The organism is Planomonospora sp. ID67723 (assembly GCF_015711605.1).
Lineage (GTDB): Bacteria > Actinomycetota > Actinomycetes > Streptosporangiales > Streptosporangiaceae > Planomonospora_A.
The window spans coordinates 458704-914703 of record NZ_JABTEZ010000002.1 but is presented as its reverse complement, the minus strand read 5'-3'; the positions used below and the strand labels follow the sequence as shown (position 1 = coordinate 914703).

Here is a 456000-nt window from a genome sequence, read left to right as displayed (position 1 = left end):
GTGCCGGGCCAGGCCCGGGGCGATGGCGTTGTTGGGTGAGGAGTAGAACTCGTTGGAGCAGGCGGTGACGAGCCCGCCGTTCTCCAGAGCGGCCAGGTCGAGGCCGAGGCCGTCGTAGAGCGACAGGTCGGGCCTGACCTCTCCGTGCACGCGCAGGCGGGCGATGCCGCCGTCGGGGAACATGTTCAGCCGGACGTGCGTGTAGCGGCGCTCGTCGGACACCTCGAAGCAGTGCTCGGCGTCGCCCTTGATGTCGCTCTTCGGGACGATCTCCACCCAGTCGGCGGCCTGCAGCTCGGCGACCGAGGGGTAGCCCTCGACCGCGGCCGCCTCGACGGAGGCGTGCGGCGGGTAGTTGCCCTTGAACCAGGCGGTGTCGATCACGACGCCGCGGATCACGCCGGGCAGGCCCAGGCGGACCAGTGCCCAGTCGTGGCCGGGCTCGCGGCGGCGCCGGGTCTCCCAGCCGTCGTAGACCTGGCCCTTGGCGCCGAAGGTCTCCGCCTGGAAGCCGGGCCGGCCGGGGCGGATCAGGCACTCCCTCTCGGCGAAGGACTCGTCGTTGGCCGCGACGACGGACCCGCCGAGGGTGCGCAGGGCCAGGTCGGGGAGGCGGGTGAACTCGCTCACGGAAGAGCCTTTCTGGTAGGCGGGAGACGGGCTGGTTCGCGGGAACGGCCTCCGCAGGCGGAGAGGCCGCTTTCGCCGGTACGGCTCCGCGCGGAGCGGTGCGGCGGGGTCTTCCCCTTCCGGGGCGGGCTCCGGTCCCGGCGAGGTGATCGCCGGGACCGGCGTCACAGGAGGTTCCCCTCGGGGACGTCCCGTACGGCCCGGCCGCGCAGCCACGTGGTGCGGACGATCCCGGACAGGGTCCTGCCGTGGTACGGCGTGACCGGGTTGCGGTGGTGCAGGGCGGACACGTCCACGGTGTGGCGGGCATCGGGATCGAAGGCGACCAGGTCGGCGTCGTTGCCCTCGGCGATGGCGCCCTTGCCGGCCAGCCCGGCCAGGGCCGCCGGGGCCCCCGCCATCCAGCGCACCACGTCACGCAGGCCGTGCCCGCGCCGGGAGGCCTCGGTCCAGACGGCGGTCAGGCCCAGCTGAAGGGAGGAGATCCCGCCCCAGGCGGCGGCGAAGTCGGGCACCTTCAGGTCCGGGGTGGACGGGGAGTGGTCGGAGACGACGCAGTCGAGCACTCCGCCGGCCAGGCCCCTCCAGAGCTCGTCGCGGTTGGCCTCGCCGCGGATCGGCGGGCAGCACTTGAACTGGGTCGCGCCCTCGGGCACCTCCTCCGCGGCCAGCGTGAGGTAGTGCGGGCAGGTCTCGGCGGTGATCCGCACGCCCTCGCGCCGGGCCTCGGCCAGCGGCTCCAGGCAGAGCGCGGACGACACGTGCAGGATGTGCGCCCGCACGCCGGTCTCCCGCGCCAGCGCGATGACCCGCTCGACGGCGCGCCGCTCGGACTCCCCCGGCCGCGAGCCGAGGAACTCGGCGTAGCCGGGCCCGGCCGGGTCGGCGAGCAGCGCCGGGTCCTCCGCGTGGACGACCAGCAGACCGTCGAAGGAGGCGATCTCGATCATGGCGGCTCGCAGCTCGTCCGCGCCGAGCGGCGGGAACTCGTCCACGCCCGACGGGGACAGGAAGCACTTGAACCCGTAGACGCCGGCCTCGTGCAGGGGGCGCAGGTCCGCCAGGTTGCCCGGGACCGCACCGCCCCAGAAGCCGGTGTCGACCACGCACTGCCCCGCCGCCGCGGCCCGTTTGACCGCCAGCGCGGCCACGTCCACGGTCGGCGGGAGCGAGTTGAGCGGCATGTCGACGATCGTGGTCACCCCGCCCGCGGCGGCGGCCCGGGTGGCGGAGGCGAAACCCTCCCAGTGGGTACGGCCCGGCTCGTTGACGTGCACGTGGGTGTCGACGAGGCCGGGGAGCAGCGCGACGTCGCCGAGGTCGACCCGCTCAGCCGAGTCCGGCGCGGCGTCGTGGGCGTGGATCCCGGCGATCCTGCCGTCCCGTACGGCGACCGCCGCGGGCCGCTCCCCGTCGGGCAGCACGGCCCTGCGGGAGGTGATGACCAGATCGTGCATGTGATGCTCCTTCGGTTTCCCTACGGCCCCGGCACGAGCCGGTCGGCCGCGAGTCCGGCGGCGAGGCGTTCGAGCAGCGGGCCGGCCTCGGCGATGCAGCGGGCGGTGTCGGGCTCGATGTCGGTGAGCGCGTAGGCGGCCTCGATGCCCGCCGCGCGCAGTTCGTCGTCGCCGAGGGTACGGCGGCCGCATACCGCGACGACGGGGACCCCGGCCTTGGCCGCGGCGGCGGCGACCCCGGCGGGGGCCTTGCCGCGGAGGGTCTGCTCGTCCAGGGAACCCTCGCCGGTGACGACCAGCCGGGCCCCGCCGAGCAGGTCGTGGAAGCCGAGCAGGTCGAGCAGGTACTCGATGCCGGGGCGGATCTCGGCGCGCAGGAAGGCGAGGGCGGCGAAACCCACTCCCCCGGCGGCCCCGGCCCCGGGCTGCCCGGCCACGCCCATGGGCCGGACGACGTCGTCGTGCTCGATCGCGCCGACCAGGCCGTGGGTGTGAGCGGCGACGGCGGCCAGGCGGGCGAGCGCGCCGTCGAGCAGCTTCACGTCCTCGGGCGAGGCGCCCTTCTGCGGGCCGTAGACGGCGGCGGCGCCGTACGGGCCGAGCAGGGGGTTGTCCACATCACTGGCGACGACGAACTCGACGCCGGCGGTCTCCAGGAGCCCGGAGGTGTCGATCTCGTCGAGCGCGCGCAGGGCGGCCCCGCCGGGCGGGAGCTCGCGGCCCTCGGCGTCGAGGAAGCGCACGCCCAGGGCCTGCATCATCCCGGCGCCGCCGTCGGTGCAGGCGCTGCCGCCCAGGCCGAGGACGACGCGGCGGGCGCCGCGCCGTACGGCGTGGGCGATCAGCTCGCCGGTGCCGCGGCTGGTCGCGGCGAGGGGGGCCAGCGCGACCCCGCCGTGCGCGGCCGGGCCCGCCTGGACGGGAGACCCCCCGGCCTCCGGGCCCTCCTGGCCTGAGCCGCCCGGGACGGCCGGAAGCCTGCGCAGGCCGGATGCTTCGGCGAGCTCGATGACAGCGGTCGGCACGTCCACCGCTCCGGCTCCGGAGGCTCCCGGTCCGGCGTCGCGCCAGGCGTAGACGGCGCGGACCGGCTCACCGACGGGGCCGGTGACCTCGATCTCGACGGGCTCGAACCCGCAGGCGACGACGGCCGCCACGGTGCCGTCGCCGCCGTCGGCGACCGGCAGCGCGACCGTGGCGACGCCGGGGCCGAGGCCGGCCGCGACACGGGCGGCGACCTCGGCCGCGGTCAGCGACCCCTTGAACTTGTCGGGGGCGATGACGACGTGGCCCGAGGACACAGCGGTCTCGGAAACCGGCATGAGACCGCCCGAGGACACAGCGGTCTCGGAAACCGGCCGGGGGTCACGCGACAGATCAGACAACCCTGCTCCCTGATGGAGAATGGGCGGACACGCGCCCCTGCCCGGTGCGAGCGGGCAGGGGCGCGTGCCGGAACCCGGTGTGATGGTGATCCATCATCACACCTGTTCGGGAACGGGTTCGAATTCCCTGACGGCGTCGATCGCCGGGCCGTGCGGGGTGTTCGCCTCGCGCTCGATCATGATCTCGACGAGCACCGGGCGGCTTGTCGCCCGGGCCTCCTTGCGCGCCCACTCGAGCGCGTCGCGGATGTCGGCCGGATCCAGGACGCGCCGGCCGGAGCAGCCGTACGCCTCCATGATCTTGACGTTGTCCGTGCCGTACTCGTCGTAGTGGATGTCGACCTGGTAGTTCATGTCGTACGGGATCGAGGCCTGGCGGATGAGGCCCAGATACTCGTTGTTGATCATGATGAGGACGAACGGCACGTTGTACTGCGCGCCGACCGCGAGCTCCTCCACCATGTACTGGAAGCCGTAGTCGCCGACGATCCCCACGACCTCGGCGTCCGGGTCGGTGTGCTTCAGCGCCTTCTTGACGCCGATCGCGGCCGGGATCTCCCAGCCCAGCGGGCCGGCCTGGCCGCAGATCTGGTAGTGCCTGGGCTTGTAGGCCTTCTGGTGCTGGCCGCCCCAGATCTGGTAGAGGCCGATGGCGGTGACGAAGTAGGTGTCCTCGCCGAAGACCTCGTTGATCTCCTTGTAGACCCGGGGAGCCTTGATCGGGATCGTGTCGAAGTCCTCGCGGCGGCCCAGGGTGGCCTTGAGCTGCCGGACCCGGGCGACCCAGTCCCCGGCCCCGCGACCCGCCCTCCGCTCCTTCGCCACCTTGACCAGTGCCTGGAGGAACAGCTTGGCGTCGGAGACGACGCCGAGGTCCGGCTCGAAGACCCGGCCGATCTGGGTCGGCTCGATGTCGACGTGGATGAACTTCCGGTCGCCGCGGTAGACGTCGAGCCTGCCCGTGTGCCGGTCCCCGAAGCGGGCGCCGACGGCCAGCACGAGGTCGGACTCCAGGAAGGAGGCGTTGCCGTACCGCTGGGAGGTCTGCACGCCGGTGATGCCGGAGAACAGCTCGTGGTCCTCGTCGAGCGCGCCCTTGCCCATCAGGGTGACCTGGACCGGGATGTTCAGGTACTCGGCGAGCTCGCGCAGCTCTCCGGCGGCCTCGGCGATGATCACGCCGCCGCCGGCCAGGATCAGCGGCCGCTCGGCGGCGAGCAGCAGGTCCAGGGCCTTCTCCACGCGCGGCAGATGCGGCTCGACGGCCGCGACCGGGAGCGGGGCGTCCAGCGCGGGGTCGTACTCGATGAGCTCCCTGGCCACGTCCACCGGGATGTCGATCAGGACCGGACCGGGCCGGCCGGACCGCGCGATCCGGAACGCCTCCCGGAAGATCCAGGGGGCGGTGGCGGCTTCCTTGATCTGCACGGCCCACTTGGTGACGGGCTTGGCGATCTCCACGATGTCGACCGCCTGGAAGCCCTCCTTGTCGAGCAGGGCGGTGGCCGCCTGGCCGGTGATGCACAGGATCGGGATCGAGTCGGCGAGCGCGGTGTACAGGCCGGTGATCATGTTGGTGCCGGCCGGACCGGAGGTGCCGATGGCGACGCCGACCCCGCCGTTGGTGCGGGCCCACCCGTCGGCCATGTGGGTGGCGCCCTCCTCGTGGCGGACGGTCAGGTGCTCGATGCCGCCGACCTCCTCCATCGCCTTGTACAGGGGGAGGATGGCCGCGCCGGGGCAGCCGAACGCCGTGTCGACGCCCTCGGACTTGAGGACTTCGACGACCGCGTTCATCGCGGGGATCTTCGCCATCAGTTGTCCCTTCCCGAGAGGCTCTCGGTGACCTTGAGGAGCGCGGAGTGGTCGAGGCCGCCGTGGCCCTGGGCGCGGGCGGCGGCGATGAGCTGGGCGACGAGCGCGCCCATGGGGATGGCCACCTCGGCGCCGCGGGCGGCGTCGAGGATGATGCCCATGTCCTTGTGGTGCAGGTCGATGCGGAAGCCCGGCTGGAAGTCGCGGGCGAGCATCGACTCGCGCTTGATGTCGAGGATGCGGCTGGCGGCCAGGCCGCCGGCGAGCACGTCGAGCCCGGCGGCGGCGTCCACGCCGGCCGCCTCCATCAGCACGATGGCCTCGGCGACGAGGGCGTAGGTGCCGCCGACGACGAGCTGGTTGGCGGCCTTGACGTACTGCCCGGCGCCCGCGGGGCCGACGAGCCTGAAGGTCCTGCCGACCGTCTCGAAGATCGGCGTCGCGGCGTCGAAGTCCTCCTGCGAGCCGCCGACCATGATGGACAGGACCGCGTCGACCGCGCCTTTCTCGCCGCCGGAGACCGGGGCGTCCAGCACGCGCAGCCCCCTGGCCGCGCCCTCGCGGGCGACCTTCTGCGAGGTCTGCGGGGTGATGGTGGAGAAGTCGATGTAGAGCGCGCCGGGCTCGGCGTTGTCGAGGATCTCAGGGAAGACGGCCTCGACCTGGGGGTCGGCCGGGAGCATGGTGATGATGACCTCGGCGCCCTTGACGGCCTCCGCGACGCTGCCCGCGCTCGCGCCTCCGGCGGCCCGGAGCCGGGCGAGGGCGTCCTGGCCGAGGTCGAAGCCGGTGACCTCGTGCCCGGCCCTGACCAGGTGCCCGGCCATGGGCGAGCCCATGATGCCGAGTCCGATGAATGCGATCCTGCTCAATGTGTTCTCCTCGCCCGGCGTCCGCCGGGTGCGTTCGGGGTTCCGGGTGCGTTCGGGGATGTCGTCATGCGAGCCGGTCCAGCGTCCGCAGCCAGCCGAAGTCCGGCTCGGCGTCCTTGTACTCCAGGCCGATCCAGCCGTCGTAGCCGTGCTCGGCGAGCACCGAGAACAGGCGGGTGAAGTCCAGTTCGCCGGTTCCGGGACGACCCCGGCCGGGGGTGTCGGCGATCTGCACGTGGCCGATCCGGCCCGCGTACCCGGCGATCACCGCCTCCAGGTCCTCGCCCATCCGGGCCAGGTGGTACAGGTCGCACAGGAACGCCACGTTCGGCTCTCCCACCCGGTCGATCACCTCGACCGCGGCCTTGGCGGAGACCAGTGGGTAGGACGGCGACTCGTAGGCGTTGAGCGCCTCCACCAGCACCGTCGCGCCGATTCCGGCGGCGGCCCTGGCGGCGGTCGCGAGGTTCTCTGCGGCCAGCTCGTCCTGCTGCGCCGGGTCCAGGCCGTCCACGCGGTTGCCGTACAGCGCGTTGAGCGACGTGCAGCCGAGCCGGCCGGCGATGCCGACGGCGACGTCGACGTTGTCGCGGAAGCGCGCGCTGTCGGCGGGCCGGGAAACCAGGCCGCGCCCGCCGGCGGCGATGTCGTCGGCGAAGTTGAGGCCGACGAGGTGCACGCCCGCGTCCCGGATCGCGCCGACGAAGGCGTCGACGTCCTTGTCGGACGGTACGGCCTCGGCGAACGGCCACCAGAACTCGACCCCGCCGAACCCGGCGGCCTTCACCGCCTCCGGCCGCCGCAGCAGCGGCAGGTCGGTGAAGAGGATCGAGGCGTTGACGTCGAACCGCGTCATGACGTCTTCTCCCTGTCTGTGTGAGCGTCCATGTCCATGTAGGCCTTCCAGCTACCGGACTCGGTGATGTCGTACAGCTCGGCGTGCGAGGTGCAGGGGCGGCGCAGGAGCATCGCGAACGAGGACGTGCCGTCCGCCAGCTCGATCACGCCGAGCTCCAGCTCGGGCGGCTCGGCGGGCATCAGCCGGTCACGCATGACGTCCATCGGGACGTCGTAGAGCTCCCCCTTGATCGCTGCCCCGCCGTGCGCCACCGGCGCCAGGCCGGGGCAGCGGTCGCCGACCGAGTAGAAGCGGTACTTGGGCGCCGTGGTGGTCTCCGCCACGAGGGGGGCGCCGTCGAGCAGGTGGTGCAGCGGACCGCCACGCATGGCGCCGCCGTTGAGGAACATCAAGGCCATCGCAGGCTCCTCCCGGGGTCGGATCGATCCGGTGGGGTGGGGCCCGTAGGTCTGCCGGAGGCGGCAGCGCGGTACCTCCCCGCTCCGGCTCAGGCGGAGCGTTCGGGTGTGTGATTCAGTACACAAGTCGCCCGGCTGTCCGGTCTAGCGGCAAGAAGTCCGAAGCTGTTCGGGGGTGGGCGCGGCAGGTTTGTGCGTTGGCACAATCGCGTCGCGGCCACCGGGTCCGCGGCTCAGCGGCTCAGCGGGACCTCCGGATGACGACGAAGCCGTCCCGGCCCTTGGAGCCCACCGTCTGGAGCGCGGTGGCCTCCAGCCGGGCGTCGTGCGCGATGTCCGCGAGGGCCCGGCGCACGCCCCGGACGCGCTCGTCGGGACTGTCCGGGTCGGTGACGGCGCCGTTTCGGATGACGTCGTCGATGACGATTCAGGTGAGTGATCGCACCGCTTGGCGAAGGGCCGGACCGGTTCCGCCGAGAGGTCATCTCTCTTCCGCCGCGGCGGGCTCGCGCAGGGTCCGCGCCAGCAGCCAGCTCAGGGCGGGCATCGCGATCAGCGGGGTGAGGGCCGTCTGCAGGGAGGTGGCATCGGCGACGGCGCCGATGAGCGGGCCTGCCAGACCGCCGACACTGACGGTCAGGCCCAGGGTGACGCCGCCGGCGGTGCCGACGCGGGTGGGGAGGTAGTCCTGGGCGAGGGTGACCTGGAGGGAGAACGGGATGTAGAGGCCGATGGAGGTCAGCGCCGCGAACAGATAGATCGCCGGGCCCGGGACGAGCACGATCCCCGCGACGGCGGCGACGCTGACCAGATACGACGTGCGTACCACCCTGACCCTGCCCCACCGGTCGGCCAGGCTGCCGCCCAGCACGGTGCCCACCGCGCCGCCCAGATACAGCACGGACAGCGCCGCGGTGCCCGCCGCCGTACCGCCGCCCGTGCGCGCGGACGCGTACAACGCGATGAACGTGCTCAGGCCGACGAACACGATGGACCGGCACGCCACCACCAGCGAGAGCCGTACGAACGAGGCCACATCGTCGCGCCCCGCCGGTGACGCGCCGCGGGCGGACGGACGCACCGACGTGCTCAGCGCGCGCAGGACGGGCAGGCACAGCAGGCTGCCGACCAGCGCCGGTACGGCCAGCAGCGGTGTGAGCCGCAACCCGCCGGTGGCGACGACGGCGACCAGGAGCGGCGCGGCGGCGAAGCCGAGGTTGCCGCCGAGGGAGAACCACCCCATCGCGGTGTGGCTCCCGTCGGCGGCGATCCGCGCCACACGGGCGGACTCGGGGTGGTAGGCGGCGATCCCGATCCCGGACACGGCCACCAACGCCAACGTCAGCGGGTAGGAGCCGCCGAGGCCGCTCAGCGCGATCCCCAGCCCGCTGAGGAGCGTGCCGGCGGGCAGCAGCCAGGGCAGCGCCCACCGGTCCGTCACCGCGCCGAACAGCGGTTGCGCCACCGACGACAGCAGCGATGCGGCGAGCACGATCCCCGAGGCCGCGGCGTAGGCGTAGGCACGTTCGGCCACCAGGAAGGGGACGAGCGCCGTCACGGCCCCCTGGTAGACGTCCACGCAGGCATGGCCGGCCGACAGCATGATGATCGGTTTGTTCTTCGGCACAGCGGCATGCTCGCCGTTTCGGCCCGTGTCGTGCTTCCAATAAGCTGCCGATCGATGACGGAAATCCGCCACCAGCCGCTCGCGCCGACCCGCGCCCAGCAGCTGGCGTCCGGAGTCGTCATCGACGCCCACCGCCACGACGACCACCAGATCGTCTACGCCGCCCGGGGCGTGCTGGCCGTCACGACCGGCGCGGGGACGTGGATCGCCCCGGCCACCCGCGCCATCTGGGTGCCCGCCGGGACCGTCCACGCCCACCAGGCCCACGGTGAGCTCGAACTTCACCTGGTCGGCCTGCCCGCGGCCGACAACCCGCTCGGCCTGAACGAGCCGGCCGTACTGAGCGTCGCCCCGCTGCTCCGCGAGCTGATCCTGGCCTATACCCGCGCCCCGCACGGCGACAGCCCGGAGCGCGGGCGGCTCCGGGCCGTCCTGCTCGACCAGCTTCGGTCCTCACCCCAGCAGCCCCTGCACCTGCCCACCCCCACCGATCCGCGGCTGCGGGCGCTGTGCGCGATCGTGCGCGCCGATCCCGCCGGCAACCGCACCCTGGCCGCCCTCGGCGGGCAGGTCGGTGCCAGCGAGCGGACGCTGTCGCGGCTCTTCAGGACCGACCTCGGCATGACCTTCCCGCAGTGGCGCACCCAACTGCGGCTCCACCACGCCCTGATCCTGCTGGCCGGCGACGTCCCGGTGACCGCCGTGGCGCACCTGTGCGGCTGGTCGTCCGCCAGCGCGTTCATCGACGTCTTCCGCCGTGCCTTCGGGCATACCCCGGGATCCTTCGGGCGCACCCCGGGAGCCCCGGGAGCCCGTCAGACGTGAACCTCCGGACGGCCCTCCCCCGGGGCGTTCAGGCGGCCTCACCGGGGACGCCCAGGCGGGTGAGTCCGGCCGGCGGGGTCTGGCCCGCGGGGTGGATGGGACCGGCGGTCCGTGTGAGGGGCAGGCCGGTTCCGCCGCGGCGCAGGGCGACGAACTCCGCGGCGATGGACAGGGCGGTCTCCTCGGGGGTACGGGCGCCCAGGTCGAGGCCGATGGGTGAGCGCAGTCGCGCCAGTTCCCCCTCGCTCAGACCGGTCGCGCGCAGGCGGGCCATGCGGTCGGCGTGGGTACGGCGTGAGCCCATCGCCCCCACGTAGGCGACCGGGAGCCGGAGCGCGACCTCCAGCAGCGGTACGTCGAACTTGGCGTCGTGGGTGAGGACGCAGACCACGGTCCGGGAATCGACCCGTGTGCGGGCGAGGTAGCGGTGCGGCCAGTCGACGACGACCTCGTGGGCGTCGGGGAAACGGCGCGGGGTCGCGAAGACGGGCCGGGCGTCGCAGACGGTGACGTGGTAGCCCAGGAAGCGGCCGGCGCGGGTGAGCGCGGCGGCGAAGTCGATGGCGCCGAAGACGAGCAGCCGGGGCGGGGGCGCATAGGTCTCGGCGAATACGGTGATCTCCCGGTCGCCGCAGCCGAGGGTGCGCACGCCGGTGAGCCCGGCGTCGAGCATGGCCAGCGCCTCGGGCGCGACGACATCGGTCACGGATTCACCCGTGAGACCGGGGACGTCGCCGAGAACCCGGTCCTCGAAGACCGCGAGCACACCCGTTCCGGGATACGTGCTGTCACCGGCGCTCCCGGCCGGACCGGCGCCGTCGAGAGTGCGGACGATCGCAACGGGGTCGCCCCGCCGTACCGCCTTCAGGGCCGCGGCGAGCACCGGGGCCGCGGGCGAGGCGGGCGGGACCGGCCAGACGAGCACCTCGATGATCCCGCCGCAGGTCAGGCCCACGGTGAAGGCGTCGGCGTCGGAGTAGCCGAAGGTGTGCCGGACCGGTTCCCCGGTCCGGATCGCCTCCCGGCAGAGCTCGTAGACCGCACCTTCCACGCAGCCGCCGGAGACGCTGCCGACGGCCTCCCCCTCGTCGTTCACCGCGAGTGCGGCCCCCGGCTGCCGGGGAGCGCTCCCCCCTGTTCCGATCACGGAGGCGACCGCGAACGCGCGTCCCTCCTCAAGCCAGCCGAGCAGGTCGTCGGCGAGTTCACGCATGGGAGGAACCTCCGGTCGTCACAGGGGACGGGCCGCCCGCCGCACGGCGGGCGGCCCGGGAGACTTACGCCGCGGTCAGCCGAGGAGCTGCTCGATCGCGCCGATGCCGAAGTATCCGACGAAGATCGCACTGATCACCCAGAGGAGCCAGTGGATCTGGTCGAACCGGCCGCGGGCGGCCTTGATCACCGTGTAGGCGATGACGCCGGCGCCGACTCCGTTGGTGATGGAGTAGGTGAAGGGCATCAGCGCGATGGTGAGGAAGGCCGGGATGGCCAGGTCGATGTCGTCCCATTCGATCTTGCGGGCGGCGGTCATCATCAGGGCGCCGACCAGGACCAGGGCGGGGGCCGCGGCCTGGGCGGGCACGACGGCCGCCAGCGGGGTCAGGAACATCGCTCCGGCGAAGAGCGCGCCGGTCACCAGGCTGGCGAGGCCGGTGCGAGCGCCCTCCCCGACTCCGGCGGCCGACTCGACCACGATGGTGTTGGCGGAACCGCCGGTGGCGCCGCCGATGATGGCGCCGAAGCCGTCGATCGTCAGGATCTTGCCGACGCCCCGGATCCGGCCCTGGTCGTCGGTCAGCCTGGCCTCCTCGCCGACGCCGAGGATGGTCCCCATCGCGTCGAAGAAGCCGGACAGCACGAGGGTGAACAGCACCACCGTGGCGGTGAGCACGCCGGCGGCGCCGAAGCCGCCGAACAGGTCCACGTCGAACAGCAGGCTGAAGTCCGGCGTGGAGACGATCTTCTCGGGGAGCTCCGGCGTGACCACGCCGGGCCACTTCACCCCGTCCACCAGCGCGTTGATCACGATGGCCAGCGCGGTGGCGGCCACGATGCCGATCAGGATCGCGCCGGGGATGCGCCGGACGAACAGGGCGAACATCAGCAGCAGACCGACACAGAAGACCACGATCGGCCAGCCTGCGAGCCGCCCGCCGGCGCCGAGGGTCACCACGGTGCCCTCGCCGCGGCCGACGAACCCGGCGTCCACCAGGCCGATGAGCGCGATGAACATGCCGATGCCGACGCCGATGGCGTGCTTGAGCGGGGTGGGGATGGCGTCCATGATCAGCTGGCGGATGCCGGTGAGCGCGAAGAGCACGATCACCACGCCCTCCAGCACGACCAGGCCCATGGCCTGGTTCCACGTCATGTGCGGGGCGGCCTGGAAGGCCACGACGGGGGCGATGCCGAGCCCGGAGGCGAGGGCGAAGGGGGCGTTGCCCACCACGCCCATCAGGATCGTGGTGATCGCGGCGGAGAGGGCGACCGCCGTGGTGAGCTGGGGGACGGTCATCGCGGCGCCGGTCACGTCCTTGGCGCCGCTGAGGATGATGGGGATGAGCAGGATGATGTAGGCAACGGCCACGAACGTGGTGATGCCGCCACGAACCTCCCTGGCGACCGTGGTCCCCCGACCGGTGAGGTCGAAGAAGCGGTCGATCCAGGTCCGGGAGGCCCCGGAGGCGTCGATCGCCTCGGGGTCCTCGCCGGAGGGCCGGGTTTGCAGCTGGGTCATGGTCGGGCCCTCCCAAGGGCGTAGTCGACCCACGGAGGGACCCCGGTGGCCGGACCGGGGTCGTCCGCATGGTTCGAGGGGGTGCGGTTGTGGGGTCTCTCCCGTTCACCCACGGGGGGTGGGAGCGTCCTGTGGATCTCCTTGCCCGCCGCGGTCGCCCGGACGGCGGGGATTCACAGGGCGCCCCTAAAACGCTCGCTAGTCAGCATAAATCCTGACAAAGAGTGCGTTTTCGGATACGAGTGAGGGCTGCCCCTGTTGGTCAACTGCTTCCGGTGATGTGCTCCGGACGAACCGGCACTCGGGTGAGTGCGAGACCCGTGGCGTCGCGGATGGCCGCGACGATCGCGGGCGTGGAGGAGAGCGTGGGTGGCTCCCCTGCGCCGCGCAGCCCGTATGGGGCCCGCGGATCGGCGTTCTCCAGGATTTCCAGGCGCATGGGCGGCATGTCGAGGATGGTGGGGATCAGGTAGTCGGTGAACGACGGGTTGCGTACCTTCCCGTCGGCGACCACGATCTCCTCCATCACCGCCAGGCCGAGGCCCTGCGCGGTGCCGCCGTGGATCTGCCCCTCCAGCGAGAGGCGGTTGAGGACCTTGCCGACGTCCTGGACGGCGGCGAGCTCCACGACCTTCACCAGGCCGAGCTCGACGTCGACGTCCACCACGGCCCGGTGGACGCACAGGGCGAGCTGCGTGTGCGAGTCCCCCCGGCCGGTCACGGGGTCCATGCCCGTGGTCGGCTCGTGGTGGTACTCGCGGGTCTCCTCGACGACGGAGTCGCCGAGGACGTCTTCGATGGAGGCGAGCACGCCGGCGCTCTCCGAGACGACCTTGCCGCCGGTCAGCGACAGCTCGCCGAGAGTGTCGAGGGGGCGGCCCAGCCTGGCGGCCGCCAGGGCGAACACGCGCTCCCGCACGGCCCGGCAGGCCGTCATCACCGCGCCGCCGGTCATGTACGACTGGCGCGAGGCGGAGCTGGAGCCGGCGTCGCCGACCTGGTTGTCGGCCGGATGGATGACGACCCGCTCGACTCCCAGCTCGGTGCGGGCGATCTGCGCCTCCAGCGTGACCAGCCCCTGGCCGACCTCGGCCGCGGCGGTGTGCACCAGCGCGACGGCCTCGCCGCCGACGACCTCCAGGCGGACCCGGGCGGTGGAGTAGTCGTCGAAGCCCTCGGAGAAGCAGATGTTCTTCAGGCCCACGCCGTACCCGACGCCGCGCCGTACGCCCTCGCCGTGCGTGGTCTGCGAGGCGCCGCCGGGCAGGTTGCGGATGTCGGCGGGGTCCAGCGGCGGCGGCATGGGCAGCTCGCGCGCCTGCTGGAGCATCTCGGCCATCGGCAGCGGAGCCCAGATCACCTGGCCGGTGGCCAGCTCGCTGCCCTGGGAGGCGGCGTTGACCTGCCGGACGGTGACCGGGTCGAGCCCGCAGGCCTCGGCGAGCTTGTCCATCATCGACTCGTAGGCGAAGCACGCCTGGACCGCGCCGAAGCCGCGCATCGCGCCGCACGGCGGGTTGTTGGTGTACACGCCGTAGGCGTCGATCCTGACGTTCGGGATGACGTACGGCCCCACGCCCAGCGAGGCGGCGTTGCCGACCACGTTCATCGTCGCGGAGGTGTAGGCGCCGCCGTCCAGGAGGATCTCCACGTCGGCGTAGAGGATCTTCCCGTCCCGGGTGGCGCCGTACTCGTAGCGCATCTCGGCCGGGTGGCGGTGCACGTGTCCGAAGAACGACTCGTACCGGTTGTAGACGATCTTGACGGGCCGGCCGGTGCGCAGGGCGAGCATGGCCGCGTGGATCTGCATCGACAGGTCCTCGCGCCCGCCGAAGGCCCCGCCGACGCCCGAGAGCGTCATGCGGATCTTCTCCTCGGGCAGGCCCAGGCAGGGCGCGATCTGCTTGAGGTCGTTGTGCATCCACTGGGTGGCCACGTACAGGTCCACCCCGCCGTCCTCGGCCGGTACGGCCAGGCCGGACTCCGGCCCGAGGAACGCCTGGTCCTGGATGCCGACCCGGTACTCGCCGGAGACGACCACCTCGGCGCGGGCCTTGGCCGCCTCCACGTCGCCGACCCGGACCGGCTGGTGGCGGGCGAGGTTGCCGCGCGGCTGGACCTGCGGATAGGCGGGGTCGAAGGCGGCCCTGCGGGCGTCGGTGAGCGGCTCCAGGACCTCGTACTCGATCCGGATCTTCTCCATCGCCCGGCGCGCGGTCTCCGGGTGGTCGGCCGCCACCAGCGCGATCGGCTCGCCCTGGTGGCGCACCTCGTCGAAGGCGAGGACCGGCTGGTCCCAGGTGTGGTCCAGGCCGAAGTGCTTGCGGCCGGGGACGTCCTCGTGGGTGAGCACGGCCGCCACGCCGGGGTGGGCCAGGGCCTCGGCGACGTCGATCGAGACGATCCTCGCGCGCGGGTGCGGGCTGCGCAGCGTCGCGCCCCAGAGCATGCCGTCGATCCACAGGTCGGAGGAGTAGGCGAACTCTCCCTTGACCTTCAGCGTGCCGTCGGGGCGCAGCGGGCTGTCGCCCACTCCCCCGGTCCCGGGGGCCGCGATGTCACGCGGCGCGCGCACCGGCGTGGCGCTCATGTTCTCTCCTGCGTCAGACGTGGGGGGATCACTCGTGAACCTCCTTGGCGGCGGTGAAGCCCTGCTCCTCGGCCAGGCGCAGCAGGCGGCGGTGGGCCTCGGCGCCTGCCCGGCCGAGCGCGTCCTGGGCGACCGTGCGCAGCTCGTCGTCCTCGACGATCGTCTCGCCGCCCACCAGCAGGCGGGCCAGCGGTGGCTGGCGGGTGGCGAAGACCAGGCCGGCGACCGGGTCGGTGATCGCCGAGGCGAAGGCGCCGTCGGTCCGCCACAGAGCGATGTCGGCGAGCTTGCCGGGCTCCAGGGTGCCCAGCTCGTCGGCCCTGCCGAGGTTCTTCGCGCCGCCGAGGGTGGCCATCTCCAGGGCCTGGCGGGCGGTCAGCGCGGTGGGACCGTACCTCGCCCGCTGGAAGAGCATGGCCTGGCGCATCTCGCCGGAGAGCGTGGTCAGCTCCGAGGAGGCGTTGCCGTCCACGCCGAGGCCGACGATCGCGCCCCGCTTGAGCATCTCCGAGACCCTGGCGATGCCCGCGCCGAGGCGGCCGTTGGAGCTGGGGCAGTGCGCCGATCCGGTGCCCGTCTGGGCGAAGGCGTCGATGTCGGCGTCGCTCAGGTGGATGGCGTGGGCGAACCACACGTCCGGGCCGAGCCAGCCCAGCTTCTCCATGTAGTCGACCGGGCGCATGCCGACCTGCTCCAGCAGGTGCTCCTCTTCGTCGAGCGTCTCGGCGAGGTGGGTGTGCAGGCGCACGCCCTTGGCCCGGGCCAGCTCGGCGGCCTCGACCATCAGCTCCGCGCTGACCGAGAACGGCGAGCACGGGCCGATCGCCACGCGCAGCTTCGAGGAGAAGGAGGCGTCGTGGTAGGTGTCGACCGCCTTCTCGCTCTCGGCGAGGATCTCCTCGTGCTTCTCGACCACCACGTCCGGCGGCAGGCCTCCCCGAGACTTGCCCCGGTCCATCGAACCGCGCACCGGGTGGAAGCGGATGCCCAGCTCGCCGGCGGCCTCGATCTCCGCGGCGAACAGGTCGCCGCGTCCCTTGGGGAAGACGTAGTGGTGGTCGGAGGAGGTGGTGCAGCCGGACAGGGCCAGGAAGCCCAGCCCCGCCCCGGCCGCACCCTTGACGACCTCGGCGTCCATGGCCGCCCACACCTGGTAGAGCGCCACCAGCCACTCGAACAGCGTGGCGTCCTGGGCGAGCCCCTGGGAGGCCCACTGGTACAGGTGGTGGTGGGTGTTGACCAGGCCGGGGGTGGCCAGGCAGCCGGTGCCGTCGATCCGGGTGGCGCCCGGGATCGCCGGGGCAGGACCGGCCCCGAGCGCCACGATCCTGTCGCCCTCGACGTGGATGAAGCCGGAGGGGATCTCCGCTCCCGCCACCGGGGCGATGTACGCGTTCTCGATCAGAATGGTCTTCACGACGCGGCCGCCTTGCGCGCGGCGGCGAGCCGTACCGCGTCGAGGATCTTCTCGTAGCCGGTGCAGCGGCACAGGTTGCCCGCCAGGGCCTCGCGGATCTCGGCGTCCGAGGGCTGTTCGACCCGCTCGATCAGGTCGTGGGCCTGGACGACGAGGCCGGGAGTGCAGAAGCCGCACTGGACGGCGCCGCACTCCACGAACGCCTCCTGGACCGGGTCGAGCCGGTCGCCGTCGGCCAGCCCTTCGACCGTGCGGACCTCGCGGCCCTCCGCCTGGCCGGCCGCGACCAGGCAGGCGCAGACCGGGGTCCCGTCGAGGTAGACGGTGCAGGAACCGCACTCGCCCTGCTCGCAGGCGTTCTTGGAGCCGGGCAGGCCCACGCGCTCGCGCAGCACGTACAGGAGGCTCTCGCCCTCCCACACGTCGTCGGCCGTCTCCCGGCGCCCGTTCACGGTGAAGGTGACGCGCATCAGCCGGCCCTCCTTTCGAAGTGTCCGGACCGGAACTCGTTCCAGGCCCAGGTCAGGGTGCGGCGTGCCATCACGCCGATGGCGTGGCGGCGGTAGTCGGCGGTGCCGCGCACGTCGTCGATCGGGGAGGCGGCCTGCGCGGCCAGCTCCCCGAAGCGGGCGAGCACCGCGGGGTCGAGACGGGCGTCCCAGTCGAGCTCGGCGGCGAGGAACTCCTCGGCGGCCAGGGCCCGGCGGGGCGTCGGGGCGGCCGAGCCGATGCCGGTGCCGACCCTGCACTCGGCGGGGTGCAGCGCGATCGCGAAGGAGCAGACCGCGATCACCATGGCGTTGCGGGTGCCGACCTTGGAGAAGTACTGCGGGCCGGTGGCCGGGCTCATCCAGAAGGCCCGGATCAGCTCGTCCGGCTCCAGCGCGCTGCGCTTGACGCCGAGGTAGAACTCGGCGGCGGGGATCATCCGCACACCGCGGGCGGCGGACTCGACCTCGATGACCGCGTCACCGGCCAGCAGCGGGGGGTGGCTGTCCCCGGCGGGCGAGGCCGCGCCGAGGTTGCCGCCCACGGTGCCCCGGTTGCGGATCTGGGGCGAGCCGACCGTACGCGCGGCCTGCGCCAGACCGGGCAGCCGGTTCCCGAGCTCGGCGATCAGCCGCACGTACGGCACGCCCGCGCCGACCCTGAGCCGGCCGCCGGGTTCGGAGGTCCACCCGGCCAGCTCGGTGACCCGGTTCAGGTCCAGCAGCGCGGCCGGGCGGTGGATGTCGAAGTTGAGCTCGACCATCACGTCGGTGCCGCCCTGGATGGGCACCGCCTCCGGCCGGTCCGCCTTGGCGGCCAGCGCCTCCGCCCACGTGGTGGGCCGCAGGAAATCCATCGTGGTCACTCCCAGGCGAAGCAGGCGTCGGGGGCGTCGTCGGTGAGCACGGAGCCCTCGATCAGCCCGTAGGGTCGGTCGGCCGCGTAGAAGACCTCGTTCGGGTTGTCCATCCCGAAGGGTTCGAGGTCGACCAGGAAGTGGTGCTTGTTCGGCATCGCCATGCGCACCTCGCAGACCTCCCTGCGGGTGTTCAGCACCCGCTTGCCCATGGCGTAGAGGGTCTGCTGCAGGGAGAGGCTGTGGGTCTCGGCGAAGGCCTCCAGCAGGCAGCGCCGTACCTCGGCGTAGGACTTGCCGAAGGACGAGCCGTCCGAGACGTGCCGCCAGCGGGCGGAGACGGCGGTCGCGAGGATGCGGTCGGCGGTCGGCTTCAGGGTGGTGTACTCGTCCTCGATGTAGCCGTGGAACTCCGAGCCGGTCGAGTTGAGCACCACCAGGTCCTTCAGACCGGAGACCACGGTGGTGCGGCCGTCGCGGTCGTGGTGGACGACGCAGGTGCGGATCTCCCGGCCGGAGCGGACGAAGGAGTGCTGCTTGTCGCGCAGGCCGAGGTGGGGTCCGTCGGAGACCGGGATCCGGTCCCAGAAGTACTCCTCGATCTCCACGCGGGCGTGGTGGATGGAGGGCTGGGAGTCCACGTAGTGGCGGGCCAGCAGGAGGGCGAAGTCCTCGATCTGGTCGACGCCGTACTTCCTCGCGAAGGCGTAGGCGGTGTTCTTCTGCGTGTCGGTCGGCAGCACCGAGGCGTTGTCGCCCGTCAGGTGCACGTCCTCCATGTCACCGGAGAGCGCGGAGCTGACGTTGATGTCCTTGATGTGGTGGACCCCGCCGTCCCTGACGACGCGGACCACGCGGGTCTCCGCCTTGCCATAGCGGTTGGGCCCGAGAACGACGGTCATGTGCTAGCTCCCTCGATACGTCGAATAGGCGAACGGGCTGAGCAGCAACGGCACGTGGTAATGCTCATCCGGATCACCGATCGTGAACGTGATGGACACCTCCGGGTAGAAGGCCTCCACCCCCCGCGCGGCGAAGTAGGCGCCGGTGCCGAACACCAGCCGGTGGACGCCCGCCCCCGGCGACCAGCCCGAGAGCCGGCCGTCGGCGTCGGTGTGCCCTTCCGCGACCACCGCCCACTCATTCCCCGCACCGTTTGCCGCACCGTTTCCCGGCCCGCTCTCCAGCCGTACGGCCACGCCCGCCGCGGGCCTGCCGAGCGCCGCGTCCAGCACGTGGGTGGACAGGCTCACGACTGGCCTCCCAGCAGCTTCGCCATGCGCAGGCGGGTGATCTTGGCGAGCTCCGCGCGGACCACCTCGCGTTCGGTGTCCTCGTCGTTCTGCAACCGCTCCCGCAGGCGGGTCAGCATCTCCTCGGCCGACAGGCCGGTGGCGCAGACCAGGTAGACGTGGCCGAAGCGCTCCTCGTAGGCGAGGTTGCCCTCGGCGAGCCCGTCGAGCACGGCCTGCGCGGCCGCGTCCACCCCGGACTGCTCCTGGCGGGACCAGGCGGACTCCCTGCCGGCCCCGCCGGCGCGCTCCCCGATGCGGGGGTGCGCCTCCAGCGCCTCCTGCACGTCGGACCAGCCCAGGTCGTTGACGGCGGCATCGGCCACCGCGGTCAGCTGGGCGAGGTCGCGGTAGGGGCGCAGCGCCGCCACGGTGCGGGCGAAGGCCCGGGACGCGCAGCACGTCAGCAGTTCGGCCTCGGCGTCGGCGAGGCCGAGCGCGTTGAAGCCGGCCAGCCTCGCAGCCGGTGCTGCGGATTTCACGTTCGGCATGGCAGCAGTACACACACCCGTGCCCGGCCCGGTCCAGCAGCAAGAACTCCGAAGTGGGTCAGAGCTTCACCCCGGGTTTTCGTGTCATGCTCCAAGGCTCCACCGGCCGCGTGTCGTCTCCTCGTCGTCTCCTCGTCGTCTCCGTGTCGTCTCCGCCTCGTCCGCGTGTCATGCCCGCGCCGTCTCCCGGCCGCCTCCCCGATCTCTGCCGGACCGCTCCGGTTCTCCGCCCCTTCGCCGTGGGCTACCCTCACCGCCGAGGGACGGAGGCCCGCATGCGACTGAGCGCGCTCTTGGAGATGGCCGAGCTGGGACTGTCACCGGTCACGGGCCACGACGAGCTGGAACGGACGATCCGCTGGGTCGTCACCACCGACCTGCTCGACCCGGGCCGCTACCTGAGCGGCGGCGAGCTGGTGCTGACCGGGCTGGTCTGGCGGCAGAGCCCTGCCGACAGCGAGCGGTTCGTGCGGAGCCTGGTCGCCGCGGGGGTCTCCGCGCTGGGCGCCGGCGACACGCGGTGGGGCGAGATCCCCGAGGACCTCGCCGAGGCCTGCCGGCGGCACCGGATGCCGCTGTTCCACGTGCCGAAGGAACTGTCGTTCGCCGAGGTCACCGAGCACATCGTGCGGCGGCTCTCCACCGCCAGGGCCTACGACATGACCGCCGTGCTGGACCGGCACCGCCGGCTCGTCGCGGGCGCCACCGCGGGCGCGGGCCTGGACCCGGTGCTCCACCTGCTCGGCCATGACCTGGGCATGCCCTGCTGGGTGCTCACCCCGGCCGGCCGGGTGGTGGCGGGCTCGCACCCGCTGCCCGAGGGGATCGCCCCGCTGCTGGCCCGCGGCTTCCTGACCGCCAAGCGCATGCCGTGCACGCTGCGCGGCGTCGAACGCAGCGAGGCCGGGAGATACTCGATCTTCCCGGTGGACGAGCAGACCACCCCTCGGGTCGCCGACTGGTTCCTGGCCTTCCAGGGCTCCTACGAGGACTGGCCGGAGGAGCGGCGGGCGCTGGCCGGGGAGCTGGCGGCGGTGGTCGCGCTGGAGCGCGCCCGGCTGGACGACCGGCTCAGCCCCAAGGGCCGCATCGCGCAGGAGCTGGTCCAGCTCGTCGTCTCCGACGGCAGGCCCAGCGACATCCTGCCCCGGCTCCAGGTCACCGGCCTGGTCACCGATCTGGGCGGCGAACGCGGCTTCGTGGCCGTGGCCGCGACCTCGCACGACGGGCTGCGCCCCGGCGAGCTGCGGGTCGTGGTCAAGGAGATCCTCAACCGCTCGTGCGCCTCCCCGGTGGTGGGCGTGGCCGGGGAGGAGGTCATCGCGCTCATCCCCGCGCCGGAGTCCGACATCACCGCCGAGGTGCGCGAGGCGGTGCGATCACTGGCGCCGGGGCTCGGCTCCGGCAGGCTCACCGTGGGGGTCAGCGGGATCGCCCCGGTGGACGGGCTGCGCGGCGCGGTCGAGGAGGCCCGCTACGCCCGCCGGATGGCCGAGGGCCGCGCCGAACCCGACGCGGTCGTGGGCCACGACGAGCTGGCCACCCACGTGCTGCTGCTGGCCTCGGTCCCCGACGACGTGCGGCACATGTTCCGGGTCCGGCTGCTGGACCCGCTGCGCGGCTACGACCAGGTGCACCGGGCCGACCTGGTCCGCACGCTGGAGGCTTTCCTGCAGGTGTCGGGGTCGTGGACGAAGTGCGCGGAGATCCTGCACGTCCACGTCAACACGCTGCGCTACCGGATCCAGCGGATCCAGGACCTGACCGGCCGGGATCTGTCACGTTTGGAGGATCGTGTGGACTTCTTCCTGGCGCTGCGGCTGGGTTAGGACGATCGCACGAACTTACTTTTACGGCCTTGACCAGGGATAAGTCTGGAAACCTACCCTCACTTCCATGACTACCCGCCCCATCCTCACCACCGAGTCCGGCGCGCCGGTCGCCGACAACCAGAACAGCCAGAGCGCCGGCCCCGGCGGTCCCCTGCTGATCCAGGACCAGCAGTTGCTGGAGAAGCTCGCCCGGTTCAACCGGGAGCGCATCCCGGAGCGCGTGGTCCACGCCCGCGGCTCGGGCGCCTTCGGGCACTTCGAGGTGACCGAGGAGGTGTCGCGGTTCACCCGTGCCGCGTTCCTGGCCGAGCCGGGCAGGCGCACCGAGGTGTTCGTGCGCTTCTCCACCGTGGCCGGCGGCCTGGGCTCGGGCGACGCGGTCCGCGACCCGCGCGGCTTCGCGGTCAAGTTCTACACCGAGGAGGGCAACTACGACCTCGTCGGCAACAACACCCCGGTCTTCTTCCTGCGCGACCCGCTGAAGTTCCCGGACTTCATCCACTCGCAGAAGCGCGACCCGTTCACGGGCGTCCAGGAGCCCGAGAACGTCTGGGACTTCTTCTCGCACTCCCCCGAGGCCACCCACCAGTTCACCTGGCTCTTCGGCGACCGGGGCATCCCGGCCTCCTACCGGCACATGCACGGCTTCGGCTCGCACACCTACCAGTGGGTCAACGCCGAGGGCGAGGCGTTCTGGGTGAAGTACCACTTCAAGAGCGACCAGGGCATCCGCACCCTGACCGCGGAGCAGGCCGCCGAACTGCACGGCCGGGACCCCGACTCCCACCAGCGCGACCTGCACAGCGCCATCGAACGGGGCCTGTTCCCCTCCTGGACCCTGTACGTGCAGATCATGCCGGTCGCCGAGGCCGCGACCTACCGGTTCAACCCGTTCGATCTGACCAAGGTCTGGCCGCACGCCGACCATCCGCTGGTCAAGGTCGGCCGGCTGACCCTCGACCGCAACCCGGACAACGTCTTCGCCGAGGTGGAGCAGGCCGCCTTCTCGCCGAACAACTTCGTGCCCGGCATCGGCCCCTCCCCGGACAAGATGCTCCAGGGCCGCCTGTTCGCCTACGGCGACGCCCACCGCTACCGGCTCGGCGTCAACCACACCCAGCTCCCGGTGAACGCCCCGCGCGCGACTCAGGCCGCCAACTACGGCCGTGACGGCGCGATGCGCGCCGACGGCAACGGACGGCGGGCCAGGAACTACGAGCCCAACAGCTTCGGCGGGCCGGTCGAGACGGGCGTCCCCCTCGCCGCCGGGGTCGAGCTGTCGGGCGTCACCGGCTCCTACCGGAATCCGGTCCACGCCGAGGACGACGACTTCGTCCAGGCAGGTGCGCTGTACCGGGTGATGTCGGAGGCCGAGCGCGAGCGCCTGACCGCCAACATCGCCGCCAGCCTCGCCCAGGTGCCCGACGACGCCATCGTCGCCCGCGCGGTCGCCCACTTCACCGCGGCCGACCACGACTACGGCTTCCGCGTCGAGACCGCCGTCAAGGCCCTGCGCGGCTGACCGCCCCGGGATCCGCCTTCCCGGAGGGGCGCCGCCGCCCGGCCGCCTCGGGGCGGGGTCGTCACTCACATCGCTCCCCGCCCCGCCCGCGGCGCTCCCCCGAGCTGTCGGCCGCGGCGCCTAAACTTGAGGCATCATGACTGCTCTCTCCCCCATCGGCGGACACGTCTCCGTCACCGGCGGCCTGGCCAAGGGCGGGCTGCGCTGCGCCGAGGACATCGGCGCCGAGATGATCCAGGTGTTCGTCACCAACCCCCGGGGCTGGGCTCTGGCCGCGGGCGACCCGGTCCAGGACGAGCGGCTGCGCGAGTCGGGCACGCTGACCTTCGTGCACGCGCCGTACCTGGTCAACCTCGGCACCCCCACCGCCGACACGCTGGAGAAGTCGGTGGCCACCGTACGGCACAGCCTGCTGCGGGCCGCGGCCATCGGCGCGAAGGGGCTGGTGGTGCACACCGGCTCGGCGGTCAGCCAGTCCCGCGACGAGGCCCTGCGGCAACTGCACGAGCGCCTGCTCCCGCTGCTGGAGGAGATCCCCGACGACGGTCCCGACCTGCTGCTGGAGCCGATGGCGGGACAGGGCGGGATGCTCTGCGCGACCGTCCAGGACCTGGAGCCCTATCTCGCCGCCCTCGACTGGCACCCGAAGGCCGGCGTCTGCCTGGACACCTGTCACGCCTTCGCCGCCGGTCACGACCTGTCGACTCCCGAGGGGGTGCGGGAGACCTTCGACGCCCTGCACGCGGTCGCCCCGGGCCGGCTCCGGCTGGTCCACGCCAACGACTCCAAGGATGTCTGCGACTCCAAGAAGGACCGCCACGAGAACATCGGCGCGGGCCACATCGGCGCCCAGGCGTTCGGGGAGCTGATGCGCCATCCGGCGGTCGCGGGGATCCCGCTCTGCATCGAGACGCCCGGCGGTGCCGACAAGCACCGTGAGGACATCGAGCTGCTGAAGAAGCTCCGCGGGGCCTCCTGAGGCCGCGCGGGCGCCTCGTGACGTCACCCGCGGGTGCGACGGGACGCCCGTCCTCGTGATCCGGCCGCCCCCGTGTGGCCGGATCACGGTCCGGCCCACTGGCCGGACCGGGCGTCCCGTCGCACCGGAGATCGCCGGACCTCACCCCCCGGTTCGATGGTCCGGAAGACCGCCGGACCCCACCCCCCCGGGTTTGAGGTCCGGCAGCCAGGTGACCGCTCACGGCGTTCACCCCGAGCCCCGCACGCACCAAGTCCACGAGCCTCCCGGCTCCGTCCCCCCCTGGTGCGGCGGGATCCGCTCTCCGATGCAGGAACACTATGGGGGCCGCCTGCCGGGTGACTCCCCGTTTTCGACGGGCGCGACTAACGGTGGGTAGTTGTCGTCGTACGGAGAGTGTTCGCGCGACGAGCGGTCGAAGACGGACGACGAACGGTCGGTTCCGGGGTGAGGGGACGGGTGTTCACCCCACACCGGCTCATGTCTGCGCGTCCGAAGGGATCGGGCGGTCCCGGAACTGGCGGACGAGCTGCTCGCGCACCTGACGGGTGTGGCGGCGGCTCACCGGCAGCGTCTCGGTGCCGACCTGCAGCACCGCCCGGCCGCCGTCGAAGCGGAGCTCGCTGACGTGCCGCGCGGAGACCAGGGTGCTGCGGTGCACCCGGATGAACCCCGCCTCGGCCCAGCGCCGCTCCAGCGCCGCCAGGGACATGCGGATCAGGTAGGTGCCGTCGCCGGTGTGCAGGCGCACGTAGTCGCCCTTGGCCTCGGCGAACCACACCGCCTGCTGGGAGACGAACCTGGTCCGCCCGCCGAGCTCCACCGGGATGACGTCCTCCGGCTCCGGCCCGGGGACGGGGACGGCGGGTATGGCGGCCTCAAGACGCCGTACGGCCTCCGCCAGCCGGTCCGCCCGCACCGGCTTGAGGAGGTAGTCCACCGCCTCCAGCTCGAACGCCTGAACCGCGCAGTCCTCGTGTGCGGTGACGAAGACCAGGCGGGGCGGATTGGGGAAGCCTCCGACGAGGCGGGCCAGGTCCAGGCCGTCGAGACCCGGCATCCTGATGTCCAGGAAGACGCCGTCGAGTCGCTCGCCCGCACCGATCATCCCGACCATGTCGTGGAGTGCGGTCACGCCGTCGGAGGCGGTGAGGACGTGCTCGATACGGGGATCTCCTCGGAGCAGGTAGGCCAGTTCTTCCAGTGCGGGGACCTCATCGTCGACAGCAAGGACGCGCAGCATGCGGTCCACGCTGCGCCCGGGTCACGGTGCACGCAAGCGGTATGCCAACTGATGGTAAAGATTTGACTACAAAGAGCTACCGGCCGGGCTATGCTTCGGAACCCGCAGGCGCACGCGGGTCCCGTTGCCCAGAGCGCTCTCCACGACCAGACCGTAGTCCTCACCGTAGATCTGGCGCAGCCGCAGGTCCACGTTCGCCAGGCCGATCCCGCTCTCGCCGCGGCCCTCGCGCGGGCCGTCGTCGAGCAGCAGCCGGGCGTGGGCCGGGTCCATGCCGAGCCCGTCGTCCTCGACGCTGATGTGCGCCTCGGGACCGGCGTCCTCGATCACCACCCGGACCTCGCCCGAGCCGCCGTTGCGGACCAGCCCGTGTTTGATGGCGTTCTCCACCAGCGGCTGCAGGCACAGGAAGGGCACCGGGACGGCCAGCACCTCGGGTGCGACCCGGACCGTGAAGCTCAGCCGGTCGCCGAACCTGGCGCGCTCCAGCAGCAGGTAGCGGTCCACGCAGTGCAGTTCGTCGGCGAGCGTGGTGAGGTCACGGGCGCGGCGCAGCGCGTAGCGGGTGAAGTCCGCGAAGTCCACCAGCAGCTCGCGGGCCCGCTCGGGGTCGGTGCGGACGAAGGAGGCGATGGTGGTCAGCGAGTTGTAGACGAAGTGCGGCGAGATCTGCGCCCGCAGCGCCCGCATCTCGGCCTCCACGGCACGCCGCCGGGAGGAGTCGAGCTCGGCGAGCTCCAACTGGCCTGAGACCCAGCGGGCGACCTCGGTGACGGTCCGCACCAGCACCGCGCTGACCTCGGCGTCGTAGGCGGCCAGCGCGCCGACCACCCGGCCGTCCACCTCCAGCGGAACCACCACCGCGCCGCCGGCCGGGCAGCCGGGCCGCCCGCAGGCGAGGGACTCCCCGGTCACCACCTGCGGGCGGCCCGAGGCGAGGGCGGACCTTGCGTGCTCGGCCGCGTGGTCACGGTGGCACTCCATCGCGCCGTCCCAGGCGAGTACGCCGCCGGGGCCGGTCAGGGCGACGGCCCCGGTGCCCAGCAGCGTCCGCAGGTGCCGTACGGCCCGGCACGCGGACTCCCGCGTCAGGCCGGCCCGCAGCGACGGGGCCGCCATGGCCGCGACGTGCAGGGTGGAGAAGGTGGCCTCGTCCTGCCGGCCCGCGGGATCGCGGGGAAGCTCCGCGCTCCGGCGGGACAGGGCGAATCCGAGAAGGGCGCAGAGCACGCAGAGCAACGCCCAGCCGCTGGTCGACATGCGGAGAACCGTAGCCAACCCGCCCCTCCGATCAGGGGCGAACGCCGATTACGGTGGACCTTCGCCCGGTTCCTCCTGATAGGAGTAGCGCTGCTCCCGCCAGGGGTCGGCGATGTTGTGGTAGCCGCGCTCCTCCCAGAAGCCGCGCTTGTCCTCCACCAGGTACTCCACGGCGCGCACCCACTTGACGCTCTTCCACGCGTACAGGTGCGGGACGATCGCCCGGACCGGGAAGCCGCGCTCGGGCGCGATGGGCTTGCCGTCCAGCTCCAGCGCGAACAGGGTGTCGTCGCGGGCGAAGTCGCTCATCCTGATGTTGGCGCTGTAGCCGTACTCGGCCCAGAGCATGACGTGCCCGGCCTCGGGCGCGGGCGGGGCCAGTTCCATCAAGGTGGCCGCGGAGACCCCGCGCCACTCGTTGCCCATGATCGAGAACTTGGTGACGCAGTGGAAGTCCGCCACGACCGTCGTACGCGGCAGCTCGGAGAAGCGCGGCCAGGAGAACCGGTACTGCTCACCGGTGGCCGTCGCCCCCATCACGTGGAACTCCCACGTCGCCGGGCGGAAGGACGGCACCCTGCCGTAGTGGATCACCGGCTGCCCCCGGGGGACGTACTGCCCGGGGGGCAGGCGGGTCCCCTCCAGCGGAGTTTCGGACTGATCCACCATCACTCCTTTCGCGGCCTTCCCCGATAGCACGGGGCAATCCTGCCACCGCGGTTTTCCCACCGGACGGGCGGCCCTGCCTATTGCGATGCTCCGCATCGCGGCTCGGGGGCCGACAACCGGCGCCTTCCCTCGTCACTCATCCGCTCCGCTCCTTCGCTCCTCAGTCCAGTGCACCGGAGCCCCCTCACAGGCCTATCGCGATGCCCCGCATCGCGGCTCGGGGGCCGACAACCGGCGCCTTCCCTCGTCACTCATCCGCCGTGCCGACGGCGACGCTGCGCGTCGAGGCTCGGGGGCCTGTACGGCTTCGCAGATGAGTGCGCTACCATTTCCGCGATGCGTACTGCGTTCTGGTTTTGGTATGGCGACGGACCCGTGAGGTGGACCGTTCGCCCCCAGATGCTGCGCTGACAGCCTGGCGAACGAAAAGGCCCCGGGTCCGGATTACGGACCCGGGGCCTTTTCGTTTTCCCGAGAGCAACCACCTGAGGAGAGAAATGGTCATCATCATGGGCCCCGAGGCCACCCAGGGCGACGTCGAGGCGATCGTGGAGATCATCACCACGGCGGGCGGCAGCGCGTTCGTCAGCCGGGGTGTGAACCGTACGATCATCGGCCTGGTCGGTGACGTCGCCCAGTTCGGCGCGCTCAACCTGCGGAGCCTGCGAGGTGTGGCCGACGTGATCAAGGTGAGTGCCCCCTACAAGCTGGTGAGCCGGGACAACCACCCCGAGCGTTCGACGGTCCGGGTCGGCGGGGTGCCGATCGGCCCGGACACGGTGACCCTGATCGCCGGTCCGTGCGCGGTGGAGACGCCCGAGCAGACCCTCCAGGCGGCCGAGATGGCCAAGGCCGCCGGAGCCACCCTGCTGCGCGGCGGGGCCTACAAGCCCCGCACCTCCCCCTACGCCTTCCAGGGCCTGGGTGAGGCGGGCCTGCGCATCCTCGCCGACGTGCGCGCCGAGACCGGACTGCCCGTGGTGACCGAGGTCGTGGACGCCCACGACGTCGAGCTGGTGGCCTCGTACGCGGACATGCTGCAGATCGGCACCCGCAACGCGCAGAACTTCGCGCTGCTGCAGGCGGTCGGCGGGGTGGGCAAGCCGGTCATGCTCAAGCGCGGCATGAACGCCACCATCGAGGAGTGGCTGATGGCCGCCGAGTACATCGCCCAGCGCGGCAACCTCGACATCGTGCTGTGTGAACGCGGCATCCGCACCTTCGAGACCGCCACCCGCAACACCCTGGACGTCTCGGCCGTCCCGGTCGCCCAGCGACTGTCGCACCTGCCGGTCATCATCGACCCGTCCCACTCCGGCGGTCACCGCGACCTGGTCCTGCCGCTCACCCGCGCCGCCATCGCGGTCGGCGCCGACGGTGTGATCATCGACGTCCACCCGCACCCCGAGCTGGCCCTGTGCGACGGCCCCCAGGCCCTGGTCGACGGCGACCTGGGCGAGCTGGCCCGCGTGATGCGGGAGTTCCCCCCGCTGCTCGGCAAGACCCCGGCCGGTGACACCCTGACCCCCGTCTGACCCCCGTCCGGCGCCGCGTCCGCCGGCGCTTCCCGCATCCGGCCCCGCGTCGACCGCCATGAGCGTCCTGACCCGAGTACGGCCGCGGCCACAAGCCGCCGGCCGTACTCATGAGTAACCCGACGCGCGGTTGAGTACACGTGCTCACGCGCGGAGGCGGACGGGCCGTGAATCGTGGTGCCATGACCAAAGCGATCCAGCCCAGGAACAGCGGCCCCTTCTACATCCAGTCGATCCTGTCCTTCGGCGTCTCCGTCGGCGCCGTCGGCATCGGCCTGGCCTATCTGCCGGTCGGAGCATGGGTGCGCGCCTTCCTGGCCATCGGCGTCCTCTACGTCGTGACGTCGGCGTTCACCCTGGCCAAGTGCGTCCGCGACCGCCAGGAGCTCGCCGAGGTCACCACCCGGGTCGACCAGGCACGGCTGGACAAGCTCCTCGCCGAACATGACCCCTTCAAGGTGGACTGACCCGCGTGCGTCCAAAGGATGTCTCGACTTCCAGCAAAAAGCCTTGGAACCGCATGAACGACGCCGACTAGGGAATTGCCTGAAAAGGAAGCACTTACGGGGGTGGGTGATGGCCAGCGTTCTGGTCGTGGAGGACGACACCGACATCCAATTTATGATCAGCTTCTTGTTGAAGAAAGCCGGCCACGAGGTGCGCACGGCCGACGACGGACAGGCGGCCCTGGCGAAGTGGGCCGAGCAGCGTTGCGACCTGGTGATCTTGGATTGGATGATGCCGGGGCTCACCGGCCCCGAGGTGTGCAGCCGGATCCGCGCGATGCCCGGCGGGCAGGACGTGGCGGTGCTCATGTTGACCGCGAAGTCGGAGAAGGATGATGTGACCGAGGCGTTCGCGGCCGGCGTGGACGACTACATGACCAAACCGTTCAGTCCCCGAGAGCTCCCGGAGCGGGTCGAGGCCCTGCTGACCCGCGTGGCGCAGACCCGCCTCTGAGACGGGACGGGTCCCATCGAGCCCGCTCTCCGGCCGGGCGCGCCGGCCGGGGAGCGGATCCACGTCGGCCGGGGAGCGGACCCGTGCCGGCGATGCGGTCGTTTCCGTGCCCGGCCGGCGGTCCGGCCCGAAGGCCGTGGCGGCCCGCTCAGCCCTCCAGCGACGGCCCGCTCAGCCCTCCAGCTTGTATTCCTGGAGGGAGCCGGCGAGCTGGACGGCGAGCTCCTCGGCGTCGAGGCGCTTCTCGATCTGCTTCAGGTCGGCGATCTTGGCGGCGGTCTCCGCGCGGCGCGGGGCCAGCAGGGTGCAGCAGTCCTCGTCGGGGAGCTCGGAGATCGCCAGCGTGCCGATCCTCCGCGCGGTGGCCATGATCTCGGTCTTGTCGAGGCCGATGAGCGGGCGCAGGATCGGCAGGCCGACCGCGTCGTCCTGGGCGGTGATGTTCTGCAGGGTCTGGGAGGAGACCTGGCCCAGGGAGTCACCGGTGACCAGCGCCCCCGCGCGCAGGCGGCGGGCGACCTCCTCGGCGGTCTTCAGCATCAGCCGGCGCTGCGCGATGACCGCCAGGCGGTCCTGGCCGGAGGCCTTGATGGACTGCTGGGCCTTGCCGAAGGGCACCACCCACAGGCGGGACCCGCCCTGGAACTTGTCCAGCGCCCGCACCAGCGCGTAGGCCTTGTAGATGGACTCCGAGGTGGTGAACGGGATGCCGGAGAAGTGCAGGAAGTCCACCCGCAGGCCGCGGCGCATCATCCGGTAGGCGGCCACCGGCGAGTCGATGCCGCCGGACATCAGGACCAGGCCCCGGCCGCTGGTGCCGACCGGCAGGCCGCCCTGGCCGGGCAGGCCGCCGGTGTAGACGAAGACCTCGTCGCGATCCACCTCGATGGAGACGACCAGCTCGGGGTTCTTCAGGTTCACCGGCAGGCCGTAGATCTCGTTGAGCTCGCCGCCGACCGAGCGGTCGAGCTGCATCGAGGTCAGCGGGAAGCGCTTGTCCCGGCGGCGCGAGCGCACGGCGAAGGAGACGCCGCGCCTGACGTCCTCACGGTCGGCGAGCAGCTCGATCGCGGCCTTGGTGACCGCCTCGGGGGTCTTGGCGACCCGCCAGGCCCGGTGGATCCAGACCAGGCCGGGCACGTAGGTGATCCGCTCGGCGACCGCGTCGGCCACCTCGACGCCCGTGCCCTCCGGCAGGAAGACCGCGATGACGCCGTGGCGCTGCCGCAGGTCCACCGGGAAGCCGAACCCCTTCAGCGCCGCGCGGATGTTGGCCTGCAGCCGTCGCTCGAAGACCTCGCGGTTCCGTCCTTTGAGGACGACCTCGCCCAGCTTGAGCAGAACGCAGGGCTCGCCCAGTGCGGACACGGCCATGACGGGAACCTCCGGGGGAACTGCGGGTGCGGGAAGTGCGGCGCGGGCCGCTGACAGGCAACGCCGCGCCCCGGCCACTTTAGTCCCGCCTAGGAGTCGTCGAGGCCTTGCTCGATCGCATAGCGGACGAGTTCCACGCGATTGTGGAGCTGGAGCTTGTTCAGTGTGTTCTGGACGTGGTTCTGCACGGTCCGGTGGGAGAGCACGAGCCGCTCGGCGATCTGCTTGTAGGACAGGCCCTTGGCCACCAGCCGGAGCACCTCGGTCTCCCGTTCGGTGAGGCGCGGCCCGTCGGCCGGAGCGGGCTGGGAGGCCAGCCGGCGGTACTCCCCCAGGACGAGGCCGGCCAGCCCGGGGGTGAAGACCGCGTCCCCTCCGGCGGTGCGGCGGACAGCCTCCAGGAAGTCTTCTTTGCTCGCTGATTTCAGCAGATATCCCGATGCGCCGGCCTTGACCGCCTCCAGCACGTCGTCCTGCTCCCCGCTCGCCGACAGCACCAGCACCCGGGGCGGCGGGTCCGACGCGGCCAGCCTCCTGGCCACCTCCACACCGGACAGGTCGGGCAACTGCAGATCCAGCACGACCAGCTCGGGCCGGGCGGCCGCGGCCACGCGAATCGCCTGACGTCCCTCGCCGACCGTGGCCACCACCTCGTAACCGGCCTCGGCCAGGTCCCGCGCCACCCCGTCGCGCCACATCGGGTGGTCGTCCACCACCATCACACGCATCCTCCCAGCCTAAGCCGGGACGGACATCTCGATCTCGGTGCCGCGGCCGGGGGCCGAGATCACGGCGACCGTCCCGCCCAGGTCCTCCACCCGTCCCCGGATCGACTGGGCGACACCGAGCCGCCCGGCGGCCGCGGCCTCCTCCAGGCGGCCTTCGGGGATGCCCGGCCCCTCGTCGCGGACGGTCACCGTGACCATCCCGCCGTCGCTCTCGGCGAACACCCAGGCGGGGGCCTGGGCCCCGCAGTGCCGCGCCACGTTGTCCAGGGCGGCGCCGACGGCTGCGGCCAGCTCTCCGGCGGTCCCGGCGGGCAGGGTCAGCGGAGTGGCCGGCACCGAGACGGTCACCGTGCCGGACCCGTAGCCCTGCAGCAGGACGCGCAGGTCCACGGCGCCCGCAGGGGGCGCTTCGGGGCGGAGCCTGACCAGCTCGCGCAGGGCGGCCTCCTGCTCTCCGGCGAGCCTGCCCAGCTCGGCCGCCTCACCGCCCGCCTCCTGCCCGCGCCGCTGGACCAGGGCGAGCACCTGGAGCACCGAGTCGTGGATGCCCCGCGCGAGCCGTTCCCGCTCCCGGCCCGCCGCCTCCAGCTCGACCGCCTCCTGCATGCGCGCCTCGGCCTTCCCGGCCAGCCGGGCGACGTGCCCGACCAGCACGCCCGCGAGGAACAGCAGCACGGTTCCGTTGATCGGCAGCTTCTCGAACTCCATGCCGCCCGCTCCGCGCGTCCACAGGTCGGCCAGGGAGACGATCGCGGCGGCGAGGGCTCCCAGCCGGCGCCCGCCGTACACCCCCCAGGCCAGCACCGCGCCGCCCATCCAGGTGGCGGTGATCGGCAGGCTGCTCTCCTGGTGGACGCCCTGCACGGCGGGGGTGGCCAGCAGGCACCCGAGGGTGACGAGCATGTCGGCGGCGAGCAGCGGCCGGCCGCGGAACTCCTCGACGGAGTAGGCGAAGATCGTCGCGGCGGTCCACAGGGCCATGACCCCGATCACCAGCCAGCCGACCGCCGGGTTGGCGTACCCCCCGGCGCGGACGAGCAGGATCGCCGCGTACGCGAGGGAGGCGGCGCGGAACACCGCGACGGTCCGCCAGAACGAGCCCTCTATCCCCGTCACGGCTCGACCTTACCGTTCGCGACAAAACACCCAAAGCTGCAATAATCTCCCGATTCCCTCTCACAAAGAACTGGAACATGTCCCACGTAGACCACTTCTCCTCCGGCCTGCTCACCCCCTTGCTGGCCTATCTCATGTCGGGCGTCGGATGCATGCTCGGCCTCATGCTCACCGCCAAGGCGCGGGCGGCCGAGGGCGCCGCCCGCGCCCGCTGGCTGATCGGCGGCGCGCTGTCCATCGGCGGCACCGGCATCTGGGTGATGCACTTCGTCGCCATGACGGGCTTCTCCGTCGCCGGCGCCCAGATCCGCTACGACGTGCTCCTCACCGTCTGCTCGGCGGTCCTGGCGATCGTCGTGGTCGGCCTGGGGCTCTTCGTGGTCTCCTTCGGCCGGGCGAAGGCCCTCCCGCTCCTCGGCGGCGGCCTTCTCACCGGTCTGGGCGTGGCCGGCATGCACTATCTCGGCATGGCCGCGATGAACATGTCGGCGAGCGTCTCCTACGACCCGGCGATCGTCGGCGCCTCGGTGGCGATCGCGGTCGTCGCCTCCACCGTGGCGCTCTGGTTCACGGCGCGGGTGAGCGGCGTGCCCGCCACCGCCGGCGCCGGCCTGATCATGGCCGTCGCGGTCTGCGGCATGCACTACACCGGCATGTTCGCGATGGAGGTCCGGCCTAAGGTCTCGCTGGTCCCGATCGAGGGTGCGCGCGGCGTCGACTTCCTGCTTCCGCTGCTGGCCGTGGTCAGCCTGGTCACCCTGGGCCTGCTGCTCGCGGCCATCCTGTCCCCCTCGGAGCGGGAGATGAAGGTGGACGCCGAGCTGATGGCGCGGCTGGAGGAGCACCAGACCGGGAGCTTCGCCGCCATCACGCAGGCCGCGCCGCCGGTGCCCGCCGCCCCGCCGGTCACGGAGCCGAGGCGTCCCTCGCTGTTCGACACCCCCGAGAGATGACGTACGGCTTGCGCCGCCGTGGGCCGCTCGGTCGAGGCGCAAGCCGTACTCGGAGGGGATGCCCGGCGGTCGCCCGCCCTGCGCACGCAAGGCTAGGGCGGGTCCCCTGCAAACCGCTTGCAGGGGTGGCGGGCCGCCCGGACGACGAGCCGTCCGGGCGGGCCGGCGTCAGCCGAAGAAGACCTCGGCCTCCTCGTAGCGGCCGACGGGCACGGTCTTGAGCTCCTTGGTCGCCTCGTCCAGGCCGACGCCGACGATCTCGGTGCCCTGGAGGGCGACCATCGTGCCGAACTCGCCCTCGTGCACCGCGTCGATGGCCCGCAGGCCGAACCGGGTGGCGAGCACCCGGTCGAAGGCCGTGGGGGTGCCGCCGCGCTGGATGTGGCCGAGCACGGTGGTGCGGGCCTCCTTGCCCGTGCGCTTCTCGATCTCCTTCGCGAGCGTCTCGCCGATGCCGCCCAGCTTGACGTGACCGAAGGCGTCGAGCTCGCCGTCCTGCAGGGCCATCTGGCCCTCGATCGGGTGGGCGCCCTCGGCGACCACGATGATCGGCGCGTAGCGGGTCTTGAAGCGGGACTCGACGTAGGCGCAGACCCGGTCGATGTCGAACGGCTTCTCCGGGATGAGGATGACGTTGGCGCCCGCCGCCATGCCCGCGTGCAGCGCGATCCAGCCCGCGTGGCGGCCCATGACCTCGCAGATCAGCGCCCGGTGGTGCGACTCGGCGGTGGTGTGCAGCCGGTCGATCGCCTCCATCGCGATGTTGACGGCCGTGTCGAAGCCGAAGGTGTAGTCGGTGGCGTTCAGGTCGTTGTCGATCGTCTTGGGCACGCCCACGACCTTCACGCCCCGGTCGAAGAGCTGCTTGGCGACGCCGAGGGTGTCCTCTCCGCCGATCGCGATGAGGGCGTCCACCCCGGTCTCCACGAGATTCTCCTTGATCTTCTCGACGCCGCCCTCGATCTTGATCGGGTTGGTCCGCGACGAGCCGAGGATCGTGCCACCGCGAGGCAGGATGCCCCGGACGGCCTGGATGTCCAGCGGCATGGTCTCGCCTTCGAGCGGCCCCCTCCAGCCATCCCTGAACCCGACGAACTCGTGTCCGTAGACACCCACACCCTTGCGCACGACGGCGCGGATAACGGCGTTCAGGCCGGGGCAGTCGCCGCCCCCGGTCAACACTCCAATACGCATGGCATCCTCCGGTGGTGGTTCCGAGGCAAGACGGCCAGACTAAGTGGGGTGGTGCCGCCGGCGGTGGATTTCGCCGCCGACGCAACGCATTCTGCCCCCCGGGCAGGCGAATGGTCTAGACCAAGTGAAGAGGAGTGCGCGCATGTCGGTTCTCGCGATCGACGCCGGGACGACCGGGGTCACCGCGCTCGTCGTGACCGAGGACGGCCGGGTCGACGCACGGGGATACCGGGAGTTCTCCCAGCACTTCCCCGAGCCCGGCTGGGTGGAGCACGTCCCCGAGGAGATCTGGCAGGCCACCCTGGCCGCCTGTCGCGCAGCCCTGGACCGGGCGGACACCACCCCGTCGTGCGTCGGCATCACCAACCAGCGCGAGACCGCCGTGATCTGGGACGCCGCCACGCTCGCCGCGCCCCGCCCGGCGATCGTCTGGCAGGACCGCCGTACCGCGGAGATCTGCGCCTCGCTGCGCGAGGCGGGCCACGAACCCCGCGTCGCCGAGCTGACCGGACTGCGGCTGGACCCCTACTTCACCGGCAGCAAGTTCGCCTGGCTGGCCGAGCACGACCCCCGCGCCTGGGCGCACGTGACCGGGGGGCGGGCGGTCGTCGGCACCGTGGACTCCTATCTGGTGGCCAGGCTGACCGGCGGCGCCCGGCACGTCACCGACCCCTCCAACGCCTCCCGCACGCTCCTGTACGACCTGGAGGCGGGCGGCTGGTCGGCGGAGCTGTGCGAGCTGTTCGGCGTCCCGGCGAGCGCGCTGCCGGAGATCGTGCCGAACTACGGGGAGATCGGCCGGACCGACCCGGACGCCTTCCTCGGCCTGGACCTGCCGGTCAGCGGCATGGCCGGGGACCAGCAGGCCGCCCTGTTCGGCCAGACCTGCTTCTCCCCCGGTGACGTCAAGTGCACCTACGGGACGGGCTCGTTCATCCTGATCAACACCGGGAGCGAGATCGTCAGGTCGGACGCCGGGCTGCTGACCACGGTGGCCTGGCAGACGCCCTCGGGCGAGATCACCTACGCGCTCGAGGGGGCGATCTTCGTCACCGGGGCCGCCGTGCAGTGGCTGCGCGACGGGCTCGGGCTCATCGACACCGCCCCCGAGTCCGAGGCGCTGGCGCGCACGGTCCCCGACAGCGGGGGCGTGGTGTTCGTGCCCGCGCTGACCGGTCTGGGCGCGCCGCACTGGGACCCCGGCGCCCGCGGCGCCATCCTCGGCATCACCCGGGGCACCACCCGCGCCCACCTCGCCCGCGCCACCCTGGAGGCGATCGCGTTCGAGGTGCGCGATGTCGTGGAGGTCATGACGGGCGCGGCGGGCCTGAAGATGCCCGCGCTGAAGGCCGACGGCGGCGCGAGCGGCAACGACCTGCTCATGCAGGTCCAGGCCGACCAGCTCGGCACCCCCGTCGAGCGCCCTGCGATCCAGGAGACCACCGCGCTGGGGGCGGCCTTCCTCGCCGGGCTCGGCACGGGCCTGTGGTCCTCGGCCGAGGAGCTGCGCACGACTTGGAACCTCGACCGGCGCTTCGAGCCCGGCACGCGGGACGGCGCCACCTACGCCCGCTGGCTCAAGGCCGTCGACCGGGCCCGCGCCTGGGTGTGACCGCCGCCGGGCCGCGGCGGGAGGCCGCGCCGGCCGGGACGGCACGCCAGGGCAGCACGGTCACAGCGGCACAGTCACAGCGGCACGGTCACGGCAGCGGGAGCACGCAGGAGGGCGTGCCGGTGGCGAGGACCCGCCCGACCGGCTGCGGGATCCCGTCCTCGATCGGGAGGACGGCGATGTCGCCGGAGTTCTGGTTGGCGACGTGCATCCGGCCGCCGGCGATCGCGAAGTGGCGCGGCCACCGGCCGCCGCAGGGGACCTCGGCCGCCCTCGCCAGGGCCGGCCCCTCGAACACCGAGATCGTGTCGGGACCCCGGTTGGCGACGTAGACGCGACCGTCGTGCACCTCCAGGTGGGAGGGGTGGTTCCTGCCACCGGCGCCGCTGGCGGGCACGGCGGCGACCTCCCGCCAGGCGGCGTCGTAGGCGCGGACCGTGCCGTCCAGTTCCCCGGCCACGTACCAGTGTCCGCCGGCCCATGCCATGTGCCGGGGTCCCATGCCGGACGCCAGCCGTACCGGGCCGTCGGGATGTTCGGACACCTCGCCTCCGCGGACCGCGAAGCGGCGGACCTCGTCGGTGCCCAGGTCGGTCACGTACAGCACGCCGTCGGGGCCGAAGGTCGCCTGATGGGCGTGGGCGCCCTCGCGGTGCGGGAAGGCCCGCACTCCGGTCAGCAGTCCCGCCTCGTCGATCCCGTGCACGCTCACCGTGCCGTCGCCGTAGTTGGCCACGGCCAGCAGCGTCCCGGCGGGGTTCACCGCGAGGTGGCATGGCGACGAGCCCTCACTGGAGCGCCGGGCGAGCGGTTGCAGGGCGCCGCTCTCACCGCGGGAGAGGACCTCCACCGTGCCGTGCTCGCTCTCCCCCACCGCGTAGAGCACCGCACGCCTGGGATGGAGGGCGAGGAAGGAGGGTCCCGGGGCCGGTGTCTCCCCCAGCCGGTCCAGGCTCTCCAGGTCCACTAGGACGATGCCCGTCCCGGACCCGCCGGTGTCCGGGGTGTATCCACCGATATACGCAAGGCCCACCATCATGCTCCCGTCGTCATGGCCTATCGGCCAGTTTGCGAAGGTAGCGCAGTCCTTCCCGGCAGGGCACCGCCTACCGGCGGGTAACGGACGATCCCCCGACGCGCTGAAATTGTTGACTGGGTCAACCTAATCGTTGATGGTGTCAAGTATGGATGAGAGCATCACCGGTCACATCGCGGAGGTCCGCGCGTTCAACCGCTTCTACACCGGGGTCATCGGCCTGCTCGACCAGGGCATGCTCGGCACGCCCTACTCCCTGACCGAGGGCAGGATCTTGTTCGAGCTGGACCGGCACGGACGGCTGGAGGCCGGAGAGCTGCGCCGGCTGCTGGGGCTCGACGCCGGATACCTCAGCCGCATCCTCGGCCGCTTCGAGGCCGACGGACTGGTGACCCGTGAGCGGTCGGCCGCCGACGCCCGGCGGCAGGTGATCGCGCTGACCGGAGCGGGCCGGGCCACATTCAAGATCCTCGACGAGCGCTCGGCCGAGGAGGTGCGCGGGCTGCTCGGCGAGGTGAGCGAGGAGGACCGGCGGCGGCTGGTTGCGGGCATGGCGACGATCCAGGAGGTCCTCGGCCGGGCTCCCCGGCGCGATCCGTACGTCATCAGGCCGCCCAGGGCGGGCGACCTCGGCTGGGTGGTGCACCGGCACGGCGTGCTCTACAACTCCGAGTACGGCTGGGGCCAGGACTTCGAGGCCCTGGTGGCCAGGATCATGGCCGACTACGTCGACCACCACGACCCCCGGCGCGAGGCCGGATGGATCGCGGAGGCGGACGGCGAGCGGGCCGGGTGCGTGTTCTGCGTGCGCAAGGACGACGAGACGGCCCAGCTCCGGCTGCTGCTGGTCGAGCCGTCCGCCCGGGGCATGGGGATCGGCGGGCGGCTCGTGGACGAGTGCCTGCGCTTCGCCAAGGACGCCGGCTACCGCCGGATCATGCTGTGGACCCGGGACGTGCTGACCACCGCCCGGCGGATCTACCAGGCGGCGGGCTTCGAGCTGGTCGAGGAGGAGCCGGGCGAGGACTTCGCCGAGCAGATCTGGGCCCGGGACCTGTGACGGGCCGCCGGCGGGGACCGGCGGCCCGTCAGGGAATCCGGAAGGCGGACTCGCCCGTCACCGCAGCCCGGTCAGGAGCGCGGCGGTCCTGGCGTAGGCGACCGGGCCGGCGCTCCAGTCGGCGTCGACCGGGGTGACGCTGATCTTGCCCACGGCGAGGGCGGCGAGGTCGCTGCCCGGCTCACCGGCCGTGTCCGCCCGGTAGGAGACCTTCATGGTGAAGGCGTCCGGGGCGGTCTGCCGGTAACCGTGGGCGAACAGCTCCTTGCGGGTCTGCCGGGTGAGCGCGACGCCGGCCGGCGGGGCCAGGCCGGGGCGCGTCGGGTAGTTGACGTTGAGCCCCGTGTGCTCGGGCAGCAGGCGTCCGCCGCGGGCCCGGTCCTGGAGCCGTTCCACGAGCCTGACGGTGAAGTCGGCGGTGGCGGGCATGTTGGCGATCGTGTTCTGCGTGTTCGTGAAGTCGAACTCGGTGCTCACCGCGACGGCGGGCACGCCCAGGTCGATCGCGGTGACCGCCGCGCCGACCGTGCCCGAGTTGTTGACGATGACGCCGATGTTCTGGCCGAAGTTGGTGCCGGAGACCACCAGATCGACCTTGCGGCCGGCGAAGACGTGGCCCAGGCCGAACAGCACCGAGTCGCCGGGGGTGCCGGTGACGGCCCAGACCTTCTCGGAGACCTTCCGGGCGGTGACCTGGTGGCCCTCCTCGACGGTGCGCTTGACGCTCGCCCCGCTCTGGTTCGTGGCGGGGGCGACGATGGTGACGTCGTGCCCGGCGGCGGTGAGCTTGTCGAAGACGGCCTTGATGCCGGGAGCGCTGTAGCCGTCGTCGTTGCTCAGCAGGATGGTCAGCGGCTGCCGCGCCCCGGTTCCGGCCGCCGGGGTTCCGGCCGTGACCGCGGCTCCGGTCGCGGCCGGGGGGAGGGCGGGCACGAGGAGGGACGAGGCCGCGAGGACGGCGGCCAGCCGTCGGGTCAGTTTCATGGGGGGCTCCTGAGGTGTCTGCGGCGAGAGCTCGCCACGGAGGGAGCATGAACCATGGAACCGAGTAAGTGGTAGGTGTCTTTATGCAGTCGTTATATTCCCTTCGGTGGACGCCCGGACGTCATGAGTGCGCCTTCAGCAGCCGGGCGAAGGCCCCCACCAGCGAGGGGAGGCCGACCGCCTCGGGGTCCAGCAGCCACTGCAGCTGGACCCCGTCCTGGACGGCGAGCAGGAGGGCCGCGCCCTCGGCGGGAGTCAGTCCGCCGGGGAGGGCGTCTCCCAGCTCCGCGCGCAGCGCCCTCTCACCCAGCTCGCGCATCCTGGCGTAGCGCTCCGCGAAGTAGTCGCGCGCCGGATGGTCGTCGGTGACGCTCTCGGCCGCCAGCACGGTGAACGCCTGCAGCACACCGGGGCGGGTGGCGTTGTACTCGGCCAGCTGGACGATGTGCTCCAGTCGCGGCGACGTCTCCGTTTCGGCGAGCATGCGCAGCGAGTCGATGCGTTCGCGCAGGTCGAGCATGTCGACGAGCAGGCGCTCCTTGTTCGGGAAGTAGTGCAGCAGCCCCTGCTGGGACAGGCCCGCCCGCTCGGCCACGGCCGCCAGCGACGCGCCGCGGAACCCCCGCTCGGCGAAGACCTCCAGCGCCGCCAGCAGGATGGCGGCCCGGCGGCTTCCCGACCGCTCCTGCGCGGCGCGCGGGCCGGGCGCCGGCGGATCCGGCGGGACCGCGGCGGGCGCGGGACCGGCGGACGGCTCGCCGAGGCCGCGGCCGTCCGGCGTGACCGACCGGACCAGCCGGTCGGCGTAGTCGCGGAACTGCCCGACCATGTCCACGGAGTCGGGCCGCAGGCACCACTGGATCTGCAGGCCGTCCATGACGGCGGCGATCTCCCTGGCGATCGCGCCGTGGTCGATGCCGGCACGCAGCTCTCCGCTCTCGGACCCCTTGCGCAGGGACTCTTCGACCCGGCCGAGCACCATGGCGTAGCGGCCGGTGAAGTAGGCGTGGGCCGGGTGGGCGGGATCGGCCGCCTCCCCCGCGAGCGTGGTGAACATCCGCAGCAGGCCGGGCTGGGAGGTGTTGAACTCCGCCAGGCGCACCAGCGCGCGCAGCGCCTCGGCCGCCGATCCCGGCTCCTCGGCGAACTCGCGCTCGGCGGCGAGCGCGTCGCGGTGCTCCAGGACCGCGAGCATCAGCTGTTCCTTTGTCCGGAAGTGGTGCAGCACCCCCGGCTGGGTGATGCCGACCTCCTCGGCGATGCGGGTCAGCGAGGCGGCGTGGTAGCCGCGGTCGGCGAAGTGCTTGATCGCGACCTCGATGATGCGCCGCCTGCGCACGTCACCGACGGTGTAGCCCCCGCGGGCGCCGCGGCCGGAACGGGCGGGGGCGGACGGAGACGAAGGCGTGCGAGGGCTCACCCGGACAGCCTAGGACCCGGCCGGGACGGGGGCCGTACCGGAGAAGGGATCGGCGCGAGCCGCGCCGGGCGCTCACCGAGGACACCGGTGTGATGTGAATCACCCTGCCAGAAACTTACTGAGCAATAAGTTTTTACGTACCGTTGACCCACTCGTCGCGCTGACGAGCTTCCACCCCTGCTTTTCGAGGAGGCGCCCGTGGCGAAGGCTCGCCGGCTACCAGGCGCACTACATGATCGACCGGCTCGGTTGCCCCCCGAGAGGGCCTGTACATGGCCGTCGACCTCGCCCTCGCCGCCGCGGTGCCACCGGACGCCAAGGAGTCGGCCAAGGACATGGGCGTGCTGAACATCGCCAACGCGCTGCCCCAGTCACTGGTGCCGATCATCGCCCCGGCGCCGCCCGGCCTCTGCTGATCACTTCTGTCTCGAGAAAAGGGGAACCCCGGAGAATGCCGCCCTACCAGGACCCGGCGCTGCCGGTCGAGGAGCGGGTCACCGATCTGCTGGAGCGGATGACGCTCCAGGAGAAGGCCGGCCTGATGTTCCACACCATGCTGGCCATGAACACCGACGGCAGCCCGGTCGAGGACCCGGCCGCCCAGCCCGGCGGCGTGCCCACCACCGAGATGGTGCAGGGCCGGCTGATGAGCCACTTCAACCTGCTGGGCGGCGCGGGCCCCCGGCAGATGGCGCAGTGGCACAACCGCCTGCAGGAGATGGCGGCAGAGACCCGGCTCGGCATCCCGGTCACCGTCTCCACCGACCCCCGGCACGCCTTCACCGACAACCCCGGTACGGCGATGCTCGCCGGGGCGTTCTCCCGGTGGCCGGAGACCACGGGCCTGGCCGCGATCGGCGACGCCGGCCTGGTGCGCCGCTACGCCGACGTGGTGCGCCGGGAGTACCTGGCCGTGGGCATCCGGGTCGCGCTGCATCCGCAGATCGACCTGGCCACCGAGCCCCGGTGGTCGCGTATCAGCGGCACCTTCGGTGCCGACGCCGGGCTGACCTCGCGTCTGGTGACGGCCTACCTGGAGGGCATGCGGGGGCCGGGGTCCGGCGCGGAGAGCGTGGCCTGCATGGTCAAGCACTTTCCCGGCGGCGGCCCGCAGAAAGACGGTGAGGACCCGCACTTCGCCTACGGCAAGGAGCAGGTCTACCCGGGCGGCAACTTCGACTACCACCTGGCGCCGTTCAGGGCCGCCATCGCCGCCGGGGCCACGCAGATCATGCCGTACTACGGCGTGCCGGTCGGCACCGCCTACGAGGAGGTGGGCTTCGGCTTCAACAAGCAGGTCGTCACCGGCCTGCTCCGCGAGGAGCTCGGCTTCGACGGCATCGTCTGCACCGACTGGCAGTTGCTCAACGACACCCGCATCGGCCCCCACCACCTGGAGGCCAAGGCCTGGGGGGTGGAGCACCTCACCCCGGCCGGGCGCGCGCTCAAGGCGATCGAGGCGGGGGCGGACCAGTTCGGCGGCGAGGCCTGCCCGGAGCTGATCGTCGAGCTGGTGCGCGGCGGGCTGGTGGGCGAGGACAGGATCGACGCCTCGGTCCGCCGGCTGCTGCGCGAGAAGTTCCGGCTCGGCCTGTTCGAGCACCGCTTCGCCGACCCGGACCGGGCCGAGGAGATCGTGGGGAGCGCGGAGTTCCGGACTCTGGGCGAGAGCGCGCAGCGCCGTTGCCTGACCGTGCTGACCGGGGACGGCGTGCTGCCGCTGCCGGGCCGCCCGCGCCTGTACGCCGAGGGCGTCGACGCGGCGGTCGCCGCCGAGTACGCCGAGCCGGTGGCAGACCCGGCCGCCGCCGACGTGGCGCTGCTGCGCCTGCCCACCCCCCACGAGCCTCGCACCGGCGGCTTCTTCGAGACGTTCTTCCGCGCCGGATCGCTCGCCTTCGACGACGAGCGGCTCGAGGAGGTCCTCGCCGTGCTGGAGGCGGTGCCCACCGTGGTGGTGATCCGCCTGGAGCGGCCCGCGGTCATCCCGGAGATCGCCGCACGCGCCGCCGCGCTCATCGGCGAGTACGGCGCGGACGACCGGGCCGTACTCGACGTCGTCTTCGGCCGGGCCGCACCCCGGGGGCGGCTGCCGTTCGAGCTGCCCCGGTCGATGGAAGAGGTCCGGCGCAGCCGTCCCGACGTGCCCGGCGACACCCGGGACCCGCTGTTCCCGCTCGGCCACGGGCTGGACATCGCGATCTGAGGAGCCCTCCGCCCGGGGCGGGCACCCGCCCGGTCAGCGGCGGAACGGGCCGGTGACCTCGTAGGTGACGCCGTCGGTCCCGGCGGCGTCACCGCGGGCGCCGCGCTGGGAGGAGAAGTACAGGCGGGTGCCGTCCGGGGAGAAGGCGGGACCGGTGATCTCCGACTTGGGATGGCCGTCGACCCGCAGGAACGGGGTGACCACGCGGTCCGGGGTGATCAGGTTGATCTCCATGTTGCCGCCGTCCTCGGCGACGTAGAGGTCGCCGCCGGAGGTGCCGGTGATGTTGTCCACCCCGGTCAGGGGGGAGTCCGCATCGTAGACGATCTCCAGGCGCTCGTTCTCGGCGTCGTAGGCCCACACCCGGTTGTCGCCCTTGGTGGTGAAGAAGCAGACGCCGCCGTCGTAGTGGCAGCCCTCGCCGCCGGAGAAGTGCTTGGCCTGCCGCACCTGATGCCGGGTCGGGATCAGCGGCGCCGCCGGGTTGGGCACCCGCTCCCAGGTCACCGGCCCGGTGCCTGAGTCCGTGCAGAGCACCTCCAGCCGCCCGGCCGTGAGGTCGCCCCACACCGTGGGCAGGAAGCGGTAGAAGCAGCCGTCGGCCTCGTCCTCGGTCAGGTAGACGGCCTTCCTGTCGGGGTCGCAGGCGGCGGCCTCGTGCTTGAAGCGGCCCATGGCCAGGCGCGGCATCGCGGCGCGCTCGCCGTACGGGTCGCACTCGAAGACCCGGCCGCGCAGGATCTCCTCGCACGACAGCCAGGTGTCCCAGGGAGTGCGCCCGCCGGCGCAGTTGAGGTTGGTGCCCGACAGGATGCGGTAGGCGCCGCGGATCTCACCGCCGGGACCGAACCTGATCGCCGAGGCCCCGCCGAGCAGCGGGATCTCGGAGTTCGACACGTAGATCCAGCCGTCGCCGTCGGCGAAGCACGCTCCCCCGTCGGGCGCCGGGTGCCAGAGCGTCCCGCCGACCCTGCGGCCGGTGCGGGCCACGATCCTGCCGGTGAACCCCGGCGGCAGTGCGAGACCGTTGGCGTCGGGCGGGCCGGGCGGGCCGTAGGGGCTCCCGGACGAGCGGTACGGACTCGCCGCGCCGGAAGGGGTGACGCAGGCGGCCTCCTGCCAGAGCGAACCGGTGAACACCGCCCCGGCGGTCAGCCCTCCGGTGCGCAACAACGTACGGCGAAGCATGGCGCCTCCTCGTTGCCTTCACGGTAGGCGGAAAGTAGATCGAATACATATGAACGGCTGTATTCTCCTCACTCAAACTTTCCGCAAACCCGAGAGCAAACGTTTCCTCCGGACGGCGCGGAGGTTAGGGCGCAGACCCGCACGGCGGTTCCCGCGGCTCGGCCGGCCCTCCTCACCCCCTCGGCACCGCTCCCCTCAGCGTCTCGGCCAGGCGTGAGAAGCCGTCGTCCCCGTGGCCCTCCTCGACGGCCCGCCGGGCGACGGCCGCGGCGGCGCTCAGCACGCCGGTGTCGATGCCGTGGGAGCCCGCGGTGTGCACGATGTGCTCCATCCCCGCCAGGGCCGACCGGATGGTGGAGTCGTCCCCGGGATGGCGCCCGGCGTCGATCCCGTCGGCGAACCCGTCGATGATGGGGGGCAGCAGGTCGGCGATCCCCCGGGCGAAGGGGGCGAGTTCGCGGGCGGTGACACCCTCGGCGGCGGCCAGGGCGAAGGCGTGGACCAGGCCGCTCATGGAGGTCCAGAACAGGTCGAGCAGCGCCACGTCGTGCGCCGCCGCCCGCCCGGGGTCGGTGCCGAGGTGCACGGCGGTGCCGCCCAGGCTCGCCAGCGCCGGCCGGTGGGTCCGGTAGACCTCCTCCGGCCCGCTGTAGAGGACGACGGCCGACGGCCCCCCGATGGTCGCGGTGGGAGACATGATCGCGCCGTCGAGGTAGTCGATGCCGTGCTCGCCGGCCCACGCGGCCATCGTGCGGGCGCGGCGGGGCGAGTCGGCCGTGAGGTTCACCAGGGTCCGGCCCTTCAGCGCGCCGGCCGCGGGAGCGACGATCTCCTGCACGGCGTCGTAGTCGATCACGCAGGCGATCACCAGCGGGCTCGCCCCGGCCGCTTCGGCGACCGTGTCCGCACGCACGGCGCCCCGGGCGACGAGGGCGTCCGCCCTGGCCGCCGTTCGGTTCCACACCGTCGTGGGGTGGCCGTTGTCGAGGAACGCCCCGGCCAACGCCCGGCCCATCGGGCCCAGGCCCAGGACCGCCACCGGTGCGCGGTCGCCGTGATCCATCGTCTGCTCCGTTTCGATCCTGGTCGTGCCTGTGCCGGTCGTGCCTGTGCCGGTCGTGAACGCTTCAGCCATGGAGCTTCACCGGCTCCGCGCGCAGCAGCCCGACCAGGCTGGCGAGGCCGTCACCGCCGTGACCCGCGGCGACGCCCCTGTCGAGCAGGGCCCTCATGGGCTCCACCAGTTCGGTGCCGACGCCCTGGTCCCGGCTGGCCTCCAGCAGGTTGACGTAGGCCGCCGCCTGCATCCCCAGGTTCGACCCGGTGGCCGGGTGGTCGCCCGAGTCGACCGCCTTCGCCATCTCGGGCAGGCTCCCGGTCATGGCGTGCAGCCACGAGACCAGCAACGGCGTAAACGAGGAGACCGGGATCCCCTCCGAGCCGAGCAGCGCGGCGGCGTGGAGGAACCCGCCGAACATCCCGTACATCGCGCTGAGCAGCGCAACGTCGTACAGCGACGCGAGGCCGGTGTCCTCTCCCAGGTTCATGGCCGAGCCCAGGACGCCGAGGGTCCGCTCGTGCGCGCCGAAGGCCTCAGCCGATCCGCTGTAGAGGATGAACGCCCCGGTTCCCCCGATCATCGGGGGAACCGCCATGATGCCGCCGTCCAGGTAGTGCGCACCGTGCCCGGCCGCCCATCCGGCCGTCCTGCGCGCCTGTCCGGGCGTGCCGTTGGTGAGGTTCACCAGGGTCCGGCCGGCCAGAAAGCCGGCCACCGGGTCGAGCACCTCGTGCACGGCGTCGTAGTCCAGCACGCAGACCACCACGACCGGGCTCGCGGTGATCGCCTCGCCGGGGGTGGCGGCCACCGCCGCCCCCCGGGCGGCGAGCTCTCCGGCTCTGCCCGCCGTACGGTTCCACACCGTCGTGGGGTGGCCGTTGTCGAGGAACGCCCCGGCCAGCGCCCTCCCCATCGCGCCCAGTCCGATGACCGTCACCGGTGTGCGGTTGTCGTCGGTCATGCATGCTCCGTTCAGAATCGGTCCGTCCCGCGTCGTGAGCACCCCGCTCCGGATCAGGCCGCGGTCGCCGGGTGCGTTCCGATGCTGGTGCCGTGCTGAACTTTCCTCAAGTACCTACTATTTTTTCAGGTACTCACCTTTTTGTAAGCATGGAGGGCGCGATGAAGAAGCGGACCTACAGCTGCGGCCTCGACGCCGCGGTCGACGTCGTGGGCGGCAAGTGGAAGGCCCTGATCCTGTGGGCGCTCCACCACGAGCCCCTCCGGTTCGGCGAGCTGCGGCGGGCGGTCTCGGGTGTCAGCGAGAAGATGCTGATCCAGCAGCTCCGCGAGATGGAGTCCTACGGCCTCGTGCACCGGGAGGTCTACCACCAGGTCCCGCCGAAGGTGGAGTACTCGCTGACCGAGTTCGGCCACTCGCTCAACACCGCGCTCGTCCCCCTCGGCGAGTGGGGCGAGAAGCACATGGAGACCATCGAGGCGCTTCCCCGCGGCTGAGCCCCCGCCCGCCGGCCCGGCTACCCGGCCTGCCCGTCGGGCTCCGCCGGGAAGTGCCGCTCCCACCAGGCGTTCCAGCGCGCCTCCAGCGCGGCGAACTCCTCGTTTCCGAGGCCGTAGGCGGTGAGCACCATCATCGCGGCGCCGCCCGGCGCGGCGGGCGAGACGGGGTTCTGCGCCGCGACCAGCAGGCCGTCGCCCCAGCCGTCGACGGTGAGGCCGAGCTGGCGGGCCGAGCGGAACCAGACCTCGCCGGTGAGCGTCTCCCCGGTGGGGGCCGCCAGCTCGTACGGGCTCCCCGCGGGCAGCCCGGCCACGGCCGCGAGACCGGCGGCCTGCAGCACCGGTGTGCTCGCCCGGCCGGAGAGGAAGACGGTCCGCCGGTCGGCGCCCGGGTGCCGCTCCAGGGCGAACCTGAGCTGGTGGGCGAAGGTGACCCAGCCCTCGCTGATGTCGTCGTAGTAGGCGTCCCAGTCCGGGTTGCCGCCGCGCGGGGCGCGGGTGATCCGCAACCGGGTCCGGCCTCCGAGATCGGCCAGCTCGAACCGGTCACCCCCCTGGACCTCCAGCCGGTGCTCGGCGGCCGACTCGACGACGTCCTGGCGGTAGATGGCCTCGATCTCCTTGTCCAGGCCGTCGAAGTGCCACCCGTGCCAGCGGCGGATCTGCTCGGGGTCGCGCAGGGCGTTCCACACCTCCCCGACGGGAGCGGAGATGGTCACCTCGACGGAGAACGGCTCATCTGTCATCTTCGGCTCCTTGAACGCCGGGAGTGGGGTGTCCTCCGGCGACGAGGCGGTACGGCCGCCCGCCGGGGGTGTCGAACCGGGCCGCGACCCGCGCGACCGCCTCGGCGAGCTCGTCAGTGAAGCGGTGCACGTCGTCCGGGGCGCCGAAGCGCACCTCGGCCTCGAGAGTGAACGTCAGCAGCCGGACGCCCCGCCGGTCGGCGGCGTCGGCCATGCGGGTGACCTCGCGCACCGTTCCGGCGGCCGCCTCGACGAGGTGTTCGGCGGCGTACCGGTCGGCGATGCGGTGGAACCCGCCGTCGATCCCGCTCCCGTCCCCGCCGTCCCCCCCGTCCTGGCCGGTCCCGCCGGGTGGGGCGAGCACGCCGGGGTCGACGAAGAAGGCGTTGGCGGTGGCGCGCATGACGCGTTCGGTGAAACCGCGCCGTGGGCGCTCCTCCACCAGCTCGATCAGCCCGGCCTGCTCCAGCGCCTTGAAGTGGTAGTTCACCCGCTGGCGGGGCAGGTCGAGCTCGGCGGCGAGCTGGACGGCGGAACCGGGCTCGCGCAGCCGGGCCAGCAGCCGCCTGCGGATCGGGGTGAGCGCCAGGCGCAGGCGGTCGGGCTCGTCCATGAGCGTCATCTCGGTTGCGGCCACACCGCCATGGAACATTGGAAAAATTAATCTGTCAATTAACCGGCGGGTACGGCTGCCGGGCGGAGACCCCGCGCCCCGCCCCCGCCGCGGCCTCCCTCCGGGGCCGGAGGGAGCCTCGCGATCAACTTCGGCAACCCTCCGCCACGAGAGCGTCCTCGGCCTCGCCGGTGCGGCGGCGGCTCAGTGCGAGCCCGTCCTCACGCCGTCGTGGCGGTACCGGAGGAGGACGGAGACGCACGCCAGTCCGATGACCGCCTCCAGAACGGTCGCCAGCACGAGCCCGCCCGCCGGCATTCCGTCCACCGCGATGCCGAGGACGCGGGACGACGCGTAGGAAAGAAAGCTCAGAGCGCCGACGACCGCGGCGGTGAACGCCAGCCGCGAGACGAACGCTCCGAGCACGACCAGTGCGCCGATCGCCAGCAGCATGCCGCCCGGCGCCCGCATCTCACTGAGCAGATTGCTGTCGCCGCCGAGCTCGATGCCGTTGACCCCGTGGAAGGCGGCGGGCGCGAACAGGATCGCCCCGCCGATCCCGACCGCGACGAGACCGGCGACGAGCAGCACGGATTTCAGCACTTTCGAGTCCTGCATTTCTCTCCATTCCTCACATTGACTGGGAAATCCACCCTGGAATGGCAGGCATGGACAAACAATGATCAGGAGTCCAGCCCTTTTTGCCGTTCGTCCGATTCCATGGACGCCCGGCCGGGCGCGGTGACACGATGACGCCTATGCCGAGTGCCGCCCGCGCCTTCCCTCCCCCGGCCGACCTCCTCGGCGAGGCCCTGCACCTGCTCCGGCTCACCGGCACCCTCTACTGCCGGGCCGAGCTCACCGCACCGTGGGGGATCGACGTGCCGGCGCTCGACGGGCTCATGACGTTCCAGGTCGTCACCGCGGGTCACTGCTGGCTCGAGGTCGACGGGGCCGGGCCGCGCCTGCTCCGGCAGGGCAGCCTCACGCTGATCCCGCACGGCACCCCGCACCGCCTGCGGAGCAGCCCGCAGGCGGGCACCGAACCGCTCTTCGGGATACCGGTGGAGCAGATCAGCGAGCGATACGAGATCATGCGCCACGGCGGCGGCGGGGACCCCGCGCACGTCACCTACGGCGTGGTCCGCTTCGACCACGTGGTGGCCCAGCGGCTCGTCGCGCAGCTTCCCCAGGTCCTGCAGATCGACGCCTGGGACGACGACGCCGGCTGGCTGCACAGCACGCTGCGCTTCATCTCACGCGAGGCCCTGGCGCTGCGGCCGGGCGGGGAGACCGTCATCACCCGGCTCGCCGACATCCTCGTCATCCAGGCGATCCGCTCCTGGCTCGACTCGGCGCCCGAGGCGAACCGGGGCTGGCTGGCCGCCCTCCGCGACGAGCAGGTGGGACGGGCGCTCACGTCGATCCACCGCGCGCCCGAACGGGAGTGGACCGTCGCCGCGCTCGCGCGCGAGGCCGGTATGTCGCGCTCCGCCTTCTCGGCGCGGTTCACCGGCCTGGTCGGCGAACCCGCCATGCGCTACCTCGCCCGGTGGCGCATGCACCTGGCGCACGCGCATCTCCGGCAGACGCCGGAGCCGCTCTCGGCCGTCGCCCGCCGGTTCGGCTACCAGTCCGAGGCGGCGTTCTGCAGGGCGTTCAAACGGGCTTTCGGCATGCCACCGGGGGACGTCCGCCAAGCCGCCGGACCGGCCGCTCCGGCGGGGTCGGCGGGCCGTCTCCAGAACTGCGGTCGCCGGTCCTAACGGAAGGCGGCGGCGTTGCTCCGGGCCCAGTCGGCGAAGGCGCGGGGTGCGCGGCCGAGGACCTGCTCGACGTGGGGGCTGACGCGCTGCTCGGCGGGGGTGGGCTCGCCGATGATGGCCAGGGTGGTCTCGACCACGGGCGCGGGCATGAACTGCAGCATCTGCCCGCGCGCCTCGTCACGGGTCTGCTCGACGAACCGGACCGGCTCACCGAGCGCCTCACCGATCGCCTCCGCCCGCTGCCGGGGCGTGGTGAGGGCGGGCCCGGTCAGCTCGTACACCTGGCCGGTGTGGCCCTGCTCGCGCAGGACCACCGCGGCGACCTCGGCGATGTCGGCCGGGTCGATGAACGGCAGCCCGACGTCGCCGAACGGCGCGGCGACGGTCCGCCCGGAGCGGACGGATTCGGCCCAGGCATAGGTGTTGGAGTTGAAGCCGCCGGGCCGCAGGATCGTCCAGTCCATGCCCGACCGCCGGACGGCGTCCTCGATGCCCCGTCCCGTGTCGCCGTGGGAGGACGAGTGCGGCCGGGTCACGACTCCCTGGGAGGAGAGCAGCACGACCCGTCCGGCTCCGGCGGCCTTCGCGTCGTCGAGGACGCCGGCGACGGCGCCGCCCGGATCGTCGGCGGCGGCCACGAAGTCGCCCGAGATCAGCAGGAACAACGCGTCGGCGCCGTCGAAGGCGGACCGCAGGCTCGCCGGGTCGCCCAGGTCGGCGGCCGTCACCCGCACCCCCTGCGGCACGTCGGCCTCGGTGATCTTCCGGGATACGGCGGTCACCGGCTCACCTGCCTCCACGAGCAGCCGCACCAGCGTCCGCCCGACGTTTCCGGTCGCACCCGTTACCACGATCATGTCGATCCCCTTGTTTTAGTTAGTTGGCTGACTTAGAAGGACCCTAGCACGGCCTGCGGGCCGCATGTCTATAGTCAGTGAGATGGCTAACTTGAAAAAGTCACGGGCGGGAACCGACAAGCGGCGGCGGCTGATGGCCGCCGCCGCCCAGGTCCTGCACCGGCAGGGAGTGGAGCGCACCACCATCGCCGACATCGCCCACGCCGCCGACGTTCCCGTCGGAAACGTGTACTACTACTTCAAGACCAAGGACGAACTGGTCCAGGCCGCCCTGGCCGAGCACTCCAGGCACCTGGCGGAACTCACCGGCGAGCTCGACGAGCTCCCCGATCCGCTCGAACGCCTCAAGGGCCTGGTCGGCGCGTGGGTCGGCCAGCGCGACGTCGCCGCCCGTTACGGCTGCCCCACCGGCACCCTGGCCGTCGAACTCGACAAACGCGCCGAGGGGGGCATCGACGTGGAAGCGGGCAAGACCATCCGGCTGCTGCTGGACTGGGTGGAATGCCAGTTCCGCGAGCTGGGACTGCCCGGCCCCGGCGACCTCGCGATCACACTGGTGGGCGCCTACCAGGGCATGTCGCTGCTGGCCAACGCCCTGCGCGACCCGGAGATCATGACTCGCGAGGGGGCCCGCCTCACCCGCTGGCTCGACACGCTGCCCGGCGACGGCGCCGCCCATCGTTGACACTGTCACGATTACAGTGTAATTCTGGACTCATGGAATGGACGATCGGCGAACTGGTGGAGCGGGCCTCCGCCGTCCTCGCCCCGGCCGGGCAGTTCAACGGCCGGGTCAGGGACGTGCCCAACGAGCGCCTCGTCCGGTGGTACGCCACGATCGGCCTGCTGGACCCGCCCCTGGCCCGTCGCGGGCGGATCGCCCTGTACGGCAGGCGGCACCTGCTCCAGCTCGTCGCCGTCAAGCGCCGCCAGGCGGACGGCAGGAGCATCGCCGAGATCCAGGCCGAGCTGGCCGGAGCCACCGACCGGACCCTGGAGGCGATCGCCCGGCTCCCCGTCGGTGGCGACCGGACCGGGCCGGGAGACGCCGGGCGGGAGGGCGGGGGGCCGGAGGGCGGGGGGCCCGGTGCGGCCGCGCCCGCGCGCCCGCGTTTCTGGGCCGCCGCCTCCGCCGCCCCCACCGCCTCCGCCGCGCCGACCGGCCCCGCACCCCCCGGCGCGCCACCCGTCCCGGCGGCGCCGGCCGGACCCGCGCGGCCCGCCCTTCCCGCCGAGCCGGCCCCGCCGGAGACGACCGCCTCCCCCGCCGTTCCCTCCTCGCTCTCCCCGTCCGCCGTCTGCCTGCCCGCCGTACGGCTCGCGCCCGGTGTGACGCTCCTGCTCGGCGACGCGGGCCGCGTCCCGTCCTCCGACGACCTCGCCGCGATCGCCGCCGCCTCCCGCGCGCTGGTCGCGGTCCTCCGCGAGCGCGAGCTCGCCCTCCCGGAAGGAAACCACCAATGATCACCTCGATCACCCCGCTCCGGCCGGACGAGTGCGAGCCGGTCCCCGACGCCGGGCTGGGCGCGCTCGTCACCGAACGCGGCAACCTGCCCCTGGAGAGCGTGGACGTCGACGCCGACATCTCCGGCGTGATCGCCCGTGTCCAGGTCGCGCAGGGCTTCCGCAACCCCTTCGACGTCTCGCTGGAGGCGACCTACATCTTCCCGCTGCCCGACCGGGCCGCCGTGACGGCCTTCCGGATGGAGGCCGACGGCCGGGTCGTCGAGGGCGTGCTGAAGGAGCGCGGCCAGGCCAGGGCGGACTACGATCAGGCCGTCTCCGAGGGAAAGCGCGCCGCGATCGCCGAGGAGGACCGGCCCGACGTCTTCACCATCAGGGTCGGCAACATCGTGCCGGGCGAGCGGGTCACCGTACACCTCACCCTCGACCAGCCCCTCCCCTACGAGGACGGCGCGGCGACCTTCCGCTTCCCCCTGGTCGTCGCCCCCCGCTACATCCCCGGCACCCCGCTCGACGGCGAGCAGGCCGGCGGCGGGTGGGCCCCCGACACCGACGCGGTCCCCGACGCCTCCCGCATCACCCCTCCCGTGCTGCTGCCGGGATTCCCCAACCCGGTACGGCTGTCGCTTTCGGCCACGATCGACGCCGCCGGCCTGGAGCTGCGCGAGATCCGCTCCAGCCTGCACACGGTCGTGCAGGAGGGCGGCACCGTACGGCTCCAGCCGGGTGAGCGGCTGGACCGCGACTTCATCCTGCGCCTGTCGTTCGACGCCTCCGGCTCCCTCGCGCTGGTCCCCGACGCCGAGGACCCCGCAGCCGAGGGGGAAGAGGGCACGTTCGCGCTGACCGTCGTCCCGCCGCAGGCGCCGCCCGCCGCCGCCCCCAAGGACGTCGTGCTGGTGCTCGACCGATCGGGCAGCATGACCGGCTGGAAGATGGTCGCCGCCCGGCGTGCCGCCGCCCGCATCGTCGACACGCTGACCGGCGGCGACCGGTTCGCCGTGCTCTCCTTCGACACCGTGGTGGAGGGTCCCGACCGGCTCGGCGAGGGCGGCACGGCCCTCGTGGAGGCCTCCGACCGCAACCGCTACCGGGCGGTGGAGTACCTCGCCCGGCTGGAGGCGCGCGGCGGCACCGAGATGCTCCAGCCGCTGCGGCAGGCCGTCGCGCTGCTGCGCGACCGGTCCAGGGACCGGGTCCTGGTCCTGGTCACCGACGGGCAGGTCGGCAACGAGGACCAGATCCTCGAAGGGATCGGCACCGACCTGGTCGGGGTGCGGGTGCACACGGTCGGCATCGACCGGGCGGTCAACGCCGGCTTCCTGAGCCGGCTGACCGGGTTCGGCAAGGGCCGGTGCGAGCTGGTGGAGTCGGAGGACCGGCTGGACGAGGCGATGGAGCACATCCACCGCAGGATCGGTTCCCCCCTGGTCACCGACCTGTCGCTCAAGGGCGACGGGCTCGACCTGCTCCCCGGCGCCGCCGGGCATCTCGGCGCGATCTACCCGGGCGTCCCGCTGGCCGTCCACGGCCGCTACCGGGCGGACGCCCCGGCGACCGCGGGAACCCCCGGAGCCGTGGTGCTGCACGGGCTGGACGCCGCCGGGCAACCGTGGGAGCGCAGGACCGCCGGGACCCGCGTCGGCAACCCCGCCGTGCGGTCGATCTGGGCGCGGGCCCGGCTGCGGGATCTGGAGGACCGCTACGCCGCCGGGGACCACTCCCTGGAGGAGGAGATCGTCGCGACCTCCCTGCGGTACGGCGTGCTCTGCCGGTTCACCGCGTTCGTCGCGGTCGACACCCGGGTGGTCGCCGAGGGCGGCCCGGAGCACAAGGTGGTCCAGCCGGTGGAGTTCCCGAGCGGATGGGTGGCCCCGCCCGTCGCGGCCGCCCCGATGGTGATGAACATGATGGCCGCCGCGCCGGCCGCCATGCCCCCGGCCGCACCTGCGGGCATGCCCCGGATGGCCGCGCCCGGAGCCGCCTTCGGCGGCGCGCCGCAGCCCGGCGGGACCGAGGCCTTCGACTGGATGGAGCAGGAGAGGCCGGCCACGAAGGAGCGCAGGGAGAAGGACTACGCGCCGGAGGAGGAGCCGCTGGACGCGTTCCGCTCGCGGCTGGCCGAGGAGCTCCTGAACCTGCGCGCCGCGGCCTCCCTGCGGACCGCCGACCGGCTCCGCTACCTGGCCGACCTCGGCGATCGCCTGGCCGCGCTGGCCGCGCTCCACGGCGGGCACGCCGAGCTGGAGTCCCTGGCCAAGGACCTGCGCGAGCCCGCGGCGGACGTGGACACGCTGTGGCGGCTGGCCGTGCACACCCTGGAGACCCTCAGCGCGCAGGGGCGGCGGAAGCGAGGCCCCTTCTGGAAGCGGTGACCCCGGGCCCGGCGGCCGGGCGCGGATGGCCGCCGGCGCCGTGACGGGCCCTGCGATCCGGCAGGTCGACACGGGCTGACCTGCCGGATCGCAGGGGTAGCGGGTGGGTTATGGTGCCGGGATGACGAGCCCGATCTTCAACCTCTGCGACGAGTACGTCACCCGCTCCGCCGCTCTCGACCCGGTCAGCGCCGCGGCGGACGGGGTCGACGTCGAGTTCGCCGCGACCTCCGACTACAGCCCGGACGGGCACGCCGCCCGGGCCGCCCTGATCTGCGAGACCCTGGGCAGGCTTGCCGCCCTGGAACCGGAGGGCGAGGCGGACGTGCGGGCCGCGGCGCACCTGAGGGAGCGGCTGGAGGCCGGGCGCGCCTGGCACGAGATCGGCGAGCCGCTGCGCGCGGTGCAGGCGCCGTTCGGGCTCCTCACCGGCCTGCGGGACAGCGTGGATCTGCTGCCGCGCGAGAGCGAGGACGACTGGCGGAACGTGGCGGCGCGGCTGGCGGGCATGCCGGAGATGCTGGACGGCTGGCGGGCGAGCCTGGAGGAGGGCCTCGCGCGCGGCCTGTCCGCGGCCCGCCGCCAAGCGCTGGAGCTGGCGGTCCAGATGGAGCTCTTCTCCTCGGGCACCACCCACGAGAGCCTGCTCGACTCCTACGGGGACGGCCCGGCACGGGCGGCGCTGGAGGAGGGCGCCGCCGCGGCCCATGCGGCCTATGCCGCAGCCGCCCGCTACCTGCGTGAGGAGTACGCTCCCCGGGCCGGTGAGATCGACGCGGCCGGGGCGGAGCGCTACGCGGTCAACTCCCGGCTGAACCTGGGAGCCGACATCGACCTGGCGGACGCCTACCGGTGGGGCTGGGAGGAACTGGCCAGGATCGAGGCGGAGCTGGCCGCCGAGGCGGACCGGGTACGGCCCGGCGCATCCGTGGCGGAGGCGACCGCGATCCTCGACGAGACCCGGTACGTCGAGGGCCTGGACGCCTACCGGGGCTGGCTGCAGGACCGCCACGACGAGGCGATCGAGCGGCTGAACGGCGCCCACTTCGACATCGCCGAGCCGCTGCGCCGGGTGGACGTGACCCTGGCCCTGGACTCGACCTCGGGCGCCGCCTACTACACCTCGCCGAGCGAGGACCTGTCCCGGCCGGGCCGCACCTGGTGGCCGGTGGGCGAGGAGCGGCGGTTCACCACCTGGAACGAGCTGACCACGGTCTTCCACGAGGGCGTTCCCGGCCACCACCTGCAGCTCGGCCAGACCCGGGTGGCCGGGGAGGGCCTGTCCCGGTTCGGCAGGAACTCCTGGGTGAGCGGGCACGGCGAGGGCTGGGCGCTGTACGCCGAGCGGCTCGCCGACGAGCTGGGCTGGTTCGCCGAGCCGGGCACCCGCCTGGGCATGCTCGGCGGATCGGCGCTGCGGGCCGCCCGGGTGGTCATCGACATCGGCGTGCACCTGGACCTGCCGCTGCCCGACGGCTCGAGGTGGACCTTCGACAAGGCGTGCGAGGTGCTGCGCGAGCGCGGCCGGTGCGAGCCGCACCGGGTCCGTGCCGAGGTGGTCCGCTACTTCGGCTGGCCCGGCCAGGCTCCGTCCTACAAGCTGGGTGAGCGCGCCTGGCTGGCCGCCCGAGAGGAAGCCCGGCAGCGCCTGGGCTCGGGCTTCGACCTGCGCCGCTGGCACACCGCCGCCCTGGACCTGGGCCCGATCGGCCTGGCGGGCCTGGCCGACGCCCTGCGCCGCATCGGCTGACGCCCGGCGCGGTCGGCAAGCAGGTCACACGACGTTCTCCCCCGCATGACCCCGCTCAGTCGAGGGAGCCGGATCCGGGAGACGCGTGGACGGCCCCGCCGGGAGCCGCCGAGCTCAGCAGGCACGCACCACCGGCACGGCGGTCACGCGTCTCATGCGCCGGTCATCACCAATGATGATCTCGATCTCGTCACGGCGAGTATCTATAATCCGCCGCATGATCGAGTACGAGGGGTTCCCGGGGCGGGTGGGCCGGACGTTCGCCGGGTCGGAGCCGTGGTGGCCGCCGCGGGCGTCGGCGGCGGGGAAGCCCAACATCGTCATCGTGCTCGCCGACGACGTGGGCTTCTCCGATCTGGGCTGCTACGGCTCGGAGATCCCCACCCCCCACCTGGACGCGCTCGCCGGCCAGGGCGTGCAGTGGACGAACTTCCACGTCACGCCCATGTGCTCGCCGACCAGGGCGGCGCTGCTGACCGGGGTGAACCCGCATCTGACCGGGGTCGGCCACGTCTCCAACTCCGACCCCGGTTTCCCCGGCTACACCGGGGAGATCTCCCGCGACGCGCTCACCGCAGCGGAGATCTTCCGGGACGCGGGGTGGGCCACGTTCGCGGTCGGCAAGTGGCACCTCACCAAGGACTCCGACATGTCGGACGCCGGGCCCCGGCACGCCTGGCCGCTGCAGCGCGGCTTCGACCGCTTCTACGGCTTCCTGGAGGCCTTCACCAACTTCCACCACCCGCACCGGCTGGTGGAGGACAACCACACGGTCGAGGTGGACCGCTACCCCGACGGCTACTACCTGACCGACGACCTCACCGACCGGGCCACCGCCATGATCCGGCAGCTCCGGGCGTCGGCCCCGGACCGGCCGTTCTTCCTGTACTTCGCGCACGGCGCCGCGCACGCGCCGCTGCAGGCGAAGGCCGCGGACATCGCCGCACACCGGGGAGCCTACGACGCGGGCTGGGACGTGATCCGCGAGCGCAGGCACCGCCGTCAGATCGAGCTGGGCCTGCTCCCGGAGGGCACCCCCCTGCCGCCGCGCGACGCCGAACCCGGCGACGACGTGCCGGCCTGGGACTCCCTCGGCGGTGACGAGCGGCGGCTCTTCGCCCGCTACATGGAGGTCTACGCGGCGATGATCACCGGCATCGACGCGAGCGTGGGACGGCTCCGCGCCGTCCTCGCCGAACTCGGCGAGCTGGAGGACACGGTCTTCGTCTTCACCTCCGACAACGGCGGATCCCGGGAGGGCGAGGAGCGCGGCACCACGCAGTACTTCCGCACGCTGCTGTCGAAGAACAGCGGGCACGACCGTGAGGACCTCGCCGCCGATCTGGCCAGGATCGACCTGGTCGGCGGGCCCCGGACGCTGCCGCACTACCCGCGCGGCTGGGCGGCCGTCTCCAACACGCCGTTCCGGCTCTACAAGATCAATACTCATGCGGGCGGGCACTCGGTGCCGCTGCTGCTGTCCTGGCCCGCCGGGCCGTACCCTCCTGGCCTGCGCGACCAGTGGGCCTTCGTCACCGACCTGCTGCCCACCCTGCTCGACCTCACGCGCGTCGAGGCCGCCGAGGGTCTGCCCCGGACCGGGGTCTCCCTGGAGGTCCCGCTGCGCGAGGCGGCGGCCGCGCACGGCCACACCGAGCAGTACTTCGAACTCGGCGGGAACCGCGGTTTCTACCGCGACGGCTGGGAGGTGGTCACCCGGCACCGGCCGCTGACCCCGTTCGGTGACCACGAGTGGGAGCTGTACGACCAGCGCGCCGACCGCGTCCAGCTCGACGACCTGGCGGCCGGCCGTCCCGAGCTGGTCGCCGAGCTCGCCGCCGCCTGGGAGAAGGCGGCCAGGGAGAACCGGGTCTATCCGCTGGACGAGGGCTCGCGCCTGCGCTACCTGCTCCGCCCGCCGTGGCACGCCGACTCCGGTCCGGTACGGCTCACGCCGGACCTGCACACCCTGGAGCGGTGGCGCTCGCTCCAGCTCGTCCAGTGGCGCTCCTTCACGATCGAGGCGGAGATCGCCGAACCCGGCGAGGGCGTGCTGGTGGCCCACGGCGACCAGGGCGGCGGCTACGTCCTGTACGTGGCGGACGGGGAGCTGGTCTTCGCGCTCAACGCCTACGGAGTGATGCACGAGCTGCGGGCGGGAGCCGTACCGGAGCGGACCGCGCGGGTGGAGGTGGGTGCGCCCGGCGGCTGGCTCTGGGACGTCACGGTGCTGGCCGACGGGCGGGAGCGGGCGTCCGCGACGGGACTGCCCATGCTCGCCGCGATGTCCCCGTTCGAGGGGATCGACATCGGGATCGACCGCCGCTCCCCCGTCTCCTGGGACCTCTACGAGGTCTACGGGCCCTTCCCCTTCACCGGTGCGCTGGCCGCCGTCACCTACACACCCGGCCCCTTCGCGCCCGACGCCGGGCAGAACTTCCTGGAGATCGTCCGTGAGATCGGCCTGCGCTACGAGTGACGTACAGTGGCGAGATGGTGATTCTCGACGGTGGGCTGGCGACCCACCTGGAGGCGCTCGGCGCGGACCTTCGTGACGAGCTGTGGTCGGCGAAAGTCCTGGTGGAGAACGCCTCGATGATCCGCCAGGCGCATCTGGACTACTTCGCGGCCGGGGCCCAGGTGGCGACCACGGCGAGTTACCAGGCGAGCATCCCGGCGTTCCTTCGCAGAGGGCTGTCCCCGGCGGAGGCCGAGGAGCTGATCCGGCTCTCGGTGCGGCTGGCCACCGAGGCCAGAGACGTCCACGGGCAGGGCGCGGTCGCCGCCAGCGTCGGGCCCTACGGGGCGTATCTCGCCAACGGCGCCGAGTACACCGGCGACTACGACCTCGACGAGGACGGCCTGGTCGCCTGGCACCGGGACCGCTGGAACATCCTGGCCTCCGCCGGCGCCGACTTCCTGGCGTGCGAGACCGTCCCGTCCTACGCCGAGGCCCGCGCGCTGAAGCGCCTGCTCGCCGAGACGCCGGGTGTGCGGGCCTGGATCAGCTTCTCCTGCCGCGACGGCGAGCACATCAGCGACGGCACCCCGCTGCGGCAGGCCGCCGAGCTGTTCTCCGGCCATCCGCGAGTGCTCGCGGTCGGCGTCAACTGCACCGCGCCTCGCCACATCCCCAGCCTGATCGGCCAGATCAAGGACAAGCCGGTGATGGTCTATCCCAACTCCGGGGAGACCTGGGACCCGGAGAAGCGCCGCTGGACCGGCCTGGCCGACCCGGTCGAGTTCGGCGCGGCGGCGGCCGGATGGCACGCGGCGGGCTCGGCCTTCATCGGCGGCTGCTGCCGCACCACCCCCGAGCACATCCGCCAGATCTGCGGGCACGTCTACGGAGGGTGAGCGCTGCGCGCAGCCGGGGGCCGGCTAGACGGAGGTCGTGACGCTCCGGCTGCCCGGGCGGCGCTGCCAGAGGCCGTCGACCGCCAGGGTTCCGCCGCCGCTGAAAGCGATCATCAGGCTCGCCGCGGCCAGGGCGAGGACGAACTCGTAGCCGCCCTTGTCCGCCATGAACCCGTTGGCGGCGTGCACGAACACGATCGCGCCGAGCATGTCGAGGGCGAGCAGGACGCCGAAGACCGGCAGCGCGGCACCCAGGACGAGGGCGATCCCTCCGACGACCTCCAGGACCGCCACCGCGGGTGCGGCCACCCCGGCCAGCGGGACGCCGATCTGCTCGAAGAACGCCGTCGTCCCGGCCAGCCCGCCGGTGAACTTCGCCCAGCCGTGCACGAAGAAGATCACTCCGATGGCGACCCTGCCGAGCAGCACCGCCACGGACCTCGCCTGGTCGAGTCGTACCTGGTTGAACATGACGCCTCCCGATATGTTCGAATTTGAACAACTCCACCATGCCAGATAGTTCAAATTCAAACAACCGGTAGACTGGCCGCGTGACGGGAACGCGCTGGCTCGACGACCTTGAGATGGCCGCATGGACGGCCTACCTGACCGCGTCCCACCTGCTGGAGCGACGTGTCGAGGAGCAGCTGAAGGCCGACGCGGGCCTGACCCATGCCCAGTACGAGATCCTGGCCAGGCTCTCCGCCGCTCCCGACCGCCGGCTGCGGATGACCGAGCTGGCCCATGGCGTCGTGGTCTCCAAGAGCGGGCTCACCTACCAGATCGGCCAGTTGGAGAAGATGGGGCTGGTGGAGCGGGCCACCTGCCCCTCCGACGACCGCGGCGTCCTGGCCGTGCTCACCGACCGGGGGACGGAGTGCCTGGAACGCACCGCGCCCGGTCACGTCACCGTCGTCCGCGAGTTGCTGATCGACCTGCTGACCCCCGACGAGCTCGAGACCGTGATCCGCGTCATGAACCGCGTGGAGACGGCGGCCCGCGCGGGGACGCGCACCCCCTGACGAGGCGGCCGGAGGAGGGTCAGCCGACCGTGACGGAGGTGCGGGCGACGGAGCCTCCGGCGCAGTGGACGTAGACGTGGTGCTCGCCGGGACGCGCCATGGCGGAGACGGCGATCACCGGGTGCCAGGCGACGGTCGGGACCGGCGGGAGGTTCCGGCGGGTGGCGAACGCGGTCGAGACGACACTGGTGACCCCGCTGCCGGAGCAGACCGCGGTCACGGTGACGCTCTGCCCGCGGGCCGCGGTGCTCGGCCGGACACCGACGCCCGCGCTGATCGCCGACAGGCCGTCGCCGCCGCCGGGAGGGGTGGGGACCGTAGTGGGAGCGGTCGCGGTCGGCTTCGCAGTCGGCTTCGCGGTCGCGGTCGGCTTCGCGGTCGGGGCCGGGGTGCTGCCGGGCAGCAGGAGCGAGACCTGCGCGCCCGCCGCGGACTGCGACAGCACGGTCAGCGTGATGCCCCGGTCCTTGATGGTCCTGCCCACGGCCAGCGGCGTGCTGCCCTTGGCGGTGGTGGCGGGAGTGGTGTCGATCTGGATCGCCTTCTTGTGGTCCCCCTTGGGGACGAGGTAGACGATGACGCCCTCGGCGACGTCGGCCTCCGGGCCGAGGCCCCTCCTGCGGTACTCCACCACCAGCCGGTCGCCGTTCTGGGTGTCGGTCAGCGGGATGTCCAGGAAGCGTCGGCCGGGGCCGTACAGCGGGGGCAGGGTGTAGGTGCCGGAGGCGGTGGGGACGACCCGCTCGGCTGCGGTGTGCCACCTCAGCTTGACGAGAGCCGGTGCGGACAGACCGACGCCCGGCCCGCCTCCGCCCATCACCGAGGTCTTGCCCCGGTAGCCGGCCGGCGCGCAGCCGGAGAGCGTGCCCTCGGCGCACACCGAGGTGCCCTCGTGGCTGAGCCCGAGGTTGTGGCCGATCTCGTGGATGGTGCCGGCGGCGCTGTAGCCGTCGGGCATCCAGCTCGTCCCGCCGCCCACCGTGGCGAGCCCGGCCCAGCCGCAGCCGCCGGAGGGCATGATGATCGAGACGTGCTCGAACCGGGTCCGGTCGATGCCGCGCGCCTTCATCTGCTCGTCGACCTTGAGCCGCATCCGGTTCGTGTCGCAGCCCGCGGGCATGTCGAGCTTCCACGGACCGAGCACCTGCCCGGAGAAGGCGACCCGGTCCTGCGAGGCCTTCTTGAAATAGGCGGCCACGGAGGTCCCGGAGCCGAAGAAGACCTCTTTCGCCTTGGCGGTCGCCGCGGCGGCGTCGGGATGGCGCTTGTCCTGGAAGTCGACCAGGACCACGGCGGTGTCGCGGACCTCCGGCGCGGCCTGGGCGGGTGAGGACAGTACGGCCAGCGGCAGCACCGCCAGGGCCGCGACCGCGGGGGGGATCCAGCCGGCGGACACGCGACGCTTCATACGGGGTTTCTCCTCGGAGAACGGGCTCGGGGCGGACACCGGCACCATAACGAGGAAAAACCCCACAAAACCCTACTTATGTCGTCCTTAAGGGTGCCTTAGCCGGCCGCAAAACTCCGGACCGCCGCCCTCAGCCGTGGCGGGCCTACTTGCCCGCCCTGCCGCTCCCCTTGGCCGCGCGAGCGGCCTCGGTCTTGGCGCTCGCGGCGTACTTGTCGACGTACTCCTGACCGGACAGCTCCATCAGCGCGTACATGATCTCGTCGGTGACGGCGCGCAGGACCAGGCGGTCCTCCTCCATCCCGTAGTAGCGGGAGAAGTCCAGCGGCTTGCCGAACTTCACGCCGGGACGGATGCCCAGTTTGGGCAGGAGGCGGCCGGGGGGCATCATCTCGAAGGTATTGATCATCGCCCACGGGATCACCGGGACCCGGGACTCCAGCGCCAGCCGGGCCACACCGGTCTTGCCCTTGTAGAGGCGGCCGTCATGGGAGCGGGTGCCCTCCGGATAGATGCCGAGCACGTCGCCCTCGCCCAGCACCCGCAGGCCGGTACGGAGCGCCGCCTCGCTCGCCTTGCCGCCGGAGCGGTCGATCGGCACGGTGCCGACGCCGCTGAAGAAGGCCCGGCTGAACATCCCCTTGAGACCCTTGCCCGTGAAGTACTCGGCCTTGCCGAGGGAGATCACCTTCCGCGGCAGGAACAGCGCCCCGAAGAAGTGGTCGGCGAACGACAGGTGGTTGCCGGCCAGGATCACCGGCCCCTCCTTCGGCACGTTCTCCACGCCCTCCGCCCACGGACGGAAGATCAAATGGAGGAAGGGCCAGAGGATGGCCTTCACCACCCAGTAGAACACTCGATGCTCCTTCGGTTGTCAGGCAGCGACCTGGAGTTATCTTCCCATCTTCGGCCTCCGTCACCTACACCGCCAAACAACCCAAATCACCCTCTCGCAAAACATGCCTCGGCCATGCGACGATCGGGCGAACCTGATGAGGAGCCCACCATGCCTGTCATGCCCGGAGCGGAGCCGTACCATCACGCGGGCGGCCGGATCGGCGTCCTGCTCTGCCACGGGTTCACCGGCTCCCCGCAGTCGTTGCGCCCCTGGGGGGAGTATCTGGCCGGAGCCGGCCTGACCGTGGCGCTGCCCCGGCTGCCCGGCCACGGGACCACCTGGCAGGAGATGAGCCACACCCGCTGGGAGGACTGGTACGCCGAGCTGGACAAGGAGCTGGCGGACCTGCGGGGCCGGTGCGCCGAGGTGTTCGTGATGGGCCTGTCCCTGGGCGGGTGCATGGCGCTGCGCCTGGCCGAGGTGCACGGAGAGGGCGTCAGGGGCGTGGTGGTCGTCAACCCCTCGATCGCCAACGACGTTCCCCTGCTCAGGCTCGCGCCGCTGCTGAAGTTCTTCGTCCCCTCGGTGCCCGGGGTGGCCGGGGACATCAAGAAGGAGGGGGCGTCCGAACTGGGTTACACCCGCACGCCGGTCAGGGCCGCGGCGAGCCTCCCCCGGCTGTGGGCGCTGACCCAGGCCGGCCTGAACGGGCTGAGCCGGCCGGTGCTGGTCTTCCACAGCCCGCAAGACCATGTGGTGAAACCCACCAGTGTCCGCATTCTTCGTGAGAAGCTGACCGGAGGAAATCTGGATGTGGTGGAGCTTTCCGACAGCTACCATGTCGCGACGCTCGACAACGACGCCGATCAGATCTTCGCGGGGAGCCTGGAGTTCGTCCGCGCGCACAGCTCTGTACCCTTGCAGAGAGACTGATCGCGAGCGGGGGATGCGCGGTCTCCGGGAGGAAGTGGACGGCCTATGAGTGACAGGCCAGCTAGGTGACGCCTCAAAGCGACGAGGACGAGGTCTGGCGGCAGATCGTCGCGTCCTTCAACGACACCGCCGAACGCGACCCGGCCGACCAGCCGTGGCCCGACAGCGAGAACCTCCCGGCCGGACCGTCCCGTCGCGTGGTGCGCCAGCCGGACGCCGGCGGGCACCCGCCGGCGGAGGACGAGCCCGCCGACACCGGGCATGCGGACGGCGGGCGCCCGGAGGGCCGGCACCCGCACGGCGACGACGAGGGGCACTACGTCCCCCCGCCGCCCCCTCCCCTGCCCAAGACCGACACCACCGCCAAGATCGCATGGCTGGCCCTGTTCGGCGGCCCCGCCTACCTGCTGGTGACCGCGATGGCCGGATGGACGCAACAGGGCTGGGCGCTGTTCACCGCGATCGCCGCGTTCATCGGCGGCTTCGTGGCGCTGGTGGTGCGGATGGGCGACGGCCCGCCGAACGACTCCGGCTGGGACGACGGCGCGGTCATCTGACGGACCCCGCGCTACGATCTGGACCGCTCGGAGGTTCCCGCCCCGAACCGCTCGATCACGTCGGTGTAGCGGCCCTCGTCGTCCACCACGTGGCCGACGCTCCACACCGCGCCCGTGCCGGGCAGGTAGGTCACCGACTGGAGCCGGATCGTCCGGGGGGTCAGCGGGGAGGCGCCGCGCAGCGCCTTGACCGTGCGGCCGTCGTAGCGGAGCAGGAACGCCTCACCCGGCCGGGCCAGGTCGATCCCGGAGACCCAGAAGCGGTTCTTGCGGTCGCCGGTCACGCCGTACAGGCGCATGTCTCCGTCGGGAAGGTCCACCCGGGACCATTTCTTGCCGTTCCAGGAGAGCAGGAGGGGGACGACCTCGCCCGAGCCGCGGTAGACGCCGCCGACGGCCAGCGCGCGCTTGGCCCCGTTGACGTGCACGTCGCGCAGGTAGCCTCCGGAGATGACGGGTGCCGGGACGGGCTTCCAGTGCCCCCCGGAGAGCCTCATGATCAGCGGCTTGCCCTCGGCGTCGCCCACCGCCCAGCCCTCGCCCTTGGCCGAGAGCGCCACGCCGTACAGCGTGCCGGCGCCGTCGAGCCGGCTGAGCTTCCACTTCCCCTCGGAGCCGGTGACGATCAGGGGCCGCCCGTCGCGGCGGCCCACGGTGACCATCCTGCCCGGCACGGCCGCCACCCCGCCCAGCCAGTCGCCCATGTGCAGTTCGTCGACGATGACCCGGTCGAAGGCCGAGCCGTCCCCTCTCGCGAGGTACGGCATGCCGTCGTGGCCCTCCCCCACCGCCCACAGCTCGCTCGCCGACGCCGCCGCGACCGTGCGCAGGAGCGCGGCGCCGGTGGGGTCGTTGCGAACCGCGACCTCGGCCCATGCGGCGCCGTTCCAGTGGGTGATGGCTCCACGGCCCTGCCAGGCGTCCCAGATGCTCTGCTGACCCACCGCCCAGACGTCGGTGGCCGAGACCCCGGCCACGTCGGAGAGCGACCCGTCGCTGCTCAGCCGCGCGGTGGTCGGCGCCTGCCATGCCTCCGCCGTCGGCGGGCGGACGGGATCTGCGTGCGCGGCGGGCGGATGAGCGGAGAGCAGGAGCAGGCCTCCCGCGCACAGCGCCAGCGCACGCCGCGGAAGGCGACGAGTCATGCTCCACATCGTAGGGGCCGGGCCCACTCCTCGGGTGGGCTTCCCCCGCCACCCGGCGGCCCGCTCCGGTCCGTTACCGCTGCGGCGCCCGCCCGGCCCTCACCGGGACGGCGCGTCCGGCTCCTCTCCCGTCACCGGCGCGGGCGGGGCCGGGCCGAGCTCGGCGACGACCGGCAGGTGGTCGGTGGCCGCGGCCAGATCGGCGGGGTCGGCCTCCGCCCCTCCGCAGGAGAGCACCGTCAGGCCCGCCGCCGCGAAGACCGCGTCGATGCGCTTGTGAGGGTTCCGCGCGGGGAAGGTGAAGCCGTCGCCCCGCGGCGCGACCGGGTAGCAGTCGGTCAGCCTCTCGCCGATGTGCCGCCAGGACGGCCGGTCGGACTGCTCGTTGATGTCCCCGGCGAGCACCGGCAGGGCGCCGAACCGGTCGGCGGTCTCCTGCAGCAGACGCACCGCCTCGCCCGCGTGGTGCAGCCGCGCGGCCTCGTCGAGGTCGAGGTGGATGGAGCCGATGGCCAACCGGACCCCCTCCGCCTCCACCACGGCGATCGCGATCGCCCGTATCTCCAGCCAGAAGAAGAACTTCAGCAGGTGTCCCTCGCCGTGCAGGAGCCGGACGCCCGGACCGACCAGCACGGCCACGCCGCCCAGGCGGCGCCCGGCGGCCACCCGCAGCCCGCCTGAGGCGGCCAGTTGCCTGCGCTTGCGACGCCAGCACAGGAAGCGGGGCGCCTCCTGCACGCAGAGCACGTCGGCGCGCAGGGCGGTCATGACCCGGCCCAGCGCGGCCACGTCGTCGCGCATGGAGCGCACGTTGTAACTGGCGACCCTGAGCTGCACGTGGACCTCACAAGGACGGCGCGTGAGGTGAGCGTAACCGGAGGAGCGCCCGCCGGGCGAGAGCGACCGGCCGACTCGCGGGCCCCGTGTCGGCGGTCAGCGCCTGCGGGCGAGGTCGGCGGCGCCGACCACGCCCGCGGAGGCGCCCAGCTCGGCCAGGCGGATCTCCGCCAGCGGGCGGTGCCCCCGTCCGGTCAGCCTGGCCGCGAAGGACTCGCGGGCCCGGTCGATCCAGAGGTCCGCCGCGCGTGAGACCCCGCCGCCGAGGATGAAGCAGCCGGGGTCGAGGATGGAGGCGAGGTCGCTCAGTCCCTGGCCGAGCCAGTCGGCCATCGACGCGAAGGCGGCCAGCGCGGCCGGGTCACCCTCCCTGGCGGCCTCGGTCACCTCCGGCCCCTCGATGTCGCCGGGCGCGCCGCCGGCGATCTCCAGCAGCCTGGCCGCCCGCGCCGGCTCGGCCTGCGCGATCAGCCTGGCCTCGGTGACCAGGGCGTTGCCGCTGGCGTACTGCTCCCAGCAGCCGAGGTTGCCGCACCCGCACAGGCGCCCCCCGGGGACCGCCTGCATGTGCCCGAGCTCGGCGCCCATGCCCCAGCGGCCCCGGTACAGGGAGCCGTCCAGCACGATGCCGCCGCCGATGCCGGTGCCGACGGTCACGCACACGACGTGGCTCTCACCGCGCCCGGCGCCGAACCGCGCCTCGCCCCACGCCATCGCGTTGGCGTCGTTCTCCACCACGACGGGCAGGCCGACGAGGTCGGAGACCTTCTTCTGCAGCGGCTCCTCGCGCCAGGCGAGGTTGGGCGCGAACCGCACGATCGAGCGCGTCTCGTCGACGAAACCCGCGGCGCCCAGGCCGACGGCCTCGATCTGCCTGCCCACGGCCAGTTCCCTGACCACCTCGCCGATCGTGTCGGCGACCCGCTCGGGGCTCTCCGCCGGGGTCCGGCGCAGGCGGTGCTCGACGATCCGCCCGTCCTCGTCCACGACGCCCGCCGCGACCTTGGTGCCGCCGATGTCAACGCCGATGGTCAGCGCCATCTTCCACCCTCTCCCCCTGGGCTCATCCCAGGTCGATGTGCTCCACGGGGGTATCCTCTCGCGATTCCTCGCGCTCGCGCGCCCGCTGCCCGGGAGAGGGCCGGTTGAGCGCGTCGACCGCCGACTTGAGCGCGGCGAACAGCTCGGTGCCGGCCTGCATCAGGTGGTCGGCGACCTGTCCGCCCGACTCGCGCTGGGCCGCCATGGCACGGCAGACGGGGCAGGCCCGGCAGATGTATTCGTCGTGCTCGGAGACCGCCTCCTCCCACACGTCCCGGCCGCCGCGTCCGCCGCCCGAGAACGCGCTGCCGAACCCCGTCATGGTGCCTTTGATCAGGTTCTTGCGCAGCTCTCTGGTCGCCTTGCGCTGGATCGTCTCGAAGAGTTTGAACGCCTCCTCGGCCGCGCCCCCGAGCGGGTCCCTGCCCTCGCGGGGACCGCTCCGGGTGTCGTCGCGGGAGTCACGGCGGCTGTCGTCGCGGGGCGGCGGCCCGCCGGCGCTGTCGCCGGTGCCGCCGCGGGTGTTGTCACTGTTGTCAGTCATCTGGCCCTCCAGAATCGAACCGTACCCGGAGACGGCCGTCCGAGAGCGCGGCCTCGCGCACGCTCCTGCGGGCCAGCGCCGCGGGCAGCGCCAGGATCCGGCGGTAGGGGCCCAGTGTGACGATCAGCTCGTCGCCCTTCCTGGCCAGGTCCACCTCGCCCTTCTCGGCGAGCGGCAGCGCCAGGACCAGCTCGCCCTCGGGGGTGATCTGCAGCGGCGGGTCCGCGGCGGGCGGGGCGAAGGGGTCGGACTCGCCGTACATGGCCTCGGCGACCGCGGCCAGGGCCTCGAGGCCGACCGGCTCGGCGTCCAGGTAGGGGACGGTGTGCACGGGCAGCGGGGAGAAGGACTCCGCGACCTCGGCCAGGTGCCCGGCCTGGGCCGCCACCCATCTCTCCCGCCACGGGTCGGCGCCTCCGGCGGGGAAGACCCGGTTGGCGATCACCGCGTCGACGCGGTAGCCGTACAGGCTCAGGGAGGTGAGCGTACGGCGGGCCTCGGCGAGCACGACGGCCTCGGGGGTGAGCACCAGCCGGACGCTCGCACCGGGACCGGTGAGCAGCCCGCGGACCTCCATCAGGCCGCGGTGCAGGCGCTCGCCCGCGCCGACCACATGATCGTCGGGGACGCTGACCATGGCCACCCTGCGGACCAGCGGAGCGAGGGTGCGCAGCAGCCGCCTGCCCACCGGCAGCAGCCGGTTGACGTGCCAGTCGAGCGTCTCGGGCAGGGCGAGCAGCCGGAGCGTCTCGGCGGTGGGCGCGCAGTCGACGACGATCACGTCCCAGCGGTCGGCGCGGGCCTGCTCGCGCAGTTCCAGCAGGGCGATGACCTCCTCCGCTCCGGGCAGAACGGTGACCTCCTCGGCGGTGACCTCGTCGAGGCCGAGCTCGGCGAAGACCCCCCGGGCGTAGTCGCGCAGCTCGCCCCAGTGGCGCTCCAGCGAGCGCTGGGTGTCGACCTGGTGGAGGTGGAGGCCGGGGGCGATCTCGACCGGCTCGCCGCCGGCGCTCACCCCCAGGGCGTCGGCCAGCGAGTGCGCCGTGTCGGTGGAGACCACCAGCGTCTTGAGCCCGGACCGGGCGGCGCGGACGGCGGTGGCCGCCGCCGCGGTCGTCTTGCCGACCCCGCCCTTGCCGGTGAACAGCAGGATCCGGGTCACCGGGCCTCCCCCGCCCCGCCCGCCCGCGCGCCGTGCCCGGTCACGCGGCCTCGACGCGCTTCTTCAGTCCCTTCAGGGCGGTGTCGATGATGACCTTCTCCGCCTTCCGCTTGATCATGCCGATCATCGGGACCTTGAGGTCGACGGCGAGCTCGTAGGTGACCTCGGTGCCGTCGCCCGCCTCGGCCAGGCGGTAGCTGCCGGTGAGGCCGGAGACCATCTTCCCCGACTCGGCGACGGCCCAGGCGACGGACTCGTCGCCGTTCCAGGTGTAGGCGAGGGTGTACTCGTCGCTGATCACGCCCGCGTCCAGGACGAACCTGACCTGCTCCGGGCGGCCGTCCGGTCCGGTGGACAGGACCTGCGCGGACTTCACCTGGCCCGCCCACTCGGGGTACGAGGCGAAGTCGGCGATCACCGTCATGATGGTCGACCGGCCCGCGCCGATCGTGATGCTGGAGGTGGTGCGATCAGCCATGGGGTTACCGTACTCGCTCGTGGTTTCCGGGCGAACTCCCGGCTCGCCACTCGATCGCCGACGCCCGGGCGGGCGGTTCACCACTCCAGCGCGAAGGGCACTCCCCGGCCCCGGAAGTGGCCCACGTTGAGACACTCCGTCCTGCCGATCCGCATGCGGCTCGCCAGCGGCTGGTGCACGTGGCCGAAGAGGGCGTAGCGCGGCTGGGTCCGCCTGATCGCCTCCAGCGTGGCCTCGCTGCCCCGCTCGAAGCGGCGGGCGACCACGTCGTAGAGGAGCTCGGGGACCGCCGGGGGGATGTGGCAGCAGAGCACGTCCACCTCGCCGACCGCCTCCACCTTGCGCGCGAACTCCTCGTCGTCGATCTCGTTCGGCGTCCGGTACGGCGTGCGCAGCCCTCCTCCGACGAAGCCGAACCGCAGTCCTCCGATCTCGGCGGTCTCCCCGTCCAGCACGTGGTGGCCGGGGCGGGCGTACTCCGGCCAGTAGCGCGGCAGGTCCACGTTGCCGGGGGTGAGGTAGGCCGGCGTCGGCATCGCGGCGAAGATCTCACCGTACTGGCGGCGGACGGAGCGCTCGATGTGGTCGCGCGGGTCGCCGTCCAGGGAGGCCCAGAGCGCGGCCGACATGGCGCGTGCCTCGTCGAACCGCTTGGCGGTGCGCAGGGCGATGAACTCCGCGGCCTGCTCCGTCCCGAACAGCTCGGCGAAGATGCCCTGGGAGTGGTCGTCGTAGTCGACGAACAGGATCAGGTCGCCGAGGCAGACCAGCACGTCGGCGCCCTCCCCGGCGCGGGCCAGGGCGTCGGCCCTTCCGTGCACATCGCTGACGACATGAACCCGCATGCCGGACATCCTAACCAGCAGCCGAACCGGGGCCGGATAACGTGTGAGATGCGACATAGCGGCGGGGGGCGCACGTCAGATGTCCCACATCGCGAGACTGATAACGTGAAAACGCCCTTCATAACGCCTGGGTGACGAATCTACCCACGCGTAACTTATCGCGGTAGCTTCCAGGCATCTCATCGATCCGTGCGTCCTCAGGAGTGATCCAGTGCGCGAGTACAGCGTCCCCGTGCTGGTGGATGTCCCCGCCTCCGCCAACCTGACCGACACGGTGTTCCAGCGCGCCGAGCGGGAGCCGGGTGCGATCGCCCTGCGCCGTAAGGTCGGCGACGACTGGATCGCCGTCACCGCGCGGGAGTTCCGCGACCAGGTGGCCACCGCGGCCAAGGGCCTGATCGCGGCGGGGATCGAGGCGGGCGACCGGGTCGCCCTGATGTCGCGCACCTGTTACGAGTGGACGATCGCCGACTACGCGATCCTGGCGGCGGGCGCGGTCACCGTGCCGATCTACGAGACGTCCTCCGCCGACCAGGTCAAGTGGATCATCGCCGACAGCGGCGCCAAGGCGATCTTCGTGGAGCTGGGGGCCCACGAGGAGACCGTCCGGGAGTCCCTGCCCGAGCTCGACGAGCTGAAGAACGTCTGGTGCTTCGAGAGCGGCGCCCTGGAGGAGCTGGCCGCGAGCGGCGCGGAGGTCTCCGACGAGACGCTGACCGGGCGCAGGACCGGGCGCGGCACCGCCGACCTGGCCACCATCGTCTACACCTCCGGCACCACCGGCCTGCCCAAGGGCTGCCGCCTGACCCACGACAACCTGCTGTTCACCGCCAGGAACGTGGCCCAGGGCCCGCTGGAGCGGCTGTTCACCACGAGCGGCGGCTCCGTGCTGCTGTTCCTGCCGCTGGCCCATGTCTTCGCCCGCATCATCCAGATCGTGGTGGTCGAGACGGGCACCGTCCTCGGCCACACCCCGAACATGAAGAACGTCGCCCCGGACCTGCAGGCGTTCAAGCCGACGTTCCTGCTGGGCGTGCCGCGCGTGTTCGAGAAGGTCTACAACGGCGCCGAGCAGAAGGCCGCGGCCGGCGGCAAGGCCAAGATCTTCCACGCCGCCGCGGACGCGGCCATCGCCTGGAGCCGCGCGGAGTCCTCCGGCGGGGCCGGCCTCGGTCTCAAGCTCAAGCACGCCGTGTTCAACAAGCTGGTGTACGGCAAGCTGCGCGAGGCCACCGGCGGCAACCTGTCGTACGCGATCTCCGGCGGCTCCGCCCTGGGCGAGCGGCTCGGCCACTTCTTCAAGGGCGTGGGCATCGAGATCGTCGAGGGCTGGGGGCTGTCGGAGACCTCCGCCCCCTCCACGGTCAACCTGCCCGGCGCCAACAAGGTCGGCACCGTCGGCAAGCCGTTCCCCGGCGTGACGGTCGGCATCGGCGAGGACGGCGAGATCCTGGTCAAGGGCCGTCACATCTTCGACGGCTACTGGAACAACGAGAAGGCCACCGCCGAGGCGATCGACGCCGACGGCTGGTTCCACTCCGGCGACATCGGCGAGCTCGACGCCGACGGCTACCTGAAGATCACCGGCCGGAAGAAGGAGATCCTCGTCACCGCCGCGGGCAAGAACGTCGCGCCGGCCCCGATGGAGGACCGCATCCGCGCCCACCCCCTGGTCAGCCAGGCGATGGTGGTCGGCGACGACAGGCCGTTCGTGGCCGTGATCGTCACCCTCGACCCCGAGGCGCTGGAGCAGTGGAAGGCCGCCAACGACCGGGCCTCGGCCACCCTCGCCGAGCTCAGCGCCGACCCGGCGATCCTCGCCGAGGTGCAGAAGGCCGTGGACGACGCCAACCGGACGGTCTCCAAGGCCGAGCAGATCAAGAAGTTCGCGATCCTCGACATCGACATCACCGAGGAGAGCGGCCACCTCACCCCGACCCTGAAGGTCAAGCGCAACGTCGTGATGCGCGACTTCGCCAAGCACATCGACGACCTGTACGCCTGACGGCCCGTCTCCGCGGGGCGCAGGCGCCCGAGGACGTCCTCGGGCGCCTGCGCCCCGGCCCGGTGCCGACCGGCTCCCGGGGCGTGTCGGGCCGGGTCGGCGCGCGGGGAGGTCAGTAGCCGTCCGGGATCCAGGACTGCCACACGTCGCGGTGGGACTGGACCCATCTCCTGGCCGCGTTCTCCGGGGACATGCGCTTGCCGGCCATCCAGCCGGCCACCATGTCCTGGTCGGCGTTGGTCCAGCGGAAGTCGCGCAGCAGCCGGTAGGCGGGGCTGTCCTCCTCGGCGAACTTCCGGCTGAAGAGCTTGTTGAGCCGGTAGGACGGGTAGCCGCAGGTGATGGTGACCGGGTCGGCGTCGCACCCCTCGCGGTAGGCCGGCAGCTCGATCCTCCGGAACTGCAGGCGCCAGGTCAGCCACTGCGGCTCGTAGAAGTAGAACAGCACCGGTTTGCGCTGCGCGTACAACCGCCTGACCTCGTCGATCTCCGCTCCCTCCGAGCCGGCGAACACGACGGTGTAGTTCAGCCCGAGGTTCTTGATCAGGGCGTTCTCGTACGTGACGTAGGAGGGCGAGGCGGCCAGGAGCCGCCCGCGCCGGCCGCTGTCGGCGGTGGCGAACAGGTGGGCGTAGCGGTTGAGATTGCGCCAGTCGGTGATGTCGGGATACTGCTCGGCCAGGTAGTCGGGCACGTACCAGCCGATCGTCCCGGTGTTCCCGGTGGGGCCGCCGTCGACCACCGTCCCCCGGCCGTGGATGTAGGCGGCGGCGAGCTCCTCGTGCCCCCAGTTCTCCACGACGGCGTCGAGGGCCCCTCCGTCCAGGGCCTGCCAGCCGTGTTCCTCGTCCACCGGCACGAGTTCCACGTCGTAGCCGAGCCGGCGTTCGAGCAGGTACTTCACGACCTCGGCGTTGGCGTGGTAGCCGACCCACGAGTGCAGGCCGATCCGCACGGTGCCGTGAACCCGCTGCTGGGCCTGGGTCTCGGTCGAGATCGCCAGGGTGACGAACATCAGGATGCTCATCAGCAGAGCCGAACTCCGTACGTGCCTCATCGGGTCACCACCTGGTCCATCTCGGCCGGTGTCCCGGCCGGCCTCTCGATCTGCCCGGTCTGCCTGGTCTGCCCGGCCTGACTGGTCTGATTGGTCTGCCCGGTCTGCGACAGGGCCGTCTGGGCCTCGTCCTCGGGGTCGTACATCACGATTCCGCCTCGCTTGGCCCGGTACATCGCCGCATCGGCGCAGCGCAGCAGAACCTCCACGCTCTCGCCGTGCCGGGGGTAGAGCGCTATGCCGAAGCTGGCGTGCACCGGCAGCGTGTGGGCGCCGACCTGCACCGGCTTCGTCAGCCGGGCGCGGATCCGCTCCGCCAGCCGCATCACCGCCTCCTCGTCGGCGATGTCGGGCAGCACGAGCCCGAACTCGTCTCCGCCCAGCCGGGCCACCGTGTCGCTCCCGCGCAACGTGGCGGACAGGCGCTCGGCCACCACCCGCAGCAGCGCGTCGCCGGTGTGGTGACCGAAGCTGTCGTTGACCTGCTTGAAGTAGTCCAGATCCACCAGGACGATCGCTCCGGGCACGCCCAGCGCCGCCTGGCCGCGGGCCTGCTCGGCGCGCTGCATGAACAGCTTGCGGTTGGCCAGCCCGGTCAGCGGGTCGTGCAGCGAGTCGTGCTCGTGCTGCTGGGCGTGGCGGCGCAACCTTCGCGTGGTCGACCAGGCGATGGCGACCAGCACCAGGTAGAGGCCGACCAGCCCCGGGCCCAGGCGCCAGTACGCCTGCTGAAGCCGGGCCTTCGCCTGCGCGACGACGGCGTCGTAGGGCAGGTACAGCTCCAGTACCCCGATCACCTTGTCGCCGGCGATCGAGCGCACCGGCTGCACCACCCAGATCATGCCCGGCGCGCCGTCGCCGTCGACGGGGTCCTCGACGATGGAGATGCGCGTGTCTCCCCCCATCGCCGCGGCCAGCCCGGCCGTGTCGGCCGGTGCCACCGTGCGGGCCGAGTCGTCGTCCGAGACGACCACCCGGCCGGCGGGGTCGCGCAGCAGCAGCCGGGCCACCGATCCGTGGAAGACGGCCGCCCGGATCGCCGTGCGCACCCGCTGCCGCTCATCGGCGCCGAAGACCAGGTCATCGGTCCTGACGGCGGGAGAGATCACCATGTCCTGGATGAGAGCCGCCTGGACGCGTCCCCGTTGCAGACCCTCGGCCACCGCGTCATCGGCGTAACCCCGTGCCAGCATCACGCCCAGCAGCACCACCGGCACCAGACTGGCCGTGGTGAACGAGACGAATAGGCGAGAACTTCTCCGCATGGCATTGTCATCGACAGGTCGGGCCCGGAGTTGAGACCCACGTCTCAATACGTTGCGCAACCGGTCGCGCGGCGGCGGGCGGCCCGGGGCCGGGCTCCCGCTACGGGGTCTGGGCCGGCTCGAGCAGCTCGGCGAAGCGGGCGGCGACCCGGTCCCAGCCCCACTCCCTGCTGACCCACTCCCGCCCCCGCTCTCCCATCGCGCGGGCGCGATCCGGATCGGCGAGCAGCTCGACGAGGCCTGCGGCCACCGCGTCCGGCGAGGCGCCGTCCACGACCAGACCGGTCTCACCGGGCAGCACCGCGTCCGGGGCCCCGCCGGAGGCGCCCGCCAGCACGGGCAGCCCGCTGGCCGCCGCCTCCAGGTAGACGATGCCGAGCCCTTCGACGTCGATCCCGCCGAGCCGGGTACGGCAGGGCATGGCGAACACGTCCCCCAGGGCGAAGAACCGGGGCAGGTCGGCGGCGTCCACCGATCCGGTCATCAGGACCGAGGAGCGCAGGCCGAGCGAGCCGGCCAGGCGCTCCAGCCTCCGCCGGTACGGCCCGCCGCCGACCAGCAGCAGGCGGGCGTCCGGTACGGCGCGCAGCACCTGCGGCCAGGCGCGGATCAGGACGTCCTGGCCCTTGCGCGGCACCAGCCGGGAGACGCAGACGACGACCGGCCCGGAGCCGGGGCCTCCGGCGGGGTCCGGGCCGGTCACTCCTGATGACCGGGGCCCCGCGTCCGCGCGGCTCTCCCACCAGCCGTCCTGGAGGCCGTTCGCCGGGGAGCCCGCACGGGGCTCCGCCGCCGGGGAGAACACCTCGGTGTCCACCCCGGGCGTGAGCCGTACCAGCTTCTCCTCGGGGATCACCGTGGCGAGCAGCCGCCGGGTGTACTCCCCGAGATAGGTGACCGTGTCCGCGTGCCCGCCGATCCTTGCCAGCAGCCGCCGGGCGACCGGGACCCTCGCCCAGGAGGCCTCATGGCCGTGGGTGAGCATGACGACGCGACGCGCCCCGGCCGCGCGCAGCTCCGGCGCGAGCAGGCCGAGCGGGGCCGCCGCGCCGAAGACCACCGTCTCGCAGCCGAGTTCCGTGACCAGGGCGGCGGCCCGGCGGGCGACCGCGCGGACGGGGAGCATCAGGGAGGTGGGATGGCGCACGACGGGGTACGGCTGGCGGGCGTCGAAGCCCTCGCAGCCGGGCCAGGCGGGGGCGTAGACAGCCACGGAGTCCGGGGGCAGGCAGCCGGCGAGACCGTGGACGAAGGACTGGATGCCTCCCGGGCGGGGCGGGAAGTCGTTGGTGACGATCAGCGTGCGCTTCACGGCTCCGGCAGGCCGTTCACCGCGGCCCAGGAGCGTGCCAGGGCGATGCGCTCCGGTATCGAGGGATGAGAGGCATAAAGAACATATTCAACAAGATCTGGCGATAAATCAGAAATATTGGAAATTGCCAGCCGCTGTTGCATGGCGACGAACACGGCCGGATCCCGGGTCAGGTCCAGCGCGTGCACGTCGGCGCGAGCCTCGACCTGCCTGCTGACCAGGTTCTGCACCGGGCCGGAGAGCACCGTGGCCAGGCTCACCAGCCCCATGATCAGACCGGCCGCCCGGGGGTCGGCGAGCGAGGGCACGCCGCTGCGGCGCCGTACGGCCCCGGACGAGGCCGCGAGGTACAGCAGGCAGGCCCCGCAGGCCGCGCCCAGGCCGCCGACCAGCGTGCCGTACAGCACGTCGCCGCTCTCGGCGTGGCCCAGCTCGTGCGCCACGACCAGCTCGACCTCGTCGGCCGGGGCGCGCAGCAGCGTGTCGTAGACCACGATCCTGCGGGTCGCCCCGAACCCGGAGACGTAGGCGTTGAGCGCGGTCGTGCGCCGCGAGGCGTCGGCGACGAGCACGTCGTCGACCGGCACGCCGTCGCGGGCGGCCGTGGCCAGCAGGTCGTCGCGGAGCTGCCCGGCCGCCATCGGCCGGAAGTCGTTGAAGACCGGTTCGACCAGGACCGGGTAGGCGAAGGAGGCCGTCACGGTCAGCGCGAAGGCGCCGAGGGCGGCCGGGAGCCACCAGCGCCGGACGCGCCGGGCGAGCGCGACCACGGCGAGCACCATGACCGCCGTCAGCCCGGTCCTGATCCCGATGCCCATGATCCGGTCGACCGCCCAGGCGGGCCAGTCCTGGGTGGACAGGCCGAAGGAGCGCAGGTGGGTCTCCTGCCACATCCCCAGCGGCCAGCGCAGCAGTTCCACGGCCACCGTGACGCCGAGCACGCCGAGCAGGACCCGCGACCACCAGGGCCCCCGCAGTCCGCCCAGCAGCCGCGCGCCCAGGGGGGTGGCCACCAGCACCCCGGCCGCCGCGAGGGTCAGGCCGAGCGAGAGGTAGGCGGGCGGGCCGACCACGGCGTCGAACGCCGCCGACCGGGCGAGCTGCCCGGCCGTGAAGTCGCGGGCCGGGTCGGGCGCGACCGGCGGGGCCTGCTCCGGCAGCGCCCGCCAGGGCGTGGTGAACGCCACGATCGCCAGCGTGGCCGCGCCCAGGGCGGCCAGCGCCCATCCCGCCGCCCGCAGGCCCGGGGCGGCCCCGGCCGCGCCGTTTCCCGCGGGCGCCGCCGGCTCCGCGTCGCCGTGATCCCGCGGACGGGAGGCGTCCGGGCCGTGAGGGGAGGTCAACCGATCTCCTTCCGGAGGTAGTCGCGCCAGCCGGCGGTGAACTCCGCCGGGGTCAGGCCGAGGACGGTCCCGACATCGCCACCGTAGAGCCTCACGAGGGTCCGCTCGCCGAAACGCTCGGCGACGTAGCGGCAGGCGAGCCATGCCTCCTCGTAGGCCTGCGCCAGCCGTGCCGCCCCGGGGGCGAAGTCGGCGGGGCCCGGGAGCCGGTCGGGCAGGACGCCCGCCGCCACCTCCGCGGCCAGCTCGGCGGCGACCGTGCGGACCGCGAGCCCGGAGCCCGAGTAGCCGACGTAGTCGGCGAACCCCTCCGACAGCCACATGGGCACCCGCCCGCCCCGCGTCGCGCCGGTGGCCACGTGGGTGAGCTCGTGGGCGATCACCACGTCCCTGCCCGTCTCGCTGAGCTTCGCGTAGCCGCTCGGCAGCACGATCACCCGGTCGGCGGTGGCCAGCGCCGCCAGCCCGCCGGTGGCTCCGGTTCCCGCGAGCGCCCCGGCCTCGGCGTCGGTCTCCGGGAACAGGACCACCGGCCGGACCGGCCCCCAGATCGCGGCGACCACCCGGCGGGCGCGGTCGGTCCTGACCGCGAGATCGGCCAGGCTGGCGAGGGGGACGCGATGGCCGATGACGACGTAGTGCCCGCCCCGGATCACGGTGCCGTCGGGCCAGGGGCCCTCCGGGAGCGGCGCGGCCCCGGCGGTCAGCGCGGCGCCTGTCAGCGCCAGCATCCCCGCGAGTACGGCACGGCGCCCCTGCGGGACGGACATAGGGCCTGATCGTACGTGATCGATCCCGTTGTGCGTTCCGTGGCCGCCCCGGCCGGGCGGGCCCGGGATGCGGTACGGCCCCGCCCGCCCTCTTGTCGAGAGGCGTGCGGGGCCGTGTTACCTGCGGTGTCAGGCGCCGGGACGGACCGCTCCGGCGAAGGAGGACCGGTAGTACCCCTTCAGCTTCACGATCCGGACCCTCTTGCCACTGCTGGGCGAGTGGACCATTCTCCCCTTGCCGACGTATATGCCGACATGACCCTTTCCATAGAAGAAGAGCAGGTCACCGGGGCGCAGGCTGCGCCACGAGACCTTCTTCCTCACGGCTCGATACTGGCTGTGCGTGATCCGGGGGAGCTTCACGCCCGCCGACCGCCATGAGTACTGGACGAGGCCCGAGCAGTCGAACGCCCTCGGACCGGTGGCTCCCCACCGGTACGGATCGCCGATCTGCTTCCTGGCCGTGGAGACGGCCTTGGCGGCCCTCGCCTTCTGCCGCGCGGCCCTGACCATCTTGGCGTTCGCCTTGACACTCACCTTGGTGTGCGCCATGGCGCCCGCGATGGCCGTGACCGGTGCGGCGGTCGCGCCGTTCGTCGTCGCCCGCGCCTCGGCGGAACCCATCGCGACCGCCCCGGCTGAGGCGGTCAGAGTGAGGGCGAGCCCGCTTACGGAAAGGCGGAGAAAGCGCGACGAACAAGGGTTGTGCAGGGTGGTAGACAGGATTTCTCCTTGGGACTTCCACTGATGCCTACCGGGTTAGCTGACGGATTCGGGCTGGGAAGGCGCCCTACGGCATGACGGCATGCCGATTCACCCCTGGCCACGCGTGCGAGGCCGGTTGGGTCCCCGGTTCCATGCCTCCTGGCTGCATGGATTCGGCTGGCCGCCGCGCCTGAAGCGCGCGTGAAGCGGCCGGATGGATTTCTATGCGGGACATCGGCTCTGGGAAGGCCGATATTCAGTGCGACGGCATGGATTGCTCGCCGCGACGCCAGAAGGTACTCGGATCGATAAATTTCAGCAAAGGGTCCCCCATCGGGAGTGGGTCACCCTGGCTTGATCACGAATCCATAACCCCTGCGTAATCGGCAGTTTCACTGTCCCGTTATGACTCTCGTCACATTCCCCGGAGCGTCACCTTAAAAACGTCACTCCAGTCACTTCAGTCACACCAGTATTGATCTTCAGGACTCCGGGCCGGAGGAGGTCGCGCGAATCGGGAGAGGACGCCCCGGCGGCGGAGGCGGCCGGGATCCGGGAGCCTCCGCGGGTTCCGGCCCTCGCCGGGGCGCCGGAGAGCCGTCCGGAACTACGCCGGCCGCCCGTGGGCAGAGGGCGGCGCCGAAGAGGTGCGGGCCGGATCACGCGGCCGCGGGGTCTCCCGGCCGCAGAGGGCGCAGGCGGACCGGCCGCCTCGGAGCACAGGAGAGCACAGGAGAAGGCGGGGAGGGGCCGGCCGCGGGGTCTCCCGGCCGCAGAGGGCGCAGGCGGACCGGCCGCCTCGGAGCACAGGAGAGCACAGGAGAAGGCGGGGAGGGGCCGGCCGCGGGGCGGCGGACCCCCGGAGGCGGCCGAGGGCTCAGGCTCCGCCTCAGGCCGCCGGAGCGGGACGGGGGTCAGGGACGGACGGCGCCGACGAGGCGGCGGCCGTAGGCGGCCAGCGGGACGACCTTGACGACGTCCCCGGTCTGCGGGGCGTGGACGATCTTTCCGTCACCGGCGTACATGCTCAGGTGCCCGAGCCCCTCGCTGAAGATCAGGTCTCCGGGCTCGAGTTCGTCCAGGGAGACCCTACGGCTCGCCCCCCAGCTCCACTGCTCCCAGGTCGTACGGGGAAGGGTGACGCCCCCCGCACGCCAGGCGGCCTGGGTGAGACCGGAGCAGTCCCAGCTGTCCGGCCCGGTGCCGCCGTACCGGTACGGCTTGCCGACCTGAGCGAAGGCGAACTCCAGGGCGGCGCGGGCGTTGCCGGAGGCCGGACCGGTGTAGGCGATGCCCGCGCTGTTGGGGTCGCCGGTCTTGAAGGCGCCGAGCTGGCGCAGGAGCTTGGTCTGGGCCTTGACCATCTTGTCGGCCTTGGCCTTCTCCGCGGCCAGTTCGTCGCGCGTCCGGTCGGCTTCGGCCAGGGCGGCCTTGGCCCTGTCCCGGTCGGCCTTCAGCGTCTTGTTGGCCTCGTCGAAGGCGCTGACGGACTGGGCGCGCGAGGCCGAGAGCTGGTCGGCGGCGGCCAGGCCGCTCAGCAGGTCGTCGGGGTGGGCCTGGCCGACCAGGCTCTCCCAGCCGGTCAGACCGCCGAGCTGGTAGGAGCTGACGGCCATCGTGACCAGTTCCTCGCGCAACCCCGCGACCTTCGCGTTCTGCCGGGTGAGCTCGTCGTTGAGCGCCTTGTACTTCTTCCTGGCCTTCTTCCACTTCTCGCCGGCCTGGTTGTACTTCTCAACGATCTTGTCGGCCTGCTCGTTGAGCTTCGCCAGCTTCTTCCTGGCCTGCGGGATCGTGGGCTTCGGCTCGGCGAGCGCGTCGCCGAGAGGCAGGATCGGCAGCAGGAGCGCCGCGAGCACCAGCCCGACCGCCACGGGCTTGCGCCCGGAACTCTTCGGCATACCCGCCACGGCCACTACGACGCCCTCCCTGCGTAAAGACACTGGGGCGAAATAGTACAGAACAGGTAAGAGCCATCTCACCTTTTCGGCCGTTTTGTTGTCTGTTCGCAAGGAGCGGCCGCACCGGGCCCCACCCCGCGCGCCGGTCAGGCGCGCCCGAGGCGCTTCAGCAACAGCCCGGCCGGGACCGGCCGGGCGCCCATCCGCCGGACGGACTCGGCCACCTCCCGGTCCGAGGAGACCACCGCCAGCGCGCGCCCGGCCGGCTCGGCCCGGACCAGCTGGCGGATCAGGTCGTCGGCGGTCTGGCCGGGCGTGCTGAACAGCACCCGTACGCCCCTGGGGGCCGAGACCGGCACCGGGCCGTTCAACTCGGCGCCGTCGAAGACGCAGGTCAGCTCGGTGCGGGTCTGCGCGTACAGTGCGCCGAGGCCGGTGAGCAGCCGGTTGCGCTGGTCGGCGAGGGTGAGGGTGCCGTAACCGGTCTTGGTCACGTTGTAGCCGTCCACGATCAGGTGGACCTGCGGCAGCGTGAGCAACTGGTCGAGCAGGGCCGGGTCGTCGTCGGCGAGCGCCCGGGCGGGCACCGCCTGGACCCCCGGTCTGCCGGGGGCGACCGAGGCGACGGAGTCGGCGGGCCGGCTGATGCTGGAGGGCAGGGCCAGTTCCCTGCGGAGCCCGGCCGCGGCGTCGGCGAGCGCGTCGAGCAGGAGGCGGACCTTGGTGTCCTCCACGCTGCGCCCCTCGCGGGCGGCCCTGCGGGCGGCCTCCAGCTGCCGCTCGGAGTCGGCCAGGCGCTCCCGGAGCCGGCGAAGCTCGCTCTCCCCCGTGCTGCCCGCCGAGGCCGCGGCGGCCCTGGCCTCCTGGGCGGCCTCCTCCATCTCGGCAGCCCGTGCGTCGGCCGCCTTCGCCCGCTCGCGGGCCTCGTGCAGTTTGCGCCGGAGGTCGGAGATCTCCGTGCGGGCGCCCTTGAGCTGCTCGCGCAGCCGGTCGGACTCCTCTTTGGCCGCGGTCTTCTGCGCGGCCAGCTGCTCGCGCAGCCGGGTGAGCGTCTGCTCCAGCGCGGAACCCTCCGCGGCGACGGCCGACCGCTCGATGTCGGCGCGGGCGTTCTCCACCATCTCCGCCCAGCCGGGCGGCCGGGTCAGGTAGGCGGCGGCGGCGACCATGACGGGCTCGGCGGCCGGCGGCACGGACCCCTCCGCCAGACTGGCGACCAGCTCGGGCCAGCCGGAGGTCAATGCCTCGGCGACGAGCTCGCGGAACTCCTTGTCGGTCTCCAGCTGCGCGGCGATCGGCGTGCCGCCCAGCTTGGCCCGCTTGCGCGGGTCGAACCTGGCGATGGTGCGCAGCGGCGGCGGCACCGCCGCGGCGGGCATCGAGCCGAGGATCTGGGAGGCCAGCTCCACGACGTGTGAACGGACCTGCTCCGGCAGCGGACGAGACAGGCCCTCTCCGGCTGAACTCATCAACGGCCCCTACTCGGATTGGTCTATCCGTCAAGGGTACGGCTATCGCGCCGGGCCACCGAACGGATAAAAGATCGAAGCCCGCCCGACCTGCCCGTGAACAGAAGGTGGACAAGCGCTTGGTAGGCGGTGTACGACTGTCTCGGCGATGTGTGGCGCGTCGCGGAGCGGTCCCCGGGAGAGCGCGATGAGCGAGCGGTCTGAGCAGAACGAGTCGATGCGGACCTCCACCCGGGACCTCGGCGAGCTGCGCGACCGGATGCGCTCGTGGCTCACCGGGCGGCTGGGCCACCCGGTCGCGGTCTCCGCGCTCTCCCACCCCTCGGGCAACGGCATGTCCAGCGAGACCCTCCTGTTCGACGCCTCCTGGCTCTCCGGCGAGGGCAGGAGGGAGATCTCGTGCGTCACCCGGATGGCTCCGGCGAGTGAGGCCGTGCCGGTCTTCCCGGGCTACGACCTCGGCAGGCAGTTCGAGGCCATGCGGATGGCCCGGGAGCGGGCGGGCACGCCCGCTCCGCGCACCCTGTGGTTCGAGCCCGATCCCGCCCCGCTGGGCACACCGTTCTTCGTGATGGAACGCCTGGCCGGGGATGTGCCGCCGGACGTGCTCCCCTACACCTTCGAGGGCTGGCTGCTGGAGGCCTCGCCCGCCGACCGGGCGCGGCTGCAGCGGGAGAGCGTGGGCATCCTGGCCGGTCTGCACGACGCCCCGTTCACCCCCGCGGAGCTGCGCCCCTTCCAGCTCGACCGGCCGGGCGGCTCCGCACTGCGCAGGCATGTCAACGACCAGCGGGCCTACTACGAGTGGGCGCACTCCTCGATGCGGGTCCCGGTGCTGGAGCGGGCCTTCGACTGGCTGGAGGAGCACTGGCCGGCCGATCCCGGGCCCGACGTGCTGAGCTGGGGCGACGCGCGCATCGGGAATGTGATGTACCGCGACTTCACCCCGGTGGCGGTGCTCGACTGGGAGATGGCGGCCGTCGGCCCGCGCGAGCTGGACATCGCCTGGATGGTCTTCCTGCACCGGTTCTTCCAGGAGATCACCGAGGTCATGGGCCTCCCCGGGCTGCCGGACTTCATGCGGCGCGAGGACGTGTGCCGTACATATCAGGAAATGACGGGTTACCAGCCACGCGACATGGAGTTCTACGAGATGTACGCCGCGCTGCGGCACGGCGTCATCATGGCCCGCGTCTGGCACCGGCGGATCCACTTCGGCGAGCAGCCCATGCCCGAGGACCCCGACGACCTGGTCATGCACCGCGCCGCCCTGGAGCGGATGCTCGACGGGAGTTACTGGGCGTAGGCCCGGCGCCCTCTCGCGGGATCCGCGGGAGGGCCGGCCCGGCCCGGAGGGAGCCCGTACGGCGACGCCCCCCTGCCGCCGCGCCTCCGGTCAGCCGCCGTCGCCGAGCTGCCCGGCGTCGTGGACGAGCAACGCGATCTGGACGCGGTTGTTCAGGCCGAGCTTGGTCAGGATCCGCGACACGTGGGCCTTGACCGTGGCCACGCTCATGTACAGCTCGGCGGCGATCTCCGCGTTCGACCTCCCCCTGCCGACGGCGAGCGCGACCTCGCGCTCGCGCTCGCTGAGCCCGGCCAGCAGCCCCAGCGCCCGCTCCCGGCGGGACCCGGCGCCGCCGTCGGCGACGTGCGCGATGAGCTGGCGGGTCACGGCGGGCGACAGGATGGGCTCGCCCGCTCCCACCCGGCGGATCGCGGTGACCAGATCACCCGGCGGGGTGTCCTTGAGCAGGAAGCCGGCCGCCCCCGCGCGCAGAGCGCGCAGGACCTGCGAGTCGGCGTGGAAGGTCGTCAGGATGACCACCTCGGGAGCCGGGGCGGCGGCGCGCAGGCGCTCGGTCGCGGTCAGGCCGTCCACGCGGGGCATGCGGATGTCCATCAGCACCACGTCCGGGCGGTGCCCGGCCACCAGCGGCGGCACCTCGTCCCCGTCCGCGGCCTCGCCGACGACGATGATGTCCCCGGAGCCGCCGAGGATCAGTGAGAGTCCCGCCCGGACGAGGGCGTCGTCGTCGACGATCAGCACGCGGATCGGCTCGCGAGGGGGCGATGAGCTCATGCCGGTCACGTTAGCCGCGTCCTCCTGCCCACCCGGCCGCGCCCTCCCCCGAGCGCCCGTCGTCCCCGCCGCACTTTCAGACCGCCCACGGCAGCCACGCGCTGAGCCGGAACCGGCCGTCGGGCGCGTGGCCGTACTCCAGGCGCCCGCCCACGAGCTCGGCCCGCTCGGTGAGCCCGATCAGGCCCGTGCCGCTGCCGGGGATGGCCTGGCCCCCGGTCACGGGATTGCGGATCTCGACGGTGAGCCCGTCCCCGGGCCCGCCCGCGACCACCATGTCCACGGGCGCGGCGGCGGCGTGCTTGCGCGCGTTGGTCAAGCCCTCCTGCACGATCCGGTAGGCGTTGCGACCGAGCTGCGCCGGAGCCTCGGACCCCTCGCTCACGCGCATGTCGAGCCTCACCTCCATGCCCGCCGTCCTGGACTCCTCCACCAGCCCGGCCAGGTCCGCCAGGGTCGGCTGCGGGCGGTCGGGGTGGGTGCCCTCGGCGCCGAGCCTGAGCACGCCGATGACCTCCCGGAGATCCTGGAGCGCCTGGTGGGCGCCGGAGCGGATCACCCCGGCCGCCCGGACCACGTCCTGCGAGGGCATGTCCGGCCGGTACTCCAGCGCGCCCGCATGCACGCTGAGCAGCGAGAGCCGGTGGGCGAGCACGTCGTGCATCTCCCTGGCGATGCGCTCGCGCTCCAGATGTCTGGCCCGCTCCACCCGCAGCTCGGCCTCCGCCTCGGCCCGCTCGGCGCGCTCGCGGAGGGAGACCACGAGCTGCCGCCGGGCCCGCACGAGCATGCCCCAGATCACCACGACCAGGAAGACCAGCGTCAGCAGCAGCACCGAGTCTCCGAAGGACAGCTCGGGATCCGGCCGCAGCTTCATGTAGAGGGGGACCGACAGCAGGTTCAGCCCGCCCGCCAGCGCCACGTGCTTGAACGGCCGGTGCACGGCCACCGTGAACAGCGCCGCCAGGGCGGCGCCGCCCGAGACGGCCGAGACGAGCGAGACCGGCACGAGCACCAGGGCGAGCCCCATGGGCCAGCGCCGGCGCAGCCATATCGCCACGCACGCGACGACGCCGACGAGCTGGTCGGCGATCCGCAGCGGCTCCGGCAGCCCGGGTTCGACCTGCACCTGCTCGGCCGCCACCAGCCCGATCCCGACCGACAGCAGGAAGATGACGATGTCCACGATCCAGTCGCGGGTCGACCTCCGGACCCTGATGTGCTCCTTGCGCGGCGTGTCACGCAGACTGCCGGGCAGCAGCCACCGGTACTCCATCGCGGATTGGGTCACATTTCACGACATTACGGGTAATGCGGGCAGACCTGGAACCGACCAAAGTCGATGCCGCGCCTGACCTTGTGCCGTAGCGGGCCCTCATCGTGCCGGAGGAGGATCGACGGCATGAAGGAATTCCTCAAACTGCCGGGCGTGCTCCTGATGCTGCAGGGCTGGGGAACCGTGGTGAACACCGTCCTGGGCTGGTGGCGGTGGGCGCACGACCTGCTCCTGGTCAACCACATCGGCTTCCTGGACGGATACGAGGTCTTCGCGGGCGTCGTGCTCGGCTTGACCGGCCTGTTCCTGTACACAGCGGCGGGGAAGCGGGCGCAGGAACCGCTCGCCTGAGCGTCTCCCGATGGGCTCGGCGCTAAATGTCGGTCGGGGCTCCTATGGTCGTGACCGTGGAGAACGCCGTGCAGGGGACGCTGGACGAGCTGGGCACGCCGCTCAGCGAGATCACGTTCGTGGTGTTCGACCTGGAGACCACGGGAGTCTCCGCGGGAGAACACGCGATCACCGAGATCGGCGCGGTCAAGGTCCGGGGCGGGCGGGTGCTGGGCGAGTTCGGCACCCTGGTCGACCCGGGGACGCCGATCCCCCCGTTCATCTCGGTGCTGACCGGCATCACCGACGTCATGGTCGCGGCGGCGCCGAAGATCGGGTCCGTGCTCCCGGCCTTCCTCGAGTTCGCCCGCGGCGCCACGCTGGTGGCCCACAACGCCGGCTTCGACGTGGGGTTCGTCAAGGCGGCCTGCGCCGCGCACGGCTATCCCCCTCCCGAGCACCCGGTCGTCGACACCGTCACCCTGGCCCGCAAGCTGCTCACCCGCGACGAGGCGCCCAACTGCAAGCTCGCCACGCTGGCGCGGCTGTTCAGCTCGACCGAGCCGTGCCACCGCGCCCTGTCCGACGCCCGGGCCACCGTGGACGTGCTGCACGCGCTGCTGGAGCGGGCGGGCTCCTTCGGCGTGCACACCCTGGAGGAGCTGAAGGGCTTCACCCGCACGCCCACGCCCGAGCAGCGCCGCAAGCGGCACCTGGCCGAGGCGGTCCCCGCCGCCCCCGGCGTCTACGTCTTCGAGGACGAGCGCGGCGACCCGCTCTACGTCGGCAAGAGCGTCAACCTCCGCACCCGGGTGCGCAGCTACTTCACCGCGAGCGAGACCCGGCCCCGGATCCGGGAGATGGTCGGCATCGCCGTGCGGGTCCGGCCGATCGTCTGCGCGACTCCGCTGGAGGCCGAGGTGCGGGAGCTGCGGCTGATCGGCTCGGCCAAGCCCCGCTACAACCGCAGGTCGCGCTTCCCGGAGAAGGTCGTCTGGCTGAAGCTCACCGACGAGCCCTTCCCTCGCCTGTCGGTCGTGCGCGAGCTCAAGGACGACGGAGCCGGCTACCTGGGCCCGTTCGGCAGCGTGCGCGCCGCCGAGGAGGCCCGCACCGCGTTGTACGAGGCGGTGCCGCTCCGCCAGTGCACGGACAAGATCCCGCTGCGGGTCACCGACCGCACCAGGCGGTCGGCGTGCGCGCTGGCCGGGCTCGGCAGGTGCGGCGCCCCGTGCGAGGGCCGCCAGAGCGCCGAGGAGTACGGCGTGCACGTCGTCGCCGCCCGCCGGGTCATGGAACTGGACGCCGGCCCGGTCTTCTCCGCGATCGAGGCCCGGATGGAGCGGCTCTCGCAGGACCAGCGCTACGAGGAGGCCGCCGCCGACCGCGACCGGCTCGCCGCCTACGTGCGTGTCTCGGCCCGGATGCAGCGGCTCCGGTCGCTGACCTCGATCCCGCAGATGGTGGCCGCCGCCCCGATGGCGGACGGCCGGTGGGAGGTCCACGTCATCCGGTACGGCCGCCTGGCCTCCGCCGGGGTCATGCCCAGGGGCGCCCATCCCACTCCGTTCGTGGACGCGCTGACGGCCACCGCCGAGACCGTCGCGCCGGGTCCCGGCCCCATCCCGGCGGCCGGGGCCGAGGAGACCGAGTGCATCCTGCGCTGGCTGGAGTCCCCGGGCGTGCGGCTGGTCCAGGTCGAGGGCGGCTGGAGCCTGCCGGTGGCGGGCGCGGGCCGGCTCAAGGAGCGGATCGACCGCGCCTACCAGGGGCTGGGCACGGAGCCGCACCGGCGGCGTGAGGGCCGTCCGGAGCGCTGATAACTTCGGAGACTGCAAGCCGTACTCAACGAGGAGGAAAGCCCGTGGTCACCGCGATCGTGCACATCAACGCCGAGGTGGACCGGATCCCCGAGGTCGCCCAGACGATCGCCGAGATCGACGGGGTGAGCGAGGTCTACTCGATCACCGGCGAATACGACCTGATGGCCATGGTCCGCGTCGCCGCCTACGAGGAGATCGCCGAGGTCATCCCGGGCCGCATCAACAAGGTGGCCGGGGTCCTGCACACCGAGACGCACATCGCCTTCCGCGCCTACTCCCGGCACGACCTCGACGCCGCCTTCTCCATCGGGCTCAACGAGGCCGACTGAGGCGGGCGGCACGGGCCGCTCCCGGGCACGGAGCGGCCTCCCCTGCGGGCCGGGGGCGCCGTGCGCGAACCGCACGGCTCCCCCGCGGCATCGTCACGACCGCAGCGCCGCGCTGACCTCGATCCAGCGGTCGAGGGTCGCCGCGGCGGCGCCGGAGTCGACGGCCCGCGTGGCCCGCGCGTAGGCCTCGGTCATCCCGGCCTCCAAGTCGTCCCCGGGGCCGTCGAGCGCGACCAGGGCGGCGGCCGCGTTGAGCAGCACCGCGTCGCGGACCGGCCCGGTCTTCCCGCCGAGGAGGTCGTGCACGGCCTGGGCGTTGAAAACCACGTCCCCCCCGCGCAGCGCCTCCGCCTCCGCCCGGGGGATGCCGAGCACGGCCGGGTCGAAGACGGTCTGCGTGGCGGCGCCGTCCCGGACCACCCAGACCGTGGACGTGGTGGCGATGGTCAGCTCGTCGAGGCCGTCGTCGCCCCGGAAGACCAGGGCGGAGACGCCCCGCTCGGCGAAGACGCCGGCCACGACCGGGAGCATGCGCGCGTCGTAGACGCCGATCGCCTGGGCGGCCGGGCGGGCCGGGTTGGTCAGCGGGCCGAGGAAGTTGAAGACCGTCGGCACGCCGATCTCCTTGCGCGGCGGGCCGGCGAAACGCAGCGCGGGGTGGTAGACCGGCGCGAAGCAGAAGGCGATGCCCGCCTCGACGGCGACCCTGGCGGTGTCCGCCGGAGCCAGGTCGAGCACGACCCCGAGGTGCTCCAGCACGTCGGCGGCCCCGCAGGAGGAGGAGGCGGCCCGGTTGCCGTGCTTGACCACCCGCGCGCCCGCGGCCGCGGCCACGATCGCGGCCATGGTGGAGACGTTGACCGTGTGGGCCCGGTCGCCGCCGGTGCCGACGATGTCGACGACGGGACCCTCGACCGAGAGCGGGGTGGCTCGCTCCAGCATGGTGCGCGCCAGGCCGGTCACCTCGGCGACGGTCTCCCCCTTCGCGCGCAGCGCCACGGCGAAGCCGGCGATCTGAGCGGGCGTCGCCGAGCCGGACATGATCTCGTTCATCGCCCAGGCGGTCTCGTCGGCCGTCAGGTGCTCACCGGCGAGCAGGGCCGACAGCAGCGCGGGCCAGGTCGTGCGCGCGTCCATGGGGGTCTCCGTAAGGGGGTTTGTCCGGTCTTTTCGGAAATGGATCGTGCCGGTGCTTCTATCGGGCGGTCAGACGGGTGGAGAGACGCCTGCGCATCAGGTCGGCCACGGTGTCGGCCAGCGTCACGGGGTCGATCGGCTGCGCCACGACCGCCTCGGCGCGGGACCACTCGGCCAGCCAGCGGTCGTCCCGGCGGGCGATCAGCAGGCAGATCGGCGGGCAGTCGTGGACCTCGTCCTTGGCCTGGCGCGCCACGCCCATGCCGCCGGCCGGCTTCGCCTCCGCGTCGAGCACGGCGACGTCGATCTCACCCGAGTCGAAGTGCTGGACGACCTTCGCGTGGGTGGCGCACTCCACGATCTCCACGAGGGGCACGTCGGCGGCGGGACGCCGGCCGATCGCCTGGCGCACCTTCTCGCGGGTGCCCGCGTCGTCGCTGTAGACGAGAACCCTCATTTTGTCGTCGGTGCTCACGGTCGCGCTCGCTATCCCTTGTCGATGTATGGTCACCTGGGATGCTACCGGTCACCTCGTCTGGGGGCCCAGACCGGAGGTCCCGGCACACAAAATGCCCCACACGTCCAGATTAGAGGGACGTTTGAACCCCCTACCGGGGGGTCGTGCGGCGACCCGACCAGGGGAGCCGCAATAATGCTGCCCGTGGCGACAGCATCCGCAATTTCAACGACGACGACAGCACACTCGTCCGGCAGACCCGATCTGGTCAGCGTCGGGACGATCGTCTGGCTGTCCTCTGAGCTCATGTTCTTCGCGGCGCTGTTCGCGATGTACTTCACCATCCGGTCGGTGAGCATCGGCCAGGGCGTCACGAACTGGCCCGAACCTCACCTGAACGTCCCGTTCGCGTTGGCCAACACGATCATCCTGGTCCTGTCGAGTGTGACCTGCCAGCTGGGCGTCTGGGCCGCCGAGAAGGGCCAGGTCGCCAAGCTGCGCTTCTGGTACATCGTCAGCTTCATCATGGGCGCCGTCTTCGTCGCCGGTCAGCTGTACGAGTACGGCCAGCTTGTCAGCGAGGGGCACACCCTGTCGCACACCGCGTACGACTCGGTGTTCTACCTGGCCACTGGCTTCCACGGACTCCACGTGACCGGTGGACTGATCGCGTTCCTGTTCATGCTGGGACGTACGTACGCCGCGAAGCGCTTCACCCGTGAGCAGGCGACCAGCGCGATCGTCGTGTCCTACTACTGGCACTTCGTCGACGTGGTCTGGATCGGGCTTTTCGTAACCATCTACGGCATCCATTAAGGAATCGGGGATCTCTGTGAATAGGATCACCGCTGGGCGGCGGCATCCCCTCGCGAGATACGCCGTCCTGCTTCTGGCCTTGGGGCTGCTCGGGGTCGCCTACACCCTGGCAGTCCCCACGGACGATCGGGCCGCCGCGTCCATCGCCTCCGGCAAGGTCGACAACGTGGCGGAGGGCAAGCGCCTGTTCGAGCAGAGCTGTTCGAGCTGCCACGGACTCAACGCCGAGGGCATCCCCGACCGCGGTCCGAGCCTGGTGGGCGTCGGCTGGGCGGCGGTGGACTTCCAGGTCAGCAGCGGCCGCATGCCGATGACCCAGCCCGGCGCCCAGGCCCCGCGCAAGAAGCCCGCCGAGTGGGTCAACGACGAGACCATCAAGCAGCTCGGCGCCTACATCCAGTCCCTCGGCGGCGGCCCGGTGCCCCCGACCGAGGAGCAGGTCGACGCTTCCAAGGGCAGCCGGGCGAAGGGCGGTGAGCTGTTCCGCGCGAACTGCATCCAGTGCCACAACTTCGTCGGCGCCGGCGGTGCCCTGACCCAGGGCAAGTACGCCCCCGAGCTGACCGAGGCCACCCCGAAGCAGATCTACGAGGCCATGGCCACCGGTCCGCAGGCGATGCCGGTGTTCAACGACAGCATCATCACGCCCGATCAGAAGCGAGACATGATCGCCTACATCGTGGGCCTGCAGAACGAGCCCAACCCGGGCGGCGCCGGCCTCGGCCGCATCGGCCCGGTCACCGAGGGCCTGCTGCTCTGGGTCGTGGGCATCAGCCTGCTCGTCCTGGCCGCCATCTGGATCACCGCGAAGAAGCGACAGGCCAAATGACAGACAACAATCACGACATCGAGCAGCCCGACGAGCGCGTTCCCAAGCGTGTCGTCGGCACCCCCTCTCCCGCCGCGAGCGCGACCCTGCTCGGCGCGAAGGAGACCGCCGGCGGAGTCGACGTCCCGGGCGTGAACCTGCAGGACGAGAAGACCGCGAAGAAGGGCGAGAAGATCGCCGCCCTGTGCTTCACGATCACGCTCCTGTCCGGGATCGCGTTCATCGTCTCCTACGTGGCCTTCCAGGTCCACGGCGTGGAGAGCGCCGGGATCTCCAACGTGGCCCTGGGCGGTTCGCTCACGCTGGCTCTGCTCTCGCTGGCCTCGGGCCTCGTGGTCTGGGTCCGCATGATCATGCCCAAGTACACGCTGGTCCAGGAGCGCCACCTGATGGCCTCCGACGGCGGGACCCGGTCCTACGTCGGCGAGACCTTCCTGCAGGGCGCGGCCGAGAGCGGCATCACCAAGCGGCCGCTGCTGCGCCGTACGCTCCTGGCCGCCGCGGCCCCGCTGGGCCTGGCCCCGCTGGTGCTGCTGCGCGACCTGGGCCCGTCCTACGCCGACTTCCCGGAGAAGCTGCGGCACACCGTCTGGGGCGAGAAGACCAAGGAGGGCAAGAACCGCAGGCTCGTCGTCGAGGGCACCGGGGCGCCGATCCGCGCGGCGGACTTCAACTCCCCCGGCGGCATCCTGTCGGTCGTGCCCGAGGGCTACGAGCACGACCTCAACGCCCTGGCCAAGGCCGTCCTGATCCTGATCAAGTTCCGCCCGGAGGAGCTCAAGTCCGGCACGAACCTGAACTGGACGCACGACGGCATCGTGGCCTACTCCAAGATCTGCACGCACGTCGGCTGCCCCGCGGCCCTCTACGAGCAGACCACGCACCACATCCTGTGCCCGTGCCACCAGTCGACCTTCGACGCCGCCGACGGCGCCAAGGTCGTCTTCGGCCCGGCCGCCCGGCCGCTGCCGCAGCTGCCGATCGCGGTCGACAACGAGGGCTACCTCGTCGCCACGGGCGACTTCGCCGTCCCCGTCGGTCCCAGCTTCTGGGAGCGCGGCGACGCCGAGGCCGAGGTCCGTGAGAAGGGAGGCCACGCATGAGCAGCGTCGGCCCTGCCAGCAACGTCCCCAAGCCCATCGCGGGCCCGAGCAGCTACCTCGACGACCGCCTGGGCGCGGGGAACTTCCTCAAGCGCAACCTGCGCAAGGTCTTCCCCGACCACTGGTCGTTCCTGCTGGGCGAGATCGCGCTCTACTCGTTCATCGTCCTGCTGCTCACCGGTACGTTCCTGACGTTCTTCTTCAAGCCCAGCATGGAGCACGTCATCTACAACGGCTCCTACGACGGCCTCAAGGGCGTCGGGATGTCCGCGGCGTACGCCTCGACGCTGGAGATCAGCTTCGACGTCCGCGGTGGTCTGCTCATGCGGCAGATGCACCACTGGGCCGCCCTTCTGTTCGTCGCGGGCATGATGGTGCACGCGCTCCGCGTGTTCTTCACCGGTGCGTACCGCAAGCCGCGCGAACTGAACTGGCTCATCGGCGTCCTGATGCTCACCCTGGCCCTGCTGGAGGGCCTGACCGGCTACTCCCTCCCCGACGACCTGCTCTCCGGGGCCGGTCTGCGGATCACCGAGGGCGTGGCGATCTCGCTGCCGCTGATCGGCACGTGGCTCACGTTCTTCCTGTTCGGCGGCGAGTATCCGGGCGAGGACGTCATCTCCCGGTTCTACTCGCTGCACATCCTGCTCATCCCGGGCATCCTGCTGGCGCTGATCTCCGCCCACATGATCCTCATGTGGGTGCAGAAGCACACGCAAATGCCGGGCAAGGGCCGGACGAACACCAACGTGGTGGGCGCCCCCTTCTACCCGGCCTTCATGGCCAAGGCCGGCGCCTACTTCATGTTCACCTTCGGCGTCATCGCGCTGCTGGGCACCTTCGGGCAGATCAACCCGATCTGGCTGTTCGGTCCCTACACGCCGGCGGACATCTCGGCGGGCTCCCAGCCCGACTACTACATGGGCTTCCTGGAGGGCGCGCTCCGCATGATGCCCGCCTGGGAGATCAACATCTGGGGCTTCACGCTTCCGCTGAGCGTGCTGATCCCGGCGCTGGTCCCGATGGGGATCATCATGACCGGCCTGGCGCTGTACCCGTTCGTCGAGCAGTGGGTGACCGGTGACCGCCGCGAGCACCACGTCGCGGACCGTCCCCGCAACAACCCGCACCGGACCGCGATCGGCATCTCTGCGATCACGTTCTACGGCCTGCTGTGGATCCTCGGCGCGAACGACGAGATCTCCTGGACCTTCCAGATCTCGCTGAACTGGACGACCTACATCGGCCGGGTCCTGATCTTCGTGGCTCCGGTGGTCGCCTACATCGTCACCTACCGGGTCTGCCTCGGCCTGCAGCGCAGCGACGCCGCGGTCATCGGGCACGGCGTGGAGTCGGGTGTCATCAAGCGCCTGCCCCACGGCGAGTACATCGAGGTCCACGTGCCCCCGGCCGAGGACATCGAGGCCCACATTCGGGGCAAGGAGCCGATCCCGGTCATCCCCGGGGCCGACACCGAGCCCGGCGGCATCCCGCCGAAGGGCCTGCGCGGCCCGATCGGCAGGCTGAAGGCCAAGCTGAGCAAGGCGTACGGCGGCGAGAAGATCCCGCTGGACGACGGCCACGGCGGTCACGCTCACGGCGACGCCGGCGAGCACACGGCGGTGGGCGCGAGCGAGGACAAGTCCCTCACCCACTAGCCGGAACGGCTGGACGGAGAAAGCGAGAGGCCCGGGCGGATCGACCGCCCGGGCCTCTCGCTTTCTCCTCACCGGGGCCTCCGGCTTTCTCCCCGCCGGGACCCGCGGCTCCGTGCCCGCCGGGACCCGCGCACCCCCTCACGGAGCGGGGGACGGAGTCAGGCGCTCCCGACGGCCTCGGTGGTGAAGCTCTTGGTGCTGCTCCAGCGGATCCACTGCCCCCATGTCTCCTGCCAGTGGCCCCAGCCGTTCAGGGGTTCGAGCCTCCGGGGCGAGCCGGTGATGATGATCGGGTCCCCGATCAGGGTGTTGTCGATGAACCAGCGCGCGTGGGCCGGGCTGACGTTGACGCAGCCGTGGCTGACGTTGGCCGAGCCCTGGGAGCCGACGGACCACGGCGCGCTGTGGACGTACTCGCCGCTGTTGGAGATCCGCACGGTGTTGTAGACGGTCATGCGGTAGTAGCCCGGCTGGCCGGGGCCGATGCCCGGCGAGGTCATGACGGTCACCGGCTCGCGGGACATGGCCAGGTGCACGCCACTGGTCGTGTGGTACTTCCACTGCCCGCCCTGGCCCGCGCTCATCGGGATCCTGCGGATCTCCTCGCCGCCGCGCCGCACCGTCAGCTGGTGGGTGTGGATGCTGCCCTCGGTGATCTGCGAGCGGCCGATCCTGAAGTCGAGGACCCGGTCGGCCTTGCCGTACAGGCCGTTGCCGCCGCGCACCCCGGACAGGCGGGCCTCCAGGCGGACCTTCGTGCCGGCCGGCCAGAAGGTCCTGGGGCGGAAGTGGACCGTCCGGTCGTCGAACCAGTGCCAGGCGCCCAGGACCGGCTTGGAGGTGCGGACCAGCAGGTTCCGCTCGACGGAGACCCGGTCGGAGACGTCGCGGTCGAAGGTGATCATGATGGGCATGCCGACGCCCACGGTCAGACCCGTGTAATCCCTGTCCGGCATGAGGCTCGCGATGGAGAAGGTCCCGGCGGGTCTCACCGTGGAGAAGGAGGTGACGGACTCGGTCGTCTCGCCGTCCGGGTTGACCGCCACCGCGGTGACCTCGTAGGAGGTCCCTGGAGCGGCCTGACCCTGGCTCCGCCACTGGGTGCCGTCGGCGCTCATCACGCCCGGCAGGGAGCCCTTGGGGCCCTTCACGGTGACCTTCTTCAGCGTCCCGTCCTGGACGCCGACCAGGACGGTGGTGTCCGTCGGCACGCCGCCGGTCCCGTCGGCGGGTGTCACGGTCACGCTCGCGGCGGCCCGCACCGCCCCGGGAGCCGCCCCGGCCCGCTGGGAAGGGGGCGCGCTCTCCTGTACGGCCGCGGCGTTCGCCGTCGGTCCCACCCCCATCAGCGCCAGGGCCAGCAGCCCCGGCGCGTACGTCGACCCACGGATCGCCTGCCGCACGTGAAGTCCCCCGTTTCCACTTGATCTTCTCCAGTCCGTTATTACCCGGAGTAAGCGTCACGGCATCTGATACATCACTCTTGAGCTGGCAATAAACGCCAAAAAGCGGGCCACGGAAGGTTTCCGTGACCCGCTTTCCGGTGAACCGCGGCGGGGCTCGCCCGGCCGGAGGCCGGGTCTCGCTCAGTGCGAGAAGTTGCCCCGGTAGTACTCGAAGACGAACCCGATCGTCGCCATGATCGTCGCGAAGACGCCGATCAGGAACAGCCACCAGCCGATGGCGAAACCTGCCGCGGTGAGCGCGACGGCGAGGCAGACGAAGAGCGGCCACCAGCTGTGCGGGCTGAAGAAGCCGAGCTCTCCGGCACCCTCGCTGATCTCGCCTTCCTTGTTGTCCTCCGGCTGGGCGCCGATCCGGCGGGCCGTGTACATCAGGTAGTAACCGATCATGAGGGCGAAGCCGACCGAGATCGCCATCGCCGTCGTGCCGACCGGCTCCTTGGACCAGAACCAGTAGACGACGTCCACCGCGGCGAAGAAGAGGCCGCAGAGGATGAACAGCCAGCCCTGAACCTTCATCGGTCCTCCTCCAGCTCACGCGGGGCCGTGATGTGCGGGTGCTTGAGGTCGAACGCGGGGCGCTCGGACCGGATGCGCGGCAGCGAGGTGAAGTTGTGCCGCGGCGGCGGGCAGGAGGTGGCCCACTCGAGCGAGCCTCCGTAGCCCCACGGGTCGTCGACCGTGACCTTGGGCGCCTTCTTGGCCGTCACCCACACGTTGTAGAGGAACGGCAGCGTGGAGGCGCCCAGGACGAAGGCGCCGATCGAGGAGACCATGTTCAGGTCGGTGAAGCCGTCGATCGGGCTGTAGTCGGCGTAGCGGCGCGGGAAGCCCTGAGCGCCCAGCCAGTGCTGCACCAGGAAGGTGGTGTGGAAGCCGATGAACAGGGTCCAGAAGTGGAACTTGCCCAGGGCGTCGTTGAGCATCTTGCCGGTGAACTTCGGCCACCAGAAGTAGAAGCCGGCGAACATCGCGAAGACCACGGTGCCGAAGACGACGTAGTGGAAGTGGGCCACCACGAAGTAGGAGTCCGACACCTGGAAGTCCAGCGGGGGCGAGGCCAGGATGACGCCGGTCAGGCCGCCGAACAGGAAGGTGACCAGGAAGCCGATCGAGAACAGCATCGGCGACTCGAACGACAGGTGCCCTCGCCACATCGTGCCGATCCAGTTGAAGAACTTCACACCGGTCGGCACCGCGATGAGGAAGGTCATGAACGAGAAGAACGGCAGCAGCACCTGGCCGGTCGGGAACATGTGGTGCGCCCACACCGTGATCGACAGGCCGGCGATGGCGATGGTCGCGCCGACCAGGCCGATGTAGCCGAACAGCGGCTTGCGGCTGAAGACCGGCAGGATCTCGGTCACGATGCCGAAGAACGGCAGCGCGATGATGTAGACCTCCGGGTGGCCGAAGAACCAGAACAGGTGCTGCCAGAGCAGCGGCCCGCCGGTCTGCGGGTCGAAGATGTGGGTGCCGAGCTTGCGGTCGGCCTCCAGGGCCAGCAGCGCGGCGGCGAGCACCGGGAAGGCCATCAGCACCAGGATCGAGGTGAGCAGCACGTTCCAGGTGAACATCGGCATGCGGAACATGGTCATGCCGGGCGCGCGCATGCAGATGATCGTGGTGATGAAGTTGACCGAGCCGAGGATCGTGCCCAGACCGCTGATGGTCAGGCCCATGATCCACAGGTCGCCGCCGATGCCCGGCGAGGCGATCGCGTTCGACAGCGGGGTGTAGGCGAACCAGCCGAAGCTGGCCGCGCCGCCCGGGGTGATGAAGCCCGACAGGGCGATGAGGCTGCCGAAGGTGAACAGCCAGTAGCTGACCATGTTCAGGCGCGGGAAGGCCACGTCGGGCGCGCCGATCTGCAGCGGCATGAGCTCGTTGGCGAAGCCGGCGAACAGCGGGGTGGCGAACATCAGCAGCATGACCGTGCCGTGCATGGTGAACAGCTGGTTGAACTGCTCGTTGCTGGTGACCTGCAGGCCCGGCTGGGCCAGCTCCGCCCGCATGATCAGCGCCATGACGCCGCCGATCAGGAAGAACACGAACGAGGTGATGAGGTAGAGGTGTCCGATCACCTTGTGGTCGGTGGACGACGCCCACTTCGCGATGATCGAGCCCTTGCGGGTCGTCACCGGCGCCAGGGCGACAGGTTCGTTAAGTGCGGTCACTGGGCACCCGCCTGACTAGCGATGTACTGGTCGAACTCGGCCTGAGACACGAGCTTGACGTTGAAGAGCATCCGGCTGTGGTCGACGCCGCACAGCTCGGCGCAGCGGCCGGCGTAGACGCCGGGCTTGTCCAGCGTCACGACCTGGAACCGGTTGTCCACGCCCGGGATCACGTCGAGCTTGAACTTGAACGCCGGGACCCAGAAGGAGTGGATGACGTCCGGCGAGGAGAGGTTGAACTGGATCCTCTTGCCGACCGGGAGCACCAGCTGCGGGCCCTGCTCGTAGTTGTCGGCGGGGATCCCGACGACCTCCGCCTTCTTGCCGGTGGCCTCGGTCGTGAAGCGCCAGCTCCACTGGAAGGCCTCGACCTTGACCGTCACGTCGGGCTTGGCCGACATGTCGGTGAGGTAGTTCTGGTCGCGGGCGGTGAAGAAGAACAGCACGCTGACCATGATCAGCGGCACGATCGTGTAGAGCATCTCGATCGGCAGGTTGTAGCGCACCTGCGGCGGGAGCTCCTTGGAGTTCTTCCTCTTGCGGTGGAAGGCCACCGACCACAGGATCAGGCCCCACACGACCGCACCGGTGGCCAGGGCGGCGATCCAGGATCCGTTCCACAGATCCTGGACGACCTCGGACTGCTCGGTGATGCCCTCAGGCATGCCACCGCGCTTCCACTCTTCAGCGCTACACGCCGTCGCGGACACCATCAGCAGCGCCAGAGCGGCAGTGCGTGGCACCCGGCGGCGGGCCAACGGACGCCGTGCAGAACGGCGGGTCGGACTCACGGATCGCCTACCCCACAGATGAAGCCCAGAAGTCTCTCCTGGGCGGTCGTTTATTCAGGTTCACAGCTTGCAGTTCACAGCTTTACGCTGGGGGACACATTAGCGCGGGCCGTCCCCGCCCTCCCGTCCAGCCCCCGATTGTGTCGCGCGTGGTGGGACGATTGGGGCGTGGCGTACTTCGACGCGGCCTCCACCGAGCCGCTGCATCCCCGGGCGCGCGAGGCCCTGACCGCGGCGCTCGACACCGGCTGGGCCGACCCGGCGAGGCTGTACGGCCCTGCCCGCCGGGCAAGGATGTTACTGGAACAGGCCCGGGCCGAGGTCGCCGAGGTGTTCGGCTGCCGGCCCGACGAGGTCTCCTTCACCGCCTCCGGCACCCAGGCGGTCCATCTGGGCGTGCTCGGCGTGTCGCGGGGACGGCGCCGGGCCGGTCGCCGCCTGGTCGTATCGGCGGTGGAGCACTCCAGCGTGCTGCACGCCGCCCAGGTCCACGAGCGCGACGGCGGCTCGGTGGAGACGGTCGGCGTCGGCCGTACCGGCGTGGTGGACCTGGCCGCCTTCGGCGCGGCGGTGCGCGGCGAGAGCGCAGAGGCCGGGGGCGACGGGGGCGGCGGGGGCGGGGGCACAGCCCTCGCCTGCCTGCAGAGCGCCAACCACGAGGTCGGCACGCTCCAGCCGGTCGCCGAGGCGGCGGCGCTGTGCGCCGAGGCCGGCGTGCCGCTGCTGGTGGACGCCGCGCAGACGGCGGGCCGCGCGCCCCTGCCCGGGGGCTGGTCGGTGCTGGCCGCGAGCGCGCACAAGTGGGGCGGCCCGGCCGGGGTCGGCGTGCTGGCCGTCCGCAAGGGCACCCGGTGGCGCGGGCCGCTGCCGGAGGACGAGCGCGAGCACCGCCGGGTGCCGGGGTTCGAGAACGTGCCCGCGATCGTCGCGGCCGCCGCCGCGCTGCGCGCCGCGGCGGAGGAGTCGGAGCAGGAGGGGGCCCGGCTCTCGGCGCTGGTCGACCGGATCAGGACGGAGGTGCCCCGGCTCGTCCCGGACGTCGAGGTCATCGGCGAGCCCGTCGCCAGGGCGCCGCACATCGTCACCTTCTCCTGCCTCTACGTGGAGGGGGAGGCGCTGCTCGCCGAACTCGACAAGGCCGGATTCTCCGTATCGTCCGGAAGTTCGTGCACGGCGAGTACGCTTCGTCCATCACATGTTCTGGAGGCCATGGGCGTGCTTACGCACGGGAACGTCCGGGTATCGCTGCCCCGTGGCACCTCCACCGCGGATGTCGACCGTTTCCTCGCCGTCCTGCCGGACATCGTCCGCGGGATCCGGGCGGATGCGGGAGTAAAGTCGTGATCATTATTCGGGGAGTGGGAACGCGATGACGTCCAGGCACACCGCCGCCCAGCAGGCCGCCCAGGCCCCGGCGCTGACCATCGACGCGCTGGGCAGGAAGTGCCCGATTCCCATCATCATGCTCGCCGAGCAGATCGGCCACGTCCCGCTGAACGGGGTCGTCGCCGTCCTCGCCGACGACCCGGCGGCCTTCACCGACATCCCCGCGTGGTGCCGCCTGAAGTCGCACCACCACGTGGGCAGCCACGAGCTTCCCCAGGGCGGCTGGTCGATCCATGTGCGCCGCAATTACTGACATGCCGGAAAGTGGGTAAGACCTCCCCCGGAAATCCACCACACGTTTCGGGGGGAAAGGTATGAGCGGAGAAACCGCCAAGGACGTGATGAGCTCCGGCTGCCAGTGCATCGAGTCGAACGAGTCACTCGAACGCGCCGCGCAGCTCATGCAGGAGCTGGGCGTCGGGGCACTGCCGATCTGCGGGCCCGACGACCGGCTGAAGGGCATCATCACCGACCGCGACATCGTCGTGAAGTGCGTCGCGCAGGGCAAGAGCCCGTCGCAGGTCACCGCCGGGGAGATGGCTACCGGCCTGGTCTGGGTGGCGGCCGACGCCAGCGTCGAGGAGGCGCTCTCCAAGATGGAGCAGAACCAGATCAAGCGGCTGCCGGTGATCGAGAACGGCCGCATCGTCGGCATGATCAGCGAGGCCGACCTGGCCAAGAACCTCTCCGACGACCAACTGGCCGACTTCGTCCACCGCGTCTACGCGGGAGCCTGACCTCCGGCGCCGTTCCGCGCGCCGTCCGACGCCCCTGCCCTGCGCGTGCCGTCCAGGCCGCGCGGTACGGCGTCGCGGCGGTCGCGCGGTGCGGCGAGGAGCGTGCAGTGCGGCGGGCCGGGTGGGCGGCGAGTGGCCCCCACCCGGCTTCGCCGTACCGGGAAGCCTGCGGGAAGGTCGCGGGCGGTCAGGCGTGGTGGCAGCGCACGTGCTGGGCCACCTCGGCGGCGGCCTCGGCGCCGTAGGCGGAGGCGAAGCGCTCCAGGAAGACCTTCTGGCCGAGCTCGTACTCCTGTCCGCCGACACGCTCCAGCACGTGGGTGGCGGTGAGGTTGCCGATCTGGCCGCAGCGCTCCAGGGACAGACCCCAGGCGAGGCCGGCCAGGAAGCCCGAGCGGAAGGCGTCGCCGACGCCGGTGGGGTCGGCCTTGCCCAGCTCGGGGGCCGCCGGGACGTGCAGAGACGGCTCGCCCTTGCGGTCGATCACGACGCCCTTGGGGCCGAGCGTGGTGACGCGGACGCCGACCCGGGCGAGGATCTCCTCGTCGGACCAGCCGGTCTTCTGCTCGATCAGGCCCTTCTCGTAGTCGTTGCCGAACAGGTAGGCGGCGCCGTCGACCAGCGTGCGGATCTGCTCTCCGGGCATGCGGGCCAGCTGCTGGGAGGGGTCGGCGGCGAACGGGATGCCGCGCTGGCGGGCCTCGTCGGTGTGGCGGAGCATCGCGTCGGGGTCGTTGGGGCTGATCAGCACCAGGTCCAGCCCGCCCACCCGGTCGGCGATCGGCTGCAGCTCGATCAGCCGGGCATCGGCCATCGCGCCGGTGTAGAACGACGCGATCTGGTTGTGCTCCTCGTCGGTGGTGCACAGGAACCGGGCCGTGTGGTACGTCTCGGAGGTGTGCACCGAGGCGCAGTCGACGCCGTGCCGCTCCAGCCAGGAGCGGTAGTCGGCGAAGTCGGTGCCGACCGCGCCGACGAGGATCGGCGACAGGCCCAGGCAGCCCATCCCGAAGCTGATGTTGGCTGCGCAGCCGCCGCGGCGGACCTGCAGGTCGTCCACGAGGAACGACAGGGAGACCCGGTCGAGCTGGTCGGCGATGAGCTGGTCGCCGAAGCGGCCGGGGAAGGTCATCAGGTGGTCGGTCGCGATGGAGCCGGTGACGGCGATGCGCACGGGATCCTTCTCCTCGTTGTCAGCATCTCGGGAAATGAGCCCCGCAAGAATACGCGAACTCCTGGCGCGGCAAAGCCCTGCGGAGTGAGGAACATCTCACCCGGCAGGGCTTCGTCACCGTCCGATGAGGGACAGATCTCGCTTAGTTAAACGAATCGCCGCAGGCACAGGAGCCCGTGGCGTTCGGGTTGTCGATCGTGAAGCCCTGCTTCTCGATCGTGTCGACGAAGTCGACCGTGGCGCCCACGAGGTAGGGGGCGCTCATCCGGTCGGTGACCACGCTGACGCCGTTGAAGTCCGTGACGACGTCGCCGTCCATCGAACGGTCGTCGAAGAAGAGCTGGTAGCGCAGACCGGAGCAGCCGCCGGGCTGCACGGCCACGCGCAACTGGAGGCCTTCCTCGCCCTGCTGCTCCAGCAGGCTCTTGACCTTGGCGGCAGCCGCGTCACTGAGGATCAGGCCCTGTGCCGTGGTCTCGCTGCTCTCAACCGACATGTGGTGACTCCCGCGTCCGCGTCAACCGCCCGTCCCGGGCGGCTGTCTGTTTCTGACGTCCTTCTTAGACGCTACCAACACCTGTCCACTGCCACACATTCCATGCCCCTCCCCGGAATAAACGCCGGGGGCCGTGTGTCATCATTAGTCGTCAGTTCGACGATAAGGGGGTGTGGTCGTGACGACCACCGAGACCGGGCTTCCACTCTTCGTCCTCGGCCAGGGCGCCGACGCGCACAGCGAGCGCGGGGTGGACTGTCCCGGAGAGCTGCCGCCCGCCTCCGACCCGACGCTCGTGGAGCGTGCGCGGCGGGCCAAGGCGGCGCTCGGCGACCGGGTCTTCGTGCTCGGCCACCACTACCAGCGTGACGAGGTCATCCAGTTCGCCGACGTGACCGGCGACTCGTTCAAGCTCGCCCGCGAAGCCGCGGCCCGCCCCGAGGCCGAGTACATCGTCTTCTGCGGCGTGCACTTCATGGCCGAGTCCGCCGACATCCTGACCGGCGACGCCCAGCGGGTCGTGCTGCCCGACATGGCGGCCGGGTGCTCGATGGCCGACATGGCCACCTTCGACCAGGTCGAGGAGTGCTGGGAGGCGCTGGAGGACGCCGGGATCGCCGGCGTCACCGTCCCGGTGACCTACATGAACTCCAGCGCCGACATCAAGGCCTTCTGCGGGCGCAACGGCGGCGCCGTGTGCACCTCCTCCAACGCCAGGCGGGCCCTGGACTGGGCCTTCTCCCGCGGGGAGAAGGTCCTGTTCCTGCCCGACCAGCACCTGGGCCGCAACACGGCGGTGCTGGAGATGGGCCTGTCGCTGGACGACTGCGTCGTCTACAACCCGCACCGGCCGAACGGCGGCCTGACGGAGCAGCAGCTGCGCGACGCGAAGATGATCCTGTGGCGGGGGCACTGCTCGGTGCACGGCCGCTTCTCCGCGCAGAACGTCGACGACGTGCGCGAGCGCATCCCGGGCGTCAACGTGCTGGTCCACCCCGAGTGCCGGCACGAGGTGGTCGTCAAGGCCGACCACGTCGGCTCGACCGAGTACATCATCAAGAAGCTCGAGGCCGCCCCCGCGGGCTCCTCCTGGGCGATCGGCACCGAGCTGAACCTCGTCAAGCGGCTCGGGACCATGTTCCCCGACAAGAACGTGACGTTCCTGGACCGGACCGTCTGCTACTGCTCGACGATGAACCGGATCGACCTGCCGCACCTGGTGTGGGCGCTGGAGTCCCTCGCCGCCGGCCAGGTGGTCAACCAGATCACCGTGGACGCCGACACCACCCACTGGGCCAAGGTCGCCCTGGACCGCATGCTCGCCCTCCCCTGACTCCGTCCCCCGCGGCGGAGCGCGGGCGAAGGCACCGAAGGCCCCGGCGGCACCCGCCGGGGCCTTCGCGCGTTCTCCGGGTCAGCGCTCCCTGGTGTAGCGCATGAACTGCTGCTCGTACTCCTTGGCGTCGGTGCTCGTGGCGAGCACCCGCTTCACCTGGCCCTTGAGGTCGATGATCACGGCCTCGTGGCTGGAGCCCTTCGCCTGCCACGCCACGATGTGCTGGTCGTCGTACCAGCCGACGAGCCGCTTGGTGTCGAACGGGATCCGGGCCGTCGGCTCCCCGTCGGCGGCGGTGGACCAGACGCAGATCTCCGTCTCGCCGCCCTTGCAGTAGGTCATGAGCAGCGTGCCGGACGGGTTGATGTCGTCGCCCTCGACGGTGAGCGGGGTGCCCACGTCCAGCAGGGTCTGCAGCACGGTCCCCTGCAGGTCGTAGAAGCGGATGCGCTGGGTCTTGCCGGTGAGCGCCCAGGTGCCGACCGCCCGGCCGTCGCCCCGCCAGAAGTAGCTCCAGGTGCCGGCGTCCTTCTCCTTCACCCTGACGATCTCGGCCTTCTTCGTGGCGACGTCGATGATCGCGTAGCCGTACGGGTTGCTCTTGTCGCCGGCCGCCTCGTACAGCGTCACCAGGCCCTTGGTCCCGTCCGGCGACCACTGCGGGTAGATCGGGTAGACCGGCGCCTTGGTGATCTTCACCTTGCTCTCCGCGCCGCTCTCGTGGTCGACGATGGAGACGATGGCGTAGCTGTCGGTGCTGTAGACCCGGTCGGTGCCGAGGGCGTGGGTGCCGGCGAAGTTCAGCGTGTACTGGAAGTACTTGTCGTTCTTGACGAACTCGTCGGTGCCGGCCTTGCGGACGTACAGGTGTTTGTCCCGCTCCAGGCTGTAGGAGCTCAGCTTGATCGGATCCTTGTCGCTCTCGTGGATCGTGATGGAGCTGCCCGGAAGCTTGATCTTCCGGTCCGCCTCGGGCACCGACGCCACGGCCGGGGTGGGCGGTGCGGAGGACTGCCCGCTGGGACCGGCCTGGGGGGTGGCGGTCGGCCCCGGCGTGCCGTTGCCCCGCAGCACCACCGTGACCCCGACCGCGATGAGCGCGACCACGAGCCCGGCGCCGATCGCGACCCAGATCCGGCGGACTCCGCCGGAGGCCTTCGCCCGCCCCGCCGCGGGGTACGCCGGGCCGCCCTGCGATGGGACGGTCGGGCCTCCGTAGGGTTGCTGGGCGAACCCTCCGGGGCCCGGCTGCGCGAAGCCCCCGGGGCCGGTCTGGTGCGGCGGGTAGCCGCCCGGAGCCGGTTGCTGCGCGAAACCCCCCGGGCCCGTCTGGTGGGGTGGGTAGCCGCCCGGACCGGTCTGGTTCGGCCCCGGCCCCTGCGGCCCGGACTGGTACGGGAAACCCCCGGGACCGGTCTGGTGCGGCGGGTAGCCGCCCGGAGCCGACTGCTGCGCGAAACCCCCCGGGCCCGTCTGGTACGGCACGGGCCCCTGCGGCCCGGACGCGTACGGATAGCCCTCGGGACCGGTCTGCTGAGCGGCGGCCAGTCCCTCGGCGAGCATGCCGCGGGGGGAGGTGGGAGGCGGCGTGCCCTGCGCGCCCGGACCGGCGTGGCCGAGCAGGCGCATCAGCGCCTCGCTCGCCGTCGGGCGCCGACCGGCGTCCTTGGCCAGGCAGTGGCCGACCAGCTCGCGCAGCGCCGGATCGGCGATCGCCGACAGGTCCGGCTCCATGTTCATGATGCGGTTGAAGATCGCCGGCAGGCTGTCGGTGCCGAACGGCGGCTGCCCGGTGGCCGCGAAGACCATCGTGCAGCCCCAGGCGAACATGTCGGCGGCCGAGCCGGCGTTCTCCCCCGCGAGCTGCTCGGGGGTCATGTAGGCGGGGGTGCCGATCGCCGTCGCGGTCAGCGTCGAGGTCCGGTCGAGGGCCTTGGCGATGCCGAAGTCGATGACCCGCGGGCCGTCGGAGGCGAGCAGCACGTTGGACGGCTTGAAGTCGCGGTGCACGATCCCGGCCTGGTGGATCGCCACGAGCGCGGTGACCGTGCCGATCGCGAGCCGGTGCAGCGCCGAGCCGGAACGCGGTCCCTCGGCGCCCACGACCGCGTCGAGCGTCGGCCCGTCGATGTACTCGCTGACGATGTACGGCCGGTGCTCGTCCACACCGGTCTCCAGCACCGCGGCGGTGCAGAACGGCGACACCTGCCGGGTCGTGCTGACCTCGCGAACGAAACGTTCCAAAGCCTCCTCGTCCTGGGCGAGGTCGGCACGGAGCAGCTTGACCGCGACGCGCACCCCTGCCGGGGACTCGCCGAGGTAGACCGTTCCCTGACCGCCCTCACCGAGACGGGCGGTGAGCCGGTACTCCCGCACCCTCGCGGGATCCCCGGGCCGCAGGGGCGCAAGATCCGGCATAATGACACCCTCCATTTATGGGATTTTTCCGTCCCATTGTGAGGGTAAAAGGTAACGGCCTGTGCAGCATGGTCGGGCCATGACAGATAAAGATCGGCAGACAGGCCGCGGTCCGGGGGAACCGGGCCTGTGCCGTACGGCCCGCGCTCGGAGAAGACCTGGTCCTCGCGTCTATCCGGGGATCAGGCCCTCGTCGCCGAGCATCTCCCGGACCTCCTCCATGGAGGCGTCTGCCGGAGGCAGGATCAGCTCGGAGGGCTCCAGGCTCTCGTCCGGAAGCGCCTTGCCGACGAGGCGGACCTGGTCCAGCAGAGCGTGCAGCCGGGCGCGGAACGCCTCCTCCTCTCCGGCCTCGATCGCGGCCTCGAGCTGCCCGTCCAGGTCGTTGAGGACGGCGAGGTCGCCCGCGGCGATCTCGACCTGGCCCTCGCCCATGATGCGAACGATCACTGCCCCTCCCCCGGCTGGCGGTACTGCTGCGTCGGCTGCGACTGCGGCTGCTGGTACGGCTCCTGGTGCGGCTCGGCCTGCGGCTGCTGCTGCGGCTGGCCGGGCGTGATCGCGCCCTGCGGCGCCGGCCCCTGTCCCAGCTCGGCCTTCATCCGGGCGATCTCCAGCTCCACGTCGCGGCCGCCGCCCATCCGGTCCAGCTCCGCCTGGATGTCGTCGCCGCGCGAACCGCTGAAGTCGTCGAGCGCGCCGCTCGCGAGCAGTTCGTCGATGGCGCCGGCCCGCGCCTGCATCTGCGCGGTCTTGTCCTCGGCACGCTGGATCGCCAGGCCGACGTCGCCCATCTCCTCGGAGATCCCGGAGAACGCCTCGTTGATGCGCGTCTGCGCCTCGGCGGCGGTGTAGGTCGCCTTGATGGTCTCCTTGCGGGTCCGGAAGGAGTCGACCTTGGCCTGGAGGCGGTGCGAGGCCGTGGTGAGCTTCTCCTCCTCGGCCTGCAGGTTGTCATGCTGCACCCGCAGGTCCGCGATCTGCCCCTGCAGGCTGCTGCGGCGGGTCAGGGCCTCGCGGGCCAGGTCCTCGCGGCCGACCCCGAGCGCCTTGCGGCCCTGCTCCTCAAGCTTGCGCGCCTGCGCCTCGATCTGGTTGATCTGCAGCTCGACGCGCTTGCGCGAGGTCGCCACATCGGCCACGCCCCGGCGCACCTTCTGCAGCAGCTCGAGCTGCCGCTGATAGGAGTAGTCCAGGGTCTCGCGCGGATCCTCCATCTTGTCCAAGGCATTGTTCGCCTTGGACTTAAAGATCATGGAAAGTCTCTTCATCACGCTCATGCGCGTCGGCCGTCCCCTTCTTCAAATGCGCTTCGGGTCTCCCCAGTGATTCCGGCCCCCGGGAAAAGCGGCGGATCCACATGGGTTCACCCTACGCATAACGCACGGGGGCGTCACTAAGTTGCAGTCCCGGTAGGCTGACGTTGTGTTCCGACGTACCCACGCCACCGCGGACGACTCCCCCGCCGTCTCCAACGATCCCAAGCCCGCGGGCAAGGGGCGCCCCACCCCCAAGCGCCGGGACGCCGAGGGCCGCCGCCGCCAGCCGGTGAACGCTCCGCAGAACCGCAAGGAGGCCTACAAGCAGCTCCGCGAGCGCCAGGCCTCCGACCGGGCCAAGGCGCGCGAGGGCATGATGCGCGGCGACGAGCGCTACTTCCCGGCCCGCGACCGCGGACCGGCGCGCAAGTTCGCCCGCGACTGGGTCGACTCCCGCCGCCTGGTCAGCCAGTACTTCCTGCCGTTCTCGCTGGTGATCCTGCTGTTCACCTGGATCCCCTTCCCCCCGCACATCCAGCGCTACGTCTACGAGGCCGTGATCGTCGTCGGCTGGCCGCTCATGATGGTGGGCGTCCTGTTCACCTCGATCTGGGTGTCGTGGAAGGTCAAGAAACTCGCGGCCGAGAAGTTCCCCGGCGAGAGCCTCAAGGGCGTCGGCTTCTACGCGGCCATGCGCGCGCTGCAGATCCGCAAGCTGCGCTTCCCGCCGCCCCAGTTCCTCCCCGGCGGCAAGCCCGTCCCGCCGAAGAAGTAGGTCTTCCTCCGAACCCCGCCCTCCGAGGAGAGGCGGGGTTCTCCCCTGTACGGCCCCGCCCCGCCGTACCGCGGCCGTCCGCCCCTTGGCACCCGCCGGCCGGCCCGTCCGGCGGCCCCGGTCACTCCCGGGTCACCCTCCCGATCCCGGCTGGTCGAGTACGACCTCCCATTCGAGCTCGCCGTCCACGACCACCGGCCTCCAGTAGCCGATGGACCCGCCGCGCTCCAGCGCGTCCGCGGTCAGCTTCAGCAGCGCGTGGTAGGAGCGGATCGGCACGTCCCCCGGCCTGAAGTCCAGGTTCCCCTCGTGGTCGGACTCGCCGACGTCGCGCCGGGCCGAGTCGACCACCAGGTGATTCCCCAGCCCATCGGCGCCGATCGGGATCATCCGGCCGTCCCACCACTCCGAGCGCGGGTCGGTGACGTCCTCGGCGTCGATCTCGCACAGTCCCCGCCAGGTGTCGCGGATCGCGCGCACGCTCATGTTCTCGTTCATGAGAAACCCGAATCCCCAGACCTTCCCGACGGGGACGGACCCGTTGTGCCGCAGCAGCGAGGCCCGCAGGTCGTCGGGGAAGCGCAGGCCCATCTGCGCCTCGGCGATCGCGATCGTCCTGGCGCGGGCGGGCGGGGCGAGCGTGCGGTGGCTGCTGGGCGCGTTGGCCCTGAGCCACCTCTCGATCCGCGCCCACTGCCGGTTCACCGCCCGGGTCACCCCCGGATCCACCTCCCGCACCACCGGGGTTCCCGTCCCCGGTCGGCAGTCCTCGTCAGGCCCCGGGCCGGCGGTCTCCGTGGCCGGGGGGAACGGCGGGGGGACCGACTCCGCGGAGGGGCGCGCGGCGGCCTCTCCGGTGGAAGGCCGGACGGTGCGCGGCATGACGTCGGACATGAACACGCTGCCGTCCCCGGTGGCCGGCGGGAGCGTCTCCGCCGTGCAGAAGGCGTGCAGCATGCCGTTCGCGTCCCGCGAGGGCGGGGTGCAGTCGCGGCCGTCGTAGAAGTCCTGGAGGTGCTCCGGATAGACGTGCTCCTCCGTGTACTCGGGCCCGGCGGCCGTCTCCTTGGAGAAGACCGCCGCCTCCAGGGCCTGGGTGGCGAAGACCAGCAGGCACAGCGCGATCGCGGCCGACCCCCAGCGGGTCAGTCGGCGGCGGGTCGCCTCGTCCAGCGGCGGACGAGGCGGCAGGAGTCTCTTCGGCTCGTACCGCGTGACGTTGTAACGCGCGAGGTCCGCGGCGGTGGGGGTGCCGAGGACCGGGGCGGGCGGCCACGGCGCCACGGCCTGCGCCGCCCTGGTGTCCGAAGCCGCAGGCGCCCCGGGAGGAGCGCCGGGGCCGGCGAGGGCCTGCCGGTCCTCCGGAGCCGAGGCAACCGTCCCCGGCTCGGACGCCGCCGGTCCGCGGGCCGCAGGAGCGCCGCGCCGCAGGCGCAGGACCGCCACCACGACCGCCGCCGTCGCAACCACCGCCAGCGCGAGCCGTACCCGTCGAGAACCGATCAACCGCAACACGCCGGGCAGAGTATCCCGGATCGGCTCATCTCAGGACGCCTACTAGGGTCGGAGCATGGAATTCCGTCACCTTGGCCGCAGCGGTCTCATGGTCAGCGAGATCAGCTACGGCAACTGGATCACGCACGGCTCCCAGGTCGAGGAGGACGCCGCAAAGGAATGCGTGAAGGCGGCGCTCGACGAGGGGATCACCACCTTCGACACGGCCGACGTGTACGCCGGGACCAGGGCCGAGGAGGTGCTCGGCCGCGCGCTCAAGGGCGTCCGCCGCGAGTCCCTGGAGATTTTCACGAAGGTCTACTGGCCCACGGGTTCGGGCCCCAACGACCGCGGCCTGTCCCGCAAGCACATCACCGAGTCGATCAACGGCTCGCTGCGCCGCCTGCAGACCGACTACGTCGATCTCTACCAGGCCCACCGCTTCGACGTCGAGACCCCGCTCGAGGAGACCCTCAAGACCTTCGACGACCTCGTACGGCAGGGCAAGGTGCTCTACGTCGGCGTCAGCGAGTGGAACGCCGAGCAGATCGCCGCCGCCCTGAAGATCGCCGACGAGATGGGCTTCGACCGCCTGGTCTCCAACCAGCCCCAGTACTCCATGCTGTGGCGGGTCATCGAGTCCGAGATCGTGCCGCTGTGCGAGAAGGAGGGCCTCAGCCAGATCGTCTGGTCCCCGATCGCGCAGGGCGTGCTCACCGGCAAGTATCTTCCGGGCCAGCCGCCGCCGGCCGGCTCCCGGGCCACCGACCCGACCGGGGGCAACTTCATCTCCCGGATGCTCACCGACGAGGTGCTCACCCGCGTGCAGGAGCTGAAGCCGATCGCCGCCGACCTCGGCCTCACGATGGCCCAGCTCGCGGTGGCGTGGGTGCTGCAGAACCCGAACGTGGCCTCGGCCATCGTCGGCGCGACCAGGCCGGAGCAGGTCCGCGACAACGTCAGGGCCGCCGGGGTGAAGCTGGACGCCGAGGTGCTGAAGAAGATCGACGCCGTGCTGGACCCGATCGTCGAGCGGGACCCGGCCAGGACCGTCAGCCCCGCCAAGCGCCCGTAACCGGAGCCCGGACCGGAGCCTCCGGGTCCCCTCCCACGTGGAAGGGGACCCGGAGGCTCCGCTTTCTGCCCGTTTTCAGCACGCCCGTCTTCGGCGCCCGTCTCGCGGGCCACGGCACGACCGGCGCCGCCTGAGCCCGCGTCTCCCGGGCCGCTCCGGAGGGGCTCATTCCGGGCGCAGGGACATCCCCTCGTACTCGGGCCGCTCGTCCTCCAGGAGGGTGACCCGCTCGACGCCGGCCTCCAGCAGCTCACGCCAGTTCTCACCGAGCCAGGACTCCGCGTCGGCCTGGTTCGAGAACGTGTCGCCCTGCAGGGCCCCCGCGGTGATCTCGCCACCGTCCGCGTTCTCGTAACGCCAGCGCCACGTCATTCCACACGCCCCTTCTCGCGGGTTCCCGCCACCGCCCCTCGACGGCTCAGCGAACCCTACTATCTCCGCAGGGCCCGGACGGGTCCTGCGGGATCATGCTGCCCGCTTCTCACCACCTGATCACGCGGGCCCCGGGGCGTGCGACCCTTTCATCGTGAAAGTCCTGCTCGAAGGTACGGCGGGGCCGTACGGCTGGCCCGTCCCCGGCTGCGGCTGCTCGTCCTGTTCCCGGCTGCCCGCCGCCGCCCGCCGCCGTCCCGCCCGGATCTCCGTCGACGGCCGTGTGCTCTCGCCGGGCGGCTGCGTGGTCGCCTCCGGCGGCGAACGCCTCCTGCACGCCCCCGCCGGCTCCGTCCCGGACGATGTCCCCGAGGACGTTCCCGGTGACGCCGGGGCCCCCTTCGACGTGGTCCTGATCGACCTGCTGGAGCGGCCCGAGCGCCTGGGCGGGCTGCGCCGCCGGGGGCTGGTCGGGGAGCGCACCCACGTCGTGGCCGTGGGGATCGACCACCGGGTGCCGACCGAGTCCGAGCTGGAACGGCGGCTCTCGCTGTGGGGGGCGCGAGCCGTACCCGACGGGACGGTGCTCGACACCTGTGAGCCCGCGCCCGCCCGGCCCGTGCCGCCGCGCAGGACGATCCTGCTGGGCGGTTCCCGGTCGGGCAAGTCGGCCGAGGCCGAGCTGCGCCTGCTGGCCGAGCCCGAGGTGGTCTACGTGGCGACCGGCCCGTCCGGCGGCGACGACCCGGAGTGGCTGGCGCGGGTCCGCGGCCACCGGGAGCGCCGGCCCGCGCACTGGGAGACGGCCGAGACCACGGAGGTGGCCGGGCTGCTGGAGACTGCGCGGTCGCCGTTGCTGATCGACGGGCTCGGCACCTGGATCACCGCCGTCTTCGACGAGTGCGGCGCGTGGGAGGGCGGCGCGCGGGCCCGCGAGCGGGTGGAGGCGCGGTGCGACGAGCTCGTGGCCGCCTGGCGGGGGACGCGGGCGCGGGTCGTGGCCGTCTCCGACGAGGTGGGCCTGGGGGTGGTCCCGGCCACCTCCAGCGGCCGGGCGTTCCGCGACGCCCTGGGACGGCTGAACCAGCGCCTGGTCGCCGAGTCCGAGGACGCCGCCCTCGTCGTGGCGGGCCGTCTGCTGCCCCTGCCGATCTGACCGTGCGCGCCCCGCCGGGCGCCGCGACCGCCGCCGGAGCATCGGAGCCGCCGCGGGCGGGGCGTTCGGCCGGCCGGACGGCTCCCCACTACGATCACCGCTTGTGCCCGAGACCCCGCACCCGGAGAACCCGCCCGAAGACCCGGGTGTCCCGCAGCAGCCGGGTGCCCGGCGGGGCCCCGGGGAACCGGACGGTCCGGAGCCGCCGTCCCGGAGCCCGCGGAGCTCGCGGGGCCCCGACCGGCCGTCCACGCTCGCCGACGGGTTCCGGCTGGCGGTGGGCACGCTGACCGTCTTCCCGGTGCGGCCGGGCACGGTCGACCGCCGGGCGGGAGGGCGGGCGATGGTACTCGCCCCGCTGGCCGGGGCTCTGCTCGGCGGGGTCGCGGCGGTCGTGCTCGCGGCCGCGCTCCGGCTGGAGGTCTCCCCGCTGCTCGCCTCGGCGCTGGCCGTGGGCGCGCTCGCGCTGCTCACCCGGGGCCTGCACCTGGACGGGCTGGCCGACCTGGCCGACGGGCTGGGCAGCGGCCGGCCCGCGGAGCAGGCCCTGGACATCATGAAGCGCTCCGACATCGGCCCGTTCGGCGTCGTGACGCTGGTCCTCACGTTGCTGGTCCAGACGGCGGCGCTGTCGGAGGCCGCGTCGGCGGGGATCGGCCCGCCCGCGCTGGTCGCCGCCTGCGTCGCGGGGCGGCTCGCGCTCACCTGGGCCTGCCGCGAGCGCGTGCCCTCCGCCCGGCCCGGCGGGCTGGGTTCGATGGTGGCCGGGACGGTACGGCGCGGCCCCGCCCTGGCCGCCACCGCGCTCTCCCTCACGGGCGTGGCCGCCGTGACGTTCGTGTTCTGCCTCGGCACCGCCTCGGACCTTTCCGAGCCGGGCCTCTCCACTTTCCGCTCTCCGCTCGTCAACCCGTTCCCGGTCGTCCTCGTGCTTCTTCCCGCGGCGGTGGCGGCGGGCCTGCTGGCGGCGTCGGCGCTGCGGCGCAGGGCGGTGCGGCGGCTGGGCGGGATCACCGGGGACGTGCTCGGCGCGCTCGTCGAGACCGCCACCGCCGCCGCCCTGGTGACCTGCGCGATCCTCTGGTGACCTGCCGCGCCCCCGGCGTTCCCTCCGGTCCGCTCAGGCCGGTGACCCCCGCGACGGCGACCGCCCCCGGGAGCTGGAGGCGTGCCGCCTCGGAGTGGGGACGGACGGGGTCATGAGATCTCCCTGATGATGTGGATCACTTCTTCCGGGCCGTAGCCGTACCGGTCGGCCTCGGCGAGCAACTCGCGCGCCGCCTCCACCAGCACGGCGTGGGCGTCGGGGCGGCTGAGCACGCTGACGCCCCGGCCGCGGCGGAACTCCAGCAGGCCCTCGTCGCGCAGGTCGCGCAGGGCGCGCAGCACGGTGTTGGCGTTGATGCCGAGCGCGCCGGCCAGATCCCTGGCGGGGGGCAGCCGGTCGCCCGGCGCGTAGGACCCGTCGGCGATGGCGCGGCGGATCGCTCCGGCGACCTGCTCGTGCAGGGGACGGGGGTCGTTGAGATCCAGAGTGAGCAACATGGTGCTATTGACATTAGCGCCAAATGCGAAATGAAGCCAGCAGGATTAGCACCATTCGAGGGCTACCGATTGGTAGGATGAACCCCCGTTTATGTGTACGGCCAAAGCAGGACTAGCATCTGGCTACGTGACCACTGTGCGGCTGAACCCAAGTGACAACGTCGTCTCTTTCGACACCGATGCGCTGGTCGTCGGAGTCCACACCGGCCCGGACGGCCTGCGGGCCGCGCCCGGCGCCGAGGGGCTCGACGAGGCGCTCGGCGGCAAGCTGGCCGCGACCCTCGACGCCCTGGGCGTCAAGGGCAAGCCGGGCGAGATCGCCAAGGTGCCGACCTTCGGCGCGCTGACCGCCCCGCTCCTCGTCGTCGTCGGCCTCGGTGACGCCCCCGAGGGCGACCATGACCCTGAGGCCCTCCGCCGCGCCGCGGGCGTCGCCGCCCGCGCCCTGGCCGGGACCGCCCGCGTCGCGCTCGCCCTGCCCGCCGCCTCCGCGGAGCAGGCCGGCGCCGTGGCCCTGGGCGGTCTGCTGGGCGCCTACTCCTTCACCAAGTACCGGACCGGCGAGCAGCAGACCGCCCCGGTGGGCGAGATCACCGTGCTGAGCGGGGCCGGGGGCGCCGAGGCGGCCGTCGAACGCGCCGCCACCGTCGCGACCTCCGTCTGCCTCGTCCGCGACCTGGTCAACACCCCGCCGTCGGACCTGTGGCCGTCCCGCTTCGCCGAGATCGCCGAGCAGACCGGCGGCGAGGCCGGGCTCTCGGTCGAGATCCTCGACGAGAAGGCCCTCAAGGAGGGCGGCTACGGCGGCATCGTCGCCGTCGGCCAGGGCTCGGCCAACCCGCCGCGCCTGGTCCGCCTCGCCTACAGCCACCCGGAGGCCGCCAAGACGATCGCGTTCGTCGGCAAGGGCATCACCTTCGACTCGGGCGGCCTGTCGCTCAAGCCGACCTCCTCCATGGACTGGATGAAGTCCGACATGGGCGGCGCGGGCGCGGTCTTCGGCGCGCTCGTCGCCATCGCGCGGCTGGGCCTGAAGGTCAACGCGGTCGGCTACCTCTGCCTGGCGGAGAACATGCCGAGCGGCACCGCGCAGCGCCCCTCCGACGTGTTCACCAGCTTCGCGGGCAAGACCGTCGAGGTGCTCGACACCGACGCCGAGGGCCGCCTGGTCCTGATCGACGGCATCGCCCGCGCCGGCCAGGACAACCCGGACCTCATCGTGGACATCGCCACGCTCACCGGCGCGCAGATCGTCGCGCTCGGCTGGCGCACGGCGGGTGTCATGGCCAACGACGACGAGCTCCGCGAGGAGGTCGTCGCGGTGGCCGGCGAGCAGGGCGAGAACGCCTGGGGCATGCCGCTGCCCGAGGAGCTGCGCAAGGGCCTCGACTCCCCCGTGGCCGACATCGCCAACCTGAACCCCGACCGGTTCGGCGGCATGCTGAGCGCGGGCATCTTCCTGCGCGAGTTCGTGCCGGACGGCGTCAAGTGGGCGCACATCGACATGGCCGGCCCCGCCTTCAACAAGGGCGAGGCGCACGGCTACACGCCGAAGGGCGGGACGGGCGCGATCACCCGGACCCTGGTCGGCCTCGCCGAGCGTTATGCGGGCTGAGAAACCGGCATGAGCTCGCGGAACACAGCGGGCTCAGAAGCCGGCATGAGCTCGCGGAACACAGCGGGCTCAGAAGCCGGCATGAGCTCGCGGAACACAGCGGGCTCAGAAGCCGGCATGAGCTCGCGGAACACAGCGGGCTCAGAAGCCGGCATGAGCTCGCGGAACACAGCGGGCCGGCAGGCCCGTCTCCCGGCCCCGCGCACACCGCGCGGGCCGGGTGCGGGCCCGGCGTTCCGCCCCGCGCGAGCGGGGCACATGCGACACGGACAAGTGAAAAGATGCGGTTGCCGGGGCCGGGCCGACAGCGGGTCCCCGGTGGCATACCGATCCGACAAGGAGCATTCCTGTGGCTGATGGCAGTGGCCCCTACGACGTCGTCGTCCTGGGCGGGGGTAGCGGTGGTTACGCCTGCGCCCTGCGGGCGGCCGAGCTGGGCAAGTCCGTCGCGCTGATCGAGCGGGACAAGATCGGCGGCACGTGCCTGCACCGGGGATGCATCCCCACCAAGGCCCTCCTGCACTCGGCCGAGGTGGCCGACGAGACGCGGGAGAGCGCCACCTACGGCGTCAAGGCCCGCTTCGAGGGCATCGACGTCCCCGCCGTGCACGCGTTCAAGGACAAGATCGTCACGCGCGCCTGGAAGGGTGTGCAGGGCCTGCTCAAGAGCAAGGGCATCACGATCGTCGAGGGCGAGGGCCGCCTGGTGGGCCCGACCCGCATCGCCGTGGGCGACGAGATCTACGAGGGCCGCAACATCGTGCTGGCCACGGGCTCGGCGCCCCGGTCCCTGCCCGGCCTGGAGATCGACGGTCAGCGGATCATCACCAGCGAGCACGCGCTCAAGCTGGACCGCGTGCCCTCCTCGGTGGTCGTCCTCGGCGGCGGCGTCATCGGCGTGGAGTTCGCCAGCGTCTGGCGCTCCTTCGGCGCCGAGGTGACGATCGTCGAGGCCCTGCCGCACCTGCTCCCGCTGGAGGAGGAGTCCAGCTCCAAGCTGCTGGAGCGGGCCTTCCGCCGCCGCGGCATCAAGCAGGAGCTCGGCGTCTTCTTCGAGGGCGTCAAGAGCACCGACACCGGCGTGGTCGTCACCCTCGCCAACGGCAAGACCATCGACGCCGAGCTGCTGCTCGTCGCCGTCGGCCGCGGCGCCGTCTCCGCCGGCATGGGCTTCGAGGAGGCGGGCATCGCGATCGAGCGCGGCACCGTCGTGGTCAACGAGCACTGCCAGACCAGCGTCCCGGGCGTCTACGCGGTCGGCGACCTGATCCCGACCCTGCAGCTCGCCCACGCGGGCTTCGCCGAGGGCATCATGGTGGCCGAGCACATCGCCGGCCTCAACCCGCCCGCGATCGACTACGACGGCGTGCCGCGGATCACCTACTCCGACCCCGAGGTCGCCTCGGTCGGCATCACCTCCGCCCAGGCGCGTGAGAAGGGCTACGAGATCGTCGAGATGACCTACGACCTCGCGGGCAACCCCAAGAGCCAGATCCTGGGCACCCAGGGCGCGGTCAAGGTCATCGCCCAGAAGGACGGCCCGGTGCTCGGCGTGCACATGGTGGGCCGCCGCATCGGCGAGCTCGTCACCGAGGGTCAGCTGATCTACAACTGGGAGGCCCTGCCCTCCGAGGTCGCCCAGCTCATCCACGCGCACCCGACCCAGTCCGAAGCCGTCGGCGAGGCGATGCTCGCCCTGGCCGGCAAGCCGCTGCACGTCCACAACTAGCCGAAGCCCTCACTCGAAAGCGCGAGAGAAGACACCATGCCGAAGTCCGTACAGATGCCCCAGCTCGGCGAGAGCGTCACCGAGGGCACCGTCACCCGCTGGCTGAAGAAGGAGGGCGAGCGCGTCGAGGCCGACGAGCCGCTCCTGGAGGTCTCCACCGACAAGGTGGACACCGAGATCCCGTCGCCCGCGGCCGGCATCCTCACGAAGATCATCGTCGCCGAGGACGAGACCGTCGAGGTCGGCACCGAGCTCGCCCTCATCGACGAGAACGCCACCGAGGGCGCCGCCGCCCCGGCCGAGGAGGCCCCCGCTCCCGCCGCGGCTCCCGCCCCGGCTCCCGAGCCCGCCCCGGCGCCGATCTCCTCGATCCCGCAGCCCGCCCCGCAGGCCCCGGCTCCGCAGGCTCCGGCTCCCGAGCCCGCCCCCGCCGTCCAGACGCCTCCGCCCGCTCCGGCGCCGCAGGTTCAGGCTCCGGCTCCGCAGGCCGCCCCGGCCCCCGCGCCGTCCTCCGGGGAGAGCCCGTACGTCACGCCGCTGGTCCGCAAGCTCGCCAGCGAGCACAACGTGGACCTCGACAGCCTGAACGGCACCGGAGTCGGCGGCCGCATCCGCAAGCAGGACGTGCTGGAGGCCGCGCGCGCCCAGCGCGAGCGGGCCGCCGCACCCGCTCCGGCCGCCGCCGCCCCGCAGGCCGCCGCTCCCGCCCAGGCCCAGGCCCAGGCTCCGGCTGCGGCTCCCGAGCCGGTCGCGGTGGACACCACCCTGCGCGGCCGTACCGAGAAGATGTCGCGCCTGCGCCAGACCATCGCCAAGCGCATGGTCGAGTCCCTGCAGGTCTCGGCCCAGCTCACCACCGTGGTCGAGGTCGACGTCACCAGGATCGCGCGCCTGCGCGACCGGGCGAAGGCCGAGTTCCAGCGGCGCGAGGGCGTCAAGCTCTCGTTCATGCCGTTCTTCGCCCTCGCCACCGTCGAGGCGCTCAAGCAGCACCCGAAGCTGAACGCCACGATCAACAACGAGACCAACGAGGTCACCTACTTCGACACCGAGCACCTGGGCTTCGCCACGGACACCGAGCGCGGCCTGCTCGTCCCGGTGATCAAGGACGCGGGCGACCTCAACATCGCCGGCCTCGCCCGTAAGATCGCCGACCTGGCCGAGCGCACCCGCACCAACAAGGTGAGCCCGGACGAGATCACCGGCGGCACCTTCACGCTGACCAACACCGGCAGCCGCGGCGCGCTGTTCGACACGCCGATCCTCAACCAGCCGCAGGTCGGCATGCTGGGCACCGGCGCGGTCGTCAAGCGCCCGGTCGTCGTGGACACCCCCGAGGGCGAGGTCATCGCCGTCCGCTCGATGGTGTACCTCGCGCTCAGCTACGACCACCGCCTGGTCGACGGCGCCGACGCCGCCCGCTTCCTGACGACGGTCAAGCGCCGTCTGGAGGAGGGCCGCTTCGAGAACCAGCTGGGCCTCAACGCCTAGTCCCCCGTTCTCCCCGGCCGGGCCGGTCCGCCTCGCGGACCGGCCCGGCCCCTTTTCCCGCGCACGGCCGCGGCGTGCCCGCCTCTCCGACGCCGAGGGGGCGGGATTACATTGGGCGTCATGACGGTCATCGTGACGGGTTCCTCCGGTCTGCTCGGCACGGCTCTGGTCGGGGCGCTGCGCGCCGAGGGCTCCCGGGTGGTCCGGCTGGTACGGCGGGCGCCGCAGAGCGGTGACGAGTCGTTCTGGAACCCGGCGAAAGGGCTCCTCGACCCCGCCGCGCTGGAGGGGGCCGAGGCCGTGGTCCACCTCGCCGGGGCGGGCATCGGCGACCGGCGCTGGACCGAGGAGCACAAGCGCGAGGTCCTGCGCAGCCGCGTGGAGGGCACGAGGACCCTCGCCAGCGCGCTGGCCGGCCTGACGGCCAAGCCGGCGGTGCTGCTGTCGGGGTCCGCGATCGGCTACTACGGGGACACCGGCGACCGCGAGGTGGACGAGTCGGGCCCCTCGGGCGAGGGGTTCCTGCCCGAGGTGGTGCGCGCGTGGGAGGCCGAGGCGGAGCCCGCCGCGGCGGCGGGCATCCGGACCGTACGGCTGCGCACCGGGCTGGTGCTGAGCCGCGAGGGCGGCATGCTGCCCCGGATCCTGCCGGTCTTCAAGCTCGGCCTGGGGGCGCCGCTGGGCTCCGGACGGCAGTACTGGTCGTGGATCTCCGTCGAGGACTGGGTGCACGCCGTACGGCACATCCTGAAAAATCAGGAGATCACGGGCCCGGTGAACCTCACCGCGCCGGAGCCCGTCACCAACGCCGGGTTCACCGCGGCTCTGGGCCGGGCGCTCCACCGGCCCACGATGCCGCTGGCCGTCCCCGGACCGGTGCTCCGTGCCGCGATCGGCGGCTTCGCGCAGGAGGGCGTGCTGACCGGACAGCGGGTGATCCCTCGGCGCTTACTCGATACGGGGTACACGTTCCGGCATATCCACCTCAACGAGGCACTGCCCGCCGTACTCTAGGGTCCCTGTTCCCACTGGAGTCACGGGGGAGATCACTTATGAGCAGGTCCGGACAGTCCCACATCCTCGCCATCGGCGGCGGCTCGTTCCGTCCCTCCGCCCGCTACGGGTTCATCGAGGCCAGTGCGCTGCTGCGTTACGGTCTCGACCTGACCGGCCAGGACCGGCCCCGGCTCGGGCTGCTCGCGACCGCGACGGGGGACGACTCCGACTGGCTGCTGAAGATGTACGGGGCCTTCCGTGACTGGGATGTCGAGCTCAGCCATCTGACGGTCTTCCCGATGCCCAACGTCGACGACCCGCGCGAGTGGGTGCTGAGCCAGGACATGATCTACGTCAGCGGCGGCAGCGTGGCCAACCTCGCGGCGCTGTGGCGCCTGCACGGTCTGGACGAGGTGTTCGAGGAGGCGTGGCGCGCGGGCGTGGTCCTGTCCGGGCAGAGCGCGGGCGCGCTCTGCTGGCACGTGGGCGGCAACACCGACTCCTTCGGCCCGGAGCTGCGCCCCTGGTCGGAGGGCCTGGCCCTGCTGCCCTACTCATGCGGTGTGCACTACGACTCCGACCCGCAGCGCCGCGAGCTGCTGCACGCCTCGGTGGGCGCCGGCGAGCTGCCCGACGGCTACGCCGCCGACGAGGGCGTCGCCCTGCACTACGTGGGCACCGACTTCATCCAGGCCGTCACCGTGAACCCGGGAGGCTACGCCTACAAGATCGAGCACGACGGGGCTGACAGCGTCAAGGAGTTCCGCATCGAGCCGCGCCTTCTCACCTCGTGAGCCCGGCGAGGCCGTAGATGCCCCCTCCCGGCCGCCCGCCCTTCTCCGGATCTCGTGGCCTCGGCCCCGTCAACTACGCTTTAGGCGTGAGCGAGCTGGCGATCGTCCGACTTGGCGTCGATGTCCCCTACGAGCAGGCCTGGGAGCTCCAGCGGCGGATCCACGCCCGCCGGGCCGCCGGGGAGATGCGCGACACCTGCCTGATGCTCGAGCACGCGCCGGTCTACACCGCGGGCAAGCGTACGGCCCCGCACGAGCGGCCCGGCGACGGAACCCCGGTCATCGACGTCGACCGGGGCGGCCGGATCACCTGGCACGGTCCCGGGCAGCTCGTCGGCTACCCGATCATCCGGCTGGACGGGCGCATGGAGGTGCCCGGCTACGTCGCGCTCCTGGAGGAGGTCCTCATCCAGGTCTGCGCCGACTTCGGGGTGGCGGTGGGCCGGATCGCGGGGCGCGCGGGCGTCTGGGCGGCCGGCGACCCCTCCCACGGCCTGCCCGACCGGCAGGTCGGCGCGATCGGCATCCGGGTCACGCGAGGCGTCGCCATGCACGGCTACGCGCTCAACTGCGCCAACGACCCGAGCTGGTACAACCGCATCGTCCCCTGCGGGATCGCCGGCGCCGGGGTCTCCTCGCTGTCGGCGGAGACCGGGCGCCGGATCGTGGTCGACGACGTCATGCCGTACGCCGAGAAGCGCCTGGCCGAGGCGCTCGGCGCGCAGGCCTTCGACCTGCCGGAAGAGGACCTCTTCCGGCGCTGAGCCCGGGTGCGGCGCGCTCCCGCCGGGGGCACGCCCCGGATCCACGCCGGTTTCCCGGTGGACGTAAGGTGTATCCGTGAGCGAGCGTAGCGAGCGAGCCGATAAGCACAGCACCGTGGTCATGCGACCGACGAAGGAGGGAGCATGACCGTGGCTCCAGAAGGCCGAAAGCTCCTCCGCCTGGAGGTCCGCAACGCCGAGACCCCCATCGAGAAGAAGCCGGAGTGGATCAAGACCCGGTTCCGGACCGGTCCCAACCACACCGAGCTGCGGGCGCTGGTCAAGCGCGAAGGCCTGCACACCGTCTGCCAGGAAGCCGGATGCCCCAACATCTCGGAATGCTGGGAGGACCGCGAGGCGACCTTCCTCATCGGCGGCGACCAGTGCACCCGGCGCTGCGACTTCTGCCAGATCGACACCGGCAAGCCCAAGGAGTACGACACCGACGAGCCGCGCCGCGTGGCCGAGTCGGTCCGCCAGATGGGCCTCAACTACGCGACCGTGACCGGTGTCGCCCGTGACGACCTGCCCGACGGCGGCGCCTGGCTCTACGCCGAGACCGCCCGGCAGATCCACGCGCTGCTCCCCGGCTGCGGCGTCGAGCTGCTGGTCCCCGACTTCAACGGCGAGCAGGACCAGTTGGAGGAGGTCTTCTCCGCCCGGCCCGAGGTGTTCGCGCACAACATCGAGACCGTGCCGCGGATCTTCAAGCGCATCCGCCCGGGATTCCGCTACGAGAGGTCCCTGGAAGTGATCACCAAGGCCCGCCAGGCCGGCCTGGTGACCAAGTCCAACCTGATCCTGGGCATGGGCGAGGAGCCGGAGGAGGTCCTCGAGGCCATGCGCGACCTGCACGAGGCCGGGTGCGACCTGCTGACCGTCACGCAGTACCTGCGGCCCACGCCCCGCCACCACCCGGTGGAGCGCTGGGTCAAGCCCGAGGAGTTCGTGCAGTTCCAGAAGGACGCCGAGGCCATCGGCTTCGCCGGGGTCATGTCCGGCCCGCTGGTCCGCTCCTCCTACCGGGCCGGACGCCTCTACAAGCAGGCCGTCGAGGCCCGCCAGCACGCCTGACCCGCCCCGCCCGGGCCGTCCCCGGGCTTCCGCCTCCGAGGCCCCGCGTTCGCGCGGGGCCTTTTTCGTGGTTCCCGCATCTCGTTTATAACATTACGGGCATAACACCTACCGAGCACTCGGTTTTCTCGGTGAGACTGTCGGCGTGGACATCGAAGAACTGATCAGGAAGCTCGACCTGAGCGCCAAGGTGCGCCTGCTGACCGGCGCGGACATGTGGTCCCTGCCCGCGCTGCCCGAGATCGGGCTCGACCGGCTGGTGATGAGCGACGGCCCCATCGGCGTCCGAGGCGAGCAGTGGACCTCCGCCGACCCATCGATCGCCCTGCCCAGCCCCACCGCGCTCGCGGCGACCTGGGACGTGGAGCTGGTCCGCCGGGCCGGGCGGCTGCTCGCGCAGGAGGCCCGCCGCAAGGGCGTGCACGTGCTCCTGGCCCCCACCATCAACCTGCACCGCAGCCCGCTGGGCGGCCGCCACTTCGAGTGCTTCTCCGAGGACCCCCACCTCACCGGTGAGATCGGCGCCGCCTACGTCGAGGGAGTGCAGGAGGGCGGCGTCGGCACCACGCCCAAGCACTTCGTGGCCAACGACTTCGAGACCGACCGGTTCACGGTGAACGTGAAGGTCAGCGAGAAAGCGCTCCGCGAGGTCTACCTCGCGCCGTTCGAGCGGGTGGTCCGGGCGGGCGCGTGGGGCGTGATGGCGGCCTACAACTCGGTCAACGGGACCACCATGACCGAGCACCGGACCCTGCAGCGGGACGTGCTGAAGGGCGAGTGGGGATTCGACGGCTTCGTCGTCTCCGACTGGACGGCGACCCGTTCCACGGAGGCGTCGGCCGAGGGCGGCCTCGACGTCGCCATGCCCGGCCCGTCCGGTCCCTGGGGCGAGAAGCTGGAGGCCGCCGTCCGCGAGGGACGCGTCTCCGAGGAGATCGTCGACGACCAGGTCCGCCGCGTTCTCCGCCTCGCCCACCGCGTCGGCGCCCTGCGCTCCGCGGATCCCTCCCCCTCCGCCGGCGCGGCGGACGGCCCCGGCCGGGCCCCGATCGACGGGACGGCCCTGGCCAGGGAGGCGGCCGCCCGCTCGTTCACCCTGCTGCGCAACGAGGGCGGCCTGCTGCCGCTCACCGGGGTGCGGAGCGTGGCCCTGATCGGGTCGGCGGCCGCCGAGGCGAGGATCATGGGCGGCGGCAGCGCCCAGGTCTTCCCCGACCGGGTCGTCTCACCGCTGGAGGGCCTGCGCGCCCGGGCCGGCGTCGAGATCCGCCACGCGCTCGGCACCGACCCCCGCGTACGGCTCGCGCCGCTGACCGGCCGGGTCCGCGCCCTGTTCCTGGACGCCGGAGACGAGATCCTCGCCGAGCATCCGCTGGCCACCACCGAGGCCCGCTGGGTCGGCAGCCTTCCGCCGGACGTGGACGGCGACCGCCTGGCCTCGGTGGAGCTGCGCATCCGCTACACCCCCGCCGTGACCGGCGCGCACGAGCTCTCGGTCGCGGGTGCCGGCGCCTTCACCGTGACGGTCGACGGCGAGACGGTCTTCGACGGGACCGTCAGGCTCCCGGAGGGCAGCGACCCCGTCGCCGCGTTCCTCGCTCCGCCGGAGCAGCGCGTCACGGTCGCCCTCACCGAGGGCGTGCCGGTCGAGCTGAGCGCGCGGCACCCCGCCGGGGCGTTCGGCGGCATGGCCTTCGTGGCGTTCACCCTCGGCCACGCCGACCCCTCCCCCGGGGACGACGCGCTCATCGCCGAGGCCGTGCGGGCCGCCGCGGACGCCGACGTGGCGGTCGTGGTCGCCTCCACCACCCTGGAGGTGGAGAGCGAGGGCTTCGACCGGACGAGCCTGGCCCTGCCCGGCCGCCAGGACGAGCTCATCGCGAAGGTCGCCGAGGCCAACCCGCGCACGGTCGTGGTCGTCAACGCGGGCTCTCCGGTGGAGATGCCGTGGCTGGAGCAGGTCTCCGCTGTCCTGCTGACCTGGTTCCCCGGGCAGGAGGCCGGCAACGCCCTGGCCGACGTGCTGTTCGGCGACGCCGAGCCGGGCGGGCGACTGCCCACCACGTGGCCGCTCCGCGAGACCGACGTGCCCGTCCTGGACGTGACCCCGGTGGACGGCGAGGTCGTCTACGACGAGGGCGTCTTCATCGGCTACCGGGCCTGGGAGCGCGCGGGGCGGGCCCCGGCCTTCTGGTTCGGCCACGGCCTGGGCTACACCACCTGGTCCTACGACACGATCGCGGTGACGGGCCGGACGGTGACCGTGGCGGTGACCAACACCGGCGAGCGGCCGGGACGCGAGATCGTGCAGTTCTATCTCTCGCCCCCGCGGTCCCCCGGGGAGCCGGACGCCGGGCGGCCCGCCCGCCTGCTCGCCGGGTTCGACGTCGTCGACGCCGAACCGGGCCAGACGGTGATCACGACGGTGACGGTTCCCGAACGCGCCTTCCAGGTCTGGACGGCCGGGGGCTGGGCGACCGTCCCGGGTGACTACACGGTCGAGGCCGGCCGCAGCGTCGCCGACCGCCGGCTCGCCGCGGTCGTGCCCGTCCGGGCATGACGGCGGCCTCCCTCGGGGAGGAGCCGAGCCCGCCCCGGGGTGAGGCCGTGTCCCGGGGCGAGGCCGTGTCTTCGCGCCGCCTGCCGCGATCCGGTGCGCGGCGCGAAGGTCACGTTTTCATTTCTTGCCCCCCGGATTTGTATCCTTACCCATATGGCGAAGAAGCCGGAAGACCCGGAGCGCATGGGGCGCATCAAGCAGCTCCGCATGATCGCGCAGATCATCAAGAAGGCCAATCCCAAGGGGATGCCGATCGTCTACGCGGCGGCGCTCGGCACCCTCGTGCTGTTCGTCGTGCTGGGCCTGGTCACCGGCTGGTGGCCGCTGTACATCATCGGCGTCATGATGGCCCTCACCGTCGGACTGGTGGTCTTCGGCCAGCTCGCCCAGAAGGCCCAGTACTCCATGCTGGAGGGCCAGCCCGGCGCCGCCGCCGCGATCCTGCAGGGCATGCGCGGCAACTGGGAGGTCACCCCGGCCGTCGCGGTCAACCGCGACCAGGACATCGTCCACCGCGTGGTCGGCTACCCGGGCATCATCCTCGTCTCCGAGGGGCCGGGCAGCCGGGTGCAGAAGATGCTCGTCGCCGAGAAGAAGCGGGTGCAGCGGGTCGCACTCGACGTGCCGGTCTACGACATCCAGTCCGGTGACGGGGAGGGCCAGATCCCGATCGGCAAGCTCCAGCGGCACCTGATGAAGCTGCCCCGCAACCTGAAGAAGCCCGCGGTCTACGAGATCAACAACCGGCTCAAGGCGCTTCCCCAGACCCTGCCGATGCCCAAGGGCCCGCTTCCCCGCGGCGCGAAGATGCCCCGCCCGAAGATGCGCTGATGACCCTGGAAGGGGTCGGCCGCCAGCGGGTGGACGCCCTCACCACCTCCCGGGCCAACCGCGGCTGGTGGGACGGGGCCGCCGACGAGTACCAGTCGGAGCACGGCGCTTTCCTGCGCGACTCCGGTTTCGTCTGGTGCCCCGAGGGCCTCGACGAGGCCGACGCCCGGCTGCTGGGCGAGGTCGCGGGGCGGGACGTCCTGGAGATCGGCTGCGGTGCGGGCCAGTGCGGACGCTGGCTGACCGGGCGGGGAGCCCGGGTCGCCGCCTTCGACCTGTCCTTCCGCCAGCTCCAGCACTCCCGCCGGATCGACCTCGGCGGCCCGGGCGACGGAGCGCTCCCGGTGGTCCAGGCCGACGCCGAGGCCCTGCCCTTCTCCGACGGCTCGTTCGACCTTGCCTGCTCGGCGTACGGCGCGCTGCCGTTCGTCGCCGACCCGGCGGCCGTGTTCGCCGAGACCCGCCGGGTGCTGCGGCCCGGCGGGCGTTTCGTCTTCTCCGTCAGCCACCCGATCCGCTGGGCCTTCCCCGACGACCCCGGCCCCCGCGGGCTGACCTCCGACCGCTCCTACTTCGACCGCTCGCCGTACGTGGAGACCGGCTCGGACGGGCGGCCGAGCTACGTCGAGCACCACCGCACGATGGCCGACTGGGTCGCGCACATCACGGCCTCGGGGCTGGTCCTGACGGCGCTGACCGAACCGGAGTGGCCGCAGGGCCACGACCGGGTGTGGGGCGGCTGGAGCCCGCTGCGCGGCCGCAACCTGCCCGGCACCGCCATCTTCACCTGCGTGAAGCCCGCCTGAGCCCAGCCCGGCCCCGAAGGCCGGTTCCCGTTGCGCGTGCGCGGGATGGGGTGCGCACGCGTGTCACATGCGCACGACCACGGTGTTCGCCGCCCGGTCGTGCAGGCCCCGCTGGTCGCGGTCCCAGATGAGCGCCGGTACGGCCAGGCACAGCAGCAGGCTGCGCACCAGGACGGGCAGGAACCGGGGGTTGCCCCCGTCGAGGGCGGCGACGCGGATGCCGAGCAGGCGCATGCCGAAGGTCATGCCCATGCTCCCCACCAGCAGGAGGTTCACCACCCCGAAGATCACGAGGGGGGCCCACGCCTGCTGGGCGGGGTCGACCCGGAGGATCCCCTGGGCGATGGCCCAGGTGCAGATGATCCAGTCGATCGCCAGGGCCCCGACCCTGCGGCCGAACCCGGCCACCGCGCCGCTGCCCCGCTCGGGCAGGCCGAGCCGCTCCCCCGGGTATCCGAGGTCGACTCCGGCCGACCGGACACCGCCGAGCCAGGTCTGGGTCCAACGGGGCTGCTGCCTGCTGCTCATGCCCTCAACGGTATCCGCCACAGGGCCCGCCCCCGCACCCGCCCGAGCCGGTTATCGGAATGCGACAAAAGCCGTACATCATATGAAATTCCACCACCGTTCATGACATCCGCCCGGAGCATCCCCCACGTGTCCGATGACCTCGACGAGCGCTTCAACGCGCTCACCGCCCAGATCAGCGCCGAAGAGCGGCGGAGGATGAGCAGGGCCGCCAGGCGGGGGTGGGCGAATCTGCCGTGGGTCCGGCGGCGCCGCAGGCGATGGGTCGCGGCGCTGGTGGGCGTGACGGTGGTCGCGGGGGCGGGAACGCTCCTCGCCCACCGGCCGGACCTCCTCGCGGAGGTGGGCGCCGCGTTCTCCACACCGGTCTCCGAGGCGGGTCCGTCCACCGGGGCGGTCCCCGAGGAGACGACGCCGGTGGACGTGAAACCCGTGGAGGCGTCCCCTTTCGAGGGCTCTCCGGCGATGTACTACGCCGACGGTGTCAAGGGCCTGGTGATGCCGTCACCCGAGGCGACGGGAGGCCTGAGCGAGAAGGACGTCGCCACCGCGCTCAGGCGCACCCGTGACCTGCTCGCCGCCTCCCACCTCGACCGGAAGACCCTGCTGGGCGCCGGTCGACCGGAAGCGTTCCTCAAGCTGCTGCACCCCGAGGAGCGCGCCTGGTTCCTCAGGCACCTCGACCGCCGCAGGCCGGGAGAGAGCGACACGCGGCACTGGGTCGTCGCCTTCGCACCGAAGACCGCCGATTTCACCACAAAAACCATCAAAGTCGACGGCAGGGTGGCCTACGCGCCGTTCCGCAAGGACGGCCGGTCCGGCGTGCGGATCAAGGCGAACTACCTGTTCGTCTACGCCGTCCGCCGCCCGGGGCAGCCGGACACGGCCAGGCGGGTCCTGGCCCGGAGGACGGGCGAGATTCTCGCCTACCGCGCGGGCGGCGAACTGGTCGTGTGGATCGACAGATGGAACCGCCGGACCACCGGTGCCCGGTGCGACGTCGACGACGGGTTCGTCCACCCGTACTATCCGGACTCCGCACCGGACGAAGAGGCCTCCAAAGCCACGGCCGCTCCGACCGATCCCTACGACCACGACCGCAAGCCGGGGAAGGCGGGCTGCGGACTGGCGTCCCGGAGCTGAAAACCTCTGGCAAAAGAAGGGTCGCCGTGGAGGGCGTGGGCCGGTTCCGGGGTTAGCGTGGAGGCGGCGTCCCTTAACACGGGTGAAACAATCGAGACACGGGGCGGTAACGGCACAGGCCTACGTTCGGTCCGATAGCCCGTGCCCCTTGGGAGGTTCGCGTGTTCAACTCCGCCGACGACGTCCTGAAGTTCATCAAGGACGAAGGCGTACAGTTCGTCGATGTCAGGTTCACCGACCTGCCCGGGACGACACACCACTTCACCTTCCCGTCGGAGAACTTCGGAGCGAGCGTCTTCACCGACGGCCTGATGTTCGACGGCTCCTCCATCCGCGGTTTCCAGGCCATCCACGAGTCGGACATGCTGCTGCTGCCCGACCCTTCCACCGCCGTCCTGGATCCCTTCCGCGCCCACAAGACGCTCAACCTCAACTTCTTCGTGCACGACCCGCTGACGGGCGAGGCCTACAGCCGCGACCCGCGCAACGTCGCCCGCAAGGCCGAGGAGTACCTCCGGGGCACCGGCATCGCCGACACCGTCTACTTCGGCCCCGAGGCCGAGTTCTACATCTTCGACGACGTGCGGTTCGAGACCAGCGCGCACACGAGCTACTACCACATCGACTCCATCGAGGGCGCCTGGAACACCGGCAAGGCCCAGGAGGGCGGCAACCTCGGCTACAAGCCGCGCTTCAAGGGCGGCTACTTCCCGGTGCCGCCGATGGACCACTTCACCGACCTGCGCTCGGAGATGGTCCGCCGTCTCATCGACGCGGGCATCGACGTGGAGATGCAGCACCACGAGGTGGGCACCGCCGGCCAGGCCGAGATCGACTTCCGGTTCAACACGCTGCTCAAGGCCGCCGACACCCTGATGCTGTACAAGTACATCGTCAAGAGCACGGCCCTGGAGTACGGCCACACGGTCACCTTCATGCCCAAGCCGATCTTCGGCGACAACGGCTCCGGCATGCACTGCCACCAGTCGCTGTGGAAGGACGGCGAGCCGCTCTTCTACGACGAGGTCGGCTACGCGGGCCTGTCCGACACCGCCCGCTACTACATCGGCGGTCTGCTCAAGCACGCCCCGTCGCTGCTGGCCTTCACCAACCCGACGGTCAACTCCTACCACCGCCTGGTCCCCGGCTACGAGGCCCCGGTCAACCTGGTCTACTCCCAGCGCAACCGCTCGGCCTGCATCCGCATCCCGATCACGGGCTCCAACCCGAAGGCCAAGCGCATCGAGTTCCGCGTGCCGGACCCCTCCTGCAACCCGTACTTCGCCTTCGCCGCCCAGCTGATGGCCGGCATCGACGGCATCCGCAACAAGATCGAGCCGGTCGAGCCGGTCGACAAGGACCTCTACGAGCTCCCGCCGGAGGAGGCCCGCAACATCCCGCAGGTCCCCGGCTCGCTGTCGGAGGTGCTGGCCGCCCTGGAGGCCGACCACGAGTACCTGCTGGAGGGCGGCGTCTTCACGCCCGACCTGATCGAGACCTGGATCTCCTACAAGCGGGAGAACGAGGTCGACCCGATCCGCCTGCGCCCGCACCCGCACGAGTTCGAGCTCTACTACGACGTCTGACCGGTTCCGGCGCTCACATGCCGTGGGCGGCCCGGACGGCCTCGGCGCCCGCACCTGAGGCGATCAGGAGCGACGCGGGGATGATGCACGTCGTGGAACCGGAAGCCCGTGACAGGGTCGTGCGCCTTGTCACGGGCTTTCCGCATCATGCGTTCGAGCTTTCACGCACCGGCTTGTGCACCGTTGCCACCGGTCAGTTGCCACCGGTCAGCAGCGTCACCGCGGTGGCCGGCCCGGGAACGACGGCACCAGGCAGCGGCTCGTCGTCCACCGCGTTGTGCGTACCGGACGGCACATCGAGCGCCGTGCCGTCCGCCTCAGCCCTCAGCCCAGATCGACGTGCAGGCCGCCGCGGGCGACTTCGATCTCTCCGGAGAAGCCCCGCCGGGCGGCTTCCTCGATCGTCTCCGGGTCTGTCCCGGGCCACAGGTGGGTGAGCAGCAGCTTCCCGACGCCGGCTTCGGCGGCGTTCTCACCCGCCTGCCGGGCGCTCGACAGGTACCGGGCGGAATGCTCGGGTACGCGCTCGGCGTACGTGGCCTCGGCGAGGAAGACGTCGGCGTCGCGGGCCAGGGCGGTCAGGTCGGGGCTGGGTCCGGTGTCTCCGGTGTAGGACAGCACCCGTCCGTCGGCGGACAGCCGCAGACCGGCGTTCGGCACCCAGTGCGGGAGCAGCCAGGTGTCCACCCGGAAGGGGCCGACCTCGAACCGGCCGCCGGCGGTGAACTCGTGCACCCGGTAGGCGTCGCGAAGGGACCCCGGCCCGTCGAGGGCGAGGATCGCGGTGAGGGCGCCGGGCAGTGAGTACACCGGCAGCGCGGGAGGCGGGTCACCGGCGAGTGCCCGGGCGCGCAGCAGCGGATGCAGGTCGGCGCAGTGATCCGGATGACCGTGGCTGACCAGCACCGCATCGATCTCGTCCGCGGCCGTCAGCTCCAGCAACCGGGGCAGGGTGGCGTAGCCCGGATCCACCAGGACGCGGAACCCGTCCTGCTCCACCAGGTAGCCGCTGCATGCCTGTCCGGCTGCGGGCCATGCGCCGCAGCCGCCCAAGACGGTGATCCGCATGTTGTTCACTCTACGGCCGGACGCCCCGGGCGATGCCGGCAGGCCGACCTGGGAGAAGACTCTGCGACGCGGTCGCCGGTCAGCGGCCCCCGGCCTCCGCCGTCACCGCATCGCCGATGCAAGTGAGACGAAAGCCCTCTACAAGTCACTATTGATATCAATAAGGCATTAACCGAACGCACAACCGGGAGAACGAACACCGTGTTCCGCACCGTCGCCACCACCGCCGGCGTCATCGTCATCGCCCTGTCCTCGCTCGTCGCCTGCAGCGCGGACGATGAGGCGTGCGCCGCCTCGGTCAGTACGGCGGCAGCCCCCTTCACCCGGTCAGCCGCGGACTCCTCGGCGGACCGGAAGCCGTCGAAGCCCAAGAAGAAGAAGGTCGACGTCGACATCGACGACTGCGACTGAGCGACGCCCTCCAGGCGCCCGGGCAGGAGCCGCGAAACGGCTCCGGTACGGCGCTCCCCGCGATCCCGGACCGGCACGCGGAGCCGTACCGCCTCCGACGCGGAACAGCGGAGCGTCCGGCAGAATGAACCCTGATTCAGGGTGACGGGACGGGGTGAACCGGAGTGGCCGAGGTCTCCGCGCGGGCGCTCGGGCGCCGCCCCTGGGCCGCCCTGGCGGGAGTGCTCGCGGCGCTCCTGCCGGCGGCGAGCGCCTCGGTGCCGGTCCTGCCCGCCGCCCTCAACCGGCTGACCGCCGTCGCCCACGCCATCCACGCCGGGCACGGCCAGCCCGGCTGGCGGGGCGGGCCCATCCCCTACTCCTGGGGCGGCGGCCACCGCGAGGACCCGGGCCCGTCCCTGGGCACGTGCCGGGGCTACCGGGGCTCGATCAGGCCGTGCCCGGCCGCCGGGACGCTCGGGCTCGACTGCTCCGGACTGGCCAGATGGGTCTACCACCTGGCCTACGGCCGCGACGTCCTGGGCCCGGGCAACACCGACGACCACGTCCGGCGGCTCACCAGGATCCCGGCGGCCAGGGCGCGTCCGGGCGATCTCGTCTTCTACGGCACGGTGAACCGGCGCAGGATCAAGACCCACCACGTCGGCGTCTACATCGGACAGGGCAAGATGATCAACGCGTTGCGGACCGGCACCGAGATCCGGATCGACCCGCTCACCCGGCTCGACGACTTCGCCGGGTACTTCCGCTATCTCTGAGCCTCCCGCCGGGCCGGGTCGAGGGCGGTCCCGCGGGCTCTGTCCGCGGTGTCCACGCGGGACCTATCGTGAGTATTCCCTGGAGACCGGCCCCTGCTACCTCGAGTTCCCGCAGTCCACCGTGAGGAGAGACATGCGCCTGGGCGTCATGTTCGAACGCGATCTTCCCCCCGAGTCCCTCATCCCCTTCGCCCGCCACCTGGACGCCGCCGAGGCCGACGATCTGTGGGTGGTGGAGGACCTGGGCTGGACGGGGTCGATCTCCTCGGCGGCCACCGCGCTCGCCGTCACCGAGCGGCTCCGCGTCGGCATCGGCATCGCGCCCGCACCGCTGCGCAACCCCGCCCTGCTCGCCATGGAGCTGGGCAACCTGGCCCGGGTGCACCCTCACCGGCTCGCCGCCGGAATCGGTCACGGTGTACAGGACTGGATGCGCCGGGTGGGCGCCCTCGCCCCGTCGCCGCTGACACTGCTGGAGGAGACCATCGTCGCGGTGCGGGCGCTGCTGCGCGGCGAGACGGTCACCACCGAGGGCCGCGCCGTACGGCTCGACGGGGTGAGCCTGGTGCACCCGCCCGCCGTGCCGCCGCCGATCCTGGCCGGGGTGGTGCGGCCCCGCTCGCTGGAGCTGTCCGGGCGGGTGGCGCAGGGCACGATCCTGCCCGAGGGGTTCGACGCCGCGCGGGTCGCGGAGGCCGGGAAGCTGGTCGGCGAGACCGGCGGCGACCACGAGATGGTGGTCTTCGTCCACCTCTACGTCGACGACGACCCCGAGCGGGTCCGGGAGGCCGTGCGGCCCGCCGCGACGGAGCAGGGAGGCTTCCTGGGCATCGCGCCGGAGGAGGTGCCGATGGCGGCGGGCTCCGCGGCTCAGGCCGCCGACGTCGTCCGGTCGCTGTGGGAGGCCGGGGCGGACACCGTGGTGCTCCGGCCGGTCGGCGCAGAGCCCCTGGGTCACGTCGACCGGATCCTCGCCGCGTTGCGGTAGGGGCCGCGGGCTGACCGGCCGCGCCCGGCGACCGGTCAGCCGCGGTTGCGGAAGCCGGTCAGGCGGCGCAGCACGTCCCACCAGAAGGGGGCGCCGAACAGCAGGGCGACGGCGGTGAGCAGGTAGCCGGGCCAGTGGCCGGGAGTGATCAGCCGATCCCACCAGACGGCGCCGTTCCAGTTCAGGGAGGGATCGCCGCCGTCCGGCGGGACGGTGATGCTCACGATGGCGTGGTCGAAGATCTTCACCAGTGCGGGCGAGCTGAAGGACTCGGTCACGCACTCGTACGGCTCGGCGGCCCCGGTGGTGGTGCACTTGTCCTTCAGGGCGGTCAGTCCCTCCTCGCTGCCGCCCGCGATGGCCGCCACCCCGGCCCGGAAGGCGTTGTCCCGCAGCAGGGTCTTGCCGTACTCCAGCGCGTCCATGCTGAACAGCAGCGTCAGCGTCACCCCGAGCGCGAACACCACCCACTTGACGTAGCGCCGGTAGAGTCCGGACAGGCGCTGCATCTCCCCGTCGAACCAGTTCTCGACCCCCCGGCGGAACTTCGCCAGGTCCTCCCCGGCGCCGTTCCACACGCCGCGCAGGTGCCCCGCGAGCGGGCTGCGGATGGCCTCCAGCTTGACCAGCAGGCCCTCCACTCCGCCCTCCTCGGCGGCGACCAGCTCCATCACCGCGCCGGAGAAGCGCTCGGGCGGGATGTCGGAGATGGTGGTCCGCGCGCCGTTGGGGTGGTCGATCTCCTGCAGCCGCCGGTAGAGCCGCTCGGTCATGTCGACATCGGGAACGGGCCCCTCGGCGGCCAGCACGGTCGTCGGGTCCACCGGCATCGGCGTGACCACGGAAGGAGCCGGGTCAGGACTGTGTTCGGGGCGCGGGTCGTCCTTCGAGAAGGGCAGCTTGGCGAAGACATCAGCGATCTTCGACGGGATCCACGACGTGCCCTCCGAGGAGCCGCCGTCCATGGTGTCGCGGAGGTAGGCCCACAGGAACTTGCTGCGGATCCCGAGCATGCGGACGAAGGCCTCGTTGATCCCGCTCACCAGAAGCGAGAGCAGCAGGAAGGCCAGCACCAGCCCGATGGCCAGGTCGGCGTAAACGGATATCAAAGCAGATCACCCGGATCGTTGATACACGCCGGTCCCGGCGTTGCGCAACAGGAACGCCGATCCCGGCGGCGCGGGGACGCCGGTCCACCCGCCGGTCGGCGCTCGCCTCCGGGAACCGGTTAGTCCTCGTAGAAGACGCGCTCCACCACGGCGCGGGCCCGGCGGGTGACCCGGCGGTAGTCGTCCACGAAGTCCTCGCTGCCGTCCGGCGGGTAGCCGAGGGCACGCGAGACGAGCGTGCGCTCGCGGACGTCCCCCGGAATGGAGTCGGACGCGCGGCCCCGGACCAGGACGATCGCGTCACGGATGCGGGAGGCGAACCGCCAGGCGTCGGCGAGCACCGCCTCGTCGTCGGGGGTGAGCAGTTTCTCGGCGACCGCCGCGTGCAGCGCCTCCAGGGTGCGGGTGGTCCGCAAGGAAGGCAGTCGCCCCGCATGGCGGAGCTGCAGGAGCTGGGCCACCCACTCCACGTCCGACAGGCCGCCCCGGCCGAGCTTGGTGTGCAGGGCGGGGTCGGCCCCGCGCGGCAGCCGTTCGGCCTCCATCCGCGCCTTCAGCTTGCGGATCTGCAGCACGGCGGCGTCGCTCACCCCCTCGGCCGGGTAGCGCAGCGGGTCGGCCAGGTGCAGCAGCCCGACGCCGAGCTCGGCGTCCCCGGCGCAGAAACGGGCGCGCAGCAGCGCCTGCGACTCCCACGGTGACGACCAGCGCTCGTAGTAGGCGGCGTAGGAGGCCAGCGTGCGGACCAGCGGCCCCTGGCGGCCCTCCGGGCGCAGGCCGGGGTCGACGAGCAGCGGCGGGTCGGGAGCGGGCAGGGCCAGCAGGCGGCGAAGCTCGTTGGCGACGGCGTGCGCGGCGTCCGTGGCGTCCTTCTCCGGCACGCCCGGCAGCGGCTCGTGGACGAACATCACGTCGGCGTCGCTGCCGTAGGAGCACTCGACCCCGCCCAGGCGGCCCATTGCGATCACCGCGAACCGGGTGCCCAGCGGGATCCTGCGCTCCATCTCCACCTTGGCGATCGCGGCGTCCAGCGCGGCCTGGATCGTCACGTCGTTGAGCGCGGACAGCGCCTGGCCGACCTGCTCGATGCCGATGTGGCCGGTGAGGTCGGCGACCGCCGTGCGGAACAGCTCCCTGCGCCGCAGGGCGCGCACGGCCGCCACCGCGGTCTCGGCCTGCCCGGGGTAGCGGCCGACCGTGGCGCGGGCCTCGGCCAGCAGCGCCTCGGGGCGCCGGGCGTCCAGCTCGGCGTCGGAGCCGAGCAGTGCGACGGCCTCGGGGGCGTGCAGCAGCAACCCGGCGGCGTACCTGCTGCTGCCCAGGATCCGGGCCATGCGCGAGGCCGCCGCGGTCTCGTCGCGCAGCAGCCGCAGGTACCACGAGGTGGCGCCGAGCTTGTCGGAGACCTGGCGGAAGCCGAGCAGCCCGGCGTCGGGGTCCGGGGCGTCGGCGAACCAGCCCAGCATCACCGGCAGCAGGGTACGCTGGATCGCCGCCCGGCGGGAGACGCCGGTGGTCAGCGCGCTGATGTGGCGCAGCGCCCCGGCGGGATCGGCGTAGCCGAGGGCCTCCAGGCGGGCCTGGGCGGCGGTGGTGGACAGGCGGTCCTCCGACTCGGGCAACCGGGCCACGGCCTGCAGCAGCGGCCGGTAGAACAGCTTCTCGTGCAGGCGGCGGGCCTCCATCGCGTGCCGCCGCCACCGGCTGGTGAACTCCCCCACCGGATCGGCGGTCATGCCCAGGCCGCGGCCGAGCCGCCGCAGGTCGCCCTCGCCCTCGGGCACCACGTGCGTACGGCGGAGCCTGTGCAGCTGGATCAGGTGCTCGACCTGGCGCAGGAAGCAGTACGCCTCGGCGAGCGCCCTGGCGTCGTCCCGCCCGACGTAGCCGCCCCGGGACAGGGCGGCGAGAGCGGGCAGCGTGGCGCGGCGGCGCAGCAGCGGGTCCAGGCGGCCGTGCACGAGCTGCAGGAGCTGGACGGCGAACTCGATGTCGCGCAGGCCGCCGGGGCCGAGCTTGATCTGCCGCTCGGCCTCCCCCGCCCGGACGTGGGCCTCCACCCGCCGGCGCATGGCCTGCACGTCCTCGACGAACCTCTCCCGGGTGGCGGCCTGCCAGACCATCTCGTCCGTCGCGTCGACGTAGCGGTTGCCGAGCTCCGCATCCCCCGCGACCGGCCGGGCCTTCAGCAGCGCCTGGAACTCCCAGGTCTTGGCCCAGCGCCGGTAGTAGGCCAGGTGGCTGGCGAGGGTCCGCACCAGTGGCCCGGCCTTGCCCTCGGGGCGCAGCGCCGCGTCCACCTCCCACAGCGATCCCTCGGGCGTCGCGGCCGAGCAGGCGCGCATCATGCTCTGGGCCAGGCGGGTGGCGAGCCGGATCGCCTTCGTCTCGTCAACGTTCTCGCACGGCTCGGCCACGAAGATCACATCGACGTCGCTGATGTAGTTGAGCTCGCGGGCGCCGCACTTGCCCATGCCGATGACGGCCAGCCGTACCGAGCCGGACTCCTCGTGCTCGGCCCGGGCGACGGCGAGCCCCGCCTCCAGCGCGGCTCCGGCCAGGTCGGACAGTTCGGCGGTGACCTCGGCGAGCGTCGCCCTGCCGGTGACGTCCCGCGCGGCCAGGCGGAGCAGGCGGCCCCGGTAGGCGACGCGCAGCGCGGACAGGGTCGCGGTGGAGGCGTCCGGGGCGCGCGGCTCGGGGTCGTCGGGCTCGGCCCCGATCGCCGTCAGCAGCTCGGCGCGGAGCTCGGCCGCGGAGGGCCGCCGGGCGGCCCGCTCCCCCTCCAGCAGCCGCCAGTGCCCGGGATGGCGGACCACGTGCTCCCCGAGGGCGGCGCTGACGCCGAAGACGCCGAGCAGGCCGGCCCGCAGGCCGGGGTCGGCGCGGAGCGCCCCGAGAACGCCAGGGTCCTTCTCGGCGAGCCGGTTGAGGGAGGTGAGCGCCAGGTCGGGATCCGCCGTCCCGACGAGGGAGTCCAGCAAGGCGAGATCGCCGACGGCGTCGGGCCCGAGCTCGTCGAGGAGCCGCTCGGCCCTGGCCCCGTCGGAGAAACCGAGCCGGGCCAACCGCCCGGCGGTCGTCTGCATGCGGGGCACGGTGTCCACCGACCCTTCCTCGTCTCCGATCGCGAGCACTGCTGACCTCCCCTCATCCTGCTTGACTTCCTCCCCGCGACTGAAGCCGGGGGATTCCCGTGGCTGATCTGTGACTAGGCCGCGACCGTGACGGGTGGTTGGCGCTTCGCAGACCGCCCGACGGCGAGGTCTCCACGCCCTGTCACCGCCAGCCCGGCGGCGAGGATGTTCTTCGCGGCGTTCACGTCAGCGTTGCCGGTGTAGGCGCAGGAGGTGCGGGCGAAGACCGCTTGGCTTTCGCGGGACTTCGCGTCCACCGTCCCGCACGCCGAACAGCGCTGCGAGGTGTACGCAGGTGGCACCCGCACGATACGGGAGCCGTTGTATCGGGCCTTGTGCTCCAGGGCGGTCAGCAGAGCGCCCCAGCCCTTTGCGAGGACAGCCCGGTTCAGCCCGGCCTTGGCGGCGACGTTGACGCACGGGTGTTTCTGAGACGGTGCGGCGTCGTCAGCGGTTTCGTCGCGCGATCAGCCGATCAGGAGTTCGCGACCACCGCGGCGAAGCGCTCGGCGAGCGGCTTCCAGGTGGCGGTGAGCCGCGTCTCGGCGGCCTTGACCCGGGTGTTGAGCTCCTCGACGGGGTGGCCCTGAGCGGTCAGGTGGTCGGCGGAGCCGTTCGTCCAGTCGAGGAAGATCTCGGGGGTCGCCTCGGGGTGGAACTGCACCGCCCAGGCCCGCTCGCCGAGCCGGTAGGCCTGATTGGGGTAGATCTCCCCAGTGGCCAGCGGCACCGCGCCCGCGGGCAGGCGGGTCATCGCGTCCCCGTGGTACTGCACCGCCACCGCGGGCTCCGCGCCGTCGAGCAGGCCGTCGAAGAGCGGGTCCCCGTCGGCGGCGGGAAGCGGGGAGATCCGGCACGCGCCGATCTCCAGCCCGAGGTCGCCGCGCTCGACGGTCCCGCCGCAGGCGAGGGTCAGCAACTGGGCGCCCAGGCAGATGCCCAGGGTCGGCACGCCGTCGGCGACCGCGCGGCGGAGCAGCTCGCGGGTGGCGGGCAGCCAGGGGTAGTCCTCGTCCTGCCAGGCCGCCGCCTCGCCTCCGAGCACGATCAGCCCGTCCGCGGCGTGCTCCGGCACCGTCTCCCCCAGGTACGGCCGGACGATCTCACAGGCGGCCCCGGTCCCGGCCAGCCACTCGGCGAAGAATCCCAGGCCCGCTGCGGCCTCGTGCTCGATGACGGTAATCCTCATGCGGTAATTATGGGACTTATCACCAAATAATCCGCTGTCCTCGGTCCACGGCACGGCTCATGCCCCGCCGTACGGCTCACGCTCCCGCCGCCACCCGGCGGGAGGCGATCCGGTCGGCGTCGGGCCAGCGCACGTCCCACACCCAGCCGAACCGCTCGAACAGCCAGATCAGCCGGGCGCTGACGTCGGTCTGGCCGGGGAGCACCCCGTGCCGGGCCGCGGTGGGATCGGCGTGATGCAGGTTGTGCCACGACTCGCCCAGCGAGACCAGGGCCAGCCACCGCACGTTCCGGGAGCGGTCCCGGACCGCGAACTCCTCCTCGCCGAAGGTGTGGCAGATGGAGTTGATCGACCACGTCACGTGGTGCAGGAGGAAGATCCGGATCAGCCCGCCCCAGAAGAAGGCGGTGAGGGCGGCGTCCCAGGAGCCGCCCCACAGCCCGCCGGCGAGGGCGGGCAGGCCGACCGAGAGCAGGATGACCGGCGCGTAGGCCAGGTTGTGCGACAGGAGCCTGATCGGCCGGTCGGCGAGCAGGTCGGGGCAGAACCTCCGCCGGGAGGTGCGCTCCGGGCTGAACAGCCAGCCGACGTGGGCGTGGAACAGCCCCCTGCACAGGCCGGCGAACCCGGGGCCGAACCGCCAGGGCGAGTGCGGGTCGCCCTCCCGGTCGGCGTACTTGTGGTGCCGTCGGTGGTCGGCCACCCAGCGGATGACCGGCCCCTGGAGCGCCATGCCCCCGGCGAGCGCCAGCACGACCCGGAGCCAGGGCCTGGCCTGGAACGACCGGTGGGTGAAGTGCCGGTGGTAGCCGATGGTGATGCCGAACCCCGTGACGAGGTACATCACCCCGCCGATGACCACGTCCCGCCAGCCGAGGCCCCGTCCCCAGGCGAAGGGGACGGCCGCCAGCACCGCGAGGAAGGGCACGACGACGAAGAGCACGACGAGCAGCCGCTCGAACCACGGGTCAGGAGTGGCGGCGAGATCCGACGGCGCGGCGGAAGAGGATGCCATGCCCGCCGAAGGTAGTCGCGGACGGCGACGAACTCTCCGCCCCGGAAGGCGATTTATCCGGCGGAAGTTGTCACTCCGTGAACAGCTCGCCCGGCGGGGCCGGCATCCGGCGGAGACCCGGGAGACGAACCTCTCCGGCCGGGGTCGCCCCCGGCCGGGCGGGTCAGGCGGGAGCGATCCAGGTGGCCTTGGCGGCGGCCACCAGGGTGCCGTCCACCTCGTAGATCGCGCTCTCGCCGAAGAGCTTGCGGCCCTCGCGGCCGGTGGGACGGGCGACCACGGAGTAGGTGCCGCCGGGGTAGATCCGGCGGTGGACCTGGGCGGTCAGGCGGCCGAGCAGCGCGAACTCGCCGGGTGCGAAGTGCGCCCAGCCGGTGGCGCAGTCGAGCGCGGCCCAGACGACCGCGTCGGGGATGACACCGTCCTGGTCGGTGACGGTCATCGGCACCCGCCAGCCGGCGGCCACGATCTCGGCGCCCTCCACCCGGCCGGGGAAGATGCGCAGGCCGTCGCCGGGCTCGCGCAGGCCGCAGACGAAGCAGCCGGGGAAGGCGTGGCCGGTCAGCCCGGCGAAGCCGCGCTCGGCGCGGGCCGCCTCGTTGAAGGGCACGAACGCCGGGGCGTCGAGCCGCTCGGCCACCGTGATGGCCTCGGCGAGGAGGGTCTCGCCGTGGGTGAGAGTGGCGGTGTTGGCCAGCTGGCGCAGTTCCAGCTCGGTCTCCAGCGGGGTGGGCGCATGCAGCGTGACCTCGACGGCCGAGTCGTGCCGGGCGCCGTGCAGCGCCTCGGAGACCGTGCCCGCGATCCATCCGCCGTTCGCGATCCCCTCGGGACCGCGGAAACGTGCCGGAACGGTCACCACGGTCTGCAGACCGGCAGCCGTCGTCATGCCGCACCTCCTGTCGCCTCAAACGGCGATCGATCTTAGATATGTAAACTGCAAAGGGACTGGCCGATATTACCGGAGCAGCCACGCCTTCACCCCACCAGGGGACCGGTACCGCCCCTGTGAAGGGCGGGCAAAGAGAAGGTGACGCATCCGGGGCACCCGTTCACAGCGCCTGCGGGCCCCCGGACATTCCCTGGCCGGGCTTTTTCCTACAGCACCGGCAGGTAGCGGCCGAGCTCGAACTCGGTGACCTGGCGGCGGTACTCGTTCCACTCGGTGCGCTTGTTGCGCAGGAAGTAGTCGAAGACGTGCTCGCCGAGGGTCTCGGCGACCAGCTCGCTGCGCTCCATGACCGCGATGGCCTCGTCCAGCGACTGCGGGAGCGGGGCGATGCCCAGGGCGCGGCGCTCGGCGCTGGTCAGCGCCCAGACGTCGTCCTCGGCGCCGGGAGGCATCTCGTAGCCCTCCTCGATGCCCTTCAGCCCGGCGGCGAGGATCACCGCGAAGGCCAGGTAGGGGTTGCAGGCGGAGTCGAGCGAGCGGAACTCGATGCGGGTGGAACCGCTCTTGTGCGGCTTGTACATCGGGACGCGGACCAGGGCCGAGCGGTTGTTGTGGCCCCAGGAGATGTAGCTCGGCGCCTCGCCGCCCTGGCCGGCGATCGCCTCGGCCCCGCCCCACAGCCGCTTGTAGGAGTTGACCCACTGGTTGCAGACGGCGGTGATCTCGGCGGCGTGGGCGAGCAGGCCGCCGATGAAGGCGCGGCCGGTCTTGGAGAGCTGGTATTCGGCACCGGGCTCGTGGAAGGCGTTGCGGTCGCCCTCGAACAGCGACATGTGGGTGTGCATGCCGGAGCCGGGGTACTCGGTGAAGGGCTTGGGCATGAAGCTCGCCCAGATGCCCTGCTCCAGCGCGACCTCCTTCATGACCAGCCGGAAGGTCATGATGTTGTCGGCGGTGGTGAGCGCGTCGGCGTAGCGCAGGTCGATCTCCTGCTGACCGGGCCCGCCCTCGTGGTGGCTGTATTCGACGGAGATGCCCATCGACTCCAGCATCATGATCGCCTGGCGCCGGAAGTCGTGCCCGGAGCTGTGCGGGGTGTGGTCGAAGTAGCCGCCCTCGTCGATCGGCTCGGGGCGGGAGCCGCGCTCGGGCCGGTGCTTCAGCAGGAAGAACTCGACCTCGGGGTGGGTGTAGAAGCTGAAGCCCATGTCGGAGGCCTTGGCCAGGGTCTTCTTGAGCACCCAGCGCGGGTCGGCGTGCGAGGGGGAGCCGTCCGGCATGAGGATGTCGCAGAACATCCGGGCCGCGCCCGGGTTCTCACTGCGCCAGGGCAGGATCTGGAAGGTCGAGGGGTCGGGCTTGGCCAGCATGTCCGACTCGTAGACGCGGGCGAAGCCCTCGATCGCCGAGCCGTCGAAGCCGATGCCCTCGGCGAAGGCCCCCTCGAGCTCGGCCGGGGCGACGGCCACCGACTTGAGGAACCCGAGCACGTCGGTGAACCAGAGCCGGATGAACCGGATGTCGCGCTCCTCGAGAGTGCGGAGAACGAACTCCTGCTGGCGGTCCAAGGCCTCTCCTCCATTGCCGGCGCGGTGTGACACGCCTGGTTGCTACCAGTCTGCCCGCACCGTGTTTCGCCCACGTTACGAGGAACGGCGGTGCGCTGTCGCATCGGACTCGCCGTACCCTCCCGCGTACCTCATCCCGCAGTGTTCCCGTCACGGCCGCGTGGAACCTGCCCGGTCCGTCCCTTTGCGGGCTCAGGGGGCGCAGACCAGGGAGTCCCCCACCGGGGTCCGGGTGTAGACGACCTCGCGGCCGAGCCGCCGGCGGGCCGCCAGGCCGCCGCCGGTCAGGACGGCCAGGTGCTGGCTGATCGCGCCGGGGGTGAGCTCCATCCGCCGGGCCAGCGCCGAGGTGGTCGACGGGTCGGCGAGCGCCAGGAGGATCTGCGCGCGGGTCCGGCCGATCAGCGCGGCGAGGGCGCCGGGCGCGGGCGGCGGGCCCGCGATCCACAGGGTGCCGACGCCGGTGGCCGGGTAGACGAGCATGGGCTGGTACGGCTCGACCATGACGGCCGTGTCCGGCCACCAGAAGGCGGTCGGCACGAGCACCAGCCCGTCGCCGCCCAGCGGAGCGGAGTACTCCCAGTCGCGTGTGACCGCGAGCCGGTCGCCGCGCCAGGTGACGTCCGGGTGGAGGTCGGCGAAGAGCTCCCGGGCCCCGCCGGCGGCGAGCTGCCGGGAGCGGCGGACCACCTCCCCCTCCAGCAGGCCGTGGACGCGGGGCCAGAACTCTGCGAAGGCCACCTCCCAGTAGCGCTGGAGGGCGCCGGCGACCCGCGCCACCCCTGCCGCGGGGTCGGCCCGGAACCGCTCGACGATCCGCGGGTCGGCTCCGGAGACCCAGCCCACCTCGGCCGCGGCCCGGTCGGGCGGCGTGCGCCGCACCCGCTCCAGCTCGGCGGCGAAGTCGGGCTCGGGGGTGTCGGGGGCCGGGGTCACGAAGTCGACGAGATAACCGCTCGCGGGGACCAGGGCGAACAGCTCGGACAGGTCCAGGCCCGCCAGGCGGGGGCGTACGGCGCGCAGCCAGGGCAGGTGGAGCGAGCGCCTGGCCGGGTCGCGGAGCGTGCGCAGGCTGGCCACCAGCTCCCACATCGGGGAGAAGGCGAAGCGGATCCGGGCCACGTCGTCGGGGGCGAAGACCCACTCGACGTGGCAGGACTTCCGCTGGAACACCGGCGACTCTTTAGGCACGGCTAAAAGATTCGCATCCGTGCGAACACCTGTCCAACCCTGGTCCCATGACGACCACGACCCTCGCCAAGCCCGCGTTCCTGCGATCCAAGGTCGGCGGTCTCCCCCGGCCGTTCTGGGCGCTGTGGGCCGGGACGCTGGTCAACCGGGTGGGCATGATGGTCGAGCCGTTCATCGGCGTCTACCTGACCCAGGCGCGCGGCATGTCGCTGGCGGCCGCGGGCGTGGTGATGGCGGTGTTCGGGGCGGGTTCGCTGATCTCGCAGGTCCTCGCGGGCTGGCTGGCCGACCGGTTCGGGCGGCGGGTCACACTGACCGGCGGCATGGTCGCGACCGCCGTGACCATGGTGGCGCTGGGGGCGAGCACCTCGCTGCCCGCGATCGTGGCGGCGATGTTCGTGCTCGGCCTGACGATCGACGCCTACCGGCCCGCGTCCACCGCGCTGGTGGCCGACCTGGTGCGGCCCGAGGACCGGCCGCGCGCCTACGGCCTGCTGTTCTGGGCGCTGAACCTGGGCTTCGCGGTGGCGATGGTGGTCGGCGGCTGGCTGGCCGAGGCCGGGTACGGCTGGATGTTCTGGTTCAACGCGACCACCGCGGTGGTCTTCGGCCTGCTGGTGTGGCGAGCGGTGCCGGAGACCCGGCCGGAGCCGGGCGAGCGGACGGGCGGCGGTTTCGGGGCGGTGCTCAAGGACCGGCTGATGGTCGCCTACGTCGTGATCTGCGTGCTCGCCAGCCTGGTCTACGCCCAGGCGTTCACGACCCTGCCGCTGGCCATGACCGGCGTGGGGTTCGGGGAGAGCGACTACGGCCTGGTCATGGCGGTCAACGGCATCCTGATCGTGCTGATCCAGCCGCTGACCGGCGACTGGTTCGGCAGGCGGGACCACAGCACCGTGCTGGCGATCGGGTTCGCCGTCATCGGCGGGGGCTTCGCGCTGAACGCCCTCGTCTCCAGCGTCACCGGCTACGCCCTCACCGTGGTGGTCTGGACGCTGGGCGAGATCGTCACCGCGGGCATCCCCGGCGCCATCGTGGCCTCGCTCGCCCCCGCCCACCTGCGCGGGCGCTACTCGGGGATGTTCGGCTTCGCATGGTCGGCCGGCGTCCTGCTGGCCCCGCTGCTCGGCACCAGGCTGCTCGCGATCGGTCCCACCGCCCTCTGGCTGACCATCGGCGCGATCGAGCTCGTGGCCGCCGCGGGGCTGCTCGCGATCGGCCCGGCGCTGCGCCGCCGTACCGCGTCGACGGCACGTTGAACGTCTGTTGATTGAACATTGCTCTATTCCGGCTAGTGTCCCTCTAAGCCTGCACTTGGAGGGACTGGGTGACGCGCGAACCGGACCGGCTCGGACCGGGAGGTCTCCCCCGGAAACCGGGAGGCCCTCCCGCGGTGACGCACGGGCGCCTGCGCCTGGCGGGCGTGCTGATCGCCGCGCTCTCCCTGGCGATGGAGTGCGCGGACATCGTGGTGACCGCCATGCTGCCGCCGTCGAAGTACACGCCGCTGCCCTTCGCGCCCGAGGACATGGCGGGGACCGCCTTCCCGATCTTCGGGGCGCTGCTGATCCTCCGCAGGCCGCGGCTGCTCATCGGCTGGGTGCTGCTGGGCGGCGGCCTGGCCTGCGCGGTCAACATCCTGGCGGCCAACCTCGCCCTGCTGCAGGCCCCCACCCCCTACGCCGTCGGCGCGCCCAAGCTGCTGTGGGTGGCCGTCGGGCAGAGCTGGGCCCTGGCCACGCTCCTGCTGGGCGTGCTGCTGCCCCTGCTCTACCCGACCGGCCGCCTGCCCTCGCCCCGGTGGCGCGCGCTGGTCGTCTTCGCCTGCCTGGTGCAGGGGCTGGAGGGCCTGCGCTCGATGCTCGTCCTCCTGGGAGGGGCGGCACCGCCCCCGGCTCTCAGGGAGAACCTGCACCGGCTGACCGCGGTGGCGATGGGACTGGCGTTCGTCTCCCTGGCGGTGCGCTTCCGCCGCGCCGACCCGGTCGGCAGGCACCAGATCGTCTGGCCCCTGTTCGCGTTCGCGGGCCTGATCGTCCCGTGGGTGATGGGCGGCCACGTCTGGTGGCTGGCCTCGTTCACCATCCCGCTCATCCCGGCCGCGATCGCGTTTGCGATCCTGCGGCACGGGCTCTACGAGATCGACACGCTGATCACCCGGGCGCTGGTCGGCGCCGGCCTCGTCGGCGTCATCGGCGGCGTCTACGTGGGAGTGGGCGCCGCCTTCAGCCTGCTGCTGTCGGACCTCGACCAGATCGGCGGACTGCTCGCCGCGCTCTGCGCCGGCGTCTTCTTCCATCCGCTCCGCAGGGTGCTGCAGCGCGGTGCCGACCGGCTGCTCTACGGCAGCAGGGGCGACCCGGTGGCGCTGGCCGGCGAGCTGCGGCGGCGGCTGCAGCGGACCGACCCCGCCGAGGGCCTGCCCGCGGCCCTGGAGGTGCTGCGTGAGGGGCTCTCCGTCACGGGGGTGGCCGTGCGGTTCACCGAGCCGCCGGGACCGTCCGCCGCCGCGCCCTTCGGGGAGTGGCCCGGCCGGACGCTGTCGGGCGAACTCGGCGAGGTGGCCCGCGAGGTCCCCCTGGTCTGGCACGGCGAGCCGGTCGGCCACCTGCTCATCGGCCCTCCGGGCGCCCGGCGGCTGCCCGCGGCGCACAACGAGCGGGTCATCGCCGCGCTCACGCCGTACATCGCCGACGCCGCCCACGCGGTCCGGCTCGTCGGCGCGCTGCGCCGCTCCCGCGAGCGGATCATCGCCACCCGCGAGGAGGAGCGCCGCCGCCTCCGCCGCGACCTGCACGACGGCCTCGGCCAGTCGCTCAGCGGCATGGCCATGTCCATCAACGCGGCCCGGCGTTCCCTGCACGTCTCCCCGGAGAACGCCGAGCTGCTGCTCGACGGCCTGCGCGCCGGCATGGACAGCGTGACCGGTGACATCAGGCACCTGGTGTACGGCCTGCGCCCCCCGGCCCTGGACGACCTCGGCCTGGCCGGGGCGGTCGGGGAGATGGCCGGGCCCGCCGTCGCGGTCGAGGTGAGCGGCGATCTCACCGGCCTGCCCGCCGCCGCCGAGGTGGCCGCCTACCGGATCGTGCAGGAGGCGCTGACCAACGCGCGCAAGCACTCGGGGGCGGGCTCCGTACGGGTCCGGCTGGAGCGCGGCCGCCGCCCCGACGGCGGGCACCCGGACGGCGGGCACCTGCGCGTCCGGGTGAGCGACGACGGCTCCGGCGTCCCGCCCGGCAGGCGGGCCGGGGTGGGGCTGGCCTCGATGCGCGAGCGCGCCGCCGAACTCGGTGGCACCTGCATGATCACATCGCCTCCCGAGGGCGGCACGGTGGTCGAGGCGGTGCTGCCGCTGACCTTGGACACGGAGCCCTGCCGGTGACCCGTTTCCCCCTGCGAGCGAACGATGGTGAACGTTGCCGTATGACGTCAGTCCAGGTAGCCGTACTCTTACAGCTGCAATGTTGACATTCCGCACCCTAGGACCGTTCCAGGCGCGCCACGGTGACGTGGTGCTCGACCTCGGCGGTCAACGCCAGATGGCGGTGCTGGCCCGGCTCCTGGTGGCCGGGGGACGGGCCGTCCCGGTGAGCGTGCTCATCGACGAGCTCTGGCCGGGCGAGCCCCCGGCCCAGGCCCTGTCCACCATCCAGGGATACGTCTCGCGGTTGCGGCGCGCGCTGGAACCGGGCCGCGCGCCTCGCGAGGAGGCGGAGGTGCTGGTCTCGGCCCCGCCCGGGTACGCGCTGCGCGCCGAGACCGGCCAGGTGGACTCCTGGCGGTTCGAGAACGCGGTCAAGATGGAGGGCGGGCCGGCCGCGGTGTGGGAGCGCATGGAGGAGGCGCTCGCGCTGTGGCGGGGACCCGCGCTGGCGGAGTTCTCCGATCTGTCGTGGGCGGTGACCGAGGCCGGGCGGCTGGAGGAGCTCCGGCTGACCGCGATCGAGCGCCGCGCCGACGCCGGGCTCGCACTCGGCCAGTCCTCGGCGCTGGTCGCGGACCTGGAGGCGCACGTCTCGGCCCACCCGCTCCGCGAGGAGGGCTGGCGGCTGCTGTCGCTCTCCCTCTACCGGGGCGGCAGGCAGGGCGACGCGCTGGGAGCGCTCCGCCGCGCCAGGGCCGTGCTCCGCGACGAGCTGGGCCTGGACCTCGGCGCCACCCTGCAGCGCCTGGAGTCCGACATGCTGTCCCAGGCTCCCCACCTGGACCCGCCCAAGGAGAGACCGGTCACCGTGCTCCCGGCCGGGACGCCCCCGGCGGGAAGTCCCGCAGCCGGGGAACCGGCGCTGCGCGTCGTCGTGGTCGACGACCAGGCCCTGGTCCGCACCGGGCTGCGGGTGGTGCTGGACAGCGAGCCCGGCTTCCAGCTGGCCGGAGAGGCGGAGGACGGCGAGCAGGCGATCGCGCTCGTCCGCGAGACCCGTCCCGACCTGGTGCTGATGGACATCCAGATGCCCCGGCTGGACGGCCTGACCGCCGCGCGGCGGATCCTCGCCGACCGGGACCCGCCCAAGGTGATCATGATGACCACGTTCGGCACCGACGACAACCTCTACTCGGCGCTGCGGGCGGGGGTGAGCGGCTTCGTGCTCAAGACCTCCGCGCCCGAGCAACTGATCAGCGCGATGCGCGCCGCGCAGGCCGGGGACGCGCTGATCGACCCGGCCGTCACCACGCGGCTCATCTCGGCCTTCGCCGGGCGCACCGACCCCACGGCCCCGCCCGCCCTCGCCGGTCTCGGCGACGCCGAGCTGGACCTGCTGAAGCTGGTCGCCCGAGGGCTCACCAACCGGCAGATCGCGGCCACCCTCGCGGTGCCCGAGCAGGACGTGGCCGGGTCGGTGAGCAGGCTCCTGGACCATCTCGGCCTGTTCGACCGCGCGCAGCTCGTCGTCGCGGCGTACGAGTCGGGCCTGGTGAACCCGGGCGACACGGGCAGATAACGATGTACCTGCAGGCGGGGGACCACGGCCACGCCGCTTCCGGCGGGGCGGGCGCGGAGAGCCCGGATGGAGCGGGGCACCCGGAGCGCGGCCCGGACGCGGCGGGTGGAACCCCCGCGGACGATGCGGCCGGGCCGGTGGACGACGGCGACTTCGGCGCCCCGCGCCCGAGCGCGACGGCCGCGTTCCTCGCCTCTCCTCCGGGGATCCTCGCCGCCGTGACGGCCCTGGTCTCCGTGCTGCTCACCGCCGCGAGCCTCGTCCTGGGCCTGCGGCTCCCGCCCGGATGGGTACCGGAGGTCCCCGCCCTGCCCGATCACGCGGCGGGGCTGGCCTTCCCCCTGGCGGGGGTGTTCCTGCTGGTCAACCGGGCGCCCGCGATCACCGGCTGGCTGATGTGCGCGGGCGGGCTGGGCTGCGCGGTCCGCGTCTTCTGCCGTGCCCTGATGCTCTCCTGCGCCTCCGCGGGGGATCTCACCGCCGCGGGGTATCTGACCTGGGTCACGGCCGCGGGCCTGCACGTCGGCGCCCTGCTGCTCGCCGTCCTGCTCCCTCTCTACTCCCCCGACGGCCGCCTGCCGTCGGCACGCTGGCGACCGATCGTGGTGGCGGCCTCGGCCGTGGCGGTCGCGCAGACGGCGCTCGTGGTCATCCGCCCGACGCCGCCGCCGGAGGGGTATCCCTGGCCGCGGGTGATCCCCAACCCGCTCGCGGTGGAGGTGCTCGCGCCGTCCTCCTACTCCGCGGTGCACATGACCCTCTTCACCGTCATCGTCCTCTTCGTGGTCACGGCGATGGCATCGCAGGTCGTGCGCTTCCGCCGGGCCGACGCGGCGGGACGCCGCCAGGTCGCCTGGCCGCTGTCGGCCTTCGCGGGCTACATCGTCTTCCTCGTCGCCGGCGCGGAGCTGTGGCTGCCCGCCGCGATCTGGACCGGTCTCATCCCGGTGACCCTCGTCTTCGCCGCGCTGCGCTACCGGCTGTACGGCATCGACACCGTGATCAGCCGCGCCTTCGTGGCCGCCGGGCTGCTCGCCGCGGTCAGCGTGGTCTACTTCGGCGCGGGCACGCTGGCCGGGCTGGTCCTGTCGGGCTACGACCGGGTCGGCGGCCTGGTCGCCGCCCTGGCCGCCGGGGTCTTCTTCCAGCCGCTCCGCGACCGGCTGCGGCGCCTGGTCGACCGGCTCATGTACGGCACGCACGGCGACCCGGCCCTCCTGGCCGCCCGGCTGGCCCGCGAGGTCGGCGAGGCCGAGCCCGCGGGCGCGCTGGCCGCCGTCGCCGCCGCGATCCGCGACGGGCTCGGCGTCACCGGGGTCGCGGTCGAGGTGGACGATCCCGGCGCCCGGCGGGTGGAGCTCGGCCGGCTGGGACCGGGCCCGCGGGTGGTCCGGCTGGTCTGGCACGGCGAACCGGTCGGCCGCCTGCTGCTCGGCGCTCCCGGGCCGCGCAGGTTCGCCGCGGCCTACAACGACCGGCTGATCGCCGTGGTCGCGCCGTACGTGGCCGACGTGGTGCACGCCATACGGATGACCGCCGACCTGCAGCGCTCCCGCGAGCGCATCCTGACCGCCCGCGAGGAGGAGCGCCGCCGCCTGCGCCGGGATCTGCACGACGGGCTGGGCCACGCGCTGGCCGACATGGCGATGTCGATCAACATGGCCCGGATCAGCCTGCGCACCGCCCCGGCCTCGGCCGACCGGCTCCTGCTCGGCCTGCGTGCCGGGATGGACTCGGTCAGCCAGGAGATCAGGGAGCTGGTGTACGGCCTGCGCCCGCCCACCCTGGACGAGCTCGGCCTGGCGGGGGCCGTACGGGCGCTGGCGGCCGAGGGCGGGCTCCCGGTCGCGGTGGAGGCCTCCGGAGACCTCTCCGACCTGCCCGCGGCGGCCGAGGTGGCCGCCTACCGGATCGCGCAGGAGGCGCTCACCAATGTCCGCAAGCACGCGGGGGCCCGCTCGGCGACGGTCGCCCTGCGGCGCGAGGACTCCTCGCTCACGGTCCGCGTCACCGACGACGGGCGCGGGCTGCCCGCGGGGGCCAGGTCCGGGATCGGCCTGATCTCGATGCGCGAGCGCGCCACCGAGCTGGGCGGGACGTGCGCGGTGGGACCGGTGCCCGGCGGCGGCACGGCGGTGGAGGCCGTCCTCCCCCTCGGCGGATAGCATCCGGGATCTTTGGGGAGGAACCCCAGCGGACAGATCCGGACTCGCCGGGGGAGGAACCGATGTGGTGGCGTGACGCCGTCGTCTACCAGGTGTACCTGCGCTCGTTCGCCGACTCCGACGGCGACGGCGTCGGCGACCTGGACGGGCTGCGCACCCGCCTGGACTACCTGGTCGAGCTGGGCGTCGACGGGATCTGGCTCAACCCGTGCTACCCCTCGCCCGGCGCCGACCACGGCTACGACGTGGCCGACTACATGGACGTCGACACGCGCTACGGCGGCCTGCCCGCCTTCGACCGGCTGCTGGCCGACGCCCACGCGCGCGGGCTGAAGGTGTTCATGGACCTGGTGCCCAACCACTGCTCGGTGGAGCACCCGTGGTTCCAGGCCGCGCTGGCCGGTGACCGCCCGGCGCGGGAGCGCTTCATCTTCCGCCCCGGGCGGGGCGACGAGCCGCCCAACAACTGGCGCTCGGTCTTCGGCGGCTCCGCCTGGACCCGGGTGGGCGACGAGTGGTACCTGCACAGCTTCGACCCCGGCCAGCCCGACTTCAACTGGCGCAACCCCGAGGTCGGCGCCTACTTCGAGGACGTGCTGCGCTTCTGGTTCGACCGGGGTGTGGACGGCTTCCGCATCGACGTGGTGCACATGCTGTTCAAGCACGCCGACCTGCCCGACTGGCCGCACCACCCGGAGTACAACATCCTGGCGCAGAACCAGCCGGAGGTGCACGAGGTGCTGCGCCGGTGGCGCAAGCTCGCCGACGCCCGCGAGCGCACGCTCGTCGGCGAGATCTGGGTGCCGACGGTGGGCGACCTGGCCCTCTACCTGCGTCCCGACGAGCTCCAGCAGGCGTTCTACTTCGACCTGCTGGTCTGCCCCTGGGACGCCTCCCGCTTCCGCGCCTCCATCGACCGGGGCCTGGAGGAGATCGTCTCCACCGGCGCGGTGATCACCTGGACGCTCGCCAACCACGACGTGCACCGGACGGTCAGCCGCTTCGGCCTGGTCTCCCGCACCGGCGGCCCGGACACCCGGCCCCGCGGCGTGGTCGACGTCGAGCTGGGCGTACGGCGGGCGCGCGCCGCGATGATGCTGGTGCTGGCCCTGCCCGGCTCGGTCTACCTCTACCAGGGCGAGGAGGCCGGGCTGCCGGAGGTCATGGACCTGCCGGACGAGGCCCGCCAGGACCCCACCTGGTTCCGCTCGGGGAGGACCGAGCACGGCCGAGACGGCTGCCGGGTGCCGCTGCCGTGGACCCCCACCGGCCCCTCGTTCGGTTTCTCCCCCTCAGCGCGGACCTGGCTGCCGCAGCCGGACTGGTTCGGGGCGTTCGCGATCGAGGACCAGACGGCCCGCCCCGGCTCGACCTGGTCCCTGCACCGCGACGCGCTTGGCATGCGCCCCGGTTTCGACGGCCCGCTGGAGTGGCTGCCCACCGGCAGGCAGGACGTGCTGGCCTTCCGCCGCGGGGAGATGATCTGCGTGACCGTCTTCGGCGACGAGCCGTACCCGGTGGAATGGGGCACCCCGGTGCTCGCCTCCGCCGACGTGCGGGCCGGGGCGGTGGCCCCGGCGAGCAGCGCCTGGTTCCGGGGGTAGACGCCCTGCCGGCGGGCCGCCTGGACCGGTGGCGGGTCCCGGCCGCGGGTCACGGGCTCCGCCGGGGAAGGATCACCCTGTTCCCGCTTTCCCGATCGCCGGGAATAAGGTGAGGTCGTGGCTCAACTGCGAATCGCCCTGGCTCAGACCAACCCCGCGGTCGGCGACCTGCCCGCCAACATCGACAAGCTCGTCGAATGGACCCGGCGCGCCGCCGACCGCGGCGCGCACCTGGTGGTCTTCACCGAGATGTTCCTCACCGGCTACCCGGTCGAGGACCTGGTGCTGCGGACCTCGTTCGTGGAGGCGTCGATCGCGGCGATCGAGACCGCGGCACGGCGGCTGGCCGAGGAGGGGCTCGGCGAGACCCCCGTGGTCGTCGGCTACGTCGACCGGGCCGGGCTCGCCCCCAGGGTCGGGCAGCCCAAGGGCGCCCCGCTCGACGCGGCGGCGCTGCTCCACCGGGGCCGGGTGGTCGTCAAGACCGCCAAGCACCACCTGCCGAACTACGGCGTCTTCGACGAGTACCGCTACTTCGTGCGCGGCGACCGGCTGCCGGTCTTCCGGCTGCACGGGGTGGACGTGGCGATCGCGGTCTGCGAGGACCTCTGGCAGGACGGCGGGCCGGTCGCGGTGGCGGCCGAGGCCGGGGCCGGGCTGCTGGTCGTGCCGAACGCCTCGCCGTACGAGCGGGAGAAGGACGACGTGCGCCTCGCGCTCGTCTCCCGGCGGGCCGGGGAGGCCGGCTGCGCCCTCGCCTACGCCAACCAGGTGGGCGGCCAGGACGAGCTGGTCTTCGACGGCGACTCGATCGTCGTCTCCGCCTCGGGCGAGCTGGTGGCGCGGGCCGCGCAGTTCACCGAGGAGCTGCTGGTGGCCGACCTGGAGCTGCCGGAGGCCTCCTACGGCGGTCTCGGCGCCTTCGAGGTGGGCGCCGGCGACGGCACCGTCATCACGGTGGAACGGGTGGAGTTGTCGGCCCGGCCGCTGGAGCCGTACGAGCCGGAGCCCCCGGCGGTCGCCGCGCACCTCGACGACACCGCCGAGGTCTACTCCGCGCTGGTCCTCGCGGTCCGCGACTACGTCGCCAAGAACGGCTTCCGGTCGGTCATCCTCGGCCTGTCCGGCGGCATCGACTCGGCGCTGACCGCCACCATCGCCTCCGACGCCATCGGCCCCGACCGGGTCCACGCGGTGCTGATGCCCTCGATCTACTCCTCCGAGCACTCTCTGGGCGACGCGCAGGAGCTGGTGGACCGGCAGGGCATCAACGCCCAGATCGTGCCGATCGCCGATATCGTGGCCGCTTTCGAGAAGGACGTCCACCTGACCGGTCTGGCGGCGGAGAACCTCCAGGCCCGGGTGCGCGGCATGATCCTGATGGGCCTGTCCAACCAGCACGGTCACCTGGTGCTGACCACCGGGAACAAGAGCGAGCTGGCCACCGGATACTCGACGCTCTACGGCGACTCGGCGGGCGGTTTCGCGCCCATCAAGGACGTCCTGAAGACCCTGGTCTGGAAGCTGGCCCGCTGGCGCAACACCCAGGCCGGCGTGTCCGGTGAGTTCCTGCACGGCTTCGCGGTCCCGCCGATCCCGGAGAACTCCATCGAGAAGGAGCCCAGCGCCGAGCTCCGCCCCGACCAGCGCGACACCGACTCCCTGCCGGAGTACGAGGTGCTGGACCGCCTCCTGGACGACTACGTCGAAAAGGACATGGGCTCGGCCGAGCTGATCGCGGCCGGCCACGACCCCGCCCTGGTCGCCAGGGTCATCCGCCTGGTCGACCTGGCCGAGTACAAGCGCAGGCAGTATCCCCCGGGCCCCAAGATCACCCCCAAGAACTTCGGCCGGGACCGCCGCCTGCCCATCACCAACCGCTGGCGCGAGACCGCCCCCTGACACCTCTCCGTACTCCGCTTGCGGACAGGGCGTAGCGGAACGCAGACAGCCCGGGGAGGATGCCGGCCGGCGGTGCCGTCAGCTGCTGAGGCCGGTCTCGCGCAGGAAGGTCAGCACGGCCATGACACGCCTGTGCACCAGTGGTTCGGCGGTGAGACCGAGCTTGGAGAAGATTGCGGTGACGTGTTTCTCCACCGACGACTCCGCCAGGACCAGCTGCGCGGCGATGCCCGCGTTGCCGCGCCCCTGCGCCATCTCACGCAGGATGTCCAGCTCGCGGGCCGTGAGCAGGGCGAGGGGCGACTCGCGCAGTTGGGTACGGCGGGCGACGAGCGCCTCGACCACCTTGGAGTCGACGACCGATCCGCCGCGGGCGACCTCGTGCAGCGCGCTCACCAGCCGCTGCACGTCGCCGATGCGGTCCTTGAGCAGGTAGGCCAGGCCGGCGGTGCCGTCGCGGAACAGCTCGAAGGCGTAGGTCTCGTCGACATACTGCGACAGGATGACCACGCCGATCTCCGGGTGGCCCGCCTTGATGGCGTGGGCGGCGTCGATGCCCTCCATCGCCCGGCCGGTCCCGTCGTCCTGCCCGGCCCTGTCGGCCGGACCGGCGGCCTGGTCGTGGACGGGCAGGCCCGCCGGGACCACGCCGGACGGCATGCGGATGTCGGTCAGCACGGCATCGGGGCGCATGCGCCGTACCGCGTCGAGCAGTTCGGGCGCGGAGCCGACCGCGGCCTGGACGACGACCTCGCCCGAGTCTTCGAGCAGCCGCCGCGCACCCTCCCGGACGAGGTAGTTGTCGTCGGCCATCACGATTCTCAGTGGCTCAGGCATCTGCGGCCTCCGGGTGGGTCAGCGGGATCTCCATGCACAGTTCGGTGCCCGCGCCGGAGGCGCTGTGCACCTGCAGGGTGCCGCCGGCGATGTCCAACCGGTCGGCGAGCCCGGTCAGTCCCAGCCCGCGGGCGGCCTCCGGGTCGAATCCCCGGCCGTCGTCGCGGACCGCCAGCACCAGCCGGTGATCGGCCTGCCGGAGTGAGACCTCCACCCGGGTCGCGTCGGCGTGCTTGACCGCGTTGGACAGGGCTTCGGCCACCGCGTACCAGGCGGTGGCCTCGATGTGGGAGGGGAAGCGCGTGCCCCGCAGCACCGGGTCGGCCCTGACCTCCATCAATACGGGAAGGCGGGCGGCCTGGGCCTCGACCGCCTCCAGCAGTCCCCGGTCGCTGAGGACCGGCGGATGGATCGTGTACGCGAACTCGCGCAGGCCGTTCAGGAGCGTGCCCAGGTCCCCGTGGAGCTCGGTCAGGTCCTGCTCGGCTCGCGGGTCACCGCGCCGCAGCCGCTGGCGGACCAGTCCCAGCTTGGCGGTCAGTGCCACCACCTCCTGCTGCACGCCGTCGTGCAGGTCGCGCTGGATGCGGCGGCGCTCGGCGTCCTGGCCCTGGGCGACCCGTTCCCGGGAGGCGGCCAGCTCGGCGGCCTGCCGCCGGATCAGCAGGAGCTGCGCGGACAGCTCGGCGGTGAGATGGATGTTGTGCACGACGGCCGCCGCCTGACCGGCGAGGTAGCCCAGGAGGCGGCGGTCCTCCTTCAGGAGCGGGCCGTCCCGCCGGGGACCGCACTCGATGCTGCCCAGCACCTTCTGGCCGTGGGTGATGGGGACCACCAGCGCCGGGTCCGCCCGCTCCCCGACGCCGATCCCCTGCGCGCCCCCGGCATGGGCGATGTCCGGGTCGAGACGGACCCGGGCCCAGGTCAGGTTCAGCCCCCGGCGCACGGTCTCGGCCAGTTCCTGCAGCAGCGTGGCCGGGCCGGGTGACTTCTCCAGCACCGCGCCGAACCGGCTGAGCAGCCGGTAGCCGTCGAGCCGGGCGCCGAAGACCCATCTGTCGGCCAACTGCTCCAGCCGCCCGCGCACCGGCTGGAGCAGGAGGGTCATGCAGATCGTCAGCAGCACCGCGACGCCGGCCGGCAAATACCAGTTGGCCAGGATGCCCAGACCGGTGGCGACGCCGACGTAGCCCACCGTGATCAGCGACCACAGCAGGCGGTAGACGAGCGAGCGCCGGGCCGGGCGGTCGATGCCGAAGACCCCCTCGTGGAACAGCGCCACGAGCGTCGAGCCGAGCACGATGATCACCGTCATCGGCCAGCTGACGGCGTCGATCACCAGGTATGCCGCCGAGTTCTCCCCGGCCAGCCAGACGACGAGGAACTGCGGGATCCACAAGACGGCCGCGGCGACATTGCCGAAGAGCAGCCATCTGATCTTGCGGCGCTGGTCGGACGGGGCCCGCCGGTAGCGTGCGGCCAGCAGGAGGAAACCGAGCATGATCCACAGCGGGAAGCCCTGGTACAGCAGGACGGTCGCGGGCCCCAGCGGGGCGAGCGCCTCGACGAAGAGGGGGCTGAGGAAGACCGGGTACGCGCTGGGGTACATCCCCCGCGCCAGGGTGTGGTCCGACAGCGCGTTGAGCACCGGAACCAGCACGGCCAGGGCCGCCAGGGCCCGGATGACGAACCGTTCGAACGGGCGTTCTGCACGGCCCACGGGGAAGAGCCCGATGAATCCCATCATGGCCATCACGCTGGCCGTACCCGCCCACTGACGGACCAGCGCCAGGATCCATACGGGCGGCCAGCCGGCGATGAGGGGCAGCACGACATCGCCCAGGCATGTCTCAAGGGCGAACATGGTCCCAGTGGCGAGCAGCCAGCGCACCGCCGGGTTGCCGGGCCGGCACAGGAAGGCCGCCACGCCCACGGCGTACATCGGGAACGGCCCCGACAGGACCCAGCCGGCCAGGGACGGACGGTCGGTGGCCAGCGCGATTGCGACAGCCAGCATGACCGCGCACCCGCCGAGCGCCGCAAGAGCCGTGAGGAGAAGCCGCATGTCTCCATTCTCGGTTCGGCGGTCGTGACCGCCATCGGGCAGACCCGCGATCCGGCTGGAGGCAGACCACCCCTGCGACGGGGGCCTGCCTGGTTATGCCTCGGTCACCGGCTCCCTGACGCCGGGCTCGACCTCACCCTGCCCGTGCACACCTCCGACGTCCAGCCCGGCGAGGCGTGCGGCAGGTCGCGCTGCGCGTTCAGTGGGGCAGGGCGCGCTCCAGGTAGGCGCGGAGGAGTTCCTTGGTCTGGTCGATGTAGAAAGGGTCGCCCGCGGGGGACTCGCGGAAGGCGAGCTTGAGGAGGGCGTCGGCGGCCTCGACGGCGACCAGCATGGGGCGGGTCAGGCCGGCCGCGTCGACCGGGGCGATGCGCTGGGCGAGGTAGGCCGCCAGGGACTCGGCGACCACCCGGTTCTCTCCGAAGTCCAGGACCGCGAAGCCCGGGACGGTGCGCTTCATCTCGACGTACTCGTCCACGACCAGATCCACCATGACCGGCCAATGCGTCACGCCGTCCAGCCGCCGCTCGACCCCGGCCAGGAAGCGCTCCAGGTTGCGCTGGGCCAGGGCGTCGGCCAGGCCGCGCTTGTCGCGGAAGAAGTGGTAGATCGAACCGATCGGCACCCCGGCGCGGACCGCCACCGCGCGGGTGCTCAGCGCGTCGTAGCCGCCCTCGTCGAGCAGGGCGGCGGCCGCGTCGAGCATCTGGTTCACCCGCTCCACGCTGCGCTGCTGGACCGGGCTTCGGCGTACGGAGGATCCCACGGCCTCAATCATGCCGCGAACAGGAGGGTGAGCCCGCCGACGGTGTAGCAGATCATCATGATCAGCAGTGGGAGCTGCCCGGCGACGGCCCTCATCGGGACGAAGATCCGTACGGAGCGGTCGTGGGCGGCGACCACTCCCAGGACGTGGCCGGTCACGATGGCCAGCACCTGGACGGAGGCGGTCGCGCCGGCCCCGACGACCTCGACGTCCACGGTCCGGTCCAGCCCGAGGGAGAGGATCGCCGCCTGCTGGCCCTCGACGACGAGGAGGGAGAAGTAGTGGGCGATGAGGTAGCCGACGGCGATCGGGATCAGCGAGTGGGCGAACCGGGGAGCCGTTCCCGTGACACCGGCCGGACCTGTACGGCCGGTCAGCGGGGCCGCGCCGGTCCCCCGCGCTCCGCCGATCAGTCCGGCCGCGCCGGCGCACGCCTGGTAGAGCAGCGCCACGAGGAGGATCGCGGCGAGCAGGCCGAGGGTTCCCGTGACGGTGCGCCCCAGCGGCCCGGACTGCAGGACGTCCACCCACCACGGGGATCCGGAGAAACCGTCGTAACCGGTCGAGCCGAGCAGTACGCACACGGTCGCGACCAGGCCGGGAGCCGGGCGCAGGGCGTCGAGGCCGTCGAAGGGGTTGCGCAGGACGAGCCTGCCGTCGTCCCGGCGGCCCAGTGGGGACAGGCGTCCGATCAGGGCCGAGTAGACCTCGAAGGCGTCGGCCCGGTCGAACCACCCCGAGCCGTAGACGAAGGCCCCGGCCAGCTGGGCCGCGCCGTACAGGGCGAAGAAGATCATCAGTGTGGCCGTCGAGGCCGGTTCCGGGGAGGCCAGCTCCATCCAGGTGAAGGCGGCCAGGCCGAGCGCGGCCGGCCAGTAGCCGAAGGGGGCCGGGCCCCTGTACCGGCCCCCGAGCAGCAGGTGGATCGTGCGCAGCGGGTTGAGCAGCCTCCAGACCGGGCCGAACAGCAGCGACGCCGGGACCAGGCCGGCCCACAGGACCACGTAGACCAGGTGGGCGGCCGGGTTGCGCGCCGGGTCGTCGGGACCCAGGACCGTCCACGCCCCGGCGAGGGCGGTCCCGGTCAGCCCCAGGATCCGCAGGACCCAGCGGGTCCGCGGGCCCTCGGGCAGCCGCACCGGCCGCCCCGCCGCACCGCCCCGGAACCGCGGGTCGCCCCAGAGCAGGGCGAGCCCCAGGAAGGAGACGAACAGCGCCGCGAACGCCCCGGCGAAGGCGTAGAACAGCGGGATCGGCAGGTCGTGCCTGCTTCCCACGCCATGCGCGAGGACCTCCGCCACCGGCCCCGGGGGAACCCCGGGCGACACCGCCGGAGAGGCCGCCGGCGATCTCATCGGACGGCGATCTGGGTGAGGACCAGTCCGGACTCGTGGGTCTCGACCTCGAACAGCCCGGTGCGGTCGGCGACGAAGTCGACGGTGGCCGGCTCCCCGGCCTCCAGGGGGTGGGTGAGGTCGAAGCCGTGGATGTGGAGCTCGTCGGCGATGTCGGAGGTGACGACCAGGCGGACCGCGTGGCCCTTGACGGCCTCGACGCGGCCGGGAGCGGGGCTGACCCTCCCCCCGGTGATCGTGATCTCGACCGTCGGGCCCTTGGGCGCGCCGTAGGCGTCGTAGGCCGGGGGCGCGGTGGCCACGGCGTGGTCGGCACCGGGGACGTGGTGGCCGGTGGAGACGTTGCAGGCGGCCACCAGCAGGCAAGCCGCCACCAGCAGGCAGGCGCCCGGCGCCCTCGGCGGGAGAAGCCGTACGGAGGTCCGCGTCCCCGTCCTCCGGAGACTCCCGGCGGCCGCCGAAACCGCCCGTCGTGCCGGGCCGGAGAAGGTCCGCCCGATCATGCGACCGCCTTCTCCGCGGCCCCGGCCGGAGCCGTACGGCGGGGCCGCGGAGCGAGCAGGACGATCGCCCAGAGCGTCCACACCCCGGTGAGCAGGCCGCGGATCCAGCCGGGGCCGACCGGCAGCAGCGGGATCATCATGATCGCCTTGTCGAACGCGTCGGCCAGGGCGAGCGCGCCCAGCGCGACGGTGAACCAGCCGAACACCCTGTTGCCGCGCATGCCGCTCCCGGACAGCAGCCGCCCGGCCCCGATCCACCACACGCCCATCAGCGCCAGGGCGGCGGCGGGCAGCACCGTGTACTCGTACGCCGCGCCGAAGACGTCCAGGCCCAGGCCCGCCAGCCCGGTGAGCGTGACCGCCAGCCCGGCCCGCGAGGGGAGGCGGCGTCGCCGGAGCAGGACCGCGACCAGGCCGAGGACGAGGGAGCCGGCCAGGGCCAGCTGGACCTCCACCCTGGCCAGGCCGGTCGAGCCGTACCAGTCGCAGCCGGCCGGGAGCCTCCGATCCTTGATGCTGTAGTCGTTGCACAGGTAGTTCTTGGCGATCTTGACCGGCTCGCTGAGGATCCGGGACGGTCCCGCCGAACCGCAGGCGGGCAGCGCCCAGGGAGTCGAGGGGCCGACGTCGCGCTGCCAGCAGTTGCCGGTGCCCTGGCCGTCCCAGGAGACTCCCGCGCCGTTGGGGCGGCTCTCCCCCGCCGGCGAGACCCCGAGCCGATTGCCCTCGTAGAGGTTGTGGTGGGAGGTGTCGAACTGCTTGCCCCAGGACTCCTCGCCCCGGATGAAGGCGGGTACGGCCAGCAGGTTGAAGGCGGCCTCGTCGTGGCCCCAGATCCAGTTGTCCCTGAAGACGTTCCAGTTGCCGCCCGCGGTGATGACGCCGGTGCCCGGGGGCATGCCGATCTGCGGGCAGACGACGCCCCGCTCGTAGCCTCGCTCGGCCGGGGGCTTGGCGCAGGTGCCGTCGGCGACGTACCGGTAGTAGTCCTGGTTGTTGTCGTAGATCTTGTTGCGCTCGAACCTCGCGTGGTTCTGCGGCAGGCCCGGATGCCCGGCGAAGGCGCTGTCCATCGAGGCGCCGCCCATGTTCTCGTAGAACTCGTTGTCGTGGGCGTAGACCGAGTCGCCCGCCGTACCCGAGTAGCCGACCATGTTGTGGTGGCTCCTGCAGCGCCGGATCTCGATGGCGTAGCGCGGCACGTCGTGGCCCCGGCCGTCGTTGATGTCGGAGGCGCTGCCCGGATAGATGCCGGAGTCGCCGTTGCCGTAGGACTCGCAGTCGGTGTAGAGACCGTGGTCGCTGGCGAAGGTCAGGAAGCCGTACTCGTCGTTCCAGCGGGTGAGCATCGTGTCGATGACGAACCCGTCGGTGGCCAGGATGTAGAGCGAGTTGAACGTCGTCCGCTGGGCGGTGAAGTTGCGGAAGTAGATCCCGTCGGTCATGTCGGCCCGGATCGCGTTCAACTTCTTGTACTGCGCGTCGATGATCACGTCCAGCGGACCCGCGCCGGTGCCCTCGATCTGCAGGTCCTCGACCCCGAGGATGGCGACCAGGTTCTGGTTGTGCGGGCACTGCTTCTGCTGCTCGAAGGAGAGGATCTGGTATCCCCACGACGACCAGCGGGCGTCCAGCCTGGCGCAGTCTCCCGCGGGCTCGGGCTGGCTTGGCTCCTCCAGGTAGACGCCGGGCAGAATCGCGATGTTCATCCCGGCCCGGTCGACCCGGTCGACCGCCTCCTGCAGGTGGCGGTAGCCGCTGTCCTGGCAGCGCTCGAACAGTTCCAGGTTGCGCTGTTTGAGGTCGGCGGGGAAGGCCGCGATCCGCCTGCCGAAGTCCGCGCGGTCGGTCTTGCAGACCAGCAGGTCGGGTTCTCCGGTACGGCGCGCCGGGACGCTGCCCGTGCCGTCGGGGAAGGCGACCGGGCGCTCCTCGTGGGCGAGGGCGGCGGAGGCGGGCAGCAGCAGACCGAAGGTCAGCGCGACGGCGGTCGCGACCCTGCGCAACGAACGCATGCCGGGAGACTAGAACAATGTTCATATTTTGCCTAGGGGCAGGACGGCTCCGGCTTCCCCGGTCCGGCCGGATCAGCGAGGGACGAGACCGGCCAGGATGTGGTCGACGAGGCGCTCGGTGAGGGTCTCGGAGTCGGCGCCGGCCTCGCCGGACCCGGCCGTCTTGACGTACCACATCACGGTGCCGACCACCATCGCCATCGCGATCGGAAGGTCGAGGTCGGCCCGGAGCTCGCCGGTCTCGACACCGCGCTGGAGCAGGGCCCTCATCGCCTCCTGGCGCGGCCTGACCGTCGCCCGGAGGATGCGCTCCACCAGGCGCGGATGCCGCTCGGCCTCGTTCATCGCGATGTTCATCACGCACCGGCTCCGCGTGTCGCTCGCCTCCCGCCGCATGATCTCCAGGCAGGTGATCAGGTCCTCGCGGACCGACCGGCCGGCCAGCGGGGGCAGCGGCGACTTGAGCACGGCGAGGGCGTCGACGACCAGGTCCTCCTTGCTGGACCAGCGCCGGTAGATCGTGGTCTTGCCCACGCCGGCGCGGGCGGCGACGGCCTCGATCGACAGCTCGGAGAGGCTGACGCTCTCGCTGATCAGGTCGAGGGTGGCCTCGATGATCGCCTTCTCTGCCTTGGCGCTGCGCGGCCGGCCCGCGGGGCGGGGCGCGCGCGTCTCGTCCGTGGTCGTCATATCACGCCTACACTACCGCCGGCTTCTTGCCGGGACCCCGCTCCTGAGCGGCGGCGGGGGCGTGCTTGCCGGGCAGCCAGCGCACGACCATCAGGGCTCCGGCGAGGGCGATCCCGGCCGAGACCAGGGCGGTGACGTGCATGCCGTCGATGAAGGCCTGCTTGGCGGGCTCGACCAGCGCCAGGCCGCGCTCGCCGAGCCCCTGGGCGGCGGTGAGCGTGTCGGTCAGCGACTCCCCCGCCTGGTGCCGCGCTCCCTCCGGCACGACGGCCAGCGCGGGCGTGATCCCCTCACGGTAGTTCGCCGAGAGCAGCGAGCCCAGCAGGGCCACCCCGAGCGCGCCGGCCACCTGGCGGACCGTGTTGCTCATGGCCGAACCGACGCCCGCCTTCTCGCGCGGCAGCGCCTCCATGATCGCAGTGGTGGCGGGGGGCATGATGTTGGCCATCGCCGCGCCCTGGACGAAGAAGACGATCTCGATCACCAGGACCGGGGTGCTCTGGTCCATCAGCGCGTAGGCGGCCAGCGCGGCGGCCACGATCACCATGCTCACGGTGGCGGTCAGCCTGCCGCCGAAACGCCTGGCCATCTGCTGGCTGAGCGGCGCGAAGATGAGCTGGGCCGCGGCGAACGGGATCATCAGGGCTCCGGCCTGCAGCGGGCTGAAGCCCAGCACGATCTGCAGGTAGAAGACCAGGAAGAACATCGCGCCCATCATCGCGAAGAAGACGATGCCGATCATGCCGATCGCGGTGGAGAAACGGGCGTCGCGGAAGTAGGTGACATCGAAGGCCGGGTGGTCGATGCGGCGCTCGTACCAGACGAAGGCGGCCAGCACGGCCAGGCCCAGGATCACCGGGGCGAGCACCTCGACGCTGGCGACCGTGGCCAGCTCGCCGCCGCGGATGATGCCGTAGGTGACGGCGACCAGGCCCACGATGGACAGCAGCACGCCGACCGGGTCGAGCTTGGACGGCTTGGGGTCGCGCGACTCGGGCACGACCGTCCCGATGAGCACCATGCTGACCAGCACGATCGGCAGGTTGATCAGGAAGACCGAGCCCCACCAGAAGTGTTCGAGGAGCAGGCCCCCGGTGATGGGGCCGATCGCCACGGCCAGGCCCACGCCACCGGCCCAGAAGCCGATCGCCTTGCCCCGCTCCTGCGGCGGGAAGACGTTGGAGATGATCGCCAGCGTGGCCGGCATGATCGCGGCGCCGCCGATCCCCATGAACGCCCGGGCCACGATCAGCTGCGCCGGGTCCTGGGCGTAGGCGCTGGCCAGGGAGGCGAGGCCGAACAGGACCATGCCGATCATCAGCATGCGCTTGCGCCCGGTCCGGTCGCCGATCACTCCGAAGGTGAACAGCAGCCCGGCGAAGACCAGGGTGTAGGAGTTGATCGCCCACTCGAGCTGGCTCTGGGACGCGCCCAGTCCGACCGGCGGAGGGGAGGCGATCGTCTTCAACGCGACGTTGAGGATGGTGTTGTCGAGCACGACCGCCAGGAGGCTGAAGACCAGCACTCCCAGGATGTGCCACCGCCGGGGGTGGCCGAGCTGCTGTTCCATGGGAACCCCGTTTTCGATACGGCAAAGTTTCGCAACGAGAGCGTATCGCTATTCATTCCGATACGCAACGGTCTCGTTTCGTATTAACCCGAGGGTCACCCGCATGCCCTACCCGGCACCGGGCCCCTGATTCCGGACGGGTTCAGACCGCGACCGGCTGGGGCGCCTCGGCCCGGGAGGCGCTCCTGCGCCAGAACGGCAGGGCGACCAGCACCATCACCACGCTCACCAGCCCCGCCGTCACGAACACCCAGCCGGGGCCGGCGCCGTCGATGACCGCTCCGGCGACCGGCGCCGCGAGCGCGCCGCCGACCAGCAGCGCGGTGCCGTGCAGGCCCATGGCCTCACCCCTGGCCCCGGCGGGGACCCGGCGGCTCACCGCCTCCACCGTGGAGGAGAGCCCCGGAGCGCACAGCACCCCGGCCGGGATCAGGGCCGCGACCAGCCACCCCCAGCCGCCTCCGACCAGGCCGACCAGGCCGACCGGGACGGTGAACAGGCCCATGGCCCCGATGAGGACCAGCGGGGAGAATCCGCGCGACAGTCCGCCGTACACGAAACCGCCGATCAGCGAGTAGAGGCACCACCCCCCGATCGCCACGCCGATCCAGGCCGTGTCCCCGGTGCGCTCCATCGTCGCGACGAGGGAGAGCTCGGTGGCGATCAGCACGAAGGTCGCCGCCGAGGCGGTGCCGAGCAGGGTGACGAGGCCCGGGGTCAGCCACTCGCCCCTCGGGACCCTCTTCTCCGGGCGCTCCTCCTCCTCGTCGGAGCGGACGGGCGGGTCCAGCAGGATCAGCGCCGCGGCGGAACCGGCCAGGCCGACCGCGACCAGGCACATCGTCCATGTGCTCCCGAGCGCCACCGTGCCGGCCGCGGCGAACGCGGGCCCGGTCATGTAGGCCAGCTCGACCAGCATCGAGTCGAGGGAGAAACCGGTCCTGCGCTGCTCCACCGGGACCACGGCGGCCAGGCACTGCCGGATCACGCCGAACACCGGCAGAGCCAGCAGACCCGCCGCCACCGAGGCGACGACCAGCGCGAGGTACGGCAGCGCCCAGGCGGAGGTCCAGAAGACGAGCTGCGCGGCACCGGTCACCAGCAGCACCGGCCGGAGGCCGTACCGATCGACGAACCTTCCGGCCAGCGGCGAGCCGACGGCCATGCCCACCGTGGTCGCGGTGCCGACCGCGCCCGCCTCGAACCACCCCAGGCCGAGACCCCTGATATGCAGGGTCAGTGTGAGGCCCACCGCGGTGGACGGGATCCGCGCGAGCAGGCCCACCAGCAGCAGCGTCCGCACGCCCGGAAGGGCCAGCAGCCGACGGTAAGGTTCGATAGCCATTTTTATTACTTACCTCCTCTCGCATTGTGGCGTATGGCGCCGACAACCCCGCCACCGGATTACCTGCGGATCGGGGGGTGTTTAACCAGGCGAACGCATGCCATCATCAGAACCGTCCGGGGACGCCACAGGGGCGCCTCGAGACTCTGGAGGGTTCCCATGTCCTCTTCCGTCACCAGTCGGCCGACTGCTCTCTACGGCGGCCAGGCAGGGCGAAGGATCACCGTGCGCGACATCGCCGCCGCCAAGGAGCGGGGCGAGAGGTGGCCGATGGTCACCGCGTACGACGCGATGACCGCCAGGATCTTCGACGAGGCCGGGATCCCGGTCCTGCTCGTCGGTGACTCGGCGGCCATGGTGGTCTACGGATACGACTCGACGCTGCCCGTCTCCGTCGACGACCTCATGCCGCTGACCGCGGCCGTGGTGCGGGGCTCCTCCCGCGCCCTGGTCGTGGCCGACCTGCCGTTCGGCTCCTACCAGGCCTCCCCCCAGCAGGCCCTGGAGACGGCCGTGCGGTTCATGAAGGAGGCGGGCGCCCACGCGGTCAAGCTGGAGGGCGGTCGCCGGGTGCTCCCCCAGGTCGAGGCCCTCGTCTCGGCCGGCATCCCGGTCATGGCCCACCTGGGCCTGACCCCGCAGTCGGTCAACGCCTTCGGCGGCTACCGGGTCCAGGGCCGCGGCCAGTCCGGCGACGAGCTGATGGCCGACGCCAAGGACCTGGAGGCGGCGGGCGCCTTCTCCGTCGTCCTGGAGTGCGTCCCGGCCGACCTCGCCGAGCGGGTCACCACCTCCCTGTCGATCCCGACGATCGGAATCGGCGCCGGTCCGTCCACCGACGCCCAGGTCCTCGTCTGGCAGGACCTCATGGGCCTCACCGAGCGCCCGGCCAAGTTCGTCAAGAAGTACTCCAACCTGGCCGAGGAGATGGACCGGGCGGTACGCGCCTTCGCCGACGAGGTCGCCGGCGGGGCCTTCCCGACCCCCGAGCACAGCTACCACTGACGCCTCGGCGCCGGTCCGACGGGCCGCCGGACCCCTGTCCGGCGGCCCGTCACGTCACGGCGGGCCCGTCGTCGGCACCCCCGGACCGTCCGCGCTCAGCGCGGCCCCGGTGCGGCCCCGGTGCGGCCCCGGCGCGGCGCCTCGGCATGCGGTCGCGGTGACGGGAGACACCGATACTGGTGCGCATGAGCGACATGTTCGGCGCGCGGTGGCGTGTGCACTGGATGGCCGGTTCGGGGCCGAGCCGTCCGGCCGCCGATCCGCACCGCGCGGTGTGCGCGCTCGCGACGGCCGTCGTGCGCGGTCGGCCGGTCGCCGTCGCGTGCAGGGCCGACATGACGGTGCAGCTGTGGGACCTCCCGACGGGAAGGCCTGCCGGCCAGGAGCTGATCCCCTCTCCGGCGTGGCGGGAACGCGGACGGATGCCGCTGCGCGGGCGGGATCTGGCCACCGCGGTGGTGAACGGCCGGCCCGTCGCGGTCGTCGTCGGCCGCGTCGACGCCCGCCGCTCCGGAGAGGCGGTGCTGATGTGGGACCTGGACACCGGGCGCCAGATCGGCGGGCCGGTCGCCTCCCCCTCACCCTTGGTCGCGGTCGATGCCACGGTGGTGGACGGCAGGCCGGTCGCCGTCACCGGCGACGCGGACGGCCGGGTGCGGGTGTGGGATCTGACGACCTGCCGCGAGGTGGAGTTCACCCGCCCCATGTGCCACACCGACCAGGTGGGCTCGGTCGCCACCGTCGCGGTGGACGGCCGGGCGGTCGCCGTCACCGGTGACAGCGGCCATTTCGGCGGAGAGGACATACGGGTGTGGGATCTGGCGTCGGGCCTGCAGGTCGGCGATCCTTTCGTCCCCGTGCACCCGCGGGGCTCCTGGACGTCCATGACGGCGGCCGCACCGGGCGGCTGGCCCGTGATCGTGACCGAGGGCGAGGACGGGACGGTGTGCGCGTGGGATCTGGCCGGCGGAGAGCGGGTGGACGGGCCGCTGGCCGGCGGCTGCGCTCGCGCGGAGTCCACCGGCGCCCTGGTCGCGATGACGGTCGACGACCGGCCGGCGGTGGCGACCGGCGCCTGCGACGGGACGTTGCGAGGCTGGCGGCTGTTCGCCGGAGCGCCCGCGCAGAAACTGCTCGACCTCACGTTCCCGCTCCCGGTCCGGGCGCTGGCCCCGGCCCCCTGCGGCGGGCTGCTGGTCGGCTCCGGTGCGGAGGTCGCGCTGGTGACCCGCTCCGGGACCGCGGACGCCCGTCCGGTCCGCTACGCCAGGGTGGCGGGATCGGTGTTGGCCCCGCAGACGACGACGGCCACGCGCTCCCCCGGGGCCGGGACGTAGACGCCGGAGTGCAGGGCGGCGAAGGCCGCGGCCCCTGCGGGCTCGGCGGCCACCCGGCAGGAGCGCCACAGCTCGCGCCGGGCCTCGATGATCGCATCGTCGGTGACCAGGAGGCTCTCGACCCCGGCGGCGCTGGTGACCTCGTAGGCGATCCGGCCGATCCGGCTCGCCCCGAGCGCGTCCGCGCCCACCCCGCTCACCTCGACCCGGACCGGGCCTCCGCTGGCCAGAGCCCGGTTCAGGGTGGGGATCAGCTCCGGCTCCACGGCGACCACCCTGGCGCGGCCCGCGACGGCGGCGGTGATCCCGGCGATCAGCCCGCCGCCGCCGACCGCGACCAGGATCGTGTCCACGCCCCCGGTCTGCTCCAGCACCTCCAGTCCCACCGTGCCCTGCCCGGCGACCACGTCGGCCTGGTCGTAGGCGTGGATCTCCAGCGCGCCCGTCTCCGCGGCCCGCTTGACCGACGCCTCGTACGCCTCGGTGTAGATCGCCCCTGTCTGGGTCACCTCGGCCCCCAGCGTCCGCAGCCCGGCGACCTTCACCGGGTTCGACACCGTGGGCACGAAGATCTCCGCCCGGACGCCGAGCGAGCGCGCGGCGTAGGCCACCGCCAGGCCGTGGTTGCCGCCGCTGGCGGCGATCAGGCCGGCCTCGGGCAGCGCCCCGGCCTCCCGCGCCGCCAGGGCCCGGTTGAACCCGCCCCGGACCTTGAACGACCCGGCGTGCTGCACCGTCTCCAGCTTCAGGAACAGCCGCGGCGAGACTTCCAGCACCGGTGTACGGCGGGCGTGACCGGCGATCCGCTCCGCCGCCCGCTCCACATCCCCGATCCTCATGTGCGGTTCCTCTCGCTCGAACGACCCGAAGATCCCATGGAACCGTATCGGGGGACGCCCTGCGCGGTCAGGCGAGGGCCTGGGCGAAGTCGGCCCAGAGGTCCTCGACGTGCTCGATGCCGACCGCCACCCGGACGGTCCCCTCGGCGATCCCGTGCCGGGCGAGTTCCTCGGCGGTCAGCGACTTGTGGGAGGTGGTCGCCGGCTGCATGATCAGCGTCTCCACGCCGCCGAGCGAGGGGGCCAGCAGCGCCAGCCGTACCGAGCTCATGAACCGCTCCCCGGCCGCGCGCCCGCCGACCAGGTCGAAGGAGAAGACCCCGCCGAAATCCGGCAGCAGCTTGGTCGCCAGCGTGTGGGAGGGGTGCGAGGGCAGGCCCGGCCAGTGCACGGCCGCGACCGCGGGGTGGGCGTCCAGGCGGGTGGCCAGCTCGCGGGTGTTGGCGCAGTGGCGCTCCATGCGCAGCGGCAGCGTCTGGATGCCGCGCAGGGTGAGCCAGGCGGCGAACGGGTCGGCGGTCGCGCCCAGGTGGGTGGCGAACTTCCACACCCTCCGGTAGAGCTCGTCGTCGGCGAAGACCGCGATGCCGCCGATCACGTCGGTGTGGCCGCTCAGGTACTTGGTCGTGGAGTGGACCACGATGTCGGCGCCGTGCTCGATCGGGCGGCACAGGATCGGCGAGGCGAAGGTGTTGTCCACCACCGAGACGAGCCCCGCCTCGCGGGCCGCGGCGCACATCCCCGGCAGGTCGGCCACCTGCGTCACCGGGTTGGCGATCGTCTCCAGGTAGACCAGCTTCGTGGACGGCCGGACCGCCGCGCGCAGCGCCTCCGGGTCGTCCTCGGGAACGTAGGTCACCTCCATGCCGAACCGCGCCACCAGGTCGTTGATCATCGCCGCGGTGCCGCCGTAGATGGCCCGCTGGGCGATGAGGTGGTCGCCGGGCTGGAGCAGGCCCAGGAACACGGCGTTGATCGCCCCCATGCCCGAGGCGGTGGCCACGGCCCCGGTGCCGCCCTCCAGCCCGGCCACGGCCTCCTCCAGGGCGCGGACCGTGGGGTTGGAGAGCCGGCCGTAGACGAACGCCCCGTCGGGGCGGTTCATGCCATCGGCGAAGACGGCCGGGTCCTCGAAGACGAATCCGGAGGTCTGGTAGATCGGCACCGTGATCGGACGACTGCCGTTCATCGGCGGCTGGGGCAGGTGGACGGTACGGGTCTCCGGGCGAAGCTCAGTCATATGTCAACGATGTCCGTTCAGCGGGTTGTCCGTCAGAGCCAATCCGGCAAGATTGGCTCATCATGCGATCCAATTTAGACGAGCTGACCTCCCGGCTCGGGCGGTGGTCCTCCGGCCGGGGGCCGCTCTACCTGCTGCTGGCCGTGCGGATCCGCGCCCTGATCGACGACGGCGAGCTGCCGCCCGGCAGCCCGCTCCCGCCCGAGCGGGTCCTGGCGCGCAGGCTGGCGGTCGGCCGGGGCACCGTCGTGGCGGCCTACGACCAGCTCCAGCAGGAGGGCAAGGTGACGCGCAGGCAGGGCAGCGGCACCCGGGTCTCCCCCGCCGCCCTGCCCGCCACCCGGACCCCGGCGGGGATCACGGTCAACCCCCTGCACCAGCATCTGCTGGGCCTGCCGGACGACGTCGCCCTGCTGTCCTGCGTCGCCCCGGACGAGCCCCCGCCGGCCCTGATCGAGGCCTACGCGGAGGCGGCGGCGGAGCTCGCGGCCGTCCGGCACGACATCGGCTACCACCCGGCCGGGTACCCGGTGCTGCGCGAGGCGCTCGCGGGCTACTACCGGGCGCGCGGGGTCCCCACCTCCGCCGGGGAGATCCTGGTCACCAACGGCGCGCAGCAGGCGCTGACGCTGCTGGCGACCACGCTCCTCTCCCCCGGCGACACGGTGCTGACCGAGCCCGCCACCTATCCCGGCGCGCTGGAGTCCTTCCGCGAGGCCGCCGCGCGGTTCCGCACGGCGGCGAGCGCGACGGGGTCCGGCCCGGCCGCCGGAGCGGCCGAGTTCGGCGCCGCCCTGACCGCCCGCCCCGCCCTCGCCTACCTCGTCCCCACCGGCCAGAACCCGACGGGCTCGGTCATGCCCTCCCTGGTCAGGCGCCGCCTGGCCGGGCTCGCCGCCGAACACGACGTGCCGCTCATCGACGACGAGGTCCCGGCCGAGCTCTGCTTCTCCGGCGAGCCGCCGCCGCCGCTCTGCTCCTTCCACCGGGGCGAGCAGATCATCACGATCGGCTCGCTGAGCAAGCTCGTCTGGGGAGGCCTGCGGATCGGCTGGATCCGCGCGGCCGAACCGATGATCTCCCGGCTCGCCCGGCTCCGGGCCGTCCACGACCTCGGCGGCGACGTGCTCTCCCAGCTCGCCGCCGTCCGGCTGCTCGCCCGGGTCGGCGAGCTGCGCCGCGAGCGTGCCGCGGTGCTGCGCCGGCGTCACGACCACCTGCTGGCCGAGATGGCCCGCGCGCTGCCCGGCTGGAGCGTCGAGCCCGCGCTCGGCGGCCAGACGGTCTGGGTACGGCTGCCGCACGGCGACGCCGAGGCCTTCGCCCAGGTGGCCCTCCGCCACCGGGTCGCGATCCCGCCGGGCCGCGCCTTCGACCCCCTCGGCGGTCACGGCGGCTTCGTGCGGCTGCCGTTCCTGTTCCCCGAGGAGGAGCTGACCTCGGCCGTCGACCGGCTCGCCGCCGCCTGGCACGACTACGACGGCAGCGCCGGCTCCCGGGCGCTGCCGCACCTGGTCCTCTAGCGCCGCGGCGGGTCGTGAGTTCCTCGCTGTCCCCGGGCCACCGCCCGCCTCCGCGATCGAGCCAGGACAGCGGTTCGGGTGGAAGGGCTCAGCAGGAGGTGCGGGCGGTTCGAGGCGGCCCCTCCCGGGGCCCGGGGGTCAGACGTCGGTGACGCGGAAACCGGCGTGGGCCTTGTAGCGGCGGTTGATGGAGATCAGGTTGGCGGTGAGCGCCTCGACCTGGTGGGCGTTGCGCAGGCGGCCGCCGTACACGCCGCGGACTCCGGCGATCCGGTTCGCCAGCGCCTGGACGGTGTCGGTGGCCTCGCGGTCGTCGCCCAGCACGAGCACGTCCAGGTCGACCTCGTCGACCTCGGGGTCCAGCAGCAGCACGGCCGAGACGTGGTGGAAGGCGCCGACCACCCGGCTGCCGGGCAGGACCGCGGCGGCCTGCTGGGCGGCGCTGCCCTCCTCGACGGGCAGCGCGTAGGCGCCCTGCTTGTCGAAGCCCAGCGGGTTGACGCAGTCGATGACGATCTTCCCGGCGAGCTCGGCGCGGAGGGACTCCAGGGTGGCCTTGTGGCCGTCCCACGGCACCGCCACGATCACCACGTCGGCCTCGGCCGCCACGGCCGCGTTGCCGTCGCCGCGCACCGCCCCGGCGAGCCCGGACAGGCTCCCGGCCGCCTCCCGCGCCCTCTCCTCGTTGCGCGACCCGATCAGCACGGTGTGCCCCGCGATGGCGAACCGCCTGGCCAGCCCCTTGCCCTGGTCGCCGGTGCCGCCCAGGATGCCGACGGAGATCCCGCTCACGTCCGGAAGGTCAGTGCTCACTCATCGCTCCTCATCGCTCTCGCCCGCCTCATGCCGGGCCGCCCGTGTGGCCGTGCTCTCCCGGGGCTCTCCCGGGGCTCCCCGGACCCTCGGGGCTCGCCGACCGCACGCTTCATGCCCAGATCATGCCAGAGCTGGGTTCCGCAGACAGTCCCAGGGTCCCTGAGGCACGATTGACCCCATGGACGCTGGGTCGGTGGCATTCCTGCGCGAGGTCCTGGAGTCGACCTCCTGGGTCGAGCGCACCCGCGAGCTGGGCCTCGCGCTGCGCGCGACCCGCTCCCCGGGAGGGTTGCTGGTCGTCGGCACCCCCGCGGAGGAGCCCTGGCATCTGACGGCGCACCTCGGCGACGAGGCACGCCTGGCCGGCCTGCCGCAGCTCGCCCCCACCCTGGTCCGCTGGGCTCCGGCCGCGGACGCCCCCGCCCACCTGCGGGTGGGGCTGGACCGGATCGAGCGGGCGGAGCGGGGCGAGACGCTGTTCGTGGTGGCGCAGGAGCGGGCTCCGGAGACGCTGCTGGAGCGGGTGAGCGACGCCCGCCGCACCGGGGCGACGATCCTCGCCCTGGACGGCGGCGACCCCGAGCTCGAGGACCTGGCCCACGACGCCCTGGCGGTCCCCGCCCGGGCCCCGCTCTCCTTCGACGGCGCCCAGCACCTGGTGAGCATGGCCGCGGGCGAGCCCTCCCGCCCCGCCGGCCTCCGCGACCGCCTCGCGCGCCTGCTGGAGCGCCTCAGCGGTCCCCGGATCCCCGACTGACGCCGTCAGCCGTCTCGGCGGCCGCCGCCGGCCTCCAGTGCGCGCCGAGCCGGGCGGCGAGGCCGTCCGCGGCCTCCCGCAGGGCCTCGATGACCACGGCCTGCACCGGATCGGGCTCCCCCGACCGGGTGCGGCTGACACGGGTCACCGCGTCGATCCTGCGCGCGCCGACCCCCGGGATGCCGGTGACCGCCACCTCACCCGCCGGGACCTCCAGCAGCGCCAGGGACGGCACGATCGCCACGCCGTGACCCGCGGCGACCAGGGCCAGGGCGGGCGGGAACTCCTCGATCACGTGGACCCGCTGCGGCGTGAAGCCGTGCAGGGCGGCCAGCCGGTCCAGCGCGTGACCGCAGGCCTGGTCCGGATGGCCCGCCACCCAGGGGGCCGCCTTCAGCAGCGCCACGTCGCCCGGGACCTCGGCCCAGCCCGGCGGCGCCACGATCCGGTACTCGTCGAGATGGATCGGGTGGGAGGCGAGGGACGGCTGCGCGGGGACGGGATCGTCGGCGTCCTGCTCGGTGACGACCAGGTCCACCCCGCCGAGCCGGAGCTCCCGCAGCGCCGGCGGGCCGTACAGTTCGACGATGCGCGGGGTGACCTGCGGGTGGCGTTCGGCCAGGATGCCCAGGGCGGGCACCAGCAGGTGCCGGATGACGGTGGGGAACGCCGCGACCGAGACCGGCCCGGACAGGCGCTCGGTGAAGCGGGTGAGCTCCCGCCGGGCCTCGGCCAGCTCCTCCTCGATCCGTTCGGCGTATCCGGCGAGCACCCGCCCCGCCGGGGTGAGCGCGGCCCTGCGCTGCGACCGGTCGATGAGCGCCAGCCCGACCTCCCGCTCCAGCAGGGCGAGCTGCTGGGAGACCGCCGAGGCGGTCAGGTGCAGGGCCTCCGCGGCGCGCATGACACCACCGCGGCGGGCCACCTCGTGCAACACCCGCAGACGCCGGGGATCGATCTCCATGTAGCTCAGCTTACGCGGAAGGTTAGCAACCTTAACTTGCCCTTCAGAGAGCTTCCCGGAAATCATGTGTTCCATGACCACCTCTCTCCTCGGGGCGTGACCCCGTGTCCCTCATCGTCAACCTGGTCGGCTGGGCCGGAGCCGCGGCCATGCTGTACGGCTACGCCATGGTCTCGGCCTCCCGGATGACCGGGGACGGCATGCCGTACCAGCTGATCAACCTCTTCGGCTCGATCGCCCTGCTGATCAACACGGCCTACCACGCGGCCTGGCCCTCGACCATCCTCAACGTCGTCTGGGGCGTGATCGGCGTGGCCGCCATCGCCAGGATGACCTCTGCCCGGTCCAGGAAGAAGGCGGTGAACGTCCCGTGAGGCGACTGATCGAGCTGAGCCACCCGATCACCGAGGGCATGGTCACGTATCCGGGGATCCCCGGCCCCCGGCTCGGCCTGCACCTGAGCCGGGAGTCCTCCCGCGAGATCTACGCGCCCGGCACGGAGTTCCACATCGGCAGCATCGAGCTGGTCGCCAACACCGGCACCTACCTCGACACCCCGTTCCACCGCTACCCCGACGGCGCGGACCTGTCCGGGGTGCCCCTGGAGGCGATCGCCGACCTGCCCGGCCTGGTCGTGCGGGCCGCGGGCCTGCGCTCGGTCGGCCCCGGCCTGCTGGAGCACCTCGACGTGCGGGGCAGGGCCGTGCTCATCGAGACCGGCTGGGACCGCCACTTCGGCACCGACGCCTACTTCCACGGCCACCCCTACCTCGAACCCGAGGCCGCGGAGTGGCTCGCGGGCCGAGGGCCTGCGCTGGTCGGGATCGACACCCTGAACATCGACGACACCCCGCCGCGCGGGCCCCGCCCGGCGCACACGCTGCTGCTCGGGGCGGGCATCCCGATCGTGGAGCACATGACCGGCCTGGCGGCGCTTCCCGACACGGGCTTCCGCTTCCACGCCACCCCGCCGATGGTGGCGGGGATGGGCACCTTCCCGGTGCGGGCCTACGCGGTCGTCGGCGGCTAGGTCCGTCCCGGGGCGGGCAGGAGACTCCGGGGGATCTCGGGGACCCCGGGGCTCTCCGTGCCGGCGGCCTGCAGGGGGCCGGCCGTCAGTCGCCGTCCCAGTCCCGGTCGCCCTCCTTCCACTGCTTGTTGCGGTCGGACGCGGTCTTCAGCGCGTCGGCCGCGGCCTGGCGGGTTTCGTAGGGACCCATCCGGTCCTTGTTCGGGCAGCCCTTCTCGGGCTCGACCGCCATGTGTTTCAGGCAGAACCACCACTGATCACCCATGCCGACCATCCTGCCCGGTGGAAACCGCAACTAGACTTGGAAACCATGACGACAGTGCTCCAGCCCGGGCGGATCTCGCCCATGCGCAAGGTTCCCGCCCACATCCAGCGGCCGGAGTACGTCGGGAAGAAAACCCCGAAGACCGGTGAGCCCGACGTCAAGACCCCTGAGATCATCGAGCGGATGCGGATCGCGGGCAGGATCGCCGGCCAGGCGCTGGAGGAGGTCGGCAGGCACGTCGCGCCGGGTGTCACCACCGACGAGCTCGACCGCATCGGCCACGAGTTCCTCCTCGACCACGGCGCCTACCCCAGCACCCTCGGTTACCGCGGTTACCCCAAGTCCCTGTGCACCTCCATCAACGAGGTGATCTGCCACGGCATCCCGGACGACACCGTGCTGCGCGACGGCGACATCGTCAACGTCGACATCACCGCCTTCATCGGCGGCGTGCACGGCGACACCGACGCCACCTTCCTGGTGGGCGAGGTCGACGAGGAGTCGCGCCTGCTGGTCGAGCGCACCCGCGAGGCCACCGACCGGGCCATCAAGGCCGTCGCCCCGGGCCGGCAGCTCAACGTGGTCGGCCGGATCATCGAGGCCTACGCCAAGCGGTTCGGCTACGGCGTCGTGCGCGACTTCACCGGCCACGGCATCGGCACGACCTTCCACTCCGGCCTGATCGTCCCGCACTACGACGACCCGTCGCTGGCGGTCACCCTGGAGCCCGGCATGACGTTCACCATCGAGCCCATGCTGACGCTCGGCACCATCGACTACGACATCTGGCCCGACGGCTGGACCGCGGTGACCAGGGACCGCAAGCGGACCGCCCAGTTCGAGCACACCATCCTGGTCACCGACACCGGGCACGAGATCCTCACGCTCCCCTAGGTGCGGCCCGATGGCCGGGATGGCACGGCAGCCTGATCGTCCGCAGCAGGTGACGTTCTCCGCGAGGGGATGACCAGAATCGAGCCGTTGCGGCGGATCTGCCCGGGTACGGTGCCCGCTCGCCATCCCGGCCACGGCGTGTCGCACCGGCCTCACCCCCGCCGCAGGACCTTGGGACCCCCCTGTTTCGGGTGACGGATGCTGTAGGTGGCACTCGCCGAGTCGAGGCCCCCCTCTGCGGTGCTGGGAGCCGAGAACCTCCTGGTCGTGACCGCGCCGGGGCCAAGAGTGTACGGCTGTGCGTAGGTGCGCCCGTCCAGGTCCGTCGTCGAGCACGACGTTCCCTCGTAGAGTGAGAGTACGGGGCTGACGGCGACCTGGTCGTCGCTCTGAAGTCGCAGATTGATGACCAGCAGGCCCCGTACCTCGCCACCCGCGCAGTGGCTGAAGACGACCTGGCCGCTGGGACTGCCGTGGGTGAGGACGATCGTACGTATTTCGGGTCCGTAGTTGCCGACCTCGGCAGTTTTTCCATCGTCGAACGGACCGTCCCAGTTGCTCTCGTCATCCACCAGATGCATGTTCTCCAGCCTCACGTACAGCCGGTGGCTGTCCCCCGCCTCCTTCGCCGGGGCGGACGCGTTGGCCGTCCCGGTGGCCGGGAGAGCCAGGCCGAGGGCGAGAGCACCCGTGGTCGCGGCCGCAGCCATCGTCCTGTGGATCTTCATGACACGTTCCCTTCGCTGGAAACCTTCGCTCGCCGGTCAGGCGGATCCTGGTGTTGGGACCTCCCCCGGACCGGGGGTCGGCCCCTACGCTTGTGCTGGGGAGAGGTCGCCGACGCCGTCGCCACGGCAGGCTTCCGGTCGTCTTCGGACCTCGGCCCTGCGGCCTCGTTAAGCGGTGTCCCGTTGAGGTGACTCAACGATGCGCCCGGCAGGGCCCCCGCGCGTCAAGGACAACCCTCGACCTCCTGCGGGTTTCCCCTCAGACGCCTGCGGGTTTCCCCATAGATTCCTGCGGGCCTCCCACAGATGCACGGTGATTCCGAACGGATCAAGCCGTCGCTGTTCGGACCTGCGCGGCGACCTGCAGGCCGGCGCGCGGGCCGCGCGCGACCTGCGGTTCGGAGACGACCACTGAGCTCTGTTCTCAGCCTCCGGCCTGAAGCCTCTTCTCAGGCCGCCTGACCAGCGCACCGTCCAGATCGCGGTGATCGGCGAGTGGCTGTGTTCGCCGTCCCGGCCCGGGGCTGCGATCCTGGACGTCCAGTGCGTGGCGGGAGGGGACCGGGTGTCTTCCTAGGCGCGTCTTCCTAGGCGCGCCTGCGGGGTACCACCGCGGTGACGGTGGTGCCCTCGCCCGGCACCCCGTTGACGGTGAGCGTGCCGCCGATCTCCTCCAGATGGGTCCGCATGGCGGTGACGCCCCGGCCGTCGGCCGGGCCGGTGAAGCCCTCACCGTGATCGCTCACCGTCATGCGCAGGCCGCCCGGGCCGAGGGTCACGGCGACCGAGACGAGCGCGGACCGGCTGTGCCGCTCGACGTTGGACAGCGCCTCGCCCAGTGTGGCCAGGACGGCCCGGGCGATCCGGGGAGGGGCGTCATGGGCCGGCAGCGCCCAGATCTCCACGGTGATTCCGGTGCGCCCCGACCAGTCGTCGAGATGTTCCTCGAGAGCCTGCGCGAGGCTCCGTCCCTCGCGCATGCGAAGTTCTTCGGACACTCCTCAACCTTCCTGGTCACACGTGGCGGCCAGCCCCCCGGCCGAACACATGGATGAGCGTGGCGCGTGACGGTCCAGCACTGCACCCGCTGCGGCGATGCCCCAACCCCTGCTTGAAAGGTTACCGGCAGGTCGCCGAAGCGGCGGACGGAAGATAGAGGTCCGTAGCCGTCGCGCTACTCCCTGCTATTCCGCTTGTCGAGTCTAGCGAGGTAGTCGTTGTAGGCGTCGAGCTCGGCGTCGCCGCTGCCACCGGTGCGCGCCGCGGCGGCGTCGGCCCGGCGGTCGGCCCGCCGGGCCCTGCGCTCGTCGTCACGCCACCACTGCAGGGCGAGCGCGATCAGCACGATCAGGGTCGGGATCTCCCCGAAGCCCCAGGCGATGGCTCCGCCGTCCCGCTGGTCGGCGAGGGGGGAGGCGCCCCAGGTGCGGCCGAGCTGGTCGTACCAGTCGGCGGCGAGCACGGTGCCCATGTTCATCAGTGCGATGCCGAAGAACGCGTGGAAGGGCATGGTGACGAACAACAGGATCAGCCGCGCCACGTGCGGGAGCCGGTGGGGCGCCGGGTCCACCCCGATGATCACCCAGAAGAACAGGCACCCGCTGACCAGGAAGTGCGCCGTCATCGCGATGTGCCCCAGGTGCTCCTCCATCGCGGAGGCGAACAGCGAGGTGAAGTACAGGGCGTAGGTGGAGACGATGAAGACGGCGGTGGCGATCGCCGGGTGGCCGACGAAGCGCACGAACCGGCTGTGCAGGATCGCGGTCAGCCACTCGCGGGGACCCCGGTCGCCGCGGCGGGCGGCCGGCTTGAGCGCGCGCAGGGCCAGGGTGACGGGAGCACCGAGCACCAGGAAGATCGGGACCAGCATGGACAGCGTCATGTGCTCGGCCATGTGCACGCTGAACAGCACCTTGGCGTAGCGGGCGACGCCGCTCTGGGTGGCGACGAGCAGGACCAGCACGCCGATGAACCACGCGGCGGTACGGCCCCACGGCCAGGGGTCGCCCCGCCTGGCGAGCCGCAGCACACCGGCGAGGTAGAGACCTGCGAGCAGGGCGACCAGCGTGCCGGAGAACAGGTCGAACCACCACAGGGTGACCAGGTTCGCCAGGGAGATCTCCGGCGGCATGGAGTAGCCGAGCACCTCGAAGGCCCGGTCGACCGGGAGGACCGCAGGGGGCGGGGCGGTGCGTGAGAGCGCGACGGCCAACCCGACGGCCGCGAACATGACCAGGACCTCACCGGAGGCGAAGCGTACGAACACGCCGGGCCGGCCCGAGGCGAGCCCGGGCAGGGTGCGCCTCCTGTGCCACCAACCGGCGGCGCCGAGCAGCGCGAACGCCGCCGTCTTGGCCAGCAGCAGCAGGCCGTACGCGGAGGTGAACAGCTCGGAGAGCGAGGTCAGCCGGGCCACCACGCTGAACAGGCCCGACAGCCCGACACCGGTGAAGCACCACAGCGCCATCGAGGAGAACCGGGCGGCGGCGACCTCCAGCTGCGCCTGCCCGCGTAGCGCGTGGGCGCAGAGCACCGCGAGCCCGCCCACCCAGAGCGCGAGGACCACCAGATGCACGGCGACGCCGGTGGTGGCCAGATCGTGGTTGGGTGAGGAGGCCGAGTGGCCGGTCAGCGCGGGCGGGAGCAGGGTCGCCAGGGCGAGCACGAGCAGGCCGCCCGCCGCCCCGGCGGTGATCGCCCCACGGGCGAACAGCGCGAGGGCCAGTGAGAACAGCACGACCAGAGTGAGCGCGATGCCCTGGGAGACCTGGCTGGCGAAGCTGGTCAGCTCGTCGCCGCCGAGCACGTCGGTGACGGGCAGGCCCAGCGCGTCCGACAGGCTGAAGACCATCGTGGCCACCGCGGCGCCCGCCCAGACGAGCGCGAGCCAGGAGGCGGCCCTGATGTAGGTCAGGGCGGTCTTGCCGAGCAGGCCCTTGTCACTGGGGAAGAAGACCGCGGCGGCTAGCAGCGCGCCCACGGTGAGCACACCCGCCGCGTCCATGGTGAGCTTGGACAGCGGCAGGCCCCACCGGGTGAGCGCGCCCTCGTCGGACAGCCCGGGGATGACGCGGGGGGTCGCGGCGCCGGTCACGACCATCGCGATCACCAGGGCGGCGACGGCGGCGCCGGCGCCGGCCAGCGCCAGCCGCACGGTCCGGCCGGTCCCCTCCCGGGAGGGCCCGGCCGCCGGGCCGTTCCCGCCCTCGGGCCCGACCGCCGGGTTGCCCCTGCCCTTCCCGGACCCGGACGCCGGGTTGCCCCTGCCCTTCCCCGCGGCGCTCACGGCTGCTTCTTGTTGCGCATGCTGAAGAACATCCCGATGCCCACACCGGTCAGGCCGCCGACGGCGAGCCAGGCCCAGCCGGGCACCCCGCCGCCGGTGTCCTCCGCGCTCGCCGCCGGGGCCGGGGTGATCGACGCCGCAGCCGAGGGGGCGGCCGTCCCGGACGCCTCCGGCGCGGCGGTCTGCGCCGGGCTCCCGCTCTCGGCCGGTGCGGCGCTCGGCGGCGCGTCCCCGGCCATGGTGAAGGGGATCTCCCCCTCGATCGGGTGGCCGTCGGAGGAGACCACCCGGTAGGCGATGACGTACTTGCCCGGGGGGAGGTCCGGCGTGACCTTCTGGGTCACCACGTGGCCGTCCGCAGCCGCCTTGCCCTCCTGGTACGGCGTGCCGTCCCCGGCGCGCACGACCACCCTGGGGAAGCGCACCGAGGCGGTGAACGTCAGCTTCACCTCCTCCAGGCTCTCGACCTTCTCGCCCTTGGCGGGGTCGCTGCTCTTGAGCGTGTCGTGAGCGAAGGCCGGCGAGGCGGAGGCCGTACCGAGGACGAGGGCGGCGAGCAGCACGAAAGCGGCCGCGAAAGGGGAAGTCTTCATGGCGTCTCCAAGGCTACCGAGGCCATGGCCCGGTCCCGACCTCCCTCTCCCGGCGCCCCGGGACTACAGGCCGACGCAGGCCAGCGCCCGGTGGTAGGCGTCCACGCTGCGCTCGGGCTCGTCGATCCGCTCCAGAAGCTGCGCGGCGGTCAGCCAGGACTGGGCGATGGGCCTGGTGACCGGCATCGGTTCCAGCACTTCGAGCGTGGCCCTCAGCTCTCGCTCGGCCTCCCCCCGCTCGCCCAGTTCGGCAAAAGCCTGGCCCGCCACCAGATGGGCGTCCGCCTGAAGGTCCTTCGGCATTTCGTCGAGCATGGTGCAAACTGCCCGGATGTGCACCTCGGCCCGCTGGGGTGAGCCGATCAGGAGCTCGGCACGCGCGAGGTTCATCGCACAGCGCATCTTGTCCATCGGGTTGGCGGCGCTCTCCGCCAGCTCTTTCTCGGTTTTCACCAGGAGGTCACGCCAGTCCTCGGCCTTCGCGGGCTGCGCGGCCAGCATGATCTGCGCGTAGTCTCCACGGAGGCGGGCAAGGCGGCGGGGATCGCCGTGCTCGGACTGGATGGCCATGGCTCGCTCGACATAAGTGATCGCCGCTTCGCTGCGACCCGTCTCCATGGCGAGGATCGCGGCTCCCCAGTACACCAGTGAGAGAGATGCCGGGGTGCCGAGAAGCTCGGCCGCCGCGATGAGTTCGGAGGAGAACTGCCGGGCCCGCAGCAGGTCCCCGCGATCGATGTAGGCCGCGCAAAGCTGGGCCCCCAGATTGATCAAGCCGTCGGTCCAGACGGGCCGCACCGCCCCTGCGAGGATCTGTTCGGCCACTTGGACCGCCTGTCCCAGGTCCCTCTTCTCTCTATAGCACCGTGAGAGCGCGACCGCGACATCGACATGACGTTCAGGAGTCATACCGGCAGCGGCATTCTGCCGGAGTTTGTTGAGGAGTTCAATCGCCTCCGCGAGGTCGCCGCAGGCCTCGGCCGCCAGCGCCAGGCCGTATTCGACTTCCTGCTTGAGCTGGGGCAGGCCGGCTAGGTCACCGCCGGCGAGAAGCTCGGCATAGCGCGTGCGGGCCTCGGCCACCTCGCCGTTGTCCAAGGCCAGCCGAGCGTAGCTCATGCCGTTCTCTATCTCCTGCATCTGCTCGGACGTCACCCCGTTGAGCAGATAGGTGAGGGAGCAGTCGAGCTTCCGCGCGAGCAGTTCCAGGACCGCGGGCGTCGGGGTACGCTTTCCACTCTCGATTAGAGAGACGTAACTATCCGACAGTTCGGGATGAGCGAGTTGAGCCTGCGAGAGACCACGTTGACGCCGGACAGCCTTAATGCGCTGCCCCACCAAGTCTTGACCGGTCACGTTACCCCTTGAAAGATGTTAGATAAGCAGCAGAACCCACGACAGGAGTCTCCCGTGCGCCGACGTCTTGCCTTGTCTGCCCTCGCGGTCGTTTTCACGGCCGCAGCGGCCGCCGTAGGCCATGCTACGACCGCCAGTGCCGATTCGTCTGCCCCTGAGCCCGCTACCGTCCAGCACTCGTTCGGCTGGAACCACCCAGGCTAGTCAAACCGGGCACCGCTAACGGGACAGTCCACCCAGACGAGTGGGCCTCTGGCCGACCAGCTCGCCTTGAGAGCCGGCCGGCGCTGGAGACCCTCCCGGCCCAGCACCTATAGGGCGCTCGGCAATAACCTCGATGACCATCCGGGGCGCCGAGCGCCCTGTTTATTTTCGCCGGCCGCCCACCACATCAATCTCGAGCGGATCGATGGCGGTCCAAGAGGGATTGGGATTATAGCTTACAGAATGACAAAGATCGCCGCAGCGAACACGTGATAGAAAATACGGACACGCCGCAACGAGCCATCCGAATTCCTTGTATCTCTCTATAAATTCAATTCTCCGCATTGAGCCTTTCCGGGTGACGGATCACGACGGCCTGTGATCTTCGGTCAGGCGTGGCGGCCGTGTTCGAGACGGAGCAGGACATGGGCGCCCTTGACGATCGCACCGATACGCCAGGGGCCGGGCGTGACGCGTCCCATGGCCTTGAAGGTGGTCTTGAGCGGGGAGTCAGCCCGTTCGCGACGGCGTGGATGCCGCGGACGACCTGGTCGAAGGCACGCTGATCGTCGGTGAGCTCGCCACGCTTGGGCTTCTCGACCGGGCGGCGCGGGGCCGGATCGAGGTTCTCGTAACCCAGGTCGGTGAGAGTGAGCAGGCCCGAATCGGCGTCCGGGGCCTGCGGCGCGGGCAGCGGTTCCGTGGCGGCCTTGGCGCACGCGGTGTCGTGTTCGCGGCCGGGCCACACCTGCGAGATCCGCAGCCGCCAGCCGTCCGGAGCGGACAGGCCCTGGATGTCTTCGCCGTGATGCTTGTGCTTGCCGCTCCACCACGGGTCCGCGCCGTTGGGGCCGGGAGTGCTCACCCGGCCGGTGCGCACCACCGCACCGCCCAGATTCAGATGCGTCACACCGGAGGCCCCGGCCTCCTCCAGCACGGCGGGCAAGGCCGGGGACGGGGCGGCGAGCGCGTCGATCCCTTCGTGCAGATGGGCGTAGGCGGCGCCGGCGGCGATCCGGTTGTCGGTGGCGAGCTGCCGGAGCCGGGTGCCGTCGACGAACCAGCGCAGCACCAGCACCGCCCGCTTGAACGGCCCGAGCGCCCGCATCCCCCTGCCTGCGCCGGTCCCACTCCGGTGAGCTGCGAGTTCGCCTGCCAGGAAAGCGGCGGTGGATTCGGTTGATGTCCAAGATGGCGGCGTATGTGACACTAGACGGCACGTGAAGCCTCTCGCTGCGAAGTTGATCTGTCGCAAGACCACTTCGCAGGGGCTTCATGGCTTCTCGCATCCGGCGTGGGGCATGCCGGGGCAGGCGGCCACCGGCCAGACGATCATCGCCGCGATCTCCGTTTGCGCGGAAGGGCTCAGTGGAGCGGTATTTCGAAGGCAACCGCCCCACAAGCTGCCGGCAGGCCACTAAACGTGAGTGTTCGGGCTCCAGGAAATATTCGCGGCCAGATCGTCTGCTCTATCTTCAGTTCATGATCGCGCCGGGAAATCCCGCCTCGTCGATGCCGCCAGGCGAGAAGATATCTACAGTCGGTGCTATGGGCCGAATCGATGCCCCCTCCCCCCAGACGTTCCATGGATCATCGGCCGCGGTCTGGTCGGCAGAGCGAATTCTACGGATGCAGTCAGTCGGATACCGACAGTCCCGAACGTGACAGTGTGGAGCGTGACCTTCATTTGTCCGGCAACACGGGATGCCTGGAGCTTCAGATGCCGAAGGCGGATCCCGGGATCTTGGGGCAATCCGCGGAGAGCCAGCGCCATCGCCAGGCGGAGAGCCTCAGTACATACCTCTCGGGCCTTGTCCTCAAGGATCCGGGAAAGGGGGTCCTGCCGCGTTGTGAGATTCTCTTGAATCGCTGGCGTAGGCACCGGCATCCAGGGCCGGCGAGAATCCTGCAGATTCCCGTTCGTCCACTCGTCGGGGTTGGCCCACTTAATGCAGAGGTTGTGGTGGGCCACCGCCCCCAGGGAACAGGTGTGGCCGTAGGGGAACCCGGCATGCCCTTGCCGGACAGGGTGGAGCAGTCCAGCACCATTGCCGCCTCCTGAACCACCATCTCGTCGCGGGGCGGTGGGGCGGGCTCCGAGGCGGCGTGCGCTGGGGCAGCAACGGCGATCAGCGCGATGAGCGTCGCCGGATGGACGCTGATCCGTTCGATGAACATGGAGCAGCATTCCCCTTACATCGCCTGATGTGCCACGGGCAGGATTTGCATTCCCGCGCTCCTGTCCGTGGCTATGGTCGTGACACTCCGCACGAGTATGCGAACCCGCCCCCTCTCGCGCTGCCTGCCTGGCCGGAGAGAAATAGGTGGCGATAGGGTTCGCGATCTGATCCTGTCAATACTTGCTGGAGTCTGCGAGCAGTTGGCGGCCTCCCTGCCCGCGGCACCCGTCTTTTACTGAAAGACGATTCCTCGGCACTCCAAGAGTGGTGAAATCAGACTTGAGCGCCCGAGGCAGCTCGGGCAGACGAATCTAGAGATCGCCCAGAGGTGGCAAACTCGGCTCCTGCAATCTCGCTGCGCAATATCCGACCGCATGCGGAGGCTTCGTTGATTGAGCGTACGGATACCGCCGCCGTGAGCGGTGAGCCTCGGCCGCGAGGCCCCCGCATAAATATTCTGGGCCCCGTGGCCGCATGGAACCGCTCGCAAGAACTCGACCTAGGGGAGCCCCGGAAGCAGACGGTTCTCTGCATTCTGGCACTCCATGCCGGACAGGTGGTGACCAAAGAACGGCTCATCGATGGGATCGGGGATGAAGACTCCCCAAAACCGCAGCGCAGAGTGTCTACACGTACGTGTCAAAGCGGAGACGAACGCTTGACCCTGACCGGAATCCCCGCAGCCCTTCGAAGGTCCTGGTCATCGGACCCGGCGCCTGCACGCTGCGGATCCTGCCGGAACATGTGGATGCCATAGCGTTCGAACACCTGCGGGACTACGAAGCGGTGATCCCCTGTAGGGATCCGCTGAGGGATCCGCTCCGGGCGCGCGCCGGTCGCGGCTCCGTAGGCCCGGCGGCGGCACCGTCCCGCCGGGCGAGCGCAACAGTCGCCAACGGCCGGGCCCCCTGTTCCGCGGTGTGTGCCATGGCGGCTCCCCGACCGTCTTGGTGTACTGCTGTGATGAGTGGCATCGAGACACGGCAGAGCAGCCGGGGCGTCGGGGAGAGCGCACCCCGTCCCGACGGGACGCTGAAGGTGACGGGCGAGTTCGCCTACTCCTCCGACCTGTACCTCGCCGACATGATCTGGGGCGTGACCCTGCGCAGCCCGCACCCGTCGGCGTGGATCCGCTCGATCGACATCGGGCCCGCGCTGGCGATGCCGGGCGTGTTCGCCGTGCTCACCCACGAGGACGTGCCGGGCGAGAAGTTCTACGGTCTGGAGCGCCGGGACCAGCCCGTGCTCGCCGTCGACCAGGTCCGCTACCAGGGCGAGCCGGTCGCGCTGGTCGCCGCCGACCATCCCGAGCGGGCGCGCAGGGCGGCGCAGGCGATCGTGGTGGAGTACGAGGTCCGCGAGGCGGTGACCGACCCGCGCCGGGCCGCCTTCGACCCGGACTGCCCGGTGGTCCACGCGGGACAGCCGGGCGGCAACGTGCTGCGCCACCAGCCGGTCCGGGTGGGCCGCGACCTCACGGACTTCACCGCCCCCGTCGTGGTCACCGGGGAGTACGAGGTCGGCATGCAGGACCAGGCCTTCCTCGGGCCGGAGTCGGGCCTGGCCGTACCGGCCGAGGACGGCGGGGTGGACCTGTTCGTCGCCACCCAGTGGCTGCACGTGGACCGCGACCAGATCGCGCCGTGCCTCGGGCTGCCCGCCGAGAAGGTACGGCTGACGCTGGCCGGGGTGGGCGGCGCGTTCGGCGCCCGCGAGGACCTGTCCATGCAGGTCCACGCCTGCATGCTGGCGCTGCGCACCGGCCGGCCCGTGAAGATCGTATACGGCCGGGAGGAGTCGTTCTTCGGGCACGTGCACCGGCACCCGGCCCGGATGCGCTACGAGCACGGCGCGACGCGCGAGGGGAGGCTGCTCTACGTCAAGGCGGAGATCCTGCTGGACGGCGGCGCCTACTGCTCCTCCTCCCCCGCCGTGGTCGGCAACGCCGCCTCGCTCGGGGTGGGGCCGTACGAGGTGGACAACATCCGCATCGACGCCTACGGCGTCTACACCAACAATCCGCCCTGCGGCGCGATGCGCGGCTTCGGCGCGGTACAGGCCTGCTTCGCCTACGAGTCTCAGATGGACAGGCTGGCCGAGGCGTGCGGCCTGGACCCGGTCGAGATCAGGGTCCGCAACGCCGTCTCCCAGGGATCGCGGCTGGCCACCGGACAGGTGATCGACTCTCCCGCCCCGCTGGCGGCCATGCTCCGCGAGCTCGCCGCGATGCCGCTGCCCGCCGAGGCCGGGGACGACCTGCTGGACATGCCCGGCGGCGTCTCCCAGACCACCCACGGCGAAGGGGTGCGGCGCGGCGTCGGATACGGCGTGGGCATCAAGAACATCTGCTTCTCCGAGGGCTTCGACGACTACTCCACCGCCCGGGTCCGGGTGGAGCTGCTCGGCGACGAGCCGCACGTGCTCGTGCACACCGCGGCGGCCGAGGTCGGACAGGGACTGGTGACGATCCAGGAGCAGATCGCCCGGACCGAGCTGGGCGTGGAGCGGGTGACGGTCGCCGCGGCCGACACCGCGGTCGGCTCGGCGGGCTCCTCCTCCGCCTCCCGGCAGTCGTACGTCACCGGCGGCGCGGTCCGGGCCGCGTGCGAGGCCGTACGGGAGCGGCTGGACAAGCTGCGGGCCGACGGGTCCACTCTGGCCGAGGTCCTGGAACGCACCGGTCCGGTCGAGGAGACACGGGTCTACCGTCACCGGCCGACCTTCCCGATGGACCCGGTGACCGGGCAGGGCGACTCGCACACCCAGCTCGCGCTGTGCGTGCACCGGGCGGTGGTGGACGTGGACACCGAGCTCGGCCTGGTCAAGGTGGTGGAGCTGGCGGCGGTGCAGGACGTCGGGAAGATCCTGAACCCGGTCGCGCTGGAGGGGCAGATCCACGGCGGATCCGCCCAGGGGCTGGGGCTGGCGCTGATGGAGGAGGTCCTGGTCTCCGGCGGCAGGGTGCGCAACCCGTCGTTCACCGACTACCTCATCCCGACCGTCCTGGACATGCCTCCGATGAAGGTCTCGATCCTGGAGAACCCCGACCCGCACGCGCCGTACGGCCTGCGCGGCGCGGGCGAGCCGCCCACGCTGTCGTCCACCCCGGCGGTGGCGGCCGCCGTACGGGCCGCGACCGGGCTGGAGCTGCCCCGGGTGCCGATCCGCCCCCATGACATCGCGCTGAGCGGGTAAGAAGCGATCATCCCCCGCACCTGGGAGGGGGATCCATGGACCGGTTCTTCGAGCTGTCGGCACGCGGCACGACCGTCGGCAGGGAGATCAGAGGCGGCCTGACCACGTTCATGGCGATGGCCTACATCATCCTGCTGAACCCGATCATCCTGGGCGGGGCGGCCGACGTCACCGGGGCGAAACTGTCCATCCCGCAGCTCACCACGGCCACCATCCTGGCGGCGGCGGTCAGCACGATCCTCATGGCGGTGGTGGGCAACGCGCCGTTCGGCGTCGCCGCGGGGCTGGGGCTGAACGCGGTGGTCGCCTACCAGGCCGCGCCGCACATGACCTGGGCGCAGGCCATGGGACTGGTCGTGCTGGAGGGCGTGGTGATCGTGCTGCTGGCCGTCTCCGGACTCCGGCAGCTGATCATGAACGCCATCCCGCTCGCGCTCAAGCATGCGATCAGCGTGGGGATCGGCACCTTCATCGCGCTGATCGGCCTGGTGGACGCCGGGTTCGTGGCGCGGGGCACGGGCACGCCCGTGCAGCTCGGCACGACCGGGCACCTGGCGGGCTGGCCGGTCTCGCTGTTCTGTTTCGGACTGCTGCTGATGATCGTCCTGTACGTGCGCAGGATCCCCGCGGCCATCCTGATCGGCATCGCGGTCACGGCCGTGCTGGCGGTCGTGGTCGACTCGGTGGCGACGGTCGACCCGGCGGCCTGGGGCGTGGTGGTGCCCCGGGTGCCCGACGCGGTGGTGGCCGCGCCGGATTTCGGGCTGGTCGGCCAGGTCGATCTGTTCGGCGGGTTCGCCACGGCCGGGGCGGTGACCGCGACGGTGGTGCTGTTCACTCTCGTGCTGTCGGGGTTCTTCGACGCGATGGGCACCATCATCGGCGTCAGCGACGAGGCGGGGCTGGTGGACGAGCGGGGGCGGGTTCCCCGGCTGGGCGCGATCCTGACCGTCGACGGGGTGGCCGGGGCGGTCGGCGGGCTCTCCAGCGCCTCGGCGGGCACGGTCTTCGTGGAGTCGGCGGCCGGCGTCGGGGAGGGGGCCAGGACCGGTCTGGCCGCCCTGGTCACCGGCGCGCTGTTCACGCTGACGCTGCTGTTCACCCCGGTCGCGACGGTCGTCCCGGCCGCCGCGGCGGCGCCCGCGCTGGTGCTGGTGGGCGCGCTGATGATGACGCAGGCCAAGAACGTGCCCTGGGACGACCTGACCCTGGTGATCCCGGCGTTCCTCACGATCGTGCTGATGCCGTTCACCTACTCCATCACCAACGGGGTCGGCGCGGGCGTGATCGCCTACACGGTCATCCAGGCGGCGACCGGGCGGGCCCGCGGGGTCCCGTGGCTGCTCTGGGTGGTCACGCTGATCTTCGCGGTGTACTTCGGCATCGACGCCGTCGAGCGGTTCACGGTCTGATCCGCCCCGCCCACCGCCGTGGCGGGCGTCCCGGAGACGTGCGGCGCGGGCGGGCCCTGCCGGTCCGTCGCCGGAGCGGCAGACCGTCAGCGCAGGTCGTCGAGATCGCAGGCGACCCCGTCCCGGTCCTTGTCGACGTACCAGGCGTACTCCTCGTGGACTTCCCTGTAGTAGGGGCCGTAGCCGTTTTTCACCGCCTCCTTGCAGCTGCGGTAGCGGGTGTCGGCGTCACCGCCGCGCGCGGTGGTCCGGGTGGCCGACGGGCGGCTGCTCGCCGCGGGGTTCGCGGTGGGATCGGCTGTGGGATCCCGCCCGATCGCCGGGTTCGCCGTGCGGTTCGCCCCGGGAACGGTGGCGGCGGGTGTGCCCGTGGCCGGGGCGGTGGCCGCGCCGGGCACCGTGGTGGGTCCGGCGGTGGGCCCTGTGGTGGGCCCGGCGGTGGGCGCGCCGGGCACCGTGGTCGCGGGCCCTGCGGTAGGCGCCGTGGTGGGCCCTGCGGTAGGCGCCGTGGTGGGCAGCGTGGTGGGCACTGCCGTGGGCGCCGTGGTGAGCGTGGCGCCGGTGCCGAGCAGCCGGGCGACCATGGTCTCGGCCTGCTCCTTCGTCAGGGAGCCGGAGATCCGCAGGCTGTCCTCGGTGATCACCTCGTCGACGCGGGGGGCCGCCACGACCTTGCCGCCCACCACGATCGCGAGCTGCTGCCCGTCCGCCTCCTCGGTCACGCTGCCGACCTGGTCGCGGAACGCCGGCGCGAAGACGATCCGCACCGAGTAAGAGCCGCCGCTCTCCCTGATCGCCTCGATCTTCCGCACGGCGGTGATCTCGATCCCGGCGGCGACCGTGTAGCAGGTCTGCCCGGTGTCGTCAGGATAGCCCTGGGGGGACGTGCACGCTCCCGGCTGCGCCGCGGTGACCGGGGCGAAGTGGATGGGGGCGGCCAGCCGCCGGGGTGGCGGGGCGCCGAGCGGGACGTCGGGGTTGCGCGTCATGAGCACCGCGACGGTGCCGAGCACCCCGGCGACCAGGACCACGAGCACCAGCGCGACGATCAGCGTGACGGTGGTGGCCCGGCTGGCCCTCGGCTCACCGGGTGGTCCGCCGGGCGGCGGCGTCCCGGGGCCTCCGGGGCCCCGAGGGCTCGCAGGACCGGAGGGCCCCTGCCCTCCCGGTCCCTGCGCAGGACCGTAGGGCGGGTTCGGTGGAGGTCCTTGAGGCCCGGGCGGCCCACCCGGACCCGCGTGCATCTCCATCGTCATGTCCCATGTCCCAGCGTTCCTCGCGTCTGCTCGCGGTGAGCCTACCGATCTACACAAAGAGCGCGTAATCAAGCGGCCAAATCGAGTCCGGGAGAACACACCCGGGAGGTGAAACTAACAGACTGTAATACAAGGCGATCGACTCTTTGCAGGTTGCGCATGGCGGCCCTTTTCCCGGGAACGCAGAGTGAAGAGGACGACAGGCGCGAATCATGGAGGGGTTTGTGAAGATCGCAGTTCCCCGCGAGGTCAAGAACCACGAGTATCGCGTGGCCCTCACTCCTGCCGGGGCCCACGAGTTCGTCCGGCACGGCCACCGGGTCTTCGTCGAGAAGGGCGCCGGCGCCGGGTCCTCGATCCCCGACTCCGACTTCGAGAGCGTGGGCGCGACCATCCTGGAGAACGCCGACGACGTGTGGGCGGAGGGCGACCTCGTCCTGAAGGTCAAGGAGCCCGTCGCCGAGGAGTACCACCGGATGCGCAAGGGGCAGGTCCTGTTCACCTACCTGCACCTGGCCGCCTCCGAGGCGTGCACCCGGGCCATGCTCGACTCCGGCGTCACCGGCGTCGCCTACGAGACCGTGCAGACCGCGGGCGGCTTCCTGCCGCTGCTGGCCCCGATGTCGGAGGTGGCCGGCCGGCTCGCCCCGCAGGTGGGCGCCTACCACCTGATGCGGCAGGGCGGGGGACGGGGGGTGCTGATGGGCGGCGTCTCGGGCGTGCACGCCGCCAACGTGGTGGTGATCGGCGCCGGGGTCTCCGGGATGAACGCCGCGGTCATCGCGCTCGGCATGCACGCCGAGGTGGTGTTGCTGGACCGGAACATCGACCGGCTCCGCCAGGCCGACGTCGTCTACCGGGGGCACTGCCAGACGGTCGCCTCGAACACCTACGAGGTCGAGCGCGCGGTCCTGAACGCCGACCTGGTCATCGGCGCGGTGCTGGTGCCCGGCGCGAAGGCGCCCAAGCTGGTCGGCAACGACCTGGTCCGCAGGATGCGGCCGGGCTCGGTCCTGGTGGACATCTCCATCGACCAGGGCGGCTGCTTCGAGGACTCCCGCCCGACCACGCACGCCGAGCCCACCTACCGGGTCCACGACTCGATCTTCTACTGCGTGGCCAACATGCCGGGCGCGGTCCCGCACACCTCGACCTACGCGCTGACCAACGTGACCCTGCCCTACGCCCTCGCCATCGCCGATCTGGGCTGGCGCGAGGCGCTGCGCGCCGATCCCGCCCTGGCGCTGGGCCTGAACACGCACGAGGGAGATCTGACCAACCAGCCCGTGGCCGAGGCGCACGGGCTGGAGGCGGTCTCCCTGGAGCGGGTGCTGGCCTGAGGGGGACCCGGCAGAGAACCGGAAAGAGCACGGCCCTCGCCGGTACGGCTCCCGCGCGGGAGCCGTACCCGGGTCAGGAACTGGGCGACGGAGAGGCCTCGGGCTCCGTGGACGGGCTGCCGCTCGGAGCGGGAGTCGGGCTGGCCGTCGGGATCGGGTTCTCCGCGGTGGTGGTGGTGATCTCGCTGTCGCAGGACGCGCCGAGCTCGGGCGTCTCGGCGCCCTGCTTGTACTTCTGGATGAACTTCGGCAGGCGCGGGTCGTCCGCGCCCTCCAGCTTGAGCTGCTTGTTCCAGGAGCTGGCCACGACCTTGGCGGGCAGCCCCGGGTAGGGGCTCAGGAGCATGTAGTCCTTGGACGCCAGCTCCTTCAGGGTCTCCACCTGGTCCTTGGGCAGGTCCGGCTGGTAGGTGATCCACACGGCGCCGTGCTCCATCGAGTGCACGGCGTTCTCGTTGTTGATCGGCGCGTCGTAGATCCCGCAGTTCTGCCAGGCCGGGTGGTGCTCCCCGCCCATCGGCGGGTTCTCCTTGTAGTTCACCTTGATCGGAGTGTGCAGGCCACCGGAGTACTTGGCGCTCACCACCGCGTCCAGCGACGTCACCTTGGCCTGGTTGACCAGGTAGAAGCCGACCAGGCCGACGAGCAGGACGATGACGGCCCCGCCGACGCCCCACATCAGCAGCGCGGCCCTGCGCTCCTTCGCCTTCTGCTGCGCACGCATCCTGGCAAGGTGCTCCCGCCTGGCCTGCGTCTTGTCCTTCGACATCGTTCCTCCACCCGGCTCACAACTCCGAGTCACCCTATGCCCTCCTGGTGTATATGCAGAATAAGGGACGCCTGGTGCGTGATATCGCGATGTTCTCCGGGGTGAGTAGGCTTGACTGGTCATGGAAAGTCCCGTGGAGAAGGCTCCGAAATCCCAGCGGCGCACGGTGCTCGGCGTGCTCCTGGCCTGCCTGGCCGTGGCGGCCGTCCTGGTGCTGGCCGTCGGCCGGAGCGGCGAGCCGACCGACGCGTCCGCCGAGGCCGGGTTCGCCCGCGACATGGCCGTCCACCACGCCCAGGCCGTGAAGATGTCGTTCATCGCCAGGGACGGCAGCACGGACGACCCGTTCAGGCTGCTCGCCTATGACATCATCGTCACCCAGACCGCTCAGCGCGGCATGTTCATGGGCTGGCTGCAGCAGTGGGAGCTCGACCAGTCAGGCGAACGCCCGTCGATGGCCTGGATGGCCGGTCACGGCCACGGCGGCACGGCGGCACCGTCCACCGCGCCGGGTGCGATGCCCGGCATGGCCAGCGAGGAGGAGCTCAAGAGGCTCCGCGAGGCCACCGGGAAGGAGCAGGAGATCCTCTTCCTCCAGCTCATGATCCGCCACCATGAGGGCGGGGTGCAGATGGCGGAGGCCCTGCTGAAGCTGTCCGAACGCGACGAGGTGGCCACCATGGCCCGGCACATCGTCGACGGGCAGAGCGGCGAGATCAAGCTGATGACCGACATGCTCAGGCAGCGGGGTGCCCAGCCGCTGCCTTCCATACGTGAATAGCGCCGGTGCGTCCCCTGCACGGCCGGATCCCGGTCAGGGCAGCATGGAGCCGACCTGGCCGGAGGAGACTTAAGTGGTGAACGACGAGCCGGAGAACCGCCTGGAGGTGAGCATCTCCGCCGAGGTCGAGATGGGGCAGTACGCCAACTTCGCTTCGGTATGGCATACCCAGGATGGCTTCGTCCTGGACTTCGCGGTGATCACCCGGCCGCCCCAGCTCGCCAACGACCCGTCCTCGGGACAACATTTCGTCAGCGTGCCGACCCGCATCGTCAGCCGGATCCGCATCCCGCCGAGCCAGGTGTTCGAGCTGATGAAGGCGCTGGAGCAGCAGCTCACGCAGTACGAGAACGAGACCGGCCGCAAATCCTGACCGGCGGGGCCGCCGCACGGCCCCGGGAGTGACGAACCCGGGGCCGGTCGCCGGTGCCCTCGGGCCAGGCCCAGGGCCCGCCGGGCGGCGGTCACCAGGCCGGAGGTCTCCTCGATCACCCGGGTCGCGGAGGCGGCGAGGAGCCGGTCCAGTTCCGCCGGGTCGGCGGAACTGGACCGCGAAGCGCTCCTGGACCGGTGCCAGCGCCTCGGTCACCGCCTCGGCCGTGTCCTTCTTCAGCGCGCCGTAGGAGCCGTAGGCCAACGACTCGACCGGCTGCCCGGAGCAGGCCGCGAGCAGTGTGAGAAGGTTTGAGACACCCGGTTTGTCCCGTGGGTCGTAACAGACCTCACTCCCGGAGTCGGTGACGGCCCGCATGATCTTGCGCCGGATGTCGGCCGCCATCAGCGCGGGATAGGTCAGCAGTGAGAGCCGTACCTCCTCCTGCGCCGTCGCTTTCTCCTTGAACTGGATCATCCTGCGCATCTCGCCGTAGTGGGCGGTGCACTCCAGCAGGTAGGACAGCTCGGTGTGGGCGGGCACCCGCGACTGGAGGTAGACCTCCGAGCGGTCCAGACGGAAAACGGCCGCCGGTGAACGGCGGCCGTTTTCTGCGCGCAGGCTGGGCTGGCTAGCGGGTCCGCCGGGAGGCGGCCCGCCACAGACCCTGACTGCGGAGCTTCATGCCGAAAATGCTATCTCCTCGGCGACGGCGGCGGCGAAGGCGTCGACGTCGGCCTCGGTGGTGTCGAACGCGGTCATCCAGCGGACCTCGCCGGTGGCCTCGTTCCAGGTGTAGAAGCGGAAGCGCTTCTGCAGCCGCTCGGTGACGTCCCGCGGCAGGACCGCGAAGACCGCGTTGGCCTGCACCGGGCGCGGGATCTCCACGCCGGGGATCCCCCGGACCGCCTCGGCCAGCCGCAGCGCCGTCGCGTTGGCGTTGCGGGCGTTGCGCAGCCACAGGTCGCCGGCGAGCAGCGCCTCGAACTGCACCGAGACGAAGCGCATCTTGGAGGCGAGCTGCATCGCGCTCTTGCGCAGGTAACGCAGGCCGCGCACGGCGTCGGGGTTGAGCACGACGACGGCCTCGCCGAACATCAGCCCGGCCTTGGTGCCGCCGAAGGACATCACGTCCACGCCCGCGTCCGTGGTGAAGGCGCGCAGCGGCACGTTCAGCGCGGCGGCGGCGTTGGCGGCGCGGGCCCCGTCGAGGTGGACGAGCATGCCCAGGCTGTGGGCGTGCTCGCAGATCGCCCTGATCTCCTCCACGGTGTAGAGCGTGCCCAGCTCGGTGGTCTGCGTGATCGAGACGACCTTGGGCTGGGCGCGGTGCTCGTCGCCGAAACCCCACGCCTGCCGGTCGACGAGCTCGGGGGTGAGCTTGCCGTCCGGGGTGGCCACCGGCAGCAGCTTGAGCCCGGCCGTACGTTCCGGAGCGCCGCCCTCGTCGGTGTGGATGTGCGCCGACTCGGCGCAGACCACGGCCTCCCAGTGGGCGGTCATCGCGCGCAGCGCGACCACGTTGGCCCCGGTGCCGTTGAACACCGGCCAGGCCTCGGCGGCCGGGCCGAAGTGCCTGCGGAAGACCTCCTGGAGCGCCTCGGTGTAGACGTCGTCGCCGTAGGCGGTCTGGTGGCCGCCGTTGGCGAGCGCGATGGCGGCGAGGATCTCCGGGTGGACCCCGGCGTAGTTGTCGCTGGCGAAGCCCTTGACCAGCGGGTCGTGCCGGCGGACCGCGTCGGTCCTGACGCCGTCCACCGCGCCGGTCGCGGTGGACGCGACGTCGTTCACTGCCTCTGTCACTGCGTGAGATCCATTCGGGTGCCGTTGGCGTCGGTGTCCCACAGGCCCTCGACCGCCGCAGCGAGGTCGTCGACGTCGGTGAAGCCGGGGAACTTCCTGTCGGGGTCGGCCGCGCGCATGGACTCGTTCACCAGGGCCTTGACGACCAGGATGTTCGCGGTGGAGCCGGTGCCCTCCAGGGCGTCGGCGAAGGCGAGGGTCCACGCCTCTGCGGCGGCCTTGGCGGTGCCGTACGCCGCGTTGCCCTGGGTGGGCCGCTCGGCGGCCTTGGCGGAGACGATCGCGAACCTGCCGCGCTCACCCGCCTTGAGCAGCGGCTCGAAGGCGAGCGTGACGTGCTGGAGGGTGCGGACCAGCAGGTCGTGCAGGAGCGCCCAGTCCTCCAGCTTCGTCTCGGCGAAGGTCTTGGAGCCGCGCCAGCCTCCGACCAGGTGCACGATGCCGTCGACCCGGCCGTGCTCCGCGCGGACGTCGGCGGCCAGCTTCTTCACCGCGTCGAAGTCCAGGAGATCGACGGGAAGCGTCCCGTCGGCCCCCGACTTGTCGACGCCGATGACGGTGTGCCCCTTGTCCGCGAAGCGGCGGACGACCGCCTGACCCGCGGGACCGGCCGCGCCGGCGACAAGAATGATCATGCTCGGATCCCCTTCGTGGAGTCGACGACCTCGCCGAGCTTACGGCGCAGGGCCTCGTAGAACATGCTCAGCGGGAACTCGTCGGGCAGCACCGCGTCCACCACCGCCTTGGGGAAGCCCTCGGTCGGCAGGGCGCCGGCTCCCCTGGCCCACACCGAGGCCGGGTGCGGCTCGACGTAGGCGGCGACGAGCTCGTGGGCGGCCAGCCAGTGGGCCAGCTTGGAGCGGTCGATGCCGTCGCGGTAGAGCTTCTCCACCTCGCCGCGCAGGTCGGCGACGCAGTCGGCGAGCCGGGACCAGTCGACGCTGAGACGGTTGTCGGTCCACCGGACGACGTCGTTGCGGTGCAGGTAGGCGAAGAGCAGCTGGCCGCCGAGGCCGTCGTAGTTGCGGACCCGGTCACCGGTGATCGGGAAGCGGAAGAGCCGGTCGAACAGGATCGCGTACTGGACGTAGCGGGCGTGCGGCACGCCCTCCGCCTCCAGCTTCACGGCCTCGCCGAACGCGGTCAGGTCGCAGCGCAGCTCCTCCAGGGAGTAGAGCCAGTACGGCATGCGCTGCTTGATCATGAACGGGTCGAACGGCAGGTCGCCGTGGCTGTGCGTGCGGTCGTGGACCAGGTCCCAGAGCACGAAGGTGTCCTGGGCCAGCTCCTGCGACTCCAGCAGGCGGGCGGCGTCCGGCGGCAGCGCCAGCTTGAGGATGTCGGCGGCGGCGCGGCCGACCTTGCGGAAGCGGGCGGCCTCGCGGTCGCAGAAGATGCCGCCCCAGGTGAAGCGGGCCGGGGTCTGGCGGACCGCGACGGTCTCGGGGAAGAGCACCGCGGAGTTGGTGTCGTAGCCGGAGGTGAAGTCCTCGAAGGCGATCGGCACGAACATCGGGTTGTCGTAGCGGGTGCGCTCCAGCTCGGCCAGCCACTCGGGCCAGACGGTCCGGATCCACACGGCCTCGATGTGGCGGGAGGTGGAGCCGTTCTGGGTGTACATCGGGAAGACGACGAGGTGCTCCAGGCCGTCGACCCGCTGGGTGTCGGGGTGGAAGGCGTCGAGGGAGTCGAGGAAGTCGGGGACGCCGAGGCCCTGCTCGACCCACTTGCGGAAGTCGGCGACGACCGCGGCGAGGTAGGCCTCGTCGTGCGGGAAGCGGGGCGCGAGGGCCGCGACGTGCTGGACGATCTCGGAGATCAGCGCGACGGCCTGGTCCCGGTCGCCCTCGATCGAGCCGTCCTTCGCCTGCAGCGGCTTGAGCCGCTCGACCGCGTCCTTGAGCCCGCCGAACGCGGCCAGGGCCTCGCTCTCGGTCCTGGCGGCCGGAGCGGGGACGCGTGCGGCCCAGGTGAGGAGGTTGCCCCAGAGCGCGGCGTGGTCGTAGTCGGCGATCGAGTCGTCGCCGAACAGGTCGGAGTCGGCGACCACGACGACGCGGCCCGCGCCGTGCCGTACGGCCACCGCCAGCGGCCTGCCGGCGGGGTCGGCGGTGGGCGAGGTCGAGAACAGGACCGTCGCGTCCTCGGGGGCGGTGAGCACCCCGGCGCGGTAGAAGCAGGCGCGGCCGGCACCGGCCAGGAGGTCTTCCTGAGCGGTCTCGCCGGGGACGCCCAGAATCCAGGAGGCCACGCCGTTGTGCGCGTGCTTGGGGTCCTGGACCGTGGCGTGCTCGACGCCGACGCCGAAGCGGGCGAGCAGTTCGGCGAGGTTGTTGCCGTACTTGTCCTGCTCGCACTCGGCCAGGACCACAAGGCCGCCGCCGCCGCGGACGTAGTCCTCGATCGCGTCGAGCTCGTCGGGCGCGAAGACCGGGCTGCCCAGGCCGGTGGTGCGCTCCCAGCGTCCGGCCGACGGGTGGGCGATCACGAAGGCGTCGGCGGCGGCGAGGACCCCGGCGGTGACCGCGCCCTCGGTGTGCGCGGAGACGGTGTGGCCGAGGCGGCACAGGAGCCCGGCGGCGCGGGCGTAGCTGTTGTCGTCCGGATGGCCGGGGTTCATCGTCTCGGCGACTTCGCGCCGGATGGTCCACGACTCGCTGTGTGCCTCGTCGAACAGCACCCGGGGGAACGCCCTCACCACAAATCCTCCTTCAGACAGGACTCACTGAAGGAAAATATACACATCTTGTCCCAGTTTGAGCACACGCCTTACGGCGGCTCAGGAACCTCCGGGGTAACCGGCGAGACGCCGCCCCGCGGGGCGGGACGAGCGGGAGCGCACACCGCGGGACCCGCCGGGAGCAGGCGGGGGCGAGTGCGAGGCTCAGCGGGCGGCTCGGGACCCGGCGGGCAGGGGCGCGATCGCCCGGGGCTCGGCCTTCGGCTCGGCGGCCGGGGCTTCGGCGGCCCGGACCTCGGCGGCCTCGACCCGGGCCCGCGCGGGTCCGGCCGGAGCACGGCCGGCGTCCTCGGCAGCGCTGACGCGGCAGGCGCAGAATCCGACCTCGGCGATCAGCAGCAGCCGCTCGCGGGTGTACTCGGCGGTGTTCTGGGCCGGCCGAACGCCGCCACATTCTCCGCACCGGCTGTGGTGATCGCTCATATCGGATCTCTCCTCGGAAGGAAACGGCGCTGAACGGCGGGCAGGCGTCTGCTTGGGACCTCTTCCCGAGGGTCGGTCGGCCGCCGAGGGGCGCCACGACCTATCTTCCCGGGATCGGGTTTCGCCTGTCCCCAGATTAGGTGTCTCTCCCCGGTTCTCGGCCGAAAAAACAGAACCTTGCCCCACATGAGCACCAACCAGACCGAAATTTGGCACTTAATGCAAAGAAATCAGACCAGAAGCGGTCCCCACCCATCGGTTACGGCCACGGGCCAAAACGAAGTAAAGACCGTCAAGTACTGACCGTAAGGCGAGATAAGGTCAGGCTCGTATCCACTGCCGCCGGCGCGGGAGGTCTGCGCTCGCCCGTCCCGCTCCGGAGGACGCCGAATTCTTACGGCCCGCGAACATCGCCGCGCCGGGCCTTCTGCCGTCCCCGGCTCCCGGCTAGCGTCGGCCCTGTGAGAGTGCTGATCACCGGTGCCGCCGGGTTCATCGGCGGCCACGTGGCCGAGGCCTTCCGGCGGGCCGGGCACGAGGTCGCCGGCCTCGACCTGCGAGCCGCGGCGGGCGTGGCCGTCGGGGACGTCCGCGACGAGCGGGCTCTCGACGGGCCGTTGCGGGGCGTCGACCTGGTCCTCCACCAGGCGGCCAAGGTGGGGCTGGGCGTGGACGTGACCGACCTTCCCGGCTACGCGTCGGTCAACGTGTACGGCACGGCCGTACTGCTGGCGGCGATGGCCCGGCACGGCGTCGGCCGCCTCGTGCTGGCCTCCTCGATGGTGGTCTACGGCGAGGGCTCCTACGCCTGCGCCGAGCACGGCCGGGTCCGGCCGGGCCCGCGCGCCGTACGGGACCTGGAGCGGGGGCGGTTCGAGCCGTGCTGCCCGCGGTGCGGGGCGGCGCTGGATCCCGCGACCATCGGCGAGGACGCCCCGACCGATCCGCGCAACGCCTACGCCACCACCAAGCTCGCCCAGGAGCACCTGGCCGCGGGCTGGGCGCGCGAGACCGGCGGCACGGCCGTCGCCCTGCGCTACCACAACGTGTACGGGCCCCGGATGCCCCGCGACACCCCCTACTCCGGGGTGGCGGCGATCTTCCGGTCGGCCCTGGAGCGGGGTTCGGCACCCCGGGTGTTCGAGGACGGCCGGCAGCGGCGCGACTTCGTCCACGTCCGCGACGTCGCCGAGGCGAACCTGGCGGCGGCGGGCGTGCGGGAGCCGGGGCGGCTGGTCGCCTACAACGTGGCCAGCGGAGTCCCGCACACCGTCGGGGAGCTGGCCGCCGCCCTGGCGTCCGAGCGCGGCGGCCCCGAGCCGGTGGTAACGGGCGAGTACCGCCTCGGCGACGTGCGGCACATCGTGGCCTCGCCGGACCGGGCCCGCGAGGAGCTCGGCTTCCGCGCGGCCGTCGGGTTCGCCGCCGGGATGAGGGAGTTCTCCACCGCGCCGCTGGGCTGACCGGGGGATCTCTCACCAGGGGGAGACGACCAGGCCCTGGAGCAGCAGCCCGGTCAGGGCCTGGGCCGCGAGCGGGCGGCGGCCGTCCGTCAGGCTCGCGGCCAGGCCGATCCAGAGCGCGTAGGGCACCCAGATGCGTTCCACCTCCCCCCGTGTCACCCCGCTGACGTCCAGGGCGAGCACCGCCACCAGGGCCGCGGCGACCACGACGCCGACGCCGCGCCCGGCGGCCCGTCCGGCCGGCTCCGCGCCGGGCGCGAGCCGTGCCAGCCCGGCGGCGGTGGCGGGGCCCGTCAGCAGGGCCAGCACGGCCAGGTTGGCCACCAGGAAGTACAGGTACGGCCGGGCCGCGCCGGGGTCGGCCGCCCATTCCGCGTGGGTGGCCAGCACCCCGGCGGGCCAGAGGAAGCCCCCCGCGGCGAACGCGGCCGTCACCGAGGCGGCCCCGGCCAGGGCGGCGAGCACGGCGGCCCGCGGCGGCCGGACGGCCACCGCGACCGCCACGGGGATGAGCAGGTAGGGGACCAGCCCGTAGCTGAGGTACGGCAGCGCGCCCAGCAGCGTTCCCCCGGCGGCCGCGCAGGCGATCCGCGCCGCACGGCCCCGGCCGAGGACCAGCAGGGCGACGCCCCACGCCCCCACCCCGGCGAAGAAGGCGTCCATGCTGGTGGCGATCCAGACGGAGGCGGGCGTGAGCGCCAGGTACGGCAGCGCCCGGCGGGCCGCCTCCTCGCCGGAGAGCCGCCGCACGGTCAGCGCGATCGCCACCGAGGCGGAGCAGCCGGTGAGGACGGCCAGCAGCGCCGCCGGCAGCGGCCCCGGCAGGCCGGCCGCCGCGAGCGCCCACACGACGAGCACCGGCAGCGGCGGATGCCCGCGCACGTGGGTCGGGTACTCCGGCAGGCGCTCGGTGAAACCCGCCAGCCAGCCCAGCGGGTCGCCGCCCACCGCGGGCAGCGCCGCCGGGTACTCCTCCGGATGGGTGAACGGCGCCGCCAGCCCGTCGGCCGAGACGGCCAGCAGCACCGTCCAGGCCAGGGCGCAGCCGTAGGTGACGGCCAGCGCCCGCCCGAAGCCCGACCGCACGACCAAGGGCGGCAGCACCGCGACCGCGACGGCCGCGAAGGCGGCGGCGGGCAGCAGCGTGACCGTCAGGACGCGGAAGTGGCCGTGCAGCGGCGGCAGATGGTCGATGGCGAGGGCGCCGAAGCCGTGCAGGACGGCGCCCGCCGCGAAGGCCGCGACGACCAGCGCGGCCCAGGCGGCCGGCGCGAACCGCCGCACGCGGGGGTCTCGCCCCGTTTCCCGCCACAGGTGGGAGGCGGCTTCCGTCCCCCGTCGCAGGCGCCGGACGGCACGTGTCCCCCGCCGGGCCCGGCGGCCCTCAGCCGCCCCCCGGCGGTCGGCCGTCCTTCCGGCCTGAGGCCGCCCGCTTTCCATCACCTTCTCACCGTAGGTCTGAGCTGGAGGTTTCCCGGAAGCACGTCACCACTTCGTAAGGGTTGTCCGGCGCCGTCCGGTCTACGGTCGGAATCATGAAGATCGACGTGGTGCTGCCATGTCTCGACGAGGAGTCCGCGCTCCCGTGGGTGCTCGGGCGCATGCCCTACGGCTACCGTCCGATCGTGGTCGACAACGGCTCCACCGACCGCTCCGCCGAGGTCGCCGCCGAATACGGCGCGCTGGTGGTCGGTGAGCCCCGGCGCGGGTTCGGCGCCGCCTGCCATGCCGGGTTGCTCGCCGCCACCGCCGACATCGTGTGCTTCATGGACGCCGACGCCTCCCTCGACCCCCGTCAGCTGCCGCTCGTCGCCGGCCCGGTGCGGACGGGCTGGAGCGACCTGGTGCTCGGCCGGCGTGTCCCTCGGCCGGGAGCCTCCTGGCCGGTGCACGCCCGGGCGGGCAACGCCGTACTGGCCGCGAGCCTGCGGCGGCGCACCGGCGCACGGCTGCACGATCTCGGCCCGATGCGCGCGGGCAGGCGCGCCGCGCTCCTCAGCCTGGGGTTGACCGACCGCCGCTTCGGCTACCCGCTGGAGATGGTGCTGCGCGCCGCGGCGGCCGGCTGGCAGATCGCCGAGACCCGGGTGGACTATCTGCCCCGCGCCGGCCGGTCCAAGGTGACCGGCACGGTCCGCGGGACCCTGCGGGCCGTCGGCGACATGCGGCGCGTCATGGCGGAGGTCGCGAGAAGGCCCGTGGAAGAGGTCGTGGGAGAGACGGTATGACGCAGCTCGTGGTCATCGCGAAGGAGCCGGTGGCCGGACGGGTCAAGACCCGCCTGACCCCGCCGTTCACCCCCGGCCAGGCCGCGCGCCTGGCCGCCGCGGCGCTGGAGGACACCCTGCGCGCCGTCGCCGCCACACCGGTACGGCACCGCGTCCTGGCCCTCGACGGGCTCCCCGGGACGTGGCTGCCTGCGGGGTTCACCGTGATCGCGCAGCGCGGCGCCGGTCTCGACGAGCGGCTCGCCGCGGCCTTCGCCGACGCCTGCCGGCTCCACCCGGAACCCGCCGTCCTGATCGGCATGGACACCCCGCAGGTGGCCCCGGATCTGCTGCTGGCCGCCGCCGGGGCGCTGGCCGGCCACGACGCGGTGTACGGCCCCGCCTCCGACGGCGGCTTCTGGCTGCTGGGCCTGCGCCGCCCCGGCCCCGAGCTGCTGCACGGCGTGCCCATGTCCCGGCCGGACACCGGGGCCGCCCTGCTGGCGCGGCTGCGCGGGGCCGGGCTGTCGGTGGCGGTCATGCCGGAGCTGACCGACGTGGACGACGCGGACGACGCCCTCAGGGTCGCGGCCGAGGCGCCCGGGTCCCGGTTCGCCGCCGTGCTCCGGTCGGTGACCGGCGTCGGGACCGGGACCGGGACCGGCGTCCGAGTCGGGACCCACGTCGGGTCCCACGTCGAAACCCACGTCACGGGAGCGGGACTCCCCCGATGATGGGTGAGCTCTACGCCGACTCCCTCGCCGGGGCGGCGACCGAGATCGAGTATGTCGACGGGACCCGCAGGGCGCTGGAGGCGGCCCGCTGGCTGGAGCCGATCGAGGGCGACGAGTCCGTCCTGGCCCGGTGCGCCGGTCCCACACTGGACGTCGGCTCCGGACCGGGACGGCTCACCGTGGCCCTCGCCCGCCGGGGCGTGCCCGCGCTCGGCATCGACATCACCCCGCACGCCGTCCACCTGACCCGCCGGGCCGGAGGGTTCGCCCTGCTGAGGGACGTCTTCGGCGACGTGCCGGGCAGCGGCGCCTGGGCGACCGTGCTGCTGGCCGACGGCAACATCGGCATCGGCGGCGATCCCTCGGCGCTGCTGCGCAGGGTCAGGGAGCTCGTGCGGCCCGGCGGCGAGGCCGTCGTCGAGGCGGAACCTCCCGGCACGAGGAGCCGTGTCGACCGGGTCCGGCTCCGCCGCGGCGGGACCGTCGGCGGCTGGTTCGGATGGGCCACGGTCTCGGCCGCCGACCTGGTGCGGCTGGCCCTGGACAGCGGGTTCGGCACGGCCGACTGCTGGTGGGAGGCGGGACGCTGGTTCGCGGCCCTGCGTTGAGCGGGTCCCGATCGGGGACCCGGCCGGGCGGGCGGGAGCCCGGCCGGGCAGGCGGACGTCACCGGCGCGGCCCGGCGTTACGCCGTACCCGGCGCAGTGCGGCCGCGCCGAGGGCGAGCGCGGCGAGCGCGATCGCGATCCCTCCCGCGCCGAGGGCCTCCACCCCGGAGGCGACCGCCCCCTGCACGGCCGTCGCCGCGCCCACGATCGGGTCGTCGGCGGACGATCCCGCGAAGACGCGCAGCTCGTACCAGCCGTAGTAGACGACGTACAGCCCGGCCGCCACGAGGAGTCCCCCGCTGATCCGCGGCACGTGGGGCAGGATGCGGCGCATCCGGGCGACCACCGCGCCGCGCGCCAGCGCCACGGCCAGCGAGAGCAGGGTGACGACCAGCCCCATGCCCGCCGCGTAGGCGACGAAGACGGCCAGGCCGCCCAGGACGCCGCCACCGGCCAGGGAGGCGGAGGTGACCGCGAGGAACGGCCCGGCGGTGCAGGACAGGGAGGCCACGGCGTAGGACAGGCCGTAGCCGTACAGCGAGACCGGGGAGGCGGTGACGCGGCCGGCGCCGAGTGAGGACACGCGGACCAGGAGCTCCCTGCCGCTCAGCAGCCAGAGGCCGAGCCCGGTCAGGGCGATCCCGATCATGACAGTCGCCCATGGCAGGTACCGCCCGACGGAGACGGCCAGCGAGGTCACGACCAGCCCGAACAGGCCGAAGACCGTGACGAACCCGGTGGTCATCGCGGCCGACAGCAGCACCGCCCGTGCCACCGGGCCGCGCCGTACGGCCCCGTCGCCGGTGGCCGGCCCGTCGTTGATCAGCATGGTGAGATACGCGGGGAGCATCGCGAAGCCGCACGGGTTGAACGCGGCGACCGTGCCCGCGGCCAGCGCCAGGGCGAGCGGAAGGTCGGCAGACACCGTCCGGCGCTATCCGGCGCGCAGCTTCTCGACGTGCCCGTCCAGCTCCCCCGAGCCGAGCGGGCCCGAGGCCTTCTCCGTCGAGCCGTCCGGCTTCATGAACACGAACGTGGACTGCTGGCTGACGCCCAGCCTGGTCCACACCGCGCCCTTCTCGTCGGAGAGCTGCACGATGGTCCCGGTCCCGGTGCTCCGGACGAACTCCTTCATCGCGGCCTCGGTGTCGAGGCTCGCGACCCCCACGAAGGCGACGTCGCCGTACTTCTCCGCCGCGGACCTGACCGCGGGCGCCTCCGAACGGCACTTGAGGCACCACGGCGCCCAGAACCAGAAGACCACCGGCTTGCCCGCGAGGCTCGCCCCCTCGAAGGTCTGGCCGCCCAGCGTCCTGGCGGTGAACGCCAGCTCCTGCGGAACGGACGCCTTCGGGGTCGCGACCGGCTCCGACGGCTCGCCGGAGCCGGTCGCGGCCGGGGACGTGGCGGCCGGACCGGCCGCGTCGTTCCCGGCGGTGCCGCATCCCGCGGCCAGCAGAAGAGCGGTCGCCGCGAGGGCGGCGGCCGTACGAGATCTGATCACGGGACCAGCGTAGGCATGCCGGGGACGCCGAAATCCTACGAAGTGGTGAATCGTCGGAAGTGCTCGGCGACCGGCCGGTACAACATGAGCCGATATCGCCTTTCTCTTGTGTCGGGTAAGTCGTGATACCAGATGCCCGCACACGGCCCGCCGCGTCATGTTTTCCCACGGAAGAGGCGTTTCCCGATGACGTTCGCCGAGGTGTTGACCCTGGGACGGGGGAGGTCTACTTTTCCTTTAGGAAAGTTTCCTATAGATAAGCGCCGGCCGCTGCAGCGGCCCCGCCTGCATGCTCACGACGTCCCCAGCCTTCAGGAGTCATGCATGAACGCCAGAAAACGGGCGGCGGTCGTTTCGGCGGCCGCGTTCCTGACCACCGCGATGGTCACGGCGACCGCCCCCGGCGCCTCCGCCGCGCCCACGGACTGCAGTTACCAGGTCTCCGGACGGCAGGCCTCCAGCTACTGCGCCACCGGCGCGGGCGAGCACCGGATCCGGGTGCTTCAGCGCCACTTCCTGCCGGAGATCGGCCTGATCCCGATCATCGGCCCGTGGCAGCCCGCCGGAACCGCCTCGGTCACCGGCATCACCCCGCACCAGATCGTCGACATCTGGGTGGAGACCCGCTGACCGGTTCCACCCGCAGGACGCTCCTGCACGGCCGCGCCCCCGTGTGCCGGGCGCGGCCGTGCAGGGTCGTACGGCATGCGTTCAGACCGTGTCGTCCGTACGGACCCAGCGGGTGAAAGCGGTCCACTCGGACGGAGTGAACACCAGTGCCGGACCAGACCGATCCTTGCTGTCGCGGACGCCGACCCGGCCGCCCGGCAGCTTGGCGATCTCCACGCAGTTGCCGCCGTTGCCGCCGGAGAACGGCGACTTCGCCCACAGGGCTTCTCTCAGTTCCCGATCCATCGGTCTCTCATCTCCCGAACGAGTTCCAGCGATGCCCGCTGAGGGAGCGCCTCCGCGCGGATCGCCTCATATTTGGTGGTGATGTCCGCCACGTCGTCGGGCCGGTCGGTCACCTGGCCCTGGCCAGCCGACTCCATGTAGACAGTATTGGCAAGGCCCCGGACCTGCGCAATGACGAAACCGCCCAGCAGGCCGACGGTGCTGCCCGCCACGAAGGGCAGCACCTGGACGGTGACGTGCGGCAGCCGGGCGGCCTCCAGGAGGCGGCCGAGCTGCGCCGCCATGATCGCGTCGTCACCGATGCGGCGGCCGAGCACGCCCTCGTCGATGACCACCCAGAGCATGGGCGGGTTCTCCCGCTCCAGGATGCGCTGACGCTCCATCCGGGCGGCGACGTCCCGCTCCACTCCCCCTGCCGAGGCGCGCGGCTCGCCGCTGAACAGCACCCGCGCGTAGTCCTCGGTCTGGAGCAGACCCGGCACGATGAGCGGTTCCCAGGTTCGCAGCACCTCGGCGGTCTGCTCGATCTCCGCCCACGGCCGGAACCAGGCGGGCAGCCGGGCCGAGACATTGTCGATCATCTCTTTGATCCGGATGAGCGCCCCGTCCACGCCCAGCGCCTCGTCGCAGCGCCGTGCGAAATCCTCCGTCGGAGGACGCCGGCCGGTCTCCGCCATCGAGATCGTGCCCAGCGCGAACCCGGCCCGGCTGGCCAGCTTCGACTGGGTCAGCCCGGCCTCCTGCCGGTATCTCCGCAGCTCGTAGCCGAAGAAGGCGATCGGCGACACGCTGGGGTCGAGCTCGCTGGGTCTGGGCATCGGGCACCCCCCTCGGTTTCACAGCCCATTTCACAGATTCCGTTGACCATGATCGTGGTCGTTCCGCTACAGACCGTATCCAAAGAGTGCGATGCTCGGGAGACGAATCCGCGAACCCACCGCCGAGCGGATGGAACATGAACGCAGTCATCAGCCCCGGAGAAGTCGGATCGGAAATCCTCGGAGAGGCCTATCTGACGCTCGATCCCGCCTCCGCCTCACAGGCCCGCGTCTGCGTGCGGGAATGGCTCGGAGCCGACCATCCCGCCTACGAGAACGTACGGCTGGCCACCTCCGAGCTCGTCGCCAACGCCGCCGTGCACGCCGCCGGCGGGCCGTGCGATCTGATGCTCCTCGTGCTCGTCCGGACGGCCGACCTCCTGCGCGTGGAGGTCACGGATCCGGGCGGGGACTCCTCACGGCCCCGCGCCTGCGACGCCGTACCGGACGACGTGGAGCGGGGACGCGGTCTGGCCATCGTCCGGGAGCTGTCCGGCGGGCGCTGGGGCGTGCGCGACCGCGGCGCGCTCGGACGCACCGTGTGGTGCGCCTTCGACCTCCACCCGGCACCGGCTTCGCACCCCGGGGCGTGATCCCCGCCGATGTTTCCGGCGGGTCCGGACCGGTGACCGGAACAGGCCGTCCCAAGGATTCCCATAATGCGCCCGTCCGGTCCGGCCGTGGAAATCCCCGGCGTTTTCCGTGACTTTGCGCAAGCCGATTCCGACCGGAACGGCAGGCGTCTCCTGACCGGAGAAGGCGAACCTCTCCCAGAAACCGCGACCCCCGTTTCCGCAATGCGTTTCACCGGCCCGGCCGGACGTCCCAGCGCCCTTCACGAGCCATGCGCAGCGGCGGTGAAGCGCACCCTCCGGCCTGCCCGGCATCTCCGCGAGAGGACGTACGGCCGGGTGCCCGCACCGAGAGCCCCGAGTCAATCACCGATATTCTCCGGGCAAAGTTTTCACCATGAATCCTCGCGCCGACCGGTTTATTCTCATGGCGTTTCACCGGATATCCTCGTATCATCCCACCGGCCCGGCGTCTCCGTTCAGGCGGAGACGGCACCGGAAAAGCCGGGACCGGCTCGAGAGCCTGCGCAACGCGGCCTGGGCGGAGGCCTTCATCCTCGTTCCCACCCTGGTCGCCGGAGTCCTGGCGTGCATGATCGTCCTGCGGATCAGCGGCTTCCAGGAGGCCCGGCGGGCGGGGCACGGCCCGTACAACCCCTACGACGCGCGGTTCACCGCACCCGTCGGGTGAGCCGCGGCTCCGCCGTCGCGGGGGCCGTGTTCCCGCCGCGCAGGATCACTTCCTGTCATAGGTGAGCACGACCGTGCCTCCGTCGAGGACGCGGGTGCCGGCGAGCTCGAAGTGCACCGGGGAGAACTCGGCGCTGAACAGCGGGATCCCTGCCCCGGCGACGACCGGGTAGAGCTTGACGACCAGCCGGTCGATCTCGGGCAGCAGGGTCCCGGCGAGCCGGGCGCCGCCGATCAGATAGATGTCCTTGCCCTCCTCGGCCTTGAGCTCACGGACCTTGGCGAGCGGGTCGCCGGAGACGATCTCGACCGCCGGGTCGGGGCTCGCGGTCATGCTCTCCGAGACCACGTACTGGCGCAGGTGGGCATAGGGGCTGGTCACCCCGATCTCCAGGGCGGGTTCGTAGGTGACCCGCCCCTGGACGCCGGTGTCGAAGTGCGGGTTGTCGCCGTGGACCCCGAGCTGCTCACGGACGTGCGTGGGCAGGGTGTCCGGGTAGTCCGCGACGAGGAAGTCGACAACGTCCTTGGTCACCGGGAAGAAGTCCGCGCTGCCGTCGGGGGCGGCGATGAAGCCGTCGATGGTCACGCCGATGTAGTAAACGAGCTTTCGCATCTGTGTTCCTGTTCCTCTGGTGCGGGGGTGCCTGACGTGGAACGGGGCCGGTCCGGCCCGCGCTCACCTCCGGGTTCCAGGCCCGGGCAGCGGCCTGGGCCGCGGCACGGACCGCAGCGGAGGGTTCCGCAGGTCCGGCCTGGGCGGCGAGGGATGCCGCGACACCCCGTCCATTCGGTGCGGCACGGCGAGCGGGGGCGCGGAGGCGATTGCGGCGGCCGGGGCGACGGGGAGGACCGCAGGGGTCCGGGCGGTGAGTTCGACATGCATCCGACCGCCTCCTTCCACTCCACTTATAGTACTTCAGTAGCAGTGGTTTAAACGTAGTACTAAGCTTAGAGTGGTGTCAAGGGAGACCCTGAGGAGACGTGATGCGACAGAATCCGGAGCGGAGGGCCGCGCTCGTCGACGCGGCCATAGAGGTCCTGGCCCGTGAGGGCGCGCGCGGCCTGACCTTCCGCGCCGTCGACACGGAGGCCGCGGTGCCCAACGGCACCGCGTCGAACTACTTCGCCAACCGCGACGACCTGCTCACCCAGGCGGGCGGGCGGGTCTACGAGCGGCTGCACCCCGACCCGGCCACCATCTCCGCCGCCCTGGAGGGACCGCGTGACCGGGCACGCGTCACCCAGCTGATGCACGAGCTGGTGGGCCGGATCACCGACTTCCGCTCGGGTTACCTCGCCCTGCTGGAACTGCGTCTGGAGGCCACCCGCCGCCCGGAGCTGCGCGCCGTGCTCACCCGACAGATCCGCGCCGACATCGACGCCAACATCGGTTTCCACGTGGAATCCGGCCTGCCGGGCGACGCCACCACGGTGGTGGTGCTCTACCTGGCGCTGAACTGGCTGATCGTCGAGCGGCTCACCCTGCCCGAGATCTTCTCCGAGGAGGAGGTCCGCGATCTCGTCACCGCCGTGGTCGAGCGCGTCCTGCCGGGAGACGCCCCGTGACCGCCGGCCGGCCCCGCGGAGAACAGCCCCATGACGACCCGGGCATCCGGCCGGCCTCCGCACGGCGTACGGCCATGTGCCCGACCGGCCGCGCGATAACGTGACGACCGTGACGAGCAGCGGTCCGGAAAACGAGCCCGGCGCGGAGTGGGAAGCCGAGCACGACGTCGGGGAGGCCGCGGCGGCGGCGCTGGTGGGAGAGCAGTTCCCTCACCTGCGCGGCGCGCCGGTCGAGCCGCTCGCCACCGGCTGGGACAACACCGTCCACCTCGTCGGCGGGCGGTTGGTGTTCCGCTTCCCGCGCCGCGCCATCGCGCTGCCCGGCATCGAACGGGAGATCGCCGTACTCCCGGCCCTGGCGCCGAGACTGCCGCTGGCGCTGCCGGTGCCCGCGCACGTCGGGCGCCCCGGCGGCTCCTACCCGTGGCCGTTCTGGGGCGCGGAGCTGATCCCCGGTCAGGAGCTGGCCGAAGCCCGGCTCTCCGAGGCCGGGCGGATGCGGGCCGCAGCCGGTCTCGGCGCGTTCCTGCGGGTCCTGCACGACCCGGGCCTGGCCGCCGAGGTGGGCGCCGACCTGCCCGTCGATCCGATGCGCCGGGGCGATCCCGGCGTGCGGGCGCCGATGGCCCGCGAGCGGCTGGCCGTCCTCGACCGGCGCGGCCTGTGGACGCCGGACCCTGCCGTCGAACAGTTGCTGGCCGAGGGCGAGAAGGCGGGGCCGCCGCCGGGTCCCGCCGTGGTCTCCCACGGCGACCTGCACCAGAGGCACCTGCTGGTCGGCCCGGACGGCGAGGCGACCGGCGTCATCGACTGGGGCGACCTCTGCCTGGCCGACCCGGCGGTCGACCTCTCCCTGGCCTACGCGGGCTTCTCCGGAGCATCCCGTACGGCGCTGCTGGCGGCCTACGGGCGCCCGGTCGGTGCCGAGCGCGAGACGGCGGCGCGCGTGCTGGCGGTGTTCCTGTGCGCGGCGCTCGCCGGCTACGCGGACTCCACCGGCCGCACCCGCCTCCTGGCCGCATCGCTCTCCGGCATCCGGCGAGCCGTCGCTCCCTGAGCGCGCCGGACGTACCCCGGGACGGGCTGGAGGCGGCAGGCGTCTCCGCCCGTCCCGGGTGTCCCCCTTCCTCCGGCAGGGGGACGCCGGATCAGCCCGGCGGCGGACGACCGGATGCGCTCCCGTTGACTACCTTCCTCGGCGTACGGCCAGCTCAGGCCTCCGCACAGGCAAGGAACCCCCTATGTTCAAGGACTCAGCCGACTTCCGGCGCGTCGCCTCCGGCGTGCTGCTGATCGTCGCTCCGCTCCTCCAGGCGATCGCCGTCATCCTCGACCCCGGCACCTGGGGCGACGAGCGGGAGGCGGTCAGCTTCGGCGCCAACCCCGTCCTCGCCCAGATCCAGTCGGTGCTCTACCACTGGGCGTACCTGCTGATGGCGCTGGCCGCCCTCGGCATGCTGCACGTGATGCGCCGCCGCGCGGCGGTGTTCGGGCACATCGCGGGCCCGCTCGTGGTCCTCGGCTACATCAACCTGTCGGGCCTGCTCATGGCCGACCCGGTGGAGTGGTGGCTCGGGCAGAACTACAGCCCCGACAAGGCCACGGCCATCATGGACGAGATGGTCGGCCTGCCCGGCGTCGTCTTCGGCTTCCAGCTGCCGTGGATCTTCTTCGCCATCTTCGGCACGCCGGTCCTGGCCATCGGCGTCTGGCGGGCCGGGTTCGCCCACTGGTGGGTCCCGCTCGTCCTCGCGATCGGCTACGGCGGCTCGATGGCCGTGCCGTACGGCCCGGCGACCGTGGTGCTCTGGGGCATCCCGGTGGTCGCGCTGGGCCACCTCGGCGTCAAGATGCTCACGATGAGCCGCGAGGAGTGGATCTCCCACTACCCGGCCGCCCGGACCGCGCCGGCCGACGCGAAGACCGCCGTCTGAGCGCGGTCGTGCGGATGCGCCCCCGTCCGGCCCGGCCTCCCTTCCCCGGGAGGCCGGGCCTCCCGCTACACCACCGCCGCGCCCGGCCGCACCACCTCTCAGACGGCCGCGCCCGGCCGTACCACGCCCGACTCGTAGGCGAACACCACCGCCTGGGCCCGGTCCCGCAGTCGCAGCTTCATCAGCACCCGCGCCACGTGGGTCTTGACCGTGGCCTCCCCGACGAAGAGCTCGCGCGCGATCTCGGCGTTGGTCAGGCCGCGGGCCAGGAAACGCAGGACCTCCAGCTCGCGCGGGGTCAGATCGGCGAGCTGGGGAGGAGCCGAGGGCTCGTGGTGGCCGGCGAAGGAGGCGATCACGCGGGTGGTCACCGCCGGGTCCAGCAGGGCGTCGCCGCCGACCACGACGCGGATGGCCTCGACGAGCTGCTCGGGCGGGGAGACCTTGAGCAGGAAGCCGCTGGTCCCCGCGCGGAGGGCGGCGTAGAGGTTCTCGTCGGTGTCGAAGGTGGTGAGCATGACCACCTTGGGCGGGTCCGGCTGGTCGAGCAGCTGCCGGGCCGCGGTGAGGCCGTCCATGCGGGGCATGGAGATGTCCATCAGCACGATGTCCGGGCGCGTGCGGCGGACCACGGCGACGGCCTCCACCCCGTCCGGAGCCTCCCCCACCACCTCCATGCCGGGCTCGCTCTCCACCACGAGCTTCAGCCCGGCACGGACCATCGCCTGGTCGTCGGCGATCACGATGCGGATGGTGTTCATACAAGGACCTCCGGGGAGACGGGCAGGTGTGCGTGGACCCGGAACCCGCCGCCCTCGGGGCGCGGGCCCACCGCGAGGACCGTCTCGCGGCTCGGGCGCTCGATGCCGGGCAGCGCGTTCTCGCCCCCGGCGGCCAGGCGCTTCCTGTCGCGTTCCAGCCGTACGGCGTGCTCGGCCAGGCGGCGGGCGCGGGAGGCGTGGGCGTGGGCGGCCGCGACGGTGAAGGCCTCGATCGTGCCGAGGACGACGATCGCGCCACCGATCACCACATCGATCTTCGACACCGTGCGGAGGCGCCGAAGGGCAGGGAGGGGAACCACCATGCGGGGAGAGTAGACCGTCCAACCCTCCTTGCATATAGGACAAAACGCCCAAACAAGTCGTCTGCAAGCCGATCACAAGTGCACAGGCCGGACGGACGGGCCGTCGAGAAGGTCACTGGGTCGGGAAGGAGACGCTCCGCACGAGCCGGTTGGCCAGCGAGTCGTCGCAGCGGCTGGGGGCGCAGAAATAGATCATCAGCGCGGGTTCGTCCGGCCGCTCCACGGCGTAGCCGACGAAGTCGAGCTGCCCGCCGCGCTGCGGGTCGGCGATCGACCCCTCCAGCCGTACGGCGGGCTGCCCGCCGACCCGCACCTGTACCACCTCGGAGAAGACGTTGACGGTGCCCGGCAGCGAGGACTGCAGGGTCTCTTGCAGCTGCTGGGCCCCGCCACGCGGATCGAGCGTGTCCAGGGTCTGCGCGTAGACGCCGGTGGCCTCCGCGGGGTCGGCCTTGATGATCTCGTTGACGGCCGACCAGTCGGCGCTGACCTGCGTGCTGAACAGCGCCCGGAACTCCTCGGCGCGGGGGGCGGCCACCGTGAACGCGTCGGCGTGCTGGAGCACGGTCCAGTCCGCGGGGTGGTCGAAGGCGACCGGCACCGCGGACGACCCCTGGTAGGGCTCCCACGTGTCATCGCCGCCCCGCAAGACCAGGGCGAGCACCGTCACCAGCGCGACGATCAGCACGATCGCCGCCCCCGCGCCGACGAGCACGCCCCGCCTGCCCGGCCGGAGCGATCCCGGCCTCGTGAGCGGTTCGCTCTCCCCCGGCTGGTAGGTCTGGGGAGGCCGGTCGGTCCGGCCGCCCTGCTGGAACCGGTGGGACTGGTCGCCCTGCTGAAGCTGGTAGGACTGGCCGCTGATCGCGTCACGGAGCTCCGCGACGAACTCGGCGCAGGTGCCGTAGCGCTGCTCGGGGGACTTGGCCAGCGCCCGCATCATGACCCCGTCGACCTCCATCGGGAGCTCGGGCCGGAGCGAACTGAGCGGCGTGGGCGGCTCGGCGAGATGCGCCCAGAGCAGCGCGATCTCGTTGTCCCGCTGGAACGGCAGCCGCCCGGCCAGCGCCTCGTAGACCACGCAGGCCAGGCCGTACTGGTCGCAGCGGCCGTCGATGACCTCCTTGTTGATCTGCTCGGGCGACATGTAGCGGGGGGTGCCGATGAACTGGTCGGTCTGGGTCAGCCCGGAGATCGAGGTGCGGTGCTTGGTGATGCCGAAGTCGGTGAGGTAGACGTGCTCGCCCTCGGCGTGCCCGGCGATCAGGATGTTGGCGGGCTTGACGTCGCGGTGGATCAGGTCGTGCGCGTGCGAGGTGTCCAGCGCCGCCGCGACCTGGGCCGCGATCCGGTTGACCTGGCTGATCGGCAGCGGCCCCCGGTCGTAGAAGAGGCGGCGCAGGTCGGGGCCGTCGACGTAGCGCATCGCGATGTAGAGGGTGCCGTCGGAGGCGGCGTCCGCCTCGTAGATCGGGATGATGTTGGGGTGGTCGATGCCTGCGACCGTCCGCGACTCCAGGATGAAGCGCTGGCGGAACCGGTCGTCCTCGCCCAGCAGCGGGTTGAGGACCTTCAGGGCCACCCGGCGGCCGAGCCGGGAGTCCACCGCGAGGTAGACCACGGCCATGCCGCCCTTTCCGATGACATCCTCGACGTGGTAACCGGCGACTTCCTGGCCGACCAGCGATCTCTCGTTCACCGGCGCCGTCACGCCTCGGCCGGATGGCCGCAGTAGCCGCAGAAGCGGTGCGCGGGACCCAGCCGCATCCCGCAGGCGGTGCAGTACTTCTGGTTGACCGCCGTCCCGCCGGCGGTGGCGTCCGCTCTCGGACCGGGATCCCGGGCGACCAGCACAGGCTGTCCGGTCGCGGGCGCCTGGCCGGTGGCGGAAGGGGGTCCCGAGGCGACCCGGCGGCCGGGCGGGCGACCCGTGTCCGCCTCCGGGGCCGGCGGCTGTCCGGAGGCGGACGGCCGGCCCGGCTCGGCCGGGGAGGAGACCACCGGCAGCGCGGGGAAGGACCGGCCCACCACCACGGTGGCCCCGGCGTCCTCGTCGAGCGGGGGCCGGGGCCCGGCGGGCGGCGGTCCGGGAGCCGGCGCTCCGGCCCCCCTGGGTCCCGTGCTCCCCGCCGTGATCCCTCCGCTCTCGGCTCCGAAGCCTCTCTCCCCGGTTCCGAAGCCTCTTTCACCGGTCCCGCCGGAACCATCCGCACCGGGACCGGCCTGCGCTCCGCGCCGCCAGTACAGCAGAGCGCCGGCGACCACGGCCACGACCAGGACGCCGCCGCCCACCAGGAACGGCCAGAGCGGCAGGCCCGACGTGCGGTCCGGGGACCCGGCGGCGGCGCGTCTGCTCCCCTCGTCCTCCGCCGTGCCGCGCTTGGCCTGGGAGTCCTTCAGGAGCGCGGCGGCCACCGGATGTCCCGGGTAGAGGTCGAGGACCCGCTGGAAGCCGGGCACGGCGTCGCCGTAGTACTTGGTGTGGAAGCGGATCAGCGCCTGCTCGAACGCGGCGTCGATCGGGCCCCGGCGAGCGGTGACCCCGGCCTCGGCCAGCGCCTTGGTGATCTCCCGGACGCCGATCATCCGGCCGTCCTGGCCGCCGCCCACCAGCAGCCCGACGACCTTGCCCTCCTTGTCCTCGATCACCGGCCCGCCGAGCAGACCCTGGTCGATCAGCTTGCCCACCTTGGGCGGCTCGTCGACCTTCCCTTCGGGGTCCTTGAACTGCCGCCCGCCGTCGCCGGCGCCGCCGGCCCGCAGGTGCGCGATGTCCACCTTCTCCTTCAGGCTCGCCGACGGCCGCCCGGTGAACCCGGCGACCGCGACCGGTGCGCCCTCCTTGTCGGGCACCTTGGCGGCCAGCGGCGCGGTGGGCAGGCCGGCGCTGCCGTCGGCGCGCCCGACCGGCATCAGCACGACGGGGCCGTCCGGCCGGCTCCCCGGGCGGACGATCTCCGCTTTGAACCCCTGCTCGTCGGCCGGTGTGATGTTGGGAAATATCTGGATCTCGGTGGCGACGTCGATGATGCAGGTCGCGGTCGGCTTCTTCGGCGGGTAGCACTCCTGCAGGTGCCGGTTGAGCGTGTCGTCCTTGATCGTGTGCCGCTCGAAGTCGTCGGGGATCTCCACGTTGTGGTGCTCGGCGAAGATCTTGTTCGCGGCGTGGACCGCGACGTCCTTGTCGGTCTGCACCACCCGGGTCAGGGTGACGATGGCGCCCTCGGGGTTGACGACGGTCCCGGTGCCGCTGCCCAGCGGCACCTCGTAGCTCCGCTCGATGTGCTGCAGCTTGCCGATGTGGTCGAGCAGGGTGATGTCCACCTTGGCCTTCGCCTCGACGCGGACGATCGCCGGGGTCACCAGGTCGGTGATCCCACTGGGATGTTCGTGGGCCAGGGCGGCGGGCATCGCGGCGACCGCGAGCACCACGCCGCCGAGGAGTGCAAAGACCGTTCCAAGCCGCCGCATCGTCACTCCATACAGGGGATAGGTCAAGGGTCGCAACCTATCGGCTGAAGTCAAGAGAAGGGAACATAGACAAGCGCTTGCTCGGGTAATAACCTGCGGTCCGGGAACCCGCGAACCGGCGGGCGAGGAGGGCTCGTGGGCTACTCGATCGGGGTCGACGTCGGCGGGACGTTCACGGACGTGGTGCTGCGCGGGCCCGGCGGCGAGGTCGCGGTCGCCAAGTGCCTCAGCACCCACGACGACCCCGCGGAGGGCATCGTCAGGGGTGTCACCGCCGTGCTGGGCCGTACCGACCCCGCGCTCGTGACCGGGGTCGTGCACGCCACCACTCTGGCCACCAACGCCGTGCTGGAGCGCCGGGGCGTGCGGGTCGCCTACGTCACGACCCGGGGCTTCCGCTCGGCGATCCCCCTCGGCCGCTACGCCCGGGTCGAGGAGGACCGTTACGACCTGCGCTTCGACCCGCCTCCGCCACCGGTCGCGGCCGAGGACTGCTTCGAGGTGCCCGAGCGGATCTCCTGCTCGGGCGCGGTGCTGGAGCCGCTGGACGAGGCCGCGGTGGCCCGCGTCGGCGAGGAGATCGCACGGCGGGGCATCACGTCGGCCGCCGTCTGCCTGCTGCACTCCTACGCCGGCCCCGCCCACGAGCGGCGGGTCGCCGAAATCCTCCGGGAGACGGTCCCCACCGTGGTGATCTCCTCGGAGGTCTGGCCCGAGCTGCGCGAGTACGAGCGCGCGACGACGACCATCATGTCCGCCTACGTCGGGCCGGTGATGGAGGGCTACCTGCGGCGGCTGGCCGCCCGGCTGGCCGGCATCGGGATCACCGCCCCGGTGCGCGTGATGGGGTCGGGCGGCGGCGTGATGCCGGTCGAGCTGGCCGCGCGCAGGGCGGTGGCGACGATCGAGTCCGGCCCGGCGGCCGGGGTGCTGGCCGCCGTCTCGACCGGGCATCCGGACGCGATCTCCTTCGACATGGGCGGCACGACGGCCAAGGCCTGTGTGATCAGGGGCGGCAGGCCGGAGATCACACACGAGTTCCACGTCGGCGGCAAGGGCAGCTTCGGCGGGCGCCGGGCCGGGACCGGCGTGCCGGTCAAGACGCCGGCCATCGACCTGGCCGAGGTCGGCGCCGGGGGCGGCAGCGTCGCGTGGGTGGACGCGGCGGGCGCCCTGCGGGTCGGGCCGCGCTCGGCGGGCTCCGCACCCGGCCCGGCCTGCTACGGCCTGGGCGGCGAGGAGCCCACCGTGACGGACGCCGACCTGGTGCTCGGCTATCTCGGCCCCGCCTCCTTCGCCGGCGGCACGATGCCGCTCGCCCCCGACCTCGCCGGCAAGGCGATCGACCTGCGGCTGGCCGGGCCGCTGGGCGTCTCCCGGGCCGAGGCCGCACACGCCGTCCACGAGATCGCCAACGCCTCGATGGGCTCGGCGGTGCACGTGGTGACCGTCCAGCGCGGCATCGATCCGCGCGGCTTCGTGATGGTGGCCTTCGGCGGCGCGGGCCCGATGCACGCCGCCCGGGTCGCCTCCCGCTTCGGCATCTCCACCGTGGTCGTCCCGGCCCGCTGCGGCGTGGCCTCGGCCGCCGGGCTGCTGGCCGGGGACCTGTCGGCGGACCGCGTCCGCTCCGCGCTGGACGCCGATCCCGGGAAGGTGTTCACCGAGCTCGCCGAGGCGGCCGCCGCCGACCTGGGCGTTCGGCCCGGCGACCCCGGCGTGGTGGTGGAGCGCTCGGCCGACGTCCGCTTCACCGGCCAGGCGCACGACCTCACCGTCCCCTGGGCCGGCTCCCCCGCCGACCTGGCCGAGCGTTTCTCCGCCAGATACGAGCGGGTGTACGGCATCGCCCAGCGGGGCCCGGTGGAGGTCGTCGGCTACCGCGTCCGCGTCACCCTGACCGCCGCCGGCGCCCCTTCCCCGCCCGGCGCCGGTACGGCGGGCGGGGGCGCGGGAACCGGAGTCCCGGATCCGGCGCGGCGGCCGGCGTACTTCACCGAGGCCGGCGGGTACGTCGAGACGCCGGTGTTCACCCGGGCCTCCCTGCCGGAGACCGAGGGCCCGGTGATCGTGGAGGACGCGGAGTCGACGATCGTGGTGCCGCCCGGCTGGCGGGCGGCACTCGGAAAGGACGCGGCGGTGATCCTCACGAGGACGGAGGCGGGCGCCGGAGCCGAGCCGGGCACGGGAACCGGACCGGGCGCCGGAGCCGAGCCGGGCACGGGAACCGGACCGGGCGCCGGGGGGATCGCATGACTGACGCGCTCACCGCCGAGGTGCTGCGGAACGCGCTGGTGGTGGCGGCGGAGGAGGCGAGCATCGTCGTCGTCCGCTCGGCCTACTCGACGTTCATCGTCGAGGGCTCGGACGCCTCGGCGGCCGTCCTCGACGCCGACGGCCGCCTGGTCGCCCAGTCGATGGCCACCACGCTCATGAACAGCATGGCGCTCAAGGTCGCCCTGCCGGAACTGCTCGCGGACATCCCCGCCGCCACCATGCGCCCCGGCGACGTGTTCGTGCTCAACGACGCCTACCGGGGCGGCGTGCACACCAACGACCTGCTGGTCTACCGGCCCGTCTTCGTCTCCGGCTCCCCCGCCTACTTCACCGCCACGATGATCCACGTCTCCGACCTCGGCGGGCTGTCCGCGGGCGGCATGGCCCCGCTGGCCACCGACATCTTCCTGGAGGGCCTCCAGCTCCCCCCGGTCCGCCTGGCCACCGCGCAGGGGATCGAACCGGCCGTCGAGGCCATCCTGCGGGCCAACAGCCGCACCCCGGACAAGGTCATGGGAGACGTGCGCGCGCTCGTCGCGGGCGCCGCCGTCGCCGCCGCCCGGATCGAGGCGATGATCGCCGAGTACGGCCCCGCCGGGCTCGCGCGGGGGATCGACGACTACCTCGACTACACCGAGGCGAGGACCCGCGCCGCCCTGGCCGGTCTGCCGCCCGGCCGCCACACCTCGTCCTACCCCATCGACGACGACGGCATCGACCTCTCCCGCTCCCACACGGTCCGCGTGGCGGTCACCGTGGAACGGGAGACGCCGCGTGCGGGCGGACGGGGCCGGGTGGTCGTGGACTTCGCGGGAACGGACCCGCAGGTCCCGGCCGCGATCAACGCCTCGGCCTCGCAGTCGCTGGCCGCCGCGGTGTTCGCGGTCCGCTGCTTCCTCGACCCGACGATCGCCATGAACGAAGGCTGCCTGCGGGCCATCGAGGTACGGCTCCCGCCCGGCTCGCTGCTCGACGCCCGCTCCCCCCACCCCTGCGGCGGCCGGTTCGTGCCCATCTACGCGGCCATGGAGGCGATCTTCCAGGCGCTCTCGGACGCCGTGCCCGAGCATGCCATCGCCGCCAGCGGCATCCTCCAGCCCTTCTCCATCGCGGCGGTGCGCGCGCCCTACTGGATCCACCTGTCCTACGACTTCGGCGGGGTGGGGGCCCGGCAGGGCAAGGACGGGCCGGACGCGACGGGCGTGCACTTCGGCATCGGGCGCAACTCGGTCCCGCAGGCCGAGCCCGTCGAGACCCGCTGCCCGCTGATCGTGGAGTCGGTGGAGACCGTCCCCGACTCCGGCGGCCCCGGCCGCCACCGCGGCGGCCTCGGCTCCCGCACGGTGATCCGCTTCCTGGACGACGCGCACGTCACCACCCGCGGCGACCGGCTGCGCAACGCTCCGCCCGGCCGTTCCGGAGGCCTTCCCGGCCGGGTCGGCGGCTTCTACCGGCGGCGCGCGGACGGCACGCTGGAACGCCTCGAATCGAAGGCCGGCAACGTGCCGTTCGCCGCCGGGGAGGCCTTCGTGGTGGAGACCACGGGCGGCGGGGGCATCGGCTCGCCGTACGACCGGCCGCTGGAGGAGGTGGCGGCCGACCTGCGCGCCGGGAAGATCACCGCCGGGGGAGCGTCACGCGACTACGGCGTCACGGTGCGGCCGGACGGGACGCTCGCCCGGTGATCACGGCCAGGGGCCGAGCTCGGGCGGGGTTCCGGTCTCGGCGGCGACCGGCCGGGCGGGGGCGCGCTCGGCCAGCCAGGCGCTCAGGTCGCTCGCGCTCCCCCGCAGCACGACGGGGTCGCCGTCGCCGATGCTCCAGCGCCGGTCGGCGTCGTCGTCGGCCAGCGTCAGGTGCGTCCCCGCGGGAACGCGGGGCGCCAGGAAGTCCACGAGATGGTCGCAGAACTCGATCGACCAGTCCGCCGGCCGGTACTCCAGGCCGAGGTCGACCAGGTGCACCTCCACCTCGCGCCAGCGGGCGTAGACGGTGTCCAGAAGGGTGGCGTCGCGATAGCGGACGGGCGCCCCCCAGCCGTCGTCGCCGATCCGCGACCAGGCGTCCTCGATCGCGGCGCAGGCCTCGGCGGCGGCCTTGCGCAGTTCTTCCGCCCCGCGTCCGGCCTCGCGCTCGATGGCGGCGGCGCGGGCCGGGGCCCCGCCGTCGTAGACGTCGACGAGCAGGCCCCGGCGGGCGTGGTCGGCCTGGCGGGCGAAGGCGTGGGCGTGCTGTTCCAGGTGGGTGATCACATGACCGCGCGTCCACCCCGGAAGCGGGGAGGCTGCCCGGACGTCGGAGTCGGTGAGATCGGCGAGCAGGGCCTGCAGCCGGCGGTGCCCGGCGCGGACGCGGGCCACGAGATCGTTCGGTGTCATGGACGGCAGGTTACCGGTTCAGAAGGTAACATCAAGAGGGTGAGCACCTTCCGGTTCCACAGCGGGCGGCACTGCCTGAACCTCATCGCCACCGTGGGCAGGCGGCGGGCGGAGCGCGTCGAGCGGCTGACGACGCCTGCCGACCTGGGCCGCTGGTTCACCGAGGCGGGCCTGGCCGCGTCGGCTCCGGCGGCCGGCGCGCGGGAGCTGCGGCAGGCACGCGCCCTCCGCGAGTCGATGTACGAGTTGTTCACCGCCTGTCTGCTGGGCGGGGAGATCCCGTCGGCGGAGCTGGCGGCCGTGAACGACTGGGCCGCCCGGCCCGCGCCGGCGCACCGGCTGGAGGCCGGCCCCGACGGCCGCCTGCGGCGCGTCCCCGGCGAGGTGACCGCGCAGGCCCTGCTGGCCGAGATCGCCCGCGACGCCGTCGACCTGCTCGGCGGGCCGCTGGCCGAACGGGTCCACGAGTGCGAGCTGGGCCCGTGCACGGTGCTGTTCCTGGACACCAGCCGGTCGGGCCGGCGCCGCTGGTGCTCGATGGACGGCTGCGGCGCACGCGCCAAGATGGCCGCCTACCGGGCCCGCCGCACCGGCGAGGGGAGTGTGTGAGGAGGCTTCAGCCAGTCGCGGGCGCCCTGCCGTACGGCCTGGTGGACCGCGCGGGCGATCCGGGCGCCCCAGGTGGAGCGGGGACCGCCGAACGACTCCTCGGGGCCGCCGGGGCGGCTGTCCGGAGCCACGACGCAGACCGCGTCGGAGGCGGTGCCGGTGCAGGGGAAGCCCTCCTCCAGCAGGGCCTGGGTCTTGGCCTCGGTCACCGTCATCACCGCGTTCACCAGGGCGGCGTCGCTCATCGCGACCGGGACGGCGACGACGATGTTGACCGTCCCGGGGAGGTACAGGGGCGCGAGCTCGGGGTCGGCGGCGCCCTCGGGGGCGGCGGCCCAGGTGGGCACGCGCAGGCCGACGGTCGCCACGGCGTGCGCCCCGCCGTCGCCCGCCCTGGTGAAACGGCCCACCGGGGCGGCGGTGAGCATGCCGACGCCGGAGCCGGGCGGGGCCATCTCCAGCAGGTGGTCCACCGGGTCCATCCGGGCGTAGCCGCCGGGCACCTGGGCGTTGAGCACCCACTCCGCCGGGCCGATGCCGCCGCCGACCAGCGCCGAGGAGATCGCCCGCCGGCCCGGTCCGAACTCCCACAGCAGCGAGGCCAGGCGGACGCCGTCCTCCTCGCGGTGGCTCAGCAGCAGGCGGCCGGGCCCGCCGGTGTCCCGTGTCCGATCGATCCGGGCGGATCCGGGCCCGCCGGCCTCCCGGAAGCTCCCGGACCCGGCGGGACCGGGCCCGGCGGTCTCCGGCGTTGGGGTCAGTGGCATGGTCGCTCCAGGTGGACTCCGGGCCTGCCGTCCGGGCGGGTCTCGACCCGGACGCGGGCCCCGAAGTGCTTGTCGATCAGTTCTTCGGTGAGCACATCCGCGGGGGCCCCCGAGGCGGCCACCCGGCCCGCGGAGATCAGCATCATCGAGTCGGCGTACTGCCCGGCCACGCTCAGGTCGTGCAGGGTCGTGACCACGGTCAGCCCGTCGGCCAGCCGGAGCCGGTCGACCAGCTCCAGGACCTGCTGCTGGTGGCCCAGGTCGAGAGCGGTGGTGGGCTCGTCCAGCAGCAGCACGGGGGCCTGCTGGACCAGCGCCCGGGCGAGCACGACCCGCTGGCGCTCGCCGCCCGACAGGTGGCCCAGCGTGCGGGCGGCGAACGGCGCCAGGTCCAGGCGCTCCAGCACCGAGGCGGTCACCTCCCGGTCGTGGCGGCTCTCCCTGCCCAGGTACGGGATGTACGGCGTGCGGCCCAGCAGGGCGTAGTCGAACACGGTCATGTCGGCCGGGAGCGCCGGGGCCTGAGGGGCGTAGGCCAGCAGCCGGGCCCGGTCCCTGGGTTTGAGCCTCCGGACGGGCGTGTCGTCGATGAGCACCTCCCCCGAGCAGGGCAGCACCCCGGCGACGGCCTTCAGCAGGGTGGACTTGCCCGCGCCGTTGGCGCCGATCACGGCGAGCCAGTCACCGCCGCGCACCCGGAGCCCGACCTCGGAGAGCACGGTCCGCGAGTCCAGGACGACCGACAGGTCGCGCGCCCTGATGCGGCTCACGGGCCCTCCTCGCGGGTGACCGCCCCGGTGCCGCTCACGTCTCCACCCGTTTCGTCATCCGCAGGACGGCCACGAAGAACGGCGCGCCGACGAAGGCGGTGACCACGCCGATGGGCAGCTCCGCCGGGGCGAGCACGGTCCGGGCGATCACGTCGCCGAGGACCAGGAAGGCCGCCCCGCCGAGCAGGGAGAGCGGGAGCACGATCCGGTAGGAGCCTCCGGCCAGGCGGCGGACCACGTGCGGGACGACGATGCCGACGAAGCCGATCAGGCCGCTGACCGCGACGGCCGCGGCGGTGGCCAGGGAGGCGGCCAGCAGGACGGCGAGCCGTACCCGGGCGGCGTTGAGGCCGAGGCTGACGGCCTCGTCGTCGCCGACCGAGAGCACGTCCAGCAGCCGCCCGTGCACCAGCAGGGCCGCCACCGAGACCGCCGCGTAGGGGAGGACCAGCGTCACCCGGCCCCAGCCGCCGTCGACGGTGCCGAGGATCCAGCCGTAGATGCGCTGGAGGTCCTCGACGCCGAGCTGCTGGACGAACGTCTGCACGGCGGTGAGGAAGGAGGTCACGGCGACCCCGGCGAGGACCAGCGTGGCGGTCCCGCCGCCCCGGCCGGCGACGTTGCCCAGGGCGTAGGCGAGCAGGACGCCGCCGACGGCTCCGACGAAGGCGGCGGCGGGGATGGAGAGGGACTCGGTGTCGCCCTTGAGGAGCACGATGACCACGGTGGTGGTGAGCCCGGCGCCCGCGGCGGCGCCGAGCAGGTAGGGGTCGGCCAGCGGGTTGCGGAACACGCCCTGGTAGGCGGCCCCGGCGATGGCCAGCAGGCCGCCGACGACCGCCCCGAGCAGCACCCGGGGCAGCCGGATCTCCCACAGCAGCCCCTGCTCGACCGGGGCGAGCCCGGAGTCCGCGGAGACGATCGGGAGCCAGTCGAGCAGTTGCAGGATCACCCTGCCCGGCTCGATGTCCGCCGCCCCGGCCAGCAGCCCGGCGACCATGCTCGCCAGGAGCACGCCCACCGCCGCCAGCAGGGCCGCCGGGCGCAGCCGGGCCGACCGCCGCACCGGGGCACCGGATGGATCGGTCACCTACTCGGAGGCGGCCTTCTGGACGGCCTCGCCGACCTGCTGGGCGAGGTCGGCCACACGCGGCCCCCAGCGGGAGGCGATGTCGTCGTCGAGGGCGATGACCTGGTCGTTCTTGACGGCGGAGAGCTTGGACCAGCCGGGACGCTTGGCGAGGGTGTCCCTGGACTGCCCGCAGCACTTGGTGTCGGCGAGGAAGACCAGGTCGGGGTCGGCCTGGGCGACGAACTCGGCGGAGAGCTTGGGATAGCCCCCGGCCAGGTCAGGAGCCTTGTCGGCGATGTTGGTCAGGCCGAACAGGGCGTAGACCTGGCCGATGAAGGTGGTGGAGGTCACCGAGTAGGGCGTGGTGTCCAGCTCGTGATAGTAGGTGAGCTTCTTGTCCTTGGGCGCGGCGGCCACGATCCCGTCGATCTTCTGCTTCATCCCGGCCACGACCTCCTCGGCCTTGGCCGCGTTGCCGGTGGCCGCACCGAGGTCGGCGATCTGGTCGTAGGCCTCGTCGAGCTTGGTGGCGGCGGGCTCCAGCAGCACCGGGACCTTGACCTTCGCCAGCTTGGCCACGATGCCGTCGACGTCGTTGGCGAGCACGACCAGGTCGGGCTTCTGCGCGATGATCGCCTCGGCGTTCGGCTTGAAGCCGGACAGGTCGGTCTTGGGCGCCTCGGCCGGGAAGGTGGACTGGTCGTCGACCGCGACGACCTGGGCTCCGGCGCCGACGGCGAACAGGCTCTCGGTGGCGGTGGGCGAGAGGGAGACGATCCGCTCGGGCCGCTCGGCGAGGGTGACCTGGCCGTTGCCCGCCTCGACGGTGACGGGGAACTCACCCGCCGCCGAGGCGGTCGCGCTGGCCGTGGCGGTGGCCTCCGGCGGGGAGGTGGTGGAGCTCTGACCGCATCCGGCCAGGGCCAGCGCACCGAGGAGCGCGCCCGCGAAAGCGGTACGTACGGGCCTCACGACAGGTCCTTTCGTCTGCTGGAACCGAGGACCCGCTGGAACATGACGGATCACCCTTTCCCACGAGGGTTGACAGCGCCGGCGCGGCGGGAGGCGACCTGGCTCGGCCGTGGCGGCCATGACAGTTGCGGGACAGCGCCGGGCTCGCACCGGACTTCGCTCCGCACCGCGCGTCGGGCAAACGCTATCAACTCCCCGGGGCGCCACCATGACGCAGGGTCCCGGAGGAGGTGACGCAGGGTTCCGAAGGGGTGGCGCCGCAGGTCCCGGACCGGGCCTCCCGGCCCGGGAGCCCGGCCGCTATCCCTTGACGGCGCCCTGCATGATACCTCCGATGATCTGCTTGCCGAGCAGACCGAACACGATCATCAGCGGCAGCGTGCCGAGCACCGTGCCGGACAGGCCGAGCACGTAGTCGTTGACGTACCCGGCCGCCAGCGTGGACAGGGCGACCTGCACGGTGGGGTTCTCCGGGGTCAGCACCACCAGCGGCCAGAAGTAGTCGTTCCACGCCGACATGAAGGTGAGCATGCCGAGCACGGCCGCCGCGGGGCGGGCGACCGGGAGCACCACGTGCCAGAACAGCCCCCAGGTGGTGCAGCCGTCGACGCGGCCCGCCTCCAGCAGCTCGGTCGGGAGCGCCCGCGACAGGTACTGCGTCATGAAGAACACGCCGAACGCGCTGACCAGCGCGGGGACGATCAGCGCGTACACGGTGCCGGTCCACTCCAGTTTCACCATGAGCATGTAGAGCGGGATGATCCCGAGCTGGGTCGGGACCGTCATGGTCGCCACGGTGAGCAGCAGCAGGGCGTTGCGCCCGCGGAAGCGCAGCTTGGCGAAGGCGAAACCGGCCAGCGTGGAGAAGAACATCACCGCCAGCGCGATGGTCCCGGAGACCAGGACGGAGTCGGTCAGCGCCAGCGCGAAGGGAACGGAGTCGAACACCCGGGCGACGTTGGCGAAGAAGTTCCCGCCGGGCAGGAGCGGGGGCGGGACCTCGGCCAGGGCCGCGTTGTCCCGGGAGACCACCACGACGCTGTAGTACAGCGGGACGGCCGAGAAGAACGCCACGGCCATCAGCGTGAGATAGGTGAGCCGGCGCGCGCCGCCGGGACTGCCGCGCCGTGCCGCACGGGTCGTCGGCCGGAGGGCGGTCATACCAGTCCTCCCTTCGTACGGCGGGTCAGCAGGTAGTTGACGCCCGCGACCACGACGATGAAGACGAACATCATCCAGGAGATGGCCGAGGCGTAGCCGAAGTCGAGCTTGACGAAGTTCTCGTAGATGAACAGCGCGAGTGTCTGGTACTGCCGGTCCGGGCCGCCGGTGGGGCTGTAGACGCCGAAGAGCAGCGGCTCGGCGAGCACCTGCATGGCGCCGATCGTCGAGGTGATGACGACGAAGACGATCGTGGGCTTGATCATCGGGATCGTGATCCTGCGGAGCGCAGCGCGCTGGCCTCCTCGGCCGCGGCGAACTTCTTTCCCGTCTCGACGTACCGGTCCCAGGTCGGCCAGAGCGCCGACACCTCCTCGCGACCGGTGGGCAGGCCGGCCTTCTCGAACAGGTCGGGGCGGTAGCACATGGCCAGGCCGCCGACGTCGGCGCCCAGGCCCATCAGCGAGGAGCCGTCGTTGGAGACGCCCAGCCGCCACTTCCAGTCCAGGTACTCGCCCTGCCGCTTGTCCAGGCCGTAGTCCTTGAGGTTGCGGAACTTGCCCGGCGAGGGGGTGAAGGCTCCGATGTAGCCCCCTCGACGGCCACCACGTCCGCGGCGCCCGCGCCGGTGGCCAACTGGGTGATGAGGTTGGTGTGGTGGTCGTTGAACTGCGCGCGGCGCTCCACGATCTCCACGTTGGGATGGGTCTTCTTGAACTCCGCGTACAGCGGCGCGTAGTGGAAGTCGCTGAACAGCGCGACGGTCAGCGTGACCTTCTCGGCCGGCGCGCCGGGGGCCGCGGTCCCGGCGTCAGTGCCGCCGTCGCCGCCGCAGGCGGCCACGCCCACGGTCAGCGCGACCGCGGCGAGCATCGGGGCGAGAAGCCGGAGGCGGGGCTTGCCCATGGAACCCTCCTCGGGTCCTTGACGGTGATGGAGGAGAGGGACGGCCGTACGGCGCGCCACCCCCGGCTCGGCACGCCGTACGGCCGTGCCGGTCTAGCGGGAGATCCCGGACCCTCCGGTCCGGTACCCGCCTGAACTGCGCGTCAGGTGCACGGCCTTTCCTCGGAATGGGGGTGTCCGCCGCGCGCGACGACGGGAGGGGGAGAGCGCTCTCCGTGAGAGAGCGCACACCCGGGAGCGGAACACTGTCAAGGCTCTCCCTTGCCGGCCCGCAACCTTCTGCTCACTTCGGCGCGACGAACACTGCTTCGACGAGGCCCTTTCCGGCCCGGTCCTGACAGCGGCGGCCCGCACAAGGAATCTGGCCGACACTGGAGAGCGCTCTCTATCCTGCCCGGCGAAACTTCCGAACCGGAGCGGACCTGAACCTTCCGGAGGAGAATCCGGTCACCGAGTGGGAAAACCTCCGTCTGCCGAGGCAGTCAGGTTTCAGGAGCACACGAATGTCCAGGTCAAAGCGATAAGATCATGGGATAGCGATTTCCGAATGTGCTATAAAGACCCGGTGAACGTAGCCACACCGCCCTCGGGATCGACCCCCACACTGGAGGACGTGGCCCGGGCGGCGGGCGTCTCCCGCGCCACGGTCTCCCGGGTGATCAACGGCATCCGCAACGTCGACCCCGCGATCCAGGAGGTGGTCAGGCAGGCCGTCGCCGCCACCGGCTACGTCCCCAACCAGGCGGCCCGCTCGCTGGTGACCCGCCGCGCCGGGGTGGTGGCCCTGGTCGTCTCCGGGGCGAGCGGGGAGGAGCCGGGCGAGCCCTCCCCCGGCCAGGTCTTCACCGACCCGTTCTTCGGCCGGGTGGCCGCCGGCATCATCGGGTTCCTCCGCCCCCAGGGCATCCACCCGATCCTGATGTTCGCCGACGACGCCGAGACCCGCACCCAGGTGCTCACCTACCTGCGGCAGGGCAACGCCGACGGGGCCCTGCTGGTCTCCACTCACGCAGAGGACCCCCTCCCCCGGCTCCTCGCCGACGCGGGCCTGCCCGCCGTGCTCTTCGCCAGGCCCGCCGAGCCGATCCCGATCAGCTACGTCGACGTCGAGCACCGGGCCGGGGCCAGGCTCGCCGCCGACCACCTCGTCTCCCGGGGCTGCCGGCGGGTCGCGACCATCACCGGGCCGCCCAGCCTGCCCGCCGCGCAGGCCCGGCTGGCCGGTTTCCGGGACGCCATGGCGGTGCACGGCCACCCCTACATCCCCTGCGCCGAGGGGAACTTCACCTACCACAGCGGGGAGGCCGCCATGGAGCGGCTGCTCGCCGGGCATCCGGACCTCGACGGCGTCTTCGCCGCCAACGACGTGATGGCCCAGGCGGCCCTGTTCGTGCTGCGGCACCGCGGTCTCAGGGTGCCGGAGGACGTCGCCGTGATCGGCTTCGACGACAGCAGCGTGGCGGCCGCCAGCCGCCCGGCGCTCACCACCGTCCGCCACCCCGTGGAGGACATGGCCGCCGAGATGGCCCGCCTGCTACTGGCCCAGGTCGACCGGCCCGAGCTGCCGGCGACCTCGATCATCTTCGATCCCGCCCTCGTCGTCCGGGAGTCCGCCTGACCGCAGGCCGTACGACTGGGGCGCGACCCCGCCTCCTTCACCGTCGCCGCGCCTCCGGCGGCTCAGGACGTCCCCGCCGGGCGCCTCACCCGGCGAACGCGGCCAGCCGGGAGGCGACGGCCTCCGCGAACGACCCGGGGTGCTCGAAGGGCAGGCCGTGACCGCCGGGCAGCTCCAGGAACTCCGCCTTCTCGATCAGCTCGGCGAGCTCCCGCTGGTGGTGCGGCGGCACGATCCGGTCGTCCCTGCTGGAGATGATCAGCGTGGGCGCGGTGATCCGGGACAGCGAGGCGGTGATGTCGACGTCGATGTCGGCCCGCGCCTGCCGCACGAACCCCTGCCCGGCCCCCTCCAGCAGGCTGGAGAAGCCTGCGGTGGCGGACGCGAAGTCCTGGTGGCCGCGAGCCCGCAGGGTGTCGTCGGACATGGCGGTCAGCTGCAGCAACCTGGCCAGCAGCTCGCGGTCGTGCCCCAGCAGGCGCACCCAGAGGTCGAACTGGAAGGCCATCCAGGGGTCGGTCCTGGCCCAGCCCGCGTGGGCGATCACCGACCGCACCCGTTCGGGCCTGGCGGCCGCGGCCGCCAGCGCGACGACCGCGCCCAGCGAGTGGCCGACGAGGTGGAAGCCGTCGAGCCCGGCGTGCTCGGCCGCGCCGAGCACCTGGGCGGCCAGGTCGTCGACGTGCAGGGGGCCGCCGTCGTCGACGGTGGCCCCGGCGCCGGAGAGGTCCGGCGCGACCACGGTGTAGCGGTCGGCGACCATGTCGATGAGCGGTGCCCAGTTGCTGCGCCCGTCGGCGCCGGTGCCGTGGACGAGGACGAGCCCGGGTCCGCGGCCGGTGCGCAGGTAGTTGACGGTGCTGGTGCCTACGGTGACGGTGGGCATGTCTCTTCTCTCCTGGAGGTGGGCGACCCGGCCCGCCGGCTCCGCGCCGTGCGCACCGGGCGGGGCCCGCCCGCGACCGTGCGGGAACGGACGGGCGTGCGGGAACAGACGGCGGGGCGGCGCGGACGATCACCGGGACCGGTGATATCAGAGCCCTGATGACCATCAGTACATTGATATACATATGAGCCTGTGTCAAATTCGGTAGCGTTCGCGGTGTGGGCACTGAGGAGAAGGTCGCCGAAGCGAGCGCGTGGCGGCTGGGCAACACCATCAAGCGGGCCGAGCAGGCGCTGATCGCCGAGAAGACCCGGGTCCTGCGGCCCTTCGGGCTGACCGTGCCGCAGTACGCGGCCCTGCTGACGCTCTCCCTCGCCCCGGGCATCTCCGGGGCCAGGCTGGCACGGCTGTGCCTGGTGACCCCGCAGAGCATGACCACCGTGCTCAAGACCCTCGAGTCGCGGCGGCTGATCGAGCGCCGTCCCTCGCCCGACCACGCGCAGGTGCTGGTCACCCGGCTCACCCCGGAGGGACAGGCGCTCTTCGACCGGGCGGACGCGGCCGCGGTGGCCGTCGAGCGGCGGCTGCTGGAGGCCTACGCGCCCGAGGAGCGCGACCTCCTGCGCGGGCTGCTCGATCGGGCCATCACCACCCTGAGCCCCTGATCCCCCGGCCGCGGCAGGCCGGCGCGCGGGACGGGCCCCGGCCGGGGACTGCGCGGCCCGCGGGGCCGTGCGTCAGCCGAGCTGCGCCTCGGCGGCGTCGATGATCTCCTGCAGACGCAGGCCGTGCAGGGCGTCGAGCGGGTGGCCGCCGCCGTTGCGCACGGTCTCGGCGAACTCGGCGATCATCGTGGCGAAGACGTCCGGGCCGAGGGCGTTGCGGTCGACGGACTCCCTGCCGAGCCTGCCGTAGACGTCCACGCGGGAGGGCGGGGTCTGCCCGGCCGCGGTCAGGCAGAGCGAGGCCTCGCTGACCGCGCCGGTCTCGTGCTCCAGCAGCAGGCCGACCCAGCCCGTCGGGTTGCCGTGCGCGCGCACCCCCACCACCGCGCCGAGCGCGGCGTCCAGCATGTCGATCATGTGCGGGCCGACGTCGAGGATCGCGCCGCGCTCCAGCCGCCACGGGCTGTCGAAGTCACCGCCCAGCATCGCGCCGGAGATGTTCGTCGCGTGCCCGCCGAACGGTTCGATGGCCGACACCCTCGCCAGGAAGGCCCGCACGGCCGCCGAGTAACGCCAGGTCAGGCACATCTGCGAGGCCACGCCCGCCTCCCCGACCGCGTCGGCGAGCTGCCGCGCGCCGTCCAGGTCGGCCGCGAGCGGCTTCTCCAGCAGCAGCGCCTTGCCCGCCTTGGCGGCCAGGACTCCCAGCTCGGCCTGGACCGCGGGCGGCACCGAGAAGACCACCGCCTCGCAGGCGTCGAACAACGCCTCGATCCGCTCGAAGACCGGGGCCCCCAGCCTGACCGCCGCCTCGGGCCTGCGGGCCCACACCCCCGCCAGCCGGGTGTGCGGCCCGGCCGCCAGCGCCGGCGCGTGCACCTTCTCCGCCCACGGCCCGGCGCCCACCAGGCCAACAGAAATCGTCACATGTCCAGCTTCTCACGGGACCATGTCCTGATCGCGTGCTCGGGGCGGTGCGCGGTGGTGCCGCCGTCGACGACGACCGTCTGACCGGTCACGCAGCGCGCCTCGTCGGAGGCGAGGAAGGCGACGAGCGCGGCCACGTCATCCGATTCGGCCGCCCACGGCAGGACGCGTTCGGCGGCCTTCTCCGCCAGCCGCTCCGGGGTCATCACGGCCCGGGCCAGGTCGGTCATGACCAGGCCGGGCGCCACCGCGTTGCACCGGATGCCGCGGGAGCCGTACATGGTGGCGACATAGCGGACCAGGCCCGTCAGCGCCGCCTTGGAGGCGCCGTAGGCGGCGTGGTCGGCGTCTCCCACCAGTGCCGAGACCGAGGAGGTCAGCACGATCGCGCCGCCGTCGTCCATCGCCGGGACCGCGTGCTTGACCGCGAGCATCGCGCCGCGCAGGTTGACCGCCATCGTCCGGTCCCAGACGTCCACGTCCATGTCGAGCAGGTCCTGGTCCCTGCCGTAGACCTCCCGGTCCAGGCAGGCGGCGTTGGAGTGCAGCACGTCCAGCCGCCCGAACGAGGCGACCAGTTCGGCCACCGCCGCCGCCACCTCCGCCTCCTCGGACACGTCGCAGTGGAGGGCGCACGCCGTACCGCCCGCGGACCTGATCGCCGAGACGACCGCCCGCGCGCCCGCCGGGCGCAGGTCGGCGACCCCGACCCGGGCCCCCTCGGCGGCGAGCCGGTGCGCGGTGGCCGCGCCGATCCCCGAACCGGCCCCGGTCACCAGAGCGACCTTGCCGCCGAAGCGCATCACCACTCCACGGGCAGCGCGGTCAGGCCCCGGCCGACGATCGAGGGGCGGTAGGAGAGGGGTTCGCCGGGGACCAGGCGCAGCCCGGGCAGGCGCTCGCCGAGGACCTCCAGGGCGGTGCGGAGCTGGAGGCGGCCCAGCGCCGCGCCGACGCAGAAGTGGATGCCGTAGCCGAAGGTCATGTGCGCGTCGGCGTTGGGACGCTCGATCAGGAACCGTTCGGGGTCGTCGAAGACGGTCTCGTCGTGGGCCGCGGAGTCGGTGGAGAGCAGGCAGAGCGAGCCGGCCGGGATCGTCGTCCCGTGCAGCTCGACGTCGGTGGTGGCGTAGCGGAACGAGCCGAGGCTGGCGCCGTCGATGCGCATGCACTCCTCGACGGCGTTGCGGGCCTTCTCCGGCGGGACCGGCCACAGTCCCTCGCGCAGCAACCGCAGCACGCTGTTGCCGAGCTGGTTGGGGACGGTGTCGTTGCCGCCGAGCAGGATCGTGGAGATCAGCTCGACCACCTCGCGGTGCGACAGCTCGGTGCCGATCAGGGAGGTCATCAGAGAGGTGAAGTCGTCACGGGGCTCCTTGGCCCGGGAGGCGACGAGCCCGTCCACGTAGTCGAGGTAGACCAGGAAGCTCTCGGCCAGCGCGAGCTGCCGGTCGGGCGGCTGCGGTGACAGGAAGAGCTGGAACCAGTCCTTCACGTGGTTCTTGACGAACTCCTCGTCCTCCTGCGGAACGCCGATGAACCGCGCGGTGAGCCTGGCCGACGGCGCGTGGGCGATCTCCGCCACCAGGTCGCCCCCGCCGCGCGGGACCACCCGGCCGAGCAGCTCCTCGTTCAGCTCCCGGAACCGCTGCTCCAGCGCGGCGACGGCGCGCGGGGTGAAGGCCCGCGAGACCGAGCGGCGCAGCCGGGTGTGCACGGGCGGGTCCACGTTGGCCACGAAGCTCGACAGGAACGAGCCGTGCTCGCCCAGCTTGAGGCGGGTCTCCGCCGACAGGCTCCGGGAGATGGTCAGCGAGCCCTCGGAGGAGAACCGCCGAGGGTCGCCGTAGGCGGCGCGGACGTCGGCGTAGCGGGTCAGGACGTAGGCGTCCAGGTGCTCGCTGCGGAAGACCGGCCGCTCATGGCGGAGCCTGCGCAGGAAGTCGTACGGCGCGGCGACGTGCCAGGCCGCGCCGACGTCGAAGTCAGCAGCGTCGATCATGAGGGTCTCCCGGCTTTCGGGGGTCGGTACGGCGGGCTCGGAGTCGTCCGCCGCGGGGTCCGCTGGGACGGGCCCGCGACGGCTCAGTACGGCCGGCACGGGGTGAGGACGTCGCGGGGGTTGGTGACGAGCATCTGGTGGATCTGCTCCTCGGTCACGCCCCGCCTGCGCAGCTCGGGCAGGACGTCCCGGGAGATGTGCAGCAGGTGGTAGTCCGGGTGGCGGCGCCGTACCACCTCGTGGTCGAAGCGGTCGTTGAAGCAGTAGGAGTCGTGGGACAGGACCATGCGTCCGGCGTGGCCGCGCTCGCACATGGCCGCCACCGTCGCCACCCGGTCCTCGAACGAGCTGATCGTGTCGATGCCGAACCGGTCCATGCCCAGGTAGGAACCACCCGCGACGAGCTCCTCCAGATAGGCCAGGTCAGTGGAGTCCCCGGCGTGGCCGATCACCACCCGCCCCAGGTCCACGCCCTCGGAGGCGAGGAGTTTCTGCTGGTCCAGGCCGCCGCCCGAGGCGCTGTGGGAGTGGGTCGAGATCGGCACGCCGGTGGCCCGGTGCGCCTCGGCGACCGCGCGGAAGACCCGCTCGCAGCCCTTGGTCATGCCCAGGTGGTCGGAGGCGCACTTGAGGATGCCCGCTCTGACCCCGGTGTCGCCGATGCCCTCGGTGATGTCCCGGACGAAGAACTCGGCCAGCCGGTCGGGGCCGCCGAACAGCGATCCCGGGCCGCGGTTGCCGAAGTAGGGCGGGAGTGCGTCGTAGGTGTACAGGCCGGTCGCGGCGACGATGTTGACCTCGGTCAGCTCGGCCACCCGCTGGACGGCGGGCACGTACCGGCCCAGTCCGATCACGGTGAGGTCCACGATCGTGTCGATCCCGTGGCCCTTCAGCTCGGTCAGCTTGTCGGCGGCCTCGCGGGCCCGCCGTTCGAGGTCCCAGCCCTCGGGGATGTCCGGCCAGTTCCACAGGATCTCCGGGCTGAGCCCGAAGACGTGTTCGTGCATGAGCGTCGCGCCCGGCTCCTCCACCGGCCCGGCGACGGTCTCGACGGCCCGGGCGCCCTCCCTCTGCTCGCTCACGACCGGCTCACCGCTCCCCGCCGGCCCGCGCGGGGGCCACGACCGGGAACTTCGGGTGCTCGAACGGCTCGTTGACGGCCAGTCCCAGCCCGTCGGTCTGCCGGTACGGCGTGCCGGTGTAGAGGGCGTCGGCGTCGAAGTAGGTGACGGTGAACGACAGGCGGGGGGTGTCACGGCGGTTGGCGGCGGCGCCGTGCACGGTCAGCGCGTGGTGCACGGTCGCGTCGCCCGCGGCGAGGTCGAGCGGCGGGGAGAGCTCCAGCTCCTTGAGCCAGGGATGCTGGCTGAGCTGGTCGTCGCCGTCGCGGGCGAAGGACCGGCCGAGCACGCCGTACCGGTGGGAGCCGCTGTAGAACCGCAGGGAGCCCATGTCGGCGGGCACGTCCGCCAGCGCGAGCCAGACGGTGAGCATGGCCGAGCGGTCCATCGGCATCCACGGGAAGTCCTGGTGGAACTCGGTGGCCCCGTGCCCCCCGTCCTCCGGCTCCTTGATCAGCAGGTTCGTCACCTGCACCCGCACCCCGGCCACTCCGTGCAGCAGCCGGACGGCCGCCCGGCCCAGCCGGGGGTCGAAGGCCAGGGCCCGGAAGTGCCCGTCGGACTCGGCGATGTCCCTGGACTGCCCGAACGCCCGGTCCACCGTGGAGGTGACGGCGCGGGAGCGCCCGGCGAGGTATTCCAGCGCCCGGTCCCTGAGCAGGGCCACGTGAGCGGGGTCGGCCAGGCGCGGCAGGCGTACCCAGCCGTTCTCCCTGAAGCGGGCGACCTCGTCGTCGGTCACGTCGCGGACCGGGGTGGTGTCGGCCGTGGGCGCCGGGGTCTTGTCAGCCATGGGCTCAGTGTCGGACCGCGCACCGTCGTAAAGCAAGCGCTTGGTATAGAGAACCGCAGGGGAGGCCCGGCGGGTTCGCCCCGGAACGGCGGGCCTTCCGCGGCCCTCCTCCCCTCCGTAGGCTTACCAAGCGCTTGGTCAGGATGATCGGGAGAGGGAGGACGCCGATGGATCGGCCGTTCCGGTTCGCCGCGGTGGTCAGGGAGGCCGCCTCCGGCAGGGAGTGGGCGAGCAAGGCCCGCCGCCTGGAGGATTCGGGCTTCGACGTGCTGCTCGTCCCCGACCACCTGGTGGGCCCCCGCCTGGCGCCGGTCGCGGCGATGACCGCGGCGGCCTGCGCGACCGGCCGGCTGCGGGTCGGCACCCTGGTGTTCGCCAACGACTTCCGGCACCCGGCGGTGCTCGCCAAGGAGGCGGCCACCGTGGACCTGCTCTCGGAGGGCCGCCTGGAGCTCGGCCTGGGCACCGGCTGGATGGCCGCCGACTACGCCTCGGCGGGACTGGCGCTCGACCCGCCGGGGACCCGCGTGGACCGGCTCGCCGAGGCGATCACGGTCCTCAAGGGACTCTGGGGCGACGGCCCCTTCAGCTTCCAGGGCGAGCACTACCGGATCGACGGGCTGGACCAGCGCCCCAAGCCGGTCCGGCGGCCTCACCCGCGGCTGCTGCTCGGCGGCGGCGGGCCGCGCATGCTCCGGCTCGCCGCCCGCGAAGCCGACGTGATCAACCTCGGCATGCGGGTCAGGGCCGACGGCATCGGCCCCGACGGCGCCGACGGCGGCCTGGACGCGTTCCTCGCCAAGATCGACCTGGTACGGCGGGCCGCGGCCGGCCGCTACGGCGCGATCGAGCTCGGCACCAGCGTCCAGCAGCTCGGCGCGCGCAGGCCGGGCGAGTCGTGGAGCGCCGCCGACTCCTCCCGGCAGGACGAGACCCCCCAGGTCCTGCTCGGCACCCGCCAGGACATCGTGGACAAGCTCCGGCACTGGCGCGACACCCACGACCTGTCCTACTTCGTGCTCCACCACGAGCGTGACCTGGACGCCTTCACCCCGGTCGTGGAGGAGCTCGCGGGACGGTGACCGGTGCGCAACGGGTCGGGGAACACGAGAGGCGCGACCGGCGGGCGGGGGCACCGGCGGGACGGCGCGAGCCGTACCGGCATGATGGGTTCACCATGAACGAGATGATTCTGCTGCGGCACGGCGAGACGGAGTGGAGCCGGGACAGGCGGCACACGGGACTCACCGACCTGCCGCTCACCCCCAGGGGAGAGGGCGAGGCACGGGCGCTCGCCCCCCTCGTCAAGGACAGGGACTTCGACCTCGTCCTGGTCAGCCCCGCACTGCGGGCCCGCCGCACGGCCGAGCTCGCCGGGCTGGACGGTTACGCGACCGAGCCGGACATGTGGGAATGGGACTACGGCGGCTACGAGGGGATCACCACCGCGGCGATCCGCGAGACCCGCCCCGGCTGGTATCTGTGGCGCGACGGGGTGATCCCCGGCGACGCCGACCACCCCGGCGAGAGCGCCGCGCAGGTCGGGGCCCGCGCCGACCGGGTCCTCGACCGCGCGAGGGCCGCGGCGGGCGACGTCGCCCTGGTCGCCCACGGCCACTTCCTCCGGGTCCTGGCGGCCCGCTGGCTCGGCCGGCCTCCCGAGGAGGGCCGTTTCTACCGCCTGAACACCGGCACCTACTCCCGCCTCGGCTTCGAGCACGGCGAGCCGGTCATCCTCTCCTGGAACGTCCCGGTCTGACCCGGCCACCGGACCGGGCACGGTACGTCCGTCCGGTCCGGACGCCCGGCTCCGGCCGCCCCGGGTCGCCGCCGGACCGCACGAGACCGTCGCCCGGTTCGCGGCCCGCGCGTGACCGGTCTCCGGCTCTCAGCCCGCAGGCCGGTCGCGGACCGGGGAGAGCCGGGATCCCGGGAAGGGCGCCAGGAGGGTCTCGCGCCAGGGGCCGTCGAGGAAGTCCCTGGCCCGTCTGCTCCAGGCGAGCAGGCGCTCGTCCGGCTCGGCCTCGTCGTCCAGGCCGAGGGCGGCGTCCCTGGCGCGCTGCACGGCCAGGTGCGCGTCCAGGGACATCCCCCAGACCGTGACCACCTCGGTGTCGCAGAACAGCACCTCGTACAGGCCGATCGGGCGGTGGCCGTGGTCGGCCAGGACGGGCGCGCGCTCCTCGCGGACGGCGTCGAGGTAGTCCAGGGCCGCGCCGGGACGCACCCGCGCGCTCTCGAAGAGGTAGAACGGCGCGGCGTAGCCCTCGGCCGTGACGTCGGCCAGGGCGGGGCTGCCGCGCACCGCGCCGAGCGGCCGGGAGAAGGCCGAGAAGCGCAGGCCGTCGATGTCGGACAGGAACAGCCTGTCGTCGACGCCGTCGTAGATGTCCATCATCTGACGCCAGCCGCCCTCCCAGCCGCCGTGGCAGTCCCAGAGCGTGACGGCCCTGAACTGCGGGTGGCCGGTGATGCCGACGGCGTAGAAAGCCCCGACGAGGTCGATCTCCCGCGATCTGATCGACAGTCCCCTGGTCAGCGCGGGGGTGTCGAGGTCCTCGTCCTCCTTCTTGTATCGGGTGAGCCAGGTGAGGTACTCCAGCGGCCTGCGCGAGTTCATCGGCCGGAAGTCGACCTCTTCGATCAGGTAGATCCCACGCCGCATGGAAGCGCCTCCAAGCCAAGCGAATGCTTGGTTGGCAGATTAGCCCAGGAGGCCGGGGCCGTACAGGCCGGGGACCGGGAGGGGACGCGGGCCGGCGTCAGGCCGCCGCGACCGCGGGTTGCGGGCCGCGGCCGGTCAGCCACTCGATGACCATCCGGTGACCGTGGCAGGCGTCCTCGAAGCGACCCCAGCTCCAGTAGCGCGGCTGGTCGCGCACCCCGGTGACCCACGTGCGGTAGGACACCGGGAGCGCGCCGCCGGCGGTGGCCGCAGATCCGACACCGTAGGTCCGGATCACGACGCGACCGCCTGGCGCGAACAGCACGTCGTCGGCCACGGGATACAGGGTCATCTTGTCGAGCACGGTTCGGTCCCCCTTCTTGGCTGTGGCCCGAACTCTGCCCGACCGCCCCGTCCCCCCTGTTACGCGACCGGCGCAGCCGGGTTAACCGCGTGCGCCGGAGGTAAAAACGGCGTTACACCGTCAGACTGTCGAACTCCCCGTCCTTCACCCCGAGCACCAGCGCACGGATCTCGTCGCGGGTGTAGATCAGGGCCGGACCGTCCGGAAACCGGGAGTTCCTGACCGCCACGCTGCCGTCCGGCAGCTCGGCGAGCTCGACGCAGTTACCCTGCGAGTTGCTGTAGCGGCTCTTTCGCCAGTCGGCCCCGGCCAGGTCCGTGGCGGGCATGCCGTTATAGGTCTGCTCCATTTAGATCTCTCTGAGAAGGGCGCCGAGTAGCTCGGTGGTGCCCCCGGGCGTTGTGCTCTCCACGCACAGCTGCTCCATGGCCGTGAGGTATGGATCCACGTCCTCACGCTTGTCCAGGTAGAGGGCCCCCCAGAGCTGCTCGACGTAAACGACGTCCGACAGGTCGGACTCGGGAAATCTGAGGATGCTGAACGCGCCACCCTCGGCCGCATGCATACCGAACTTGAAGGGCATCACCTGGATGGTGATGTTGGGAAGCGTGGCCGCCTCCAGCAGGTGCCGGAGCTGCTCACGCATGATCTCCCTGCCTCCGATCGGCCGTTTCAGCGCCGCCTCGTCGATGACGGCCCACAGGCGGGGTCCGCCCTTGGCCGTCAGGCGGTCCTGCCGTTGCATGCGCATATGCACGCGGCGCTCGATCTCCGCGTCCGGCACGTCCGGGTAGCCCAACCGGTAGACGGTGCGCGCGTAGGCGGACGTCTGCAGGAGGCCGGGAACGAACTGCACCTCGTAGGTGCGGATCACGTTCGCCGCCTCTTCCAGCCCCACGTAGGTGGCGAACCAGCCCGGCAGCAGATCGCCGTACTTGTGCCACCAGCCCGGGGTGTTCGCCTCGCGGACCATCTCCAGCAGGCCGCGCCGTTCCGCGTCGTCGAGCACGCCGTACAGGGTGAGCAGGTCTTCCACGTCCCGGGTCTTGAATCCCACCCGGCCCAGTTCCATCCGGCTGATCTTGGACTCGGAGGCGCGGATGTGGAATCCCGCCGCCTCGCGGGTGAGCCCTTTGCCCTCGCGCAGACGGCGCAGACTCGCGCCGAGCATGATGCGCCGGACGGTGGAACCGGTACCCGGAGGGTCGATGGACACGTGGTGCTCCTTGCTCGCTTCCTGATCGACAGTGTGTCACTTCACAACCGGGAATTTCCCGGGTAAGGACAAGATCCCCTTTCCGTCAAAGCTACCGAAACAGGGGTACCGTAGCGCCTGCACGAACCTTATGCACGTGCATTCGCTCTTGCACCTGCACATGAGTTTGCCTCATCATGATCTCGTGCAGTCCACCCAAACCGCTCCCCCACGTTCCGCGTGGACGGCGCTCGACTGGTGGCCCCCGGTCGGCTGGTGGCCCGACGCGGCCCGCGATCTCCTCTCCGGTCTCCCGGCGGTGCCCACGACCGCGCTCCCGGCGGCCAGCGCCACCTTCGTGCTCCCGCCGCACACCGAGTCGGTGCACTCGGCGCGGAGCTTCACCCTCGGGACCCTCGCCGGCTGGCGGCTCGGCGACCTGAGCGAGAACATGGAGCTGGTCGTCTCCGAGCTGGCCACCAACGCGATCAAGCACGGCCTCCGGCTGGCCGACTCCCGCGCCAGGGAACCCGTCCGGCTCTCGCTGATCCGCCGGGGCACGCTGGTCGTGTGCGCGCTCAACGACCCGGGCAGCGGATGCCCCGCGCTCCGCGACCCCTCCCCCCTCGACATCGGCGGGCTCGGACTGCACATCGTCGAGTCGCTCAGCGCCCGCTGGGGCTGGGCGCCGCTCGCTCCCCACGGCAAAATCGTCTGGGCCGTCCTCTCCCCCGAGTCCCCCGAGCCCCCGGCGGAGAACCGGGCCCCCGCGGACGCCTGAGCCCTCCCGCCCCCGGGCGCCGTTCCGGGAAGCCGGACCACGGCGCCCCGCGAACACCCTGCACCTCCGGCGGGCACCGGAAGCACCCGGGAAGACCGGCCGGGGCACGGAAGACCATCCGGAGAAGGCGCCGCCTCTTCCCCTCACCCGGCGCCGGCCGGCTCCGGGACCGGCGACTCCCCCGCCACCGGGTCCCGGAGCCGGTCACAACCGCCCGGCCGCACGGCGCCCGCCATGGAACGCGTTGCATTCCGCGCGGTGCATGCCCCACGGCATGCCCTCTGCATTACCGTTGATGTCCATGGCTCACGGAGAGTCCCCCGAGCGAGATTCCTAAGAGAGCTGCGAGATGGACGATCACCTGCTCGGCTGGTTGAAAACCCTCGACGAAGAACGGCTCGCCCGAGTCCTGGCCAACCGGCTGGACGCCATCGCCCCACCGTGGCCGCGCCGCCTGGACACCCTGGCGCAGCGGCTGGGCAACGGCTTCGCCGTGATGGAGGTGCTGCGCGTCCTGCCGCTGCCCGCCCTGGAGGTGGCCGAGGCCTCGCTGGCCCTGGGCGACCAGGCCGGCCCGCAGACCCTGGCCGGTCTTCTCGGCGTGCCCGAGTCCGAGCTCGCCCCCTGGCTCGACACGTTGTTCGACCACGCGCTGGCCTGGCCGGACGGCGAGGGGCGGGTCCGGGTCGTCGGCGCGCTCGCCCGCTGGTGGACGGCCCCGTGCGGGCTGGGCGAGCCGCTGACCCACTACCTGAACTCCTGGACGGTGAGCACCGACGCCCTGCGCGGGCTCGCCCGCTCGCTCGGCCTGCAGCACGGCCCCAAGCGGCGCACGATCGCCAGGATCTCCGAGACCCTGTCCGACCCCGCCCGGGTGGCCGCCCTGCTGGAGCGGGCCCCGGCGGGCACCGACCGGCTGCTGGAGGACTTCGCCTGGGACGGCCCGGTCCGCGACGTGGACGGCGGCCGGTTCGTCGTGCCCGGCACCCCGGAGAAGTGGGCCGCCGATCACGGCATGGTCTTCCGGCCCAGCTGGAACGTCGCCGAGATGCCGCGGGAGGTGGCGCTGGCGCTTCGCGGTCCCGACTACCGCCCGCCCTTCAACCCCGTCCCGCCCGATCTCGCCACGCACCCGGTGGACCCCGAGACCGTGGACCATCTGATGACGCTGGCCGCCCCGCACGTGGTCGAGCGCTGCGCCGCGCTGCTGGAGAACACCGCCAAGACCCCCCTGCCGCTGCTCAAGGCGGGCGGGGTGGGGGTGCGCGAGGTCCGGCGGGTGGCCAAGGAGACCGGCTGCGACGAGGACGAGACCCGGCTGCTGCTGGAGATCTGCGCGGTGGCCCGGCTGCTGGCGTGGGACGAGCCCGCCGGCGGGCTGGTTCCCACCGACCGGTTCGACCGGTGGCGGCTGGACGACGCGGCGGCGCGGCTCCGGGTGCTGCTGTCGGCGTGGTGGCGGATGGAGCGCTCGTCCCTGCGCCGCATCGGCGGCAAGTACGGCACGGTGCTCGGCGACGACCCCTCCGGGACCGCGGTGGCCCGGGCCCGCCGGGCGCTGCTCGGCGTGCTGGCCCGGCTCCCGGCCAGTACGGCCTGCGCCGACCGCGCCGGCCTGGTCCGGCTCACCCACTGGCACGCCCCGCTCCTCGACCGGGCGCTGCTCGCCGAGTGCGCGCCCGGCGTGCTGGAGGAGGCCCGGCTGCTCGGCCTGGTGGCCCAGGACGCGATCACCGACCTGGGCCGCGCGCTGGCCGTCCTGGACGCCGACGCCGGAGACGAGAACGACGACTCCTCCCCGGCCGTGGAGCACGACCCGGCTCTGGTGGAGTGCTCCACCCGGGCCCTGGCCAGCGTGCGGCGGAGCGCCCTGTTCGGCGCCGACCTGACCGCGGTGGTCACCGGGCCGCCCTCCGCCGAGCTCGCCGAGCTGCTGGACCGGGCCGCCGAGCGGGAGTCGCGCGGTGCGGCCTCGGTGTGGCGGTTCAGCCCGGCGAGCGTGCGCGGAGCCCTGGACACCGGGCACACCGCCGAGAGCCTGCTCGGCGAGCTCGCCGAGGTGGGCACGGTCCCCCAGCCCCTCGAATACCTGGTGCGCGACGTGGCCCGGCGGCACGGCGAGGTCACCGTCACCACGGTCGCCTGCATCGTGCAGGCCTCCGACCCGGCGCTGCTGGCCGAGATCGCCGCCCACCGGCGGCTGAGCAGGCTGGGCCTCCGGCTGCTCGCGCCCACCGTGCTGGCCAGCGCGATGCCCGCCGACAGGACCCTCGCCGCGCTGCGGGAGAACGGCTACGCCCCGGTGCCGATCGAGGACACCGGCGAGATCACCGTCCGGCGCGCGCGGATCGAGGAGCCGCAGGGCGGGCGGCTGATCCTGCTGCCCGGCGGGCAGGTGGCCGAGCTGGAGCCGCCCGCCCACGTGCTGGTGGAACCGCCGCCGGACCCCCGCGAGCACGCGCGGCGCCTGTTCGCCGCCGAGGGCGGGAGCCCCCGGACCACCGGGCGCACCTGGGCGGTCATCGGCCGGATGGCCTCCCGGCTGCCCACCGCCCAGCAGTCCCTGCTCGGTTTCGTGGTGGACCGCGGCGTGCGGGCGGGGATCACCTTGGCCGACGGCCTGACCGCCACCATCAGCCACGGCGAGCTGCGCAGCGGCGTGCTCGACGCGTGGTGCGAGGAGGCCGGTGACTACCTGGAGTTCCCGCTGGCCGACATCGTCGAGGTGCGCGGCGCCTACGCCTGATCCGCCGCCCCGGTCCGCTCCGGCTACCCCTCCAGCTTCCTGGCCTTGGCGAGGTTGACGGCGAGCTCCTCCAGCACCGAGGCGTAGCCCTGGTAGCTGTAGGGCTCCTCCGCCTGCCAGGGGTAGACCTGCCCGGCCTTGACCGCGGGGAGCTGGGCGAAGGTCGGTTTCTTCATCATCTCCTCGACCTTCATCGACTGCGTGCGGGCGTCGACGAGGATCACATCGGCCTTGTAGGTGTCGGCGTTCTCCCAGCTCAAGGTCTGCCAGAAGCCGGCCTTGTCGATCTTCTCCGGGACGACGACGTCCAGGCCCAGCTCCTTGAAGTACCCCACGTCCACGTGGTCGGCGGGGTTGGCGACCCACAGGGCCTCCGGGCCGCCGGCCATGACCATGATCTTCAGCGCCTTGTTCTCCGGGGTCGGCAGCGCCTTGGCCGCGGCCTCGAACTTCGCCTTGGCCGCGGTCACCTCGGGGGCGTTCAGGTCGGCGCCGAGGGCCGCGGCCAGCTCGCCGTACCGCCCGATCAGCTGGGGCAGTGATTTGCCGACCAGCCGGATGCCGAGGGTGGGGGCGACCTGCTCGATGGTGGCGGCGGACTTCTCCGGGACGTACCAGAGGGCGTCACCGGTGTACATACCGCTGACGAGCAGCTCGGGCTGGAGCGAGATGTACTTCTCGACGTTGAACTCGTCCCACACGTTGCCGATCGACTCGACCTTGGTGATGTCGACGGAGCCCGCCTGCGGGTCCTTCGAACCGTCCTTCAGCTTGTGCGGGCCGAACACCGCGGTCGGCCGGACGCCGAAGTCCCAGAGCGCGGCGGCGGCGCCGACCTGCGCCACGATCCGCTCCGGGCGCTTGGGCAGGTCGATCTTCTTGCCCCGGTCGTCGGTGAAGGTCCACGGGCCCGCCGCGGAGGCGGGGGCGGAGGGGGACGCGGCGCCGGCCGGGCTCTGCCCCGCCCCTTCGCCCGGGGCCCCTTCTCCGCACGCGGCGAGGGTGAGCAGGGCGGTGCCGAGGCCGGCGGCCAGGAACCCTCGGCGGGACAGGACAGGCAGGGACATTTCCCTCTCCAAAGGATAGGCTTACCTAATTGCTGAGAAAGTAGATTAGCCTTACCTAACCATGAGCTTAGAAGGGGGTCGGGTGACTCCGGCCGGGGTGATCGAGGCAGCGCCGGAACCGGGGGCCGGGCAGGCGCCGCCGCGACGCCGGGCGGGGCGCACGACCGCGCTGGCGTTGGGGCTGCTGGCCGGCCTGGGCGCGCTGGTCCTGCTGACGTTGGTCGGCATCGCGGTGGGCTCCCGCTCGGTTCCGCTCTCCATCGTGGTGGATGCGCTGACGGCGCCCGACGGCTCCGGCGACCACACGGTGATCCGGGAGCTGCGCGTGCCGCGCACGCTGCTCGGCCTCGGTGCGGGTGCGGCGCTCGGCCTGGCCGGGGCGCTCATGCAGAGCCTGACCCGCAACCCGCTCGCCGACCCGGGGCTGCTCGGCGTCAACAACGGCGCCGCGCTCGGCGTGGCCGTCGCCCTCGGCCTGCTCGGGGTCTCCGACCCCGCCCTCTACGTCTGGTTCGCCTTCGCCGGGGCGGCCGCGGCCTCGGTCCTGGTCTACGCGCTGGGCTCGGCGGGCCGGTCCGGTTCGAGCCCGGTACGGCTGGCGCTGGCCGGCGTGTCCCTGGGCATGGTCCTCAGCGCCGCCTCCTCCGCGATCCTGCGCGCCGACAGCGCCACCTTCGACCGCATGCGGTTCTGGCTGACCGGGTCGCTGGCCGGTCCGACCCCCGACGTCGCGATACGGCTCGCACCGTTCCTGGCCGCCGGCCTGATCCTCGGGCTGGCGCTGGCCGGGCCGCTCAACGCGCTGGCGCTGGGCGACGAGGCGGGGCGCGCGCTGGGCGCGGGCGTCGGCCGCACCCGGGCGCTGGCCGCGATCGCCGTCACCCTGCTCTGCGGGTCGGCGACCGCCGCCGCCGGGCCGCTGTGGTTCGTCGGGCTGGTCGTGCCGCACGCGGTGCGCACCCTCACCGGCTCCGACCAGCGCTGGCTGCTGCCGTACACCGTCGTGTTCACCCCCGTGGTCCTGCTCGCCGCCGACATCCTCGGCCGGGTGGTCGCGCGCCCCGGCGAGGTGCAGGTCGGCATCATGTGGGCCGTCGTCGGCGCGCCGGTGTTCATCCTTCTCGCCCGGCGCCGGAGGCTCGCCGCCCTATGACGACCACCGCACCTTCCCCGCAGGCTCCTTCGGGGGGCCGCGCAGCGACCGCCCTGCGCGTCGGCCCCTGGTCGCTGCGCCTGTCCCCCCGCGGCCTCACCGCCGGCGCCCTGCTCGTCGTGGCCGGCGTCGCCATCAGCCTGGTCGCCCTGTCGACCGGCGAGTTCACCGTCCCCATCCCCGACATCGTGGACTCGGTCTTCGGCCAGGGCACCCCGACCGCCGAGCTCATCGTCGGCAGGCTCCGCGCGCCCCGGGTCGTGACCGGCCTGCTGGTCGGCGCCGCGTTCGGACTGAGCGGAGCGATCTTCCAGAGCCTCACCCGCAACCCGCTCGGCAGCCCCGACTTCATCGGGTTCACGGCGGGCGCCGCGACCGGCGGCATCGCCGCGGTCGTCATGGGCGGCTCCGCCTGGCAGATCGCGGGCGGATCACTGCTCAGCTGCGTGGCGTGCGCGCTGCTGGTCTACGCGCTGTCGTTCCGCAACGGCGTGCAGGCCCACCGGCTCATCCTCGTCGGCATCGGCGTCAGCGCGCTGCTCGTCTCCGCCGACTGGTACCTCCTCACCCGGGCCAACATCAACGACGCCGCCACCGCGGGCGCCTGGCTCACCGGCAGCCTGAGCGGGCGCGGCTGGGAGCACGCGCTCCCCGTCGCCTGCGCGCTGGTGGTGCTCCTGCCGGTCTGCGCGGCGCTGTCCCGGCCGCTGCGGATGATGGAGATGGGTGACGACTCGGCCAGGGCCGTCGGGATCCGGATCGAGCCGGTGCGCGCGGCGGCCGTCACCGCGGGCGTGCTGCTGTGCGGGGTCGCCACCGCCACCACCGGGCCGGTGGTCTTCGTCGCGATGGCGGCCCCGCAGCTCGCCCGGCGGCTCACCCGCTCCCCCGGCGTCCCCCTGCTCTCCTCCGCCCTGATGGGGGCGGTCCTGCTGGTGGCGGCCGACCTGGCCGCGCAGCGCCTGCTGGCGCCGACCCAGCTACCCGTGGGGATCATGACCGCCGCGATCGGCGGCACGTACCTGGTGTTCATGCTCCGGAAGGAACGACGTTGAGACTGCACGGCACCGGACTGACGCTCTCCTACGACAGCCGGGTGATCGCGACCGGGCTGGACGTGGCGATCCCGGACGGCTCGTTCACGGTGATCATCGGGCCGAACGCCTGCGGCAAGTCCACGATGCTGCGCGCGCTGGCCCGCATGCTCAAGCCCCGAGCCGGGGCGGTCCATCTCGACGGCGCCCTGATCACCTCGCTGCCCTCCAAGGAGGTCGCACGCCGCCTCGGCCTGCTGCCGCAGAGCTCGATCGTGCCCGACGGCATCACGGTCGCCGACCTGGTCGGCCGGGGCCGCTACCCTCACCAGCGGCTGATGCGCCAGTGGTCGAAGCAGGACGAGGTCGCGGTGGCCTCGGCCATGGCGTCCACCGGTGTCACCGATCTGGCCGAGCGCTGCGTGGACGAGCTCTCCGGCGGGCAGCGTCAGCGCGTCTGGCTGGCCATGGCGCTGGCCCAGGAGACCTCGATCCTGCTGCTGGACGAGCCGACGACCTTCCTCGACATCGCCCACCAGATCGAGGTCCTCGACCTCTGCGCCGACCTGCACGAACAGGGGCGGACGCTGGTGGCGGTGCTGCACGACCTCAACCAGGCCTGCCGCTACGCCACCCACCTCATCGTGATGCGCGAGGGCCGGATCGTGGCCGAGGGCGACCCGGTGGAGATCGTCACCGCGGAGCTGGTCCGGGAGGTCTTCGACCTGAACTGCGAGATCATCCAGGACCCGCAGAGCGGGACCCCGCTGGTCGTCCCCGAGTCCCGCCGCCGCACCCGAACCCCGGTCTGAGGCCCCTCCGTCCCGGCGACCGCACCGGTTTCCCGGATGCGGCCCGCGGTTCCGCATCCGCCCTCCGGGCCGCCGTCCCTGCGCCCCGGAAGGATCGTTCTCGACGCCACCTGTCTGCTATTGCATGACAAATCCGCTTAAGCGATCATGCCCACGTAGCTGGATCGGCGCTGCGGACAAGAGGACGGACGATGCACCAGCCCGAGGACGAGTCGTACCCCACCGTCCAGGCTCCCCGGCCCGAGCCTCCGGACGCGGCCCCGCCGATCCTGGGGGCGGCTCCGGCCCCGGGGCCCGCGCCATCCGCCCGGCGCCGCCTCCTGGTCACCGCGGCCGCGACCGCCTTCCTCACCGGAATCGGGGTCACCGCCGTCGTTCTCCTGAACGGCGGGCCCGCGGGTCCCGACCTGACCGGGGTCGAGCCGGTCTACCGGGAGATCCCCGACCCCTACCCGCCGGCGAACACGCTGACGGAGGTCCCGGAGGACTGCGGGCTCCGGCCCGGCACGCTCGCCGACCTGGTCCCGAAGGCGGCCAAGAACAGGAACCCGGGCCCGGAGAGCGTCGACGGCCTCGTCATGACCTGCGGGTTCAGCAGCGACGTCAGCCTGAGCGAGATCGTGTACCAGAACCTGGCCACCGGCTCGCTGACTGTGACGTTCCAGTCGCATGTGAACGCGTTCGAGAAGCCGTCCGTCAGCCAGGCGATCTCCATCATGTCCGTCTCGCGCGAGGACGGGAACGCCGCCTGGCAGGAGGTGACGGGGCTCGGCGACGAGGCGGTCGCCCAGTACGACGATCTGGCCCGCGGCGGTGAGGTCCTGTTCCGGCACGGCGCCGTCCTGATCACCGTGCGCTACTCGGGGAGAACGGCCCCCGACATAACGGAGGAGAACGCGGGGCAGTTCTCCCTCTACAGGGGGAAGGAGATCGGCGAGAAGCCCGCCGTCGACGGCGCGCTCCGGGCCGCGCGGGAGGTGGCGGCGTCCGTCGGCGCCGAGGTCGGCGACGTCGCGATGGGTGTCCCTCCCGAGCGGGGCTCCCCGCTCGCCCCGCGCCCCGCCTGCTCTCTCGTCACCCCCGCGGTGCTGGAGCGCCTGGCGCTGCGCTCCGCGCCGGAACCGGTCGATACCAGCCTCGTCTCGACGGAGGCCAAGGGCGGCACATGCCTGTGGAACGGTGACCCGCGGCTGGAGATCGACACGGGCGTCCTGACCGGCACGGTCCGCGAGGGCGCCTCCCTGGCCGCGCACCACGCCTATCTGGACCGCTACCACGGCACGAGGGACGGCGACCAGGTCGACGTCGTCGACAAGCCCACCGGGCGCTTCCGCACGCTCACCGGACTCGGCGACGAGGCCTTCGTCTTCTCCTACAAGGCGTACTCCGCTCCGGATCCCGTCGGCACCAGGCAGTGCGCCGAGATCTTCTTCCGGCTGCGGAACACGCTGACCGAGATCTCCCTCTGCGGGAACGGCTTGTCCGAGCAGGACGCCCGCACCGCCGTCTCCCTCGTCGCCTCCGACGCCGCCGCCGCGCTGGCGAGGTGAGGCGGTGGAAGCGCTCCGGCCCGGAGACCCCCGGCATGTCGGCGGCTACCGGATCCTGGCCCGGCTCGGCGCGGGCGGGATGGGGCAGGTGTTCCTGGCCAGGTCGCGGGCGGGCCGGGAGGTGGCGCTCAAACTCGTCCACGCCGCCCTGGCGGACGACCCGGAGTTCCGCGCGCGCTTCCGCCGGGAGGTGACCGCCGCCCGCGCCGTGAGCGGGGCCTTCACCGCCTCCGTGATCGGCGCGGATCCGGACGCGCCCGTCCCCTGGCTGGCCACCGACTACCTGCGGGGCATGTCCCTGCACCGGGCCGTGGCCCTGCACGGGCCGCTGCCCCTGCCCGGTGTGATCGCGCTGGCCGCCGGTCTCGCCGAGGCGCTCGTCGCCATCCACACGGCCGGCGTCGTGCACCGCGACCTGAAACCGTCCAATGTGCTGCTCACTTCCGAGGGCCCGCGCGTCATCGACTTCGGCATCGCCCGCGCCGCCGACGGGGCGGCGCTCACCGCCACCGGGTCCGCCGTGGGCTCCCCCGGCTACATGGCTCCCGAGCAGGTGAGCGGTACGGCGGAGGCCGACACGGCGGCCGACGTCTTCGCTCTGGGCGCGGTGCTCGGGTACGCCGCCACCGGCGCCAACCCCTTCGGCCGGGGTCCTGCGGACGTGCTGCTCTACCGGGTGCTGCGGGCCGAACCGGACCTCGGCGCGGTCGAGGACGCCGAGTTGCGCGGACTCATCGCCCGGTGCCTGGACAGGGAACCCGGGCGGCGGCCGACGCCGGACCGGATCCTCTCCGAGCTCGCCCCCCGGGCCCCGGCCCCGGAGGCGCTCCTGGGGACGACGTGGCTGCCGGACGCGTTCTCCGCCGACATCGACCGCACGCCCGCACCGCCGCCTCCGGTGACCGCCGGGACGTCCTTCACACCCTCCCGGCGTGCGGTCCTGACCGTCGGCGCGTCGGGGCTGGCCGGCATCGCCGTCACCGCCCTGGGCATCACCCTGGCCAAGCGGCTGGGCGGCGGCGACCTCCCGGAGCGGAGTCCGTCCTCCGCGACCGGGAGCACCGCGAACGCGTCCGCCACCGAGTCCGCGGCCGTCCAGTGGCGGCGGGAGGTGCCCGTCACCGACATCGGCGGGCTCGCGATCGCCGAGGGGGTCGTCCTCGTGTCGGGCGGATCGAACGGGGTCCACGCGCTGGACGCCGCGACCGGGGCCCGCCGGTGGCAGGTCCCGCTCCAGCCCGAGTCCAGTGGGATCCGTCCCTTCCTCCCCCTGGTCTCCGGTGGGACCGCCTACCTCCGCGACGGACGGACCGTCTCCGCAGTCGGCCTCGAGACGGGCGAGGTGCGCTGGACACACCCCTTCCCCGCCGGGTCGGGACAGCACCAGGCCGTGATGGCCGCGGGGAGGCTGGTCGTGGCCGTCTCGGAGGCGGAGGCCGTCGCCTTCGACCCGGACACCGGAGAGCGCCGCTGGGCCACGCCGGTCAGGCGGCCGGAGGATGCCGCCGCGCTCTCCGGGAACCTGCTCTGCGTCGTGGTCCCCGCAACCGGCGGACGCCAGGTCCAGGCCCTGGACGTGCGCGACGGCCGTACCCGGTGGAGGCGGACCCTGGGCGGGTACAGCAGGGCCGGCGGTGTCACGGCCGGTGACGGCGCCGTCTACACCGTGGGCGACGGCAGGATCCACGCCCTCGCCGCGGCCGGCGGAGAGGTGCGCTGGAGCACGGCGGTCGGCGGCACGCCGCGGCTCAAGGCTCTGCCCACCGTGGCCGGGCAGAGCCTCTACCTGGAGGACCGCGAGGGGTTCCTGCACTGCTTCGACGCCCGCACGGGGAAGCGGGCGTGGAAGCAGGCGGTCTCCACCACCGGGGAGGCACGCGACGGTCTCGGCCTGTACGGCCTGCTCCCCCTCACCGTGGCGGGCCTGGTCGTCGTGCACGACCACGGCGGCAGCCTGCTCGCCCTCGACCAGGGGACGGGCAGGGTCTTCTGGCGGGTGAGCGCGGAGGACCCGCTGGGCCGGCCGCCGGCGCTCACCTCGGGCTCCCTGCACGTCCGCGGCGTCAACACCGTGATCACGGTCCAGGTCGCCTCCGGCCGCATCCTCCGGGAGGAGCCCGCTCCGCTCACCCGCTTCGTCACGGCCGTCGGTGACATGCTCTACCTGGCGGGGGACGGAGAGGTCACCGCGATGCGTCCTCCCGCCGGGTGAGGACCGCCGGGCAGGGGCTCACGGGACGAGCGTGAGGGTGTTCTCGGCGGCCTGCCGTACGGCCCGCTCGGTGGAGAGCATCGGGGTGAACCTCCCCTCCGCCCACAGCTCGGCCTGGTCGTCGTAGTTGCGGTGGAAGGCGTGGCCGGAGGCGCCGGTCAGGTTGATCCACTCCGAGCGGTCCAGGTCGGCCAGGTCCACGACCATGCGCATCGACGGCACCCAGTTGACCTGGTAGCCCTCGGTGGCGTCCCAGCCGGTGGCGTTCACGGTGTCCTTGCCGCCGCCCGTGCTCAGCGGGCCCCGGTTGAACAGCCACTCGATCGGGGCGATGCCGCTGGTGCCGAAGGTCTCGTGGGTGAGGTCCAGGGTGTGCAGGTCGCCCCAGGCCCACCGGGCCGGGTCGTCGCCCAGCCGCTCGCGGAGCTCGGCGTCGGCGTCGGCCATCGCGGCCTTGAGCATGTCGTCGCGTCGCTCGGCCGTGCCGGTGGTGCGGACGTCGTCCCAGAAGGGATCCTCGGGCTTGTCCAGCAGATGGCGGACCACCTCGTACCAGCGGTCGTTGCCGCCGGGGGCGACGGCGCCGGACAACTCGTCCTCGAAGACACGCTCGAGCAGGTTCCGCCAGACGGCGTTGAAGTAGGCGGCCCCGGCGGAGTCGCGCCCCTGGCCGGAGTCCCAGCCCTTGAGGGCGTCGTTCGGGGCGCCGATCCGCAGCAGGTGCGGGACGAGGAGCGGGGCCAGGCCGTTGTGGTCGTCCATCTGGATCTCGCCCATGGTCCGCACGGTCATCTTGCCCTCGGCGATCGTGTCCTTCACCCGCTCCACGATCCGCTGGGAGCGGTAGCCGTGGGACCAGTCGGAGGTCAGGAACAGCTCCTCGCTCGGACGGGCGACCGCGTTGTTGGCGGTGACGATGTAGCCCTCCGACGGGTTGTAGACGGACGGCAGCTTCTCGAACGGGACGAAGCCGGTCCACTCGTGTTCGCCGTCCCAGCCGGGCACGGGCATGGTGCCGTCGCCCTCGGAACGGACCGGGATCTTGCCGGGGGCCTGGTATCCGATGTTGCCCTCGACGTCGGCGTAGATCAGGTTCTGCGAGGGAGCCTCGAAGGAGGCCGCGCCCTCGCGGAACTGCTCGAAGTTCTCGGCGCGGTTCATCAGCAGGATGGCGTCGGCGGTGCGGCCGGGGTCGAGCGCGGTCCACCGCAGGGCCACCTCCAGGCCTTCGGCCTTCTCGCCCAGGCGCGCGGCGGCCCCGGGCACGGCCTCGCGGGCGTCGCCGAGCACGCCGGAGATGATCGGGCCGTGGCCGGTGGCGCGGACCTCCAGCTCGACCGTCTCGCCCCCGGCCACCTTGATCTGCTCGGTGCGCGTCTGGATCGGCTTCCATTCGCCCGCGACCTCGACGGTGTCGCCCTTGACGCGCTCCAGGTACAGGTCGCTGACGTCGGGACCGAGGTTGGTGAAGCCCCAGGCGATCTTGTCGTTGTGGCCGATCACCACGCCGGGCAGGCCTGCGAAGGTGTAGCCGGTCACGTCGTAGGGGCAGGCCGCGCTCTTGGTGCGGCAGTGCAGCCCGGCCTGGTACCAGATCGAGGGCATCTTGGGGCCGAGGTGCGGGTCGTTGGCGAGCAGCGGCTTGCCGGTGGCGGTGTGCGCGCCGCCCACCACCCAGGAGTTGGAGCCGATCCCGGCGAAGTCGCCTCCGGCGGTCCCGAGGAGGGCGGGAGCGGCGTCCACCAGCGCGGAGGCCTCTGCCAGCGCGTCCGCCGCGCCGACCGGCCGGCCGCCCTTGGGCTCCTGCGCGGCCTCGTCGCCGGTCCCGGTCACGATCGTCTGGTGCCGGTCGAAGGGGTAGCCCGGGTAGAGCTGCGCGGCCCGCTCGGCCGGGAGCCTGGCCGCCACCAGGGCCCGGTCGATCTCGGACTCCATGTTGGAGCGCAGGTCCCAGGCCATGGCCTTGAGCCAGGCCAGGGAGTCGGCGGGGGTCCACGGCTCGGGCTCGTAGCCGGAGTTGGTCAGCGCGAGCACGCCGTACTCGAGACTTCTCTCGGCGAACCCGTCGTGCCGGGCCATCCAGGCGTTGACTCCGGCCGCGTAGTCCTCCAGGGCCTGGCGGGTCTCGGGCCGCAGCAGCGGGAGCTCGGCCTCGGCGGTGCGCCGCCAGCCGAGGGTCCGCACGACCTTGTCGATGTCCAGGGTCGAGGCGCCGAACAGCTCCGACAACCGGCCCGCAGTGGTCTTGCGGCGGAAGTCCATCTCCCAGAAGCGGTCCTGGGCGTGCACGTAGCCCTGGGCCTTGAGCAGGTCGGCCGGGCTGTCGGCGTAGATCTGCGGAATGCCCTGCGCGTCGCGGTGAACGGTCACGGCCGCGGCCAGGCCGGGGAGCCGCGTCTCGCCGGAGAGCTGCGGGAACGACCTGCGGACCGTCCAGGTCACGGTCCCGGCGAGGACGACCGCCAGGACGAGGAGAACGACGACGGTCCGGGCGATCCACCGGATCGGCCGGGATAGACGAGCAAACGGAGCTATCCGCACAGAGGTGACCTTTCATCGCACAAGTGACGCATCATCGATTGTGAGACGACCTCATGTGACTTTGGTTACCTGCTGGTAGCTTTTCGGACTCGGTCACCCGCCTCCGGCCGCAGCCCCTCAGCCGAGCACGAGACGGCGGACCGCCTCCCTCGCCCTCGCCCGGCCGTACTCCCCCACCAGGACCGTCATGTGCTCGGCGGCCAGCGGGGCGAGCAGCGCGTGCGCGAGCGGGTCGGCGTCGCAGCCCGGGCGCGCCTCGCCCAGCAGGACCGCCACGTGGAGGCGCCAGAACCGGTAGGCGCCGATCCGGTAGCGGGCGCCGGGGCTGGCGGTCTCCGACATCCGGACCAGGTCGAGATGGCCGAGCAGGTAGTCGACATAGGCGTCCACGAAGGCCGCCAGCCGCTCCACGGCCGGGGCGCCCGGGCCGAGAGGGGGCGGGCCGGACAGGATCGCCTCCTGCAACTCGCGCTCACGCTCGTCGAGGAGCGCCGCGGCCAGGCCCGACTTGTCGCCGAACCGGCGGAACAACGTGCCCTTTCCCACCCCCGCCTCGGCCGCGACGGCGTCCATCGAGACGCCGTCCACCCCCTTCTCGCGGAACAGCCTGTCCGCCGCGGCCAGCACCTTCATCCGGTTGCGCGCGGCGTCGGCCCGCTCCCGGGGCGGCTCGCCCAGCAGTGTCCGCAGCGGCTCGCTTGACGAAACGGACCGCAGTCCGCTACTTTCCGACTCGTTCACAGAAACGGACTATAGTCCATTTAGGCCCGAGGAGGCCAGCATGACCGCACTGATCAGCCGCGACGAGCTGAAGGCCGCGATCGAGGCGGGCACCGCCGTCGTCGTGGACGCCCTCGGCGGCGACTACTACGCCCGGCAGCACCTGCCCGGCGCGATCGCCCTGGTCGAGAGCGAGGTCGCCGCCCGCGCGGCCGAGCTCCTGCCGGACCGGGACGCCACCGTCGTCACCTACTGCTCCAACCCGGCCTGCGGCAACAGCGAGGCGGTGGCGCGGCGCCTGACCGCCCTCGGCTACTCCGACGTGCGCAAGTACCGCGAGGGCATCCAGGACTGGGTCGAGGCGGGCCTGCCCGTGGAGACGGGAGCGGCCGTCGGCTGACCGCCCCGTCTCCGCAGGCGTCAGCTCTCCAGCGCCACCCGGCGGGCCAGGCCCAGCGGCAGCCCGCCCGAGCCCGCCAGGGTGTCGTGGAAGGCGCGCAGGTCACCGCGGCCGGCCGCCGTGTAGTCGGCGCGGATGCGGTCGATCTCCAGCGCCCCGGTCAGGTAGGACGGCGCCTGGGTGGGCCAGGCGCAGTAGCGGTTGACCTCGCCCTTGGCGGTGCCCGGCGTGAGGGAGGACTTGGTGGTCATGAAGTGCTCGGCCTCCTCGATGCTCATGTCACCGCAGTGCAGCGAGGTGTCCACGATGATGCGGGCCGCACGGAAGATGCGGAACTCCAGGTGGGCGAGCTCCTGGGCGGGGGTGGCGAAGTAGCCCTGCTCGCGCATGACCTTCTCCACGTACAGCGCCCAGCCCTCGGTGAAGTACGGCGTGCGGAAGAGCTTGCGGGCCCGGCGCGGGCTGTCGGCCACCCATGACAGGTGCCAGTGGTGGCCGGGGTAGGCCTCGTGCACCGCGATCGAGGGCATCTGGGCGCGGGCGTTGGTGCGCAGCCGCTGGCGGACCTGCTCCTCGGTGAAGGAGTCGGGGGTGAACGGCACGAAGAAGTGCCCGACACGGGAGGCCGACAGCGGCGGCGGCGAGAGGTAGGAGGCGACGGACAGGATCGGCCGCTGGAACTCCGGCGACGGCACCACCCTGCACTCCTCGCCCTCGGCGAAGGTCACCAGGCCGCGCTCGCGGACGAACGCCCTGGCCCGCTCGGTCTCCGCCTCGTACTCGGCGCGCATGTCCTCCAGGGTCGGCGCGTGGTCGTCCTGGAGCTTGCCGATGGCGGCGTGCCAGTCGTCGGAGCCGCCGGGCAGCCGCCGGGCCACCTCGCGCATCTCGGCGTCCAGCTCGTCGTAGGCGGCCTGACCTCGCTCGCGCAGCCCGGCCGCGCCGTAGCCGAGCATCTCCCGCTCGCGCAGCAGGGCCGAGTAGAGCTTCTCCCCCATCCGCCACGTGCCGGTCGCCTCGAATCCGCCGAGGAACTCGACCAGCTCGTCGAAGGCCGCCGCCGCGGGCTCGGCCGCCTCGGCCAGCCGGGCGCGCAGCCGCTCGTCGGCGACCAGCCCGGGGACGGTCGCGGTGAGGAACCGCCGGCCGGTCCGCGCCTGGCCGAGGCCCCGCTCCACCAGCAGCGGGGCGGCCAGCTCGGGGTCCAGGTTCGTACGGCAGGCGGCCAGGACGTCCGGCACCTCGGCCAGCCGCGCGACGGCGGCGTCCACCAGCTCGTCCTCACCCGCCAGCCGGCTCAGGAAAGGGCTGAAGAAGGACGCGAAGACCGGCCCCACGTAGACGGACGGGTCGCGCCGCCAGGAGGGCCAGGACTCGAAGGCGAGCGCCCCCCGCAGCGTGGAGATGATCAGCTCGCGGTCGATCTCGTCCTCGAACCCGCCGCCCTTCACCTCCTGGAGCCGTTCCAGCCAGCGCCTCGACTCACCGTCGCGGGCGAGGATGCCCGCCTCGGTGAAGTCGCCGAGGGTCCGGTCATGGCCCGGTGCACCCGCCAGGGAGGCGGAGATGGGGTTCGCGCTCAGGTACCAGTCGACGAATTCGTCGACCAGGCCGGGAGAGAGGTCCGTCATGCCGGGTGAGCCTACTTCTCCCCTCCGACATCCGGAACTCCCCGAAAACATTGGAACCGGCCTCCCGCACGGCGGGTTTCCACGCCGCCCGGAACGGGCCGACCGGTACGGCCGCCGCCCGTCCCCTAAACTTCTGTCGTGGCCGACCCGAAGTTCGAGATCCAGATGCTCCACGACCGCGTCATGGTCAAGGTCGAGCAGGACACCGAAGAGCGGCGCAGCACCGCGGGCATCGTGATCCCGGCGACCGTGAAGATGGCCAACCGGCTCGTCTGGGGCGAGGTCTGCGGCGTCGGCGCCAGCGCCCGCACCGTGAAGGTGGGCGACAAGGTCCTGTTCAACCCCGAGGACCAGTACGAGGTCGAGGTCCACGGCCAGATCTACCTCGTCATGCGCGAGCGCGACCTGCACGCCATCGCGACCCCGCAGACCGACAACGGCACCGGCCTCTACCTCTGACGCACCCGGCTACCTCTGACGCGCCCGGGCCGGGGCCCGCGGCCTCCCGCGCCCGTCCCGGAACGGCCCGGCGTCCCGTCCCCCGGCCTCCCAGGCTCAGTCCGCGGCCCCATGCCGGTGGTCGCAGCCCTTCACCCCGGTCCGGGCGAGCGCGCGCAGGTCGTCGGCGATGACGCCCCTGCCCGGCTCCTCCGGGTCGTAGGCCACGGTCACCTCGGTTCCCTCGGGCACCGGATCGAAGGTGGTCTGCCGGAACGCCAGGCCGGGGACCCCGGGTGCCGAGACGTGCAGCCTCATCAGCTGCCGGCCGTTGATCCTGCTCGGCGCGGCGGTGACCCCGGTGACGACGGCCCGCACCCGCAGGCCGTACTCCAGCAGGGCCCGGCGGCGGCGGTCGAGCATCCGGAAGTAGAGGGCCAGCACGACGGTGGCGACGACGGCGACCACGCCGAACGCGCAGAAGACGATCCCCAGCGTCAGGGCGGATCCGCTCTTCATCGGGATCCCGTTGCCGGTGAGCTCGCCGATCACGAAGAAGAGCCCGATCGGCAGCCACGCGATGTGCGCGCCGGGGATGAACAGGAACGGCCGGAAGGTCTTGGCGTACTCCATGTCGGGCATGCCCGGAGCGTAGAGCCGCCCGTTTGCGGATCCCTTGCAGCCCGGTTGCCCGAGGGTCCGCCGGAAGGGCTTCAGGACGTGCGCGTGTAGCCGAGGTAGAGCTTGTTGCGCCAGTCGGCGGAGGGGATGCCGGCCAGCACCCGGACGATCCCGCCCCGCAGGTCCGACACGACGGCCCGGTAGGAGCCGCCGCGGGCGACGACCGCGATCAGGTGCTTGTCGTCCCACCAGCCCCACAGGCCCGCCGGCCGGATGTTCACCCTGGCGGCGAGCCTGCCGGTGGCCCGGTCCCAGACGCAGACGTGCTCGGCGTACGCGGCCGGGCACCAGGTCGTCATCCTCCGGCCCGAGGGCGAGAAGGCGTCGTCTCCCCCGGCGGGCGTGCCGGTCCTGGCCAGCGTGCGCCGTACTCTGCCGTCCTGCCCGTAGAAACGGGTCCCGCCCCGGTGCCCGGCCACGAGATCGGCCCCGTCGGGGCTCCACCGGAAGCGCGCGGCGGGGTCCACGCCCGGCACGGCCACCACGCGGGCGGACTTCGCCGCCGCGTCGACGAGCACGAAGCCGGTGGCCGCCCAGCCGGTGGCCGTCTTCTTCCGTACGGTCAGGACCGCCTTCCCGCCGTCTCTGGACCAGCGTGCGAAGCCCGCGAGCAGCGGCTTCCTCACGGTCCTGATCCGGGTGCCCCTGCCCGTCGCGACGTCGAGGAGGGTCACCGAGTCGTATCCCCCGGTGTAGGAGGACGGCACGGCCAGCGCCGTGGTCCCCTTCGGCGCGACCGTGATCTCGGTGTCCGAGCTCCGTCGCACGAACCCGGTCCCCCGGCGCAGGTAGACCGCCTTGCCCACCGTGTAGGAGGTGACCCGGACCCGGTCGGCGGAGTCCTCGCGCACGGTCGTCGAGGTACCGGGCAACCTGACGTCCTCCGGCGCGGCGTGCGCGGGCACCGTGACGGCCGCTGCAGCCATCGCTGTGGCCGTCGCTGTGACCGTCGCCGCGGCCACGACGGTTGTACGGCGGAGCAGGCGGCACATCCCACGTCTCACAGGCACCATCGCAGCGTAGGCCGGAAAGATCCCCTGACATCTGATCTATACCGAACCGGTTGCCTCTTCAAGGCCGGTCCGCGCACGGCCCGCACCCGGTCGCACACCGGTCAACGGCTGCCGCCTCCTGGAGCCCCGGACCGGGAGCGCGGCTCCGGCAGCCGCGGGGACCGCTAGCGGATGAGGAGCTTCTGCGCCTCGGTGACGAGATCGATGCCGAAGCTGAGCTTGACCCCGAAATAGACGATGGCGGTGGCGGTGGCGGCGGCGACGAGGATGACCGTGGCCTTGACGAACCAGTTCTGCCGGCCGAGCCAGGCCATCCATGCCGAGAGGGTCCGCTTGCCGAACTCCAGCAGCCGGTGGGCCCAGTGGAACTCCAGGGCCAGCACCGCCAGGCCGGCGAAGACGACCGCCCAGCCGGGACCGGGGAAGGGCACCATGATGAGCCCGGCGACGACCAGCACGCCGCCGATGGCACCGATGACGATCTTCAGGGTGAGACGGCCGGTGCGGGTGGCCCGGATCGCGTCCAGCCTCCCGTGCAGGCCGGAGCGCATGGGAGAGCGCTCGGCGGCCTCGGCCTTCATCGCCTCGGCGTCGCCGACCGCGGTCGGCCGCTCCATGCCGTCCTCGGTCTCTCGCATCTTGTCTGAGATCGCCACGCGCTCTCCTGAGCAGTCGGTTTCGTTCCAGGATAGGCGGGCCGGAGGAGATGCTGCTCCTCCTGGGGGAGGAACACGGAACCGGCCGTACGGCGGGTGCCCGCCGTACGGCCGGTCGAGCCGCCGCCCTCCGGCGCGGAGGACGGCGGCGGTGCCCGTCAGCTCGCGGCGCAGGTGACGGTGGCGGGGACGCCGTTGGCGCCGGTCCAGCTGCCGCCGAAGCCGAACGAGGTGGAGGCGCCCGCGTTCAGGTTGCCGTTCCAGCCCGCGTTCTTGACGGTGACGTCCGCTCCGGTCTGGGTGTGCACGCCGCTCCAGAGCTGGGTGATCTTCTGGCCGTCGGGGAAGGTCCACTTCACGGTCCAGCCGGTGATGGCCGAGGTGCCGGTGTTCTTGACCGTCACCTCGCCCTGGAAGCCGCCGGGCCAGGAGTTGGCGACCCTGTAGGCCGCGGTGCAGCCGCCTTCGGCGGGTCCTCCGGTGGTGGTCTTGAAGGTCACCGGGTCGGAGGCGGCCGAGGTGTTGCCCGCGGCGTCGCGGGCCACCACGTAGTAGGTGTAGGAGGTGTCGGCCGTCAGCCCGGTCAGGGCGAACGACGCCGGGGAGGGCGAGCCCACCTTGACGTCCGTCGCCCCGGCCTCGCGGTAGACGTCGTATCCCTCGACCCCGACGTTGTCGGTCGAGGCGGTCCAGGTCAGCGTGGCGCCGGTCGAGGTGATCGCCGAGGCGGCGGGCTTGCCGGGCCTGGACGGCGCGGCGGTGTCGTCGTCCGGGGGCGTGGTGCCGCCGCCGGTGTCGGCGTAGACGATGCCGCGGCCGTTGGTGCCGAGGTAGACGCGGCCGTAGATCCGGGGGTCGCCGGTCAGGGCCTCGCCCATGTTGCCGTACTGGTGCTGGTCGTCGTTGACCCGCACCCAGGTGGCGCCGGTGTCGTCGGAGCGGAAGACGCCCGTCACGCCGCCGATCGTGGCCACCGCGTACAGCGCCTGGTAGTTCCGGCCCTCTGCGGCCTTGCCGAAGCCGATGTTCACCGCGCCGGTGATTCCGGAGAGCTTGGTGAAGGACGCGCCGCCGTCGGTGGAGCGCCAGATTCCGGACGCGCCCTCGGCGGCGTCGCCGCCGGCGAGCCAGATGTGGCCCTCACGGCCGGGGACGGCCTTGAACTTGACGTTGCCCTCGGCGGGCAGGCCGGTCGCGGCGGTGGCCGCGAACGTGGCGCCGCCGTCGGTGCTGACGTAGAACTTCCCGCCGCTGAAGCCGTAGAACCTCTTGGCGTTCACCCGGTCCGACTCGACCACGGCGCCCGTCGGGATGCCGGTGGAGGCGGTCCAGCCGTTGCCGTAGCCGACGGAGTGGTGCACGGCCACGCCCTTGGGCGCCCAGACGAACCGGGAGCCGTCGGCCGCCGCGGCGACGGTGCCGCCCTCGTTGATCCCGCTGGGCTCGGTGCCCTGGAACCAGTTGGCGCCGCCGTCGGTGGAGAAGGCGACGTGGCTGTCGTTGGGCCGGTCGGCGTCGGTGAAGTTGCCCGCGCGGACCATCACGCCCGGCGCAGTCTCGGCGTAGTCGAGGCTGGTGGTCGAGGTGAAGTTGGGGGCGGTGAACATCATCGGCGGGACCTTGTCGAGGTCGGTGTGCCGGAAGCCGCCGATGTCGCCGAGGGCGCTGACCAGCGGTGCGCCGGAGGGCGGGCTGATCAGGTCGAGGACCGCGGTCTCCTCCAGGCCCTTGACCATCGGCTTGATGGTGAACGTCTCACCGGTGTCCCACTTCTTCAGCTCCTCGGTGCCGTAGATCGTCGCGCCGGTGCCGTACATCATCCGGTTGGAGTCGAACGGGTCGATCTCCACCGACTCGTTCATCCAGCCGAGTTTGGGCGTCTCCTCGGGAGGCTGCGGGTTCGACCCGAAGGTCAGCCACGGCGCGGAGGAGACGTCCATCGTGTAGCGCTTGGTCCGGTTGGGGTAGGAGCTCCAGTCCCAGATCCGGGTCCAGGTCGCACCGGCGTCGGTGGAGCGGAAGAAGATCGCGTCGGGCCACCAGGAGACCTGCGTGGCGACCATGATCGTGTCAGGGTCCTGCCGGTCGATCGTGAGACCGCTGTAGCCGAAGTAGTCGTCGGCCGAGCTGGACGGGATCGGGCTGATCCGCGTCCACGCGCCGGTGGCGGTGTTCAGCTTCCACACGTCGCCCTTGGCGCCGTCGTACGGCCCGCCCGTGTCGCTGGTGGCGATGTAGAGGGTGCCGCTCTCATGGTCCAGCACGCCCTTGTGGGCGATGTAACCGGTCGGCTGGCCGGGGACGCGGGACCAGGTGGCGCCGCCGTCGGCGGAGCTGTAGACCGTGTTCTCCTTGTCGGCCACGCCGACGTAGATCTTCTGCGTGGTCTTCCCGGCCGTCGCCGAGGTCGGGTCGAAGGTCACCCAGACCACGCCCGGCCGGTGGCTCATGTAGCCGTTGGGGTCGTTCGGGTCCGCGGCGTAGTCTCCGGGGTTGGTGAAGCTGGTGACCTTGGCCCAGGTGACGCCCTTGTCGGTGCTGCGCCACAGGCCGTTGCCGTCGGGCGCGCCGAGGTAGATCACGTTGTTGTTGTTGGGATCGACGGCCAGCCGCTCTCCCATCCCCCTGCCGGGCATGTTTCCGCCGAGCTTGAACGGCAGTGCGGTGGCCTGCCAGGTCCTGCCCCGGTCGGCGGAGCGCAGGATCGCGCCGTTGTTGGGGTCCCAGTCGTTGGTGTACATCCCGGCGGCGACGTAGACGCGGTCGGGGTCCACCGGGTCGGTGGCGAGGCTGACCACGCCGTTGTATCCCCATGTGTCCCAGCCGACCCAGTCGAGCAGCGGGATCCAGCTCTTGGCGGACTGGTCCCACCGGTACGCCCCGCCGATGTCGGTGCGGGCGTAGATGAGGTTCTTCTCCTTCTGGTTGAAGACGATCCCCGGGACGAACCCGCCGCCGTCGATGCGGACGTTCTTCCACTCGTTGGTCTCGGCGGCGGCAACCGGGGCGGCCGCCGGGGTGACGGCCGCCGACGCGGCCTGACTCGTGACGGCGGTGCCGGCCGCCGCGCACGTCACCGCCGCGGCGGCGAGCACGCTGACCAGTCTTCTTCGCATGTACGGCTTTCCCTCCGCAGAGCAATGGACGAACCGCCATGCACGGTCAGGGACCGGGGACCTGACCTTCGACCGTCCATGATGCGCGTGCATGAGCGCCCAGAGGGTCACACGGCCCTCGACGGGCCGTCAATAGTTTGAACGTACAACTAACAAAGGCCGAGCCAGAGCGTGTGCGGCCATGTAACTTTCATCACGACGCGGGAACGGCCGCCTTCGGAAACGCGCGGACGACGGGCGGGCGCACCGGGAAAACCCACTGAACATCAAAGGTAAAACCCTGGAATCTTTGGGGATTTTTACCCTAAATATGAGTTAATGTCCGTTCATGCCCGATGCCCCTGTGATCAGAACCCTCACCGGTCCCGTCGCCTCATCCGCGATCGACGGATCAGTCCTCCCCGGCGAACGCCTCCGCAACGACATGCGATGGGCCTCCGGCGCCGACTCCGACCCGCACCGGTGGCTCGACGAGGAGCAGGCGGTCACCGCGGAGCTGCGCGAGCTGCGCCAGTCCGACGGCCTCGGCCTGGTCGTCGAACTCAGCGCCATCGGCACCGGCCGCGACACCGCGGCGCTGGCCAGGATGACCGCGGGCAGCCGGGTCGCCCTGGTCGCCGGCACGGGGTTCTTCGCCGGCCCGTTCAACCCCTCCTGGGCGCTGGACGCCGACGTGGAGGAGCTCACCCGGCACCTGATGCTCGAAATCGACGAGGGCCTCGACGGCACCAGCGCCCGGCCCGGGGTGATCGGCGAGATCGGCGCCTGGACCGGGGAGCCGACCGCGGCCGAGGAGCGCTGCGCGGCCGCCGCCGCCAGGGCGTCCCTCACCTCGGAACTGCCCGTCGCCGTCCACCACCGGGGCGGTCTGGCCCTGCTGGAGATCCTGCTCGCCGAGGGGCTGCCCGCCCGGCGGATCGCCGTCGGCGACGCCGGGAACGACCCCGCGGTCACCCGGAAGGTCGCCGAGGCGGGCGGCTACGTCCGGCTCACCTCCCTGGGCGCCGACCGGCTCAGGGACGCGCTCGACCTCGTCGAGGCCGGCCACGCCCACCGGCTGCTGCTCAGCAGCGGGGTCTGCCGGGTCTCCGAGATCCAGCGGTACGGTGGACCCGGTTACAGCCACCTGTTCCGCACCTTCCTGCCCCGGATGCGCGAGGCCGGGGTCACCGAGGAGACCATCCGCCTCATCACCCACGACAACCCCCTGCGCTGGCTGGCCGGCATGGAGTAGCCATGGCGATCAAGGTCGCGAACGCCCCCGTCAACTTCGGGATCTACCGGACGGACGGGGCTCCGCTGAGTCCCGACGCGCTGCTGTACGCGCTGGCCGAGGCCGGATACGACGGCGTCGACTCCGGGCCGATCGGCTATCTCGGCACCCGCTCGACGCTCGGGGAGCGGTTGGCCAGGACCGGGATGGGCCTGGCGGGCGGCTGGATCGACCTGCGCTACGACGACGCCGGGGGATTCGCCGCCGGGCTGGCCGGCCTGGAGGCGGCGCTGGCGGTGTTCGCCGCCGCACCGGTGGACGACCCGCGGTTCGCGCCCCGGCCGACCCTGGCCTGCCCCGACCATGCCGCCCGGTTCTCCGCCGGGGGCGCGCCGGGGCTGCCCTGCGGGGAGTGGACCGCCTTCGCCGGCCGGATCCAGCGGGCGGCCGACCGCTGCCGGGAGCTCGGCCTCGAACCCGTCTTCCACCACCACCTGGGCACTCTGGTGGAGACCCCGGAGGAGGTCGAGCGGGTGCTCGACCTCACCGACGTCTCGCTCTGCCTGGACACCGGCCACCTCTGGCTGGCCGGCGGAGATCCGGTGGCGGCGGCGCGGCGGTGGCGCGACCGGATCCGGCAGGTCCACCTCAAGGACGCCTGCCGGGAGATCCTCGGCCGGGCCAGGAGCGCGGGTGGCGACCTGGCGGCGGCGGTCGCGGCCGGCGCGTTCACCGCCCTCGGCGACGGAGAGGTCGACCTGCCCGGCGTCCTCGCCGAACTGGGCGGATACGAGGGCTGGCTGGTCGTGGAGCAGGACGCCCCGATCTCCCGGGACCCCGGGCGCGCCCTCGCCGACCAGAGCGCCAACCGCGCCTGGCTGCGCGGCCACGGGATCTGAGGCCGCACCGCCTCCGGCCCGGCCACCGCGTCCGTGACGCCCGGCCGGATCCGGGCCCGGCCTACGCCCCGACGGCCTCGGCCTCCCTGCCGTCCTCGTCACCGTCTCCGCACGGCTGGACGCAGTCCCGGCGCGGGGCGACCATCAGCCGCGAGCCCGGCCCCTGCGAGGCCAGCACGTCACCGGGGTTGGCCAGCGCGCAGCGGTCCAGGGACAGGCAGCCGCAGCCGATGCAGTCGGTCAGGCCGTCCCGCAGGCGCTGAAGCTGCCGGATCCGGTCGTCCAGCTCCGACCGCCACAGCGCCGAGAGCCGGGCCCAGTCCTCCCGGTTGGGGGTGCGCTCGTCCGGGAGCGCGGACAGGGCGCGCTGGATCGTCTTCAGCGGGATGCCGACCCGCTGGGAGACCCGGATGAAGGCGATCCTGCGCAGCGTGTCACGGCTGTAGCGACGCTGGTTGCCCGCCGTACGGCGACTGCGGATCAAGCCCTTGGCCTCGTAGAAGTGCAGGGCCGAGACGGCGACCCCGCTGCGCGCGGAGACCTGCCCGACGGTGAGCTCCGAGTTCTGGGACATGCTTCATCCTACTTGACCTCAACCAAGCTTGAGGTAGCAGGCTTCCGGCATGACGACCACCCACGCGTTCACCCAGGCGGAGCTCGACTACCTCGCCGGGCAACGTCTCGGCCGCCTGGCCACGGCATCCCCCGGCGGCGCCCTCCAGAACAGTCCGACCGGTTTCCGCTACAACCCCGGGACCGGCACGATCGACATCTACGGCCGCGCGCTCGGCGCGACGAAGAAGTTCCGCAACATCCGGACGAACGGCCGGGTGGCGTTCGTGGTGGACGACCTGGCCTCGACCGATCCCTGGCGGGTCAGAGGAGTGGAGGTCCGGGGTACGGCCGAGGCCCTGGAGGACCAGGACCCGCCAGCGCCGTACCTCAGCAGGGAGGTCATCCGCATCCGTCCGGAGCGGATCATCTCGTGGGGTGTCGATCCGGAGCAGGAGGGAATGCGGGGACGCGACGTCTGACCTCCCCGGACCACCCAGGACCGCCCGGGACACAACGGGGTTGATCGGGAAGGATGTGCGCATGACGAGAGCACTGGTGCTGGGCGGCGGAGGCGTCGCGGGGATCGCGTGGGAGGCCGGGATCATCACCGGTCTGCGGCGCGCCGGAGTGGACCTGGGAACGGCGGACCTCGTGGTGGGCACCTCGGCGGGGTCGGTGGTGGGCGCGCTCGTCGCCACCGGAGCGGATCTGGAGAGCGCGGTCGCGGCCCAGGCCGCGTCCGAGACGGAGGCCACGGTCCCCGCCGTCGACATGGAAGCGGTGATGGCCGCCTTCGGCATCCTGTACGACCCGTCGCTGGACCCGCAGGAAGCCCGCAGGCGGGTGGGCGCGATGGCGCTGGCGGTCAAGGACACCGGGGCCAAGATCGAGACGATCGGCGACCGGCTGCCGGTGAAACAATGGCCCGAGCGCCGGTTGCTGGTCACCGCGGTCGACGCCGGGACCGGCGAGTTCGTCGTCTGGGACCGCGACTCCGCCGCGCCGCTGGTGTCGGCGGTCGCCTCGAGCTGCGCCGTGCCCTGCGTCTTCCCCCCGGTGGAGATCGACGGCCGCCGCTACATGGACGGCGGAGTCCGCTCGGCGACCAACGCCGACCTGGCGAAGGGCTGCTCGGCCGTGGTGATCGTGGAGCCGATGGCTAACCTCTCCCCGCGGTCGCGCTTCAGGTCCGAGGTCGCCGAGCTCGGCGATGCCGTGCTCGCCCACGTCGCCCCCGACGAGGCGTCCATCGCGGTCTTCGGCGCCAACGTCCTCGATCCGGCGCTCTGGCGCCCGGCCTTCGACGCCGGGCTCGCCCAGGCGCCCGCCGTCGAGGACCTCGTGGGCAAAGCCTGGTCGTGACCGCCCCCGCATGGGTCGTCAGCGGCCCGCCGGGCGCCGGCAAGTCGACCGTCGCGGCGGCGCTGCTGGCCCGGCTCGCCCCCGTGCCCGCGCTGCTGGACAAGGACACGGTCTACGGCGGCTTCGTCGCCGCCACCCTGGAGGCCCACGGCCGCGACCCGGGCGAGCGCGAGGGGCCGTGGTACGACGAGCACGTCAAGCGCCATGAGTACGCCGGGCTGACCGCGCTGGCCCGGCAGATCCGCTCCCACGGCTGCCCGGTGCTGCTCGACGGTCCCTTCACGAGCCAGGTCCACGACGCGGCGCTGTGGGAGCGCTGGGTCGCCGAGCTGGGCGGGCCTCCGGTCGGCCTGGTGTGGGTGCGGTCGGACGGGCCGACCCTGCGGGCCCGCCTGGAACGGCGCGGCCTGGCCCGCGACGCCGGCAAGCTCGCCGGGTTCGAGGAGTACCTGCGGGCGATCCGGGTGGACGAGCCGCCGGTGGTCCCGCACGTCGAGATCGACAACCGTCCCGGCGCGCCCTCCGTCGGCGAGCAGGTGGAGCGGATCGCGGGAGCGGGGAACGGATCCGCGGCGCCGGGCGGCGGGGCCGGGGGACGTGGAGGCGGTCCTCTCCGGCACCGGTGATCGCCGCGTGGCGGGGCAGGTGTCAGTACTCCACTTCCCAGTCGTGCGGGCCGAGGGCGTAGACGCCGCCGCGGGACTTGAGCCAGCCGTTCTCCGTCAGGAAGGCGAGGCTGCGCCGTACGGTCTCCTCCGGCAGGCCCGTCATGTGGACCACGTCGGCGGTGTGGGCGACGTGGCGGTCCGTGGCGAGCGCGGCCACCGCCTCGTAGACGGTGGTGTCGTCGGTGGACATGGTCTGGACGTCGTGCTGGGCGTGCATGGCCGTACCTCCTCGGGTCGGGCCTGGCGATCTGCGCCTGCGCCGGTCAGCGCTGCCGGGCTCCCTCGCGCAGCCGTTCGGGGTCGACCTGGCGCTCGGGGTGCCGGCGCAGGTACTCCTCCTCGAGCTCCTCGGTCCGCGTGGTGTGGTTGGCGAGCGCGTCGCCGGAGCCGTGCAGGAACGTGTCGGTGCGGGTCAGGTGCAACTGCCGCAGTTCGCGCAGCAGGTCGTCCTCCGCCAGGTCCTTCGGATCGATTCCCATCGTCATGGGATCCGCCTACCCCGTCAGGACTCGGACTCACCTCCGGCACGGCTCTTGCCTTTGGAACGATTCCACGAAATTGAGTCAGATTTCATGACTTGTTTGCATTGCAGGCATATCGTCCGAGCCTTACCTTCGCGATATGGATCTCGAGCTCCGACACCTCAAGATCGTGCGCGCGGTCGCCGAGGCCGGGAGCGTCACCAAGGCGGCCACTCATCTCGGGCTGGCCCAGCCTGCGCTGACCGCGCAGCTCAAGCGGATAGAGCGGGTGCTCGGGGGGGCGCTGTTCGACCGCGACCACAACGGCGCGAGGCCCACGCCTCTCGGGGAGCTGGTGCTGTCCAGGGCACGGGTGCTGCTGCCCGCCGCCCGGGAGCTCCAGGAGGAGGCCGTGCGGTTCGCCAACACCGGCGGGGAGGTCCCCCAGTACCGGCTGGGCGCCACCAACGGGCCGATCCTGGGAGGGCTGGTGGACAGGCTCGCGACGGCCTGGCCGTCCACGCCGGTGACCACCTACTCCTCCTGGTCGGCCAGAGAGCTCACCACCATGCTCATGACGGGCCGGATCGACTTCGCGGTCATCGGCACCTGCGGCGAGAGCCCTCCGCCCGCGGACGGGCCGGTGGTGTGGCGCACCGTGGGGACGGACCCGGTCTTCGTCATGCTCGGCGAGGACCATCCCCTGATCGACCGGAAGGAGGTGTCCCTGGCCGAGCTGGCCGAACAGCAGTGGGCGGCCGCCCCGGGCGACGGCTGCTTCGGCGACTGCTTCGTCGCGGCCTGCTCCCGCGCGGGGTTCACGCCCAGGACCATGTACGAGACCGACGTGGCCACGTGCATGCATCTGGCCAAGGTCGGCCGCGCCGCCGTCCTGTGCCAGGCGACCTTCCAGCCCGCCGCCGGCCTCAGGCTGGTCCCGATCACCGGAGCGCCGCTGCGCTGGCGTCAGCTGCTCGGCTGGCACCCGGACGCGCCCACCGCGCTGGCCGCCCCGCTCGTCACCGAGCACGCCAAGGCCGCGCACGCCGAAGCCGTACGGCGCAGCAGCCGCTATGCCGCGTGGCTGGCCGACAACCCGAGCTTCGGCACCTCGCCATAACACCGGGTACCGGAATACCCATAACTTCACATTATCCACCTAACGCATACAAGGATCACGATCAGCGAATAAGTGTCTATAACACGCCGATAGGGATTAATTGGGAGGGGCATTCCTCGTGCTCGCGCCGCTACCTTGGCCGCGCACCCCCCGAACACGAGGAGAGATCCCATGCTCCGCAGCAGAGCCGTGACGGCGGGCCTCGCGCTCGCCCTCACACTGGTGGCCGCTCCCGCCATCGCCCACGCCGTAGCCACCGGCGGCTCACCCGCCCCCGAGTCCCTGTACGCCCAGGCCAAGGCGCAGGCGGCGGCCGCCGCCCGGCCCGAGCCCGGACTGATCGAGGCGCTCACGCGCGACCTCGGCCTCACCGGCGATCAGGCCGCGGCCCGCCTGATCAACGAGGCCGCCGCGGCCAAGGTCGAGCCCGTCCTGCGCGCGCGGCTCGGCGACGACTTCGCCGGACTCTGGCTGACCGGTCCCACCGCCGAACTCGTGGTCGCCACCAGCGACTCCACGAAGGTCTCCGCCATCCTCAAGACCGGCGCGCAGGCCAAGCTCGTCACGCACTCCCTGGCCACGCTGGAGGCGGCCAAGGCCGGGCTCGACCGGCGCGCGGGGGAGGTCTCCGAGGCGGCTTCGCTCTGGTACGTCGACGTGCAGGCCAACAGCGTCGTCGTGCTCGCCCACGACCCGGCCAGGGCCCGGGAGGCCGTGGCCGGCAGTGGCCTCGCGGGCCTCGCGGACCTCGCCGCCTCCCCGATCCGTGTGCAGCAGTCGGACGAGCGGCCCAGGGCCCTCTACGACGTGCGCGGCGGCGACGCCTACTACATGGGCTCCGGCGGGCGCTGCTCGGTCGGCTTCTCGGTCACCAAGGCCGGCAGCCAGGGCGGCTTCGTCACCGCCGGCCACTGCGGCACCGTCGGCACCGCCACCAGGGGCTCCAACCAGGTCGCCCAGGGCACCTTCCGCGGCTCGTCCTTCCCCGGCAACGACTACGCCTGGGTCGAGGTCAACAGCCAGTGGACGCCGACCGGCGTCGTCAACGCCTACAACTCCGGCATCCTTCCGGTCCGCGGCTCGACCCAGCGGGCGGTGGGCTCCTCCATCTGCCGCTCCGGCTCCACCACCCAGTACCACTGCGGAACCATCAGCCAGCACAACACCAGCGTCACGTACTCGCAGGGCACCGTCACCGGCGTGACCCGCACCACCGTGTGCGCCGAGCCCGGCGACTCCGGCGGCTCCTACATCTCCGGCGACCAGGCCCAGGGCGTCACCTCCGGAGGCTCGGGCAACTGCTCCTCCGGCGGCACCACCTACCACCAGCCGGTCAACGAGATCCTCTCGGCCTACGGCCTCACCCTGGCCGTGGCCGGGGGCGGACCGGGCGAGCCCACGCCGACGCCCACCGTCACGCAGCCGGGCGGCACCTGGGCTCCGAACACCGCCTACGCCGCGGGCTCGCAGGTGACCTACGGCGGCGCGACCTACCGGTGCCTGCAGGGGCACACCTCCCAGTCCGGCTGGGAACCGCCGAACGTCCCCGCGCTGTGGCAGCGCCTGTGAGGGCCGCCGCCGAGCCGCCGTCCGGCTGACGCGCGGACCCATGGCACAGGCCTCACCCGGGCCGGGGAGCTGCGGCTTCCCGGCCCGGACCCGTTCCTCCCGGTCCCCCGGAGCTCACTACGAAGGGACCATAACGCGGCGATAGGGGCGAACTGGTAGATCCGCTTTCCCCATTTCCGCCGTTACTTTGACGGCGCACCCCCCAACATGAGGAGATCACATGCTCCGCAGCAGTGCCGTGACGGCGGGTTTCGCGCTCGCCCTCACGCTGGTGGCCACCCCTGCCATCGCCCACGCGGGTCCCGGCGGCTCACCCGCCCCCGAGTCCCTGTACGCCCAGGCCAAGGCGCAGGCGGCGGCCGCCGCCCGGCCCGAGCCCGGACTGATCGAGGCGCTCACGCGCGACCTCGGCCTCACCGGCGATCAGGCCGCGGCCCGCCTGATCAACGAGGCCGCCGCGGCCAAGGTCGAGCCGACGCTCGCCCGGCAACTCGGCGAGCACTTCGCCGGCGCCTGGGTGAGCGGCCCCACCGCCGAGTTCGTGGTCGCCACCAGCGACTCCACGAAGGTCTCCGCCATCCTCAAGACCGGCGCGCAGGCCAAGCTCGTCACGCACTCCCTGGCCACGCTGGACGCGGCCAAGGCCCGGCTCGACGAACTGGCCGGCAGCGCGCCCAAGTCCATCCCGTCCTGGTACGTCGACGTGCAGAACAACAGCGTCACCGTGCTCGCCCGCGACACCGCCGAGGCTCAGGCCTTCGTCAACGGCAGCGGCCTCGACGCCTCGCTCGTCCGGGTCGAGGCCTCCAGCGAGGAGCCCCAGCCGTTCTACGACGTGCGCGGCGGCGACGCCTACTACATGGGCGGGCGCTGCTCGGTCGGCTTCTCGGTCACCAAGGCCGGCAGCCAGGGCGGCTTCGTCACCGCCGGCCACTGCGGCCGGGTCGGCACCGCCACCCAGGGACACAACCGGGTCGCCCAGGGCACCTTCCGCGGCTCGTCCTTCCCCGGCAACGACTACGCCTGGGTCGAGGTCAACAGCCAGTGGACGCCGACCGGCGTCGTCAACGCCTACAACTCCGGCATCCTTCCGGTCCGCGGCTCGACCCAGCGGGCGGTGGGCTCCTCCATCTGCCGCTCCGGCTCCACGACGGGCTACCACTGCGGAACCATCAGCCAGCACAACACCAGCGTGACCTACCCTGAGGGCACCATCACCGGCGTGACCCGCACCACCGTGTGCGCCGAGCCCGGCGACTCCGGCGGCTCCTACATCTCCGGCGACCAGGCCCAGGGCGTCACCTCCGGAGGCTCGGGCAACTGCTCCTCCGGCGGCACCACCTACCACCAGCCGGTCAACGAGATCCTCTCGGCCTACGGCCTCACCCTGGCCGGCGGCGGCACCCCGCCGACCGGCTGCTCCGGTTACCAGAACACCTACAACGGCTCGCTGACCTCCAACCAGAACGCCTACCAGCCCGGCACCGGCGGGTACAGCGCCGGAGCGGGCACCCACCGCGTCTGCCTGGACGGCCCCAACGGCACCGACTACGACGCCTACCTGCAGAAGCTGAGCGGCTCCACCTGGACCACGGTGGCCCAGGGGACCTCGCCCAACCCCGACGAGTCCTTCACCTACAACGGCACCGCGGGCACCTACCGGGTCCGGGTCCACGCCTACAGCGGCTCCGGTTCCTACACCCTCGGTCTGACCAGGCCGTAGCCGGACCGTAGTCAGGACACGGCACCACGACCGCGGCGCCGCCGTCCCCCGCCCGGGACGGCGGCGCCGCCACGTGCCGGGACACCGTTCCTCTCACCGCGAACCCGCCCGGTGCGCCGCCGGTGCCCCCGGCTGGACCATGATGGACGGATGAGCGAACTCATGCCCCGGGACGAGGGCGCGGACCTGTCCGCGGTGATCGCCAACCTGTCGCGCTCGGCGGAGACGCTCGCGCGGGTCGCCGACGAGGTGGAGCGGGAGCCGCTCCCGTCGGGCCTGGTCGCGGCGCTTCCCCGCACCGAGCCCGCCGCGCTGCTGCTGGCCGCCCGCTCCGCCGAGGGCGAGGGCCGGTCGTTCGAGGCGGCCGGCCTCATCACCGAGGCGCTCGCCCTCGACCCGGACCTGGCTCCGGCGAAACTGGACGCGGCCGACTACGCCGCCTGCCGTACCGACCCCCGCCAGGAGCTCCCGGACCGGGCCGCGCACCTGTTCCGGCGGCTGACCGCCTATCTCTACCGCCCGGCCCGCCGCCATCTGGTCGACGAGCTGGTGGCCCGGAGCGTGCGGGTGGCGGAGCTCGCGCTGGCCGACCTGGCCCTGTTCGAGCACGACGTGATCGGGGAGTTCCTGGACGCGCGGGGCGAGTGGCTGCGTGAGGACGAGGTGCGGCTGCTGGAGTCGTGGCGGGCGACCCCGACCCGGCTGTGGGAGGTCCTGGGCGTGTCCGGGGACGAAGTCGCCCTGAGCGACGGCGAGGACAAGGTGACCGTGACCGACGAGCTCCTGTCCGGTCAGGCCCTTCCCGGCGACCTGATGCTGACCCGGGTGCTGCACGACGGGACCGGCCCGCGCGTGTTCGGCCACCCGTTCAAGGTCGACCCCGCGCGCAGGGAGGAGATGCTCGACCTGCTCACCGGCTCCGTCGACCCCCGCGCGGTCGCGGCCTTCTTCAGGCGGCCTGCGGGGCCGGCGTCCGGCGGGACTCCCACCACAGCGCCGCCCCGGTGATCAGCGCGCCCGCGCCCTCCCACAGTCCCACGCCGAGGAACTTCGCGGGCGCCGCGCCGGTGACCACCAGCATGGTGAAGACGGTGAAGGTGACCAGGCGGAACGGGACCGTCCAGAGGAAGAAGGGCCGGAAGTCCACGGCCGCCGCGAGCATGTAGTAGATCCCCATGTTCACCGCGGCCATGGACGAGGCGGCCATGTAGACCAGGGTGTAGTCGCCGGGCGCGCGGGTCCCGAGGACCTCGAAGCCGAGCATGTCCAGCATCGTGCCGGGCGAGACCAGCCCCAGGACGCCGAGCAGGAACGCGAGCAGGCCGAAGACCGCGATGGTCCAGCCGGACGGGGTGCGCGGGAGCCGCACGGGGTGCCTCCAGGAGAGTGGTACTGACCCGACTGTCGCGTGAGGTGTAATCTCAGGCGATCTCTGATCGCGCATTTCATCATGAAATTTCCTCTCAAGGCGACGCATGGACAACTCTGGCCGGCCGATCCGCTTCAAGATCACCGCTCTGCTGCTGGTGCCGATCATCTCCCTGGTCCTGCTCTGGGGATTCGCCGCCGGCCTGACGCTGGGCGACGGGATGCGGCTCCTGGAGATCAACACTCTGGTCAACGGCGTGGCCACCCCGTCGGAGAAGGCGGTCATCGAGCTCCAGCGCGAGCGGTTGCACTCGGCCCGCCACCTGCGCGCCCGGTCGGGGCAGGAGGCGCTCGCCCAGCAGCGGCTCGCCTCCGACCAGGCCCTGGCGGCGTTCCGCAGGACCGCGTTCGCCGACGACACCCAGGAGACGGTCGACGAGGACCTGCGGATCCGGCTCACCACGCTCTTCGCCGAGCTCGACCAGCTTCCCGCCACCCGCGCCCTGGTCGACTCCCGGTCCGCGGACCCCACCCGGGTGATCGACTCCTATAACAAGATCATCGACGCTATGTTCCGGATGTACGACCAGATGATCCTGGTCCCGGACATCACGATCTACCAGCAGGCCCGGTCGGTCACCGCGCTCGGCGAGGCCAAGGAGTTCCTGGCCCGGCAGCGGGCGCTGCTGTCGGCCGTGGGCGCGGGCGGGAGGCTGACCGACGCCGAGCACGCCGCGTTCACCGAGATGGTCTCCACCCACCGCCTGGTCCGGCGGCAGGCCATGGCCACCCTCGACGCCGGACTGCGCGCGCCGTACGACCGGCGCGGTTTCGCGCTGCTCTACCGCGACTTCGTGCTGCTGGAGAGCCGCACGACGGCCTCCCGCCAGGTGCCGTCCGACCTCGCGCCGGCGGAACGGCTCTGGACCGAGGTGGAGCGCAGCCAGGCGGAGGTCGTCGATCTGCTGGTCGCCCGCGTCACCCCGGCGGCGGTCGGCATCCTGGTCCAGATCGCCGTCGCCGGCGGACTCGGCCTGATCATGCTGATCCTCTCGGTGCTGCTCTCCCTGCGGTTCGCCGGGCGGCTCGCCGCCGAGCTGGGTGTGCTGCGGGACGCGGCCAGGGAACTGGCGGAGGTACGGCTCCCGCACCTGGTGAGCCGGTTGCGGCAGGGACAGGACGCGCCCGAGGAGTCGCTGCCCGAGATCGAGGGGGCTCCGGAGATCCGCGACATCGGGCACGCGCTCGACTCGGTCCGGCACACCGCCTACGAGGCCGCCGCGGACCAGGCGAAACTGCGCCGGGGGGTCAGCCAGGTCTTCGTCAGCCTGGCCCGGCGCAACCAGTCGCTGCTCCACCGCCAGCTCACCCAGCTCGACGCGATGCAGCGCAAGGAGGAGCAGCCGGAGACGCTCGCCGACCTCTACAGCCTGGACCACCTCACCACCAGGATGCGCCGCCACGCGGAGAATCTGATCATCCTGTCCGGCGCGACACCCGGGCGGGGCTGGCGCAAGCCGGTCCCGGTGGTGGACGTGCTGCGCGCGGCGGTGGCGGAGGTCGAGGAGTACGCCCGCGTGCAGGTGCTGCCCGCGCCCTCCGCCGCGGTGACCGGGAGCGCCGTGGCCGACCTCATCCACCTGATCGCGGAGCTGGTGGAGAACGCGACGGTGTTCTCCCCGCCGCAGACCCGGGTGATCATCCGCGCCGAGCTCGCCGCCGCCGGGCTTGCGGTCGAGGTGGAGGACCGCGGGCTGGGCATCCCGGAGCCGGAGCTGGCCGAGCTCAACCGCCGCCTGGCCGAGAGCCCCGAGTTCGACCTGGCCGACAGCGAACGGCTCGGGTTGTTCGTGGTCGCGATGCTCGCCTCCCGCCAGGGTGTCCGGGTCACCCTGCGGCCCTCCCCCTACGGCGGGATCAGTGCGATCGCCCTGATCCCGGCCACGATCCTGGCGGAGGAGGCCCCAGCGCTCCCCTAGCAGGCCGGGACGTCCCGCCGGGAGAGCCCGGATGGCCTCCGGCGGGGCCCGGCGGCTCCACCCGGGAGGGAAAGGCGGGGCTCCCCCGGCGAGAGCCGGCGGCGGGCTCAGCCGATCCCGTACACCCGGGCCGCGACGCCGCCGAACACGTCCTCCCGCTCGGCGGCGGACAGCCCTCCGATGAGCGCCTCCGCCGCGCCCAGCACGGCCTCGTACGGCGCGGCGAGCAGGCAGACGGGCCAGTCGGAGCCGAACATGACCCGCTCCGGCCCGAAGGCCTCCAGGACCACCTCGGCGTACGGCCGCAGGTCCTCGACCGTCCACTGCGCCCAGTCGGCCTCGGTGACCAGCCCGGAGAGCTTGCAGGTGACGTTGGGCCGGGAGGCCAGCTTCCGGACCAGCCCGGCCCAGGGCTCCAGCTCGCCCGAGGCGACCGGCGGCTTGGAGCAGTGGTCGAGCACGAACGCCGTCTTCGGCAGGGTGGTCACGGTCTCGATCGCGGCGGGGAGCTGGTGCGGCAGGGTGAGCAGCTCGTAGACCAGCCCCTGCGCGCCCACCTCCCGCAGCCCCGCGCGCACGTCCTCCCGGCAGAGCCAGCGCGGGTCCGCCTCCCCCTGCACCTGGTGCCGGATGCCCCGCAGGTGGCCGCCGCCGGGCGCGGCCCTGAGGGCGGCGAGGTCCTCGGCGACCGAGGGCGCGGTCAGGTCCGTCCAGCCGACCACCGCCGCGACGAGATCGTGCGCCTCGGCCAGGGCCAGGAACTCCGGCGTCTCCTCCCGTACGGTGACCGTCTGCACGAGAACCGTGGCCGTGACGCCGTTCGCCGCGGCCGGAAGGTCCTCGATCCCGAAGTTCCTCCGCAGCGGGTCCAGCGCCGGGCCGGTGATCCAGTCCTGGTCCCGCACGGACAGGTCCCACACATGGTGATGCGCGTCGATCATGACTCTCCCGGAGCGATTGATCGGACCATTCAACCGTCATTCGTGGCACTGGACAAGAATCTCCGCAATACCGGCAAGATTGATCGGATCTCAAGGCTCGCATCTGGTCTCGATCATCGGCTGACCGGGCGGCGGTCGCGAGCGGCCGACGGCCGGGCGACGACGACGCGGCAGCGAACCCCGGGAGCCGGCACACCTGCGCGGGCTGCCGCGTCGGCGGTGTGACCCGGAACCGGCACGCCTGCCACCATCGACTCCGAGGGGTACGATCCGCCGACAGCCGACCGATTCTCTCCGGGTTTCAGGATGCCAGAAGTCACTTATGTCTTCAGACAAACAAAAGTGAAGCCTTGTCAGGCATAATGAACGGGCGGAGTCAGAATAAGTCGTTTTGACGCGGCGAAAACGAGGGGTGTTGACTGTGCGCATGTTGAGGGAAGCGAGCGGTTCCATCGCCGGCGCGGGGGCGCTCCTGACCATCCTGCGCGACGGCCGCGCCCGGACCCGGGCCGAGCTGGTGCAGTTGACCGGGCTGGCCCGCTCCACCCTGGCCCAGCGCCTGGACGCGCTCATCAGCCAGCAGTGGATCGTCCCCACCGAGGAGGCCGTCTCCTCGGGCGGCCGTCCCGCCGTCGCCTTCACCTTCAACCGCTCCGCCCGCGTCGTCCTGGCCGCCGACCTGGGCGCGACCCACGCCCGGGTGGCCGTCACCGACCTGGCCACCGAGGTCCTGGCCGAGCGCGCGGCCGAGGTCCCGATCGACCGGGGCCCCGAGGCGACGCTCACCTGGCTCCAGCGCACCTTCGAGGAGATGCTCACCGAGACCGGCCACTCCCTCGACGAGGTCTGCGGCATCGGGGTCGGGCTGCCCGGCCCGGTCGAGCACAGTTCCGGACGACCGGTCAACCCTCCGATAATGCCGGGCTGGGACGGCTTCCCCGTCCCCGAGTGGCTCGGCGAGCGGCTGGGGGTGCCCGTCCTCGCCGACAACGACGTGAACATCATGGCCCTGGGCGAGCACTGGGCCGCCCGGCCCGAGGCCGATCACCTGATCTTCGTCAAGGTCGGCACCGGCATCGGCTGCGGCATCATCAGCGACCGCCGCCTGCACCGCGGCGCCCAGGGTGCGGCCGGGGACATCGGGCACATCCGGGTCGCCTCCGCCCTCGACATCGTCTGCCGCTGCGGCAACGTCGGATGCCTGGAGGCCGTCGCCGGCGGTGCCGCCATGGCCGCCCGGCTGCGCGCCGCCGGCGTGGAGGCCGAGGGCAGCCGCGACGTGGTCCGCCTGGTGCGCGCCGGCAACACCCAGGCCGTCCAGCTCATCCGCCAGACCGGGCGCGAGCTCGGCGACGTCCTCGCCTCGATCGTGAACTTCTTCAACCCCTCGGTGATCGTGATCGGCGGCGACATCGCGGAGGCCGGAGAGCAGGTCCTCGCCGGCCTGCGCGAGGTCATCTACAGCCGCTCACTCCCCCTGGCCACCCAGCACCTGACCATCACCTCCAGCGAGCTGGGCGACCGCGCGGGCGTGATCGGAGCCGCCGTGATGGTCATCGACCACGTCCTGTCCCCCGACACCGTCGACCAGTCGATGCCCCGGGTGTAGGAGGCCGCTCGCCCGGGCCCGCACCGCCCTGCGCCCGCCGTCCCGCTCCGCCGCCCGGACGTCACGGCTCCGGCCCGTCCACCGGAAACCGAGCGGAAGACGATCTTCTGCTGTGCCAGACTCCGCGTCCATGAGCACCTCCGCGAACGCCGAGAAGATCACGACGGATCGGCTCGTCCTCGAACCGCTGTCGGTGGGGCACGCCGAGGAGATGGCCCGGGCACTGTCCGATCCCGCCCTGCACACCTTCATCGGCGGTTCCCCCGCCACCCTCGAGCAGTTGCGCGACCGCTACGCCCGGATGGTCGCCGGACCGCCGCCCGGCAGCGCGGAGACCTGGCTCAACTGGGTGATCCGTCTGGACGGCGCCCTGGTCGGCTACGTCCAGGCCACCGTCGCCCCGGAACGGGCCATGGTCGCCTGGGTGGTCGGCACCCCCTGGCAGGGCAGGGGCGTGGCGACCGAGGCCGCGCTCGCCATGGTCGCCCGGCTCGCCCGGCAGGGCGTGACCACGGTCGCCGCCACCATCCATCCGGATCACCACGCCTCCTCCGCCGTCGCCCGCCGCCTCGGGCTCGTGCCGACCGGCGAGCGGATCGAAGGCGAGGTGGTCTGGTGCTCCACTCCGACAGCAGAGATTTATTGATAGATATCCCTTATCTGTATTAACGAGAGGTTTTCCTGAAGGGGGCCGCGGTATAGCCAAGCGGACGGACGAGCAGAGAAAGCAGGGGAGACATGATCACACAGGAGCAGATACCACTGGTGATCAATCACACGCTCTACGCCGCCGACGGCGACAGAGTGGGTGAGGTCAAGCACGTCTTCCTCGACGACACCACCGGCCGGCCCGAATGGCTGTGCGTGAAGACGGGACTCTTCGGCCTCGACGAGACTTTCGTACCGATTCGCGACGCCAACCTGGTCCAGGACCGCGTGGAGGTCCCCTACGACAAGGAAACAATCAAGGACGCTCCGCACGTCGATCTGGACGCCCGGGGACACCTCTCCGCCGAGGAGGAGCAGGAGCTCTACCGCTACTACGACATCGGCGGGGAGCCGTCCTGGCAGCAGGCCGGCCAGCCGGGCGGGACCGGCCGCTCACACGGCGGCGGCCTGCGCAAGTACATCATCACCGAGGAGCGTCTCGTCATCACCAAGGAGACCGTCCCGGCCGAACGGGTCCGCCTGGCCGGGGGGCAGGCCGGCGAGGGAGAGACCATCGCGGAGAAGATCCGCAAAGAACGGATCGACGTCGAGAGCGACGCCGGCGAGACCGATCCCGGCCGCGGCCGGCGTCGCGGCGACCGCTGACGCCCCCTCAGACCCGTCGCCCCGGTTCCTCCCACCGGGGCGGCTCCTCACGTCCGGCGGCCTCGGAGTCTCCGATCCCGGCCGGGTTCAGGCCTCCAGCGCCCGGCCGAGAAGCGTCTGCAGGGTGACCGCGCCCACCAGCTTCCGGTCGTCGACCACCGCGATCAGCGGGCTGCGGGTCCGGGCCATCAGCGCGGCCATCTCCAGGACGGTCGCGTTCGTGTCGGTGATCGGCAGCTCACGCGGCTGCTCGGGCAGGCACTCACGCACACTCCGCTCGCCCAGTTCGCCGGCGAACCTGTCGGCGTGGGCCTCGTCGATCACCCGGGCCAGCGCCGGGTCCTCCTGGCAGTAGCGGGGGACCACGAGTCTCAGCACCTGGGTGCCCGGCAGGATGGTCAGCGGGTGGCCCTCGTCGTCGACGACGATGAGGCCGGGCAGGTCCTGCTCGGCGAGGAGCCGCGCCGCGGCCAGGGCGGAGGTGCCGAGCGTGACCGTGGGGAACGGGGCGAGAAGATCACGAGCGCGCACGGGTGACTCCTTCACTCGCGGGACGACGAGCAGGACGCCGACCAGGCTTCCCGGCGCACCTGAAGCCTAGGCCAACGGAACGGCCCGCGCTCACGTGAGGTACCGCAGCCACAGGTACGGCACGCAGAGCGCGACGGTGACGACCGTGACGACCAGTCCGTACTTGGTGAACTGCCAGAAGCTGATCCGGGCGCCGTTGCGCTCGGCGATGCCCAGGACGACGACGTTGGCCGAGGCTCCCACCGCGGTGGCGTTGCCGCCGAGGTCCGCGCCGAGCGCCAGCGCCCACCACAGCACCTGGTGGTCCGCCCCGCCGGCCTGGACCAGGTCCGACACGATCGGGCTCATGGTCGCCACGTAGGGGATGTTGTCCACGATCGCCGACAGGACCGCGGAGGCTCCCAGCAGCACCATCGTGGTCAGGCCCAGCCTCCCCTCGGTGGCCGAGGCCGCCGCCTCCGAGAGGTTCTCGATCACGCCGGTCTCGACCAGCGCTCCGACCATGATGAACAGGCCCATGAAGAACACCAGGGTCGCCCACTCCACGTCGCGCAGCGACTCCTCGACCGTGACCCTGGTCGCGGCCACCAGCAGGCCCGCGCCGAGCAGCGCGACCACCGCGGGCTCGTAGTGCAGCACCGGATGGAGCACGAAACCCGCCATCACGACGGCGAGCACGGCCAGGCTCTGCCAGAGCAGCCGGTGGTCCTTGATCGCCTCTTTCTCGTTGAGCTGCATGATCTCGGCGGCCCTGACCGGGTCGTACACGAACGACCTGCGGAACAGCCACCGGCAGAGCCCGACGAACACCACCATCAGCACCACGACCAGCGGGGCCAGGTGGACGAGGAAGTCGTTGAAGGTGAAGCCCGCCCGGCTCGCGATGATGATGTTGGGCGGGTCGCCGACCAGGGTCGCGGTGCCGCCGATGTTGGAGGCCATCACCTCGGCGATGAGGTACGGCGCGGCCGGCAGGGCGAGCCGGTCGCAGACCAGGAAGGTCACCGGCGCGATCAGCAGCACCGTGGTGACGTTGTCCAGCAGCGCCGAGGCGCAGGCGGTGATGACGACGAGCATCACCATCAGCCGGAACGGCCTGCCCATCGCGCGTTTGGCCGCCCAGATCGCCACGTACTCGAAGACGCCGGTCTGCCGGAGCACGCCGACGATCACCATCATGCCCAGCAGCAGGAAGACGACGTTCCAGTCGACGCCGGAGTGCTCGGAGAAGAAGGCGGACCGGCCGTCGGTGGCGTGGATCAGCAGCAGCAGCCCCGCGCCGCCGAGCGCCGCCGCGGTCCGGTGAACGCGTTCGGTCGCGATGAGAACGTAGGCGACGACAAAGATCACTACGGCCGCGGTCGCGGTCACCGGGAGCCTCCAGGGTCGGCGTCATGAATGCCTTCAGAACTGCCGACCAGACTTCCCGGCGCACCTGCGAAGAAGCTATCAAGAGCGCCCCGCCCCGGGACACACCGGTCCCGGGGAAACCGCCGCCCTGCGGGAAGCGGCGGCTTCCGGTGAAGGGCGCCGTGTTCAGTCCTTGCCGCGCCCGGTGATCGCGTCGCGCACCCGGTCGACCAGGCCGGCGAGCGGACCCATCATCATGTTGCCCGGGGGCGTGTCCGGGGCCGACGGGTGCGGCCGGGTGGGAGCGATCTTCTTGATCGCCTGGACCTTGTGACCCAGCTCGGCCAGCTGGCCCTCGTCGGCGGCGGCGCGCAGCTTGGGGAAGAGTTCGTTCTCCTCCTCCTGCACGTGGGCCCGGATCTCGGCCATCAGCCGGTTGAGCAGGACGCCGTGCCGAGCCTCGGAGACGTCGGTCCGCTCCAGCTCCTTCATCGTCTCCTCGGCCTCGGCGTGCTCGCTCAGCTCCCGGTCGGCCAGCGCGTCGCCTCCGGGGAGGAGCCGGCGCACGGCCGGGTAGACATAGGCCTCCTCCGCGACCGAGTGGCGCACCAGCTCGGTGATGACCTGCTCGGTCAGCTGCCGGCGCCGGTCGGTGTCGCTCACGCCCAGCCCTTCCAGCTCGGCGAACATCTGCTCGACCTCGCGGTGGTCGTGCATCAGCACACCGATGACGTCCATCTTCTGGGTCATGCTCATCAGCGCTCTCCTCTCTCAGGGGCGGACCGCGCCGAGGGTCGGCTCGGTGGCGGCCCGCGCGGGCCACGGTGGGGCCGACGCGGAACCGTCTTCTACGAGACCTCGGACGGGCCGGCGCGCGCCGGTGGACACGACCACCCGGCACAAGCTTTTTCCGCAGGATGTCCATACGATGACCTTCGCCCCGTAAGCGGGGATTCGTCACCGCCTGAGGCCCTACGTCCTCAGGTCACCGGCTCACACCCCGGTCGGCCCCTCGTACCCCTCGTCCTGCCCGTAGACCCGGTCGTCCGGATCCTCCTCGGGCTGTCCGGCCGGGTCCGTCGGGGACGGGGTGAACTCGCCGGCGATGTCCGGCTCCCCGTGGTCCTCCTCGCTGTCCCGGCGGTCGGCGAGCGGCCTGTCGTCAGGCTGCGACATGTGTCCTCCTCATCGGTACGGCGCCGGTGCGGCGCCGGTGGGCCCCGTCTGTCCGGGTCGATCCGGGAGGTGTGCCCGCGAAGGGGGGGTGTATGTCAGGTACGCGGGCCGTACCGCCTCCCGGTTAGGAGTCCCGGACGCCGGGCATCCAGAGACGTGATGATCCGAGGTGAGCTATGAGGCGACCGGGTGGCGGCACGGCGCTGTGGCCGCGTTCGCTCGTCGTGTCCGGCGGGTGGGCGGTATGGCTGGTGGTCGTCGCGGCGGCCGGGTACGTGCTGCTCCAGATGGTCGTACGGCTGCGCCTGGTGGTCCTGGCGTGCGTGGTCGCCCTGCTGCTCGCCACCGTGCTGCGGCCGCCGGCCGTATGGCTCATGCGCCGGATGCCGCGGCTCGCCGCGACCTGGCTGGTCCTGTTCGCCGCACTGCTCGTGATCGGCGTCGTGGGGTGGCTGATCGGCCGGGGCGCCGCCGCCGAGTTCCCCGCCCTGGCCGACCGGCTGGTGGAGAGCGTGCGGCAGCTCCGCGACCTGCTCGCCCGGCTCGGCGTCCCGGCCGAGCAGCTCGCCAGGGCCGACGACCAGGCGCTGGAGGCCCTGCGCAGGCAACTGGGCAAGGCGGGCGGCGTCACCGCCGTCGCCGGCCGGATCGTCGAGTTCCTCGCCGGCACGGTCCTCGCGATCTTCATCGCGTTCTTCCTGATCAAGGACGGTGACCGGCTCTGGCGCTGGCTCGTCGACCGGCTGCCCGAGCGCCTGAGGGAGCGGGTCGACCGGGCGGGGGGCGCGAGCTGGTCGGTGCTGCGCCACTACATCCAGGGCACGCTGGTCATCGCCTCCATCCACGCGGTCGTGCTGGGCCTGGCGATGGTGCTGCTGGGCGTGCCGCTGGCGCTGCCACTCGCGGTGATCATCTTCTTCGGCAGTTTCATCCCCTTCATCGGCTCCCTCGTCGCCGGGTCGCTGGCGGTCGTCGTCGCCCTCGGCGCCCGGGGACCGGCGATCGGGCTCGTCCTGCTCATCGTGCTGCTGGTGGAGAACCAGCTCGAGGAGCACGTCCTGGAACCGTGGGTGATGGGCGGCTATGTCCGCGTGCACCCCCTGGTCATCGGCCTGGCCCTGTCCTCCGGCACCATCCTGGGCGGCGTGGCCGGGGCCCTCGTCTCGGTGCCGCTGACCGCCATCGCCTACTACGGCGGCCGGGAGCTCCTGCGCGGGCGCCCGCCCGAGGAGGGCCGGGACTCCGGAGACCCGCCCGAGGAGCCCGGAGACGCCCACCCGCCCGGGGACCCGGCCCCTCCCCGCCACGACGGGGCGGGGCGGCCGGGCGACCGGTAGACCGTACGGATCCGGGAAGCGGCGGACGGACCCGCGGTGCGCCGCGCCCGGCTCAGCGCGCGGGTTTCCCCACGCGCAGGGCCCACGCCCGGAGCACGGTCTCCAGCTCGAACCTGCCCTCGGGGTCCTTCAACTGGTCGGCGAAGAGCTCGGTGGCCTGGCGGAGCCGGTAACGCACGGTCTGCGGGTGGATGTGCAGCCGGGCCGCGACCTCGGTGGCGTTGTAGCCGCTCTGCAGCCAGGCCAGCAGCGTCTCGGCCAGCCGGTCGCGCTGGCCGGGGCGGAGCCCGCGCAGGGGCGCGAGCCGTACCCGTTCCATGATCTGGATCAGCGGCTCGTCCTGGAAGATCATGAGGGTCGACATGTGCTCGGCCGCCCTGACCATCGCTCCGGGGTCGAGCACGCCCCGGCGCGCCAGGGCCAGGGCCCGTACGGCCAGCCGCAGGGAGAGCGCCCCCTCCCCCAGCCCGACCCCGGGCCCGGCCGCCACGATCCAGTCGGAGAGCAGCGAGTCGAGGAGTCCCTGCCGCCCCGGCCCGTCCGGGTCGGGCACGACCAGGCAGGGATCGGCCCGGTCGAAGTCGGCGAGCACGTCGGGCGGCAGGCCGGGTCTGGGCGGCTGCTCCGCTCCGCGCGGGGCCAGCGCGACGCAGGCCAGCGTGCGCGGCGGGGTCCACCGCGCCGACCTGGCCAGGTCCTCCACCGCCCGGACGTCGGGCGGCGGATCGGCGACGAGCAGGCCGACCAGCCTGCGGCGGCGCAGTTCGAGCTCTCCCGCCGCCCTGGCCTGCGCCTCCGCGTATCCCTCCGCCGCGGCCGCGGCGATCTCGTCCAGGTAGACCAGGACCGCCTCGCCGATCTCCCACATGCGCCATCGGGTCAGGTCCAGCCGCTCGGACTCCACCGCCAGCCGGCGCCAGGCCACCCGGGCGCAGATGCGCAGCGCGGACTGGAGCGAGTCCAGCGGGCGGCCCTCGCTCGCCTCCCCCGCCCCGATCCCCCGGTAGACCTCCAGCAGCCGGGCGTGGCCCGCGCCCCGGTCGCCCACCCGGTTGACGAACCCGGCGAGCGCCTCCTCCACGGCCCGCCGTACGACCCGCGCGTAGGCTCCGCTCGGCCTGGAGTACTCGGGCAGGCTCGCCCGGATCTCACCGATCATCTCCTCGGCGAGATCGTCCAGATAGGGACGGAGCACCTCGGCGACCTCCCGGGGGATGCCGGCCGGCGAGCGTTCGACGTCATGGACAGCGCACACGGGTCCTCCCGCACCGGACGCTACCCCGGCGCGGGCGAAGCTTCTTCTGTCCGCGGCGCACATTCGGCACCGCGGTCTCGCTCACACCGATGACAATTCCCCGCCCCGGAGGCGGTCAGGCGGTGTCTGCGAGAGGCGCAGAGGGCCGTCGGCGACGCCGTGCCCGCAGAAGAAGCGGTCGGCCGGATGGATGATCTCCAACAGGACGGTGGGCCCGGCGGGCGCGGCGAACCGGCGCGGCCAGGATATTGAAACAGGTTCTAGTCGGCTCTAGGCTGCGGAAGGGAGGTCGATCAGATGATCCTGGACCGTTTCCGCATCCCCGGCCGCGTCGCGGTGGTCACCGGCGCGGGCCGCGGCATCGGGGCCGCGACCGCGGTGGCGCTGGCGCAGGCCGGGGCGGATGTGGCGATCTCCGCCCGGACCGAGAAGCAGCTCCGCGAAGTTGCCGCCGAGGTGGAGGCCGCCGGCAGGCGGGCACTCGTGCTCCCCGCCGACCTGAGCGAACCCGGGGCGGCCGAGGCGCTCGCACAACGGGCCGTGGCCGGGTTCGGCCGCCTGGACGTGATCGTCAACAACGTGGGCGGCGCGCTCCCCCGGGCCTTCCTCGACACCGAGCGCAGACATCTGGAGAACGCGTTCCAGTTCAACGTCGGGATCGCGCACGACCTGACACGGGCCGCCGTGCCGTACCTGCTCGAGGCGGGCGGCGGCGCCGTGGTCAACGTCTCCTCGGTGATGGGGCGCGTGTCGGGACGCGGATATCTCGCCTACGGCACGGCCAAGGCGGCTCTCTCGCACTACACGCGGCTGGCGGCGCGGGACCTGGCCCCACGGATCCGCGTCAACGCGATCGCGGTCGGCTCGGTCGCCACCTCGGCCCTGGACATCGTCATGACCGACGACGGCCTGCGGACGCAGATGGAGCAGGGCACCCCGCTCCGGCGGATCGGGGAGCCGGAGGAGGTGGCGACGGCCGTGCTGTTCCTCGCCTCGCCCGCGGGCGGCTACCTGACCGGCAAGGTGCTGGAGGTGGACGGCGGCCTCGACCAGCCCAACCTCGACCTCGGCCTGCCCGACCTGTGACGGCCTGACCTTTGCCGGCCCCGCTGCGGGCACGGGCGCGATCCCCACGGAGGAACCATGGTGTACCGGGTGGTGCAGTGGAGCACCGGGAACGTCGGGCGGCACACGCTGGCGGGCATCCACGCCCGCCCCGATCTGGAGCTCGTCGGCGTCTACGTGTCGAATCCGGCCAAGGCCGGCCGCGACGCCGGCGAGCTGGCCGGATTGGGCCCGCTCGGCGTCACCGCCACCGGCGACGCCGAGGCGGCGCTGGCGCTGCGGCCCGACTGCGTCGTCTACACCGCGATGGCCGACAACCGGATCTTCGAGGCCCTGGACGATCTGACGCGGATCCTGCGCTCGGGGGCGAACGTCGTCTCCAGCAGCCCGGTCTTCCTGCAGTTCCCCGACGGCTCTCTGGACGGCCCCGTCCGCGAGGCCGCCCGGGAGGGCTCGGCGTCGATCTGGGTGAACGGCATCGATCCCGGCTACGCCAACGACTGGCTGCCGCTCTCGCTGACCGGCATCAGCGAGCGCATCGACCAGGTGCGCTGCATGGAGGTGCTCAACTACGCCACCTACGACCAGGGCACGGTGTTGTTCGACATCATGGGCTTCGGGCGGCCGATGGAGGACGTCCCCCTGCTGCTGCAGCCGGGGGTGCTGACCATGGCGTGGGGCAGCGTGGTCCGGCAGCTCGCGGCCGGGCTGGACGTCGAGCTCGACGGCGTCGAGGAGTGGTACACCCGCCTTCCCGCGCCGGAGACGTTCGAGGTCGCATCCGGGACGATCGAGAAGGACACGGCCGCCGCCCTGCGCTTCGAGGTCCGGGGCATGCGGCACGGACGCCCCGTGGTCGTGCTGGAGCATGTGACGCGCCTGCGCGACGACCTCGGCCCGGACTGGCCGCAGCCCGCGGGCAAGGGGTGCTACCGCGTCGTGGTCACCGGCGAGCCGGACTACACCCTGGACCTGCAACTGCTGGGGAGCGACGGCGACCACAACACCGCGGGGCTGAAAGCGACCGCCATGCGGCTGGTCAACGCGGTGCCGACGGTGGTCGCGGCGCCCCCGGGGCTGCTCACCGCCCTGGACCTGCCCCTGATCACCGGGCGCGGCCTGCTGCCGTGACGGGCCATCGGGCGCGGTCCGCCGGCAGGCGGGTGGTGAACCGGTGGAACGATCCGCACGTCCCTCCCGGGAACCGCATGGATCTCCACGGAATCTGCACGGAAGCCGGTTACGCTCCCCTCTCATGATCAGATCGAGATGGGTGAGTGCGCTGGTCTGGCTGGCACTGGCGCCGTTCGCGGGATGGGCGATCCTCCGGGTCGGCGGCTGGACCCCGGTGTGGCAGTGGGTCGCGCTGGTGGCGTTCACACCGTATGTGGCGGCGGCCTCGGCGGTCCCGCTGCTCATGGCGCTGGGGCTGCGGCGGTGGGCCGCCGCGGCCGTGGCCCTGGCCACGAGCCTGGCTCTGGCGGCGGTCGTGCTCCCGCGGCAGCTGGCCGACGGCAGCGCGTCTCCCGCCGGCGGCCAGCGGCTGCGGGTCCTCGCGGCGAACCTGGCGGTGGGCTCGGGTGACGCCGCATCCCTGGTGAAGCTGGTGCGCGACCTCGGTCCCGACGTGCTCACCCTGCAGGAGCTCACCCCCGCCGCCCGAGACCGCCTGGACACGGCCGGGCTGCGCTCGGTCATGCCGCACGTGGTCGACCGGGCCGAGAACGGCTACGGCGGCTCGGGCATCTACTCGAGACACCCCGTCAGCGAGCGGCCCGTCATCGAGCGGGGCGGGTTCCGGCAGGCCCGGGGCGTGATCAGCCATCCGTCCGGGCACGAGATCGAGATCGTCTCGGTGCACCCGTGCGCGCCGAGCGAGAACTTCGAGGTGCCGTGCTGGGGCGAGGGGCTGGAGGCGCTGCCGGAGGCGGGCGGGCACCTGAAGGTGCTGGCCGGCGACTTCAACGCCACCCTCGACCACCGACCGGTCCGCGACCTGCTGGACAGCGGCTACCGCGACGCGGCCGACGTGACCGGGCAGGGCCTGGAGCCGACCTGGCCCCAGCGGTGGTGGGACGTCCCGGGTGTGACCATCGACCACGTGCTCGCCGACTCCCGGATGGCGGTGCACGCCTTCAGCGTGCACCAGATCCCCGGCACCGACCACCGGCCGATCTTCGCCGACCTCGGCCTGCCCGCGACGGCGAGCTGACGGCACGCCCGGCGGGCCCCGCCGCAGGACGGTCCCGCCTCGCGGGAATCGTGGCACGTGATCATCGAAACTCGGAGGTCGGAGCGGGGTGATTCACCCCGTGGCCTACCAGGACAACCTTCGACCGAAATAACGCGTCATATCCACCTCAGTGGCGCTCCTCGGGGACGGCGATGTGCACCACCTTGGTGTGGGTCATCTCGTCCAGCAGCTCCGGGCCGTAGCCGAACCCCTCCCCGCTCGCGCCGAGGGGCTGCGCCGCGCCGCCCGGGGCCCCGCCGAAGACGGCGTTGACCTTCACCGTGCCGGCGCGCAGCTCGCGCCAGGCCCGCTGGACGTGGGTGAGGGAGGGGGTGAGCACGGTCGCGGCCAGGCCGTACTCGCCGGTGTTGGCCAGCGCGAGCGCCTCGTCGAAGTTCTCGACGACGCGGACCGCCGCCACCGGCCCGAACGTCTCCTCCCGCATCACGGGCATGTCGTCGGCGCAGTCGGCCAGCACAGTCGCCGGGTAGAACGCGCCGGGCCCGTCCGGAACCCTCCCCCCGGTCAGCAGGCGGGCGCCCGCGGCCACCGCGGAGCGGACGTGCTCGTCGACGACCTCGCGCTGGCGGCGGTCGACCAGCGGGCCGAGCGTGGTCGCCTCCTCCAGGCCGGGCCCCATGCGCAGCGCCTCCGCCTCGGCCACCAGGGCGGCGGTGAACGGCTCGGCCACGGACCGGTGCACGTAGATCCGCTCGACGGAGACGCAGATCTGCCCGGCGTTGGCGAAGGACCCGAGCGCGGCCTGCCCGGCCGCCCACTTCGGGTCGACGCCCTCGTCCACGATCAGCGGGTCCTTGCCGCCGTTCTCGCGCAGCACCCGGCAGCGGGCGGTGGCGGCGACCTCGCGCCCGGCCCGGGTGGAGCCGACGTGCGCCACCAGGTCGAGATCCGGGTGGGCGGCCAGCGGCGCGCCCGCGCTCCGGTCCCCGGCGACCATGGTCAGCACCCCCGGGGGCAGGTCCTCGGCCAGCAGCTCGACCAGGCGGGCCCCGGTGTGCGGAGTGCGCTCCGAGGGCTTGTGCACCACCGTGTTCCCGGTGACCAGCGCGGCGCCGATCAGCCCGCACGCGATCGCCACCGGGTCGTTCCACGGGGTGATGGCGGCGACGACGCCCCGCGGCTCGCGGACCATCAGGTCGGTCGCGCCCCAGCCGCCCTGGAGGGTGCGGCCGCAGCGCAGCGGGCCCAGCTCGGCGTACTGCTCCAGGGTCCCGGCTCCGGCCTCCACGCCGCCCCGCGCGTCCGCCAGCGGCTTGCCCATCTCCCGCGTCACCAGCCGGGCCAGCTCGTCGGCGTGCTCCCTGACCCGGGCGGCGGCCCGGCGCAGCAGCGCCCCGCGATCGGCCGGGGCCGTCCGCGCCCACCCGGCGGCGGCCGAGCGCGCCGAGGCCACGGCGGCCTCGACGTCGCCGGCGCAGCCGCGCGGGCACTCGCCCACCCGTTCCCCGGTCGCCGGGTCGTCCACCGCGATCGTCTCCGCGCTCGCGCTCGCCCGCCACTCGCCGTCCGCGAAGAGCCAGAGCTTCCTCATCGGCACCCACGCCTCCCTACTCGTGCGGCCCGTCTTCCGCCCGCCGCCTCGCGCACCCGGGCCCCGGCCTTCCGCCGGACGGCCGATCATGCAGTGCCCTTGATCGAGGGCGGGGAAACGTGGCCCTCCCCGGAGCACGGAGGAGTCTCCGGGAAGGGCCGCCCGCTGGCGGAACGCGAGCGGCGGGCCCGCGCCTCAGCCGGTGTGCTCGGCGAGCGTGCGCTGGGCCACGGCGAAGGCGGCGTTGGCCGCGGGTACCCCGCAGTAGACGGCCGTCTGCAGGAGGACCTCCTTGATCTCGTCGGGGGTCAGGCCGTTGCGCAGGGCCGCGCGGACGTGCATGGCCAGCTCCTCCAGGTGCCCCCCGGCGACGAGCGCGGTCAGCGTGACGCAGCTGCGGGCGCGCCGGTCCAGGCCGGGACGGTTCCAGATCCCGTCCCAGGCGTAGCGGGTGATGAACTCCTGGAAGTCCGCCGTGAAGGCGGTGGTGTCCGCCACGGCGCGGTCGACGTGCGCGTCGCCGAGCACCTCGCGGCGGGTGCGGGTACCCGCCGCCCGGCGCTCGCCGTCCCCGCCCAGATGCCGGACGATCGCGGAGGTGACCGTCTCTGCGCGCTCCACGCTCGCCAGGTGGGCGGCCTCGGGCACCACGCTCAGCAGGGCGCCGGGGATGCCGCGTGCGAGCGTGAGGGCGTGCTCGACGGGTGTGGCCGGGTCATCGGCCCCGGCGACGACCAGGGCGGGCGCCGTGATCGCGCCGAGCCGGGCGGTGAGGTCGTAGCCGGCGATCGCCTCGCAGCAGGCCGCGTAGGACTCCGGGTCCACGCCGTGCAGCATCCGCAGGACCCAGTGCAACCGGGCGGGGTCGATCTCCGCGGTGCCGGCGGTGAACCAGCGGCCGAGCAGCGTCTGCATGAGGGGCCGCATGCCGTCGCGCCGTACGGCCGCGGCCCGTTGCAGCCAGGGGCCGGGCTCCCCGAACCGGGCGGAGCTGCAGCACATCACCAGATGGGTGACCCGGTGGGGAGCCTCCGCGGCGATCGTGGCGGCGATCGCGCCGCCGAGGGAGATCCCGCCGATCGCGAACCTCTCCTCGTCCACCAGGTCCAGTACGGCACCGGCCAGCGCGTCGAAGGTCAGATCCGCGGCGGGCGGGGAGCCGCCGTGGCCGGGCAGGTCGTAGCGGAGCACCCGCCAGGAGGCGGTCAGCGCCTCCATCTGCGGCTCCCAGATCTCCAGGCTGGTGCCCAGCGAGGGACCGAGGACCAGCAGCGGCGCACCGGCGGGTCCGTCGAGGCGGTGGTGGAGGCGCGGCCGGCCGGAGGCCGTGGTCGGCCCGGGCTCCCCGGGCAGGTCAGAACTCAAGGAAGACCGTCTCCCCTTCGCCCTGGAGCCGGACGTCGAAGCGGTAGACGTCCCCGTCCTCCCGCGCGACCAGCGTCGCCCGCCGCTCGGGCTCCAGGCTGTCGAGCAGCGGGTCGGGACCGTCCTGGAGGTAGACCCGGGTCGCCACCGCGCGCAGCAGTCCCCGAGCGAACACCAGCAGGGCCAGGTACGGCCCCGCCGGGCGGGCGGTGCGGAAGCGGTAGGTCCCGTCGGGCGCGGTGGCGCAGCGCCCGAACCCGGAGGCGCCCTCCCCGTCGCGCCGCAGCACGCCGCGGGTGCCGGTCTCTCCCAGCCAGAGCTCCAGCAGCGCGTCCGGGACGGGCTCGCCCGCCCCGTCGAGCACCCGGCCGGTGACGGTGATCGCCCCCGGATACCCGTCCGGCACCAGGTCGGGGCCGGTCTCGTACGGCAGGGCGTGGCCGAAGAACGGCCCCACGGTCTGCGAGGGAGTGATCATCAGTCCTCCGTCGGGGTACGGCCGAGTACGACGTCGAACCGGTAGCCCAGCGCCCACTCCGGCTCGGTGACGTCCAGGTCGAAGGCGGCGACGAGCCGCTCGCGGGCGGCGGCGTCGGGGACGGACTGCAGGATCGGGTCGAAGGGGAACAGCGGGTCGCCGGGGAAGTACATCTGGGTGACCAGGCGCTGGGTGAAGGCGGTGCCGAAGACGGAGAAGTGGATGTGCGCCGGCCGCCAGGCGTTGTGGTGGTTCCGCCACGGGTAGGCACCCGGCTTGATCGTGACGAACCGGTAGCGGCCCTCGTCGTCGGTGAGGCACCGCCCGGCCCCGGTGAAGTTGGGGTCCAGCGGGGCCGGGTGCCGGTCGCCCTCGTGGGCGTAGCGGCCGGCCGCGTTGGCCTGCCAGGCCTCCACCAGCGTGTTCCGGATCGGGCGGCCCGAGGAGTCGAGGATCCGCCCGGTGACGATGATGCGCTCACCGATCGGCTCACCCGCGTGCTGCCGGGTCAGGTCGGCGTCGAGCGCGCCGACCTCCTGGTGGCCGAAGACCGGGCTGGTCAGCTCGATCGCGTCCGGGTCGGTCTTGAAGGCGACGGCCGGGCGGGAGGGCGCCCGCAGGATCGTGCTGCGGTAGGCCGGGCTGAGGTTCGGCGGGTGGGTCATGGGGTTCCTCCGGAGAAGGGGACGGGGTGTCCCGGGAGCACGGGAGGCGGCGTCGCCGGGCCGGCGGGCCGCCCTGCGGACGGCGCGCTCACTCGTACGGCAGGCCGACGTAGTTCTCCGCCAGCGTGGTCGCCGCGGCCTCCGAGGAGGTCACGTAGTCCAGGTGGGAGGCCTGCAGGCGGCGCGCGTAGGCGTCGTCGGAGTCGAAGGTGTGCAGCAGCGTGGTCATCCACCAGGAGAAGTGCTGCGCCCGCCAAACCCGCTTCAGGCAGGCGGCCGAGTAGCCGTCGAGCAGCGCGGTGGAGCCGTCGGCGTAGAAGCGGTCCAGCGCCTCGGTGAGCACCCGCACGTCGGCCACGGCCAGGTTCAGGCCCTTGGCCCCGGTCGGCGGCACGATGTGCGCGGCGTCCCCGGCCAGGAAGAGCCGGCCGTACTGCATGGGCTCGGTGACGAAGCTGCGCAGCGGCGTGATCCCCTTCTCGAAGATCTCCCCGGTGGCCAGGGTGAAGCCGGGCACGGTCTCCAGGCGGGTCTTCAGCTCCGCCCAGATCCGCTCGTCCGGCCAGGCTTCCAGCTCCTCCCCTGCGGGAACCTGCAGGTAGAAGCGGCTGACCTCAGGCGAGCGCATGCTGTGCAGGGCGAAGCCGCGCTCGGTCTGGGCGTAGATCAGCTCCTCGGCCGAGGGCGCCACCCGGGCCAGGACGCCCAGCCAGGCGAAGGGGTACTCCCGCTCGTAGGCGGTGAGCACGCCCTCGGGGACCGACGGCCGGGAGACGCCGTGGAAGCCGTCGCAGCCGGCGATGACGTCGCAGTCCAGGCGCTCGCCGCCGAAGGTGATGTACGGCGCCTCCTCCAGCGAGTGCACGGCCACGTCGTCCACCTCGAAGCGGACGTCGCCGCCGTCGGCGAGCCGGGCGGCGATCAGGTCCTTGACCACCTCCTGCTGACCGTAGACCGTGATGGCCCGCCCGGGGACCAGCTTCTCGAAGGGGATCCGGTGGCCGGCGCCGCCGTACCGCAGCTCGATCCCGGAGTGGGGCAGCCCCTCGCGGAGCAGCCGCCGCCCGACCCCCGCCTCGACGAGGGTGTCCACTGTGCCCTGTTCCAGCACTCCGGCCCGCACCCGCTGCTCCACGTACTCGCGGCTGCGGCGCTCCAGCACCACCGAGGAGATGCCGCGCAGGTGGAGCAGATGGGAGAGCAGGAGCCCGGCGGGGCCGGCTCCGATGATCCCGACCTGTGTTCGCATGAGGGAGAGCATCCAGCCGCGGGCCGTGGAAGACGAGGATCGTCTTCCACTCAGTGGAAAAACCAGGCAGGATTCTCACTGAACGGACGAACCGGCAGAGGCGTACGGTGGGCACGGTCGGGCGCCGCGGAAAGAGGGGACGGACGATGGCGGGCGGGGCACGGGAGCCGGGACGCTCGGTCACGTCCAAGGTCCTGGCCATCCTGGGGGCCTTCGACGCCGCGCATTCCCGGCTCAGCCTGTCGGACATCGCCCGCCGCAGCGGGGTCGCCCTGGCCACCGCCCACCGGCTGGTCGGCGAGCTGGAGCAGTGGCAGGCGCTGAGCCGTACCCCCGACGGCCGCTTCCGCGTCGGACTGAGGCTGTGGGAGCTCGGCCAGCTGGCGCCGACCACACTCCAGGATCTCGCCCACCCGTGGCTGCAGGAGCTGTTCGTCACCACCGGTGAGAACGTGCACCTCGCCGTCCGGGACGGCCTCGAGGTGCTGTACGTCGACAAGGTGCACGGCAGGCGTGCGGTGCCCATCGTCTCCCGGACGGGCGGGCGCCTGCCCATGCACCCCACGGGCGTCGGCAAGGCGCTGCTGGCCCACGAGCCGGAGTGGTTCGTGACGTCCTACCTGGCACGCCAGCTGGAGCGGCCGACCCCGCACACCGTCGTCGAGCCGGGCAGGCTCGCCCGCGAACTGGCCTCCGTACGCGCCCAGGGCTACGCGCTCACCTCCGAGGAGATGACCCTGGGCACGTGCTCGGCGGCCGCGCCGATCCTCGTCGAGGGCCGGGCGGTCGCCGCCGTCGGCCTCGTGGTGTCGTCCCGGCGGGCTCGTGAGCTCAAGCGCCTGGTGGAGCCGTTGCTGGCCACCGCGGATCGGATCGCGCACGACTACGCCCGGGCGCACACGATGTAAGCGTCCCCGGTGGGGCGCCCGCCGGGGACGGCTCGCCGGGCACGCCCAGGCGGCCGGTCAGAACTGCAGCGACGTGACGGCGGTGAACTCCTCGATGCCCAGCGGGCCGAGCTCGCGGCCGTAGCCGCTCTGCCCGAAGCCGCCGAAGGGCGCCGTCGGGTTGAAGACCCCTCCGTTGACCGCGACCTGGCCGGTGCGCATCCGCCGGGCGAAGGCCGTGGCGCGGTCGAGGTCGCCCGCCCACACCGCGCCGGACAGGCCGTACGGCGTGCCGTTGGCGACGGCCAGCGCCCCGTCGTCGCCGCCGTCGTACGGGACGACGGTGAGGACCGGCCCGAAGACCTCCTCCTGCTCGATCCGGGAACCGGCTTCGGCGACGAGCACGGTCGGTTTGACGAAGAAGCCGGTCGGGGTGTTCTCGGGCTGCTCCGGGCCGCCCGCGACGAGCCGGGCGCCGTCGTCGAGAGCCTGGCGGATGTAGGAGCGGACCCGCTCCTGCTGCACCTTGCTGACCAGCGGGCCCTGCTGGGTGGCCGGGTCCAGCGGGTCGCCGACCGGCGCGAACTGGGCGAAGAGGGTGAGCAGTTCCTCGGCCTCGGCCAGCCGGGCGCGGGGCACCAGCAGCCGGGTGGTGGCGCTGCACGTCTGCCCGCTGTTGATGAGGCAGCCGGTCAGCGAACCCGCCACCGCGTTGCCGAACCCGTCGGCCGACAGGTCGTCGAGCAGCACGCCGGCCGACTTGCCGCCGAGCTCCAGCGAGGTGCGCTTGGGCGCGGCGGCGGCCAGCTCGGCGACCCGCCGCCCGGCGCGGGTGGAGCCGGTGAACGAGACCATGTCGACCGCCGGGTGCGCGACGATCGCCTCGCCGACCACCGGTCCGGTCCCGGTGACCAGGTTGAACACGCCGGGCGGCAGGCCGGCCGCGTCGATGATCTCGGCGAGCAGGTAGGCGACGCCGGGCACCAGCTCGGACGGCTTGAGGACGACGGTGCACCCGGCGACCAGGGCCGGGGCCACCTTCGCCGCGATCTGGTGCAGGGGGTAGTTCCACGGCGTGATCGCACCGACCACGCCGACCGGCTGCCGGACCAGCACGGAGTTGCCCGACCGGCGCTCCCACTCGACCTGGCCGGCGACGTCCTCCATCGAGGCGAAGTCGATGACCGGCAGGCCGGCCTGGACCATGACGGCCAGCTGCCAGGGCGCGCCCATCTCCCGGGAGGCCATGAGGGCGATCTCCTGGGCGCGGGCCTTGAGCCCCTCGGCGACCGCCGAGCACGCCTTGATCCGGTCGGCCAGAGAGGTGGCCGACCAGCCGGGCAGGGCCCGGGCCGCGGCGCGGGCGGCGCGGTCCACGTCCTCGGCGGTGCCCTCGGGCACGGTGCCGATGACCTGCTCGGTGAAGGGGTTGACGACCGGCAGGGTGCCGGTGCCGGTCGAGGGGATCCAGGCGCCGTCGACGTAGATGCGGTCGCGCGTGTGATTGAGCTCTGGGGCGGTCATCTGTCGCTCGCTTTCAGGCCGCAGTGGTGTGCCGGGCGATGTGCTCGGCCGTACGGTGGGCCAGAGCCATGCAGGTGAGCATCGGGTTGGCGCCCGAGGGCGTGGGGAAGGCGCTGGTGTCGCCGATCCAGACGCCGGCGACGTCGTGCAGCTCGCCGGTCGGCCCGGCGACGGAGGTCAGCGGGTCGGTGCCCATGCGGGCCGTGCCCATCTGGTGGGCGCTGCCCATGAACAGCCCGCCCGCGCCGATGTGCGTCGACTCCAGGCGGGCCATCCATGCCTCGAAGTCGTCACCGCGCCGGAACACCGGCGGGGTGGCGCCGAACCACAGCTCCTGGGCCCCCGCGGCCAGGTGCAGCTCGGCCAGGACGCGCAGGCCCTTGTAGTAGGCCGCGACGTCGCGCTCGTCGGTGAGGGCGTAGGTGTGCACCGCCTCGCCGTTCTCGTCGATCGTCACCCGCCCGCCGGCGTGGTCGCGCAGGATGAAAAGGAAGTCCGCCATCCGGCCGAGCTTGCTCATCGCCTCCTTGGCCTCCCGGCCGTCCCGCCGCGCCAGCTGGAAGGCGAAGACGCCGGTGTAGTACTGCGAGCCCTCGACCAGCAGGCCGTACCCGTCGCCCAGGTCGCGGAACTCGTCCATGACGGCGGCCTGGGGCGGGCCCCACCACGCCCGCTGGTCCTCGGGGTAGACGCCGAAGATCCCCGCGCTGGGGTGCAGGTAGAGGTTGTGGCCGACGGCGGGCCCGCCGATGCCCGAGCGGAGCAGGAGCGCCGGCGTCTCCAGGGCGCCGCAGGCCACGACGACGTCGGCGGCGCGCACCGTCACCCGCCGGGTCCCGCCGCCGGCGGGGTCGGTGTAGACGGCTTCGACGCCGGCGGCCCGCCCTCCCTCGGTGAGGACCCGCTCCGCGCGGGTGCGGACGAGGATCTTCGCGCCGTGGTCGAAGGCGTCGCGCAGGTAGGTGTTGAGCGTGCCGCGCTTGCTGCCGCTCGGATCGCCGAACTGGGTGTAGCCGGCGGCCACCGGGTCGTAGGTCGCCTCGTCCACGTTGCGCACCGCGGTGTGCATGGACCAGCCGAGGGCCTTGGCTCCCTCGGCCATGCGCTGGTGCGGGCCGTTGAAGTCGCTGCACCGGTCGTTGGCGCCCATCCGCGCGAGGACCGCCTCCAGGTGACGGTCGAACCCGGCGGTGTCGAGGCCCTCCAGCCCGTGCTCCCGGGCCCATTCGCGGCGCACCGCATCGCTGGGCCGTACGCAGTTGTGCCAGTTGACGGTGGTGCCGCCGCCCAGCGTGCATCCGGCGAGCAGGCCGACGTTGCCGTCGGCGGAGACCGAGAGCCCGCCCCGGTACATCAGCTCCTTGCCCTCGGTCTCCAGCTGGCGGTAGTCCCGCTCGCTGGTGGCCCCGCCCGCCTCCAGCACGACGACGCGCCTGCCTCGCGTGGCCAGCACGCCGGCGATCGTGCCGCCGCCCGCGCCGGAGCCGACGACCACGACGTCCGCCTCGATCACCTCGCCGTCGGCGGGGACGTGCGGGGTGATGTACGGCTCGTCCCGGGTCGGCGTGATCTGCGGTCCGGGGTAGCCGTACTGCGCCCAGAACGGGTTGCGGCCGTTGTCGTCGGTGATGGAGTGAGCGAGCATGCACGCCCCGCCGCGCAGCGTGGAGACGGCGACGAGCGCCTCCGGCGCGAGCGCCATGGCCGTGGCGAGCATCCCCTCGCGGGTCGCCCGCCCCTGGTGCTGGAAGCCGAGCATCGCCAGGCCGTCGAGCAGTTGCGCGACGCCCGTCTGATCCGCCTCCGGAAGGGTCTCCAGGTACTGGGCCAGCGCCTCGTCGGCGCCGGCCGCGGAGCCGGGCGTCGCCCAGAAACCGGTCGGGTCGTCGTCGACCTGCAGCGCTGGAACGGCGGTGTCCACCAGCGCGCGCAGCACCTGGCGCTGGACGGGAGTGAGAGCAGGCACAGGTCCTCCGTCGAGAGTGGGCGGCACCTGTCCGCCCAGCGCATGTGACCACCGGTCACATTAGAACTCGGTTCTATGACGCGCAACACATCACGGGCAATCGAGACGAAGCCGCATCGACCTCACCCGGGTTCCTCCCCTGCGCCGCGCCCCGCCCGGCCGCCGAGTCCCGCGGGGCCGCCGGGACTCAAGGCTGACCGGCCCCGCGTTCGGCCGCGTCCATGGCTTTGTCGTTCACCACCGCCATGCCGGCGATCCGGGCGAGCGTCAGCAGCGCCATGACGGCGAAGACCGCGCGGAGCCCGAAGAACTGGGCCAGCAGGCCGCCGGCGGCGGCGCCCAGGGGGATGGTGCCCCAGGCGAGGAGCCGGTAGGCGCTGTTGAGGCGCCCGAGCAGCCGGTCGGGCGTGATCCGCTGCCGCAGCGACACCGTGATGACGTTCCAGACGGCGATGGAGACGCCCCCGGCGAAGAACACGGCGCCGATCACGAACGGGTCGGCCGTCACGGCCGGGGCACCGAGGAAGAACACGCCCGTGAGGATGGTCAGTGCGAGCGAGCGGGAGCGCCCGAGCAGGCGCTCGACCCGCTCGGCGATGAGGGCGCCGAGCAGGCTGCCCGCCGCGACGGCGGTGAGCAGCAGCCCGTAGGCCGGTTCGGACAGCCCCATGGCGGAGCCGGGACCCACCGCGTACAGCACGAGGATCGCCCAGGTGGCGTTGGTGGCGAAGTTGGCGACGCCCACCATGGCGGCGAGGGTCCGCAGGAGGCGGTGGCGCCACAGGAAGCGCAGGCCCTCGGCGATGTCGGCGCGCATGGTGGTGCGCCGGTCCCGCTCGACCCGGAACGAGCCGCGCATGAACAGCAGCATCACCACGGCTGCCGCCCACAGCGCCACCGGGGCGGTGAACGCCGCCACCACGCCCGCCGCCACCAGGAAGCCGCCCAGGGGCGGGCCGACGAACTCGTTGGCGGTCAGCTCGGCGGCGTGCAGGCGCCCGTTCGCGCGCGACAGCCGCTCGCGCGGGACGACCTGCGGCAGGATCGACTGCGCCGAGGTGTCGTAGATCGTCTCGGTGACGCCGACGCAGAGCGCGACGGCGTACAGCACCCAGATCGAGCCGTTGCCGGTCGCGGCGGTCAGCACGAGCACGGCCAGCAGCACGGCCCGGGCGGTGTTGGCGCCGAGCATCGCGCGGCGGCGGTCGAGCCGGTCGGCGAGCGCGCCGGCGGGAAGCGCGAAGAGCAGCCACGGGAGCGTCAGCGCGAAGGTCAGCCCGGCGATCAAGGTGGGGGAGTCCGTGAAGCGGATGGCCACCAGGGGCAGGGCGACCTTGAAGATCCCGTCGGCCAGGTTGGACAGGGCGGCCGATGTCCACAGCCGCCAGAAGGCGCCTCCCAGCGGAGGAGGACGGTCTCGGGGCGCCCTCCGGTCGTCGGCCTGTGCTCGGTCATCGGTTGTCATGAATCGAGACTTTCAAATCGATTTGAAAAAATCAATCGATGGGACGGATATAGATCGGCCTACTCTGGAACCATGAGCGATCAGGGTGCCGGGCAGCAGTCTCCGGAGGAGTCCTCCCCCTATCCGCGACAGCGGCGTGCGGCGACGGTCCGCGAGGCCAAGGCCCTGGCGCACCCGCTGCGCATCCGCATCCTGCGGTTGTGCGCGCAGCGGGAGATGACGAACAAGCAACTCGCCGACCGCCTCGGCACGGACCCGGGAACGGTCTTCTACCACGTCCGCCAGCTCACCGACGCGGGCTTCCTGCGGCAGGCGCCGGTGCGGACGGGTGAGAGCGGTGCCCTGGAGAAGCCCTACCGGTCCACGGGCCGCTCATGGTGGCTGGACGACCCGCTGTCCGGCGAGGGGGCCGAGGCCTCGTTCGCGCCGATCGAGGCGTTCCAGGACGAGCTTCGCGAGGCGGGACCGGACTCCGTCCGGACGATGACGCGGTTCATGCTGCACCTGTCGCCAGCGGAGATCGAGGAACTGGACCGCCGCATCCTCGCCATCCTCGACGAGTACATCGAGACCGAGGACCAGCGCCTCGACCGGCCCGCCTACGGCGGCATCGTCATCCTGCACCGGCTGGCCGACTGAGGCTCTCCCCGCGCGGGCGGGTTCAGTGACCGGCCGGCACGCGCGTGCCGAACGCCGCCTCGAAGACGTCCAGCAACCGCATGGCGGCCGACTCCACCCGGTCGGGGTCACCGCTGCTCAGCCCCAGGACCGGGTCGAGCCCCGGATAGGAGGGCGCCAGCGCCAGATGCGGCAGGACCATCAGCAGCAGCGCGAGCCAGGCGTCCAGATCCGCGTCCGCACGCAGCTCTCCGGCGTCGCGCGCCCTTTCGAGCAGGGGACGCACGTCCCGGATGTAGAAACGGTTGACGACCTCTCGCACGGCCAGCCGCGCCGACGGCTCCGGTTCGAGGTTCACCGCCGCGGTCAGCGCCAGCTCCACCGGATGCTCCCGGAAGTACTCCATCCACACCAGCACCAGTTGCCGGTAGGCGGGGAAGAACCCCTGCTCCCACGGCATCCGGGCGATGTGCCGGTTCATGTACGCCGAAATGCGTGCGCACGCCAGCTCCGACAGGTGGGTGTAAAGATCGATCTTGTCGGTGAAGTACTGGAACAGGCTGCCCTTGGCCACTCCCGCGTTGCGGGCGATGACGTTGAGGCTCCCTCCGGAGAAGCCGTGCGCCGCGAACTCGGCCTCCGCCGCCCGCAGCACCGCCGCGCGGCGGGCCTCGGGGAGCCGCTCCCAGGTGAGCGTCGGCACAGTCCGCCTCCTCAGTCCCGTATGACCGCCGATCATCATCATGGCCCATGCCCGAGTAGCATCGCCCTGTCCCCCGGAACACGGCCGGCCGGCGGTCCCTGTCCCGGGGACATCCGGAAGGAAGGTTCATGGGCTCCATCGATTTCAGCACTCCCCCGACGTTGCCGACGGCCAACGGCTACAGCCACGTCGCCAGCGTCCCGCCGGGCAGCAGGCTCGTCTGGACCTCGGGCCAGGTCCCGATCGCCGCCGACGGCACCCCGGCCCCGACAGGTGACTGGGAGGCCCAGACGCGCCTGGTCATGCGGAACGTCGGAGCGGCGCTGGAGGCGGCCGGCGCGACCTGGGACGACGTGTTCAAGCTCACGTTCTTCGTCGTCGACACCTCGGCGCTGCCCGTCGTCCGGGCCGTACGGGACGAGTTCGTCAATCTGGACCGCCCGCCCACCAGCTCGCTCGTGCAGGTGGCGGGCCTGTTCCGGCCGGACATACTGATCGAGGTCGAGGCGGTCGCCGCAGTACCCGCGGCGTGACGCCGCGCCCGGAGCCCCGGGTCCTCTCCCCGCCGCCTGGTGGAGGACGTCAGGCCATCCGCAGGGCGAGGGCCGGGCACATCTCCACCGCCCTGCGGGCCAGCCGCAGGAGCGGCGAGGGTACGGCCTCGCTGCCGAAGACCGGATAGCCGTTCTCGTCGAGGTGGACGAGCTCGGGGGCGAGCTTGGCGCACAGGCCGTGGCCCTGGCAGCGGGTCCAGTCGACGGCCAGGTGGACTTCGGGCTCCGGTTCCCGCTCGGGAACGGGGAGGACGCCCAGGACCGGGCGTCCGCAGGTCCCGCGGAGCAGGTGCTCCTGGATGTCGTCGGGGAACGCCGACAGGGCCGACAGCACGAACCCCGACGTCCCGTCGGGGTGGGAGCACGCGCCCCTGCCCCGCACGCCGGCCGCCCGGCGGCGCAACCCGTCCAGGGCCGTCGCCGAGCCGGCCACGAGATCGGCCAGGGATCGGGCGACGTCCGGCAGGCCGAGCCGGCAGGGCCCGCACTGTCCGGACGACTGCGCGGCGAGATAGCGCGCCACCCTCAGCGTCTCGCCCAGCGGGCAGGTCTCGCCGCCCAGGGGCAGCACGATCCCGGCGCCGAGCCGCCCGCCCGCATCGGCGACGCCCTGCCGGGAGACCGGTGTGGCGGCGGCCGCGTCGGGGTGGATCCACGCACCGTGGTACCCGCCGACGAGCACGCCCTCGCCGGGTGAGGCGCGGCACGCCTCCAGGACGGCGGTCAGCGGTGTGCCGGTCGCCACCTCCACCACCGCCGGGGCGGCCGCCGACCCGCCCACCGTGAGCAGGACCGTGCCGGGTTCCCGCGGGGTCCCGACGTCGGCGTACTGCTCGGGGCCCAGCGTGGCGAGGACCGCGAGCTGCGCGAAGGTCTCGGCGTTCGACAGCAGCGTGGGCAGCCCGTCCACGCCGCTGTCGCTCGTCCGGACCTTGCGGCCCGGCGGCCCGCCGCCCTGCCCGTTCACCGTCCTGACCAGTGCGCCGCCCTCCCCGGAGATGAACCGTTCGGGGATGCCCGCGACCCGGATCCGATCCGCCGCGCCCCGCTCCTCGACCGCGGCGGCGACCGATGCCTGGCCCATCCCGCCCTCGGCGACGGCCACCACCACCCGCCGGGCGCCGAGTGCGTCCGCGGCGAGCAGGGCGCCCTCGATGACCAGGTGCGGGGTCCTGGTGAGCAGCATCGTGTCCTTGCCGCTGGCCGGCTCGCCCTCGGCGGCGTTGACCAGGACGGCGCTCTCCGAGCGGTGGGCGGCCACCGCCCGGAGCTTGCGGGCGAAGGGGAAGGCCGCGCCGCCCCGGCCCCGGAGGTCCACCGCGTCGGCCAGCTCGGCCAGCTCCCGCGCGTCCAGCTTCGGCGCCGTGCCGTGCATGGCGCGGTGGGCCGGCAGGTCCATCCTCCGGGAGGTGTCCAACCCGGCGGTGAGCCTGGCCGGCCCCAGCCTCCTGACCTGGGGAACCCTGTAGGGGATCATCGACCGCCTCCGATCCGCCGGACGGTCGCCCGGCCGTCCGTGCCTGTCCCGGTCCTGGTGCCCGTCGCGGTCCTGGTGTCCGTCCCGGTCCTGCCCTCACGTGCCCGGCGCGGGACGCGGCCGACGATGCTCGTGAGCGATGTCGGCTCCGCCTCTGCGGGCCGCTCCGCCGTACCGGACCACGCGTCCGCGCCGGACCGCTCGGCCGTACCGGGTCGTTCGGCAAGGGCTTCTTCGATGTGGGCGGGGGTGCGCCTGGACTTCAGGGCGGAGATCACCCTGATCAGCAGGGCGGTTCCCACCGCGACCAGGCAGACCACGTAGCTCCAGCTCACCCAGGCGGCGGGCTGGCGGCCCGCGCTCAGCCCGTGCATGATCGCGGCGGGCCAGGCGAGGTAGGCCGAACCGTGCAGCAGCCGCCACACCCATGGCCTGCGGGTGTCGGCGAAACCGGCACGGGCGATCCCGGTCGCGAAGATCAGCACCATGACGTCGGAGGCGATCACGCCGAGGCCGATCGCCACGGTGGGCGCGGACGTCGGGACCGCGGCGGCGGCGGCCGGCGCCCGGCCTTCAGCGATCTTCATCAGGATGTGCGTGGCCAGGAACGTCATGCCGAGCAGCGCCGCAGCCCGGTGGAGGAGCTGGGTCCGGATCCTGCCCTGGGCGGGAAGGACCACGCGGTCGGCGGAGAGCAGTCCGAGCGCGACGGTGCAGGTGAGCGCGACCAGCGTCAGCACTCCCGAGAAGAAGGAGAGCAGTTCCCATGCCGCGGCGGAGGCCCGGAGGCCCGCCTCGGTTCTGCCCATCATCAGCGCACCGACCGTGACTGCGGTGATCCCGGCCCCGAGCATGATGCGGTTGCCCCGGCGGTCGAGGCCGGAGGCGGCCTCGTGCCGGGAGTGCCGTGCCTGGCCGCGCCTCGGCCTGTCCGGATCGGATTCGGGCAGGCGGGGCCAGGACGCGGCCTGCCCGGTCCTTCCCGGATCGGCCGGGCCGGACCCCGAGCCGGGCCTCCGGCCGTATCCCGCGCCAGGTTCCGTGTCGATTCCCAGGGCACCTCCCGAGCCGGGCCCCGGGCCGTGGCCCACGCCGGGCAGGTCGTATCCCGGATCGAGCAGATCGTGTCCCGGACCGGGCAGGCCGCGTTCCGGTCCGGCCAGCGCCGTCGGCGATCCGGCCACGAGGTGCATCGGCACGTCCGCACGGCGTACCGGATCCTCGTGATCGTGCGCCGGAGCGTCCGGGACGGCGACCGGCCTGTTCAGGTAGTACACCGCTCCGTTCGTGTCACCCGCGGCGTCCCACTCGATGTTGCGCACTGTGCCTCCTGATCGTCCCAGCGGAGAGGGTGCCGCCCGGGGCGGGCGTGAGGCCGGTGGCCTGGCCGCCCGGTCAGCAGCGGCGTCCCTGGTTGATGCAGTTCACCGCGAACCGCATGAGCCTGTCCGGCATCACGTTCGCGAAGTCGGCGTGATCGGTGACCGGGTTGTGGAGCTGCTCGGGGAAGGCGTCCAGGGCGAAGGACGGGGTGCGCGGCGTGGCGTAGGCGAGGGTCATCCGGAGTTGCGGGACGGGCCGCGTACCGGCGGGGCAGGCGCCGTTCTCGTCGGGGAACAGGACGTGGGTGCGGTGGTTGGCGCTGTCGGTGTTCTGCCCGTCCCAGCAGCTGGGGAAATCCAGAATTCGCACGACCAGGCTGCCCCGGGGGCAGATCGGGTACTTGTCGGTCAGCACCCGGTTGGTGAACCCGCTGCAGGTCCACTGGGCGCGGGCGTTCCCTCCGCCGTTGGTCGCGGCCTTGGCGTCACCGGTGATCATCCGGAGGAACCGCGGCATCGCGGTGACCTTGGCGACCGGGTTTCCCCTGAACTGCATGCTCGCCACGCGAGGGGTCAGGATCTGACCCACGTTGCCGTCCGGATCCTGGTTGTTGGCGTCGACCGTACGGTCCCGCAGGACGGGCCAGAAGTAGGTCGAGCGGTCACCGAACGCGCACGTGGTCCCCGACGCGGCCAGGCTCTGGTCGGTGGAGAAGGCGTCGGTCGACAGGTTGCCGACGTAGTCGTGCACGTGGTGGGCGCCGTTGCGCACGCCCGGGGCGACGATGAAGTTGTCGGGGTTGCGGTGGCCGTTCTGGTTCCTGCCGCACCGGGAGACGAAGCTGCCGGTCGAGCCTCCGCGCTGGGGCCGGGGAACCCGGACGTTCGGCTGCACCTGACGGATGTCGGTGAAGTCCTGCGGGAACGGACCGAGATCCGCGCACTCCTCCTCAGCCTGCTCGCCCTGCTGGTCCGGTTCCTGCGGGTTCTGGCTCCGCTGGTCCTGCTGGTCCGGTCCCTGCGGGTTCCCCTGGCTCCGCTGGTCCTGCTGGTCCGGTCCCTGCGGGTTCCCCTGGTTCTGGTTCTGGTCCTGCTGGTTCTGGTCCTGCTGGTCCTGGTCCTGCTGGTCCTGGCCCTGCTGGTCCTGACCCTGCTGGTCCTGGCCCTGCTGGTCCTGCTGGTCCGGTCCCTGCGGGTTCCCCTGGTTCTGGCCCTGCTGGTCCTGGCCCTGCTGGTCCTGACCCTGCTGGTCCTGGCCCTGCTGGTCCTGACCCTGCTGGTTCTGGCCCTGCTCGGCCGGATCGCAATGGTCGGCCTCGGCCGGGCCGGCCACGGCGGTCAGGACCCCTGCAGCCAGGACGAGCGCGGACAGGGGCGCGTACAGACGTTTCACGCGTTTCATGGGTCTCTTTCCTCACTGTGGTGCGGGAGGCTCCGGAAGAGCGGTGTAGTCGACGAGACCTGTGCTCTCCAGCAGGGTCATGTGCTTCATGACCACCTCCACCGCCCGCTGGGCGAAGGATCGAATGAGATCGTTCCGGGTGCCGGACCGTACGGCGGCGACCGTCGTGAAGACCTTCCCGTGAGCCTGGCGGAGCCGGTTGGCGAAGGTCCGGTCGTAGTCGGCGCCGAACGAGGCCGACAGCTCCGCCATCCAGCGCTGCTGGTCCGCGCTCGCCTGGCTGGGCAGCACCACGCCGAGCTGTCCGGCGACCGAGCGGACCTGGACGTCGAGCTTGAGATGGTCGGTCACCAGATGCATGCCGACCTCCTTGACCCGCTTGCTGTCGGCCCGCTGCTGGGCCTGCTGCCCCGTGGGGATCTCCCAGAGGCCGGCCTGGCGGACCTTGACCAGGAAGTCGCGGTCGGCCGGGCTGAGCGGGCCGTACTGGGTCTGCATCCAGCCCTGGGGGGTCTCTCCGGAGGCGGCGGGCAGACCACCGGACGGCGTGACCAGCATGACCGCCACCGCGGCGACCGCGAGAAAGGTTCCGAACAGCAGCAGTTCTCCGTTGCCGAACCGGCCGAGACCTCCGAACCGGACAGACCGGGCGGAGCGGCGGGAGCGGCCGAACAGCGATCCGAGCATGGCGCGGCCCGGTTCAGTAGCCGTCCGGAGCCTGCGTCGGCGCACCGTCCGGGGCCTGCGCCTTCTTTCCGTCCGGGGCGCTCGCGAACCACGCGCCCCCCGCGCCGTGCCCTTTGAGATCCCCGGGGATCTCGTCGCCGGAGAACCGGTAGAGGGGCCAGCCACCGAGGGTGACCTGCACGGTGCCGTCGGCTCGCTTGGCCGTACCGACCAGCGCCTGGTCGATGCCCTCGACCATGACCTCGTCGGCGGTGGTGACGGGCGGCCACGTGGCCGCGCACTTCCCCGCGCAACTCGGCGACGAGGGCTTGTCCTCGTCGAAGCGGTAGAGGGTGCGGCCCTGGGAGTCGACGACGAGACCGGTGTCCGAGACCTTCAGGAAGGCGTGACCCGCGTGCTCGCTCACCGCCTCCGAGGTCGCGTAGGCCTGGCCGGAGGAACCCTGGCCGGAGGCTGCGGCTCCGGCGCATCCGGTGAGGAAGACAAGGGTGACAACAGCCCCGGCCGACCATGGGACGTGCCGTGTTGTCATGGTCGTTCCTTTCCCCAGAGGCCCGCCGGTGCGGGCGCACTTGGTGGGAGGTACGCGACCATTACAGGGACGGTTCACCAAAGTGAGGAGATAGCTAGAAATGACTGGAGTTGCGCAAGTTGCACACGGAGCCATAACGATGGTGTAAAGATGTGCCCGTGCCTCGTCATCTCGACAGCCGACTCGAGAGCGCGGAAACCGACGATGATGTCCTGGTCGAGGTGCTCTACCAGGAGTTCGGTGCTCCTCTGCTCCGGCATGTGCGTAAGGCCACCGGCAACGATCTGCAGTGGGCCGAGGACGTCGTCCAGGAGACGATCGTCCGGGCCTGGCGAAACGCGGGGAGGTTGCACCGGGAGCCGGGCCTGCTGTGGGCCTGGCTTCTCACCGTCGCCCGCCGTATCGTCATCGACGGCCGTCGCAGGCGGGGGGCTCGGCCGCAGGAGGTCGAACCCGCCGACGCCGACGCCGTCTCCGTTCCCGACGGATCGGAGCGGGCGCTGGAGGCGATGATCGTCGCCGAGGCTCTCCGCGATCTGTCCGAAGAACACCGTGAAGTCATCGAGCACACTTACCTACGGGACCGTACGATTGGTGAGGCGGCGGAGATTCTCGGAATCCCGCCGGGCACGGTCAAGTCCCGGCTCTACTACGGGATCCGCGCGCTGCGCGGGATCCTGAAGGAGAGAGGTGTCGCGAGCTGATGTCCCCCTCCTCGCGCGGTGCGCACGAAGACGTGGCGGCATACGCCCTCGGCGTGCTCGACGAAGAGGATCATCAGGCGTTCGAACGCCACCTCATGTCGTGCGAGGAGTGCCAGGCCGAGCTCCGGGAACTGAGCGAGGTTCCCGGCCTGCTCGACGCCGTGCGGAAGGACCGCTCCAATTCCCTCACCGGCAGCTCCGACGACGACCGCGCATCACACTGACCTCCGGCCCGCGACCGGTTCGCGGCCTCATCCGCGGCGCCACTCCCCCGAGGTGAGGACGCCCGCCGCCTGGGGGCCCATGAGCCCCAGCCCTCCGTCCACGAACAGGCTCGCCCCCGTGACGTACGACGAGTCGGGACTCGCGAGGAAGGCGACGACGGCGGCCACCTCCCGGGCGTCCCCCGGCCGGTCGATCGGGTAACCGGGCCGGCTTCCGGGCTCCGGCGGCTGGTCCTCCTGACCGGTCATCGGCGTGGCGATCTCACCAGGCGCGACGGTGTTCACCGTGATCCCGTACGGCGCCAGCTCCAGCGCCAGCACCCGGCTCAGCATGCGCAGCCCGCCCTTGGCCGCGCAGTACGGCCCCGCCCCGACCCGGGGATGCTCCTCGTGGACGCTGGTCACGTTGACCACGCGCCCGCCGCGGCCGGCGGCGATCATGCGCCGGACCGCCCGCTGGGCGCACGTGAACGCGCCGTCCAGGTCCACCGCGAGCACCGACCGCCACTGCCCGAAGTCCATCTCCAGCAGCGGCGTGCCGCTGCCGGTCCCGGCGTTGTTGACCAGGACGCCGACGCCGCCCAGTTCCTCGGCCAGCTCGTCCACCGCCGCCGCGGCCTTCTCCGGGTCGGTGAGGTCGTGCCGGCGGACCGCCGCCGTCCGGCCCTTCCCGCGCACCAGCCGCGCCGTCTCCTCCGCGCCCTCCCTGTCGCTGTGGTAGGTGATGCCCACGTCGAAGCCCTGCCCGGCCAGGGTCACGGCGGTCGCCTTGCCGATGCCGGAGTCCGCCCCGGTGACGATCGCGATCCGGTCGTATCCGGCGCGGGAGATCGGTGCGTCGCTCATGGTCGTCCTTTCCTGAAAATCGCCCTTGAGAAGGAAGAGCCCGGTCAGGCGTCCCCGGTCAGATGCCGGAGGAACCAGTCGCGTGCCAGCGCCGCCGCCTTCTCCAGGGTGCCCGGCTCCTCGAACAGGTGGGTGGCGCCGGGGACGACCTCCAGGCGGTTCTCGCAGCGGAGCCGGGCCCGGGCCTCCTCGTTCATCGCGAGCACCTGCTCGTCGCGGCCGCCCACGATGAGCAGCGTGGGAGCGGAGACCTCGGCCAGCCGCGGGCCCGCCAGGTCGGGCCGCCCGCCCCGGGACACCACGGCGGTGATCCCGCCGCCGCCCGCTTCGCCCGCGGCGGCCCACAGCGCCGCCGCGGCCCCGGTGCTGGCCCCGAAGTAGCCGACGCGGAGTCCGGGCACCTGCTCGCGCAACCGGCCGGTGACCCGCCTGAGCCGCTCGGCGAGCAGGGAGATGTCGAAGACGTTGGCCCTGTCGCCCTCCTCGGCGGGGGTGAGCAGATCGAACAGGAGCGTGCCCAGCCCGGCGTCGTTCAGGACCCCGGCCACGTAGCGGTTGCGGGGGCTGTGCCGGCTGCTGCCGCTGCCGTGCACGAACACGACGATCCCGGTGGCGCCGTCGGGGACGGTGAGTGTGCCCGCGAGCTCCACCTCCCCCGCTCTCATCAGGACCTCCTGCGGCACGCCCGGCCCCGTCCCTGCATCCATCTCCGCCTCCAGCCGCACGTCCGGCTCCCGGGTCTCCCGGAGGTGAGCGGACACCCCGCTCCGCCCCGATGCCCGTCTCGCCCCCGACGGTCACGTGGTACCCGGGCCCGCCCCTGTCATGCGGCCGTCATGCGGTCACGGGCCGTGGGAGGAGGTCGTGGGGGAAGGGGCCCGCGGGGCGGGCGCCGGGCCTCCCGCGTGCCGGTCGCGCTCACCGATGGCCGCCCGCCCGGCGAGGACCGCGGCCAGGAGCAGGCAGACCCAGGCGAACCAGTCGCCCCAGCTCGTGTAGAGGGCACTGGTCCCGCCCACCGGGACGGCGGCGGCGACGGTCACGACGGAGCGGCCCCGGGTCTCTCCCTCCGCGAGCACCCGCCCGTACGGATCGCTGACCGTCAGGGCGCCGTCGGCCCCGCTGCGCACCACCGCGAAGCCGTTCTCCACACCCCGCGTCACCGCGACCCGGGAGTGCTGCCAGGCGTCGAGCTCGAAGTCCAGGGCGGGCACCAGCATGGTCGTGGCGCCGCTCCGGCGGTTCTCCCGGGCCAGGCCGGGGAAGTCCAGGTCCTTGCAGATCGCCACGCCCGCGTCTCCGAGGACGAGGGCCTTCTCGCCCGGCTCGTACGGCTCGACGCCGGGCACCATGTGCCGCTTGCGGTAGACCTGCGGCGGGCCTCCGGAGGAGGGGAAGACCATGGCCGTGTTGCGGCGGGCGTCGGTGACGATCACCCCGGCGACGATGTCCATCCGCCGCTCCCCGGCCAGCGCGGCCAGCGGACCGGTGACCAGCGGGAGGTCGGCCTCGGCTGCGATGAAAGCGCCCTCCGCCAGCACGGCCACCTCCGTGCCCCGGGGCAGGGCGCGCAGGTGCGCCAGCATGTCCCGGAGCTTCTGTGCGCCCCGGGGCGTGCCCACCGGCGCCCAGTCCCCCTTCAGGCCGGCGGCCAGCAGCGCCATGTTCCGGTGCGGCCCGCCGGGCGCGGCGAGCCGTACGGTCCCGTACGCCACCGTCGCGGCGAGCAGGGCCGGCACCGTGAGCCCCACGACCAGGCGGGCGCGCCCGGGCGTCCCCGGCGTGAGGACCGCGGCGGCGGCCGCCGGGACTCCGGCCAGCGCGAACGTGATGCCCCACACGCCGGTGAGCGAGGCGAGCTGGAGCACCGGCAGCACACCGGCCTGGGTGTAGGCCAGGCTCCACACCACCCCGTCCGACCCGAGGACCGAGATCAGGTACTCGCCGCTCACCCACACCGCGGGCACGGACAGGACGGCCGCCACGACCCGGCCCCGCCGCAGCAGGCCACGGAAGAGCAGCACGGCCGAGACCGCCAGCAGGGCCGGGAGCACCACGCTGAGCAGCGCGACGGGGAGCGGCGTCTCCAGCCGGTCCCGCTGCAGAGCCCACAGGTTCAGCCCGCCGGCGCCCCAGGCCGCGAACGCCGCGGCGGAGGCGGCGGACGCGGACACCCGGGGTGCGAGGAGCAGGACGGGCAGGGGCGCCAGCCAGGTGAGCCAGGGCAGCGGGGTGAGCCCGGTACCGAAGAACAGCAGGACGGCGGAGAGGGCGCCGGCGGTGAGGACGGACAGCAATCGCATCGGGATGATCTCCTCAGGGGGACAGGCTTCGATGCTGCCCGCCTGCGGTGCCCGCGGAGATCGCCGCGGAGAGTGAACCCGCCCTCATCCCGGGGAGTGAGTCCCCGCGACGACGAGACCCGACTCGTAGGCGAAGACCACCGCCTGCGCCCGGTCGCGCAGCCCGAGCTTGGACAGCAGGTTGCTGACGTGGGTCTTGACGGTGTGCTCACTCACGTACAGCGCGGCGGCGATCTCGGCGTTGGACATCCCCCGCGCCACCCGTTCCAGCGTCTCCCGCTCCCGGACGGTCAGCTCTCCGAGCCGGGCCTTCAGGCGGGGTACGGCGCCGCCCCGCCCGACCAGGTCGGCGATCAGCCGCCGCGTCACCGCCGGGGCCAGGAGGGCCTCCCCCGCGGCGACCACGCGGACGGCGGCGACCAGCTCGTCCCTGTGGGCGTCCTTCAGCAGGAAGCCGCTGGCCCCGGCGCGGAGCATGGCGTAGACGTACTCGTCGAGGTCGAACATGGTCAGCGCCAGGACCCTGGCTTCGGTGCGCTCGCAGATCCGGGCCGTCGCCTCGACCCCGTCGACGTTCGGCATCCGGATGTCCATCAGCACCACGTCGGGACGCAGGTCCACCGCCCTGCGGACGGCCTCGGCTCCGTCGGCGGCCTCACCGACGACGGAGATGCCGGGCTGGGAGTTCAGGATCAGGGAGAAGCCGCCGCGGAACAGGTCCTGGTCATCGACGACGAGTACGCGCACCATCGGCGGACCGCTCCTGTTCGATCGGCGGCATCGTGACGACCGCGGGCCGCTCCTGCCCGATCGGCAGCGTCGCGATGACGGTGAACCCGCCGCCCGCCGCCCCGTCCCGGCCGGGACCCGCCTGCAGCGTACCGCCGCACGCCGCGACCCGTTCCCTCATGCCGATCAGGCCGTGGCCCGCCGTGTTCCCGTCCGGGGCCGGGCCCCGGCCGTCGTCGGTCACCTCGATCCGCAGGGCCTGCGGCGACCAGCGCAGCCGTACCCACGCGGTGGTCGCCCCCGCGTGCCGGAGGGTGTTCGTCAGCGACTCCTGGACGAGCCGGTAGGCCGCCATGTCGACGTCGGCGGGCACCGGGCCCGCCTCGCCGCCGGACTCGACGATCACCTCCAGCCCGGCCTCCCGGAACTGGGCGGCCAGGCGTCCCACCGCACCGAGCCCCGGCGGCGGCGCGAGCCCCGCGGGACCGGCGCCACCACCCTCACCACCGCCACCCTCGCCACCGCCACCCTCGCCACCGCCACCCTCGCCACCGCCGCCGTCCCCCGACCGCAGCGCGCCCAGGACGCGGCGGAGCTGGCCGACCGCCTCCCGCCCGGTCCGCGCGATCGCCTCGAACGCGGCCTCGGCCCGGTCCGGGTCGGCGCGCACCACCAGGGAGCCCGCGTCGGCCTGGACGACCATGATGCCGACCGAGTGCGTCAGCACGTCGTGCATGTCGCGCGCGATGCGGGTGCGCTCCTGCGCCGCGGCCGCCGCCCGCTCCTCCTCCAGCCTGCGGGCGCGTTCCCCCAGCGCGGCGATCTCCGCCCGGCGCGCCCGCGCGCCGGTCCCCAGCGCGCAGGCGGCCGCGAACGCCATGCCGACGTAGCCGAAGGAGTCCGGTGACTCGCCCGGCACGGTGAGGGAGACGACCAGCAGACCCGCGCCGGCGACCGCGCTCAGCAGGCGTACCCGCCGCGCACTGAGCGCCGCCACCGTGTACACCGCCACCAGCGCGCCGTACGGCAGCGGCGGCAGCGCCTGGAGCAGCGCCAGCCCGGTCGTCGCGGCGCACACCGCGGAGGCGGTGAGAACGGGCGCCTTGCGCCGCCACAGCAGCGGCGCCGACGCGCCGAGCGCCAGCGCGGCGACCCCCGGTCCCCCGCCGGCCCATCTCAGCCCGGACCAGAGGGTGGCGACGGCCACCGCACCGGCTGTCACGGCGTCGATGACGGACGGAGCGCCGCGGAACCCGGCGACCCGCCGCCACGCGGACATGATCGGCAGAGCGGTCAACGCGTCACCTCCCGGGGTGAAGATCCGCTCCCAGTATCCGGGGAGCCGCGCAGTCCGCCGGATGCGGGCGCCGGCGGCCCCTCCGCTGACATGCGTGCCGCCATGACGTCTCCCTGACGGCCTGCCGCGATGATCCGGACTCGGGCGGGCGCCTCTCACTTGAACAATCGCTTGTGCGAGGAGAGATGCTGAACTATTGTCTGGACATGTGTCCGGAAAGTTGGTTGCAGAGCCCACCCGCCGGCGGCTGACCGAGCGCCAGGCGGATACCGTGCGGCGCCTGACCGAGGCGGCCGTGGAGGAGGTCAGGGAGACCGGCTTCGACGGGTTGACCGTCCGCAACGTCGCCCGCCGGGCCGGGGTCGCTCCCGCCACGGCCTACACCTACTTCGCCTCCAAGAACCACCTCGTCACCGAGGTGTTCTGGCGCCGGCTGAGCGCGCTGCCCCCGGTGACCGCCCCCGTGGAACCCCCGCCGGACGCCCCGCAGGGGACGGCCGGGGCACGTGAGCGCGTGGTCGCCGTGCTCCGCGAGATCACCCTGCTGGTCTCGGACGAGCCCCGGCTCGCCGCCGCCTGCACGGCCGCGATGCTCGGCAACGACCCCGACGTCCAGGAGCTGCGCGCCCGCATCGGGCTGGCCATCCGGCGCCGCCTGCGGGCCGCGCTCGGCGCGCACGCCGGTCCCCGGACGCTGGACGCGCTGGAGCTGGCCTACGCGGGCGCGCTCGTCCAGGCCGGGATGGGCTACACCTCCTACGGGGAGATGGCCGACCGCCTCGCCGACGTCGCCGAGCTGATCGTGAGGTAACCGCCGTGGACCCCTCCCCCCAGGTCACGTACAACCCCTACGACTACGCGGTCCACGAGGACCCCTACCCGACGTACGCGCGCCTGCGGGAGGAGGCCCCGCTCTACCGCGACGACGCCCTCGGCTTCTGGGCCCTGTCGCGCCACGCCGACGTGGCGGGCGCGTTCCGGGACCACGAGCGGTTCTCCAACGGCAACGGCGTCTCCCTCGACCCCAGCGCCTGGGGACCGGCCGCGCACCGGACGATGTCCTTCCTGGCCATGGACCCGCCGACGCACACCCGGATGCGGTCCCTGGTCTCCAAGGGCTTCACCCCCCGCCGGGTCCGCGAGCTGGAGGGCGACGTCCTGCGCCTGACCCGCCGCCACCTCGATCCCGCCCTGGAGAAGGGCGGGTTCGACTTCGTCGCCGACGTCGCGGGCAAGCTGCCGATGGACGTCGTCTCCGAGCTGATGGGCGTGCCCGAGGCCGACCGGGACGAGCTGCGCCGGCTGGCCGACCTGGTCGTCCACCGCGAGGAGGGCCTCAACGACGTCCCGCCCGCCGGGATGGAGGCCGCGCTCACCCTCGTCGGCTACTACCAGGACCTGGTCGCCGAGCGCCGCCGCAGGCCCGGCCGCGACCTCACCTCCGCGCTGCTGACCGCCGAGGAAAGCGGCGACCGGCTGGCGGAGGAGGAGGTCATCGCCTTCCTGTTCCTCATGGTGGTGGCGGGCAACGAGACCACCACCAAGCTGCTGGCCAACGCGCTCCACTGGGGCCGGCGCAACCCCGCCGAGCTGGCCAAGCCCATGGAGGACCCGGAGCGGGTCGCCGACTGGGTGGAGGAGACGCTCCGCTACGACGGCTCCAGCCAGCTGCTGGCCCGCACGGTCACCCGGGACACCGAGCTGCACGGCCGTACGGTCCCCGCCGGAGACCGGGTGCTGCTGCTCATCGGCGCGGCCAACCGCGATCCGCGGGTCTTCCCCGACCCGGACGCCTACGACCTCGACCGCGACACCTCCCCGATGGTCAGCTTCGGCGGCGGGCGGCACTTCTGCCTGGGCGCCGGCCTGGCGCGGCTGGAGGCGCGCGTCGCGCTGACCGAGTTCGTACGGCGGGTCCGCTCCTACGAGGTCGACGAGGCGGGCGCCGTCCGCGTGCACTCGGTCAACGTCCGCGGCTTCGCCTCCCTGCCGGTCTCCGTCACCCTCCGCACGCCGTCATGACCGCCCCCGTCCGCTGTCCGCTAAGCGGGCGGTGAGCACCCGCCCCGTCCCGAACCGCGCCATGAATCGCAGCAAGTGTCTGGAGAGCGCGTATATGCCACGATTCGAACCCCACCCGCAACGCCGCCCCGCGCTGGTCACCGGGGCGTCCTCCGGGATCGGCGCCGCGACCGCCGTCCTGCTGGCCGCCGCGGGCCATCCGGTCGCCCTCGGCGCGCGCCGGACGGACCGGTGCGAGGATCTCGCCGAAACCATCCGCAAGGACGGCGGCGAGGTCTTCACCCACCCCCTGGACGTCTCCGACTCCGGCTCGGTCGAGCGCTTCGTCTCGGCGGCCGCCGGCGCCCTCGGCGAGCCTGAGATCGTCGTGTCGGGAGCCGGGGACCTGGGCGCCGAACGCGTCCACGAACTGGCCTCCGAGGACTTCGCCGCCCAGCTCCAGGTCCACCTCGTGGGCGCGCACCGCCTCGTCTCCCGTGTCGTGCCCGGCATGGTCGCGCGCGGCCGGGGCGACGTCGTCCTCGTCTCCTCCGACGTCGTACGGGCCCCGCGCACCCGCATGGGGGCGTACGTCGCGGCCAAGAACGGCGTGGAGGGCATGGCCAGGGCCCTGCAGATGGAACTGGAGGGCACCGGTGTCCGGATCTCGGTCGTACGGCCCGGCCCGACCATGACCGGCATGGGCATGGGCTGGGACGCCGAGACGACCGGGGAGGTCCTCGAGGAGTGGGTGCGGTGGGGGCTCGCCCGCCATCCGTACTTCCTGCGGGCCGAGGACGTCGCCGCCGTGATCGCCGCCGTCGTCGCGGCGCCGCGCGGCACCCACCTGACGCTCGTCGAGGTCCAGCCGGAGGCGGCCGTCGCGAAGCCCGCCGCGGCCCGTTCGGGCCCCGCCTCCGCATCCGAGGCCGCCGGAGCCGCGGCGACCGGTCCGGACTCCCCGGCCGTCTCCGGAAGGGAGGAGGGACGGTGAAACAGCCCGCCGTCGTCTCGGGAGGCCCCGACCACCTCCAGGAGCTCCGCGCCGATCCCATCGCCCTGATGCGACGGGTGCGCGAGGAGTGCGGCGACGTCGGCGAGTTCCGGCTGGGCGGCCGTCCCGTGGTCCTGCTCTCCGGTGCCGAGGCGAACGAGTTCTTCTTCCGCGCCCCCGACGAGGAGCTCGACCAGGCCGAGGCCTACCCCTTCATGACGCCGATCTTCGGCGAGGGCGTCGTCTTCGACGCCACCCCCGAGCAGCGCCGCGAGGCCCTGCACAACCAGGCGCTCAAGGGCTCCTTCCTGAAGGGCCACGCCGCCACGATCGCCGCCGAGGTGGACCGGATGGTCGCCGCGTGGGGGGACGAGGGCGAGATCGACCTGCTCGACTGGTTCGCCGAGCTGACCATCTACACCTCCTCGGCGTGCCTGATCGGCAAGCGCTTCCGCGAGCAGCTCGACCGCCGCTTCGCCGAGCTGTACCACGACCTGGAGCGGGGCACCGACGCCCTCGCCTACGTCGACCCGTACGCCGACATCGAGAGCTTCCGCCGCCGCGACGCGGCCCGCGTCCGGCTGGTCGCGCTCGTGCAGGAGATCATGGACGGGCGGGCCGCCGGTCCCCGCCCGCCGCGGGAGGAGCGGGACCTCCTCGACGTCCTGATGTCGATCCGCGAGGAGGACGGCTCGGAGCGGTTCTCGGCGGACCAGATCACCGGCATGTTCATCTCGATGATGTTCGCAGGCCACCACACCAGCTCCGGCACCGCGGCCTGGACCCTGATCGAGCTGCTGCGCCACCCGGACGTGCTGCGCGAGGTCGTCGGGGAGCTCGACGAGCTCTACGCGGGCGGCGCGGAGGTCAGCTTCCAGGCGCTCCGGGAGATCCCCCGGCTCGAAGCGGCGGTCAAGGAGGCGCTGCGTCTGCACCCGCCGCTCATCCTCCTGCTCCGCGTGGCCAAGTCCGACCAGGAGGTGCTGGGCTACCGGATCCCGGCCGGGACGATGGTCGGCTGCAGCCTGGCGGTCTCCAACCGGATCGCCTCGGACTTCCCCGCGCCCGACGCCTTCGACCCGGCGCGCTACGCCGTGCCCCGCGAGGAGGACGTGCTCAACCGGTGGACCTGGGTGCCGTTCGGCGCCGGGCGGCACCGCTGCGTGGGCGCGAACTTCGCGATGATCCAGCTCAAGGCGATCTTCTCGGTGCTCCTGCGCGACTGGGAGTTCTCCCTTGCGCAGGACCCGGGCTCCTACCGCAACGACCACTCCAAGATGGTCGTGCAGCTCGCCCGCCCGTGCGCGGTGCGATACCGCAGAAGGCGTCCGGGGGACGTCCGAGGGGGACGGCCGTGAGGTCTCACGGGAGACGTCGCGGGAGGCGGCCGTGAAGGTGGAGGCCGACCCGGACCTGTGCCAGGGGCATGCGATGTGCGAGCTGGAGGCGCCGGAGGTCTTCGAGGTCCCCCGGAAGGGGAAGGTCCGGGTCATCGATCCCGAGCCGCCCGAGTCCCTGCGCCGCGGCGTCGAGGCCGCCGTCCGCTACTGCCCGACCCGGGCCCTCAGGCTGGCCCCCGAGCCTCCCGGAACCCCGGCCGCCGGGCCCCGACCCCCTTGATCCCCGAGTCCTGCCCCCTGAGCCCTGCCCTGGCCCCGAGCCCGCGGAGAGGAGACCCCGTGCCCGCTTTCGAGCGCGACGAGCTGAACGAGATGGTGAACCGGTGGCTGGAGGCCAACCGGCGCTGCGAGGAGGCGGGCGACTGGCGCCCGCTGGCCGAGCTCTACACCGAGGACGCGACCTACGGCTGGAACGTCGGCCCCGGCCAGGACTTCATGGCGGTGGGCCGGGACGAGATCCGCGACCTGGCCCTGGGCTCGGAGATGGGCGGCCTGGACGGCTGGTCGTACCCGTACCAGAGCATCCTGGTCGACGACCGCAACGGCGAGGTGGTCGGCTTCTGGAAACAGGTCGCCGACGCCGAGCGGCCCGGCGGAGGCGCCTACGAGGTGGCGGGCATCGGCGGGAGCTGGTTCCGGTACGGCGGAGGCTTCCGGTGGTCCTGGCAGCGCGACTGGTTCGACCTGGGGAACGTCACCTCGCTGTTCGTGGAGATGATGAAGGCCGGTGTGCTCTCGGACGGCATGAAGCGCCGCCTCGACAGGGCCGCCTCGGGGCGACCGGTCCCCGGCTACTACCGGCGCGGCGAGACCCCGGTCCCCCTCTGGTGACCCCCGCGGGCGGTCCCCGTTCGAAACAGCGGACCGATTCTGTCCGCTGGAGGTGTCAGGGTGGCCTCATGGACGCAGACGGACTCGACTGGAACCGGACGCTCCGCGAGCTGATCCGTCATCCGCCCGACGTCTGCCTGCACGCGAAACCCGTTACGAACGGAGCAACCCGATGAGCCGCCGCATCCAGGTCACCTTCGACGCCCACGACCCGAGGGCGCTGTCATCCTTCTGGCGCGACGTCCTGGGCTACGTCCACCCCGGCCCGCCTGGAGTCGACCTGCCCGAGGGCGCCGACCCGCTGGCCGCGTGGGACGACTTCCTCGCACGGGCCGGCGTACCGGACGAGGAGCGCAACACGAGATCGGCCATCGAGGACCCGGACGGGCACGGCCCGCGGCTGTTCTTCCAGCGGGTCCCGGAGGACAAGGTCGCCAAGAACCGCGTCCACCTCGACGTCCGCGCGGCTCCCGGGCTGCGGGGAGAGGAGCGGATGGCGGCGCTGGAGGCCGAGTGCGACCGGCTCGTCGCGCTGGGGGCGACGCGAGTGCGTCGCGACGAGCCCGCTCCCCCGATGAGCGGCGGCTTCATCGTGATGACCGACCCCGAGGGCAACGAGTTCTGCCTGGACTGACGCGGCCCGGCTGCAGCCGCCGAAGCTGCGGCCGGCCCTGCGGCCGAGGCGGCCGTCGGTGACGAACCGCTCCGGCGGCGAGCGGACGCGGTCAGGCGGGGATGTGCGGCGTGCCGTCGCGCATCGGCGGGAAGCGGAAGCGGGCCGCCGTGGTGCCCCGGGTCATCCGGGTGATCTCGGCCTCCTCCACCGGCTCGGTCGCGTCGTCGATGACGACCTCCCAGCGGCAGTGCGGGACCCGGCCCGCCGGTTGCCGGGGAGGGCGGTGGACCGGGCGGATGCGGGCGCGCGGGTTGACCGCCTGGGCGGTCCAGTCGAACGTGCCGTCCTCGATGTGGTGGCACATCCCGCGGATCGCACGCTCCCCGAAGGGCTCGACGTCCAGCAGCGCACCGCACGAGCGGAGCTGGAAGAAGCCGTGCGCCTCGGAGACGAGCTCGTACTCCACGTCCATGTAGTGCTGGGCGAAGCCGGGATCGAGCTGAAGGCATTTGAAGATCGCCGAGACCCCGTCGCCCTCGATCCTCATGATCTCGCGGATCCGCTCGGTGTAGACGGGACTGGCGCCCCGCCACTCCTCGATGGCGATCTCCTCGACCGCCTGCTGGCCGTACCGCAGGCCCACCGCGGTGAAGACCGAGCGGTCGAGCAGGTGGACGATCAGGCCGTACTCCCTGACGAGCCGGACCAGAGCCTCCTTCGACAGGTCCTCGAAGCGGAAGCCCGGATCGAATTCTCCGGAATAGTCCTTGCGTTCCGTCATGGGGTGAACTGTAGTCTGGACATGTGTCCAGAACAACCGATCGCTTGCTCGGCAGTTCTTCACCCCTCCTGATCGACGGGGAGCTCGTCCCCGGCTCCCGGCGCTTCGAGACGGTCAACCCGGCGACCGAGGAGGTCCTGGGCGAGGCCGCCGACGCCACCCCCGAAGACATGGACCACGCGATCGCCGCCGCCCGCCGCGCCTTCGACGCCTCCGGCTGGGCCGCCGACCCCGGCCTGCGCATCCGCTGCCTGCGCCAGCTCTCCGAGGCGCTCGCCCGCCACTCCGACGAGCTGCGCGAGCTCACCATCGCCGAGGCCGGCGCCCCGCGGTTCCTGACGTACGGCGCGCAGCTCGACGCGCCCGTCACCGACCTGACCTGGTTCGCCGACCTCGCCGAGCGCTACCGGTGGGAGCACGACCTCGGGCGGGCCGCGCCCATGGGGATGGCCAGCGACCGCCGCGTGGTCCGCGAGCCGGTGGGCGTGGTCGGGGCGATCACCCCGTGGAACTTCCCGCACCAGATCAACCTGGCCAAGCTGGGACCGGCGCTGGCGGCCGGGAACACGGTCGTGCTCAAACCCGCCCCCGACACGCCCTGGTGCGCCGCCGCGCTCGGCGTGGTCGTCGCCGAGGAGACCGACATCCCGCCCGGCGTCGTCAACGTCGTCACCGGCGCCGACCACGCCCTCGGGGCGAGGCTCTGCGCCGATCCCCGGGTGGACCTGGTCTCCTTCACCGGGTCCACGGCGACCGGCCGCGCCGTCATGCGCGCGGCGGCGGAGACGCTCAAGAAGGTCTTCCTGGAGCTGGGCGGCAAGTCGGCGTTCATCGTGCTCGACGACGCCGACCTGCGGAGCGCCTGCTCCTACGCCGCGTTCGCCGGGATCACGCACGCCGGGCAGGGATGCGCGATCACCACCCGGCTGCTGGTCCCCCGCGCCCGGTACGACGAGGCCGTGAGGATCACCGCCACCGCGATGGCGAAGCTCGGTGCCGGGGACCCGCGCGACGACCGCACGGTCTGCGGCCCGGTCATCTCCGCCCGGCAGCGGGAGCGGATCGAGGGCTACCTGGATCTCGCGCGCGCCGAGGGCGGCGCGTTCGCCACCGGGGGCGGGCGGCCGGAGGGACGGGACAAGGGTTTCTGGATCGAGCCGACCCTGATCACCGGGCTGACCAACGACTCCCTCACCGCCCGGGAGGAGATCTTCGGCCCGGTGCTGGTGATCCTGCCGCACGACGGCGACGACGATGCCGTGCGGATCGCGAACGACTCGCCGTACGGGCTCTCGGGCGCGGTGCACGGCGGTGATCCGGAGCGGGCGCGGGCGGTGGCCCGGCGGCTGCGCACCGGGACCGTCAGCGTCAACGGCGGGGTCTGGTACGGCGCGGACGTGCCCTTCGGCGGTTACAAGCAGTCGGGGATCGGCCGGGAGATGGGCGTGGCCGGGTTCGAGGAGTACCTGGAGACCAAGGCGATCGCGGAGATCGCCCAGGCCGGGGAGGGAGCCGGATGAGCCGTTTCGAGGGCAGGGTCGCGATCGTGACCGGTGCCGCCCAGGGGATCGGAGAGGCGTACGCGCGGGCGCTGGCGGCGGAGGGTGCGAGCGTCGTGGTCGCCGACGTCAGCGACCGGGGCGCGGCCGTCGCGGAGGAGGTCAAGGGGCTGTACGTCCGCACCGACGTCTCCGACCCCGAGTCGGTCCGGGCCATGGCCGCCGCGGCGGCCGAACGCTTCGGCGGGATCGACTACCTGGTCAACAACGCGGCGATCTTCGGCACCATGCGGCTGGACTTCCTGTTCAGCGTGGACTGGGACTACTACAAGCGGTTCATGGCGGTGAACATGGACGGCGCACTGCTGTGCGCCCGCGCCGTCCAGCCGTACATGCAGGAGCGCGGCGGCGGGGCGGTCGTCAACCAGTCGTCCACCGCGGCCTGGCAGTACTCCGGTTTCTACGGCCTGGCCAAGGCCGGGGTCAACGGGATCACCCAGCAACTCGCCCACGAGCTGGGCGGCATGGGCATCCGGGTCAACGCCATCGCACCCGGCCCGATCGACACCGAGGCCAACCGCGCGGTCGTGCCCGAGGGCATGGTGCGGAAGATCGTGCGCGACAAGCTGGCGCTCAAGCGGATGGGCACCCCGCAGGACCTCGTCGGCATGTGCCTGTTCCTGCTCTCGGACGAGGCCGCCTGGGTCACCGGGCAGATCTTCAACGTCGACGGCGGCGAGGTGTTCCGCTCGTGACCGCCGTGCCCGCACCGCGCGAGCCGTCCTCCCCCCACGAACCGTCCGGGCCGTACGGCTTCATCGGGCTGGGCCAGATGGGCGCTCCCATGGCGAGGCACCTGGCCGGCCGCGGCCTCGTCGTGCACGACACCCGGCCGGAGGCCGTGGCCCCGCTGGTGGACAGGGGCGCCAAGCCCGCGGCGAGTCCCGCCGAGGTGGCCGCCGCCTGCCGGATGATCTCGATCATGGTCCGGGACGACGCGCAGGTGGACGAGGTCGCGGACGGGATCCTCCCCGCGGCGGCCCCCGGCACGATCATCGCGGTCCACTCGACGATCCGGCCGGGCACCGCGGAGGCGCTCGCCGAGCGGGCGCTGCCGTACCGCATCGAGGTCGTCGACGCGCCGGTCAGCGGCGGCTTCATGGGCGCCGAGGCGGGCACCCTGGCGGTGATGGTCGGCGGGACCGAGAGCGCCTTCGCCCGCTGCCAGGAGCCCTTCGGGGCCTGGGCCGGCCTCGTCCTGCACATGGGGCCGGTCGGCGCGGGCACCCGGGCCAAGCTCGCCCGCAACCTGCTGCACTTCACCGCGTTCGCCGCGGCGGCCGAGGCGCAGCGGCTCGCCGAGGCGGCCGGGATCTCCCTGCGCCGGCTCGCCCGGATCGTCAGGCACTCCGACGCCGTCACCGGCGGACCCGGCTCCATCATGATCCGCCCGGCCACCGCGCCGCTCGATCCCGGTGACCCGCTGTACGAGATCATGGAGCACGTGCTGGCGCTCGGCGAGAAGGACCTGTCCCTCGCCCTCGGCCTCGCCGCCGAGCACGGCGTCGAGGTGCCCCTGGCCCGGCTCGCGCTCGCCCGCCTCGCCGAGAGCCTCGGACTTCCCGCCCGCGACGCCGCGCCCGGTGCTCCGGCCCCGCACGACCCCGATCCCGCATGACCCCGACCATCGAGGAGACACGGTGAGCGACGACCGGCGGCGGCGCGGACTGGAGATGATGCGCCAGGTGTACGGCTGGGAGATCGGCGACGCCCCCGGCGACTTCTTCGGCATCACCGTCGACCACCTCTTCGCCGAGGTCTGGACCCGCCCCGGCCTGTCGATGCGCGACCGGCGGCTGCTGCTGATCGGCATGCTGGCCGGTCAAGGGCTCAACGACGTCCTCGACATCCAGCTCCCGGCCGCCCTGGCCAACGCCGAGCTCTCCCCCGCCGAGCTCCGCGAGGTCGCCGTCTTCCTCACCCACTACATCGGCTGGCCCCTCGGCGCCAGGCTGAGCGTCCAGGTCGACGGCCTGATCGCCAAGCACGAGCGAGCCGAGCGGAAGAAGGCCGCGGAGCCCGGCGAGGGGTGAACCGGTCGTCGCACGGCCGCGCCGGCCGTGCCCCCGCCCGGTCCCGTGGACCGGCGGCATGCCCCCGCGGCGGGGAACAGGGTTCCGGCCGCCCGGAGTGACCGGCGAGCACGTTCGCCCCGCGTGTACGCCTTCCGCCGTCAGCCCGCCTCCACGTGATCAGGCTCACATCCCTGCCGTCCCTCAATCCTCATCTGGACCGCCGAACCGCCGATCGAGAGAGGGAAAGCCGACGCCGCACGGCGTCCTGTGAGGGATGGGGCGAATGAAACGTCTGTCCGGACTTCTCCTCGGCGGCCTGGTCCTCGCCTCCGTACCGTTCGTGGCGGTCCCCGGCACCGTGCTGGCCGCGTCCGCACCGGCGGACGTCCGGGGACTGGACGTCAGCTCCTACCAGCCGAGCGTGTCATGGACGTCGGTGTACGGCGCGGGCGGCCGGTTCGCCTACGTCAAGGCCACCGAGTCGGTCACCTACCGCAACCCCTACTTCGCCGCGCAGTCCGAGGGGGCCCGGCGGGCCGGCCTGATCAGGGGCGCCTACCACTTCGCGCTGCCGCACAAGTCCGGCGGCGCCGCCCAGGCCGACTACTTCGTCCGGTACGGCGGCGGCTGGACGGGCGACGGCCGGACACTGCCCGGCGCGCTCGACATCGAGTTCAACCCCTACCGGTCCTCCAACGGCCTGAACACGTGCTACGGGCTGTCCCCCGCGCAGATGACCGGCTGGATCCGCGACTTCAGCAACCGCTACCTCGCCCTCACCGGCAGGCGGCCCGTCATCTACACCAACACCTACTGGTGGCAGACCTGCACCGGCGGGAGCGCGGCCTTCGGCGACCACCCGCTCTGGATCGCCCGCTACTCCTCCTCCGCCGGCACCCTCCCCTCCGGCTGGACCCGTCACGCCATCTGGCAGTACGCCGACTCCGGCGTCTTCCCCGGCGACCAGAACGCCTTCAACGGCACCTACGAGCAGCTCAGGCAGCTGGCCGCCGGCCAGAGCGCCGCCGCGCCCGTCAAGAGCCCCGCCACAAGCCCCACCAAAAACACCGCCAAAAGCACCGCCAGGGCCACCACGCGCGTCTCCTTCGTCAACGCCGGGCCCGACCCGATCCGGCGCGGCCGGAAGCTGACGGTCGTCGGCACCCTGAGCCAGTACACCGCCTCCGGCACCCGGCAGGCCGCCGCCAAGCAGAAGATCGCCGTCATGTTCAGGCCCCACGGCTCGGCGACCTGGCGTACGGCGGGCACCGTCACGACCGCCGCCGACGGCACGTTCCGCACGGCGATCAAGGCGAGCAAGGACGGGACCTGGCAGGTGGTCTACAAGGGTGACTCCCGGCGCCTGGGCGCGAAGAGCAGGACCGACTACGTCGACGTCCGCTGACGCCGGGCGGGACCGGGCACCGGCATCCCGGTCAGCGGCCTCCGAACGCGGCGCGGCCGTACGGGAGGGGGCCTCTCATCCGGCCGGAGCCGTCGTGGCATGAAACTGCTGGCGACCCGCAGCATGCGGACAGCGTTCCGCCTGCTTTCCGAGCCCCGCAAGGCCCAGCATTGCAGGGGAGGGAACGGATCGGCTCACCGGGTGATCCGTCCCCGACCAAGGGCGATCCAGTCGAAAGACCGGTTAGAGAAAGCAGCGGGCATGACCATTCACGACACTCGGCAGATCAGCGGGCGGATCGGTTCCGGGATCGGGAACCCCGCCCTCCGGCATGGGGAACACCGCACCGCCGCAGACCCCGCAGGCCCGTCCGGCCCGTCGTTCCGCCAGGGCGTTCGGCGACGGCGGGCGGCCGGGGCGGAGATCCGCCGCGTCTCAGTGATCGGGTGCGGCCTGATCGGCACCTCCGTCGCGCTCGCGCTCCGGCGCACCGGTGTCCGCGTGGCCCTGTCCGACCACGACCCGCACTCGCTGCTGGAAGCCGTGCGGGCAGGGGCGGGGGTCGCGCTGTCGCCCCGCACCCCTCCCGCCGACGTGGTGGTCATCGCCACCCCGCCCTCCACCGTCGCCGGCATGCTGCGGGAGGCCCAGAGTCGCGGGCTGGGCACCGTGTACACCGACGTCGCCAGCACCAAGGCGCGGATCCTGGCCGACGCCGAACTCGCCGGGTGCGATCTCACGAGCTACGTGCCGGGGCACCCGATGGCCGGACGCGAGCTGTCGGGTCCGGGCGCCGCGCTCGCGGACCTGTTCACCGGCCGCCCATGGGCCCTGTGCCCGCACCCGGCGGCGTCACCCCGTGCGGTGCGGACCGTGACCGACCTGGTCACCGCGTGCGGGGCGGAGCCCGTGCTGCTCGCGCCGGACGCCCACGACCGGACCGCCGCCGCGGTTTCGCATGCGCCGCACGTGGTGTCGGCCGCACTCGCGGCCCGCTTCGCCGACGCCGGCCGGTCGGCGTTGTCGCTGGCGGGCAGGGGGTTGTGGGATGTGACCCGGGTGGCGGGAAGCCCTCCCGGCCTCTGGCGCGACATCCTCGCGCAGAACGCGGAGCCGGTCGCCGAGATGCTGGAGGCCGTGGCGCGCGACCTCGCCGACGTCGCCTCCGCGCTGCGAGCGCCGAGCGCGGGGTCCGGCATCGTGGCCGACCTGCTCGACAGGGGCAACAGGGGCCGTGCGCTCATCACCGGCGAGTATCCGGCGGACACGGCGGGCCGGGAGGGGGCGAGCCGGGAGAGGGCGGCCTGAGGCGGCCGCCCGGAGACGCCGACGGGCACGGCGTCCCCCTTCTCCCGGGCGTCGCCGGCAGGACGGGCCTCAGATGTAGAGCGTGTTGGGCGGCAGGCCGCACAGGATCCTGCCGTACAGCTCCGCGTTGGTGTTGGGATGCATGAGAGCGTGCAGGTTCACGCTCTGGACGTCGCGCGAGATCCGCTGGATCGGCACGTCCGTGTAGATCGACGACCCGCCGCTCGCCGTGGCGAAGATGTCCACGGACTCCTTGGCCAGCCTGCACACGGCGCCCATGTCGGCGCGCACCCTGGCGCGCTCCTCCAGCGACCACTCCTCGCCCAGTTCGCTCTTGCGGTCGACCGTGGCCGCGAGGCGCTCGGCGTGGAACTGCGCCTGGTCGATCTTCAGGGTGGCCTCCGCGACCTGGATGTGCGTCAGCGGCGCCTCTGCCTGGCTCTCATAGCTGGTGTAAGTGATCTTGCGCTCGGGCAGGCGGCGCAGGAACGCCGTCCTGGCCGCCTTGGCCAGTCCCACGACGGTGCCGACCGAGGAGGCGGACGCCACGGGGAGAAGGGGAGCCCGATAGATCGGCGTGTCGGCGTTCAGCCGTGAGGCGTACTGCCCCTGGAGCACCGCGGGCAGCGGAAGGATGCGCTCGGCGGGGACGAACACGTCCTGCGCGACCGTGCTGACGCTGCCGGTGCCCCGCAGCCCCGCCGTGTGCCAGTCGTCGACGATCTGCAGATCCGACATCGGCACCAGCGCCATGATCGGCATGGGCTCCTGGTCCGGTCCCACCTGGACCGCCACGATCTCCTGCCAGTGGCTGTGCCAGGCGCCGCTGACGAACCCCCACCTGCCGTTGACCACGACGCCGCCCTTGGCCGGGGTGGCCATGGCGGTGGGGCTCAGCGTGCCGCACACCCGCACATCCGGCGTCGAGAACACCTCGTCCTGGACCTGGTCGGGGAACAGGCACGTCATCCACGTGGGAATCCAGTAGACCGACGCCGTCCAGGCCGTGGAGCCGTCGGCCTGGCCCAGCTCCGCGGCCACGTCGACGAGGGTGCGCGTATCGCATTCGTACCCGCCGTAGCGGGCGGGCACCCTCATCTTGAAGACGCCCGCCTCGGCCAGGGCCTCGATCGACTCATCGTGGATGCGCCGGTTCTCCTCCGACCAGGCTGCGTTCTTCTGCAAGGCCGGCCCGAGTTCGGATGCTCGTCGCACCAGCTCTTCCCGCGTCGGAACCTCGGTCGTCAACACCATTTCCTCCTCGTCGTCCATCGGGCGAGACGCTGAAGCCGCACGTCCGGCCTGCCGGCCGGTGAGACACGCGAATCGGCGCCGGACTCGTTCAGACCGTGGCCGAGATCTTCGCCTCTGCCACGACCTTCTGGATCAGCGCCTCGAGGTTCGGGTCCTCCTCGAAGAGCTCGCCCACCTCGATCGAGACGCCGAGCTCCTCCTCGATCCTCGAGACGAGGCGGATCGCGGAGATCGACTCGCCCTCCAGATCGAAGAACGTGGCGTCCTTCATGTCGGCCGGCACGTCGAGCACATGCCGCCAGATCTCACCGACCTTCTCCTCGACCATGGAGAAACTAAGCTCGCCGGGGCGATTGCTGCTCATCCGCTGTCCTCCCTCTCCATCCACTTGTCATCGGCGGTGAAGAACCATGGACAGGCCCGTCCGGACCGCCGGTCACTGCTGACCATCGTCACAACCGCAGAGGCCGGGCACATCTCCGAGAGTGCGAGACAGCCGCCGTCCGGCCGACGCGACCGGGCCGGGACAGGCTCGCGGCGTCACCGGGCGGCGGCTCCGCCGGGCGCCGCACACCAAGAGATGCACGGCGGGCACCCGGCGATCACGATGCGAAGGGGAGGACCGGCGATCCGGGCCGTCGCCCGTGCCCCACCGGTTCACGCCCTTCCCTGTTCCCGTCGCTGAACGAAGGAATGAAGCATGAGCCCTACACCGACCGCCACCGACGACACGACGGCCATCGGCGGGGTGCCCCAGCGCATCATCGCCGCGTGGGCCCGCAATGACGGTGACGCCTTCGCCGAGGTCTTCACGGAGGACGCCACCATGATCCTTCCGGGCGACATCTTCGTCACGGGTCGTGAGAACATCCGCACGTTCATGGGGATGGCCTATGCGGGTCCCTACAAGGGGACCCGCGTGACCGGCGCGCCCGTCTCGGTGAAGCTCCTCGGCCCGGACGCCGCCGTGCTGGTCACCCGGGGCGGCGTCTTGACCGGTGACGAGACCGAGGTCGCACCCGAGCGGGCCGTCCGCGCCACCTGGGTGCTGGCCAAGCAGGACGGGCAGTGGCTGATCACCGCATACCAGAACACTCCCGCCGCCGCCTGACCCGCGGACCGGTCAACCGGATCCGGCGGTCAACGGCGACGGCCGGATCCGGCGGGCCCCGTCCCGCCCGTACCGCCGAGGACCGGGCCGCAGCCGGCCGGGCGGGACGGGACCAGCGCTTTCCCCGCCGGGGCACCCGGCGGGGAAAGCGCTGGTCTGCTGTCGCGGCGCGGGGCGGTCACCGGCCCGGCGTCCGCCGGGCGGTCACCCCTGCGCCCGGACGAAGTCCTTGAAGGAGTCGACGACGTAGTCGATCATCTCGTCGGTCAGTCCCGGATAGACGCCGACGTGGAACGTCTGGGTGGTGATGATGTCGGTGTTGGCGAGTTCTCCCACGATCCGGTAGTTCTGGTCCGCGTAGGCGGGGTGCCGGACCAGGTTGCCGGCGAACAGCCGGCGCGTGCCGATCTTCCGGTCCTCCAGGAAGGACACCAGCTCCCCGGCGCCGAACGGCGCCTCCGGGTCGACCGTGACGACGAAGCCGTACCAGCTCGGATCGCTGCGCGGGGTCGCCTCGGGGAGCAGCAGGTGGGGCACGCCCTCCAGTCCCTCGCGCAACCGCCGCCAGTTGCGCCGGCGGGTGGCGCAGAAGTCGTCGAGCTTGTCGAGCTGGCTCAGGCCGAGCGCGGCCTGCAGCTCGGTGATCTTCAGGTTGTAGCCGACGTGCGAGTAGATGTACTTGTGGTCGTAGCCGTGGGGCAGCGTGCCCATCTGGTAGTCGAAGCGCTTGAGGCAGGTGTTGCTCTCGCCCGGCTCGCACCAGCAGTCCCTGCCCCAGTCGCGCAGCGACTCGACGATCCGCGCGAGCAACAGGTTCGAGGTGAGGACGCAGCCGCCCTCCCCCATCGTCATGTGGTGCGCCGGGTAGAAGCTCACGGTGGTGAGATCGCCGAAGGTGCCCACCGGCTCACCGTCGTAGGTGGCTCCGACGGCATCGCAGCTGTCCTCGATCAGGAACAGTTCGTGCTCCGCCGCGAGCTGGGCCATCTCGGCCACCGGGAAGGGGTTGCCGACCGTGTGCGCGATCATGATCGCCCGGGTCCGGGGCCCGATCGCCTGCGCCACCATGTCCACGGTCGGGTTGTAGGTGCCCAGCTCGACGTCCACGAAGACCGGGACCAGGCCGTTCTGCAGGATCGGGTTCACCGTGGTCGGGAAGGCCGCCGCGACGGTGATCACCTCATCGCCCGGCCGCAGCCGCGCGTCCTGCAGCCGGTGCGAGGTCAGCGCGGAGAGCGCCAGCAGATTGGCCGAGGAGCCCGAGTTGGCCAGGAACGCCTTGCGCCGCTTCATTTTGCGCGCGAAGAGGGACTCGAACCTCCGTGCCCTGGATCCGCCCGCGACCCGCAGTTCGAGTGCCGCCTCGACCAGCGCCACACGGTCCTCCACGTCGTGCACCGCACCGGTCGGCCAGATCTCCGTGACACCGGGCACGAACTCCCCGCTGGTCTCAACGTCCTGGTGATACTTGCGGACCTCGTCCAGGATCAGCGCCTTGTGCTCATTCATCTCCGGCCCCTTACTCATCGGGTCGACACCGCCGAGGTTCTTCCGGGCGCACGAGCGATCACGGCGCCGGCGCCGGCGGACGCGCCGTCCGCCCACCTGGCCCCGCCCGTGTAGCCGGATCCCCGGTCGGCATCCTCGCCATGAAAGATCAACTCTGCTGGCCGTACCACCACAGCATCGTCCCCGGCCGCGGCTCGTGCATCTCCTGCATTGCGACGGAAATGAGCCGGCGGCCGGCAGCCGCTTTCCGGCAAGTCAAAAGATGCGATACGGCGGGCACTGGGGATGTGCTTGTAAAAGGAAAAGGCCCGGGGCGGTCAATGGCCGTACGAAGAATCGGTGGATCGAGTCCGCATTCCTCTCGTTGGGAGAGCCATGAATTTTCTATCTGACAGTCGAGACCCGAAAGTGGCGATCATCGGCCTCGGTTACGTCGGCTCCTGCTTCGCGGCGGCGCTGGCCGGTCGCGGCTGGGACGTCATCGGGGTGGACACCGACGTCCAGCTCGTCGACGAGCTGACCGCAGGGCATTGCCGGTACCAGGAGGACGGGCTGGCCGACCTGCTGCTGGGCGGAATGGCGGCCGGCCGGCTCCGGGTGACCACCGACTACTCCGCCGTCCGCGCCGCCGACGTCGTGCTGATCGCGGTGGGCACTCCGGTCCGCGCCGACGGCTCCCTGGTGGACCACCAGCTCAGGGAGGCGTGCCTGGAGGTGAGCCACCATCTGCGCGAGGGACACCTGCTGATCCTCAAGAGCACCGTGCCGCCGGGCACGACCCGGGAGTTCGTGTTGCCCCTGCTGCAGCAGAGCGGGCTCGTCTGCGGCGAGCACTTCGGGCTCGCCTTCACACCCGAGCGGTTCGCCGAGGGAACGGCCCTGCGTGAGCTGCGCTCCCTGCCGATCGTGGTCGGAGGCATGGACGCCGACAGCACCCGGGACGCGGCCGACTTCTGGCACCGCGCGCTCGGGGTCGAGACGATCGCCCTGGACTCGCCCGAATCCGCGGAGATCGTCAAGCTGGCCGACAACTGGTGGATCGACCTCAACATCGCGCTCGCCAACGAGCTCGCCAAGTTCTGCGCCCTGTTCGACGTGGACGTCCTGGATGTGATCTCGGCGGCCAACACCGTCCCCAAGGGCAAAGGGAAGGTCAACATCCTGCTGCCCAGCGTGGGCGTGGGTGGCTCGTGCCTGGTCAAGGACCCGTGGATGGTCTGGCACTCCGCCCGGCAGCGCGGCCTGGAGATCTTCACCGCGCCGACGGGCCGCGAGGTCAATCTGGAGATGCCGGAGTACACGGCACAACTGATCATCGACGGGCTGCTGAGGCTCGGCAAGGATCCCGCCACGTCCACGATCGCCATGCTGGGCGCGGCGTTCAAGAACAACACGGGCGACCTGCGGGCGACGCCGGTGGAGGCCGTCGTCACGACCCTGACGAAGGCCGGCGCCACGGTCCGCGTCTACGATCCGCTGGTGGACTCCCTCCAGGCCGAGGCCGTCGTGGGCGTCCGGCCCTCCCCGGACCTGCTGGAGGCCGTCCGGGATGCCGACTGCCTCGCCGTCATGGCGTTGCACGAGGAGTTCAAGGAGATCGACTTCGCGGAGCTGCCCGTGGCCGGCTCGTGCCTCGTCCTGGACGGACGGGCCTACTACAGCAAGGACAAGATCGCCGAGCTGCGCCGGCTGGGCTACGACTACCTCGGAGTCGGGCGCTGAAGGGCGCCGGAGGGCTGACCCGCTGACCCGCCGGCCCGGCGAGGGAGAAGGGCCGCCGCCGATCCGATCGGCGGCGGCCTTTCCGGTGTCCGTCACCGTGAGCCCGCGAGCTGCGGCCGGGCGGCGCGCACGCCGGCCAGCTCGGCCTCCAGCGCGTCCATCGCGGCGTCGAGCTGCTCGTCCGACAGGTAGGGTGCGGGACCGAGCCGCAGCATGTGGCCGCGGCTGTCGGCGAGCACGCCCCGCGCGGCCAGCCCGTCACGAAGCCGCGCCGCGTGCGGCGATCGCAGTGCGAGGAATCCGGCGATGCCCGACGGCGGCGTGCCGGTGTCCCTGCTGATCAGGCCGCCGGTGTCCATGGCGTCGAAGCGCGCGCGCAGCCTGTCGAGCTGGCGCTCGGAGACGCGGCGCAGCAGATCGGGCGTCAGGCCGTGCTCGGCGAAGAAGTCGAACACGCGGGCCGCCCGGTAGTGGCTGGTCGGGTCGTAGGTGGCCCCGGAGAAGGCCTGCGCGCCCGGCGGGTAGGCCACCGTGCCGGGCCCCGCGTCGGCGGCCAGCTCGGCGAACTCGGCGAACCAGCCGGTGATCACCGGGCGGAGCCGCGTGGCCTGCGGCGGGACCCGCAGGAAGCAGTTCCCCTCGCCGAGCTGGAGGTACTTGTACCCGCCGCCGACGATCCAGGCGGAGGGGATCGCCGCGGCGGAGAAGGGCACGACGCCGAGCGCGTGGTAGGCGTCGACGAGCAACTGCGCGCCTCTGCGCTCACACGCGTCCGCGAGCGTGCCGAGATCCGGCACGATCTTGGCGGTCTCGTACATCACGGCGGAGACCAGCACGGCGGCGGTCCTGTCGTCGACCTCCGCCGCCAGCCGCGCGGACAGGGTGTCGACGGGCTCCGCCGGCACGCGCACCAGCTCCAGGCCCTCCTCCTCCAGCCGGGCGAGCTGGCGGCGCAGCGTGTGGAACTCGCCGTCGGAGGTCACCAGCCTGGGCCGGTCGCCGAGCGGCAGCGAGGACAGAAAGCGGATCACCAGTTCGTGGGTGTTGGAGCCGAGGGCCAGCTCGGCGGCGGGGTCGCCGAGCACGCGCCGGAAGCCGGCCCGCACGTCCTCGGCCTTGTCCAGGGCGCGCGCCCACTTGTCGTCCACGTCGAGCGCGGCGTCCTGGAACGCCTCCAGCTGGCCGTCGAGCGCGACGTCCGGCCAGGCCTGGTGCGAGTGGCCGGTGAGCAGCAGGCGTTCCGAGACGCGGAACATCGTGTAGTGCGGAGCGAGGGACGCGGCCAGGTCGGCGGTCATGCGCCACGCACCTCCCACAGCACCGGGAAGGCCGGGACACAGGTGTCGCGCAGGTGGGCGGCGCCGGAGGTCCCGCCGGTGCCGCGCCGCGCCCCGATCATGCGCTGCACCATGACGCTGTGCCGGTAGCGCCATTCCTGCAGCAGCTGGTCCAGGTCGAGGAGGCCCTCCGCGACCTGTCCGGCGACCAGGTCGTCGCGGTTGACCTGCACGAGCACCTCGCGCAGCGGCGCGGTGGCCTCGAACGGCAGGGCGGGATTCCTGCGCAGCACCTCGGCGGGGACCGGGTAGCCCTGCGACGACAGGTAGACGAGGAAGGAGTCGAGCAGGGACGGCCGCTCCATGGCCGCCTCGATGCGCAGCCGTTCGGCGCTGCCTTCCTGGTAGGCCTCCAGCGCGAGGCGGTCACGCGCTCCCAGCACCGCCTCCAGCTCGCGGAACTGCGCGGACTGCGCGCCGCTCGCGGAGCCCAGGCAGCGGCGGAAGCCTGCGAACTGGGCAGGCGTCAGCGTGTCCATGACGTCCATCTGGTCGACGGCCACCCGGAGCACGGACAGGCAACGCCGCAGCGTGTGCAGCGCCGGGCCGCTGTCACCGGCCTCCAGGCGCTGCTGCAGGCCGGCCAGCTCGTGCAGCAGCAGCTTGAACCACAGTTCATAGACCTGGTGCACGACGATGAACATCATCTCGTCGTGCGCGCGCGAGTGCGGGCGCTGCGCGTCGAGCAGCCGGTCGATCTCCAGGTAGGAGGAGTAGGTCACGTGTGTTCCCGGGGCGAGCGCGGCGCCGTTCATGCCACCGCCTCCAGGGCTCGCCTGTCCACCTTGCCGGAAGCCGTCTGCGGCAGCGCGTCCACGAACATCACATCCCTGGGATACTTGTGCGGCGCCAATCGCGCGCGCACGTAGTCCTTCACCTCCTGCGCCGTCAAGGGCGCCGCCGCCACCACGTACGCGCGCGGCAGGACCAGCCCGTCCGCCCGGTAGGCCACCACCGCGCAGTCGGCCACCGCCCGGTGGCCGAGCAGGCAGTTCTCGATCTCGGTGGGCGCCACCCACACTCCCCCCACCTTCAGCAGGTCGTCAACGCGGCCGTGATAGTGGAAGAAACCGTCGGCGTCCCTGCTCACCAGGTCGCCCGAGCGCACGGTGTTCGGGGCCACGAAGGTGGCGGCCGACTTGACCGGGTCCTGCCAGTACTCCAGCGCCGCGGTCTCGCCGGTGATCTCCAGGCGGCCCACCTCGCCGTCCGGCACCGGCCCGCCGCGCTCGTCCACGACGCGCAGGCGGTAGCCGGGCACCGCGGTGCCGAGGCTGCCGGCCCGGCTGCGGCCCGGGCGGTTGGACAGGAAGATGTGGTACGCCTCGGAGGAGCCCAGCCCGTCGGCCACCTCGACGCCGAAGGTGTCCAGCCACCTGCGGTGCAGCTCGGCGGGCAGCGCCTCGCCGGCCGAGACGCACACGCGCAGGCTGCTGAGGTCCTGGCGGGCGGCGTCGGGGTGGGCGAGCATGGCGCTCATCATGGTGGGCACGTTGACCAGGATCGTGGGCCGGTGCTCGGCGATCAGCTCGAAGATGCGCTCCGGCGTGCTCCGCTCGGGGAAGACGATCCCCGCCGCGCCCACGCCGAACGGGAACAGCGCCGTCAGGTCACGCGCGTAGCCGAAGAACAGCTTCGGCACCGGCAGCACCACGTCGTCCCGGCTGAGGCCGAGCACGCCCCTGGCGTACGCCTCGAAGCTCGCGTGCGGGCTCCTGGCGGGCAGCACGCAGGCGCGCGGCGCGCCCGAGCGGCCCGTGGTGAACTTCCACAGCGCCACGTCGCCGGCCTCGACGGGGACCGGGTCCAGCGCGTCGCTCTGGGCGCCGACCGTCGAGCCGAAGTGCCGCTCGCCGGGCAGGAGCCGGTGCTCCGGCACGCCGGCCACCAGGAGGTCGCGCGCCCCCGCCGCGCGCAGCCCGTCGAGCGCGGCGGTGTCCGTGACGACCACGCGGGGCTGGGCGTAGTCGAGGAAGTAGCGGTAGTCCTTGGCCTGGAGATAGGTGTAGACCTCGGCGGTGACCGCGCCGATGAGCTGCGCGCCGTACCACGTGGCGACGAACTCGGGACCGTCGCTGAGGCAGATCAGGACGCGGTCGCCGCGGCGAACCCCCAGGGCGCGCAGCGCGTTGCCGGTCCTGGCGGCCAGCGATCGCAGGTCCGCGTAGCTGAGCCGGCCCGATGGGGTGATGAGCGCGGTCCTGTCACCGTCGTTCCTTTCGAGGAACCGCTCCGCGATGTTCAGGGAATTCATGGGTGCCTCCTTCTTCTCTCACGGTGCCTGGCGGTCCGTGGCGAAGCGAGGCGTGGAGCGGGCAGCAAGATGGGGCCCGATGACAGGTTTGTGCCAATTTCTTGCCAAATGCGGCGTGGGAGGGTCTACGCGCGGACGACGTCCCCGTCGATGGCGGCGCGCACGGCGGGCCAGGCGCGCGACAGCGGATCGATGAGCTTGAAGTGGCCGACATCAGGCAGCTCGACGAGCCTGGCGGCGGGATTGCGTGCGGCGTAGTCGCGGCTCATCTCGACGGGCACGACGCGGTCCTTGGCGCCGTGCACGAGGACGAGCCTGCCCTCGTTCCGCCAGGGCAGGCTCATGGTGTCGACGAGGGGCAGCAGGCCGGTGCGACCGCCGAGCAGCGCGGCGCCCGCTCCCCCGCCGAGGCCGTCGGCCACCGTCCGGCCCACGTCCGACAGGGCGGCCAGGGCCACGACGCCGCTGATCCGCCCGCCCGCGCAGCCGTGCCAGAGCGCGAGGTGCCCACCCGCCGAATGGCCGGTCAGGACGACGGGGCCGCGGACGGGCACCTCGGCAAGGATCGTGGCGACGGCGGCGGCGACGTCGTCGAACGTGCCGGGATAGCCGCCGCCCTCGTGCCCGATGCGGCGGTACTCGACCGAGCACACCGTGTAGCCGTCGGCCGCGAGCGCGTCGGCCATGGGCCGCGTGTGCAGGCGGTCGTACTCGGCACGCCAGAACCCCCCGTGCACGAGGATGACGACCCCGCGCCCCCCACCCGCGAGGACGTCGACGACCTGTTCGGGGTGGGGTCCGTAGCGGATCACCCGGTCGGGTGTTCTGACGCGGCGTGACAACAGCTCGGCGTACGGCATGGACGGTACGGGAAGCGGGTGCTTAGAAGAGCTCGAAGGCGTACGGCGACGTGTGCCACCGGAACGCCGTCGAGGCCGCCGGGAGCGTCCCGTGCCGCACCTCCTTGACCAGGCCCGCGTCGACCAGCGCCGACAGCGAGGTGCCGCCCATGTAGACCGCGCCCAGCGCGCGGACGTCCAGCCACAGGTCGGGCGGCTCCGAGGTGGGCGTGCAGGTGGCGCCCTCCGGCGAGCCGGTCAGCCGCCAGGTGCCCGAGTTCTCCGGCAGGAACTCGTCGGTGACCTGGATCACCACGTCGACCGGCGCCGCGTACCGCCGGGCGGCCAGCGCCTTGGGGACGTCCACGACGCGGATCCACAGCGCGTCGCACAGGTGCGCGTCGAGCTGGCGCGGCTCGCCGACCCAGTAGTACAGGGGCTCGTCGACGCCGACCGCCCAGGTCGAGGCCGACCGCGTGAGGTCGACGGACAGCAGGAACCGCCACAGCGCCCGGTACGCCTCGGGCGTGGTCGAGACCTGCTCCACCACGACGACATCGCCGAGGGGACCGTTGGCGTTCCAGTTGCTCCTGACCCGCCACAACGCGTAGCCGTCGATGCCGTCGTCGCCCTCGTGGACCGCGACGCGCAGCGCGGAGGCGCCCTGGCGCATCGCCATCGTGTCGGCCAGCCGGTAGTCCCAGTGCGCGGCGGTGCGCTCCGACCAGCCGGGGCGCTCGGCGTAGACCTGGTCGTAGACCTTGACCAGCGCGTCGCGCAGGTCGGCGACCGTGCCCTCGACGATCCTGCCCGGCTCCTCGCCCTTGGGAACGGTGACCTCGCGGGCGTTGACGTTGAGGCCGACCCTGCGCACCGACAGGCCGTAACCGAAGCGGTGGTAGATGCGGCCCTCGCTGGCCCAGCAGAGCGTGATGGGTTCGCCGAGCGCCCGCGCGTCCTCGAAGTGCTTGCGCATCAGGCGCGTCAGGATGCCCTGGCGTCGCATGGTGGCCGACACCGCGCCCCGGCAGCCGTGCGCGGCGGGCACCACAGCGCCCGGGACGGCGATCTGGCGGGTGTTCGCGCCGAGGGTGCCGACGACACGGCCGCCGGCGCGCACGACCAGCGAACGGCCGGGCTCGAAGAGCGGGCGCTCCGCTTCCAGGCTCTGCGGGTCGCCGTCGATGTTGATGCCCGAGGAGAACATCGCGTAGATGGACTCCCAATCCTCGGGAGTGGGCACCTCAATCGTCACGTCGTCGTTCTGGGCGGGCACAGTCATGACCAAAGCCTCCGGATTCTCGATGCCTTTCGTATGGTCGCGTGGCCGCACCCGGTGATTCACCTCCTGAATTGCGAAACACGCACCACCCGGAAAGCACTTTCGGAGAAGACCGGTGACGGCTTCTGGGGCATCTTGGGAAGACTTATGCCCGGCAGCCGATTCGGGCAGCGTTCAATCGACTCAAGAGCGGAGAAATCTCCATGGATGTGAAGTCGGCGGACGGCACCACCATTGCCTACGACCGGACAGGTTCTGGTCCGGCGGTAGTGCTCGTCCAGGGCGGGTTCAGCGACAGGACGCACCCGATCTGGGCGGGGCTCGCGGCCGAGCTCTCGGGGGAGTTCACGGTCTACAACTACGACCGGCGCGGCCGCGGCGGCAGCGCCGACAACGAGTCGTACGAGGTGGAGCGCGAGATCGAGGACCTGGCTGCGGTGATCGAGGCGGCCGGCGGCTCGGCGGCGGTGTTCGGGGGGTCGTCGGGCGGGGCGCTGGCGCTGCGGGCGGCCGCGGCGGGGCTGCCGGTCACCAAACTGGCGGTGTACGAGCCGCCGTTCATCGTCGACGACAGCCGGGCGCCGATCCCGGACGACTTCCGCGAGCAACTGGCCACGCTGGTGGCCGAGGGCAAGCGGGGCGAGGTCGTCGAGCGGTTCATGGTCGAGGCGGCCGAGGTGCCCGCCGAGATGGTCGGCCAGATGCGCGAGTCCCCCTACTGGGACGGGATGACGTCGGTGGCCCACACGCTGGTGTACGAGGCGGCGGTGTGCGGCCCGGGGAACCGGCTCCCGGTCGATGAACTGGAGAAGATCAAGGTGCCGACGCTGGCCCTGGCCGGCGGCAACAGCGGCGCCTGGATGCAGTCGGCGGGCCAGGCGGTGGCGCAGGCGGTGCCCAGCGCGCAGTTCACCGTGCTGGAGGGCCACGGCCACGACATCGCCCCCGAGGCGCTGGCGCCGCCCCTGGCCGCCTTCTTCCGCGGCTGATCCGGGCTGATGTGCAGGTCCTCCCCCCGCCCGGCGGCGGGGGGAGGACCTGCGCTGTGTGACCGGCGGCCTCGCGCACCACGGCCGAGTCCTCCACCGGCCCGCCGCCGAGCGGCCTGACGTTCACCGGCTCCAGCGCGCCGCCGTCCCCCGGCGACGCGCTGTCCTTCCTGGTCAGCCTGCGGAACAGACGGGGTGACCACCAGGTGCGGCGCGACGTGCCCGGTGAGACGAGCGTGCGGCGGCCGCGTCGGCACGCCAGACCGTCTGCCCGGCAGGATCGCCGGCGCGCACCGCCTGGTCGCCTATGGCGGGATGCCGGTGGGTGCGCTGCCGGGCGGCGTCCTGGACCCGTCGGCGGAGCTGCGCGCCTCCTTCACCGCCCCAGGCGGGAACCGCCTCACCCCCGGGCGGCCGGGCCGCCCGGGGGTGGCGGGTTCAGAACTCCAGCGGCGCGTTGAGGTCGGCGGTCAGCCGCTTGAGCAGGTCGCCGAACTCCTCGATCATCCTGTCGGCCGTCTGCTCGCCGTACAGGTTGGTGTTGAAAGCGAACGACCCCACGATCTCGCCGACGGAGTCGATCTCCAGGTGCCACATGGCGCCGTCCGGCACGTCACCGCCGTCCCACTGCGACACCCGCCTGCGGCGGATCACCGAGTACTGCAGCGCGCCCGCGCTCCCCTGCTCGCCGCCGAGCGGCGACCTGAAGACCTGGAAGGCGACCACGGCGCAGTCGTCCCGGGTCACGGGTGTCATCAGCTCCGGCGCCACGCCGAGGATCTGCCCGAACGGCAGGTCGTTGGCGTAGGCCTCGACGCAGGTCAGCCGGGTGCGGGTGATGACGTCCCGGAAGGTGCGGCAACCCTCCAGGTTCACCCGGAACGGCAGGTAGTTGAAGAACGACCCGACGGTCTCGTGGAAGCGGGCGGGCCCGCGGCCCGAGGAGAAGCTCGGCACGACGACGTCGGTGGTGCCCTCGCGCCGGCTCAGGTAGACCGCGTAGGCGGCGAGCAGCACCATGAACGGCGAGCTGCGTGTCTCCTTCACGATGTCCCTGACGGCCCCGGTCAGCGTGCCGGGCAGGCTGAAGCGCCGCCAGGCCGTGGTCTTGGTCAGGCCGGCGGAGCGCAGGTGGTCGGTCCCGGTGCCCAGGACCTGAGCGCCCGCCAGCTTGTCACGCCAGTACGCCAGCGCCCGCTCGTTGTCGTCCCCGCCGGCGCCCGTACGCTCCCAGTCCACGTAGTCGCGGTACTGCGGCACCGGCGGGAGCGGCGGCGGCCGGTGGCCCGTGCGCACGGCGTACCCGTGCGCCACGTCCCGCATGATCAGCCGGATCGACCACTCGTCGACGGCGGTGTGGTGGGCGACCAGGCCCAGCACCGCGTCCTCGTCGTCGAAGCGGCCGAGCACCGCGCGGATCAGCGGCAGCTCCTTGATCGGGAACGGCTCCGCCTCGGCGTCGTTGAGCAGCTCCTCCGCGCGCCTGTCCCGGTCGTCGCCGGGCAGGTCCCGCACGGTGAGCCGGACCCGGCACGGCGGATGGACGACCTGGTGGCCGTCGCCGTCGCGGACGATCTCGGTGCGCAGCGCCTCGTGCCGCACCACGACCTCGTCCAGCGTCTCCTGCAGCACCGCCGGGTCGACGGGCCCGGTCAGCCGGTAGCCGCAGATGATGATGTAACGGGGGCCGAAGGGGCCGGTCTCGTCGCCCTGGTCCCAGGCGCGCAGGAACCCCTGGTTCCAGGAGAGCGGAAGCAACCCGGTGACGCTCACGGCTTCGCGCTCCTCGCCAGGGTCCGGTTCTGGGCCGGCTGGTGCTTGGACTGTGCGGGCGTGCCGACCCAGGGCAGTGCGTTCCACAGGATGCGGGCCAGCATCGGCGGCTTCATGAGCTCCTCGGGCCCGTCGATGAGGCCCGCACCGCGCATGTAGGCCCCCGCCACGACGGGGTCCTTGGTGGCCGCCTGCTGCACGAGGCCGAGGAACGCCCCGGCCGCCCGGACGGCGGGGCCGCGCTCGCCCTCCACGCCGGGGAAGCCCATGTCGACCGTGTGCGTCATCTCCCACGGCTGGTTGATGGCGTTCTTCGCCAGGTCGTCGAAGTACTGCAGGGGGTCGGGCAGCGCACCGGTGTGCAGGTGCTGGCGGATGACCAGGGCGGACAGCGCGGCCACGGTCATGCCCTGCGCGTAGACGGGGTTGAAGCAGCACACCGCGTCGCCCGTGACCAGCAGGCCGTCGGGGAAGCGCGTCATCTTCTCGTAGCGGCGCCGCAGCGTCGTCGGGAACCGGAAGGCGACGGGCTCGTCCAGCGGCTCGGCGTTCTGCACGGCGTCATAGATGTCGGGCACGGACAGCGTCTTCAGCCACGCGTACAGGCCCTCCTGGTCGGTGGGCGGGTGGTCGCCGAGGATGCCGTACGTGGTCAGCTCGACGCGGTCGCCGTCGGTCTTGGTGAAGATGGCGCCTCGCGGGAGGTCCTTGTTGGCGACCGGGTTGATCGACAGGTCGCCGTGGTACGGGTCCTCCTTCAGGCGGTAGTGCTGCGTGACGTACCCGAGGCCGATCTTCGTGCGCTCCTCCTCGACCCGGGGGTAGCCCTGGGCCTCGAGCCAGATCGGCGTGCGGGAGCCGCGCCCGGTGGCGTCGACCACCAGGTCGGCGGAGAGCACCTGCGGCTCACCCTCGCCGTCGAGCGGCTGCACCTTGGCGCCGGTGACCCGGCTGCCGTCGGGAGCGAACTCCAGGCCGAGGATGTCGTGGCGTTCGGCGAAGACCACGCCGGGCAGCACTCTGGTCCGCTCCCTGATGTGGTGCTCCAGCTTGGGGCGGCTGGCCGCCACGCACACCAGGCCAGCGTGCCGGCGCTGGAGCGGCTTGCCGTTGAAATACCAGCGCACGTCGCCGGCCAGGTCGCCGGTCGGCACGCCGTCGGCGAACAGTCCCTCGGTGATCCCCGGGTACAGCTCCTCCATGACCTGCTGGCCGCGGGCCAGCAGGCCGTTGATGTGCCGGCTCTGCGGGCATCCGCGCCGCGGGCCTTGCACACCGATCAGCTCGTCGCGGTCGACGATGACCACCTCGTCGTAGGCGTCGGAAAGCACTCTGGCGGCGAATAGCCCCGCGAGACTGCCGCCGAGCACCACCGCACGGGTCTTGGACACATCACCCATCGGATCGCCTCCTGCGCTTTACGATTCACCACAGGGTCACACCGAAGGCGACACGGATCATCTTCTGAAATGCGGGCCCGGGGACAGCGCAATTTCTCAGAAATTCCGCGGGGGGCGCCGTGTGATTCTGGCCCCATGAACGAGTTTTCCGACAAAGCGGTTCTCATCACCGGCGGCGGCAGCGGCATGGGGCTGGCCACCGCGCAGCGGCTCCTTTCCGAGGGCGCGCGGGTCGTGCTCGCGGGACGCAGCTCCGAGCGCCTGGACAAGGCGGTGCGCGAGCTCGACGCGGGTGAGCGGGTGCTCGCCGTGCCCACCGACGTGTCGCGCCCCGGTGAGGTCGGCGCACTGGTCTCGCGGATCGAGCAGGACTTCGGCACGCTCGACGGCGTGTTCGCCAACGCGGGCGTGGCCGGCTTCTCCCGCAGCGGCGACGTCACCGAGGAGGCCTTCGACGACATCGTCGCCACCAATCTCAAGGGCGTCTACTTCACCATCCAGCAGGCCGTGCGGCTGATGGGCGGCGGCGGGTCCGTCGTGGTCAACGGATCCTGGCTGGCCCATCGCGGGCTGGCCTTCACCTCGGTGTACGCCGCCAGCAAGGCCGCGGTGATCAACCTGGTGCGCACGCTGGCCGCCGACCTGGCGCCCGGCGGCATCCGCGTCAACGCGATCAGCCCCGGCTACATCGTCACCGAGATGTTCGAGGCGATCTCCAACACGCCGGAGGCGCAGGAGGCGTGCCGTGCGCAGGTGGCGCTCGGGAGGCTCGGCACCCCCGAGGACGTGGCCGACGTGGCGGCGTTCCTGCTGTCGCCCCGCTCGTCCTACATCACCGGGCAGGAGCTGAGGGTGGACGGCGGGCTGACCACCTCCGTGCCCCTGTAAGCCGTACCCCTGCAAGCCGTGCCCTCGTGAGCCGTGCCCTCGTGAGCCGTGCCGCGGGCCGGCGAGCTGCTCATCTGTAAGTCCGCACGTGGCGAGATGCGACGGGCAGATGGCCGTACGAAAGATGGAGCAGGGCATTCCGAGAGAAAGGAGCCCGACGTGTCCTCCACACCCCCTGCCGTGCGCGGAGATCTGCCCGCGCTGACGGGAATGCGCATCATCGCCGCATTATTGGTCTTCCTGAGTCATGTCATTTTCCCCTTCACGATGGGGAACCACGATCCGGCGACTCCGTTCGCGGACGACGGCATCACCCAGACGCTGGTATGGCTGTTCTACCCCGGCGGCTCCATCGGAGTGTCGTTCTTCTTCATCCTGAGCGGTTTCGTGATCACGTGGTCGGCCAAGCCGGGTGACCGGATCCGCGCCTACTACCGGCGCCGCGTCGTGAAGATCATGCCCAATCACGTGGTGACGTGGGCGCTCGCCATGCTGCTGTTCGCCGGGTCGTACACGGCGCTGTGGGGCCTGCCGAACCTGCTGCTGCTCAACCCCTTCACCACCGACAACGGCATCTGGGGCGGCGCCAACATGCCGGCCTGGTCGCTGAGCGCGGAGATGCTGTTCTACCTGCTGTTCCCCGCGCTGATCATCCCGATCAGGAAGATCGCCGACAACCGCCTGTGGCTGTGGGCGGGCGTGGCCGTGGCCGGCATGGCCGCCGTGTGCCTGGTCACGCTGACCCTGGTGCCCGACGCGCCGAAGTACCCGGGCGAGGTGCTGTCGCTGACGCAGTTCTGGTTCGTCTACCTGTTCCCGCCCGTGCGGCTCTTCGAGTTCGTCCTCGGCATGATCCTGGCCAGGATCGTCATCGCGGGCAGGTGGCCGCGCATCGGGATGCTCCCCGTGACGGCGCTGCTGGTGGCCGCCTACGCGGCCACGCTGTACATCCCCTGGCCCTACAGCGTCTCCCTGGTGACGGCCGTCCCCTTCGCGCTGGCCATCGGCACCTTCGCCAAGGCCAACCTCGACGGCCGGAAGACGTTCTTCGGCACCCGGCCCATGGTCTGGCTGGGACAGATCTCCTTCGGCTTCTACCTGACCCAGTCCATCGTCCTGTACTGGCTGCGCGAGGCGGTGCTGGGCCAGGCCGAGTACGGCCCCGTGGGCGGCACCCTGCTCATAATCGCGCTCGCCGGCGCCACCGTCGTGACGGGCTGGCTGCTCTACACGCTGGTGGAACGGCCGGCCATGAAGTACTGGAGCAAGCCCCGCAAGCCCTCCGTCACGCAGGAGACCGTCGAGCAGCCGCCCGTGGGCGCGCTGTCCAATTGAAGGAAGGACCTCGATGGACGTGAACACACCGGCCAAGGCCGGGACGCGGGAGTGGCTGGCGCTGGCCATCCTGGCCCTGCCCACGCTGCTGCTCTCGATCGACATGAGCGTGCTCTACCTGGCCCTGCCGCACCTCAGCTCGGAGCTCGGCGCCACGCTCACGCAGCAGCTGTGGATCACCGACATCTACGGCTTCGTCATCGCCGGGCTCCTGGTCACCATGGGCCGGCTCGGAGACCTCATCGGGCGGCGCAGGCTGCTGCTCGTGGGCGCCACCGCCTTCACGGTCGCGTCGGTGCTGGCCGCCTACTCCTCCACCGCGGAGCTGCTCATCGTCTCGCGTGCGCTGCTGGGGATCGCCGGCGCCACGATCATGCCGTCGACGATGTCGCTGATCGTCACCATCTTCAAGGATCCGCAGCAGATGGGCACCGCGATCTCGGTGTGGATGGCCTGCTTCATGGGCGGCATCGCGCTCGGCCCCGTGGTCGGCGGGCTGATGCTGGAGAACTTCTGGTGGGGCTCGGTGTTCCTGCTGGCCGTACCGGTCATGGCGCTGCTGCTCGCGACGGGGCCCGTGCTCCTGCCCGAGCACCGCGACCCCGACGGCGGACGGCTCGACCTGCCCAGCGTCGCGCTGTCGCTCGCGGCCATCCTGCCGTTCATCTACGGGCTCAAGGAGCTGGCCAAGCACGGCTGGCAGCCGTGGTACGTCGTGGCCGTCCTGGCGGGGCTCGCCTTCGGCCTGGCGTTCGTCCAGCGGCAGCGCAAGCTGGAGTCGCCGCTGCTCGACATGCGGCTGTTCAAGCGGCCGATCTTCCGGGCCGCCGTGGCGATCATGGTGCTCGGCGGCGTCGTCAACGGCAGCTTCTTCCTGGTCAGCATGTTCCTGCAGACCGTGGTCGGCCTGTCGCCGCTGGCGACGGGGCTGTGGGTGGTGCCCTCCACCGCGGCGACGATCGCGAGCGTGCTCCTGGCGCCCGTGGTGGCGCGGAAGCTGCGCCCCGGGTACGTCATCGCGGGCGGCCTGGTCGTCATCGCGATCGGCTACTTCGTGCTGAGCACGCTCGACGTCTCCTCGGGGGTCGGCCTGGTGCTCACCGGCCTGGTCATCGGCTCCGTCGGCGCGGGGCCGATGGGCGCGCTCGGCAACGCGCTGATCTTCAGCTCGGTGCCCCCGGAGCAGGCGGGATCCGCTTCCGCGGTCTCGGAGACCGGCGGCGAGCTCGGCATCGCGCTCGGCGTCGCCACGCTGGGCAGTGTCGGCACCGCCGTCTACAGCGCCCAGATCTCCGGGGCTCTGCCCTCCTCCCTGCCGCCCGCGGTCGCGGACACGGCCGGCGAGGGGATCGCGGGCGCGATCAACGCGGCGGGGCAGGTGTCCGCGCCCGTGGCCGCCGAACTGCTCACCGCCGCCCGTGAGGCGTTCACCACGTCGGTGACCGCCGCCACGGGCGTCAGCGCGGTGCTCGCCCTGTGCCTGGCCGTTTTCGCACTGATCACCCTCCGGAAGGTGCCGCCGACCGGACAGCAGGAGCAAACCGCGGAAGAGTCCGCGGAAGAGCCGGAGTCGGCCAACGCCTGACCCCGTCAGAACTGATGAGATCAATGGGAGACCACAGTGGAAATGCGCTGCCCCGTTCTCGACCCCACCGGCCGTGACATCCATGCGGAAACCGACATCCTGCGCGCTGGGGGCCACGCCGTCCAGGTGGAGCTCCCCGGTGGAGTGCTCGCCTGGTCCGTCAACACCTACGAGGCGGTCAGGCAGCTGCTGGCCGAGCCCAACGTCACCAAGAGCGCGCGCAATCACTGGCCCGCGTTCATCAACGGGGAGATCCCGCCCGACTGGGAGATGATCAGCTGGATCGCCATGGACAACATGGTGACCGCGTACGGCAAGGACCATGTCCGGCTGCGCCGGCTGGTCGGCAAGGCGTTCACGCCGCGCCGAACCGAGGCGATCAAGCCGCGCATCGTCGCGCTCACCGGCCAGCTGCTCGACGCGCTCGCGGCCACGGAGCCCGGCGAGGTGGTCGACCTGCGCGAGCGCTTCGCCTACCCGCTGCCCGCCATGCTGGTCGCGGACCTGATCGGCATGTCGGAGGAGGCCCGCGCGGCGACCGCCAAGGTCATCGACATGATGGTCGACACCACCGTCACCCCGCAGCAGGCCCAGGGCATCCTGGCCGGGTGGCGCGGCGCCATGGCCGAGCTCATCGCCGAGAAGCGCAGGAACCCGGGTGAGGACATCACCACCGACCTGGTGACGGCGCGCGACACGGACGGCTCGCGGCTGTCCGAGGTCGAGCTCACCGACACGATCTTCGCGATCCTCGGTGCCGGCTCGGAGACCACGATCAACTTCTTCGACAACGCGATCACCGCGCTGCTCTCGCACCCCGAGCAGCTCGAACTGGTCAGGTCGGGCCGGTCCACCTGGGACGACGTGATCGACGAGACCCTGCGGGTGGAGTCGCCGCTGGCGCACCTGCCGCTGCGGTACGCGGTCACCGACATCCACCTCGACGGCGTCACGATCCCGCAGGGCGACCCGATCCTGGTCAACTACGCGGCCGTGGGCCGTGACCCGGCGCTGCACGGGGCCGACGCGGGCCGCTTCGACATCACCCGCGAGGACAAGGAGCACCTGTCGTTCGGGTACGGCCCGCACTACTGCCTCGGCGCCTCGATCGCCAGGGCGGTCGCCACGATCGGACTGTCGTCGCTGTTCGCCAGGTTCCCCGAGCTCAACCTGGCGGTGGACCGGCAGGATCTGCAGCCGCTGCCGACCTTCATCATGAACGGGCACCGGGCGCTCCCGGTACGCCTGACCGCCCCCGTTCCCGCGGCGGTGCGGTAAAGCACGGAAAAGAGCCTCCGCACCGCCGGTGCGGAGGCTCTTTCGCGCGCTCAGCTCGCGACGGCGACGGTGACGGCGACGCCGGAGTCGGGCTGGGCGAGCCACCACGGGTTCGCCCTGGCCCAGTCGATGGTGCGCGCGACGCCCTCGGCCAGCGAGGTCGTCGCCGTCCACCCCAGCAGCCGGCGCGCCTTGGAACTGTCGGGGACGCGGCGCGGCACGTCCTCGTAGGCGGGGCCGAGCGCGGCGCGCGCGTCCACCTCCACGGTCGCCGCCCCGGTCAGCGCCGCCACGGTGGTGATCGCCTCCCGCACGGTGGTCTCGGTCATGCTGCCCAGGTTGAACACCTCTCCCGCGCCGCCCCTGTCGCCGGCCAGCATCGCGCCCGCCACCGCGTCCTCCACGAACGTGAAGCACCGGGTCTGCCCGCCGCCGTCGTACAGGGCGAGCGGGTGGCCGTTGAGCGCCCGGTGGATGGTGCGGCTGAGCACGAAGGCGGGCCGCTGGCGAGGGCCGTAGGCGTTGAAGAACCGCACGATCGTGGCGTCCAGCCCGTGCTGTGCGCAGAACGCCAGCGTCAGGTGCTCGGACATGGCCTTGGCGGAGGAGTAGGTCCAGCGGCCCGCGGCGGTGGAGCCGAGCACCCGGTCGGCGTCCTCCGCCCACGGCACCGCGGGGTTCTTGCCGAACACCTCGCTGGTGCTGGCCACCACCACGCGGGCGCCGGCCGCGTGGGCGCGTTCCAGCACGTTCCTGGTGCCCTGGAAGTTGACGTCGATCACGTCGAGGGGGCGCGTCAGATAGCGGTCCACCCCCACCTCGGCCGCCAGGTGGTACACCACGTCCACCCCGGCGCCGATCGCCTCGGCCAGCCGTGCCTCGTCGCGGATGTCCCCGGTGATCGTGCGCACCCGGGGGTCGGGTTCCCGGTCGAAGACCGTCACCTCGTCGCCGCGGGCGAGCAGCTTGTCCACCAGGTGCCCGCCGATGAAACCCGAGCCGCCGGTCACGACCACGCGTGCGCCGGCCATGTCAGCCGGTCCCCGTGGCGCTTGTGCAATTGTGAATGAGCATAAGGCGTCCCCTTGAAAATGGCGTGACTTAAAGAAAAGAACACCGTGTAAGGGCACCCTCCCGCACCTCCTGACTTGCCGGATGACTCGCAATGCAGGAGATGCGCGGCGCATTTCCGTGCCGGATGCTGGAGCCCTAGGCGCATTGTGTCGTCCACTTATCCAGGAGTTCCGCAAGGGAGCGCTAGATGCGAATCATGCTCACTGTGTGGCCACAGGTGTGCCACCTCTACCCCGCCGTGCCGTACGCGCAGGCCCTGCAACTGGCCGGGCACGAGGTCTGCGTGGCCTGCCCGCCCGGTGCGGCCGACGACATCGTGGCGGCGGGCCTGACCGCCGTCACGTGCGGCGAGCCCGACACCGGCGGGTGGGTCCGCGACGACCTGCCGCCCGACCCCGAGGAGATGGAGCGGCTCGCCGCGGCCCTGGGGGTGACCGAGGACCAGCGCGACACCTGGGACGTGTTCTTCCAGTACTACCTCATGGGCGTCAGGTTCCACCTGCCGCCGGTGCCGAGCGAGCAGAACAAGGCCCTGGTCGAGTTCGCCCGCGCGTGGCAGCCCGACCTGGTGCTGTGGGACCCGTGGTTCCCCGCCGGCGCCGTCGCGGCCAAGGCGTGCGGCGCCGCGCACGCCCGGGTGCTGATGGGTCCCGACTACAGCGGCTGGGCCGTGGAGCTGTACGCCGGCCATGCCACGCCACCCGTCAACCCGCTGGCCAGAGCGGTGCGCCCGCTCGCCGAGCACTACGGCGTCGAGGTGGACAGGGAACTGCTCGTCGGCCAGTGGACCATCGACCCGCTGCCGCGCGAGATGCGCCTGTCGCAGGACCTGGCCTCGGTGCCCGTCCGCTGGAGCCCCTACAACGGCGGCGGCGTCAAGCCCTCCTGGCTGTACGGCAAGCCGGACCGACCGCGCGTGGCACTGTCGCTCGGCCTGTCCACCAGGGCCTACCACAAGGGAGAGTGGCGCACGCCGAAGATCTTCGAGGCGGTCGCCGACCTGGACGTGGAGGTGATCGCCACGCTCAACGCCGACCAGCTCGAAGGCATCTCCTCGATCCCCGACAACGTCCGCACCGTCGACTACGTCCCGCTGCTCCAGCTCCTGCCGACCTGCTCGGCCAGCATCAACCACGGCTCCAGCGGCACGTTCTGGGCCTCGGTCGCCGCCGGGCTGCCGCAGCTCATCGGCGACACGGACGAACCGCAGCGCGTCATCGTGACCGACGGCGAGAACAGCAAGATGGCCGAACGGCACATCCTGTCCAAGACCGCGCTCGCCTACATCGAGTCGCGGGGCGCCGGCCTGCGCGTCGACCACCAGAAGCAGTCCGTGCAGGAGATCAGGGACTCGATCGTCGCGGTGCTGGAGAACCCCTCCTACCGCGACGCCGCCGCCGCCCTGCATCAGGAGTGGCTGGACCGGCCCGGCCCGTCCGAGATCGTGCCCGCCCTGGAGAAGCTCACCGCGGTGCACCGCTGAGCCTCACCACGGGAAAGGGCCGCGGACCCCGACGGGTCCGCGGCCCTTTCCGCGCGCTCAGCGGTGCAGCTTGACGACCGCCTCCATGTCGGCGGCCGAGTAGTCGCGGCCCGCCCGCGCCTCCTTGAACGCCTCCACGCTGAGGCTGGTCGGAGGACTGTTCTCCGGGTCACGGAAGCCGGACGCCAGCGCGTACTCGTTGTAGGCGTCGAGCAGTTGCTGCGCCTCCACCGTGGCGAAGGCCAGGCGCTCGGCGGGATCGGCGCCGAGGGCGAGCACGTCGCCGACCGCCCTGGTCATCACATCCTGGTTGCCCGCGAAGTCGCCGAACAGCGCGCCCTCCGACGCGGGGACGCCGGCGCCGCCCGTGGGGAAGCGCATGACGTGGTCGTAGGCCAGCCGGTGGTGCGGGTGGGCGTCGTACCAACCGTCCTCCTCCAGCAGGGCGTGCGAGGCGTACGAGACCGGCAGGAAGCTGTTCGCCTTGTGGCGCTCCGCCGCGTTGCGCGGATTGTGCAGGTACATGAGGAACGCCAGCGCGCCCTCCCGCGTCGCCTCGTCCAGCCCCTCCGCCAGCCACAGCGCGGTGCCGGCGATCGCGTTGCCCACGTACGGCACGCTCTCGTCGTAGGGGAAGATGCCCGTCTCGATGCCGAAGCCGTTGTCCTCGGCCGCCCTGAACATGTAGTTGACGTCGTTGGAGGAGGAGATCCGGATGGCCACGTCCTGGTCGGCGAACGCCTTCAGCGTGCCCGCCCAGTCGGGGATCTTGCCGGTGTAGTAGTAGTGGCCGCTCCGGTGCAGGCCGCGCACCCATTCCACCCAGCGCAGCATCTCGGGCGAGGCCAGGTCGACGGTGGTGGCCCGGCCCCGCCTGCCGTTGTGCTCGTTCACGATCAGCCCGCCCTGGGTGGCCAGCGCCTGCTGGAGGAACGTGCCGTGGTTGGACCACGTGATCGCGTGGGAGGGCCCGTCACTCAACGCCGCCACCCTGGCGCAGACCTCCTCCACCTCCTGCCAGGTCCGCGGGAGGCTCTCCACGCCCGCCCGCCTGAGCAGGTCGGTGTTGCCGTACAGCAGGCTCGTCGTGCCGACACTCGGCATGCACGTCAGGTCGCCGTCCAGCGTGTAGTAGTCGCGCAGCGGCGCGATGATGTCGTCGAGCACGACGGGCTCGCCGAGCACCTCGTCGCGCCCGGCGACGGCCTTCTCCACCGAGGTGAACAGCGGGCGGCCGTCCTGCTGGAGCGAGTCGCGCGCCACCTGCGTCATGTAGAAGTAGTACTCCGACAGAGCCGGGACGTGTCCTTCCGCAGCGGCCTCCGCGACCTGCCTGGGCAGCTGCCAGAAATCCTTGCCGTGCACCACGACCTGGTATTCGGGGTGCAGTTTCTCGAAATCGGCGGCCTGCTGATACCACCGATCCATCCAGCCGGGGAACGTCAGGTCGGGGACCCATACTTCGATCGGAATCCTGTTCTTCATGCCTCCATGGTTGACTCGTCTTTTCCGCGCCGCATCTCCGCTATTGCGCTCGGTTTCCCCCGCACGCACGAAGATGACCGGGCCGAGCGGCCGGTGTGATGCTGAAAGGCGTTTCGTGCGAAGGGAATGTCTCAATGAGCGTTGACACCACGTATGCGTCATCGATCCTTGTCGAGGAGTTCACGAGTGCGGCGGCCGACGAGGTCGACGCGGCTTTCGGGCGGCTGGCCGGCGCGCTGTGGACGCCCGGCACGGCACAGGACCAGACGCTGTGGGAGGGCGGCACGCTCACCGAGCGCGCGCCGGCCGCGATCCCCGGCCTCATCGCCGCGCTCGACGGGCTCGACGCCGGACGTGCCGGGCGCCTGCTGATCCTGCTCGGCCTGATCGCGGAGGCGGGGCAGGTCGAGGCCGTGCGCGCCGGCCTCGACCGCTACCTGGACCTGGCCCGACACGCCACCCCGGCGCTCGGCCAGGCGCTGGCCTACCTGCTCGCGCACTTCCCTGACGACCGCGACAGGGTGCTCGGTGCCGCCGGGGAGCTGGGCCTCGACTCCGGCGACCGGTCCAGGCTGGAGCGGTGCCTGCGCACCATGGACGCCGAGCGAACCGGCCTCGGCAGGGTCTGGCCCGCTCCGGAGATCTGGCGGCTCACACCCGAGGAGCGCGCCTTCGACCGGGCCTGGATCGGCGCGCTCACCGACGAGCAGGCCGAGGTCAACTGGCGCAACGACAGCAGGACCGTGTGGGGCTACATGGGGCTCAAGGCCTACTGGTCCGTCCGGCACGGCCTGCCGGTCACCACCCCCGGCCCGCAGCCACCGCCGCAGGAGAGCGCCGGCGGCGACGACCCCCGGCTCGACCTGTTCAGGCCGCACGCGGCCGCGCTGGCCTGCCCCGCCTGCCGCGGCCCCCTCGACGTCGGCCGGGAGGCCGTGCGCTGCCCGGCCTGCGAGGTCGCCTATCCCGCCTTCCGCGGCATCCTCGACCTCACCAGGACGGTGCGGGACGACGCCGACGAAGCCACGGCCGACCTGCTGAAGAGCCTCGCCGAGATGCCCAGCATGGGGCTCTACTACGAGGCGCTGCTGCGCCCCGAGTTCCTGCGCGTGGCCGGCGGCAACTGGGGCGGCGCGGTCACCCTCGCCGACGAGGACGCCTACATCGGGCGCAGCGTGAATCCCGTCGACGGCCCCGTCCTCGACCTCGGCGCGGGCGCCGGCCGCTGGACCGAGGTCATCGCCGCCGCCGTCGGCGCCGACCGGCTCCTGGCGCTGGACCTGGGCCTGCCGATGCTGAACGTGCTGCGCCACCGGCTGCCCGAGGTGCCCGCCGTCCTGGCGAGCGCGCTCGACCTGCCGCTGCCCGACGCCAGCATGGGCGCGGTCGTCTGCTGGAACGCGCTGCACGCCTTCCCCGACGACGCGGCGGCCGCGATCGCCGAGGTGGGCCGCGTGCTGCGGCCCGGCGGCACGTTCACGCTGATGACGTTCGTGTGGGACGAGGACCCCGTCTGCCGCCACTTCCAGGCCTCGCACTACTTCCCCAGCAGACCGGCGGGCATGCTGCTGTTCGAGCGCGCCGAGCTGGACCGCTGGCTGGCCGACGCCGGCATGGTGGTCCGCGAGAGCTCCGGTCCCGAGTCGTTCGTCTTCCTCACCGCTCAGCGGGTGAGCTGAATGCGCGTCGCCAGGCCGGGAGAGCCCGGCTACGACGCGGCCACCGCGGTCTTCAGCCTGGCCGCGATCCCCGAACCGGCCGCGGCCGCCGTGGTGCGCACGGTCGAGGAGGTCCGGCAGGCCATCCGCTTCGCGCGCCGTGAGGGCCTGCCCGTCCGCGTGCACACCACCGGCCACTCGGCGCCGGCGGCCAGGCCCATGCGTGAGGCGTTGCTGCTGCGTACGGAGATGACGGGGACCGTGGAGATCGACAGCGACCGCCGCGTGGCACGCGTGCCCGCGGGGACCCGCTGGGGCGCGGTGGTCAAGGCCGCCGCCGAGCACGGGCTGTCGGTCGCGCACGGCTCGTCGCCCACGGTCGGCGTGGTCGGCTACCTGCTCGGCGGCGGGCTCAGCTTCTACGGCAGGCACGTGGGCCTGGCCGCCAACAGCGTGCGCGCGGTGGAGCTGGTCACCGCGGACGGCGAGCTGCGCAGGGCGGACGCCGACCTGCTGTGGGCGCTGCGCGGCGGCGGAGGCGGATTCGGCGTCGTGACCGCCGTGGAGGTCGGCCTGTTCCCCGTCGCGCAGGTGGTGACCGGGGCCGCGTGCTGGCCGGCCCGGCACGCCCCCGAGCTGCTGCGGGCCTGGCGCGCATGGACGCTGGACGCGCCGGACGAGGCGACGACCACCGTGCGGATCCTCAACCTGCCCGACCTGCCCGACGTGCCGCCCATGCTGTCGGCGGGCCCCGTCCTGTGCGTGGACGGCGCCGTGCTGGCCGGGACGGACGACGACGTGCCGACCGCCCTGGCTCAGGCGGACGACCTGCTCGGCCCGCTGCGCGACATCGCCGAGCCGGTGCTCGACACCTGGCAGACGACCGCGCCGGCCGGGTTGCTCGACACCCACATGGACCCGTCCGACCCGGTCGAGGTCATCGGCGACCACCTGCTGCTGGACGAGCTCGGCGACGCCGGCATCGAGGCGCTGCTCAAGGTCATCGGCGCCGGCTCCGGATCGCCGCTGATCGCGGCGGGCCTGCGGCAGCTCGGCGGCGCGTACGGCCGGCCAGACCCGTCGGGCGGCGCCCTGAACGCCCTGAACGCCCGCTACGCCTACTCCGGTGGCGGTGTGCCGGGACTGTCCGGGACCAGGGAGCAGATCATCGGCAGGCTCCCCGTCGTCAGGGCCGCGCTCGCCCCCTGGGACACCGGCAGGACCGCGCCCACGTTCGTCGAGCGGTTCGACCAGCCGCAGGGCCACCTCGACGCCGCGACCGTGACGGCCGTGGACGCGGTGCGGGCGCGTGTGGACCCCGACGGCCTGTTCCGCGACGACATCATGCCCGGCGCGACCCACCGCACCGCGTCGTCCTGACCCTCCGCCCGAGACGAAGGGCCCGCCGCGCGCAGGCGGGCCCTTTCTTCGTGCACCCCGGCAAGCGACGATAAGAAACGACCGGCCGGAAATGTTAGCGTCAGGCCATGGAGACTTCCTGCCGCATTTGCTCTGGGCCGGTCAAAGCGTCGATCGACCTCGGGGACCAGCCGCGCGGAAACGCCTTTCCCAAATCCGGCGAACTGACCGACGAGTTCTTTTACCGGCTGCTCGTCGGGATGTGCGACTCGTGCGCGATGGTGCAATTGATGGCCGACATCCCGCAGGAAGTCAGATACCACGACCAATACCCCTACCGGGCGTCCAACTCCTCGGTGCACAGCGCGCACTTCACCGGCGTGGCGCGCCGCCTGATGGCCACCGAACTGACCGGCCACGACCCGTTCATCGTCGAGATCGGCTGCAACGACGGCGTCATGCTCGCCACGATCGCCGACTCCGGCGTGCGGCACCTCGGCGTCGAGCCCTCCCAGGAAGTGGCCGCGCTGGCCAGATCCAAGGGCATCCGGATCCTGTCGCGCTTCTTCGACGAGGAGACGGCCTCGGACATCCGCGCCGAACACGGCCCGGCCGACGCCATCTTCGGTGCCAACGTCATCGCGCACATCTCCCACCTCGACTCCGTGCTCAAAGGCGTCAGGACGCTGCTCGGCCCCGACGGCGTGTTCGTCTTCGAAGAGCCCTACCTGGGCGCCGTCGTCGAGCAGACCGCCTTCGACCTGCTCTACGACGAGCACTCCTTCGTCTTCTCCGTCAGCTCCATCCACGCCGCCGCCAGGCTGTTCGGCCTCGAACTGGTCGACGCCGAACCGCTGGCCATCCACGGCGGATCGATGCGCTACACGCTCGCCCAGCGCGGCGCCCGTCCGCCCGCGCCCGCCGTCGCCGACCTGCTGGCGACCGAGCGCGCCCAGCGGCTCGACCAGCACGCCACCCTTGAGGAATTCGCCCGCCGGGCCGAGCGCGTGCGCGACGACCTGACCACGCTGCTGCGCGAGCTGCGCGCCGACGGCAAGCGCGTGGCGGGGTACGGCGCCCCCGCCAAGATCACCACGGTGACCAACTACTGCGGCATCGGCACCGATCTGATCCCCTACGTCTGCGACTCCACCCCGGCCAAACAGGACCGAGTCGTCGCCGGGTCGCACATCCCCGTCGTGCCGCCGTCCGTCTTCCTCGAGGACCGCCCCGACTACGCGGTCCTGTTCGCCTGGAACCACGCGGAAGAGATCATGGCGAAGGAAAGCGGCTTCACCGGCCGCTGGATCGTCTACGTGCCCGAGGTACGCATAATCTGACGCCGTCGGCCCACCGCGCCCGCGCCGCCTCAGGCTCCGCAGCTCGCGTGGGGTCAGCCCTTTGAGCCCGACCGGCTTCCCTTTGCGCCCGACCGGCTTCGCGGCCTGGTCGAAGATCCGGCGCCGGGAGTCGTCGTACGCGGCACTTCACCGCCGGGAGACGTGCACACCGCATTGACAGCACAGCACCCCAAGGGGCGCTACTCATGCGTGGAGCGGTTCTGCACGCCCCGGGCGACGTCCGTGTCGAGGACCTCAAGACCGTCGCGGTCGTCGGAGACGGCACGGTCGGCCTGCTCGGCGTGCTGGGTGCGCACTCGGTGATCGAGGCGGTCGGCACCCAGGAGTCGATGATGCAGGCCATCCGCTCCGCCCGCCCCGGCGGGCGCGTCGGCAGGGGAACCACTGACGACTCGGGCAGCCGGCGGGCCTCGGTAGCGGCACGCACGATCGGACCGGGGATGCGCAGACGTGAACCCCGTGGCGCGGGAGCAGCGCCGACGGGGTCGGTGGTACGGGGAGTCGTGTCTGTCGCCTGGTTGTACGGCCACGCCGGGGGACTGCGCTCGGCCCCTCGCCCTCGTCGCCGAGGACGGCTGGCTCCTCGGCGTGGCCGTACATCCTGTGCAACGACCTGAGGGACCTCCGGTGCCGGCGTGCGACGCACGCCCGCCGCTCAGGCCGCTGACGATCTCGGCCGGGTTACTTGATCTTCTTGACGTACTCGCCGAGGGCGTCGAAGAAGAAGCCCCAGCCCTCCTCGGCCCGCGGAATCTCGTCCTCGGGGAGGTTGCCCTCCTGGAGGAAGGTGAGTTTGGTGCCGCCGTCGACGTCGGACAGGGAGACGGTCACCTTCTCGGGGCCGGCGGCCTGCTGCTCGGCCGGCTCCCTGCCGCTGAGGTCGACCAGCGTGTAGACCAGCCGCTCGTTCGGGACGATCTCCTGGTAGACGCCCGCGAAGGGGACCTGGGTCTGCTCGTCGACGACGATGGTGGCCTTCCATTCGCCGCCCGGCCGCACATCCATGGAGATGGTCTCCAGCGGGGCGCCCCACCAGTGGGTGAAGTGCTCCGGCTTGGTCCAGGCCGCGAAGACCACGTCGCGCGGGGCGTCGAGAACTCTGGTGATCTCTATCTTGCCACTCGCCGCATCGGTCATAGTGTCGTCCTTTCTCGAGATGCCGACTTACAAGTATTCCGGGTCGGCGGGTCCGGCGTCTTATTCGGGAATGCTCATTCGCCCGGGGATTCAGCGGCTGTCGACGAGGGCGCCGAGCGCGGCCCGCTGGACGTCCTCGGCCTCGAGCACGATCGAGGGGTCGTGCATCTCCAGCCAGCCCACGCCGGGCGGGCAGCGGTCGTAGCCGAGGAGCTTGCGCACCTCTTCGGGATACTCCAGCACCCGCTCGCGGGGCACCGCGAGGTACTGGTTCTCCTCCTGCCTGAGGTTGCCCAGGTCGTAGGCGATGGTCATGCCGGTGCGTGGCGTGTCAGTCACGTTGCGCCCGCCGCCGTGGTAGACGCCGCCCAGCCAGATCAGCCCGCCTCCGGCCGGCATCTCGGTGGGGATGGCCTCTTCGGTGGTCGGGGGCCGCTCGTCGTCCCAGTGGTGGCTGCCGGGGATCACCTGGGTGCCGCCGTTGGCGGCGGTGAACTCGCTCATGGCCAGCATGAGCTGTACCCGGCTGGTGGGGCCGGGATGGCTGCGCAGGTGCAGCGCGTCGTCGCGGTGCAGCGGCTGGTTGCCCTGTCCCTTGTGGATCTGCACGAGCTGGGTGGCGCTGATCTGGATGCTCGGCGTCATCTCCTGCCTGGACTTGCCGATCCACATGGGGACGGGCTTTTGCATGATGGCTCTGGCGGCGCCCAGGTAGAGGCGGTGCGTCACCACGGGGGTCAGCCGCTTGGTGCGGGCGAACAGCGACGACACCCGCCGCGTGCGCAGGCCGTCGTACCAGCTGTCACTGTAGGCCTGGGCCTCCAGCGCGGGCTCCAGGTCGGCCCACAGCCCCGCCAGCGTCTCGTGGTCGACGAAGTCTTCCACGATGACGGCTCCGTCCCTTTCCAGGACGGCCACCACGTCGTCGAGATCGGCGTCGGATCTGACTCGGGTCAGACTCGCCACAGTCATCACCTTCCTTGGCATCAGGGTTGAACGGACGCGGAGGCGTGAACGTGCACCGGGTCCGGCTGGGGGATGGCCGGACCCGGGGCTCCGGAGGCGGGATCAGCGCACGAGCACGGGCGTGCTGGGCTCCACGGAGCCCTTGCCGAGCTTGTTGCGCAGCCGCAGCGCCGGCCGTTCGACGGCGTAGTAGCTGATCACTGCCGCGGTGAACGCGGTGCCGTGCACGAGCAGGAGCGCGAGGGGGAAGTTCGTCGTCCCCCACAGGTTCCACAGGTAGATGGCGGGGATGTGCCACAGGAACATCGCGTAGGAGACGCGGCCGATGAACTGCAGCGGCGTGATGTTCAGGACGGCGCTGATGAACCGCGAGCGCACACCGGGCACGGTCAGCGGCGCCAGCATCAGGAAGACGATCAGCAGGTCGATCGGCTGGTTGAACAGCACCACAGAGGTGGTCGGGAAGTTGGCCGTGCCCTGGTCGCCCATGGGCGAGAAGCAGTAGAGGATCGTGATGCCGAACGCGACCGCCCAGGTGCCCAGGGGGTTGCGGGCGATCAGCCGGTAGGGGGCCAGCCAGCCGTCGCTCTCCGCCGCGGCCGACATGGTGGCCAGCGCCATGCCGACGGCCAGGTAGCCGAACCAGGCGATGGGCCAGTTGCCCTGCACCGGGTACTCACCGAGCGAGGGGTGATGGCTCCAGGCGCTGAAGGCGTATCCGATGAGGATGATGGCGCCGATCGGCAGCAGGACCCGGCGCGCCTTGGCCGCCGGCGTCGCGGCGCCGCTCGCCAGCCGGTGGAACGCCCAGGCCAGCAGCGGCAGCAGCGCGTAGAACGCGATCTCCGTGGCCATGCTCCACGTCGACTCCATGCCTTGCGGGATGCCGCCCGGCTCGTAGACGTGCTGCATCGTCACGACGCGCACGACGTACCAGAATCCGGTGATCTGCTCCTTGCCGAGCGTGAACATGATCACCACGGCGAGCAGCAAGTACGCGGGGAAGATGCGCAGCGCCCGCCGCCACGCGTAGGAGCCCAGCTTGTAGGTCTGCTCGGCGCCCGCGATGGTCGCCAGCGCGAACGGCCGGTAGAGCAGGAATCCCGAGAGGGCGAAGAGAATCGGCAGCGACTCGCGAGTGAACCTTTCCAGCACCACGGCGAGCACGCCGTTGCCGGGCTGGTCGAGGTATCCGATCTGCCCCGAGGCGAAAGCGGAGTGAATGGTGACGACGGCCAGCACGGCGAGTGCGCGTATTCCCTGGAGTTCCGGAAAATACTGCCCTCTTGTCGCGGGTGCGGGCCGGGAGTCGCCGATAACGGTGGCTGTCATAAGGTGCTCCTCGAGAGTTGAACGACCCTCTCAGGTTGGTCGGCGGCGCCGGACCCGCGCATCTCCAGAATTGCCGTCATCGCGGTGACCAGTTCGCCGACGCGGTCGCGTACGAAGAAGTGGCCGCCGTCGAATATCCGCAGCCCGCGGAAGTCGGTGGTGTGCTGCCGCCATTCGGCCATGTCCCGCGCCGGCGCCGCCTGGTCGCGCGTGCCGCAGAAGGCGGCGACGGGCACGGGCAGCGGCGGCTCGGCCCGGTAGGTGTACGACGCGCACAGTGTGAAGTCGGCCCGGGCGACGGGCAGCGTCAGCGCCAGCGCGTCGGGGTCTCGCGCGATCTCGTCGGGCAGGCCGCCCAGCTCGCGCAGCGCCTCGATGAACCGCTCGTCGCCGGCCCGCGGGTCGGGCCCGGTGACGGCGCCGCGCACCGGCCAGGCCGCGACCGCCAGCAGTTCCGGCAGGCGGGCGCCCGCGGACTCCAGCTCGCGCACCATCCGGTAGCCGAGCATGGCGCCCATGCTGTGGCCGAACACGGCGTACGGCGTGCTCTCCCCCGCCACTTCGGCGGCCAGGGCGCGCGCGGCGGTGTCGCAGTCGGTGTGGGCGGGCTCACGATGCCGTCCGGGCCGTCCGGGCAGGGTGAGGGCACGCAGCTCCACCCAGGGCGGCAGGTGCCGCGTCCACGGGCGGAAGGCCGAGGGGCCGCTGCCGGCGCAGGGCAGGGCGTAGAGGTGGATCCTGGCCGACGGCCTCGGTTCGAAGGCCAGGTACCACGGGGGTGTCCTCATATCAGCGTGTGCCCGATCAGCTCTTTCATGATCTCGGTCGTGCCGCCGTAGATGGTCTGCGCCCTGGTGTCGACGAACGCCCGCGCGACCGGGAAGTCGCGCACCACCCCGTAGCCGCCGTGCAGTTGCAGGCAGCGGTCGGCGACCTTCTGGCACAGCTCGGTGTTCCACCATTTGGCCATGGCCGCCTCCTCCGCCTCCAACCGGCCCGCGGCCTGCTCGGCCGCGCACCGGTCGGTGAAGGCGCGGGCCACGGCCACCGCGGTGGCGAGTTCGGCCAGCAGGAAGCGGTTGTGCTGGTGTCCGCCGACGGGCAGGCCGAACACCTGACGGGTGCGGCAGTGCTCGATCGTCTGCTCCAGCACCCGTTCGGCGGTGGCCAGCGCGGAGACGGCGATCATCATGCGTTCCGTGCGCAGGGTGCGCATGAGGTAGGCGGCGCCCCTGTCCTCCCGGCCGATCAGGTTGGCGGCGGGCACCTCGACCTCGTCGAAGAACAGCTCGACGGTGTCCATGGCCCGCATGCCGATCTTGTCGAGGCCCCTCCCTCGCGCGAGCCCCGGCGTGCCGGACTCCACGGCGATCACGCTGAGCCCGCCGCCCGTGCGGACGGCCACGAGCAGCAGGTCGGCCAGGGCGCCGTTGGTGACGAACGTCTTCTGGCCGCTGATCACGTAGCGGTCGCCGCGCCGCTCGGCCCGGCACTTCAGCCTGGCCACGTCGCTGCCGGCGTCGGGCTCGGTGATGGCCACGGCGGTGACCAGCTCTCCCGTGCAGAAGCCCGGCAGCCAGCGGGAGCGCTGCTCGGGTGTGGTGAGCTCGCGCAGATAGAGCCCGGCGATCTCGTTGTGCAGCGACAGCGCGGGCGCGTGCACGCCGGCGCGGCCCAGTTCCTCCGACACGATCACGTGGTGGAGGTAGTCGGAGTCGCCGCCCCCGCCGTACTCGGCGGGCACGTCCATGCCGAGCAGCCCGGCGCGGCCTGCCTTGCGCCACACCTCCCGGTCGGCCGCGCCCTGCTCCTCCCACCGGCGGTAGTGCGGCTCGATCTCCTTTCCGACGAAGGTCCGCACCAGCTCGCGGAAGGCCTCGTGGTCGGCGGTGAACAGCTCACGCCGCATGGTGCACCGCCGGCAGCACCGTCCACGAGGGCACGATGTCCCGCATCCGGTTCATCATGACCTGGCAGTAGCCGGCGTTGTAGTCGAGGCTGCGATGCTTGGGGTAGGGCATCTTGCGCCGGCCCACGTGGTCGACGCGGAGCCGTACCAGCTCGGACGCCGGCAGCTCCGGCAGCATCTCCAGCATCGCGGCCGCCTCGCGCGGCAGGTCGGCGACGAAGGTGTATCGCTCCTGCTCGACCAGCCGCACGTATTCGAGCGGCACGCTCGGCGCGACCACCGACTCCCGGTAGACGTACGGCCTGGCCAGCAGGTCCAGCTCGAACGCCATGCGCACGTCGGGCCGCTCCAGCCAGCCGTGCTCACGCAGGTACCCTTCGAGCAGCAGGTCCATCTCCCCCCGGTGGGAGTGCAGGACGTAGTGCAGCACCTTGCCGATGTTGTTGATGTCGTAGTTGCCCAGCGTGGCCACGGATTCGGCGAAGAACCCGCAGGTCGCCGTGTCGGTCCTGGTCTTGAAGTAGTCGGCGGCCTGGCGCAGGAAGTCGGTGTAGGAGCACAGGCCGGCGCGGTCGAGCAGGCGCGCCACGAAGAACCCGGCACGCGCGTTGTAGAGGCTGATGACCGCGTAATAGAACCAGGAGCCCTCCTTGAACTCCTCGTGGGTCACCCACTTCGTGGCGACGACCACGTCGGCCTCCGCGACGGGATCGTCCACCCGCACGGTGACGACGCCGAGCTCCTCCTGCTGCCGGTACATGGGCGTGTTGCGGAGCAGCAGCTGGGGGTAGGAGACGACGGCGTCGGCGCCGGTGGCGCACAGCTTGCCGATGCCCTCCTGGTAGGAGCGCAGCGTCTCGCCCGGCAGCGGCCAGATCAGCTCGGTGTAGGAGCTGATCTTCTTCTCGCGCAGCTTGGTCTGGAGCTCGACGTAGGTGGACTCCTTGATGTTGGCGCGTTGCACCAGCTCGAGGGCCTGCGGACTGGTGGTCTGCAGGGAGACGGGCTGGCTGGTCAGCATGCCGCCTTCGACGAGGATCTCGGTGATCTCCGTGACCCGGTCGGGGCGGTTCTTGGCCGCCTGGATCGCCACCATCGACGGATAGCCGTTGCGCTGCTTGCACTCCACCAGGTGGCGGGTCAACTCGACGTCGCGCGGCAGCGCTCCCCAGTTGGCGTCGGCGATGAAGATGCTCTCCACGCCGTGCTCGCTGATCCACGACAGGTCGGCCTTGACCCGGTCCAGCTCCCACCGGTGGACCTTGTCGTTGGTGGCCGCGCCCCAGTAGCAGTACGAGCACCGGTACGGGCAGCCTCTGTTGGTCTCCACGACGGCGAAGGTGTACTCGCCCCCGTCGAACACGCCGGCGGCGAACGGCGAGGGGATCTCGTCCAGGTCCTTGATGCGGTCGGGCTGCGCGGTGGTGACCAGCTCGCCGTCGGACCAGAAGCTGACGCCGGGCACCTGGCGGAAGTCACGCTCGCCGGCCACCTCGCGCAGGAACGCGGTGAACGGCTTCTCCCCCTCTCCGTTGCACACCAGCACGTTGCCTGCGGTCGGCGGTACGTATTCGGCGGCGTGGTGCATCACCTGGGGCCCGCCGAGGATGACGTAGGCGTCGGGCCGCACCCTGACCAGCTCGTCGAGCAGCGCCTTCATCCGGCGCATGTTCCACAGGTAGCAGCTCAGCCCGTAGACGTCGGCCTCCTGCGCGACCAGGTCGGCCACCAGCGTCTCCAGCGGCGTGTTCACCTCGACCGCGTGGATGGAGAAGTCGAAGTCGCGGGCCACGTCGGGGTCCTGCCGCGCGTACGCCTGCAGGTAGCCGGAGGCCAGCGGCAGTGTGTTGGGGTAGACCGTCAGCTCGACCAGGCAGGCCTTCATCGCGCTCACGTGCCCGGGCTCGCGGCGCTGACGGATGCGGCCAGCTCGTGCAGCACGTCATACTCGAACAGGTCGTCGGCCACCATGCGCAGCCCGCGCTGCCTGGCGCGCGAGGCCAGGCGGATGGCGAGCAGCGAGTCGCCGCCCCGCTCGAAGAAGCTGTCGTCCCTGTCGACGGAGCTGATCTGGAGCACCTCGCACCACAGCTCGGCCAGCGCGCGCTCGGTGTCGGTGCGCAGGTCGCCGCCGTCCGGCTCGGGACCGGCCGGTTCCTGTGGTCTGGCCAGCGCCTTCCTGTCGACCTTGCCGTGCGGTGTCATCGGCAGCGCGTCGAGCACGGTGACCGTGCCCGGGACCATGTAGTCGGGCAGCCGCCGCGCCAGGTCGCGCCGCACCAGCACGGGATCGGGCCGGTTCGCCGGGTCGGCCGGCACCACGGCGGCGACGAGCTGGTCGGCCTGCTCGCTCTTGACCACCACGGCCTCGCGCACCTCCGGAAGGCCGCGCAACGCCGACTCGACTTCGCCGGGCTCGATGCGGAAGCCTCGGACCTTGACCTGGTCGTCGGCCCTGCCGACGAAGGCGAGGCCGCCTTCGGGCAGCTCGCGCGCCAGGTCGCCGGTGGCGTACATGCGCGAGGTCAGGTCGGCCGGGTCGGCCGTGAACCGCTGCGCCGTGAGCTCGGGTCTGTTGAGGTAGCCGAGCGCCACGCCGGTGCCGCCGATGTGGAGCTCGCCGACCGATCCGGGAGGCACCGGGCGGCGCTCCTCGTCCAGGAGGTAGGCGCGCATGCCGGGCAGCGGATACCCGATGGGCGGCGCCCCGCCGTAGGTCCCCACCTCGGCGTAGGTGGCCACCACGCTGGTCTCCGTCGGCCCGTAGAGGTTGAACAGCTTGTACGGCCGGTCGGCGGGAGGTCGCCGGCGCAGCTTCTCCCCGCCGGTCAGCAGCACCCGCAGCGACGCGCCCACCCGCTGGTCGAAGAGCTCGGTGGCGAGCACCGTGGTCAGGAAGCACACCGTGATGCCCTGTTCGGAGATCCACTGGGCCAGAGCGTCGGACGACCCGGGCAGGCGGCCCTCCATCAGGCACAGCGTGGCGCCCGCCGCCAGGCACGGCCACACCTCCAGCGCCCAGGCGTCGAAGGAGGGCCTGGCGAGCTGGCTGACGCGGTCGCCGGGCATGACCTCGAACGTCCGCTGGTGCCAGGCGGCCAGGTTGGCCAGGCCCTCGTGCGGCACGAGCACGCCCTTGGGCACGCCGGTCGAGCCGGAGGTGTACACGACGTAGCCGAGATCGCCGGGGGTGATCTCGGGCCCTTCCCACAGGGAGAGCGCGTCGCCGTCCCACGCCCGCTCGATCGGCAGCACGTCGGCGCCGGCGAACCGGGTGGCCCCGGCCTCACGCGCGATCACCAGGCGGGCGCCCGAGTCGGCGATGACGGCGGCCAGCCTCGCGTCCGGCTCGTCCACGTCGACGCCCACGTAGGCGCCGCCCGCCATCATCACGGCCAGTGCGGCCACCACCAGCTCGGGCGAGCGTTCGAGCGCCAGGACCACCAGGGCTCCCTTGCCCACCCCGCGCTCGCGCAGCACGCCCGCCAGCCGGGAGGAGCGCTCGTCGAGTTCGGCATAGGTCAGCGCCTGCCCGCCGCTGACCACCGCGTGCTGATCCGGCTGGACCTGCGCCCACCATCGCACTCCCGCGGAAACGACGGCAAAGGGGCGAGTTGCCGTCACGGAGCTCGGACCGGTCAATTCTGCCTCCCGGGGCTACGTTTATTCGCCTCATACTCGCCGGGCTGTCGCGCCTTTCGCATCTCATGAATTGCCCAGCGGTCTGCGCAACGGAAAAGGTGCCTGAGTGGCCACAGAATGACACAGTCCTGGTACCTCCATTTCTGTGAGAATGCGGAGCCGCACGATGACGCTGACACACGGGCCTTTACTCGACGAGCGGACGGTGGCCGCCTACCTGCGGCGCATCGGCGCCCACCGGCCGCCCGCGCCGACCGCCGCCGCGCTGCGCGACCTGCACGGCCGCCATGTCATGACGGTGCCGTTCGAGAACGTCGACTTCCACCTGCGCGAGCCGATGGGCATCGGCGCGGCGGCCATCGAGAAAATCGTCACCAGGCGGCGCGGCGGCACCTGCTACGAGCTGAACGGGGCGTTCTTCGAGCTGCTGCGGGTGCTGGGGTTCGACGCGGAGGTGCTGGCGGGGCGCGTGGCGGACGGCGGCGTGCTCGGGCCGATCATCGGGCACATGGCGCTGCGCGTGCGCACGGCGGACTCGCCCGACCCGTGGCTGGTCGACGTCGGGTACGGCAGGGGCGCGCGTCACCCGCTGCGCTGGGTGACGGGGCAGCCGCAGCGGGATCCGCACGGGACGTTCGAGCTCGCCCCCGCGCCGCTCGGCGACGTGGACCTGCTGCGTGACGGCCTGCACCAGTACCGGCTGGAGGACAGGCCGCGGCTGGTGGACGACTTCGAGGCGATGTGGTGGTGGTACCAGCACTCGCCCGAGTCGCCGCACCTGAAGCACCTGTACTGCACGATCCCGACGGACGGCGGGCGGGTCACGCTCAGCGGCACGACGTTGTCGGTGCGGGAGAACGGCGCCAAGCTCACCACGGTGATCGAGGACGAGGACGAGCTGCGCGAGACCTACCGCGCCCGGTTCGGCGTCGAGCTGGCCGCACTGCCCCGGGGCTAGCTAGCGCGCGGGGGCGAGAGCGCGACGGTCGATCTTGCCGGACGGGGTCTGGGGCAGGGAGTCCACCAGGCGCACGTCCTTGGGGCACTTGTGCGGTGACAGCAGCGACCGCACGTGGTCGCGCAGCTCCCGCGCCGTCACCTCACCGCGCGGCACCACGTACGCGCGCAGCAGGGTCAGGCCCTCGTGCTCGATCCCCACGACCGCGCACTCCACCACGGCGGGGTGGGCCAGCAGGCAGTTCTCGATCTCGCTGGGCGCGATCCACTTCCCGGCCACCTTGAGCAGGTCGTCCGCCCGGCCGCTGAAGGTGAAGTAGCCGTCCTCGTCCCGGGAGAACAGGTCGGCCGAGCGGACGGTGTGCGGGGCCACGAAGGTGGCGGCCGACTTGACCGGGTCCTGCCAGTACTCCAGCGCCGCGGTCTCGCCGGTGATCTCCAGGCGGCCCACCTCGCCGTCGGGCAGCCGCCTGCCGCGCTCGTCGACCACCCGCACGTCGTAGCCGGGCACGGCCTGGCCGAGCGTGCCCATCCTGGCCCTGCCCAGCCGGTTGCACACGTATCCGTGGAACATCTCCGACGAGCCGATGCCGTCCATCACCTCGACGCCGAAGGTGTCCAGCCACCTGCGGTGCAGCTCGACCGGCAGCGCCTCGCCGGCCGAGATGCACACGCGCAGGCTGCTGAGGTCCTGGCGGGCGGCGTCGGGGTGGGCGAGCATGGCGCTCATCATGGTGGGCACGTTGACCAGGATCGTGGGCCGGTGCTCGGCGATCAGCTCGAAGATGCGCTCCGGCGTGCTCCGCTCGGGGAAGACGATCCCCGCCGCGCCCACGCGGAAGGGGAACAGCGCCGTCATGTTGTTGGCGTAACCGAAGAACAGCTTGGGCACCGGCAGCACCACGTCGCCGGGACCGAGCTCCAGCACCCCCTTGGCGAACCACTCCATGCTCAGCGCGGCGCTGCGGACCGGCAGCACGCAGGCTTTGGGCTTGCCCGTGCTGCCGGTGGTGAAGCGCCACATGGCCACGTCGCCGGGCGTGGTCGGGGCGGCCTCCAGCACGGTGGGCGCGGCGGCGGTCAGCGACTCGAAGTGGTGCTCGCCGGCCCGCAGCCGGTCCCGGGGCACGCCGACCACCAGGAGGTCGCGGATGCCCGCGGCGCGGAGCCTGTCCAGCGTGAAGGCGTCGGCCACGACCACGGCGGGGCGGGCGTACTCGGCGAAGAAACGGTACTCGTCGGGCCGCAGGTAGGTGTAGACCTCGGCGGTGACCGCGCCGATCTTCTGCACGCCGTACCAGGTGGCGACCGACTCCACGCCGTCGCCGAGCGCCAGCAGCACCCGGTCCCCGCGCCGCACGCCCAGCTCGCGCAGCACGTGGCCCACCTGGCTGGCCAGCGCCTGGATCGTGCCGTAGGTCACCGGACCCGCGGAGGTGAACAGCGCGGTCCTGCCGGGGTCGTTGCCGTCGAGGAAATGGGTGGCGATGTTCAGCGTTTCCGGCAGGTCCTTCGCGGTTGTCGTCATGCCGCCCATCGTCAGGGGGCTCGTCCCGGCGTACATCTCGCAGATTGCCGCAAGCTCGAAGATGCGTCGCACGGGGCGGAAGGCAAGGCTGAGAACGATCTGCGGAGGGAGGTGGGTCGTGGGCATCAGCGCGTTCGACGCCCTGATCGCGGCGGATCAGAAGATCGAGCAGAAGGACTGGATGCCGGACGGCTATCGGGCGAGCCTGATCAGGCAGATCGCGCAGCACGCGCACTCGGAGATCATGGGCATGCAGCCCGAGGCGGCCTGGATCAGCCGGGCGCCCAGCCTGGCGCGCAAGGCCGTCCTCATCGCCAAGGTGCAGGACGAGGCCGGGCACGGGCTCTACCTGTACGCGGTCGCCGAGACGCTCGGCGCACGCCGGGAGGACCTGCTCGACGCGCTGCACGAGGGCCGGCAGAAGTATCTGTCGTTCATCAACTACCCGACGCTCACCTGGGCCGACGTCGGCGCGCTGGCGTGGCTGACCGACGGCGCGGCCGTGGTCAACCAGGTGTCGCTGTGCCGTACCTCGTTCGGCCCGTACGCCCGGGCGCTGGTGCGCATCTGCCGTGAGGAGTCCTTCCACCACCGGCAGGGCTTCGACCTGCTGCACACGCTGTCGCGCGGCACACCCGAGCAGCGGCAGTCGCTGCAGGAGGCGGTGGATCGCTGGTGGCAGCCGGCGCTGGCGATGTTCGGGCCGCCGGACTCGAAGTCCACGCATTCCGCGGCTTCCATGGCGTGGCGGATCAAGCGGGCCAGCAACGACGAGCTGCGGCAGCGGTTCGTGGATCTGTGCGTGCCGCAGGCCAAGGCGCTGGGGGTCCGCCTCCCGGACCCGGCGCTGCGCTGGAACGCCGAGCGCGGGCACCACGACTTCACCCCGCCCGACTACGACGAGCTCATGCGGGTCGTGGCCGGCCACGGGCCGCGCAACAGGCAGCGGCTGGCGCACCGGCGGCGCGCCCACGAGGAGGGCGCCTGGGTCCGCGAGGCGGCCGCCGCCCACGCGGCGAAGCACGCGGCCGCGCCGGGGACCGCCGCCCAGCACGCCTCAGCGCAGGAGGACGCGGCGGAGTGGCCGCTCTGGGAGGTCTTCGTACGGCCGCGCCGCGGGGTCAGCCACGTCCACGCGGGCAGCCTGCAAGCCCCTGACGCCACCGTCGCGATGCACAGCGCCCGCGACCTCTACACGCGCAGGGAGGAGGGCGTGTCGCTGTGGGTGGTGCCGTCGCGGTCCATGGCCGCCTCGGACCCGGAGCACAAGGACGCCTACTTCGAGCCCGCCGCCGGCAAGCCGTACCGGCATGCCTCCTTCTACCCGCCGCCCGAAGGAGTTGAGGGCCTGTGACCAGCCTGTTCGACTACCTTCTCGGGCTCGGCGACGACGCGCTCGTGGCCGCGCAGCGCACCGCGGAGTGGTGCGCGAGGGCGCCGCAGCTGGAGGAGGAGGTGGCGCTGGCCAACGTCGCGCTGGACCAGCTGGGGCAGGCGCGGGCGTTCCTCGGCTACGCCGGCGAGCTCGAAGGCGCCGGCCGGGACGAGGACGCGCTGGCGTTCCTGCGCGACGAGGCCGGGTTCCGCAACGCGCAACTCGTCGAGCTGCCCAACGGCGACTTCGGCACGACCGTGGCCAAGACGCTGTTCCTGGCCGCCTACCAGAAGCTGCTGTTCAGCCGGCTGGCCCGCACCGCCGAACCCCGGCTGGCCGGCATCGCCGCCAAGGCCGCGAAGGAGAGCGCCTTCCACGTGAGCTACGCCTCCGCCTGGACGATCCGCCTGGGTGACGGGACGCCGCTGTCGCACCGGCGCATGCGTGACGCCGTCGAGGAGGTGTGGCCGTACACCCACGAGCTGTTCGAGCCGTGGACGGCGCCCGAGGCGGGCCTGGACCCGGCGACGCTGCGGGAGCCGTGGCTGCGGGTGGTCGAGAAGGTGCTCGGCGAGGCGACGCTGTCCCGGCCGCAGGACGGCTGGGCGGCCACGGGCGGCCGGCACGGCCGGCACACCGAGTGGCTCGGCCCGCTGCTGGCGGAGATGCAGTCCGTCCACCGGGCGCATGCGGGAGCACGCTGGTGAGGGCGCGCGTGGAAGCGGCGGTGGCGGCGGTGCCCGACCCCGAGCTGCGCGTGCTGTCCATCGGGGAGCTGGGCATGCTGCGCGGGGTGAGCGTCGACGACGGCGGCCACGCGGTCATCACCGTCACCCCCACCTATCTCGGCTGCCCGGCGCTCGAGTTCATCAAGGCGGACGTGGCCGCGGCGGCGCGGGCGGCGGGCGCGACGGGGGTGGAGGTGGTGGTCTCGCTGTCGCCGCCGTGGACGACCGACTGGCTGAGCGAGACCGCACGGGCCAAGCTCGCCGACGCGGGCATCGCACCGCCGGGCCGGCTGTCGCTGCCGATGCTCGCGCCGGGGTGCCCGCGGTGCTCCTCCCCCGACACGACGGAGCTGGCCAGTTGCGGCGCGGCCGCCTGCATGGCGTTGCGGCGCTGCACGGGCTGCGGCGAGCCCTTCGAGCACATGAAGGCGCACTGATGGCCAGGCCGCGGTTCCACCGCGTCCGCGTGGAGTCGGTCACGCCGGTCGCCGCCGACGGCAGCGCGGTCGAGGTGACCTGCGTGGTCCCGGACGAGCTGACGGACGCCTTCGCCTTCACTCCCGGCCAGCACGTCACGGTGCGCCTGCCGGTGGACGGCCGCCAGATCCGCCGCGCCTATTCGCTGTGCTCCACCCCGCGCGAGCTGACGGCACGCGGCAGGCTGCGCCTCGGCGTGCGCCTCGTGCCCGGCGGGACGTTCTCCTCCCATGCGGCCCGGGACCTGACACCGGGCGATCAGCTCGAACTGCTGTCGCCCGTCGGCACCTTCGGCGTGCCGTTCGATCCCGCGCGCCGCCGCCGCTACGCCGCCGTGGCCGCGGGCTCGGGCATCACCCCCGTGCTGTCGCTCGTCGCCACGGCGCTGGACACCGAGCCGGGCAGCCGCTTCACGGTCCTGTACGGCAACCGCGCGGCCTCCTCGACGATGTTCGCCGACGAGCTGGGCGATCTGAAGGACCGCCATCCGCGGCGGCTGCACCTGGTGCACCTGTTCTCCCGCGAGCAACCGCGGGCGGGCCTGCCCCGCGGCCGGCTGGATCGCGCGACGCTGGACGTGCTGCTGCCCCGGCTGGTACGGCCCGCCGAGGTCGACGAGTGGTTCGTGTGCGGCCCGGCGGGCATGGTGAGCGAGGCCGCAGCCGCCCTGGCCGGCCACGGCGTCGACCCCGCCACGGTCCGCACCGAGCTGTTCCACGTGGGCGAGAGTCCCCGTGAGAGCCGGACGGAGCCCGCCGGCGACGCGGCGGAGGTGAGCGTCGTCATGGACGGCCGGGTCACGACCGTGCCCCTGGAGCCGGGGCGCAGCGTGCTCGACGCGGTCATGGCGGCCCGCCCCGACGTGCCCTACTCCTGCCAGACCGGCGTCTGCGGCACCTGCCGCGCCCGCGTCGTCGAGGGCGAGGTGCGCATGGCGCGCACGTGGGCGCTCACCGACGAGGACCGGGCGGCGGGCGACATCCTGACCTGCCAGGCGGTGCCGCTCACGGACCGCGTGCGTATCGACTTCGACGTCCTGTGATCTTCGGCATCGGGAGTACCCATGACCATCGCGCACCGAACCTGCCCCATCTGTGACGCCGTCTGCGGCCTGCGCCTGCAGCTGGACCAGACGGGTCACGTCCTCTCCGTCAAGGGGGATGCCGACGACCCGTTCTCGCGCGGTTACATCTGCCCCAAGGGCGCCAGCCTCGGGACGCTCGACGAGGACCCCTCCCGGCTGCGTCATCCGCTCGTGCGCCAGGACGGGGAGCTGCGGGAGGCGTCGTGGGAGGCGGCCTTCGAGGCGGTCGAGCGCGGCCTGGGGCGGGTGATCTCGGAGCACGGGCGCGACGCCGTCGCCGTCTACTTCGGAAACCCGACATTCCACACAATGGCGGGGTTCATGTATCGGATGCCGCTCACCCAGTCGCTCGGCACCCGCAACGTCTACTCCGCCAGCACCATCGACCAGATCCCCAAGCAGGTGGCGTGCGGCCTCATGCTCGGCGATCCCTTCGCGATCGCCGTGCCCGATCTCGACCGCACCGACTTCCTGCTGGTCATCGGCGCCAATCCGGCCGAGTCGCACGGCTCGCTGTGCGCCGCCCCCGACTTCCCCGGCAGGCTCAAGGCGCTGCGCCGGCGCGGCGGCAGGCTGGTCGTGGCCGACCCGCGGCGCACCAGGACCGCCGCCATGGCCGACGAGCACCTGTTCGTCCGCCCGGGCACCGACGCCCACCTGCTGATGGCCGTCGTGCACACCCTGCTGGCCGAGGAGCTGACGTCGATCGACCTCGACGTCGACGGCCTGGACGAGCTGCGCGAGACGGTCGCCGCGCACACCCCGGAAGCGGCCGCGGAGATCTGCCGCGTGCCCGCCGATCGCATCGTCGCGCTGGCCCGCGGCCTGGCGGCGGCGCCCACGGCGGCCGTCTACACCAGGATCGGCACCTGCACCTCGGAGTTCGGCACGCTCACGCAGTGGCTGGTCGACGTGATCAACGTGCTGACCGGCAACTTCGACAGGCCCGGTGGCGTCATGTTCACCCGGCCGGCCATCGCGGAGATCTTCCGGCCGCGTGAACCGTTCACCACGGGCCACTGGCGCAGCCGGGTGCGCGACCTGCCGGAGGTGATGGGCGAGCTGCCGGTCTCCACTCTCGCCGACGAACTGGAGACGCCGGGCGAGGGCCAGGTGAGGGCCATGGTGACGGTGGCGGGCAACCTCGTGCTGTCCGCCCCCAACGGCCCGCGCCTGGACCGGGCGATGGCCGGGCTCGACTTCATGGTGTGCGTCGACCCCTATCTCAACGAGACCACCAAGCACGCCGACGTCATCCTGCCGCCGCCGCGGATGCTGCAGATGCCGCACTACGACTTCCTGCTGTCCACCGTGACGGTGCGCAACTACGCCAGGTTCTCGCCCGCCGTCCTCCCGCTGGACCCCGATCAGCGTTCCGAGGCGGAGATCCTGGCCAGGCTCACGCTCATCGCGGCGGGCCAGGGCGCCCAGGCGGATCCGGCCGCGCTCGACGAGGCGATCGTCGGCCAGGTGCTCGGCGACGCGGCGGGCCTGCGGGCCGAGCTCGGCGGCGACAGCGGGCCCGAGCTGATGCTCGACGCCCTGCTGCGGCTCGGCGCCTACAAGCTCTCGCTGAAGGACCTGCTGGCCCGGCCGCACGGCATCGACCTGGGCCCGCTGGAGCCCCGGCTCGGCGAGTTGCTGCGCACGCCGTCGGGACGGGTCGAGCTGGCGCCCGCGGCGATGGTCGAGGAGGCGCGCCGGCTGCGCGCCCGGCGCACCGCACCCGGCTCGCAGATCCTGCTCATCGGGCGGCGCCAGCTCCGCTCCAACAACAGCTGGCTGCACAACGTGCCCACGCTGGTCGGCGGGAGCAACCGGTGCACCCTGCACGTGCACCCCGACGACGTCGCCCGGCTCGGGCTGGGCGATCAGGCGCTGGTACGGTCTGCCGCCGGCGAGGTCGTGGTGCCCGTCGAGCCCACCGAATCGATCATGCCCGGCGTGGTCAGCCTCCCGCACGGGTGGGGCCATGCGGGGAAAGGGCAGCCGGTGGCGGTCGAGCACGCCGGCGTCAACGCCAACGCGCTGACCGACGAGAGGGTCATCGACCCGGTGTCGGGCAACGCGGTGTTCAACGCGGTTCCCGTGACGATCAGCAAAGTCAGCGCATGACAGCGAAGCCGGGCAAGGGATAGGGAACGGCGGCACGAGCCGGACTCGTGCCGCCTACCAGCCGGATCTGATCGTGCGCGCGATGTGCGCCCGGTCCTCCTCCGACAGCCACCAGCCGACCGGGATGTGCACCACCCGGTCGTGCACGGCCTCCAGCCCCGGCAGCGCCCGCCCCGGCGGCGCGCAACCGTGCGCGTCGTTCCGCCGCGACACCATGCTGACCTCCACTCCGGCCTCGGCCATCTTCCGCATGAACCCGGCGCGGTCGTCCACCTTGACGGGGTAGAGCCAGAACGACGACTCCAGCCCCTCGCTCCGCGCGGTCAGCTCCAGACCGGGCACGCCGGCCAGCTCCGCGTCGTAGAACGCCGCGTTGCCGCGGTGCCGGGCGATCCGGTCGTCCACCGCGGTCAGGCTGCTCAGGCCGATGGCGGCGGAGATCTCGTTCATGTAGAAGTTGTAGCCCCACTCGGGCACGTCGTAGTCGGCGTGCACCCGGTCGGCGTCCCGTTCGATGCCGAAGAAGCGCAGCCGGCGGGCGCGCAGCAGGTCCTGCTCGCCGCGCAGGACGAGCAGGCCACCGGTGCCGCAGCTGAGGTGCTTGGTCGCGTGGAAGCTGAAGACGCACAGGTTGCCGTGGTTGCCGAGCGGGCGGCCGTGGACGCGGGCGCCCCACGCCTGGGCGCAGTCCTCCACGACCACCGGGCGGTGGCCGTGGGCCGCCTCGGCGTCGTCCAGGACGCGCGTGAGCCGGTCGACGTCCACCGGGGAGCCGCCCCAGTGCACCACCATGATCGCGCGAGTCAGGGGGGTGATCTTCTTCGCCAGGTCGTCCAGGTCCATGTTGAGCGTGGCCGGGTCGATGTCCACCCAGGTGATGCGCTGGCCGCCGGCCAGGATGCTCCAGTTCGTCGCCTCGAAGGTGAACGGGGTGCTGAGCACCTCGCCGCCCGGCCGGTCGGCGGCGCCGGCCAGGCGCAGCGCGAGCTGCAGGCCGGAGGTGCCGTTGTTCAGCGCGGCCACATGAGGGTTGCCGAGCCGGGCGCCGAGCTCGCGCTCGAACTCCCCGACCAGCGGCCCGTGGCCGAGCATGCCGCTGTCCAGGACGGCCGTGACGCGGTCGGCGGCGTCGGCCGCCATCTCCACCTTGAACAGGGGGATCACCTAGCGGTTCCGTCCTGCCGCACGCCGAGGAACAGGCAGCGACCGGCCAGCATGGCGCCGGTCTCCTCCAGGCAGGTGGCCGTGAAACCGGCCCGCTCGAAGGCCGTCGCGTACTCCTTGCGCGAGAACAGGCTCATCACCTGCGTGTGCTCGAAGGTGCGTATGCCGGCGCCGTCGGCCACCACGAAGTGGGCCTGCACCCGCACGGTGTCTCCCACCCGGAAGGACCGCGCCACCCTGGCGATGGTCCGTCCGTCCTCGCGCACGACGTCGTCGCCGATGTACCCGTCGACGAAGCCGTCCCTGAAGTACCAGGGCTCCACGATGAGCACCCCGCCGGGCGCCACGTGCCGGCCCATGCTCGCCACCGCGGCGTCGAGCTCGTCCGTGCCCTCCATGTAGCCGACCGTGGCGAAGAGGCTGCACACGGCGTCGAACTGCCGGCCGAGCCGGAAGTCGCGGATGTCGCCCGGGTGGACCGTGACACCCGGCAGCTTGGCCTCGGCGCGTGCCCGCATCCCCTCCGACAGCTCCAGCCCCGCGACGCGGGGAAAGCTCTCCCGCAGCCATCTGAGGTGCTCCCCGGTGCCGCAGGCCACGTCCAGCAAGGAGTCCGCGTGGGGCGCGTGCTCGCGGACGAGGCGGGCCACGACCTCGGCCTCTTTCCGGTAGTCCTTGCCCCGGCGCCGGTAGAGCAGATCGTAGATCTCGCTGACGTCGTCGCCGTAGACGTTGCCCTCCCCGGTGACGTCGTCAATGGCCACAGCCGTTTTCCCGTTCGGTACGGACGCGAGCACTGTCATGTCACTGCCTCTTTCTCACCGGTTTCGCATTCCGTTTGCTTACGCCTCCGATCCTGCTCGGCGGCACGGGCCGGAACCAGGCTTTCGGCGGGCAGTAAGCTGCAGGCCGTTTTCCCCTCGCTGCCAGTTTTCCGCAGGGCTCACGTCGGCGGCCGGAAAGGCGCCGGGAAAACTCCTGGCAGGCGAAACAGTACTCCGGCAGATGCGCCGGGAAAACTCCTGGCAGGCGAAACAGCACTCCGGGAGATGCGCCGGAAAATCGTGGATGTGACGCTGACCACGTGCCCTATTCGTCCACGAAACCGTGAGGACTCGCATAGCGATGGGTGTCGACACCACTGTTTTCGAGCACCGCCTCGCCGTACCGCCCGAGCCTGGCCTCACTCCCGAGGACGTGGTCGCCAGGGCGGAGGCCATGATTCCCGCACTGGTCGAGCGCCAGGCCGAGACCGAGCAGCGCACGTTCTACGGCCAGGACGTCCACGAGGAGTTCTCCCGGGCCGGCTTCTACCGGATCCTGGTGCCCCGCCGGTTCGGCGGCTACGAGTTCGGGATCGACACCTTCGTCCGCGTGGCGATCAACCTCACCAGAGGCTGCCCGTCGACGGGGTGGATGTACTGCCTGGGCGCCGCGCACGCGCTGCCCGCCGCCACGCTCTTCGGCGAGCGCGCCCAGGAGGAGATCTTCGCCTCCGGCGAGTTCGTCTGCCCCGCGACCGTGATGCCCGGCGGGAGTGCCGAGCGCACCGCCGACGGGGACTGGCTGATCAACGGCACCTGGGGCTACTGTTCCGGCTCGCCGTACGCCACTCACTTCATGGGCCACGCCCTGCTCGAGTCGGGCGAGCCCATGCTGTTCATCGCCCCCCGCAGCGAGTGGACCCGCCTGGACGACTGGGGTCAGGCGCTGGGGCTGAAGGGCAGCGGGTCGCACAGCATCCGCATGGAGAACGGCCGCGTCCCCGACCGCTACACGATCAAGCACCACATGAGCCAGGTCGACGTCACCGGAGGCACACCGGGACGCGCGCTGCACGGCCCCGCCTACGGGGGCGGGCAGCTCAGCTTCATGGTCTTGGAGGACGCGCTGCTCGCCGTCGGCATGGCCAGGGGCGCCCTGGACGCGTACGAGGACCTCATGCGGACGCGGACGACGCCGTTCCCGCCCATCGTGACGCGCAGCGAGGACCCTGACTTCCAGTTCAGGTACGGCAAGGCCGCCGGTCTGATCGCCACGGCGGAGGCGGCGACGCTGGACGCCGCCCGCCAGTGGCGCGAGGCGAGCGCCGCCGGAGCGGCCGCCGTCACCCACGAGCACGAGCTCGGCCTGGCCGGGATCTGCCACGAGGCGGTCGCCCTGTGCTGGCGGGCGGTCGAGTCGTACCTGTTCCCCACGGCGGGGTCGAGCGCCGTCCGCAGCGGCGAGCGCATCGAGCGCGTATGGCGGGACATGTCGATGTTCGTCACCCACGCGGGGGTCTCGACGTTCCTCGCCACCATCGCCAAGCGTGATCTGGCCAAGGCCCGGTTCGGGCTCGAATAGGGGAATTGCCATGACAGACCTGCAGGACGCGCCACCGGTTCCGGACGCCCGGCCGAAGACCCGTCCGATGACCGGCGCCGAGTACATCGAGAGCCTGCGCGACGACCGGGCGATCTACCTGTACGGCGACCGCGTCGCGGACGTGACCGCGCACCCGGCCTTCCACAACCCGATCAGGATGACCGCCAGGCTCTACGACGCGCTGCACGACCCGGAACGGCGTGACGCGCTCGTCGTGCCGACCGACACCGGCAGCGACGGCTTCACCCACAGCTTCTTCACCACCCCGCGCAGCGCCGAGGACCTGGTGGCCAACCAGCGCGCCATCGCCGCGTGGGCGCGGATGAGCTACGGATGGATGGGCCGCAGCCCCGACTACAAAGCGGCCTTCCTCGGCACGCTCGGCGCCAACGCCGAGTTCTACGAGCCGTTCGCGGACAACGCGCGGCGCTGGTATCGGGAGTCGCAGGAGAAGGTCCTGTTCTGGAACCACGCGATCGTGCACCCGCCGGTGGACCGCAGCCGGCCGCCGGACGAGGTCGCCGACGTCTTCGTGCACGTGGAGAAGGAGACCGACGCCGGCCTGGTGGTGAGCGGGGCGAAGGTGGTGGCGACCGGATCGGCGCTGACCCACTACAACTTCATCGCCCACTACGGCCTGCCCATCAAGGACAAGAAGTTCGCCCTGGTGGCGACCATCCCGATGCACGCGCCGGGGCTGAAGCTGATCTGCCGGCCCTCCTACACCGCCGCGGCGACGGTGATGGGCAGCCCGTTCGACTATCCGCTGTCGTCCCGGCTGGACGAGAACGACACGATCCTCGTCCTGGACAAGGTGCTCATCCCCTGGGAGAACGTCTTCATCTACGGCCACCTCGGCAAGGTGCAGTTGTTCACCGGCCGCTCCGGCTTCCCCGAGCGCTTCACCTTCCACGGGTGCACCCGCCTGGCGGTGAAGCTGGAGTTCATCGCCGGCCTGCTCGCCAAGGCCGTCGAGATCACCGGCACCAAGGACTTCCGGGGCGTGCAGAGCCGCATCGGCGAGGTGCTGGCCTGGCGCAACCTGTTCTGGGGGCTGTCGGACGCGGCCGCGCGCAACCCCGTCCCGTGGAAGAACGGCGCGGTCCTGCCCAACCCGGAGTACGGCCTGGCCTACCGCTGGTTCATGCAGATCGGCTACCCCCGGGTCAAGGAGATCGTCGAGCAGGACATCGCCAGCGGCCTGATCTACATCAACTCCAGCGCCGAGGACTTCAAGAACCCCGAGGTGCGGCCCTACCTGGACAAGTACCTGCGCGGCTCCGGCGGCATCGACTCGGTCGAGCGGATCAAGGTGATGAAGCTGCTCTGGGACGCCGTGGGCACCGAGTTCGGCGGCCGGCACGAGCTGTACGAGCGCAACTACGCGGGCAATCACGAGAACACCCGCGTGGAGCTGCTGGCCGCGCAGACGGCCAGCGGCCAGGTGGACGGCTACAAGGCCTTCGTCGACCAGTGCCTGAACGAGTACGACCTGGACGGCTGGACGGTGCCCGACCTGTCCTCCTTCGACCACCTGCGGCAGGCCAAGAACGGCCTGCGCTTCTGATCCCACCCCGTACGGGAAGAAGGCGGCGGAACGGCTCCAACCCGACCGACGGCAGGAAAGGGGCGCCGCCCGTCAGACGACGGGCGGCGCCCCTTTCCTGCCGTCGTCAGACGACGGGCGGCGCCCCGAGCCGTCCCGTCCTGACGGCCTGCGCGAGGAAGACCGCATCCCCATCGCCGACCGGGTGCGGGAGAAAGTCTCGATCCGCGGGATCGCACGCCAACCCGGCCGTGCGCCCTCGGCCGTCAGCCGAGAGGTCCGCCGCCGCAACCGGCACCCCGCCGGCGGCCGGTGTCGACCGCGTGCGGCCCAGGCCCGCACCGACGCGCGCCGGCCCGGGCGCACAGTCCACACCCGCGGGGGCCTCGACGCCGTCGCTGCCGAATCGAACGCCGGACCACGAAGGACGCTCGGCCGGGAAACCCCAGCCGAGCGTCTCGTCATGCTTCTGGCGACAGCCAGTCGATCAACCGTGTTGCGACGATCCCTGGAATACGCCGACCCCGGGGTGCTTTCCGTGTGCCCGCCGGTCAGCGCAGGGCGACGTCGGCCTGCTCGACGGCCGCCAGGAACTCGCCGCGGGAGATCGCGGCGGCCACCAGCTCGATGTCGTCGGACATGAACCGGTCCTCCTCCAGGACCGGCACGAGCGAGCGGACCCGCTCGTAGGTGGCCAGCCCGGCCGGACTGAGCCGGTCCAGGCGGCCCGACAGGTCCACCGCCTGGGCGGCGGCGAGGAACTCCACCGCGAGGATCCTGCTGTTGTTCTGCAGCACCCGGCGCGCGTTGCGGGCGGCGATCAGCCCCATGCTGACGACGTCCTGGTTGTCGCCGTTGGACGGCACGCTCTGCGTGCTGGCGGGGCCGATCGTCCGGTTCTCCGCGACCAGGGCGGTGGCGGGGTACTGGGCTCCGGCGAACCCGCTGTTGAGCCCGGGGTCGCCGGCGACGAGGAACTCGGGCAGGCCGTTGCTGAGGTGGCGGTTCAGCAGCCGGTTGGTCCGCCTCTCGGAGAAGACGCCGAGCTGGGTGAGCGCGATCGTCAGGTAGTCCATGACGAAGGCGACCGGCTGGCCGTGGAAGTTGGCGCCGTGGAAAACCTCCTTGCCCTCGAAGACGAGGGGGTTGTCGTTGGAGGAGTTGAGCTCGGTGTGCAACGTGGCGGCCGCGTGGTAGACCGTGTCGCGGACGGCGCCGACGACCTGCGGGATGGCCCGCAGCGTGTACGCCTTCTGCAGATAGACCTCCGTCCGGTGGACGCCGTGCTCCGGCGCCTCGCCGTCCTTGCGCCGGCCGCGCGGCGGCTCCCTGTCGCGCAGGATCGACAGGCGCAGCGGGTCGACGCTGAGCGCCTGGCGCAGCTCGCTGTGCTCCACGGCCAGGCCGCTGCCGTTCAGCAGGGCCCGCATGTTGGCGGCGACGTCGATCTGCCCCTGGTGGGGGCGGGCGATGTCGTGCCCGTCAGCCACGAACGGGCTGGTCGAGCCCTGCAGCACCTCGCAGATCAGCGCGGTGACGATCTCGGCCTGCCGCACCTGGTCCAGGGCCCGGGTGACGAGCAGGCAGCCCAGCCCGGTCATCGCCGAGGTGCCGTTGATCAGCGCCAGGCCCTCCTTGAACCGCAGTTGCAGCGGCTCGATGCCGAGCTCGCGCAGCACCGGTCCGGTCTCGGTGCGGCGCCCGTCACGCAGCACGTACCCCTCGCCGATCAGCGTCGAGGCGACGTGCGCGAGCGGTGCCAGGTCACCGCTCGCGCCCAGCGACCCGATCTCGGGGATGGCGGGCGTGATGCCGAGGTTGAGGTAGAGCGCCATGCGTTCGAGCAGCTCCGGCCGGACCGCCGAATAGCCCTTGGACAGGGCGTTGAGCCGGGCCGCCAGGACCGCCCGCGCCTCGTCCTCGGCGAAGATCGGGCCGACGCCGGCGCTGTGGCTGCGGACGAGGTTGGTCTGGAGCTGCACTTCGTTGGAGGTGTCGACGAGCATGTAGATCATCTCGCCGTAGCCGGTCGTCACGCCGTAAACGGGGATGCCCTGTGCGATGACGTCCTCGAACAGCCGTCTGTTGGCCGCGACCTTGGCCAGGGCTGACGGGGCGACGCCGCAGGTGACCTGGTTCTCGGCGATCAGCCGTACTGTCGGGACAGCCAGGTTCTCCCCATCGAAGTCGACTGACGTCGAGGTCTCCACAAGTGTCACATCACTCACCCGCCATAGATTGGTTGACAGCATCAGCGGAAAGCGCGTGCGCGCTGACCTGAGCGGCCAGGCCGTTCAGGGTGGGGTTGGCGAAGAACTCCCAGAGGGGCACCTCGACGCCGAACCTCTCACGCACGCGATCGAGCAGACGGGGCACCATCAGCGAGTGCCCGCCCACAGCGAAGAAGGGGTCGCCGTCGCTGTCCGGCTCGGCCCCCAGAACGTCTGACCAGATGGCGGCCAGCTCCAGCTCCGCCGACGTCCGCGCGGCGCCGCGTGGCCCGCCGGTCGCCAGCGCCGGCAGCATCCGCCGGTCGATCTTGCCGCCCACGTTGCGCGGCAGCGCGCTGACCGTCTTGACCGACAGGGGCAGCGTGCTCTTGCCGAACCGCGTGCGCAGCGTGGCCCGCAGGTCGGCGGCCCGCACCTCCGCCTCGCCCGCCGCCGTGCGGTTCGGCACGACGTAGGCGACCAGGCGGGTGATCCAGCCGTCGGGGCCGCTCACCGGGACGAGCGCGCACTCGGCGACCGCCTCGTTCCGGTTCAGCGCGTCCTCGACCTCGGCCAGCTCGACGCGGGTGCCGTGGAACTTGATCTGGGAGTCGCCGCGGCCGCGGAACTCCAGCAGGCCGTCCCACCGCAGGCGGCCGAGGTCGCCGGTGCGGTAGAAGCGGCCGAAGCCGGACCCGCACGCCTGCAGGTGGTACACGGGCTCGAAGGGCCGGGTGTCCTCGCCGCCGCCGACGTACCCGAGCGCGACGTACGGACTCCGGACCACGAGGTGCCCGGTGACGCCGGGCGGGCAGGGCCGGTCCCAGTCGTCCAGCACGACGACCTGCCGGCCGGGGATGGACCTGCCGATCGGCGTCATGCCGTGCACCGGCCCGGTCACCTCGTACCAGGTCGCCAGGATCGTCTCCGTGGCGCCGTACAGGTTCGCCAGCCGCACGGCCGGGAGGTTCGCGCGCAGGTCGCCGGCCAGGTCGCCGGGCAGCGGCTCACCGGCGAGCAGCAGGCAACTGAGCGACAGCGACCGGCCGCCCTCGCCCTCGGTGATCGCGTCGAGGAGCTTGCGCGCGAAGCTCGGCACGGTCTGCAGCAGCGTGATGCGCTCGTCCGCGAGCCAGTCCGCCAGCTTCTCCGGATGCGCCCTGATCCGCTCGGGCACGGGGCAGAGCGTCGCGCCGCCGGTCAGCGCGGCGAACGTCTCGACCAGCGCGGCGTCGTAGCCGGGTGCGGCCCACTGGGCGACCCTGGCACCGGGCCGCATCCGGAACTCGGTGGCCAGCCAGGTGGCGAACTGCGCCAGGCTGCCGTGCGACTGGATGATCCCCTTGGGCTTGCCGGTCGAGCCGGAGGTGTAGGCGACGTAGGCGGGCTCGGTGGTCATGGGACTGACGAGCGCGACCGGCCGGGCGGGCGCGGCGAGGACGGCGACGTCGACGACGGTGCCGCCGAGCTCCTCCTCGTACCAGCGCACCAGGTCGTCGGCCGGGCCCTCCACCAGCATGCAGGCGGGCCGCAGCTCGGCCAGCACGGCCTTGCCCCGCTCGCCCGCGTCGCCGGTGGCCAGGCAGGTCAGGTACGCGCCCGCGCCGAGCGTGCCCAGCACAGCGGCGACCTGGGCGGGGCCCGGTGACATCCGGACGACCACGGAGGCGCCCTCGGCCCGGTGCGCGCGCAGGGCGGCGGTGACGGCGGATGCGCGCCCGTCCAGCTCGCGGTAGGTCAGGCTGCCGTCCGGCCAGTCCAGCGCCACTGCGTCCGGCGTGCGCACGGCGCGGGCGCGCACGAGTTCGGGCGCGGAGGGCAGCAGCGGGTCGAGGACCGTCGTCTGGTCCGCCTCGCGCACCCTGGCGCGCGTCCGCGCGTAGTCCTCCAGCGGGATCTGGTCGGCGGGCAGGTCCGGCGCCCGCAGCGCGATGGCCAGGAACGTGCGGAGCTGGTCGAGCAGCAGCCCGGCCGACTCCTCCTCGTACAGGCTGTCGCGGTAGGTCAGCGAGCCGGTCAGCTCGGACCCGACGTGCTCCATCGTGAGGCAGAGGTCGGTCCTGGCGGTGCCCGCGCGCGGGCGCACCGGCCGCACCTCGGCCGCGCCCAGGCAGGGCACCGGCTCGGCCTCGTCGCGGTAGTCGAACAGCACGTCGCACAGCGGCATCCGGCGCGGGTCCCGGTCCAGCCGCAGCGCCTGCACCAGCCGGTCGTACGGGATCATCCGGCACTGGTACGCCTGCGTCACCGCCTTCGCCACCCGGCGCACGGCCTGCCTGAAGGTGATCCCGCCCGACAGGTCGGCGCACAGCACGACGTGGTTGCGGAACGGGCCGACGAGGGCGCCGGTCCGGACCACGGGCCGCAGGTTCACCGGGGCGCCGACGGCCACCCGGTCCTCCCCGCTGTGCCGGCGCAGCAGGCACAGGAACGCGGCCAGCATGACCGCCGGGCGGCTGACCCGCTCCTCGCGCGCCAGCTCGGCGACGGCCTGCCCGAGCACGGGCGCCCACGCGAAGGGGACGGCCCCGCCGCCGAAGGACGGCCCGTCGGGCCGGGGCCGGTCGGCGGGCGGCGCGGGCGACGGGGGCGGCGGGGTCAGGTTCCTGGTCCACCAGCCGAGCAGCCGGTGGAACTCCGGGGTGTGCCCCTGGTCACGCTGCCAGCGGGCGTAGGAGGCGTACTGGAGCCCGTCGGGCGGTGGCGGGACCTGCTGGTCGGCGTAGCCGTCGGAGAGCTCGTCCAGCAGCGTCGCGAGGGACCACTCGTCGGCGACGGCCTCGTGCAGCCGCAGTACCAGCAGGTGGTCACCGTCGTCCAGCCGCGCCACGGTGAGCTGCGCGAGCGGTCCGTTCTCCAGGTCGAGCGGGGTGCGCGCGAGGTCGGCGCAGAGCTGCTCGGCCGATGTGCCGGCGGCGCCGATCTCGGTGAAGGCGTGCGGGTGGCAGCCGTCGGCGATCTCCTGCACGGGCAGCCCGCCGTCCTCCACGAGGGTGGTGCGCAGGATCTCGTGGCGGAGCACGACCCCCCGCCAGGCGGCGCGGAGCGCGGGCACGTCGAGTTCGCCTGTCGTTCGGTAGGCGCGAAGCATCGTGTAGGCGGGTGAATCCGGGACCAGTTTCTGCAGAAACCACGCTTGGTCCTGCAGCCACGAGGTCGCCGCTCTCTTGACACCGGACTTCCTCACCACGACATCGTCAGCTCGAGCCGCCGTGCGGGGCATCTCTTGACGTGCTGCGTTGCCCGCGGCTGGCAGGAAACAGCGGTGCGGGGACAACTTGCTGCCACCGCTCCACCTTGCCCCAGTTCATTACCAATCGCATTCTATAGGCAAGAGAAATACCCCGTAATTGACAGACCCGCATCTCGGGGAATTGTGCGGGGAAAGGCGGCTGAGTTCATTATGCACATTATCTTGACGCAATTCTCCGCCGGGAGCCCCTGATGGTGGCCCTCGTCACCGGAGCCGCGGGCGGCATCGGGGCGGCGATCGCGCGGACGCTGGGAGAGGAGGGCATACCGGTGGCCCTCCTGGACCGGGACGAGGACGGTCTGCGGGAGCTGGCCGGGAAGCTGGGCGCGGACGGCCTGCGGGTCGCCGCGTTCCCGGTGGACGTCGGCTCCAGCGCCCGGGTGGAGGCGGTGGTCGACGAGGCCGAGCGGCTGCTCGGCCCCATCACCAAGCTGGTCAACGCGGCCGGCGTGCTGCGCACCGGCCGGGCGGTGACCATGTCGGACGACGACTGGGCGGCGACGTTCGCAGTCAACGTCAACGGCGTCTTCCACGTCTCCAGGGCGGTCGTCTCCCGGATGGTGCCGCGGCGGGCCGGGGCGGTCGTCACCGTCGCCTCCAACGCGGCGCTGGTCGCCCGCGCCGACATGGCCGCCTACTGCGCGTCCAAGGCCGCGGCGACGGCGTTCACCAAGGCCCTGGGGCTGGAGGTGGCCGGCTACGGGATCCGCTGCAACGTGGTGACCCCGGGCTCGGCCGACACCCCGATGCTCTCGGCGCTGTGGAGCGACCGCGACCGGGCGCTCCGGTCGTCGATCGAGGGCAGCCCCAAGGTCTACCGCACCGGAATCCCGCTCGGAAAAATCGCCACCCCGGCCGATGTCGCGGAGGCCGTCGCATTCCTGCTTTCGAGCAGGGCGAAACACATCACGCTGCAGCACCTGACGGTGGACGGCGGCGCCACGCTGGGCGCCTGAATTTCTTCATCGCACAACCAGATTGAGGCAACAATGATCGGGATTCCTTACATCACGCCGTATCCGATGCCGGACTCCGGCGAACTGCCTGTCAACACTGCTCAGTGGACCGTCTCCCCCGACCGGGCCGTGCTCCTGCTGCACGACATGCAGAATTTCTTTCTGAATGCCTTTCCCTCCGGCGAGGCCCCGGTGACGGACCTCATCAGGAACGCGGGCGCGTTGCGCGAGCGGTGTGCCGCCGCCGGCATCCCGGTCGCCTACACCGCGCAGCCCGGCGGGATGACCGCCGGGCAGCGGGGGCTGCTCAAGGACTTCTGGGGACCCGGCATGTCCACCGACGCCGTGCAGCGCGGCGTCGCGGACCCGGTGGCGCCCGGGGCGGACGACTGGGTCATCGTCAAGCGGCGCTACAGCGCCTTCCACCAGACTCCCCTGCTGCAGAGGCTGCGTGACAGCGGGCGCGACCAGCTGATCATCGCCGGCGTGTACGCGCACATCGGCGTCCTGATGACGGCCGTCGACGCCTTCACCCACGACGTGCAGCCGTTCCTGGTGGCCGACGCCGTCGCCGACTTCACCCTCGAGGACCACCGCATGACGCTGCGGTACGTGGCCGGGCGGTGCGGCGTGGTCACGACGGCCAAGCAGCTTCTGACCGATCTCGCGCCGGGGGCCCGGAAATGAACCCGGACATGAGCGCCGACCGGCTTCTGGACGAGATCCTGTCCCCCGCGCCTCCTCCCTTCGCGCTACTGCACCGGCCGGGCGCCGGACGGGAGGGCGTGCTGGACGTGCTGGTCGGCGACGTCTCCGCGGTCGCCACGCTGAGCGAGCTCCCGCTGCCGGACGAGCCGGGCGGCGAGGGCCCCGAGCTGCTCACGCTCATCCCGTACCGGCAGATCACCGAGCGCGGCTTCGAAGCCCGCGACGACGGCGCCCCGCTCGTCGCGATGACCGTCACCGGCCACGGCAGCCTGCCGCTGCCCGCCGCCCTGGCACGCATCCCCGACCGGCCCGTCCGGACCCGCGCGCGCAGCGTGGACACCGCCGACGACGACTACGCGGCCATCGTGCGCGCCGTCATCGACGAGGAGATCGGCCGGGGCGAGGGCGCCAACTTCGTCATCAAGCGCTCGTTCCTGGCCGACATCACCGACTACACCCCGGCCAGCGCCCTTACGCTGTTCCGCCGGATCGCCACCCGCGAGACGGGCACGTACTGGACGTTCATCATCCATACCGGCGACAGGACCTTCGTCGGCGCCTCGCCCGAGCGGCACATCAGCGTCTCCGCGGGCGTCGCGGTGATGAACCCGATCAGCGGCACCTACCGCTACCCCCCGTCCGGGCCGACCGTCGGCGCGCTCATGGGCTTCCTCGGCGACAAGAAGGAGACCGACGAGCTGTACATGGTGGTGGACGAGGAGCTCAAGATGATGGCCCGGATCTGCGAGTCCGGCGGCCGCCTGACGGGACCGTACCTGAGGGAGATGTCCAGGCTCGCCCACACCGAGTACTACATCGAGGGCGAGACCACCCGCGACGTGCGCGAGATCCTGCGCGAGACGCTTTTCGCGCCGACCGTCACCGGTAGCCCGCTGGAGAGCGCGTGCCGGGTGATCAGCCGCTACGAGAAGGAGGGACGCGGTTACTACAGCGGCGTCGCCGCGCTGATCGGCAGCGACGGGGCGGGCCGGCGGACGCTCGACTCCTCGATCCTCATCCGCACCGCCGACATCGACGCCGCCGGGCGGGTCCGGATCGGGGTCGGCGCGACGCTCGTCAGGCACTCCGACCCGGTGTCGGAGGTGGCCGAGACCACGGCGAAGGCGGCCGGGCTGCTCGACGCCCTGTGCGCCGAGCCGCCCGAGCAGCTCGCCGAGCACCCCGAGGTGCGCGGCGCGCTGGAGGGGCGCAACGAGGGGATCTCCGGGTTCTGGCGGCAGGAGCAGGCCGAGCGGACGTTCTGGACGCCCGACCTGATCGGCCGCCGGGTGCTGGTGGTGGACGCCGAGGACACGTTCACCTCGATGATCGGCCACCAGCTCCGCTCGCTGGGCCTGCAGGTGACCGTGCGCCGGTTCGACGAGCCGTACACGCTGGACGGCCACGACCTGGTGGTGCTCGGCCCCGGCCCCGGCGACCCGGCCGACCTGGCCCACCCCAAGATCGCACACCTGCGCGGCGCGGTGGCGCGGCTGCTCGGCTCCGGCACCCCGTTCCTGGCCGTGTGCCTCAGCCACCAGGTGCTCAGCGGAGCGCTCGGCCTGCCCCTGCGCCGCAGGGAGGTGCCCAACCAGGGCGTGCAGCGGGTGATCGACCTGTTCGGCCGCCGGGCCAGGGTCGGCTTCTACAACACCTTCGCCGCACACGCCCCGGCGGACGAGATCGAGCCCGCCGGCCTGGCGGGGACCGTCGCGGTCAGCCGCGACCCGGAGACGGGCGAGGTGCACGCGTTGCGCGGGCCCGGGTTCGCCTCCATGCAGTTCCACGCCGAGTCGGTGCTCACTGCGGACGGGGTCGGCATCCTGCGTGACGCCCTGCTGTCGGTGGTCGACCGGATGCCGGTGCGCCGATGAACGGGCGGGGGAGGACGGCGACCGTACTCATCGCCGGTGGCGGCATAGGAGGGCTGGCCGCCGCCGTCGGCCTGGCGAACCAGGGTCACCGGGCGGTGGTCCTGGAGCGCAGGGACGAGTTCAGCGAGCTCGGCGCGGGCATCCAGCTCGGCCCCAACGGCTTCGCCGCGCTGGACCGGCTCGGGGTCGGGCAGGCCGTGCGCGACCTGGCCGTCTACATCGAGGAGCTGCGCTTCATGGACGGCACGACCGGTGAGCGGGTGGCGAGCATGCCGCTCACCGGCCGCTACCGGGCGCGCTTCGGCAACCCGTACGCGGTGGTCCAGCGGGTGGACCTGTACGGCCCGCTGCTGGCCGCATGCCGGGACCATCCGCTGGTCGAGCTGCGCGGCGGCAGCCACGTGATCGGCTACGAGCAGGACGCCGGCGGCGTGCGGGCGTTGCTCGGCGGCGGGGCCCGGGTGGCCGGCGACGCGCTGGTGGGGGCCGACGGCCTGCACTCCATGATCCGCGCGCGGCTGGTCGGCGACGGCGGGCCGCGGGTGTCGGGACACACGATCTTCCGTTCGGTCATCCCGATGGAACGGGTGCCCGACGACCTGCGCTGGAACACCGTCACGCTGTGGGCGGGGCCGCGCTGGCACTTCGTGCATTACCCGATCGGCGGCGGCGAGTTCCTGAACCTGGCCGCCACCCGCGACGACGGCGCCGCGACCGTGGTGACCGGCCGGCCGGCCGAGCGCGAGACGGTGCTGGGCGCCTTCCCCGGACTCGGCGAGACCGCCGGACGGCTGCTGGAGCTGGGTGCGGAGTGGCGCGAGTGGGTGTTGTGCGACCGCGACCCGGTGGCCGACTGGACCGACGGCCGCGTGGTCCTGCTCGGCGACGCGGCCCACCCCATGCTCCAGTACGCCGCCCAGGGCGCGTGCATGGCGCTGGAGGACGCGGTGACGCTGGGCGAGCTGGCCGACTGCGGCCCCGCCGAGTTCCCGCAGCGGTTCGAGAAGTACAACGCGGCCCGCCGGGCCCGCACGGCCCGGACCCAGCTCGTCTCCCGCGAGATGGGCAGCCGCCTCTACCACCCCGCCGGGGCCGCCGCGCTCGCCAGGAACCGGATGCTGTCCGCGTTCTCCGAGGACGAGCTGCACGACAAGGTCGCGTGGCTGCACGGCGCCCGCGACTTCACCGAGACCATGGAAAGGATGCGTTGATCAATTATGTGCGGCATTGCTGGATGGGTGAGTTACGAGCGCGATCTGACCGGCGAGCGGAACACGATCACGGCGATGACGGCGACCCTGGAGTACCGGGGCCCCGACGCGGGCGGCGTGTGGACCTGCGCCCGCGCGGCGCTCGGCCACCGGAGGCTGGCGATCATCGACCTGGAGGGCGGCAGGCAGCCGATGGCCGCCGGCGGGGAAGGCCTGCCGGTCATGACCTACAACGGGGAGGTCTACAACTACCGCGAGCTGCGCGAGGAGCTGCGCGGGCTGGGCCACGAGTTCCGCACGGCCAGCGACTCCGAGGTGGTGCTGCGGGCCTACCTGGAGTGGGGCGAGGACTTCGCCGACCGGCTCGACGGCATCTTCGCGCTGGCCATCTGGGACCCGCGCACCGAGGAACTGCTGCTGGTGCGCGACCGGATGGGGGTCAAGCCGCTCTACTACTACCCGACGCCGGACGGCGTGCTGTTCGGCTCGGAGCCGAAGACCATCCTGGCCCACGACGAGGCCGAGGCCGTCATCGACGCCGACGGCCTGCGGGAGATCTTCACGATCGTCAAGACGCCCGGCCACGGCGTGTTCCGGGGCATGCACGAGGTACGGCCGGCCACGGTCCTGCGCTTCTCCCGCGAGGGCCGCGGGGAGCACCGCTACTGGCGGCTGCGGGCCCGCCCGCACACCGACGACCTGGACACGACGATCGCCACCGTGCGCTCACTGCTGGCCGGCATCGTGGACCGGCAGCTCGTCGCCGACGTGCCCGTGGGCACGCTGCTGTCGGGCGGGCTCGACTCCAGCGCGATCACCGCGCTGGCCGCCGCCGCACTCGCCCGCAAGGGCGTCGCGGAGCCGCTGAAGGCGTTCTCGGTGGACTTCAAGGGCCACGAGTCACGCTTCCAGGCGAACGTGCAGTGGGAGGATCCCGACACTCCGTTCGCCGTCGAGGTGGCCGAGCACGTCGGCGCCCGGCACATCATCGTCGAGCTGGACAACGCCGAGATCCTCGACCCGGAGGTCAGGGGGACGGTGCTGCGCGCCCAGGACCTGCCGGTCTCCACCGGCGACATGGAGTACTCGCTGCTGGTGCTGTGCCGCGCGCTGAAGCAGGAGATGACGGTCGCGCTGTCGGGCGAGGCCGCCGACGAGCTCTTCGGCGGCTACACCTGGTTCCACGATCGGGATGCGATCGAGTCGGACACCTTCCCCTGGCACTCCCCGTTCAAGAAGGCGGGCGGCATCGGGGCGCTGCAGGACATCGGCCTCTGGGAGCGGCTGGGGCTGGCCGAATACGTCAAGCAGCGCTACAGCGAGGCGCTGGAGGAGGTGCCGCGGCTGCCCGGGGAGACGGGCGTCGAGGCGCGGATGCGGGAGCTGACCTACCTCAACCTCACCCGCTGGGAGAACTTCCTGCTGGACCGCAAGGACCGCATCAGCATGGCGGCGAGCCTCGAGGTCCGGGTGCCGTTCACCGACCACCAGCTGGTCGAGTACGTCTACAACACGCCGTGGGCGATGAAGAACTTCGACGGCCGGGAGAAGAGCCTCCTGCGCGCCGCCATGCGCGGCGTACTGCCCGACTCGGTCCTGGACCGCAAGAAGAACCCCTACCCGTCCACCCAGGACGAGGGATACGAGACGGCGCTGCGCGAGAAGCTGGAGGCCGTCCTCGCCGAAGGCGGCCCGGTGCTCGCGCTGGCGTCCGAGCAGGAGATCCGGACGCTGCTCGACGCGCCCGCCGGCTCCTACGCCATGGGCGGCCCGTGGAGCGCCCGCGCGGTGATCGAGCGGCTGATCGAGTTCAACACATGGGTCACGGCGTACGGCGTGCGCGTGGAGCTTTGAGAGGGACTCGCAGAGGAACAGGGCCCTCCGCGGCCGGCTCGGCCGGCCGCGGAGGGCCCTGTCGCGAAAAGACCTCCCGCCCACCTCGGCAGGCGAGGCGGGCGGGAGGGACACGCAGGCCCGCGGGGGCGGTGGTCACCGGGCCCGCGGGGGCGCCGGGGGGATGTTGTAGTTGAGGTGGAAGAAGTTGTCGGGGTCGTAGGCCCGCTTGACCTCCCGCAACCGCCGGTGGTCGCCGGGAGCGTAGGCCGTCTCGGCCCTGGCGGGGTCGTGCAGGAAGTTCAGGAAGGACCGCCCGGCCGCGTACGGCCGCAGCGCCTCGTCCACCTCCGGCACCCACCCGTCGAGGACGGTGGCGAACCGGACCGTGCGGTGGCCCACGGGGCCGGCGTCCGGGCCCGGGCGGCCCATCGCGCCGCCCCAGTGACGGATCTCCGCCGTCAGGACCGGCGAGTCCGGCCGTGCGGCCGCCGCCACCAGGGCGTCGATCACCGGGTCGGGCAGGGTGTCGAGCAGGTTCACCTGCGCGGGACCGGTGCCGCCCATGTCCGCCGCGCCGAAGCTCGACGACCTGAACGTCTCCGACAGCGCAGGCCCCGCGGCCTGCCACAGGGGTGCCAGCGCCCGGCGGGCCTGCTCCTCCTCCCCCGCGTACATGACCTGGATCGCGAGCACGCGCCTGCCCCGCACCGCTGCGGGGACCTCCGGAGCGCGGGGAAGCCGGGTCAGCAGGACGGAGGTGCTCAGCTCGTCAGGCGCGTCGGCCGTCCAATCCCGGTAGCGCGCGAGCGTCTCGGCCGCCCGCTCGGCCGCGAAGTAGGCGACGCCGGCGTAGACCCGGCCGACCGGGTACAGCCGGAACTCCAGGGAGGTCACCACGCCGAAGTTGCCGCCGCCGCCGCGCAGCGCCCAGAACAGGTCGGGGTGCTCGTCGGCGCTCGCCTTCAGCAGCCGCCCGTCGGCGCCGGCGACCTCGGCGCTCAGCACGCTGTCGGCGGCGAACCCGTACTTGCGGCCCAGCCAGCCCACACCGCCGCCCAGCGTGTAGCCCGCCACGCCCACCGACTGGTGCGAGCCGGCCAGCGGCGCGAGGCCGAACGGCTCGGCCGCGGCGATCACCTGCTCCCATACGGCGCCGGCGCCGACACGGGCGACCTGCCGGTCCGGGTCCACCAGGACCGACGCCATCTCCGACGTCTTCAGCAGGATGCCCCCGTTGCAAGCGGCGTGGGTGCCGTGCCCGGTGCCCTGGACGGAGAAGGGCAGGCCGTGCTCGCGCGCCGTGGTGATCGCGGTCTGCACGTCGGCGTGGTCCGAGGCCATCGCGACGACCGCCGGGCGCGGGTCGATGTCCGAATAGGGCGCCTGCCGTTCCCTCTCGTAGCCGGCGTCGCCCGGCAGGTACACGGGCCCGCCGAATCCGCGGCTGAGCTGCGCGGCGGCGGCCCCGCCGGACTCCCCGTCCACCGCGTACGGTGGTCGCTGGACTTGATGGCTCATGTCAAACCCTTCCTCCTGTCGGCCCCGCCCGTTGCGTCGGAGCTCGGCTCGTCACCCGGCGGCGGCGCAGCCTCCTTGCGGCGGCCGGCCCGCAGGACGCGTCCTCTCCCGGATTCTCGACGGTGAGTTCGACCGGGCCCTGTGTCACGTACCGTTCTACCGCGGATCAGGGGGCGCAGGCGGTGAGTTCGGGGCTCGGCGCCGGACGCTGGGCGCCGAGGAAGAAGTTCAGGCAGCCGGCCAGGAAACTCGGGTTCTCCTCAGGGATGAAGTGGCCGGACTCGGGCACGACGACCGTGCGCACGTCATCGGCGACCTGGCGGAACGACTCGGCGACGCCGGAACCGAAGGCGTACTGCCCGCCCATTCCCAGCACCGGCATGGCCAGCCGCCTGGAGGCGTTGGCCTTGTTGTTCTCCGCGTCCGCGGCGAACGCCCTGTAGTACTCGTATCCGGCGGTGCGCCTGGCCGGATCCGCGTAGGCCCGGAAGTACGTCTCGCGGTCGACGGCCTCCCGGCGGTGGCTGAAGTCGAAGATCATGCCGAGGTAGGTGCCGACCTCGTCGTTGTCCATGATCTGCTCGGGGATCGGCGAGGGGGAGGAGTTGAACCGGAAGTGCCAGCTGAGGCCGTACAGCTCCTCGAGGCCGAAGCCGGACAGCGGCGTCTCCAGCATCGCCACCCGGGTCACCTCGGCGGGGAAGTCTCGCGCGTAGGGGTAGGCGACCAGGGCGCCGACGTCGTGGCCGACGATCCCCACCTGCCGGAAGCCCAGCCTGTTGACGGCCTGGCGGATCCGGTGCGCGGTGGTGACCTTGTCGTAGCCGCCGGCGGGGATGCCGGAGGCCCCCAGGCCCGGCAGGTCCATCGCGATGACGGTGTGCTCGCGGGCGAGCGCCGGCATCACGTCGCGCCACATCGCCCAGGTCTGCGGCCATCCGTGCAGGAGCAGGACGGCCGGGCCCGATCCGCCGCGCACGTAGTGGACGGCGCCGCCGTCGACGGCGACCTTGCCGTGCCTGAATCCGGGCAGGGAGCTCACCGGCTCCTCCACGACCGGCCTCTCCGGACTGCGCGCGCCGGTGGCGGCGGTGGCGGTGGTGGCGGTGGTGGCGAGCAGGACCGCCAGGAGCGCGGCGAACGCGCCCGCGGCGGTGCGCAGCGGCCTCCGCTTCCCTTCCCGTACCGACACTGCTGTCTCGTCCAACGGCATGTCCCGCGTCCTTTCCACGTGCCGAGGAGCCGCGATCTGCCCGGCTGGCATCGTGGTCGGCCCCAGCACCCCATCCTCCTGCCGGGCCTGGCGCCGTGCTTCTTCTGGAATGCGGTGCGGCCCGCCTCCACCGTCACGACCTGAGAAGTGAGCATTCACGAAGCAACCTCGCTCCGGAGCGAACTGGAAAATGACTCCGGAGCCGAAGGTCCCGGGGTCGAGCCCCGGAGCGCGGATGGCCGGCACCCGGACCTGGCGACGGCACCCACTCCACAATCCAGGGATCGAGGTTCGCGCATGGCAACCGGAACGACTTCGGCAGGGCAGTCCCGCGGCTGGCTGCCGACGCTCAACACCCGACACCACAAGACGGCTCTCGGCGTCTACTTCGTGGTGGTCCTGGCCCATTGGGCGGAGCATCTCGCCCAGGCCGTCCAGATCTACGTCCTGGGCTGGCGCGTCCCCGAGGCGCGCGGCGTCCTGGGCATCCCCTTCCCCTGGCTCGTCACCTCCGAGTGGATGCACTACGGGTACGCCCTCGTGATGCTGGTCGGCCTGATCATCCTCAGGCCCGCCTTCACCGGCAGGTCGCGCACGTGGTGGAACATCTCACTCGGCATCCAGATCTGGCACCACGTCGAACACCTGCTCCTGCTCATCCAGGCGCTGAGCGGCAGCAACCTGCTGGGACGCCCGGTCCCGACCAGCGTCGTCCAGCTCATCATGCCGCGGGTGGAACTGCACCTCCTCTACAACGCCCTCGTCTTCGCGCCCATGGTGGTCGCGATGCTCCTGCACCGGCGCCCCCGTCCGGCCGAGCGATCCCGCATGCAGTGCAGCTGCGCGGTCGCCCACGGATGGTGACGGACGGCAGGCGGCGCGGGGGGCGCTCTCCCGTCTTCGGCACGGTCCTGACGCTCCTGGCCGCCTTCCTCCTCCATCTGACCGTGCCCAACATCGGCATGACCGTACGCGCCGCGCGGGCCGACGGGATCGCGGGGGGCTTCACCCCGCAGCGGATGGAGTGTGTGCAGCACCCCGGGCACGAGTCCTGCACCTGGACGGGAGAGTTCCGCTCCGGGGACGGCACGGTCCACAGGCAGCAGATCGAGATGTACGGCGCCGACCGGTACTCGCTGCGGCCCGGCGAGCGGGTGGCGGCCGTGGACATCGGCCACCCCAGCCGGGTGTACGGCCCCGGCGGCTCGAACGAGTGGGTGTTCACGGCACTTGTGCTCCTGGTCGCGCTGACGATGCTGACGTTCGTGTACGGCGGGCCGCTGCGGCGTGCCTTCGGTCTGGGGAAACCGGCCTCCCGGGCGCGTGCCGGCGGTTCCGTACCGGCGAAGCCGTTGTGACCGCCACGCCGGTCGTCCGGGCGCCCGCCCGGACGATCCGCCGGGACCGGCCGGCCACGGTCAGCGGTCCCGGTCGGCGATGTCCGCCAGGAGCGCGGCGAGCTGGGCGGGAGCCGAGACCATCGGCCAGTGCCCGGTGTCCAGTGTGTGGAAGTCCCAGGTCGGCACGGTCCGCATGGCGGACACGTCGGCGGAGACGCGGCCGGCGAAGTGCTCCTTCGAACAGATGACGTAGCTGGCCCGCTGCCGCGTCAGGGGGCGGGTCAGCGCGGCGGGCTCGGCGATCGTACGGCCGGGGTGGCCGACGAAACGCCGGGTGAGCCAGAGCGCCTGCCTCGTGGTCAGCCCCTGGCCTTCGGCCACCACCGTCGCGTCGGGGGCCGGCCAGCGGCCCTCGTTGTCGGCGATGAGCCGCAGTTCGTCGGCGCGCTGGCGCTCGGGGAAGACGTGCAGCATCGACTTGCCGTCATGCGGCAGGAACGCCTCGACGAACACCGTGTGCGACACCCGGTCACGGGCTCTGTCGGCCACCTGGCCGGCCACGAGACCGGAGTAGCTGTGCCCGACGACCACGACGTCGTGCAGGTCCTCCTTCTCCAGGATCGCCAGGACGTCGGAGACGTGGGTCTCCAGACCGACGCCGGAGACATCCGTGTCCGCGGTGTCCAGACCTTGCAGGGTGATGGCGCGGGCGACGTGCCCGCGCTGGCGCAGGCGCCGTACGACCGGCTCCCAGACCCAGGCCCCCATCCAGGGGCCGGGGATCAGGACGAACGCTCGTTTCATGAAAGCTCAACCTCCCTTCCTGTCTGTCTGCCGAGGGCCCGGCAGTCGCGACCGCTACCGTCATTCATCAGCGCGTGCCGGGCCTCGTCAACGTCATCAAGCGGCGACCAGCAGCGGAGCCGCGCCGACCGGCTGCAGGTCCGTCACGTGGGATTCGATGACTCTGGCGCGCCGGCCCTCGCTGAGCAGCGCGACCACGCCGACGTATCCGTCACCGGGATCGAGCGCGTGATACTGCACGGCGGCGGGCGGGATGGCAAGCGGCCAGTGCAGCAGTTCCGGGCTCTCCTCCGGGCCGCTGACCCTCACCTTGTCCGGTGAGATGCGCAGCCCGTGGCCCGTGGCCTTGAGCGCCGCCTCCTTGCGCACCCACACCCTGGCGAACGCCTCGTATCTCTCGGACTCCGGCAGGACCTCCAACGCGCGGCGTTCGTCCTCCGAGAGCGCGCACCGCACCAGGTCGTCCACGGGGGTCGACGGGACCGCCTCGACGTCGACCCCCAGCGGCCCCTCGGCCGTCAGCGCCACCGCGACCCGGTTGCCCGAGTGGGAGACCGAGACGTGCAGGGGAGGGCCCTGCGTGCGGATGTGCGGCTTCCCGTGGTGCCGGGTGCAGTCCGAGCACTTCCTCTCGACGTCGACGTCCTCGGGACGGATGCCGAGCTGGGCCGCGGTCACCACTCGGAGCAACCAGGACCCGGTGAGAAAGCGGCGCCGGTCCGGATCCCGGCGGAAGCGCGCGGCCCGTTCCAGCTCGGCCTCACTGAGCACCTCCGCCATGCTCTCCGCCGCCCGGTGCTGCGGATTGGCCCACCAGATGCGGCACTCGCCCGCCCGCAGAACTGGAGTGATCATCGCTCTTCCTCCTTCGCTCGTGTCCTACTCGTGGTGCCTCGTGGGCAAGGTGCGGCAGACCACCAGCTCCCAGTGGTCGACTTCCGGGTTGGTGAGGATCTCGGAGACCTCCGCGCGGACGTCCGCGCTCGTCGTGTCGTCATCGGTGCGTACCCGGATGACGATGTCCCCGGTGGCCTGGGTGAGGTCCTTGTGCCATCTGCTGGGCAGGAGTGCCATGATGCGGATCCCGTCGATCGGGGAGTTCGGTATCGGCACTCCGGAGGTCCGGCGCATCGTCAACTGGATCAGCATGGCTCTTCGGTCCTCGTCCTCCTCGCCTGCGTCCGCAGCGATCCGGAGGCCGGCCGGACGTCGGGTCCGAGTTCCGCCGGGGTGGCAAACCGGCTGCTCATGTAACACCTCCTGAAGCGGTTCTGTCTGGCGTCTTTCTCGTACTTCCCACTGTGGGACCTGCCGCGATGACGAACCAGAGCTCTCCGATGCAGGAAACTGCACGTGGGCAGCCACATGCTGTCAACGGGAACCGGCGGGACCCGGGTCACGGCATGCGAAAGCCCCGCACCACGGCCTTCCGCATCCGGGGGACGGATTACCGGAGAGGCCGTACTACGGGGCCGGGAGGATGGGCGGGCGCCTACAGGGGGACGTTGCCGTGCTTGCGCGGGATCGCGTGCCTGCGCTTGTCGCGGAGCATCGCCAGCCCGCGGGCGACGGCCGACCGGGTCTCCGCGGGATCGATCACATCGTCCACCAGTCCCCGCTCCGCGGCGTAGTTGGGGTGGACGAGCTCCTCGGTGTACCCGTCGACGAGTTGGACGCGGAGGGCGGCGGGATCGGCGGCGGCGGCCAGTTCCCTGCGGTAGATGATGTTCACCGCCCCCTCCGCGCCCATCACGGCGATCTCGTTGGTCGGCCACGCCAGCGACAGGTCGGTGCCGATGGACCGGGAGTCCATCACGATGTACGCCCCGCCGTACGCCTTGCGCACGATGACCTGGATGCGGGGGACGGTCGCCTCGCAGTAGGCGTACAGCAGCTTGGCGCCGTGCCTGATGATTCCCGCGTGCTCCTGGTCGGTGCCGGGCAGGAAGCCGGGGACGTCCACGAGGGTCACCAGGGGGATGCCGAACGCATCGCAGAAGCGCACGAACCGTGCGGCCTTCTGCGATGCGGCGGCGTCGAGCACTCCCGCGAGCACCATCGGCTGGTTGCCGACGATGCCGACCACCTCGCCGTCGATGCGCGCCAGCGCGCAGATCACGTTGAGCGCCCAGCCCTCGTGCACCTCCAGGAAGTCACCGTCGTCCACCAGCTCTGCGATCACGAGGCGCATGTCATAGGGCTTGTTCGGCTCGGCGGGGACGATCTCGGCCAGCCGCGGGCGCATGTCCGAGACAGCCCCGCAGGGGGGCAGGGCCGCGGGAGGATCGAGGTTGTTGTCCGGCAGCATCGACACGAGATAACGCACCTCCGCCAGGCAGCTCTCCTCGTCGTCGTGCACGAAGGTGGCCACTCCCGAGCGGGTGCCGTGCACCTGCGCGCCGCCCAGCTGGGCGTGGGTCACGCTCTCACCGGTCACCGCCTCCACGACGTCCGGTCCCGTCAGGTAGAGCTGGGCGATGTCGTGGACCATGAAGGTGAAGTCGGCCAGGGCCGTGGAGTAGGCCGCTCCCCCGGCGCAGGGCCCGAGCACGACACTGATCTGCGGAATCACGCCGGACGCCTGGACGCTGCGCTGGAAGATGCCGCCGTACCCGTTGAGCGAGAGCACCCCCTCCTGAATCCTGGCGCCGCCGCTGTCGTTCAGCCCGATGAGGGGGGAACCGGTGGACAGCGCCAGGTCCATGATTTTTTGGATCTTCAGCGCGTGCGCCTCGCCCAGCGAGCCCCCGAAGACGGTGAAATCCTGGGCGTAGACGAAAACGCGGCGGCCGTCGATCGTGCCCGAGCCGGCGATCACGCCGTCGGTGTGGGGGCGCTGCCTGTCCATGCCGAGGCCGTGCGCCCGGTGTCGCCGGAACATGTCTATTTCGAGGAACGAATCCTCGTCGAGCAGCAGGTCAAGCCGTTCGCGCGCCGTGCGCTTGCCCAGCGAGTGCTGTCGGGCCACTCCCTGGCTGCGGCCTGCGATGACCTCGTCGCGGAGGCGTTCCCGCTCCTCGCGCAGCCTGCGCATGGAACGAGGCGGCGGCTGCACGCGCGGCGGAACGACCGGGCCGGCCTCACCGAAGTCCTCCGCGACCTGCGCCGGCACCGGCATCGGTGTGACGTCGAGTTCCGAAACACTCATTGACCTTCCTCCCCTGGGAACACACCCGCGGGCGCCCCGGCCGAGTTCAGGCGCCCGCGGTTCCGGACCACCCTCCGATCCACACCAGTCAATGACCGAGCGCTGTTTCATGTCACCTCCTCGTGTGCTTGTCCAGGTGACGCGCGGCATCGGCGGACGACCGTTTCCTGCCATCGGCCTCCCCCCGCGAGGTGCATACCCGCCCCTCTCGGGCACTCGATGGCAGGAAGCGGAAACCGAGATGCAACTTGCTGCCCTCGAAAGTTCTGGTTGACGCCCTTCCGAAAGCGCAGAGTTGGAGGTGCGAGGAAAACTCGCCAAACAAAATGAGAATCAAGGAAGAGGCAAAGAAATGACGAACAGCATTGTTTCCCAGAAGATTTCCAAGAACATTTCCAAGTGGGCCGTCGCCATTGTCACCGGTGCCATGCTCTGGGGGGCCGGGGCCGGCGCCCTCAACGTGACCGCCGCACACGCCGAGGATGCGCAGCAGGTGGTCCTGGCCGGCGGCAACACCTGGCCCGGCGCGGTGGACACCGACGGCAACACCTGGCCCGGCGCGGTGTGCACCGACGGCAACACCTGGCCCGGCGCGGTGTGCACCGACGGCAACACCTGGCCCGGCGTCTGAGAAAAGAGCCGATACCGCTTGAAGCCTCATGAGAAAAAGGAGAAAGCCGCTGGAATGAATTCCGAACCGACTGATTGACCACCGAAGCCGAACCACCGCAGGAAGCACACGAACAGCGCAGGGAACAACCGGCCGTCACGACCCGCTCATCGCCCGACGTCATCACCGGGCAGGGTCCATGAAATCTCGTCAGATCGACGCGGCCAGGACGTCCGAGGCTTCAGACCTCGCACAGCGCCCGCCTCGCCCGCGAGGCACGCTTCCCCGGGACACACCCCTTCCCCATGACGCACCGCGCGCCCCGCGGCGGATCCGCGCTGCCCGGCACAGACCGGACAGCGCGGGCGGCCCCGGCGCACGGCCACGAGAACAAAAACGAGAACGAGAGGAAGGAGAGAGCGCAGGAGAGGCGAGCGAGGAGACGACCGTGAGGAGGAACGCAGCAGAAGCCGGAACCGCAGCGAGAAGCCGTGACCCCCACGACCTGGCCGGTCGTGGGGGTCACGGCTCGTGCGTACCGCCCCGGGTCAGGAGGTGCGCTCCCCCCGGGCGCGCGGCGTGGCCGGCGAGCCGGTCAGATCCAGTTCTCCTCCTTGGCACGCAGCGCGGCCTGGAACCGGTTGACGGCGCCCAGCCTGGCCATGAGATCGGCGACGTAGCGCCGGTAGGTCCGCACCGAGATCTCCAGCTCGCGGGCCGCGATCTCGTCCTTGTCGGCGATGGCCATCACCTCCAGCACCCGCTGCTCCATCTCCGACAGCGGAGACGCCTCCGCCGGAGGGTCGGTGAACTCGTGGAAGCCGACGGCGGACTTCCACACGCCGTCGAAGTAGATGACCATCTGGGAGACCAGGCCCTGCTCCCGGACGAACAGCGCCCCCTTGGCGTTGTCCTTGGGATCGATCGGCACGACGGCGGCACTGCGGTCGTAGATCAGCATGCGGTCCATGGGCTGCTCGGTGATGCGCACCTCCGCCCCGAGGCTGACCAGCTCGCGCAGGTAGGAGACCATGTGCGGGTCCTCCAGTGCCTTGGGGTGGTACACGCTCTTGAGGGCGAGCCCCCGGCGCAGCGAGCGGGTGTCCAGCGGCAGCGCCGACTCGATCATCACCTGGGTGAACGGGCCGCCGGGGTGCAGGCAGAGCGTCTCCTTGTAGGTGAAGAAGGCGAGATCGTCCAGGCGCTGACGGACCCGCGCGCCGCTCTCGACCCGCTCGATGTCGAGCAGCGCTCCCGCGCGGTCGCCTTCCCGCATGTCCTCCATGTAGCTCGAGATGGCGTCGCGTGCCGCGAAGACCCGGCGGATCTCGGCGTTGAGCTCGTCCAGGCGCTTTTCCACGAGGCGCTCGATGCCGACCCTCGGCTCGGTGGCCACGATCCTGTGGCGGTCGGTGAGGTCGAGCATGGACAGCTTGCCCAGCGTCTCGACGGCGACCTCTACCGTGTCGGGATCCATGTCCAGTGCCTCCGGCACCGAACCGATCCCTTCACCCCGATGCCGGAGGAAGTAACGATAGATCTCCGCCGCTTCAGACGAGACACCGATGACTGAAAGGTCCATGGTTCACCTCCTGGCCCCGCGCCTCACGCATGAGGGGCAGCGAGCTTCCACCCGACCGCAAGCTCGCACAATACAAATTATCTAGATCGAGATAATTAATACGCACTCATATCGTGCGGTACCGCCCGCCGACGGGCATCGAGCAAGAATGCGGTTGAATACGCTCGGTCCCTCAGGGGACGGGGCACGGCAGCGCCGTACCCGCCGGAGTGGCCCGGTAACAGGCGGCGCCAGGACACACCACCTTGACGATCTCTCCGGACGCACCCGCCTCGATGGCGACCGGCTCGTTCCCGAACCAGCGGCCGGCGATCTCGGGCCAGCTGGCCGGCCGTAGCCCGCCGGGCTCTTCGATGAGCCGCGGGTCCGCGTCGACGGCCGAGCGCTCCAGGTAGGCCGCGTAGTCGGCCTCGCGGTGCCAGACCGCGAAGCGGCGCAGGGAGTCGGCCGTCGTCAGCGTGTCCCACGGCTCCGCCTTGGCCGCCATCGCCTGCAGGAACGCCTCGCTGACCGCCGACTTGACCGTACGGCCCGCGGCGGCGGCCATCGTGGCCCCGTCTCCACCGACGATCACCAGGGCGACCCGGACGTCCCGGGCCGACAGCACGAACCCCGACACCCGCAGCCCGAGGCCGGTCGCAGCCGCCATCACCCCCTGCGGGAGCAGCCGGTCGAGGTGCGCCGACACCCGCAGGAGCGCGTGGCGGGGACTCGCCCACCAGCGCGACACCACCTCGTGGGCGAGGATCCCGGAGATCCCCCCGGAGACGCCGTTGTCCACGACGCCGCTCATGGTGGGCTCGATCCGGCACTCGCGCTCTCCCAGCCACACGACCTCGACCGGCACGTGGTACGGGTTCCCGCTCAGCAGGCCGGTCCCGGGGACACGGAGGCCTCCGCCCTCCGGCGGGTCCTGCACGAAGTCGGCCAGGCGCAGTTCCCTGCCGCCGGTGGTGGAGTGCTCAGGGCCTCCGTGGGGGAACCCGTGCAGGTAGTCCAGGGCGGCGGCTCTCGCCTGCGCCCTGGTCCGTGCTTCGTAGGCGGAGAAGCCGGCGGTGATGACGGCGAGTCCGGAGACCGGTGCCTGCGCGTACGCGAGATGCGCGGCGCCGCCGAGGCAGTCGGTCACCTCCCCAGGCCCGTCCGATCCCACGACCGGCCAGGCGGCTGCGGACGACCGTGCAGATGCTGACACGTATCCAGTACAGCCGCAGGTCACGGGGCAGTCAACGCGCAGGCGGCCATGGAGCAATCCCCGAGAAGGCGTGTTCACCGGCGACCGGCGCATCCCGTCCCCGGCCCCGGGAGCGCCCGGACACGGCGGTGTCCCGGACGGCACGCGCGGCGGGCATGACGCGGACACGACAGGGCCCCGGACGGCACGCGCGGAGGCGGCCGCCGGGGCCCGTGTGCTATCGCAGGGCGGGCGCGAACTGGCCGGGGGAACGCCCCTGTCCGGCCGGCCCGCGGTAGGCCTGGGCGATGTCCAGCCAGCGGTCGGCCTCATCGCCCACCGCCGTGACCGCGAGGTCCGCCCGGTGCCTGCGCCTGGTCACCAGGAGGCAGAAGTCCACCGCGGGACCGGTGATCCGCTGGTCGGCGTCCTCGGGCCCGTAGGCCCACACCTCTCCCGAGGGGCCGGTGATCTCGAAACGGAACTCGGCGGCCGGCGGGGTCAGACCCCGCGCGAGGTAGCCGAAGTCGCGGGTGAGCACCGCGAACACCACCAGGTGCCTGATCCGGTCGGTCCGTTCGAGCCGCACGCCGAGCGCGTCGGCGATGTCCTGCCCGTGGGCGAACTGTTCCATGATCCCCGCGCACGCCAGCACGATGGGCGGGAGCGGGTTGACCAGCCACGGCACCGTCTCGCCGGGGGGAACGGCGGCGAGCCCCTTGACCACGGCCTCGCGTTCGGCCCGCCACCGGGCCAGCAGCACCTCGGGCGTGTCGTTCTCGTAGTCCTTGAGCGCGGCGTTCACCGCACCGTCGAAGTTCTCCTGCGCCCCCGCGGTCATGGCCTTGAACGCCTCGGCGTCGGTCGCCGCCGCGGCGGCCAGCCGGAATATGAAGGCGAGGTGGGCGACCTGGTTGGCGATCGTCCACCCCGGCGCCGGCGTGGGCAGGTTCCACTGCTCCGCGTCGAGATCGGCCACCAGGCGATCGATCTGATCGCCCTCTGCGGTCAGGTCGTTGAGCACGACCTCCAGTTCGGTCACGTTTCTGTCCTCTCACTCGACGATCGGATTGTTCCGGGACGTGCGGTCGGTGTTCATATCCGGCTCGGCCGGGCGATCGGCAGCCAGCTGCCCACCCGCCGCGCCGCGGCCAGGCTCGCCCAGGCGGTGAGCTCGACGAGCGCCCGCTCGTCCGGCTCGGCGCGCCGGAACTCCGCGACGACCGACGGGTCGACCTGGTGGGAGGCCAGCGCGGCGAGCAGGGCGAGACGGGCCGCCGGGCGCTGGGCCGCGGGCAGTCCGGATGACGCGTCGACGACCCAGCCCCGCCCGAGGCCGGCCGGCTGTCCGTCCCACCCGGCCAGCCGCCCGGCGACCAGCTCCCGGACCGCGTCCGGCACCGAACGGCGGCCGCCCTCCTCGATCGCAGCGGCGGCCCTGGCGAATGCTCCCGCCAGATGAGGCGTGCCCTCCGCCCATGACAGGTCGGCGGGCAGCGGTGCGGCGGGCAGCAGGGTGAGCGACGCCCCCGGCGGCAGGGGCCGCCGGGTCGCCGGCCGCATGAGCAGGCCGAGCAGTCTCATCGCCGGGATCCGCGCGCCGGGCGGCACCTGCGGCGGCAGGGGCGAGTCTCCGAGGAAGACGTTGACCATGCGGTTGAGGTACTGGAACGTCACCACGACCGCCACGAGCTCTCTGACGTGCTCGGCCCGCAACGGCAGCCCGTGCCCGGTGGCCATGTCGCGCACACCGCTCGCCCGCGCCCACGCGGTCACCCGTTCGATGCCGGGACGGGCGAGCGCCTGGTCTCCCGCCACGAGCCCGCGCCGCACCTCCTCGTGCACGCTCACGCAGTACGGGCAGGCGTTTCCCGCCGAGACCTCGGCGGCGACCGCCTCCTTGATCGCCCTGGTGACCGCGCCCACCGCCACCAGCGACTCGCGCAGGAGCAGCCAGCAGCCCGCGAGGACCTCCGGCGCGGGTGAGTGCAGGACCACCGGAGGGGCCAGCACGCCGAAGTCCCGCTCGACCTGTGCGTAGACGCCGGCGACGAGTCCGCGCGCGTGCCGGGGGCGCACCGGGGAGACGTGGCGGACCTGGGCCAGCGAGCCCGGCAGCGTCAACCGGCTGATCATCCGGCCCATGACCGGCTCCTTTCCGCCCCCGGTCATCAGCGCAGCAGGGCCGTCGCCAGGGCGGCCGTCCCCCGCCGGCCGCTGGTGGAGCCGTCGGGCGCGGGCGCGCCGTACGTGACCTCGACGCCGCGCTCCCGCGCGGCCTTGACGATGCCGGGAACGGCTCGCTCCGCGAGGGCGGAGATGGTCATCGCCGGGTTGACGGTCAACGCGCCCGGGACCGCGGATCCGTCCGTGACGAAGATCCCGGGATGGCCGCGCAGCTCGTGCCGGTCGTCCAGGGCGGAGGTGTGAGGGTCGTCGCCGATGCGGCAGGACGCCAGCGGGTGGACGGTGTAGGCGCCGACCAGGTCGTTGGTCCACGGCGACACGGTGGCCAGCCCGTCGCGCTCCAGGATGTCCTTCACGTCGGCGTCGGCCATCGCCCAGGCGGCCAGCGTGTTGGCGGTCGGCTTGTAGCTGAGTCTGCCGATGCCGAGCATCTGCTGGGAGAGCCGGTCGGCGTTGCCCCGCTCGGGAGGCGGGCCGAAGACTCCTTCGTTGTCGTCCTCGATCATCTGGAAGATGATCAACCAGGAGCGCCAGCGTTCGAGCATCTCCTTCTTGTCCACGCCGAACCAGGTCGGCTCCGCCCCTGCCGTCAGGGCGAGGATCGTGCCCAGCCCCGGCGGGAAGTACAGCTGCTCCAGCGAGTAACGGGAGTACTCGGGCAGCGAGCCGTCCAGCCGGTCCCAGTTGGCCACCGTCGGGCCCTTGCCGATCTGGTTGGCCGCGTAGGCCAGGCCGTCGCCGCGGTCCAGGCCCAGCAGGTCGCGTACCCGGTCCTCGTTGAGCACGGCGGTGTTGAGCCGCTCGCCGTTGCCGGAGAAATAGCGGCCGACGGCGTGCGGCATCGGGCCGAGCGCCGCCTCGCTGCGCTGCAGGATGACGGGGGTGGCGGCGGCGCCGGCCGCGAGCACGATGATCTTGGCCTCGATCGTCCCGCTCCCGGTCGTCACGCGGTAGTCCTCGCCGTCGACGAGCTGGTAGTGGACGCGGTAGTCCCCGTCCTCGGTTCTGGAGATGCTCTGCACTTCGTGCAGCGGCCTGACCTCGGCTCCGTGCGCGAGTGCCGCGGGAAGATAGTTGAGCAGCAGCGACTGCTTGGCCTCGAAGCGGCACCCGGCCATCATCCAGTTGCAGTTGGTGCACTTGGCCGTGTCCACCGCGGCGGGCACCGGGTTGGCGGTGCGACCGGCGTGCTGGCAGGCGGCGGCCCACAGTCCTCCGGCGTACGACACGTCCTGCCAGTCCTGGCGAGTGATCGGGATCGACTCGGCCACCCGGTCGTACCAGGGGTCGAGGGTGTCACGGCTGATGGCCGCCGGCCACATGCGCCTGGCGATGCTGCCGCGGCGCTCGAAGACGAAGCGCGGGGCGCGCGGCATCGCCGCGAAGTAGACCACACTGCCGCCGCCCACGCAGTTGCCGCCGAGCACGCTCATCCCGTCGCCCACGACGAAGTCGAAGATCCGCGTGTAGGACGATCCGAGCTTGAAGTCGTGCTCGAACTCCTCGGTCGCCAGCCATGGACCGCGTTCGAGCATCACGACCCGCGCGCCGCCCGCCGCCAGGTGGTAGGCGGTGATCGCACCGCCGAAGCCGGTCCCCACCACCAGCACGTCGGTACGCTCTACGCTGTTCATGCGGGACTCCCTGTGGAGGTCGTGTCCGGGTGGAGGTCGGCCAGGGGGCGGCCGTAGGAATAGGCGGGGAACCTCCACAGGCCGTCGGCGTCCGGTGCCGTGACACCCATGGCGGTCAGCCCCGGGTGGCCTGCGGCGATCGCGTCCGCGGTGTGCATGTGGGCGGCCGAGTCGTAGGCCATGTTGCAGAAAAGCGCGAGGCTGACCCACAGCGCCTTCTCCGGATGCCCGGGCGCGGTCAGCCGGCGCACCAGGGCGGTCCGGTCGGCGAAGGGCAGGGCCACGAACGGCGGGACGGTCTCGTCGAGGGCCGCCCCCCGCTCCGCCGCGTGAGCCGCCGCGTGCTCGTTCAGCCCGCGGGCGAAGTCGTCCAGCCCGTCGGTGATCCCGGTCGCGTCCCACTCCAGCAGCTCGATGGCCCCGGCCGCCACGGCACCGCCGCCCGTGGCGGCGCCGGCGACGGCCCTGTCGTCAGGCGACCTCTTCTCCCCCGGGATGATCGTGTCTGCGAACGCTTCCAGCGTCGTCCTGGTCTGATGGTCGTCTGGGGTGTATGGGCGCATCAGCGTTCCCCCACTTCGTCGATCTCGGACCTGTCCCATGGTCTGGACAACAGATCGGCTTGCGCATCTTCTGCATTGCCGTCGCTGCCCGTCCTGAGCACCCCGCGCAGGGCGTTCAGAGCGCGGACGGCCTGGCTGCGCACCGTCGAGGACCCGCTGCCCATGGCCTGGGCGGTCTCCTCGATGCTGCGGTCCTCCCAGTAGCGCAGCACGACGGTGGCCCTCTGCCGGGGCCCCAGGCCGGCGAGCGCCTCCATGAGGACCATCCGCTCTCCCACCATGGCGTAGGGGTCGGCGGCCGGGGCGGGCTCGGGAAGAAGCTCGATGAGAACCTCGCGCGACCGCCGCAACGACCGGCGGTCGCTGATGATCAGCCTCTTCATGACCGTGCGCGCGTAGGCTTCGATCTTGTCGTGCCGTTCCAGCCTGTCCCAGTGCCGGTGAAGGGCCATCAGGGTGCGCTGGACGAGGTCGTCGGCCTCGTACCAGTCCTCCGAGAGGTGGAACGCCGCACGCCGCAGCGCTGGCCTGGTATTTCGGACAAAATGCGCGAAATCCTCATCACGCATCTCGCCCATCGCCCACGCTCCAGAGGTCTCCGACGGAACCGTCCGCCCTACCGGAGAAACGATCCGGAGGCGGGGATTCCACGGTCGGCGTCTATCACCGGCCTCCTCAGGATTGGCGGGCGCACCCGCCGTCACAACCCCTAGCCACCGCCCACCCCCCCTTATCCGAGCATGCCGACCCCTTATTGCGCCGTGATCGGATTCCCCGGGCGCGGGTGCGCGCATACGCTCGCCGGGTGAGCAGCGCCAAGACGGCACAGGGGAGTCTTCTGGCGATCAGCGACCTCCACGTCGGCTTCCCGGAGAACCGGTCGCTGGTCGAGACCCTGCGTCCCGAAACGGCCGAGGACTGGCTGGTGGTCGCCGGAGACGTGGGTGAGCGGATCGCCGACGTCGAATGGACGCTCGCCCTGCTCAAGGAGCGCTTCTCCACGGTGGTCTGGACGCCGGGCAACCACGAGTTGTGGACGACGCCCGGCGATCCCGAGCAGCTCCGCGGCGAGGAGCGCTATCACCGGCTGATCCAGATCTGCCGGCGTCTCGGTGTGCTCACCCCCGAGGATCCCTATCCCATATGGACGGGACCGGGCGGCCCGGTCACCGTGGCGCCGCTGTTCATCCTGTACGACCACAGCTTCAGGCCGCCCGGGACCACGCAGGCCGAGGCGCTCGCCCAGGCGTACGCCCAGGGGGTGGTGTGCAGGGACGAGTTCCTGTTGCATCCCCACCCCCACCCGAGTCGCGAGGCATGGTGCCGGGACCGGGTGCGGGAGACCGAGCTGCGCCTGGAGGCCCGCGACCCGCGCCTGCCGACGGTCCTGGTCAACCACTTCCCGCTGCTGCGCGAACCCACCCGCGCGCTGCGCCACCAGGCGCTGGCGCAGTGGTGCGGCACGGAGCACACCGCGGACTGGCACCTGCGCTACCAGGCCGTCGCCGTGGCCTACGGCCACCTGCACATCCCCGGAACCAGCTGGCATGACGGGGTGAGGTTCGAGGAGGTCTCGCTCGGATACCCGCGCGAGCGGCGGCCCCACCACGAGAACGGGCGGCTGCTCAGGAGACTCCTTCCGGCTCCCGGACGCGTGTAGCGCACCGGGGAGCGACCGCCGGGCGGGATGACCACATTATGTGACCCGACAATTACCTAGAAATATTCTCACATAAATTAGCGCGAGCATGCAGCACCCGGCACGCCTCGCCGCGTGTAAAGAGAGGCAGCCAGCAAGAAATCCACATGAACACCGGAAATGCAAACCGACCGGGGCGGGCGAGGAAAAAAGCAATCTCAGAGAATTCGGCTGTCCATGCGGATGAATTTATTCGGGATTGCTCACGCGCCCCTCCGCTGCCCGGGAGGACCAATGGACGACGTAATCGAGCAGGCAGTCCTGCGAGTAATCGACAGCATGCACGAGAACTTCGGCGAGCAGATCACCATCGACGACATGGCTCGCACCGCGATGTTCAGCAAGTTCCACTTCTCCCGCGTGTTCCAGCGGGTCACCGGGTTGTCCCCGGGCCGCTTCCTGTCGGCGGTGCGACTGCGCGAGGCCAAGAGGCTGCTCGCCTCGACCTCGATGAACATCACGAACATCAGCCACCAGGTGGGCTACTCCAGCGTGGGGACCTTCAGCTCCCGCTTCACCTACAGCGTGGGACTGCCTCCGAGCAAATACCGCCGCCACATGGGCATCACGACGCAGGCCCTCGCCGCGGGACGGGAACGGCCGCCCGGCACCGCGACGGCGGTGATGCACGGTGAGATCGTCTCCCCGCTGGCGGACGAGCCCGTCTTCGCCGGCCTGTTCCCCGACCGGATCCTCGAAGGCCGCCCGGTCAGCTACACGCTGCTCGACCGCCCCGGCTCCTACGTCCTGGAGGACGTTCCCGAGGGCCGGTGGCACCTGATCGCGCAGTCTGTGGTCAGGGGCCGGGAGAGCGCCATCAACTACCCGCCCGGCGACGACCAGGCGCTGTGCATCGCCCGTCACGGGCCGATCACCGTCGTGGCCGGTGACGGGCCGCGGCGCGCCGACATCCGGCTCGAACCGATGCGTCCGCTCGACCCCCCGGTACTGCTGGCGCTGCGCGACCTGCTGTCCGCCGGGGCAGGCGAGACCACCCGCTGAGCCGGGCCGGACGGACCCCGGTGAGGGCGGCCCGCGGCCGGTGATCACGTCACCGGCCGCGGGCCGCGCCGCGTCGCCGGTGCCTCAGGCGAGGCTCACGGTCATCGGCAGCCCGCCCCGGACCCGCAGCGAGAGCATGGCCTCGGGAACCGCGTCACGGCCCGGCAGGCCGGTCAGCCGGAGTTCCCGCGCGACCATGGCCAGGACGAACGTCGCCTCCATCATGCCCAGGTGGTTGCCGACGCAGAAGCGCGGGCCCGCGCCGAACGGGATGTAGGCGTACCTGGGCCGGCCGGCCGGGCGATCGGGGTCGAACCGCTCCGGGTCGAACCGCTCCGGCCTCTCCCAGAAGCCCGGATGCCGGTGCAGCGTATAGGGGCTGATCATCACGTCCGCCCCTGCCGGCACGCGGTAGCCGCCCACCTCGTCGTCCTGCCGGGCCACCCGGGTCAGCGCCCACACCGGCGGGTACAGGCGCATGACCTCCTCCAGGACCATCGCCGTGTACCGGAGCCGGTGGAGGTCCTCGTAGACCGGCGGCCGGTCGCCCAGGACGGCGACGGCCTCGGCGTGCAGCCGCTCCCACACCTCCGGGTGCCGGTCTACGAGGTGGAAGGCCCACGACAGGGTGCTCGCCGTCGTCTCGTGTCCCGCCAGCAGCACGGTGACCAGCTCCTCCCGCAGCCGCCGCCGGGCTGTACGGGGATCGGCCGTCTCCCGGGCCGAGGCGATCAGGCGCGACAGGAGGTCGTCACCGTCGGTGCCGCGCCTGAGGCGGCCGTCCACGAGGTGGTCGGCGACGCGGTAGAGCCCTCGGCGGCTCCGGCGGAAACGCAGGTGCAGCGGGAGCGGGAGCCACAGCGGCACCATGCTCAACGACACCATCTCGAACATCGCCTGGTCCTGGACGCCTTCGAACGAGTGCCCGATCGAGGTGAAGGCCCCCAGGTCGGCGTCGAGCAGGGTACGGCCGAGCACGCCCAGGGTGAGCCCCGTCATCTCGCCGGCCACGTCGACCGGTGCCCCTCCCACATGCGTGCGCAGCCGCTCCACCAGCCGCGCCGCCTCCTCGGCGATGGCCGTGTCCTGGCGGGCGATCCGCTTGTTCTGGAACATCGGCTGGATCGTCCGGCGTTGCCGGCGCCACACCTCGCCCTCGCTGGTCAGCAGCCCGTCGCCGATGACGCGCCGTGCCTGGGCGAGGCCGATCCCCTTGTGGTAGGCCGCGCTGTTGTCGGCCAGCACGTGCTTGGCGTGATCGGGATGGTTGAACAGGTAGATGGTCTTCGGGCCGATGGACAACCGGACCGCGTCGCCGTAGCGCGCCGTGGCCGACGAGAGCAGTCCGAGCCGATCCGTCACCAGTTTCCTGAACAGCCCGGGAGCCGCCCTGCGGGGCGGGCCGGGCGGCACCGCCGTGGTGCCGCCCGCAGGTGGCGACGGTGTGACCGTCGCAGTGCGCGCACCGGCGGCACTCACGCCGAGACCTCGCGCAGCTCCGAAGTGATCTCCCGGAACCGGCCCTGGTAGACCAGCAGGCCGTCGTTGTCGGTTCTCTGCCGGAGGGAGAGAACCTTGCCGATGAAGATCGTATGGTCCCCGCCGTCGTAGGAACGCCACACCTCGCACTCGAAGTGGGCCACCGCGCCGGAGATGAGCGGCACCGCCGTGACCTCACCGGGCAGCCAGTCGACGTTCTCGAACTGCGCCGCGCCGAGGGCGCGGTAGCGGTTGGCGAAGTGCCGGGCCGTTTCCTCCTGATGGGCCGCCAGCACCGACACGCCGAAGGAGCTCGTCATGTTGAGGCACCGGTGCATCACCGCGTCCCTGTCGATGCAGACGAGTACGAGCGGCGGATCGAGCGAGACCGAGGTGAAGGAGTTCGCGGTCATGGCGTGCGGCACGGGGCCGCCTGTCGTCACCACGGTGACTCCGGTCGCGAAGGCTCCGAACGCCCGCCGCAGCGTCTTGACGTCTGTCACTTCGAGAAATGGGGAAGGTGGGTGGAGTTGCACGCTGACCTCCTGAATCCGCGCCTACGATGCGTACGGTTCGAGCGCCCTGACCAGTGACTCGGGGACCCTGGCGGGTGATGTGCGGGTGTTCGGCCCGCGCATGCAGGCCACTCGCTGCCTGCCGCGGGCGATGAGCGCCTCGCCCCCTCCCGCGTCCAGCCGGACGTAGTCGAAGCTGAACTCGAGCTGGGTCTGTGAGAGCTCGCCGAGCCGCATGCGGATGGAGAGCTCGTCGAAGGCCGTGATCTCGGCGAAGAACTCGCACTCGACCTTGAGCGTGAAGAGCTTGAGATCGTCCTGCAGGTCGGCGAGCACCTCCGGGGCCCGTTCCTTCAGGAACATCTCCCTGCAACGTCCCTGCCAGCGCAGGTAGTTGACGTAGTAGACGTTGCCGACGATGTTCGTCTCCTCGAAACCGACCGTGTGGAGGTACTCGAAGTACTTGCTCATGGCCTATGACCGCCCTTCGGTGAGAACCGCCACGACGACGGGGTCCTGGACACCCCGCACCGACGTGACGAGCGTCGCGATCCGCAGATCCCCGGCGGCGAAGACCGCCCACGCGTCACGCTTGGCCGGGGCCAGGGTCAGCTGCGGCGCGTCGGATGACAGACCGCTCCGGCGCACGCAGGTGAGCGCGGCCAGTATGCGCGCCGCCACGGTCTCCGGGGCCTCGCCCGTCTCCGCGGCGACCTGTTCGGCGAGCGACGCGTACGCACCGAGCAGGTCCCGGTGGGTCTCCGCGGACCCGCCGGTGACCGGCGCGACCTCGCATCCCACGGTTCCCTCGGCCGCCACGCACAGCGTCATCCCCGGCCCGTGGGCGACCGAGACCGCCGGCCCGCCGTCGATCCGCGGCGTGCCGTCGGCACCGTACCCGACCTCGGTCGGGCGGCCGAGGGCCCGGCCCACGGCCACGGCGGTACGGGTCCGCTCGTCCCGCGGGTCGTCCGGCTGGTACGGCTCGACGGCGAACGCGGCTCGCACCCCGACCAGCTCCTCCAGCGTCCGCTCCAGGTAGGAGCCCAGCAGCGGAGCCACCCACGGGCCGCGTCCGTCCTTCTTCCGTACGGCCTGCAGGCGCAGGCCGTCCCACCTCTCCACGACCTCGCCGGCCGGTGTGCGCACCGCGATGTCGTAGACGTAGCTGTCGCCGTCGCGGCCGCGCTCGGTGGCGCAGTAGCGCAGCTCCGCCGCCTCGGCGAGCGCGGAGCCGCCGGGGTGCACCCGGTCGACCGCGGTGGGAAGCAGGGTGGCGTCCGGCACGCAGACCTGGTTGCCGTGCATCAGCGCGTCCCGCATGCCCGGGTCGCCGAGAAGCAGCCGGTCCGGCAGGAAGGCGGCGAACCAGTCTCCGGTCTCCAGAGCCGCCACGTCCGCGTCGACGTGGCGGGCCGCGGCGCGGTGGTAGCGGCCGAGCCGCTGGAACCGCTTGCCCTGGAAGAGCACGTCACCGTACATCTCGGTGGCCGGGTCCAGCGGCACCGCGGGCAGGCCGTCACCGGCCTGCTCCGGAGGCCCCGCCGCCGGGCTGTCCCCGGTGAGGCGGAGCCGGGCCTGGAAGTGGTCCACATCGAAGCCGGTCTCGGCGCTGCGGATCGTCACCGCCAGTGTGTCGTCGTCGGTGACGACCGCGGCGATGCGCAGCGTGGTGCTGCCGTCCGGCGGAATGATGATCGGGCGCAGGAACCGCGCCTCCTCGATGACCGGCACGGTGTCGCGCCCGGTGGTCGCGGCGGCCACCTGCGCCATGGCCTCCATGCCGAACACCGCGGGGAACAGGAGGTTCCCGTCGAGGAAGTGGTCGGCGAGGTAGAGATCGGTGCCGACGTTCACCTCGACCTCCGAGACGAGCTCCACGCCGTGGTAGCGGACCAGCGGCCTGCCGACGAACCGCAGCAGGGGCAGCGGCGGCAGGTCGTAGCCGACGGTGCCGACCTCCTGCGTGCGCCCGCTGATCACCACGACGCGGGGGGCGTCGGGGTCGGCGACCAGGCGCCGCATGATCTGCACGCCCCGCTCGGCCGAGATCGGCGTGATGCCCTGGCTGACCAGCCTCTCCAGGACCGAGAGCCGTTCGCCCATGCCGACGTCGGACCAGACCGACCATTCCATGCAGATGCTGCGGCAGCCCGGATACTGCTCGGCCACCTCGCAGGTGAGGTCGGCCAGCCACTCGTTCGCGGTCGCGTAGTGGGCCTCACCGTGCAGGCCCGCCCGGCCGATGATGCTGCCGAAGGTCACCAGCAGGCGCAGCCGTCCGGGCTCCACCGCGTCGAGCACGTTGCGCAGGCCGTCGACCTTGGGGGCGAAGGTGTGCCGGAAGGCGTCCATGTGCAGGCTCGTCAGGCCGGCGGGCTCGTTGCGGCCCGCGCCGTGCAGCACCGCGGTCACCGGTCCGAGCGCCCGTTCCACTTCGGACACCCCGCGACGCACCTGTCCGGCGTCGGTGACGTCGGCCCGCACGTAGTGCACCCTGAGGCCGGAGTCCGCCATGCGCCGCAGGTTTGCGGCGAGCTCCGGATCGTCGGCCGGGTCGGACCGGCCGAACACGGCCAGCGCGGCGCCGCTGTCGGTGGCCACCGCCATGGCGCACTCGGCGGTGATGCCTTTGCCGCCGCCGGTGACCAGCAGCACGTCGGTCGCGTCCAGCGGCTGCTCCACGCGTGCGGACCGTACCGGCATCGCCCGCATCGTGGGCACCCGCCGTACGCCGTCGGCGTCGTAGTGGACCTCGGCGTAGGCGGCGGTGGCCGCCACTTCGGCCACTACCCGGCCGACCGCCTCGGGCGTCGGCGGTAGGTGCACGATGGTGACGCGCACCTGGGGGGCCTCCAGATGGAGGGTCTTGGCCAGCCCCGCGGCCCCCCGGCCGTGCTGGACCAGCACGAACCGGGTGCCGGGCTCGCCCGCCGCAGCCGCCTTGGCTCCCAGGAGCGCCTGCTCCAGATGCTCCTGCTCGCATTCGGGCGGTAGGCACACCAGTACACCGGAACCGACCTCTCCGCGTTCGAGGGCCTCGCGCAACGGCTGAGCGATCGCAGACCCGGGTGCCGCGTACACCTGCCAACGCCCGGTCTCCCGCGCCGCCGTGCGCTCGGGAAGCGGCTGCTCGTCGAGGTCGACGACGAACGGCCTGACCCACTCGGCCGCCCCGGTCACCCCCTTCTTCACCCGGTCGCGGGGCTCGGCGGCCAGCTTGCTCAGCGCCTCGCCCAGCTCGCGCAGGCTCGCCGTGGCGAGGTTGGTGGGCGCCTGCCCGGCGGGCACGCCCAGCTGCTGGGTGGCCTGGTCGATGATGTGCATCACCGTGACCGAGCTCAGGTGCAGCTCGTCGAGCGGGCGGCTCTCCTCCGTCACCATCTCCAGGGGCAGCTCCGCGCGTTCGGCCGCCAGCCTGCGCAGCAGGTCGATGGTGGACTCCTCCGGCCGCGTCTCCGGCTGCGACGCGGGGACCGGCTCGGCGGACCCGGCCTGTGCCGGCCCCGCGACCCGCTGGACGCCGCCCCCTGCCGGCACCTGCGGCGCCTGCTCGGCGGGGCTGGCGAAGAACGTGAACTCGGCGCCGACCTCCAGCGGCCGGACCAGGCGGCCGTGGAACAGCTCCTCGTGCACGACGGGGACGCCGACGACGTAGGCGGCGCCGGCCACCCGCAGCAGCCCGGCCAGCGACTCGCCGTCGGTGTCCAGCGCGACCGCCGGCACGTCCGTCGACTCGGCCGCCAGCCCGCTGAGCACCCGTCCCGGGCCCACCTCGATCAGCAGGTCCACGTCCCGGGCCGCCTGCTCCACCGCCTGGGTGAAGAGGACGGGGTCGGTGATCTGCCGGCGCAGCAGAGCCGGGATGTCGGTGTCGGGGGACAGGGCCGCGCCGGTGACGGTGGAGACCACCCGGCCCGCGATCGGGCCGAACCGTTCCCCGCCGAGATGCTCGGCCAGCGCCTCGGCCGCGGGCGCCACCAGCGGCGAGTGGAAGGCGTGCGAGACCGGCAGCCGGGTCCAGGTCAGTCCGGCTTCCGCAGCCGCCCGCCCGACCGCCTCGACGGCTTCGACCGGACCGGCGACGACGGTCTGGCGGGGGCCGTTGTAGCCGGCGACCACCACGGGCAGGTCACCGATCAGGCCGGTCACGGTGTCGGGCGCCGCGCGGACGCCGGCCATCGTGCCCGAAGCGCTGTGCTCGGTCATGGCCCGGCCCCGCTCGGTCGCCACCCTCAGAAGGGTCTCCTCGTCCATGGCCCCGGCCCAGTGCAGTGCCGAGAGCTCGCCCAGGCTGTGGCCGACCGCGACGTCCGCCTCGATGCCGAGCAGCGCCAGCGCCCGCAGGCCGGCCATGGAGCCGGTGACGATGCGGGGCTGAGCCACCGCGGTGGCCACCATGTCGCCGGTGGACGGCAGCGCGGCCCTGGTGTAGACCTCCTCGACGTCGGCGAAGCGGCGGCGCAGCGCGCCGCCACCGGTGCCGCGCCCCGACCCCTGGCCGGGGAAGAGGTAGCCGACCCTGGCCCGCCCGCTCGCGTGGCCGGCGAAGGCCTTGCCGTCCGGGGTGAACAGGCTGCTCTCCCCCGACTCCAGGGCCGTCAGCACGCGCCGCAGCTGCCGCTCGGCGTCCTCGGGGGAGGACACGACGACGGCGGCGCGGTAGGGCAGGTCGCGCAGCTCACGCTGGAGCGTGGCGGCCAGGTCGGCGAGCTGCGCGTAGGACACCTGGGTCACGAAGTCGGCCAGCTGGGCGAGCCGTTCGCACAGCGCCTGCGGCGAGGCGCCGTCGGCCAGCAGCAACTCGGCGTCCTGCAGGGACGAGGCCAGCGACCTGGTGCGGGTCGACAGCGGCAGCCGCCGCCGCGAGGCGGTGCCCTCCAGCACGACATGGGTGTTGATGCCGCCGAACCCCATGGCGGTGACGCCGGCGCGCAGCTGCGCCGTGGCCGGCCAGGGCTCGGCCTTGCGCAGCACCCGCAGCGCCGCGGGCTCCTCGGTCAGCACCTGATGCGGTTCGACGCAGCCGATGGTCGGCGGCAGCACCTGCTCGTGCACCGCCATCGCGGCCTTGATCAGCCCGGCCACCCCGGCCGCCGCCTTGGCGTGCCCGATCATTCCCTTGATCGAACCGACCGCCGCGGGCTCCGCCCCGGGATCGGCCGCGGTTCTGGCCCCGGACAGCGCCTTGAGCTCGGTCGCGTCACCGAGCGCCGTGCCCGTCCCGTGCCCCTCGAACAGGGCGACGGTCTCGATGCCGAAACCCGCCCGCTCGTACGCCCGCCTCAGTGCCAGCTGGTACCCGCTGACCTCCGGCCGGGTGATGCCGCCCTTGCCGTCGGACGAGACCCCCCAGCCGGCGACCGTGGCGTAGATCCGGTGCCCGGCCGCCACCGCGTCCGGCTCGCGCATCAGCACGATCATTCCGCAGCCCTCGCCCGGCCAGAAGCCGTTGGAGTGCCGGTCGTACAGCCGGAACTCGCTCTTGGCCAGGGCACCGGTCTTCGCGAACCCCACGATCTCGAACGGGTCGATGGACAGGTCCACGCCTCCGGCGATCGCGACGTCGACATCGCCGTCGACGAGCGCCTTGCTCGCCGTGACCACCGACAGCAGCGACGACGAGCACGCCCCGTCGACGGTGTAGCCGCCTCCGTTGAGATCGAAGTGGTTGCAGATCCGGCCGGCGATCGTGTTGGACAGGCCACCGGCGAGCGTGTCCTCGTCGATGGGCGGGAACGGGCTCTTGTACATGGTTTCGTAGTCGGCGAGGAACCCGGCCAGCCGGTCGTCCTCCCAGCCCTGCTCCTTGAGCATCGCGGCGAGCGTCCTGCGGACGTACGGCCAGCGCAGCCGCAGCAGGTTGGCCCTGGTGAACTCCCCGGTGAGGGTGTTGCCCACGATCACGCCCGTGCGGTCCCTGGGCAGGCCCTCGGCCTTCGGGAACCCCGCGTCCTCCAGCGCCCGGCCCGCCATGTCGAGCGCGAGCCAGTGGGTGAGGTCCGTCGAGCGGTACGTGCTGCCAGCGATCTTGTAGGAGATCCGGTCGAACTCGTAGCCCTCGATGACCGCGGCGGTCCGCGCGTAGAAGCGGTCCGGGGCCGCCGGGTCGGGGTCCCAGTAGTCCTCCAGCCGCATCCGCACGTCGGGCAGACGGCGGAAGGCCCGGCGACCGGCGACCGCGTTCTCCCACAGTTCCCGGGGTGATGCGGCATCCGGATAGCGGCATGCCATGCCGACGATTGCGATCCTGGTCATACCTTTGCGACCGCTTTCTCCACAGGCGCGAGCACCTCGGACGCCGCGGCGCTGACCCGGGCCGCGTCCTGCTCGCGCGCTTTGCCGACGATGTGCAGCGACCAGAGGAAGCCGCCTCGGACCAGGCAGACGATGGCGGTCGCGAAGAAGATCCCGTACGGGATGTTCATCCCGAGGAGCAGGCCGTAGACCAGGGCCACTCCCCCTCCGAAGGCGACCTGCGACAGCGGCTTGGACGGGGTCGTCCCCGGGTCGGTGATCATGTAGTTGGTGAAGAGGATGAACGCGATCCCGGTCATCATCGACAGGCCGCCGAGGATCGAGATGTCGTCGATGATCAGGCCCCGGACGACCGCCTGCAGCGCGAACCCGCCCACCCAGGCGCCGATCAGCCACATGCGGTTGGTGAGCTTGGCGTTGAGGAGGGTGCCGAAGACGATGATCACCCCGGGGATGATCCAGTCGATCGGGTTGGTGACGTTCTCGCTGAAGTGGTACGGCGGCGCGATGCTGGCCCACGGGAACAGCAGCAGGATGATCGCGATGCCGAAGTTGGACGGGTTCATGAAGTGCCGCAGCCGGCCGCGCACCGGCGCCCGCAGCACCCACTTGGTGCCGACCGCCACGATGACTCCGAACATCATCACCAGGATCTGGTCGTTGACGTAGATGAGCATGTTCATCGCGATGCCGGTGATGTGCGCGGGGTAGAGGAACTCCACGAGCCCGCGCAAGCCGTTGCCGCGGAAGCGGGCCGTCCGGCCCTCGGCCCGGGAGCCGACGGCCTCCAGGAGGATCTCCGTGGTGTAGGCGGTGGCCAGGGCGACCAGCGGCCAGGCCCATCCCTGCTCGAAGCCCAGGAGCGTGTAGCCGAGGATGTTGAAGATCGTGATCGAGATGGCGAACCGGCGCAGAGCCGTGATGACCTTCTGGTCGTGACGCGGAGGGCTGATCGTTCTTTCTGCCATGTCGTCACTTCTCCTTCGCTTGTGAGCCGAGCTGCAGCCGGTGCCAGCCCGGAGTGAGCTGAAGATCCTGTTGGTGCGCCTGTCCGGTCCGGTCCCGCCAGGTCAGGTGGACCCGCAGCGGCCCGGTCACGTTCTGGCCCAGACCGATGTGGATCTCCTTGGAACGCTTGCCGGAGTGGCCGCTGCCGCCGTCGACGCGCCCGGTGAACGTGCGCCCGTCGGCGGTGGTGACCGTCGCCTGCGCCCCGATCACCGGTGTTCCGGCGCCGGGAAGCTCCCCGTCCGCCGGTGTCCCGGTTCCGGCCGCGGGCTCGTGGGTCAGCCGCAGGCCCAGGAAGGCACCCGGGGACGGGCTGGTGTTCTGGTAGAAGATCGGTGCGTCGAACTGCCGGGCGACCGCGAAGTCGAGCAGTCCGTCGCCGTTGGCGTCGCCGGTCGCGATGCCCCGGGTGGGCACCGGTACGGCCAGGCCGAGCTGGTCGGAGATGTTGGCGTAGCGCCCGTCCTCGCCCTTGGCGAAGAAGGCGAGGGTCTGGCCTCCGGCGATGTCGGCGCCGGCGCCGACGACCGGCCACGACAGCGGGCTGTGCACGACGCCGTCGTTGGCGGACGCGAGCTCCTGCAGCTGCGCCCACCGGTTGACGCTGCCCTTGACGAAGCCGGTGGCCTGGGCGATGGCGAGCTCACCGCTGTTGTTGAAGTCGTCGATCTTGACGTCCCAGCCCCAGCCCGACCAGGCGGTCCCCAGCTGGGCGCTGTAGTCCTCCCACGGCGCCTTGCCCCGGCTCAGCTGCGAGCGCAGGTCGGCCTTGTCCTTGGCGGTGGAGAGGAAGTGGAAGTTGCTCTCCTGGATGCCGTAGGGCGTGGTGATGTTGCTGACGAAGAAGTCGTAGATGCCGTCCTTGTTGAAGTCGCCGGCGTCGGAGCCCATGCCCTTGAACGAGTCGTGCATGATCGTCTTGGACTTGGGGATCCACGGGGTGCGGGTGCCCTCCACCTCGGCGAACTTCAGCTGACCCGGGGTGGAGCGGTTGTGCAGCAGGCGGTCCGGCCCGAAGTCGTTGTTCAGGAACAGCTCGGGCAACTGGTCGCCGTCCACGTCGACGGAGGTGGCCCCGAGCTCCCAGCCCTTGGAGACCTCGTCGGTCAGGACGCCGTCGATCCTCTGGAAGGTCGCCGAGGGCTGCGCGCCCCCGCTGCCCCCGGTCCAGCGGAAGAAGTAGTTGCGTCCGCCGTTGAACCCCCTGGACATGGAGTCGTTCATCTCCACACCGCCGCTGACCGTGTCGTCCAGCACGCGCGAGCCGTCGGGGAAGTAGTTGCCGATGAAGATGTCGGAGTGCCCGTCGCCGTCGAAGTCGGCGACGGTGGCCACGTTCGTGTTCCAGATCGGTCCGGAGTAGGCGCCCGCGGAGCCGGGCACCAGCTCGGTGGGCTGGAAGGCGTCGCCGGAGAGTCCGGTCGCGTCGGCCTTGCGCAGGTAGAGGATCGGCGAGCGGCCCCACAGGTAGACCATCAGGTCGGCTCGCCCGTCCTCGTTGAAGTCACCCGGCACGCAGCCCATGGGCGCCATCGCCTTGCCCATGGGCAGGCTGCCGGGGTTCAGCGCGAACGGCTGGTACCGGTCGGCGCGGTCGCCCGGAGCGGGTGTGACCACGGTCTGGTCGGTCCGGGTGTCGACGGTGCACAGGTCGTTGGACAGGCCGTCCCCGTCCAGGTCGTCCATCGCGATCGCGGCGCCGACCGAGGAGATCCACGCGTCGATCTTCTTGTAGTCCTTGTTGACCTTGCGGATCGTCTGCATCGGGGAGCCCCCGGGCAGCGCGATGCTGTGCGGAGTGAAGGCGTACGCGCCGGCCAGGTCCTCCTTCTCGGCCGCGGACGCGAAATACGGGCGGCCCACTACGAACGCGGTCACCATCAGCGCCAGGGCGACGATTCCCGCCGTCTGCCGGCGCAGCCAGGCGGCTGTCGTGGTCACGGACTAACACCTCCAAGGGATATAAGCTGATCGGCGACGCGCTGCCGCCACATCTCATAGGCCGGCAGGACGCCGGGCACGGCCCCGGCGGGCCGGGTGTCGAGGCTGAGCCGTGCCGCCTGCTCGGGGGTCGAGCCGCAGAAGACCTGGGTCGCGATCTCGTTGTGCGGCACCACCAGGCCGGCCCGGACCCGGGCTTCGGCCGCGAACACGCTCCCCTGGGCGAGCTGGGGACGGTAGTGCCCGGCGCGCTCCCTCAGCTCCCGCAGCTCGTCCTCGGCGCCGCCGCCCGCGTACGTCGCGGCCAGGCCGACCCCGCTGAACAGGTCCGCCCGGCGCGCCCGGGGGAACTTCTCGACCATCGACACGACCTTCTCGACGTCGGTCCCGCCGACGAACCACAGGGCCCGGCCGATGCCCTGGTCGATCGCCCGGCCGGCGTACCCCCGGTTCCGGCCCGCCGGCCACGGGAAGCCGGAGTCCTGGAACTGCTGGGTCACATACCGCTCGGTGTGGAAATAGGCCTGGTGGAAGCCGTATCCGTCGTGCACGAGCCACAACAGCAACGGGTCGAGGGTCGCGCTCTTCGGCCACAGGAACCTGGGCAGCCGGGCCATCCCCCAGCCGATCCCGACGTAGATCATGTATATGTGGGCGTTCCCGCGTCCGCGGAGGAAGCCGTCAACCCCGCGCCCGCTCCCGAACGGCAGCGCGTCGAGGATCGTGAAGGCCATGCCGGCCCCTTCGTAGGCGAAACCCCGGAACCTCGGGGGAATCTCCTCCAGCTGCTCCTCCGCCTCCGCCGGAGTCCTCGCCTCCGCCGCCAGGGCGTACCCGCGGAGAAACGTCTCGCCGATCCTCTCCAGTAGTTCGCGAGCCTCGTCGTTCTTCACATGGAATCCGCGCTTTTCAAGTTTAGTTTCCATGACATCAGGCGTGAGAATGCGCCGTCTCAACGCGCGCAGGGAACCAGGCATTTACCTCTCAACCCCTCCCGGCCACTCCCGGATACACAGGGAGATATGTGACAAAGATATCCATATGAAACGGCGTCGGGTCCACTCCAGAAATGCCAACCCGAATTCCGGTAACCTATTTCAGGGAATGCTCTGCCGCCGCCGCGCCGATAAACGCGGCGAACAGTGGGAACGCTTATATAGAGATCCGGTCCGCGGACGAGGGCAGGCCCGCACGCACCCGCCGCCGCCACGTCTCGTACGGCGGGACCCGGCCCGGAGCACGCGGGTCCACCGCGGTGTCGTCGGCGAGGGCGACGGCACCGGCGACCGACAGCCCTGTGAGCGCGGCCGTGGCGGCCTCGGTGTGCGGCGGCACGAACCCCGCGTAGTCCCGCGCCTTGGCCGCGAACACCGCCCCCTGCCCCAGCTCGGCACGGTGCTCCCCGGCCTCCCCGCGCAGCAGGGCCAGCTCGCCGGCCCCGCAGCCGCCGGCGAACGTGGCCGCCAGGCCGACACCGCTCCACAGGTCCGCCTGCCGGTGGGCGGCGAAGCGGCGCACGGCCGCTGCCACCTCCGGCACCCGCGCGCCGTGGATGAACCACAGGGCGCGGCCGACACCCTGGTCCACCGCCCGCGGGAAGTAGTCCGGCGCCCCCTCCCACGGGTAGGGCCTGGGCGCCTTCTGCTCGTCGACCCAGCTCCTGGTGTCGAAGTAGGCGCGGTCGAAGCCGTAACCGTCGACCGCCAGCCAGCTCATCGTCGGGTGGTACGGCGATCCCTCCAGGTCGGGGACCACCTTCTTCCACAGAACCCTGGGCAGGCGCGCCATGGCGAAACCGATGCCGATGTAGGTGAGGAAGATGTGCGGCCGGCCGGGACCCAGCATCAGGTCACGGGTCCGGCGGCCGCGACCGCCGCCCATGGCGTCCATGACGGTGAAGGCCATCGTCGCGCCCTCGTAGGCGAAACCGCGCAGCTCGACGTCGACCATGCTCAGCCTGCGCTCGACCTCCCACTGGCCGCGCGCCTCGATCCCCCACTCGAAGCCGCAGACCACCGCCTGTGGAATCGCCTCCAGCCGCCGGGTGGCGGGCGAGGGGGTGACCGGGAAGCCGCGCGCGCCGAAAGTCACATCGGCCAGGGACGGTGCCAGGACCAGTTTGCGGAACGAGCCGGAAACCGATGACATTGTGCTCTCCTCATCAACCGACGGGCCTTGCGGTCGGGCGGCCGGCCGCCCTCCGGAACGCGGGAGGGGCGGACGGCCGTTTCAGGACCACGGCGCGATCGGGTACCAGGGGATGATCTCCCGACGGGCCAGCAGACGCACGTCCCAGTACAGGAAGGTGAACACGCCCGCGACGATCAGCGCCGACGCCGTCAGCACCACCGCCCGGCCGGGCTTGGCGTGCAACCACCGCTGCAGGCGATCTCCGCCGACGTAGGCCAGGGCCAGGAACAGCACCGCCATGATCGCGATGTTCCCGGCCGACTGCAGGACGAAGACCGCGGCGCCGTACAGGGGGTTGCCGCTCTCGGCCGCGTCGTGGAACATCTGCCGGAACAGCGGGAAAGGCCGTCCGATCAGGAAACCCCCGACCAGCGCGCCCATGAAGACCATCCGCGCGTTGGGGAAGCGCCCGGCGATCCGGGCGAACGGATCGGGCACCACTCCCAGGACGGCCAGGCCCAGGTAGAACATCGTCAGCCCGATCACGCCGAAGACCACCATGGACTGGATGCTGCGGGCGGAGAGGGTCCCGGCGACGTTCTGCGCCGTGGAGAACTGCGGCATGGAGGTGCCGGCGACGCCCACGATCGCGCCGTAGACCGCCGACACCGTGACCATGCCCGCCGACAGCCACGCAAGCGGCCTGAACGGAGCGAGGCGGCCCCCGCCGCCGGTGCCCATCAGGGGGGTCACTGCGCTGAACACGGCGATGTTGCAGGCGGTGAACGTGCCGGCCAGCCCGCTGACGAAGGCGAACACGACGCCCGCCGCGACGCCCGCGGCCGGCTGCTCGGCCGCGTCTCCGAGCAGGGTGCCGGCGATGCCGCCGCCGATCGTCTTGTCGACGAACTCGGCGGACCAGACCACCGTGAGCAGGAAGCCCGCCAGGCTGCTCAGCACGATGACCAGTCCGCGCCTCGGTGAGTGGCGACCGGCGGCCGGAGCCGGGACGACCCCCGTCCCCGGGCGCGGAATCACACTGTTGCCCATCACTTCTCCTTATGCTCTACCGGCCGGCTTCACGGCAAAATGCTCGGCCGCCCGCCTCCATCAGGATGCGTCCGAAGGGCGGATCCGACATTTTGCAAATTGCGCGATCAGCGCGAGCAGCAGGAATTCCCCGCAGAACCGACGTGGTACAGCACACAAGAAGAAATCACCCTGCGGAGGCGCGACACGGCTCCGGGAACGTCCGTGATGCCCGGCGGTCCTCCGCCTGATCAGATCGAGGCCTGGTCACCGAACTCGAGCAGGAGCGGCAGGTCGGCCCGCTGGCTGATGTTCAGCTTCCGGTAGGTGCGGGTCAGATGCTGCTCGACGGTGCTGATCGTGACGTAGAGCTTCGCCGCGATCTCTCGATTGCTGTAGCCCGCCGCGGCCAGGGTCGCGACCCGGCGCTCCGCATCGGTCAGCCCGCCGATCAGCTCGCTGGGCGACGGGGAGGGCACGGCACCGTTCCCCCCGGCCAGAAGGCCGATCATCGGCTCGGCCCGGCACTCCCTGGCCACGGCCTGCGCCCGCCCCGCGATCGTCCGGGCACGGCGGTGCTCGCCGAGGGCGTCGTAGGCCTCGACGAGATCGAACAGCGCCCGGGCCAGCTCGTACTTGTCCCCCGCCAGCTGCAGGTACTCGGTCGCCTGCCGCAGAAGCGCGGGGCGGCGCGCCGGTTCGGACGTGGCGGCCAGCAACCGCAGGGCGATCCCCTTGCTGCGGCGGGCTCCGGAGCCGCAGGCGTCCAGCTGCGCCTGGATCAGCTGGCGGGCCTCCTGCGGCTGCCCCAGCCGCAGGCACGCCTCGCCCGCCTCGGCCCGCCAGTGGATCAGACCCGGCGCGTCGAGGTTCCAGGCGGCCATCAGCTCGCCGCAGCGCTGGAAGTCGCGCAGCGCCAGGGCGAAGTATCCGGTCGCCATGCTGTGACGGCCCCGCGCGTGCAGGTAGTGCAGGCCGTACCGGGTCTGGAACATGGCCTCCGGCACCGGCCAGTCGAGGTACTCACGCACGGCGTCGTATCTGCCCATCGCCGTCAGCGCGAGGATCAGGCTGCTCAGCGGCCCTCCGACGGCCACGCCCCAGCCGCTCGCCTGGATGATGTCGAGCGCGATGCGCGCGTGGTGCTCGGCGGCGGGCATGTCCCCCTGGCGGATCGCGATCTCGGCGCGGATGGCCGCCAGCCTGGCCTGCCGGCTCGGGGCCTGGCGCGAGGACGCCTCGACGCTGAACAGGTCGCACCAGGGGGCCGCCTTCTCGCAGCGGCCGGCGTAGGTGAGCGCCAGCAGCGAGTTCTCCACGGTGTCCAGCGTCATCTCGTCGAGGCGGGAGTCCTCCAGAATCCGCTCGACGGCGTTCATGCTCGCCTCGCGCGGTCCCTTGCTGAGGACCTCGGCCAGCGCGAGCGTCGACTCCAGGCGCTGACTGACCATCACGGACACCATGCTCGCCAGCCCCCGCTCCCCCGCCGCGCGCCGCAGATGGGTCAGGAAGGGCGGGTAGGTGGCCCGCAGCCACAGCTGGGCGACGACGAGTTCGGCGGTCGTCTCCTGGTCGGCGGCGTCCGACCTGCTCAGCTGCTCGAACACGTCACGAGCGTCGTCGAACCGGCCGTGCCACAGCAGGGCCCGCGCGAGCACGACGGCGTCGCCGCCCCGCAGGCTGCCCCGGTGCATCGCCTCGGCCAGTTCGGCGAGGCGGCCTGCCGGCGCAGCCGGATTGATCCGCCACTCGGCCCGCACCAGCATCGTCATGATCTTCGATCGGCGGGCCTCGTCCGCGCACTCGCGCCACGCGAGCCTCAGGTAGGCGACCGCCGACTCCACCTGGCCGTCACGCAGAGCGCTCCTGGCCGCCTCCTCCATCACCGGCACGACCCAGGGGGCGTCGACCCGGCTCGCCCGCAGGAGGTGGCCGGCGACCGCGGACGGCGGCAGGCCCATGGCGTAGGTCAGTTCCGCCGCGCGGTGGTGCAGGTCCATCCGTTCCTGGACGTCCACCCCGGCGAGCACGGCCTCACGGACGGCCTCGTGACGGAAGTTCCCCGCGTCGATAAGCCCCGCGGCGCCGAGGGAGAGCAGTTCCCTGCTGATGTCGGGAGCGGGGATGTCCAGCAGCCGGTCCAATCCCTCGGTCTCGCCCAGGACCGCCAGGCCGTGCGCCACCTGGACGGTCTGCGGCCGGCCGCGCTGCAGGCACGCCAGTACGGCCTGGCCGAACTGGTCTCCGACGACGGCGCCGGTGGGGTGCTCGCCCGAGGCGCGGACGAAATCCTCGTGGTCGTCGCCCATCGCGCCGGCCAGCAGCGGGTTGCCGCCGCTGAGCGCGTACCATTCGTCGGCCAGCCGCTCGGTCGGCCGGACTCCCGCCCGCGCGGCGACCAGCGCCGCCACCCCGGCCCGGGAGAGCGGGGTGAGCCGGATGCGGCGGCAGTGCGGCTGGCGCAGAAGATCGGTCTGGAAGTACGCGTCGGTGTACCCCTCCCCGTCGGCGTGGCTGAACACGGCCAGGATCCGCGCGTTCCTCACCCGCCGTGCCAGGTAGACCAGGCAGAGCAGGGAGGCGCGGTCGGCGTGGTGCACGTCGTCGACGACGATCGTCAGGGGGTAGCGCTCGGCCAGGTCGAGCAGGACGGTGCAGAGCGTGTGGACGACCTGGGCGTCGACCTGGGGACCGGCGCCTCCGTCGGAGCTGGCCGCCGCGCGCGCGCCCTCGTCCAGCAGCGCCAGCGCCCGGTCGCGCTCGGCGGCGACCAGCGGCGCGTCCTGGATCAGCTGGCGCAGCACGCCGAGCGGCAGCTCGCGCTCGGCGCGCGAGCCCGTCGCCGTGACGGACAGGGCGCCCAGCTCGATGGCCTGCTCGGTGAGCGCACGCAGCAACGTGCTCTTCCCCGTGGCGACGGCCCCGCCGACCAGGGCGATCCTGCCCCGGCCCATGACCGCGCCGGAAAGGAGGTCCTCGAGGGAGGCCAGTTCCTCTTCCCGTTCGATCAGACCCATGACCCTCTCCTGTCGCATACCGCCGGCGCCGGCCGGGACGTCCCCCTGCCGGTCGGCCGCGCGCGCCGCGACCGGCACGCACGGGCTCCTCGTCAGGCGGGCGTCTCCCGGGATTCCGGGAAGCACGCGCCTGTCGTGCTTTGCAGACAACGCTAGGCGCCGGGGACATCGGTTCCTTATCGTCCCGCTATCACCTGCCGGTGGCGGCCGGTGGCGCGGCCCTTGCGGTGCCGTTCCTGCTCGGGGAACGCGGGAAGACGGACGGCGGCCGGGCGGCGCCTGAGCCGCGCCCGGGTGACGGCGGAATCCGCCGCCGACAGCGCGGCGCTCACCACGTCGGGTTCGACGGCGGCTCCCCAGAACGTCTCGCCGTCCACCGTGCACTGGGCGTAGACCGCCACCCCCTCGCGGTCCCGGCCGGCCGGTCCCAGGTGGTGGACCGCGCGTACCGGCAGGCCCTGCCGGGCCAGCGCCGAGCGCGCGGCCCTGACCTCCTCCGCCCCGTCCGGATCCGCGCCGAAGCCGCCGCCGTCGACGTGCAGGACGGTGACCGTCCCGGGAACCTCGACGAGCTGCGGCCCCGGGGCCAGGATGTACTCCCGCCGGAAGGCCTCCATGATCTGATCCGGCGTGATCTCCCCGCCCTCGGCCTCCGCCAGCGCCTGAACAACGTGAGCGAACTCGACCTGCAGCGCTCTGGGCAGGTTGAGCCCGTACAACGTGCTCAGCAGGTACGCGGGCCCTCCCTTGCCCGACTGGCTGTTGACCCGCACAATGGCCTCGTAGGTGCGTCCCACGTCCTGCGGATCCAGCGGCAGGTACGGCACCTGCCAGGGCGGCGGGGCGGCGCCGGTCCGTGCGGCCCGCCGATCCAGGTCCTCAAACCCCTTCTTGATCGCGTCCTGGTGCGAGCCCGAGAAGGAGGTGTAGACGAGATCGCCGCCGTAGGGATGGCGCGGGTGGACCGGGATGCCGTTGCAGTGCTCCACCGTACGGCGGACGCGGTCGATGTCGGAGAAGTCGACGCGCGGATCGATCCCCTGGGTGAACAGGTTCAGTCCCAAGGTGACCAGGCACACGTTGCCCGCCCGCTCTCCGTTGCCGAACAGGCACCCCTCGATCCGCTCCGCCCCCGCCAGGAGGGCCAGCTCCGCCGTCGCGACCCCCGTGCCGCGGTCGTTGTGCGGATGCACCGACAGGCACACGTGCTCGCGACGGGAGAGGTTGCGGTTCAGCCACTCGATCTGGTCGGCGAAGACGTTGGGCGTCGACCGCTCGACCGTCGTGGGGAAGTTCAAGATGATCGGACGGTCCCGCCCCGGCTGCCAGACGTCCATGACCGCCTCGCAGACCTCCAGCGAGAAATCCAGCTCGGTGTCGCTGAAGTGCTCGGGAGAATACTGGAAGCCGAAGTCACAGCCGTCCAGCACGCGCTCGGCGTGCTTGACGATCATCTGCGTGCCGTGGACGGCGAGGTTTCTGCACTCGTCTCGGTTCATCCCGAACACCGTCCGCCGGAAAAGCGGGGAGGTTGCGTTGTACAGATGGACGGTGGCGCGCGGAGCCCCGCGCAGGCTCTCCACCGTGCGCTCGATCAGCTCGTCCCGGGCCTGCACGAGCACCGAGATCCGGACGTCGTCGGGAATTCGGTCCTGCTCGACGAGCATCCGGACGAAGCCGTAATCATCCCGGCTGGCCGCGGGGAAGCCGACCTCGATCTCCTTGTAGCCCATGCTCACCAGCAGGTCGTACATCACCAGTTTGCGTTCCGGGCTCATCGGCGTGGCCAGCGCCTGGTTACCGTCGCGCAGGTCGGTCGAGAGCCAGCGCGGCGCGGTGGCGATCGTGGCGCTCGGCCACGCGCGATCGTCGAGCGCGACCGGGGGGAAGGTGGCGTAGCGGCTGGTCTCCATGATCAGTTCCTTACTGCTCACGCGAAGACGCTCAACCGAGCGAACCGAAATAGGCCGAATACGAATATGTCGAAAGCAGGACTTGGATCTGGCACGCGTCGGAATCATCTTGTATACGAAACATAACGACTATCTCGGGATAGGCGGCGACGAGACCGAGGGCAGCAAAGTAACGATCACTCTCGAAAACGATCCGATACAACCCGCGGTCGAACTTGCGGCCGCGCCACTCCCGTACGCGACCTTCATGATCGGTTTCGGCCTTGGTCTCGACGAGCCACTGGCCGCTGCCGGCGTGCTCGATGCGCGCCCGCACGCTGGCGGCCGGACGGCCGTACACACCGTCCAGTGTCTGTACAGCGATACCCATCTCACCGTCACCTGATTTAGGGAGTCGATTGCGATCCTCGGGTCTCGCCGGCTCCACGGTCTTGGACGCCCGGGTGACATTGCCATACGCCGGGCCACCCGGGCTCCCGCTCAGATTCGTCCACGGTGCTATCGGGGCGGCTTCGGCCCGCTATCGCCGGACGGCGCCCGGCGATAGCGCCGTCCGGCCGGCGTTGCCGGACGTTCTCGGAAAGTGCCCGATCAGCGTCCACGCACCTCCCCTCCCACCACTCCCACCTGCTCCGATGCCCGCCCAGAAGGGAACCGATATGAGTCGGATGGCGGCCACCGCCAGCGTAATTGCCGATCACCCCAACGGCCGGCGCGCCGATGTGCCGCCGAGACCAACACTGGAGGTAGGCAGTGAGCACCAGCCCGATCAGGAACGTCACGCGACTCGTCGTCTCGATCGTCGCGATCGTCGCCTTCAGCGGTATCGCGGGTGTGGCCGCCGCCACCGCGGGTGCCACCGCCTCCGACTCGGTCCCCGCCTCCAGCCCCACCCCGCAGCCCACGACCACCAACGGCCCCCAGCCCTGGGGCTGAGGCGCCCGCCGCCTGACAGCGCCCGCACCGACGGCACTCCGCGACCCCTCCCTGATCGAGGTGACGCAAGGAAGGCCATCACGCGATCACCCGGTTTCCGCGAGGAGACATCTGGGAATCGCGTGATGGCCTTCCTCGCGTATGCGAGGTTTGTCTAGCCATGAGTCAACTGGCACTGTACGATTCACAGACAAAACCGACATGCTTATGAAGGCGACTATTATAATGTCGAGTGTGCAGATCTCGGAGTGGGCCGTCGCGGCATCCACCATCATCGGACAGTGACACCACTGTCCGCCAGGGATCAGCAGCACCGGCCGCCGGGGATCAGCGAAGCGGTACCTCACCCGGATTCGCGTCTTGTACCTCTCACTGCCACGGGGCTGGGCACCTGAGCCGCAAAGGTCGTGGTGACCTCAAGGAGACGCACATGGAGTTTCGTGTCCTGGGAGCCCTTGAGGTCGCATCCGAGGGGCGTCACCTCGATCTCGGGGGTTCTCGGCAGCAGGTCGTCCTGGCCGTCCTGCTCCTGAACGCCGACCGGCCGGTCACCACAGAGCGCCTCATGGAGGCGATCTACGGCGACAACCCGCCCGCGACCTCACGGGCGCAGGTACAGATCTGCGTCCACGCTCTCAGGCGCCTGTTCAGTGCGAACAACGCCCTCGAGGTGATCGCGACCAGGCCGCAGGGCTACGCCCTGCAGGTCGACGACGACCAGATAGACGCCCGCCGCTTCGAGAACCTCGTGTTGAAGGCCCGCAAGGCCCGCGACGGCCACAGCTTCGAGGAGGCCGTCACGCACTACCGTGACGCGCTCGCGTTGTGGCGCGGTCCGGCGCTGGAGGGCATCGAGAGCAGGCTGGTGCAGTCGGCGGCGAGCCGGTTCGCCGAGCAGCAGATCACCGCCAACGAGGACTGCATCCAGCTCGAGCTGAATCTCGGCCGGCACCACGAGCTGGTGAGCGAGCTCACCAGGCTGGTGGAGGAGCATCCGCTGCGTGAACAGCTCGTCGGCCATCTCATGACCGCGCTCTACCGCTCAGGACGCCAGGCGGAAGCCCTGCAGGTCTACCGGAACGCCCGGCGCACGATGATCGACGAACTCGGGATCGAGCCCAACGAACGGCTGCAGCAGCTGGAGTCGGCGATCCTCACCTCGGACGAGAGTCTCGATCCGCCTGATCCGCCGACCCGGATCAGCGTCGAGCCGCGCCTGGCCCTGCCCGCCGTCCCCAGCATGCTGCCCGCCGACATCGCCGACTTCGTCGGCCGGCAGAAGCAGATCGACATGATCAGGCAGCGCCTGACGGTCGCCTCCAGCGGCGCGGCCCGCTTCGCGGTACCGATCGTCACGATCGCCGGACAAGCCGGAATCGGCAAGACCACCATCGCCGTCCGCGCGGCGCACAGCGTCGCGGAGCACTTCCCCGACGGCCAGCTCTACGCCGACCTGCACGGGGGCACCTCCCGCCCGGTAAGCCCCATGCAGGTTCTGGAGCGGTTCCTGCGGGCGCTCGGCCTGCCGGGAACCACGCTTCCCGACAGCCTGGACGAGCGGGCGGAGACGTACCGGATGCTTCTGGCCGGCCGCCGGATGCTCATCATGCTGGACGACGCGACGACCGAGAGCCAGGTACTGCCCCTGCTGCCCGGCGATCCCGCATCCGCCGTCATCGTCACCAGCCGCAGCAGGCTCGGAGGGCTGGCCGGGGTGACCCAGGTGGACGTGGACCTGTTCGACTCGGTCCAGTCACTGGACCTGCTCTCCCACATCGCGGGGGCCGAGCGGATGCAGTCGGAGCCCGAGTCGTCCGTCGCACTCGCCGAACTGTGCGGCCATCTCCCTCTGGCGCTGCGCATCGCCGGTGCGCGCCTGGCGGCCCGCCCCCACTGGAGCGTCGAGCAGCTGACGGAGCGGCTCAGGGACGGAGCCCGCAGGCTCGACGAGCTCATGCACGGCGACATGGGCATCAGGGCCAGCCTCTCACTGACCTATGAGGGCCTCAGCGAGGAGACGCGCCGCCTCTTCCGGCGGCTGGCCGTCCTCGACTCGCACGTCTTCTCCGCATGGACCAGCGCCGCCCTGCTCGACCAGCCGCTCGCCGACGCGCAAGACCTCCTCGACGACCTGGCCGACGCCCAGCTCGTCGATGTCATCAGCACCGGCCGGCACATCAACACCCAATACCGCTTCCACGATCTCATCCGCGTCTTCGCGCGCGAGCGCCTCGCCGCCGAGGAGTCCCCCGCCGAACGCACCAGCGCGCTCTCCCGCGTGCTCAGCTCCCTGCTCCGCCTGACCCAGGTGGCCCGCAGCCGCGAGTACGGCCCGTCCGTCACGGGCCACCAGCCGGTCCCGATCCCCTCGCCGCTGCCCGAGGAACTCGTCGAACGGCTGGTCTCCGAGCCGATCACCTGGTTCGAGTCCGAGCGCCACGTCCTGCTGTCGGGCATCCGCCAGGCCGCGCAGGCGGGGTTCGTGGAACTGTGCTGGCAGCTCGCCCTGCATGCCGAGGACTTCTTCGAGTCGCGGGTCTACCTGGACGACTGGCGGGAGACCCACGAGATCGCCCTGGAAGCCGCCCGGAACGCCGGAGACCGGCGCGGCCATGCCGAGATGCTGTACGCGCTGGGCGCGCTGTCTCTGACCGAGCAGCGCTTCGACGACGCGCAACGCGACTTCCAGGCGGCCCTCACCCTCTTCGAGGAGGTCGGGGACGAGTTGAAGGTCGCCCTGTCCATCCGGAGCATCGCGTTCCTTGAGCGCATGCGCGGCCGGCTCCAGGAGGCCGCGAGCCGCCTGGAGAAGGCTCTGGAGATCTTCTGCACCATCGGCGACCAGGTCTCCGCCGCGCACGCGCTGCACAACCTCGCCCAGATCCGGGTGGACTGCAACGACGTCGACGGCGCCAAGATGCTGCTCGCCGAGGCCCTGGTGCGCAGCAAGAGCAGCGGCAACAGGCGGATGACCGCCCAGGTTCTGCACCGGATGGGCGAGGCCCACCTCCAGGCGAACGAGTTCGCCCTCGCGGCGGGCGCGTTCGAGGAGGCGCTGACGGTCGTGCTGGAGATAGGCGACCTCATCGGCGAGGCGATCGCCCTGCACGGACTCGGCACCGCGCGGTTGCGCCAGGGCAAGCTGGAGGAGGCCGCCACCCTGCTGAGACGGGCCCTGCTCCGCGCCCAGACCTCCCGCCACCGGCTGGCCGAGGCGAACACGCTCGCCGCCCTGGGCGAGCTGGCCATCGCGACGGGCCGGCCGGCCGACAGCATCAGCCCCATGCACCAGGCCGCCTCGCTGTTCCGCCAGATGAGGATTCCGATGCGCGAGGCCGACGTCCTCATCACACTGGGCGAGGCGTCGCAGGTGATCGGTGACGAGGCCACGATGTCCACAGCGCTGTCGAGGGCGCTCGAGCTCACGGACCAGATCGACCCCCAGGTCGGCGCGTCCCTGAGCGAACGGCTCGCGACGCTCCACAACCGCGAGAGGCAGCGCGGGATACGGACCAGGACGGCGGGCCCGTCGCTGCGGCCCGTGCCCGGTGACGCCGCGCACTAGGCACCCGGCCTGCGCCTCCACACTGCACCTCCACATTGCGCCTCCACACTGCGTCTCTTCGTGAGGACGGCCATCGCACGTCCCGATGCCGCAGGGCGTCGACGGGGGGTGGATCCGGCCGCCGCAGAGATCTTCTGAAGCGCGGCGAAGGTCACTAGGGTGGCAACGAGGCGCCCATCTCCCAGCCGTCACCGGAGTGCGAGCCCCTCCCCCGACCAGGGCCCGCCCACCGGCGTCCCCTGGCCGGGACCCGCGTACCTCCGACGGCGCCACCCCATCCCAGGAGGAATGATCGTGCGAACCCGGGTCATCCCCGCCCTCGTCCTCGCGCTGCTCACGGCCGGTTCCGCGGCCCTGCCCGCCACGGCGGCGGCGGAGTCCCCCGCCCCGCCCGCCGCGACGGCTGAGGACACCCTGCTGGCCAGGCTCAAAGCCATACCCGGCCTGAGCGTGGTCTCCGAGACCCAGCCGGCCGGCTACCGGTTCTTCGTCCTCACCTTCACCCAGCCGGTGGACCACCGCGACCCCGGCAAGGGCACCTATCAGCAGCGGCTCACCCTGCTGCACCGGTCGGAGAACGCACCGGTCGTGCTCTTCACCGGCGGATACGGCCTGCCGGTGAACCCCTCCGCCTCCCGGACCGAGCCGACCCGGCTGCTCGACGGCAACCAGGTCTCGGTCGAGCACCGGTTCTTCCGCTCCTCCCGGCCGGACCCGGCGGACTGGCGCAAACTCGACATCTGGCAGGAGGCCAGCGACGAGCACCGCATCGTCCGGGCGCTCAAGACCGTCTACTCCGGCAAGTGGATCCAGACGGGCGCGAGCAAGGGCGGCATGACCTCGGTCTACCACCGCCGCTTCTATCCCGGCGACGTGGACGGCGTGGTGGCCTACGTCGCCCCCAACGACCGGGTCAACCCCTCCGACCACGCCTACGACGCGTTCTTCGCGGGTGTCGGGGACGCCGCCTGCCGCACCGCGCTGGACGACCTGCAGAAGGAGGCGCTCAAGCGCCGGGACCGGCTGGTTCCCCGGTTGGAGGCGTACGCCGCGCAGAACGGCTACACCTTCGCCCGGACGCTGGGCAGCGCCGACCGGTCGTTCGAGATGACGGTGCTCGACACGGTGTGGGCGTTCTGGCAGTACTCCACCACGGCCGACTGCGCGGACGTGCCGCCCGCCACCGCCTCCGACGACGAGCTCTACGCCTGGATCGACTCCGTCGCGGGCTGGTCGTTCTACACCGACCAGGGCATCGAGTACTACACGCCGTACTACTACCAGGCCGCCACCCAGCTCGGCTGGCCCGAGCCGAAGTTCCGGCACCTGCGCGGCCTGACCCGCCACCGCGGTCTCTACCAGCCCAACTCGGTCCTGCCCGCCGAGCTGCGCTCCCGGCACGACCCGCGGCCGATGCTGGGGGTGGACCACTGGGTGCGCTCGCGGTCGAGCCGGATGATGTTCGTCTACGGCGAGAACGACCCGTGGGGAGCGGAGCGGTTCACCCCCAGCAGGAACGACTCGCACCTGTACGTCGCGCCGGGGGCCAACCACGGGGCGAACATCGCCGCGCTGGCCGAGGGCGACCGCGAGGCGGCGACGGCGATCCTGCGGCGCTGGGCCGGAGTGGCCGACACGCCTCCGGCCGCACGGAGCGCGCAGCCGTCGGTCCCCGACGACGACATGCTCCCCGACCGCCAGACGTTCTGAGGGCGCGACTCATCCGGCGGTAAGCCGTCAGGTCGTCCGTGGACGCGTTCCTTCAGCGGCCGGTCCCCGGTGAGTCGCCGGAGCTGTTCCAGCGCGTGCTCCCGTCTGCCACCCGCCATGCCGTACGGCATGGCGGGTGGCAGACTTGTCCCCATGAGGATCACCCTGGTCCAGGGGGACATCACCGAGCAGCGCGTCGACGCCGTCGTCAACGCCGCCAACTCCTCCCTTCTGGGCGGCGGCGGGGTCGACGGGGCGATCCACCGGCGCGGCGGCCCCGCGATCCTCGCGGAGTGCCGGAGGCTGCGCGCCTCGCACTACGGCAGAGGACTGCCGACGGGTCAGGCCGTGGCCACCACGGCAGGCGAGCTCCCGGCCCGCTGGGTCATCCACACCGTCGGCCCCGTCCACTCCACCGAGGAGGACCGATCCGAGCTGCTGGCCTCCTGCTACCGGGAGTCGCTGCGGGTCGCCGACGAGCTGGGCGCGGCCGGTGTCGCCTTCCCCGCGGTGTCGGCCGGGATCTACGGCTGGCCGCTGGACGACGCCGCCCGCATCGCGGTCGGCACCGTGCGGGCCGCCGAGACGCGGGTGACGGACATCCGGTTCGTCCTGTTCAACCCCGACGCGTACGCCGCCTTCGAACGGGCCCTCGCCGCGGAGGGGCCCGGCTGACGCCCGCCGTGGGCCGTACGGAGGCACGGACCGTACCGTCGCGCCGCCGGGTATCGTCGGCCACGTGATCGCCGCAGCGGTCCGGATCGGCGAGGTGGAGGAGCACGGTGGCGGAGGACAAGACGATCGCGGACTTCTGGTTCGACCCCTCCTGCCCGTACACCTGGGTCATCTCCCGGTGGCTGCTGGAGGTGGAGAAGGTCCGGCCGGTCGAGGTGCGCTGGCACGTGATGAGCCTGTCGGTGCTCAACGAGGGCCGGGACGACGATCCGGAGGGAGACCCCGAGGGCTACCTGTGGGTGCCGGTGCGCGTCTGCGCCGCCGTACGGCAGCACCACGGACAGGAGGCGCTCGGCAGGTTCTACACCGCGCTGTGGACCGCCGGGGGCGACCGCGGCGAGGACGAGTGGATCGGCTCCCTGGAGGACGCGCTGGCCGCCGCCGGGCTGCCGGTGGAACTGGCCGACGCAGGCATGTCGGCCGAGTACGACGAGGCGGTGCGCGCCTCGCACGCCGAGGGCGTCGGCCTGATCGGCGGGCACGTCGGCACTCCGGTCACCGCCGTCACCGACCCCGGCGGCGGACGCACCGTGTTCTTCGGCCCCGTCGTCTCCCGGATCCCCTCGGGCGAGCAGGCCGGCCGCCTGTGGGACGGGACGCTGCTGGTGGCCGGCGTCCCGGGCTTCCACGAGCTCAAGGGCGTCCCGCACGAGGAGCCCCGGCTCCGCTGACCCGGCCGGCCCCGGTGGGGGGAGGATATCTCCCGGTCCAGGCCGGAATGATCGGTGACAGAGGTATCACGTAGATCGGGCCGCCTCTACGATCGCGTTCCATGATGATTCGTACATTTGTTGCCACGGCCGGAGCTTTCACCCTGCTGCTCTCCGGTACGGCCGCCGCATCCGCCTACCCCATCCAGGGGGCTCCCGAGCTGACCCACAACCCGCTCTACAAGCAGGGTCGTCTCCCGTCGATCTCCTGCAAGGCGGCCAAGGGGACCAGCAGAGCCTCCACCACGAAGTACATCAAAAAGATCATCGGTTGCCTGAATTCGGCCTGGAGCAAGACCGTTGAGGACTTCGCCCCGGCCGAGGCGGACGTCGAATCCACCATCGAGCTGAAGTCCTGCCTCAGCGGCATGGAGATCTCCGGGTCCATCGCCGTCCCCTGCTACGGCTCCATAGTGGTGCAGCTCCGCTCCGACTGGATCAAGGCGAAGTCTGATACGGCCATTCTCGTCGAGCTGACCCGGGCGTACGGCAGGCTCATCCAGGCGGAGACGGGCATCAGCAAGGCCTGGTGGGCGCTGCCGAGCAGCGGCGTAGAGGCCGAGATGAACGAGCAGACGTACCGCTTCTACCTGCAGACCGACTGCCTGGTCGGGGTGTCGATGAAGGCCCTGGGACGCTCGGCCGGGAACTGGGAGCCCCTCCTCGGCGCCGAGACGCCGCGCGAGTACGACAGGTTCAACTGGTACGGCAAGCGCGCCAACCGCCTCTACTGGTTCAAGCAGGGCTACACGTCCGGAGGTCCGGGCGCGTGCAACACCTGGAAGGCCTCCTCCGCCAAGGTCTCCTGACCTCCTCGCCGACGTGTTCCGGAGCCGACGCGGGGAGGCCCTGCGCCGGAGAAGGCGCGGTGGGGTCCGCCGCGCCCTCTCCCCGGTCAGTAGCGCCAGCGGCTGCGCGCGACGACCTCCTCCGCGCTCGCGCCCTCGAAGAGCGCCAGCTCGCCCCGCCGTACCGTCGCAACGGTGTCCACGACCTCCGGCCCGAGCGCCTCGCCGAGGACCGGGTCCGCCTCGAACGCGACGACGGCCTCGGCCAGCGAACCCGGCAGGGCGGTGATCCCCTGCTTCCGCCGGGTCTCCTCGTCCATGCCCGCCGGGTCCGTCTCGACCGGCTCCGGCAGGCGCAGCCCGGCTCCGGCGCCGTGCCTGCCGGCGGCCAGCACCGCGGCGACCAGCAGGTACGGGTTGGCCGCCAGATCGACGCACTTGACCTCGAGGTTGGCCGCCCGGCTCCGCTCACCCGCCGAACCGGTGACCAGCCGCAGCGCCGCCTCCCGGTTCTCCCTGCCCCAGCAGGCGAACGCGCCGGCCCAGTGCGACGGCACCAGCCGCAGGTAGCTCGCGACGGCCGGCGCACCGACGGCGAGCAGGGCGGGCAGCCGCTCCAGGATCCCGGCGGCGAAGCCCTCCCCGTCGGGGGTGAGCCCGTACGGGCCGGGGCCGCCGGACATCAGGTTCACCCCGTCGCGCCAGAGGCTCAGGTGCACGTGACCGCCGTTGCCGACCCCGCCGGCGAGCACCTTCGGCGCGAACGTGGCGCGCATGCCGTGCCGCGCGGTGACCGCGCGGACGGTCTCGCGCACCAGCACGACCAGGTCCGCCGCGCCGACCGGGTCCGTCGCGGCGGTGGAGACCTCGTACTGCCCGGCGGCGTATTCGGGGTGCACCTGCTCGACGGCGACCCCTTGGGCCGCCAGGGCGGTGAGCACCTCGCGCAGGTAGCCGGCGAGCCCGGTGAGCCGGGCCATGCCGTACGCCGGGCCCTGGCCCGCGGGAACGAAGTCGTCTCCGGTGCCCGCCGAGACGCACCACTCGATCTCGAACGCCGCGCGGACCGTGCAGCCGCTCCCGGCCAGCCGCTCGGCCTCGCGCCGGGCCAGGGCGCGCGCGTCCAGCGGGTGCGGCACTCCGTCCTGGTCGTAGCGGTCGGCCGGTGCCCAGGCCCAGCCGGGCAGCGCGGCCAGCCGGGTGAGGCGGCCCAGGTCCGGGTACAACCGCAGGTCCCCCACCGGGCCTCCGGCGTAGCGGCCGGAGACGATCGAGTCGTCGAGCAGGAACGCGTCGAACACCGGAGAGGCCCCGACGCCCCAGGCCGCGGCCTGCTCCAGGCGGGCCGGCGGCACCGCCTTGACCCGGGTGATGCCGCTGGTGTCCACCCAGGTCACCGCGACGCCGTCGACGCCGTCGGCGGTCAGGCGGGCTGCGGCCGTACGGGCCTGCTCGGCGCGGCGGGCGCGGTCGGAGTCGGTCAGCGGCTCTGGCATCGGCTGGGGCCTTCCGATCCGGGGTCGGACGTCGTCTCAGGTCTACCATGCTGATCGGAGCCAGGTCCGATACGCCGATCGAAAAAGACGATGCCGATGCCCGAACTCCTGCCCGCGGTCGCCGCGCTCCGCCTGGTCGACCACCACTGCCACGGGGTCGTGCCCGAGGACCTGTCGCGCGCCGGTTTCGAGGCGTTGCTGACCGAGGCCGAGGGCGCCTCCCCGCTGGGCGGGAGCCTCTTCGACACGCAGGCGGGGCTGGCGGTGCGCCGCTGGTGCGCGCCCGTGCTCGATCTGCCCCGGCACGCCGAGCCGGAGGAGTACCTGGCCCGCCGGGCGGAGCTCGGTCACACGGAGGTGACCCGGCGGCTGCTGCGCGCGGCGGGACTGGGCGGGTTGTGCGTGGACACCGGGTACACCCCCCGGCCGCTGCTCTCCCCCGCCGAGCTGGCCGGGGCGGCCGGGGCGCCCGGGTACGAGATCCTTCGGCTGGAGCGCGTCGCCGAGGAGGTGGCCGGGTCCGGGACCTCGGCCGCGGACTTCGCCGGCCGCGTCCACGAGCGCCTCGCCGCATCGGTGCGTGCCGGGGGCGTCCGGGTGGTCGGAGCCAAGTCCGTCGCCGCCTACCGGGCGGGGCTGGCGCTGGCCCCCGAACGGCCGGGTCCCCGCGAGGTCGTCGCCGCGGCGGGCCGGTGGCTGGCCGCTCTGCGGCCGGACGCCCCGGTCCGGCTGGCCGATGAGGTGCTGCACCGGTTCCTGGTCTACGCGGCCCTCGACCTGGGCCTGCCGGTGCAGTTCCACGTCGGTTACGGCGACTCCGACGTGCACCTGGCCCGGGCGAACCCGGTGCTGCTGACCGATCTGCTCCGGGCGACCGCTCCGGCCGGGGTGCCGATCGTGCTGCTGCACAACTACCCGTACCACCGGGAGGCCGGATATCTCGCCCAGGTGTTCCCGCACGTGTTCGCCGACGTCAGCCTGGCGATGCACAACCTGGGGCGGCGGGCCGGGGCGCTGCTCGCCGAGGCACTGGAGCTGACCCCGTTCGGCAAGCTGCTCTACGCCTCCGACGCGTGTGGGCTGCCCGAGCTGTACCATCTCGGCGCGGTGCTGTTCCGCCGCGCGTTGTCGGAACTGCTCCGCGACGGTCTGGACGAGGACTCCTGGACGGAGCGCGACGCCGTCCGGATCGCCGCGATGGTCGGTGCCGGCAACGCCAGCCGGGTCTACCGTCTCCCCGGCTGAATGGTCCACTCTTGTGAGAATCGGATATTCGCGGCGGACGGGGCCGGTTCGATCACCGGCCCGACGGGGAGAGGGGCGTGGGCGTGGCCGTACTGGAGGAGGTACGGCTCACGGCCGGGGAGGCGGACGCCCTCTGCCGCGACGCGGGCCGCCTGCTCGCCGAGGCGCGGACCCTGCTCGACGAGCACGCCCTGGTCCACCGGGAGGTCAAGCAGGCGTTCGGCACGCTCCGCGCCGATCTCGCCCGGGCCGAGCTGGACTCGATCCCCGTCGCCCGGCTCAAGGACCTGACCGGCGGCGGGCTCCGCATCGGCTCCCTGGAACGCGCCGGTTACACCACGGTCCTGCAGATCCTGGAGTCCTCGCCGTACTACCTGCAGCTGCTCCCCGGGATCGGCGCGCAGACGGTGAAGAAGGTGCACGCCGCGGCCCGCCAGATCGCGCGGGCGGTGGAGGAGGCCGTCAGCGTCCGCATCGACGCCGAGGAGCACACCCCCGGGACCACGGGCCTGGTGATCGCGCTGCACCGGCTGGTGAACGCCGGTCCCGAGCTGCCCGGCGCCTGCGACACCGCGCGGGACCTGGACAGGCGGCTCGGACCGCTGCTGGCGGCCGCGCGGCCGGCGCGCAGCCGGCTGCGGATGCTGTTCGCCGGCTCCGAGCGCCGCCGTCATGCCCGGGAGGCGCTGGCGGAGCTCTCGGAACTGCTGGCCGGCGCCCGCGAGACCCGTCTCCTGCTCGCCCAGGTCACCGCCGACCTGCTCCGCCCGCCGGCGCCGGAGTTCGAGGCGTGGACCGACTTCGAGCTCCGGTCGCCGGAGTACTACGGTCTGCTCGCCGAGCTGGCCGGTGAACCCGCAGAGGCGAGCCAGGGACTGCTCCCCGACGACCTGGTCGCGAAGGTCGACGCCCAGGAGCTCGACGGCACCCATCGCAGGGTCTCCCTGCGCGGCTACCAGTCCTTCGGCGCCCGCTTCGCCCTCGCCCAGGGCCGGGTGATCCTCGGTGACGAGATGGGGCTGGGCAAGTCGATCGAGGCCATCGCCGCGCTGGCGCACCTCAAGGCGGAGGGGAACGACCACTTCCTGGTGGTCTGCCCCACGAGCGTGCTGATCAACTGGCTGCGCGAGATCCAGGCGCGCAGCACCCTGGACGTCTACCCGCTGCACGGCGGTGAGCGCCTGGCTGCCCAGGAGGAGTGGGTACGGCGGGGCGGCGTGGCCGTGGCCACCTTGGACAGCCTCCACCGGCTGAAGATCCCGGCCGGCGTCGAGGTCGGCATGCTCGTCGTCGACGAGGCGCACTACGTCAAGAACCCGCACACCAAGCGTTCCAAGGCCGTCGCCCGATGGTGCGGGCACGTCGAGCGGGTGCTCTTCATGACCGGCACCCCGATGGAGAACCGGGTCGAGGAGTTCCGCACCCTGGTCTCCTACCTCCGGCCCGAACTGGCCGCGAGCCTCCGCGACAGCGACGCCGTCGCCGGAGCGGAGGCCTTCCGCAGGGCGGTCGCCCCCGTCTACCTTCGCCGCAACCAGGAGGACGTGCTCACCGAACTGCCCGACCTGGTGCAGGCGGAGGACTGGGTGGAGTTCAGCGGCGCCGACCTCGACGCCTATCGGCAGGCCGTCGCCGAGGGGAACTTCATGGCCATGCGCCGTGCCGCCTACGCCGCTCCCGACACCTCGGCCAAGCTGAAGCGGTTGCTCGAACTGGTCGACAAGGCACAGGACAACGGGCTCAAGGTGGTGGTCTTCTCCTACTTCCGCGACGTGCTCGCGAGCGTGCGGACCGCGCTGGACGGCCGGGCGCACGGTCCGATCTCCGGTGACCTCGCCCCGGCCCGCCGTCAGCAGCTCGTGGACGAGTTCTCGGCCGCCAGGGGGCACGCGATCCTGCTCAGCCAGATCCAGGCGGGCGGTGTGGGACTCAACCTGCAGGCCGCTTCCGTAGTGATCATGTGTGAACCGCAGGTCAAACCGAGCATCGAGGCCCAGGTCGTGGCCCGGGCCTACCGGATGGGCCAGGTGCGCAAGGTGCAGGTGCACCGGCTCCTGGCGGCCGACACGGTCGATCAGCGCATGCTCGACATCCTCAGGTCCAAGACGAAGCTCTTCGACGCCTACGCGCGCCGGAGCGACCTGGCCGAGTCCAGCGCCGGGGCCGTGGAGGTCTCCGAGCAGGCACTGGCCCGCCAGATCGTCGAGGAGGAGCAACGCCGACTGGCCCTGGGCGGGCCCGGCGCCCGCCCGGACGGCTCCTGACCCTCAGCCGCGCCGCACGAAGCCGGCCCGTTCGAGGTTCGGCCTGCAGCCGGCGAAGGCGCGGGACCGCCCCGACTTTCGTCGCAGGACGCACACCTAAAGTGCGATGTGCGCCGTACGCCGGATTCCTAGCATCGGGTCCATGACCCAGGCCATGGCACCGGCATCCGGGCGCGTCCACGAAATCGACGCCGTTCGCGGCTTCGCGCTGGGCGGCATCCTGATCGCCAACATCGGTTTCTTCGCCGACCCCGGATACGGCGTCGGCCTCGGCACCATGCCCATCAGCGAGGGCCCTGTCGCCCTCGTCATCAGCACCCTGGTGCTGACGAAGTTCTACGTCATCTTCTCGTTCCTGTTCGGCTACTCCTTCGCACTGCAGATGCGCGCGTGGGGCGAGAAGGTCAGGGCCCGCATGCTCCGCCGCTGCCTGGCCCTGTTCGTCCTGGGCGTGGCGCACGGCTTCCTGCTCTGGATCGGCGACATCCTCACCCTCTACGCCACACTCGGTCTTCTCCTGCTGGCGATGCGCACCATCCGCCCCAGGACCGCCGTCAAGATCGGTTGCTGGATCATCGGCGTGATGTCGGTGATCTGGCTCCTGCTGGCCGGGCTCACCCTGCTCGACCCGGCAGGCGCGGTGCCTCCGGCCGCCGACGCGGCCGCCGCCGCGCGGGCCGAGGCCCTGGTCACCGGCGGGCCGCTGGACTTCCTGCGATTCCAGGCGGAGACCTACCCGATGCTCGCGGCGCTCGTGTGGGTCGGCCAGGGCCCGATGGCGATGGCGCTGTTCCTGTTCGGCCTGGCGGCGGGCATGTCACGGCTGCTGGAGGAGCGGGAGCGCTGGGCCCGTCTGGTTCCCCGGATCCTGTGGCTGGGTTACGGCATCGGCCTGCCCGCCGCGGTCTTCTTCACCTGGTCGTCCCAGACGTACGGCGCCATGCAACTGGTCGGTCTGGCGGTCAACAACGTGACCTCGCTGCTGCTGTCGGCCGCCTACGTGGTCACCCTGCTCGAACTGGTCAAGCGCGTCCCGGCGGTCGGCGGCGCCCTGGCCCCCGCCGGCCGGGCCGCGGCCTCCAACTACATCGGCCAGTCGGTGCTGGCGTGCCTGGTCTTCACCGGGTACGGCCTGGCGCTGGCGGGCGAACTGGAACCGATCGCGGTGATGGGCGTGGCCGCGGTGATCTACGCGATCCTGCTGACGCTGAGCGCCTGGTGGCTGCGCCACCATCGGCAGGGCCCGGTCGAATGGGGCCTCAGACGCTTCACTCTGCTCTCCGCCTCCCCGCCGCGACCCCGCTGACCGCCGTCCGGCCCTGCAGCGGGTGAGCGGCGTACCGCGGCACCGCCGGAACGGCCGGGATGCGGTACGCCGCCCGGACGGTCCGGCGGCCTGCGACGGCGGAGCGGGACGCCTGGGACTCAGCCGTTCCCGCCTGTCGTGGCACGGACGTGCATGCGTTCGCCTTGGCGGCTGAAGAGACTGAGGACCTCGGCCTGTTCGCTGCCGGTGCTGCCGAACCAGTGGTCGACCTGGGTATCGAACTCCGCGACCTCACCCGGGCCCAGGACGAGGTCGAGGTCGCCGAGGATGAGGCGCATGCGCCCCGAGATCACGTAGAGCCATTCGTGCCCCTCGTGCGCCCGGGGAACCGGTGCGGCGGCCTCGACGGGGATGATGATCTTCCATGCCTGCATGCCCGAGGGATGGCGTGTGAGCGGCACGACCGTCCTCCCGTTGACCCTGCGCGGCTTCAGCCGGATGCGGGGGTCGCCGACCTGCGGGGCACCCACCAGATCGTCCAAGGGCACGCGGTAGGCCTGCGCGAGGTGGAGCAGCAGCTCGAGGCTCGGCTGGCGTTGGCCGGTCTCGAGCCGGGAGAGGGTGCTCTTGGAGATCCCGGTCGTCTCCGCCAGCGCGGCGAGTGTGATGTTCCGCAGTGTCCGCAGCCGTCTCAGCCGCGCGCCCACGTGCTCCAGTGTCGTCGCGATGTCCGCCGAGGGTGTGCTCACGCACCCATTTCACCGCTGTGTCCCGCTTTCAGCAACATTCGTTGCGCGAGATGGGACGCGTCACGATGCTGGCCGCATGAATGACTTCGGCGATGAACGTGGCGGACGAACGCCTTCGGTCCGGTGGGCGGTCGGCAGCCTGGCGCTGTCGATGCTGCTGTCGTCACTGGGCGTCAGCATCGCGAATGTCGCCCTGCCGACGCTGGCTCAAGCGTTCACAGCCTCCTTCCAAGCGGTCCAGTGGGTCGTCCTGGCCTACCTCCTCGCCATCACCACCCTGATCGTCAGCGTTGGGCGGCTCGGTGACGTCATGGGTCATCGGCGGGTGCTCTTGGCCGGGATCTCCCTGTTCACCGGGGCCTCGATCCTGTGCGGTATCGCGCCCGCGCTCTGGATGCTCATCGCCGCCCGGGCGGTGCAAGGACTCGGAGCGGCCGTCTTGATGGCACTCACGATGGCGCTCGTCCGCGAGACGGTTCCGAAGGAAAGGACCGGTAGCGCCATGGGACTGCTCGGAACGATGTCCGCGATCGGCACCGCTCTCGGCCCGTCGCTCGGCGGCGTTCTGATCGCCGGGCCCGGTTGGCGGACGATCTTTCTCATCATGGTGCCGCTGGGCATCCTCAACGTCCTTCTCGCTCATCGCCACCTGCCCGCCGACGGGCGGAGGGCGAAGACCGGCCGGAACGGCTTCGACCGTTTGGGCACGCTGCTGCTCGGCCTGACGCTCGCGGCCTATGCCCTCGCCGTGACGGTCGGGGACGGCCGTTTCGGCTGGCTCAACACGGCCCTGCTGCTGGCGGCCGCCTTCGGAGGCGGACTCTTCGTGCTTGCGGAGGCGAGAGTGGTGTCGCCGTTGATCCGGCTGGCGGCGTTCCGCAACGCGGTGTTGAGTTCCGGGCTGGCCATGAACGCGCTCGTCTCGACGGTGATGATGACGACGCTGGTGGTGGGGCCGTTCTACCTCTCCCGTACGCTCGGGCTCAACGAGGCGCTGGTCGGAGTCGTCATGTCGATCGGCCCGATCCTCTCCGCCCTGAGCGGTGTCCCGGCCGGTCGTATCGTCGACCGTTCGGGGGCGCCGTTCGCCGTCATCGTCGGGCTCACCGGCATGACGGCCGGTTCCGTCGCCCTGTCCGTGCTTCCGGCGATGCTGGGCGTCGCGGGCTACATCGCCGCCATCGCCGTCCTGACCCCCGGCTATCAGCTGTTCCTGGCGGCCAACAACACCGCCGTCATGATGGATGTCGGCCCGGAGCAGCGGGGCGTCATCTCCGGCATGCTCAGCCTGTCGCGCAATCTCGGGCTCATCACCGGCGCATCGGTCATGGGCGCCGTGTTCGCCTTCGCCTCGGCGACGACCGACATCACGACAGCGAGTCCCGAGGCCGTCGCGACCGGCATGCAGATCACCTTCGCCGTCGCGGCGGTTCTCATCGTCGTCGCGCCCGTCATCTCGATCGGAAGCCGCGCTCTCGCAACACGTCCTCCGTCTTCCGCGGACGTGTCATGACGCGGCGGAGGACCGGGCGGCGAGCCGCCCGGCGGCGGCCCGGGCCGTCCCTGTCGCGGAATCGATATCCCGCGGTCGCCCTGGGCGGTCACCCACCTGTGGTGACGCGCATGGCGACCGGCCGGTAGACCAGGCCGTCGGTCCAGGTCACCGACTCGGGTGGCGCCGCCAGGCGGAGGTCCGGGCACCGGGTGGCCAGGGCCCTGATCGCCTCGGTGAGCTCGACTCTGGCGAGACTGGCGGCCAGGCAACGGTGCGGGCCGTAGCCGAACGCCACATGCGGGTTGGGAGGGTGGCCGGCGAAGCGGTGGATGTCGAACCGGCCGGGATCGGGGAACGCCCGCGGGTCGTGGTTGGCGGCGTTCAGGTTCGGCATGACGACCGTCCCCGCGCCCAGCGAGCCGCTGGGGATGTCGGTGTCCTTGGTGATCCTGCGCATGAAGGCGCTGGCGGGCGGCCCGTCGAACCTCAGGATCTCCTCGACGGCGGTGCTCGTCAGAGCGGGATCGGCGACCAGCTCGGCCCACTGCTCGGGGTGCAGGAGCAGCCGGAACACACCACGGGCGATCATCGAGGCCGTCGTCTCGTGACCGGCGGTGATGAGCGAGAAGACGGTGTTGACCAGCTCGCCCTCGGACAGCCGGTCGTCCTCGTCCCTGGCCTGGATGAGCAGGTCGATGAGGTCCCCGCCGGGTTCGGACCGGTGCCGGGCGACCAGCTCGGCCGCGTAGGCCATGAACTCGGTGTAGCCCTGGTAGCGCGCCTGCTCGGTCGCCGTGGAGGTGGTGAGGAACATGTCCGTCCACCGGACGAACTGCTCGTAGCGGTCCACCGGCACGCCCAGCAGCTCGCAGATGACATGGCCCGGCAGCTGCAGCGCGTATCCCTGGACCAGGTCGAAGTCGTCGCCCAGGCCGTCGAGGAGATCCTCGGCGATCTCCGCGATGCGGGGGCGCCACGGCTCGGTCTGACGCGGGGTGAAGGCGCCGTGCATGATCCGGCGGTAGCGGGTGTGCCCCGGCGGGTCCTGGTTGATCAGCGCGTCCGGATCGTCGTCGATGCCGATGCCGCTCACCAGCCGCGGCAGCCCCGGCAGGCGCAGGTTGCGGCTGGAGACCGGCGAGGCCAGCAGGGCCCGGACGTCTTCGTATCTGACGGCCACCGGGACGCGGTCCCCGCTGGGCATGGTCGCCTGCTCCAGTGGCCCCGACTCCTGCCTGCGGGCGAACTCCGGCGGCGGCGTGCCCAGCGGGCCCGGAGGCATCTTCTGCCGGGGCCCGTTCGGATCCGGTCCTGCGGTCATCGCGACCCCCTGCCGTCCGAGGTGCCGCAAGAGGCGGCCCCCATGGAACGTACGAGGCGCCGTGCCGAGCGTCAACAGGCGGATCGGGCCGGCGCCGGGGACGGCCCCGCCGGGGCGGTTCTCGCGGACGCGAGACGGCTCAGCCGAGCGCGTGACCGGTGGTGACGTCGATGTGGCCGGGAACCGGATCATGCCGGTCTCCGACGCTCGGAGTGCCCGCCGGTTCGAACATCAGGATCGAGGCTCCCGCCGCCGACGACGGCCTGTGCTCGGTTCCGCGCGGGACGACGAAGACCGCACCCTGCGGAAGGGTGACGACGCGTTCGCTCCGCCCGGCGCCGTCGTCCCCGGTTCCGCGCAGGGCGATGGTCAACTCGCCTTCCAGCACCAGGAAGAACTCGTCGGTGTTCTCGTGGACGTGCCAGACGTGCTCACCGGCCACCTTGGCGATCCGGACGTCGTAGTCGTTCACCCGGGTCACGATGCGCGGGCTCCACAGGCTGTCGAAGCGGGCCAGCGCGGTCTGGAGGAGGATCGGTTCACTGATCACGGAGTCATCGTGGCGGGTGGCGTCCGGACGGCGCGAGTGCTAGGAATCGCATATGCCGCATGGATCCTCGCAATCGGCCACAGACCGGCCCCACCGGGTGACCGTGATCGTCGATGAGGGATCGAACCCGTTCGAGCTGGGTGTCGCGACCGAGCTGTTCGGCCTGCGCCGTCCCGAGATCGACCGGCCCTGGTACGGCCTCACGCTCAGCGCCGCCCTGCCCGCCGTCCGCATGCACGCCGGGTTCTTCACGCTCTCCGGGGTGAGCGGGCTCGAAGCGGTCGACGAAGCCGACACCGTCATCGTGCCCAACCGGCCCGATCCGCTCGTGGAGCCGGATCCTGCGGTGCTGGAGGCCGTACGGCGCAGCGCCGAACGGGGCGCCCGGCTGGTGAGCTTCTGCACCGGCGCCTTCACCCTGGCCGCGGCCGGTGTCCTCGACGGCCGCCGGGCCACCACGCACTGGCGCTGGGCGGAGGCGTTCACCGCCCTGCACCCCCGGGTCAGGCTCGAACCGGACGTGCTGTTCGTCGACGACGGCGATGTGCTGACCTCGGCGGGCAGCGCGGCCGCGCTGGATCTCGGCCTGCACCTGATCCGCCGGGACCACGGAGCCGAGGTGGCCAACACCGTGAGCCGCCGCCTGGTCTTCGCGGCTCATCGGGACGGCGGGCAGCGGCAGTTCGTCGACCGGCCCGTCCCTCCCGTTCCGGACACCGCCTTGGCCCCTGTGCTGGCGTGGGCCCAGGAACGGCTGGGCGAGCCGTTGACCGTCGCGGACCTGGCGGCGCGCGCGGCGGTCAGCCCCGCCACCCTGCACCGGCGGTTCAGAGACCAGCTCGGCACCACGCCCCTGGCGTGGCTCACGGCCGAACGGGTCACGCTGGCCTGCCGGTTGATCGAGCGTGGCGAGCCGAGGCTCGACATGGTCGCCCGGCTCAGCGGGCTCGGGACCGCCGCCAACCTCCGGCTTCGGCTGCGGCGGCAGGTCGGGCTCAGCCCCGCGGCCTACCGCCGGCGTTTCGGCCCGGCCACCGAGCCCGATCCAGCCGGCCGCTGTGGTTTTCCGGGTGGCGTAGCCTGGATTCATCCCCCCGACACGACCGGAAAGGGGATGAGGATGACTGAATCGCAGGATCCTCACTGCGGGGCATGTGGCAGCTCGAACCTGAAGATTCTTCGGTTCGCGCCGAGCGACCGGGGAGACCCTCCTCCGCACATCTACTACCAGTGCCTCACCTGCGGGGGCGAGGGTGAGGTGCTCGTGGATCGGGACTGGGCGCCTCCGGCCAAGGTGCCACACGGGCCGCCCTTGGGGTGAGGAGCCCGAGCGGCGCTGGTGCGTGCGCATCAGCGCCGTGACGGGCCGGCCACCGGGGCGCGGGTGCGGACCCGACCGGCTCGCCCGCCTGCGCGAGGTGATCCGCACACCCCACGGCACCAGGCGCTTTCGCCGATAAGGTGCATCCGTGGACACTCTGGAAAGCCTTGTCATCACCAGGCGTCTGCGCGTTCCCCTCGACGTTCCCGCGGACGCCGTGCGGGGCTGGGGCGAGGTGGCCGCCCGTCAGCTCGACGCCGCGCTGCTCAGCGTGGGGTTCAAGTGCTCCGCGGCCCTGCTCGCACGGCTGGCCGAACTGCCCGGCGAGGCGGTGGTCGATCTCGGCGTTCGTGTCCTGACCGCGGTCCGCCGGCTGGTCGGCGACCACGTGCAGCACAACGCCTACTTCATCGACTTCCCCGCCAACGTGCCCGGCACCCTGGAGTTCTGGGCCGGTCTGCTGCGCGAGACCCTGCTCGACCCGGTCGCCGCCGCAAGGGTCCGGCCTCCGACGCTCGACCTGCTGAGCCTGCCGGGATACGGCCGCTACCGGCACGCCTACGCCGAACTGCTGGCCGTACACGCGGAGCTGATCCCGCTGGCCGGTGACCGGGTGACCGTGCTGGAGCCGGGCGGGAGCCTGGAATCCGAGGCGCGTGACCTCTACTTCTCACTGGCGGGCTCGGAGGTGCCGCTCGCCGCCGAGGACCTGGCGGCGCTGCGTTCGCTGGCCTCGTTCTGCACCGAGCAGCCCGAGCGCATCCCCGTGCGCGAGAACCGCGCCGTCCTCAACGAGGTACGGCTGGCCGCCGGTCTCCCCCTGCTCGTCGACACGGTGACCGACGTGCTCCGGCTCGCCTGCGGCTCCTCCGGCGGCGATGTCACGCTGGCCACGACCACCAGGTTCCGTTCGTTCCGCCGCGCCGAGCGCCGCGCGCTCCTGGCCGCTCTGGACGAGCTGCCCCCGGCCAAGCTCGGCGACGTCGCACGCCACCGGGAGCAGTGGAAGCGGCTCGGCGAGCGACTGCACCCCCACGAGTTCCCGCAGTTCCCCCGGGCCGCCCAGGTCTTCGAGGTGGCCAGGGGCGTCCGGAAGGCCGCCGGCTTCGACAGCCGGGTCGAGGCCGCTCTGTCCGCCGGCCGTACCGCCCATGCCGTCCAGTTGCTGGAGAACGCCCCCGGCGCGCTGCTGCGCCGCATCGACCACCTGCTGCGGACCGGCTCGTCCGCGTCAGCCGTACTGGACGCCGCCGGAAGATCCGCCGAACGGGCGTCCGGTCGCGTGCTGTTGTCCCTGCGTGAGCACCTGCAGAACCGGATCGTCCCCTCCGCCGCCGGCCGCGTCTTCACCAACCGGTACGGCAGGGCGTGGACGGCCCCGGACGGCCGTGCGCCGCTCGGCGAGAAGGCGCTGTCGCGGATGCTCGCCATCCTGGACGAGGAGATCACCCGCCGTCTCCCGGACCCCGGCGAGCTCGTCGTCGATCCTGCGGTGCTCGACGTGGCCCTTCCGCTGTCGGGCAAGGCGGTCGCTCCCGGACTCGGCATGCTCCCCCGCGGGTCACTGTCCCAGGTGGACGGGGAACGGCTCAGATTCTTCGTCCACTGGCGCCAAGCCGGACGGTGCACCGACTACGACCTGTCGGCGCTCATGCTCGACGCGTCCTACGGCGACCCGACGCACATCTCGTGGACGAACCACACCAACGGCTTCGCGCACTACTCGGGCGACCTCACCGACGCCTCCGACGGCGCATCGGAGTTCATCGACATCCGCCTTTCCGAGGCGAACCGGCCGATCATCATCCCTCAGGTCAACATCTATGCCGGGGAGCGGTTCGACGAGGCCGCGGAGGCGTTCTTCGGCTTCATGACCAGGGACGCCGAGCAGGAGGGCCGCCCCTTCGAGCCGCGTACCGTGCGCATGAAGTCGGACCTGCGCGGCTCTGGCCGGATCGCCCTGCCACTGATCTTCCTCCGCGGCGACGACGGGACCTGGCGGGCGAAGTGGCTGCACCTCTACCTGAAGGGTCACCTCTGGTCCAACCAGGTCGAAGGCAACCGGGCGACCGCGTCGCTGCTGGCGCGCTCGATCGTGGAACGCGACTACCTCCGTGTCCGCTATCTGGCAGACCTGCTGCGCACGAAGAGCACCACGACCGGACGCACCACCTACATCGGGCTGGAGGCGCCGGCCGACCTCCCGCCGGGCTCGCGGGTGTACACGGCCGGCACGCTGCACGAGCTGATCCCGGCCTGATAGCGTTGGGGCCGTGAGGCCATGGGAGGGCTTCCTCCTCATCCTTTGAAACCCAGCTCTCCCGCTCTCCTCACATCCGGTGGCGAGGCCATTCGAGTGCTTCCTTCTCACCTGGTTCGAATCCGGGTAGGCCCCGAGGGCCTGCCCGGCACATCCAGCTCCCAGGCCTTCCTCGCTCACCGGTCCGCATGACGTGCCCGAGACTTGCCCGACCGGCGGCGCGGAGGGGCCGATGCGGGGCGTCACCCATACCGCCACCGGCCCTCTCGTCGGTCAGGCGGCGCGGCGCAGAGGTGGACGGCTGACCCAGGTGGCCCAGCGCCAGAGCCATTCCAGAGGGCCTTGGCGGTAGCGGCGCAGCCAGAGCGCGGACACCGGCCACTGGAGGACGAGGACGGCTCCGGCGATCAGGAGGGCCGTCGCCGAGGACCAGCCGTCCGGCGAGCCGCCGATGAGACGGGCGGCCACCAGGACGAGGACCGTGGCGGACAGGTAGTTGGTCAGCGCCATTCGGCCCAGCGGCGCGAAAACCCCTTGGAGCACCGGCCGGAGCGGTGTTCTGAGCAGGAGCAGCAGGGCGCACGTGTAGGCACCCGCCGTCAGTAGTCCGGCGAGGGCGAACCAGGAGCTGAAATCGTCGGCGCCGGCGGCCCCGGCCTCGATCTGCAGCCACAGGGCAGGCACCGCTCCCGCTGCGAAGACCAGCCCCAGCGCGGCCGGTACGCGGGTGGAGCGCTCGATCCGGTCGATCACGCCGTACCGGGTCAGCGCCGAGCCCAGCAGGAACAGCCCGGGTACCAGCGGCACGCCGTTGCTACCGAAGATCGGCGGTAACGCGATGAGGACTGCGGCGAGCCCCGCGACGGCCCAGCGCGGCAGCCAGGTCGAGGGCAGTAGCACCAGCAGGCCGACGACGGCATAGACGGTCAGGATGTCGCCCCGCCACAGCAGGAACATGTGAGCCGAACCCATGGCGAGCAGCACCAGGAGCCGGCGCAGCAGGAGAAGCCGCGGACGGGTGACGCGGGCTTGCGCGGAGTCCAGCAGCAGCGAGAAACCGATGCCGAACAGCAGGGAGAAAATCGGGAAGAAGCGTTGGTCGACGAACAGGCTCAGCCCCAGCCAGGCGTCGTTCTGCCCCGCCGTCACCACGGGCTGCGCGGCCGATCCGGTGCCGGCCATGTGGGCGATCGGTTTGACGTTGGCCAGCAGGATGCCGCACAGGGCGAACCCGCGGATGACGTCGAGTGCGGCGATGCGAGGGCGGGCGGCCGAACGCGGCTCCTCCGCGGCGGCGAAGTGACGCCCTACCGGGGAAGGGGCGGGGCCTGACAGCCCCGATGAGAGGGCAGCGGGGCCATCAGGACCGGAGGAACCGGGCTGATGCCGGACTTGCCGTGCCGAGGGGAGTCCTTCACGTGACATGGGAACCCATCCTGCGGCCCCGGGCCGGGAGCGGCACGGGTCGAAAGCAGGGTTCGCGGCGGACGAGACCGTACTTTCGACTGGTTCGGGGAAGAGGGCCGGCGGCCTAGCCTGAAACGCGTGAACGGCCTGGATCTACCGGACGGGCGCCCAGGGGGCGAAGCCGGCGTCCGAGACGTGCGGACGGCGGCCGAAGCCGGGCTCACGGCCGTATTCGCCGGTCTGCTGGCCTTCTGGGCCTATCGGATCGCAGACAGCTGGGGCGACGGCTACCGGTGGTTCGGATGCGTGGCCGGGGCGGCCGTGTGCGGGATCGCCCTGGCACGCCGGCGCGGTCGGGCGGGGACGGCGGTCGCCGGCCAGACCGTCGCGGTGGCCGCCATCCTGGCCTCCCCGGTACGGCGCCACCGCCGCGGCGGGTACGGCCTGCTCGGCATGCGCGAACGCCTGGAGGCCCTCGGCGGCACGCTCCGCGCCGGTCCGCGCCCGGGGCCGGGCGGCTGGTCCGTGCTCGCCACCCTGCCCCTTGCCCACCCGCTCGCTCGGCCACCGGCCTGCCGGGAACGTCGCCGGCCGTCTCGGGGAGCGGCCATGACCTTCCCGGAAGGGCTGATGACGACCCGACGGGGGCGCCCATGACGATCAGGGTTCTGCTGGCCGACGACCAAGCGATGGTGCGCGCCAGCCTGCGTGTCATTCTCGAGGACCAGCCCGGCATCGAGGTCGTCGCCGAGGCCGCCGACGGCGAGGAGGCGGTCACCCTGGCCCGGCGGCTGCGCCCGGACGTGTGCCTGGTCGACATCCAGATGCCCCGCCTCGACGGCATCGAGGTCACCCGCGCCCTGGCCGGGCCCGGCGCGCCCGCCCCGTTGCGGGTGGTCGTGGTCACCACGTTCGACCTCGACGAGTACGTCTACGGCGCGTTCCGCGGCGGCGCCGTCGGCTTCGTGCTCAAGGACGCCGGACCGGTCCTGCTGGTGGAGGCCGTACGGGCGGCACACGCCGGGGACGCGCTCATCTCTCCAGCGATCACCCTGCGGCTGCTGCGCCACGTGACGTCCTCCGGTGCCCCGGCCGCCCGCCGGTCCGCACAGCCGCTGTCGGAGCGGGAGAGCGAGGTCGTCCTGGCGATCGCCAGAGGCCGCACCAACCAGGAGATCGCCGCCGAGCTGTTCATCTCGCTCAGCACAGTCAAAGGCCACGTCTCCGCCATCCTGGCCAAGCTCGGCGTCCGCAACCGGGTCGAGATCGCCTCCTGGGTCCTGGAGAGCGGCCTGATGGGCGCCTGGAGCGTTTCCCATCCCGAGTGGCGCGACCCTCTTCGATCAGCCGTAGGCCGAGGACCGCCCACACGGTCTCGGTCGCTCGATGAACGGAGCGTAGAGGCGCGGGCGCGATGCGGCACCGGTTCCTTCCCGAGTCAGGTCTTCCCTGGTGACCGGCCTCGGGATGGGTTACGAGAGCCGGCGTGAACAACTATGCTGCCGCACTGCTGAAACCGTCGGCCTCCGTCGGTGGGCAGCGGATCGGAAGGGCGGGCGGCATGCCGGGGTGCGAGGTGAAGACGATGCTGGGCGAGCTCCTGGCCGCCTGGTGCCGGAACGGCTACAACATCGTCGAGTTCGATCCCGGATGGCCCTCTCCGTGCTGCACCGGTGAGCCGGACGCCGAGGGCATGATCCGATGGCTGCCGGTCGAGATGGACCGGCCGGAACCGCTGGCCGCGGTGGAAGCCGCCTTCGCGGAGTCCGGGCTTCTTCTCCACCCTGATGCGGCTGCCTTCTATGGCGGCTTCTGGTCCGGCCCGGTGGAAAGCGAGCACTCCGGCGAGGAGGTCATGCTCAACACCGTGTGGAACGAGGCGCAGCTCGCAACGACGACGGCCTCTCTGGTGATGGGAGTGCGCCTCCAGGCGAGGTCGATGCAGACGATCACCGTCCCGATCGGCGGCACCGGCTCCGACCTGTTCTTCGCCCTGGACAACACCACCGGCGAGATCCTGCTGCAGGAGGTCGGGTCCCCGCCGTTGCAGGTCGTCGCCCCCTCGCTCGCGGCGTTCCTGGACGAGTTGTGAGGGCACCCGGGAGAAGCCCCGGATGCGGCGAGGCACTGCCGGGATCGAGACGCGGACCGCACCCCGGTAGGACACCGCCAGCACCGGGATGGAGCCCTTGGACGGCGTGGCGGTTGTGATCAGCAGCCGTCATCAGGCAACAGACCATGATCAAACGGGACAAAGTTGACATCTACCTAGGTAAGGCTAACCTAATCCCCGTGACCGAGAAGATCTCGCTGCGTGGAGCCGGCCTACGTCTCAGCTACCACGGCACCACTGCCGTCGAGAGCGGCCACATCACCTTGAGGCAAGGACGCGTGACGGCCCTGGTGGGCCCGAACGGCAGCGGCAAGTCCACCTTGCTGCGAGCGCTGGCCCGGCTCCACAGGCCCGAAGCGGGAACGGTGACCCTGGCCGGTGACGTGTCGGCCCTGGACATGTCGGCACGAGACTTCGCCAAGCGGGTCACGCTGCTGGCTCAGAGCCGTCCCACGCCGTCCGGCGTGCGGGTCCGGGATGTCATCGGCTACGGCAGGCATCCCTATCGAGGCCGGTGGCGGGCGGGCGACCCCGACGGGGAGGCCGCGATCGCCAGGGCGATGGAGCTCACCGGCGTCACGGAACTGGCCGACCGCCCGGCGGACGAGCTGTCCGGCGGCCAGCTGCAGCGCGTGTGGCTGGCCACCTGCCTGGCGCAGGACACCGGCGTCCTGCTCCTGGACGAGCCCACCACCTTCCTGGACCTGCGCTACCAGATCGAGCTGCTGGAGTTGGTGCGCGACCTGGCCGACGAGCACGACGTGGCCGTCGGCGTCGTCCTGCACGACCTGAACCAGGCCGCCGAGCTGGCCGACCGCGTCGTCCTGCTGCACCGCGGCCGCGTCCGGGCCGACGGGACACCCGTCGAGGTCCTCACCGAGGAACTGCTCACCGAGGTGTACGGCATCCGCATCGACGTCACGCACGACCCGAGGACGGGGACGGTGACCACCCGGCCGATCGGCCGGCACACCAGAAGCGTCCCCGCCACAACCTGACAGGAACACGATGAACCCCCTGCGCACAGCCCTCGTGGCCGTGGCCGCCATCGCCATGCTCGGCGCCTGCGGCACCACCGAGACCGCCGCTCCGGCACCGGCCGCTTCCGGCGGTACGGCCTCCGCCGCCCCCATCACCGTGACCGACGACCGCGGCAAGCAGGTCACCCTCGACCGTCCCGCCACCAAGGTGGTCGCCCTGGAGTGGGGCGAGGCGGAGATGGTGGTCAGCCTCGGCGTCATGCCGGTCGGGGTGGCCGACGTGAAGGGCTACGGCACCTGGGTGACCGCGGCCAAGCTCGACCCCTCGGTCAAGGACGTCGGCACCCGTCAGGAGCCGAGCGTCGACTCCATCGTCGCCCTCCAGCCGGACCTGATCGTCATGGAGGCCAAGCGCGATTCCGCTCTGGTGTCGCAGCTGGAGAAGTTCGTCCCCGTCGTCGTGATGACCGGCAGTGACGCGAGCGACAACCTGGGCCGGATGCGCAAGGACCTCAAGACGATCGCCACCGTGCTGGGCAAGACCGCCGAGGCGGACAAGCTCCTGGCCGACCTGGACGCCACGCTGGCCGACGGCAAGGCCAAGCTCGCCGCCGCGGGCTTCGCCGGCAAGCCGTTCGTCATGGCCGACGGCTGGAAGGACGGCAGCAAGATCTCCATCCGCCCGTTCGGCAAGGGTGCGCTGGTCTCCGACGTCGCCACGCAGCTCGGGCTGACCAACGCCTGGACGGGCGAGGTGGACCCGGTGTGGGGCCTGGGCGCCACCGACGTCGAGGGCCTGACCGCGCTGAAGGACCCCGACACCCGCTTCTTCTACAACGCCTCCGACGGCGTCGACGTCTTCGCCGACGGCCTGGCCTCCAACGCCATCTGGAAGAAGCTGCCGTTCGTCGAGAAGAAGCAGGTCGTCAAGCTGCCCGACGGCATCTGGACCTTCGGCGGTCCGCTGTCGTCCAAGCAGTACGCCGAGGCCGTCGTGAAGGCCTACATCGGTTGAGCACCTCGGTCCAGGCCTCGCCGGCGCCGCCCACCACACCGCTGCGGCGGCTGGGCGGCGCCGGCGTGGTCCTCCTGACGCTGGCGGCGGTCGTCCTGGTCGCCGCGGTCCACGTGACGCAGGGCACGTCGTCGGTCGGCGCGCTCGACCTGCTCCGCCTGCCGTTCGGCGACGGCGAGAGCGAGGCCGCCCGGATCCTGCTGGCCTCCAGGCTGCCCCGGCTGCTGGCCGGTGTCGCCGTCGGCGTCGCCCTGGGCGCGGCGGGCGCGCTGCTGCAGTCCGTCTCCCGCAACCCCATGGCCTCGCCCGACACGCTGGCGGTCAGCTCCGGCGCCTACCTCGCGGTCGCCGCGGCGGCGGCCTTCGGCCTGACGCTGCCGCTGGCCCTGTCGGGCCTGCTCGCCCTGCTGGGCGGGCTGGCGGCGGCGGCCCTCGTGATGGCGCTCGCCGCGGGCGGCCGGACCGGAACCACCCGGCTGATCCTGGCCGGCTCGGCGACCGCGCTGGCGCTCCATTCGCTCACCAATCTACTGATGATCCTCTTCGAGGAGGAGACCACCGGGCTGTTCGCCTGGGGCAGCGGCTCGCTCGTGCAGAGCGACCTGGAAGCCGTCACGCAGGTGGGGCCGCTGATCCTGGCGGCCCTGGCCGCCGCCGTACTGGCCGGGCCGAGGCTCGACATCCTCAGCCTGGGCGATGACACCGCCACGGTGCTCGGCGTCAACGTCAGGCGGCTGCGCCTGTGGGCCACGCTCCTGTCCGTCGTGCTGGCCGCCGCCGCGGTGACCGTCGCGGGTCCCGTCGGATTCGTGGGCCTGTGCGCGCCGGTGATCGTCAGGCTGCTCCCCGGCGTGCACGGCCACCGGACGACGCTGCCGCTGACGGGCCTCGTCGGCGTGCTCATCGTCCTGGGCTCCGACATCGCGCTGCGCGCCGTCTTCGGCGGGCAGGCGGGCGTGGACGTGCCGCCCGGCGTGGTGACCACGCTGCTCGGCGCCGTGGTGATGGTGTGGCTGGCACGCCGCTACCGGGACGCCGGGCCGACCCGCCAGCCGCCGATCGTGCGCGTCGCGGCCCGCTCGCGTGCCGCCTTCCTGACCGTGGCGGCGGCCTGCGCGCTCCTGCTCGCCGGAGCGGTCTTCCTCGGCATGCTCGGCGGCGACACCTGGGTCCTGGGCGGCGACCTGGTCAACTGGCTGAACGGGCGGACCGGCCGCGGCCTCACCTTCGTGCTCGACCAGCGCTATCCCCGCGTCCTCGCCGCGGTGCTCGCCGGCGCCGCGCTGGCCGCCGCGGGCACGGCCGTCCAGGCCGTGTGCCGCAACCCGCTGGCCGAACCCGGCGTGCTCGGCGTCACCGCCGGTGCGGGCGTGGGCGCGATCTCGCTGCTGGTCCTGGTGCCGCTCGCCGGAATCTGGCCGATGTCCGCGGCGGCCATGGCCGGGGCGCTGGTCGCCGCCGCCGTGGTGTACCTGCTGTCGTGGCGTGGCGGGCTGAGCTCCGACCGCCTGGTGCTGATCGGCGTCGGCGTTCAGGCGGCGTGCACCGCCATCACCGTGCTGATCATCGTGAAGGCCGACCCGTGGAACACCGCCATGGCCCTGACCTGGCTGTCCGGCTCCACCTACGGCCGCCTCCCCGTCCAGCTCATCCCGGTCGCGCTGGCTCTGGTCCTGGTGATCCCGCTGATCGTCTGGCTCCGCCGCGACCTCGACCTGCTCTCCCTGGACGAGGAAACCCCCCGCATCCTCGGTGTCCCCCTGGAGCCGGTACGGCTGGCCGCCCTGGGCGGCTCGGTGCTGCTGACCGCCACCGCGGTCTCCGCCGTGGGCGTGGTCGGCTTCGTCGGCCTGATCGCCCCGCACGCCGCCCGTGCCCTGGTCGGCGCGGGCCACACCCGCGTCCTTCCCGTGGCCGTGCTCCTCGGCGCCCTGCTGGTGAGCCTGGCCGACACGCTCGGACGCACCGTCATCGCCCCGGCCCAGGTGCCCGCCGGACTCGTCACCGCGCTGCTCGGCACGCCGTACTTCGTCTGGTTGCTGTGGCGTTCGCGGGCACAGGCGGACGGCTGACCGGCCGGTGCCGGGCACCGATAGCGAAACGACTGAATCCAGCCCTACTGACAGCTCCGTTGAGGGGCGAGGAGCGTCCATGGCGAAGTCCGGTATGACCGCGACCCGTGTCAAGCCCGCGGTC

403 protein-coding genes, 8 pseudogenes and 1 riboswitch (2 of these 412 cut by a window edge) are annotated in these 456000 nt (G+C 72.1%); of the genes and pseudogenes, 185 read left to right on the top strand and 226 right to left on the bottom strand.

From position 1 onward, the window contains the following. The 8 genes from alc to HS041_RS16755 form a co-directional block, all read right to left on the bottom strand. On the bottom strand, positions 1-630 hold the 5' portion of the coding sequence (gene alc / locus HS041_RS16790) for an allantoicase (protein ID WP_196441615.1). The gene continues 324 nt to the left of window position 1, outside the view; the window shows 630 of its 954 coding nt (coding positions 1-630); it begins with the start codon at positions 628-630; its stop codon lies off the left edge, out of view. A 164-nt stretch (positions 631-794) separates the two neighbouring features. After that, a complete protein-coding gene (allB, locus tag HS041_RS16785) occupies positions 795-2087 on the bottom strand; it encodes an allantoinase AllB (protein ID WP_196441614.1) in 1293 nt (430 codons plus the stop codon). A 20-nt stretch (positions 2088-2107) separates the two neighbouring features. Further along, positions 2108-3409, bottom strand: a complete 1302-nt coding sequence (locus HS041_RS16780) for a glycerate kinase (protein ID WP_196441613.1) — start codon at positions 3407-3409, stop codon at positions 2108-2110. 159 nt (positions 3410-3568) lie between these two features. Next, complete coding sequence (gene gcl, locus HS041_RS16775) at positions 3569-5287, bottom strand: glyoxylate carboligase (protein WP_196441612.1); 1719 nt, start codon at positions 5285-5287, stop codon at positions 3569-3571. Then, positions 5287-6159, bottom strand: coding sequence for a 2-hydroxy-3-oxopropionate reductase (locus HS041_RS16770; RefSeq protein ID WP_196441611.1), 873 nt, complete (start codon positions 6157-6159; stop codon positions 5287-5289). The genes gcl and HS041_RS16770 overlap by 1 nt, the downstream gene beginning before the upstream one ends. Positions 6160-6223: 64 nt before the next feature. After that, positions 6224-7015, bottom strand: a complete 792-nt coding sequence (locus HS041_RS16765; protein WP_196441610.1) for a hydroxypyruvate isomerase family protein — start codon at positions 7013-7015, stop codon at positions 6224-6226. Then, positions 7012-7416, bottom strand: a complete 405-nt coding sequence (locus HS041_RS16760) for an allophanate hydrolase-related protein (protein ID WP_196441609.1) — start codon at positions 7414-7416, stop codon at positions 7012-7014. The genes HS041_RS16765 and HS041_RS16760 overlap by 4 nt, the downstream gene beginning before the upstream one ends. A 481-nt stretch (positions 7417-7897) precedes the next feature. Continuing rightward, positions 7898-9043, bottom strand: a complete 1146-nt coding sequence (locus HS041_RS16755; protein ID WP_307845327.1) for an MFS transporter — start codon at positions 9041-9043, stop codon at positions 7898-7900. A 54-nt stretch (positions 9044-9097) separates the two neighbouring features. On the opposite strand from HS041_RS16755, the gene HS041_RS16750 reads away from it, so the two are divergent. Further along, complete coding sequence (locus HS041_RS16750; RefSeq protein WP_196441608.1) at positions 9098-9868, top strand: AraC family transcriptional regulator; 771 nt, start codon at positions 9098-9100, stop codon at positions 9866-9868. Positions 9869-9896: 28 nt separating this feature from the next. Here the strand turns inward: HS041_RS16750 and HS041_RS16745 are convergent, their stop codons facing one another. The 9 genes from HS041_RS16745 to uraD form a co-directional block, all read right to left on the bottom strand. Continuing rightward, complete coding sequence (locus tag HS041_RS16745) at positions 9897-11081, bottom strand: XdhC family protein (protein WP_196441607.1); 1185 nt, start codon at positions 11079-11081, stop codon at positions 9897-9899. Positions 11082-11156: 75 nt separating this feature from the next. After that, positions 11157-12605 (bottom strand): NCS2 family permease, encoded by a 1449-nt coding sequence (locus tag HS041_RS16740; protein ID WP_196441606.1) that lies wholly within the window; start codon positions 12603-12605, stop codon positions 11157-11159. A gap of 262 nt (positions 12606-12867) precedes the next feature. Further along, positions 12868-15195: a xanthine dehydrogenase subunit D gene (gene pucD, locus HS041_RS16735; protein ID WP_196441605.1), complete on the bottom strand. Its 2328-nt coding sequence runs from the start codon at positions 15193-15195 to the stop codon at positions 12868-12870. A gap of 28 nt (positions 15196-15223) precedes the next feature. Continuing rightward, positions 15224-16612 (bottom strand): 8-oxoguanine deaminase, encoded by a 1389-nt coding sequence (locus tag HS041_RS16730; RefSeq protein WP_196441604.1) that lies wholly within the window; start codon positions 16610-16612, stop codon positions 15224-15226. Further along, a complete protein-coding gene (locus tag HS041_RS16725; RefSeq protein WP_196441603.1) occupies positions 16609-17082 on the bottom strand; it encodes a (2Fe-2S)-binding protein in 474 nt (157 codons plus the stop codon). The genes HS041_RS16730 and HS041_RS16725 overlap by 4 nt, the downstream gene beginning before the upstream one ends. Continuing rightward, entirely contained in the window at positions 17082-17957 is an 876-nt protein-coding gene (locus HS041_RS16720; protein ID WP_196441602.1) for an FAD binding domain-containing protein, read from the bottom strand. Before HS041_RS16720 ends, HS041_RS16725 begins: the two co-directional genes overlap by 1 nt. Before the next feature lie 5 nt (positions 17958-17962). Beyond that, positions 17963-18859: a factor-independent urate hydroxylase gene (gene pucL, locus HS041_RS16715; protein ID WP_196441601.1), complete on the bottom strand. Its 897-nt coding sequence runs from the start codon at positions 18857-18859 to the stop codon at positions 17963-17965. 3 nt (positions 18860-18862) lie between these two features. After that, the gene (uraH, locus tag HS041_RS16710) at positions 18863-19210 is read right to left on the bottom strand and encodes a hydroxyisourate hydrolase (protein ID WP_196441600.1); all 348 of its coding nucleotides are present in this window, start codon (positions 19208-19210) and stop codon (positions 18863-18865) included. After that, positions 19207-19740 (bottom strand): 2-oxo-4-hydroxy-4-carboxy-5-ureidoimidazoline decarboxylase, encoded by a 534-nt coding sequence (gene uraD, locus HS041_RS16705; RefSeq protein ID WP_196441599.1) that lies wholly within the window; start codon positions 19738-19740, stop codon positions 19207-19209. The genes uraH and uraD overlap by 4 nt, the downstream gene beginning before the upstream one ends. A gap of 275 nt (positions 19741-20015) precedes the next feature. On the opposite strand from uraD, the gene HS041_RS16700 reads away from it, so the two are divergent. The 3 genes from HS041_RS16700 to HS041_RS16690 all read left to right on the top strand — a co-directional run bounded on the left by HS041_RS16700 (position 20016) and on the right by HS041_RS16690 (position 24073). Continuing rightward, positions 20016-21569: a PucR family transcriptional regulator gene (locus tag HS041_RS16700; RefSeq protein WP_196441598.1), complete on the top strand. Its 1554-nt coding sequence runs from the start codon at positions 20016-20018 to the stop codon at positions 21567-21569. Positions 21570-21636: 67 nt separating this feature from the next. Further along, entirely contained in the window at positions 21637-23094 is a 1458-nt protein-coding gene (locus HS041_RS16695) for a catalase (protein WP_196441597.1), read from the top strand. A gap of 136 nt (positions 23095-23230) precedes the next feature. Continuing rightward, a complete protein-coding gene (locus HS041_RS16690) occupies positions 23231-24073 on the top strand; it encodes a deoxyribonuclease IV (protein ID WP_196441596.1) in 843 nt (280 codons plus the stop codon). 478 nt (positions 24074-24551) lie between these two features. Here the strand turns inward: HS041_RS16690 and HS041_RS16685 are convergent, their stop codons facing one another. The 3 genes from HS041_RS16685 to HS041_RS16675 form a co-directional block, all read right to left on the bottom strand. Continuing rightward, on the bottom strand, positions 24552-25316 hold the full coding sequence (locus HS041_RS16685; protein WP_196441595.1) for a LytR/AlgR family response regulator transcription factor: 765 nt from the start codon (positions 25314-25316) through the stop codon (positions 24552-24554). A gap of 66 nt (positions 25317-25382) precedes the next feature. Next, positions 25383-26576 (bottom strand): sensor histidine kinase, encoded by a 1194-nt coding sequence (locus HS041_RS16680; protein ID WP_196441594.1) that lies wholly within the window; start codon positions 26574-26576, stop codon positions 25383-25385. A 48-nt stretch (positions 26577-26624) separates the two neighbouring features. Next, positions 26625-27245 (bottom strand): molybdopterin-dependent oxidoreductase, encoded by a 621-nt coding sequence (locus HS041_RS16675; RefSeq protein WP_196441593.1) that lies wholly within the window; start codon positions 27243-27245, stop codon positions 26625-26627. Positions 27246-27742: 497 nt separating this feature from the next. Here HS041_RS16675 and aroF point away from each other — a divergent pair, with 497 nt between their 5' ends. From aroF to HS041_RS16660, 3 genes are all read left to right on the top strand, one after another. Further along, positions 27743-28780, top strand: coding sequence for a 3-deoxy-7-phosphoheptulonate synthase (aroF, locus tag HS041_RS16670; RefSeq protein WP_196441592.1), 1038 nt, complete (start codon positions 27743-27745; stop codon positions 28778-28780). A gap of 182 nt (positions 28781-28962) precedes the next feature. Beyond that, positions 28963-29247 (top strand): YiaA/YiaB family inner membrane protein, encoded by a 285-nt coding sequence (locus HS041_RS16665; RefSeq protein WP_196441591.1) that lies wholly within the window; start codon positions 28963-28965, stop codon positions 29245-29247. 109 nt (positions 29248-29356) lie between these two features. Next, positions 29357-29740, top strand: a complete 384-nt coding sequence (locus HS041_RS16660) for a response regulator transcription factor (protein ID WP_196441590.1) — start codon at positions 29357-29359, stop codon at positions 29738-29740. Positions 29741-29911: 171 nt separating this feature from the next. Here the strand turns inward: HS041_RS16660 and thiI are convergent, their stop codons facing one another. The 3 genes from thiI to macS form a co-directional block, all read right to left on the bottom strand. Beyond that, on the bottom strand, positions 29912-31114 hold the full coding sequence (thiI, locus tag HS041_RS16655) for a tRNA uracil 4-sulfurtransferase ThiI (protein WP_196441589.1): 1203 nt from the start codon (positions 31112-31114) through the stop codon (positions 29912-29914). Between the two features lie 89 nt (positions 31115-31203). Then, complete coding sequence (locus HS041_RS16650) at positions 31204-31833, bottom strand: response regulator (protein WP_196442533.1); 630 nt, start codon at positions 31831-31833, stop codon at positions 31204-31206. A gap of 18 nt (positions 31834-31851) precedes the next feature. After that, complete coding sequence (macS, locus tag HS041_RS16645; protein WP_307845326.1) at positions 31852-32958, bottom strand: MacS family sensor histidine kinase; 1107 nt, start codon at positions 32956-32958, stop codon at positions 31852-31854. Between the two features lie 77 nt (positions 32959-33035). Here macS and HS041_RS16640 point away from each other — a divergent pair, with 77 nt between their 5' ends. Further along, positions 33036-33911: an MHYT domain-containing protein gene (locus HS041_RS16640; RefSeq protein WP_196441588.1), complete on the top strand. Its 876-nt coding sequence runs from the start codon at positions 33036-33038 to the stop codon at positions 33909-33911. Positions 33912-34079: 168 nt separating this feature from the next. Here HS041_RS16640 and HS041_RS16635 read toward each other — a convergent pair whose 3' ends face one another. After that, positions 34080-35105 carry a 6-phosphofructokinase gene (locus HS041_RS16635; RefSeq protein WP_196441587.1) on the bottom strand — a complete coding sequence of 342 codons (1026 nt, stop codon included), beginning with the start codon at positions 35103-35105 and terminating at the stop codon, positions 34080-34082. Between the two features lie 142 nt (positions 35106-35247). On the opposite strand from HS041_RS16635, the gene glpK reads away from it, so the two are divergent. Beyond that, the gene (glpK, locus tag HS041_RS16630) at positions 35248-36717 is read left to right on the top strand and encodes a glycerol kinase GlpK (protein WP_196441586.1); all 1470 of its coding nucleotides are present in this window, start codon (positions 35248-35250) and stop codon (positions 36715-36717) included. A gap of 88 nt (positions 36718-36805) precedes the next feature. Here the strand turns inward: glpK and HS041_RS16625 are convergent, their stop codons facing one another. Continuing rightward, on the bottom strand, positions 36806-37753 hold the full coding sequence (locus tag HS041_RS16625; protein ID WP_230879335.1) for a lactonase family protein: 948 nt from the start codon (positions 37751-37753) through the stop codon (positions 36806-36808). Positions 37754-37901: 148 nt separating this feature from the next. Here HS041_RS16625 and HS041_RS16620 point away from each other — a divergent pair, with 148 nt between their 5' ends. After that, positions 37902-38813: a bifunctional helix-turn-helix transcriptional regulator/GNAT family N-acetyltransferase gene (locus tag HS041_RS16620; RefSeq protein ID WP_196441584.1), complete on the top strand. Its 912-nt coding sequence runs from the start codon at positions 37902-37904 to the stop codon at positions 38811-38813. Between the two features lie 57 nt (positions 38814-38870). Here the strand turns inward: HS041_RS16620 and surE are convergent, their stop codons facing one another. Next, the gene (gene surE / locus HS041_RS16615) at positions 38871-39797 is read right to left on the bottom strand and encodes a 5'/3'-nucleotidase SurE (RefSeq protein ID WP_196441583.1); all 927 of its coding nucleotides are present in this window, start codon (positions 39795-39797) and stop codon (positions 38871-38873) included. 121 nt (positions 39798-39918) lie between these two features. Continuing rightward, positions 39919-41217 (bottom strand): TetR/AcrR family transcriptional regulator, encoded by a 1299-nt coding sequence (locus HS041_RS40050; RefSeq protein WP_196441582.1) that lies wholly within the window; start codon positions 41215-41217, stop codon positions 39919-39921. 272 nt (positions 41218-41489) lie between these two features. Here HS041_RS40050 and HS041_RS16605 point away from each other — a divergent pair, with 272 nt between their 5' ends. Both HS041_RS16605 and HS041_RS16600 read left to right on the top strand, forming a co-directional pair. Next, entirely contained in the window at positions 41490-41633 is a 144-nt protein-coding gene (locus tag HS041_RS16605; RefSeq protein ID WP_196441581.1) for a hypothetical protein, read from the top strand. A 35-nt stretch (positions 41634-41668) separates the two neighbouring features. Continuing rightward, positions 41669-43423, top strand: coding sequence for a glycoside hydrolase family 3 protein (locus tag HS041_RS16600; RefSeq protein ID WP_196441580.1), 1755 nt, complete (start codon positions 41669-41671; stop codon positions 43421-43423). 33 nt (positions 43424-43456) lie between these two features. On the opposite strand, the gene HS041_RS16595 is transcribed toward HS041_RS16600, so the two are convergent. The 3 genes from HS041_RS16595 to HS041_RS16585 form a co-directional block, all read right to left on the bottom strand. Continuing rightward, entirely contained in the window at positions 43457-44611 is a 1155-nt protein-coding gene (locus tag HS041_RS16595; RefSeq protein ID WP_196441579.1) for an alkaline phosphatase PhoX, read from the bottom strand. Between the two features lie 172 nt (positions 44612-44783). Next, on the bottom strand, positions 44784-45674 hold the full coding sequence (locus HS041_RS16590; RefSeq protein WP_196441578.1) for an NAD(P)-dependent oxidoreductase: 891 nt from the start codon (positions 45672-45674) through the stop codon (positions 44784-44786). 64 nt (positions 45675-45738) lie between these two features. Next, positions 45739-46632 (bottom strand): NAD(P)-dependent oxidoreductase, encoded by an 894-nt coding sequence (locus tag HS041_RS16585; protein ID WP_196441577.1) that lies wholly within the window; start codon positions 46630-46632, stop codon positions 45739-45741. Between the two features lie 161 nt (positions 46633-46793). On the opposite strand from HS041_RS16585, the gene HS041_RS16580 reads away from it, so the two are divergent. Beyond that, on the top strand, positions 46794-47129 hold the full coding sequence (locus tag HS041_RS16580) for a winged helix-turn-helix transcriptional regulator (RefSeq protein ID WP_196441576.1): 336 nt from the start codon (positions 46794-46796) through the stop codon (positions 47127-47129). A 20-nt stretch (positions 47130-47149) separates the two neighbouring features. Here the strand turns inward: HS041_RS16580 and HS041_RS16575 are convergent, their stop codons facing one another. The 3 genes from HS041_RS16575 to HS041_RS16565 all read right to left on the bottom strand — a co-directional run bounded on the left by HS041_RS16575 (position 47150) and on the right by HS041_RS16565 (position 49109). After that, on the bottom strand, positions 47150-47878 hold the full coding sequence (locus HS041_RS16575) for an SRPBCC family protein (protein ID WP_196441575.1): 729 nt from the start codon (positions 47876-47878) through the stop codon (positions 47150-47152). After that, a complete protein-coding gene (locus tag HS041_RS16570) occupies positions 47868-48515 on the bottom strand; it encodes an ArsR/SmtB family transcription factor (RefSeq protein WP_196441574.1) in 648 nt (215 codons plus the stop codon). The genes HS041_RS16575 and HS041_RS16570 overlap by 11 nt, the downstream gene beginning before the upstream one ends. 180 nt (positions 48516-48695) lie before the next feature. Next, on the bottom strand, positions 48696-49109 hold the full coding sequence (locus HS041_RS16565) for a DUF4345 domain-containing protein (RefSeq protein ID WP_196441573.1): 414 nt from the start codon (positions 49107-49109) through the stop codon (positions 48696-48698). Between the two features lie 140 nt (positions 49110-49249). Here HS041_RS16565 and HS041_RS16560 point away from each other — a divergent pair, with 140 nt between their 5' ends. Then, the gene (locus HS041_RS16560) at positions 49250-50257 is read left to right on the top strand and encodes an AraC family transcriptional regulator (protein ID WP_196441572.1); all 1008 of its coding nucleotides are present in this window, start codon (positions 49250-49252) and stop codon (positions 50255-50257) included. On the opposite strand, the gene HS041_RS16555 is transcribed toward HS041_RS16560, so the two are convergent. After that, a complete protein-coding gene (locus tag HS041_RS16555; RefSeq protein WP_196441571.1) occupies positions 50254-51114 on the bottom strand; it encodes an SDR family oxidoreductase in 861 nt (286 codons plus the stop codon). The genes HS041_RS16560 and HS041_RS16555 overlap by 4 nt on opposite strands. Before the next feature lie 82 nt (positions 51115-51196). Here HS041_RS16555 and HS041_RS16550 point away from each other — a divergent pair, with 82 nt between their 5' ends. The 6 genes from HS041_RS16550 (at position 51197) to mmuM (ending at position 60060) form a co-directional block, all read left to right on the top strand. Further along, positions 51197-51799, top strand: a complete 603-nt coding sequence (locus tag HS041_RS16550) for a TetR/AcrR family transcriptional regulator (protein ID WP_196441570.1) — start codon at positions 51197-51199, stop codon at positions 51797-51799. 32 nt (positions 51800-51831) lie between these two features. Further along, on the top strand, positions 51832-52578 hold the full coding sequence (locus HS041_RS16545; RefSeq protein ID WP_196441569.1) for a MerR family transcriptional regulator: 747 nt from the start codon (positions 51832-51834) through the stop codon (positions 52576-52578). Next, positions 52575-54953, top strand: coding sequence for a VIT domain-containing protein (locus HS041_RS16540; protein ID WP_196441568.1), 2379 nt, complete (start codon positions 52575-52577; stop codon positions 54951-54953). Before HS041_RS16545 ends, HS041_RS16540 begins: the two co-directional genes overlap by 4 nt. 121 nt (positions 54954-55074) lie before the next feature. Further along, positions 55075-56703 (top strand): DUF885 domain-containing protein, encoded by a 1629-nt coding sequence (locus tag HS041_RS16535; RefSeq protein ID WP_196441567.1) that lies wholly within the window; start codon positions 55075-55077, stop codon positions 56701-56703. Positions 56704-56920: 217 nt separating this feature from the next. Next, on the top strand, positions 56921-59182 hold the full coding sequence (locus HS041_RS16530; protein WP_196441566.1) for an arylsulfatase: 2262 nt from the start codon (positions 56921-56923) through the stop codon (positions 59180-59182). Positions 59183-59196: 14 nt separating this feature from the next. After that, positions 59197-60060 (top strand): homocysteine S-methyltransferase, encoded by an 864-nt coding sequence (gene mmuM / locus HS041_RS16525; protein WP_196441565.1) that lies wholly within the window; start codon positions 59197-59199, stop codon positions 60058-60060. A gap of 24 nt (positions 60061-60084) precedes the next feature. Here the strand turns inward: mmuM and HS041_RS16520 are convergent, their stop codons facing one another. Next, positions 60085-60531, bottom strand: a complete 447-nt coding sequence (locus HS041_RS16520) for a DoxX family protein (protein WP_196441564.1) — start codon at positions 60529-60531, stop codon at positions 60085-60087. An 80-nt stretch (positions 60532-60611) separates the two neighbouring features. Between HS041_RS16520 and HS041_RS16515 the strand changes: the two genes are divergently transcribed. Then, the gene (locus tag HS041_RS16515; RefSeq protein ID WP_196441563.1) at positions 60612-61082 is read left to right on the top strand and encodes a MarR family winged helix-turn-helix transcriptional regulator; all 471 of its coding nucleotides are present in this window, start codon (positions 60612-60614) and stop codon (positions 61080-61082) included. Between the two features lie 19 nt (positions 61083-61101). Here HS041_RS16515 and HS041_RS16510 read toward each other — a convergent pair whose 3' ends face one another. Continuing rightward, positions 61102-62490, bottom strand: coding sequence for a metallopeptidase domain-containing protein (locus HS041_RS16510; protein WP_196441562.1), 1389 nt, complete (start codon positions 62488-62490; stop codon positions 61102-61104). A gap of 145 nt (positions 62491-62635) precedes the next feature. Next, positions 62636-63346, bottom strand: a complete 711-nt coding sequence (locus tag HS041_RS16505) for a lysophospholipid acyltransferase family protein (protein WP_196441561.1) — start codon at positions 63344-63346, stop codon at positions 62636-62638. 150 nt (positions 63347-63496) lie between these two features. On the opposite strand from HS041_RS16505, the gene HS041_RS16500 reads away from it, so the two are divergent. Both HS041_RS16500 and HS041_RS16495 read left to right on the top strand, forming a co-directional pair. Further along, positions 63497-64261, top strand: coding sequence for an alpha/beta hydrolase (locus HS041_RS16500; RefSeq protein ID WP_196441560.1), 765 nt, complete (start codon positions 63497-63499; stop codon positions 64259-64261). A 65-nt stretch (positions 64262-64326) separates the two neighbouring features. Then, positions 64327-64818 carry a hypothetical protein gene (locus tag HS041_RS16495; RefSeq protein WP_196441559.1) on the top strand — a complete coding sequence of 164 codons (492 nt, stop codon included), beginning with the start codon at positions 64327-64329 and terminating at the stop codon, positions 64816-64818. A gap of 11 nt (positions 64819-64829) precedes the next feature. Here HS041_RS16495 and HS041_RS16490 read toward each other — a convergent pair whose 3' ends face one another. From HS041_RS16490 to HS041_RS16460, 7 genes are all read right to left on the bottom strand, one after another. After that, positions 64830-65963, bottom strand: a complete 1134-nt coding sequence (locus HS041_RS16490) for a hypothetical protein (RefSeq protein WP_196441558.1) — start codon at positions 65961-65963, stop codon at positions 64830-64832. A 99-nt stretch (positions 65964-66062) separates the two neighbouring features. Continuing rightward, positions 66063-66800, bottom strand: coding sequence for an endonuclease/exonuclease/phosphatase family protein (locus tag HS041_RS16485; protein ID WP_196441557.1), 738 nt, complete (start codon positions 66798-66800; stop codon positions 66063-66065). 96 nt (positions 66801-66896) lie between these two features. Further along, complete coding sequence (locus tag HS041_RS16480; RefSeq protein ID WP_196441556.1) at positions 66897-67841, bottom strand: ROK family glucokinase; 945 nt, start codon at positions 67839-67841, stop codon at positions 66897-66899. Between the two features lie 22 nt (positions 67842-67863). Beyond that, positions 67864-68385, bottom strand: coding sequence for a hypothetical protein (locus HS041_RS16475; RefSeq protein WP_196441555.1), 522 nt, complete (start codon positions 68383-68385; stop codon positions 67864-67866). Next, positions 68378-69547 carry an ArsA family ATPase gene (locus HS041_RS16470; RefSeq protein WP_196441554.1) on the bottom strand — a complete coding sequence of 390 codons (1170 nt, stop codon included), beginning with the start codon at positions 69545-69547 and terminating at the stop codon, positions 68378-68380. The genes HS041_RS16475 and HS041_RS16470 overlap by 8 nt, the downstream gene beginning before the upstream one ends. Positions 69548-69587: 40 nt before the next feature. Continuing rightward, complete coding sequence (locus HS041_RS16465) at positions 69588-70025, bottom strand: SRPBCC family protein (protein WP_196441553.1); 438 nt, start codon at positions 70023-70025, stop codon at positions 69588-69590. Between the two features lie 77 nt (positions 70026-70102). Beyond that, a complete protein-coding gene (locus HS041_RS16460) occupies positions 70103-70870 on the bottom strand; it encodes a metallophosphoesterase family protein (RefSeq protein ID WP_196441552.1) in 768 nt (255 codons plus the stop codon). Positions 70871-71081: 211 nt separating this feature from the next. On the opposite strand from HS041_RS16460, the gene HS041_RS16455 reads away from it, so the two are divergent. After that, positions 71082-72875, top strand: a complete 1794-nt coding sequence (locus tag HS041_RS16455; RefSeq protein ID WP_196441551.1) for an AMP-dependent synthetase/ligase — start codon at positions 71082-71084, stop codon at positions 72873-72875. A 112-nt stretch (positions 72876-72987) separates the two neighbouring features. On the opposite strand, the gene HS041_RS16450 is transcribed toward HS041_RS16455, so the two are convergent. From HS041_RS16450 to HS041_RS16415, 8 genes are all read right to left on the bottom strand, one after another. Further along, entirely contained in the window at positions 72988-73902 is a 915-nt protein-coding gene (locus tag HS041_RS16450; protein ID WP_196441550.1) for an ABC transporter substrate-binding protein, read from the bottom strand. A 26-nt stretch (positions 73903-73928) separates the two neighbouring features. Further along, entirely contained in the window at positions 73929-75197 is a 1269-nt protein-coding gene (locus HS041_RS16445; RefSeq protein WP_196441549.1) for a GGDEF domain-containing protein, read from the bottom strand. A 100-nt stretch (positions 75198-75297) separates the two neighbouring features. After that, positions 75298-76509, bottom strand: coding sequence for a glycosyltransferase family 4 protein (locus tag HS041_RS16440; RefSeq protein ID WP_196441548.1), 1212 nt, complete (start codon positions 76507-76509; stop codon positions 75298-75300). Further along, positions 76506-77852, bottom strand: coding sequence for a M48 family metallopeptidase (locus HS041_RS16435; protein ID WP_196441547.1), 1347 nt, complete (start codon positions 77850-77852; stop codon positions 76506-76508). Before HS041_RS16435 ends, HS041_RS16440 begins: the two co-directional genes overlap by 4 nt. After that, positions 77849-78622: a hypothetical protein gene (locus HS041_RS16430; protein WP_196441546.1), complete on the bottom strand. Its 774-nt coding sequence runs from the start codon at positions 78620-78622 to the stop codon at positions 77849-77851. Before HS041_RS16430 ends, HS041_RS16435 begins: the two co-directional genes overlap by 4 nt. Before the next feature lie 129 nt (positions 78623-78751). Next, a complete protein-coding gene (locus tag HS041_RS16425) occupies positions 78752-79246 on the bottom strand; it encodes a C40 family peptidase (protein ID WP_196441545.1) in 495 nt (164 codons plus the stop codon). Positions 79247-79355: 109 nt separating this feature from the next. Further along, positions 79356-79516: riboswitch (cyclic di-AMP (ydaO/yuaA leader) on the bottom strand. Between the two features lie 725 nt (positions 79517-80241). Continuing rightward, positions 80242-81228 (bottom strand): C40 family peptidase, encoded by a 987-nt coding sequence (locus HS041_RS16420; RefSeq protein ID WP_230879094.1) that lies wholly within the window; start codon positions 81226-81228, stop codon positions 80242-80244. A gap of 146 nt (positions 81229-81374) precedes the next feature. Beyond that, a complete protein-coding gene (locus tag HS041_RS16415; RefSeq protein WP_196441543.1) occupies positions 81375-82697 on the bottom strand; it encodes an NYN domain-containing protein in 1323 nt (440 codons plus the stop codon). 187 nt (positions 82698-82884) lie between these two features. On the opposite strand from HS041_RS16415, the gene HS041_RS16410 reads away from it, so the two are divergent. Then, positions 82885-84003, top strand: a complete 1119-nt coding sequence (locus HS041_RS16410) for a phosphotransferase family protein (protein ID WP_196441542.1) — start codon at positions 82885-82887, stop codon at positions 84001-84003. Between the two features lie 90 nt (positions 84004-84093). Here HS041_RS16410 and HS041_RS16405 read toward each other — a convergent pair whose 3' ends face one another. Both HS041_RS16405 and HS041_RS16400 read right to left on the bottom strand, forming a co-directional pair. Beyond that, positions 84094-84780, bottom strand: a complete 687-nt coding sequence (locus tag HS041_RS16405; protein WP_196441541.1) for a response regulator transcription factor — start codon at positions 84778-84780, stop codon at positions 84094-84096. A 76-nt stretch (positions 84781-84856) separates the two neighbouring features. Next, entirely contained in the window at positions 84857-86071 is a 1215-nt protein-coding gene (locus HS041_RS16400) for a sensor histidine kinase (RefSeq protein WP_307845325.1), read from the bottom strand. Positions 86072-86182: 111 nt separating this feature from the next. Here HS041_RS16400 and HS041_RS16395 point away from each other — a divergent pair, with 111 nt between their 5' ends. The 3 genes from HS041_RS16395 to HS041_RS16385 are packed head-to-tail and all read left to right on the top strand — an operon-like array spanning position 86183 to position 88538. Then, positions 86183-86407 carry a hypothetical protein gene (locus tag HS041_RS16395; RefSeq protein WP_196441540.1) on the top strand — a complete coding sequence of 75 codons (225 nt, stop codon included), beginning with the start codon at positions 86183-86185 and terminating at the stop codon, positions 86405-86407. A gap of 44 nt (positions 86408-86451) precedes the next feature. Next, a complete protein-coding gene (locus tag HS041_RS16390; protein WP_196441539.1) occupies positions 86452-88206 on the top strand; it encodes a DEDD exonuclease domain-containing protein in 1755 nt (584 codons plus the stop codon). 44 nt (positions 88207-88250) lie between these two features. Further along, entirely contained in the window at positions 88251-88538 is a 288-nt protein-coding gene (locus HS041_RS16385; RefSeq protein ID WP_196441538.1) for an Lrp/AsnC family transcriptional regulator, read from the top strand. A gap of 93 nt (positions 88539-88631) precedes the next feature. Here the strand turns inward: HS041_RS16385 and trpD are convergent, their stop codons facing one another. Then, positions 88632-89675, bottom strand: a complete 1044-nt coding sequence (trpD, locus tag HS041_RS16380; RefSeq protein ID WP_196441537.1) for an anthranilate phosphoribosyltransferase — start codon at positions 89673-89675, stop codon at positions 88632-88634. 58 nt (positions 89676-89733) lie between these two features. After that, the gene (locus HS041_RS16375; protein ID WP_196442530.1) at positions 89734-90132 is read right to left on the bottom strand and encodes a DNA-binding transcriptional response regulator; all 399 of its coding nucleotides are present in this window, start codon (positions 90130-90132) and stop codon (positions 89734-89736) included. 195 nt (positions 90133-90327) lie between these two features. Between HS041_RS16375 and ctaE the strand changes: the two genes are divergently transcribed. Genes ctaE through qcrB form a run of 4 tightly spaced genes read left to right on the top strand, consistent with a single transcriptional unit; the run spans position 90328 to position 94538 of the window. After that, the gene (ctaE, locus tag HS041_RS16370; protein ID WP_196441536.1) at positions 90328-90948 is read left to right on the top strand and encodes an aa3-type cytochrome oxidase subunit III; all 621 of its coding nucleotides are present in this window, start codon (positions 90328-90330) and stop codon (positions 90946-90948) included. A 16-nt stretch (positions 90949-90964) separates the two neighbouring features. Further along, a complete protein-coding gene (qcrC, locus tag HS041_RS16365; RefSeq protein WP_196441535.1) occupies positions 90965-91777 on the top strand; it encodes a cytochrome bc1 complex diheme cytochrome c subunit in 813 nt (270 codons plus the stop codon). After that, positions 91774-92880 carry a cytochrome bc1 complex Rieske iron-sulfur subunit gene (qcrA, locus tag HS041_RS16360; protein ID WP_196441534.1) on the top strand — a complete coding sequence of 369 codons (1107 nt, stop codon included), beginning with the start codon at positions 91774-91776 and terminating at the stop codon, positions 92878-92880. Before qcrC ends, qcrA begins: the two co-directional genes overlap by 4 nt. Then, positions 92877-94538 carry a cytochrome bc1 complex cytochrome b subunit gene (gene qcrB / locus HS041_RS16355; RefSeq protein WP_196441533.1) on the top strand — a complete coding sequence of 554 codons (1662 nt, stop codon included), beginning with the start codon at positions 92877-92879 and terminating at the stop codon, positions 94536-94538. The genes qcrA and qcrB overlap by 4 nt, the downstream gene beginning before the upstream one ends. 158 nt (positions 94539-94696) lie before the next feature. Here qcrB and HS041_RS16350 read toward each other — a convergent pair whose 3' ends face one another. From HS041_RS16350 to ctaC, 4 genes are all read right to left on the bottom strand, one after another. Beyond that, a complete protein-coding gene (locus tag HS041_RS16350) occupies positions 94697-95941 on the bottom strand; it encodes a L,D-transpeptidase (RefSeq protein ID WP_196441532.1) in 1245 nt (414 codons plus the stop codon). 183 nt (positions 95942-96124) lie between these two features. Further along, a complete protein-coding gene (locus HS041_RS16345; protein WP_196441531.1) occupies positions 96125-96520 on the bottom strand; it encodes a cytochrome c oxidase subunit 4 in 396 nt (131 codons plus the stop codon). Beyond that, on the bottom strand, positions 96517-98178 hold the full coding sequence (gene ctaD / locus HS041_RS16340) for an aa3-type cytochrome oxidase subunit I (RefSeq protein WP_196441530.1): 1662 nt from the start codon (positions 98176-98178) through the stop codon (positions 96517-96519). Before ctaD ends, HS041_RS16345 begins: the two co-directional genes overlap by 4 nt. Beyond that, entirely contained in the window at positions 98175-98921 is a 747-nt protein-coding gene (gene ctaC / locus HS041_RS16335; RefSeq protein WP_501224831.1) for an aa3-type cytochrome oxidase subunit II, read from the bottom strand. Before ctaC ends, ctaD begins: the two co-directional genes overlap by 4 nt. 216 nt (positions 98922-99137) lie before the next feature. On the opposite strand from ctaC, the gene HS041_RS16330 reads away from it, so the two are divergent. The 3 genes from HS041_RS16330 (at position 99138) to HS041_RS16320 (ending at position 101092) form a co-directional block, all read left to right on the top strand. Further along, complete coding sequence (locus tag HS041_RS16330) at positions 99138-100313, top strand: cysteine desulfurase family protein (RefSeq protein ID WP_196441529.1); 1176 nt, start codon at positions 99138-99140, stop codon at positions 100311-100313. Positions 100314-100338: 25 nt separating this feature from the next. Then, complete coding sequence (locus tag HS041_RS16325; protein ID WP_196441528.1) at positions 100339-100608, top strand: sulfurtransferase TusA family protein; 270 nt, start codon at positions 100339-100341, stop codon at positions 100606-100608. Between the two features lie 61 nt (positions 100609-100669). Then, complete coding sequence (locus HS041_RS16320; RefSeq protein ID WP_196441527.1) at positions 100670-101092, top strand: CBS domain-containing protein; 423 nt, start codon at positions 100670-100672, stop codon at positions 101090-101092. 187 nt (positions 101093-101279) lie between these two features. Here the strand turns inward: HS041_RS16320 and HS041_RS16315 are convergent, their stop codons facing one another. Then, on the bottom strand, positions 101280-102266 hold the full coding sequence (locus tag HS041_RS16315) for a carbohydrate kinase family protein (RefSeq protein ID WP_196441526.1): 987 nt from the start codon (positions 102264-102266) through the stop codon (positions 101280-101282). A gap of 142 nt (positions 102267-102408) precedes the next feature. Beyond that, positions 102409-102762 carry an iron-sulfur cluster insertion protein ErpA gene (erpA, locus tag HS041_RS16310; RefSeq protein WP_068894270.1) on the bottom strand — a complete coding sequence of 118 codons (354 nt, stop codon included), beginning with the start codon at positions 102760-102762 and terminating at the stop codon, positions 102409-102411. Positions 102763-102940: 178 nt separating this feature from the next. Here erpA and nadA point away from each other — a divergent pair, with 178 nt between their 5' ends. Beyond that, on the top strand, positions 102941-104095 hold the full coding sequence (gene nadA, locus HS041_RS16305) for a quinolinate synthase NadA (RefSeq protein ID WP_196441525.1): 1155 nt from the start codon (positions 102941-102943) through the stop codon (positions 104093-104095). An 81-nt stretch (positions 104096-104176) separates the two neighbouring features. Here the strand turns inward: nadA and HS041_RS39765 are convergent, their stop codons facing one another. From HS041_RS39765 to HS041_RS16290, 3 genes are all read right to left on the bottom strand, one after another. After that, positions 104177-106516, bottom strand: coding sequence for a serine/threonine protein kinase (locus tag HS041_RS39765; RefSeq protein WP_196441524.1), 2340 nt, complete (start codon positions 106514-106516; stop codon positions 104177-104179). A 171-nt stretch (positions 106517-106687) separates the two neighbouring features. Further along, a complete protein-coding gene (pspAA, locus tag HS041_RS16295) occupies positions 106688-106966 on the bottom strand; it encodes a PspA-associated protein PspAA (RefSeq protein WP_196441523.1) in 279 nt (92 codons plus the stop codon). Further along, positions 106963-107796 (bottom strand): PspA/IM30 family protein, encoded by an 834-nt coding sequence (locus tag HS041_RS16290; protein WP_196441522.1) that lies wholly within the window; start codon positions 107794-107796, stop codon positions 106963-106965. The genes pspAA and HS041_RS16290 overlap by 4 nt, the downstream gene beginning before the upstream one ends. 145 nt (positions 107797-107941) lie before the next feature. Here HS041_RS16290 and HS041_RS16285 point away from each other — a divergent pair, with 145 nt between their 5' ends. Continuing rightward, positions 107942-108550 (top strand): DUF3043 domain-containing protein, encoded by a 609-nt coding sequence (locus HS041_RS16285; RefSeq protein ID WP_196441521.1) that lies wholly within the window; start codon positions 107942-107944, stop codon positions 108548-108550. Positions 108551-108682: 132 nt separating this feature from the next. Here HS041_RS16285 and HS041_RS16280 read toward each other — a convergent pair whose 3' ends face one another. Further along, positions 108683-110065, bottom strand: a complete 1383-nt coding sequence (locus tag HS041_RS16280) for an SMI1/KNR4 family protein (RefSeq protein WP_196441520.1) — start codon at positions 110063-110065, stop codon at positions 108683-108685. A 55-nt stretch (positions 110066-110120) separates the two neighbouring features. Between HS041_RS16280 and HS041_RS16275 the strand changes: the two genes are divergently transcribed. Next, positions 110121-111119, top strand: a complete 999-nt coding sequence (locus HS041_RS16275; protein ID WP_196441519.1) for an aldo/keto reductase family protein — start codon at positions 110121-110123, stop codon at positions 111117-111119. 165 nt (positions 111120-111284) lie between these two features. Here HS041_RS16275 and HS041_RS16270 read toward each other — a convergent pair whose 3' ends face one another. Continuing rightward, on the bottom strand, positions 111285-111491 hold the full coding sequence (locus HS041_RS16270; RefSeq protein WP_196441518.1) for a hypothetical protein: 207 nt from the start codon (positions 111489-111491) through the stop codon (positions 111285-111287). A 154-nt stretch (positions 111492-111645) separates the two neighbouring features. Between HS041_RS16270 and HS041_RS16265 the strand changes: the two genes are divergently transcribed. Then, a complete protein-coding gene (locus HS041_RS16265; protein ID WP_196441517.1) occupies positions 111646-112647 on the top strand; it encodes a bifunctional adenosylcobinamide kinase/adenosylcobinamide-phosphate guanylyltransferase in 1002 nt (333 codons plus the stop codon). A 103-nt stretch (positions 112648-112750) separates the two neighbouring features. Next, positions 112751-113734, top strand: coding sequence for an adenosylcobinamide-GDP ribazoletransferase (locus tag HS041_RS16260; protein ID WP_307845324.1), 984 nt, complete (start codon positions 112751-112753; stop codon positions 113732-113734). Positions 113735-113844: 110 nt separating this feature from the next. On the opposite strand, the gene HS041_RS16255 is transcribed toward HS041_RS16260, so the two are convergent. Beyond that, complete coding sequence (locus HS041_RS16255; protein ID WP_196441516.1) at positions 113845-114192, bottom strand: GntR family transcriptional regulator; 348 nt, start codon at positions 114190-114192, stop codon at positions 113845-113847. A 91-nt stretch (positions 114193-114283) separates the two neighbouring features. On the opposite strand from HS041_RS16255, the gene HS041_RS16250 reads away from it, so the two are divergent. The 10 genes from HS041_RS16250 to HS041_RS16205 all read left to right on the top strand — a co-directional run bounded on the left by HS041_RS16250 (position 114284) and on the right by HS041_RS16205 (position 126852). Further along, entirely contained in the window at positions 114284-115807 is a 1524-nt protein-coding gene (locus HS041_RS16250) for a leucyl aminopeptidase (RefSeq protein WP_196441515.1), read from the top strand. 349 nt (positions 115808-116156) lie between these two features. Then, positions 116157-117536, top strand: a complete 1380-nt coding sequence (gene lpdA, locus HS041_RS16245; RefSeq protein WP_196441514.1) for a dihydrolipoyl dehydrogenase — start codon at positions 116157-116159, stop codon at positions 117534-117536. A 36-nt stretch (positions 117537-117572) separates the two neighbouring features. Beyond that, entirely contained in the window at positions 117573-119027 is a 1455-nt protein-coding gene (gene sucB, locus HS041_RS16240; RefSeq protein WP_196441513.1) for a 2-oxoglutarate dehydrogenase, E2 component, dihydrolipoamide succinyltransferase, read from the top strand. A 120-nt stretch (positions 119028-119147) separates the two neighbouring features. Next, positions 119148-120041 carry a TIGR01777 family oxidoreductase gene (locus HS041_RS16235; RefSeq protein ID WP_196441512.1) on the top strand — a complete coding sequence of 298 codons (894 nt, stop codon included), beginning with the start codon at positions 119148-119150 and terminating at the stop codon, positions 120039-120041. A gap of 38 nt (positions 120042-120079) precedes the next feature. Further along, entirely contained in the window at positions 120080-120817 is a 738-nt protein-coding gene (locus HS041_RS16230) for a Type 1 glutamine amidotransferase-like domain-containing protein (protein ID WP_196441511.1), read from the top strand. 86 nt (positions 120818-120903) lie between these two features. After that, the gene (gene lipB / locus HS041_RS16225; protein ID WP_196441510.1) at positions 120904-121581 is read left to right on the top strand and encodes a lipoyl(octanoyl) transferase LipB; all 678 of its coding nucleotides are present in this window, start codon (positions 120904-120906) and stop codon (positions 121579-121581) included. A gap of 144 nt (positions 121582-121725) precedes the next feature. After that, positions 121726-122655 (top strand): lipoyl synthase, encoded by a 930-nt coding sequence (gene lipA, locus HS041_RS16220; protein WP_196441509.1) that lies wholly within the window; start codon positions 121726-121728, stop codon positions 122653-122655. A 145-nt stretch (positions 122656-122800) separates the two neighbouring features. Continuing rightward, positions 122801-125215 carry a beta-glucosidase family protein gene (locus HS041_RS16215; protein WP_196441508.1) on the top strand — a complete coding sequence of 805 codons (2415 nt, stop codon included), beginning with the start codon at positions 122801-122803 and terminating at the stop codon, positions 125213-125215. 153 nt (positions 125216-125368) lie between these two features. Continuing rightward, positions 125369-126046 carry a DUF4191 domain-containing protein gene (locus HS041_RS16210; protein WP_196441507.1) on the top strand — a complete coding sequence of 226 codons (678 nt, stop codon included), beginning with the start codon at positions 125369-125371 and terminating at the stop codon, positions 126044-126046. Beyond that, entirely contained in the window at positions 126046-126852 is an 807-nt protein-coding gene (locus tag HS041_RS16205; RefSeq protein WP_196441506.1) for a class I SAM-dependent methyltransferase, read from the top strand. Before HS041_RS16210 ends, HS041_RS16205 begins: the two co-directional genes overlap by 1 nt. Before the next feature lie 63 nt (positions 126853-126915). Here HS041_RS16205 and HS041_RS16200 read toward each other — a convergent pair whose 3' ends face one another. Beyond that, a complete protein-coding gene (locus tag HS041_RS16200; RefSeq protein ID WP_196441505.1) occupies positions 126916-127380 on the bottom strand; it encodes an RDD family protein in 465 nt (154 codons plus the stop codon). Positions 127381-127509: 129 nt separating this feature from the next. On the opposite strand from HS041_RS16200, the gene HS041_RS16195 reads away from it, so the two are divergent. Continuing rightward, complete coding sequence (locus tag HS041_RS16195; protein WP_196441504.1) at positions 127510-128523, top strand: hypothetical protein; 1014 nt, start codon at positions 127510-127512, stop codon at positions 128521-128523. Positions 128524-128684: 161 nt separating this feature from the next. Beyond that, positions 128685-130109 (top strand): type I glutamate--ammonia ligase, encoded by a 1425-nt coding sequence (gene glnA, locus HS041_RS16190; RefSeq protein ID WP_196441503.1) that lies wholly within the window; start codon positions 128685-128687, stop codon positions 130107-130109. Positions 130110-130433: 324 nt separating this feature from the next. Here the strand turns inward: glnA and HS041_RS16185 are convergent, their stop codons facing one another. After that, entirely contained in the window at positions 130434-131177 is a 744-nt protein-coding gene (locus HS041_RS16185) for an MBL fold metallo-hydrolase (protein WP_196441502.1), read from the bottom strand. 201 nt (positions 131178-131378) lie between these two features. Here HS041_RS16185 and HS041_RS16180 point away from each other — a divergent pair, with 201 nt between their 5' ends. The 3 genes from HS041_RS16180 to HS041_RS16170 all read left to right on the top strand — a co-directional run bounded on the left by HS041_RS16180 (position 131379) and on the right by HS041_RS16170 (position 133334). Then, complete coding sequence (locus tag HS041_RS16180; protein WP_196441501.1) at positions 131379-131588, top strand: hypothetical protein; 210 nt, start codon at positions 131379-131381, stop codon at positions 131586-131588. 164 nt (positions 131589-131752) lie between these two features. Further along, entirely contained in the window at positions 131753-132346 is a 594-nt protein-coding gene (locus tag HS041_RS16175; protein WP_307845323.1) for a C40 family peptidase, read from the top strand. Between the two features lie 133 nt (positions 132347-132479). Next, positions 132480-133334 carry an LLM class flavin-dependent oxidoreductase gene (locus tag HS041_RS16170; RefSeq protein WP_196441500.1) on the top strand — a complete coding sequence of 285 codons (855 nt, stop codon included), beginning with the start codon at positions 132480-132482 and terminating at the stop codon, positions 133332-133334. 35 nt (positions 133335-133369) lie between these two features. On the opposite strand, the gene HS041_RS16165 is transcribed toward HS041_RS16170, so the two are convergent. From HS041_RS16165 to HS041_RS16130, 8 genes are all read right to left on the bottom strand, one after another. Continuing rightward, a complete protein-coding gene (locus tag HS041_RS16165; protein ID WP_196441499.1) occupies positions 133370-134443 on the bottom strand; it encodes a hypothetical protein in 1074 nt (357 codons plus the stop codon). Between the two features lie 119 nt (positions 134444-134562). Further along, positions 134563-137532, bottom strand: coding sequence for a bifunctional [glutamine synthetase] adenylyltransferase/[glutamine synthetase]-adenylyl-L-tyrosine phosphorylase (locus HS041_RS16160; RefSeq protein ID WP_196442526.1), 2970 nt, complete (start codon positions 137530-137532; stop codon positions 134563-134565). A 122-nt stretch (positions 137533-137654) separates the two neighbouring features. Continuing rightward, positions 137655-137933 carry a zinc ribbon domain-containing protein gene (locus HS041_RS16155; protein WP_255530007.1) on the bottom strand — a complete coding sequence of 93 codons (279 nt, stop codon included), beginning with the start codon at positions 137931-137933 and terminating at the stop codon, positions 137655-137657. 122 nt (positions 137934-138055) lie between these two features. Beyond that, complete coding sequence (locus tag HS041_RS16150; protein ID WP_196441498.1) at positions 138056-138769, bottom strand: type 1 glutamine amidotransferase; 714 nt, start codon at positions 138767-138769, stop codon at positions 138056-138058. A 76-nt stretch (positions 138770-138845) separates the two neighbouring features. Continuing rightward, positions 138846-139784, bottom strand: coding sequence for an acyl-CoA desaturase (locus tag HS041_RS16145; protein WP_196441497.1), 939 nt, complete (start codon positions 139782-139784; stop codon positions 138846-138848). Between the two features lie 163 nt (positions 139785-139947). Then, positions 139948-140673: a hotdog fold domain-containing protein gene (locus HS041_RS16140; RefSeq protein ID WP_196441496.1), complete on the bottom strand. Its 726-nt coding sequence runs from the start codon at positions 140671-140673 to the stop codon at positions 139948-139950. Between the two features lie 209 nt (positions 140674-140882). Then, positions 140883-142244, bottom strand: coding sequence for a gamma-glutamylpolyamine synthetase GlnA2 (glnA2, locus tag HS041_RS16135; RefSeq protein ID WP_196441495.1), 1362 nt, complete (start codon positions 142242-142244; stop codon positions 140883-140885). 192 nt (positions 142245-142436) lie between these two features. Further along, positions 142437-143417, bottom strand: a complete 981-nt coding sequence (locus HS041_RS16130) for an ArsR/SmtB family transcription factor (protein WP_307845322.1) — start codon at positions 143415-143417, stop codon at positions 142437-142439. Between the two features lie 65 nt (positions 143418-143482). Here HS041_RS16130 and HS041_RS16125 point away from each other — a divergent pair, with 65 nt between their 5' ends. The 6 genes from HS041_RS16125 to HS041_RS16100 all read left to right on the top strand — a co-directional run bounded on the left by HS041_RS16125 (position 143483) and on the right by HS041_RS16100 (position 154052). Beyond that, positions 143483-144694 carry an MDR family MFS transporter gene (locus HS041_RS16125; protein WP_196441494.1) on the top strand — a complete coding sequence of 404 codons (1212 nt, stop codon included), beginning with the start codon at positions 143483-143485 and terminating at the stop codon, positions 144692-144694. Between the two features lie 134 nt (positions 144695-144828). Beyond that, entirely contained in the window at positions 144829-146820 is a 1992-nt protein-coding gene (locus HS041_RS16120; protein ID WP_307845321.1) for a sensor histidine kinase, read from the top strand. 79 nt (positions 146821-146899) lie between these two features. Beyond that, a complete protein-coding gene (locus HS041_RS40045) occupies positions 146900-148381 on the top strand; it encodes a BTAD domain-containing putative transcriptional regulator (protein ID WP_196441493.1) in 1482 nt (493 codons plus the stop codon). Between the two features lie 2 nt (positions 148382-148383). After that, positions 148384-150546 (top strand): sensor histidine kinase, encoded by a 2163-nt coding sequence (locus HS041_RS16110; RefSeq protein WP_196441492.1) that lies wholly within the window; start codon positions 148384-148386, stop codon positions 150544-150546. 62 nt (positions 150547-150608) lie between these two features. Beyond that, positions 150609-152150, top strand: coding sequence for a glycoside hydrolase family 13 protein (locus HS041_RS16105; RefSeq protein ID WP_196441491.1), 1542 nt, complete (start codon positions 150609-150611; stop codon positions 152148-152150). A 117-nt stretch (positions 152151-152267) separates the two neighbouring features. After that, positions 152268-154052 carry an NAD+ synthase gene (locus tag HS041_RS16100; protein WP_196441490.1) on the top strand — a complete coding sequence of 595 codons (1785 nt, stop codon included), beginning with the start codon at positions 152268-152270 and terminating at the stop codon, positions 154050-154052. 78 nt (positions 154053-154130) lie between these two features. Here the strand turns inward: HS041_RS16100 and HS041_RS16095 are convergent, their stop codons facing one another. From HS041_RS16095 to HS041_RS16055, 9 genes are all read right to left on the bottom strand, one after another. Next, complete coding sequence (locus HS041_RS16095) at positions 154131-154889, bottom strand: response regulator transcription factor (protein WP_230879091.1); 759 nt, start codon at positions 154887-154889, stop codon at positions 154131-154133. Then, a complete protein-coding gene (locus HS041_RS16090) occupies positions 154882-156906 on the bottom strand; it encodes a sensor histidine kinase (RefSeq protein WP_196441489.1) in 2025 nt (674 codons plus the stop codon). Before HS041_RS16090 ends, HS041_RS16095 begins: the two co-directional genes overlap by 8 nt. 247 nt (positions 156907-157153) lie before the next feature. After that, entirely contained in the window at positions 157154-157720 is a 567-nt protein-coding gene (locus tag HS041_RS16085; protein ID WP_307845320.1) for a TetR/AcrR family transcriptional regulator, read from the bottom strand. Positions 157721-157728: 8 nt separating this feature from the next. Then, positions 157729-158997 carry a hypothetical protein gene (locus HS041_RS16080; protein ID WP_307845319.1) on the bottom strand — a complete coding sequence of 423 codons (1269 nt, stop codon included), beginning with the start codon at positions 158995-158997 and terminating at the stop codon, positions 157729-157731. A 74-nt stretch (positions 158998-159071) separates the two neighbouring features. Continuing rightward, complete coding sequence (locus HS041_RS16075; RefSeq protein WP_196441486.1) at positions 159072-159578, bottom strand: cupredoxin domain-containing protein; 507 nt, start codon at positions 159576-159578, stop codon at positions 159072-159074. Further along, positions 159575-161593, bottom strand: a complete 2019-nt coding sequence (locus tag HS041_RS16070) for a right-handed parallel beta-helix repeat-containing protein (RefSeq protein WP_196441485.1) — start codon at positions 161591-161593, stop codon at positions 159575-159577. Before HS041_RS16070 ends, HS041_RS16075 begins: the two co-directional genes overlap by 4 nt. A 72-nt stretch (positions 161594-161665) precedes the next feature. After that, entirely contained in the window at positions 161666-162283 is a 618-nt protein-coding gene (locus tag HS041_RS16065; protein ID WP_196441484.1) for a TetR/AcrR family transcriptional regulator, read from the bottom strand. 7 nt (positions 162284-162290) lie between these two features. Next, positions 162291-163853, bottom strand: coding sequence for an MFS transporter (locus HS041_RS16060; protein ID WP_196441483.1), 1563 nt, complete (start codon positions 163851-163853; stop codon positions 162291-162293). A gap of 142 nt (positions 163854-163995) precedes the next feature. Next, a complete protein-coding gene (locus HS041_RS16055) occupies positions 163996-165198 on the bottom strand; it encodes an MFS transporter (protein ID WP_196441482.1) in 1203 nt (400 codons plus the stop codon). Between the two features lie 159 nt (positions 165199-165357). On the opposite strand from HS041_RS16055, the gene panB reads away from it, so the two are divergent. Together panB and HS041_RS16045 are read left to right on the top strand one after the other, a co-directional pair. Continuing rightward, positions 165358-166203 carry a 3-methyl-2-oxobutanoate hydroxymethyltransferase gene (panB, locus tag HS041_RS16050; protein WP_196441481.1) on the top strand — a complete coding sequence of 282 codons (846 nt, stop codon included), beginning with the start codon at positions 165358-165360 and terminating at the stop codon, positions 166201-166203. Between the two features lie 185 nt (positions 166204-166388). Next, on the top strand, positions 166389-167540 hold the full coding sequence (locus HS041_RS16045) for a WD40 repeat domain-containing protein (protein ID WP_196441480.1): 1152 nt from the start codon (positions 166389-166391) through the stop codon (positions 167538-167540). Here HS041_RS16045 and HS041_RS16040 read toward each other — a convergent pair. Together HS041_RS16040 and HS041_RS16035 are read right to left on the bottom strand one after the other, a co-directional pair. Beyond that, positions 167465-168379, bottom strand: coding sequence for a threonine/serine dehydratase (locus HS041_RS16040; protein WP_196441479.1), 915 nt, complete (start codon positions 168377-168379; stop codon positions 167465-167467). The two genes, HS041_RS16045 and HS041_RS16040, sit on opposite strands and share 76 nt — an antisense overlap. A gap of 67 nt (positions 168380-168446) precedes the next feature. Further along, complete coding sequence (locus HS041_RS16035) at positions 168447-169619, bottom strand: trans-sulfuration enzyme family protein (protein ID WP_196441478.1); 1173 nt, start codon at positions 169617-169619, stop codon at positions 168447-168449. 62 nt (positions 169620-169681) lie between these two features. Between HS041_RS16035 and HS041_RS16030 the strand changes: the two genes are divergently transcribed. Further along, positions 169682-171142, top strand: a complete 1461-nt coding sequence (locus HS041_RS16030) for an aminotransferase-like domain-containing protein (protein ID WP_196441477.1) — start codon at positions 169682-169684, stop codon at positions 171140-171142. Positions 171143-171280: 138 nt separating this feature from the next. On the opposite strand, the gene npdG is transcribed toward HS041_RS16030, so the two are convergent. After that, complete coding sequence (npdG, locus tag HS041_RS16025; protein WP_196441476.1) at positions 171281-171955, bottom strand: NADPH-dependent F420 reductase; 675 nt, start codon at positions 171953-171955, stop codon at positions 171281-171283. 181 nt (positions 171956-172136) lie between these two features. On the opposite strand from npdG, the gene HS041_RS16020 reads away from it, so the two are divergent. Continuing rightward, on the top strand, positions 172137-172715 hold the full coding sequence (locus HS041_RS16020) for a hypothetical protein (RefSeq protein ID WP_196441475.1): 579 nt from the start codon (positions 172137-172139) through the stop codon (positions 172713-172715). On the opposite strand, the gene HS041_RS16015 is transcribed toward HS041_RS16020, so the two are convergent. Beyond that, a complete protein-coding gene (locus HS041_RS16015) occupies positions 172690-173679 on the bottom strand; it encodes a LysR family transcriptional regulator (protein WP_196441474.1) in 990 nt (329 codons plus the stop codon). The two genes, HS041_RS16020 and HS041_RS16015, sit on opposite strands and share 26 nt — an antisense overlap. A 104-nt stretch (positions 173680-173783) precedes the next feature. On the opposite strand from HS041_RS16015, the gene HS041_RS16010 reads away from it, so the two are divergent. Both HS041_RS16010 and HS041_RS16005 read left to right on the top strand, forming a co-directional pair. Continuing rightward, complete coding sequence (locus tag HS041_RS16010) at positions 173784-174053, top strand: CBU_0592 family membrane protein (RefSeq protein ID WP_196441473.1); 270 nt, start codon at positions 173784-173786, stop codon at positions 174051-174053. Beyond that, positions 174050-174709, top strand: coding sequence for a cyclase family protein (locus HS041_RS16005; RefSeq protein WP_196441472.1), 660 nt, complete (start codon positions 174050-174052; stop codon positions 174707-174709). The genes HS041_RS16010 and HS041_RS16005 overlap by 4 nt, the downstream gene beginning before the upstream one ends. A gap of 85 nt (positions 174710-174794) precedes the next feature. Here the strand turns inward: HS041_RS16005 and HS041_RS16000 are convergent, their stop codons facing one another. After that, positions 174795-174974 (bottom strand): hypothetical protein, encoded by a 180-nt coding sequence (locus HS041_RS16000; protein WP_196441471.1) that lies wholly within the window; start codon positions 174972-174974, stop codon positions 174795-174797. Positions 174975-175019: 45 nt separating this feature from the next. Here HS041_RS16000 and map point away from each other — a divergent pair, with 45 nt between their 5' ends. Further along, positions 175020-175868: a type I methionyl aminopeptidase gene (gene map / locus HS041_RS15995; protein ID WP_196441470.1), complete on the top strand. Its 849-nt coding sequence runs from the start codon at positions 175020-175022 to the stop codon at positions 175866-175868. 152 nt (positions 175869-176020) lie between these two features. On the opposite strand, the gene HS041_RS15990 is transcribed toward map, so the two are convergent. The 6 genes and pseudogenes from HS041_RS15990 to HS041_RS15965 all read right to left on the bottom strand — a co-directional run bounded on the left by HS041_RS15990 (position 176021) and on the right by HS041_RS15965 (position 183255). Continuing rightward, complete coding sequence (locus HS041_RS15990; RefSeq protein WP_196441469.1) at positions 176021-176596, bottom strand: hypothetical protein; 576 nt, start codon at positions 176594-176596, stop codon at positions 176021-176023. A 587-nt stretch (positions 176597-177183) separates the two neighbouring features. Beyond that, complete coding sequence (locus tag HS041_RS15985; RefSeq protein ID WP_196441468.1) at positions 177184-177594, bottom strand: sensor histidine kinase; 411 nt, start codon at positions 177592-177594, stop codon at positions 177184-177186. Between the two features lie 176 nt (positions 177595-177770). Then, on the bottom strand, positions 177771-179750 hold the full coding sequence (locus tag HS041_RS15980; protein WP_196442522.1) for a bifunctional copper resistance protein CopD/cytochrome c oxidase assembly protein: 1980 nt from the start codon (positions 179748-179750) through the stop codon (positions 177771-177773). Between the two features lie 128 nt (positions 179751-179878). After that, positions 179879-180475: a copper resistance CopC family protein gene (locus tag HS041_RS15975; RefSeq protein WP_196441467.1), complete on the bottom strand. Its 597-nt coding sequence runs from the start codon at positions 180473-180475 to the stop codon at positions 179879-179881. A 63-nt stretch (positions 180476-180538) separates the two neighbouring features. Continuing rightward, a complete protein-coding gene (locus tag HS041_RS15970; RefSeq protein ID WP_196441466.1) occupies positions 180539-181831 on the bottom strand; it encodes a helix-turn-helix domain-containing protein in 1293 nt (430 codons plus the stop codon). A 593-nt stretch (positions 181832-182424) separates the two neighbouring features. After that, positions 182425-183255, bottom strand: a pseudogene (locus HS041_RS15965) (transposase family protein). Between the two features lie 1923 nt (positions 183256-185178). On the opposite strand from HS041_RS15965, the gene HS041_RS15960 reads away from it, so the two are divergent. Further along, on the top strand, positions 185179-187410 hold the full coding sequence (locus HS041_RS15960) for a xanthine dehydrogenase family protein molybdopterin-binding subunit (protein ID WP_196441465.1): 2232 nt from the start codon (positions 185179-185181) through the stop codon (positions 187408-187410). A 35-nt stretch (positions 187411-187445) separates the two neighbouring features. Beyond that, positions 187446-188822, top strand: coding sequence for an NCS2 family permease (locus HS041_RS15955; RefSeq protein ID WP_196441464.1), 1377 nt, complete (start codon positions 187446-187448; stop codon positions 188820-188822). An 86-nt stretch (positions 188823-188908) separates the two neighbouring features. Here the strand turns inward: HS041_RS15955 and HS041_RS40040 are convergent, their stop codons facing one another. Further along, positions 188909-189859 (bottom strand): excalibur calcium-binding domain-containing protein, encoded by a 951-nt coding sequence (locus HS041_RS40040; RefSeq protein WP_196441463.1) that lies wholly within the window; start codon positions 189857-189859, stop codon positions 188909-188911. Between the two features lie 443 nt (positions 189860-190302). On the opposite strand from HS041_RS40040, the gene ald reads away from it, so the two are divergent. Continuing rightward, on the top strand, positions 190303-191418 hold the full coding sequence (ald, locus tag HS041_RS15945; protein ID WP_196441462.1) for an alanine dehydrogenase: 1116 nt from the start codon (positions 190303-190305) through the stop codon (positions 191416-191418). Positions 191419-191491: 73 nt separating this feature from the next. On the opposite strand, the gene HS041_RS15940 is transcribed toward ald, so the two are convergent. Next, complete coding sequence (locus tag HS041_RS15940; protein WP_196441461.1) at positions 191492-192187, bottom strand: thioredoxin-like domain-containing protein; 696 nt, start codon at positions 192185-192187, stop codon at positions 191492-191494. 133 nt (positions 192188-192320) lie between these two features. Here HS041_RS15940 and HS041_RS15935 point away from each other — a divergent pair, with 133 nt between their 5' ends. Continuing rightward, entirely contained in the window at positions 192321-192968 is a 648-nt protein-coding gene (locus HS041_RS15935; RefSeq protein WP_307845317.1) for a DUF305 domain-containing protein, read from the top strand. A 73-nt stretch (positions 192969-193041) separates the two neighbouring features. After that, positions 193042-193341 (top strand): DUF3467 domain-containing protein, encoded by a 300-nt coding sequence (locus HS041_RS15930; RefSeq protein ID WP_196441459.1) that lies wholly within the window; start codon positions 193042-193044, stop codon positions 193339-193341. Positions 193342-193791: 450 nt separating this feature from the next. On the opposite strand, the pseudogene HS041_RS38360 reads toward HS041_RS15930, so the two are convergent. The 5 genes and pseudogenes from HS041_RS38360 to HS041_RS15905 all read right to left on the bottom strand — a co-directional run. Further along, positions 193792-193884: pseudogene (locus tag HS041_RS38360) on the bottom strand (hypothetical protein); the annotation flags it as partial. A gap of 138 nt (positions 193885-194022) precedes the next feature. Continuing rightward, positions 194023-195099 (bottom strand): threonine aldolase family protein, encoded by a 1077-nt coding sequence (locus HS041_RS15920; protein WP_196442521.1) that lies wholly within the window; start codon positions 195097-195099, stop codon positions 194023-194025. Between the two features lie 41 nt (positions 195100-195140). Further along, positions 195141-195779: an SDR family NAD(P)-dependent oxidoreductase gene (locus tag HS041_RS15915; protein WP_196441458.1), complete on the bottom strand. Its 639-nt coding sequence runs from the start codon at positions 195777-195779 to the stop codon at positions 195141-195143. After that, on the bottom strand, positions 195776-197842 hold the full coding sequence (locus HS041_RS15910) for a DUF6421 family protein (protein ID WP_307845316.1): 2067 nt from the start codon (positions 197840-197842) through the stop codon (positions 195776-195778). The genes HS041_RS15915 and HS041_RS15910 overlap by 4 nt, the downstream gene beginning before the upstream one ends. A gap of 186 nt (positions 197843-198028) precedes the next feature. Beyond that, positions 198029-198307: a hypothetical protein gene (locus HS041_RS15905; protein WP_196441457.1), complete on the bottom strand. Its 279-nt coding sequence runs from the start codon at positions 198305-198307 to the stop codon at positions 198029-198031. Positions 198308-198768: 461 nt separating this feature from the next. Between HS041_RS15905 and HS041_RS15900 the strand changes: the two genes are divergently transcribed. Further along, a complete protein-coding gene (locus tag HS041_RS15900) occupies positions 198769-199770 on the top strand; it encodes an NAD-dependent epimerase/dehydratase family protein (protein WP_196441456.1) in 1002 nt (333 codons plus the stop codon). Positions 199771-199782: 12 nt separating this feature from the next. On the opposite strand, the gene HS041_RS15895 is transcribed toward HS041_RS15900, so the two are convergent. Continuing rightward, positions 199783-201054, bottom strand: coding sequence for a hypothetical protein (locus tag HS041_RS15895; protein WP_196441455.1), 1272 nt, complete (start codon positions 201052-201054; stop codon positions 199783-199785). A 251-nt stretch (positions 201055-201305) separates the two neighbouring features. Between HS041_RS15895 and HS041_RS15890 the strand changes: the two genes are divergently transcribed. The 3 genes from HS041_RS15890 to HS041_RS15880 are packed head-to-tail and all read left to right on the top strand — an operon-like array spanning position 201306 to position 203319. Beyond that, entirely contained in the window at positions 201306-201998 is a 693-nt protein-coding gene (locus tag HS041_RS15890; RefSeq protein WP_196441454.1) for a glycosyltransferase family 2 protein, read from the top strand. Continuing rightward, positions 201995-202711, top strand: a complete 717-nt coding sequence (locus HS041_RS15885) for a TIGR04282 family arsenosugar biosynthesis glycosyltransferase (RefSeq protein ID WP_196441453.1) — start codon at positions 201995-201997, stop codon at positions 202709-202711. The genes HS041_RS15890 and HS041_RS15885 overlap by 4 nt, the downstream gene beginning before the upstream one ends. Continuing rightward, positions 202708-203319, top strand: coding sequence for a class I SAM-dependent methyltransferase (locus HS041_RS15880; RefSeq protein WP_196441452.1), 612 nt, complete (start codon positions 202708-202710; stop codon positions 203317-203319). Before HS041_RS15885 ends, HS041_RS15880 begins: the two co-directional genes overlap by 4 nt. A 58-nt stretch (positions 203320-203377) precedes the next feature. On the opposite strand, the gene HS041_RS15875 is transcribed toward HS041_RS15880, so the two are convergent. Both HS041_RS15875 and HS041_RS15870 read right to left on the bottom strand, forming a co-directional pair. Beyond that, positions 203378-204244, bottom strand: a complete 867-nt coding sequence (locus HS041_RS15875) for a cytochrome c biogenesis CcdA family protein (protein WP_196441451.1) — start codon at positions 204242-204244, stop codon at positions 203378-203380. A 9-nt stretch (positions 204245-204253) separates the two neighbouring features. Continuing rightward, on the bottom strand, positions 204254-204823 hold the full coding sequence (locus HS041_RS15870) for a TlpA family protein disulfide reductase (RefSeq protein ID WP_196441450.1): 570 nt from the start codon (positions 204821-204823) through the stop codon (positions 204254-204256). Between the two features lie 324 nt (positions 204824-205147). Here HS041_RS15870 and HS041_RS15865 point away from each other — a divergent pair, with 324 nt between their 5' ends. Further along, a complete protein-coding gene (locus HS041_RS15865; RefSeq protein WP_196441449.1) occupies positions 205148-205453 on the top strand; it encodes a hypothetical protein in 306 nt (101 codons plus the stop codon). 81 nt (positions 205454-205534) lie between these two features. Here HS041_RS15865 and HS041_RS15860 read toward each other — a convergent pair whose 3' ends face one another. Both HS041_RS15860 and HS041_RS15855 read right to left on the bottom strand, forming a co-directional pair. Continuing rightward, on the bottom strand, positions 205535-205738 hold the full coding sequence (locus tag HS041_RS15860) for a DUF397 domain-containing protein (protein ID WP_196441448.1): 204 nt from the start codon (positions 205736-205738) through the stop codon (positions 205535-205537). Further along, positions 205723-206556: a helix-turn-helix domain-containing protein gene (locus tag HS041_RS15855; protein ID WP_196441447.1), complete on the bottom strand. Its 834-nt coding sequence runs from the start codon at positions 206554-206556 to the stop codon at positions 205723-205725. The genes HS041_RS15860 and HS041_RS15855 overlap by 16 nt, the downstream gene beginning before the upstream one ends. 137 nt (positions 206557-206693) lie before the next feature. Here HS041_RS15855 and HS041_RS15850 point away from each other — a divergent pair, with 137 nt between their 5' ends. Both HS041_RS15850 and HS041_RS15845 read left to right on the top strand, forming a co-directional pair. Next, positions 206694-207149, top strand: a complete 456-nt coding sequence (locus tag HS041_RS15850; RefSeq protein ID WP_196441446.1) for an ATP-binding protein — start codon at positions 206694-206696, stop codon at positions 207147-207149. A gap of 376 nt (positions 207150-207525) precedes the next feature. Then, positions 207526-207819, top strand: coding sequence for a hypothetical protein (locus HS041_RS15845; RefSeq protein ID WP_196441445.1), 294 nt, complete (start codon positions 207526-207528; stop codon positions 207817-207819). Between the two features lie 45 nt (positions 207820-207864). Here HS041_RS15845 and HS041_RS15840 read toward each other — a convergent pair whose 3' ends face one another. Next, entirely contained in the window at positions 207865-208434 is a 570-nt protein-coding gene (locus tag HS041_RS15840) for a dihydrofolate reductase family protein (RefSeq protein WP_196441444.1), read from the bottom strand. A 371-nt stretch (positions 208435-208805) separates the two neighbouring features. Between HS041_RS15840 and HS041_RS15835 the strand changes: the two genes are divergently transcribed. The 3 genes from HS041_RS15835 to HS041_RS15825 all read left to right on the top strand — a co-directional run bounded on the left by HS041_RS15835 (position 208806) and on the right by HS041_RS15825 (position 211321). Beyond that, positions 208806-209387: a TetR/AcrR family transcriptional regulator gene (locus HS041_RS15835; protein WP_196441443.1), complete on the top strand. Its 582-nt coding sequence runs from the start codon at positions 208806-208808 to the stop codon at positions 209385-209387. Between the two features lie 109 nt (positions 209388-209496). Next, positions 209497-210444, top strand: a complete 948-nt coding sequence (locus HS041_RS15830; RefSeq protein ID WP_196441442.1) for a phosphotransferase — start codon at positions 209497-209499, stop codon at positions 210442-210444. A gap of 184 nt (positions 210445-210628) precedes the next feature. Further along, on the top strand, positions 210629-211321 hold the full coding sequence (locus HS041_RS15825) for a hypothetical protein (protein ID WP_196441441.1): 693 nt from the start codon (positions 210629-210631) through the stop codon (positions 211319-211321). A gap of 98 nt (positions 211322-211419) precedes the next feature. Here HS041_RS15825 and HS041_RS15820 read toward each other — a convergent pair whose 3' ends face one another. From HS041_RS15820 to HS041_RS15805, 4 genes are all read right to left on the bottom strand, one after another. Next, entirely contained in the window at positions 211420-212082 is a 663-nt protein-coding gene (locus HS041_RS15820) for a response regulator (protein WP_196441440.1), read from the bottom strand. Further along, positions 212079-212366: a hypothetical protein gene (locus tag HS041_RS15815; RefSeq protein WP_196441439.1), complete on the bottom strand. Its 288-nt coding sequence runs from the start codon at positions 212364-212366 to the stop codon at positions 212079-212081. The genes HS041_RS15820 and HS041_RS15815 overlap by 4 nt, the downstream gene beginning before the upstream one ends. Positions 212367-212517: 151 nt before the next feature. Continuing rightward, the gene (locus HS041_RS15810; protein WP_307845315.1) at positions 212518-214104 is read right to left on the bottom strand and encodes a serine/threonine-protein kinase; all 1587 of its coding nucleotides are present in this window, start codon (positions 214102-214104) and stop codon (positions 212518-212520) included. Between the two features lie 8 nt (positions 214105-214112). Next, entirely contained in the window at positions 214113-215876 is a 1764-nt protein-coding gene (locus HS041_RS15805) for a zinc ribbon domain-containing protein (RefSeq protein ID WP_196441437.1), read from the bottom strand. A gap of 135 nt (positions 215877-216011) precedes the next feature. On the opposite strand from HS041_RS15805, the gene HS041_RS15800 reads away from it, so the two are divergent. Further along, positions 216012-218132, top strand: a complete 2121-nt coding sequence (locus HS041_RS15800) for a hydantoinase/oxoprolinase family protein (protein WP_196441436.1) — start codon at positions 216012-216014, stop codon at positions 218130-218132. Continuing rightward, a complete protein-coding gene (locus HS041_RS15795; RefSeq protein WP_196441435.1) occupies positions 218129-219838 on the top strand; it encodes a hydantoinase B/oxoprolinase family protein in 1710 nt (569 codons plus the stop codon). The genes HS041_RS15800 and HS041_RS15795 overlap by 4 nt, the downstream gene beginning before the upstream one ends. Here HS041_RS15795 and HS041_RS15790 read toward each other — a convergent pair whose 3' ends face one another. Then, on the bottom strand, positions 219839-220531 hold the full coding sequence (locus HS041_RS15790) for a maleylpyruvate isomerase family mycothiol-dependent enzyme (RefSeq protein WP_196441434.1): 693 nt from the start codon (positions 220529-220531) through the stop codon (positions 219839-219841). 39 nt (positions 220532-220570) lie between these two features. Here HS041_RS15790 and HS041_RS15785 point away from each other — a divergent pair, with 39 nt between their 5' ends. Continuing rightward, positions 220571-221140 carry a CGNR zinc finger domain-containing protein gene (locus HS041_RS15785; RefSeq protein ID WP_196441433.1) on the top strand — a complete coding sequence of 190 codons (570 nt, stop codon included), beginning with the start codon at positions 220571-220573 and terminating at the stop codon, positions 221138-221140. Here HS041_RS15785 and HS041_RS15780 read toward each other — a convergent pair. The 8 genes from HS041_RS15780 to HS041_RS39335 all read right to left on the bottom strand — a co-directional run bounded on the left by HS041_RS15780 (position 221104) and on the right by HS041_RS39335 (position 226788). Then, complete coding sequence (locus tag HS041_RS15780; RefSeq protein ID WP_230879086.1) at positions 221104-221907, bottom strand: adenosylcobinamide amidohydrolase; 804 nt, start codon at positions 221905-221907, stop codon at positions 221104-221106. The two genes, HS041_RS15785 and HS041_RS15780, sit on opposite strands and share 37 nt — an antisense overlap. Beyond that, positions 221898-222677, bottom strand: coding sequence for an ABC transporter ATP-binding protein (locus HS041_RS15775; protein WP_196441432.1), 780 nt, complete (start codon positions 222675-222677; stop codon positions 221898-221900). Before HS041_RS15775 ends, HS041_RS15780 begins: the two co-directional genes overlap by 10 nt. Positions 222678-222711: 34 nt before the next feature. Further along, positions 222712-223677 carry a FecCD family ABC transporter permease gene (locus tag HS041_RS15770; RefSeq protein ID WP_196442518.1) on the bottom strand — a complete coding sequence of 322 codons (966 nt, stop codon included), beginning with the start codon at positions 223675-223677 and terminating at the stop codon, positions 222712-222714. A 90-nt stretch (positions 223678-223767) separates the two neighbouring features. Next, a complete protein-coding gene (locus tag HS041_RS15765) occupies positions 223768-224721 on the bottom strand; it encodes an ABC transporter substrate-binding protein (protein WP_196441431.1) in 954 nt (317 codons plus the stop codon). Between the two features lie 300 nt (positions 224722-225021). Beyond that, positions 225022-225882, bottom strand: coding sequence for a carbohydrate ABC transporter permease (locus HS041_RS15760; RefSeq protein WP_196441430.1), 861 nt, complete (start codon positions 225880-225882; stop codon positions 225022-225024). Next, a complete protein-coding gene (locus HS041_RS15755; RefSeq protein ID WP_196441429.1) occupies positions 225879-226148 on the bottom strand; it encodes an ABC transporter permease family protein in 270 nt (89 codons plus the stop codon). Before HS041_RS15755 ends, HS041_RS15760 begins: the two co-directional genes overlap by 4 nt. After that, positions 226145-226342 (bottom strand): extracellular solute-binding protein, encoded by a 198-nt coding sequence (locus tag HS041_RS39340; RefSeq protein ID WP_255529976.1) that lies wholly within the window; start codon positions 226340-226342, stop codon positions 226145-226147. Before HS041_RS39340 ends, HS041_RS15755 begins: the two co-directional genes overlap by 4 nt. Beyond that, complete coding sequence (locus HS041_RS39335) at positions 226342-226788, bottom strand: extracellular solute-binding protein (RefSeq protein ID WP_255529975.1); 447 nt, start codon at positions 226786-226788, stop codon at positions 226342-226344. The genes HS041_RS39340 and HS041_RS39335 overlap by 1 nt, the downstream gene beginning before the upstream one ends. A gap of 565 nt (positions 226789-227353) precedes the next feature. Between HS041_RS39335 and HS041_RS15745 the strand changes: the two genes are divergently transcribed. Next, positions 227354-228406 carry a LacI family DNA-binding transcriptional regulator gene (locus HS041_RS15745; protein WP_307845314.1) on the top strand — a complete coding sequence of 351 codons (1053 nt, stop codon included), beginning with the start codon at positions 227354-227356 and terminating at the stop codon, positions 228404-228406. 85 nt (positions 228407-228491) lie between these two features. Here the strand turns inward: HS041_RS15745 and HS041_RS15740 are convergent, their stop codons facing one another. Continuing rightward, positions 228492-229292 (bottom strand): alpha/beta fold hydrolase, encoded by an 801-nt coding sequence (locus HS041_RS15740; RefSeq protein ID WP_196441427.1) that lies wholly within the window; start codon positions 229290-229292, stop codon positions 228492-228494. Positions 229293-229510: 218 nt separating this feature from the next. Here HS041_RS15740 and HS041_RS15735 point away from each other — a divergent pair, with 218 nt between their 5' ends. After that, positions 229511-229957: a MarR family winged helix-turn-helix transcriptional regulator gene (locus HS041_RS15735; protein WP_196441426.1), complete on the top strand. Its 447-nt coding sequence runs from the start codon at positions 229511-229513 to the stop codon at positions 229955-229957. A gap of 72 nt (positions 229958-230029) precedes the next feature. Here HS041_RS15735 and HS041_RS15730 read toward each other — a convergent pair whose 3' ends face one another. The 5 genes from HS041_RS15730 to HS041_RS15710 form a co-directional block, all read right to left on the bottom strand. Beyond that, on the bottom strand, positions 230030-230884 hold the full coding sequence (locus tag HS041_RS15730; protein ID WP_196441425.1) for a Gfo/Idh/MocA family protein: 855 nt from the start codon (positions 230882-230884) through the stop codon (positions 230030-230032). Then, positions 230881-231687, bottom strand: coding sequence for an SDR family NAD(P)-dependent oxidoreductase (locus tag HS041_RS15725; protein ID WP_196441424.1), 807 nt, complete (start codon positions 231685-231687; stop codon positions 230881-230883). The genes HS041_RS15730 and HS041_RS15725 overlap by 4 nt, the downstream gene beginning before the upstream one ends. Continuing rightward, positions 231687-232886, bottom strand: coding sequence for a cytochrome P450 (locus tag HS041_RS15720; RefSeq protein ID WP_196441423.1), 1200 nt, complete (start codon positions 232884-232886; stop codon positions 231687-231689). Before HS041_RS15720 ends, HS041_RS15725 begins: the two co-directional genes overlap by 1 nt. Before the next feature lie 83 nt (positions 232887-232969). Beyond that, positions 232970-233968, bottom strand: a complete 999-nt coding sequence (locus HS041_RS15715) for a phosphotriesterase family protein (RefSeq protein WP_196441422.1) — start codon at positions 233966-233968, stop codon at positions 232970-232972. A 7-nt stretch (positions 233969-233975) separates the two neighbouring features. After that, positions 233976-234800: a phytanoyl-CoA dioxygenase family protein gene (locus tag HS041_RS15710; RefSeq protein ID WP_196441421.1), complete on the bottom strand. Its 825-nt coding sequence runs from the start codon at positions 234798-234800 to the stop codon at positions 233976-233978. A gap of 167 nt (positions 234801-234967) precedes the next feature. Here HS041_RS15710 and HS041_RS15705 point away from each other — a divergent pair, with 167 nt between their 5' ends. Together HS041_RS15705 and HS041_RS15700 are read left to right on the top strand one after the other, a co-directional pair. Continuing rightward, positions 234968-235882, top strand: a complete 915-nt coding sequence (locus HS041_RS15705; protein ID WP_196441420.1) for a TIGR03621 family F420-dependent LLM class oxidoreductase — start codon at positions 234968-234970, stop codon at positions 235880-235882. Positions 235883-235977: 95 nt separating this feature from the next. Then, positions 235978-236559, top strand: a complete 582-nt coding sequence (locus HS041_RS15700; protein ID WP_196441419.1) for a histidine phosphatase family protein — start codon at positions 235978-235980, stop codon at positions 236557-236559. A 129-nt stretch (positions 236560-236688) separates the two neighbouring features. Here HS041_RS15700 and HS041_RS15695 read toward each other — a convergent pair whose 3' ends face one another. The 4 genes from HS041_RS15695 to HS041_RS15680 form a co-directional block, all read right to left on the bottom strand. Continuing rightward, a complete protein-coding gene (locus tag HS041_RS15695; protein ID WP_196441418.1) occupies positions 236689-237465 on the bottom strand; it encodes a hypothetical protein in 777 nt (258 codons plus the stop codon). A gap of 97 nt (positions 237466-237562) precedes the next feature. Next, on the bottom strand, positions 237563-237829 hold the full coding sequence (locus tag HS041_RS15690) for a hypothetical protein (RefSeq protein WP_196441417.1): 267 nt from the start codon (positions 237827-237829) through the stop codon (positions 237563-237565). A 112-nt stretch (positions 237830-237941) separates the two neighbouring features. Beyond that, positions 237942-238178 carry a DUF397 domain-containing protein gene (locus HS041_RS15685; RefSeq protein WP_196441416.1) on the bottom strand — a complete coding sequence of 79 codons (237 nt, stop codon included), beginning with the start codon at positions 238176-238178 and terminating at the stop codon, positions 237942-237944. Then, positions 238179-239045 (bottom strand): Sco1979 family transcriptional regulator, encoded by an 867-nt coding sequence (locus HS041_RS15680; RefSeq protein WP_501224830.1) that lies wholly within the window; start codon positions 239043-239045, stop codon positions 238179-238181. It lies immediately after the preceding gene. A 184-nt stretch (positions 239046-239229) separates the two neighbouring features. Between HS041_RS15680 and HS041_RS39330 the strand changes: the two genes are divergently transcribed. Continuing rightward, positions 239230-239805 (top strand): ATP-binding protein, encoded by a 576-nt coding sequence (locus HS041_RS39330; RefSeq protein ID WP_307845313.1) that lies wholly within the window; start codon positions 239230-239232, stop codon positions 239803-239805. A 349-nt stretch (positions 239806-240154) separates the two neighbouring features. Continuing rightward, positions 240155-242551, top strand: coding sequence for a helicase-associated domain-containing protein (locus HS041_RS15670; protein ID WP_196441414.1), 2397 nt, complete (start codon positions 240155-240157; stop codon positions 242549-242551). A 23-nt stretch (positions 242552-242574) separates the two neighbouring features. On the opposite strand, the gene HS041_RS15665 is transcribed toward HS041_RS15670, so the two are convergent. Then, the gene (locus HS041_RS15665; RefSeq protein ID WP_196441413.1) at positions 242575-243618 is read right to left on the bottom strand and encodes an ABC transporter substrate-binding protein; all 1044 of its coding nucleotides are present in this window, start codon (positions 243616-243618) and stop codon (positions 242575-242577) included. Positions 243619-243700: 82 nt separating this feature from the next. Between HS041_RS15665 and HS041_RS15660 the strand changes: the two genes are divergently transcribed. The 5 genes from HS041_RS15660 (at position 243701) to HS041_RS15640 (ending at position 250379) form a co-directional block, all read left to right on the top strand. Then, a complete protein-coding gene (locus HS041_RS15660; protein ID WP_307845312.1) occupies positions 243701-244771 on the top strand; it encodes a FecCD family ABC transporter permease in 1071 nt (356 codons plus the stop codon). Further along, positions 244768-245826: a FecCD family ABC transporter permease gene (locus HS041_RS15655; RefSeq protein WP_196441411.1), complete on the top strand. Its 1059-nt coding sequence runs from the start codon at positions 244768-244770 to the stop codon at positions 245824-245826. The genes HS041_RS15660 and HS041_RS15655 overlap by 4 nt, the downstream gene beginning before the upstream one ends. After that, entirely contained in the window at positions 245823-246617 is a 795-nt protein-coding gene (locus HS041_RS15650) for an ABC transporter ATP-binding protein (protein ID WP_196441410.1), read from the top strand. The genes HS041_RS15655 and HS041_RS15650 overlap by 4 nt, the downstream gene beginning before the upstream one ends. Before the next feature lie 191 nt (positions 246618-246808). Continuing rightward, positions 246809-248167, top strand: a complete 1359-nt coding sequence (locus HS041_RS15645; protein ID WP_196441409.1) for a hypothetical protein — start codon at positions 246809-246811, stop codon at positions 248165-248167. A gap of 4 nt (positions 248168-248171) precedes the next feature. Further along, positions 248172-250379, top strand: coding sequence for an outer membrane protein assembly factor BamB family protein (locus tag HS041_RS15640; RefSeq protein WP_196441408.1), 2208 nt, complete (start codon positions 248172-248174; stop codon positions 250377-250379). Between the two features lie 18 nt (positions 250380-250397). Here HS041_RS15640 and HS041_RS15635 read toward each other — a convergent pair whose 3' ends face one another. Further along, positions 250398-252920, bottom strand: coding sequence for a penicillin acylase family protein (locus HS041_RS15635; RefSeq protein WP_196441407.1), 2523 nt, complete (start codon positions 252918-252920; stop codon positions 250398-250400). A gap of 117 nt (positions 252921-253037) precedes the next feature. Then, positions 253038-253661: a TetR/AcrR family transcriptional regulator gene (locus HS041_RS15630; protein ID WP_307845311.1), complete on the bottom strand. Its 624-nt coding sequence runs from the start codon at positions 253659-253661 to the stop codon at positions 253038-253040. Between the two features lie 40 nt (positions 253662-253701). On the opposite strand from HS041_RS15630, the gene HS041_RS15625 reads away from it, so the two are divergent. Continuing rightward, positions 253702-254040 (top strand): rhodanese-like domain-containing protein, encoded by a 339-nt coding sequence (locus HS041_RS15625; protein ID WP_196441406.1) that lies wholly within the window; start codon positions 253702-253704, stop codon positions 254038-254040. Between the two features lie 20 nt (positions 254041-254060). Here HS041_RS15625 and HS041_RS15620 read toward each other — a convergent pair whose 3' ends face one another. Continuing rightward, positions 254061-255671: a DUF885 domain-containing protein gene (locus HS041_RS15620; RefSeq protein ID WP_196441405.1), complete on the bottom strand. Its 1611-nt coding sequence runs from the start codon at positions 255669-255671 to the stop codon at positions 254061-254063. Between the two features lie 138 nt (positions 255672-255809). Between HS041_RS15620 and HS041_RS15615 the strand changes: the two genes are divergently transcribed. Then, on the top strand, positions 255810-256130 hold the full coding sequence (locus tag HS041_RS15615; protein WP_196441404.1) for a GroES family chaperonin: 321 nt from the start codon (positions 255810-255812) through the stop codon (positions 256128-256130). Between the two features lie 96 nt (positions 256131-256226). Here the strand turns inward: HS041_RS15615 and HS041_RS15610 are convergent, their stop codons facing one another. The 4 genes from HS041_RS15610 to HS041_RS15595 all read right to left on the bottom strand — a co-directional run bounded on the left by HS041_RS15610 (position 256227) and on the right by HS041_RS15595 (position 261575). After that, complete coding sequence (locus HS041_RS15610) at positions 256227-256751, bottom strand: DUF3592 domain-containing protein (RefSeq protein WP_196441403.1); 525 nt, start codon at positions 256749-256751, stop codon at positions 256227-256229. A 71-nt stretch (positions 256752-256822) separates the two neighbouring features. Beyond that, positions 256823-257716, bottom strand: coding sequence for a WD40 repeat domain-containing protein (locus HS041_RS15605; protein WP_196441402.1), 894 nt, complete (start codon positions 257714-257716; stop codon positions 256823-256825). A gap of 251 nt (positions 257717-257967) precedes the next feature. After that, entirely contained in the window at positions 257968-258459 is a 492-nt protein-coding gene (locus HS041_RS15600) for a TIGR02611 family protein (protein WP_307845310.1), read from the bottom strand. Positions 258460-258617: 158 nt separating this feature from the next. Further along, complete coding sequence (locus HS041_RS15595) at positions 258618-261575, bottom strand: cellulose binding domain-containing protein (RefSeq protein WP_196441401.1); 2958 nt, start codon at positions 261573-261575, stop codon at positions 258618-258620. A gap of 328 nt (positions 261576-261903) precedes the next feature. Between HS041_RS15595 and HS041_RS15590 the strand changes: the two genes are divergently transcribed. Then, on the top strand, positions 261904-262809 hold the full coding sequence (locus HS041_RS15590; RefSeq protein ID WP_196441400.1) for a phosphotriesterase family protein: 906 nt from the start codon (positions 261904-261906) through the stop codon (positions 262807-262809). Positions 262810-262811: 2 nt separating this feature from the next. After that, the gene (locus HS041_RS15585) at positions 262812-263687 is read left to right on the top strand and encodes a sugar phosphate isomerase/epimerase family protein (RefSeq protein ID WP_196441399.1); all 876 of its coding nucleotides are present in this window, start codon (positions 262812-262814) and stop codon (positions 263685-263687) included. A 61-nt stretch (positions 263688-263748) separates the two neighbouring features. Here the strand turns inward: HS041_RS15585 and soxR are convergent, their stop codons facing one another. Further along, entirely contained in the window at positions 263749-264261 is a 513-nt protein-coding gene (gene soxR / locus HS041_RS15580; protein WP_196441398.1) for a redox-sensitive transcriptional activator SoxR, read from the bottom strand. A gap of 49 nt (positions 264262-264310) precedes the next feature. Between soxR and HS041_RS15575 the strand changes: the two genes are divergently transcribed. From HS041_RS15575 to HS041_RS15565, 3 genes are all read left to right on the top strand, one after another. Further along, a complete protein-coding gene (locus HS041_RS15575) occupies positions 264311-264721 on the top strand; it encodes a PPOX class F420-dependent oxidoreductase (RefSeq protein ID WP_196441397.1) in 411 nt (136 codons plus the stop codon). A 61-nt stretch (positions 264722-264782) separates the two neighbouring features. Continuing rightward, a complete protein-coding gene (locus HS041_RS15570) occupies positions 264783-265604 on the top strand; it encodes a patatin-like phospholipase family protein (RefSeq protein WP_196441396.1) in 822 nt (273 codons plus the stop codon). Beyond that, on the top strand, positions 265601-266230 hold the full coding sequence (locus HS041_RS15565; protein ID WP_196441395.1) for a P-loop nucleotide/nucleoside kinase family protein: 630 nt from the start codon (positions 265601-265603) through the stop codon (positions 266228-266230). Before HS041_RS15570 ends, HS041_RS15565 begins: the two co-directional genes overlap by 4 nt. A gap of 22 nt (positions 266231-266252) precedes the next feature. Here the strand turns inward: HS041_RS15565 and HS041_RS15560 are convergent, their stop codons facing one another. Then, on the bottom strand, positions 266253-266489 hold the full coding sequence (locus tag HS041_RS15560; protein ID WP_196441394.1) for a helix-turn-helix domain-containing protein: 237 nt from the start codon (positions 266487-266489) through the stop codon (positions 266253-266255). Positions 266490-266535: 46 nt separating this feature from the next. Beyond that, positions 266536-266757: a DUF6158 family protein gene (locus tag HS041_RS15555; RefSeq protein ID WP_196441393.1), complete on the bottom strand. Its 222-nt coding sequence runs from the start codon at positions 266755-266757 to the stop codon at positions 266536-266538. Between the two features lie 136 nt (positions 266758-266893). On the opposite strand from HS041_RS15555, the gene HS041_RS15550 reads away from it, so the two are divergent. From HS041_RS15550 to HS041_RS15535, 4 genes are all read left to right on the top strand, one after another. Next, entirely contained in the window at positions 266894-267853 is a 960-nt protein-coding gene (locus tag HS041_RS15550) for a LysR family transcriptional regulator (protein WP_196441392.1), read from the top strand. Between the two features lie 171 nt (positions 267854-268024). Then, complete coding sequence (locus HS041_RS15545) at positions 268025-269422, top strand: carbohydrate-binding protein (protein WP_196441391.1); 1398 nt, start codon at positions 268025-268027, stop codon at positions 269420-269422. A 220-nt stretch (positions 269423-269642) separates the two neighbouring features. Then, positions 269643-271145: a S1 family peptidase gene (locus tag HS041_RS39760; RefSeq protein WP_196441390.1), complete on the top strand. Its 1503-nt coding sequence runs from the start codon at positions 269643-269645 to the stop codon at positions 271143-271145. A 150-nt stretch (positions 271146-271295) separates the two neighbouring features. Then, positions 271296-272153 carry a hypothetical protein gene (locus tag HS041_RS15535; RefSeq protein WP_196441389.1) on the top strand — a complete coding sequence of 286 codons (858 nt, stop codon included), beginning with the start codon at positions 271296-271298 and terminating at the stop codon, positions 272151-272153. Here the strand turns inward: HS041_RS15535 and HS041_RS15530 are convergent. Further along, the gene (locus tag HS041_RS15530) at positions 272095-272514 is read right to left on the bottom strand and encodes a hypothetical protein (protein ID WP_307845309.1); all 420 of its coding nucleotides are present in this window, start codon (positions 272512-272514) and stop codon (positions 272095-272097) included. The genes HS041_RS15535 and HS041_RS15530 overlap by 59 nt on opposite strands. 106 nt (positions 272515-272620) lie before the next feature. Between HS041_RS15530 and HS041_RS15525 the strand changes: the two genes are divergently transcribed. Continuing rightward, positions 272621-274492 carry a sensor histidine kinase gene (locus HS041_RS15525; protein WP_196441388.1) on the top strand — a complete coding sequence of 624 codons (1872 nt, stop codon included), beginning with the start codon at positions 272621-272623 and terminating at the stop codon, positions 274490-274492. Between the two features lie 107 nt (positions 274493-274599). Here the strand turns inward: HS041_RS15525 and HS041_RS15520 are convergent, their stop codons facing one another. Beyond that, entirely contained in the window at positions 274600-275433 is an 834-nt protein-coding gene (locus HS041_RS15520; RefSeq protein WP_196441387.1) for an amidohydrolase family protein, read from the bottom strand. A 427-nt stretch (positions 275434-275860) separates the two neighbouring features. Here HS041_RS15520 and HS041_RS15515 point away from each other — a divergent pair, with 427 nt between their 5' ends. The 3 genes from HS041_RS15515 to HS041_RS15505 all read left to right on the top strand — a co-directional run bounded on the left by HS041_RS15515 (position 275861) and on the right by HS041_RS15505 (position 278356). Then, positions 275861-277042, top strand: a complete 1182-nt coding sequence (locus HS041_RS15515) for an ROK family protein (protein WP_196441386.1) — start codon at positions 275861-275863, stop codon at positions 277040-277042. 130 nt (positions 277043-277172) lie between these two features. After that, on the top strand, positions 277173-277688 hold the full coding sequence (locus HS041_RS15510; RefSeq protein WP_196441385.1) for a GNAT family N-acetyltransferase: 516 nt from the start codon (positions 277173-277175) through the stop codon (positions 277686-277688). 92 nt (positions 277689-277780) lie between these two features. Beyond that, entirely contained in the window at positions 277781-278356 is a 576-nt protein-coding gene (locus HS041_RS15505) for a PRC-barrel domain-containing protein (RefSeq protein WP_196441384.1), read from the top strand. An 87-nt stretch (positions 278357-278443) separates the two neighbouring features. On the opposite strand, the gene HS041_RS15500 is transcribed toward HS041_RS15505, so the two are convergent. The 4 genes from HS041_RS15500 to HS041_RS15485 form a co-directional block, all read right to left on the bottom strand. Beyond that, the gene (locus tag HS041_RS15500) at positions 278444-278887 is read right to left on the bottom strand and encodes a CBS domain-containing protein (protein WP_196441383.1); all 444 of its coding nucleotides are present in this window, start codon (positions 278885-278887) and stop codon (positions 278444-278446) included. Between the two features lie 90 nt (positions 278888-278977). Further along, positions 278978-280258, bottom strand: a complete 1281-nt coding sequence (locus HS041_RS15495; protein ID WP_196441382.1) for an ArsB/NhaD family transporter — start codon at positions 280256-280258, stop codon at positions 278978-278980. A 165-nt stretch (positions 280259-280423) separates the two neighbouring features. Further along, on the bottom strand, positions 280424-280993 hold the full coding sequence (locus HS041_RS15490; RefSeq protein ID WP_230879085.1) for a hemerythrin domain-containing protein: 570 nt from the start codon (positions 280991-280993) through the stop codon (positions 280424-280426). A gap of 237 nt (positions 280994-281230) precedes the next feature. After that, positions 281231-281413, bottom strand: coding sequence for a hypothetical protein (locus HS041_RS15485; RefSeq protein WP_196441381.1), 183 nt, complete (start codon positions 281411-281413; stop codon positions 281231-281233). Between the two features lie 176 nt (positions 281414-281589). On the opposite strand from HS041_RS15485, the gene HS041_RS15480 reads away from it, so the two are divergent. After that, positions 281590-282750, top strand: a complete 1161-nt coding sequence (locus tag HS041_RS15480; protein ID WP_196441380.1) for an AI-2E family transporter — start codon at positions 281590-281592, stop codon at positions 282748-282750. 52 nt (positions 282751-282802) lie between these two features. Here the strand turns inward: HS041_RS15480 and HS041_RS15475 are convergent, their stop codons facing one another. Beyond that, complete coding sequence (locus tag HS041_RS15475) at positions 282803-284005, bottom strand: PucR family transcriptional regulator (protein WP_307845308.1); 1203 nt, start codon at positions 284003-284005, stop codon at positions 282803-282805. 297 nt (positions 284006-284302) lie between these two features. Between HS041_RS15475 and HS041_RS15470 the strand changes: the two genes are divergently transcribed. From HS041_RS15470 to HS041_RS15460, 3 genes are all read left to right on the top strand, one after another. Further along, entirely contained in the window at positions 284303-285091 is a 789-nt protein-coding gene (locus HS041_RS15470; protein ID WP_196441379.1) for an SDR family oxidoreductase, read from the top strand. Positions 285092-285148: 57 nt separating this feature from the next. Further along, positions 285149-286201 (top strand): NAD(P)H-dependent amine dehydrogenase family protein, encoded by a 1053-nt coding sequence (locus tag HS041_RS15465; protein ID WP_196441378.1) that lies wholly within the window; start codon positions 285149-285151, stop codon positions 286199-286201. A gap of 124 nt (positions 286202-286325) precedes the next feature. Then, positions 286326-287282, top strand: a complete 957-nt coding sequence (locus HS041_RS15460) for an endonuclease/exonuclease/phosphatase family protein (protein WP_196441377.1) — start codon at positions 286326-286328, stop codon at positions 287280-287282. A 148-nt stretch (positions 287283-287430) separates the two neighbouring features. Here the strand turns inward: HS041_RS15460 and HS041_RS15455 are convergent, their stop codons facing one another. From HS041_RS15455 to pobA, 5 genes are all read right to left on the bottom strand, one after another. Next, positions 287431-288855: an aldehyde dehydrogenase family protein gene (locus HS041_RS15455; RefSeq protein WP_196441376.1), complete on the bottom strand. Its 1425-nt coding sequence runs from the start codon at positions 288853-288855 to the stop codon at positions 287431-287433. A gap of 195 nt (positions 288856-289050) precedes the next feature. After that, complete coding sequence (pcaDC, locus tag HS041_RS15450) at positions 289051-290220, bottom strand: bifunctional 3-oxoadipate enol-lactonase/4-carboxymuconolactone decarboxylase PcaDC (RefSeq protein WP_230879084.1); 1170 nt, start codon at positions 290218-290220, stop codon at positions 289051-289053. Continuing rightward, the gene (gene pcaG / locus HS041_RS15445) at positions 290210-290698 is read right to left on the bottom strand and encodes a protocatechuate 3,4-dioxygenase subunit alpha (protein WP_196441375.1); all 489 of its coding nucleotides are present in this window, start codon (positions 290696-290698) and stop codon (positions 290210-290212) included. The genes pcaDC and pcaG overlap by 11 nt, the downstream gene beginning before the upstream one ends. Beyond that, positions 290698-291363 (bottom strand): protocatechuate 3,4-dioxygenase subunit beta, encoded by a 666-nt coding sequence (gene pcaH, locus HS041_RS15440; RefSeq protein WP_196441374.1) that lies wholly within the window; start codon positions 291361-291363, stop codon positions 290698-290700. Before pcaH ends, pcaG begins: the two co-directional genes overlap by 1 nt. A gap of 88 nt (positions 291364-291451) precedes the next feature. Next, positions 291452-292612: a 4-hydroxybenzoate 3-monooxygenase gene (pobA, locus tag HS041_RS15435; RefSeq protein WP_196441373.1), complete on the bottom strand. Its 1161-nt coding sequence runs from the start codon at positions 292610-292612 to the stop codon at positions 291452-291454. 146 nt (positions 292613-292758) lie between these two features. Here pobA and HS041_RS15430 point away from each other — a divergent pair, with 146 nt between their 5' ends. Beyond that, the gene (locus tag HS041_RS15430; RefSeq protein ID WP_196441372.1) at positions 292759-293520 is read left to right on the top strand and encodes an IclR family transcriptional regulator; all 762 of its coding nucleotides are present in this window, start codon (positions 292759-292761) and stop codon (positions 293518-293520) included. A 57-nt stretch (positions 293521-293577) separates the two neighbouring features. Here HS041_RS15430 and HS041_RS15425 read toward each other — a convergent pair whose 3' ends face one another. The 3 genes from HS041_RS15425 to HS041_RS15415 form a co-directional block, all read right to left on the bottom strand. Next, a complete protein-coding gene (locus tag HS041_RS15425; RefSeq protein ID WP_196441371.1) occupies positions 293578-295023 on the bottom strand; it encodes an aldehyde dehydrogenase family protein in 1446 nt (481 codons plus the stop codon). A 13-nt stretch (positions 295024-295036) separates the two neighbouring features. Beyond that, positions 295037-296989, bottom strand: coding sequence for a GMC family oxidoreductase (locus HS041_RS15420; protein ID WP_196441370.1), 1953 nt, complete (start codon positions 296987-296989; stop codon positions 295037-295039). A gap of 187 nt (positions 296990-297176) precedes the next feature. Further along, positions 297177-298454, bottom strand: coding sequence for an MFS transporter (locus HS041_RS15415; protein ID WP_196441369.1), 1278 nt, complete (start codon positions 298452-298454; stop codon positions 297177-297179). A gap of 72 nt (positions 298455-298526) precedes the next feature. Between HS041_RS15415 and HS041_RS15410 the strand changes: the two genes are divergently transcribed. Then, on the top strand, positions 298527-299093 hold the full coding sequence (locus HS041_RS15410; protein WP_196441368.1) for an ArsR/SmtB family transcription factor: 567 nt from the start codon (positions 298527-298529) through the stop codon (positions 299091-299093). Positions 299094-299115: 22 nt separating this feature from the next. Here HS041_RS15410 and HS041_RS15405 read toward each other — a convergent pair whose 3' ends face one another. After that, on the bottom strand, positions 299116-299775 hold the full coding sequence (locus tag HS041_RS15405) for a TetR/AcrR family transcriptional regulator (RefSeq protein WP_196441367.1): 660 nt from the start codon (positions 299773-299775) through the stop codon (positions 299116-299118). A gap of 128 nt (positions 299776-299903) precedes the next feature. Between HS041_RS15405 and HS041_RS15400 the strand changes: the two genes are divergently transcribed. Further along, positions 299904-300308, top strand: a complete 405-nt coding sequence (locus HS041_RS15400; RefSeq protein ID WP_196441366.1) for a RidA family protein — start codon at positions 299904-299906, stop codon at positions 300306-300308. Between the two features lie 49 nt (positions 300309-300357). On the opposite strand, the gene HS041_RS15395 is transcribed toward HS041_RS15400, so the two are convergent. From HS041_RS15395 to HS041_RS15375, 5 genes are all read right to left on the bottom strand, one after another. Next, the gene (locus HS041_RS15395) at positions 300358-301806 is read right to left on the bottom strand and encodes an NADH-quinone oxidoreductase subunit NuoF family protein (protein ID WP_196441365.1); all 1449 of its coding nucleotides are present in this window, start codon (positions 301804-301806) and stop codon (positions 300358-300360) included. Then, positions 301803-303128 carry a hypothetical protein gene (locus HS041_RS15390; protein WP_196441364.1) on the bottom strand — a complete coding sequence of 442 codons (1326 nt, stop codon included), beginning with the start codon at positions 303126-303128 and terminating at the stop codon, positions 301803-301805. The genes HS041_RS15395 and HS041_RS15390 overlap by 4 nt, the downstream gene beginning before the upstream one ends. 73 nt (positions 303129-303201) lie before the next feature. Next, positions 303202-304530, bottom strand: coding sequence for a DUF1996 domain-containing protein (locus tag HS041_RS15385; protein WP_196441363.1), 1329 nt, complete (start codon positions 304528-304530; stop codon positions 303202-303204). Positions 304531-304542: 12 nt separating this feature from the next. Further along, positions 304543-305217: a DUF4142 domain-containing protein gene (locus HS041_RS15380; protein WP_230879083.1), complete on the bottom strand. Its 675-nt coding sequence runs from the start codon at positions 305215-305217 to the stop codon at positions 304543-304545. 13 nt (positions 305218-305230) lie between these two features. Further along, a complete protein-coding gene (locus tag HS041_RS15375) occupies positions 305231-305749 on the bottom strand; it encodes a hypothetical protein (RefSeq protein WP_196441362.1) in 519 nt (172 codons plus the stop codon). Between the two features lie 158 nt (positions 305750-305907). Between HS041_RS15375 and HS041_RS15370 the strand changes: the two genes are divergently transcribed. Continuing rightward, positions 305908-306453 (top strand): sigma-70 family RNA polymerase sigma factor, encoded by a 546-nt coding sequence (locus HS041_RS15370; protein WP_196441361.1) that lies wholly within the window; start codon positions 305908-305910, stop codon positions 306451-306453. Then, positions 306453-306677, top strand: coding sequence for a zf-HC2 domain-containing protein (locus HS041_RS15365; protein ID WP_196441360.1), 225 nt, complete (start codon positions 306453-306455; stop codon positions 306675-306677). The genes HS041_RS15370 and HS041_RS15365 overlap by 1 nt, the downstream gene beginning before the upstream one ends. Positions 306678-306704: 27 nt before the next feature. Here HS041_RS15365 and HS041_RS15360 read toward each other — a convergent pair whose 3' ends face one another. The 5 genes from HS041_RS15360 to HS041_RS15340 all read right to left on the bottom strand — a co-directional run bounded on the left by HS041_RS15360 (position 306705) and on the right by HS041_RS15340 (position 311852). Continuing rightward, a complete protein-coding gene (locus tag HS041_RS15360) occupies positions 306705-307523 on the bottom strand; it encodes an SDR family oxidoreductase (RefSeq protein ID WP_196441359.1) in 819 nt (272 codons plus the stop codon). Between the two features lie 44 nt (positions 307524-307567). Then, entirely contained in the window at positions 307568-308284 is a 717-nt protein-coding gene (locus HS041_RS15355) for a dienelactone hydrolase family protein (RefSeq protein ID WP_307845307.1), read from the bottom strand. 81 nt (positions 308285-308365) lie between these two features. Then, positions 308366-309826, bottom strand: coding sequence for a nitrilase-related carbon-nitrogen hydrolase (locus tag HS041_RS15350; protein WP_196441358.1), 1461 nt, complete (start codon positions 309824-309826; stop codon positions 308366-308368). Positions 309827-309910: 84 nt separating this feature from the next. Next, positions 309911-310576, bottom strand: a complete 666-nt coding sequence (locus HS041_RS15345; RefSeq protein WP_196441357.1) for a response regulator — start codon at positions 310574-310576, stop codon at positions 309911-309913. After that, a complete protein-coding gene (locus HS041_RS15340; protein WP_196441356.1) occupies positions 310551-311852 on the bottom strand; it encodes a sensor histidine kinase in 1302 nt (433 codons plus the stop codon). The genes HS041_RS15345 and HS041_RS15340 overlap by 26 nt, the downstream gene beginning before the upstream one ends. Positions 311853-312060: 208 nt before the next feature. On the opposite strand from HS041_RS15340, the gene HS041_RS15335 reads away from it, so the two are divergent. From HS041_RS15335 to HS041_RS15305, 7 genes are all read left to right on the top strand, one after another. Further along, positions 312061-312663 carry a TetR/AcrR family transcriptional regulator gene (locus tag HS041_RS15335; protein ID WP_307845306.1) on the top strand — a complete coding sequence of 201 codons (603 nt, stop codon included), beginning with the start codon at positions 312061-312063 and terminating at the stop codon, positions 312661-312663. A gap of 5 nt (positions 312664-312668) precedes the next feature. Beyond that, positions 312669-313874 (top strand): cytochrome P450, encoded by a 1206-nt coding sequence (locus HS041_RS15330; RefSeq protein WP_196441354.1) that lies wholly within the window; start codon positions 312669-312671, stop codon positions 313872-313874. A gap of 94 nt (positions 313875-313968) precedes the next feature. Continuing rightward, positions 313969-314847, top strand: coding sequence for an SDR family oxidoreductase (locus HS041_RS15325; protein WP_196441353.1), 879 nt, complete (start codon positions 313969-313971; stop codon positions 314845-314847). Then, entirely contained in the window at positions 314844-316205 is a 1362-nt protein-coding gene (gene cyp51, locus HS041_RS15320; protein WP_307845305.1) for a lanosterol 14-alpha demethylase, read from the top strand. The genes HS041_RS15325 and cyp51 overlap by 4 nt, the downstream gene beginning before the upstream one ends. Positions 316206-316236: 31 nt before the next feature. Then, positions 316237-316467, top strand: coding sequence for a ferredoxin (locus HS041_RS40035; RefSeq protein ID WP_196441352.1), 231 nt, complete (start codon positions 316237-316239; stop codon positions 316465-316467). Positions 316468-316526: 59 nt separating this feature from the next. Beyond that, positions 316527-317078, top strand: coding sequence for a nuclear transport factor 2 family protein (locus HS041_RS15310; RefSeq protein WP_196441351.1), 552 nt, complete (start codon positions 316527-316529; stop codon positions 317076-317078). A gap of 172 nt (positions 317079-317250) precedes the next feature. Then, positions 317251-317712: a VOC family protein gene (locus HS041_RS15305; protein WP_196441350.1), complete on the top strand. Its 462-nt coding sequence runs from the start codon at positions 317251-317253 to the stop codon at positions 317710-317712. 91 nt (positions 317713-317803) lie between these two features. On the opposite strand, the gene HS041_RS15300 is transcribed toward HS041_RS15305, so the two are convergent. Then, positions 317804-318475 (bottom strand): hypothetical protein, encoded by a 672-nt coding sequence (locus HS041_RS15300; RefSeq protein WP_196441349.1) that lies wholly within the window; start codon positions 318473-318475, stop codon positions 317804-317806. A 23-nt stretch (positions 318476-318498) separates the two neighbouring features. Here HS041_RS15300 and HS041_RS15295 point away from each other — a divergent pair, with 23 nt between their 5' ends. The 6 genes from HS041_RS15295 (at position 318499) to HS041_RS15270 (ending at position 324762) form a co-directional block, all read left to right on the top strand. Further along, positions 318499-319995 (top strand): aldehyde dehydrogenase, encoded by a 1497-nt coding sequence (locus HS041_RS15295; protein WP_307845304.1) that lies wholly within the window; start codon positions 318499-318501, stop codon positions 319993-319995. Beyond that, positions 319992-320729 carry an SDR family oxidoreductase gene (locus HS041_RS15290; RefSeq protein ID WP_196441348.1) on the top strand — a complete coding sequence of 246 codons (738 nt, stop codon included), beginning with the start codon at positions 319992-319994 and terminating at the stop codon, positions 320727-320729. The genes HS041_RS15295 and HS041_RS15290 overlap by 4 nt, the downstream gene beginning before the upstream one ends. After that, a complete protein-coding gene (locus tag HS041_RS15285) occupies positions 320726-321652 on the top strand; it encodes an NAD(P)-dependent oxidoreductase (RefSeq protein WP_307845303.1) in 927 nt (308 codons plus the stop codon). The genes HS041_RS15290 and HS041_RS15285 overlap by 4 nt, the downstream gene beginning before the upstream one ends. Before the next feature lie 22 nt (positions 321653-321674). Next, positions 321675-322067, top strand: a complete 393-nt coding sequence (locus HS041_RS15280; protein WP_307845302.1) for a carboxymuconolactone decarboxylase family protein — start codon at positions 321675-321677, stop codon at positions 322065-322067. Between the two features lie 265 nt (positions 322068-322332). After that, entirely contained in the window at positions 322333-323454 is a 1122-nt protein-coding gene (locus HS041_RS15275) for a lysozyme (RefSeq protein WP_230879082.1), read from the top strand. Positions 323455-323715: 261 nt separating this feature from the next. Beyond that, complete coding sequence (locus HS041_RS15270) at positions 323716-324762, top strand: prephenate dehydrogenase (protein ID WP_196441346.1); 1047 nt, start codon at positions 323716-323718, stop codon at positions 324760-324762. 69 nt (positions 324763-324831) lie between these two features. Here HS041_RS15270 and HS041_RS15265 read toward each other — a convergent pair whose 3' ends face one another. Then, the gene (locus tag HS041_RS15265; protein WP_196441345.1) at positions 324832-326016 is read right to left on the bottom strand and encodes an acyl-CoA dehydrogenase family protein; all 1185 of its coding nucleotides are present in this window, start codon (positions 326014-326016) and stop codon (positions 324832-324834) included. 88 nt (positions 326017-326104) lie between these two features. After that, complete coding sequence (locus HS041_RS15260) at positions 326105-326344, bottom strand: phosphopantetheine-binding protein (protein WP_196441344.1); 240 nt, start codon at positions 326342-326344, stop codon at positions 326105-326107. A 372-nt stretch (positions 326345-326716) separates the two neighbouring features. On the opposite strand from HS041_RS15260, the gene HS041_RS15255 reads away from it, so the two are divergent. After that, complete coding sequence (locus HS041_RS15255) at positions 326717-327127, top strand: SgcJ/EcaC family oxidoreductase (RefSeq protein WP_196441343.1); 411 nt, start codon at positions 326717-326719, stop codon at positions 327125-327127. Positions 327128-327331: 204 nt separating this feature from the next. Here HS041_RS15255 and rfbH read toward each other — a convergent pair whose 3' ends face one another. Beyond that, positions 327332-328636, bottom strand: coding sequence for a lipopolysaccharide biosynthesis protein RfbH (rfbH, locus tag HS041_RS15250; RefSeq protein ID WP_230879081.1), 1305 nt, complete (start codon positions 328634-328636; stop codon positions 327332-327334). A gap of 408 nt (positions 328637-329044) precedes the next feature. Between rfbH and HS041_RS15245 the strand changes: the two genes are divergently transcribed. Further along, complete coding sequence (locus HS041_RS15245; protein WP_307845301.1) at positions 329045-330358, top strand: nucleotide sugar dehydrogenase; 1314 nt, start codon at positions 329045-329047, stop codon at positions 330356-330358. Positions 330359-330450: 92 nt separating this feature from the next. On the opposite strand, the gene HS041_RS15240 is transcribed toward HS041_RS15245, so the two are convergent. The 5 genes from HS041_RS15240 to HS041_RS15220 form a co-directional block, all read right to left on the bottom strand. Continuing rightward, entirely contained in the window at positions 330451-331656 is a 1206-nt protein-coding gene (locus tag HS041_RS15240) for an aminotransferase class V-fold PLP-dependent enzyme (protein ID WP_196441340.1), read from the bottom strand. Continuing rightward, on the bottom strand, positions 331653-332450 hold the full coding sequence (locus HS041_RS15235) for a tryptophan 2,3-dioxygenase (RefSeq protein ID WP_196441339.1): 798 nt from the start codon (positions 332448-332450) through the stop codon (positions 331653-331655). The genes HS041_RS15240 and HS041_RS15235 overlap by 4 nt, the downstream gene beginning before the upstream one ends. Further along, positions 332447-333949: a benzoate-CoA ligase family protein gene (locus tag HS041_RS15230; RefSeq protein ID WP_196441338.1), complete on the bottom strand. Its 1503-nt coding sequence runs from the start codon at positions 333947-333949 to the stop codon at positions 332447-332449. Before HS041_RS15230 ends, HS041_RS15235 begins: the two co-directional genes overlap by 4 nt. A 125-nt stretch (positions 333950-334074) precedes the next feature. After that, positions 334075-334809 carry an alpha/beta hydrolase family protein gene (locus HS041_RS15225; RefSeq protein WP_196441337.1) on the bottom strand — a complete coding sequence of 245 codons (735 nt, stop codon included), beginning with the start codon at positions 334807-334809 and terminating at the stop codon, positions 334075-334077. 22 nt (positions 334810-334831) lie between these two features. Next, positions 334832-336070 (bottom strand): GNAT family N-acetyltransferase, encoded by a 1239-nt coding sequence (locus tag HS041_RS15220; protein ID WP_196441336.1) that lies wholly within the window; start codon positions 336068-336070, stop codon positions 334832-334834. A 203-nt stretch (positions 336071-336273) separates the two neighbouring features. Between HS041_RS15220 and HS041_RS15215 the strand changes: the two genes are divergently transcribed. After that, positions 336274-337059, top strand: a complete 786-nt coding sequence (locus HS041_RS15215) for an alpha/beta fold hydrolase (RefSeq protein ID WP_196441335.1) — start codon at positions 336274-336276, stop codon at positions 337057-337059. Positions 337060-337497: 438 nt separating this feature from the next. Here the strand turns inward: HS041_RS15215 and HS041_RS15210 are convergent, their stop codons facing one another. After that, positions 337498-338832, bottom strand: a complete 1335-nt coding sequence (locus tag HS041_RS15210; protein ID WP_196441334.1) for a condensation domain-containing protein — start codon at positions 338830-338832, stop codon at positions 337498-337500. Then, positions 338829-340232: an FAD-dependent oxidoreductase gene (locus HS041_RS15205; RefSeq protein WP_196441333.1), complete on the bottom strand. Its 1404-nt coding sequence runs from the start codon at positions 340230-340232 to the stop codon at positions 338829-338831. Before HS041_RS15205 ends, HS041_RS15210 begins: the two co-directional genes overlap by 4 nt. A gap of 135 nt (positions 340233-340367) precedes the next feature. Between HS041_RS15205 and HS041_RS15200 the strand changes: the two genes are divergently transcribed. The 4 genes from HS041_RS15200 (at position 340368) to HS041_RS15185 (ending at position 345318) form a co-directional block, all read left to right on the top strand. Further along, positions 340368-341120 carry an SDR family NAD(P)-dependent oxidoreductase gene (locus HS041_RS15200; protein WP_196441332.1) on the top strand — a complete coding sequence of 251 codons (753 nt, stop codon included), beginning with the start codon at positions 340368-340370 and terminating at the stop codon, positions 341118-341120. A gap of 96 nt (positions 341121-341216) precedes the next feature. Continuing rightward, complete coding sequence (locus HS041_RS15195) at positions 341217-342455, top strand: acyltransferase family protein (RefSeq protein ID WP_255529972.1); 1239 nt, start codon at positions 341217-341219, stop codon at positions 342453-342455. A 13-nt stretch (positions 342456-342468) separates the two neighbouring features. Further along, positions 342469-344040, top strand: a complete 1572-nt coding sequence (locus HS041_RS15190) for an MFS transporter (RefSeq protein ID WP_196441330.1) — start codon at positions 342469-342471, stop codon at positions 344038-344040. A 42-nt stretch (positions 344041-344082) separates the two neighbouring features. Then, positions 344083-345318 (top strand): cytochrome P450 family protein, encoded by a 1236-nt coding sequence (locus HS041_RS15185; protein WP_230879268.1) that lies wholly within the window; start codon positions 344083-344085, stop codon positions 345316-345318. Between the two features lie 50 nt (positions 345319-345368). Here HS041_RS15185 and HS041_RS15180 read toward each other — a convergent pair whose 3' ends face one another. Beyond that, positions 345369-346349 (bottom strand): dTDP-glucose 4,6-dehydratase, encoded by a 981-nt coding sequence (locus tag HS041_RS15180; protein WP_196441328.1) that lies wholly within the window; start codon positions 346347-346349, stop codon positions 345369-345371. 230 nt (positions 346350-346579) lie between these two features. Between HS041_RS15180 and HS041_RS15175 the strand changes: the two genes are divergently transcribed. Then, on the top strand, positions 346580-347875 hold the full coding sequence (locus HS041_RS15175) for a nucleotide disphospho-sugar-binding domain-containing protein (RefSeq protein WP_196441327.1): 1296 nt from the start codon (positions 346580-346582) through the stop codon (positions 347873-347875). A gap of 57 nt (positions 347876-347932) precedes the next feature. On the opposite strand, the gene HS041_RS15170 is transcribed toward HS041_RS15175, so the two are convergent. Continuing rightward, on the bottom strand, positions 347933-349360 hold the full coding sequence (locus HS041_RS15170) for an extracellular solute-binding protein (protein WP_196441326.1): 1428 nt from the start codon (positions 349358-349360) through the stop codon (positions 347933-347935). A gap of 134 nt (positions 349361-349494) precedes the next feature. Between HS041_RS15170 and HS041_RS15165 the strand changes: the two genes are divergently transcribed. The 4 genes and pseudogenes from HS041_RS15165 to HS041_RS40445 all read left to right on the top strand — a co-directional run. Further along, positions 349495-351039: a methyltransferase domain-containing protein gene (locus HS041_RS15165; protein WP_196441325.1), complete on the top strand. Its 1545-nt coding sequence runs from the start codon at positions 349495-349497 to the stop codon at positions 351037-351039. Beyond that, complete coding sequence (locus tag HS041_RS15160) at positions 351040-352398, top strand: FAD-binding oxidoreductase (protein WP_196441324.1); 1359 nt, start codon at positions 351040-351042, stop codon at positions 352396-352398. 107 nt (positions 352399-352505) lie between these two features. Then, on the top strand, positions 352506-353717 hold the full coding sequence (locus tag HS041_RS15155; protein ID WP_196441323.1) for a class I SAM-dependent methyltransferase: 1212 nt from the start codon (positions 352506-352508) through the stop codon (positions 353715-353717). Positions 353718-353974: 257 nt separating this feature from the next. Next, a pseudogene (locus HS041_RS40445) lies at positions 353975-354112 on the top strand (IMP dehydrogenase); the annotation flags it as partial. A gap of 307 nt (positions 354113-354419) precedes the next feature. Here the strand turns inward: HS041_RS40445 and HS041_RS15150 are convergent. The 7 genes from HS041_RS15150 to HS041_RS15120 form a co-directional block, all read right to left on the bottom strand. Beyond that, positions 354420-354875 (bottom strand): SRPBCC family protein, encoded by a 456-nt coding sequence (locus tag HS041_RS15150; protein WP_196441322.1) that lies wholly within the window; start codon positions 354873-354875, stop codon positions 354420-354422. 90 nt (positions 354876-354965) lie between these two features. Continuing rightward, the gene (locus tag HS041_RS15145) at positions 354966-355847 is read right to left on the bottom strand and encodes a phytanoyl-CoA dioxygenase family protein (protein ID WP_196441321.1); all 882 of its coding nucleotides are present in this window, start codon (positions 355845-355847) and stop codon (positions 354966-354968) included. 96 nt (positions 355848-355943) lie between these two features. Further along, a complete protein-coding gene (locus tag HS041_RS15140) occupies positions 355944-357173 on the bottom strand; it encodes an acyltransferase family protein (protein WP_196441320.1) in 1230 nt (409 codons plus the stop codon). Then, a complete protein-coding gene (locus HS041_RS15135; RefSeq protein ID WP_196441319.1) occupies positions 357170-357961 on the bottom strand; it encodes a thioesterase II family protein in 792 nt (263 codons plus the stop codon). The genes HS041_RS15140 and HS041_RS15135 overlap by 4 nt, the downstream gene beginning before the upstream one ends. Then, positions 357958-359082, bottom strand: a complete 1125-nt coding sequence (locus tag HS041_RS15130) for an acyl-CoA dehydrogenase family protein (protein WP_196441318.1) — start codon at positions 359080-359082, stop codon at positions 357958-357960. The genes HS041_RS15135 and HS041_RS15130 overlap by 4 nt, the downstream gene beginning before the upstream one ends. Then, complete coding sequence (locus HS041_RS15125) at positions 359072-360967, bottom strand: B12-binding domain-containing radical SAM protein (protein WP_230879267.1); 1896 nt, start codon at positions 360965-360967, stop codon at positions 359072-359074. The genes HS041_RS15130 and HS041_RS15125 overlap by 11 nt, the downstream gene beginning before the upstream one ends. Positions 360968-360972: 5 nt before the next feature. Beyond that, a complete protein-coding gene (locus HS041_RS15120) occupies positions 360973-362667 on the bottom strand; it encodes a non-ribosomal peptide synthetase (RefSeq protein ID WP_196441316.1) in 1695 nt (564 codons plus the stop codon). A gap of 223 nt (positions 362668-362890) precedes the next feature. Between HS041_RS15120 and HS041_RS15115 the strand changes: the two genes are divergently transcribed. Next, entirely contained in the window at positions 362891-363682 is a 792-nt protein-coding gene (locus HS041_RS15115) for an arylamine N-acetyltransferase family protein (RefSeq protein ID WP_196441315.1), read from the top strand. Here the strand turns inward: HS041_RS15115 and HS041_RS15110 are convergent, their stop codons facing one another. Next, a complete protein-coding gene (locus HS041_RS15110) occupies positions 363683-365209 on the bottom strand; it encodes a benzoate-CoA ligase family protein (protein WP_230879079.1) in 1527 nt (508 codons plus the stop codon). 88 nt (positions 365210-365297) lie between these two features. Between HS041_RS15110 and paaA the strand changes: the two are divergent. The 6 genes and pseudogenes from paaA to HS041_RS15085 form a co-directional block, all read left to right on the top strand. Next, positions 365298-366254: pseudogene (gene paaA / locus HS041_RS15105) on the top strand (1,2-phenylacetyl-CoA epoxidase subunit PaaA); the annotation flags it as partial. 33 nt (positions 366255-366287) lie between these two features. After that, positions 366288-366563, top strand: a pseudogene (paaB, locus tag HS041_RS38340) (1,2-phenylacetyl-CoA epoxidase subunit PaaB); the annotation flags it as partial. Next, the gene (gene paaC / locus HS041_RS15100; protein ID WP_196441314.1) at positions 366560-367291 is read left to right on the top strand and encodes a 1,2-phenylacetyl-CoA epoxidase subunit PaaC; all 732 of its coding nucleotides are present in this window, start codon (positions 366560-366562) and stop codon (positions 367289-367291) included. The pseudogene paaB and the gene paaC, both read left to right, overlap by 4 nt. Continuing rightward, positions 367288-367749 carry a 1,2-phenylacetyl-CoA epoxidase subunit PaaD gene (gene paaD / locus HS041_RS15095; RefSeq protein WP_307845300.1) on the top strand — a complete coding sequence of 154 codons (462 nt, stop codon included), beginning with the start codon at positions 367288-367290 and terminating at the stop codon, positions 367747-367749. The genes paaC and paaD overlap by 4 nt, the downstream gene beginning before the upstream one ends. Beyond that, the gene (locus HS041_RS15090; RefSeq protein WP_196441313.1) at positions 367749-368831 is read left to right on the top strand and encodes a 2Fe-2S iron-sulfur cluster-binding protein; all 1083 of its coding nucleotides are present in this window, start codon (positions 367749-367751) and stop codon (positions 368829-368831) included. The genes paaD and HS041_RS15090 overlap by 1 nt, the downstream gene beginning before the upstream one ends. 21 nt (positions 368832-368852) lie before the next feature. Then, positions 368853-370988, top strand: a complete 2136-nt coding sequence (locus tag HS041_RS15085; RefSeq protein WP_196441312.1) for a molybdopterin oxidoreductase family protein — start codon at positions 368853-368855, stop codon at positions 370986-370988. A gap of 54 nt (positions 370989-371042) precedes the next feature. On the opposite strand, the gene HS041_RS15080 is transcribed toward HS041_RS15085, so the two are convergent. Further along, complete coding sequence (locus tag HS041_RS15080) at positions 371043-372152, bottom strand: DegT/DnrJ/EryC1/StrS family aminotransferase (RefSeq protein WP_196441311.1); 1110 nt, start codon at positions 372150-372152, stop codon at positions 371043-371045. Continuing rightward, on the bottom strand, positions 372149-372916 hold the full coding sequence (locus tag HS041_RS15075) for a class I SAM-dependent methyltransferase (RefSeq protein WP_196441310.1): 768 nt from the start codon (positions 372914-372916) through the stop codon (positions 372149-372151). Before HS041_RS15075 ends, HS041_RS15080 begins: the two co-directional genes overlap by 4 nt. 361 nt (positions 372917-373277) lie before the next feature. On the opposite strand from HS041_RS15075, the gene HS041_RS15070 reads away from it, so the two are divergent. The 3 genes and pseudogenes from HS041_RS15070 to HS041_RS40595 form a co-directional block, all read left to right on the top strand. Continuing rightward, positions 373278-374498, top strand: coding sequence for an acyl-CoA dehydrogenase family protein (locus HS041_RS15070; RefSeq protein ID WP_196441309.1), 1221 nt, complete (start codon positions 373278-373280; stop codon positions 374496-374498). Positions 374499-374508: 10 nt separating this feature from the next. After that, positions 374509-376086 (top strand): 4-hydroxyphenylacetate 3-hydroxylase family protein, encoded by a 1578-nt coding sequence (locus HS041_RS15065; protein ID WP_196441308.1) that lies wholly within the window; start codon positions 374509-374511, stop codon positions 376084-376086. Beyond that, positions 376086-376423 (top strand): annotated as a pseudogene (locus HS041_RS40595) (helix-turn-helix domain-containing protein); the annotation flags it as partial. The gene HS041_RS15065 and the pseudogene HS041_RS40595, both read left to right, overlap by 1 nt. 193 nt (positions 376424-376616) lie before the next feature. Here HS041_RS40595 and cmdF read toward each other — a convergent pair. Both cmdF and HS041_RS15050 read right to left on the bottom strand, forming a co-directional pair. Then, the gene (cmdF, locus tag HS041_RS15055; RefSeq protein ID WP_196441306.1) at positions 376617-378293 is read right to left on the bottom strand and encodes a tyrosine 2,3-aminomutase; all 1677 of its coding nucleotides are present in this window, start codon (positions 378291-378293) and stop codon (positions 376617-376619) included. Then, positions 378286-381462, bottom strand: coding sequence for a non-ribosomal peptide synthetase (locus HS041_RS15050; RefSeq protein ID WP_196441305.1), 3177 nt, complete (start codon positions 381460-381462; stop codon positions 378286-378288). Before HS041_RS15050 ends, cmdF begins: the two co-directional genes overlap by 8 nt. Before the next feature lie 257 nt (positions 381463-381719). On the opposite strand from HS041_RS15050, the gene HS041_RS15045 reads away from it, so the two are divergent. From HS041_RS15045 to asnB, 5 genes are read left to right on the top strand one after another with little or no spacing between them, the layout of a single operon-like run. Then, complete coding sequence (locus tag HS041_RS15045; protein ID WP_196441304.1) at positions 381720-382484, top strand: 2,3-dihydro-2,3-dihydroxybenzoate dehydrogenase; 765 nt, start codon at positions 381720-381722, stop codon at positions 382482-382484. A 33-nt stretch (positions 382485-382517) separates the two neighbouring features. Next, positions 382518-383171, top strand: coding sequence for an isochorismatase family protein (locus HS041_RS15040; protein WP_196441303.1), 654 nt, complete (start codon positions 382518-382520; stop codon positions 383169-383171). A gap of 8 nt (positions 383172-383179) precedes the next feature. Then, on the top strand, positions 383180-385066 hold the full coding sequence (locus HS041_RS15035; protein WP_196441302.1) for an anthranilate synthase family protein: 1887 nt from the start codon (positions 383180-383182) through the stop codon (positions 385064-385066). Beyond that, complete coding sequence (locus tag HS041_RS15030) at positions 385063-386277, top strand: 3-hydroxybenzoate 6-monooxygenase (RefSeq protein WP_196441301.1); 1215 nt, start codon at positions 385063-385065, stop codon at positions 386275-386277. The genes HS041_RS15035 and HS041_RS15030 overlap by 4 nt, the downstream gene beginning before the upstream one ends. A gap of 6 nt (positions 386278-386283) precedes the next feature. Further along, positions 386284-388131, top strand: coding sequence for an asparagine synthase (glutamine-hydrolyzing) (gene asnB / locus HS041_RS15025; RefSeq protein ID WP_196441300.1), 1848 nt, complete (start codon positions 386284-386286; stop codon positions 388129-388131). Between the two features lie 135 nt (positions 388132-388266). Here the strand turns inward: asnB and HS041_RS39755 are convergent, their stop codons facing one another. Both HS041_RS39755 and HS041_RS15015 read right to left on the bottom strand, forming a co-directional pair. Beyond that, on the bottom strand, positions 388267-389631 hold the full coding sequence (locus HS041_RS39755) for an FAD-binding oxidoreductase (RefSeq protein ID WP_196441299.1): 1365 nt from the start codon (positions 389629-389631) through the stop codon (positions 388267-388269). A 166-nt stretch (positions 389632-389797) separates the two neighbouring features. Next, positions 389798-390844 carry an alpha/beta fold hydrolase gene (locus tag HS041_RS15015; RefSeq protein WP_196441298.1) on the bottom strand — a complete coding sequence of 349 codons (1047 nt, stop codon included), beginning with the start codon at positions 390842-390844 and terminating at the stop codon, positions 389798-389800. A 297-nt stretch (positions 390845-391141) separates the two neighbouring features. On the opposite strand from HS041_RS15015, the gene HS041_RS15010 reads away from it, so the two are divergent. Next, positions 391142-391708, top strand: a complete 567-nt coding sequence (locus tag HS041_RS15010) for a hypothetical protein (RefSeq protein ID WP_196441297.1) — start codon at positions 391142-391144, stop codon at positions 391706-391708. Beyond that, positions 391702-392202 carry a hypothetical protein gene (locus tag HS041_RS15005; protein ID WP_196441296.1) on the top strand — a complete coding sequence of 167 codons (501 nt, stop codon included), beginning with the start codon at positions 391702-391704 and terminating at the stop codon, positions 392200-392202. Before HS041_RS15010 ends, HS041_RS15005 begins: the two co-directional genes overlap by 7 nt. A 60-nt stretch (positions 392203-392262) precedes the next feature. On the opposite strand, the gene HS041_RS15000 is transcribed toward HS041_RS15005, so the two are convergent. The 4 genes from HS041_RS15000 to HS041_RS14985 form a co-directional block, all read right to left on the bottom strand. Then, the gene (locus HS041_RS15000; RefSeq protein WP_196441295.1) at positions 392263-392988 is read right to left on the bottom strand and encodes an alpha/beta hydrolase; all 726 of its coding nucleotides are present in this window, start codon (positions 392986-392988) and stop codon (positions 392263-392265) included. A gap of 96 nt (positions 392989-393084) precedes the next feature. After that, positions 393085-393843 (bottom strand): 4'-phosphopantetheinyl transferase family protein, encoded by a 759-nt coding sequence (locus HS041_RS14995; RefSeq protein WP_196441294.1) that lies wholly within the window; start codon positions 393841-393843, stop codon positions 393085-393087. A 24-nt stretch (positions 393844-393867) separates the two neighbouring features. Then, the gene (locus HS041_RS14990; protein WP_196441293.1) at positions 393868-394137 is read right to left on the bottom strand and encodes a S1 domain-containing protein; all 270 of its coding nucleotides are present in this window, start codon (positions 394135-394137) and stop codon (positions 393868-393870) included. A gap of 343 nt (positions 394138-394480) precedes the next feature. Then, on the bottom strand, positions 394481-396136 hold the full coding sequence (locus HS041_RS14985; RefSeq protein WP_230879075.1) for an acyl-CoA carboxylase subunit beta: 1656 nt from the start codon (positions 396134-396136) through the stop codon (positions 394481-394483). A gap of 352 nt (positions 396137-396488) precedes the next feature. Here HS041_RS14985 and HS041_RS14980 point away from each other — a divergent pair, with 352 nt between their 5' ends. Then, a complete protein-coding gene (locus HS041_RS14980; RefSeq protein ID WP_196441292.1) occupies positions 396489-396767 on the top strand; it encodes a hypothetical protein in 279 nt (92 codons plus the stop codon). Between the two features lie 574 nt (positions 396768-397341). Here the strand turns inward: HS041_RS14980 and HS041_RS40030 are convergent. From HS041_RS40030 to HS041_RS14945, 7 genes are all read right to left on the bottom strand, one after another. Beyond that, positions 397342-398241, bottom strand: coding sequence for a LuxR C-terminal-related transcriptional regulator (locus HS041_RS40030; RefSeq protein ID WP_196441291.1), 900 nt, complete (start codon positions 398239-398241; stop codon positions 397342-397344). Positions 398242-398500: 259 nt separating this feature from the next. Next, positions 398501-399523: a hypothetical protein gene (locus HS041_RS14970; RefSeq protein ID WP_196441290.1), complete on the bottom strand. Its 1023-nt coding sequence runs from the start codon at positions 399521-399523 to the stop codon at positions 398501-398503. A gap of 217 nt (positions 399524-399740) precedes the next feature. Continuing rightward, entirely contained in the window at positions 399741-400544 is an 804-nt protein-coding gene (locus HS041_RS14965; RefSeq protein ID WP_196441289.1) for a TIGR03084 family metal-binding protein, read from the bottom strand. Positions 400545-400597: 53 nt separating this feature from the next. Continuing rightward, complete coding sequence (locus HS041_RS14960) at positions 400598-401647, bottom strand: carboxymuconolactone decarboxylase family protein (RefSeq protein WP_196441288.1); 1050 nt, start codon at positions 401645-401647, stop codon at positions 400598-400600. Positions 401648-401673: 26 nt separating this feature from the next. After that, complete coding sequence (locus HS041_RS14955) at positions 401674-403323, bottom strand: GMC family oxidoreductase N-terminal domain-containing protein (RefSeq protein ID WP_196441287.1); 1650 nt, start codon at positions 403321-403323, stop codon at positions 401674-401676. After that, positions 403320-403886, bottom strand: a complete 567-nt coding sequence (locus HS041_RS14950) for a DUF5987 family protein (protein WP_196441286.1) — start codon at positions 403884-403886, stop codon at positions 403320-403322. Before HS041_RS14950 ends, HS041_RS14955 begins: the two co-directional genes overlap by 4 nt. Next, positions 403886-404464, bottom strand: coding sequence for a SigE family RNA polymerase sigma factor (locus tag HS041_RS14945; RefSeq protein ID WP_196441285.1), 579 nt, complete (start codon positions 404462-404464; stop codon positions 403886-403888). The genes HS041_RS14950 and HS041_RS14945 overlap by 1 nt, the downstream gene beginning before the upstream one ends. 227 nt (positions 404465-404691) lie before the next feature. Between HS041_RS14945 and HS041_RS14940 the strand changes: the two genes are divergently transcribed. Both HS041_RS14940 and HS041_RS14935 read left to right on the top strand, forming a co-directional pair. Next, entirely contained in the window at positions 404692-405546 is an 855-nt protein-coding gene (locus HS041_RS14940; protein ID WP_196441284.1) for a metallophosphoesterase family protein, read from the top strand. Between the two features lie 273 nt (positions 405547-405819). Next, the gene (locus HS041_RS14935; protein ID WP_196441283.1) at positions 405820-406587 is read left to right on the top strand and encodes a helix-turn-helix domain-containing protein; all 768 of its coding nucleotides are present in this window, start codon (positions 405820-405822) and stop codon (positions 406585-406587) included. Positions 406588-406671: 84 nt separating this feature from the next. On the opposite strand, the gene HS041_RS14930 is transcribed toward HS041_RS14935, so the two are convergent. The 12 genes from HS041_RS14930 to HS041_RS14875 form a co-directional block, all read right to left on the bottom strand. Beyond that, positions 406672-408000, bottom strand: a complete 1329-nt coding sequence (locus HS041_RS14930; RefSeq protein WP_307845404.1) for a cytochrome P450 — start codon at positions 407998-408000, stop codon at positions 406672-406674. Positions 408001-408062: 62 nt separating this feature from the next. Beyond that, complete coding sequence (locus tag HS041_RS14925; RefSeq protein ID WP_307845299.1) at positions 408063-408569, bottom strand: flavin reductase family protein; 507 nt, start codon at positions 408567-408569, stop codon at positions 408063-408065. A gap of 54 nt (positions 408570-408623) precedes the next feature. Beyond that, positions 408624-409052, bottom strand: coding sequence for an acyl-CoA thioesterase (locus tag HS041_RS14920; protein ID WP_196441280.1), 429 nt, complete (start codon positions 409050-409052; stop codon positions 408624-408626). 3 nt (positions 409053-409055) lie between these two features. After that, complete coding sequence (locus HS041_RS14915; protein ID WP_196441279.1) at positions 409056-414839, bottom strand: type I polyketide synthase; 5784 nt, start codon at positions 414837-414839, stop codon at positions 409056-409058. Continuing rightward, positions 414836-415807 carry an enediyne biosynthesis protein gene (locus tag HS041_RS14910; RefSeq protein WP_196441278.1) on the bottom strand — a complete coding sequence of 324 codons (972 nt, stop codon included), beginning with the start codon at positions 415805-415807 and terminating at the stop codon, positions 414836-414838. Before HS041_RS14910 ends, HS041_RS14915 begins: the two co-directional genes overlap by 4 nt. Positions 415808-415811: 4 nt before the next feature. After that, positions 415812-417788: a CRTAC1 family protein gene (locus HS041_RS14905; RefSeq protein ID WP_196441277.1), complete on the bottom strand. Its 1977-nt coding sequence runs from the start codon at positions 417786-417788 to the stop codon at positions 415812-415814. After that, positions 417785-418765 (bottom strand): DUF1702 family protein, encoded by a 981-nt coding sequence (locus HS041_RS14900; RefSeq protein ID WP_255529971.1) that lies wholly within the window; start codon positions 418763-418765, stop codon positions 417785-417787. The genes HS041_RS14905 and HS041_RS14900 overlap by 4 nt, the downstream gene beginning before the upstream one ends. A 175-nt stretch (positions 418766-418940) precedes the next feature. Further along, complete coding sequence (locus tag HS041_RS14895; protein WP_196441276.1) at positions 418941-419936, bottom strand: DUF1702 family protein; 996 nt, start codon at positions 419934-419936, stop codon at positions 418941-418943. Between the two features lie 81 nt (positions 419937-420017). After that, positions 420018-420968, bottom strand: coding sequence for a hypothetical protein (locus tag HS041_RS14890; RefSeq protein ID WP_196441275.1), 951 nt, complete (start codon positions 420966-420968; stop codon positions 420018-420020). Positions 420969-421198: 230 nt separating this feature from the next. Continuing rightward, positions 421199-423964 carry a helix-turn-helix transcriptional regulator gene (locus HS041_RS14885; RefSeq protein ID WP_196441274.1) on the bottom strand — a complete coding sequence of 922 codons (2766 nt, stop codon included), beginning with the start codon at positions 423962-423964 and terminating at the stop codon, positions 421199-421201. 176 nt (positions 423965-424140) lie between these two features. Continuing rightward, positions 424141-425877, bottom strand: coding sequence for a 2-isopropylmalate synthase (locus HS041_RS14880; RefSeq protein WP_196442500.1), 1737 nt, complete (start codon positions 425875-425877; stop codon positions 424141-424143). A gap of 31 nt (positions 425878-425908) precedes the next feature. Then, complete coding sequence (locus HS041_RS14875; RefSeq protein ID WP_196441273.1) at positions 425909-426247, bottom strand: hydroxyisourate hydrolase; 339 nt, start codon at positions 426245-426247, stop codon at positions 425909-425911. Between the two features lie 383 nt (positions 426248-426630). On the opposite strand from HS041_RS14875, the gene HS041_RS14870 reads away from it, so the two are divergent. From HS041_RS14870 to HS041_RS14845, 6 genes are all read left to right on the top strand, one after another. Next, positions 426631-426813, top strand: a complete 183-nt coding sequence (locus tag HS041_RS14870; protein ID WP_196441272.1) for a hypothetical protein — start codon at positions 426631-426633, stop codon at positions 426811-426813. 430 nt (positions 426814-427243) lie between these two features. After that, complete coding sequence (locus HS041_RS14865; RefSeq protein WP_196441271.1) at positions 427244-430378, top strand: AfsR/SARP family transcriptional regulator; 3135 nt, start codon at positions 427244-427246, stop codon at positions 430376-430378. A gap of 288 nt (positions 430379-430666) precedes the next feature. Further along, a complete protein-coding gene (locus HS041_RS14860; RefSeq protein WP_230879073.1) occupies positions 430667-432088 on the top strand; it encodes a S28 family serine protease in 1422 nt (473 codons plus the stop codon). Between the two features lie 153 nt (positions 432089-432241). Further along, positions 432242-432763, top strand: coding sequence for an O-acetyl-ADP-ribose deacetylase (locus tag HS041_RS14855; protein ID WP_196441270.1), 522 nt, complete (start codon positions 432242-432244; stop codon positions 432761-432763). Positions 432764-432870: 107 nt separating this feature from the next. Continuing rightward, the gene (locus HS041_RS14850) at positions 432871-433494 is read left to right on the top strand and encodes a mycothiol-dependent nitroreductase Rv2466c family protein (protein ID WP_196441269.1); all 624 of its coding nucleotides are present in this window, start codon (positions 432871-432873) and stop codon (positions 433492-433494) included. A gap of 101 nt (positions 433495-433595) precedes the next feature. Then, positions 433596-434342 (top strand): neutral zinc metallopeptidase, encoded by a 747-nt coding sequence (locus HS041_RS14845; RefSeq protein WP_196441268.1) that lies wholly within the window; start codon positions 433596-433598, stop codon positions 434340-434342. Positions 434343-434428: 86 nt separating this feature from the next. On the opposite strand, the gene HS041_RS14840 is transcribed toward HS041_RS14845, so the two are convergent. Next, complete coding sequence (locus tag HS041_RS14840; RefSeq protein WP_196441267.1) at positions 434429-435817, bottom strand: type I glutamate--ammonia ligase; 1389 nt, start codon at positions 435815-435817, stop codon at positions 434429-434431. Positions 435818-435913: 96 nt separating this feature from the next. On the opposite strand from HS041_RS14840, the gene HS041_RS14835 reads away from it, so the two are divergent. The 3 genes from HS041_RS14835 (at position 435914) to HS041_RS14825 (ending at position 440632) form a co-directional block, all read left to right on the top strand. Continuing rightward, positions 435914-437062, top strand: a complete 1149-nt coding sequence (locus tag HS041_RS14835) for an amidohydrolase family protein (protein WP_196441266.1) — start codon at positions 435914-435916, stop codon at positions 437060-437062. Positions 437063-437139: 77 nt separating this feature from the next. After that, positions 437140-439326 carry a DEAD/DEAH box helicase gene (locus tag HS041_RS14830; protein ID WP_196441265.1) on the top strand — a complete coding sequence of 729 codons (2187 nt, stop codon included), beginning with the start codon at positions 437140-437142 and terminating at the stop codon, positions 439324-439326. A 142-nt stretch (positions 439327-439468) separates the two neighbouring features. After that, positions 439469-440632 (top strand): DUF418 domain-containing protein, encoded by a 1164-nt coding sequence (locus tag HS041_RS14825; RefSeq protein ID WP_196441264.1) that lies wholly within the window; start codon positions 439469-439471, stop codon positions 440630-440632. Positions 440633-440751: 119 nt separating this feature from the next. On the opposite strand, the gene HS041_RS14820 is transcribed toward HS041_RS14825, so the two are convergent. Next, positions 440752-441342: a helix-turn-helix domain-containing protein gene (locus tag HS041_RS14820; protein ID WP_196441263.1), complete on the bottom strand. Its 591-nt coding sequence runs from the start codon at positions 441340-441342 to the stop codon at positions 440752-440754. Positions 441343-441418: 76 nt separating this feature from the next. Between HS041_RS14820 and HS041_RS14815 the strand changes: the two genes are divergently transcribed. Next, positions 441419-442855 (top strand): MFS transporter, encoded by a 1437-nt coding sequence (locus tag HS041_RS14815; RefSeq protein ID WP_196441262.1) that lies wholly within the window; start codon positions 441419-441421, stop codon positions 442853-442855. 88 nt (positions 442856-442943) lie between these two features. Here the strand turns inward: HS041_RS14815 and HS041_RS14810 are convergent, their stop codons facing one another. Next, complete coding sequence (locus tag HS041_RS14810) at positions 442944-444158, bottom strand: cytochrome P450 (RefSeq protein WP_196441261.1); 1215 nt, start codon at positions 444156-444158, stop codon at positions 442944-442946. 139 nt (positions 444159-444297) lie between these two features. After that, on the bottom strand, positions 444298-444708 hold the full coding sequence (locus HS041_RS14805) for a cupin domain-containing protein (RefSeq protein WP_196441260.1): 411 nt from the start codon (positions 444706-444708) through the stop codon (positions 444298-444300). Positions 444709-444760: 52 nt separating this feature from the next. Here HS041_RS14805 and HS041_RS14800 point away from each other — a divergent pair. Together HS041_RS14800 and HS041_RS14795 are read left to right on the top strand one after the other, a co-directional pair. Beyond that, positions 444761-445738 (top strand): annotated as a pseudogene (locus HS041_RS14800) (helix-turn-helix domain-containing protein); the annotation flags it as partial. Positions 445739-446177: 439 nt separating this feature from the next. Further along, positions 446178-448289: a hypothetical protein gene (locus HS041_RS14795; protein WP_196441259.1), complete on the top strand. Its 2112-nt coding sequence runs from the start codon at positions 446178-446180 to the stop codon at positions 448287-448289. A 273-nt stretch (positions 448290-448562) separates the two neighbouring features. Here HS041_RS14795 and HS041_RS14790 read toward each other — a convergent pair whose 3' ends face one another. Continuing rightward, a complete protein-coding gene (locus tag HS041_RS14790; protein ID WP_196441258.1) occupies positions 448563-449714 on the bottom strand; it encodes a DUF418 domain-containing protein in 1152 nt (383 codons plus the stop codon). 120 nt (positions 449715-449834) lie between these two features. On the opposite strand from HS041_RS14790, the gene HS041_RS40025 reads away from it, so the two are divergent. The 7 genes and pseudogenes from HS041_RS40025 to HS041_RS14755 all read left to right on the top strand — a co-directional run. Continuing rightward, positions 449835-450353 (top strand): ATP-binding protein, encoded by a 519-nt coding sequence (locus tag HS041_RS40025; RefSeq protein ID WP_307845298.1) that lies wholly within the window; start codon positions 449835-449837, stop codon positions 450351-450353. Further along, positions 450350-450997: pseudogene (locus tag HS041_RS14780) on the top strand (response regulator); the annotation flags it as partial. The gene HS041_RS40025 and the pseudogene HS041_RS14780, both read left to right, overlap by 4 nt. Positions 450998-451182: 185 nt before the next feature. Continuing rightward, positions 451183-451788, top strand: a complete 606-nt coding sequence (locus HS041_RS14775) for a SecY-interacting protein Syd (RefSeq protein ID WP_196441256.1) — start codon at positions 451183-451185, stop codon at positions 451786-451788. A gap of 200 nt (positions 451789-451988) precedes the next feature. Next, the gene (locus tag HS041_RS14770) at positions 451989-452807 is read left to right on the top strand and encodes an ABC transporter ATP-binding protein (protein WP_307845297.1); all 819 of its coding nucleotides are present in this window, start codon (positions 451989-451991) and stop codon (positions 452805-452807) included. A 10-nt stretch (positions 452808-452817) separates the two neighbouring features. Next, positions 452818-453804: an ABC transporter substrate-binding protein gene (locus tag HS041_RS14765; RefSeq protein ID WP_230879072.1), complete on the top strand. Its 987-nt coding sequence runs from the start codon at positions 452818-452820 to the stop codon at positions 453802-453804. Then, positions 453801-455876, top strand: a complete 2076-nt coding sequence (locus HS041_RS14760) for an iron ABC transporter permease (RefSeq protein ID WP_196441254.1) — start codon at positions 453801-453803, stop codon at positions 455874-455876. Before HS041_RS14765 ends, HS041_RS14760 begins: the two co-directional genes overlap by 4 nt. A 79-nt stretch (positions 455877-455955) precedes the next feature. Then, positions 455956-456000 carry the start of a siderophore-interacting protein gene (locus tag HS041_RS14755; protein WP_196441253.1) on the top strand. 780 nt of this gene lie beyond the right edge of the window, so the window shows 45 of its 825 coding nt (coding positions 1-45); it begins with the start codon at positions 455956-455958; its stop codon lies beyond the right edge, outside the window.

What these genes read in the sequence shown, in the direction of transcription:
- HS041_RS15350 (WP_196441358.1), bottom strand. Translation starts at nt 309,826, where the DNA reads ATGCGATTGCTGTCCGTCCTCACCGCCGGCGCCCTCTCCGCCGTCCTG.
- HS041_RS14845 (WP_196441268.1), top strand. Translation starts at nt 433,596, where the DNA reads ATGATGATTCGTACATTTGTTGCCACGGCCGGAGCTTTCACCCTGCTG.
- HS041_RS40045 (WP_196441493.1), top strand. Translation starts at nt 146,900, where the DNA reads ATGTTGACATTCCGCACCCTAGGACCGTTCCAGGCGCGCCACGGTGAC.
- panB (WP_196441481.1), top strand. Translation starts at nt 165,358, where the DNA reads ATGTCCTCTTCCGTCACCAGTCGGCCGACTGCTCTCTACGGCGGCCAG.
- HS041_RS15510 (WP_196441385.1), top strand. Translation starts at nt 277,173, where the DNA reads ATGAGCACCTCCGCGAACGCCGAGAAGATCACGACGGATCGGCTCGTC.
- HS041_RS15710 (WP_196441421.1), bottom strand. Translation starts at nt 234,800, where the DNA reads ATGGCTGACAAGACCCCGGCGCCCACGGCCGACACCACCCCGGTCCGC.
- HS041_RS16320 (WP_196441527.1), top strand. Translation starts at nt 100,670, where the DNA reads ATGAGCGGAGAAACCGCCAAGGACGTGATGAGCTCCGGCTGCCAGTGC.
- HS041_RS16700 (WP_196441598.1), top strand. Translation starts at nt 20,016, where the DNA reads ATGCGACTGAGCGCGCTCTTGGAGATGGCCGAGCTGGGACTGTCACCG.
- HS041_RS14825 (WP_196441264.1), top strand. Translation starts at nt 439,469, where the DNA reads ATGACCCAGGCCATGGCACCGGCATCCGGGCGCGTCCACGAAATCGAC.
- HS041_RS15065 (WP_196441308.1), top strand. Translation starts at nt 374,509, where the DNA reads ATGACAGACCTGCAGGACGCGCCACCGGTTCCGGACGCCCGGCCGAAG.
- HS041_RS15035 (WP_196441302.1), top strand. Translation starts at nt 383,180, where the DNA reads ATGAGCGCCGACCGGCTTCTGGACGAGATCCTGTCCCCCGCGCCTCCT.
- HS041_RS39765 (WP_196441524.1), bottom strand. Translation starts at nt 106,516, where the DNA reads ATGCCGGATCTTGCGCCCCTGCGGCCCGGGGATCCCGCGAGGGTGCGG.
- thiI (WP_196441589.1), bottom strand. Translation starts at nt 31,114, where the DNA reads ATGGCCGTGTCCGCACTGGGCGAGCCCTGCGTTCTGCTCAAGCTGGGC.
- HS041_RS14985 (WP_230879075.1), bottom strand. Translation starts at nt 396,136, where the DNA reads ATGAGTGTTTCGGAACTCGACGTCACACCGATGCCGGTGCCGGCGCAG.
- HS041_RS15455 (WP_196441376.1), bottom strand. Translation starts at nt 288,855, where the DNA reads ATGAGGAAGCTCTGGCTCTTCGCGGACGGCGAGTGGCGGGCGAGCGCG.
- HS041_RS16250 (WP_196441515.1), top strand. Translation starts at nt 114,284, where the DNA reads ATGTGTACGGCCAAAGCAGGACTAGCATCTGGCTACGTGACCACTGTG.
- HS041_RS14855 (WP_196441270.1), top strand. Translation starts at nt 432,242, where the DNA reads ATGAGGATCACCCTGGTCCAGGGGGACATCACCGAGCAGCGCGTCGAC.
- HS041_RS15130 (WP_196441318.1), bottom strand. Translation starts at nt 359,082, where the DNA reads ATGCGGCGTGAGCTGTTCACCGCCGACCACGAGGCCTTCCGCGAGCTG.
- HS041_RS16475 (WP_196441555.1), bottom strand. Translation starts at nt 68,385, where the DNA reads ATGACTGACAACAGTGACAACACCCGCGGCGGCACCGGCGACAGCGCC.
- HS041_RS15975 (WP_196441467.1), bottom strand. Translation starts at nt 180,475, where the DNA reads ATGAAGACTTCCCCTTTCGCGGCCGCTTTCGTGCTGCTCGCCGCCCTC.
- HS041_RS14945 (WP_196441285.1), bottom strand. Translation starts at nt 404,464, where the DNA reads ATGGGCGAGATGCGTGATGAGGATTTCGCGCATTTTGTCCGAAATACC.
- HS041_RS14990 (WP_196441293.1), bottom strand. Translation starts at nt 394,137, where the DNA reads ATGCTGATCCAGTTGACGATGCGCCGGACCTCCGGAGTGCCGATACCG.
- HS041_RS15570 (WP_196441396.1), top strand. Translation starts at nt 264,783, where the DNA reads ATGACGAGAGCACTGGTGCTGGGCGGCGGAGGCGTCGCGGGGATCGCG.
- HS041_RS15940 (WP_196441461.1), bottom strand. Translation starts at nt 192,187, where the DNA reads ATGTCGAAGGACAAGACGCAGGCCAGGCGGGAGCACCTTGCCAGGATG.
- HS041_RS15755 (WP_196441429.1), bottom strand. Translation starts at nt 226,148, where the DNA reads ATGATCAAGCCCACGATCGTCTTCGTCGTCATCACCTCGACGATCGGC.
- HS041_RS15515 (WP_196441386.1), top strand. Translation starts at nt 275,861, where the DNA reads ATGTTGAGGGAAGCGAGCGGTTCCATCGCCGGCGCGGGGGCGCTCCTG.
- HS041_RS15535 (WP_196441389.1), top strand. Translation starts at nt 271,296, where the DNA reads ATGAGCGAACTCATGCCCCGGGACGAGGGCGCGGACCTGTCCGCGGTG.
- HS041_RS15485 (WP_196441381.1), bottom strand. Translation starts at nt 281,413, where the DNA reads ATGTCGCAGCCTGACGACAGGCCGCTCGCCGACCGCCGGGACAGCGAG.
- HS041_RS16650 (WP_196442533.1), bottom strand. Translation starts at nt 31,833, where the DNA reads ATGGTGGTGGACGACCACCCGATGTGGCGCGACGGGGTGGCGCGGGAC.
- HS041_RS15780 (WP_230879086.1), bottom strand. Translation starts at nt 221,907, where the DNA reads ATGCCACTGACCCCAACGCCGGAGACCGCCGGGCCCGGTCCCGCCGGG.
- HS041_RS16055 (WP_196441482.1), bottom strand. Translation starts at nt 165,198, where the DNA reads ATGGCTATCGAACCTTACCGTCGGCTGCTGGCCCTTCCGGGCGTGCGG.
- HS041_RS16150 (WP_196441498.1), bottom strand. Translation starts at nt 138,769, where the DNA reads ATGAGGATTACCGTCATCGAGCACGAGGCCGCAGCGGGCCTGGGATTC.
- HS041_RS15470 (WP_196441379.1), top strand. Translation starts at nt 284,303, where the DNA reads ATGATCCTGGACCGTTTCCGCATCCCCGGCCGCGTCGCGGTGGTCACC.
- HS041_RS15175 (WP_196441327.1), top strand. Translation starts at nt 346,580, where the DNA reads ATGCGAATCATGCTCACTGTGTGGCCACAGGTGTGCCACCTCTACCCC.
- pucL (WP_196441601.1), bottom strand. Translation starts at nt 18,859, where the DNA reads ATGACCGTCGTTCTCGGGCCCAACCGCTATGGCAAGGCGGAGACCCGC.
- HS041_RS39755 (WP_196441299.1), bottom strand. Translation starts at nt 389,631, where the DNA reads ATGAGCCATCAAGTCCAGCGACCACCGTACGCGGTGGACGGGGAGTCC.
- HS041_RS15695 (WP_196441418.1), bottom strand. Translation starts at nt 237,465, where the DNA reads ATGCGGCGTGGGATCTACCTGATCGAAGAGGTCGACTTCCGGCCGATG.
- HS041_RS16660 (WP_196441590.1), top strand. Translation starts at nt 29,357, where the DNA reads ATGGCCAGCGTTCTGGTCGTGGAGGACGACACCGACATCCAATTTATG.
- HS041_RS15705 (WP_196441420.1), top strand. Translation starts at nt 234,968, where the DNA reads ATGGATCGGCCGTTCCGGTTCGCCGCGGTGGTCAGGGAGGCCGCCTCC.
- HS041_RS15155 (WP_196441323.1), top strand. Translation starts at nt 352,506, where the DNA reads ATGGAGACTTCCTGCCGCATTTGCTCTGGGCCGGTCAAAGCGTCGATC.
- HS041_RS14900 (WP_255529971.1), bottom strand. Translation starts at nt 418,765, where the DNA reads ATGCCTGGTTCCCTGCGCGCGTTGAGACGGCGCATTCTCACGCCTGAT.
- HS041_RS15915 (WP_196441458.1), bottom strand. Translation starts at nt 195,779, where the DNA reads ATGATCATTCTTGTCGCCGGCGCGGCCGGTCCCGCGGGTCAGGCGGTC.
- HS041_RS16500 (WP_196441560.1), top strand. Translation starts at nt 63,497, where the DNA reads ATGCCTGTCATGCCCGGAGCGGAGCCGTACCATCACGCGGGCGGCCGG.
- HS041_RS16210 (WP_196441507.1), top strand. Translation starts at nt 125,369, where the DNA reads ATGGCGAAGAAGCCGGAAGACCCGGAGCGCATGGGGCGCATCAAGCAG.
- HS041_RS15905 (WP_196441457.1), bottom strand. Translation starts at nt 198,307, where the DNA reads ATGAGCGATCACCACAGCCGGTGCGGAGAATGTGGCGGCGTTCGGCCG.
- HS041_RS14935 (WP_196441283.1), top strand. Translation starts at nt 405,820, where the DNA reads ATGGACGACGTAATCGAGCAGGCAGTCCTGCGAGTAATCGACAGCATG.
- HS041_RS39760 (WP_196441390.1), top strand. Translation starts at nt 269,643, where the DNA reads ATGCTCCGCAGCAGTGCCGTGACGGCGGGTTTCGCGCTCGCCCTCACG.
- HS041_RS15525 (WP_196441388.1), top strand. Translation starts at nt 272,621, where the DNA reads ATGGACAACTCTGGCCGGCCGATCCGCTTCAAGATCACCGCTCTGCTG.
- HS041_RS15275 (WP_230879082.1), top strand. Translation starts at nt 322,333, where the DNA reads ATGAAACGTCTGTCCGGACTTCTCCTCGGCGGCCTGGTCCTCGCCTCC.
- HS041_RS16465 (WP_196441553.1), bottom strand. Translation starts at nt 70,025, where the DNA reads ATGGCTGATCGCACCACCTCCAGCATCACGATCGGCGCGGGCCGGTCG.
- HS041_RS16000 (WP_196441471.1), bottom strand. Translation starts at nt 174,974, where the DNA reads ATGGGTGATCAGTGGTGGTTCTGCCTGAAACACATGGCGGTCGAGCCC.
- HS041_RS16035 (WP_196441478.1), bottom strand. Translation starts at nt 169,619, where the DNA reads ATGACTGAGCTTCGCCCGGAGACCCGTACCGTCCACCTGCCCCAGCCG.
- HS041_RS15585 (WP_196441399.1), top strand. Translation starts at nt 262,812, where the DNA reads ATGGCGATCAAGGTCGCGAACGCCCCCGTCAACTTCGGGATCTACCGG.
- HS041_RS16040 (WP_196441479.1), bottom strand. Translation starts at nt 168,379, where the DNA reads ATGAGGATCGGGGATGTGGAGCGGGCGGCGGAGCGGATCGCCGGTCAC.
- HS041_RS16780 (WP_196441613.1), bottom strand. Translation starts at nt 3,409, where the DNA reads ATGCCGGTTTCCGAGACCGCTGTGTCCTCGGGCCACGTCGTCATCGCC.
- HS041_RS14880 (WP_196442500.1), bottom strand. Translation starts at nt 425,877, where the DNA reads ATGGAGACCAGCCGCTACGCCACCTTCCCCCCGGTCGCGCTCGACGAT.
- HS041_RS15345 (WP_196441357.1), bottom strand. Translation starts at nt 310,576, where the DNA reads ATGGTGCGCGTACTCGTCGTCGATGACCAGGACCTGTTCCGCGGCGGC.
- HS041_RS16290 (WP_196441522.1), bottom strand. Translation starts at nt 107,796, where the DNA reads ATGAGCGTGATGAAGAGACTTTCCATGATCTTTAAGTCCAAGGCGAAC.
- HS041_RS14995 (WP_196441294.1), bottom strand. Translation starts at nt 393,843, where the DNA reads ATGATCACTCCAGTTCTGCGGGCGGGCGAGTGCCGCATCTGGTGGGCC.
- HS041_RS15395 (WP_196441365.1), bottom strand. Translation starts at nt 301,806, where the DNA reads ATGATCCCCTACAGGGTTCCCCAGGTCAGGAGGCTGGGGCCGGCCAGG.
- HS041_RS15410 (WP_196441368.1), top strand. Translation starts at nt 298,527, where the DNA reads ATGAGCGATCAGGGTGCCGGGCAGCAGTCTCCGGAGGAGTCCTCCCCC.
- HS041_RS15545 (WP_196441391.1), top strand. Translation starts at nt 268,025, where the DNA reads ATGCTCCGCAGCAGAGCCGTGACGGCGGGCCTCGCGCTCGCCCTCACA.
- HS041_RS14915 (WP_196441279.1), bottom strand. Translation starts at nt 414,839, where the DNA reads ATGACCAGGATCGCAATCGTCGGCATGGCATGCCGCTATCCGGATGCC.
- HS041_RS16725 (WP_196441603.1), bottom strand. Translation starts at nt 17,082, where the DNA reads ATGCGCGTCACCTTCACCGTGAACGGGCGCCGGGAGACGGCCGACGAC.
- HS041_RS14920 (WP_196441280.1), bottom strand. Translation starts at nt 409,052, where the DNA reads ATGAGCAAGTACTTCGAGTACCTCCACACGGTCGGTTTCGAGGAGACG.
- HS041_RS14865 (WP_196441271.1), top strand. Translation starts at nt 427,244, where the DNA reads ATGGAGTTTCGTGTCCTGGGAGCCCTTGAGGTCGCATCCGAGGGGCGT.
- HS041_RS16550 (WP_196441570.1), top strand. Translation starts at nt 51,197, where the DNA reads ATGGCTAACTTGAAAAAGTCACGGGCGGGAACCGACAAGCGGCGGCGG.
- HS041_RS14950 (WP_196441286.1), bottom strand. Translation starts at nt 403,886, where the DNA reads ATGCGCCCATACACCCCAGACGACCATCAGACCAGGACGACGCTGGAA.
- HS041_RS15005 (WP_196441296.1), top strand. Translation starts at nt 391,702, where the DNA reads ATGGTGACGGACGGCAGGCGGCGCGGGGGGCGCTCTCCCGTCTTCGGC.
- pobA (WP_196441373.1), bottom strand. Translation starts at nt 292,612, where the DNA reads ATGCGAACACAGGTCGGGATCATCGGAGCCGGCCCCGCCGGGCTCCTG.
- uraD (WP_196441599.1), bottom strand. Translation starts at nt 19,740, where the DNA reads ATGCCGAACGTGAAATCCGCAGCACCGGCTGCGAGGCTGGCCGGCTTC.
- HS041_RS15560 (WP_196441394.1), bottom strand. Translation starts at nt 266,489, where the DNA reads ATGCACGCCCAGCACGACGTCCAGACCATGTCCACCGACGACACCACC.
- HS041_RS16125 (WP_196441494.1), top strand. Translation starts at nt 143,483, where the DNA reads ATGACGACCACGACCCTCGCCAAGCCCGCGTTCCTGCGATCCAAGGTC.
- HS041_RS15670 (WP_196441414.1), top strand. Translation starts at nt 240,155, where the DNA reads ATGGACGATCACCTGCTCGGCTGGTTGAAAACCCTCGACGAAGAACGG.
- HS041_RS15550 (WP_196441392.1), top strand. Translation starts at nt 266,894, where the DNA reads ATGGATCTCGAGCTCCGACACCTCAAGATCGTGCGCGCGGTCGCCGAG.
- HS041_RS16685 (WP_196441595.1), bottom strand. Translation starts at nt 25,316, where the DNA reads ATGCTGCGCGTCCTTGCTGTCGACGATGAGGTCCCCGCACTGGAAGAA.
- HS041_RS16425 (WP_196441545.1), bottom strand. Translation starts at nt 79,246, where the DNA reads ATGGGTTCCGCCGAGGCGCGGGCGACGACGAACGGCGCGACCGCCGCA.
- HS041_RS15165 (WP_196441325.1), top strand. Translation starts at nt 349,495, where the DNA reads ATGAGCGTTGACACCACGTATGCGTCATCGATCCTTGTCGAGGAGTTC.
- HS041_RS15290 (WP_196441348.1), top strand. Translation starts at nt 319,992, where the DNA reads ATGAGCCGTTTCGAGGGCAGGGTCGCGATCGTGACCGGTGCCGCCCAG.
- HS041_RS16415 (WP_196441543.1), bottom strand. Translation starts at nt 82,697, where the DNA reads ATGAGTTCAGCCGGAGAGGGCCTGTCTCGTCCGCTGCCGGAGCAGGTC.
- HS041_RS15010 (WP_196441297.1), top strand. Translation starts at nt 391,142, where the DNA reads ATGGCAACCGGAACGACTTCGGCAGGGCAGTCCCGCGGCTGGCTGCCG.
- HS041_RS15805 (WP_196441437.1), bottom strand. Translation starts at nt 215,876, where the DNA reads ATGCGGCGGCTTGGAACGGTCTTTGCACTCCTCGGCGGCGTGGTGCTC.
- HS041_RS14840 (WP_196441267.1), bottom strand. Translation starts at nt 435,817, where the DNA reads ATGCCAGAGCCGCTGACCGACTCCGACCGCGCCCGCCGCGCCGAGCAG.
- HS041_RS16720 (WP_196441602.1), bottom strand. Translation starts at nt 17,957, where the DNA reads ATGGATTTCCTGCGGCCCACCACGTGGGCGGAGGCGCTGGCCGCCAAG.
- HS041_RS15230 (WP_196441338.1), bottom strand. Translation starts at nt 333,949, where the DNA reads ATGAATTCCCTGAACATCGCGGAGCGGTTCCTCGAAAGGAACGACGGT.
- HS041_RS15590 (WP_196441400.1), top strand. Translation starts at nt 261,904, where the DNA reads ATGCCCGATGCCCCTGTGATCAGAACCCTCACCGGTCCCGTCGCCTCA.
- sucB (WP_196441513.1), top strand. Translation starts at nt 117,573, where the DNA reads ATGCCGAAGTCCGTACAGATGCCCCAGCTCGGCGAGAGCGTCACCGAG.
- HS041_RS16345 (WP_196441531.1), bottom strand. Translation starts at nt 96,520, where the DNA reads ATGAAGGTTCAGGGCTGGCTGTTCATCCTCTGCGGCCTCTTCTTCGCC.
- pucD (WP_196441605.1), bottom strand. Translation starts at nt 15,195, where the DNA reads ATGAGCGCCACGCCGGTGCGCGCGCCGCGTGACATCGCGGCCCCCGGG.
- HS041_RS15170 (WP_196441326.1), bottom strand. Translation starts at nt 349,360, where the DNA reads ATGAAGAACAGGATTCCGATCGAAGTATGGGTCCCCGACCTGACGTTC.
- HS041_RS15145 (WP_196441321.1), bottom strand. Translation starts at nt 355,847, where the DNA reads ATGACTGTGGCGAGTCTGACCCGAGTCAGATCCGACGCCGATCTCGAC.
- erpA (WP_068894270.1), bottom strand. Translation starts at nt 102,762, where the DNA reads ATGTCGGTTGAGAGCAGCGAGACCACGGCACAGGGCCTGATCCTCAGT.
- HS041_RS16555 (WP_196441571.1), bottom strand. Translation starts at nt 51,114, where the DNA reads ATGATCGTGGTAACGGGTGCGACCGGAAACGTCGGGCGGACGCTGGTG.
- HS041_RS16185 (WP_196441502.1), bottom strand. Translation starts at nt 131,177, where the DNA reads ATGCGGATCACCGTCTTGGGCGGCTGCGGCGCATGGCCCGCAGCCGGA.
- HS041_RS16480 (WP_196441556.1), bottom strand. Translation starts at nt 67,841, where the DNA reads ATGGCGCTGACCATCGGCGTTGACATCGGCGGCACCAAGGTCGCGGCG.
- qcrB (WP_196441533.1), top strand. Translation starts at nt 92,877, where the DNA reads ATGAGCAGCGTCGGCCCTGCCAGCAACGTCCCCAAGCCCATCGCGGGC.
- HS041_RS15090 (WP_196441313.1), top strand. Translation starts at nt 367,749, where the DNA reads ATGGCCAGGCCGCGGTTCCACCGCGTCCGCGTGGAGTCGGTCACGCCG.
- gcl (WP_196441612.1), bottom strand. Translation starts at nt 5,287, where the DNA reads ATGGCGAAGATCCCCGCGATGAACGCGGTCGTCGAAGTCCTCAAGTCC.
- HS041_RS15430 (WP_196441372.1), top strand. Translation starts at nt 292,759, where the DNA reads ATGGCGGGCGGGGCACGGGAGCCGGGACGCTCGGTCACGTCCAAGGTC.
- HS041_RS15085 (WP_196441312.1), top strand. Translation starts at nt 368,853, where the DNA reads ATGACCATCGCGCACCGAACCTGCCCCATCTGTGACGCCGTCTGCGGC.
- HS041_RS15575 (WP_196441397.1), top strand. Translation starts at nt 264,311, where the DNA reads ATGACGACCACCCACGCGTTCACCCAGGCGGAGCTCGACTACCTCGCC.
- HS041_RS15620 (WP_196441405.1), bottom strand. Translation starts at nt 255,671, where the DNA reads ATGACGGACCTCTCTCCCGGCCTGGTCGACGAATTCGTCGACTGGTAC.
- HS041_RS16585 (WP_196441577.1), bottom strand. Translation starts at nt 46,632, where the DNA reads ATGACCGACGACAACCGCACACCGGTGACGGTCATCGGACTGGGCGCG.
- glpK (WP_196441586.1), top strand. Translation starts at nt 35,248, where the DNA reads ATGTCGGTTCTCGCGATCGACGCCGGGACGACCGGGGTCACCGCGCTC.
- HS041_RS15960 (WP_196441465.1), top strand. Translation starts at nt 185,179, where the DNA reads ATGAGTGGCATCGAGACACGGCAGAGCAGCCGGGGCGTCGGGGAGAGC.
- HS041_RS16170 (WP_196441500.1), top strand. Translation starts at nt 132,480, where the DNA reads ATGCGCCTGGGCGTCATGTTCGAACGCGATCTTCCCCCCGAGTCCCTC.
- HS041_RS16235 (WP_196441512.1), top strand. Translation starts at nt 119,148, where the DNA reads ATGACGGTCATCGTGACGGGTTCCTCCGGTCTGCTCGGCACGGCTCTG.
- HS041_RS15160 (WP_196441324.1), top strand. Translation starts at nt 351,040, where the DNA reads ATGCGCGTCGCCAGGCCGGGAGAGCCCGGCTACGACGCGGCCACCGCG.
- HS041_RS16045 (WP_196441480.1), top strand. Translation starts at nt 166,389, where the DNA reads ATGAGCGACATGTTCGGCGCGCGGTGGCGTGTGCACTGGATGGCCGGT.
- HS041_RS16420 (WP_230879094.1), bottom strand. Translation starts at nt 81,228, where the DNA reads ATGCCGAAGAGTTCCGGGCGCAAGCCCGTGGCGGTCGGGCTGGTGCTC.
- allB (WP_196441614.1), bottom strand. Translation starts at nt 2,087, where the DNA reads ATGCACGATCTGGTCATCACCTCCCGCAGGGCCGTGCTGCCCGACGGG.
- HS041_RS15685 (WP_196441416.1), bottom strand. Translation starts at nt 238,178, where the DNA reads ATGGAGCAGACCTATAACGGCATGCCCGCCACGGACCTGGCCGGGGCC.
- HS041_RS15555 (WP_196441393.1), bottom strand. Translation starts at nt 266,757, where the DNA reads ATGACGATGGGAATCGATCCGAAGGACCTGGCGGAGGACGACCTGCTG.
- pcaH (WP_196441374.1), bottom strand. Translation starts at nt 291,363, where the DNA reads ATGACCCACCCGCCGAACCTCAGCCCGGCCTACCGCAGCACGATCCTG.
- HS041_RS15150 (WP_196441322.1), bottom strand. Translation starts at nt 354,875, where the DNA reads ATGACCGATGCGGCGAGTGGCAAGATAGAGATCACCAGAGTTCTCGAC.
- HS041_RS15610 (WP_196441403.1), bottom strand. Translation starts at nt 256,751, where the DNA reads ATGCCCGACATGGAGTACGCCAAGACCTTCCGGCCGTTCCTGTTCATC.
- HS041_RS16405 (WP_196441541.1), bottom strand. Translation starts at nt 84,780, where the DNA reads ATGAGCTCATCGCCCCCTCGCGAGCCGATCCGCGTGCTGATCGTCGAC.
- HS041_RS16070 (WP_196441485.1), bottom strand. Translation starts at nt 161,593, where the DNA reads ATGCGTTCGTTGCGCAGGGTCGCGACCGCCGTCGCGCTGACCTTCGGT.
- HS041_RS15255 (WP_196441343.1), top strand. Translation starts at nt 326,717, where the DNA reads ATGAGCCCTACACCGACCGCCACCGACGACACGACGGCCATCGGCGGG.
- lipA (WP_196441509.1), top strand. Translation starts at nt 121,726, where the DNA reads ATGACCGTGGCTCCAGAAGGCCGAAAGCTCCTCCGCCTGGAGGTCCGC.
- HS041_RS15890 (WP_196441454.1), top strand. Translation starts at nt 201,306, where the DNA reads ATGAAGATCGACGTGGTGCTGCCATGTCTCGACGAGGAGTCCGCGCTC.
- ctaE (WP_196441536.1), top strand. Translation starts at nt 90,328, where the DNA reads ATGCTGCCCGTGGCGACAGCATCCGCAATTTCAACGACGACGACAGCA.
- HS041_RS15265 (WP_196441345.1), bottom strand. Translation starts at nt 326,016, where the DNA reads ATGGTGTTGACGACCGAGGTTCCGACGCGGGAAGAGCTGGTGCGACGA.
- HS041_RS16275 (WP_196441519.1), top strand. Translation starts at nt 110,121, where the DNA reads ATGGAATTCCGTCACCTTGGCCGCAGCGGTCTCATGGTCAGCGAGATC.
- HS041_RS15835 (WP_196441443.1), top strand. Translation starts at nt 208,806, where the DNA reads ATGCGACAGAATCCGGAGCGGAGGGCCGCGCTCGTCGACGCGGCCATA.
- HS041_RS16600 (WP_196441580.1), top strand. Translation starts at nt 41,669, where the DNA reads ATGCCGCCCTACCAGGACCCGGCGCTGCCGGTCGAGGAGCGGGTCACC.
- HS041_RS15720 (WP_196441423.1), bottom strand. Translation starts at nt 232,886, where the DNA reads ATGATCGACGCTGCTGACTTCGACGTCGGCGCGGCCTGGCACGTCGCC.
- HS041_RS16160 (WP_196442526.1), bottom strand. Translation starts at nt 137,532, where the DNA reads ATGCAGACGACCGCCGGGCGGTTGGCCCGGCTCGGTTTCTCCGACGGG.
- HS041_RS16745 (WP_196441607.1), bottom strand. Translation starts at nt 11,081, where the DNA reads ATGCGTGAACTCGCCGACGACCTGCTCGGCTGGCTTGAGGAGGGACGC.
- HS041_RS15260 (WP_196441344.1), bottom strand. Translation starts at nt 326,344, where the DNA reads ATGGTCGAGGAGAAGGTCGGTGAGATCTGGCGGCATGTGCTCGACGTG.
- HS041_RS16445 (WP_196441549.1), bottom strand. Translation starts at nt 75,197, where the DNA reads ATGCGGAGAAGTTCTCGCCTATTCGTCTCGTTCACCACGGCCAGTCTG.
- HS041_RS15760 (WP_196441430.1), bottom strand. Translation starts at nt 225,882, where the DNA reads ATGACCGCCCTCCGGCCGACGACCCGTGCGGCACGGCGCGGCAGTCCC.
- HS041_RS15045 (WP_196441304.1), top strand. Translation starts at nt 381,720, where the DNA reads ATGGTGGCCCTCGTCACCGGAGCCGCGGGCGGCATCGGGGCGGCGATC.
- HS041_RS16375 (WP_196442530.1), bottom strand. Translation starts at nt 90,132, where the DNA reads ATGAGGGTTCTCGTCTACAGCGACGACGCGGGCACCCGCGAGAAGGTG.
- HS041_RS16510 (WP_196441562.1), bottom strand. Translation starts at nt 62,490, where the DNA reads ATGAAGCGTCGCGTGTCCGCCGGCTGGATCCCCCCCGCGGTCGCGGCC.
- HS041_RS16560 (WP_196441572.1), top strand. Translation starts at nt 49,250, where the DNA reads ATGCCGAGTGCCGCCCGCGCCTTCCCTCCCCCGGCCGACCTCCTCGGC.
- HS041_RS16580 (WP_196441576.1), top strand. Translation starts at nt 46,794, where the DNA reads ATGAAGAAGCGGACCTACAGCTGCGGCCTCGACGCCGCGGTCGACGTC.
- HS041_RS15625 (WP_196441406.1), top strand. Translation starts at nt 253,702, where the DNA reads ATGACCGCACTGATCAGCCGCGACGAGCTGAAGGCCGCGATCGAGGCG.
- HS041_RS15375 (WP_196441362.1), bottom strand. Translation starts at nt 305,749, where the DNA reads ATGACAACACGGCACGTCCCATGGTCGGCCGGGGCTGTTGTCACCCTT.
- HS041_RS16410 (WP_196441542.1), top strand. Translation starts at nt 82,885, where the DNA reads ATGAGCGAGCGGTCTGAGCAGAACGAGTCGATGCGGACCTCCACCCGG.
- HS041_RS16575 (WP_196441575.1), bottom strand. Translation starts at nt 47,878, where the DNA reads ATGACAGATGAGCCGTTCTCCGTCGAGGTGACCATCTCCGCTCCCGTC.
- rfbH (WP_230879081.1), bottom strand. Translation starts at nt 328,636, where the DNA reads ATGAATGAGCACAAGGCGCTGATCCTGGACGAGGTCCGCAAGTATCAC.
- HS041_RS15460 (WP_196441377.1), top strand. Translation starts at nt 286,326, where the DNA reads ATGATCAGATCGAGATGGGTGAGTGCGCTGGTCTGGCTGGCACTGGCG.
- HS041_RS16020 (WP_196441475.1), top strand. Translation starts at nt 172,137, where the DNA reads ATGGACGCTGGGTCGGTGGCATTCCTGCGCGAGGTCCTGGAGTCGACC.
- mmuM (WP_196441565.1), top strand. Translation starts at nt 59,197, where the DNA reads ATGGTGATTCTCGACGGTGGGCTGGCGACCCACCTGGAGGCGCTCGGC.
- HS041_RS16620 (WP_196441584.1), top strand. Translation starts at nt 37,902, where the DNA reads ATGGATGAGAGCATCACCGGTCACATCGCGGAGGTCCGCGCGTTCAAC.
- HS041_RS16565 (WP_196441573.1), bottom strand. Translation starts at nt 49,109, where the DNA reads ATGCAGGACTCGAAAGTGCTGAAATCCGTGCTGCTCGTCGCCGGTCTC.
- HS041_RS16075 (WP_196441486.1), bottom strand. Translation starts at nt 159,578, where the DNA reads ATGATCGGGCGGACCTTCTCCGGCCCGGCACGACGGGCGGTTTCGGCG.
- HS041_RS16680 (WP_196441594.1), bottom strand. Translation starts at nt 26,576, where the DNA reads ATGTCGACCAGCGGCTGGGCGTTGCTCTGCGTGCTCTGCGCCCTTCTC.
- trpD (WP_196441537.1), bottom strand. Translation starts at nt 89,675, where the DNA reads ATGGACGCGCGCACGACCTGGCCCGCGCTGCTGTCGGCCCTGCTCGCC.
- HS041_RS16450 (WP_196441550.1), bottom strand. Translation starts at nt 73,902, where the DNA reads ATGAGCATCCTGATGTTCGTCACCCTGGCGATCTCGACCGAGACCCAG.
- HS041_RS15880 (WP_196441452.1), top strand. Translation starts at nt 202,708, where the DNA reads ATGATGGGTGAGCTCTACGCCGACTCCCTCGCCGGGGCGGCGACCGAG.
- HS041_RS16460 (WP_196441552.1), bottom strand. Translation starts at nt 70,870, where the DNA reads ATGCGGGTTCATGTCGTCAGCGATGTGCACGGAAGGGCCGACGCCCTG.
- HS041_RS14875 (WP_196441273.1), bottom strand. Translation starts at nt 426,247, where the DNA reads ATGGGTATCGCTGTACAGACACTGGACGGTGTGTACGGCCGTCCGGCC.
- HS041_RS15700 (WP_196441419.1), top strand. Translation starts at nt 235,978, where the DNA reads ATGAACGAGATGATTCTGCTGCGGCACGGCGAGACGGAGTGGAGCCGG.
- HS041_RS16390 (WP_196441539.1), top strand. Translation starts at nt 86,452, where the DNA reads ATGGTCGTGACCGTGGAGAACGCCGTGCAGGGGACGCTGGACGAGCTG.
- HS041_RS15220 (WP_196441336.1), bottom strand. Translation starts at nt 336,070, where the DNA reads ATGACTGTGCCCGCCCAGAACGACGACGTGACGATTGAGGTGCCCACT.
- HS041_RS16095 (WP_230879091.1), bottom strand. Translation starts at nt 154,889, where the DNA reads ATGCCTGAGCCACTGAGAATCGTGATGGCCGACGACAACTACCTCGTC.
- HS041_RS15770 (WP_196442518.1), bottom strand. Translation starts at nt 223,677, where the DNA reads ATGGTCGCCGGGCTGCTGGCCGGGGCGGCGGACATCGAGCCGGGCAGG.
- HS041_RS16110 (WP_196441492.1), top strand. Translation starts at nt 148,384, where the DNA reads ATGTACCTGCAGGCGGGGGACCACGGCCACGCCGCTTCCGGCGGGGCG.
- HS041_RS15885 (WP_196441453.1), top strand. Translation starts at nt 201,995, where the DNA reads ATGACGCAGCTCGTGGTCATCGCGAAGGAGCCGGTGGCCGGACGGGTC.
- HS041_RS16270 (WP_196441518.1), bottom strand. Translation starts at nt 111,491, where the DNA reads ATGACGTGGCGCTGGCGTTACGAGAACGCGGACGGTGGCGAGATCACC.
- HS041_RS16200 (WP_196441505.1), bottom strand. Translation starts at nt 127,380, where the DNA reads ATGAGCAGCAGGCAGCAGCCCCGTTGGACCCAGACCTGGCTCGGCGGT.
- HS041_RS16625 (WP_230879335.1), bottom strand. Translation starts at nt 37,753, where the DNA reads ATGGTGGGCCTTGCGTATATCGGTGGATACACCCCGGACACCGGCGGG.
- HS041_RS14790 (WP_196441258.1), bottom strand. Translation starts at nt 449,714, where the DNA reads ATGTCACGTGAAGGACTCCCCTCGGCACGGCAAGTCCGGCATCAGCCC.
- HS041_RS15270 (WP_196441346.1), top strand. Translation starts at nt 323,716, where the DNA reads ATGACCATTCACGACACTCGGCAGATCAGCGGGCGGATCGGTTCCGGG.
- HS041_RS15110 (WP_230879079.1), bottom strand. Translation starts at nt 365,209, where the DNA reads ATGACGACAACCGCGAAGGACCTGCCGGAAACGCTGAACATCGCCACC.
- HS041_RS15425 (WP_196441371.1), bottom strand. Translation starts at nt 295,023, where the DNA reads ATGACCGCCCCAGAGCTCAATCACACGCGCGACCGCATCTACGTCGAC.
- HS041_RS15645 (WP_196441409.1), top strand. Translation starts at nt 246,809, where the DNA reads ATGCACCAGCCCGAGGACGAGTCGTACCCCACCGTCCAGGCTCCCCGG.
- HS041_RS15205 (WP_196441333.1), bottom strand. Translation starts at nt 340,232, where the DNA reads ATGGGTGATGTGTCCAAGACCCGTGCGGTGGTGCTCGGCGGCAGTCTC.
- qcrA (WP_196441534.1), top strand. Translation starts at nt 91,774, where the DNA reads ATGACAGACAACAATCACGACATCGAGCAGCCCGACGAGCGCGTTCCC.
- HS041_RS15000 (WP_196441295.1), bottom strand. Translation starts at nt 392,988, where the DNA reads ATGAAACGAGCGTTCGTCCTGATCCCCGGCCCCTGGATGGGGGCCTGG.
- HS041_RS15180 (WP_196441328.1), bottom strand. Translation starts at nt 346,349, where the DNA reads ATGGCCGGCGCACGCGTGGTCGTGACCGGCGGCTCGGGTTTCATCGGC.
- HS041_RS16205 (WP_196441506.1), top strand. Translation starts at nt 126,046, where the DNA reads ATGACCCTGGAAGGGGTCGGCCGCCAGCGGGTGGACGCCCTCACCACC.
- HS041_RS16520 (WP_196441564.1), bottom strand. Translation starts at nt 60,531, where the DNA reads ATGTTCAACCAGGTACGACTCGACCAGGCGAGGTCCGTGGCGGTGCTG.
- HS041_RS39335 (WP_255529975.1), bottom strand. Translation starts at nt 226,788, where the DNA reads ATGGGCAAGCCCCGCCTCCGGCTTCTCGCCCCGATGCTCGCCGCGGTC.
- surE (WP_196441583.1), bottom strand. Translation starts at nt 39,797, where the DNA reads ATGAAACTGACCCGACGGCTGGCCGCCGTCCTCGCGGCCTCGTCCCTC.
- HS041_RS15125 (WP_230879267.1), bottom strand. Translation starts at nt 360,967, where the DNA reads ATGAAGGCCTGCCTGGTCGAGCTGACGGTCTACCCCAACACACTGCCG.
- HS041_RS14815 (WP_196441262.1), top strand. Translation starts at nt 441,419, where the DNA reads ATGAATGACTTCGGCGATGAACGTGGCGGACGAACGCCTTCGGTCCGG.
- aroF (WP_196441592.1), top strand. Translation starts at nt 27,743, where the DNA reads ATGGTCATCATCATGGGCCCCGAGGCCACCCAGGGCGACGTCGAGGCG.
- HS041_RS16325 (WP_196441528.1), top strand. Translation starts at nt 100,339, where the DNA reads ATGACGTCCAGGCACACCGCCGCCCAGCAGGCCGCCCAGGCCCCGGCG.
- HS041_RS15365 (WP_196441360.1), top strand. Translation starts at nt 306,453, where the DNA reads ATGTCCCCCTCCTCGCGCGGTGCGCACGAAGACGTGGCGGCATACGCC.
- HS041_RS16255 (WP_196441516.1), bottom strand. Translation starts at nt 114,192, where the DNA reads ATGTTGCTCACTCTGGATCTCAACGACCCCCGTCCCCTGCACGAGCAG.
- HS041_RS15240 (WP_196441340.1), bottom strand. Translation starts at nt 331,656, where the DNA reads ATGACCGCCGACCTGGCCGCGTCCCTCGCTCCGCACTACACGATGTTC.
- HS041_RS15520 (WP_196441387.1), bottom strand. Translation starts at nt 275,433, where the DNA reads ATGATCGACGCGCATCACCATGTGTGGGACCTGTCCGTGCGGGACCAG.
- HS041_RS15655 (WP_196441411.1), top strand. Translation starts at nt 244,768, where the DNA reads ATGACGACCACCGCACCTTCCCCGCAGGCTCCTTCGGGGGGCCGCGCA.
- HS041_RS16230 (WP_196441511.1), top strand. Translation starts at nt 120,080, where the DNA reads ATGAGCAGGTCCGGACAGTCCCACATCCTCGCCATCGGCGGCGGCTCG.
- HS041_RS15040 (WP_196441303.1), top strand. Translation starts at nt 382,518, where the DNA reads ATGATCGGGATTCCTTACATCACGCCGTATCCGATGCCGGACTCCGGC.
- HS041_RS15380 (WP_230879083.1), bottom strand. Translation starts at nt 305,217, where the DNA reads ATGCTCGGATCGCTGTTCGGCCGCTCCCGCCGCTCCGCCCGGTCTGTC.
- HS041_RS14960 (WP_196441288.1), bottom strand. Translation starts at nt 401,647, where the DNA reads ATGGGCCGGATGATCAGCCGGTTGACGCTGCCGGGCTCGCTGGCCCAG.
- HS041_RS15030 (WP_196441301.1), top strand. Translation starts at nt 385,063, where the DNA reads ATGAACGGGCGGGGGAGGACGGCGACCGTACTCATCGCCGGTGGCGGC.
- asnB (WP_196441300.1), top strand. Translation starts at nt 386,284, where the DNA reads ATGTGCGGCATTGCTGGATGGGTGAGTTACGAGCGCGATCTGACCGGC.
- HS041_RS16535 (WP_196441567.1), top strand. Translation starts at nt 55,075, where the DNA reads ATGACGAGCCCGATCTTCAACCTCTGCGACGAGTACGTCACCCGCTCC.
- HS041_RS16430 (WP_196441546.1), bottom strand. Translation starts at nt 78,622, where the DNA reads ATGTCCGTCCCGCAGGGGCGCCGTGCCGTACTCGCGGGGATGCTGGCG.
- HS041_RS15845 (WP_196441445.1), top strand. Translation starts at nt 207,526, where the DNA reads ATGAATCCTCGCGCCGACCGGTTTATTCTCATGGCGTTTCACCGGATA.
- HS041_RS15665 (WP_196441413.1), bottom strand. Translation starts at nt 243,618, where the DNA reads ATGTCCCTGCCTGTCCTGTCCCGCCGAGGGTTCCTGGCCGCCGGCCTC.
- HS041_RS16395 (WP_196441540.1), top strand. Translation starts at nt 86,183, where the DNA reads ATGAAGGAATTCCTCAAACTGCCGGGCGTGCTCCTGATGCTGCAGGGC.
- HS041_RS15015 (WP_196441298.1), bottom strand. Translation starts at nt 390,844, where the DNA reads ATGCCGTTGGACGAGACAGCAGTGTCGGTACGGGAAGGGAAGCGGAGG.
- HS041_RS16635 (WP_196441587.1), bottom strand. Translation starts at nt 35,105, where the DNA reads ATGCGTATTGGAGTGTTGACCGGGGGCGGCGACTGCCCCGGCCTGAAC.
- HS041_RS14810 (WP_196441261.1), bottom strand. Translation starts at nt 444,158, where the DNA reads ATGACCGCAGGACCGGATCCGAACGGGCCCCGGCAGAAGATGCCTCCG.
- HS041_RS15305 (WP_196441350.1), top strand. Translation starts at nt 317,251, where the DNA reads ATGAGCCGCCGCATCCAGGTCACCTTCGACGCCCACGACCCGAGGGCG.
- HS041_RS15235 (WP_196441339.1), bottom strand. Translation starts at nt 332,450, where the DNA reads ATGAACGGCGCCGCGCTCGCCCCGGGAACACACGTGACCTACTCCTCC.
- HS041_RS15385 (WP_196441363.1), bottom strand. Translation starts at nt 304,530, where the DNA reads ATGAAACGCGTGAAACGTCTGTACGCGCCCCTGTCCGCGCTCGTCCTG.
- HS041_RS15140 (WP_196441320.1), bottom strand. Translation starts at nt 357,173, where the DNA reads ATGACAGCCACCGTTATCGGCGACTCCCGGCCCGCACCCGCGACAAGA.
- HS041_RS16595 (WP_196441579.1), bottom strand. Translation starts at nt 44,611, where the DNA reads ATGCTTCGCCGTACGTTGTTGCGCACCGGAGGGCTGACCGCCGGGGCG.
- HS041_RS15480 (WP_196441380.1), top strand. Translation starts at nt 281,590, where the DNA reads ATGAGGCGACCGGGTGGCGGCACGGCGCTGTGGCCGCGTTCGCTCGTC.
- HS041_RS16015 (WP_196441474.1), bottom strand. Translation starts at nt 173,679, where the DNA reads ATGGAGATCGATCCCCGGCGTCTGCGGGTGTTGCACGAGGTGGCCCGC.
- HS041_RS15225 (WP_196441337.1), bottom strand. Translation starts at nt 334,809, where the DNA reads ATGCCGTACGCCGAGCTGTTGTCACGCCGCGTCAGAACACCCGACCGG.
- HS041_RS16640 (WP_196441588.1), top strand. Translation starts at nt 33,036, where the DNA reads ATGTCCCACGTAGACCACTTCTCCTCCGGCCTGCTCACCCCCTTGCTG.
- HS041_RS15795 (WP_196441435.1), top strand. Translation starts at nt 218,129, where the DNA reads ATGACTGACGCGCTCACCGCCGAGGTGCTGCGGAACGCGCTGGTGGTG.
- HS041_RS14890 (WP_196441275.1), bottom strand. Translation starts at nt 420,968, where the DNA reads ATGGGCAACAGTGTGATTCCGCGCCCGGGGACGGGGGTCGTCCCGGCT.
- HS041_RS14860 (WP_230879073.1), top strand. Translation starts at nt 430,667, where the DNA reads ATGATCGTGCGAACCCGGGTCATCCCCGCCCTCGTCCTCGCGCTGCTC.
- HS041_RS15865 (WP_196441449.1), top strand. Translation starts at nt 205,148, where the DNA reads ATGAACGCCAGAAAACGGGCGGCGGTCGTTTCGGCGGCCGCGTTCCTG.
- soxR (WP_196441398.1), bottom strand. Translation starts at nt 264,261, where the DNA reads ATGTCCCAGAACTCGGAGCTCACCGTCGGGCAGGTCTCCGCGCGCAGC.
- HS041_RS15860 (WP_196441448.1), bottom strand. Translation starts at nt 205,738, where the DNA reads ATGGATCGGGAACTGAGAGAAGCCCTGTGGGCGAAGTCGCCGTTCTCC.
- HS041_RS15215 (WP_196441335.1), top strand. Translation starts at nt 336,274, where the DNA reads ATGGATGTGAAGTCGGCGGACGGCACCACCATTGCCTACGACCGGACA.
- HS041_RS15505 (WP_196441384.1), top strand. Translation starts at nt 277,781, where the DNA reads ATGATCACACAGGAGCAGATACCACTGGTGATCAATCACACGCTCTAC.
- HS041_RS15300 (WP_196441349.1), bottom strand. Translation starts at nt 318,475, where the DNA reads ATGACGGAACGCAAGGACTATTCCGGAGAATTCGATCCGGGCTTCCGC.
- HS041_RS15200 (WP_196441332.1), top strand. Translation starts at nt 340,368, where the DNA reads ATGAACGAGTTTTCCGACAAAGCGGTTCTCATCACCGGCGGCGGCAGC.
- HS041_RS15465 (WP_196441378.1), top strand. Translation starts at nt 285,149, where the DNA reads ATGGTGTACCGGGTGGTGCAGTGGAGCACCGGGAACGTCGGGCGGCAC.
- HS041_RS15415 (WP_196441369.1), bottom strand. Translation starts at nt 298,454, where the DNA reads ATGACAACCGATGACCGAGCACAGGCCGACGACCGGAGGGCGCCCCGA.
- HS041_RS14835 (WP_196441266.1), top strand. Translation starts at nt 435,914, where the DNA reads ATGCCCGAACTCCTGCCCGCGGTCGCCGCGCTCCGCCTGGTCGACCAC.
- HS041_RS16765 (WP_196441610.1), bottom strand. Translation starts at nt 7,015, where the DNA reads ATGACGCGGTTCGACGTCAACGCCTCGATCCTCTTCACCGACCTGCCG.
- HS041_RS16145 (WP_196441497.1), bottom strand. Translation starts at nt 139,784, where the DNA reads ATGGCATCCTCTTCCGCCGCGCCGTCGGATCTCGCCGCCACTCCTGAC.
- HS041_RS14980 (WP_196441292.1), top strand. Translation starts at nt 396,489, where the DNA reads ATGACGAACAGCATTGTTTCCCAGAAGATTTCCAAGAACATTTCCAAG.
- HS041_RS15490 (WP_230879085.1), bottom strand. Translation starts at nt 280,993, where the DNA reads ATGAGCATGACCCAGAAGATGGACGTCATCGGTGTGCTGATGCACGAC.
- HS041_RS16590 (WP_196441578.1), bottom strand. Translation starts at nt 45,674, where the DNA reads ATGGATCACGGCGACCGCGCACCGGTGGCGGTCCTGGGCCTGGGCCCG.
- HS041_RS16545 (WP_196441569.1), top strand. Translation starts at nt 51,832, where the DNA reads ATGGAATGGACGATCGGCGAACTGGTGGAGCGGGCCTCCGCCGTCCTC.
- HS041_RS16490 (WP_196441558.1), bottom strand. Translation starts at nt 65,963, where the DNA reads ATGACTCGTCGCCTTCCGCGGCGTGCGCTGGCGCTGTGCGCGGGAGGC.
- HS041_RS15955 (WP_196441464.1), top strand. Translation starts at nt 187,446, where the DNA reads ATGGACCGGTTCTTCGAGCTGTCGGCACGCGGCACGACCGTCGGCAGG.
- HS041_RS16750 (WP_196441608.1), top strand. Translation starts at nt 9,098, where the DNA reads ATGACGGAAATCCGCCACCAGCCGCTCGCGCCGACCCGCGCCCAGCAG.
- HS041_RS15115 (WP_196441315.1), top strand. Translation starts at nt 362,891, where the DNA reads ATGACGCTGACACACGGGCCTTTACTCGACGAGCGGACGGTGGCCGCC.
- HS041_RS14765 (WP_230879072.1), top strand. Translation starts at nt 452,818, where the DNA reads ATGAACCCCCTGCGCACAGCCCTCGTGGCCGTGGCCGCCATCGCCATG.
- HS041_RS15325 (WP_196441353.1), top strand. Translation starts at nt 313,969, where the DNA reads ATGCCACGATTCGAACCCCACCCGCAACGCCGCCCCGCGCTGGTCACC.
- HS041_RS15825 (WP_196441441.1), top strand. Translation starts at nt 210,629, where the DNA reads ATGTTCAAGGACTCAGCCGACTTCCGGCGCGTCGCCTCCGGCGTGCTG.
- HS041_RS15595 (WP_196441401.1), bottom strand. Translation starts at nt 261,575, where the DNA reads ATGCGAAGAAGACTGGTCAGCGTGCTCGCCGCCGCGGCGGTGACGTGC.
- HS041_RS16760 (WP_196441609.1), bottom strand. Translation starts at nt 7,416, where the DNA reads ATGGCCTTGATGTTCCTCAACGGCGGCGCCATGCGTGGCGGTCCGCTG.
- HS041_RS16665 (WP_196441591.1), top strand. Translation starts at nt 28,963, where the DNA reads ATGACCAAAGCGATCCAGCCCAGGAACAGCGGCCCCTTCTACATCCAG.
- map (WP_196441470.1), top strand. Translation starts at nt 175,020, where the DNA reads ATGACGACAGTGCTCCAGCCCGGGCGGATCTCGCCCATGCGCAAGGTT.
- HS041_RS16065 (WP_196441484.1), bottom strand. Translation starts at nt 162,283, where the DNA reads ATGACGACCACGGACGAGACGCGCGCGCCCCGCCCCGCGGGCCGGCCG.
- HS041_RS15855 (WP_196441447.1), bottom strand. Translation starts at nt 206,556, where the DNA reads ATGCCCAGACCCAGCGAGCTCGACCCCAGCGTGTCGCCGATCGCCTTC.
- HS041_RS16060 (WP_196441483.1), bottom strand. Translation starts at nt 163,853, where the DNA reads ATGGAACAGCAGCTCGGCCACCCCCGGCGGTGGCACATCCTGGGAGTG.
- HS041_RS15840 (WP_196441444.1), bottom strand. Translation starts at nt 208,434, where the DNA reads ATGCGAAAGCTCGTTTACTACATCGGCGTGACCATCGACGGCTTCATC.
- HS041_RS15850 (WP_196441446.1), top strand. Translation starts at nt 206,694, where the DNA reads ATGAACGCAGTCATCAGCCCCGGAGAAGTCGGATCGGAAATCCTCGGA.
- HS041_RS14955 (WP_196441287.1), bottom strand. Translation starts at nt 403,323, where the DNA reads ATGAACAGCGTAGAGCGTACCGACGTGCTGGTGGTGGGGACCGGCTTC.
- HS041_RS15360 (WP_196441359.1), bottom strand. Translation starts at nt 307,523, where the DNA reads ATGAGCGACGCACCGATCTCCCGCGCCGGATACGACCGGATCGCGATC.
- HS041_RS16675 (WP_196441593.1), bottom strand. Translation starts at nt 27,245, where the DNA reads ATGGTGGATCAGTCCGAAACTCCGCTGGAGGGGACCCGCCTGCCCCCC.
- HS041_RS14895 (WP_196441276.1), bottom strand. Translation starts at nt 419,936, where the DNA reads ATGTCATCGGTTTCCGGCTCGTTCCGCAAACTGGTCCTGGCACCGTCC.
- HS041_RS15740 (WP_196441427.1), bottom strand. Translation starts at nt 229,292, where the DNA reads ATGCCCACCGTCACCGTAGGCACCAGCACCGTCAACTACCTGCGCACC.
- HS041_RS16605 (WP_196441581.1), top strand. Translation starts at nt 41,490, where the DNA reads ATGGCCGTCGACCTCGCCCTCGCCGCCGCGGTGCCACCGGACGCCAAG.
- HS041_RS15190 (WP_196441330.1), top strand. Translation starts at nt 342,469, where the DNA reads ATGGACGTGAACACACCGGCCAAGGCCGGGACGCGGGAGTGGCTGGCG.
- HS041_RS16690 (WP_196441596.1), top strand. Translation starts at nt 23,231, where the DNA reads ATGACTGCTCTCTCCCCCATCGGCGGACACGTCTCCGTCACCGGCGGC.
- HS041_RS15135 (WP_196441319.1), bottom strand. Translation starts at nt 357,961, where the DNA reads ATGAGGACACCCCCGTGGTACCTGGCCTTCGAACCGAGGCCGTCGGCC.
- HS041_RS15185 (WP_230879268.1), top strand. Translation starts at nt 344,083, where the DNA reads ATGCGCTGCCCCGTTCTCGACCCCACCGGCCGTGACATCCATGCGGAA.
- HS041_RS15400 (WP_196441366.1), top strand. Translation starts at nt 299,904, where the DNA reads ATGGGCTCCATCGATTTCAGCACTCCCCCGACGTTGCCGACGGCCAAC.
- HS041_RS16030 (WP_196441477.1), top strand. Translation starts at nt 169,682, where the DNA reads ATGCGATCCAATTTAGACGAGCTGACCTCCCGGCTCGGGCGGTGGTCC.
- HS041_RS15605 (WP_196441402.1), bottom strand. Translation starts at nt 257,716, where the DNA reads ATGGCTGCAGCGGCCGTCACGGTGCCCGCGCACGCCGCGCCGGAGGAC.
- HS041_RS15195 (WP_255529972.1), top strand. Translation starts at nt 341,217, where the DNA reads ATGCGACGGGCAGATGGCCGTACGAAAGATGGAGCAGGGCATTCCGAG.
- HS041_RS16090 (WP_196441489.1), bottom strand. Translation starts at nt 156,906, where the DNA reads ATGCTGGCTGTCGCAATCGCGCTGGCCACCGACCGTCCGTCCCTGGCC.
- HS041_RS16105 (WP_196441491.1), top strand. Translation starts at nt 150,609, where the DNA reads ATGTGGTGGCGTGACGCCGTCGTCTACCAGGTGTACCTGCGCTCGTTC.
- pcaG (WP_196441375.1), bottom strand. Translation starts at nt 290,698, where the DNA reads ATGATCACTCCCTCGCAGACCGTGGGGCCGTTCTTCGGCCACGCCCTG.
- HS041_RS14885 (WP_196441274.1), bottom strand. Translation starts at nt 423,964, where the DNA reads ATGGGTCTGATCGAACGGGAAGAGGAACTGGCCTCCCTCGAGGACCTC.
- HS041_RS16530 (WP_196441566.1), top strand. Translation starts at nt 56,921, where the DNA reads ATGATCGAGTACGAGGGGTTCCCGGGGCGGGTGGGCCGGACGTTCGCC.
- HS041_RS16540 (WP_196441568.1), top strand. Translation starts at nt 52,575, where the DNA reads ATGATCACCTCGATCACCCCGCTCCGGCCGGACGAGTGCGAGCCGGTC.
- HS041_RS16140 (WP_196441496.1), bottom strand. Translation starts at nt 140,673, where the DNA reads ATGACGACGGCTGCCGGTCTGCAGACCGTGGTGACCGTTCCGGCACGT.
- HS041_RS15990 (WP_196441469.1), bottom strand. Translation starts at nt 176,596, where the DNA reads ATGAAGATCCACAGGACGATGGCTGCGGCCGCGACCACGGGTGCTCTC.
- HS041_RS14910 (WP_196441278.1), bottom strand. Translation starts at nt 415,807, where the DNA reads ATGGCAGAAAGAACGATCAGCCCTCCGCGTCACGACCAGAAGGTCATC.
- HS041_RS39340 (WP_255529976.1), bottom strand. Translation starts at nt 226,342, where the DNA reads ATGGGCCTGGGCGCCGACGTCGGCGGCCTGGCCATGTGCTACCGCCCC.
- HS041_RS15820 (WP_196441440.1), bottom strand. Translation starts at nt 212,082, where the DNA reads ATGAACACCATCCGCATCGTGATCGCCGACGACCAGGCGATGGTCCGT.
- HS041_RS16740 (WP_196441606.1), bottom strand. Translation starts at nt 12,605, where the DNA reads ATGACCCAGCTGCAAACCCGGCCCTCCGGCGAGGACCCCGAGGCGATC.
- HS041_RS15070 (WP_196441309.1), top strand. Translation starts at nt 373,278, where the DNA reads ATGGGTGTCGACACCACTGTTTTCGAGCACCGCCTCGCCGTACCGCCC.
- HS041_RS16695 (WP_196441597.1), top strand. Translation starts at nt 21,637, where the DNA reads ATGACTACCCGCCCCATCCTCACCACCGAGTCCGGCGCGCCGGTCGCC.
- HS041_RS15790 (WP_196441434.1), bottom strand. Translation starts at nt 220,531, where the DNA reads ATGACACCGAACGATCTCGTGGCCCGCGTCCGCGCCGGGCACCGCCGG.
- HS041_RS15725 (WP_196441424.1), bottom strand. Translation starts at nt 231,687, where the DNA reads ATGCGCTTCGGCGGCAAGGTCGCTCTGGTGACCGGGGCCGGTTCGGGG.